We start from the raw sequence: 461,373 nt of genomic DNA on the forward strand, positions 1-461,373 counted from the left end.
TGTGCATTTTTCACTAACTTCTTTAAATCTTCCTTAGAACCAAAATGCTCTTCTGTTTCATAAAAATCCTCAGTCCAATAACCGTGGTACCCTTTTGGCTCGTTTTTAACGACTGGTGTCAGCCAGATGGCTGTTACACCTAGGTCATTTAAATAATCCAGCTTTTCTGTAATTCCTTAAAGTCACCGCCGTGATATGCGGCAGGATCATTCAAATCAACGTCAAAGTCATTACTTTTATCTCCATTATTAAACCTGTCTACCATAATAAAGTAGATGGTTTCGTCTTTCCATAATCGCTCTTCCTTTTTTCTGCGAGCGCTTTATTTTGAACAGATAAAAAAGAAGAAACGCTAAGCCTAAGAACATAATTCTTTTGCCCATCGCCGTTCCTCCTTTAATGCGGTGCTGTTTTTAACCTTTTGTACCGCCGGCTGTTAATCCAGAGATAAAGTAACGCTGCAGTGATAAGAAAAGCAGACCGATCAGGATTGCAACTAATACAGAACCTGCTGCAAATAGTGTAAAGCTGTTTCCAAATTCATTCTTAATCATGTTAAACAGACCAACCGCAAGTGTCATCTTTTCATCAGAACTGATTAAAATGGAAGCCAAGATAAAATCAGCAAACGGTGAAATGAAACTAAATAGTGCGATTACCGCTAGAATTGGTTTTGATAGCGGAAGAATGATCTGCCAAAAGATACGGAAGTGACCAGCACCATCAATACGTGCAGATTCATCCAATTCTTTTGGAATTGTATCGTAATAGTTCTTCGCTAAGTACGTGTTCATCGGAATTAATCCACCCACGTAAACAAGAATTAATGCAAAGTGTGTATCAAGCAAGCCTACTTGGTATGCAAGGATATAGATTGCAAGGATTGCAACGAATTGCGGAATCATCTGTAAAATCAAGAAAAGCAACAATCCGTTCTTACGTCCAACAAACTTGTATCTAGAAAATGCATAAGCAGTAAGGCCAATAAAAATTACAGATAGAACCATTGTGATAAAGCAAATTTTCAGCGTGTTCCAGTACCAAATCAGGTAATCCGTTTCAGCAAATAGCTTTTTATAATGAGCTAATGTTGCATTCTCAGGAATAATAGTTGAACTTGATAAAGTGTTACCTGGGTTGAAGGAAGATCCAATAACCCAGAGAATCGGATAGATAACGATCCCAATAGCCGACAATAAAACAAGATAGGACAGAGTTAAACGTATTCTTCTTGCTGTTTTTATACTCATATTAAATCATTCCTTCGTCCTTAAATGATTTCGTTTTTCTAAATTGCCATAGGGCAAGTGAAACGATGATCAACGATAACAATACGGTTACAGCTGCAGCCTTGCTATATTGAGCTGAAGTCATCGTTAAGTTATAGATCCATGAGATCAGGATGTCTGTCCCACCTGCATTTTGATCAGCTACTGCAGGACCACCATTATTAAATAGATAGATAACGTTAAAGTTATTAAAGTTAAACGTGTATTGTGTGATTAAGATTGGTGCTGTTGTAAATAAGATCATTGGCAGTGTAATCTTACGGAATTTATCCCAGTTTGATGCCCCATCAACTGTAGCTGCTTCATACAATTCACCAGGAATAGACTGAAGTACACCCGTCGTCATCGCCATAATGAACGGGAAGCCAAGCCAAGATTGAATAAAGATAAGAGCAATCTTTGTGTAGAAAGGATCTGTCATCCAAGGTATGGAATCGATTCCAAGTGGTGCTAAAATCGATTGGTTGATTGCTCCAAATGTGTCATTGAACAAACCTGAGAAAATTAAGATCGATACGAATGCTGGTACTGCCCATGGCAAGATCAGCAGCGTTCTGATAACACCTTTAAACTTGATTTCCTTTTGGTTTAAAACAACCGCTAAGAAAATACCTACTGAAACTTGAAGCGTTGTTGCAGTAAACGTCCAGATAATTGTCCAAGCAAATACAGATATAAATGTTTCACGCCAAATATCTAATGAGAAAATTTCAATAAAGTTCTTAAACCCTACCCAATCAACTAGTTTCGCTGGTGGAGAGTTATATAGGTTATAGTTCGTAAAGGCCAGAAGCAACATGAAGATGATTGGGAAAATTACTACGAAAATTAATAATAAAAATCCAGGACCAACCATTAAGTATGGGAATCCTTTGTCGACTACATTGTGGTATTGCTCTTTCAATGTGCTTAGTTTCAAACCGTTATCGCGCTTTTTCCCATTCTGGAAAGCATCATAAAGGTTAAAGGAATAAAATCCTAACCCGATCCCTACTACGAGTATCGAAATTACCCCGTTTACTAACAAGAATATGGAGTGATCTCGAGGCACTTCTGTACCAAGTGTTACAATTCCCCAAAGTCCGATATTTAGAAAATCCAGAAACGCAATAAAATAACATGCTGCTAAAATTAAGAATGCGAAACCTTTAACAAATTGTTTGTTATAAAATTGCCCCATTCCTGGAATGATGGACAGCAAAGCTGCCGTCTTACGATGTGTCATTACAGGGTTCCCCTTTCTTTTGCCCACTAACTGTTTTGTGTTTTGTTCGAAAGATCTTAGGACCCATTCATAAGCAAAATCTTTCCAACAAACACAATAGTTAGAGAAAGCAGTACCCGCGACTTTAGGGTACCGCTTTCCTCTAATTACTTATTACTTGCTGTGGTTTGCTTTAATGTTTTGTCCAATTGTTTTTACTGCACTGTCTAGAGCAGCTTTTGGCTCAGACTTACCAGTTGCAGATAATTGAAGTGCGTTTGCAGCTGGAGCCCAAACTTCTGCCATTTCAGGAATGTTAGGCATTGGAACTCCACGTTCTGATTGAACTGCTACAGCTTTAGCTGCTTCGTTGTCTGCAATGATTGGGTCCTCCATAAGAGATACAACTGGAGGGATTTCTGCTGTTTTCTCGAAACGAGTTTTAGCACTCTCTTCGTTTGTGATGAACTCAACTAGCTTTGCAGCCCATTCTTTGTTTTCAGAGAATTGGCTTACGTTGTAACCTTTAACTCCGATAAATGTTTTTACATACTCACCGTTTGGAAGCTTAGGCATTGGTGCAACACCGATATCGATGCCAGCATCTTTGTAGCCTTGGAAAGACCAAGGACCGTTCATTACAGAAGCAACTTTACCTTCTTGGAAAAGTCCGTCGATTGTTTGTCCAGCTTTTTCACCAATGATACCTTTAGGGAATAATCCATCTTTGTACCAGCTAGTGATGTAACCTAATCCTTCAACAGCACCTTCATTAGCAAGACCAAGGTCTTGAGGATCTAGAGTACCGTTGTCGTCTTTAAATACGTAGCTTCCGTATCCAGAAAGAACACCGTTAGCAAAGTAGAAGTCAGTCCAGTTTGCAAGGAATCCGTATTGTGCTCCACCTTTGTCACCTTTAGAGAATGCAAGTACATCGTCTAAAGATTCTGGTGCTTCTGGCATTTGCTTTTGTTGTAGATGAATACTGGTGTTTCAGTTGACTTTGGAAGACCATAAAGGTTTCCGTCATATGTTAATGCGTTAATTGAAGATTCAGTGTAAAGCTTTGTAACATCCTCAGAAATTTCGATTGGTGCGATAAGTCCTTCGATTGCCAAAGGTCCTACACGGTCATGAGGAGTTGTGATAACGTCTGGTCCTTTTTTAGCTGGTCCGTCAAGACGAAGCTTTTCTTGCTGGTCAAGCATCGGAATTTCTTTCATTTCAACTTTGATTCCGTATTTCTCTTCAAACTTTTTGATAGCGTCTTGAGTACCAGCACCTTTTTCCTGGTCTTCCCAAATTACTAATTTTTCAGGCTTGTCTGCAGCCTTTTCTTTCTTACCGCCAGTAGATGAGCTGTCATCTTGCGGTCCGCAAGCAGCTAGAGCACTTGCAGCTAGAGCAAAAGTTAAAGGTAATGCTAATAACTTTTTCATCAAATTGTACCCCCTATTGTAATTAGAAATTCGAAGCATACAAACGTTTGCACAGATTAGCAAAAAAATGATTTTCTGTCTTTTTATGAAGTTTTTTGCCGTTTATGAAAACGATTGCATTACGTGCTCAATTTCATTATACCTATGCTTTGAATTTTTACAATACTTTTTTAATTATTTTTGTTTTCGCTTTCATTTCCCTTGATTTTTCATTTGTAAGCGGTTTATACTATCACCATTACAAGTTGAAGGCAATGTACGATCCTTTAGGGGTACAACCTAGTTTTTATAGGTTGTGCCCTATTTTTATTTTTAGAATAAGGAAGGGAGATATTTATATGTTAAAAGAAGCAATCTATCACAGAGCAGGTAATAACTACGCGTACGCTTATGATGAGAAGACACTTCACATCCGTCTGCGCACCAAAAAAGGAGACGCCGATTCAGTCTCATTAATCCATGGAGATCCTTATGATTGGACGGAGGAAGGCTGGCAAACGTCTAGTGCTCCAATGGTATTAAGTGGTACAGATGAATATTTCGATTACTACTTTATTGCGATTCAGCCTCCTTACCGCCGTTTGCGTTATGGATTTGAACTGAAGAGCGGCCGTGAAACACTGATCTATACAGAAAAAGGTTTCTATAATGAAGCACCATTTGATGACACGGCTTATTATTTCTGTTTTCCATTCTTAAATGCGATTGATGTTTTCCGTGCTCCTTCATGGGTAAAAGACACCGTTTGGTACCAAATCTTCCCTGAACGTTTTGCAAATGGAGACAAGAGCAACGATCCTGAGGGTTCTCTCCCGTGGGCAAGTGAAGAACCTAAGTTTAATAACTTCTTCGGTGGAGATTTTCAAGGTGTGATCGATCACATTGACCACCTCGTAAAGCTTGGTGTAACAGGGATCTACTTCACTCCTATCTTTAAAGCAAAATCTAACCACAAGTATGATACGATCGATTATTTAGAGATTGATCCACAGTTTGGAGATAAAGAAACGTTTAAGGAATTAGTAAAGGTATGCCACGAGAACGGAATAAAAGTAATGCTTGATGCTGTGTTCAATCATAGCGGCTATTATTTTGAACCGTTTCAGGATGTATTAAGAAATCAAGAGAATTCTCTTTATAAAAACTGGTTCCATCTAAGAGAGTTTCCAATTCAGACAGAACCGCGTCCAAATTATGATACGTTCGCATTTGTGGCAGACATGCCAAAACTAAACACAGAAAACCCTGAAGTCCGTGAATATTTGTTAAAGGTTGCCCGCTATTGGGTTGAGGAGTTTGACATCGATGGGTGGAGACTTGATGTGGCCAATGAAGTGGACCATTCCTTCTGGAGAGAATTCAGAACAGCTGTTAAATCAGTAAAACCTGAAGCATATATTTTAGGAGAAATCTGGCATGATTCGATGAACTGGCTTCAAGGCGATCAGTTCGATGCCGTAATGAACTATCCATTTACAAATGCAGCACTCGATTTTGTAGCGAAAGAAACAATCGATGCAAAAGTCTTCGCTGAGAAAATGACTTCTGTGCTCCACATGTATCCTGAAAATGTAAACGAAGCAGCGTTCAATCTGTTAGGTTCACATGATACGAAGCGTGTTCTAACATTCTGTGAAGAAAATAAAGATAAGATGAAGCTGCTTTTCCTTTTGATGCTTACGTTTAAAGGAACACCTTGTATTTATTACGGTGATGAGATCGGCATGACGGGTGGTAATGATCCTGGCTGCAGAAAATGTATGGAATGGGATGAAACGAAACAAGACTTAGAGCTTTTCGGTCACATTCAATCTCTGCTTTCGCTTCGTAAAGAACATAAGGTTTTAGCAAACGAAGGTGAAATCAAGTTTGTTTCTGCAGAAGGGCAAACTCTTGTTTATGAAAGATCCACTGAAGATGAAAGCGTGCTGATTCTTTTAAATGCAGGAGAAAAGAATACTGAGCTTTCAATTGAGATTCCTGAAGGTTACGTCCACCTTTTCGGGTCATCATTTGAAGGATCATTGCCTGCATATGGTTTCAGCATGTACAGAAAAAATTAATAATTTATTTATAGTAGTTGATCTCAATAAGAGACTTTTGTTTTTGGAGGTTTGTTGAGACTTGCCTCATTGAAAAGTTGCTTGAAGTGGAAGATGCGAGACTCCTGCGGGACAGGCGGGCAGTCCGAAAAGTGGAAGTGGCTCGTTCAGCCCCGACAAGCAAAAGTTAAATGGGCTAGGAAGGCGCACTTTGCCTTTTAGACCATTTAGCTTTTGACCTCAAGGGGCTAGCCACTTCAACTAGACAGGTGAGACACTTAAAAGTGAAACGTTACGAATGTGGCTCACCGCCTGCCCGCGGAAAGCGAGCATCTGTAACGGAGAGCAACCGCTTTACAAAGACTACAAAGCACAATCTACCACCCCTTACCCTAAAAAGTAAGGGGACTTTATTTCAGTGACTTAACTTTCCTGCTACAATAGGAAAATATTCAATCAACACGATGGAGAGGGATGTACATGAAAGGAAACAAAGCCGCTAAGCTTTCCCTTTTTGCCATTACGTGGCCTATCTTTATAGAAATTATGCTTCATATGTTAATGGGTAACGCAGATACACTCATGCTTAGTCAATATTCGGACCATTCAGTGGCTGCAGTTGGCCTTACCAACCAGCTGTTATCTATTGTAATCGTCATGTTTGGTTTTGTTGCTACAGGAGCAAGTGTCGTCATCGCGCAAGCAATCGGCGCTAAGCTGGAAAGAACTGCAGCTGAAGTAGCCGTTGTTGCTATTATGGGTAACCTGCTTTTCGGTTTGCTCTTAAGTGCTGCATTACTGATTTGGGGAGATGTATTTTTAAGATGGATGAATACGCCACCTGAATTGATGGAAGATGCCTCAAGCTACTTGTATATTGTTGGCGGGTTCTCATTTATTCAATCTGTCATTATGACGATTGGAGCCGCTATCAGAAGTTATGGATTTACGAAAGATGCGATGTACGTCACGATCGGCATGAATATTTTAAACGTATTTGGTAACTATTTATTTATCTTTGGAGCGTTCGGCTTTCCTGTCTTAGGTGTTGAAGGTGTAGCGATCTCGACTTCTGTCAGCCGTTTTCTAGGTTTAGTTGTGATTCTTTATCTATTATTTAAGCGATCTTCTATACCTCTTCCCTTTGCGAGCTCTATTAAATTGTTCCCTCTGCATATTAAGAGCGTACTAAAAATCGGATTGCCTTCTGCTGGCGAGCACCTTTCGTACAGCGGATCCCAAATGTTGATTACGTTTTTTATTACGCTGCTCGGAACAACTGCGCTTACAACAAAGGTATACACGTTTAATATCATGATGTTTATCTTCCTTTTTGCTGTTGCGATCGGGCAAGGTACTCAGATTTTAATCGGTCATTTAATTGGGGCTAAATCGTATGACTCAGCTTATAAAATGTGTATAAAAAGCCAGACTTATGCCATGATCATCAGTTTCCTGATGGCAGGGGTGGCTTCTCTTTTTGCAAAACCCCTTCTTTCCATCTTTACGGATAATCCTGAGATAATAAAAGAAGGTACCCTATTGTTGTATTTAACATTGTTACTCGAACCTGGCCGTTCTTTTAACCTTGTTATTATTTCTAGTTTACGTGCAGCAGGTGATGTTAAATTTCCGGTTGTGATGGGCGTCATTTCTATGTGGGGTGTGAGTGTGCCGCTTGCCTACCTTCTAGGCATTACGTTTGATTTAGGTTTAGTAGGGATTTGGCTTGCGTTTACAGCAGATGAATGGCTTCGAGGATTGTTCATGCTGTCGAGGTGGCGAAATAGAAAATGGCAAAAGCAATATATTGTACAAAGCGAAGCAACCGCATAAATACGGAAAAACCGGAGAACATGACGTTTTCCGGTTTTATTTTTAATCGATGATATTAATATTATAATCGGTTAACCAGCTATCAATCTGCGCAAGATGCGCCATTAGCTGTGGTCCTGTCATCAGCTGGCCAAACCACGGTTCTTTGAATGTTTCTCCATTTGTATCAATGATCTCTTGAACTCGTTTGCGGTTCAGCACTTCAAAAAGAGGCGAATCCTTTTTCGAAACAATAGATTGCAGCCAGTCTTTTACCCCATTCGTGTAATCCGGATGGAACGTTTTTGGATACGGGCTCTTTTTACGATACAATACATCTTTCGGAAGAACTCCAGTTAATGCTTTTCTGAGAATTCCTTCTCTCTTCCGTCCAACATCTTCATGTCCCAGGGAATGTTCCATGCATATTCTACAATTCTATGATCTGCAAACGGTACCCTTACCTCTAATGAAGCTCCCATACTCATTCGGTCTTTTCGATCTAATAGTGTCGTCATAAACCAAATCATATTCAGATAAAAGATTTCACGACGTCTTGCTTCTATCTTTGTTTCTCCATCTAGTGCTGGTGTTTCTTTCACCGTTTCTTCGTATCTTTGATGAACATAAGATGCTAGATTCAGTTTTTTAGACCATGAGTCTTGTAAAAGATTTTGGCGAGCTTCTGTAGAACGCATCCATGGAAACATCGGACGGTTCAAGAGTTCTTCCTTATGAAACCAAGGATATCCTCCAAAGATCTCATCTGCACATTCACCTGATAGTGCAACAGTTGATTGCGGTTTAATCTGCCTGCAGAACCACAATAGTGATGAATCTACATCAGCCATACCAGGCAAATCACGAACAGTGACTGCTTCACGCAAATGATTAATTAGTAATTCATTATCGATCACACAGCTATGGTGAACAGAGCCCGTCGCTTCCACCATCTGATTGATCCAGAACGCATCTGAGTTCGGCTGGTAGTCGCTTGCTTTAAAATATTTATCGTTGTCTACATAGTCGATGCTGAACGTGTGAAGTTCACCTTTATTTTCTTCTTTAAAATAATTTGCCGCTATTGCAGTTATAGCACTTGAGTCCAGTCCCCAGAAAGGAACGTACAAACGGGTACATCTGCTATTAATTGCCGAGTAACTGCGTCATTTACGAGATATTTTACATTTTCAATCGTATCATGGAGCGAATCTTGGTGCGGTTTACTCTCAACGTTCCAATAACGCCAAATCTTCAGTCCGTTTTTGTATACGTTGCCGCATGAGCAGGACGCAGCTCCTTTATTCCTTTATAAACACCGTTCCCTGGTGTACGAGATGGTCCAAGGCCGAAAACTTCCTGCAATCCTTCCCGGTCAACTTCAGCCTTGATTTCAGGATGAGCTAAAATCGATTTAATTTCAGAAGCAAACAGAAACATGCCGCCTTGTTCTGTGTAAAAGAACGGCTTTACTCCTAGACGGTCACGTGCGACAAATAAGCTTTGTTTCTCTTCATCCCAGATGCCGAACGCAAAGATTCCGTTGAATTTTTCAATACAGCTTTCTCCCCATTCGATATAGGCTGTTAGAAGAACTTCGGTGTCAGAATGACCTTCGAATCGGTAGCCTCTCTGTAAAAGCTCTTTCCGAAGATCTTCTGTGTTGTACAATTCACCGTTGTAGCAAAGTGTATAATTTGTTTTGTTCTTAGACCTTGTCATTGGCTGAACGCCGCCTTCAATATCTACAACGGCTAATCTAGCATGACCAAAGCCTGCATGTGTAGTGCTCCAAACATTAAGTGCGTCTGGTCCTCTTTTCGATAATGGTGTGGCCATTTTAATTAAAATGTTCTTTTCATTAATGAGGTTACGATTCCAATCTGCCCAACCCGTTATTCCGCACATTGGTTTCATCCTTTCTGTACAAACTCCATTTCTAGTACGCATGCCCATTACTCAGCATATGCTTTCATCCTTGTACGGGTGTTACTGAAATATTTGTGCAAGTTCTTCCAAGTTGTATATAATGAATACATATTTCAGAAGATAAAGGTGATTATTGGATGCCACAGTCGAAGTTTTTTCGTATCGGTTACGGTTTGCTCCTCATTTTTCTTATTATTTTAGTCGGAACAAAGATTGATTTTATTTTCAGACCCATCGTCGTACTTGTACAAACGCTATTCTTTCCGTTTTTACTAGGCGGTGTTCTCTACTATTTGTTCCGTCCCGTTGTTCAGTTTTTACATAAACGAAATGTTCCAAAGGTATTATCCATTCTGCTCATTTATTTGCTCGCAATCGGACTTTTTGTACTATTGTTCTATTCCATTGGTCCGGTCCTGCAAAGACAGGTAAGTAATTTAGTAGAAAATACCCCGGCTTTGATTGACGCTATTCGTTCAAAACTGAATGATCTTCAGCAAAACGAATGGATAAATCGTTTCAGGAAAGTGAACAGTTTGATGTAAAAGAGATTTCTGATAAAGTATCAGCTTACCTGTCCAACAGTGCTCAAACGATTGGAACGAACATCGCAAACTTTATCGGAATCATTACGAACATTATTATGATTTTTGTTACGGTTCCGTTCATTCTTTATTACATGTTAAAAGAAGGCGAAAAGGCACCACAAATGGTGCTGCAAACGTTGCCTGAAAGACAGCGCAATAATGGAACAAAAATACTAAAAGATATGGATATTGCGTTAAGCTCGTATATTCAAGGTCAAATCTTAGTCAGTGTTTGTGTAGGAACCATGCTTTACATCGGATACCTGGTGATTGGGATTGAGTACTCTCTTATACTGGCTATCATCGCTATGTTTACAAATGTTATCCCTTTCCTTGGACCTATCATCGGTGTTGTGCCAGCACTGATCGTAGCAATTGTAGACTCGCCAGCGATGGTCATCAAAGTACTTGTCGTGATGGTGATTGCTCAGCAAATCGAAGGAAATGTTATCTCACCTCAAGTGATGGGTAAAAAGCTCGACATCCACCCGCTTACCATCATTTCGATCTTGCTTGTTGCTGGAAGCCTTGGAGGTTTACTCGGATTAATATTAGCCGTTCCCGTATATGCCGTATTAAAAGTAATTGCGTTGCATACGTACCGTTTGATTAATTTGAGAAGAACGAAAGAATTATAGGATAAGTAAGAATAAGAGAAAGCACCGGCTGTAGTACCGGTGCTTTTTTGTGTGGATTGAAATCATAAATTTCATATGGCGCTCGTTCAGCGAGCATAAATGCCGCTGAACGAGCTTCCGACGTCATCTAGATTTATAGAAATAGGGTTACATTCTATAAAAAAGCACACCTTTCAAAAAGAAAAGGTATGCTTTATTATCATTACTTTGCTTCTTGTGGCTCTTTATCGTAGATCGGAACCCAGCCTTCTTTTGATTTGAAAATACGCACTGCTACAACTTTTCGGTCTTCTTGCAGTGTGAAGTAATGACGGAAGTTTTCTGGAACTGAGATCAAGTCCCCTGGCTCAAGTTCTACATCAAAGAATCTTCCATTTGGCCCTTCGATGGCAAAAATTCCGTGTCCTGAAACGATAAAGCGTACTTCGTCATCTGTGTGGTGGTGTTCTGCCAAGAAATTTTTCAGAAGTTCATCTAAGTTTGGTGTTGCGTCAGAAAGAGAAATAACGTCTTCAGTCACATAGCCTCTGCGCTCTGAAATATCGTCAATTTCGCTACGGAAAGTTTGAATCACTTCTGCTTTGTCCTCGTCGCTTAACGCGTAGTTCTCACGCAGGTGTGCTGGAAGTTTCTCAATGTCCCACTTTTCGTAAATAACTTCCTGCGAGTTTAGGTAAGCTTCTACTTCACTTTGGTTTTCAATTCTTTCGTTGTTATCATGAAATCTTAGTTGTGCCATTTTTTACGCCTCCAAATGAGTTATTTTTATTTAAGAAAGATAGAGTTTGCAGTTTTATGTGATACGAGAACAAAAACTCAAAAGCTTCTAAGTGTTTCTTCGCTTCGAATGCGTTTTTGCCCCATACGGTGATACCGTGATTTCGAATAAGTACAGCTTTCGTGTCAGGCTTTATTACCGCACCAACGGCTTCAGAGAGCTTTGTTAAATCTGCATAGTTTTCCACAATCGGAACCGTAATCTTCCCGTCTTCTTCCCAAATCCCGAATGCTTTTATGAGCTCCTGACCTTGGAATGTAATCTCCCCTTTATCTCCATACAGTTCAGAAATTAGGTTGTTGTCCACTGTATGAACGTGCAAACAGCAGCCAGCATCGGTTAATCGATACACTTCGCAATGAATACCTGTTTCTGCAGAAGCTCTCAGATTAGTTTCTTCGATAGAATTTCCATACTCATCAACTAAAAGAAAGTCTTCTGATGTACGCTTTGTTTTGTCTTTTCCGCTTGCTGATACGTAAAAGGCTAGGGGCGTGTCACTAACTTTAATAGATACGTTTCCACTTGTGCCTGGGAACCAATCTCGGGCAGCGAGTTCGTCTTTTACATCCGCAAGCTCATTCCAGCGCTGTTGTTTACTCAACTTTTTACACCTCGTTTCTCTAATGCATGAATGATGTCATGAAACGTTTCAAAAGGTGTGTATGAAATATGATTTTCCTCACATTTTTCAATCAGATAGTCTCTTGCAAACACTACGTCAGCCAATTTAGATGCTTGCAGATCGGTGATCGAATCGCCGATTACAATTTTCTCTGCATCATGGAACTGATCTTCTAATCGACGAATGACAGAAGGCTTACAGCAACCGCAGTCGTTATCACACAAATTATCACATGCGTTCGGCCAAAGAATTTTTATCGTGTCGCCGGAAAAGTCACTGGCATTGCAAATAATGTGTTCAGGCTCGATTTTATTTTCCAAGACTGGATGAACAAAAAAATCAATGCCGCCGCTTACGATATAAAGCGGAATATTTTCCTCTTTCGTAAAATTAATAAACTCCTGAAAGCCGTCTCTAATCTTGGAACGGGTTAATACGAATTCGATGATTTCCTGCTTTTTATCTGAAGAAATTCTGGAAAACATCTTTCCGACCCCTTCACGGATCGAGATATTTTCGCTTAGAATTTCCTGCACGATTGGCTGCCAGCCCTCAGGTGAAAATTCCTCCATGATCGCGACGATGTTATCCTTTTCGGTGACTGTCCCATCAAAATCACAAAAGATTACAGATTGATAGGTTGTCATTTTACCGGCACCCCGCCCCAAAGCTCTAGGGCTTTTTGTAGTTCAGGGTGTTTCTCAGCATAATGATCAAAGTCTTCACCTTTCACAACGGCATCTACAGCTTGGCGGAATGCTCGTGCACCACCTGCTGCTCCATCTGGATGCCCATGAATTCCCCCACCTGCGTTGATCACGCTGTCTACACCGAAGTCATTATATAAAACCGGCGTTAAACCTGGGTGGATCCCTGCTGATGGTACCGGGAATGACTTTTTCAGTGTAATATCATCTGTCGTCAATGCCTCTGCAATGCTTAACGTTTCATGGCGATCAAGCGCCACACTTCCATATGGAGATGGGAACAGTACCAGGTCGGCTCCTGCATAACGAAGCAGTTTTCCTAGCAAAACTGAATACCCAATTCCGTAAAGAGAAGATGATCCGATCGCTCCCGATAATGCGGGATGCGCCATAATTGGAAGCGGAATTTCTTTATCCTCTGCCAATTCTTGCAGGACGTCAGGACCGTAGGACAAAACGTTAAACAATAAAGCATTTGCTCCTAATTCTGCTGCACGTCTTGCTTTATCGCGAAGTTCACTTGTTCTGCCTGTCAGGTTTACCGCATAAAGCGTCTTTTCTCCTGTTCTACTGTGAACAGAATCTAATACTTTTTTAGCCACTCTGATTCTTTCTTCAAAAGGAGTAAGGTGATTTTCAAACAGAATTTCATCATCTTTCACAAGGTCTACTCCGCCTAAAGCCTGCTCATATAATTGCTGCTCGAAGAACGAAAGATCCTTTCCAAGAACTCCTTTAAATATGCTCATTACAAGAGGGCGATCATGAACACCAAGAATATCTCTTATGCCTGAAATACCGTATTTCGGACCCAGAAAACTTTGTTCTAGCTGTTTATCAAATTCTAAATCTACGAGCTTGATCTCACCGTCTAAAGAAAGCTTACCGAAAACGGTTGTGAGGATGGCCGGTAGATCGTTAGAAAAGTTGGCTGAAGGATACGAGATTTTTAACAATCCACGTGTTCTCTTGCTGCCTAAATACTGATCAGCAGCTGAATCCTCAGGAAGTTCAGTCACTTCTTCTACAATTCCTTTATGTTTTAAAAGCTGATCCCGCTCGAGCTGAGGAAGGTCTGTCCAGGATCCAACAGTCAGGCCTAGCGCGATTCCTTCTGCTTTTTTCTCTAGATTTCCTTTTTTGTCATGTACCAAATACGTCGCTGTAATTTTACTCATGTTGGTTTAACTCCTTTCAGACACACAAAAAGCCCCTTCACGAGGAAGAGGCGTCATAATATCGACAGTTCCGCTTCCTCTTATCTCTCAGCCTAATTATAAGGCTGCAAGAATTAGCACCGTTTTCAGCTAAATTATATAGCTGAATGGTTGCCGGGTTTCATCGGGCTAGTCCCTCCACCTGCTCTTAATAAGAGTGCAAATTGTTAGAATATAATTTTAATTGTGATTATGACAGGGCATGAAGAATCTGTCAACCAAAATTTTTAAAACTCTTTTCAGTAAGCTCTAACAGTTGTGAAAGCTGTTGATTTCAGGTGCTCGCTTTCCGCGGGGCAGGCGGTGAGCCACATTTGTGCGTTTCACTTTTAAGTGTCTCACCTGCCCGCCTGTCCCGCAGGAGTCTCCCACCTTACACTACAATCAACTCGTCAAAGTGGTATTTAAAAAAACGACTCTAAAACATTCTTTAGAAATGATTCTTCTCTAAAAAATTTTTAAAACAGCTTAGTGATTCGATCTGCCGCTTCAATCAAACGTTCTTCTGATGTCAAAAGACCTGCTCGGACATATTTGTCGCCTTCACTTCCGAATCCGATTCCTGGTGCGACTACAACATGTGCTTTTTCCAGCAAGTAATCTGCGAATGTTTCTGATGTGTATCCTTCTGGAACCGGAAGCCAGCAGAAGAACGATCCTTTTGGTGCTTCCACGTTCCATCCGTTTTCATTCAAACGGCCGATGAACGCATTACGGCGCCTTTCGTAAGTTTTCACTAATTCATCCACACATTCCTGTGATCCATTCAGCGCTTCTGCTGCCGCATGCTGCACCGCTCCAAACAAGCTCACATAAAAATGGTCTTGCAGCAGATTAATAGATTCGATAACAGATTCGTTGCCGACAGCAAACCCAACGCGCCATCCTGCCATGTTGTACGTTTTAGAAAGCGTATAAATTTCGATTCCTACATCCTTTGCTCCTTCAACTTGTAAAAAGCTAATAGGTTTATCCCCATCAAATCCGATCGCACCATACGCGAAGTCATGACAAACCAAAATATCATGTTTTTTTGCTATTTCGATCGTCTCTTCAAAAAATGCTTCACTGCCTACTCCAGCTGTCGGGTTATTCGGGTAATTTAAAAACATAAGTTTCGCTTCATCGAGCACTGAATCAGAAAGTTCATCATAACGGGGTAAAAATCGTTTTCTTGGCGAAGCGGCATCGTCTCCATTTTAGCACCTGCCATCGCTACACCTGACCAATAGTCTGGATATCCTGGGTCCGGAACGAGCGCAACATCCCCTGGGTTTAAATAGCACTGCGATAACTCTACTAAACCAACTTTCCCCCCAAAAAGAACAGCTACTTCTTTCTCAGGGTCTAGCGTCACACCATATTCTCGTTTATAAAAATCTGCAGCAGCCTGTTTCAAAAACCCATGTCCGCGAAACGGTGAATATTTATGAAATTCAGGTCTGTCAGCACCTTCTTTTAGAGCTTCAACAATATGTTGAGGCGTGGGCTGATCGGGGTTTCCTGTCCAAGATTAATAACGTCATATCCTTGTTCTACATAGTGAGATACTTTTTTTACAAGCTTTGCGAAAAATTGCTCTGGCAACTTCCCCATTACTTCTGCCTGCTCAAAACGTTTCATCTCCATCACTTCCAGTCTAATTTGAATGTTCTTGAAATTCTAATCAGTTATGTTATACGCTTAAAGAAATTCTGTAAAGACTTTTTTATACGATGGGGGTCCTGTTATGAAAATTGCCTGTATACAAGTAGATGTTCAGTTTGGCAATCCAGATAAAAATTATAAACATATCGAAAATAAAATACGTGAAGCGGTAAGTGAGCATCATCCTGATACGATTATACTGCCAGAACTTTGGGATACTGGATATGACTTAACTCGCTTAGATGAGATCAGTGATTACAATGGGAATCGTGCGAAAAAATGGTTAAGCAAACTATCGAAAGAGCTTAACATCAATGTTGTAGGCGGATCTGTCGCGTATCGTGACGGTAACGCTGTATACAATACATCACTTACCTTCAACCGAAACGGAGAGCATATCGGCACTTATTCAAAAGCTCATCTGATCACGCTTATGGAAGAAGAGAAATACATCTCACCTGGAATAAACATTAGTATGTTTACAATTGACGGCAATCTTTCAACTGCTGCGATCTGTTATGACATACGTTTTCCCGAGTGGATTCGTACGCCATTTGTAAATGGAGCAAAGATACTATTCGTTCCGGCACAATGGCCGATTCAAAGACAAACACACTGGAGAGCACTTCTTATTGCACGTGCTATTGAGAATCAATGTTATGTTGTCGCTTGTAACCGTGTTGGGAAAGATCCGAATAACACGTTTGCTGGACAATCCATGATTATCGATCCTTGGGGAGATATTATCGCTGAGGGATCTTCCCTTAACGAAGAGATTCTTACAGCAGATATTTCTCCGAGTTTAGTAGACGAGGTCCGTTTGAAGGTACCCGTATTTAACGATAGACGAATCGATCTTTACTAATTTTTTCTAAAATTTTGTGTTGACAGACCTTACTTCTACGTTGTAGTATAACGATTATGAATTGCGTGAATATTAACACGCCTTACAAAAACGAATAATTTGGTCTCTTATCAAGAGCAGGTGGAGGGATATGGCCCGATGAAACCCAGCAACCGACCGTAATACCATTGTGAGATGGGGCGCCCGCATTATACGGGGAGCCGCTGATATGATTTCAGCGTATGGCACGGTGTTAATTCCGGCAAAACAACATGTTTTGCTAAGATAAGAGGCGCGGGAGAACTAACATTCCGAGCCTCTTTTCTTATATGAAAAGAGGCTCTTTTTATTTGTAAAAACATTCCGGGGGAACAAAAAATGAGCGTACAAGTAAAACCTACATATGAACCGTTAAGCGAGTTGACTGTACTTGATGTTGTGAAAACTTTAGAATTTTTTGATGAAGCTGAACAAAACACCTTGTCTGTAAAAGAAATTGGCGATGGCAATCTCAATCTTGTATTTCATATCGAAAATCCAGATTCAAAAAAAGCATTGATTGTTAAACAAGCACTTCCATATGCAAAAGTGGTTGGTGAAAGCTGGCCTCTTACGCTAGACCGAGCAAGAATTGAAAGTGAGGCCCTCTTAAAAGAAGCAGAATCCGTTCCACACCTTGTTCCCAAGGTTTATTATTCTGATCCGACATTAGCTGTTACGGTGATGGAAGATTTGTCTGACCATGTGATCCTTCGTAAAGGACTCATTGAAGGGCAAACATACCCTACCTTGGCTGAGGATATTGGAACATTTGCTGCTAAAACAGCTTTTTATTCTAGTGACTTTTATCTGCATCCATTTGAGAAAAAGAACAAGTTGGGCGTTTTTCGAACCCTGAACTTTGCAAGATTACAGAAGACTTAGTGTTTACAGATCCGTTTTTTAATCACGATACGAACGACTTTCCTGCTGAACTGCAGAATGAAGTCGATAAGATTTGGAACGACAAAGAACTGCTTAAAGAAGTGGCTCAACTGCGATTTGCGTTCTTAACAAAAGCTGAGATCCTGCTTCACGGCGATCTTCATACAGGCAGTATCTTTGTAAAAGAAAACTCTGTAAAAGTAATTGATCCTGAGTTTGCTTTCTACGGACCTGCTGGTTTTGATATTGCTCACTTTATTGCGAATCTTGCGCTTAACCATCTTTCACAGAACGCGCATGCGAAAGAGCCTTTTAATCGTGAATCTTTACAGTCTTACCTTTTACAAACGATCGAGAAGACGTGGAATACGTACAGTGAAACGTTCACACAGCTGTGGGATGAGAAAGCGACTGATCCTTTTGCAAAAACAGAAGGCGTTCTAGATAATTTCCTACAAAAAACGTTCCATGAAGCAATCGGTTATGCGGGCTGTGAAATCATCCGAAGAACAATCGGTCTTGCACACGTTGCAGATCTTGACTCCATTGCGCAAAAAGAGGTTGAGCTGTTTTATAAGAAAAAAGCATTAGAGCTTGGAAGTACCCTTATTAAAAACCAAAGAAAAATTTCAAACATCACAGAATTGACTGACTGGATTAGAGGTGCATAGAGAATGACTGTAGCTGAAAAATGGGTTCCTTCTGTTCGTTACAGAGGTGACCACCTGCTTATATTGGATCAACAACAACTTCCCCATCACACCGTTTATTTGAATGTGACGACCATTGAACATGTATGGGATGCGATTTCAAAACTTAAAGTTCGCGGAGCTCCTGCGATCGGTATAGCTGCCGCTTTCGGACTTGCGCTTTGGAGTAATACAGAAAAAGAAAATAACCTTTCGCAGTTTTTATCTAAACTGCAGACACAAAGAGACTATCTTGCTTCTTCTCGTCCTACTGCTGTTAATTTATTTTGGGCGATCGATCGTGTCGTCGAGGTAGCTCAAGATGCAGCAACAGTTGAAGATGCGAAAAAAGAATTGAAACAGAAGCCCTCTCCATTCAAGAAGAAGATGAAAATACGTGCCGCAAAATCGGTGAATATGCCTTGTCCCTTCTGCAAAATGGGGATGCGGTAATGACGATTTGTAACGCTGGCGCTATCGCTACAAGCAAATACGGTACAGCTTTAGCTCCGTTTCATCTTGCTAAAGAAAAAGGTTGGGATCTATTTGTCTACGCTAACGAAACTCGACCTGTTCTGCAGGGAGCTCGTTTAACGGCTTGGGAACTTCAAGCAAATGATATCGATGTGACGCTGATTACCGATAACATGGCGGCACATACTTTGAAAACAAAAACATTAAAGCTGTAATCGTAGGCTGTGACCGCGTGGCGGCAAATGGAGATACGGCAAATAAAATTGGTACGTTCGGTCTTGCTCTTCAAGCGAAAGCTCTTAACATTCCCTTTATGTTGCCTGTCCCCTCTCTACCTTAGATCTTGGAACAGCAAGCGGTGACGACATTCCAATCGAAGAACGTCCGGAAGAAGAAGTTACACATCTAAACGGTGTCCGTATCGCTCCTGAAGGGATAAAAGTATTCAACCCCGCTTTTGACGTAACGCCAGCGGAATACATTTCAGCAATCATTACGGAAAAAGGCATCATCAGAGGAAATTACAGTGAGGCACTATCGACACTTAAGGAGGAACAGAAGTGAAACCATATAAAGTATTAGCAACAGCATTCTTAACAGCCTCTCTCTTTTAACAGGCTGCACAAGTGAACAAGATGCGCTTACGAATAAAACGGAAACAAAACCAGCATCAGCAACTGAATCAAAATCTAAAGAAACGAAGTCTGCAGCAACATCGAGTGAAGTTCCAAAACAGCTTCAGAAGCCTTTAAAGATTGCATCCATCAATCAATTTTCGATCGGCACATTCTCTTCTCAATATATTAGCGGTGTGAAGAAACAGGTTGAAGAATTTGGTGGTGAGGTTCAAATCTACAACGCCGACAACGACCTTTCAAAAATGGCTGCTTATGTAGAAACTGCCGTGAACCAACAAGTGGATGGCATCTTAATTGACCATGGTCGTGCCGATGCGATTGCTCCGAGTGTTAAGAAAGCGGTTAAAGCAGGCATTCCAGTTGTCGCGTTTGATAGTGACATCAACATTCCAGGTGTTACCGTCATCGACCAGGATGACTATAGCCTCTCTTGGAACGCTCTCAGATCGATGGCGCAAGATTTGAACGGAAAAGGTGAGATCGTTTATGTGTGGGTTGGTGGTTTTACACCGATGGAACGAAGAAACGTAATGTATGAGGCATTTAAGAAACGCTATCCTTCTATAAAAGAAATCGCACGTTTTGGTACGGCGACGCAGAACACAGCTCTTGATACACAATCTCAGATGGAAGCCCTTCTTCAAAAATATCCGAACAAGGGTGATATCGATGCGGTATTTGCGCCATGGGACGAATTCGCAAAAGGTGTAACTCGTGCGATTCAGCAAGCTGGCCGCGATGAGATTAAAGTGTACGGAATCGATTTAAGTGATGAAGATCTTCAATTGATGCAAGAAGAAAACAGCCCATGGGTGTCAACTGCAGCAACTGACCCTGCTGATGTCGGGAAGCTGCAAGTTCGTTTTCTGTACCAAAAGGTAGCTGGAGAAGAAACTCCTCAAATCTATAGCGTTCAGCCTCATCTTGTTGAAAAAGAAGATCTTCCGAATTCTAAAGTATCCATGGATGAGATCGGTAAGTACGTAGAAGGTTGGGGTAAATCGGAAGCTGGCACTTCACCTTGGATGGATAACTTAAAGAAGGCGAATCAATAATGACTATACTTTCATTAACTTCTATACAAAAGTCGTTTGGTGATCAAACTGTACTAAAAGGAGTGGACTTTACCGTAACTAGCGGTGAGGTCCATGCTCTTTTAGGAGCGAATGGTGCAGGGAAAAGTACACTTATGAAAATTTTATCCGGTGATTATGAACGCGATGGCGGCATCATAACAATTGATCAAAAAGAACAGCACTTTAATACTCCTGCCGATGCGAAGGATGCTGGCATCGAAATGGTTGTTCAAGAAGTAGATACGGCTCTTGTCCCTTCCTTAAGCATTGCAGAAAACGTTACGATGAATGCTTTTATCACAGGACCAGCATTCTTTTCGTGGAGAAAACGCCATAAACGCGCTGAGGAACTATTAAGAAGAGTTGGTTTGAACCTTGACCCTTCCCTTCCCCTTTCTCATTGTTCATTAGCGGAAAAACAGTTAGTTCTTATCGCAAAAGCGCTATCTCGTGAGATATCTTTTATTATCCTGGATGAACCTACAGCTGCTCTTAGTACGAAAGAAGCTCAACATCTTTTCAGTGTACTTCGCGAGCTTCAAAAACAAGGTGTCGGAATTATTTATATTTCCCACCGCTTGCCGGAAGTTATGGAGTTATCTACAAGGGTGACAGTCTTAAAAGATGGTTACGTAACCCTTCATAAAGAAACTTCTGATTGTTCGTCTGAAGAAATCGTACGCGCGATGTTAGGAAACGAACTGGTTGAACTTTTAAACGATGAAGATGAGCGGATTTTAGGTAATATACTTTTAGACGTTAAAAATTTCACCGTACCAGCAACAAATGAACGTGTGTCCTTTTCAGTACGCGAAGGTGAAATCGTTGGTGTTGCCGGACTGGTTGGTGCAGGAAAAACAGAAACAGCAAGGGCTCTGTTCGGTGCTGATCCATCTGGTGACTATCTATCTATTAAAGGTAAAAGAATAAAAGTTACGAGCCCTCAGAAAGCAATCTCTTCAGGTATCGGATTTGTTCCAGAAGAACGCCGCAAAGAAGGCATACTCGTTGATTTTAACGTTGTGGAGAATTTAACGCTGCCTGTATTAAAACAGTTTACGAAGTTTGGTTTTATTCAAAAAACCGAGAAAAAGCAGAAGCTGAAAAGTGGATCAAACAGCTTGGCATAAAGACTCAAAAGTCATCTCTGCTTCTTAATCACTTAAGCGGCGGTAATCAGCAGAAAGCTGCGATTGGAAAGTGGCTTCTAAATGACGGTGAGGTTTTCATTTTTGATGAACCGACAAAAGGAATCGATGTAGGAGCAAAACAGGATGTGTTTCAGTGCATTAAAGAGCTTGCTCAAAACAAAAAGGGCATCCTCTATTTTACGAGTGAGATTCAAGAACTGCTCGCTTTTTGTGATCGGATTCTCATCATGTACGACGGGAAAATTGCTGGGGAACTGAATAAGGAAGAAGCAACTACCGAAAAAATTATGCACTATGCAACAGGAGGTCATTATGGCACAGTACGTTCATAAAGAGCAAGTAGAGAATGAACTTAACAAAACAAAATACTCGTTTCAAGAAAAGGTATTTCCTTTTCTCTATCGATACGGAACACTTCTTGTCATTTTATTAACGGTGATCGGCTTCAGTCTTGCTAACGACAAATTCTTAAGCTATCAAAACTTTACTGATATTTTGCGTTCGGTCTCTATCATTACATTGCTAGCGATTGGTGTAACGATCTCTCTTATTGTTGGGGGCTTTGACCTTTCAGTGGGATCAACAGCTAGCCTTGCAACCGTTACGAGTGCCGCTGCTCTCGTACTGTATCGCCAGGAAACGATTATCGCTATTTTAATTCCAATTGTAATTGGACTTTTAGTAGGTCTATTAAACTCGTTCTTCGTTGTTAAGGTAAGACTCCCAGATCTGCTCGCAACACTTGCCGTGATGTATATCATTAACGGACTGCATCTGACGTTCACAAAAGGATTCTCCATCTATAACAACATGCCGCTAACTGAGGGCGGAACAGCACCTGGCGTTTTCCTACCATCTTTTCTTTTCATCGGTCAGGGTGAAATTTTATCAGTTCCGGTACCCGTTATCATTATGCTGATTGCCGTTGTTGTTGTTCACGTGATTCTTCAGCAGACCCGTTTTGGCAGATTATTATACATTACAGGCGGAAATGAAGAAGCTGCACGATTATCGGGTGTTCCAGTTCAGCGCTATAAAATGTATGCCTATCTTCTATCTGCGTTCTTTGCCACACTAGCGGGTATCTTATTAGCCGCTCGAATCGGTACGGGACAGGTCTCTGCAGGAGCTCCCTATTAATGGATGGTGTTGCAGCTGCATTTATTGGTTTCTCGGTATTTGGAGCAGGAAAACCGAATGTAATCGGTACTTTTGTTGGAGCTGTATTAATCGGTATTCTGCTTAATGGGTTAACGATGCTAAATGTTCCTTACTACGCACAAGATATCGTTAAAGGATCCATTCTAATTGGCGCCTTAGCCTTTATGTATTATGAGAAGAAAAAATAACGCTGTTTTGTAAAATACTCTGTCGCATTTGAAAATGGTTGATTTCCGCTCCAGGTGCATCGCTTTCCGCGGGGCAGGCGGTGAGCCACATTCGTACGTTTCACTCTTAAGTGTCTCACCTGCCCGCTTGTCCCGCAGGAGTCTTGCACCTTCCGCTCCAATCAACTTTCCGGTGAAGGCAAAACAATAAATAACTTATAAGCAACAACAAATTATTAGAAAAGAGCAAAACAAAGAAGACAGCACACCATTTTATGAGGATGTGCTGTTTTTTGCTGTCATGTATCTTTCTAAAAACTGGTCGGCTTCATTTGCAGGCATCGGCTTACTAATGATATAACCTTGTGCTGTATGACAGCCGTATTCGCGCAGCAGTTTCATTTGCTCGTACGTTTCAACACCTTCTGCTACTGTTGAAAGCGAGAGTCCCTCACACATCATAATAATTGCCTTGATGATGGCAGCATCGCTTGTGTTGAAGTAATCATCGCTTAAATGTCTGATAAAACTTTGATCGATCTTTAAGTAATCAACCGGAAAATCTTTTAAATAACTGAGAGAGCTGTAGCCCGTACCAAAATCATCAATCGATAAACGAACACCCAGTTCTCTTAATTCTTCCATAATACTAATGCTGTACTGTACATTTTGAATCATTGTACTCTCAGTTAGCTCTAAATGAAGATATTCTGCAGATATCCCCGCGGTTTCAAGCGCCTCTTTTACTTCATACACAAAGGATAATCTTTGAAACTGTCTGCCTGAAACGTTTACAGAGATCGATAGATGAGGAGCTCCCCCATCATGCCATCGCTTTAACTGTTTACAAGATTCTATCAGAACAAAACGGCCAATTTCATCAATGAGCCCGATTTCTTCTGCTAACGGTATAAATTGCATAGGAGACACGAGACCGAGTTCAGGATGGTTCCATCTTACGAGAGCTTCAAACCCTAAAATCTTGTCAGTCTTTAAACAATATTGAGGCTGGAAATACGGTTGAAGTTCACCTTTTTGTACCGCTTTTCGCAAATAGCCTTCCAGCTTAAGCCGTTCAAGAGTAAAAGCGTTCATCTCATCCGTAAAAATCTCTCGCTTCCCACGGCCTTTTTCTTTAGCTTTATGAAGCGCTGTATCTGCATTCTTAATAAGCACATCAGCACTTGTACTATCATTCGGATAGATGCTGATTCCAATTGATGTACTCACTGTATACTCTTGGCCATCCAAATAAATGGGCAACTTAAGTGCTTCCACAATTCTGTTTGCTGTATCTATGATATCACCTGGTTTGTCGATGGATGTTAGAATCAGCGTAAATAGATCACCTGCAAATCGGCATAAAAGATCTTGGCTGTTGATCACTTGCCTCAACTGTTTACTGACATGTTTTAACACAACGTCTCCGATATGATGACCAAGACTTTCATTTATGATTTTAAAATGATCGATATCAATAAACATTACCGCTAGTTTGTCGCGCGAGTGATCGCTCTCTGTAACAAGTTCACGAAGCCTTTTTTCAAACATACCGCGGTTTGGCAGACCTGTAAGAGAATCATGAAACGCTAACTGTTCGATCTCTTCCTCTGCCTTCTTCTGCCATGTAATGTTTTTTCCGATACCATACACCCCAACTACCTGCTGATTGACCACGATCGGTATGTTTGTAATGCTGCTTAAAATGTGACTGCCGTCTTTTTTCTTGATGCTTGTTACAAACGTTTGAGGCTTATCATGCACGGCGAGCCTGAAATGTTCAACAACACGCTTATGATCTTCTTCACAAATGTAGTCAAGGGCGTGAGATTGAAGCATCTCTTCTTGTGAGAACCCTAAAGATTGGACGAGCGCGTGATTTACACTCGTAATGTAACCGTTCATATCCATCGAATAAATCATATCTGGATTATGATCAAACAAGGATTTGTAGCGCTGTTCAGATTCTAGTAAATGATCATTCAGCTCTTCCATCTCTTTTGTGCTCGATTGTATCAAGTGAGAGAGTGCAAGCAAGTCATCGATCTCTTTTGTCTGTTCCGGTATGGTTGAATCAAACTTTTTCTGCAGTGTCGCGTCATTAGATTCACTAACAACTAGGATCGTTAACGCATGAGAGAGCATCTGTAAGGTGGTGCCATCGTGAAAGTATTCTCCGTACGAAAAGAACCCAACTGTTGGGACAAACTGATCAATGACTAGAAATTCTTCTTCTAATGTACTCTTTAAAAATCGTCTTCGTGCCATGCATGAATAAAGGAAAATAGCTTCAGCCGGCTTATCCTGTAGCTCTTTTGTTACAAGATCAATACTTCTTAAAGAAAGTGCTGCATCTCTATAGCCGATTTGAATCTTAGTACCCGCTTTTGTATTCTGATGAAACAGAATAGGTTCTCCAGGGTTCGATGATTTAACGGATAACGGATGATACGTTTTACCTCTTTTTATGATCAATGGATATTCTAAGGCAGAGGCCGGCAGTCTATCAGCGATATCCTTACCCATGTATTGTTTATAAAGATCATAGATCGGCTTTCCTTCGATCTCCAATTCTCCATCAACAGACACATCTGTTACCGTGAATACCTTCCCCGCTGGTTTCCATTCTGTGTATGAAAGCGTGTGAAGATATAGTTCTTCACTATCGATAGCAGCCGCGACTACCCCTTTATCAAAAACTCCACTTTCTGTAAAAAGAACGACATTTTCATACTTCCCGTTATCTCCTGCGTTTCCACCCGCAATATAGACATTTGGAGCTGTCTCATGAAATGCTTTAAGAAACGATGAGCTCTCCATATGCATACCATCACCGAAAGCAAATACAAGCTTAGTTGAGTCTTGAATAACTTCTGTTGCTAGTCTTATCCCTAGATCTCTGCTGTTCTTGTTTTCCTCAAGCGGTATATAAAACGTTCTCGGAACAGAGTTGCTAAAAATAGAAACAGAAATAACCGTTTCACCTGTTGTGACACGGCCGCTTAATATCTCACCATCTGTTGTAACACCGATTATTTTAGCTTGAGGTAAACTAAACAATAGTTGTTTACGCAGGTCATTGATCCACTGCTTATCAACCTTTCCAGTGAAAACTTGGATCAATATGTTTTCATATTTTTTTAGCTTATTTTTAACAATCCACTTTTGTAAGTCCATTTCACTTTTAAATAAATAATTATGGGTTTGCATGCTTACACCACACCTCATCTGCCAAGAAAACGCATTTTAAGAAAAGCTATACTTGTCATCTTTAATATCGGTGGGCATTCCGCTTTGTTAACAAAAACACATGCTGGTTATTTTATCCAATAAAAAAACCGCCCACAATTGCAGGCGATCATTGTTTTGTTTCCTATCCAAGAACAGCATAACCATAAAATAATACTAATAGTAAAGACAACCAGAAGAACACCCAGTTCAACAGACGGCCTTCACCGCGTTTTCTTTGTACCAGGATGATTTCCATTAAACCAATCACCACAAGCCCAAGTGTACCTTTAATAATTAGCGGCCCTTTATTAACAATTCCTGGGTCCATTAAGTAGCTAGCGAGCATATGTCCACCTGTTGCAAGGATGGCTAAGTACAAAACTCGCAGAATCATGTGAAAAATTTTTGATTTTTTTCCGGCATTTTTTTTGTATAACATATACGTTACAAAGAACAAAATTAACGCCAAAAACCATGATGTAACATGAGCATGAATCATAAATATATCCTCCTATGTATAATTCTCCATATTACTATACCACGAACTCCCTAGAACTAGGCAATTAAAAGAGTTACCCCTGTAAAGTAAGCACTTTCATTGCTATAATAGCAATGTGAGAAATCTTGCAGAATAGAGGTGTTTCCTTTGAAACAGACAGAAACGAAAAATACGGAAACTGTAATTTCTAAAACGGAACAATATGGTGCACAAAACTATCATCCGCTTCCAATCGTAATTTCGAAAGCTGAAGGTGTATGGGTAACAGATCCAGAAGGTAACCGATACATGGACATGCTTAGTGCCTACTCTGCGGTTAACCAAGGTCACCGCCACCCTAAGATCATTCAAGCACTAAAAGACCAAGCGGACAAAGTAACGCTAACTTCACGTGCATTCCACAATGATCAACTTGGTGATTTTTACGAAAAAGTATCTAGCTTAACGAAAAAAGATATGGTCCTTCCGATGAACACAGGTGCTGAAGCTGTAGAAACAGCAATCAAAGCTGTTCGCCGCTGGGCTTATGATGTAAAAGGCGTTGCTGACAACCAAGCAGAAATCATCGTTTGTGAAGGAAATTTCCACGGACGCACGATGACAGCGGTATCTATGTCATCTGATCCTGACTATCAGCGTGGATTTGGTCCAATGCTTCCTGGTATCAAGCTTATCCCTTATGGTGATCTTGATGCATTAAAAGCTGCGATTACACCAAACACGGCTGCATTCATCCTAGAGCCGATTCAAGGTGAAGCTGGAATCGTTATTCCACGCGAAGGATTCTTGAAAGAAGCACTTGACGTATGTAAAGCTGAGAACGTTCTTTTTGTAGCAGATGAAATTCAGTCTGGTTTAGGCCGTTCTGGTAAAATGTTTGCTTGTGACTGGGAAGAAATCGAGCCAGACATGTACATTTTAGGAAAAGCACTTGGCGGAGGCGTTATGCCGATCTCTTGTGTAGCCGCTAACCGCGAAGTACTAGGCGTATTCAACCCTGGTTCTCACGGATCTACATTCGGTGGAAACCCATTATCTTGTGCGGTATCTGTTGCTTCAGTAGAAGTACTTGTAGAAGAGAACTTAGTTGAGCGTTCCTTTAAGCTTGGTGAGTACTTCTTAGGCGAATTGAAGAAGATTGATAACCCGGTTATTAAAGAAGTTCGCGGAAAAGGCTTGTTCATCGGTGTTGAACTGAACGAACCTGCTCGTTCATATTGCGAACGTTTAAAAGAACAAGGATTGTTATGTAAGGAAACACACGAAAACGTAATTCGTTTCGCTCCGCCTCTCATTATTTCTGAAGAAGACCTAGAGTGGGCAATTGAACGTATTAAGAACGTACTTTCTGTTTAATTTTTTAGGGAGCTGACTGTGAGTAGTCAGCTCTTTTGTTTTTAAATTTAGGCTGTTTTCGTATTCATTGTTGCTTTAGAAAGCAGTTGATTTCCGTTTCAGGTGCTCGCTTTCCGCGGGGCAGGCGGTGAGCCACATTCGTACGTTTCACTCTTAAGTGTCTCACCTGCACACCTGTCCCGCAGGAGTCTCCCACCTTACACTCCAATCAACTGTTGAAAGAAGACAACAATAAGACAACAAAAAAAGATTAATAAGCAACATTTTTTTAGAAAAGAGCCTTAGTTTAAAGTGCTTAAGTGTTCAGTTTGGGATGCCGAAACTGTTTCAGAACGTTACCACCTGGGGTAATTCACAATATCTATGCTATTGATTCCAAATAAAAACGAGTCGAATCCAAAAGTTTTGGCTGTTAATCCACGAGATTTGGCCTCGAATCAAAAAGTTTTTGCGATTTACCCACGAGTCTACAATCCTCGACAAGTTTCACCCCGCATTATACCCCTTACATGAATATAAAGAAGCAGCCTAGCACCGGCTGCTTCTTTAAGTTCAAACTTTTATAGAGCCTTCACCATTCCACCATCAATCAATAGTGACTGCCCTGTGATATAAGTATTAGCGCCAGAGCATAGAAACACTACCATCTTCGCAAACTCTTCCGGCTCACCGTAACGCCCGAGCGGAATGCCGCTTTCCATGGCAGCTTTCACCTCTTCTGCGGATACTCCTTTTTTCTCAGCCATCATTTGATCTAATTCCCCAACACGATCTGTTCCGATGCGTCCTGGTCCAATTGTGTTGATTAGGATGCCGTCTTTGCCCAACTCTTGTGAAAGACTTTTTGATAGACCATTAATCGCTGTACGGAATGTGTTTGATAAAATGAGTCCGTCGATCGGTTGCTTAAATGAAGAAGACGCGATGTTCACGATACGTCCACCGCCATTTTTACGCATATTCGGCGTAACAGCACGGACAGATCTCACTAGACTCAACAACGTTAACTCAAATGCACCCTGCCAATGCTCATCTTCAAAATCATTGAACGTGCCTGCTGGAGGTCCGCCGGCGTTGTTAACCAGCACATCAATGCTTCCTAACTTGTCTACCGTTTCTGCAACTAATTCATCAATCTCATTGCGCTGTGTGATGTCGCACACTTTAAAATGAACGACTGAACCTGTTTCACTTTTGATCTCTTCTGCAGTCCTAGATAGCTGATCTTCATCACGGCTAGTCAGCATCACGTTTGCTCCTTCTCTTGCAAACTGGAGTGCACAAGCTTTTCCGAGCCCTTTACTAGAAGCAAGAACTAATACATTTTTCCCTCTTAAACCTAAGTCCATATGGTCCTCACCCGGTTTCTCAAAAGTTTTTATAGTACGTAGCTTACGTATTTTGTCTCCAAGTACGCTTCCATTCCCTCTACTCCACCTTCTCGGCCAAGACCGCTCTCTTTCATACCACCGAACGGGGCTTGTGCAGCAGATGGAACACCATCATTCCAGCCGATAATTCCGTAATCTAACCCTTCAACAACTTTTGTTCCTTTGGACATGTTTTCCGTATACACGTAAGCTGCTAATCCAAACGGGCTTGTGTTCGCAAGCTTGATGCCTTCTTCAATCGTGTTGATCTTATGAATCGGAATAACCGGTCCAAACGTTTCTTCATTCATGATTAGCATATCTTGGGTAACGTTTTTCAGAACAGTCGGCTCGTAATAATACGCACCATTTTCCGATCTTCCTTTTCCGCCTGTGACACACTCTGCCCCATTTGAAACAGCGTTCTCTACATGCTCAGAAATTTTTTCATAGCCATCTTTATTGATAATTGGACCGATGTCCGTGCCCTCTTCAAGACCGTTGCCTACTTTTAGTTTCTTCGCTTCAGCGGCTACAAGTTCTACAAACTCATCGTATACGTTTTCTTGAACATATACGCGGTTGATACAAATACATGTTTGACCAGCATTACGAAACTTGGAAGCTACGATTCCTGCGACTGCTTTTTCAGATCTGCATCGTCCAGCACGACTGCAGGTGCGTGACCACCTAATTCCATAGATACGTTTTTAACCGTTGCAGCACTCTGTTCGATTAATTTTTTCCGATCTCAGTAGAACCAGTAAATGTTACTTTTCTTACTTTTTCAGAATCCATAATGGCTTTTCCGATCACAGACGATGAACCTGTTACAAGATTGATAACGCCTTTCGGAAAACCTGCTTGATCGGCGAGTTCTACTAATTTAATTGCTGTTAGTGGTGTTTCTTTTGGCGGCTTTACGATAAACGTACAGCCTGCAGCGAGAGCCGGACCTAGCTTTCTTGTGATCATTGCTGCCGGGAAGTTCCATGGCGTGATTGCTGCAACAACTCCGACAGGCTGTCTTAACACTTGCATTCGTTTATTTTCAGCACTTGAAGGAATCGTGCGGCCGTACACACGCTTTCCTTCTTCTGCGTACCATTTGATAAAGGAAGCGGCATACATCACTTCACCAACAGATTCTTTTAACGGTTTACCCATTTCTAGCGTCATCAGTTCAGCTAATTCTTCTCTTTGTTCAATCATCAAATCATGCAGTTTCATGAGGTATTCAGCTCGTTCATACGCAGTTAATTTGGACCAGCGTGGAAATGCATCATGTGCTGCCTCAATCGCAGCATCTGTTTCTTCTTTCCCACAAGACGGCACCGTTCCTACCACTTCACCGTTTGCGGGGTTATACACCTCTATTTTTTCAAGTGAGTTTCCTGTCCATGAACCGTTAATATAAAGCAGCTTTTCCATGTGAATTCCTCCTCTATGTAACTAGTTAATTCGACTTCATTCTACTATTTCATTACGAAGCGTCCCGATTCCTTCTATTGTAATTTCTATTGAATCTCCCACTTTCAAAAATACGGGTGGCTTCATTCCCTTTCCAACTCCTGCAGGTGTACCAGTTGCGATGATGTCTCCCGCTTCCAATGTCATCCCTTTCGAAAGTTCTTCGATCATGGTCGGTATATCAAAAATAAAATCAGACGTATTCCCGTTCTGTCTCACTTCCCCATTTACTTTTGTAACGATACTAAGGTTCTCTGGGTTTGGAACCGCAGAATGATGAACAACCCATGGACCCATCGGACAAGTCCCGTTCAAACTTTTTCCAAGTAAAAATTGCTTATGCTTTTGCTGAAGATCACGTGCTGTTATGTCGTTTATAATCGTATAGCCAAATACATATTTCATCGCATCATCCTTCGTAATACCTGTACCCGTTTTTCCGATAATAATTGCAAGTTCTCCTTCATAATCGAGTTGCTCTGTAACAGTTGAGTGTCTGGGAATACCTTCACCGTGTCCGATCACTGCTGTTGGCGCTTTTGAAAAAACCATGATATTTTCTGGAATATCTGCTTCACTTCCCATTTCAATCGCGTGATCGCGGTAATTTTTTCCTATGCAAAAAATATTTTTACTAGGACGGGGAATCGGAGCTAATAGTTTTATTTCGCTTATTAAATATGTATGTTTTTCTGCTTCTTCCACGTTGACAAGCTTCTCTGCTTTTCCTAAAAACCCATCACCAAGGGAGATCGCTTCTTGTAAAGTTGACGGGAAATCCACATTCCTGATACTTGCAAGGCCTGATAAATCGATAACTTGTTCACCATTAACAACTCCGATAAAGTGCTGCTCATTTCGTAATGCTGTAACAAATTTCATGCTAACTAAATCCTCCTCTAAAACGCTTTCACAGTTATTAGTTCTACTATATAGTGCCAGCCTCTGAACCGTAAAGAAATTTGCTGTATGTATCAGGGCAATTCACGTTTTTGATTCGTTTTAAAATATGGTAAAATAGTATGTCATCTAAAACGCCCTTTCAAAGGGTAACAATAATGAGGTTATCAAATTATGAAAACTGTACTAAGTACGTTAAATGCTAAATATATACACACGTGTCTTGCGCTGCGCTATTTAAAGGCATATAGTGAGCCTGAATTTCCTGTAACGATTCGTGAATTTACGATCAAAGACCCTTCTCTTAACATCGTAACTGATCTTTACAGCCAGGAGCCCGATGTCCTCGGATTCAGCTGCTACATCTGGAATATTGAAGAGACAATTAAGGTTATCCAAATGTTTAAAAAGATTAAGCCTGAAACGAAGATCGTATTAGGTGGTCCTGAAGTTTCTTACGATGTGGTGCATTGGCTTGAAAGCATTCCAGAAGTGGATTTTATCGTTGTAAATGAAGGTGAGGAGACATTCAAGCATTTGTTGACTCAAATTCAGAACGGTGCTGACTTTGATTCTGTAGCTGGCCTTGCTTACCGTAAAGACGGAAAGCCAAAGATTAATGGTCCGCGTGAAAAACTGGACTTGAAGACCGTCCCTTCTCCTTTCCGCTTTGAAGAAGATATTCAGTCTCTCTCAAAACGGATCACTTATTTTGAAACGAGCCGTGGCTGTCCTTACTCTTGTGCCTTCTGTTTATCATCGATCGAAGTGGGAGTACGTTATTTTGATCCAAAACTCGTTAAAGACGATTTGATCTTTTTAATGGATAATGGTGCGAAGATTATTAAGTTCGTTGACAGAACGTTCAACATTCGCCGTGACTATGCACTTGATATGTTCTCATTCTTAATTGAAAACAGAAGACCAGGCGTCGTTTTTCAGTTTGAAATCACAGCTGATATCATGAGACCTGAAGTCATCGAGTACTTGAATGAACACGCACCAAAAGGGTTGTTCCGTTTTGAGATTGGTGTTCAATCTACGAATGACGCTGTAAACGAACTCGTTCAACGCCGCCAAAACTTCGAGAAGCTTACTCGTACGGTAACAACGGTGCGCGACGGTGGAAAAATTGTTCAACATTTAGACTTAATCGCCGGTTTGCCTGAAGAAGATTACAATTCTTTCCGTAAAACGTTTAACGATGTGTTTGCTTTTGGAATCGAGGAAGTGCAGTTAGGATTCTTAAAAATGTTACGAGGAACAGGACTTCGACTTACGGCTGAAAAACATGATTATGTGTATATGGACCATTCTCCATATGAGATATTGGGAAATAACGTGTTAACGTTTGATGAGATCATCCGTATTAAACAAGTTGAGGATGTGTTGGAAAAGTATTGGAACGATCACAGAATGGATCATACGGTAAAATACTTGATTCATAACGTTTTTGAGTCACCGTTTGACTTCTTCCAAGAGTTTGGTACGTATTGGGAAACACGGGGCTGGTCTAGAATCGGTCATCAGCTGGAGGACCTGTTTAAACGTTTGATCTCGTTCCTACAGGAAGCTGCACCACATGCATTGCCTGTTGCTGAAAGCCTAATGAAGCTTGATTACTTAGAGCGTCAGCAGTTTAAGCCTCGTAAGCCATGGTGGGAGAACACACAAAACAAAGAAGAAACATCTAATGTTTTATCTGTGCTTGCTCAAAGTCCAGAACGAATACAAGGGTTTCCTGTTCTTTCTGAAAAAGATCTGCACAAGCATGCTTTTGTTACAGAAACAGCAATCGATCCATTGTCTGATGAGCTGCAGCCAAAAGATGAAAACTTCTTGCTGATCGCTTTGTTTGATCCTAAGCAGCAAAGTACAAAAATATTCAGCACACCAAAAGAAGCATTGCAAATTAAAAGGGACGCGTAAATCGCGTCCCTTTTTTGTTATATATGTTGTTTATTCTAGGTGCTTTCGAAATGCTTTTGAAAACCCTTTGTTGCTTTTGAATGTGGTTGATTTCCGCTGCAGGTTGCTCGCTTTCCGCGGGGCAGGCGGTGAGCCACATTTGTACGTTTCACTCTTAAGTGTCTCACCTGCCCGCCTGTCCCGCAGGAGTCTCGCACCTTGCGCTCCAATCAACTAGTCAATCAAGATATAGAGTAAACAAGTGAGCAATAAGCCTTAGATATAAGAAAAGTGGTTATTCCCGCTAAAGGTGCTTACTTTCCTCAGATGGCGAATTGAGTTTGATAAAAGAAAGCGGGGTCCTACCTATCCAACTGCAGTGCTAGCAGTTTTGTTCAATTAAGCACAACCTTTTAGAGACCAGCCTATTTTTTAAATACAGGCTGTCCTGAAACGTAAACTGGTGAAGGATTCATTACGATGACTTGACCATTTTTTAGTCCTTTTGTAATCTGCACATCACCTTTTTGCCCGATACCTGTGGAAACCTCTAACTTATACAATTTATCTTTTACGATAGTTAACACATACGTTTTCCCATCGTCTTTTAAGATGGCTTGCTTTTGCACACTAACCGCTTTTTCAGCTAGTTTTTCAGTTACGATAATCTTAGCTGTCTGGCCTTCTACCCAAGCTGCTTCCTCTTCTACTAGAACTGTCATTTTAAAGCTTTTGCTTTGATCAGCCGGTAGTAAAGTTTGAATGGTACCGCTCAACTTTTTGTTATCCGTTGACATGATTTGTACAGGTTCGCCTGTTTTAACGATAGCAGCCATATTTTGCTCGATTTCTGCCACTAGTTCGAAATTCCCTTGACCGACGATGGTTAGAAGCGGTCCTACAATGCCAACTCCATTTACTTCGGAAACAACACCGTCTGCCGGACTTTTCACTGATAGTTCATCCAGCTGTTTTTCTAAATCTGATATTTCATCTGAAAGCACTGAACTTTCTTTTTCAGCCAGATCGCCTTGCAATTCTGCTTCTGCTAATTCTTTTTGCATAGAGACTTTGGCATCAACACTGTCTTTTTCTTCATCAAAGTTCGAGAGCTCACTTCTCCATCTGCTTACTTCACTGGAATAATGGTCAATTCGAACATCAGCAGCTTCTTTATCTCTCTTTAAAGTGCGGATCTCGTTTTCAATCTCCGCGTTCTCATATGTAATAAGAGTTTGACCCGAAGTAACGGTCTCTCCTTTTGTCACTACTATTTCTTTTATCGTACCGAGAGAAGAATTTTCATAGATGTCAAACGTGTTCTTTGATTGAGCAACACCTGTTACTTCGTGTTTTTTAGTAAAGTCTTTTTGTTTTGAAAGGCCCGTCTCTAGCCTTGGCGCTTCAACCGCGGCAGATTCTTGTTTATCAAAAATCATCACGTTCATCACAATCAGGAGAAGAAGCATTAAAGCTGCAGCAATCCATTTAAGTCTGTTCATTGGCTTGTCTCCCCTTTATATCAGCTGTCCGCTGACTAATGCAGCATATAGCGAAAACACTAGAATAAAAAACACAGAAAATCCAATGGTTACAACTAAACAGTACTTCTTTTCTTTAAAAGATAGTTGTCTAAGAGCAAAATAGACAACAACCGAACCCCATATCGTAAACACATTGATCAAGTTCAGAATCTCTTGCCAAAAACCATGTTTAAAAAACAAGACTCCAACGAATCCGAAACCTAGCGGCTGAACAACTTCCTCAGCACCTGTTACAAATTGAAGTGGCAGTTCAAAAAGCATTCCGGTTAAAAATAGAATATATACCACAGTCATCACGTAAAAAAGTGCTTTGTAACCGATGTCACGGAAAAAAAGTATAAAAATACCGTTCCTGTCTGAATCGCAAGCAATGGAACGATTACACCCCATGCCCCACCCGCTAATGCTAGTAAATATCTAAGAAGCTCTTGTTCCGCTCCAGAAAGGTTTGCTGCTTCCACGAAAGATATCGTTTTAAATGAAGGAAACGCTGCAAAAAATGATAATGCATGAAGCAATCCACTTACGGCTAAGATCGCAAAAAACCTTATCCAAAATCCTTCTTTATCTTTCCACTCATTATAAAACGCAAAATATGTATTAGGCTTTGTTAAAGCAGGAATTAACTGAGCTCTTCCTGTCATGAGGCCTCCCCCTTCTCTCTCTTTATCAGTCTATGTTATCACAATTTTTTACTCATAATGACAATTTCTGACTCATTTAATAAAAAATATTATGATATCCGCATAATTACATTTTGGAAGCAAAAACTAAGCCAAATTATTGCGAATCGGGATGATGTTCATCATGACTTTCTTTAAGAAACCCAAAAAGTTAAAGCAAGAAGCAGCACAAGAGCAGAATGTAGGTACAAGTGAAGACACTAATAATGCTGCCGAAAACGAAACAGAAGAGAAGAAAACGATCGATGATGTATTATCACAGGTTAAAAAACCGTTTGGTTCCACTGAAGACTTAATCACTCAGATGATAGAGCTGCCTGCAGATGGAACACAAATTGCGTGTCTTTATATTGAATCCATAATTGATAAGAAACTAGTACAAAATCAGGTAATTAACCCGCTTTTTGAGATAAATCAAGACATCCTCCAAGAATCGTTTAATAAAATGGCGCATCTCGACCTGAAAAAGGAGACAGATTTTACAAAAGCTCAGTCCTTGCTCTTACAGTCAAATACGCTAGTTTTTACAGAAGACACTACTTGCTTTTATTCGATTGCCACACCCGTAAAAACAGAAAGGGATATTACCGAACCTGACAATGAAACAATCATAAGAGGCGCACACGATGGTTTCATAGAAAGCTTGTCCATCAATCTAGCCCTCATTCGAAAGCGTTTAAAAACGCCAAAATTGACGATTAAGTACTTAAGGGTCGGGAACGAAACGCATACTACGATTGCACTATTATACGTAGATAACGTTGCCAATCCAGATCATGTAAAAGAAGTGGAACGAAGAATTAAATCAATTGAAGCAGATGCCGTATATACACCAGGGAATATTGAAGAAAGTATCGAGGACAGACCTTTTAGTTTTTCCCACAGTTATTGAGCACTGAGCGTCCTGACCGTGTCGCAGCCAATTTATTGGAAGGGCGAGTTGCTCTAGTATACGATACTTCACCTACAGCACACATCATGCCTGTTAACTTTTTTACGTTCTATCAATCAGTAGATGACTACAATAAACGATGGATTATCGGTTCTTTTTTCCGATCAATAAGGCTTTTTAGCTTTTTTATCGCGATGGGTTTACCAGCCGTTTATATCGCTATCGTTTCGTTTCATTATGAAGTTATCCCATTCGGTTTAATCCTGTTGATTAAGAGTTCTCTGGAAGACATCCCTTATCCGCCTCTTTTTGAAGCGTTGCTCATGGAACTCACAATCGAATTGATCCGGGAAGCTTCTATTCGGCTTCCTACACGAATTGGTTCTACGATAGCAATTGTAGGCGGTCTTGTAATCGGGGATGCCGTCGTTAAAGCAGGTCTCGTTTCAAATCTCATGATTATTGTCGTAGCGATTACAGCAATTGCTGCTTATATCGTTCCATCTAATGAAATGAGTGCTGCTGTTCGAATTCTGCGCTTTCCTTTTATGATTGCAGCTGCAACGATGGGCTTTGTAGGAATCATATTTGGTATTATGATCTTGCTTTTTCACCTTTGCCGATTATACACATTTGGTTCTCCATATTTTGCTCCCATTGCACCCTTTAAATTTAAGGACCTAAAAGATTCCATTATCCGAGCTCCATTTTGGATTTTGAACAGGAGGCCACAAGATCTGCATACCAAACAAAGCAGTCTCGAAAACCATACTCGAAAGTGGGATAAATCATGAGCAGTCATAGTATTACACATAGACAACTGTTCTTTTTGATCATTCAATCACAAATTGGGGTTGGCGTCCTATCTCTGCCTTATTCACTGTTTTCAAAAGCGAAAATTGATGGATGGATCTCTCTTTTGCTAGCAGGGATTTTCATTCAGTTTTCCTTATTAGCCATTTGGAAATTATGTGACAGATTTCCCCGAAGCACGATATTTGATATCCTTCCAAAAATAATGGGTAAACAACTTGGCTTTGTATTTAATTTTATATACACACTGCACTTTGCTTTTATTTCAATACTGATTTTGGCTTTATATAACAGTGTAGTTGGGAAATGGATTTTATTTGCTACACCACATTGGGTCATTATTTTCATCATGGCTTTTACAGGGGCCTATTTCATTACGAGTACTCCAAGAGAAATGGCTAGATTTTTCACAATTGTAACTCCACTGCTATTAATTTTATTAGGGCTGATCTTATATGCATATACCGACGTACATTTGTTGTACCTTTTCCCTGTTGGTGAAGTCGGGATATCTACTATTATTAAAAGTTCATCAGATGCAATGGTGTCCTTGCTTGGCTTTGATGTTGCTCTCGTATTTTTAGCTTACACATCTGGGACGCCAAATAAAAAATTAAAAGTCATTTCATTTGCATCCCTTTGTGTAACTTTAATTTATCTATTCATTGTAGTGACGACATTTATGTATTTTAATCCGATGGAAATTGTGATTGTTCCTGAACCTGTTTTGTACATGTTAAAAGCATTTTCATTCACAGTTATCGAAAGAACAGATTTAGTGTTTTTATCTGTATGGATCATTTCAGTCGCTACATCCTTTATCAGTTATTTGTATATAACAGCAAAGGGTGTTCAAACTCTCTTCAAAATGAAAAAACACGAATCTGCAGCACCATTCATTGCGTTATTTTGTTTTTTAATCGCGATAATACCGAATGACAAACTTGAGATCCTAACCTGGAATAAATACATTAGTTTAACATCATTGCTGTTTTCAGGATTGGCCCCTATCTTCCTGCTTCTCATCGCTGTTATAAGAAAAAACAAGAGAAGGGAACGGCATCTTCATGAAAAAAATCTTTTATCTTGTTCCCATACTTAGTCTTTTGACGGGTTGCTGGGATCAAAGCATGCTTAATCAAACAAAGCTTATTACAGCAGGAGGATTTGATTATACAAAGGACGGAAAGGTAATCACAACTGCAGCTGTTCCCAAGCCGTTGCAACTGAAGCTGGGAAAGGAAATATTGTAAACCAAGTTTTTTCTGCATCAGGTTTTACAGCCCGTCAAAGCAGACTTCGATTAGATCGCCAGGTTTCAGAAAGACTAGAAGCTTCTAAAAATCAAATCATTGTATTTGGTGAAGATGCTGCAAAAAAAGATATTTATCACTTATTAGATGTTTTTTATAGAGATCCTAAATCAGCATTAAATGCAAAATTAGCTGTTTCAACAGGAAAAGCTTCAGATATAATCAGTACAGATTTTGAAGAGACTAAGAAGTCCACAGGTGTTGGGGAATATTTAAGGGACTTAATCCGAAGTGGCGAAGAAGGGGCAACCATCCCAAAGGAAAGCATACAAACGATTTGCCCTATAATGTTTGATCCAGGTCAAGATTTTGCACTTCCGTATTTAAAACCTGTTGGAGAAAAGGTTAAGTCAGTTAAAGTAAATGGAGTTGCTCTTTTTCGAGGTCATAAGATGGTAGGAGTATCCCTGAACCTTTATCTGTAGTTTACACGATGTTAACAGGAGAATCCGCCACTATTCAAATGTCTACTACAAAAAAATAGGAAACAAAAAAGATGAAGGTACCCTAAACTATGCCACTATTAAAGTAAAAAAAAATAAAAGACATTTTAAAGTTCTCGTTTCTCCAATAGGAGAAATTTCTGCTGAAATTAAATTAAAGACAAAAGTAGTAATTTCAGAGTATCCACAAGATAACTTAACGAAACCTTCTGAAATTAAAGAGGTAGAAAAAAATTAAGTAAAAATTCTCTAAGGATGCTCAAGAAGTTATTAACAGACTGCAGAAAATGAATAGTGATCCATATGGTGTCGGAAGAAAATTAATGGCTTTTCACTATCCGACATGGGAAAAATTGAATTGGACTGAAGAGTATCCTAAGATCAATTTTAAAGCTTCAATTGAAGTAGATGTAGTTGGTAGTGGGATTATAGAATAAATAAAAAGGCTTAAGGATTTTACTTAAGCCTTTTATTATTTGCTTTTAAAAGTGGTTGATTTCCGCTCCAGGTGCTCGCGTTCCGCGGGGCGTGCGGTGTTGAGCACCTTGCCACTTTGCGCATTAAAGGGGCTCACACCCTGCGCTCTATTCAACTTATTAAAGAAGAAGATAATTAAACAAATGCTTCTAAAGCAACAACCCTTTTAGAGAGGAATCCATAGAAAGGATAACAATTTTTAAACCTGATCGAGTCTGACCCTTGTTCCTCTGCCTGAATGCTCGGCTGGTTCTACAATTAAGCGTTTTGTTAGGCGTGCTTTTAACTCGGGTACGTGAGAAATGACTCCGATCGAGAAGTTTTCCATCTGTACTTTTTCGAGTGCCGTTACAACCGTATCGAGCAACTCTTGATCGAGTGTACCAAATCCTTCATCTAAGAAGAAGAATTGCAGCGGAAACTTCCCTCTTAACTGGATTTGCGCTGACAACGAAAGAGCAAGTGAGAGTGATGTCAAGAACGTTTCACCGCCAGACAAGGAAGTAACAGGACGTTTGATACCTCCATTTGCATCATCTCGGATAACGAAACCACCGCTGGAATCAACTTCAATGGCGTAGCGTCCTCTCGTAAGCTTCGACAACCTGCTAGATGCATCACGTGTTACATGATGAAGCTGCTCTTCTGCCATAAACTCCACAAAGGCATTTCCTCGAAACACACTTTGAAGTTTGCCCAACTGCTCCAAAAGATGAGAAACCTTGTCCTTTTCCTCTTGAAGTTCATTGAATCGTTTATGGTTTTTCTCAATCGTCATGTAGCTTTGTCTAGCTTCTCCAACTGCTTCTCGAGTATCATTTGTTTCCTGTTTTAACGTTAATAGCTGCTCTTTTGCATTTTGTAACTGCTCACTCGAAAGCAACTCAGATGGCAATTTTTCTTTGATCGCGTCAAGGGCGGCAGCATTTCTACTACATTGATTTTGATACTGAGTGATTTGCTGCTCCCATTCAACTTGGACCTCTTCATTTTTTAAACAGCTTTCAAATTCTTCATACGAAGCAAAATCTGATGAGCTTAACTGTTTGTTCCATTCTTGTTCTGCTTTTTCTTTTCTAGATTGAGCATCGATCAATCGCTGAACCACAGAATGATACGCTTTGTCACAGTCTAAATACTGTTGTTTTGCCATTTCATAACCTTGTTCTGCAAGTGAATATTTTCTTTTTAGATCGTCCAGTTGTTTTTCTATCTCTTCCACTGCTGCTTGAACCGTCTGATCGCCAATCCTTTTGTGAATTTTTTCCTTAAGAGCTTGAACTTCTTTCTGCAGCATCTCTTGTTGACTAGAGGAGACGTTCATCGTGATTTGCAATTGCGATTTTTCTTCTTTCGCCGACTCCAGCTTTTTTGTTTGCTGCTCCAAAAATTCCTCAGCAACCGTTAAACTTTTAATAATCTCAGCTTGTCGGTTTTCCCTTTTCTGAAATTGATTTAGTTCTTCTGTTAGCGTGTCTGGCTCAAAAGGAATGTCAGATTGGTTCCATTCTGTGAGAAGCTCCTCATTCTTTTCAGTTAAGAATGAAATTTGAGTCACTAATTTCTCTTTTTGTTTTATGCTGTTCTCAATCGTTGCAGAAAGACGCTCCGATTGTTTGTGCTCATCATCTAGTTGATTTAACAAAGAGTCTACTTGTTCTTCGAGCTGGATTCTGTCTTGCTGGATACCTTTGACTTTTGCTGTGTGGTTTTCAAATTCTAGAAAAGAAAACGCAATTTCCTTTTCTGTTTCATCGATCGTCATACTCTGATTTGATGCGGCTGTTTCTGCAGCTGCTAAATTCAGTCTGTTCCACACTTTTTGTGATACTTTTTCTAGCACTTCACTATAATGCTTCAACTCATGGTTTAGCCTCTTCAACACATCATAGGCAGTCTCTAACTCTGGAATTTTTTCACCATGATCTTCTGTGTCCTCCAATGTTTGTATAGGCGAAGGATGCACCGTTGAGCCGCAGACAGAACAAGGTTCGTTCTCTTTGAGTTCAGCGGAAAGCTGTGCAGCTAAATGATGGATTCGTGCTTGCTCTTGTTTATTTTTCAGTTCTTTAAGTTCATTTTGGAGCGAAGCGGTCAACTGCTCATTTCTGCGCACACTGTCCCAGATCTCTTCATATAAGCGCTGGATATTATTGGATAGTTTCTTTCCTTTATCAAAGCTTTCTGAAAGTGCGTTTTGAACACGTTTGTTACTTTGTTCAACTTCTTTCATTTCGCTTTCTGTTTCGTTCAACTCTTTTAAAAGCTTTTGGTGCTCTAAGTCTATATCTTTTAAACGTTGAGATAAAAGGGTGGCCTGCTGAAAAATGCTTCGATCTTTTTGAGTAACTTCAATCTGAGATAATTCTGTTTTTAACGCTGACTGTTTGTCTTTTCCTCGTTTTAGAATTTGCGTAGCATCGAACTCTGCTTTTTCGCTCTCTTCATAAGATTTAGCTAATGAGACATGTTTTTCTGCTTCGCTTTTTAATGCTAGTTCCTTGTTATTAAGCTCTTTTTCCCAATTCAATGCTTCTTTTAGACCGCTGCGTTTTTCAATGAGAATTGGCTCTTCGTGATTTCTTTTCTTCTTGACAGCTTCATACTTTTGTTCTGACTCTGCTAATAATCCCTTTAGGGTCTCTGTACGTTTCTCAAGTTGTTCTTGTTCATCACGAATCTTTTTTCTGCAGAAACCGAAGCGTTCCACTCATTGGCATACGGATAGATTTTATCCGCATGTACCGCACGTTTTAAATCGATTTGCAGGCGCTCCATTTCTGGCTGCAGCTTTTTTAAATCGTTTTGTTCTTTCAGCAGTTTTTCATTCTGAACTTGAGCTTCCCAGAACATTTCCAACGATTTTACGTTTTCTTCTTCTTGTTTCATACGCTCTGAGATCATTTTCAGTTTTTCTTCTTTTTCTTTTAAAGCAGCAGAAGCATTCTCTAATGATTCAGAAGAAGCTTCACCTAAACCAGCCTGCTCGGCTGAGATCTCATTGCTTCGATTCTTTTGTTCATCAGATCTTTTCTTTAATTTGTGATTTAACACATCACCGTATTTTTCAAGCTGAAACAGTCGCTGCAGCATCTGTCTCCGATCGACACCTTTTAATGATAGAAATTCAGCAAACTTACCTTGAGGCAGCACGACTGCGCGGGTAAAATCATCAATCGTAAGTCCGATCAGCTCTTGCACCAGGCGAGTGACATCTCTTTCTTTATCCGCATGAACGACAGACTCATCATTCACTGCTTCAATCAGCCTGCATGTACTCGTACGTATCGTGTGTTCTCCACTTCTTTTAAAAGAACGTTCTACCGTATATTCCTTTTGCTGAGCGCCCTCTCCTAATTGAAAAGAGAATGAAACGGAAAGCTTGTCTTCTGCCTGGTTCATAATGCCATATGTTCCGCCCGCTGCACGTTCTACTTTTCCATAGAGCGCTAGTGTAACTGCATCTAGAATCGTTGATTTCCCGCTACCGGTCGGTCCAAAAATACCGAAAACTCCACCTGAACAAAGATCATGGAAAGGAACAGATTGTGCTTCACGAAAACTTTGCAATCCTGAAACGGTTAATGATATCGGTCTCATCCTGCTTCCTCTCCTTCCGAGTCCTCTTCACCAACGAGATCTAAGAAAAGAGAGATTAATTGGTCATCCGGAACAGCTCCGCCCGTCTGCCTTTTATAAAAAGTGGTAAACAATTCGTCTACAGGCAGTTTTTGTGCAGAAACAGATATTTGCTCACCGAGCGTTTCTTTAAAAACAGGTTTAATATGAACAATTCCATCATGCGCCTTACGCAACCTCTGAATTTCCTCCATCGAGAGTGCGTCTTCAACATGAACAGATAAATCAATCCAGCAATTGTGATGCACCCCACCTTCAATACCCTTAAATACTTCTGAAAGCCCATTTTTCGCTTCCCAAGCTACAAGCGGCTTTCCAGAGCTTAAATAGATCTCTTCCACATTTGCTTTTTGGTTTGGTTCAACATCAATAATGGAGACCGATTTAGCTTGACCACTTTCAGAAAAACTGTAAGAAAGTGGTGACCCTGAATAACGGGCTTCCGTTTTAGCACGTTTAATGACTTGTGGTCGATGAAGGTGTCCAAGTGCTACGTATTGAGCAGATTTCGGAAGACTTTCAGCCGCTACCGTATACGCGCCTCCAATGTGAACGGGGCGCTCTGAATCAGTTTCTTTGCTTCCGGCTACATATAGGTGACTCATCGCGACATGCACGTTTCCTGGCTTAAAGTTAGACGTGATTCTTTTAAAATAAGAATCTACCCAATCATCATATTGACTTCTTACATCTAGTTCTTCTGATGATTCACTTAAAAGCATTTTAAGTCGAGATTCCGATGGATAAGGAAGTGCTGCAATTTCAAGCATCTGTCCTGAATTTCGAATCGGAACACGCTGCAATTCTAATGTGGGCAGTCCAACAAGCGTAATTCCAAGCTCCTTTGAAAGTGGAAACGATGCAGCCAGTCTGTCTGGATGATCATGGTTTCCTGCTATAGCGATAAAGGGGCTTTCTCCCTTTCTGCTGATTCTTGCAATCGTATCAAAAAACATTTGCTCTGCCGCTGCCGGAGGGTTTACCGTATCGAACACATCTCCAGCCATTAGTACAGCATCGATCTTTTCGCTTTTCACGATCTCTACCAGTTCGTCCAAAAAGGCTTGCTGTTCAGCAAGCCTGCTTCTTCCTTCCAATGAACGCCCGAGATGCCAGTCTGCGGTATGAAGCAATCGCATTGTAATCCCCCTTATTTCACTTGTAGAATGTGTCCACCGTCAAAAAGTAAAGATAACGTTCTTTGACAGGCTTCTTTAGTATTCTTTCTATCGCTTTTGAATAAAGCGTAAGCTGCATTTCGTAACGATTCAAGAGCGTTTCTTTCGCTCCAGAAAAGCCATCAGTAAAACGGTTTGTAATTTTATCCGTTTTATAATCAATTAATATGAAACCATCTTCCTCTTCAAGCAGGCAGTCAATTACCCCTTGCACAAGCACATGCTCTTCTTCACCATCCCAATTTCTTTGAATCTCAGACAGTGGAAGCGCCATGCTGAACGGGATCTCTCTATTAAAATTACCATTCTCTATGATTCTCTTACCAAGCGGCCCTTCAATAAACTGCTGAATTTGAGACAACTGAATGTTCTCGGCTTGTTCTGCCGTAAGAAGTTCTTTGGCTTCCATTTCTGCAAGCTGTTCCTGAAGCTCTTCTATTGATGATGATTTTGTAAAATCAATGTGCTGCATAACCATGTGCATAGCCGTACCGACTTCAGCAGCATTTAACTGAGTTTCTTGCATAAACCTAGGACGCTCATGAATTACTTGCTGAGCAGCTTTTACTAAATCAGTAGAGCTGTACTCATCTGCTTGATATTGTTTTTTGATTTCAGTTACAGATTGCTTTGAACGGGTAACTGTTGATTGTTTATGTGTATAACCCCATTCCAAGCGGCGTTTAATTTCATCAAAATGTTCACTGATAGAATCCACTGGTTCGTTGTTTTCAAGTTGAGTCAATAACTCTTCTTGCTTCTGCTTCTCATCAATCTCCAACTCTTCGTATTCACTTGCTGAAAGAATGGTAATCTTCCAATCGGTATCATCGATATAAACTTCGCCTCTGCCTCTTTCACCTGTTCCAAGAATAGAAAGAATCGGATCAGCGTTCCTATGGCGTATGACCGCTCTTCCAATCCAATCTAGATAACTTTTTACTCCAGCACGTTCAAAGTCAGGCAGCATCCAGTTTTCTTCGTAAAGAGAATCACTCCAGCTATCCGCAGATTTTTCAATATCATTAACCGTACCGACTAAATATATTTTTTCTTTAGCACGTGTAAGTGCTACGTAAAGCACACGCATTTCTTCTGCGATTAGCTCCATTCGCTTTCTGCCTGCTATTGCAAGCTTCGGTAGTGTCGGGTAAGCGACGCGGTATTCAGGATTGATGTATTGCGTTCCTAGACCAAGTTCTTTATGAAGAAGAACTTTCTCGTTCAAATCTCTTGTATTGAACTGTTTGTTAATTCCTCCTACGAAAACGATAGGAAATTCCAAACCTTTACTTTTATGAATCGTCATGACACGAACAACATCTTCCTGTTCGCCCAGGGCTCTTGCTGCTCCAAGGTCCTTGCCGCGTTCTTGCATTCTTTCAATAAAACGAAGAAAGCGGAACAGACCCCGGAACGAAGTACTTTCATACATTTTTGCCCGTGTATACAGTGCTCTTAAGTTGGCTTGACGCTGCTTGCCTCCAGTCAGTCCTCCAACATAATCAAAATAACCTGTCTCACGGTAGATGTCCCATATAAGATCAGCAAGAGATCCTTGGCGTGCTTGATGACGCCACAATTCCAACTGCTGCAAAAACCGCGAAACCTTCCCTCGAATTTCAAAATTCTCACCTTCTGAAGAATATAGCTCGACTGCTCCGAGGTAATTGTCTTGTTTCTGCTTCAACCTCACTACAGCAAGCTCTTCACCAGTCATGCCTACAAGTGGGGAGCGAAGAACAGCTGCAAGCGGTATGTCTTGTAAAGGGTTATCGATCACTTTTAAGAGTGACATCATGACATGAATCTCGGTAGCGTCAAAATAACCAGTCGAAAGTTCAGCATAAGCAGGAATACCTTGTTGTTTAAATTCTTCTAAAATGACAGGCGCCCACACAGACGTTGCACGGAATAACATCACAATATCTTTGTACTTAGCTGGACGCATCGATTTCGTATTTTTATCAAAAACAAGATGAGGAGAGTCTCCTGTCGTTCCCACAATTTGTTTTATTTTTTCTGCTATCACCCTTGCCTCAAGCTGAACGGTTTCAAGTTCTGATTTTTCCACTTCACCGCTCTCAAGACCGTCTTCATCTACAACAGGCTGACTTTTATTAATTAAGATCAGCTCAGGTTCATTGCCATCTTGCTCTGGATAATAGCTCGCGCCAAGCTTCAGTTCTGCATCCTCACTATATTCGATCTCTCCGACGGTTTCGTTCATGATTTGTCTGAACAAATAATTGGTAGCTTGCAGGATGCCATTTCGGCTTCTAAAGTTTTTGGCTAGATCAATTCGTAATCCACTGCCGCCTTCTTTTGTAAACTGCTTATACTTCGATAAAAATAGAAGAGGTTCAGCAAGACGAAACCGGTAGATTGACTGTTTCACATCACCAACCATGAACATGTTCCCACCGTCTCCATCTTTAGACACTAAACGAACAATGGACTCCTGCACAAAGTTTGTATCTTGGTATTCATCAACCAATACTTCTACAAATCGATCACGGTATTCCAATGCTGCATCTGAAGGCACTGGGAAATCCATCGTTGATCCTTCACCTTTTAATACGTGAAGGCAATAATGCTCCAGATCACCAAAGTCAACAAGCGACTTTTCCCGCTTCGCTTCACGATATCTTTGCCCAAATGTTTTTACTAAAGAAGAAAGTTCCTTTACGATCGGTGCCATCTCTTCAATGTGGACGATATAAGAATCAGGATGTCGCTCAAAATATTCTCCTTTAAGAGCTCCTGTTCGTTTCTTAATGGTCTCCCTCATCGATTTGACTTTATTCTTTAATTCTTCATCCACATCTTTTCCGCGAACTGCCTTTAACTTAGGCGGAGCGTATGTCTGAAATTCTTCGTACAGCTGATTCCAGCTATTCTTTGCGCCATACAGCCTGTTAATGAAAGCTAGATCTTCTTGCAGCGTTTCTGCATAAGCAAGAGGACCTCCTGATAGATGTGCTAGTTCAAGTGCTCTATGTGCCAATGCACGAAGCCCTTCTATCTGTATTGAAATATCAACCAATAATTCTTGCGTCCAAAGAAGTTCATCGATCGAAGATGCTTGCACTTGGTACGTTTCCGCCATTTGATCGAGCCACCCGTCAGGATCAGGATGGCTTCTTGCAAAATCATAAAGAGATAGTACAAGCTTTTGAAGTTCCATATCATTTCTGTCAGAACTGTACGCGTCAACCACATTATAAAAAATATGGTCTTCTCCCTTGCTGTACTCTTCTTCAAAAAGATCTTCAATCACTTCTTGACGAATAAGTTCTGCTTCCGTTTCTTCTGCAACGCGAAAACCAGGATCAAGATCGGTTTCATAATAATGCTTGCGAAGCACTTCAATACAAAAAGAGTGAAGTGTAGAAATAGAAGCTTTGTTTAATAGATTCAGCTGCCTTCTTAAATGAAGAGAAGAAGGGTTTTGCGACAATTCTTTATCAATCGCTTCTCCTATTCGTTTTCTCATTTCAGCTGCTGCTGCGTTCGTAAACGTAACGATAAGCAGTCTGTCAACATCTGCAGTCTTTTCGCGGATCATCGTAATGATACGTTCTACGAGAACCGCTGTTTTACCAGATCCAGCCGCTGCTGCGACAAGTACATTTTCTCCTCTTGCTTGAATTGCTTGCCACTGTTCGTCCGTCCACGTGGCACCTTCGGGTTTAGGAATTAATGTTTTCAATTGACGGTTCCTCCTTCCTCTTGCATTTTTTCTAAGATGACTTCATCTTTTTCCGGGCGAAGCTGGCGATATTGATTTTCTTCTAGTGTCTGATCAAACTGACAGACCGGTTTATACGAACAAAATGTACAAGGTGTTTTTTCTTCATTTCATATGGGGAGATGTCAATAACACCACTTGTTATGCCAGCGCCGCTATTCACTGCCATTTTTCGGGCATGCTTTCTCATCGTGTTAAAATGGTCGGCTGTAGCAACGGAAGAATGCGACTTATGAAATCCTTTTTGTGTTAAAGCTACAGGGATGATGGATGATCGGTCCTCCATCGTACTGTCCATAAGGTGAACGGCTTCTTGCTCAGCAAGTACAAGACCTTTCATCTTAAATTTCTTCAGCACTTCTTTTTCTATCTCTTCCACACTAAGAAGCTTCTTTTCGTTTAGAATCGGATTATGGACATGGAAGTATAAAACACCTGCAGGCACGGATTCTTCACCGAGCCAGTTTTGTGAATGTGTTACTGCTACATCCAGATACGTTAACATCTGCAGTGCGATTCCATGATACAACTCAGCTAAGTTCAGTCCTGATGAACTAGATTTGTAATCAATAACACGCATAAGAAGTCCTTTGGAACTTTTCGCAGTGTCCACACGGTCAATACGTCCGATCACTTCCATTGTTGTTCCGTTCGGTAATTTATAGATCAGCGGCGGCAATGTTCCACCAGCTCCGAATGCAAGTTCAAGACCAGCAGGCGTAAATCCACTCGCCTTTGCGTGCTGGCTTAAAATGTGCGAAGCCTTCCCGACTACTTCTTTCAGCTTCTTCTTTATATAAAGATGACGGTTAGAACTTAACAAAATCTCATGCTGAAGCTGTGGTGCAAGCAATTCTACAATATCGCCTGCCAGCCGGTAACAATCACCTTTTGAAAGATCGCTCCAAGATACTCTTCTTTGCTGAAGTGCATCATTCATTTGTTTTAAAGCAGCATGAAACAATTGCCCAATATCAGGTGCTTCGAGTTTGTACATCTGACGCTCTCTTAGTTTTAATCCATACGACATAAACTGTGAAAACGGACATGACTGAAATAGCTCCATTCTAGAAATACTCGTCAAAATCTTTTCACCATACAGGTCCTGTGAGACAGAAGAGCTTAACGGTGCTTCACGGTTAAAATAAAACAGACTTGATAAAGCTCTTGTAGCATAATGGCCGTATTGGTCATCTGTTATGACCCAGTTATAAACATCCCACCAAACGGGAGAGATCGGATACCCTTTTTTCCATTCTCTCAGCTGTGTACTCAAAAAGGAGACGCTCTTTACAGGGTGCTGTACAAAATCAATATCCTCATGAAGAGCTGGTTCATTATGATAAAGTTCTTCCTTTAACTTTGGAAAAAGATCACGCAGCCGCTGAATAACCATTGATGGTTGAAGTGTTTTACCTTCCTCATCAGCGAGTGCATACGAAACAAACAAATGGTCACTGCCATTTGTTAACGCAAGGTATATCATAAATTGTTCATCAAGCAGCTTTCTTCGTGCTGTAGGCGCAAGAACAATCCCATTTCGTTCAAGCGCTTCTCGTTCATCTTCTGATAACAAACCATCATCCTTTGGCTTAAGAGGAATCACACCATCGTTTACACCAAGCACGAAATTAACTTTTACATCGGTAAATCTTGATCGCTCCATCGTCCCAACTAACACTTGGTCTAACGACGGAGGAACAAGGGCAAACTTCATACTCTCAAGCCCAGTTTCAAGCATCTGCATCCACGTATCTTTTGACAGTTCTTCTTCGCCCGTTAACTCTACCATTTCATCAAGCAGACCTAACACCGCATTCCAAACCTGTCCATGTTCTGATGCTACTCTTAGTTTTCCGGAAGATTCTGCTTGAAGTCTTAACCGCTCAAGTTTCATCGGGACATTCAGATCTTCTAAATACTGATAAAGTGTTCTACAATAATCGATAACACTTTTGCTAGTTGAAAGGCCTTTTGATAGACGGCTTAGAGGCGACACAATCATGTCGCGCAAATCATTGATCAGTTGTTCTTTTTCATCGTCGCGACTTGTTTTCCCAAAGTCTTCTGACTCAAATCCTCTAAACCTTTTATATTTCCATGGTTTTGGATCTGTCCACCTCTTGCCTTGTATGCCGAGCGCTAATACATAGTTTTCAAGTTCATCCATACAGCGTCTCATCTCTGAAGTGGTCTTTCTGATCTCATCAAGCGGATAGAGCATGTCTGTTTTAACCGCACGAAAAACGGCTTCATACCGCCAATTTTTTAGAACAATATCTAAAGAGGAACGAATAAGTTCAATGAGCGGATGATGAAGCATGGACTTTTTTGATCAAGGAAAACGGGAATTCCATAGTCTGAAAAAACGGTCTCAATAAGCGTCTGATAGGTGCCAGCGTTACGAACCGTAACAGCTACGTCACGATATCTATACCCATGATCTCTTACAAGCTCAACAATTTTTCTTGCTGCACCTTCGACTTCTGACCTGATATTTACAGCAGCTGCAACATGAATTCCATCAGAATCCGATGATTGAACGGCAGGTCTTCTGTCATATTGTTCTTCAATATGAGCGATCGCCCGAGAAGTGAATTTAGGATTTTCGTGAAGGAAGATAGGTTCTTCCAATTCCACACCTAGTTCTTTCGCTTGCTTAGTAAGAACTTGAATGGTCTTCTTTGTCATGTAGAACGTATCAAGCTCATGCAGAGCTGTTTCTTGTTGAACAGATTCATCTGTTGTAAGTGCAATGGTGACTTTTTTGCATGTGCCATTAAGCCTGCCACAACTTCAAGCTCTTGAGGCGTAAAAGAATGAAATCCATCTATGTAAATTTCGCTATTCTTAATACTCAAAGCGGTAGGCAGCTTCTCTTGAAGCAATCTTAAATAATCTTCAGAATCCAGATATTTCCCAGCGAGTGCTTGTTCGAGTGCACCTGAAATAATGCTGAGATCTGATAGTTTATCTTGAAGTACCTTCATATTATTCTCTTTTTGACCAAGCGAAAGCAGCGTTTCCGCATTCCACGTAAGGTCTTCTGAACTCACACAATAACGTTTCAGCTCTGTTGTCATCAACTCAAGCAGTTCGTAAAATCCGCTTTGTTCTGATGCTTTCCTGAAAATTTTCAGTTCTTCTTTTTTGTGTTCAACGATTTTCCGAAGCATCATTCTTATGCCTGTCGAGGTAATATGCATTCTTGTCATGCCCCCGGTCTCACCAAGAACACGCCAAGCTAGTCTTGAAAAACTAAACACTTGCGCACGCATCATTCCTGATAATCCGGGAGTCGATGCAAGCTTGTATTCTGATTGAAAGGTCATCTGATCTGGCACGAGATAGATGATCGGATTTCCGGATGGATTTTCTTTAAGTTTTCTTTGAATCTCCATAAAGACAGAGTGGGACTTTCCGCTGCCGGATCGTCCCAAGATATATTGCAAACTCATTATGTTCATCCCCTGTTCCGCGCATAAATTCTGTTTCTATTATCTCATAATCTAGTAAGACGGCAAAGGCAAGTATACTTAAAAACGAGCACATACAGCTGGTATTTAAAGGATAGCTCTTAATATAAAAAAAGGAAAACCGCTACATCATTAGCTGATTTTCCTCGATTTTGATCGTATCAAGTTTCAATGTGTTTCTTCCTGCTGACTTCGCTTCATATAATAGCATGTCCGCCCTTTGGATTATTTGAGCAGGTTTTTCGCCAGATGAATAAATGGCTATTCCGTAACTCAAAGTGATTGGTAACGGCTCGTTTTCAATTGTATATGGAAATCGCTTTAAATGACTGTTGACGGATTCAATCATCCTTTTCACTTCAGTTTCGCTAGCTGTATGTAGAATCCAAGCAAATTCTTCTCCGCCATACCGATAAGCTTCTCCGTCTTTTAAAGAGATATACCGTTTGAATGTTGATCCCACGAGTTTCAGTACTTCATCTCCAATTAAGTGTCCATGCTGATCGTTAAAATTTTTGAACCGGTCAATGTCACAAAGTACAAGAGTAAAGGGCTTATTTTGTTTTGTTTTTTCTAATACATCTTCTTGGAACTTTCTGTGGTTAAGCAACCCAGTTAAATAGTCTTGTTCAGATTGAAGCTGATACATGTTCTTCTCAAGATAGTGTTGTCTTTCTTTAGATGCGATGATACCTCCGTATAATGCGATCAGCCATAAAAAACAGCTCTTCATAAAAAAGTCAAAGGAAACCATAGTATCTTGATAGCCACCGTCTCTTATAAAAAAGAACAGTATGGCACTAAAACTTGCTAATCCTAACAAAAATGCACCTTTTAATCTCCAATAGAGGGCCGCATGGATAACAATCAAATAACCGACAGAAACAAACGGACTCTCTGCTCCTCCAGATAGCTGCATCAGCCAAACATAAGCAATATAGTCAAAAACGATGCCGCCCCTTGTAAAAAAGCGGTAGTACGCGGATTTTTCATGACACTTATGTAATACGATCTGCGTTGACGTCATGTATAGTATTCCAATCGCCAAAAGGATTGGGAACGTATCTGTTTCATAGTTCAATACATTTGAAATAGGAGTATAGTAAAAGATAGGGATGCAAAGAACTAAAAAGAACCACCGCAATAAAGAAGATATGTTTTCAGATCTGTGTTCAGTTATTACAAACAATTCTCTCATGTAGTCATCTTCCTTCGCGCTATGCTATATTAGGAAATTATAGCACACGGTTCCTGTATTTTACATAAATCAATTTTTCTCATTCCATCTTTACGTTTCACACGTTTTGACTTCTCGTTTGTTGGTATACATCCGTTCATCAGCCAGCTGAAGGTAATAATCAATGTTTTCACATGCATCGGAAAGAAGTTCTATCGCACCGTAAGCGAGTGAGATCGATTTGTTCCAACCCATCAATTGACTCTCCATTTTTTCCACAAGGATATATGCTTCCGCTTCTGTAATTCCCGGCAGAAGAAAGACAAATTCATCTCCTCCAAATCTGAATCCGGAAAACAGTTTTAAGCGTTTAGAAAGCTCAGCGATTTGCTGAAGAATTTCATCTCCTGCATGATGACCATACTCATCATTTATTAGTTTGAAATTATTAATATCAAACATAACAAGTGTTAGCGGCAGTTTAAGTTTGTGTGCTTTCTCCAGCTCTTTTTCTAAACAGTCATAGAAATAACGACGGTTATAAAGGTTGGTCAACGGATCACGGATACTAATTTCTTTTAAATCTTTAAATTGCTCTGCTGAAAAACCACTTAAGAATCCAGTAACGGATCGATGCGATATACGGTTCCACCTGTCCAGCATGAAAAGTTGAACAAAAAGCGATTCATTCTTCGTTTCTTTTTTACTTGCTGCAGCACAGATTCACTGATGCTGGTAGTAAAGCAAGCAAGAGACTGATGCGGAATTCGCTGATGTCTCAAAAAATGAATTCCAGACCGAAAAGCTTTTTGCTCAGCTTGCTTCAAGAATAATTCAAAACGTTCTTCCGGAAGAAAAACCGCATGAGTAATTCCCCGTAAAAACTTCACTAATATCTTTTCGTATTGCTCAACAAAACCGTTTAGAAACGTATGAAAGTCATCATGTTGTCTGAGATGCTCTTTGTGAGTATGTATCATGGTTGGAATAGACTTCATAAATCTTGTAAACAAGTTTCTTTTGAGTGTGCGCAAGTCTAGTTGGAAGTTTTCCATTTCTGCAACCCCTCAAATCCTGAAAAATTACATACAAAAAGCCATTACCCGAAAAGGGAATGGCTTTTATAATGTTTGATAAGCGTCGAATCTCTTTGTCAGTTTCGTTCCTAAGATGCTCAAGTATTTAAAATAAAATACTAGCCCTTATGAAACACACTTCCTCGATTCCTAGCTATCAAAACATTAATCCGCTTCCCTTTGGCAACCGGCTGCCATTGCATGTTTACCATACTTTAGGCCCATAGCTTTGCGTCCCAGCTTTTCAACTGGTTTGCCCTTAATAACAAAGGTTTCTATTGATTTATAGATATTATATCCTATATAGGTAATTTGTGCCAATGTTTTACATAGGTATATTATCCTATTATTAACCGTCTTTATTTTTGGATATTTTTAACTTTCTATAGTACCTATACCCTACGCGCACAAAATTTAAAACAAAATAAGGAATTTTTACAGGTAAATAGTAGAGAGTCTTTTTGTAAAAAGTAAAGTATGCTTTACGCAAGTCTTCCCACTTACGGCAATCTTCCCTTTTATAAAAATCAGATACATCCACAATAATTCCTCTATTACCCGAGATCATCACATTCTTTCCGTGTACATCACTAGGCTGTAATCCTTTTTCCCTTGCATATCTCAATGCATTATCAATGTCATAGATCACATGCTCAGGTATTTTGATTCCTTTATGCACACAGTCATAAAGCGTAATACCCTGGATTCGTTTTAAAATCAAGAACCTGCTTTCCGTATAATAACAAACAGAAAACCCGGGATGATCGCCTAATCGTTCGTATACTTTCTTCTCATCCAGCAGACCGTGTTCGTCCCTGCCATAAATTTTCACGACATAAGCAGGATATTCAGGATGAAAAAAACAGCCGCATAATTTCCGCAGCCTAGCATTTGCCAAGGATGCGGTGTATTTACCGGACATACTGGATCAAACGGACTTTGGCTTTCAATCATGATCTCTCTGTTCAATTGTCTGGCAAGCTGAATAAAGTGTTCCATTCGGTTCCTCAATTTCTAATGATTTACTATCATCATATGTTTCTGCATTCATTGTATACAGTTGGCATTAAAAAGGAAACCTGAATGCCTTCCTGACTTATTCCGCTGCCACGTGAAGATATGACAGCATAAGCGTTTCTGCTTTGTTTTTCAAATGAACGTTTGGGAACCGCATTATTTCACGATAGCCTCTAATGAAGATCTCATATTCAGTAATATCTGCTTCACGCCGTCCATCCATCACCTTTATTCTTCTTTTTCGCAGTTCAACTCTTACATCATATAAATCTTTACTAATTTGATTCATAATTTGTTCAATTAATGCGACGTATGGCTGTCTCAATTTAAATGGAGAGCCGTTAATAATTTGGAGGTCCCGATTAAACACTGAGAGTAAAATCGGATACATCACAAATTTCTCAATGAGCGAACGCTCTTCTTCGCTTCCATATTGCACGACTATTCCCCCAATCTTAAGAAGGCAAAAAACGAAATTGTACAGATAGAATATTCCTTAATTGAAAAGTCCGGATTTCTTTTCTAACTGAACAGTAGCCTTTAATCATGTCCCCATCGAAAGAGTATGGAATTACCAATCGATGAGAGATATCTCCTTTTCGCGAAAGATAAATCATCTCAACCGCAGCTCTTTCTTGGATGCATCTCATTAACATGTTAGTCATGAAGCAACCTCCTTTTTTATTTATTATATGCGAACAAACGTTCTTTTAATACAAGAAAAAAATACCTATCTAAATAAGATAGGTATTCTTGATATCTACTTGGTTTGGAGACCAATTCCCATCGCCTCTAGTTCTTGATACAAATTACCCGCAATGGAAAATCCTTCAAAACTGATTCCCAGGGAAACGACCGTCTGGGCTAATTCAGGCCGCATACCGCTTAACGTTACCTTTACACCTAGGAGCTTAAGCGAATTAATCACTTTGAATAAGTTATGAGCCACCATCGTATCGATGACTGGAACTCCAGAAAGATCGATAAATAGGTGCTCAACCTCTAGTTCCATACATTTCTGAAGTGATGTTTCCATAATTAATTTAGATCGGTGAGTATCAATCGTTCCAACAAGAGGAAGAACGGCGACCGATCTCGTCAATCTAACAACTGGAACAGAGAGTTCTTCAATGGCTTCTCGGGCCAATCCGAGTACTCGGTTATTGTTTTCTACATAAGCTACACTAAAAGCATGCACGGTTTCATCTAAGAACGGATCAATGATTGATGCTGCTTTTAAAACAGTCTCCACTGCAAACTTTTCATTGTTAATTTCGTTTCGAATAAACTCCCAAAGCACGATTCGATAAAACCTCGTACTGTTTAAAGCCGTATCTAAAGGCACTTCGTACTGAACGGCAAGTTCACCATTCTTCCTTCCCCACTTGATAAATCGTTCTTCGCTGGCTTTGTAATCTTCATATAGTGCTTCTCCAAAATATGTGAATAATTCACCACGAAGTTCTTTCACAAAATCTGTTAGAACGGGCGGATTTTCACCATGCTGTACTCGAACCTCATCAATCTTCTTCGCCAGATCATATCTACTTTCAATGATCTTTTTCCCCAATTCCTTCAATTGGCGCTCCATTTTAACTATATCCCCCTATGTAAACAAAAAATGATTGCATACCTCCTACCTATATACCATTATTAAATTGAATTGAAACCTATTTTCACAAAAAAATGTCGTAAATTGTTGATAGCTTAGGAAGGAGTTACTATGAAGATCTCGTTTGGTTTTTTATTCGGCTTGTTTGTTATGTCTCATTGGTCCGTTAGAGCTTTTGCCTGGGAGTTGAAAGCCGTAACAGCTGGCGAACGAATTGGAGCTGTATTTTTAGGAGTTCTCATTTTATTTTTAATTCTGTTGTTTATTTTCAAACGCTACAGCACTTCTTTTTTCCATGGATTCTTAGCTGCGATCGGCTTGTTTTTAACGGTCGATAACATTTTGTTTCACTGGGTGTTTCAATTACATCGTGTTACTAGCGGTCCTGAAGCCAATATACTTGAACCGTTGTTTGTTGTGATAGGAATCGCGCTTGTTTATTACACGCGGAAAAAAGAAAAAATGAGCGTTTAAATGTAATCAATATGAACCGTAAAGCCTGCTGCTTTGGCTTTTAATGCAAGCTTTTCTGCATTTTCTCGAGATGAGAAAGCCCCGATTTGCACTTTATAAAGCTTTCCTGGTGTTGTTACGGTCTCTTTAAATGCCTCTGTATTAACGATTCGTTTCTTTTGTTCGTATTTAACATCCTCTATAAAGAAAGGGAACGTTTTATTATACTGATGGAAGCTGTTCAACGGATCTGTTCGTCGTTTTGGGTCCAGTTGGAAGTGCCCTTTAATATGACGTTCAGGATCCCATTGATACAACTCACATAAATAAGCAAAAAACCAGACGTACCGATTATATGCTTCTTGAAAATGAATGGCACCCCCATAGCATAATTCAACGCCGATTCCCCATTCGTTCGCATCAGATACATCAGAACGTACATGCCATGCTTTTTCATTTAAAGGTATGATCACAAGAATTTGTTTATCATCGATAAAAACATGGGCAGATGCTCCTAAGTGCTTACTATTAAAATAGTTATAGTTTTGCCCAGCTGTTGAACCAGCGTTACCTGTATCATGAGCTACCACATACCTAGGAATGCGATTCCCGCCTGGACGCTGCTTCAATTCTTTTTAATAAACTGATTGGTGATTTTGTATTTTTCTTTCATTTTTACACCTCCAGAAATTTCACATCTACTCTAAAAGTGTTTGAAAGCATAAAAAAAGAGCCATAAGCGGCTCGATTTTTTTGGTTCTTTTTCTAAAAGATTGTTGCTTTGGTACTCGTTTATTTCTTCATCGACAAGTTGCTTGGAGTGTAAAGTGTGAGACTACTGCCCAGCGGAAAGCGAAGCACCTGAAACGGATATCAACTACTTACAAGAACAACATTGTATACAACAATAGCCTTTTTACATTCCCCAGGTTGTGATTGCGTTGTGATCGCCCAAACCCAATATGCAGCTCCGATTAAAAAACCAAATCCTAAAAGCACAAAAAACAGCGTTGAATTTTTCATAATATGTTTCTCCTCAAACCTTTTACTTTCTTTCTTATTAAATATAAATTATCATATACTAATAGAAGAAACAAAAAGCAAGGGTGTTAAAATGGAAAATAGAGAACTATCTCAAGGAAGAAATGAATTAGAACGCGCTCTTGAAATGAGCTTGCGAAGACTTTTTCGCACATTACGAAAAGGTTTGAACGAAGTGTACTCGGATTATATCCCAAGCAACGAATTTGCTGTACTGCAGACTCTATTTAACCAGAGTCCTTTAATGGCATCTGAAATTGCCAATGAATTAAAGGTGTCGTCCAGCCATATTACCGCAGTTACAGATCGGCTTGTTGGAAAAAACTATATACAGCGTGTTCGATCAGATTCAGACCGCAGAATCGTTTATCTGGAAATTACAGAAGACGGTAGAGAAATAGCTAAAAAAATGGATGAGATTAAAAACAAGTATCTAGAAAAAAGTTTGCTAACCTGACTGACGAAGACATGAAACGGATGATAGCTTCTTCAACAAAACTGCTGGATTAATTGAAGCAGTTTTGCTTTTTAATAATACTTCACTTTATGAATTATTTACTACATGAATAGGAGGAAGATAAATGGAACATTTGGAAATGCGACGAAAAGTCATCATTATGCTTTCCATTATGACAGCCATGCTGTTTGCTGCTTTGAACCAAACGATTGTTGGTACGTCATTGCCAAAAATTATTGCTGATCTTGGTGGAATTGAGTATTACAGCTGGGTATTCACGATCTTTATGCTCACTTCCAGCATTACGGCCATCTTGGTCGGAAAACTGTCTGACATATACGGCAGAAAACCTTTTATCCTTTTAGGGATTGGAGTTTTCACAGTAGGATCGCTGTTATGTGGTGTTTCCGGAAGCATACTTGAGCTTATTGCATATAGAGGAATTCAAGGGCTTGGCGGCGGGATGATTATGTCAACCGCTTTTACAGCTGTTGGTGACCTATTCCCTCCTCGCGAACGAGGCAAATGGCAAGGAATCATGAGCAGCGTGTTCGGATTGGCGAGCGTGTTTGGACCAACATTAGGAGGATATATCGTTGATCACTTTCATTGGCATTGGGTGTTCTGGATTTTCCTTCCGTTCGGTCTAGTCGCTTTTGCTGCCATCTACTTTTTATTTCCGTCCGTTCAAAGAAAAGAGAAAGAGTCTATTGATTACACAGGATCGCTTCTTTTAACACTTACGATGGTCCCTCTTCTTCTTTCTTTTACTTGGGCAGGAAATCAATACGACTGGGTATCTCCTGAAATCATCGGATTATTTGCTGTAACAATTGTTGCTTTCTTCTTATTTATCCGTACAGAAAAGCGTGTCTCTAGCCCTGTGCTGCCGCTTGATATGTTTAAGAATAAAGTTTTTACCGTTTCTAACATAATCGGGTTCTTTTTAGGAGCAGGTATGTTCGGATCGATTATGTATATGCCTTTCTTTATTCAAGGCGTAATGGGTACATCTGCAACAAAATCCGGATTTGTGATGATGCCTCTGACGCTTGCCATGGTTGCCGGAAGTACGATAAGCGGACAGATCGTAACAAAGACTGGAAAGTACAAAAAGCTTGCAATGCTTGGGCTGTTCATCATGGTCAGCGGTATGACGAGCATGCATTTTATGGATACCGAGACGACAAATACAACCGCCATTCTTAACATGATCTTAGTTGGTTCAGGACTAGGTATTGCTTTCCCTATCTTCACACTAACTGTACAAAATGCGATCGAACATAAATATTTGGGTGTTGCGACTTCATCCGTACAGCTGTTCAGACAATTAGGCGGTACGATTGGTGTTTCGATCATGGGAAGTGTTATGAACAATTCACTGGCTGACCATTTTAATAAAGAATCTCAAAAATTAATTGCATCTACACCTAACGTTACACCTCAGATAGGTGAGCAGATCAAAGAACTGGCGAATCCACAGGTGCTGTTAAATCAAGGGGCTGTTTTAGAAAAGTTTAGCGCGTTACCACCAGAGTCACTCGGCTTTATTAAACAAGTCTTAGGAATATTGCGTGAGTCACTAAGTTATGCCTTAAACGGAGTTTTCTTAACTGGCGCTATCGTGATTGGTTCTGCGTTCTTACTCACCTTATTTTTCTTGAAAGAAATTCCACTAAGAACGTCTAATGAAGAGAATACAGCATCGAATGAACAAGCTGCTGAGCGAAAGCTGGGGTAGTTAAAAATTAAAAGACGGCAGGGACGATTTTATCGATCCCCGGCCGTCTTTTTATTAGCTGATTTCGTCTTTGGCGCTCGTATTTCTCGGATGGCGCTCGTTCAGCGAGCATAAATGCCGCTGAACGAGCGCCAATTTTCATGAACGAACATAAATCTTTCCTGGTGAGCATATAACACTCTCACAGTTCATCAACCTTTAGAAAACAGTCTTATTATTTCACAAGTGTTGTTTGCTGTTCACGTGATGCTGAACGCAGTGGATAGTTCATGCTCCAAAAGCCGATATCTTTGAAACCTAACCGCTTATAGATGGATCCTGCTTTCGGATTATCGTAAAAAAGGCATACCGCTTTTCCTTCAGCCAGAATGTCCTGACATAACGCTTCCATGCATAGTGATGCAAGACCTTGATTTCTTTTTTCCGGATGCGAACAAACACCTACAATCATAGCTGATAAGGAATTCTCAGCGGTTGATGATGCACTGGAGACGACCTTATCACTATCTTTTATAAAATACGTACGGCCTGTTTTAGTAGTTAATGCTTGTTCTAAACTTTGTTTAGCTGTAGGACGAATATCAAACTCTTTTATCAGATGCCTTAAGTCCATAATGCTATCCACATCTGATAGTTCAGCTTGCATGATATTCTCTCTAGAACTGCTTTTGTTTAAGTAAATGGCATCTCTTAGCTCTGCAAAATAGGTTTCTTTTGTTCGCTCAAAAGCTACATATGGGCGAAACTGTTCAGTTATTTCTTTTTTGCCGGAAAGCATTTCATAACTTTTATTTTGATTAATAATCTTTGAAAAAGCTTCTGCATTAATTGTTCCTTTTGCGTAAGGCAGATAGTTTCCCATGTAACGGAGAAGAATACCTGATAATGTCCCGTCTTCATCCACATCAGCCCAGATTTCCTGAAAATCTGTTTCATAGCCAAAGTTTTCGATGTCTGCAATAATAAACAAGTTTAGAGCTGGTTCTTCACTTAGGTAGTCCATTACTTTTCCATGCCAAGTTTGATCCATCTTAATTATCATCTGTCTTTCTCCTCCCTATGTTGTATATATTTTAGCTGTTAATTGGAAAAATGCAACAATTTTTTAGCGACTTCTCTTTCCAGTGAAATTCATTTTTGCGCAACAAAAAAACCAGCCAAGAGACTGGTTTACATTGGTACGAGCTGGTTTTGCACGGCATAGATGACAGCTTGTGAGCGACTTTTCACTTCAAGCTTCTTAAAAATCTTACTTACATGAATTTTTACTGTCTTATCGCTAATAAATAGTTTATCGGCGATTTCTTTATTGCTTAAACCTTCAACAAGCCCAATCAACACTTCCTGCTCACGGTCAGTCAGGTTCGTTTCATCTTGTTTAATTTGCGTCTGCTGAAGATGGATGTTTACCAGTTTTTTTGTCATTCTTGGTGTAATCATCGATTCGCCTCTATAAACCGCATGTATGGCATCTACCACATGTTCTGAAGGTGCATCTTTTAACAAATATCCATCTGCTCCGGCTTTTAGTGCAGAAAGTAAATATTCATCATGGGTGTACATGGTCAGAACGAGGATACGGATGTTCGGATGTTTTGCTTTAATAACCGATGTCGTTTCCACACCGTTCATTCCTGGCAAGTTAATATCCATAATAATAACATCTGGCATCAATTCTTGAGCTGCCGTTAACGCTTCTTCACCTGATATCGCTTCTCCGATAACTTTTATATCATCTTCAAATGATAAGATGTTTTTTAATCCGTCTCGTAAAATAGCATGGTCATCTACAAGTAAGATAGAAATCATATTAAAAAGCCTCCTTGGATTCTATTTGAGGAATGTGTAACTTAATTTCGGTTCCCTTTCCTTTTGCAGAATCAATATGAAGGGACGCACCTAGACTCTCCGATAATTCGTTCATGTTCAATATGCCATAATGAGGTTCCTGCCTCGCTTTGATCATCGATTCAAAAAGTGAAAATCCTTTGCCATCATCTTTAATCTTAAAAATGACTTGTTCTGTAGAGTAGCTTAAAAGAATTTCCACTTTGCTTGCATCGGCGTGCTTTAGCACGTTATGAAGACTTTCTGAAAAGATATCAAAAATGACTTTCTCTACCATTGTACTGAGTGGGTAACTTGTGCCGCGCTCTTGAAACCGGATTTGGATGTTATGACCTTCATCTTTTACAGCCTTCACTTTTGCTTTTATTGCTTGATGAAGCCCTATTCGTTCGGTTGGATATGGCCGCAACGCGTAAATAGATTCTCTCAAGTCTTTTAAACTTCCTCTTAATTTTTCTGTACTAACCGCCACAAGCTGCTTTGTTCTTTCGGGCTTTTGTTCAAAAACGCGCTGAGCTGTCTCAAGCTGCATGACAGAACCGGCCAATGTTTGTGCGATTCCATCGTGAATTTCGCGGGCAATTCTGTTCCTTTCTTCTAAAAGCACCCTCTTTTCCCGTTCTGATATTAAGAGTTTGGATTTCCATGCAACGGCCAGCTGATTAACGAGTGTTGCCATTGACTGCTCATCGACAGAGGTAAATGAATGTGTTCTTGTTCTTCCTGTAAGAAGTACACCTGTAACTTCATCCTCAATCGTTAATGGCGCGATCATGATGGATTTTATACTGCTTTGAAAATAATGAAACACCCATTCGTTTACTTCATTTTTCTTATTAAACAAAACCATCTTAGACTCAGCCTCTATAAGTTCGAGCAAATTCTCTGATAGATCTTTACTGGTGGAAACACCACCATTTTCGTATGCTAGTTTCCATATGGTTCCGTCAAAGAGGAAAAGAAGCACAGCATCTGTTCCAAGAAACTCTAAAAAGGAAGTTCTACTTGCTTTAACCAATCTTTTGAAGGCAATTGAGCATTAAACGTAGTGCTGATATCATAAAGTGCTTTCAACCTGTTTTGCTCCTGACGCAGCCTTGCTATAAAGGAAGAAATAAGTGCAATTGCGACCAAAGGTGAGAAGAAAAAGATATATGAAAAAGCATCTACAACACCACGGTTTTGACTGCCCAACAAGAACATTAATGTAATGTATAGAACAGAAAAAGAGCGTTACAAGTATTTCTGAGATCGTTTTCGTTTTCCAAAATTGAAAATTGTAGACTTGAGGCCGTAAAAGAAGCACAATATCTACAATTAAATTATTTAATAGATAATAAAGAATTGATATTCCAATCATTCGTATTTCAGCGGACCAAAACAGGCTCCATTCAGCTGTGAAAGTGGATAGCAAAAAGTCAGTAAGATGAACGGCTCCAAAAAAGCTGATCATAAGCTGAGCTGGATTGAAAAGCACGATACGAAGCGGACGCCGATTTAATGCATGAACAAAACACACCATACATCCAAAAACAAAAACCGCTATGCCCCATCCATAAAGAAGCTCGATCGTGTATAGCAATGGAAAGCTCAGTGCACTTATCCCTTTCCAAATTGGAATCGGATAATATTCTGTTATAAAGAGAAAGACCAATAGCGTTAAGAATATGAGAAGGTCTGGAATTTTGGAGATTGAAAACAGACTTAGAACCCAAATGACCATACCTGCTGCAATAATAAGCGAAACAAATGAACTTGCTACTTTCTCCCGGTTTATACCCACTTTTTTCACCAACTTTATCTTTTAAACTGCTTAACAGAGCCTGTCTAAAAAATCTGTCAATTTATTTTATTATATCATAGCGTTTCAACGGCTTTTTTTAGCCGTAAAAAACCGAAATTAGTCGAATGGCATACGCCGCTGACCAATTTCGGAAAAACCAAATGTTTTATTTCATTATCGCATGTTTAAAGGGGTTGTTCTATTGAGCAAAAGAAGTAGATTATATAGTACTAAATATCTATCCTTACACGTTATAATAAATGAGATAAGAACATGGTAGCTGTACCAAAATAAACCAATAGCGAAAAAATATCATTAAGTGTCGTAATGAGTGGTCCCGACGCTACAGCGGGGTCAATTTTAAATCTGTAAAGCAGCAACGGAATTAGCGTGCCTGCTAATGTACCAATAATTAAGGTAAAGAATAATGAGCTTCCAACTACAAGACCTAAAATCAAATTACCTTTCCATAAATAAGCGACGATCGATATTAAGATCCCACAGGTAACACCTATAATGAAACCAACACCAAATTCACGCATGATCAATTTAAGTATCGTTTGACGGTCGGTATCTTGTGAGACGAGTCCGCGTACTACAACAGCCAGAGACTGCGTCCCAGTATTTCCCGTCATACCAGCAATCATTGGCATAAAGTATGTGAGGGCTACTGCTTTTTCAATTGTTCCTTCAAACGTACTAATGATACTGCCTGACAAAATCCCGATAAATAGAAGTAAAATGAGCCAAGGAAGTCTTCTGTATGAAGCAACGAGTGCACTCGTCTGAAAATCAATCGATTTACCTGTTGCTGAGAGCTTCTCGATATCCTCGTTTGCCTCTTCAATCAAAACATCGAGTACATCATCGACCGTGACAATTCCAATTAATCGATCTTGTTCATCTGTTACAGGAACTGCGATAAAATCATAACGCTCGATCGTTCGGGCTACTTCTTCCTGATCGGTTTCTGCAGGCACGGAAATGACCCTGCTGTACATAATATCTTCTATCTTTTCGTGCATCTCAGCTAATAGGAGGTCACGATAAGAAACTACACCAACCAGCTTTTTATCATCGTCGATCACATATAGGTAATAGATGTTCTCAGCAAAACCGGCAAACGTTTTTAGTTTTTCAACCGCATCCCGCACGGTGTACACTTGCGGGATCCAAACAAAGCGGTTGGTCATGATACCACCGGCAGTATCTGAATCATATTGCATTAGACTTTGGACCGTTTTGGATTCATCTGCTTTCATGGATGATAAGAAATCCTGAATCTCATTAACATCCAAGTTGCCCAAAAGATCGGCAAGGTCATCGTTTTCCATTAAGTTCATGATATGAGATGAACGTTCTATGCCAAGCTTGTGCAGAATCTCCATTTGAAGATCGCTTTCAAGTTCTTGAATCAAAGAAGCAATCTGTCTCGTCGTTAAAAAGGTGACGAACTTATGCCTGTGCTTTTCCGGCAAATTTTTATAAACGTTAGCAATATCATATGGGTGAAGTTCATCAATTAAAAGCTGAAACTCTTTCTTGCGCAGCTCTTTTAAATTTTTAATCACATACAATAAGATCTGATTTTCTGACATCTCTTTAAACAAGGAACGTCACCTCCTTATAAAGTACTTCATTATTATAAGTTATTTTTCTATATGTGACTATTGATTAGTGACTGAACTTTGCTGTATTCACACTATTAATAGGATATGGTATTTCACAAAGAAAAAACCACTTATCAAAAGTGGTTTTCCTCACGTAAGATTCCTATTCTATTCCCTACTTTAACCACATGTAATCCAGTGAATATTCTCCTGCACCAGTTAAGGCAACGCCTATAACTACAGCGATCAAAATCAAGTTAAATTCATAGCCGTTCGCTGTCACCCAGAATCCATTTTGCAAGTGCACTTTTAAAATCGCAACGAGCATCGTTCCAGCAATCAAAATTGCTCCAACTTCAGTAAACAGTCCTGCTGCAAATAATAGTCCTCCGCCAAACTCAGCAAGACCTGCTAATAATGCCATCGTATAGCCAGGCTTAATACCGATCGACTCCATCCAGCCTCCAGTTCCTTTTAAGCCATAACCTCCAAACCAGCCAAATAACTTTTGGGCACCATGCGCTGCTAGTGCAAGACCAACCACTAATCGAATAATAAGCAATCCTAATGATAACATTGAATAATTCCCTCTTTCTAATTAAATTTTGTTTTACTTACTTTATGTTAGTATATTACAATGAGTAACTTGTCTATGTCAAGTTACTTTAAAAAATTATCTTATAAGCAAAAAAATTACCGCCTTCTTATTTAAGAATATGCGGTAATAATACTTTTAAAACTGTTCTGTTAAAATAATTGGCCCCTCTTTTGTAATCGCAATGGTATGTTCATATTGAGCGGATAAACTTCCGTCAAACGTAACCGCGGTCCATCCATCTGATTTCATAGTTATATAAGGCATACCTTTGTTGAGTATTGGTTCTATCGTAATAACCATTCCCTCTTTAAGCGTTGTTCCTGTATTTCGTTCTCCAACATGATGAACTTGAGGATCTTCGTGAATGTTACGTCCAATACCATGTCCAATAAATTCTTTGACGATGGAATATCCCTTTTTCTCAGCATAAGACTGGATAGCATATCCGATATCTCCCAATCGGTTGCCAACTTGTGCTTCTTCAATCCCTTTATATAATGCTTTTTTTGTCGTGTCCATCAAACGCTGAGATTCTTGCGAAATGGTTCCAACTCCATATGACCAAGCTGAATCCGCGAGCCAACCATTTAGATTTACAACAAAATCTATGGTTATGATATCACCGTTTTTCAATACTTTTTTATTAGGAAGTCCATGACATACCTCATGATTAACAGAGGCGCAAGTTGCAAACGGGTAGCCCATGTATCCTTTTTGGGCAGGTTTTGCACCACGCTCCAATAGAAAGTTCTCTACAAACTGATCCAGTTCTAAAGTTGTGATTCCCGGTTTTACGATTCTTTTTAATGCTTGATGACAGGAAGCAAGGAGCTTTCCTGCTTCTCTCATCTTCTCTATCTGCTTTTGTGATTTAAGCTTAATCAACCCGAACTCTCCCCTTCCTCTTTTTTATCTATATTCAAATCAAAAGAGGTTCGTGAAACGGGTAAAGTAAAAAAATAAAGCGGTTTTCGTATTCATTGTTGCTTTTGAAAGTAGATAATTTCCGTTCCAGGTGCTCGCTTTCCACTCCAATCAACTGTTCAGAGAAGAGAATAAAAAGAATTACGAAGCAAACACCGCTTTAGAAAATAGCCGAAAAATAAAAAACATCGAGCGATTGTACCTACGCCCGATGCTCTGATTGTTTAAGTCTTGATTCTACCACTTTGCCGCCTAACCATAGTACGAATATGCCGAATACAATCAATCCTAATTTAAGAGGGCTTTTTAAAACATCAACAAAGTCATAACCGATAAACGATACGATTGCAATCATGACTAATTTACCAAGGGATAGTGCCAGCAAAAATGTTTTAGTATCAATCCGAGATAGTCCGCCAACAACGTTTACAAGTGCAGACGGAGTGAATGGAAAGCAGTAGATTAGAAACAACATGCCGAATCCGTGCCGTTCTACCCAATTTAGCATCCGCGTTGTGTTTGTGTGTCTGTTTAAGAAATCTAGAAATTTCTTCTGTCCAAATCGTCGTACGAGCATAAAAACAATAATTGAACCTACACAAACCCCGATCCACGAATAAAGAAAACCTAACCAAAATCCGTATGCTGCTGCATTACCTGCGACAAAAATAAATAGAGGCAGGATCGGCAGAAAAGATTCTAGCATAGGCAGCAAAACCCCTGGCAAGAAACCAAGATCTTTGTATTGATCAAGCAGCTGCAAAATATTTTTTTCAGTGAAATAGCGTTCCCAGTTTCTCCAGTCCATCAATCGTTCACCCTTTTCTTCCTCATACCCTCATCGTTGCCACAGAAAACTTGTTTAAAACCGACTTTAGGAAAAACAAGGAGTTAGTTCTCTAATTTTATCACAAAGAGAGAAAAGTTCACTATTTGCTAATTGATTTTGAAGGTGTATTTTCAATCCTTTTCCCGAGAATAAGAGTGCAGAAAAAAGCAGCTGTCAAGGATGCTAAAGCATACAAAACACTAGCACCGTCCATCCCTTTTGTCTCAGGACCTTCAGGGAAGAGAAGCCAATAGATGGCAAGTGATCCATGAAGCAAAACCCCAAGAGCTGCTAGAGCCTTATTTATCCAAGTATAGTTGAATCGGTTAAGTGCACTCATGACTGCAATGATTCCCCAAAAAAGCAGAAGATAGCCCCAAACATTCAGCCCTTTTGATTTTGTCTCTAATAAACTTGTTACATTCAAAATGCCGATTAGTAACGAAATAAGACCTGAAAAAAGTAATAAGCGCCACATTAAAGACATTGCAGATCCTCCTTTACTTTAAAGAGATTAAACGATAAATTAAAAAACCGCCAGAACAAGATGTTTTGACGGTTTGTGCAAGTATTTCTGCAGCTTTCTTAGTTGTAAGAAGCTAAATTTATTTCATTAGAGCAGCATACACTTGCTCGTCTAGCTCTTTTGCTTTCTTTTCATTATACGTTTTTTCATATACAGGTTCTTGAACGATCTTCGCACCCCAGAACATGCTTTCAAATACATGTTCGATTTCTACTTCGATCTTCGCAAGCTTTAAAGGTACGCCTCCCATTGCAAATTCAAGAATATTTGCTTTTCCGTTAATGGAATACACTGTTTCTAGACCAACAACCGTAAGTACGACATTCGGGTTATCCTGGATATTCGTTACGATGCGGGAATTGTTCGTTACAGTAAATCTGATCTTACCTTCTGACAGACTTTTTACCCACGAAATTGCGTTAACGGATGGGGCTTTCGTTTCTGCGTCAACCGTACCTAATAAAACGAGTTGCTCGCCTTGCAGGTGTTCAAACAATTCAGGACTTAACGTTGTTGGTATTTCCTGTTTCGCCATATGATCGCCACCTTCGAATGATTTATATGTATGCTATTTATTTTACCATATATTTCTTAACTTAAAGTGAAAAAGGAAGCTAAAAATCAGCTTCCTTTACTCTTCAAATGTTCCTTTAATCACGGCTTCCCCGTCCCGTACCATTACTTGCCCTAACGCAATAACAGAATCAATGCTTAGGTCTTGGTTTAATAGAACAAGATCAGCATCCAGACCTTCTTGCAGTCTGCCTTTTTCTTTCAGCTTCAAAACTCGAGCGGGATTAGAAGTGATTGTCTGCAGTGCTGTTTCTAGTGGAACACATTCCGTTTTAACGGCATCCTTTACTTCACCGTACAGCGAGTTCACTTTACCGATACGCAGTCCTGTAAATTCGCCAAATTCATTAAACGCAGGCAAACTTCCTTGTGCGTCTGATGTGAAGGTTATTTGTTCAATAGCGACTCCTGCATCAAGCATTCTTTTAAGTCCTATGCTGCATTTGACTTCGCCTTCTTCTAAAAATTGCTTCGTCGTACTTGTTGTAAAATCTACGATACCGCCTTTTTTCGCATATTCGATCCCCGCTTCAAATAAATAAGAATTCCGGTTAATATGCGTAGGGTAAAATTGAGAAATAGGCAGATCGGTCGTCTCCACAACTTCCTCAATTAAAGATAACATGTGTTTGCTGTCGCCAAGGTGAATGTTCACAACACCTGCTTTTCCTGAAAGCATGCCTCCAACTCTTGCTTGTGAAGCGAGCCTTGCCAGTTCATGAGCGGTCGGCTGGCTGGAACGATGGTCAGCGATCGCGATCTCACCCACACCAATAATTTCGTCAATCATCATAATATCTGTTTCAATATTTCCCGTTAACGTTTTAACTGGCACTTGGTAGGATCCAGTATGCACAAAGCATGAGATTCCTTCTTCTTTAAGCGCTTTTGCTTTTGCGATTAAGTTGGTCATCGTACGCGCTGTTCCGTCCGTACCGATCACACCAACAATCGTTGTCACACCTGCTTTAGTAACATCCGACAAATAGATCTCAGGAGTTCTCGTTTTATATCCGCCTTCTCCTCCGCCGCCAGTAATATGAACATGTGCATCGATAAAACCTGGTGCCACCATTTTTCCTGTTGCATCAATAACATGGATATCAAGAGCTGGTGCAGGCCAATCAATATTTTCTGAGATGCTGGCGATCTTCCCGGCAGCTAGCAAGATATCCTTTTTACCGAGATAATGAGGCGCGTATACCTCACCGCCTTTTATAAGTGTAAACATGTAGATCATTCCTTTATTTTTTCAAAGATAGATTATTTAAAACCAATAAGGACTGCTGTAACAATTACAATAGAAGCTAAAATAAATAACAATAGCTGAAACTTAATCTGGAATTTAAACCATTTGGACCACTCGATACGTGCCGCACCCAATGTTCCCATCAATGCCCCGGAAGTCGGTACAATCATGTTTGTAAATCCGTCACCAAGCTGAAACGCAAGTACTGCCACTTGTCTAGTAACGCCTGCCATGTCAGCAAGCGGAGACATTAACGGCATAGTAAGAGCGGCTTGACCTGAACCTGAAACGATAAAGAAGTTAAACACGGCTTGGAATACATACATGATCCAAGCTGAAACGGCTACTGGTACATCTGAAACTAGACCACCAGCTGCATTGAGCATTGTGTTTAATACGGAAGGTTCAGCTGGGTTGTCTCCACCTAACATGATAATAACCCCTTTAGCCATACCAACAATGAGGGCTGCAGGGAGAATATCTCTAGCTCCTTGTTTGAAACCATCAGATATACCGTTTACTGTCATGTTATTTAATTTGAAGATTACTCCAATTATACCCGCAACTAAACCGATTGTGAAAAATTGAGTTGCAATTTCAGGAATGTAATATGCTCTTTCAACAACGCCCCATACAATCCAGATTACCCCTGCTACTATTGTTAAAAGAATAAGGATATGTCCTGTTCCAAAGTTCGCTTTAATATCCGTTTGTTTAAAATCTTCTCGGAAGTAAGCATCGGACTCATATGATAATGAACGTTTAGGATCTTTTCTAATTCTAGAAGCATAGATCCATGTATAAACAATACCCACTAATGTAAAGAATGCCCACATACCAATACGGAAAGGTGCACCGGACAAAACGGGAACTCCAGCAATCCCTTGCGCAATCGCTACTCCAAACGGATTCATCCATGATGTGGCAAATCCGATCTGTGTGGCAACATACGTAATCATAACCGCTGTAATCGCATCATAACCAAGCGCAATTACGACTGGCACAAGAATCATCGCAAACGCAATGGCTTCTTCACCCATTCCAAAAACGGCTCCACCTAAAGAGAATAACAAGAACATAATCGGAATAATAAGGACTTCTTTTCCTTTTGTACGGTCAATCATCTTTAAAATACTATCTTCAATCGCACGCGTCTTCATAATAATTCCGAATGCGCCACCGATTATAAGGATAAACGCAACAACCCCAACAGCAGATCCCCACTTATCACCAGTAACCAAGCCTTCAAAGATATAGTTTAAGAACCCGGCACCGCCGCCTTCTTCAAACAGGCTGACACCTTGAGTAGCAGGCTCACCGTCTTCCCCTTTTACATACGAAAAGCTGTCAGGAACAAGAACTGTTTTCGTCTGCTCTTCCCCGCCTTGCGTATAGGTCGTTTCTTTCGTTTCAAATTGACCTGCCGGAATGACATACGTTAATAGTGCCATTAATGCTACAACAAAAAACACGATAACAAACGTATCCGGCATCGTAAATCTTTTTTCTTTTCCACGTTACTTCCCCCTTTTCTAGAATTCACCTTATACTATTTGCAAGAATTGTGCCAACATTCAGTCTCCCTATGTTAAAGGTTTTTAAAGTTTTGGTTTCCTTAATTGGATGTTTATTAGATAATAGTTTTATAGCCAATAAACGACCTATAAGAGACCATTAAAAGAAGGTGTATATGATGGAAGCCCAAAAACAAATTGTTCTGTTAGCAGGTACAAAAGAAACACGTATTGCACTATCACATCAACTTCAATCCATATTAGGCGATTTTTTTCATATTAAAAGCTATTCTTCCGAAGAGATGCTTCCTTCACAGCTCGAGAACGAAATTGTTATTCTATCTTCTTATCTTATAAAACGAGAGGTAGCTCACTGTTTGAGTGAATCTTGCAAAGTGATTACGGCAAGACGCACCGTCAACTACGAATATATGGATCAGCTTCTACAACTGCCAGAAGGTACAGATGTTATGTATGTGAATGACTTTCCTCAAACAGTCGAACAGTCTGTACAAACTCTCGTACATCTAGGAATCGATCACTTGAATTATCTTCCCTATTACCCTGGCATTCCTCACTATCAATATGCAGATATCGCTGTGACACCCGGCGAGATGCATCTAGTGCCGAAAGAGGTTAAGAGAATCATTAATATCGGTGTACGCCTAATTGACATTACTACTATAACAGAGATTTTGAGCGAACTTGGTGTATTGGAAGACCTGGCAACAGGCATTTCTGAACGATTTACAGAAAAAATTATTCAGTTGTCCAAGAAACTTGCACTTGCAAATCAAAAGGCCCTTCAACTTAACGAACACTTAGACAAAGTATTAAATGGTGTAAATGATGGTATTCTATCATTTGATCATACGGGAAAGGTTACCGTATTTAACGAAGAACTGGAGAACATATTTTCCACTGCTTCAAAACAAGCTGTGGGAAAACATATCAAGCAAATTATTAAAGACAAAGAGTTGCTGGACTTTTTAATAGATACTGAAAATGAACAATCTGACCAATTTTTTACGATCAATGATACAAATGTTATGGTTCACCGGTTTACTTTGCCGGCCGAAAACACGATGATTGCTACATTTAAAAACACGAGCACGACAATCTCGATGGAGAAAGCCGCACGACATGAACTGAAACGAAAAGGCTATATCGGAAAGTATTTTTTAACGATATCATTGGTGACTCCGAAGAAATCGTCCGAACAAAAAATATTGCGAAGAAACTGGCTGCAACAGACCTCTCCCTCCTCATACAAGGCGAGAGCGGCACGGGTAAAGAACTCTTTGCAAGTTCCATTCATAACGAATCCGGTAGAAGAAACGGTCCCTTCTTGGCAGTAAACTGTTCTGCACTTTCAGAGGATTTATTAGAAAGTGAACTATTCGGATATGAAGAAGGTGCATTTACAGGAGCAAAAAAAGGAGGAAAACAAGGCCTCTTCGAACAGGCAGAAGGCGGTACCATTTTCCTCGATGAAATTGGAGATATCAGTGTCAAACTTCAAACACGCCTCTTACGGGTTCTGCAGGAAAAAGAATTAAGGCGGGTTGGAGGAACACGTGTACTCCCAATCGACGTAAGGGTTATTTCTGCCACGAACAAGGACCTGGCATCTGACATAAAACAAGGATTGTTCCGCGAAGATCTGTATCACCGGTTGAATGTTCTTTATTTAAAAATCCCGCACTGCGTGAGCGGAAAGGCGATATACCACTTTTACTGAATCATTTTTTAGCGATGCGTTCTACTAAAAAAATGAAAGTGGAAAGCGAAGTGGTTGGCCATCTTATGAACCGTTCTTGGTCAGGTAATATTAGAGAATTAAAGAATGCCATTGATTATATGCTTGCTGTATGTGACGGAGAGAAGATTACGGTTTTGGATCTGCCTCAGGAAGTGATGAGAATACGAAATTTCGAGAAGAATTTGGTCGCTGATGTGGTTAAGGAGGTTGCAGCGAGCGCGGAGGAATTGCCGCTTATAGCTCCTAATGAAGAAGCTGCGATTTTGAGCTGTATCTATCGCAACCATCGTTCTGGTAAAGCATCCAGCCGGAAAAGCTTATTGATGGATTTGGAATCACAAGGCGTTAAATTGTCGGAAGCTCAAGTCAGATTGCGCTTAGATCTCTTGGAGCGGAAAGGGTTTATCGTCAAAGCAAAAGGACGAAAAGGAACACGGTTGACTGACAGCGGGCTTATTTATATTAAGAATGAATTGGAGTGAGAGATGTTGTAAGGCAATGCGCTCGTAGATTTTGGGTTGCGCTCGTAAAACCTGGGCATCGCTCGTAATACCTGGGAATCGCTCGTAAAACTTAGGAATCGCTCGTAAAACTTGGAAATCGCTCATAAAACATGAGAATCGCTCATAAAACTTGAGAATAGCTCATAAAACTTTGAAATCGCTCATAAAACTTGAGAATCGCTCATAAAACTTGAGAATCGCTCACTTCTCCTCCATATAACACAAAAGCCGGCTCACACTGAAGAGGAGCCGGCTTTCTGCATTTTCATATCTTGACCGCACCCTGTATCAAGTCACAAAATCAGGCTTACGTTGCGCCAAAGTAGGACTTTTCAGCTCTACAGGCTCTCCTTTTTCCAAACTTAAGAAAGAAGTCGCCTCGTTAAACCAGCTGTCAGGAGCTTTATGTCCCCAGAACGTCTGGCGTCTTGGGTCGTTAATATCCCATTTGATTGGCTTAAAGTCAGGATCACTCGTTAAATAATCCCCATTATATAACTCAATTCGGTTTCCATCTGGATCGCGAACATAAAGGAAAAATGCATTTGATAAGCCGTGACGTCCTGGTCCGCGCTCGATATTATCTGCATATCCCATACTCGCCATCACATCACAGCAATGAATCAGGCTCATTGGATCAGACAGCCAAAAGCCTACGTGATGAAGGCGGGTCCTTCTCCGTTCATAAAGGCAACATCATGAACAGTCGGTTTGCGGTGAAGCCATGCTGCCCATGTTCGATCATCTTCTGTTGCCGTATATTCCGAAACTCTAAATCCGAGTTCATCTGTATAGAACTGAACAGCAGCTTCCACATCTTGAACCATGCAGTTGATGTGATCGATACGCTGAACACGAGCCCCACGGTACAGATCATACTTTTGAATGCAGCGTTCAACACTTTCCATCTCTACGAAAAACTCAAGAGGTATGCCAGAAGGGTCTTCTACACATAACCTCTTACCTATTCCAACAGCAGAGTCTGCGTCTTTCCACAGTACTTTCGCTCCTTTTCCTTTAAAAAGGTTTCGAGCTCATTCAAGTGGCTATCTTCCCAAACTTTATAGCTCACTACATGAACGCCAGGCTTATCTGCTTTTTTCAAAAGAAGGCTGTGATGAGAGTGCTCTTCCAGCCCCCGTAGTGCCATCCACTCTGAAGTAGCGGCTGTTTCAATAAAACCTAGTGCGTTTACATAAAAATCACGGGAAGCATGGAGGTCGGTTACGTTCATGACAACACGCGCGATTCGTATAATGTTAAAATCCATGACGACTACCTCCTATACACTCGTGTAATTATGGCTTTTAGAATTCACGCGTTGCAGAAAATCCTTCACCATTGCTTTATAAGGCTCTTTGTTAAATTGATCATAATAAATATTCGACATACGGGCCGGATCTCCGAAGAAGTAATACTCATAAAGCGCTTGGCGGCCGCCGAACGTGCTGATGGAGATATCCCATGCTAAACGGAACAATTGCGTGCGCTCATAACCATCAATGTTGGCTCCTTGTGTATAGCGATGTACGAGTTCGCCAATATCATCTGCGTTAAAGTCAGCTTCTGTTGGAATCCCCATCAGACCTGATGCACCTAAAATCTTCACGATCTCTACGATGCGCTGATACATTTTCGGTACCAGTTACGCGCTGCGTTCAGCGGTGCAAAGTCCGGCGTCATGTTTCCGTATTTATCAATAGAAGCGTTGTGCTCTGCACGGTAGAGGTGAGAACGCATTGTTTCTAAAATAAGCATTACTTCGGATGCTTTCTCTTTAACATGCGGGAACACATCAATACCGATTGATTCCATCATGTTTAAAATCACGCCAAGCACAAATTCCGTTTTCACTGTGTTTTTCGCGATTACTTGATGCGCCATGTGAACGATTGCGTTCGTCTCCACGTACGTACGGTTACAAATATCTGAGCTGCCGCTTACGAAAACGCGATTCCACGGTACTAGCACATTATCAAAAACAACGATTGCATCACTTTCTTCAAATCGGGAGCTAAGCGGGTGATCCCATTGGCTTCGACCCGTATCAAACGATTCACGGCATAAGAATTTCAATCCTTCCGTGTTGTTCGGAATCGCAAAAGCCATTGCATACGGATCGTCTTCAGATGAAGCCTTATTCAACGTAGATGGAAACACGACGATTTCATCGGTTACACCACCTAGTGTTGCTAGCAGTCTAGCACCTTTGACTACAATTCCATCTTTATTTTTTTCAACGATGCGAGCAGATAAATATGGATCTTTTTGTTCAGACTGCTTTTTCGAACGGTTCGTCTGAGGATGAATGAGCGTATGCGTTAAGCTGATATCATTTTCTCGGCAATAGTCGTAATACTTTCTTGCGTTCTCCGCAAACATCGGATCATTTTGCGCAAAAAAGTTACCCGACGTACCAAATGCCATGACGCTCGTATTCAGGTAATCAGGTGTTCGACCCATCATTCCACCTGTGTAGCCCGCCCACTCAGAAATCATTTCGCGACGGCGGATGAGATCATCTACCGTTTTAGGAGCGATAAAAGAAAGGCCTACTTTATCACCCGTTTGTTCAGAGGTGTATAGCATCTTGTCTGCTTTTTCGTGCTGGAGGTCATACAAGTTGGCAATGGATCTTACGATGTTTCGAAATGCTGGATGAGAAGGTACATCTTCTACTTTCTCACCATGAATCCAAACATTATTCTTAGCCTTTGAAATTCCTTGAATATATTGTTCCCCGTGCGTGCAGGCAAAGAAATCCCTCCTTAATGTTTCGCTTCTGTCTGAAGCGTTTGTTTTTTCTTTCCGAACTGCTGAATGTGATGATCAGCGAGTGCAACATGCACCACTTTCATCTCTGTGTAAAATTCAAACGCGTAATGTCCGCCTTCACGGCCGATTCCTGAATTTTTAGAGCCTCCGAACGGAATACGAAGGTCGCGTACGTTTTGCGAATTTACCCATAACATTCCGGCTTCAACGGCATTTGCGACACGAAGACCTTTTTTCATATCGTTCGTCCACACATAGCCAGCAAGGCCATACTTAATATCGTTTGCGTAATCGATTACTTCTGCTTCATCTTTAAACGTTATGACCGACAAGACAGGACCAAAGATTTCTTCTTGTGCCACAGTCATATCATTTTTTACGTTTAATAGAAGAGTTGGTGCAACAAAGTTTCCTTTTTTATGAGATTCGGAGAGAGGCTGGCTGTATATCTCCGCACCCTCATCTTTAGCAATCTGTAAATAACGCTGCACATTTTCATAGTGTTCCTTATGGATAAGAGGGCCGACTTCAGTATCCGGATCTGATGGATCGCCAACGATAATGTTATCTACCCTCTCCTTTAAACGAGCAACGAACTCATCTTTAATCAATTCTTGAACGAATAATCTAGAATTCGCTGTACATCTTTCCCCGTTAAAAGAGAAGATTCCCACACACAAGCATCGAGCGCACGTTCAAAATCACAATCATCAAATACGATGATCGGCGACTTTCCGCCAAGCTCCATTGAAAAACGCTTCAAAGAGGCAGCACCATTTCTCATAATCTCTGAACCTGTCTTCGTCTCACCAGTAAACGAGATAAGCTGCACATCTTGGTGAGCAACAAGGGACGCACCAGCTGTTTCACCAAACCCATGAACGACGTTAAACACACCAGCCGGAAGTCCAGCTTCATCCACAAGCTCTGCTAGTTTATTAGCTGTTAATGGTGACCACTCAGCTGGTTTTAGAATGACAGTGTTCCCAGTTGCGAGTGCAGGCGCAATTTTCCACGTCTCAAGCATGAAAGGCGCGTTCCATGGCGTAATGAGTCCCGCTACACCTACAGGCTTCTGAATCGTATAGTTCATGAACTCGTCATCAACGTGATACGCTTCGCCTGACATGCGGTTTTTTACCATTTCTGCATAAAATCTAAAGTTATCTGCAGCACGTCCTACCATTTTTCTCGTTTGAGCAATAGGCAGTCCTGTATCGTACGATTCCAGCAAGGCGATCTCTTCAATGTCACGGTCGATCAGCTCGGCAATTTTATAGATGTATTGAAGACGCTTTTCCTGCTTCAGCTTGCCCCAAGGACCTTGTTTGAACGCTTCCTTTGCCGCTTTCGCTGCTGCATTGATGTCTACTTTCGTTCCTTCACTTACCGTGTTAATCTTTTCGTTCGTAAAAGGATTGACGTTAACAAAGTAGTCTCCTTTATGCCCCGTTACAAACTGTCCGTTAATATAGTGCTGAATCATTTCCTTAATTTCCGGCTTCATGATCCTTCCCTCCAGTTGGCACCTTTTCAGTACGTCCATCAACAATCGTATTTTCAAGTACTCCAAGATAATCAATCTCAAGCCTTACTACATCGCCAGGATGAACGTGAGAAATTCCTTTTGGTGTACCTGTCCAGATGACATCATATGGTTCAAGCGTCATAAATGACGAAACAAATTCAATGATCTCAGGGATAGAATACATTAGATCTTTCGTGTTCCCTTGCTGTCTTAATTCACCGTTCACATACGTCCGCAGTTCAAGATTTGTAACATCCGGGATGTCAGCAGCATCCACATAATAAGGACCCATCGGACCAAACGTATCATGCCCTTTCGCACGAACCGGCGGTCGATACCAGTTGTTCACAAAATCACGAACTGTTACATCGTTCGCAATTGTGTAACCGCTTACAAAATCCATCGCATTTTCAGCTTTAATGTTTCTTCCCTCTTTACCAATGACAACCGCAAGTTCATTTTCATAGTGCATGTAAGTTGCGCCATCTGGATAGAACACTTGCCCTTTATGACCAACAAGTGATGAATTTGGCTTGATAAAAAGTACAGGTTCTGCCGGCTTTTCCAGTCCTAGTTCATCTGCATGATCTGCGTAATTTAATGCGAGTCCAATCATTTTGTTCGGCTGAAACGGGGGCAGCCATGTTTCAATCTCACTTACATTTGCCGTTTTACCAGATGAGAATGTAATCACATCATCAACAATTGTTCCTTTTTGTTCTCTTCCTTCAAAAATCACGCGTGCGTGTTTCATTTATACTTCACTCCCTATCTTTTCGACTAATCCGTAATCAGCAAGTACGGCTCTGATCTCTTTTTGCAAAGACTCAGTTGGCAGGTCCATCGGCAGTCTTAATTTCGGGTTGATTCTGCCCATCATTCCAAGTGCTGCTTTTAACGGCGCTGGATTCGTGTCTTTAAAAAGAACATCGTTTAATGGCATCAAGTCATAATGAAGCTTCAATGCTTCTTCTACATTTCCAGAATCCCATGCGTTATACACTTCTGCTACTTTAGAAGGCAATACGTTCGCTGTTGCTGATATGTACCCTGCTCCACCTATCGCAAGCATCGGGTAGCAAAGAAGTTCAATGCCTGAATACAGCAAAAAGTCACGTCCACAGTTTAATAGCACACGGTTAATGTGTTCGAAGTCTTTATTCGATTCTTTTACACCTATTATGTTTGGACAGTCATCATTAAGTCGGGCTAGTGTTTTAACTTCTAAATTTACTGCTGTTCTTCCTGGGATGTTATAAATGATAAGCGGAATGTCTACTGAGTCGGCGATCAGTTTAAAGTGTTTATATAGAGCATGCTGAGAAGGCTTGTTGTAGTATGGGACGATCACCATAGCGGCATCCGCACCCATTTCTTGAGCGAGTTTTGTTAAGTGAAGAGATTCTTGATGGTTGGTGGAACCTGTTCCAGGTACGATTGGAACACGCTTGTTTACCGCTTTTATTGCTGTTTCCATGACTAGCTCACGTTCTTTTAACGTCAGTGACGAAGGCTCCCCTGTTGTTCCTGTAACAGAGATACCGTGGCTGCCAGACTGGATATGCCAATCTATTAAACTTTTGAGCGTATCGAGATCCAATGACTCATCATCATGAAATGGGGTGATGATTGGTGCGATGGATCCTCTCAATGATTTTTTTGCTTCTTCTACGTTCATTTTTTCATCTCCTTAAACAATATGTTGAGGGTCATCCTCAAGAAATGCTTTTAGCGTATTCAACTTATGATTCCTTGCAAAAGTCTCTATCATCTTCGGATCTTCTCTTCTTTCAAGCATTTCAATCAGTTGATAGTGTTCAGCGATTGAACGCTTCATTCTGGATGGTTTCATGGTTGTACCTAATTTGCGAACTGTGCCCAATCTTTCCCATGTTGAATGAATCTGTTCCATTAAAAACTGATTGGTGCAGTACTGGTAAGTGAGTTTGTGAAATTCTTTGTTGTAGTTGGAGAAGAGAGAAAAATCAAGGGAATCAAGTGCATCTTCCATAAGTCTTGTATACGCTCTTAAATCTTCAAGTTTTTCATGAGGAAAGTGGGTAGATGATTCTGCAGTCGCAAAACCTTCCAATACGGCTAAAACGGATAGTGTTTCTAAATATGCTTGTTCATCGAATGGGGTTACAATCGCTCCCGAGTAGGGTTTAAATGAAATTAAGGAATCCGCTTCAAGCAATCTGATCGCTTCACGAACAGGAATGGCACTCGTTTGAAGTTCCCTTGCCAGTTGGTCGATCACTAGCTTGTGACCAGGCGGATACCTGCCATCTAAAATACGAGAACGGATGACTTGGTAAGCATATTGCTGTTTGTTTGGTTTATGTTGAGTCTTCATATTTCTATGTTAATCTCAAATCATATATGATTTCAAGTTTATTTTCAGAAAAATCATATATTATAGTCAATTTAGTAAGATAGTAACGATTGTGAAAGGAAACGAAAATAACTATAGTTAAATAGTCTTGTTAAATGACGTATAAGTTTACATATGTAGTAAGAATAAGCTATTCTATTCATATAGATTGTGTATAAAGGGGTAAAAAGCCCATGAATGTAAAAAATGCTATGGAAATTCTAGTAGACGAAGCACTAAAAAATTATTGGGGACAACTTCAACTTCCATGCAAATGTGAGATTTGTAAAGCAGATGTATTTGCGATTACACTCAATAATTTGCCTCCCCGCTATGTGTCAAATGAAGATGGCTATGCTTTTGTTAAAGCACAAAACTTCGATGATCAATCAAGGGTAAATATTTTAAACCAGATCGTTAAAGCAACTGGCATCGTAGCTACACGTCCTTCACACGAATTAAAACCATCTCCTGCTACTGAGTAGAAGGAAGATGGTTTTTGTTTTCTCCAACTAAGTCCTGTCTCTTTATTCCTATTTTTCAGAAAAGTTCCTTGCGAGAGCATTACCAATTGTGATATATTTGTGACAACCATTCAGTACTGGATTTCGTCTTAATTTAAGAGTTTGAAAGTAGTTTGGTAATTCCGGCACAAATGTGCAAACGTTCTAGGAGGCATTCACATGCAAACAGGTAAAGTAAAATGGTTTAACGCAGAAAAAGGTTTTGGATTCATCGAGGTTGAAGGTGGAGACGACGTATTCGTACACTTTTCTGCAATTCAATCTGAAGGATTCAAATCACTTGACGAAGGTCAAGAAGTAGAATTCGAAATCGTTGACGGAGCTCGCGGACCTCAAGCAGCTAACGTAACTAAAAAATAAGCCTAAACCATATATAAAAACCCGGCAGCGATTGCCGGGTTTTTTCTATGTATGGCTTTATGAGCAAATGAAGAGGCTCCCTTGAGGGCAGCCCTAATTTTTCATTCCAATTTTCATTTTATAGTTATCAATTTTCCCTAGTATGTCTACCTTATCTTCTTGAGAGAAAATACCTAGTTTGTGAAGAATCAATGTGTACTGCTGCAGCTTAAATAATGAACTCTCTTTGTACCACATGGCAATCACCTATCTTTCCTAAAGGAAACTTTTTTATCCTTTGTAAATATTATATGCCACATGCTACATTTATGATTCTTTTTTGTGATTAACTTTGATGTTCTTGAAAGTGGTTGATTTCCGTTCTAGGTGCTTCGCTTTCCGGGGGGCAGGCGGTGAGCCACATTTGTACGTTCCACTCTTAAGTGTCTCACCTGCCCGCCTGTCCCGCAGGAGTCTCGCACCTTCCACTCCAATCAACTTCGCAAAGAAGATAATGAGCAAAAATTAAGTTGAAGCTAAAACCTAAAGAAAAGAACCATTGAAGTCCACTTTATTTTGTTTGAAGAGTGGAAAGCATTGCCCAGATGGCTTTCTCCCATTTTGCTGCATTCTTATGCTCTGGTAGATTCACTGTGTATTTTACGAGATCTCCGTTACTTAGATTTTGAATCACAATGTACTTCTTGAACGAATCTTTTGAAGCTGTGATAAATAGTGAAGTAGATTCAAATGCCGGGCCTGCTATCTCACTGCCATTCACTTCTTTTACCTCACCAACCGCTTTCAGTTCATCGTTTGCCCACTCTTTTAAATCATCAATTGAAGCATCTTCTGAGAGAGGCTCTATTCGTACAAAAGTCTCAGCAAAAGCCGTAGCAAAAAGTAAATCCTTTCGCGGTTCTTCAGCTGTAAACTCAAAGTCTCCTAGTTTATAGAAATGGTAATCCAGCTGTTCACTCTTTGTTAGAGTTGCTTCCTCTTCCACCGAAGTACCGTTTACAGAATAATTTAGCATTTTCGTTTCTGTCTCTTCATCTGAACTTGTTTCTAAGGGTGTTATCTTCTCAAGCAGCCATTGATCGTTCTCATTCTTTTTATACGTGATGTTAACTTTTGATCCGTCTTTTAAATTTGCTACCGATTCTCTTACCTCTTCTGATAAACGAAGAACGAGAGTCTCACCTGCAGCTTCCACCTCAATTGAATTATTATCGATCTGCCCAATGTACGTACCTTCTTCTTCAATAGAAGATACTGGTTCTGAAGCTGGCTCTTCTTTTGTTTCTTCCTTACTTTCTTTTTGTGACGGTTCAGTTGTCTTAGCTGCGGGTTCTTTTGTTTCAGGTTTTTTGATTCACTACTACATGCTGAGAGCAAAACTACTAACCCTACTGTTAAAACCATTGTCCATGTCTTTTGTGTCATTATTAATCACCTCATAAAATTTGACGAAGGTCGTAAAAAAATTGTTACTTCCTGGCAAAGCATCTCTTTAATTTCGTAAAGATATTGTCGATATAATGAACAGCACTTATACATTCTAAAACGGAGATGACTAAATTTGAATCCATCATTTGCCTCAAATTTACAAACGAACAAACTTGTTACAAAAATGTTATGGGGAATGTATTTTCTAGGTTTAGGCAGTACATATGCAAGTACAAAAACAATCGATAGTGTCATGTTCTATGGAATAGCTGGATTGTTTATTCTTGTCTCACTTACTGTCTGGACGTATCGAAAGTGGGCACCTCATGCTGTTCAGTATTATGTTGTTATTGGCTTGACTGTACTGACGCTTATTATGGCAGACACCAATCCAAAGATCTCCACTTACCTTATGACTTATGTATGCTTAGCTGTTATCACGTTGTATCACAACTACATTTCTATCTTACTATCGGGTATTTGCGGATTATTGTTAACGAATTTTTTCTTTTTTCAGTACAAAGATACAATGTTTGCCGGACAAGATCCTAAAATAATCATATCCTTAAATGTGTTTCTAATCGTTATTACTGCAGCACTTGTCGCTCAAGCAAAGATTGGTCAGCGTATGCAACACAATATTTTAAACGCTGAAAAACAAGCGGAAAGCGACAAAAAGAAGCTTCAGCATTTATTAGCCAAAATACAAGATGCATCAGAAAACTTGCATCGTTTTAGTCAATCTGTAAAAGAAAACGTAACTAGAACGGGTGAAATCTCAAGCAACATCACATACGCTTTTACCGAAGTTGCAAAAGGCGTAGAATCTCAGGCTGTGAGTGTTGGCGGAATGAGCCAATCTGTAACCAGTACAAATGATGTAGCAAAGGGACTGTTTCAGCACTCTAACGATATGAAACAACTGTCTGAACAAACCGCGTCTATTACTAAAGCTGGTGAAAACCAAGTATCAGTGCTCACTTCAAAAATGAAAGAAGTAAACGCACTTATGAATCAAACGAACACATTGATGCACGAATTAAATGCTCAAAGTGAGTCGATTGAAGGCATCTTAACAACGATAGAGGAAATCTCCTCACAAACAAACTTACTTGCTTTAAACGCAGCCATTGAAGCAGCACGAGCTGGCGACCAAGGCAGAGGGTTTGCAGTTGTAGCCGATGAAGTCCGCCGCTTAGCAGAGGACTCACAGAACTCCACGAAACAGATTGCTAATATTCTTGGGGAAATCCGAAGTAAAGCTCAACAAGCTGCTCAATTTGTAGATGGTTCACAAGGCGTTGTCACATCAAGCCTTGAAGCAACGCAGAAAACTGCCGATAACTTTACCCAAATTCTATTAAACACCGATCAAGTTGCTGCACAATCTTCACAAGTTCAAGAACTGATTAATCAATTATATGAATCAACAGGTTATATTGTAGGAGAAATCCAGTCTGTTTCCGGAATTGCAGAAACATCAAGCGGATCCGTAGAAGAAGTTCTAGCATCGGTTGAAGAACAGCATCGATGTGTGGAAGAAGTCGTTGAAAGCTTTAACCAGTTCGAGGCACTTACCTCAGAACTGAATGAGCTTGTAAAAGAATAATTGGTAAAATGCCTTTTCATGTTAAAGTGAAAAGGTGTTTTTTTAGGAAGGAGGTTATTGTATCCATACACATAAGGGCATTTATTGTATATGTATAAATGAGACCGGACACCTGCTTGTAATTGAAAAAAGGGGTGGTCCTTATAAGAATCGCCTTGACCTACCTGGCGGGACACCTGAAGAAGATGAATCAGAATATGAGACAGTAGTCCGTGAAGTCTTAGAAGAAACAGGCTATCACGTATTAAGAGGTGTGAGGTTAGGAGAACGCTGTTACGAGCTGCCGTGGAACTATAAGCAGTGGACTCTTTCTCAACATACTACTGTTTATTATGTATGTTCAATTGATGCAGATTCAAAAATGCCTATTGCAGACATACCTCTTCAAGATTCAATAGGTATTCAGTGGGTCGAACCTCACGATTTAATGGAAGATTGGTGTTCCCCGCTCGTTTGGGAAGCAGTTCAATATGTATCATCAAAAAGGATTCCTGTTCACATGAAAACGGATCATTCTTGGGAAGTACTGGAACACTCGCTATACCTAAGAAATAAAAACAACCGCCCTTTGGCGGTTATTTTTAATAGCAATAAAACGAACTGATTTGGCGTGTATCCATTCCAAAGTATACCCAGCGGTTACCGGTCCAGCGGAATCCTGCGATCGATCGACGTCCAGCAAACGTAAGCCAAGCCCAGAAACCTGGTCCCCATGTTGGCCAGATGTAAACGTATTGATACAGGCAAGGTCGGATCGCACCCGGATCAACTGCATATACACCGAACTGGCCACCGCCACCACCTCCTCCGCCTCCTTGCAAGCTAAACCCTTGTGATTGGGACGGTGTGAATGAAGGTGGTGCTGATGTTGGTGCCATCCCACCTCCACCGCCACCGCCGCCTGGTGGTCCGCCTGGTGGTCCCCTGGAGGGCCGAATCCTTGCCCGCCACCCTGTCCGCCTTGGCCAGGAAAGAAAGGAAAACTTCTGCTATTCAAACTATTCAACTCCTGTAAAATTGTATTCGCTTCATTTTATTCATCAACTTCTGAAACGTATAGACAAGTATCTAGTAATGGAATAAAAGGATTGCGGCAGGCTGAATTCGGGTATATTACATGAAACACCTATGATTTTAAAAAGGAGGATGACAAGATGGGACGAATCAGCAAAGGAATTAAAGGAATGGCTTTCGCCTATTTATTAAAACAAGGAAAAAGAGGCTGCTGCCTATTATTAAGCGTAAATTAAAAAGCAGATGAGTAAATTGGCCCCAAATCTGGGGTCAATTTTTTTGTTTTGTTGCTGGTTCAACCATACAATAGGGTGAATTCATGTCGATATTTGACAACTCGCCGATATATGTTAAAAACTCGCCGTATTATTGTAAATTCTCGCCGGATTAGTGAGAAAACTCGCCGGATTATATTGTGAATTTCTCGAATTATCATGTTTCAAACTTTTAATCACCTCTATGTTCTCTATAAAGCATCATCTCATCGCGAAGAAAACGAACCTCAAACTCAATAACCGACATCTCTATTTCTTTTTGAAACAATCTGTAAAAGTTTTCTTTATTGTTGAGCAAAAGATTTTTTATTTTCGCTCCTTTACCATCCCGAACTAGCTGATCGACCGCATAATAACTTTGACGATATGGAAGATGCGGGGAGTTACGGCGGTTTTCATATGCCCATTCTTCTACAGAATCTAATCGTGTAAATGGAATTAAGTTAAGCGGAGCAAAGTTCGGTACTTTTCTTACACTTTGTTTACCTGCATACTCTGCAATGCCCTCTTCAAACCACCTAGGCAAGTGGCGATTATCCATCCCGTTCTCAGATAAATAACTTACGATCCAATGGTGTGTGTACTCATGACCGATCAATTCTAGGAATCGGTCGCGATCGTCGTCCATTTGTTTCGTAACAAGCAGGTGAATTGTTTCTTCAGACGGAACATAAAGCGCTTGCAGGTTTTCATAAGAATGGCTAGGCAAGTGTTTTTGAAAGATTAAAGGGTTTCGATATAAAATAATCGTGACTGGAACAGGTTGATGCTCATCAATCGCTTTATTATGGGAAGCCTGAACTTTGCGGATATGCACTTGTGCCGCCAGCGCCAATTTGTCATCATGTTTTTCATAGAAAACGGATGAAGCAGGATCGGTTTTACTTTCTAGAGTCTTTAAGAATGTAATCCTCTCAAAAATCCTATCTTTTTCAACAAGCAGGGCTTCCATATAGTATTGATTTTTCACTCTAGCTGATAGGGTTTGGGATAATGAGGTTTCTAAAACATAGTTTGTTACTGAAAAAAAGACCGTTGATATCGTAATAAGAATAATGATAAAGAATGAGATTCGCATTTTTTGTTTGGCTAAAGATGATGAGTTTTTCTTCAGCAAACCGATAAATCCCACACAAAATACAATGAAACATAAAATTAATATGAGTACACCGCTTATCAAACCTTGTATGTCATTTAGCAGCAAAAACAAACCATATATAACCAGCGGCCAAAAGAAGCTATGAAAAAGTCCTTTCACTATGTATAGCAGCTTCTTCAATTCATACACTTCCTTTTCATTGTCCAAATAAATTCTTTGAAGTTGTACTATTATCGATATGCTCTCCATAAAATTATAATGAATCTTATGTTTTACAGGAGGCGCTATGACCGGATACATCGTTGAAGGCAAAAGTGATCAACTGAGAGTGCAAAGTGTTCATCCACATGCCCATTTTGTGATATTAAACGGGATATCGTTTCGTCATAAAGAAAGAAGGGCGATTGAAGAAGCATTAATTCTTTGTGATGAAGTTTATGTATTAACTGATCCTGATGAACCTGGTGATAAAATCGCAGTGAAAATCATGGAAACGTATCCCGAGATCAAACGGATTCAAATTGATCCAAAGAAAGCACGTAATGTTCGAGAACACCGTTATAAATATGGTGTTGAATATTGCTCCAATCAGTATTTAAAAGAAACGCTGCCTGGAATCTAGATACGTTTATAAATTTCTTTATGACTATTTCATTACCCTCTTCCTCTAAACAAACTTTACAAACCATAAAAAAAGACTGCAAAGAAGTTCTCTGCAGTCTCTATTTCTATTTACTTTCAAAAATTCAAGGGACTCTTCGTCAGGACCATAAAAGAAAAAGTATTTTCCATTTGGAAGTTCCGTAATTTCTTTGTCTTTCATCATAACACCTTTTTCTTTTAACCATTCATACTTCTCTTCAATGTTCGTTACAGAAAAGGCGATGTGATGAACTTTCCCTTCATTCGTAACCTCTCCCGTATAACCAGCAATTAATTCCACAAGCACTTTTTCTTCAACTCCTAAAAATGCTAGCTCTACAGGAACACTTGTATGATCGAAGCGATCTAAAAGTTTTAGTCCAAGTACCTCCGTGTAAAATGCGATTGAATCATCCATGTTGGATACCATAATACCTGTGTGTTCAATTCCTGTTATCATTATAAAATTCCCCTCTCTTAAGTTGAAACAGACTGTTGATCTGTGAGTGTTTTGCGAATACCTTCTCCATACTGAAAAAACGGTAAAGACAAAAGTGAGATAAGCGTTAAGCAGCCGAACACGTAAAAGCCGTGTTCAAATCCAAACGTGCTTAATAGCAATCCGCCAATCCAAGGTCCTGCACTAAATCCTATCGAACGAAAAGACATCGCTCCAAAATATGTACCCCTCATATGCTCTGGCGCTAGGTCGTCTAGAAGCACATCACTCATTACAAAAACTATAATTTCTCCGATCGTTAAAAAAACCATTGAGATGACGAGGAAAATCCAGCTAGTCGATAAGCCGAAACCCAATAGCGCAAGGCTGAATGCAAAACTCCCAAACCGCAGTGCGTTCATCGGTTGAAATCGTTTGACATAGTTCGTGACAGGAAACTGCAAAAGTAAAACCGTCACAGCATTTGTTACGACTAGATAAGCAAACAGCTTCACACCGTTCTCAAATTGCGGAGCGTTTCCTATATATTGCGCAAGTGTAGTATCCATTTGTGACTGTGCCATCATAACAATTGTGTTCCCAATCAGAAAAAAAGCAAGCACTTTATCTTTTGATAGAACGAGGATAGCGGACTTCATCGAGAATTTTCGTTCTTCTCCGGCTTTTAATTCAGATGAGTTCCCTTTTAACGTGATGACGATTAATAAAGCATACATCAAATATGCAACTGCCGTAATATAGAACGCTTTTGTAGACGATGTTGTTCCAAGTTGCGTTCCAACAACAGGTCCGATTGCTGCACCGACATTGATAGCAAAATAACGTGCATTAAATACGCTTAGCCGGTTTTCCTTTGTTGTGACATCTGCAAGCAAAGCCCTGGATATCGGTTCAAACCAAGAGCGGCAAAGTCCGTTCAACATATTTAATAAAAAGAAATGCCACACTTGATCCGCAATAGCAAATCCAACAAACACTGCACTCCACGTAAAGATAGCGACTGTCATCACAGGCAATCGTCCGATGCGATCCGATAAATATCCTCCAAAGAAACCGCCAAATGTTCCGGTAAGTGCACTGATGCCAATAATCAAACCTACCATAAAAGGCTCAATTCCTTTTTCACTATACAAGTAAATCGCTAGAAAAGGCATCGTCATAAAAAATGCCGCTCTTGTAAAAAGTGTACCCGCTATGATTACTAGAACAGCAGGATGCCACTTCGCTAAAAAACCCCTCATCTCTCTTTTCCTTCTCTCTTCTTGTTCTGTTTTTCTACTTTATCACTTTTTTTAAGAAATCGAAAAGAAAATTAACATTTTTTGAAACTTTCTATCATTTCATTCGTCTTATAATGGTGTACTCCCTTTCCCGAAAAAGCCCTCCCTAATGGGCTTTTTTCTTTTGTTTACAGAAGTCTTTAGTCCGTCAGCGCGACTTTGTCACAAAGTGATAACGTTTATCAAAAAAATCACATATTCAGCCATTTTTTTTAGTGTCTTGCTATATTATAGACATCCCTATCAACAACCCCTTTTTTCATTGTTAAGAACGAAAAAGAGCGCTAAGAAGGAAATCCTTCAAAGCGCTCTTTTTTAGTTATTATTCGCATTCGTCACCTTCACAAAACTCGAATTTCGCATCTCGAATGGCACCTCTTAAGGCCCGTTCAATATTTGCCTGAGGATGAAGACCTTTTAATACCCGGTCACCGATAAAGATGGTAGGAACAGCTGTAATTTGCAGTTCTTCATTCGCTTGCTGCAAATACAATTCTCTCTCCATTTTAAATTCACGGGATTCTAACGCTTGTTGAAACTTTTCACCATCAAGACCAATATTTTCGGCAATTTCTCGGAGTACCGCAACCTCTCCAATATCTTTTCCTTTTTGATAGAAAGTCTTGAAAACTTGATGTGAATATTCCTTCTCTTTACTATGCCTTTTCGCAAAAAGCAGACCTTCATGTGCAAAGTGTGTATGAGGCTGAGGCGAGACATCCGGCAAAATCATTTGAACACCCATTTTTTTCGAAAGAGGCTGAACGGATTCCTGCCATGCTCTTTGTAAATAGTCGCCTTCTGGTTTCAATGTTTCTTGCGGGTATGGACGCAGTTCGTATGGCATCCACTCGATATCAACATCTTTATCTTTTGTTGCTTCTAGTAGTGGTTTTTCTGCTAGGTAGCAATATGGACAAACAAAATCCGAGTATACTTTTATTTTTATGGTCATCATGATTCCCCTTACTTACGCCTCTTTTTATGAGTAGCTTTTGATTATTTGTGGCACTTATTATCTTTCCCGTATCGTTATAATTCAAGTGATATGGTTGTGGCTATTGAATACTCTTGCATAGTTCCCCTACATAATTTACTTGATCAGCAAACAACCTCTGTTCACCTTTTGTATTACATGATATATTTAGAAAGGCTATTTAGCCCTACATACCATATATAGATGATTCATTTTTATTTCTTACATAAGTATCGAATTGAAACGGAGGATATACCGTGATTTTAATGGCAGGTATGATCGGTACGGGTAAGTCCACATATGCTGAGTTTTTGAGTGATCAGCTTGGCAGCGAGATTTTTACGAAAGCGTTGTTGACAACCCTATTTTACCCGATTATTACAAAAACCCGAAGCGATGGGCTTTCCCGCTTCAAATTTATTTTCTAAATACTCGCTTCAAAACCATTCGCCAAGCGAGAACGAGTCCAGATAATGTTCTGGATCGAAGTCTTTATGAAGATTTGATATTTGCAGAACTTAATTTTGATTCTGACAATATGACACAGCTTGAATTTGACACATACAAGGATTTACTTGAAACGATGATGAATGAAATCGATAAAACCCCAAAATCACGTCCCGATCTACTCATTTATTTGGACAGTGATCTTGATACAGTATTGAGCCGCATTCGACAAAGAGGCCGTTCTTATGAACAAGTGGATGAGAATCCTGAATTATTAGCCTATTACAAAACACTTCATGCTAAATATAAAGACTGGATTTCAGCTTACGACAAGACAGCGGTATTGAAAATTGAGAGTGATCAATACAATATATTTGATAAGAATGATCAGGAACGCATTTTAACGCTCGTAAAAAAAGCTGCAGCGCCTAGAATCATTAAATGAACCTTCAGTCTTGATGCATGAAACCCGCTGATTTCACAAAAGCTAGGATAAACAAGATTTAAGGAGTGAAAACGTTTGTTTACACTAATCCTGATATTGTCTGTTCTAATTATGGCTGGTGGACTTTGGTGGACGATTCAACTCGGAAGAAAGCAAAAAACGTATACACAAGATAAAGTAAATGCTGCTGTTACGAGACATACAGCCGTTCTTAACCCTATATTTTTAACATATATCGGTTTTACTGCTGTAGTAATTATCATCATTTACATCGCATTTTTCGTCTACTAAAAAGGTAAAGGCCAAGAGATTACTCAGTCTCTGGCCTTTTTACATGATTATAATTACTCATGGTCTCTATAAAATTCCGCGTTTCTTCCTGCCCCAAATCATGAATCAGCTGATAAACTTCTCTTAACTTCACATCATACCGGTCGTTATCCCGGTCATTTGAATAGGGAACATAAGGTAGATGTGTACGAACAAACGTATCATTCGCCGTACTTTCCATCTCATCAAACATTTTTGCAAGCTTTCTTACGTCTTCGTCTGATGCAGATATTTCAAACTGAAAGGTCGAAGCTGTTTTTACTGGAAGAATTTCACCAGTCTCTACGTTTATATAATAAGGTCTTTTTTCCAAGCGCGCCGCCTCCTTTTCCTTATTTTCCGCCTCTTGTTGTTTTTTATGTAGGCTGTTTTCGTATTCATTGTTGCATTTGAAAGTAGTTGATCTCCGTTTCAGGTTGCTCGCTTTCCGCGGGGCACGCGGTGACACCTGTCTAGTTGCAGTGGCTAGCCCCTCGAGGTCAAAAGTTAAACGGACAAGAAGGCAAAGTGCGCCTTCCTAGCCCATTCACCTTTTGCTTGTCGGGGCTGAACGAGCCACTTCCACTTTTCGGACTGCCCGCCTGTCCTAGCCGTAGTCTCACACCTTCCACTCCAATGAACTGTCAAAGAAGACAATAAAAACAATATTAAGAAAAATTTTTAGAGAAGAGCCTTTATGTAACACTCACCACCATCTTTTTTTCTTAAAATAACCAATGATGCATATTGCCATCACTAAGGACAGCATTAACATCAAAAAATACCCGTAATGCCATTTCAATTCAGGCATATACTCAAAATTCATTCCGTATAATCCGGCTAAAAAGTAAGTGGAATAAAGACTGCACTAACCAGTGTCAATGTTTTCATAATGGTGTTCATGTGATCAGATTTTAAAGACATCTGCAGATCTAAAATACCTTGCAGATTTTCCTTAAAACTGTCAAAGGCTGCAGTTACTCTTGAGAAAGAGGAAAGCAGATCTTTAAAGTAAAATCCGGACTCCTCATTCGCGTACTCAAAGTCATCGTGCCCCATTTTCTGTATGATGCTCTCTTCTGCTTCAACAAATTGCCTTAGCTTATGCAGACGGCTTTTCCATCGGTATACATCTCGGCCGATCTCCCGTTTTTGAGGATCAATGAACACACTTTTCTCAATCTCTAAGAACTCATCTGACAGCTGATCCACAACTTCTAAATAGGAACTAACAATATCTTTCATGAAATAATACAGCATGTAGCTCACATGTTTCATATGCTCTGGGTTTTCTGAAAAATCTTTTACAAGCTGTTTCCTAAAAGGAATCTCACGTTCAGCCAATACGATTAAATAGCTATCACCAATCAAAAGATTTATTCTTACAGGTTCAAGGCTCTCTGTTTCTAAATAAAAAGTGGAAACAACAGCATGGTTTGCATAAACATTAATTTGAGGATGTTCTGAAAAGCTTGTGAATGCAGCTTCAGCTAATGGGTGCAGCTGTAATTGCTGCAAAATGCCGTCGCTCTGCAATTCATGAGGAGACTGATAGAACATCCAAAGCGTATTACTTTCTTTGGGCATTTCAAAATGTTCTATTCTCTCTGTTTTATTCGTGGCATTTGTGTATCTTAGCATCTTTTTGCTCCAATTACGTTTTTTACTATCTTTCCCTTATCTTGAGCAGTCATGTCAAAAGATTTCTGATACAAAAAAGACCCTTTGCAGTTAAAGGGTCACCGTGCTGATGCTTTTTACTTTTTCACAACCACTCTGTCCCCATGTGCAGGGGGCTGAGATGTTACAAGAAATTCTGCAGGACTAGCTGATTCGTTACGAACTTGATGAGTTGTTCCTGCAGGTATCTCTATTCCTTGATGAGCGCCAAGTAGTATTTCCTCTCCATCTTTTTCAATAACGAGTTCTCCGTTTAATAAAAAGAAAAATTGGTGTGAAAACACATGATAATGCCTGACCTCAGCTGATTGAGGAGGCATTTTTTCATGAATGATGCTCAAATCATCATGCTTAAGAAGGTGCCATCCATCACATGCATCTCCCCATTGGTAATGTTCTGCATTTAACGTACTTATTTTCGACATACACCCTCCAATTATTTCTTCAAAATGTCCCCCAGATTTACTTTCATCCGCTGTGCAGTTGGCGGACAAGTTAAGTTATGCTGAAACACTTTTTGGTTAATGGTTTCTACTGTTTTTTTGATGTTATATTCAACCGTATACGTTTTTAGTTCTTCTTTTAATACGTCTATCTCTTGACCAAGTTTCACCCAATTCGGTAATACGTTATTATCTTTCATAATTTTATGAAGTCGTTTTTCCGGATTGTACACAAGGTCTTCGTCAATATTGAGAGGTTTGCCAAGCCCCTTTAGATCATCAAAAGCTCCTTCTTTTTTTGCGCGGTTCACTATTGCTGTTATATGATCTTCGTAAAACCAAGCGTTTGTTTGCTCGTCCTTCATCAAGATTTCGCGTTTCTGTATTTCCTTTTCTAATGACGGTTTTTTATTCATTGTAAAAACCTCCAGGAATAAATTTATTACTTACTTATACATTATGTTTAATTCGTTCATTCCCTTGGAAAAAATATGGCATTTCTGTAGACAAAATGTGTACATATTAAGAACCCTTATCTTCTGGTTTAAAGTTACGTATAAATGGCAGTGAAAACACCAGTATAGCCACTAACATCTCCATTGAGCCTCCCCAAACAAAAACATCAGCGGCTCCTATTTTTTCAATAAGAAGACCTGCTGTCCCTGCTGCAATAGGTTCTGAAATCCCCATAATGATCACCATAATCCCGATTACACGTCCAAAAAGCTTTGGAGGAATAAGCGCATGGTTTACGCTTGGGGCAATGACGTTAACAGCTGCTTCAAAAAAGCCTACAAATGAAAGTAGCAATAACAAAACCGCAAGTTCCTTAGAAAAAAATCCTATCAAAACAATGCTTGCTCCTTGCAGAAAGCATGTTAAAAGCGTCATATATGGTTTTGGTCTATGGATGACGAATAAAGAGAACACGATAGCAGCCGACACGCTTCCAACTGCAAGTGACGTTTGCGCCCACCCATACCCTTTAATGCCAAAGTCTAATTCTTTCATTAGGAATGGCAGGCTGACCATTACCGCCCCAACCGCCGCGTTCGCAAAAAAGCAAATACTGCCATAGTAGCAAGTACAGGGGCACTTATAAAAAACGTGAATCCCTCTTTAATACCCGCAAAGAAAGATGAGTGCTCTTTTTCGTTTTCTTCCTCTTTTACCTTTATAAAAAGAAACAATCCCGCAGCAACAAAGAATGCCACTCCATTTATAAGAAAAGCCATTTTAGCGCCATAAACGGCGTAAAGCATGGCTCCTAAAAGCGGCCCAACTACTCCAGAAGCCTGTCCTGCCATCATAAGAAGGCTCATTGATTGCGTGTAATGCTTTTCAGGTACGAGACGGGTTCTAAAAGTGATACCAGCTGGTTCACTAATCGCATCGATCAGTCCAAATAGAACACCTGTGATGTAGAAATAGTAGATCGGAGGCTGCGCGTAAGCGATGACTAGGAATAGAAACAGCAAGATAGCGCCTCTTCCCAAAGCAGAACCGATAAGAAGTTTCCTTACCGAAAACCGGTCAACAACCGCTCCGCCAAAAAGAATAAACGAAAACTTTGTCAATGTCACAAGCAATATGTATGTTCCTACAATAACAGGTGATCCTGATAGCTGAACGAGCAGCCACATTAGTGTAATCATAAAAATACTGTCGCCCATGGCCGTTAAAATCGAGCTTAACCAAAAGTAAAGAAAGCTTTTATTGCGAAAAATCTCCCCAGATAACCTCATAATGTTTTCTTCCCCTATAACTTCAATCTTTTTACATTTATTATAAGAAAGTTCGATGGCAAAAACGATCACTAGTTGAAGGATTTTGTGGCCGGTGTATGTACTTACCTAACAACTAATGAAGCTGTAAAGGTGTGCTGCGCGCAATAATGCAGCAACTACCCGTGAAAAAGAGAATTGCGCGTGAAAGTTGCAGAAAACCGCGCGTAAAATGCTAAGCATTGCGCTTAGTTGAAAACAATAAAAGAACTGCTCTTTCAATAGATTTTTTAAATTGTGAATTTCTAGAAGCTTGTTACTTTCAAGATTTTTTTATTATAAGCTTCATTGAAAAGTTGATTGGAGTGTAAGGTAGCGAGACTCCTGCGTGCCATCCACTTGGGATTCATCTAGCAAGGCATGCGACGAGGAATTCTGCTTCGTTAGGATTCCTTGAAGACGCAGGAGCACAAATACTTTCTTGAAGGTGAGACACTTAAAAGTGAAACGTACGTATTTGGCTCACCGCCTGCCCTGCGGAAAGCGAGCAACCTGAAACGGAAATCAACCACCTTCAAGAACATCAATGCACAAGCAAACAGCTCTTTATAAAGCTCTTTATAAAAAGAAAGGAAGCGAATGCTCGCTTCCTTCCCTCACAAACAACTATTATTTTTGTAAGAAATACTCCTCTAGGTCATCAAGCATTAAGTTCGCCGCTTTAACACCGCCAGCAGTATTCCAGATCGCATCATCTACCTTGTGTGCATTTCCAGCTTTCACAACTTCAAGGTTCTTCCAAAGCGGATTGTTTGTCCATTCTTTTTCCGTTTCAGTCGCTTTTCCGTCTCCTGCTTCATATGTGAAGTAGAATAGGATGTCACCGTTCATATCAGGAATACGCTCTTGTGTTACTTCTTCCATAAAATCATCTTTGTTTTGATCTCCAGGGCGTGCAAAACCCAGTTGATCAAGAATTACACCTGAGAATGAATCTTTGTGATAGATACGAGATGTTCCAGGTAGGAAACGGATTACGGAAACTTCCGTATCTAATTGATCAGCTGCTTCTTTCTTCATGTCTTCAATACGTTGGTCAAATGCAGCTAAAACTTCTTTCCCTTTTTCTTCTTTATTTAATGCTTTTGCATATAGTTCGAAATTGATTTTCCAATCACCACGAAGCTCTTCAGAGAATACTGTTGGTGCAATTTTGTTTAGTTCATCGTATTGCTTCTCTTGACGCTGTTTGTTACCAATAATCAAGTCTGGCTTTAAAGCTGCGATCTTCTCAACGTTAACCGCACTCTCGTCACCTACAACTTCTACGCCTTCCATATCACCTTTAATGTGGTCATACCAAGGATCACCTAACCAAGATTTAACCGCACCAACTGGTTTTACACCAAGAGCGAGAACTGCTTCAGTTCCTTCGTTTGTTAAAACGACAACGCGTTTGTTTTCTTTTACTTCTGTAGTACCCATAGCGTGCTCAACTTTATAAGAAGCAGAAGCTCCTTCTGATTTCTCTTCTTCTTTCGCTTTATCTTTTCCGCCGCAAGCTGCTAAAGCTAGCATGAGAGTTAGGACAGCTGCAAACGCAAGCCATTTGTATGTAATCTTTTTCATTCTGTTTTTCTCTCCCCTTTTATGTTCGTGCAAATGATAATGATAATCAATTACAATTCGTATCATAATACGTTCTGAATCCGTTGTCAATAACTAAATGATAATGATTTTCAAAGTCATTGACAGATTCCTCGTTTACTTTTAAACTATTAATTGAGAATACTTTTCATTATATAAAAGAGGACTTATGAACGGAATATTATACGGAAATAAAAGAAAAGCAGCAGGATTGATTCTGGGTGTAATTTTAGCGCTCATTATTATGGTACTTAGTGTTGTTCTTGGTTACACCAACACCTCATTAAAACAAGCCATTGAAGCTTACACGGCCTTTAACGGCTCGAACGAACATCTTATTATTCAACTATCTAGAGTGCCTCGCTCTCTTGTTGGTATGACAGTCGGCATCTCATTAGGAATTGCCGGCGTTCTCATGCAAGCGCTCACTCGTAACCCAATCGCATCTCCAGATATTTTCGGGGTAAATGCTGGTGCAGGATTCTTTATTGTTTTTGGTGTTACTTTTCTGGGAGTTTCATCCATTCAACAGTTTATGTGGATTGGTTTCCTAGGAGCGGCAGTTGCAGCAGGAATGGCTTACGCACTAGGGTCTGCCGGTAAAGGCGGACTTACACCAGTTAAGTTAACGTTAGCAGGCGCTGTAATGGCTGCCCTTTTTGCTTCTCTCACACAAGGAATGCTCGTGACAAATGAGAAAGCGCTTGATGAAGTATTATTTTGGCTGGCAGGTTCAGTAGAAGGAAGAAAACTTTCCATGCTTGCTGCTGTTATACCTGCTCTTGCAGTGGCTTGGATCATCTCGATTCTATTGTCTCGTCAGTTAAACGCTTTTGCACTTGGAGAAGATGTCGCAGTTAGTTTAGGACAAAAAACAGTCGTTTTTAAATTAGCTGCCGCTTTAATGGTAATCTTGCTAGCTGGCGGATCGGTTGCAATTGCAGGACCCATTAGTTTCATAGGAATTGTTGTTCCGCATTTTGCAAGATATCTAGTAGGAAGTGATCATCGCTGGATTGTCTCTTATTCTGCTATAATCGGCGGAATTATGCTCGTTGCAGCAGATATTGGTGCACGTTACATCATCATGCCAGAAGAAGCACCCGTTGGAGTCGTTACGGCATTGATTGGAACACCCTTCTTCATCTACATTGTTCGAAAAGGAATTTTTCAAAAATGAGAAAGTACTGGATTATACAGCGTAAATCATTTTCTTTTTTAGTTGATAAAAAAACGACAGTTAGCATATTTGTATTATCCTTGGGGGCACTTCTTGCCATGCTTGTAAGCATCGGTGTTGGAGACATGTACATAGCACCATGGGATGTCTTTAACGCATTGATCGGCACAGGACTTGATATAAATCAGCTGATTATTACTGAATTCCGGCTTCCAAGAGTTCTAGTTGCCTTTATTGCAGGTGCATCTCTAGCTCTTTCAGGTGCTATACTTCAAGGAATCATACGCAATCCGCTTGCTTCACCCGATATGATCGGGATTACAGGTGGCGCTGGTTTTGCTGCTGTGGCTTTCCTAACGATGTTCAGTGATGACGCAAACAACCTTTTGTTAAGCATTAATTACTTGCCGCTATTTGCATTTGCAGGTGCTACGATAGTTGCTTTCTTAATCTACGGTCTTGCTTGGAAAAACGGTGTAACACCTATGAGGCTGATTTTAATCGGCATTGGACTTATGGCTCTTTTACAAGCGCTAACAACTTTAATGATGCTAATTGGACCGATCTATAGAGCCAGCCAAGCGACGATTTGGCTGACAGGAACGGTGTATGGCACTTCATGGAACGAAGTAAAAGCAATACTGCCTTGGTTTCTTGGGTTGATGCCCATACTGGTCCTTCTTGTAAGGCGCTTGAACATTCAAGGCTTTGGTGATGACCTGACAAGAGGAGCAGGAATTTCTGTTCACCGTGAACGATTCATGCTTTTAATGATGTGTACAGCTTTAGCGGGTTCAGCAGTCGCATTTGCAGGAGCTATGGGATTTGTTGGTCTGATTGGACCGCATATTGCAAGAAGAATTACGGGTTCATCGTTTGGCGGATTGTTCCCTGCTTCAGCTTTGATCGGCGGCATCATGGTCGTTTTGGCTGATTTAGCAGGACGTACACTTTTCTCACCTTTAGAAGTACCAGCTGGTGTATTTACAGCGGCAATCGGTGCTCCGTACTTTATCTATCTATTATTTAAAAATCAATAACAGGAGTGGATGACAGATGGCTGTTTTAACAACCTCAAACCTAACGTTAGCTTATGGAAAAGAACCGATCATTGACGAGTTGGATTTACAGATTCCAAAAGGTAAAATCACCGTCTTAATCGGAAGCAACGGATGCGGGAAATCCACTCTGTTACGTTCAATGGCACGGCTGTTATCTCCTAAGAACGGTCATGTTTTATTAAATGGAAAAGATATAGCAAAGCGCTCTACGAAACAAGTAGCTAAAGAACTCGCAATCTTGCCGCAAGGTCCAATAGCTCCTGAAGGTCTGACTGTGCTGCAGCTTGTAAAGCAAGGACGCTTTCCCTATCAATCTTGGCTTCAACAATGGTCACGTGAAGATGAAGAAGCTGTCATGAATGCTTTACGTGCAACGAACTTGATTCCTTTTATGGAAACACCAGTCGATTCCCTTTCAGGTGGACAGCGCCAGCGTGCATGGATCGCGATGACACTTGCACAAGGAACAGACACGATCTTACTTGATGAACCAACTACTTACTTAGATATGACACACCAAGTTGAAATACTTGATCTTCTGTTTGAGTTAAATGAAAAAGAAAAGCGAACAATAGTGATGGTGCTTCATGATTTAAACTTGGCTTGCCGCTATGCACATCATATTGTAGCGATTCAGGATAAAACGGTTTATGCAGAAGGTGCTCCTGAAGAAATCATGAATGAACAATTAGTAGAAGATGTTTTCCAAATGTCGAGTACAGTGATTCCAGATCCGGTTTTCGGCACACCAATGTGTATTCCATATGGAAAGGGGCGAGTCGTACGACATGTCAATACTCCTCAGTACGCCTAAGTCAAATGGTTGGACAGCAGATGAAAAAAATCATATCAGTTCAAACTATCGATTCTCTTTCCAAGCTCCATATGAGAATGAAGTGGTGGTTTCGGCTGAACAACTGCTGAATCAAGAAAACTTGCTTCAATTTTTAGATCAAACAGGACCACGTATCGGATCTAACAAACGTAACGTGACAGCTTCTCTATTCTTTAAAAGATATGCTTATTGCAGCTTAACGTCATGCTTGTATGGTATGACGATGCTCAATAAATCGTTTGATATGAACATTAAGAATGTGTATCTGATTGACCACAACTCTGAAAGCATGTGGCTGCCATCCTTTACCTTAAAAGACGCTTCAGCCCGTGTTTCTACTGAATCCAGAGAAGACTGGCGTTCGAGTGTTATCGAAACCCTTTTTAAAGAGAATATCTCTGTTATGCTAAATCATGTGGCAAGCTCTGCCCGCATCTCTAAAGCTACACTTTGGGAAAACGCTTGGATATACATACGCTGGGTTTATGAAACATGGTTAAGTGAAGATCATCCACCTGAAGTAAAGCAGCGCATTCAAGATGATTATGCGTTCTTTATGGATGCACCAGCATATCATTTTGGCGTAACCAAAAATCCGTTTCACCGTTTCAAGGCTCCCATTGGATGCGGGCCTACAAAGACTCGGAAAACGTGTTGCTTATATTATAAAACTGATAACGGGACTTGTTGTTCAACTTGTCCAAAGCGATAAAAATCGAGGTTTACTTTCCTCGATTTTTTGTTTTTTCTTCTGCATTTCCGGGTATTTTAGTATAGATAGATTGATTGGAGGCGATGGTAATGATGTGGTTATGGATTTTCTTAGCTTTATGTGCTGCTGCGGCACTGTTTATTTTAATTCCTGGTATTAAAGCAGTAAAGAAATCGATGGGAACGGTTCAAAAAATGAAGAATACCGGTGACAGCATCACCGCCCGTATGAACGACGTGAAAACACAGCAACTGCTTCTTCAAGAGAAAAAGGATTATCTGCGTTATGACATTTATCAAAAGAAAAATAGTTTTACAGCCGTTAAAGAAGGCTTTACGGGGTTAAAAGATACCTTTCAGAAAATCAAAAACTAGAGGAATGTGACGATCTTGCAGATTACAATCTTTGTTATGACGGCGGTTGAACCACCAGGTGAACAAACAATGAATGCATTAAGAGAGAAAGACCTTCCTCACTACGAGTTTTCTAAAAGGGGATTGTTCACCGGCTATTGCCTTGAAACGGGCGAACGTTTGTTTAAAGATGAAAATGATACATGGTACGTCTGCGCTTCGTTTGAAAAAGATACGCTTCATGAAATAAAATATGGCAGGCAAACATTTGCCCCACCTTATGCAGAAATTCCATTTGAGCAGTTATCTTTTGTTGAGATGATGGACCGTTACTCATTAAAACCGCTAAATCCCTATTACGATAAAGGATTATGTCACGTCATTGCAGAGGTTGAGGATCTCGATTCGATACCCCTAGAATTACAATCCCGGTTAGCACATGCTGATGGTGATGATGACCCTCAAGTTGCCCATTCTCTTCACTACATAGAATCGAAACTTGCAGGGAAACGATCTCGTTTTCTTTCGGGATGGGAATCGCATTCATTTGCAACGATTACGGAGAGTCGGGAATTTGCTGACGAAATTTTATTCCCCGTTTCTTCGTGGCTTTATTTATTGTATTTTCAGTACTTTCTTAAGAATAACGGTGCAATCCCGTCTGATCAGATGATGCCTCGCTTGCTCGGAAATCTTTGGGCATCAACCATGAAAGATATTCCTTACAATAAGGAATTGCTTCAGATTCAGAAATTGTAGTATTACATGAAGGCTGTTTTCGCATACATTGTAGCTCTTTTAAGTAGTTGATTTCCTCTCCAGGTTGCTCGCTTTCCACGGGGCGTGCGGTGAGCCTCCTGCCGCTTTGCGCCATTAGGAGTCTCAACCTGTCCGCTCGTCCCGTAGAATAGAGCCTGAAGCAACAATCTTTTAGAGAAAAGAGTCTATATGAAAAAAGCCCCCGGCTAGATGCTCGGGGGCTTACTTCTTATTCAACTACTAATTTTGATACCATATCTGCATGCCCATTTCCACAAGGAACGCTGCATCGAAGTGTGTATTCACCTGGCTTAAGGTTTACAACATCTGAAGAACCGCCAGAAATGTTTACTTTTTCGCCTTCAATCATTACTCCATGATTTCCATCAACATTTTCAAGTTTAAGGGCAACTTCTTTGTTGGCAGGAATTTTATATTCTTTTTTATCAAACTCAAAATTACTCGCTTCAATCGTGATCGTTTCTTCTGCATTTTTTGTGCTTTCTTCTTTATCTTTACCGCCACCACAAGCAGCCAAGATTCCAATTGCAAGAACTGCGATTGCTGCAAGCCACAATGATTTTTTAACATATGAATTGCCTCCTTCAGTCTTTCTGATTTCATTATACCCCCATTTTAATCCAACTAGTATGGAGAATCTGTGACAGTTGTCACATACAAAAAAACAGTCCGGGGTTTCCGGACTATTTTTCTAGTTTCTTGTATTCGTTGTGTATTTGTTTTGAAGTTTTGTCAATCTGTTCTCCCCAATGGTCATTTACTTCTGTAAATACAACCTTACCGTTTTTATCAATCAAAGCGTAACCGCGTTTAGCTACACTTTCACCTCTCATATCAAGGTGATCAATCAGCTTAAATTCGGGATCTGATAAAAATGGATACGGAGGTTTCATCTCTTGATGTAAAGCTGACAAATGTTCAACCGTATCTGAACTTACTGCGTAAATGTTCACATCCATATCGTCGAACTTATCTACATTCTCTTTCAGCTGAACCAGCTGAGTTTGACAGAGTCCTCAGCCAGCTGTCGTAAATAGAAAAATTAAGGACGGCTTGTCAGACGGGAATACAGCCACTGGCTCGCCATTCTGATTCTCTAATTCCGCTTCTTTTACTTTTGAATCGTTTCCACAACCGCCTGCAACAAGTAACACAACAACTGCTAAACAAATCGCTAGTATTTTATGTATCTTTTTCATGATTTTCTCCTTTCTATAGATACCAACGTCCTCATGTTTGATAATCTATAAGCTATTCTATCTAACATTTATTATAATAGAATGTAGCGTGGCCTATACAATAATTTGATTGCGAGTGGATACATATGAATTTGAGAGTTATACGATTGCTCATGTTAGCCGCCATAATCTTCATCGGGGGATGCAGTTATTTTAATTCTAATGATGGAGATCAAATAGCTGTAAAAGTGGTTGATGTCGTTGATGGAGATACCATAAAAGTTCAGGTAGACGGAAAAACGGAAACAGTTCGTTTTTTGCTTGTTGATACTCCTGAAAGCGTCCATCCTTCAAAGCCTGTGCAACCTTTTAGTAAAGAAGCAAGCAAGTACACACAAGACTTGTTAAATGGTGCAAGCGTTGAGTTAGAACTCGGCATAGGAGAAAGAGATAAATACGGACGACTTTTAGCCTATGTTTATGCCGATGGAAAAAGCGTACAGGAAAGTTTGCTGGAAAAAGGGTTAGCACGGGTAGCTTATGTGTTTGAACCAAACACTAAGTATGTCGCTGAGTATGAGAGCATTCAAAAGCAGGCTCAAAAAGACGGTGTTGGTATTTGGAGTTTAGAAAACTATGTTCAAGAAGAGGGCTATGTTTCTAGTGAACCAGAAGCTTCTGATCGTGAAGTCGGCAGTGATGAATGCAAGATTAAAGGAAATATTAATTCTTCCGGAGATAAGATCTATCATGTGGAAAGCGGCAGGTATTATAAAATAACGAAGCCAGAAAAATGGTTTTGCTCGGAAAAAGAAGCGATTGAGGCTGGCTTCAGAAAACCTCAGCAATAATAAAAACCGCTAAATGACTAAGTTTATAGTCATTAGCGGTTTTTTACTCTTAACAGCATTCGTCCTGACCGAGCATCACAAGACCTGCACCATGCTTTGAATCTTCAAAGTCTAGCTTTAGTGTTGCTGTCTGGTCTTTGATTCTTGTATCAAATGCCACACGAATTCCGTTGATTTCTTCAATAACATCTGTGTTTTCCGGCTCATCCAGAGCCAGGCCAAGCTTAGGACCGCCTCAGCCCATGCCTGCGAAATAAACTCGAATCCCGTTGGCGTTGTTCATCTCAAGCACTTCTTCAATATATTTTTTTGCGCTTAACGTAATTTCCACAACCATCACCTCTTACAGAGTAGTATAACGTAAATGTAGGTGTATCGTCTAAGAAATGGCTGGTTGTTTAACGAACATGAGACTGTCAGTGTCCTCACGAGATGCACAAAAACAGTGAAAGTGTAATTGTCTAGGGACTGTCCCCCCTCTCAGCTGCCTGAGAACCTGCTCGATGTCACCAGGGGTGAAGCCGCATATTTCCATCGCTTCCGACACTTTCGCTGCCATGGTTTCCTTTTCTTGATGAGCTTTGATACGCAGGAGCAGCTCATTTACTTTCGCTGCATTGTACGTTTCATGATAGTTTTTAATAAATGCTTCCATACAACATCCCTCCCTATTTTTAAATTTTTGCAGTAGCCATATATATGTTGTGGACATTCTTGCTTAGAATTTGTCCCTCCTCTTCAAGACCATAATAATAAGCCTGGCGATTTCGCCAAGCTTCACAAAATTATAGAATTAGACTATCAACTTACTTCTTTTTCACTTTGTATAGAATAAATAAGAAAATGATTACTACTGCTGCAATCATAATGCCCCGTGTGTAGGGAGCAGCAATCGTTTTGATGTCTTCCCAGTTAGCTCCAAGTCTGCTTCCTAACTCAATAAAAAAGATGGACCATGGAATAACCGCTAGTGTAGTGAACAGCGTAAACTTGGCGAATGACATTTTCGCAATACCGGCCGGAATACTGATCGCATGTCTCACAACAGGAATGAAACGGGCAAAAAAGATAACGCCTGTTCCGTATTTATTGAACCATCTTTCTGACAAGTCGATTTGTTTTTTGAGATCAAAATATATTTTCCATACTTCTCAAGAAAAGGACGGCCTCCGTAATACCCCATCCAATACAAAAAGAGCTGTGCGAGCGTTCCGCCTATCGTTCCTGCAATAACACTTAGCGTGAAGTTCAGATGCCCTTGCGCCACCATATAACCACCGTAAGACAGAACAAGTTCACTCGGAATCACTTCAATCATTAACCCCAGTGCAATACCTAAATGACCTAAACTCATGATCCATTCTAAAAGGGAAATCACTAATTCTTTCATTATGTCTCCTTAAACTATTTAAATTTGGCTGTTTTCTAAAAGATTGTTGCTTTTGGGTTATCTTTTTAAGATACTTCTTTGCTAAGTTGATTGGAGTGCAAGGTGCATGCCTACCACTTGAGAAGCTTCTCGCAAGGCATGCGACGAGGAAGCTCACTTCGGTAGCAATAGCTTGTAGACGCAAGAGCAAGAAATACTTCCTTGAATGTTTATTTTCCATGGTGGCTCACCGCACGCCTCGCGGAAAGCGAGCATCCTGGAACGGAAATCAACCACTTTCAAGAGCAACAAAGACTACAGCCTTAAATGTTTACAGCAAGCATGAAACCTGTCCAAGCTGCAATCAGTCCTAATGTGTATGTAAGAAATAAATATAATAGACCATTTTTTTGTTTTCTTTTAAATAAAGTTACCGCTTCAAGTTGCAGTGTTGAGAAGGTTGTTAGGGCTCCTAAAAAGCCTGTCGCATAGATCGAATCTAATAACTCCGCCCCTTCTGCTGCAACATACCATCCTAATAAAAAAGATCCTATTACATTTACAAATAGTGTTCCCCAAGGAAATTCACCATTTACTCGTTGGCTTACAAAATATCGAACAAGAGCTCCTAATCCGCCGCCAATGGCCACTGCCATAGATATAAGCATCATTGTTCTGCACCTGCCCTATGAAGAGTGACAGTTCCACACTTCATCCCAAGGTAGATGGCCGCGATACCTGCAACGACGCTTATTATAAAGTACAGAAATGCAACAGAATATAGTTCATGCTTTACAAGTAACAGCAGTTCAGCATTAAATGTTGAAAAAGTTGTAAAAGAGCCGATCACACCTGTTTGCAGTGCTAATATCAAATTCTTATTTTTAACTTTCTTCACACCATGAATAACGAACCAACCAAGAATGAAACTTCCGATCAGGTTAATCAATAATGTTGGATACGGAAAAGCAGATTCTGGTTTAAATAACAGAAGACCTACCCAAAACCGCAACAAAGCCCCAATCATACCGCCTACTGTGACTGCTAAAACTCTCACCTGCAATAATCCTCCTGTATGTACAAAAAGATTAAGACAGCTGCCTTAATCTTTCGTAACCTCTTTGTTCCAAATTAAATTTGCACAATACTTAATAATATCTCTTCTTCTTATAATCCCTATAAAATGGCCATCATCGTCTGTAACGGGTATAAAGTTTTGATCCGTAGACAAAGTAATAAGGTCTTCCATATTAGAATTAATGGATACAGAAATATTGTTGATTCGCTGCGGAACATCTACCAGCTTTGTTTTTAATACTTCATCATACCCTTTGTCAAAAGCTTCCCTAAGCTTCCATAACAGATCGCCTTCTGTTAACGTTCCTATGTAGCGGCCTTCTTCAGATACGAGAGGCACAGACGTATACTTGTGGTAAGATAACTTTTCAAGTGCCTGTCTCATCGTTGCTTCAGGGTTTAAGTACTTCACTTCATCTTTAGGCAACAAATAAAAAGCAATATTCATGTTAGTACGCGCTCTCCTTTTTAAGCATGATTCACGCTTATTTAAACGCTTTGATAAACACCTTCTTTATTATAACAAAAAGAACATATGTCTGCTTTATAAAACACTACACATAAGAATTCTCTTTTAGAACACTTATGCATATTCCTTTTTTACCTTTATCGCTCACGAAAGTGTTTGATTTCACCTCAAAAGGCTTTACAGTTAGTTAGCAGATTCAGCAAGCATGAAAAAAATCATTATCACAATAAATAACATTTTACAAATCGTAATCATTACGTTTATAATGAGTAAGGATTGTTTGAAAGGAGACATCATTAAATGCGAAAACTTGGATTACTTGGCGCAGTTATACTATTACTCATATCAGCAGCATGCGGAAACAACAACGCATCTGATAAAAAAGCCGGTACATTGACGATCTACACAACTATGTATCCATTAGAATATTTTACAGAAAGAATTGGCGGCAAGCATGTGGAAGTATCCTCTATTATACCTCCTGGTGCTGACGCGCACACGTATGAACCATCTACAAAAAAGATGGTGGAGATCACTGAAGGAGATGCATTTGTTTATAACAAACTCGAATCAGACGAATTCTCCTCTTCTGTTGCAGATACTTTAAAAGAAGAAGACATGCCAATTATTGATGGTGCAAATGGCATTACGTATCATGAATCAGCTGAGCATGCAGACGAACATGCAGATGAGCACACAGATGAACATGCAGATGAACACGATAGCCATGAAGGTGAGGAAAAAGGGCATGAGGAAGAATCTAACCATGACCATGGTTCTCTTGACCCACACATCTGGCTAGACCCCGTCTTAGCTCAACAAATGGCAGATAATATTTATAACGGACTTGTTAAATTAAAACCAGACGCTAAAGATGCGTTCAAAAAAATCACGAAGCATTAATTTCGGATTTAAAAGAGCTAGATTCTTCTTTTAAAGCCAAAGTGGAAAACGCACCTAAGGATTCTTTCATTGTCTCTCATGCAGCTTACGGATATTGGGCTGAGAGATACGGATTAGAACAAATTGCAATAAGCGGCCTTTCTCCATCACATGAGCCAAGTCAGCAACAGATTCAAACCATTATTGAAAATGCAAAAAAAGAAAAAACGAATTATATTTTATTCGAAGAGAACGTGAACAATAAGGTAGCTGCGATGATTAAGAAAGAAGTCGGTGCAGAAACGATGACTCTTCACAATTTAGAAACAAGAACTAAAAAAGATATTCAAGATGACCGTGACTACCTAACGATTATGAAAGATAACATTGATACTCTTTCAAAAGCCTTACAATAAGCAAAAACGCCGGGAAAAAAGTTCCCAGGCGTTTTTTTATATGGCATCAAGCATTTTAAATTGTGAAACAACAAGATGATAATAAATTCCTTCAGCGTTCATAAGCTCAGCATGGTTACCTTGTTCCATAATTTCTCCATGGTCAAGAACAACAATATTGTCGGCTTCCCTGATGGTAGAAAGTCTGTGGGCAATGATAATCGCTGTTCTTCCCTTCAACAAAGTCTTCAATGCTTTTTGTATCTTTTGCTCGGACTCGGTATCAATACTTGCTGTTGCTTCATCCAGGATCAAAATATCTGGATCAGCGAGAAGGGCTCTTGCAAAAGAAAGGAGCTGTCTCTCTCCGACGGATAACACGTTCCCTCTTTCTTCAACTTCTGTTTCATATCCATTTGATAGTCTCTCAATGAAAGCATGAGCACCAACAGCTTTGGCTGCACTCTTTACTTCCTCATCGGTTGCATCCGGTCTTCCGAAACGGATATTATCTTTGATCGTACCAGAAAAGATAAACGTATCTTGAAGAACCACACTCACTTTTTCACGTAAGCTTGCCAAGTTCACGTCTTTTAAATTCTTGCCGTCAATCAAGACTTCTCCTGCGGTTGGATCATAAAATCTGCTCACTAAGTTTGCGATTGTGGTCTTACCTGAACCAGTATGACCCACTAGTGCTACTGTCTGACCACCTTGTATGGAAAGGTCGATTCCTTTTAACGCTTTTCGATCAGCGTTATACGAAAACTCAACCTTTTTAAACTCGATATCTCCTTTAATCTGTGAGAAGGAATACGCATTTTCTTTTTCATGCACATTCGGCTTTTCGTCTAAAAACTCAAAAATTCTTTCCGAAGACGCCATCCCAACTAACAGCTGATTATAGACTTGGCCAAGTCGTGAGATCGGTTCCCAAAACATGCCAAGGTAAAAGGCAAAAGTAACAAATACCCCAATTTCCAGTGCTTCACCTTGAATCAAGTAAGAACCAAACCACAGTAGAATGGCTGTTCCGATCGCGTTTGACATCTCAACAAATGGGCGGAACAATGCATTTTGCTGTGTAGCTGTTCTCCAGCTGTCATACGTTTCGTTGTTCACTCCATTAAAAAAGTTCATGTTCTCTTTTTCTTGTGTATACGATTTCGTAACCCGAATTCCTTGAATGCTCTCGTTAAGATGCGAGTTCAGTTTGGCTTGCTTTATCCGGACAACCTGCCAAGAACGTCTGATTTTTTTCTAAGACTGGTTGAAATAAAGAACATAAGCGGAAGGATCACCATGATCGCTAATGTGAGCTCTGGGCTATAAACAAACATGATCACGATGATACCAAACAGCAAGATAATATCCATGAGTACATTGATAACACCATTGGTGAACAAATCTTGTAATGAGTTCACGTCGTTGATGATTCGAACAAGTATGGACCCCGCAGAACGCTGATCGAAAAATCGATGTGACAAGCGCTGAATATGTTTAAACAAATGCTTCCGAATGTCGTAAATGACATACTGACCAAGATAGTTCATCCATTTGATACGCAGTGTATTGGCTCCCCACGAAAGCAAGTATAGGCCAGCAATTGCAATGATCAATTGGATAAGAAGATTTGTATCTTTATTCTTAATCGCATGATCAAATGTTAGTACCCCAATGAAAACAGGTACGACAAGTCTTACAGCAGTTGAAACAATCATAGCTAAAATAGCTTTCGGCAATAAATTCTTGCTGTAAGGTTTCATGTATTGAAACAAGCGAATAATCTGCCCCCAGTTAAAAGGTTTATCAATGACTTGTTCAGATGAATAACGAAATCGAGTTCTTTTATTGGTTTCTTTCATCATTACACCCCCGCCCATTCATTTGAAACACTTTGTCTTTGTCTTGATATTGAATGTCATAAATTCTGCGGTATGCTCCTGCTTCTTCGCTAATAAGCTCATCATGCGTACCACGTTCAATGACTTCACCTTCATGAAGAACAAGGATCTCATCAGCATGTTTTAACGAAGAAATTCGATGAGCGATAATGAATGTCGTCCGGTCATTCATCACTTCTTTTAATGCTTTTTGTATTCTGAATTCTGTTTCCATATCTACAGCACTTGTGGCGTCGTCCAGAATGAGGATGGTAGGATCGATCAATATCGCTCGGGCAATCGAAATTCTTTGCTTCTGACCTCCAGAAAGTCCTAGTCCTCTTTCTCCTAAAACTGTATCGTAACCATCCGGGAGCTCCATGATAAAGTCATGCGCTTGTGCTCGTTTTGCGGCATCTATAATATCTTCCATATCCGCATCGGGATTACCGTATGAAATGTTGTCTTTAATCGTTGACGAAAATAAAAAAGACTCTTGCAGCACGGTGCCAATGTTTTTTCGAATCGTTCTGAGCGAATAATCTTCAAGCGGCTTCCCATCAATAAGAATTGAACCTTCCTCTGGATGATAGAATCTTGACAGAAGCTGTGTTATGGACGTTTTCCCTGAGCCGGTTGCCCCGATTAGTCCAATCGTCTGACCCGGTTTAGCTGTAAACGAAACACCTTTCAGTGCATCTTTTTTCTCGTTTTTATAACGATGCGTTACCTCTTCAAAGATTACTTCTCCATCAAAGCGAACCATTTCAAGTTCCCTATCTTCCCCTTCCATCTCAAGAGGTTCGTCTAAGATCTCTAACAGACGTTCTCCTGAAGCTTTGGATTGGGAAAAAGTGTTCATGATAAACCCTAGATTCATAATCGGTCCCATGATGTACCAAACGAGACTAAAGAATGCAACAAGCTCCCCTGCCGTCAGATTTCCCTGAATAACAAGATAACCACCATATGCAAGCAGCAGCACGACGGAAAGGTTTCCGATCAATTCCATGATTGGAAAGTATCGTGCCCATATGTGTGATGTTGTTAGAAATTGAGATTTATAGTCTTCATTCGACGTATCAAATTTATTGATCTCAAAATCTTCACGAGATAGTGATTTTACCGTATTGATGCCGCTAATATTTTCTTGAACCTTCGTATTGAGGTTAGCCATGGATTTTCGGATACCTCTAAAAGCGGGATGAACTTCTTTATCAAACTTGTATACGACGATTGCGAGGAAAGGCATCATGCAGAGTGTAATGATGGCCAATGGAATGGAATAGAAGAACATGACAGAAAGACTGAAGCCAATGATTAAAACAAAGTTGATAAGCTGAGAAAATCCAAACGAAAGAAAGAACCGGAACCCTTCCACATCTGCCGTTAACCGGGACATGAGATCACCCGTTTTCGCGTTATCGTAATAATCAAATGGCAGAAACTGCAGTTTTTCATACAGTGATTCCCGAAGCTGGTAGACGGAACTGATGCCGAACAGATCTCCATAAAATTGGTGACTATATGTAGCCGCACCTTTAATGGCCATGAGTATGATAAAACCGATCGCTACATACGGAACAAATGAATATTCCCCTTTAATAATGATCTCATCGATGGTAAATTGCAGGACCATCGGATATACGACGGTAATTCCTGATACAAGAAACAACGTCAGAATCGACCAATAAAAGTACTTTTTATAAGGCCAATAAAAGTCTTTTAACCTCTTAAATGTATCCAGGTCAATCACCCTCCCCTATTTCAAAATAAAAGACAATATACATCATATAACAGAATAGTTAGAAAAAACTATATTTTTGCTCATTTTATTTATAAAACATAAAATAAAATATCAACTTAGTTAACCAAGTTACCCTTTCCTATAGTACTAAAAAAAGCCTCGATATATTCGAGACTTCTTACATTAACGTTTTCTTCTAAATGCAAAGAACGATACGATGGCAATTACGACCACCAATCCAATCGTAAGCGGTGCAAAATAGCTTGGATTTTTAGGCTGATCTTTTTTATCTGTATCTGGCAGGGCTTGCTCAGCATTTTCATCTTGCTTGTCTTGTGGATTTCCTTCTTGCGCTTGTTCTTGTTCAGGACGATCTACAGAGAACGTATAGTTCCCTTCAATCACATGACTGTCAGCACCAATAATTTTGTACGCTACCGTATAGTCACCATTCTCTAATGGATTGTTAATCGCGCCAGTCATTTGATCATCTTCAATACTGATTTGTAGAGGTATTTCTTTATCACCGTTTTTTAGCGTCATGGTACTTAATGATTCAATCTTCGTTGAAAAAGTTAAGACTACTGCTTCAAGATCGGTTGTAACCTTCTCTCCTTCAGCAGGTGTTGATGATTCAAGTTCGGAATGAGCGAACGCCGATAATGGCAGTTGAAGAACCACCATAAGTAATAAAACAAAGGATAAGACCGTTTTTTTCATAACTTGACTCCCTGTAACATATTTTCTTTCTGTCTTCATTAAAACAAGAAGAGGCGTTCTTCACAAGTATTCAGTCTTTACAAATACTTGACACTTTTGTGGTCAAACATACATTTAACGCCTATTTTACTGGAATCTAGGCTCCTGCCCACTTCGAAAACGAAAACAGGCATAGGATATATGGAATTAACAATTGCAAGAATTAAAGGAGGAAAAATCGATGGGTTATTCTTATGGCAATTCTTTTGCATTGGTAGTAGTGTTATTTATTCTATTGATTATTGTAGGGGCAGCTTGCTTCTGCTAATAATGAATAGCGCGAAGGGAGAAACCGGCTTAGGCCGGTTTTTTCTTTTTGGTTAAATCTGATTGTTCTTGAAAGTGGTTGATTTCCGCTCCAGGCTGCTCGCTTTCCGCGGGGCAGGCGGTGAGCCACATTCGAACGTTCCACTCTTAAGTGTCTCACCTGCCCGCCTGTTCCGCAGGAGTCTCGCACCTTGCGCTCCAATCAACTTGTCAAGAGGGGAAAAGAATTGAACAGAATTTCTTGAAGCAACAATACTGTATCAAAAGTATTTTAAACGCATAAAAAATCCCAGGACATATTACTCTTGGGATTTTTCAAGACAAGAAAATTTTATTTGTGAATCCAAACTGCACCAGCAGAATTATCTTTTGCCTCACCGATTACTTCAAACTTCAATCCGTGATTCGGTACTTTTCTTCCAGCATCAGGGATACGCGTATTGATATAAGATTTGGAATCATCAAAACTAGTTACACCTGGTAATCCCTTGTAGTCAAAAATACCACGAGAAGGTGAATTAATGTACCAAGCAGGTGTCTTATCTAAGCTAAATGCAGCATCTGCTACTTGGTAGCGCGTGCTTTGTGCAACAGTAGGTTGTCCATTTAAAGTACCAACTAGTGCTTCCGGATGAGAATCTACTACCCCTAGGAATCCTTCACCTGGATGAATACCAACCCAGTTATCCGTTTGGCTATCATCAGCATACCAAACTACTAAACCAGTATTATATTTTACGCCACGAGAGAATGCTAATGCCTTGTCAGATCCAGCGTAGTTTCTCCATTCTAAGTAGTAGTAGTGATCTTTCTTATCAAATCCATTGGAAACTACAGCACGGTCTAAATCTAGCTTTGGAGTACTTTCTGCATCATCTGAAAATATAACTGAACCGTCTACAGTTACTGAAATGTTATCCATTGCGAACCCATCAAGTGCAAGTCCACCATCTGTCACATATTCAAACTGGACTTTTACTTTCTTATCTTTGAATACAGATAAATCATAAGTTTTATCAACCCATTTACCTTTAGATGACTCTGCACGTGCATCACCATCTGTGTCATCATTACCAATTGTATCAATCACTATTGCTTTCCCATCAACTAACACATTTACATACAAGAAGTCGTAATCAAATTCAATATCATAGTATGCTTTTAAATCAATACTTGCTGTATTAGCATTAGTCAAATCAATCTCAGGTGTTGTCATAGTTGTATGAAGATCATCACCTTTTGTGCTGTAATAATATTGCTTCCCAAAAGCAGGTTCAATACCTTTAACTTCTTTTTAGGAAGATTGACTTTAACGATACCAGGGTTATTTGATTTTGTAACACTTTGGTCGATAAATGTTGCAATACCTTTTTCGTCAATATCTTCATAATTCACTTCGGTAATATTTGCCCAGTTTCCACCCATCGTCTTTTGGAAGAATTCTTTGTTTTGAGGTGAGAAACTTGTAGGTGCAGTTCCTGCAATGTTTCCATTCCAGCTACCACCACTCATTATAGACCAAGAAGCTACAGGCTCTCCTTGACCTGAATACTGAGTATCATACTCATCAGGAAGACCTAAATCATGACCAAATTCATGGGCGAATACTCCAACTGCACCGTCTTCAGGTTGAATGGTATAGTCGTAGGCAGCCATTTTCCCGCCCCAATATGGTACTTTTGCTGTCGTATTTGCAACTGGGTATACTCCATTTAAAACCCAGCGATGTGACCAAATTGCATCATCACCTAGTTTTCCTCCACCAGCTTCTTGCCCAGTTCCAGCGTGAATGATCATTAAGTGGTCTACTAAACCATCCGGTTCATTTTGATTGCCATCACCATCAAGGTCATAAAGATCGAATTCGTCATACTCAGAAAGATTCATGCCTTTTGCAACCGCTGCATTTAATGCATCTTTTACTAAATCACGAGGTCCTTTCGGTGCTAAGTTATCATGACCACCAGCAGGATTATCATCTCCATACTCTTTTGCCGTTCCTGGAACTGATAACCATTCTGAAACTGTACCGTCAACAGTGTAGCTTCCACCAGATTGCTCTTCATAAAACTGCTTAAATGTCTTTACCTTCTCTCCGTTAAACAGTGTGAAATCTTTATCCCCGAACATTAATTTCTCATAATGTTCTTTGTTAAAGTCTGTTGCAAACATATAACCATCTTCTTGCTCTACATTGTTGTGTTTGAAATCAGAGAACTCAGTTAAAAGTACAAGTACCTTGTCCTTTCTAACGGCACCATCGTACTTTGCCTGTTTAGCTTCATCTACTTTGACAGCACCTGTAGGTTTCCCTTTTTTAAAGTTATCGTGACCTTTATCAAGCTGCTTTTTGAGCTTGTCCTTTTGTTTTGTTAAAAAGTCTTTTGTTTTCTTATCCATCTCATCATGGTGCTTTTTATCGTGGTTAGTGTTAAGACCTTTTGCGTTGTTCTTTTTCTCAATGTATTGCTTTACCGCTTTTTGAACCTCTGCTGTTGATGCATTTTTAGATATAACCCCTCTTGCTTGAAGGGCTTTACCTAAACGATCCTGATCCACTATGTTTAGATCAATCGGCGCAGCTTCTACTGGACTTGCGGAAACTGTTGGTTGCTGTCCTGCTGGATTAGCAAATGCCCCTGTAAATAATGCTGAAGCAAAAATCGTTGTTGCTGTAACACTGGAAAATACCCTTAACCCTTTTTTCTTCCCTACCACTTCATTCACCCCTATGTAAACAGATTAGTAGGAATGTTCATTATTACGAACAACCTGAGAGAATCATAACAATATGTCTAAATTTTGTAAATATTTATTTTGCAACTATTTATTTTCTGATAAAACTAGATGTTTTTCGACAATAAAACATAAGAAAAGAACTCAGCATCATTGTGCTGAGTCCTCTGTTACTTCTTTATCTTTTTCTAAGTTACCGTTTACCGTTGCTGCGTTTTCACCGTACTTTTCTTTTAAGTTCCAATACGCTTCTAATGCACGCTGCCCGATGTATTTGTTGATTTTTTGGTTTCCGTTTTGCGGTGTGCCTTCTGGGACCACAACAGCGAATGCGATTTCAGGGTTTTCAAATGGTGCATATCCTACAAGTGTCAAGTTATGCTTTTCAACAAGGTTCCCTGTACGCGGATGTTTAATAATACGCTGAGCAGTTCCTGTTTTACCAGCTGGATTGTGATACTTTTCAGGGTCATCAAAATAACTTTTTGCTGTGCCACCAGGTGCATGCATAACTTGCCAGAATCCTTTTTGAACACGTTCAATGTACTTTTGTTCGATATCAATCTTGTTTAAAATTTCTGGTTCAAATCGTTTTAACAATTTCCCGTGTTCCTCTTCATTCGAAGCAGGTTCACGAATTTCACGAACCAATTGAGGTTTAACTCGATATCCATCATTCGCAATTGTTGATACATACTGAACCAGCTGCATCGTCGTGTAAGTATCAAACTGACCAATTCCTAAGTCATAAAGTGTACCTGACTCCCTTCTGGCGGCTTCCCTTCATATCCTACAGCTTCATTTGGAAAATCAATCCCAGTTTTTACCCCTAGACCAAACTGGCTAAACGAATAACGAGCTTCAGCATATGTTTCTGTCCAGTGTTCAGGACCTATCATACGATCCATAATGTTGAACATATATACGTTTGAAGACATCTTTAAAGCATCTAAGTCATTGATGGAGCCCATATTTTTCCAAGAAGACTTATTCATACCGTTTTTAGTAAAGGGAGCATCATAAATATACTCTCCCATATGAACTAGTTTTTTTGTAGCCCAGCCAATACGGTTGCCCCTTTGACGGTAGAACCCATTTCATAGGAATTGAACAATGCACCATAAGAATCATTATGAAACTCTCCGTCATCATACGTTTTTCCGGCAATCCCTTTGATTTCACCCGTTTTTGGATTCATCATTACGATGTATGCTGATTTAAGTAAATCATTTCCGCCAAGTGGTTTTGCTCTTAAAATCTCTTCTTCTAAAATCTTTTCAAGATGAAATTGAAGCTCCATGTCTAATGTTAATACGATATCTTTCCCGCGCTGACCCGGAATCGTTTTAGGCTCACCAATTGTTGCGCCTGTTTTTGGATTAGTAAGATAAACGGACTTTTCCTTCGTACCTCTCAATACTTGTTCATATTGATCTTCTAGACCACTTACACCTACTTGGTCACTACGGTCATACCCCATGCTCATAAAATAATCCATTCTTGATTTTGGAATTTGCTTTACATTACCAAAAATCGTGGATTCACCGTATGGATAGATCCTTTTAGAGTCAGCCATAATATCAATCCCTGGCAGGTCGCCCAGGTTTTCAGAGATAATGGAAACTTCTTGATTGTCTAAATTCGTTTTAATGCGTTGTGCCGAATACGCATAACCTGTATCCATCGCGCGTTTGTATGCAAGAATCTTGAGGTCTTCATCTGAAAGACTATTGATTTCTTCCTCAGTAATCTTATCAACAAGCGCTTTATACTGGTCTTTGTCGCTAAGCTTCTTTTCTTTCTTGCTGAGACGTTCTTCAATAAGTTCAGTTACATCGTGTTTTGCAATAAAGTAGTCTTTCTTATCACGTACTGTAATCTTCTTTTCTTGATCTTTTGTCACGCCAAGGCGATCAGCCAGCCATTTTGCAATCCGCATCGTGTCTTCTGCTTTTGTATCTACTGTTTTGGTATATGTTAAAGAAAAGAAAGGTTCGTTCCCTACCACTTCGCGAAAGTTGCTGTCTAGCAGCTTTCCGCGCGGCGCTTCTTTCCTTGCAATTACTTCTTCAACTGCTTCAGACTCTAGTCGTTTTTCCTCTCCATTTACAATTTGGAGAACACCTAACCTTAAGATTAGTACAGAGAATAGAAAAAAGACGACCAAAAACAAGACATTTAAACGAAAGGGTACTTGTGTTTTCTTCCTCTTTCTTTCCGGATCCGCTTTCGTTACCATCATTCCGCTCCTTTTGGAAATTTTCCCGTTAATTTTACAATTATATTACAAAAGCATCTACCTATAGATTACTAGAAGTTGACCACAATTCCAAGATATTCATCAAAAAAACCTTATCTTTTTTTGATAAGGTTTTACTGTGATTAGCGGGCTGCTGCAGTAAGGCTTTTTGTTGGTACAGGTCTACCGAAATAGTAGCCTTGTGCGAGCTCAACACCGCAGTTCAAGGCGACCGCAGCTTCTTCTTTTCTTTCAATTCCTTCTGCCAAAACAATCGCTTTGATTTCTTTAGATACTTCTACAATCTGCTGAATCATTTCTTTTTTAGATTGATCTTGATCACAGAAAGAGATGATTTTACGGTCAATTTTCACATAGTCCGGTTTTAGTTCTTTTAATACCGCAAGCGTTGAATGCCCGGCACCTAAATCATCAAGTGCTACTTTCATTCCTTGTTCTTGGTATGCTGTTAAGATGCTCTTCAAATGATTGATGTCTGCGATTTCTTCTGTTTCTACAACCTCAAACACCAAATCGTTCGGATCAACTCCAGCCTCAGCTGCCGCTCTAAACGTTGTTGCCAAACAATGCTTTGGGTCATAGATAGATGACGGGAGGAAGTTAATAAACCGCTTCACTCCTCGGGGCACTGCTTCAGAACTATTCTGTATAGAAGTAATTCGTGCATTCCCGTCTAACAGCGCTTGTAATCCAGCTTTCTCAGCAAACTGAAAAAGTTCGTAAGGTTTAAATTCAATACCATCCGGCAATGGTCGAAGCAAGAATTCGTACCCATAAATCTCTTCAGTCTGTAATGAAATAATAGGTTGTGAGTATGTAGTGAACAATTGCTGTTGTATCACTTCATAAAGGTCTCTATTCTTAATTCTTTCCACAAATTGATGAAATGGGATCCATGTAATGAAACCATTTGCTTCCTCAAATGTATGAGTAAGTCCACAATGGAACGATTGAATGGCTTGATGATTGAACGTGACTAAAATTTCTTCGCATAGTGATTGCAGTATGGAATGACTGTTGTACTTTGCAGATAGTGCCTGCGACAAAACCAATCCCTCTAACCCTTTCTCCGTAAAAAGTTGCTGCAAACTTTGCATAAGAACAGGATGATCTGTACGGATATGAATAAAACCTTCAATCGGAAAATCACCTGATGGACGACACTGAGAACATGACATACTATAACCTCCAAAAAAAGAATTGCAAACTTTTGTAAAATTTGCTATTTTATAATTCTGCGCTTTAAACACGACAACTACATAAAGGGGGACTTATGGTTTATTGGATTCTTCTACAAAAGAGCTTTATGCGAAATATGCAGTATAAAGTGGCCCATCTGATCAATAATGCGGCGAGTGCCATTTTTGGCTTCGTATTTATTGCGATATGGGTTGGTGTTTTACAAGGCAAAGAGAATGAAAGTCCCTACAGTGTACTGGACATGACGTATTACATTGCTGCGGTTCAATGCATTCTATGGCTTTCTGGATTTCTTACCGCAGGACTTAACATTCAAAACGGTGTCCGAAATGGCGCCATCTCTTTAGAACTCGTCAGACCAACCAATTTTTTCTGTATGTTACCTCACAAGAAGCTGGCCGGTTATTGTACAACTTTTTCTTTCGCTCCATTCCAATTGGACTCGTTTTTGCAATAACAGTTGGTTTCTATGTACCTCAACACGTACCAACTTATCTATTTCTATGTATTTCAATATTTTTAGCTGTAATCATATCTATTAATCTGCACTACTTAGTAGGGATAAGTGCTTGCTGGACTACTGAGATCGACTGGGCACATTTTGTGAATTTCACCTTACTGGTAGGTCTTGGCGGACAGCTCGTACCCATTGATTTACTTCCAGCCCCACTGTCTTTCATCACACCTTATTTACCTTTTGCTGGAGCAATCTATTATCCGGTAATGATATTTCTTGAAAAAGCGTCAAGCGAGGTTATTTTTATCCAGCTTAGTTGGGTTGTGTTATTAACGCTCATCAATTTGTGGCTCACCGAAAAAGCACGGCACAAATTAGAAATACAAGGAGGATAAGATATGAATCTGTATTTAAAATTGATTTCCGGCAGCCTGCGCTCTCGTATGCAATATAAGATGAACTTTCTCGTATCCTCCTTATCATACGGACTAATTATGGCTGTGGATTTTGTTTTGCTTGCTGCCATATTGCAGCGGTTTGATGATGTTAAAGGATGGAATCTTTATGAAGTGGGCTTGTTGTACGGAATCTCATCCGTTGCCATAACTCTTTACCGAGTATTTTGTGTTGAGGTACATAATTTTGAACGATACATGGTCGAAGGTGAATTTGACAGTCTTCTGATCAGACCCGTTTCTCCTTTATCGTTGCTCTTAACGAAAAACTTAGATCTGTCACGCATCGGCGGAACCATACAAGGCATACTTATCCTTATTATTTCTATTATCGGTCTGAATTTAGCGAACGTTGAATTATTTTTATTGTTGATTTATTTACCAGTATCAATTTTAGCAGGTGTCATTATTTGTTTTTCGCTCGGCCTGTTAACGGCAACCATTGCTTTTTGGACACAAAGAATTAAAGACTTTCAAACGTTCACGCTTTATGCACCGTTTAATGCAGCGAACTACCCGATGAACATTTATCCGGGCTGGCTAAAGATTATCTTTTTCACGGTGATCCCGGTCGGATTTATGAATTACACCCCTATTCTTTTTCTGTTGAATAAGGGTGGAAGTCTTTGGAACCTAGCCTTGCCGCCGGTGGTTGCTATTGTTTTTCTATTTCTATCATTACGTTTCTGGCAATTTGGAATTCGGCACTACCACAGTACAGGGAGTTAAGGAGGTCTTTTTATGATTGTCGCTCACGAGTTAAACAAACATTTTAAAATCTATGAAACAAAGAAGGGATTTGTCGGTTCCTTCGCTTCCCTTCTTTCCACTAAGCATCACATTGTAAAAGCAGTGAACGATGTTTCTTTTTCTATTGATGAAGGAGAATTTGTGGGTTACATCGGTCCGAACGGTGCGGGAAAATCTACTACGATTAAGATGCTGTCTGGTATCCTTCATCCAACTGGCGGAGAGGTCAAAGTCGGTGGAATGAGTCCGCAAAAAGAAGAAAAGAAGTTGCTAAGAAAATAGGTATTGTATTCGGTCAGCGCACACAGCTTTGGTGGGATCTTCCTTTAAGGGACTCTTTTGATATTTTAAAAGAGATGTACAAAGTGCCTGACGGAAAATACCAGCAATTTTTAAAATTGTACGATGATATGCTTCAAATCGGAAAGTTCCTGGATACCCCCGTTCGCAAGCTTTCATTAGGTCAACGGATGCGCGGCGATCTTGCAGCTGCTATGATCCATGACCCTGATGTACTTTTTTAGATGAGCCTACGATTGGACTAGATGTAAACGCCAAAACGAGTATTCGGGCTTTCTTAAAGGAATTGAACCAAAATGAGAAAAAACGATCCTTTTAACCACTCATGATATGGATGATATCGAACAGCTATGCAGTCGGGTAATCGTGATCAATCACGGACAGATTGTTCTTGATGGAACTTTAGAAGACCTGCGAAAAAATATTGGGTTGCCAAGTTTAATGGAGATTCAATATCGCGTTAAGCCAGATATTATGGGAGAATCATTAAACGGCATTGAAAAGATAAAGTGTGAGGATGAAAAACTCGTCATTATGTATGACCGCTCGATCCTTCCCTCACCTCTTTTGCTGCAAAACGTTACACGATGGGGCGAACCAGTAGATATTCAGATGAAGGAACCGGATATCGAGGAAGTGATTCAAAAGATTTACTAGTTTAGCTAACTTAGTTGCTCTTGGGAGAGGTTGATTTCCGTTTCAGGTGCTCCCTTTCCGGGGGCGTGCGGTGAGCCACCTCGTGCTTTGCACCTACAGTGTCTCACCTGTCACGCTGCTCCCCCAGGAGTCTCGCACCTTACACTCCAATCAACTTGCCAATGAGTTCTTTTATAAATAAGCTTAAATTTAACAATCATTAAAAAAGAGCTAATAAAAAAGCTTGCTACACCAGGTCCCTTTGTACTTTTGCAACAAGCTTTTGATGTTCATCTAGCGTTTCTTCGCAAGATAATTTGTCTCATTGGTTCATGATTCTATCAAATCATTAGCACTTTAGTTTGCTAGCCATCTTCTTAAGTTGTCAAGCTGATTAATCGCGTCAATTCTTCCTTGTTCGTACAGTACACCAAGTCGTTTAGGATCCCTTTCCACTCGTTTCACTTTCATCTTCTCTAGAGGACGCAAAACAAATAAGTTGCCTTTCTTCTCTTCCTCCTCAATATAATCCAAGGTCTCGTTGTATTTTAAGTAACGACCTCGCAAGCTTTCATCAAGACCTGTATACTCAGGATAAAAACGTTTCGTCACCCACGTCATTTTCGGCTTTTTCTTGCGATATCCATGGTTTTGCGTTAGAACGACTACACCTTTTTCACCCCATCATTCAGGGCTTTATGAACAGGTATTGGATCGGCAATTCCTCCGTCCATCATGTACCCTCCTGCAATCTCAACCACCGGAGCAATAAAAGGAATGGATGACGATGCGCGCAAAACTTTAGAGATATCCATCTCTTCGTAGTCTTCCCTGCTTAAATACACTGGTTTTCCCGTTCTCACATCTGTAACAACCACCACAAAACGTTCTTCTGATTGTTTAAAAGCTTGATAATCAAACGGAACTAACCGATTAGGAAGCTCATCAAAAATAAAATCCATACCGAATAATCCCTTTTTCTTAAACAACCAATTTTTATATGAAATGTATTCGGGGTGTGAGCTGAATTCCAGGTTAACCGTTCGATTTCTTCCGTGCTGTCTCGAAAGATAAGATACAGCATTACAGGCTCCTGCTGATGCTCCAATCACATACGGAAAGTAAAGATTGTTTTCCATGAAAACATCGAGTACACCCGCGGTATATACACCGCGCATTCCTCCACCTTCAAGAATAAGTCCAGAGTTCTCCAAATTCGGCACCACCTATTGTTAACTAACTTTACTATTTATGATTTTAATTATATGAAAAAAGTGAGTGGAAAATCCAGTGAAGTGTTTTATCCAGGTCAGCGAAATAGCTAACGTGAAATTAATACAATTAATGTGAATAAATTGTAATTAACGTGAAATTAATCTAATTAACGTGAATATATCGCAATTAACGTGAAATTAATAAATACTGTACGCTTCATACGAACAGATTCTCATATTGTACTTTATAAAACACAATAATAAGTTGTAACATACCAGTGCTCGCAAAAAAGCGGTATTCCAAAAGTTTTTCCCTTTTGAGATACCGCCACTACTTCTTTATTGAAAATATTTAGCTAGTCCACTCGTAATCCCTGAAGCAGCTTTTGATTGAAAGGAATTGCTCTTAACCGTCATTTCGTCAGATGGATTAGACAAAAAGCCTAACTCTACCAAAACGGCGGGCTGTTTGTTCTCACGCAAAACATGAAAATTTCCAAATCGAACATTTCCACCTTTTAGTCCTGTGTTCGCTTGAAGCAATCCTGTGTGAACAGAGTCTGCTAATTTTATATCTTTTTGACCGTAATAGAAGGTTAAAAGACCTGTCGCTGATTTATCCGTAGCCGAGTTATAATGCAAACTTACAAATGCATCTGCAAAATGATAATGGCTGATCTCTACGCGTTTGTTTAATGAAATATAGCTGCTGTCACTGCGTGTTAAGATAACGATGGCCCCTGCTTTACTTAGTTCTGTTGCTAACAATCTGGCACTCATTAATGTAAGTTCAGCTTCTAACGTTCTAGATGATTTACCGATAGCTCCAGGATCATATCCTCCATGACCGGGATCAATTACAATCCTTTTGCCTTTTAATCCTCCAATGGATGGTTTAGGTACAGGATTTTGGTTGGGAGTAGAAGACGTTTGCTGAACCGCAACTAACCATCCTGCGATCCACGCACTGTTACCGTTTGGCAGCTTTAGCTGTACCCATTCATTCTTTGATTGTATATAGGCATATTCGTCACCTTGATTGACTTTACCAACTATAAGATATGACGTAGAAGGTCCTTGTCGGATATTTACACCATCCGCCATAACTACTACCTTTTTCAAAACAGATGCGGGAGGTGCGGTTGGTGGTTTCGTTCCAGGTTTTGGATTTGGTACTGTGGGTGACCCTCCGCTTCCAACAGAAATATACTGACTCGATACCCATCCCTTTTTACCATCAGATGTTTGAATGGACATCCATCCACTAGATTCAGCCATAATTTGGACTGATGTTCCATACTTCAAGGAACCGATAATTGGGGCGTTCAAATTACCGGATGAACGGAAATTTAAGTAAGTAGCGCTAACCGTTCCCCATTTTCCTGAATTCACAGGTTTTGGATCAGCAGGTTTCGGATTTTGAGCAGCTGGTTCTTGTACTGATTGAATCAACAGATAAGCATTACTTACCCACCCTTTTACATTACCAAATGCGATGTAAGACCATGTGCTTTGTTCTTTTTGTACAGCAACAATCGTTCCATTTTTAAGCGTCCCGACTGCCTTATACTGCGTTCCAGCTCCACTTCTAACATTTAAAGAAGTAGCAGTAACTTTTGCGTTTTTCGTGGTGCTTTTCACTACTGGGGATTTCGATGGAACGGTTGGCGAAGTTTTATTGTTCATCTTCAAGAATTCTGAGCTTACCCAAGCCTTACCGCTATTGAACGATATGTTTGCCCATCCCTTTTCGATCTTATAGACCGAAACAGAGGAATCTTGTTTTAGTGAACCGATTTTCTTCGCGGATGTAGAGGGTTCTGAACGAACATTTAAACTGGTTGCATTCACTGTCGCTGTTTTTGTCTCTGCCGAAGCAGGTAAAACTTGAAAAGTGGTCAACATAAGGATGGCGATCAGAAAAAAATGAATAGACTTTTGATATACTTTCACCCGTTTCAACTCCTGTTTGAACGTTCTTTACTGCTGTAAATCTTATATCGTCATTCCTCTAACATTCATAAACCCTTTTCGCTACAACAAAACAAATCCCTCTCACATTTCCCTAATTTTATGATTTTTTCAACATTTTTCCTTAAAATTAGACAAAAGAAAAACCCTGAGCCAATGGCTAGGGCAATTCTTCTGCATATTAGGTCTGTTACTAAATTAATCCAAAATGCTTCAATCCGTGATAGATTCCGTCTTCATCAACTGACTTTGTAACAAAATCCGCCGCTTCTTTTGCTTCTTTCATCCCATTACCCATCGCGATTCCGGTTCCGGCTGCAGTTAACATTTCAATATCGTTTAAAGCATCTCCAAACGCGTATACATTCTCGGGCTTCATGTTCATCTGCTTCATGAACGCTTCAATTCCTTTTGCTTTTGAACCGCCTGTTGGCAAAATATCCAATGCGTTTTCGTGCCAGCGGATAAAATCAAACGTACCTTTGTATCCGTCACGGTATACGTGTTCGTGTTGTTCCTGGCAGAATAATAAGACTTGATAGACTTCGTTTTCTTTATAAAAACCAGGATGATAAACAGGATAGCTCGGCATAAGATTAAACGTACAATTCTTAATGATCTCATGGTTATCCGCATTGCTCGTGGCTCTTTCATGATCCAAATATACAAGCGGATGACCTGCTTGTTCTGCTTCTTCTTCAATCTTAAGGATTGCTTCTCTTGATAATGGCGTTTTATGAATCACTTCATCTTTAAACACAACGTAAGAACCGTTAAAACTTACAAAAGAATCTACTTCTAATTCTTCACGAATCGGTTCAAACATAAATGGCCCACGACCTGTTGCGATCGCCACATGTACACCATTCTTTTTTAACTGTCGGATACTTTCTTTTGTACTGTTTGGAATTTTCTTCTCGTCGTTTACAAGCGTACCATCTATATCGAAAAATACTATTTTATCATTCATTTAGCATCGTCTCCTGTTGTAAGTTCTACCCTACAATAGTGGTACGATTCAGTATAAATGTCAAATCATGCGTTTACTTATTAACAGTTCCACCAATTTTCAGTATTCCTTTTTCAGGCATGGAGAGTAAAAATACGGTTAAAATGATAAGCATGCCTCCTGCGGTTTGAAAGCTTCCAAAAGCCGTCCCCAACCAAACAACCGAAACAATCGTTGCCACTAATGGTTCAGCACTTCCAAGCAAACTAGTCTCTGTAGATGTAATGTATTTTAAGCTGTCTAAATATAAATAAAACGGCAACAACGTTCCAAATACCACAACAAATGAAAGCATCCAGAATAAAGACAGTGACCAATCAATAAATCCTGCCTGCCACGGCTGCGTGAAAACCGAAACGGCTAATCCTCCCAATAACATCGCCCAGCCTACGATTGTTGCCGACGCGTATTGCTTTAACAACCGTACAGGATAAACGGTATAAACAGCTACGGAAATTCCAGACAACACTCCCCAAAAATCGCTTTTTCAGAAACCGTGATCTCGTCTAAACTTCCGTTTGTTAAAAGTAAAAAGGTTCCCGAAAGAGCCATAAGTACGGCAATCCATTCTTTTCGTTTTGGCCATTTTAAGAATTTAAGAGCAAAATAGATGGTGATAAACACCGGCCCTAGAAATTGAAGAAGTGTTGCTGTCGGTGCATTACCTGCCTCAATACTTAAAAAGAACGTAAGCTGGGCGCCTAACATACCTGTTAATGAAAAAATAAGTAAGTCGATTCTGTCTCTTTTGTTGCGCCAAACTTTGAAAATATTATGATGGAAGGAAACAAGGATTAATAGGAGCATCCCTGCCATTACCATTCGTACTGAAACTAGCCATGTCGCTGTTACAGCAGAATGAGAAAAGATCCATTCTGCTGCGTTACCGGAAAACCCCAAAGCGAAGCACCAGCTAGTGCCAGTCCAATTCCTTTCCATCGGGAAAAATCTTTATTCTCTTGTTTTCCCATTACACCACCCACTCTCTTTTGTGCATGCATATTCTCTTTTTTCAATAAAAGTCCTTCTTCATTATAAAACGAAATTTAGTAATTCCTACATCTTTTATGTAACAAGTAGATTAAAAGCCTTCTACATCAGAAAAGCACTGAACTGGAATCCAGCTCAATGCTCTTCTTGAAAATAAAAATAGGGGGATGATTTATCATACGGCATGCTAGTGTTTTTGTGTCGGTTTATCAAAAAATATGCGAATACCTATTAATACATCATCTATAAAAATATTTTCCAGCATACGCATAAATTTGTAAAAGATATACAAACTAGTAGTACAAGGAGGTGATACATATGGCACGTAACAATTCTAATGAATTAGCAGTGGCTGGAGCACAAGCAGCTTTGGATCAAATGAAGTATGAAATCGCTTCTGAGTTTGGTGTTCAACTAGGACCAGACACAACTTCCCGTGCGAATGGATCTGTTGGTGGTGAAATCACTAAGCGTCTTGTTCAAATGGCTGAGCAGCAATTAGGTGGCGGATACCGTCGCTAATCGCACGATTCACTATAAAATGGACTGTACTCCATGGAGTCAGTCCTTTTCGTATTTATTGATTTTTACGGTCCGTGTTCTATTATTCATTACACGCTCACCTCTTAACATACGATTTCCACCGATAAAATGCTCAATTCCACCTATAGAAGAGCTGTTTACACCTGAAAACAGCTTGATTTAACATAAAAAAGAAAAAGCTGGCTTATTTATGTGGTTATTCCACAAATTCGAGCCAGCTTCTTCTTGGATATTTATTTTACTTTATCGAGCTTCACTTGAATCAAAACAGGATCATGATCACTTGCACGTCCATGTTCTTCCATGAACTGTGAATTGATGTGAACAATATCAACCTTTGTTTTCTTTGCCATGTTGTTCGTTACTAGAATATGATCAAGTACTTGCGCGTTACCTTGGTAAGAGTAAGTGAAACGCTCATTAAACGGCACTTTTTCAATCATGTTTGTTAGTTCTTGACCTTTTAATAGTTCAAGTGAATCTGTGAATTCAAAATCGTTGAAGTCTCCAAGAAGAACTACTTTTGCATTCTTGTCTTCTTCTTTTACATCCTTAACAAAACCGTTTACGATTGCTGAAATTTCCTTACGCTGAACTTCACTTCCTAAAACAGGAGGCTGGTTCTTACCGAATAACGGTTGATCTCCGCCTTTTGAGTTAAAGTGGTTAGCAACAACAATTACACTCTCACCATTAAATTCGAATTGTGCAGCTACCGGCTTACGGCTGTCTTCAAAAGCAGGATTCATTGGATCAATGCGTCCTGGGTTTAGCGTAAGCTTGCCATCCTCGTAATCAACAGCTTGTGTTGAAGTTCCTTTTGTACCTTCAGCAAGGGAAACGCGATCAGGATTATAGATAAATCCTACACGGATGTTACCTCCTGGCTGTCCGCCGTCTTGATTATTTTCAGGAGCAATATCTGTGTAAACATATTCTGGTCCGCCTTGAGCTGTAATCTCAGCAATTAGTCGGTCGGCGCTTTCTTTCGCATCTGTAGTCCCATCATTATTAGAACCGTTCCCATCTTGCATTTCTACAAGACCTACAATATCAGGAGACTTCAAGTTATTTACAATTGATCCAGCTATTCTGCTGACTTTTTCATCTGAAGTTCCCTTTTCATTCGCTGAAAAGTTTTCTACGTTAAAGCTCGCAATGGTAAGTTCTTTATGTTTTTCGTGTATACGAGTGATTTCACGTTCGGTATTACCTTCAACAAAAGTTGGAAAATCTTCAACATCCGTTAATACTTTATAGTTGCTAAAACCATAGCTTACAACACCAGTAATCGCACCTTCAAAATAATCACCTGATTTGGCAACAAAACCTTCGTCACCCATATCTACGAAAATACGTTCAGGATTGTAATCAAATTCAGTAATATTTAATCCGCCAGCAGAATTAAGTCTGCTGTATTTGCCGCGATCTGGAAGAACAACAAGTTCACCATACTTTTGCGGTGCAATAACAGCTGGATTGTTAATTTCAACAAGCATACCTTCTAAGCTTTCATAAAAATCAATTCCATCTTCTTGTGGATCGAATTCTGCAAATTTATCGTTATCAATTGCTTGTGTTGGCTGTTGCAGACCGAACATTCCAATTACTGTTGATTCAGGAAGTTCTTGTCCTTCAGCTTTTAGTGTGATGTTTCCTGTATCAGCATTAATCTCCGTTACAGCTAAATCAGTTTTTAATTTATCCGAGTACCCTTCAAGCACCCACTCTTTAACAAGTCCGTTTACCGTAATTAGATTTCCTACTTCTTGTCCGTGTGCTTTTTTATAAACAAGTACACCTTCTGAAGTTTTTGAATCTGCATCTGGCTCGAGATCTTGCATGTATAAGTTGTTAGCATCGACTACTTTTGTAACGATCCCTTCTACACCTTCAACGGCTTTATTAGCAACCGGTGATTGGTGACTAGCTCCTTGGATGTCATGGATACGAAGTCCAGATAATGCTACTTGGTAGTTGAATGTAGCGATTCCGCTGTTTTTAAGACCATCTTTAATCGCGATCGCTTTAATCGTTACGTCTTCATTAATCACAATTGGTGCCGTGTAACGAGTGCTATCTTCAGATGGAGTAGATCCATCCAATGTGTAATAAATTGTTGCATCTAGTGTTGCAGTTGCAAGAGAAACACTAGTTCCTTTTGAAACAATTCCACCTTTTAGTGATGCAGTAACATCTTCAACTTGTGGTTCAGGAGGAGTTCCGTCGACAAAAGTAAAAGAAGTTGCACTTTTATGTCCAGGTACAGTGAAGTAAGTATCAAGTGTTCCTGTAATTTGAATCTTTTTCCCCAAATTTTCAGGAGTAGTTTTTAGATTCAATGCACTTCTGACAGCACCAGCTGGCAATTGAACTGGTAAAATCTTTGCTTTATCTGTTTCAGTTGGAGAATCTGCAAGGGCAAGATTCGTATCAATTGTGAAAGGTCCAGTATGTTGATAGCTATTATTCCCTTTCACCACACCAACAATATACCCTTCAACAGTCTTGCCTGTCCCGCTGTTATTAGCAATCGCCTCACTAACCGTAAGAACGTCAGCTGCTGAAGCGGTTTGCTGCAATGGAAGAATCATGCTAAGCACCATCGCTAACATGATACCTATATTTGTGAGTTTTTTCGTCATTTTCATGAACACATCGGTCCACCTACCTAACTTTTAGTATGTAAAACTTCGTCAATTCATGAAAAATATAACACAATTCTGTCGATGATAATGTTAGTTTTATGTTAAAACAGTTAGAAAGACTTACAATAAATTTACAAACTAGTTCTCTTTTACCACTTCTTGAATAAAAAAACAGCCGACATCTCTCTATGGCTGGTTAACCACTGAAAAAGTCAGCTTATCTCGTATTCACATTCAGATTTATTGAAACTTGTTCTACAAATAGTTCCGGATCATTTTTCTGCAGAATAGATAGCAAGTCCTCCTTTTCGGCTGACCGATCAAGCCAAGCGTCCCCTTCTTCTGGCTTTAGCATAACAGGCATACGATGATGGTAATTTTCCATTGAAGAATTGGATGCTTTCGTAAGAATTGAACACGTTATTCTTTCCTCTTCATCTCCATTCACCTCACCTGCCCACCTAGACCAGATACCCGCAAATGCAAACGGCTTTTTGTGCTCCAAAGAAAACTGATAAGGCTGTTTTTTGTTTCCTTCTTTAACCCATTCGTAAAATCCGCTTGCTGGGATCAGGCATCTTCTTTGGTAAAAGATTCTTTAAAGCTTGGTTTCTCATCAACCGTTTCGCTTCTAGCATTAATAAGTTTATTTCCTATTTTCGGGTCATTGGCCCATTTCGGTATGAGTCCCCATTTCATATAACCTGCCCGGTTGCCGTTGTTGCTTTTTACGATTGCAAGGATATTTTGGCTAGGAGCAATGTTGTAACGTTCTTCATAATCAAATTCATTCACTAAATTAAAAGCATCAATGATCAAGTCTTTGTCGTAATAGAGCATATATCTACCACACATAACCCAACACCTCATTTCATGATTGGATAAGGAAAGCAATACAGTGAAAACTATACACAGGAGGCGATATCATTTGAAAAATCCTGTAATCATTTACATTATACTGCTTTTCAGCATGATCTCATTAATGTTAAGCATTGACTGGTTTATGGGCACGACACCGATCAACGTGCTCAGAACTTCTATTTTTCTTTCTTTCGCTATGTAGATAAAGTGGAATATACCCTTGTCGCTGCTTTGATTATTTTGCCGATCTTAACCTTTATTTTGTCGAAGTGGATGGAGAAGAAGCAAAATGCTTAAGTTTCTTCCTTCTCACCAAGAATACAAAGATGAACAAGGCTGGCAAGACGACCTGAAACGGAATGTGAATATAATACGGAACTATTTTCAACCCTTCCGTAATATGTTCCACATAATTTGCTGCAATAATGATGGAAGAAAGAATTAGTACGATTCCAATCGGTCCGATCAATTTCCTTTCATCCTTTACACCAAAAACATCTTGTGCCGCTTTAACAGCTACGTAGAAAAAGACGGAGATCTTAAAAAAACCTCCAATAATCAGGGTGAAGACGACCAATGCATCCATCCTCTGAATAAATTCTCCAAGATTTATTTTCGCTACAGCTGCAAGTAACGGAAAATAGACATGAGTTGCAACATGTCCTCCAAGGATCGCAATATCCATAGCAACTGTCGCACTCAAAATTATCCCGCTTACTGCCATGGCGACTAAGCCTACTGTTAAAGCCTTGCTTTTCTTCGTTGTTTTCAAATAGGGAAACAGCATCGTAAAAACAACCATTTCTCCAAAAGGAAACGTAGGTGTTACAGGAAAAGCAGCCTTTAAAACAGGCATAAAACCTTTTCCTAGAACCGGAAGCAAATAATTGTATTCCATTAAATCTGCTGATAATACGAGAATGGCCAATGACACTCCTAAAAAGACGACAAGTGAAAAAATAATTTCACCTGTTCTTACAAGTACCTCAAATCCTAATTTTAAAACGTATACGATTGTCGCTATCATTAATGTATTTACAACAATGATAGGTGTCTGGACAAACACGGCAGATAATAGAAGACTCCCAAAGTCACGCAGTACCCTTGTAGCCAAGTACATAAAATACATCAAATAACAGAAACCAAAAATTTTTCCTACATACTTACCAAATAAAACTTGAAGATATTGTGTTAATGACATCTGCGGAAATTGATTGTACAAAAAGATATAACCTAAAAAGAGAACCATCCCACATATCATGCCGAGCAGGATGGCAAACCAGGCATCTCTTCCTGCATCCATTCCGAGACCTACAAGAATTGCACTGCCTAGTTCAAACAAAACGATGATGATAAAATATTGCTGAATATCTATCTTATACGTTTTCATTTTGGAGCCTCTTTCTTTTCTTCAAATAAAAACGGTGATGTTCGAATCCCCGATCTTCTTAAACGTGAATCTACATGTACGTTCACTTTCAGCTTCGGGAAAATTTGTTTGTATTCTTTTTTATAAACTTGTCGCCACTTCTTTGGATTTTCCCGATATAATAATTCTCCAAATCCTAATACATCGCTGTCAAAGTTTTGTGCAGCTTCAATCGTTTTGTTTATTTCTTTTTCAATAACAGCATTAAAGTCCTTTTCAATCTTATGAATCGCAGAAGGTTTCTCTAAATTCACAGCACAATTCGCTTCAGCGATATTAGCTTCTGGGTACACATCTATGTTTATGGAAGGCTGCTTGCTTTTCGTATTTGCCGAAAGTTCAGTGTTAGAGCGGACAACTTCGATTGAATACCCATTTTTGTTCCCCTGACAAGGAACCGTTATTGCAGAACTGACAAGCTTCCCTTTAATCCAGAGAATGCCTCTTGCTTCTGGACCGTCAATCCATCCTTTTAACTTACCGTCTTTAAAAACTCCCATTCCTGATAACTGAATCCTGGCCGGGTCTCCCACCTCATAGTTTTGGGCAGTGACCGCCAATTCTTTATCACCGGTTAGCCGAATACCATTAATGAGGGGCTCCCCGCCTTCATTAATAATCGATTGAAGTACTTCGTTAATATCCTGTTGCATATTTTCTCCCCAATTTTTTCAGAGATCTTCAGAATGGTAGCTACTTCATCAGACGTTACTTTATCAATTGCTGTAAAAGTACGCAGAATTTTTGACGGTGTTGTTTCTCTAGCTATTAGAACTTGAATCGTAGATCGTACTTCAGGATCTCGTGAGATCATGTCCAGTGCTTGATAAATACTGTCTTTCGCGAGTTTTTCGCTAAAAACAAGCATCCTTGCATGCGCAAAAAATAAGCGTCTTGAGGTTTGCTTTGTTGCTTTTCTAGTTGCCTCCATTAAGTTACGGCCTTTTGCTTCATATACCGTAAAAACAGGCTGTTTTCCGCCTCCTGCACCTGTAATGCCAGGAGCCACTTCTGTAGGGTTCACCACTTGATAAGTAACGATGAGATCACCTTTTTTATCAATATTAATTCCGATACCCATAACGATTGAAAGTTCGTCCAGTTCATTTTGGTCCCAGCATCCTGTTAAAAACAAAAGACAGATTGCAAGAGGAAGACAACTCTTTAAAAGTTTCACCTTGTTGTCTCCTCCTCTCTTTTTTCTTTATTTGATAAGGCTGGGTACGAGTTTGGTTTTTCTTTGCCAGCTTTTCTGGCCGTTTAAACAGCTTTGTAATGGGAAAGCGAAAGAGACTGTCTTTCAAATCCTGTGTTTGCATTGGCGCAAACGGACTCAAATACGGATAACCGAAAGATCTAAGACTCGTTAAATGAGCGATAATAACGATTAAGGCAAGTGTCAATCCATAAAAGCCAAATACCGATGAAATGATCATTAACGGAAATCGCAATAACCGGGCTGAAGTTGCAACCGCAAAGGATGGAATAGCAAAACTAGCAACTGCCGTAATTCCTACTACAATTACCATTGCAGGTGAAACAAGCCCTGCCTGCACGGCCGCTTGTCCCAATACGAGTGCACCTACAATTGACACCGCAACACCAACAGCACGCGGCATCCTGATTCCAGCCTCACGCAATATTTCAAACGTGATCTCCATGACTAATGCCTCAGCTATCGCTGGAAACGGAACACCTTCACGCTGAGCAGCGATACCAAAAAGAAGGGTTGTCGGAATCATCGCTTGATGGAATGTTGTTAGCGCGATGTAGATTGATGGTGCGATTAAAGAAATAAGGAATACCGAAAATCTTAATAAACGTAGAAAGGTACTGATGTCATACCTCATATAATAATCTTCAGATGACTGAAAAAATTGAATAAATTGTGTAGGTGCAATTAACGAAAAAGGGGTTCCGTTAACCATGATTCCCACACGTCCTTCAAGCAGGTTACCGATGACAACATCTGGTCTTTCCGTATTCATAAACTGAGGAAAAACGGTTACAGTCTCATCTTGAATAAATTCTTCGAGCTGACCAGACTCTAGCAGCCCGTCTGTCTTTACCTCTTTAATCCTCTCTTTTATTTCTTTTATTAAGAGCGGATTAGCGATATTTTCTAAATAAACAATTACTACATCCGTATGAGTTACCTCTCCAATTTTATATTTTTCCACTCTTAAATCTGGAGAGCGTACTCTTCTTCTGATTAAAGAAATGTTCGTTTTTAAAGACTCGGTAAACGAATCTTTTGGACCTCGAATTACGACCTCAGATGTAGGCTCTTCAATCCCTCTCATCTTGCCGCCCGTTGTCCCCATCTTAAGACCTTTTGTATTACCTTCAACTAATAGGACGCTAAAACCAGAAAGAAGGGCTTCCAACAGTTCCTCTTCTGTCTCTACATCCAAAACTCTTCCTAAAGCAACAGCGTTTTGTTTAATGTAGTGCAATGCATGACTAACGGGAACTGGAGATGATTGCTTGTCAGAAGTTAAGGACATTAAAGGTGCTAATATGAACTCATTTAACTGTTGAGAGTCATTCATCTCTTCTAAAAACAAGAGAGTGGCTGTAACTTTTTGTTGAAGTTCAAACTCAAACTCTCTTACGATTAAATCCACCGGGTTACCCAGGCTTTTTTTACGCTGTCAACCGTAACCTGTGAAACTGGACTGAGCTCTCCTTCTTTTTCTGCTGGTTTTTGTTCTTGGGCTTGAATTCCTTCTGAACGGGTTTTAGTTTGGAGAGAAGATGCTTCGCCAAGGTTTTTTCGGCAACCATATCTGATAACTTCTTATATGTTTTAATCATTGGGCGTTTTCTTCTGTTCCGCATAACCAACCGCCTTTTTACCATACTTTTCATAGCATTTGCGGAACTCACATTGGTTATGTAAAAAACATTAAGGGAAACTTGGCTGATGCCTAGCCCCTTCGCGTCAGTCTTAGGCTTACTTATACTTTCCGCCTAAGCTTTTTGCTTCGTAGAAAATTTTCGCGCAGACAAAATATTTTTTCTGAAAATGCAAAAAAGCCCCTAATCGTTTTCATCAATCGAAACGATTAGGGGCTCTAACAAATAACAGTTTTAATGCCAGGGTTCTGTATCCCTGGCTGGAAAAAGGTTAATTTTATTATAGCATCTTATTTTCAAAATGCGAATCTTAACACCTGCAATTTTTCAAAAATATATCTTTATGCTCACATCGGATCCCAAGGCTTTTTCACACCAAACTCTTTTGCTAGCTTCTTGCTTTCTTCACGCCGTTTTTCCTCGCAACCGCTCGTTCAGGAGCATGTTCGTTAAGCCACTTCTCTTCTGCTGTTTCAGGTATGGCTTTTGGTACTGGTGTCGGTTTTCCTTCCTCATCTAATGCGACAAATGTTAAAAAGAAACCGCACAGACTTTGCGTTCTCCAGACAATAAGTTTTCTGCGATCACCTTAACAAATACTTCCATTGAGGTGGTTTTTGTCCACGTTACAAACGACTCCAAACAAACGGAATGTCCCTCTTTAATCGGCTGTAAGAAATCAACAGAATCAGTCGAGGCGGTTACGACATTTTTTCGTGCATGACGAATGGCTGAAATGGCTGCTACGTCATCAATGTAAGCCATCAGTTTCCCGCCAAATAAGGTTCCATGATTGTTTGTATCTGGTGGAAGTACAACAGATGATTTAACCGTTCGAGATTCACGAACATACTTTTCTTCCATTATCAAAACTCCTATCCCTATCTCTTTATTACTAGTATATGTTGGAACACAATAAAATAATGAAAGACCCCCGCTCAAGAACACAAGCAAAGAGGTCTTTATGAGTCAGTTATTATTTTTTCACTACTGCATGTCCACCGAATTCGTTACGAAGTGCAGCAACTACTTTTCCGTGGAACGTGTCGTCTTCTAAAGAACGGAATCGCATGAATTGGGAAAGTGCGATAACTGGAGCTGACGCTTGGTAATCAAGTGCAGCTTCAACTGTCCAGATCCCTTCTCCTGAAGAGTTCATTACACCGCGAATATCTTCAAGTTTAGGCTGTTTGCTGAATGCATTTTCCATAAGTTCAATAAGCCAGCTGCGGATAACGGATCCATTGTTCCATACTCTTGAAACCGCCTCATAGTCATAATCGAAATCACTTTTATCAAGAATCTCGAATCCTTCACCGATCGCTTGCATCATACCGTACTCAATTCCGTTATGAACCATTTTCAAGAAGTGACCAGATCCAGCACGTCCTGTGATTAAAAATCCTTTTTCCACACAAATTTTTTCGTATAGAGGAGCAAGGTAATTTACTGCATCGTCATCTCCGCCCATCATCGCACAAAGACCGTAACGAGCACCGTCTGTTCCACCGCTCGTACCTACATCAACCAAGTGAATGCCTGATGTTTTAAGCTCTTCGTAACGGCGAAGAGTATGTTTGTACATGGAGTTACCAGCATCTACGATAATATCGCCTTCTGTTAGATGTGGTTTCAATTGATTGATGACTTGATCAACAATTTCACCAGCAGGAACTAAAAGAATAACCGCTTTTCTTCCAGTAAACGAATTAGCAAGCTCTTCGATCGAGTCTACACCTTTCACGCCTTCAGAAGAAATTTCTTTTACCGTGTCTTTGTTAACATCTGTAGCGAAAACCGTGTACCCTTTGTCATTCATGTTTAGCGCCATATTAAAGCCCATTTTACCAAGGCCTATTAAACCGATTTCCATTGTTCATATCACTCCATTTTATGTATTTATACTGTTTGTATTATTCCACAAAATAAAGGCTCTTAACCTCTACTTGTTACACTGTCTATTACCTTATCGAAAAATGAACAAAAAAACAATTATTTCAGTTCAGTTTTTAACTTAATATCTCACAAAAATTCTTAAACCCTAACCATTTGACCTAAACCATTCACGCATTGTCCACATAATCTATAAGATATCTTTTATTGGAGGACAATCTGTGAAAAAAATAATAGTTCTGGCTTTAATCGGCCTCGTCGCTCAGCTCATCGACGGTTCGCTTGGCATGGCATATGGCGTAACTTCTACTACTCTTCTTTTAGTAGTCGGCTTCTCTCCTGCAATTGCATCTGCTTCCGTTCATCTATCAGAAGTGGTTACATCCGCCGTTTCTGGTTACTCACATTTTAAATTTGGCAATGTTGATATGAAAATAGTAAAAAAGCTAGTTCTCCCTGGGGCAATTGGCGCCTTCTTAGGGGCTGCTTTTTTAAGCTACATTCCCTCTTCTATCATTAAACCGTATATCTCGTTATTTTTGTTAGGACTTGGTTTTTATGTTTTGTTTCGTTTTTTGCTTTTGAAAGTAAACACTGGGAAAGATGTTGAAAAGTCAGAGGGTGGGTATAAAGAAAAAATGTACCAGCCTGTAGGACTGATCGCGGGATTTATGGATGCAACTGGCGGAGGAGGCTGGGGACCGATCACTACCCCTCTATTGCTTACACGCAGAGACCTTACTCCTAGCAAGGCCATTGGCTCAGTGAATTTTAGTGAGTTTGCGGTTTCCCTGTCCGCTTCAATCGGTTTCTTTCTGTTTATAGGATGGGAAACATTGTATTGGCAAGTTGTATTAGCGATGATGCTAGGCGGAATTATAGCAGCACCTTTTGCCGCTTGGTTAGTAAGACATTTAAAACCTGCATTGTTAGGAGTATTAGCAGGCGGGTTGATCATTCTGACGAATTTGCGGACAATTCTAAAAGAATTTTATTCCATTGAGCTATTTGCCGAATGGAATTATCTGTTGCCACTTCTTCTGTTATGGATTGTTTTGATCTACACTGCGCTGCGCAAAAAAGCATAAAAGCATAAAAACTTTCAGTTCTTAAAACAGCAAAAATGTCCATTTGAGATGGACATTTTTGCTGTTTTTGTATTTGTATGGGGTCAGACCCCTATTCCTCAAACCAAAGAATACCTAGCGTTCCTGCTCCCACATGCACTCCGACCGCGGGGCTCAGCTGCCCTAAGTTGAATGTGATGTTCGGATATTTTTCTCTTAATAGATAAAGCCATTCTTCAGCTTTCTCCGAAGATCCGCTGTATACCACACTCGCCCCATAAGCGCCGTTTTGTTTAGCAGCTTCTTCAAACAAAGCCAGAACACGCGACTCTGCCTTTTTAAGTGTTCTGATTTTTTCAAAAGGAACGAGTGAACCGTCGTCAAAGGTAAGGATTGGTTTAATCTGCAGAAGATTTCCTACTAGGAAACTTGCTCCTGATAACCTTCCGCCTTTCCTTAACTGTTCTAGACTTCCGATACACACATAGCCTTTTACGTGATTTGCTGTTTCGCGAAGCATTGAAGCTATTTCTTCTGCTTCTAATCCTTGTTCCTCGAGCTTCATTCCTTTTAATAGAAGCTGTTTCATTGATTCGGATATTATTTTAGAGTCAACAATATGCACCGGAAAATCAGCCATTTCCGCACCAAGTCTAGAACCATTGATTGTTCCGCTAAACTTCTCAGAAACGTGTATGGCGATTCCGCAATCATAATCGTGTTTAAGAACTTCGTAAAAATCGGAAAACTCACCAACCGTAGGCTGGCTTGTTTTAGGCAGTTCTGTAACGGTTTCTAATTTTGAATAAAATTCATCTGGCGTTATATCAACACCATCTTTATATATTTGGTTTTCCATGATAATTGATACCGGAATAATATGAATACCTAGTTTCTTAGCTTCTTCTTGAGTAATACAGCTTGTACTATCCGTAATCCATGCAATTCGTGCCATCTTGCATCCCCCTTTATCTCTCTATTTTTTATTAGATAGAAAGAAAAGAAATTCCTCTTTTCTCTATAAAAAATATTTTTATTTCTAAATTAAATCTATATTTCAATAGTTTAAATACTAGCACAGGGGTACACATTAAAAACTAGATACTTTATACTACACTTTAATGGAACTTATCGGAAATTTATATTAAAATAGGAGTAATGTAAGCTAAGGAGGCAGTACTGTGAAAGTGGTAGCAGATAGTAGAAATGTATTAATGGATGTAGAGCGCATAGAGAAAGCGTTTGTAGAAATCATGGATGTGTTAAAGCCTGAGATTTGGGAAGAAGAAGAGATTACCTCCACTCAATTCCAAATACTAAAGACACTTTCCACTCGCGAGAAATGGACGGTTTCTGAGATTGCTGATGCTATGAAAGTACGCGCAAGTGCTACTACCGTTATCATTGACCGTCTCGTAAAACGGGGATTAGTCGATCGTTATCGCTCTGACCTGGATCGAAGAATTGTATATGTGCAGCTAAATGAAACCGGTTTAGTAGCATTTACTGCGATTCAAGAGAAAAGAAACGGAGTGCTTTTGAAGTACATGTCCCAGCTGACGGAAAAGCAGCTAGATGATATGGTTCATTGTATTGAACACCTTTCTTCAATCGTTAAGAACTAATTAAACAAAATCCTGCTAAAACAATAACCGCAGCTTAGTTTTACTAACTTTCATACTAGAAAATTAACACGTTTTCCATTGGAATAACGTGTTTTTTATTTGGCTGTATTCTTAAACTTTCTTGTCTTTGTACGTGGTTGATTTCTGTTCGAGGTGCTCGCTTTTCGCGGGGCAGGAGTCTCATACCTTCCACTTCATTCAACTGTCACAGAAGAAAATAAAAATGAGGTTTGAAAGCAACAATCCTTTTAGAAAAGAGTCTTTTAATTTGGCTGTTGCTCTTGTAAGTGGTTGATTTCCTTTACAAGATGGTCAAGAAATAACAAAATGAGCCAAAAGCAACAGAATTTATAATTCATTTTATTTTTGACTTTATTTGGATAAACCCTAACATTTCAGTAAAAACGTACGATATAACAGACAAAGACTAGTACTAAAGTTTGAATACAAAAAATAGGGGTCAAACATGTCAAAGATAAAAAGGTTGGAAAGACTTTTACTTTCCATAAACTCAAAGAAACATTTTACATTAAAAGAATTAGCTGAAGAGTTCCGAGTATCTACTAGAACCATACAGCGTGATCTATTGAACCTTACTGAAATGGGATTGCCCATCGTTTCAGAATTCGGTCCGCATGGCGGTTATCGCATTGAGAACGATCGGATCCTTCCACCGATTGGATTTACTGAATTGGAGGCATCTGCCATCCTCTACAGTTTACAACCGTATAATGAGGATCCTTTCCCTTTTCAGTTGCAAAGTAAATCCATTGAGAACAAACTTCTTCATTATTTGCCAGAAGATGCTAAAGAAAACAGGGATCAGATTCAAAAACGTCTTTCAGTTCGGCTTCCGCTTCCCCTAAGAACAACATGGCACCGATTTTACTAGAAGCAGCGGTCAAACAGAAAATCGTTACGATTCTCTATCAAATGAACGACCAAAAGATGTATTGCAACATTCAGCTGATTGGGATTTATAGCGAAAATGGAGAATGGTACTGTCCAGCTTATTGCTACTCACTTATGGATTTTCATATTTTCAAACTTACAGACATCCAAAACGCGGTCATTAATTATGAGCCTATGGAAGTAAAAGACTTCTCTAGTGTTACGATTCACAACTGGGCAGCAGAAATTTCACCAAGAAGTTATTTAAAGCTAGATGCTGAAATTGCGCCAGGTGGATTGCCATATTGCAAGTCTCACCCCTTCCTACATCAATTCATAAATAAAATCAATGAAGGCTCAGAGGGACTTACGGGGAATATTTTAGTCACATATATAGAAAAGGTTGCTGAATATTTGTGGCCATTAAAAACAAACATCATCATCCATTCTCCAAAGGAAATTAAGGAACTTCATGCACAGTGGGCGAAAGAAATTTATGCTCAAAATGAAGCTATTTTAAATATGTAATCAAAATGATACATATTTTTCCTCTTTTAGGCGTATACTATAAGTAGAACAGAAAAGGGGGATATCTATGGCTTTTTTTCAAAACAACCCGCAGAGCCGATTCCAGACGTAGAAACAAAGGTATGGGCATGTACGAGTGACGGTTGCTCATGCTGGATGCGCGCTGATTATTCTTTGCAAAAAGAACCGCAATGCCCCATTTGTCAATCAGCAATGAATGAGGAAATTCGAATGCTTCCTGAACTCAAAAGCTAATGAAATAAATAGAAATCAGCCGGGTGTAAATTCACCCGGCTTTTTCTATGTCTATAGTTGGAAATGCTATACCTGCTAACGATAAAGGGTTTAGTTCTTCTTTCATCCGGGTACGTTTTGTATACAGACTAAAAGGAGGATTTGATACTATGCGTAACGATACAACGACAACAACAACTACAGCGGAACCCGTTTTCACACATTCGGATTTCCAAACACGTGACAATTATAATACGGACGTTAGCAAGAAAGGGAATGCTTCTGGTTTTACTACGGGACTCGTAGTAGGAGGTCTTGTAGGAGCGGCAGCAGCTTTGTTATATGCTCCTAAAAAGGAAATGAGTTAAGAAACGATCTTCGTGATTCATCTATTAAGCTAAAAGAGCGCACACAGCAAATGAAGGACGAAACGAGGTTAAAAGCGCAACTCGGAAAGATGGACGCAAAAGACACGGTTGCATCCATTAAAGAAAAATCCGGAAACCTCTCTTTTTCTGCACGTCAAAAATTGCAAGAAGCAAAGAGCACGGTAAGTGAAGCGAAAAGTGAAACAAAATCTGCAATTGATGAAGCAAAGAGAGAAGCTGAAAAAGATAGCTACCAAACCAATTCACAAACTCAAACAAAAGCAGTTGTAACTCCGCGCACGATGAATTCAACCGATACACAGCAAAAGACGGGAACGGATTCGACTTACGAAAAGAAACAAACTGACATTAACAAAAATTCTTATTAAAAATAAGCTCTATTATCTATGTACTGTTGATTTCCTTAGAAACCAGGACATAACAGAGCCATAAAATAAAAAGCCGTGACATGATGTCCGGCTTTTTCCTTATCCCTTTAATAGTCTGAGCCCATTTAAAATGACTAAAATCGTACTTCCTTCGTGCCCGATCACTCCAAACGGCAAAGAAAGAAATTCAAGATAGTTGGCACAAAGCAGTGCAAAAATGACACCGATTGAAAATGCTATATTTTGCTTAATAATCTTAGAGAGTCGTTCGGACAGCTTCATCGCATAAAGCAATTTGCTAAGATCATTTTTCATCAATACCACATCTGCTGTTTCAATTGCTGCATCACTTCCCATACCCATTGCTACACCAACATCAGCAACAGCAAGTGCCGGAGCATCGTTCACCCCATCCCCGATCATCGCTACAACATTTTGCCGCTCTTTCCAATTTTTTATTGTATTTACCTTATCTTCAGGCATACAGGAATAACCGACTCTATCTACCTTTGCCAGTCTGCCTATTGCTTCTGCCCCACGTTTTGAATCTCCTGTTAGCATAAGCGTTAAAATCTGTTTCTCCTGAAGAGCTTGAATGGCTTCAACTGTTTCTTCCCTTATGGTGTCTCCAATTAAAAAATAGGCTGCAAGCTCATCATCGACAGTAACATATACAACGGTATGACCGGCTTCCCCTTCTCCCTCTTCAACTTCAGACAATAGCCTGCATTCTTGTTTTTCAGAGATTCCCGTCCAACACCGGCTGCCAATTCTCCAAGTGACTCCCTCTATTACAGCTCTTACTCCATTCCCAGGAACATCTTCAAAAAGACCCAAATCCTGAGGTGATTTCTTTGGCTCTGATTGAAGATTTTCCATAATTGCCTTTGCAAGGGGATGCGTACTATTTTTCTCGATCGCATGTATGATAGAAACCAAGTTTTCTCTTTTAAGCGCACCGTGCACATATTTAGCAAGTTTTACAGAAGGACTGCCTTTTGTTAATGTCCCGGTTTTATCAAAGGCGATCACGTTAACCAGACTTAATTTCTCTAGAAAAACACCGCTTTTAAAAAGAATTCCGTGCTTAGCTGCGTTCGACAAAGACGCTAAAAGAGCAGGCATGGTGGAAGCGACTAATGCGCATGGAGACGCAACAACTAAAAGAATGCACGCGCGGTATAACGATTCAGAATAACTCCAAATTCCCGTTGATCCAGGTACTAATATGGTTAGCGCGGCAGCTAACAGCACAAAAAGAACATATTTCGTTTCAAATTCTTCTATTTTCCGCTGAACAGGAGGTGCTTCACTTTGCGCCTTATTCACAAGGTCTATCATTCTTTGAAAAATAGAATTCTTCATGTGTTTCGTAACCGTGACCTCCAGAAGGCCCGATTGATTAAGAGTTCCCGCAAGAACTGCTGATGATATTCCAACCTCTTTTGCGATTGGTTCTCCTGTCAGAGCGGATTCATTTACAAATGAGCTGCCTTTTAAAACAATGCCATCCGCAGCTATGCGTTCACCAGGTTTAACTTTTATAATATTGCCTGGTTCTAAGGATGAAGCATTCACCCTAAATTCTTTATCGCCTGATAGGAGCCAGGCTTCTTCAGGTTGTAAGGAAATGAGCGCTTTAATCTCTCTATCACTTTTTTGCAGAGTGTACATCTCTAATGCACCAGAATAAGCAAAAATAAGAATAAGGACAGCTCCTTCACCCCAATAACCAATCGCAGCCGATCCGATCGCAGCAAACATCATCAAGAGCTCTACATTCAACTGCTTTTCCTTGAGACTTTCCTGTATCCCCTCCACCGCTTTCGCGTAGCCACCAACTACAAAAGCTAACAGATAAAAAAGAACATAAAAAGGGGATTCTGAATACTTTTCCATCATCCAGGCCGATAGAATGAATACACCGGCTGTCGTTGCCATAATAAGTTGAGTCCGTGCAGAGAGTTCCACCTGAACATCCCTCCCGTGTATTGATAATAACTATCATCCTCAAGTACCCTTAAAAAGCAGAAATGCTGCCGTCTTTTACGACAGCAGCCTGAAAACTATCCAATATTCGGTTCCTAGCTCTAACAGTGTATGTTTAACTTTTAAGAATGTGACACGATTTATTTACTTTATTATACATGGAAACTTATTGTTTTAGAATTCTTTATAAAGGCAAATTTCTTCGCTTGAATACAATGATGCTTACTCCAAACAATAGAATCGTTGTTACGGTAAGGATAGAACCCGTCAGTAAAGCATCTGTTTCATTGTTGATCATCTTAATGGGATCATACAATTTAAAGATTGAAAAATTTAACAGCGATTCTGTTTTCTCACTTAATTTGCCTGCCATGTTGAACATGTAGAATACAAGTGTGATACCTGCTGATATTCCAAGTGCCCTCTTCTCATCGTTGCATACTGACGAAATAAAGAAGCAATAACCCGCAATGCAGGAAAAGATGAGAAAGGTCAAAACATTTAGTTTAATAAATGACGCAACGTCCAAGTCATAACCACTAATCAGCCACTCGCTTGCTGCTATACCGCTTAAAGTAGTAAAAATAACGATTAAACCAAGGCCAGTAATCATAACAGCCGCTTGTGTTGCAGCAATCTTAGCCCTTGAATTTGGTGTTGCGAGTAAATATGCCATAGAGCCTTGATCAACAAGGCGTGCCATTATACGAGTTGAAGTTAAAATCACATATACCATCAAAATGATTAAAAACAGCATGCCGTAAAATTCACCCGCTATATAATCAGACAACGAGTTAATGCCATTCTCCATTCCGATCAGCTTTCCCATTCCTTCTGGCAAAGCATTGATCATCTCGTTAAATCCCTTCATATCGGCAATGGAAGGGTAGATCCAAATAATAAGTACGATATACGCTACAGCACCATATATAAAACCACCAAGCATCTTCCCGTGACTCTTCATCATTGAAAGGTATAGAGGCCAGCTCATCTTGCCACTTCCCTTCTATCGTAATAATGCATAAAAATATCTTCCAAATCCTGTGGCCGTGTATCGAGATGCTGCACTTCACATTGACTTAACAATTGGATAAATTCCTGGTCATTTCCCTGAACCGTAATATGAACGGTTCTGTCCCCTCTGACTTCTGTTAAGAGTGAGGATTGAATCATTTTCTCCATATCCTCGTCCGTTCTAACTTTCACTTCGAACACTCGCCGTTGAACGGTTCTGAGTGAATGCATATCTTCTAGCGCTACTAATTTGCCATCCTTAATAATACCTGCCGAATCACATGTACGCTCAATTTCCTGAAAACTGTGAGAGGACATGAGAATGGTTTTGTTTTTCTGTTTTTCTTCTAAAATCAAGTCTATAAATACTCGCTGCATAAGCGGGTCAAGCCCCGATGTGGGTTCATCAAGTATAAGCACTTCAGGTTCATGCATGAATGCAGCGATAATACCTACCTTTTGTTTCATCCCCTTAGACATCTTACGAATTGGCGTTTTCACATCCAACTGAAACCGTTCAATCAGTTCGTCTCTTCTTTTTGTTTCTTTCAGCTTTCTCATTTGTTGAATAAGAGTCAGAAAGCCCATGCCTGTCATTCCCTCTAAAAACACAATCTCTCCAGGCAGGTAGCCTGTTTGTTCATGAATCAGAGCGGAATCTTTCCAGCAGTCCAATCCATTTATTGATGAATGACCGCTATCTGGTTTCATAAAACCCATCAAGTGGCGAATCGTTGTTGATTTTCCTGCACCGTTCGGACCGATATATCCAAAAATTTCACCTTTTTTCACTTCAAAATGCAGATCAAACAATCCTTTTTCTGGTGTGAATACTTTTGTAAGTCCATCTACTCTAATCATTGTCCCACCCTCTTTTTGAAATATTTATATGCGTATATTTCAAAATTATCATATATCTTTTCTCTTTTTATGGCAATACTTTTTGAAATATCTTATTTGTTATTTTTCAAAATATGTTTTATTCTAATGAAGAGGTGAAGGAAATTGAACGGATATGAACGGCGTAAGAAACAAAGAAAGCAGATATTAAGCAAGCTGCTTTTTCCCTTTTCCAACAACAAGGATTTAAAGATATTAAAATTGAAGACATCGCAAAGCAAGCTGGTGTATCACAGGTGACCATCTATAATCACTTTGGCAGCAAAGAAGCTTTGTTCCGGGAAGTGGTTAAAGACTTTACTGAACAACAATACGAGTTCCATAAAGAACTATTTAATAAAGACCTTTCGTTTCAAGAAAAAATGAAGAAGAGCATTCTTCATAAGACAAAAGAGGTACTTAACATTCATCCTGAAGTCATCCAAGAGATGATGTTAAACGACGAACAATTAAGAACATATTTAGCTGAATTTCAGGCCAAATATGCTATTCCATTAATTGTCGGCTTAATAAAAGAAGCGCAGAATAATGGAGAGATTAATCCTAACCTGTCTGAGCAATCCATTATGCTTTATATCCAGCTTTTCAATAACGACATGCTGATCTCAATGATCACGGGTGAAAACGGTAAAAAGCTGGCTACAGATATTTTTCAAATGTTTTTCTATGGATTGTCTATGCCAACGGAAAATAACTAAAGAAACACAACCACAAACACGTTGTTAAGGAGATGAATCATGTTTATTGTTAATGTAGAAGCGGCAGTTTACAAAGAGAATAAATGGTTAATTATTCAACGCAGTCTAAAAGAAGAACATGCCGCTGGTGCACTTTCTCTAGTAGGCGGTCAAGTTGAGGATGAAGGAAACTCCTCAGATATCCTAGAGCGAACAGCCATTCGAGAAGTATACGAAGAAGTAGGTATCACAATATATAATCCTCTTCACTACGTCCATAGTACTTCCTTTATCTCGGATTCAGGTAAGAAAGTTGTAGATATCGTCATGCTGGCAAAATACGAATCAGGTGAAGCTCACCCCAAAAGCAAAGATGAGGTCGAGAACGTACTTTGGCTGACAACTGAAGAAATTCTTACTCACCCATCTACCGGACCGATTGTAAGGGAAAGCATCAAACGAGCACAAATGGTTAAAGACCGTTTAACCACATCATCTGCATATTGAAGACTTAAGAACGGATCATTATTTTCCGTTCTTTTTTTACTGGCTTGCTATTGTTTTGTTAAATGAATGAGGAAGCTTCAGTCAAAAGAACACATCGATTAAGCAGTTTAAAGCCGCCTTTTCAATAGGAATATTCGAACAAAATTAGCAATACCCCTTTTGTAAAAAGTTTGTAAATTTTTAATTACAAAACCTACAAATTCGACAAAAACTATCAATTTTTTTCGACTTTATATATAATGTTTTGGATGGGTAAAAAGCTTAACAGAGAAAAGCTGTCCATTATAAAAAAAGATACAAAGAAAAAGGATTAAAGACATTTTTTTGGAGGGTACTATGTTTACAAAGAAAAAAGATAAGTTCATGGTCATGCTAACGGATATTGCCAGCAACTTAAAAGACTCTGCTGGTTACTTCCACGATTTCAAAATCAAGAACCAAGATGACTTGCGCGAGTTTGCAGATCATCTGAAACAACTCGAATCAAAAGGTGACTCTTACGTTCATACCGTTATCATGGAACTGAACAAAGTTTTTATTACACCAATTGAGAGAGAAGATATCTTGTCACTTGCAATGAGCATGGATGATATTTTAGATGGCATTGAGCAATCATCTGCTTTGTTTGACATTTATGCGATCACAAACCCTGATCAATACATGGTTAAGTTTGTTGAGTACATCAAGTTAAGCGCTGATGAAATACTGCTAACCGTTAACCTTTTATCTGAGAAAAACTTCTTGATATGCGTGAACATGCTATTAAAATTAAAGATTACGAATCAAAGTGTGACGATTTATACCGTGAAGCACAGCGTGAATTGTTTGCAACTCAAACAGATCCGATCAAAGTTATTAAGTATAAAGAAATGTATGAAGTGCTTGAAGGCATTGCCGACAGCTGCCAGAACGTTGCCAATACTATCGAATCTATCATTATGAAAAACGCGTAAAGGGTGGCTGGTATGGATACAGTATTACTCATTACCATTCTTGTTGTTATTGGTGCGCTTGCATTTGATTTTATTAATGGATTTCATGATACAGCGAATGCGATTGCTACATCCGTTTCAACAAAAGCATTAACACCTAGAAGAGCCATCATTTTGGCTGCTGTCATGAACTTTGTCGGAGCCATGACGTTTACTGGTGTTGCCAAAACAATTACAAAAGATATCGTGGATCCTTTTACACTTCAAAATGGGTCAGTGGTTATACTAGCCGCTCTTATTGCAGCAATTGCTTGGAACTTGATTACGTGGTACTACGGTATTCCAAGTTCATCATCACATGCAATTATCGGATCAATCGCTGGTGCTGCGATTGCATCTGCAGGATTTGGAGCTTTGCACTATTCCGGATTTCTTAAAATCATCTACGGTTTACTGCTTTCACCGATTTTAGCATTTGCAGTTGGATTTATTTTTTATAACATTATTAAGGTGTTGTTCAAAAATAGTAACTTAACCAAAACAAACAACGGTTTCCGTAAAGTTCAAGTTGTTACAGCCGCTTTCCAAGCCTATTCACATGGAACGAACGATGCGCAAAAAGCGATGGGAATCATTACAATGGCGTTGATCGCCAACGGCTACACAGACAGTACAGACATTCAATTATGGGTACAAGTTTCCTGTGCGCTTGCAATGGGTCTTGGAACATCCGTAGGTGGTTGGAAAATCATTAAAACAGTAGGCGGAAAGATTATGAAGATTCGTCCTGTTAACGGTGTTTCTGCCGATTTAACCGGTGCTTCAGTAATTCTTGGTGCGTCCGTATTAGGGATTCCTGTTAGTACAACACACGTAATTACATCATCTATTCTAGGTGTTGGTGCATCCCACCGCTTAAAAGGCGTTAAATGGGGTACGGCAAAGACAATGTTAATCACGTGGTGTATTACATTACCGATCTCTGCTGCATTAGCTGCTTTATCTTATTTTGTTTTAAATTTATTCTTTTAATTAGCAAAGCCTGGGCTTATCCCAGGCTTTTTTTATGTTATACGTAAAGCATCAGAAGATGTTTCAGTATTAACTATCGTTTTATATTTGTAACTAGTATTGATCATCAAAAAAACTCTCTAACTCGGTTTTGAGTAAGAGAGTTTTTGAACTTATGCACCTTTTTGCTGAGTTAATGGAGCTGTCTTTTTCAGAAGCCAGTTCTTTCCTTCAACTAGACGTGCAGTCATCATACTTGCTACATTATCCCCTGTTGCGTTCAGCAATGTGGCTGGCGGGTCAATAATAGCGGAAATCGCTGCAATGATCGGAAGAGCTTCAGGAGGAAAACCGAATAAAGACAAAATCAGCATTTCTGCGATTAAACCGCCTTGAGGAATGGCTCCCATAACCATTCCAACTAAAAGGGCAACACCGCCAACAAGCAGATACGTGTTGATGCCTGAGAAATCCATGCCGAAAATCCCAAAAAGGAATGTAATCTTTAGAACTCCTCCGATAACCGAACCATCTTTGTGAAGTGTTGCACCAAGCGGAATCGTTGTTTCGCTGATGTCATCAGGCACTCCCATCTTCTTCGTTGCTTCTAAGTTAACAGGAATGCTTGCCGCTGAACTACATGTTGCAAGACTTGTAACAGATGGCGAAAGCATGTTTTTCCAGAACGTACGAATACCAAGCTTCCCATGTGCCATAAACGCATAAAGCGTAAAGAAACCAAAGAAATACAGAATGGAGAACGGATAGTAAAACAATACCGCTTTAAAATAAGAGCCAAGTAGCGTTGGACCGAACTCTCCAACTAGTGCTGCGAAATAAGCACCTAACCCAATGGGTGCATAGTACATCACGTACTTCACCATTTGCAGAGTAACTTCGCTTCCCGCTGATAAGAAGTTTGCGAGTGGTTTTGCTTTTTCTCCGACTTTTGACGTCGCAAGACCTAGTAAAACAGAAAAAAGAATAAGTGCTAACATATTTGCACGGCTTAAAAGATCAACAAAATCCGGAACCGTTACCGTGCTGACAAGTTGATCACCGATTGACACTTGTTCGCTTGCTGCATCAGGTTTTACAAGGTCGATTTTAACTCCTTCTGATGGCGGAAAAACCTTAATGCCTGCCATACTGATGATTGCCGCAACCGTACCTGTAAACAAAAAGACAATCAGCATAGAGCTAATAATTTTACCAAATCGTTTTGCTCCAGCCATGTTTGCAACACTCGATGAAATGGAAAAGAAAACGAGTGGAACAACAATCATGAACATCACGTTTAGAAATAAGTCCCCAAACGGCTTAAGCACCGCTGCATCCTTGCCCATTGTTGAGCCAACGACACTTCCGGCAATAATAGCCAAAAGTAAAATAATAGGCGAGCGGTATGCTTTCCACGTATTTTTCATAAAACATTCTCTCCTTAAATAGATTCATAGCCACTTTATCTATTTTATACTGAAAAAATATTTTTCATAGAGTTTAACGAAAAAAAGTAAGGGAAGGGGACAGACCCGGGTCTGTCCCCTTGCTTTTACTTAATACGCTTTAGCCCAATAGACGAGGTGCTTGCCTTCTTGCTCGCAGCACACACACTTTTCCGAGACCTTTTCTTGTTCAAATGGCATACATCTCGACGTTGCACCTGTTTCGTCTTTAATGAAGTTTTCACATGCTTCATCTCCGCACCACATCGCTTTTATAAAGCCACCTTTGTTCGCAAGGCTATTTTTAAAGTCATCAAATGATGTCACCGTTGTTGTTTGGTTTTCTCTATGTGTTTTTGCTTTTTCAAACAAGTTGTTTTGGATATCCGTAAGAATCTGCTGAACTTGAGTTTCTAGATCTTGCAGAGATACTGTTTGTTTTTCTCCTGTATCACGGCGAACTAAGATAACCTGCTGCTGTACAATATCACGTGGTCCGACTTCTAAACGGAGAGGAATCCCTTTCATCTCATACTCGTTAAATTTCCAGCCTGGTTTCTTATCACTAGCATCAATTCCTGTTCGGATTGTTTTAGAAAGCTTTTCTTTTAGGTCGTATGCAAAATCAAGGACACCTTCTTTATGCTGAGCGATTGGAACAATCATAAGCTGAGTTGGTGCAATCTTTGGAGGCACGACCAGTCCTCTGTCGTCTCCATGTACCATGATCATCGCCCCGATAATTCGAGTCGTAAAGCCCCATGAGGTTTGCTGAACGGTTTGGAGTTTGCCTTCTCTGTTCGTAAATTCAATGCCGAACGCTTTTGCAAAACCGTCTCCCAAGTGATGTGAAGTTCCAGACTGCAACGCTTTTCCGTCATGCATAAGACTTTCAATGGTATACGTGTATTTCGCGCCAGCAAACTTTTCCTTCTCTGTCTTCTGTCCTTTGATGACCGGAATGGCGAGATATTCTTCGCATAGTTCGGCGTATACGTTAAGCATGCGAACCGTTTCTTCATGCGCCTCTTCATCTGTTTCATGGCACGTATGACCTTCCTGCCAGAGAAATTCGAGTGTTCGAAGGAAAGGTCTTGTTGTCTTTTCCCATCTCACAACGTTTGACCACTGGTTGTATAGCTTTGGCATATCGCGATATGAATGGATAATGTTTTTAAAATGCTCAGCAAAAAGCACTTCTGATGTTGGACGGACACATAGACGTTCTGTCAGCTTTTCTTCACCGCCATGCGTAACCCACGCGACTTCAGGTGCAAAACCTTCAATGTGGTCTTTCTCTTTTTGCAGAAGGCTTTCTGGAATGAAGAGAGGCATGTATACATTTTCATGACCTGTTTGCTTGATTTGGTTGTCGAGCTCCTTTTGAATGTTTTCCCAAATCGCATAGCCGTAAGGTCTTAGAATCATGGACCCGCGAACACTTGAATAATCGATAAGTTCAGCTTTTGTTACAACATCTGTATACCACTGCGCAAAATCATCTTCCATGCTTGTTACGTCTTTTACAAAATCCTTTGCCATTGTTTGTACTCCTCACTATTAGAAAATAAAAAAAGCCATGCTCATCATTAGGGACCAAAAATTGGCGGTACCACCTTAATTCAAAGCATAGCTTTACACTCTTTCATGATAACGGTATTGAACCGCTGATATCTTCTACTCGTTTCAGATACAGAACTCAGAGGCAGGTTCGATTGGTTGTCAGTAGGAACCTTTCACCATGAAGTTCCCTCTCTATAAAAGACAAGATCAATGTACTAATCCTCTTCCATGTTTCACTGTTGATATGTTTTTTTGAAATTATATGTGATATTGGCATGAACTGTCAAATATAATTTTAAATTATTCATATGCATCCCACTTTCGCTTTTCCACTGTATAACGTTGATGTAGAAGGGGGACAGACCCGGGTCTGTCCCCCTTCCTGTTTCTCATATTTCGCTTCTAGATTAAATACATTAGTTACAGAGCATAAGGAGGCGGATTTTATGGATATTCATGTGGTTCAACGAGGTGATTCTCTTTGGAAAATTTCTCAGCGCTATGGTGTTTCAATAACATCAATAGTAAGAACAAATGCTATAGAAAATCAAAATGTGCTGGTCGTTGGCCAGGCACTCGTTATCCCCAACGACTTTCCTACTTATAGAATTCAGGCAGGTGATACTCTCTTTGAAATAGCTAGCCGCTACGGAACAACTGTTGAAAGTTTAATAGGTTGGAACAACATCCCTCTTGCTTCCGTTATTTATGAAGGTCAAGTGATAGATATTCCGATCCATGTTATCAAACAAGGGGAGTCTCTTTTTATGATTGCCAATCGATATGGAACATCGGTTGCTGATCTGCAAAAAGAAAATCGAATCGGAAACCCTAACCTTGTTTACGTAGGTACAAGACTTTCCATACCATACAAGAGGCCGGTAAAGAAGTAAACTCCTATGTTACGAACATGGGAGAGGCCAATCAGACAGAAGTTAGAAATGTAGGTTCATACTTAACCTACATCACGCCATTCAGCTATTCTGTAACCCGTACAGGGGAATTAACGTCTCTGCAGGATGAAGGAATAATCGCTGCAGCAATAGTCAACCGAGTTGCTCCTCTTATGGGAGTTTCCAATATAGAAGGAGATATGTTTAACTCCGATTTGATTAAAACCATTTTAGACAGCGATTCACTTCAGGAAACCGTACTTAACAACATATTGAACACGATGCGTGCAAAGGGGTTTCGCGGTGTTAACTTTGATTTTGAATATGTTTATCCAGAGAATAAAGAAGACTATAATACCTTTTTACGCCGCGCCGTCGCAAAATATAAACCATTAGGTTATTCGGTGTCTTCTGCCTTGGCACCCAAATACAAAGAAGATCAGCCTGGGTTATTGTATGAAGCTCATGATTATAAAGCACATGGTGAGATTGTAGATTTTGTAGTTGTCATGACGTATGAGTGGGGCTGGTCAGGCGGCCGCGCGATGGCGATCGCACCACTTGATGAAGTAAAAAAGTATTGGATTATACAGTTAGCGTAATTCCTCGCGAAAAAATCATGATGGGCGTCCCAACGTACGGACGTGACTGGACACTTCCTTTTGTTCAAGGAACGCAAGCCAAAACGTTAAGTCCTGTTGCGGCTGTTAATCTAGCAGCAAAGATGAATGTCTCCATTCAGTTCGATGAAGGTGATGCTTCCCTTGGTTTAAATACCGCGACAATCAGGGGAAAGAGCATGAGGTATGGTTTGAAGACGCAAGAAGCATGCAGGCCAAGTATCAAACAGCTATTGATTATAATCTGCGCGGTGTGAGTTTCTGGGTACTCGGCATACCATTTCCACAAAACTGGCCGGTGATTCGAGATACAATGCGGGTAAGAAAGATTTAGATTTCGATAGTAATGGTTTTTCAAGTATGTTTTTTGTTTGTTTTATTTAACAGTTTGTAAGAAAAAAGCCAGAAATCTGATGTTCAGATTTCTGGCTTTTCTTAAATCAAAGGGGTGTGCACCCACAAATACAAATCAATGTGATTTGTATTTGTTTGGGAGTCAGAACCCCTACTTTTTACTACACCCACCACATTTCGGCTGGCTGTTCTGCGATGAGGATTGACTGCAGGTTCTTCACCGCACGCGTGAATCCTTCTTCAATCGACATGATCGGATCTTCATGCTCGATGCTAACAACATAGTCGTATCCATACGTACGAAGCGCACTCATCATGTCCGACCAGTCTTGAACGGAGTGGCCGCATCCAACTGACCGGAAGCTCCATGCACGGTTTTGAACTGCGCCGTATGGCTGCATGTCTGTTAAGCCGTACATGTTGATGTTATCTTGATCTAAATACGTGTCTTTTGCGTGGAAGTGATGGATTGCTCCAGCTTTTCCAAGAATCTTGATTGCAGCTACTGGATCGATTCCTTGCCACCAAAGGTGTGATGGATCCAGGTTTGCACCAATTGCATCACATGTCTCTTCACGAAGTTTCAACAAAGTATAAGGAGTGTGTACTAAGAAACCGCCGTGAAGTTCTAAACCGATCTTCACGCTATGCTCTTTAGCAAATTGACCCCAAGTACGCCAATAAGGAATTAGCTTTTCTTCCCATTGCCACTTCAACACATCACTGTACTCGTTCGGCCAAGGCGATACCGGCCAGTTCGGATACTTAGCGTTTTCTGAATCCCCTGGAACACCGGAAAAACAGTTCACAACTGGTACATTCATCAACCCAGCAAGTTCTACTGTTTTTACAAACGTATCGTGTGATTCTTTAGCAAAAGCTTCATCGGGAGATAAAGGATTCCCATGACAGCTGAACGCTGAAATCGTCAATCCGCGCTTCTCTACTTCATGAAGATATTCTGCACGCTTCTCTTCACTTTCAAGCAGTTCATCAAGCGGACAGTGTGCGTTTCCAGGATAGTTTCCTGTGCCGATCTCGACCGCTTGAACGCCAGCTTCCTTTACATAGTCGAGCATTTCTGTAAATGATTTTTGTGCAAAGAGAACTGTAAATACACCTAGTTTCATGCTACTTCACTCCTTTTTCATTCTGCAGCTGAACACCCTTACCCATCAAGCTGCTTGCATAGATCGCCTCGATCACACGAGATGTGTTCATCGCTTCTTCAGCCTTCACAAGAGGCTCTGCTTTGCCTAAACAGCTATCCACAAAGTTTTGAGCTTGAGGCAAACCTGGGTCATCTTCGCCTAGGATCCAGTCTGCTTTTGTTGTTGTCATCATTCCATTACCTGCTTTATTCACCGCAAATGGGAATACATCAAGTCCGCCTTTGTCTCCTGAAATACGAAGCAATTCCGCATCATCCGGAATGTTTGCAGCCCATGATGTTTCAAAAAGAATCGTTCCACCGTTTGCTAAACGAATGTAAGCCGTCACGTGATCGTCTACTTCAAACGTGTCTGCATCAAATGAACCCCATTGATTTACTTGTTCTGCTTCTCGGCTAACCGTGTTATACGTTTGGCCTGTAACTTCATTTACTGTCGGGTTATCCAACAGCCAAAGTGTCAAATCTAGCAAATGACATCCATAATCTATTAAACTTCCGCCACCTTGCAGCTCTTTGTTCGTGAACACTCCCCAGCCAGGCACTTTGCGTCTTCTCAGTGCTTGTACACGTACGACAAGCGGATTACCCACTTCGCCCGCTTCCATCACACGCTTTGCCGCTTGAGATTCCTTCATATAGCGGTAGTGGTAAGCAATTGAAAGCACTTTACCAGAGCGCATTTCCGCTTCTACCATCTCAGCGCATTCTTCAACAGTCATCGCCATTGGTTTTTCACAAAGAACATGTTTTCCTGCATCTAGTGCAGCAACTGTAATCTCTTTATGAAACTTGTTTGGCGTACAAATAACAACTGCATCTACATGCGGCCACATTTCTGTATAGCTTGTAAAATAATTCGGTACGTGAAATTTTTCCGCGGCCATTTTTGCTACATCTACGTTTACATCACTAATGGCTGTTACTTCCGCTGTATCACTTAATTTTTGAAAAGCGGGGATATGGCGGCCCTGTGCAATGCCCCCAGCCCCGATGATCCCAACTCTTAGTTTCATGCGTGAACTCCTGTTTTAACTTTTTCAATCGTTTTCTTTTCGTTCGATTCTAATGCAGCCAGAATGACAGCTAGTGAACGCTTGCCTTCTTCTCCCGTAATAAGCGGTGAGTTTCCAGTTTCAACCGCTTCAATAAAGTGGTCAACCACATGTGAATTCGACTGGTTTTCGTTCGTTTGGATCGCACCAAGTTCATAGCGTACGATCGATCCGTTCGTATATTGAGCAACAAGTGAATATTGTGGATCATCTTCTAAACGAAGAATTCCTTTTTCACCATAAATAATTGTAGAGTTGTCTTCTTTAGCTGTATAAGACCAGCTTGCTGCTAATGTTCCGATGATGCCGCTCTCTGTTTTCAGCACACAAACCGCTGTATCATCAACAGATGCAAACTCTTTTGCGCTCGTTTCTACAAAAGCACCCACTTCTGCAATCTCTTCACCTAAAATGTAACGGATCAAGTCAGTCTTATGAACGCCAAGGTCACCCATCGCGCCGATAAACGCTTCATCCTTTTTGAAGAACCAGCTGCTCGCACCGTCAACACTCCAGCCTTCAGGTCCTGGGTGTCCAAAAGCTGTACGGAAGCTATAAACTTTGCCTAGCTCACCTGACGCGATGATTTCACGTGCTTTTTGATGAGCTGGAACGAAACGCTGGTTATGCCCAATCATTAGCGTTTTGCCGCTTTTCTCAGCTGCTGCTATCATCTCTTCTGCTTCTTGTAGAGATGTTGCCATCGGTTTTTCACATAAAACGTGTTTCCCTGCATTTAGAGCCGCGATTGAAATCGGTGCGTGCAGATAGTTTGGCGTACAAACACTCACAGCCTCTACTTCTTCAAGAGCAAGCAGTTCGTTGTAATCCGTAAAAATCTTTCCTCCATATACCGCTTGTGTTGATTCAGCACGTTCTTTAACGATGTCACAAACCGCAACGATCTCTACATCTTGGTTTGCTGCATATTCTGGCAAGTGGCGGTGCTGTGCAATACTACCGCATCCGATAATTCCAACTTTAACTGTCATGTTTAGTTCCTCCTTGAAATGAATCGTTTTTTATTTTGCTCTTTACTAAGAGGTTGCTATTTGATTACTACTAAAGAATTTCTAAGACTGCTCCATTGCTTGTTAATTGTAGTGCAAGGTGCGAGACTCTAGGCTAGGACAGGCTGGCAGGTGAGACACTTATACGTGAAACGTACGAATGTGGCTCACCGCCTGCCCCGCGGAAAGCGAGCACCTGGAGCGGAAATTAACCACTCTCAAGGCATCCCTGTCTCTATACCAAAATTTTTTATTTAGCTCCAATCGCTTCAAGCGGTTTTGCGTTCCCGTACTTTGGAGCTTGACTGCCAGACGGAGCCAAGAAAGAAACGGCATTCGTAATCACTTTTTGTACGTCTTCGTTGTAATACGTTGGATACGTTTCGTGTCCTGGACGGAAATAGAACACCTTCCCTTTTCCACGGTTGTAAGCTGCTCCAGATCGGAACACTTCCCCACCTTCAAACCAGCTGACGAACACAAGATCATCTGGAGCTGGAATATCAAAGTGCTCGCCATACATTTCTTCTTTTTCAAGTTCGATGTATTCACCAAGTCCGTTTGCTACCGGGTGGCTCGGGTTCACGATCCAGATGCGTTCTTTTTCATCAGCTTCACGCCATTTAAGATCACATGATGTACCCATCAGCTTTTTAAAGATTTTAGAGAAGTGGCCAGAATGCAATACGAGCAAGCCCATTCCGTCTAATACACGCTGATACACTTTATTTACGATTTCATCTTCCACTTCGTCGTGCGCTAAGTGTCCCCACCAAACAAGAACATCTGTGTTGTTTAATACTTCTTCTGTCAAGCCGTGATCTGCCTCATCAAGAGTAGCTGTATTTACATCATGTCCTGCGTTTTCTAAGAACTCTTGTATCGCACCGTGAATTCCTTTTGGATAAATTTCTTTTACTACCGGATTTTTTTGCTCATGACGATTCTCATTCCAAACTGTTACTCTAACCATTTATGATTTCCTCCCATATATGTGTAAGCGTTTTACGTAAACGTTTACGTATTTCTCAAATAAAAATGAAGCTTTTGTGTGATCCGTTTTTTATTTGTCACGTAAATCACTGACGGATTGCCTTTCGATTATGGAAAAAGGCATATAACGGCTTTCTGCTTCTTTTTGTTCACCTTTAATCAAATTGACTAGTATTTCTCCTGCTGTCTGCCCCATGTCTTTTAACGGCTGGGATACAGTCGTTAATGCTGGATAACACATCTCAGCAATCTTCAGATTATCATATCCGATAATCGATAATTCTTCCGGCACTTTAATACCCAACTGATGTGCTGCCGACATAGCTCCGATTGCCATCTCATCACTCGCTGCAAACAAGGCGGTCATTTTTGGAAGTTTTTAAGAAGCAGCGGCAATGATTCTTTTCCGTTTTGAAAACGGTAGCCTTCATTCGTTGTTACATGATCCTCTGAAAAAGGCAGACCATGTTTTTGTAGCGCTTCTTGAAATCCTTGCATTCTCGGAACTCCTGCTATCGGGTCGTGATGACTTCCACCGATCATTCCAATCTGCGTATGCCCTTTTTGGATTAAATACTCAGTTGCTTCATAAGCTCCTTCATAATCGTTAACCCGAACAAAAGGCAAATCATAATTGGTTGATGCAGTTGAAACAAGTACTACAGGGACCTGCATCTCTTGAAAGATTTTATAATACTCTTCCTTCACATCTTCTGAAGCGAAAATGATGCCATCTACCCTTTTTTCCTGCAGCAACCTAAGGTATTTCACGGTCCGCTTTCCACTTGAAGTCGTGTTGCACACGATGACGCTGAACCCTCCGTCATGCGCTGCGTTTTCCACACCTTCAAGAACTTCTGAGGAAAGCATTCCTGATACCTCTGGAAACAAAACACCGATCGTTTGCGTGCGTTTGTTTATAAGTCCGCGTGCTATCGCGTTAGGCTGATAGCCCAGTGCCTCAATAGATTGCTGCACTTTTTTCTTCGTTTCCTCCGAATAGCCTGGCAACCCGTTTACAATCCGAGAAACAGTAGCAATTGAAACGTTTGCATGTTTAGCCACATCTTTAATTGTCGGATTCAAAACATCTACCTGCTTTCTTTTTACGTAAACGTTTACATTTACACTTACAATCTATCAGCGCTTTGCAAAAAAGTCAATTATTTATTCATAAAAAAGATTACAGTTTTTTAAAAAGGGAAAAGACTACTATTAAGAAATGGAGGTCACGTTTTTATGTGGTATCAGCACTCATTCTTCAAGTACGCCGCAGGATCCGTACTATTGCTCACTATTCTTTTTTTACTAGGAAAAATCGATTACCTGCTTGACTTCCTTTATCTCGTCATTTCAAGTGTCTTCTTTCCATTATTTATTGCAAGCTTGCTTTATTATTTGTTAAGACCTCTGATTCGGTATTTAATCAAGAAAAAGGTACCAAAATTTGTTGCTATTTTGGCTGTACTTCTTGGATTGATTTTATCGATTTCAGGAATTGCAACACTTGCTGTCCCCGTTGTTGCCGATCAGCTAACGAACATAACAGATGATTTCCCTAAAAAGATTGGCGAAGCGACAGAAAAAACAGGCACGATGATCACAGGCTCGAAGAAATCTTTTATCGACAGTACGCAAGTCGCCAAGTTAGCAACACAGCGCCTTGAGAAGTTTACAAGTTCTGTTTCAAAAGATGTCATTGCACTGGTCACGACGTTGACAAATATCGCTCTCGTGCTATTAGTAGTGCCCTTTATCCTGTTTTATTTATTGCTTGATGATAAAAAGTTCTTTAACTACTTTTTGAGACTTGTCCCTCATCATATGGAACATGATGTAGCAGCGATATTAAAGGATATAGATTCCACGCTCTCATCTTACATTAAGGGACAAGTGTTAGTGGCTTTTTTCGTAGGAATTTTCATGTATGCCGGTTACTTATTAATCGGACTTAAGTTCGCCCTGGTTCTTGCTCTTTTTGCCGTACTAACGAACGTGATCCCTTTTTTAGGACCTTTTATCGGTGTGTTCCCTGCCCTCCTGGTCGGGTTAATTCAAGACCCGTTCATGGCCATAAAAGTAGCAATCGTTACACTTGTTGTTCAACAAGTGGAGGGTAACATCTTATCACCGCAAATTATGGGAAAACAGCTTCGTATCCATCCGCTTACGATCATATTAGTCGTGCTCATGGCTGGTGCAGCGTTCGGATTTATCGGTTTACTTTTAGCTATTCCTGCTTATGCCGTTACAAAAACGATCATTAGCAACCTTTACCGCATCTATCTGCTATACAATCCACCAGAGTCGAGAAGCAATCTGCTCTGAAAGGAGAAACGTGTCGACCGTGAAACAGCCATTTGTGAAGGAAATTACGTTAAAAGATAAAATATTGAGCCGTTTTGAATCATGCCGGCCATGGGTGCACCGTTTTGCCCGTGTCGGTTATCTTTCCAAAGGAATCGTTTATGTGATCATTGGTATTCTTGCTTTGATCATGTCAACTGGAAAGCATCCGAATGAAGCAAGTTCAAATGGAGCTCTTTATACGATTGCTCAGCAGCCTTTCGGACCCGTATTATTGATCGTGCTTTCGATCGGCTTAAGTGCTTATGCGTTTTGGCAAGTCGTTAAAGCTGTCTTCGACCCTGAGTGTGTCAATCATAGCTGGAAGAGATGGTTTAGCCGCTTAAGTTATTTAATTATTGCTGGTGTATATATCGCAATGTGCATCAGTTCATTACGAATCTTATTTCGCGCCAGAGCTGAATCTTCAGATAAAACCTACCAAACTCTATCTGCCCAAATGCTATCACAGCCATTTGGACAGTTATTAATAGCTATTGGTGGACTCGTGTTCGGAATCATAGGAATCGTATTTATGCACCGTGCCTTTTCACACCGTTTTAAGCGTGATTTGAAGAAAAATGAGATGAATAAAAAAGAATGGCGATGGAGCGGCTATATCGGAACGTTCGGAATGGCCGCAAGAGGAATCGTATTTTTGATCATCGCGTTCTTTCTTGTGCGAACCGCTGTACTGGCAGACCCTGAAGAGACACGAGGGCTGGACGGAGCGCTTCTTGAACTCGCGGCACAGCCGTTTGGACCTGTGCTGCTCGCAATCGTTTCTCTCGGCTTTGTGTCATACGGAGTTTTTATGTTTGCTAGCGCCCGGTATAGGCGGTTAAATAGCGGTTAAATAACGGTAAAAGAAAAAATCCTTGTCTGTTTTTGCAGACAAGGATTTTTTGTGTTTCTGACAAATACAAATTTGGAGAATTTGTATTTGTTTGGGGTCAGACCCCCTTTTTTATTCTTTCGACCACTTCTCGAGCGTCTTATCTGTTGGGAGCATAACCGTCAACAGCCCTAACAACGGCAAGAAGCTGATTAAGAGCATCGTGTTTGAAATACTAGTAAGATCCGCGATTTTACCTAGAACAACAGAACCGAGGGCACCCATACCAAAAGCGAGACCTACAATTAACCCTGAGACCATGCCGATCCTTCCCGGCACGAGTTCTTGCGCATATACGACCGTAACCGAAAAGCTCGTGTTTAAGATAAAGCCAATCACGAAGAACAAAGGAATCACAGCCCATAAGCCTACGTGCGGCAAAAGAAGAGCGAGTGGTGCTGATCCGACCATTGACCAGAAGATCATGTTCCGTTTTCCTAATCGGTCTGCGATCGGTCCGCCAAAGAATGTTCCAAGCACGCCTGATGCCATAAACACGAATAAATAAACTTGAGCCTGACGAATCGACAAGCCGTAGTCATCAATCAAATAAAACTGATAATAGTTACCGATTCCTGAGAAATACCACGAACGTGCAAACACTAAAAAGACGAGGAGTGCCATCGCTCCGATGACTTGATTCTTTCTTTTTTATCGATCGTCTTTTTCTCCCCCGTCTGCTTCTTAACACGTGGAAAATGAACAAGCTGCTTTGCATACCAACCTGATATATAAAACAAAACAAAAATTGCGACAGCTGCCAGTGATGTAAACCACACAGCCCCAAACTGACCGAGCGGAACGAATACAAGTGCGGTCATAACGGGTGCAAGTGAGCTACCCGAATTTCCACCAACCTGATAGATAGATTGAGCTAATCCTCGACGGTTGCCCGCTGCCATATACGCAACACGCGACCCTTCTGGATGGAAAACGGCACTCCCCAGTCCAATACCAATTACGGATATAATGATTAAGTAAAACGAATCCGCAAATGCAATGCCAAGCATACCTATCAAACTAGCCATCATACCAAAAGGAAGCAAATAAGGTGATGTCGTACGATCCGTATACCATCCTATTACCGGCTGCATGATGGATGAAGTGATATTAAGCGTAAAAGCAATCCAGCCCAGCTGGGTAAACGTCAGATTCATGGATTTCTCTAAAATAGGAAAAATGGCTGGGATTACGGCCTGCATTGAATCGTTTAACAGATGGACAAAACTAATGGCAAAGAGGATTGAATAAATGGTTTTCTGCTGTGAAGACGCTAAGCTTGGCGTCTTTTCTGTTGGTGCTGCCATGCTGCATTCCTTCTTTCTTTGATCTTAACTAGTAAATTGTCTTGCAATCTATGTAACTTACAATAGATTACCATAATCAACGTGTCCAATACTAAAATACATAATTTCGACACGTGAAATGGAGCAAACACCCTAGTAGAAATCCTTAAAAGCACGTGGGAAATAAATTGTTTGGGGACTGCCCCCCATGACCCCCATGCCAATACAAAACAAGAAGCCAGCCCGTCAATAATGGGCTGGCTTCTATCCTTGTATTTATACATCTTCTCGCTTAAACCTTCTCGATCACCTTGTCAATGATTCCATATTTTAATGCTTCTTCTGCTGACATGAAATAATCACGGTCGGTGTCTTTTTCTACTTTTTCAATCGGCTGCCCCGAACGGTCGGAGATGATCTTATTCAACAATTCTCGCGTCTGCAGGATGCGTTTTGCATGAATCGCCATATCTGACGCCTGACCTTGTGTACCGCCTAGTGGCTGATGAATCATTACTTCAGCGTTAGGCAATGCATATCTTTTACCTTTAGCTCCGGCTACCATTAGGACTGCCCCCATTGAAGCTGCCATACCGATACAGATTGTGGACACATCTGGCTTGATGAACTGCATCGTGTCATAGATCGCTAGGCCTGCAGTAACGGATCCGCCAGGAGAGTTGATGTAGATCGAAATATCTTTATCAGGATCCTCTGCAGCCAAGAACAAAAGCTGTGCAACGATAGAGTTTGCCACGTTATCATCAATCGCGCTTCCCAACATGATGATCCGATCTTTCAAAAGTCTTGAATAAATATCGTAAGACCGCTCTCCGCGGTTTGTCGATTCAACAACCATAGGTATTAAGTTCATTTCATTTCCTCCTTGTTATGCCGCGATTGCCATCGGGCTTGTGTTAGATGTGTGTGGTACATGTATTTTTCCGAATCCTGATGTGATGAAGATGATTTTAGCCGGCTCTTGCTGATTTTCTGCTCCTTCAACCTGTACTTCTATTTTCATGGGAAGTACATTCGACTCATCATCAGCTGCTGAATCTCGCTTAATGGGGGTAACCGTGTTTTTGTTGTCCTTCTTCACGTTGTGCCGCCTCCTTCAGGTTTTGGATACATGGCCATTGAAACATGATGCGTTTTAGCATTTTCTTGATTGGGTTTGTGATGCTTTTGGATGAGAGCTGTCAGCATGGCTGCATAGTCTTGCAGGAAAGCATTTCGAGTTTCAACACCTGAAAGCGATAGCTCCATCTCCATTACAGCACTGGGGATCTCTTCGTCGACCACCTGCTCCATAAGAGAAACGGCATCACGTTTTATTTTTTCTGTGAGTGACAATACGTGAGCGAGAGCGGTTTGATCTTGAAGCTTCTTGATTGTTTCGGAAGAAAGCCCCAATGAATCTGATAATAAAAACGACCTGCCGGCACTTACATATAGAACTTCTACAAGATTTCTTACATTCCTTGTACCCGCACGAACAACAAGCCCAACTTTTTCCAAAGCTTTAAGATGGTAGTTCACCTTTTGAGCGGAATCATTCATTTTCTTTGATAGCTCTGTCGCAGATTTCGGCTCCTTCAACAAGCTTATGATTTCTGATCGTACTGGATGCAGAAGGGCCGCCGCTTGCTCGGGCTCTGTGACGATAAACGTTTCTGGCATGCTCTGATTCCTCTTCACTCTCATCACCTCACTTTTACTTATTCCCTGTACGTAAAAATTATTCTTTACGTAAAATCATTTTATTACGTCAAACATCATTTTGTCAAAGAATGAAGCAAAATATACGTTTGCCTATGTGCACATAAAAAAACAGACTGTCCTGTATCATCCAGCCTGCTTTCTTCCGTTATAAAAGTGGAATTACACCGAGAATCAAGAAAATTACCGCCATACCTGCATTTAACCAAAATTCGGTTTTTTGCTTAAATAGTTTTCGTTCCACCGCACGAAATGAAAAGATGACCATTAAGATCGAAAACAATACGGTGGGGCTCTCCCATGTCTTTCCGTTATAGATGGCGAGCAGCAGTCCTAAGAACATGAGTACCATCTCAGTATACACCCAGTGTTTTGGTCGTTTTTTCATCAAATAAAGGCCCCTTTCACCGGTTGATAGTACACAGTGTACGGTGTGGAGGCCTATTCGGTGCTTATCTTTACACGGATTTTCCGTATTTTTCTCTTAACCAGCTGCCCGCGGCTGCATTTTTATGAAGAACACGCAGCACAATCCATCCTAGCAATCCCCCAATCACAGAACTCAAAAGAAAAGGTATTACAAAAAAGAACGCACCTGTTTTAGAACCCAATAGGTATGTAGCTACTGGCACTGCCACTAAAGCTCCAATGATGCCGGTCCCGAGCCATTCTCCAAGTGCAGCAAAAATATATCTTTTTCCCTTTATATAAAAATATCCCGCTACTAACGCACCGATCATTCCTCCTGGAAAGGCAAGCAATGAACCGACACCGAACAAGTTGCGCAGCAATCCGATGCTAAACGCGACAACCATTGCTGGAAACGGTCCGAGTGTCACACCAGCAATAACATTTATCGCATGCTGAACAGGAAAGGCTTTGGCAACACCCGCGTGAATCCAAAAGACATGAGAAGACAGTGTACCTATCGCAACCAACATCGCCATAAGAGTAAGTTTCTGAACAGATATCTTCACTTACATACCTCGCTTCGCAAACTGAATAGCGTCAATCATATTCCTTGAGGCTTGTTCAGGGTGATCCACACCACTTATCGCCGAAATAACTGCCGCACCATCAGCACCTGCCTGAATTACTTCACCCGCATTACCAATCGTAATGCCGCCTATTCCAACGAGTGGTACGTTGATATGATTCCTGCGAAGTTCTTTAATCAGTCCTACGCCAACCGGCTCTTCAGCATCCTGTTTTGAAATAGTTTGATAGATTGGTCCTGCCCCGATATAGTCTGCACCGTTAGAAACGGCGTCTTCCGCTTCAGCCAGTGTATGAGCAGACACACCAAGTATTTTACCTGTTGTTTGTTGGCGTATCGTCTTTAAGTCACCGTCACTCTGTCCCACATGAAGTCCATCTGCATCGACGAATTTCATTAGCTCCAGATCATCATTTACGATAAAAAGCACCCCGTGTTCTCTGCATATTTTTTTGCGCGGCTAGCAATTTCAAGGCGCTTTGCACCACTTAAACAGTTTGCTCCTTTTTCCCGAAACTGAAAAGCAGTAATACCACCTCGTATCGCTTGTAAAAGAATACGCTCAAAAGCTTCCGGAGAATCACAGTTCATCGTTCCTGCCACAAAATAAAGGAAAGCTGCTGTTTTAAGTCAGGCTTAGAAGAAGTCTTCATATTCTTGCTCCTTCCTTTAAAGTGTGATCTTGCCAGTTGATTGAACACTGCCAGATTTCTGGTGTGGTTTCTAATACAAACAGCTGATCGATAAGGTTTTGCTGAAAGCTTCCAGGTCCCTTTGCTGTCTTCACCGCTTCCTCAGCCGCTTTTGTGAGCATAAGAATCGCTAAAGCTGTTCGATCTAAAATGGATAAGGTCTGCGTTCGTGTCTCTTTCTCTTTCTGATTCGCCTGATATAAAGCCACCATGGATGTAGCAAAACAGCCCGTCCCTGTAACGAAAGCTAACATGTGATCGCCATGAGAAAGAACAATGCTTTTCTCGCCATCAGAAATAACATCCTTCTCACCCGTCATCGCGATGAGACACCCTGTTTGCTTTGAAGCCGCAGCAGCAAGCTGTATCAAGTCATCTTCAGAGCTTCCAAGTTCACCGTCAACTCCCTTACCAGCCCACTCTCCTTCAGCAAGAAATTGCATCTCTGCAGCGTTCCCGCAAATTGTCAGAATTGTTTGGGGACTGACCCCTTCAATTGTGAATATTCTGATAATATATTTTTAACCACCTCTTGGCGGAAAGCTGACAGTCCTATTCCAACTGGGTCGAGTACGACAGGCACTCCCGCGTGCATCGCTTTTCGAAAAGCTAGAATCATAGACTTTGCAGTTGGTTCATCGAGCGTTCCGATGTTCAGCACTAATGCATTAGCAACCCCGACAGCTTCTTCAACTTCACGTGCGTCATCAACCATCATCGGGCTGCCTCCAGCTGCGAGCACCCCATTTGCAAGGAAATTCATTGTTACGTTATTGGTAATATGATGAAGCAGCGGCTTCTCTTTTCTGACTTCTGCAACAAACGCCTTCCATTCTTGTACTCTAGTATTGTTCATGTGCAATCCTCCTATAAGCAAAATGATTAACTGGTCCATGACCTGAACCGACTTCTATTCCATGTTCAATCGCGTTTTGAATAAACCTTTTTGCATGCTCTATAGCACTCTCTGCTTTCCTCCCGTAAGCCAGTTCTGCTGTAATGGCTGCAGAGAACGTGCATCCTGTTCCGTGTGTATTTTTTGTGTGAACACGCTTTTCCACAAGCTCAACCATCTCAACACCGTTATAAAGAAGATCGGATACGTATTCACCGCTGCCAAAGTGACCACCTTTTATTACGATATAATCACCACCACCGTCAAACAGCACTTTTGCCGCTTCTGCTCTCGCTTCCTTACAATCTATCGTGATGCCTGTTAATGCTTCTGCTTCAGGAATGTTAGGAGTGATGATTTTCGCGATTGGCAGCATACACATTTTCATCGCGTCCAATGCTTCCTCACCTAAGAGAGTGGCACCGCCTTTAGCGATCATGACCGGATCGACAACCACGTTGTTCCATCCAAATATTTTAATAAAGTAAGCCGTTTTTTCAATGTACTCTCCTGAAAACAACATTCCAGTTTTTACAGCATCTGGTTTCAGGTCACTTCCGATCGATTGCAGCTGAGTTTCCAAACCCTCTAACGAAACAGGAAACACCCCTTGAACGCCGGTCGTGTTCTGAGCCGTCACCGCTGTTAGAACGGACATGCCATAAACACCAAACTCTTGGAACGTTTTCAAATCTGCTTGAATACCTGCTCCTCCGCCGCTGTCTGACCCTGCGATTGTCAGAGCTTTACTTACTTTTATCAGTTGTCCCACACTATCTGCCTCCTTATTACATACGCAAAAAAAGCCACCCGCTAAATAAATAGCGGGTGGCCGTTACAGTTTCATTTGAATAAAAGAGAAGCATGTAATCATCCACACCGCTTCCCTACGCCAGTACGATCTGGATCAGGTTCAAAGGGTCGAAGGCTACAACCTTCTCTCAGCTTTTTTAAAAAGCACCCCTAGCGGAAATGACAATATTGAGTTAATTCAATCCTACCCACACGCAACTTAAAATGTCAACGTTTTTTTCGAATAAGTGTTTTAAGTGTGTTTAAGCACCTTCAAATAAGGGGAAATAGTAACTAACACACAATAACAACATAAAAAACACAGAACAAAAACATTTGTAACACTTGGCAAAATACAGAAATAAACATGACAAACCATTAACATTTTTACCAAAAGGTGGTGAAAAAGCAGTACATTAGAATGATTATCGAAAATTTTTTCAGAATTTTCAAATAAAATGGTTGTCATTGGGCATCTTGCTCAGTATACTAGTAGAAACCTAGAAACATAAAAGGTTAAATTGGATAGGGAGATAATTTAAGGAGGGAAACAGGATGAAAGACAAAAACACTTCTTTTAACAAAAATCAAAACGAGATGGTGCAGTACAAGCAACAAAAAAGAGACCCCTTTGCCTTCAGCCTTATTGCCCAAATGGTACTGGATGAGGCCCTTCACAATTATTACAAAGAGTATTATGAAAGAGAAATCGACAATGCCTTGGATACAAAAGATAAAGAGCGTTTTATGAAATTAACCTCAGAATACAAAGCGTTTCTCGGTTAAGGCTTCTTAAACGGTACACCTTTTATAAAAAAGTGCCGTAAAAGCCAAAACACCCTTTCAGCAAACGGATCGATATCCGTGCTGCAGAGGGTGTTTCTGACGTACCCGTTAACTGACACTAGTTAAAATCCAAATCAATCAATTCAACGTTGTCGGTGATTCCGGCTTTTTCTTTTGCCCTTTTTTCCGTTTCCACCAAAGCCAGTAAAGCACCGCGATCACAATCACCCATACAGGTGCCAGACCAAACAGCGCAACGACTACAAAGGATACCGCCGATACCAAAAAATTCACGGTTTCCATAAAAAGCATCTTCGTTTTTGCCCACGTATTTAATTCTTCTGTCTGAAGTTTTTCTGCTTTTAGATTTCTTACTTCAAACTGTATCGTTACCGTTGAGTAATCACTTTGATTCTTCAAGAAATTCAATCGACCTTCAATTTGTTCGATCTCTTCCTGAACGGAAGCAAGGTCAGCTGAGATCTTTAATAAGTCTTCTGTTTTCTGTGCATCCTTCATGAATGATTCCAGACGGTCTCTCACTTGCTGTTTCGCTTTTAACCGAGAAGAGAGGTCCACATATTCTTCTGTAACATCTTCTCCCCGTACATTTTCGTGTGGTGTTCCTTTACTTAAATTTCGAACCTCATCTAAAAACGTACGAAAACCATCTATCGGAACACGCACAACCATCATGCCGGATTCATACCCATTCTCACCTGCACTTGTATTCGATTCCACAATATAGCCGCCTTTAATCTCAACCATGTTTCGAACCGTTTCCATCGTGTTCTGCAATTTATCTACAGAAATCTGCATGTCTGCATTATAGATGACTTTTCTTTGATCTTTAATTCGCTGCTTCTTATCTCCACTAGTATCCAATTCAGTTTTTGTCTTACCTTCTTCTGAAGAATTGTCCATCTTTTCATTAGAACTGCTGCTGCCACTATCATGATCACTAGCCATCTTGCTTTCAGACTTATCATTGCTGCTGCATGCGCTAAAGAGGAGCACGACGACAAATACCCACACTTTCCATTTTTTCCACATATCGTAATTCCCCTTTTCACCTTAGACGCTTTAAAAGAAAAAAAGGTTTCAACCCCCAAAAAACCAACCTATTTAATGATTTTTTCTCGTCTCGTTTTATGTTAAAATGTTGTCTGATGATTGTAAGTTTGAAAAAAATCCGATTTATGCTAGTATGTACAGGATAAGTAAGTGGTTTACTGGAGGAATAGCATGTCAATGATAGGAAGAAATGATCCGTGCTATTGTGGCAGCGGAAAAAAATATAAGAAATGTTGCTTACATAAAGAAGAGCAAACACGCGAAGTATCCTTTCACCAAGAAGGACTTATCAAATTCGCGCTTGAGAACTATCAACAGGACTTAGCAGCACGCACATCTCAATATGTGAAAAAGTATCCTGTTGCAAAAGAGCAAGAACAAACATACGCGAATATTGCGGTATGTTGGGAAATATTCTGCTCAGAAATTAAGGATGGAAAAACTCCTGTAGAACTTTATGTGGATAAAGTAAAGAGCACCGTTAAACCGGAAGTCGCAGAAATCCTTGCTGGCTGGATAACAGCAGCACCTTCCCTATATAAAGTTTTGGAGCAAAAAACAGGATTCATCTTTACCGTTCAAGATATTTGGTCTGAGAAAGTATTTGATGTAACCATCAATGCTGCAGAAAAACCAAAACAAGAGAGTGCTTTGCTTGGAACACTCGTTTCAAATGGCATCAACCATGAGTTTTATGTAGGTTATGTTGAAATGCCAATGTCCGAACTGCCACCTTTAAAAGCGGCAGTAGAAAAACTTCAGCCTTTAGCTGATGCTAAGGAAATCTTCAAAAAAGAGTTCCCTGCTGTTCTTCAGCTATCTTTAATCGATATTTCTGAAGGCGTTCCTCAACCAAAAGAGGATAAGTCTCTTGATGATAAAAAATCTGCTGTAATTGAAAGCGAAAAAGCAGTGGAAGTATCCGATCAACAAGAAGAAAAATACACAGCTGTAACGGATCTTGTCAAAGCGAATGCTGAAACAGAAGTGATAGAAGAAGCTGAAAAACTTTGGAGCGAATATATCACAGAATCTAAACCAGCGATTCGAAAAGAAGAGATCTATGCAGCGGCACTTGACTATCTCGTTTCTAAAGATATTAGAGGAATCGCTTCTACTCAAGCGGAAACAGCTAAAAAGTATGGCGTTTCACCTGCAAGCCTTTCATCACGTTATCGTGAAATGAAAGAACTATTAAGTGTATAAGTCATCATACATTTCTTTAACCCGTCAGAGCTTCTGGCGGGTTTTTATTCTTATGTTTTTGCATACATTGTCGCTCTTGAGAGTAGTTGATTTCCGTTCCAGGTTGCTCGCTTTCCGCGGGGCAGGCGGCGAGCCACATTCATACGTTTCACCCTTAAGTGTCTCACCTGTCCGGCCTCAAGAAAGTATACTTGCTCCTGCGTCTACAAGTTAATACTACTGCAGTAAGCTTCCTCGTCGCATATCTTGCGAGATGCTTCTCAAGTCGTAGGTACGCACCCTCCACTCCAACCAACAGTCAAAGAAGAAAATAAAAATGAGGTTTGAAAGGAATAAATTTTTTAGAAATCTAAAAGATATTTGCTTCTGAGTATTTTTTTAAAATAAATTAATCGGGTTAAAAGCATGAGACTCCTGGAGAAAAAAACGTGACAGGTTAGTCGCTGTAGAGCAAAGCACGAGGTGCTCAAGGTATCAAAGTTTGCAAAAACATCCTTACAAAAAAACAAGACCCCACTTATAAGGAGTCTTGCTTTTGATTTCGCTGCAGCCAATAATAAATCGGTAAACCTGCAACTGTAATGAAGATTGCCGTTAAACTGTCGAATGGATCGTTCAATATTGTTGCTCCCACAATGTAGATAGAGCCCAAAATCGCAAAGATCGGGATAACCGGAAATAACGGAACACTGTACACTCTTTTTTGACCTGCATGCCGTTTACGCAGTTTAAACACGGCATAAAACGCGAAGATGTAAAAGATATAAACAGCGAAGATCGCCATCTCTGAAAGATAATCAGGGTCTGTTAACAGCATCATGATGATCGCAATGACCACTTGTAAATAAGTAGCTGCGATCGGCGTACCGTACTTATCGCTCACTTTGCTGAACACACGTGAAAGTGGAAGCTGATTACGTTCAGCCATTGCAAACGGCACACGTGGAATCGTTAAGATTTTTCCGTTTAAGCATCCGAAGATCGATACAGCAATACCTACAGCAATTAATTTTCCGCCTAACGGACCGAAAAGAATGGTTGCTGCTGATGCTGCTGAGTTCTCGCCAAGCCTTACGATTTCTGAAGCTTGCAAAATGTGAAGCAGTGCAATGTTAACGAGCAAGTATGCTGCCATTACAATTAAAATCCCGCCGATGATTGCTTTCGGCAACGTTTTACCAGGGTCCTTCATCTCACCTGCAACAAAACCAACCATTAGCCATCCATCATACGCAAATAGTGTCGCTAATATTGCAGCACCCATAGAGATTTCTACGACTGCCCCGCTTGAAGCATCTAAAATTTGTTCATTTCCTTGCCAAATACCGAAGACGATAATTAAAGCAATCGGCACGAGTTTACCTAGCGTAAAAACATTTTGTACGAAACCACCGTACTTTGTACCAAAGTTATTTACAATCGTAAGAAAAAGAACCGTTCCTATTCCGATCCATGGACCAAACGACTTTTCCCATGAAAATAAATTAACCATTAATGATCCGAAGTATAATCCAAGAGCACCAATGACAGCAGGCCCATAGATTACCGTCTGCACCCAGCCGCTAAGATAGCCCCATAGCTTGCCGTATACTTCTTCCATATACACATAAAGTCCGCCCGTCTTAGGAATCTGTGTCGCCACTTCAGCAATCGTTAAACCGCCTGCTAACGTGATCAATCCCCCTAGCGCCCATGCTAAAAGGGCAAGGTTTGAGTTCCCTGTGTACTCAAGAACACTTCCGGGTTTCATGAAAATCCCCGAACCAATAACCGTTCCAATAACGATGGACATGGCTACAGAAAGCCCGATGTCTTTTTTCAATGCTGCTTCTTGATTCATGCTGTGTCCACTCCTTAAAGAAAACTGCGCTGACGCCTTGCCTTTTTGCGTCTGCCTTAGTAGCGCTTATAACGATCGACCACAACTTTTTGCCTTGGCGAAAATCATCGTGCAATCAAGTTATATGTTCTGATCGTACAAAAGACGTTTGTCCATCTGAAAAAGACTATTGTCACTTTAACATAAACAAGTTTAAAATGTCACTACCTCCCAAAAAAGACAGTCTATTCAGTTTTTTGCAAAGGTTTTCTTTAAGGAGTTTAAAGGTTTAAAGCTCTTTTCTTCTTAGAAGCTGTTTTTTTATAAATGCTTTTTCCATCATGCTGTTGAGCTGACGTTCGAGTTCTTTTTTTGCTTTCAGATCCGATTCAACTCTGATCTTCTTTTTCAGTTCCCGAATGATCAGCTTTTGTTCAGCAGTAAAATGAGAAGAATGAAGGATTGGAATCACCTCATTTCCATATTCACTTTCAACTCTTTTTTTAAAGGCTGCAGCAAACTTAATGAAAACTACCTTTAAAAAAGAATAATGGAAACAAGATGCTTCAGCATGATGTTTGTAAGTAAATCTGACACTCTTTTTCTGATGGAATAAAAAAAAGACCTCTTCTGTTGAGGTCCTTTGTTTTGAGGATTTTGAAATTTATTATTCAGCTTCTGATTTTGTTTCTTGATTATGTGAGCTAGCAATGATGATCTTAACACCTTGCTGTTCGATAGCAGACAGGTGATCTCTTGGTGCTTCATCATCCGTAATAATCAAATCAAGATTAGAAGCCGGCCCTACATTCGCAAAAGCGTTAACACCAATCTTGTAATGTGGAAAAACACCGATACGCTTACGTGACACTTTACCCACTGCACTCATAAAGGCAGCTACTTCTGGATTTGCCGTGCTGATTCCGCGATCCGAAATTCCCCGCCTGTAGCGAACGACAAATCAAACGAATATTGACTGATCAGATTGGTGACTAAAGCGTCGGTCATGTTTCCTGAATTCTTCACTTTTCCTCCAACAACGTAAAGATCGATATTCTCTTTTTTGCGAAGTACATCTGCTGTTACGAGTGAGTTTGTCACAATCGTTAGTCGGTAGTCTGGCAGATGCTTTAAAATTTCATGGTGCATCCCGCCACCACTGAGAAAAATCGTATCATTTTCTTTGATGTACTTTACCGCTTCTCTTGCTATCGCTCTCTCATACTTGGATCCTTCACCATAACGAACTTCGTTGGATGCAGGTCCCCTTTTCACTTCAGTTACTGGAATCGCGCCGCCATGCGTGCGTTTGAGTAAACCATTATCCTCTAAAGAAGACAGGTCACGGCGGATCGAATCAATGGAAACTTGGAGAGCATCTGATAATTCCTTAGCAAGCACACGACCTTCGTTTTTAAGTACTTCTAAGATTTTTCTCTTCTTTCTTCAGAAAACATAATAATTTCCTCCATTACCTCTTATTTCCACGTGGTACTCTAATCATATGCGGGATTATGCTTGTTTGTCAAACATATTTTGCATGTTTTTTCCTGTTTTTTTCATTTTTAAATTAAAACAAGCTAAAAAACGCAAATATTTTTGCATGTTTTAGCTTGTTTTGTTATTAGTAGAAAGAAAATTTATTGAGAACCGCGCTAGTGTGTTACCCAAAGGAAGCTAGCGGGATGTCTTCCTGACAAATACAAATTCGATTAATTTGTATTTGTCTGGGGTCTGTCCCCCTCAGTCCTCCACTTTAATCAAGAACAACCGCTCGTGAAAGCGGCCTTGCTTTCTTGCTTTTTCCTGCCGGATTTCATCTAGTTCCCGTAAGGTGAGGTCATGCACTTTCGTTAAGGCAATCAAGATCTCAAATAGCTCTGCCAGTTCTTCAGCAGCATCCACTTCATTACCCGCCTCTCGATACTCCTTCACGCCATCTGCAAGCTTTTTCTTCAATTCACTCTCAAACTCCTGATTCCCCAGAATACGAAAGGTTCCCTTCTTTCCCGCCTGCTCGAGCAGTTCAGGTATTTTATCACGAACTAATTTATTGTAATACACCATTGGCTCTGTTCCCTTCCAACAATTTCACATCAAATCGTTACAAACATATATCCTATACAAACTATATTCAGTCCTTTAGTTTTTTAGCCGATATAACTACCAAAAATAAAAGAGCGATCATCCCAAACACCGGATATAAATAATGAAGAAGCTCTGAATACCCTACTTGGCTTAACAGATAGCTGCCAGCCATTAAAAAAATGATGATGACTTGGTTTGATAACCTGACATTTCTTTGCAGTGCGCCTGCCAGTCCAAAAATATTGCCGATTAATGTGGAGAAGATCTCACCATAGATCACAAAAACAAAAATGTAATGTACTGCTATTCCAAGACCGCCAACAATTTCAGCGATCGGTATCTCATAACTTAATACTCGCGGAACCGAATACAGCACGTACTGGCTGTTTAATAGAATGAAGGTTAAGCCTAAACCGCCTAAGAACCCGCCCCATTTGATTACCGATTCGTCTTCCGCCTCTCGCGATAATGGGACAAGAACAGCTTGGGCCAGCGTTAAGTTAAAGGCAGCGTAAGCAAAGGGACTAACAATCCATCTCCAATGCCCAACAAAATCACTTGAAACGAAGAGCTGTCTCCCACCGGAAAAATCAAACATCGAAACAGATAGAACAACGGAAAACAAGATCATTACAGGTACGATCAGTGAATTTGTCCAAAGAATGCCTTCTATTCCCCGTTTCATCACCAAATACGTGAAACACAAAGTCATAATGATACCTGCTTGAAACGGCAAGTGCAGCTGTTCCCAAAACAGCGCTCCCGCTCCTGACAACATGACACCTGTTACACCAAATAGCATAATGAGCATCAATATGTTTACGACTTTTGATACAGTGGGGCCGAATAAATACTGGTTCATTTCATCAAAAGACGACGCACCGAGACGTTTCGCCATGATCATTAACTTTGTACCGATGACAATAAACAGGAAACCACTGATCAGAATCCCTGCAAAACCGGCTGAGCCATGTATCGTAAAAAACTCTACGATCTCTCTGCCCGTAGCAAATCCAGCACCTACCACTGTGCCGATGTAAGTGGCGGCAATCTGCAATATTTGTTTCATCCGTCCACTCATGCCCTCACCTCCATGGCCATATCTTTACAAACATATGCATGGACAAGGATTTTAGAAGAAAAGAAAAAACAGCAAGGTACATTCCCTGCTGCTCTAAATATATCTATTAAATTTGGATAGCTCCATTACACTCTTGTATGATAACCCGATTCTTCCCTTGCCTTTTCGCTACATACAGACTGTTATCTGCTCCTTCAAAGAAAGCCTGTTTGTGCATGCCCGCTCTGTACGTTTGCAGTCCCACACTGATCGTCACATGCTCTTCTTTGATTTCAGGATGCTCCAAGTTCTGCACAACTCGCCTTACTTTTTCTAACAATGCGAATGCTTCTTCTTCATTAATATCATTTAGTATGACAACAAACTCTTCACCGCCGTATCGTGCGGCAAAATCGTCAGTTGTAACATTATCTTTAATCGCTGTGGCAATCCGCTTTAGTACGATATCACCTATGCCGTGTCCATACGTATCATTGATCTTCTTAAAGTTATCTATATCCATCACGGCTAAGTGTACGGGATAATGGTAGGTTTCAGCCTGAAGCAATAAGACATCCATATATTCATAAAATGCCATGTGATTATAAAGACCAGTCAACGCATCCGTTTTTACTTGCTTTTCCATGATCGTTGATTTCACCATAAGATCTTGATGATCCGCTTGTGCTTTATTTAAATGTATTGCAATTTCGTAGCCTCTGCTCATTATACCGATGCAAACTGCGGTGGACGTAATTAAAATACATATCATGGAGAGCTGATCCATCAGATCATTCATTTCTCTTGAAACAGGGTGAAACGTTGAAATCACAAGATAGATAATCGAACTGAAAGCAAAAGACAACCAAACTTTTTTCTTTTTAAAATAAATCGTTGAGATCAGCATAGGAAAGAACAAACTCGTGTACATCACATACATTTCAGAATGAACACTGATTAAGATGGCAGAGAACATACTAGCTGCTCCGATTATGATGTAATCTACATATTTCGTTCGCTTTCTAAAGCTCCATTCAGCAAATAAAGTCGTAAGTGTCAAAAGCACGGTAGGTAAAACGATATACGATACTAAAAATTCCCCTATTGGCCTTAAGGTTATAAAACTATTTATGACCTCTACACACACAGACACAAAGATTACAACCCAAAATACATTTAATATTTTCCGGTTCCACGCGATGTGATTCAAGTGTGCAGGCAGGTGTGGTTTACCCAATTTATTCACCCCATCTACACGTTTCCAATTTTTATTATAACATTATTTTCCTGTGCCAATCACTTTTATTACTTTACCTTATATTTAAAAACAAATGGCTCTTTTCCCTCTAAAAAATCGATATATACATCAAAAAACGCACAGCAGGAATGATCCAGCTGTGCGATTATTATCATTTAATTATCATTTTATTTTTACTCGTTTTTTCTTAGGTAACTTATCCAAGAGCCAGCCTCTGCCCACTTCACAAAAACGAATCGGCATCTCAAGCGTTGCCAGTATCTTATCCTTTCCGTGGATAGTGAGTAATCCTGTTTCTTCATTAACATGGTCGACTACCGCATTCTCCGTTCCAGAGAGCGGGAACGCCCATTTGTTGTTACCAGAGTCTTTAATTTTAATCATTCTTCCGTCACAAGATACTTTGTGGCAATGTGGAGGCAAGCCTAACGTAATTTTGTTCATTGCATTTCTTTCCTCCCTTTCCGGATTTGTTTCATTGTAACAGATATAGTGCGTGTCTGACTGCTTATTTTTTAAATTTTTTGACTATTTAACACATTTGAAATAAACCTTCAAATAATTAGGAGGACAAGCTATAGGCATATGCCATTTCGGGTCTGAATGTACAAGCATATACTATATTAATGAAGAATAAGGGGGATTTTTGAGTGGAAAAATGGTCTATGTTTTATCATTCCGGTGTCATTTCGATAGGAGCCGTTACCAGTTACTTATTTGGAACGCCGAGTATGCTGTTTAAAACACTCGTTCTTTTTGTCGTATTAGACTATTTAACAGGTATGGCTGCAGCTGCATATGAAGGAAAGTTAAATAGCAATGTCGGCTTTAAAGGTATTCTTAAAAAAATTATGATCTTCACGATTGTAGCAATCGCCCATTCTCTCGACCAATTACTAGGTGGCTACTTTATTCAATCCGCTACCATCTTTTTTTATCTATCCAATGAATTGTTGTCTATGATTGAAAATGCAGGCAGGTTGAATGTTCCTATACCGCCGTTCATAAAAAATGCCGTTTCTCTGTTAAAACAGAAAAGCGGCACTAATAACAAAAATAATTAAATTAATTGGAATAAAACTGTGAGATCTTTTTAGCAATCTCTTGTGCATTGATCTGGTACTCCCCAGCGTCAATGCGCTTTTTTATTTCAAGAAGTTTCTTTTCTCTTATGTTTAACTGAGCATTTTCATGCAGCACTTTAGCTTCGTTCGATATGTATAGTTCGTCTTTAGCGAATGTTGGCGGCTTAACAGAAGGCTGCTGATATAGCTTATTTACATCATTTTTTCGTTGAACGGGTTGTTGTCCATCAATTCTCATGATTTCACCTCTTCTGTATAATTAATCGTTCCAAGCCATTTCCATTGATCATCATAATCCAGGTTGTCCAACAATCTGAAAAACAATTCCTGACCCGATGTATCCCATTTCACTTCGAACTCATTTCCGTTTTCTTTATCCTTGCAAAAAGAATGAATCCACTGTGAAGTAAACAAGTAAGGCGTAAACTGTTCAAAGTCTAATAGATGTTTCTCTAACCATTGAATGACATCATCATTTGTAAGTTTCTGCATCAATAGAATCGTCCTTTGTTTGTGGTCGTCTTAACCTGTGCCTATATATTTCGGTCCTGCTTCATTCTTTATGGGTATAGCCGAAAAATATTTCACAGAAAATTCTTACCTCTTGATGTTTTTTCTTTATTGTCAATCTTTGTTGCTCTTGAAAGTATTGATTTCCGTTTCAGATGCTCGCTTTCCGTGGGGCAGGCGGTGAGCCACATTTGTACGTTTCACTCTTAAGTGTCTCACCTGTCTAGTTGCAGTGGCTAGCCCCTCGAGGTCAAAAGCTAAATGGTCCAAAAGGCAAAGTGCGCCTTCATAGCCCATTCATCTTTTGCTTGTCGGGGCTGAACGAGCCACTTCCACTTTTCGGACTGCCCGTCTGTCCCGCAGGACAAGGAAGGCTTCGGCATCGACACATCGCACGAAGAAAATTTGAAGTTCAATTTTCTAGGAGTCTCGCATCTTACACTTCAATCAACTTGTCAACGAAGAATTCTTCCAAGGTATTACAAGATACTCCAAAAACAAAAATCTGTTAGAAAGGAGCCAATGCATTAAACTTACCCATTCAACTCTACCTTTTAAACATCTTTCCTTCCTAAGTATTCTTTATAAGGTCTATAATAGAATGGAAGAAATACATAACAGTAGGTGTTTTCATGAAATTAACGTTTTCCTCACTTCAGTGGATGGTTTTTATTCTTGCAGGCAGTTTAGTTGCCCCAATTGCCATTGGAGATGCTTTTGGAATGACACAGGCAGAAACTGCGGATTTGCTGCAACGCTCTTTTTTAATCATTGGGGGCTCTGCTATTCTACAAGTCTTGTTTGGCCACAAATTACCGATTAACGAAGGACCAGCAGGGTTATGGTGGGGAGTTTTCACAGTATACGCAGGTATTGTAGCATCCGGTGCACTAACGGCTTCAGATGGTTTACAGCAACTGACTGCCGGCATGCTGATCAGCGGCGTTCTCTTCTTTTTACTCGGTGCGTTTCGCATCATAAACTCAATTAGAGCTCTGTTTACTCCTTTAGTAACTGGAACTTACTTAATCCTGCTTGTCTCTCAACTAAGTGGTTCTTTTATAAAGGGAATGCTCGGGATCGGATATCTTCAGGAAAGTGCGGATACTAAAGTAGCCATTGCTTCTTTATTTATCTTAGTGTTGTCGATCGTCTTAGGAAAATCTCGCGTGAAATGGCTTAGAAGTTATTCTATTCTCATTTCCTTATTACTTGGATGGGGACTTTTCAAACTATTAAACTTAACAAAAGAAACGATGCACTCTAACGAAATTTTTGCATTTCCAGAATTATTAGCATGGGGAATGCCCCAATTATCAGCAGGAACGGTTCTAACTTCACTCTTCGTCGGAATGCTCTTACTGACCAACATGGTGGCAAGCATTAACGTTGTTGAAAAGGCGTATGAATCAGAAAATGAAGATTACAAACCTATCAATTATAACCGTTCATCTATCATGATGGGACTTAACACATGGATCGCAGGCTTGTTTTCAGCCGTTGCGAGTGTTCCGATCTCAGGTGCATCTGGTTTTATACTAACGACTAAAATGTTCAGCAGGATGGCGTTTATTATTGGTAATGCCCTGATTATTTTGATCAGCTTTTTCCCGCCGCTCACTTTTTTCTTTGCTGGCATTCCCGCTCCAGTCGGATACGCAACCATCTTCCTGCCCTTTTCCAGCATGATTGGATTAGCGTTTAAAGAATACAAGAACGCGTTAAAGTCAGAAACGAATTTGTTTATTATCAGTACTTCACTAATGGTTGGAATCGGAAGTCTCTTCATCCCAGCTGCCGCCTTAAAAGAATGGCCAAATATAATCGTCACCCTTTTAAGCAATGGTCTGATTATGGGTATGCTTACATGTATGGCACTCGAACAATTTTTCAAGAGAAGAAAATTACGTCCAAATCAATAAAAGAAATAAGGGCCCCTTATTAGTTAAAGGGCCCTTATCTATTACCTGCTGCTATTCTGTGAAATGGGAAGCTGAGCGTGAAACTCTTGTATCGCTTCTGCCAATTCTTTTTCATGATCATACATCATTAAATGTGTAGTATTAGGAATCAAGACTGTTCTGCTGTATGGTAATCCTTTAGACGCTATCTCAATAAAGCGCATGGACTTTTCTAGATGGCTTTCTTTTTCAGCCGGTAAAAACAAGACAGGACACTCTACTTTTTCGTACCAAGTTAAGAAATCAACATAGTAGATTTCAGAAATGATTTTCTTCATGGTATCCTCTGTAGTGATCGCACCCACTGTTCCGTTTTCTTTTACACGCGGTTCAAAATGTTCTATATAGTTTGCTCTCGCCTCATTCCAAGGCTCCCAGTTTTCGCGGTAATACTGCTTAAAAGATTCTACCGATTCATAATCAGGATCAAACTGACCTTCGTATTTAGCAAGATGGTCTTCCAGCGACTCATCAAAAAGTCCATCTTCACCCGTATCATTAATCATAGCGCCATCTATATTAACCAGTGATTGCACTCGCTCCTTACGCATCGCTGCAAAATATAATCCAACCATACAGCCATATGAGCTTCCAACAAGATGAGCTTTATCCACTTTAAAATGATTTAAAACACTTTCTAAATCGTTCGCTGTGTCTTCGAACGTGTAGCCCTCGTTCGGTTGTCCAGATTTCCCGTGGCCTCTCAAATCATACGTTAAAACTCTATAATTTTTTGTAAAGTATTTGATTACCGGCTGCCACGCTTGTGCGATACCGCCTAAATAATGAATAAATACAATCGTCTCGCCACTTCCTCCGAGGTCATATGCTGTAATGTTCGTTCCGTCAGGTGAAGTTAACACGTGTGTTTCAGCTTTAAACATTTATATTACCTCCTCTTTCATACGTCACTGCAAATTCGGGTTATCACGTTTGTCGATTTCCATTAATTTGTTTCTTATATCTTTTTCCATGTCTCGTTCAAAAAAAGTAGCGAATTTACTTAAATAAGCAATGCTATCTGCAATTTCCTTTCCAATATCCTCTGCTATTTCATGTTTGGCTCTCATAAAAGCTTCTTCTTTCTCCATGCCAGCTTCATTTAAAAAATATGCCGTGTTCAACATTTTTCTAAGTTCTTCAGCAATTTCAGCGATCTCGGTCGTTAAGAGCATATGATTTAGCAAAAGAGATGCTGTGCTTTTATCAGCACCTTCCCGGCTGATCTCCCAGCCTTTTCTCAATTGAAATTCTTCTAACTCTTTGTGGATTTTCTTCATTCGTGTATTCCTCCGTTTTGCAGCATTACATCTACAAAGTTCTACTCTATTCTCTGAAATCCTTTCTATTTTCATAAGAAACTGCTATACTTTTACAAAATCTGGAGGTGCGTATGGAACACAAAACAGCTGACCGACCGAATTGGAAAAGAGTCACAGATCGTGATTTTGAGGTTACACATAAAGAGAATTCTTGTTTTAAAGGAAAAGTAACAGCCATACATCTAAAACAAGTATCAGAACCACTCGTTGTTCATTATAAGAATCATGATGTATGTATAGCCGATTCTGGTTACACATGGCTCCAACATTTTCCAGAAGGTGAAAAATACACGATCACAACCGTACTGGATTCCAACGGTGAAGTTGTGCAATTCTATATCGATATGTGTATGGATCATGGAGTGAATGAAGATGGCATACCATGGTTTGATGATCTATACCTTGATATTGTGATACTTCCTGACAAAGAGCTCTTTTTACTTGATGACAATGAGCTGATGGAAGCTTTCGACAAGGGCGATATCAATGACAAGGATATGAAACTAGCACATGAAACTGCACAAAAAATCATCTCCAAGTATAAAAACGGAGAGTTCGAACACCTCGAAACATGCATAGAACACTCTCAGGAATGGTATCGTGAGAAGAGGTTTGTTTAATATTCAGCATTAGTTAAACAATGCAAGATAGTAAGGAAAACTGGGAAATATTCAGCGGAAAGTGAGTTGATTTACTTGCTTCTATACCTAAAAGATCGTTATTTTTGTATTATTATGTTTTTTCTCCATTGACAAGTTGATTGGAGGGGAAGGTGCGAGACTCCTGCGGGACAAGCGGTCAGGTGAGACACTTAAGAGTGAAACGTACGAATGTGGCTCACCGCCTGCCCCGCGGAAAGCGAGCAGCCTGGAGCGGAAATCAACCACTTTTAACCCAGCCTGAATTTCTAAAATAACCCCCAATAAAAAACCAGAGGAACAGCTCCCTCTGGTTTGATTCTTTACTTAACAGGTTGATTTTTTTCTAAGAAACGCAGCGCATCTTCAACTTCGTCTAGAACTTGTGAACCGACAATTCCTTCTTCTTCATCTAAATAAGTAACCTGGAAATACCCACTCTCACCTTGTGGTACATATCTCATACGAACGAGTTCACGCTGCTGATCTTCTTCTCTCCAAAACTCTAATTCTTGTTCAGGATTGTTCATCAATTTTTCTATCTGATCATTATTCATCTGTAAGACACCTCTAGCTTACGCTGTTTAATTTTGTATATTCATTTTTACCCTAAAATAAACCCTCTAAACCATTAGCAGTTTACGACATTTCCTGGGGAATATTGTCTATGTCTGTTATTGAATGTAATGAGAGGACCTGCCCCATTTCGCCAATGCCTCTTCCGTGCTCAATATTTCTGCAAATTCATTATGCAGATGTGAAATGGCAGATTCATGAACGTCTTGAGCCGAAAATTCTCTCCCATCATATGAAACGATCGCAAAAGCAGCTGTTGCGTCATGGATAAAAGAAACACCAAATCCATAGTTCGCTGCCATTCTGGCCGTGGTAGAAACACAATGATTAGTTGTCAAACCTACAATGATAATTTGTTCAATTTCTTTCTTCTCTAATTCTTCCTTTAAATCTGTTCCAATAAAAGCGCTGTTTACACTTTTTATAAAAAGTGGTTCGTTTTCTTTCGGTTCAAAACCTGTTTTCAACTGATAACCTAACTTTGTTGGATGAAGTGGAGCCATCTCGTTTTCGGATTGATGCTGTACATGAAAGACAGGTAATTTCGCCTTTCTGAATGCATCCAGCAAAATAAGCATATTCACTTCAGCATTTGGATTGTTGCGTTCTCCCCAAAATTCAGCTTCATCAAATCCCTTTTGAACATCAATGATAAGTAAGCACGCTTTTTTCACGATACAGACTCCTTTTATACATTATAGGTTGTCTTACTAAATTACTTTTTCGATGAAGTTTTTATTTTTCCTTCCGTAATATTGCCGACAAGCTTTTCATATTTTGAAGTAAGATAGACAAGCCTTGCGAATGGAGGGGTGCTTTTGAGTGATTTTATGTTGTTAAGTATTCATTTCATCGTGCTTGGCATCAGTCTAGCAGTGCCTGTTGGACCCATTAAATTTGAGATGATCAGAAGGGATTAAGCGGGGGCTTTTGGCCGTCATGGCTTGTTGGTCTAGGAGCCGTTTGTGCTGATTTTATTTTTATGTTCCTTGTCTTCATTGGTCTTGCTCCCTTTCTGCAATATCAACCTGTTCAGCTCGCTATGCTTTCTATAGGTATCGTGATGCTTGGTTATCTCGGCAGCACAACGATAAAGAGCGCTTTTTCTTCAAAAGCCTTGCTTCATAATAAAAACCATACAATCAACAAAAACCCTTTTTGGACAGGTTTTATAATCGCTCTTATGAATCCATACAATTTTATGTTTTGGTTTGGAGTATATGGAGGCGCACTTCAAAGCATCCCTTCTTCAACAGGAGAATTGGTCAAGGTCGGGTTAAGCTTATGTATAATAGCAGGCATTATACTCTGGAATTTAAACGTGGCATTTACCGTTCACTTCTTTCGATCACTCGTCAACGAAAACACAGTAAGATGGATAACAGGTTTAGCTGGCTTAGGGTTGATCGGATTCTCGGGCTTTCTCTTGTATAAGTTACTTTGTAATTTTTAACGCAACAAAAGGCGCTAACACAATTATGGTCAGCGCCTTTATATATCCTCTTAATTATCGTACTTATCTTTGTCTAATTGTCTTTCTTCTTCTCGATCTAACTCTTCTTCATATTCTTCATGATTTCGGTTGTGTATGACATTTCTTTCTGTACCAGTAATGTCTGTTGCCACGAAACTTTCATACTCTTCTACAAATCCATCATCATCATCTGAATCTTCATACATTTCGTTATAATCTCTTTTATCAGGATCTGTAAAATCTGATGGTGTTTCACTTGTGCCATACTTTGCAACGGATTGCCATGAATCTTCTGCATCAAAGAACGTAGCATCTTTCCCGTCGTTGCTTCTTCTTTTATAATCCGGACCAGACACAGCTTCTTCTACAGGTCGATCATCTGATGAATTTTGACCGGGACTGTGTTCTTTACAATAAAGTGTAAAAGGAACAGCTTCTAAACGTTCTTTAATGATATCTTGTCCACATGTTTTACAAACTCCATAATCACCATCATCTATGCTTTTTAACGCTGCATCAATGTCTTCCAGTTCTTTTTCGTGGAGATCGTTTAAAGCGATATCTTTTTCTTTTTCAAATAATTCGGTTCCTAAATCCCCTGGGTGGTTATCGTAATTAGATAGTTCACCCGTTGATTCTTTCGGAAATTCTGTATCATTTCCAAATGAGTCGTTTCTTTCTCTCATTTCTTTTATCTCATCTTTTCGTGATAGTAAAATTTGTTTAAAATGGTCCTTTTCTTGTGTAGTTAATGACATGATTTAAGCTCCCTTCCTACATCCTTATACCATTTCATACCCGTTTTTCTTAATAATTATCCATCCCGTGTATTTTGCACCATTCGTACTCATGCTATACTTAAGAACATTCGATCTAACTACTCTATAAAATCCACTCATAAACCTCAAAAAGTTTGTTCCATACTTAAAAATGAATGCGAAAAATTTTTAAAAATCCGTTTTTTGGATCTTTCTACCCATTTTTCTGCAAAAAATGTAAAAAAGTGTTGAAAAATTGCTTTTTTTCCAAGTTTTTGTAAGGTATGCTATTAGTATGTTTTTAAAAGTAATAGTAAGAAAGGCGGGTGAACATGAAGATTTATGACCAGTTTGAAAGACGTTTATTAAAAAACTATATGATTGGATCCAGCGCTGCTGTTTTAGGTGTTGGTGGCGTCTTTCTTTTTACTACACTCCGTTTTTCAACTTATGAATTTTTTGTCTTGTGCGGAATACTTGTTTCATCGTCAATTGTTATGTTCTTATTGGAATATGCATTTTTCCGTAGACACATTGCTGTATTCCGAAATTATTTTTCTAAAAAACATCCAGGATTACAACTAGCTGAAAAAGCTTATTTTCATGCTCATCATTTTCCGATTCGAACAGTTAAGCGCATACTTGGCCCGCACTTATTCGGATTATCTGTTCCCGCAGTCTGCTTAACAGCTTCGGCCATTTATTTTGATTACTTGTCTCTTCCCTACTATTACATCTATCTCGCTTCACTTGGAGCCATTTTAGTAGCAGGGATGCACGCAATCATTGAATTCTTTTTAACGACAAAAGCCGTTCAACCCGTTTTGCGCAACATTCAAGAACGTACACTAAAAGATCATGGAAAAATCCTTTCATTGGCGACTTCCAGACACATTTCTATTCAACGTAAAATCCAATGGAGCACGCTTTTTATCGGTACATTTCCTCTTCTTTTGTTCGCGTTAGCGAATCAAGTGCGATTGTTTCAGCTTTCTGCTCCAGTTAACGGATCATATTGGAGCTGGGCATTCTTTGTATTGCTAATCGGTATTTCATTTGCGATCTATGGCGCTTACCTTTTATTTAAAGATATTCAACAGCCTATGAACGAACTTCAAGCCGGAATGTATGAGGTACGAACAGGGAATTCCAATGCAAAAGTTGCCGATCTATATTCAGATGAATTCTCAAGGCTCATCAAAGGATTCAATCATATGGCTCAAGCGATCCAGTCACGTGAATACGAAAATAAGCAGCTATTAGAAAGCTTTTTTGCTACAATGGCAGCAACCCTTGACGCTCGTGATCCTTATACAGCAGGTCACAGTCTGCGTGTTGCGGATTATGCGATGAAGATCGGCCAGATGGCAGGACTGCCCTTTCAGCAGTTATTACAGCTTCGAAAAGCAGCATTGCTACACGATATCGGAAAGATTGGAATTCCGGACGTTGTATTGTTAAAAGAGGAAAAGTTAACACCAGAAGAGTTTGAATATATAAAAAAACACCCTGTAATTGGCGCAGATATTCTTGCTCAAGTTCAGCCATATGAAGCCATGCATCCATTATTACCAGGTGTGCGCTACCATCATGAACGCTATGATGGAAAAGGCTACCCAGAACAATTAAGCGGAGAAAACATCCCGATCTTTGGGCGGATTATAGCCGTTGCAGATGCTTATGATGCAATGACCTCTGACAGACCTTACCGCAAAGGAATGACACATGAAAAAGCATTAGCTATTTTAGAAGATGGTAAAGGAACTCAGTGGGATCCTTATTTAACACATCTTTTTGTAGAAGAGATGAAGCTTAAATCGATTTCTTAGCCAGGAGGTTTTAACTTGAATACATACGATCATTTCCCCCTCATTGAAACAGAAAGACTTCGGCTTAGACCCGTTTTAGAGTCTGATGTGAAGGAAATTTTTGAAACGTTCTCCGATGGGGATGCCCTTCAATACTATGGTATGGAACCATTAAAGACTGAAGATGATGCTATAGAGCTGATTGCGGCATTTGAAAAGGGATTTACAACGGGAAGCGCGATTCGTTGGGGTATTGTGCGAAAAGAAGAAGACAAACTGATTGGCACATGCGGTTTTCATAATTGGAGCAAGTCTGACCGCCGAACAGAGCTTGGATATGAACTCGGTCGCAAGTACTGGCATAATGGCTTTATGAATGAAGCGTTAAAGGCCATTCTTCATTATGGCTTTAACGGTATGGAATTTAACAGAATTGCAGCTGTGATCAGACCGGAAAATTCATCTTCACGTGCACTTGTAAAAAAGCTCGGATTCCATGAAGAAGCACTTTTAAAAGAGCACCAAAGAGCGGGCGATCAATTTTATGATATGTACATCTATTCATTGTTAAAAAAGAACGCAGACCTATCTAACTGATCGTTAAAACGAGAACTGAATCCATTATGATTCAGTTCTCGTTTATATGTTCAAACATGTCGAGCTATATAGCTATAGAACGGCTTCCAGTAAGAGGCTCACCACCATCTGCTCGTAAAAGCGAGCATCCTGTAACGGAAATCAACCACTTCCGCCCGCAACAATGATCTCCTTTATATTATCTATTTTGCCCTCTCCATGTTTCAAAATCGTTTTCTAGAGGTATGAAAAGGAAAAAGGAGGTAATACACATGGAACAAAAGGAGACGTTCTTTGTAACGGCGAAAGGCGATCTACAGCCCCTGCCTACTGATGATCATGTTCACTATTTTGAGATAAAAGCAACATATGACGAAAAGCAACAGTTGGAGCACCTTTTACACAAATGCACGCAAACAATAAACAAGAAGGCTTGGATATCTTTTCACCAAAAAGGCATTTTTCTGAGTCTCATGCTGAATACCATCGAGGGAAAGACAGTAAACTTGTATACGAATTATTCAGATACATCTACTTGTTAGGGACAGAAAAAACGAAGCGAGAAATTGAAGAGATGAATGTTTTGCCTGAATTGTATGAAGCTAGTCACTCCACAATTGAAAAAATAAAATAGCACCGGAATTTGCTTCCGGTGCTTTTCTTGTTCCATTTTATTCCCACTCGATCGATCCATCCTCTTTCACCCAAAACCGCACGATACCTAAATCGTCTAACGCCTGCCTGATTCTTTCGGCTTTTTCACGATATAACGGCGTATCTGGGTTCGCGAGCACTAAGGTTTTAGCTGGATTTTTCTCGTGACTGCTCAGCAAGTTTACAAACTGCGAACAAAATTCATCACTAGTTTCACTTTTCGGTGCTGCTTCTAGCTCTGATAAGTTTCCTTGTGCTGCAATTAACAATGTATGATATTCATTTGCTGCCGCTAAATCAACGCCGGCTATATCACCAATTCTTCCTGCTTCATATCCTTCACGTTTTAAATAAGCTTTCACTGCCGTTATTACTTCTGATTTATTCATAACAAATGCATCTGCACTTATAAATGGATGGTTTTGTAAAGCCAAAATCATCACTCCTTCTCATCTATACAAGTTTCGAGTCGATAAGATACCGATAGAGGGGTACTAAATGTCGTATACCCCTATTTTTTAAACAAAAAACCGCTACAGGAGGAATTTTCTGCAAAAGAGAAACTTCTTTCCCTTTTAACGTATTTCATTTAAGATATAAGTAAGAAACTATACTTGGGGGATTCACACATGGCTCAAAAAGCAGAAAAACAAAATCAATCCCGAATTTGGACCATTTTAGCGGGTATTGGGTTGTTTTTAATGAGTAAATTAAAATGGGTGTTCGGTCTATTAAAGTTAGGCAAGTTCGCAACACTCATTTCGATGTTTATATCGCTTGGTGCCTATGCGGCTTTTTATGGCTGGAAATTTGCAGTTGCCATCGTTTATTTAATTTTTGTCCATGAGATGGGTCATTTAGTTGCCGCAAAGCAAAAAGGATTAAAACATCACCCGCGATATTCATACCGTTTATGGGTGCGGCGATTGGTATGAAAGAAATGCCTAAAAACGCTAAAGACGAAGCTTATATCGCATATGCCGGTCCATTATTCGGACTCCTATCATTCTTGCCAGCGGTATTTCTTTATGAAACCACATCACAACCGTTCTGGGGGCTCGTTATCTTTTTAGGCGCATTGATCAATTTGTTTAACTTATTTCCTGTTTCACCGCTTGATGGAGGTCGGATTGTCGGTGTGTTATCAACGAAAATTTGGTTTATCGGTCTTTTGATCGTTATACCTTACTTATTCATCTCACCTGATCCGATCATTTTCTTAATTTTCTTGTTCGGTATTCTGACTTGGTGGAAACGAGTTCGTGAAGACTTTGAGCAAAACAAGACAAAAGAGATGCTCACATTGTTTGAAGCTGAACAAAAAAGCTGGCGGACATTCAACAAGAAATGAATGAATATCATGAAATGCCTAACTTCGGTTATATAATCGGTACTTACCTGGAAGATGTACGCGTAGCAAAAGACAGATTAAAACGAAATATCCCATCCGGATATGCGTTCCCTGTTTTGCAAGATAAGAAAAAGATAAAAAAACACAGTACGTTAGTAGAAATTGAAATGTTGAACAACCGTGAGCGTTTCTTACAAACGTTGCATGAGGAATATGAGAACAACCGCCGCCAGAGAGGCTGTGGTAGAAACATATCGTGATGCAGACCCTGACGGTGTTGCCAGCATTCCTGAACTTCCATTGTTCAGCCATACTGCTTATTTTGAAGCTTATGAAAAGAGCTTGTTAGAGGAAAAAGCAAAAACAGAAAAGCTCTTTGACCAAAGAAAAAACTATTATGTTTCTTCTACAAAAACAAAGATTGTCGTGCTGATCATGTACTTATTGTTAGCTGGTGTGTTATCCGCATTTGTCGTCTACGGAAACCATCTGATGGATGCAAACAGATTTTTAATAAGCTAAGCTACTTCCTGTTAAACACCTCATTGTTGAGGTGTTTTTCTTATGCACTCCTTTTGACCTGTGTGATGTTCCTTTTTAGTTCATTGGATAGAGAACACCTTTTTATATGAGTGATATTTGGCTTATCTTTTCCTAGTTTGAAAGGAAAGCGTAAAAAAAGCACGAATTGTGAAGAAAAATAGAAAAAAGGAGCGACTAAAGAAATGGGAAATGTATTAAAAATTCTCTTTTCGCTTGCGATGTTACTTGGAATGTTCACAAACACCGCTTCTGCTGAAAAAGGAACCAGTACTAATGTAGTTGGACAAGATCTGTACGTGGATGTTGCAGCTGCAACACTCTGGGTAGGACCAAATGCTGCAAGACCTTTAGATGAGCCATCACTATCAAACCCGGTAGATCTTCGAAGCTGGACGACCGGCATGACTTATGAAGAAAAACTATGGTTAGTCGGTGAGCTTGAAACACAAGCGCTTTATGGACAAAAAGTTCGTGTTTTAGAACAGCAAGGCGATTGGGTAAAAGTAGCGGTTTATGGACAGCCAACTCCGCGAAACACACTTGGTTATCCGGGTTGGATGCCCTTGCACAATTAACAGCTTCTGATCAATTTAAACATGCAGAGGGAAAACCTTTTGCCCTAATCACAAGTCCTACAGCTTGGCTTTCAAAAGCACCTTTAGGACATAAGAAGGATCTTGAGTTAAGCTATAACACGAGACTTCCAGTTTTAAAGGAACTTTCAAACACAATAGCTGTTTTAACACCTCAAGGAAAAGTTCGCTGGCTTGATGCGAAAGACGCAACCGTTTATAAAAGTGAAAATGACATTCCTGTTCCAACAGGTGAAGCACTTGTAGAAGAAGCGAAAAAGTTCCTCGGTCTTCCGTATCTCTGGGCGGGTGCAGCTGGATTTGGTTTTGATTGCTCAGGATTTACGCATACCGTTCATAAAGCGAACGGTATTACAATTCCGAGAGACTCTGGACCACAGTCAAGAAACGGACTGATCGTGGATAAAGATAAGCTGCAGCCTGGTGATTTAATGTTCTTTGCCTATAACGAAGGAAAAGGCAGCGTTCACCACGTGGCAATGTATGCCGGAAATGGGATGATGATTCACTCGCCAAATACTGCCTCAACAGTACGTTTGGATCCTATTTCTACACCTGCTTATGCAGTTGAGTTCTCTGGCGCAAGACGTTACGTGCCACAGCAATAGTTAAAAGCAAAAAGCAGAGCACATGAAGTTGTGCCCTGCTTATTTGTTTATTGTAATCCTTCAATTGTCATTTCAGTTACGGGAAGGAACGCTTCACCTGTATTCTGATACGTTACGCTCACTTTATCTTCTTCTTTTAAATAGATCGCAAGTGGATTGCTCTCAGATGAAACGATATAACTTTGGCGATTATCCAGTAAAAACGATACTGTGGTGTAATCTCCTAACTTTTCTTTATACACACGAAGCACTGTGCCATTCACTTTCTTTTCTTCAGCATCAGAAGTTCCATCGACTGAACCCCCACCTCTTTGCAACGCTGTTTTGTATTGTTTTAACGCTGCATTCGGTGTATTGCCATAAACCGATATTTCTGGATTCGCAGCAGAGACAATAAAGTAGTTTTGCAGAAAGCCATTTGAATCTAGCACAGGAGTCAACCAGCTAGCCTCGCCATAGAAGTTGTAAAGAATCGGCATTTCGCCGTCCCATTTCTTCTCGATAAACTTTTTCTCGATAATCTCTAAAGCACCTTCCGAATCCATATATGATTCTTCAAGATTGCCTGTGTAATACGTCGCTTTCCCACTTCTTGCGTTGGTTAACGAATAACCCAGCATGGAATCTACTCCCTCTTTCGGGCTCGTAAAATCCGTAAAGTAATACATTTCACCATTTTCATCAAAGACAGGACTTACATTTGCTTCTGTTCCTTCATCAGAAGGCAGTTTTACATCTTTTTTGCCAAACTTGCTGTTCCAGAACCCATGAATGTAATTACCAAAGTAACTGTTCTGCAGGCTTACGGTTTCAGGTGATACCGCTCCGTCAATAAACGCCGGAATGTCTTTCAAACGATAGTCTTGCGTCTCTCCATTCTTCGGGTCTGTGACAACGATCCCTTCAACTTTAAACCCGTTGCGCGCTGTAACAAATTCTCCATATGATCGGATGTAGAAAGGCTTTCCTTCATCATCGATCTCAAGCTGCGGATCACCGTAGAAGATATACTCGGGAAGCTTGAACGCATGTGCCGTTCAATGTTTTTATTAAAGTAAGAAGAAGGCGTATAAGCCATTTCTGATTTAATGAATTTTGGATTTGCATTTGAATCGGTAGCACTTAAAGTAAAGTAACCTGGCGTCACATCACCGTTCCACCATTTGAAAAGCCCTGAGAATTCAACTGGAGCAATATATACATATTCTCCGTTCACTTTTTGAATCTGTAGGCTACCTAATTCATAAAAGCTCGTGTTCGGCACTTGGCCAAACGACTTCCTCATTTTATTTCGTGCAAACTTAGGCGGAACACTTGCAGGTGTCTCTTTTTCATCAAAAGACTCAATCTCTGTCTTTTCGGCCATTTTGGATGACTGATATTTTTCTTCAGCGTTAAACAAGCCAGCAGATAAGAAATAAATACCGATCATTAAACTTAGTAAAAAGAGGGATCCTTTAATCAATTGTTCTTTACCAGTAGCGATGAATGCACCCAATGCTGTAGCGAGAATTGCCAAAATCCAGATCGAAGAAAAGTTACGGTCTAGATTCGTAATATAGTAGAAAACAAATACAACAGGAACGGTACAGATGATAATACCGATCATCGCCACAGTCAGATTTTTTTCTTTTCTTTTTTAGATGGCTTTGCGCCGTTTGAAATCGGAAAAATCACAAGTGCAGCCGCAAGCCCCACAATGATGGAAAACAACAAGATGTTCATAAACTATCCCCTTTTTTTAACGTTTACTCCTCTACCCTATTAAGCAATACGATTGATTATGTAAAAAGTTCCAAAGCTTTTTATCGAGCATGCTTCTCTGTTAAGTTTAAAAAAGTGTCATAAATCGGTTAAAAATTATCTAACGTGAATTATTGAAATTAACGTGAAATTATTGTATTTAACGTGAATATAATTGATAAGCATTAATGAGTGTCCATCTAACTAACACGTTATCTTCTTTTGTATTTGTCCAACACACACAATGAACATTTTCCATTAGCTCAGACTCCATATCTCGCTAATTTGTTATATAATGGAAGTAATACAGTGTGGGAGATGATTCACATGAGATATCCATCAAAAAAAGATCTATGGCTCGGTTTAATTCTTTGGGGTTCAATCGGTTATGGAGTGTATGTTAGCACTATGGCAATATTTGCGGAGAGAGCAAGTCTAAGCGGAATCATTATTACAGTGGTTATCAATTTACTATTCATTTTCTTTATTGGCTGGCTTTGGTTTACAACGTATTACGTATTAGATGAAAAGGAATTAGTCATTCGGTGCGGGCCAATCAACAAAAGAATTCCTTACCGCGAAATATCCTCTGCTCATAAGACTTGGAATCCTTTATCAAGTCCAGCATTATCGATAAAGCGAATCAACATTACGTATCAGTTTGGCATGGCTCTTATTTCACCAAAAGATCGAGACGAGTTTTTAAAATTGCTTTGTGAACGCTGTCCGAATGCAAACATAAAATATGATTAGTTCTAAGCGAAAACCTTTTAGATATGAAAAACGCCCCTGTCATCAGAGGCGTTTTTCATATGAGTAAAGATTGTGTAGACGTAATGTTTTAATGAATACCCTTCTTTTTGAACCTTCCGCCTTTTACTTCAGCGATATCTGCGATCGCGAGGAATGCGCTGGAATCAAATTCGTCTACAATATCTTTGAGCTTCGCTTCTTCTAGTCTTGTAATTACACAGAATACGACGCCTTTTTCGTCACCCGTATATGCGCCTTCTCCTTTTAAATAAGTTACACCGCGACCGAGTCTATGAAGGATTGCATCTCCAATATCTTTATGGTTCTCACTAATGATCCAGGCTGATTTGGATTCTTCAAGTCCGGTAATCGTAAGGTCAATCGTTTTGTAGGCAATAAAGTAGGCAATTAAAGAATACATCGCTCTGTCCCATGTGAATACAAACCCTGCCGCACCGAGAATAAAAATGTTAAAAAACATAATAATTTCGCCAACAGAAAACGGCAGCTTGCTGTTTGAAAGAATAGCTAAAATTTCTGTACCATCAAGCGACCCGCCGCTTCTAATAACCATACCGATCCCAACACCGATAAAGATCCCGCCAAAAACAGTAGCTAAAAGTAAATCATCTGTAAACGGTGGTACTGGATGTAATAATGTTGTCGCGATTGAAAGAATAATAATTCCGTATAACGTGGATAATGCAAACGTCTTTCCAATCTGCTTATACCCAATAAAAATAAAAGGTAAGTTTAATACGAATAGAAAGAGCCCTAATTTAAATCCTGTTATGTGGGATAGCATGATCGATATCCCTGCTATTCCCCCATCAATTACATTGTTTGGTACTAAGAAGATTTCTAGTCCAACGGCCATCAAGATGGCTCCGAATGTAATAAGGATAGCACGGGCAGCGAGCTTTCCTTTTGTAAGTTTACGATGCTGTTTTTTTAATTGCTCAGCGATTTGAGTATTTGTCAATACTTCTTCTGTCATAAAATGTCCCCCTATACTGCTTCCTTATAGTCTTACATCAATCTCTGTTCTAATGGGTTCATCTTTAGAAATCCCAAGATATCTTAGCGTTTCAGAAGGACTTGAGTGGTTGAAGTGTCTTTGTAAAAGAGATATGGCCACTCCACGTTTGTATGCATGAAATCCGAAAGTTTTGCGCAAGGAATTTGTGCCAATCTTACCGGTTATACCAACATTCTCAGCAGCTTGATGAATCACACGATAGGCCTGTTGACGCGTAATCGGAAGCTTTGTTTTTTGGATAAAAACAAATAGTCTCCACTCTGAAGATTAGTGCAATGTATATATTGAAAAAGAATCTTCTTTACGGTTTCATTCAGAAAAACTTCCTTAACTCCTTCTTTTGTAGGCAAGCAATAATAATCGTTAACCACTGCTTGATCCGAAACAAGATCTCCCACCTTAATCGAAAGCAATTCTGTCACTTTCAACCCTGTGTTTATACCTAAAACAAAAAGGACGTAATCACGTTCAGAGTTTTTCTTTAAATATCGTTTAATAGCGTTAATCTCTTTGATATCTCTTAAAGCTTCAACATATTCCATCTGAAAGTCCACCTTATATGATGTTACTTAACACTATTGTATCAGAGTATTATGTAACATTGAAAACATATGCTCAGTATTAGTCCTTTATTAATATGTACACTTTTTCAAAAATAAAAAAACCTCCCATTGGTGGCTAAGGAGGTTAGTGAATCTTTGATGCCCTTGAATGTGGTTGATTTCCGTTTCAGGTTGCTCGCTTTCCGCGGGGCAGGCGGTGAGCCACATTTGTACGTTTCACTCTTAAGTGTCTCACCTGCCCGCCTGTCCCGCAGGAGTCTCCCACCTTACACTCAAATCAACTATCATAGAAGAAATTAGATTTGAAAGCAACCATCTTTTTGAAAAGAGCCTACTAAAATGATTCAATATGATCTTCATATATCCTGATTAATTCTACTTCTGGATATGCTGCTTGTACCTTTTTCGCCAAGTTTTCAACGCCAAAAATTTCGGTATAGGTATGGCTTCCTACGTATAAATGAATGCCTGCAAATTTAGCATACTGAACAGAATACAGTGTTCGTTCCCCTGTTATAAAAACATCACAGCCTTGCTCCTTAGCGTATCGAATCAGCGCGGAGTTGTTGCCCGCACCAGTCAAGATCGCTACTTTTTTCACAGGACGGTCGTGATTTTCCCATGCTTTAACAGGTTCATCCAAAACATACTCAAGTCGTTGATGAAGTTCTGTAAAAGTAATAGCTGAATGAAAGATACCGATACCAGGGTATTCTTTATCATCCTTAAAAGTTGAAATACTCGCAATCTCATCGATTTCAATTTTTTCAAATAAAGCAGTACTCGTTCCAAACTCAACAAAATCAAGCGGTGAATGGGTGAAATAGTGTGAGATTTGGTGTTTTTCTAATTCCGCCACACACACTTCTCTCATACCAAACACAAAATCCCATGCATCATGATGCGTAATTAAGAGATCCGCACCACTTTTAGCAGCTTTTTCAACGGTTTCAGGCGTTAAATTGGTGGCATATGCAATCCTTTTAATCTCTTTTTCCGTTTTATATGTAAAACCATATTCCCCATCGTCTTCAAATTCCTTCAGCCATTGCCCAAATAGTTCCGGCATCAGTCTCTCAAATTCACTCGTCTTCATAGTGTGTGTCTCCTATCTCCTCATTTCACCCATTATGACACAATCTTCCATAATCGACCATAAGAAAAGGTCAGGTGTTAATCACCCGACCTTCTGTTTGATTCTATTTCACTTCATCCTGTAAAGAATTCTCGAGGTGCTTCATTAAGTCGTAATAATCATCTGGCCTTTGAAACTGCTCAACGGACCAATGCTGTTTGATCCACTGAGCCACTTCACTCGCACTGTTGAACACTTCACCTGTGGTGTCACTATCCCTGACTGTAAAGACCATATTATCATAATCGACTGTAACATCGCATGGAAACTTGCCATCTTTCTTATACAGCGAATATTCCACCTCTCCCGCCTCCTTATAAATTACTTTCTTACAGAAGTAATACCCTCTTCTTTCCCTTTTTATGACACTTCCAGCGAGAACTTTTCACAAAAGGTATAAAACGCTTGTCCTACGTTCATTCTGATAAATGAATGAATTTCATAAGGAGAGATAATGAATGAGTAAAGATAAACAACGTGAAAAGAAAACTGCACCTACCTTAGATAAAGTTCGCGGAGAATCTGTAGATAAACACCAAAAACTTGAAGACGCAAATCTTTACTTGAACGAAGGCGAGATCAGCCAGCAGAATAATAATTTATAAGGAGTGAAAGAAGATGCAAAGTTTGATGATAAAATTATTAGGAATTCCGTTAGCTCTTATTCTAGCTAATTTTCTCTTTAAAAGCGTTGATTTTCAGTTTGTACAACCCTTTATATGGATAACGGCAATATTGGCTCCAATAGGAGTGTTGTTGGAATATATCATGGTCCCGCGAATTTCTTATAACAAACAACTCGCAGTTGATTTCGCATCAAGTTTTGTACTCGTATACCTTTTAGGCTTAATCTTGCCTGGAGTAAATATTTCTTTATGGGGCGCATTGTTGATCGCGATTCTAATTACTGCTATGGAAGCGATGGTTCATAAACATTTGATCTCGGACCATCTTGACCATTCTTACTGCTAAAAAAAGTGATTATCTCGAATTTCGAGGTAATCACATTTTTGTATCTTATTTTTCGCAAATATAAACAAAAGCTGGCGGGAAATTTTTTGGCACAAAAGAAATGTCTACCGTTTTAAAATAGCGTTGAAAGGTCTTTTTCATTTGAGTCGTATATTGAAATGCTACTAACACTCCACCTGGTCTAAGAGATCGATACACTTCCTCAACAATCTCTAGACGTATATTTTTATGAAAGTTAGCGAAAGGAAGGCCCGAGAAAACAGCGTCGAGCGATCCTTCGCTCTTATTAATACTTCTCAGAATCTCACGAGCATCTTCGTATACCATGATTTCTGGAAGTTGGATGTGCAGTTTTCTTCTCATTTCTTCGTCTTTTTCGAATACATGAAGTTTTGTTCCTGGCTGCATAGATTGAATGATTTCATTCGTTATCACTCCTGTACCTGCACCGAGTTCAGCGGCTTCATTTATATTTTCCCAACTTAAGGGATTAGTCATTTTTTTGGCTAAGGCTACAGAGCTTGGAAATAGGCTTCCGATCTGCATGGGAGACTGTATAAATTTTTGTATAAAAAGGAGGTTCCGCCTTCCATTCTCAACACCTGCTTTAATTCCGATTATTTCAATCAACTTTATCTATAATATTCCAAAAACAATTTGTGGTGAGTTGAATCTAGCAGAATAAACAGCCTATTTATTTAAAAACCTTGTTTATCCGGTCATTTAACGGGGAATATCACATTTGGAATTTATTGATAATATTTTCAGCAGCGGAAAGCGAAGCAACCTGGAGCGAGTATCAACTACTTACAAAGCATCAGCAGAATCAATTGGTAAAAATTATAATTGAAAAACATGTGAGGTTTTGTTACATTAAAAAATGGTGTACAGCTGAGACAGACATTAGATTAAATGAGGTGTAAGAAATGGATTGGATTAACAATCTTATAGGCAGTGTTAACAATTACTTATGGTCGTATATCCTGATTGTCATGTTAATTGGATTAGGACTTTATTTTACGGTTCGAACAAAATTTGTTCAGTTCCGTATGTTTGGCGAGATGATTCGCCTTTTAGGTGAAGGTGCAAGAGCGGATAAGAAGGGTGTTTCTTCGTTTCAGGCTTTTTGTATCAGTACTGCTTCTCGTGTGGGTACAGGTAACTTAGCCGGTGTGGCTCTTGCTATCACAGCAGGTGGGCCTGGAGCTGTGTTCTGGATGTGGCTGATTGCTTTGATTGGTTCTGCATCAGCTTTTGTGGAAAGTACGTTAGCTCAAATTTACAAAGTACGCGATGGAGTTGCTTTCCGTGGTGGACCTGCGTACTACATGGAAAAAGCATTAAACGCACGCTGGATGGGTGTTATATTCGCAGTCTTAATCTCTATTACTTTCGGACTTGCTTTTAACTCGGTTCAATCCAATACGATCGCCAGTGCATTTGGACAGTCTTTTGATATTAAGCCATTATACGTAAGTATTTTCTTAGCGGTTGTAACAGCAATTATTATTTTCGGCGGCATCAAACGAATCGCTAAAGTTTCTGAAGTTATCGTACCGATTATGGCCGGACTTTATATTTTAGTCGCATTGTTTGTTGTGATCACAAATATTACTGAATTTCCGGCAGTAATCAGCATGATTTTTAAAAGTGCATTTGGAGTTGAGGAAGTAGCAGGCGGTGCTCTTGGTGCTGCTATGATGAATGGAATTAAACGCGGACTCTTCTCGAATGAAGCCGGTATGGGTAGTGCGCCTAACGCTGCAGCAACAGCAGATGTGAGCCACCCTGTTAAACAAGGTCTTATTCAAACTCTAGGCGTGTTCGTTGATACACTTTTGATCTGTTCTTCTACAGCATTCATCATCCTATTATCGGGTATGTATGATTCAAAAGAAGCGGACGGAATCATTTTAACTCAAGAAGCTTTAAATACGGTGTTAGGATCTTGGGCTGGTCCGTTCCTTGCTATTATCGTATTGCTGTTTGCCTTTAGTTCTGTTGTTGGTAACTATTATTATGGGGAATCCAACATTGAGTTTATCAGCACGAATAAAGTATGGTTACAACTATATCGCGTGGCTGTTGTGGCAATGGTCGGTTATGGTGCTATCGCCTCTCTAGACTTTGTTTGGAGTTTAGCTGACTTGTTTATGGGACTGATGGCCATCATTAACTTGATTGCCATTTCATTGCTCGGAAAAATTGCTTTTGATGCCCTTGGTGATTATCTGAAACAGAAGAAAGAAGGAAAAGACCCTGTGTTCCGTGCGTCCAGCATCGGACTTCATAATACGGAAGTATGGGGAGAAGAAACTTCGGAAAACAAATAAGTATGAAAAAGAAGACTCTACGCAGGAGTCTTCTTTTTTGAAACCTTTTTAAAATTTACCGTATAGGTTTACTAGGGATACCTTAAGGCTGTTTTCTAAAGGATTGTTGCTTTTTAATCTTTTTTATTGTCTTCTTGGAAAAGTTGGTTGTAGTGGAAGGTGGAAGACTCCTGACCCGCGGAAAGTGAGCACCTGGAACGGAAATCAACTTCATTCAAAAGCAACAATGAATACGAAAACAGCTTATCTTAAAGAGCGGCTCTGTTTAACTTCAATTTAAAAAACCGGCTTATTCAGCCAGTTTGTGTTGTATCACACTACATACTTAAGTTGCTTCTTCTTGTGCAGGCGGGGAAAGTAAATCCTTAAATTGTTGTTCAAGATCCTGCAAAGAAAGCTCGTATAGATGACGTCCATCTGCTGTCTTATATATGTTATGTAGCAATAGATCAGCTATTAAATTTTCTCTTTTCTGATGGTCCGCTGACACGTTCAATCCCTCCTGTAAATCTCTTCAACATTCTACTTACCCTTTAATGATGGAGAAAAACTTTTCAACAATAGTTTATGTTCTAATGTGTGTAAGGTGATGTAAATTAGTAACTTTTATCACACGTCAACATTACCCGCTTTTGGTTAAAATGTCAATTGTTTCAAGACATTATTTGTCGTCGATACTGTAACGGAAATCAACAGTAAAAGATGACAGAGCCCATAATAATGAAAAGGAGAGCTGATATGTTCGAAGGTGGTCTTAACGTAGATTATTTCATATTATTACTCGCAATCCTTCTGCTTTTAGGTGTCATTACCACGAAGTTCTCTTCTCGGTTTGGTCTGCCTGCCCTTGTTTTATTCATTGGCATAGGAATGCTTGTCGGAAGTGATGGTCTTAATTTCATTTATTTTGACGACCCGCACCTAACCCAGCTGGTCGGTGTATTAGCACTTATTATCATTTTGTTTGAAGGCGGATTACAGACGAAATGGAGCAGTGTTAAACCTATATTGTATCCTTCCCTTTCCCTCGCCACATTCGGTGTATTTCTTACCACAGCTGTTGTAGCAGTAGCGGTTAAATTTCTGCTAGATGTGAACTGGCTAGAAGCGTTTCTTTTCGGGTCAATCGTAGGTTCAACCGACGCTGCAGCCGTATTCTCTGTTTTAACTGGAAAGAATGTTAAGGAAAAACTCTCATCAACACTTGAAGCAGAATCTGGCTCCAATGACCCTATGGCTGTATTTTTAACGATTACATTCATTGAATTACTGACAAAAGATTCAACTTCAATCGCAGGACTTATCTTCTCTTTCTTTTGGCAGATGGGAATGGGAATTGTCTTTGGTTATCTTTTCGGTAAACTGGCTGTATATGCAATCAACCGTATACAACTTGAATCAAGCGGACTTTATCCTGTATTCGCTTTATCTTTTGCGATCCTTTCATACGGTGTGACGATGCTTGCCGGTGCGAGTGGATTATTGGCAGTTTATGTAGCAGCTGTTATTATGGGGAACAACCATTTAACGTACCGAAACTCTATCGTACGTTTTAACGAAGGCTTTGCGTGGATGATGCAGATTCTGATGTTTGCCATCTTAGGTCTTCTTGTTTTCCCTAGTGAATTGTTCCATGTCGGCATTATGGTAAAAGGCTTGATCATATCAGTTGTGCTAATTGTTGTCGCGCGTCCGATCGGTGTATTTTTAAGTATGTATTTCTCTTCTTTTACCACAAAAGAAAAGCTCTTTATCTCTTGGTCAGGACTGCGTGGTGCTGTTCCAATCGTACTTGCAACGTTCCCTTTGATTGCAGGTGTTCAGAACAGCCAATTATTGTTTAATCTTGTGTTTTTCGTGGTTCTTACTTCTGCCCTTATCCAAGGCTCTACCATCCCATGGGTAGCTCAGAAGTTAAAATTAACAGAAAAAGAAAAACCGACTTCACCGCACGTCTTGGAGCTTGTTTCCATCGGTAAAGCGAACGCGGAGATCGTGGAATTCTTCGTTCCCGAAAACGCAAAGATTATCGGACAGACACTTGAAGAAATTACATTTCCGAAAGAATCCATTGTTAGTGCCATGATTAGAGGAGATGAACTCATTACACCCACTGGTAAAACGAAAATTCATGCTCATGACATCCTGTATATCATGGCTAACAAAAACAAACTGAAGAAGCTAACCGATTATCTATCAGAACAAAACATTGAAAAAAGCTCGATGTGACGTTTATCACAGGAAAATTGGCATTGTCACATTAGCCTTCACTAGCCTTGCAAGGAACTTTTCGTTCTAGTGATCCTTGTTGTTCTTGAAAGAAGTTGAAGAAATGACAGGAATGCAAAACGATTGATCGTAGTTCAGAAGATACCTTAAATAAATTTTTGCTCAAATAAATTTACATCATAAAAAGCCGGGGACAACCATCCCCGGCTTTTCCTTCATTATGCCCCTTTTTCCACTTGTACTTGGTGAGGATATGGAATCTCGATTCCGTTTGCATCCAGTGCTTCTTTTAAAGCTTTACGCAATTCACGCTCAACTGCCCATTGTTCCCCGTTTATTGTTTTTGAAATAATGCGGATCACAACTTCTGATGAACCAAGCATATGAACACCAAGGACGTTAGGTCCTTCCATAATACTTGGATTCTTTTCTTTTACTTTGTCACAAGCGTCTTGAAGTACGACAAGAGCTTTATCAATATTTTCCTCGTACGCAATTCCAATATCAACAAGTGCACGCATGTTGCCCCTTGTATGATTTGCGATCGTACTGATCTCACGGTTTGGCATGTAGTTAAGTGTACCGTCAAACGCACGAATGTGAGTCGTTCTTAAACCCACTTCCTCTACGATTCCATCCACACCGCCAATCGTTACATAATCCCCAACTTCCATTTGCTTTTCAAGAAGTATAAAGAATCCTGTTACGACATCACTTACTAGCCCTTGCGCTCCAAAACCAATCGCTAATCCTACTACACCGGCCCCAGCAATCAATGTTCCAATCTCTAATCCGAATTGCTTAAATACAATACCTGCAAACACAAAAATCAGAACATATGAGAATAAATTCACCACAAGTTTTTGCAGCGTGATAATTCTACCAGTCGACATTTTGCGATGCGAAGCCGCTTTATCAAACATTCTGTTGATCACTCGTCTTCCGATGGATCGAATAACTATGAACATGACGATGATCAGCAAGAACTTCGTAGCCCAAAGTCCTGCTGAAAGCATCAACTCAGCCCAATTTATTTTTTCTACCCATTTCTGCCATCTCTCCAAAAAAACCACTCCCACTATGTACAATAGAATACAACCTATTGTACAAAGCTTGGAGCGGCTTTTCAATCTTTAACAAAAAATTATGGTGCCATAACAGGTGTACGGTCGATTTTAAATCCCATATCCTCTAGCATCTTATGGTCTTCTGTTGATTCTTGACCGGCTGTCGTAAGATAATCTCCTACAAATATGGAGTTTGCGGCATAAAGACCAAGTGGCTGTAAACTTCTTAAGTTCACTTCACGTCCACCAGAGATACGAATCTCTTTTGAAGGATTAATATAACGGAATAATGCCAGAACCTTTAAGCAGTAGCGAGGATCGAGCTCGTCTGTACCTTCAAGCGGTGTTCCGTCAATCGCATGCAAAAAGTTCACTGGAATTGAATCCGCGTCTAGCATTTTAAGACTTCTTGCCATATCAATGACATCTTGCTTTGTCTCTTTCATGCCAACGATTACACCCGAACACGGAGAAATACCGCTTTCTTTTACAACGTTCACCGTATTCACCCGGTCATCGTATGTATGGGAAGTCGTGATGTTCTCGTGGTTTCGGGCAGAAGTGTTTAAGTTATGATTGTATCGATCGACACCTGCTTCTTTTAATCGCGCTGCTTGTTCTGGTTTTAAGATGCCCAGGCATGCGCAAACCTTCAATCCATAAGTATCTTTGATTTCTTTGACGGCCTCTACAACTTTATCTACATCTCGGTTTGTCGGTCCGCGACCGCTCGCTACGATACAATAGGTACCGACATTTAAGTGATATGCCGTCTCCGCACCTTTTACCATCTCATCTTTATCCATCATCTTATACGTCTCAATCGGAGCCGTCGAAACGATAGATTGTGAGCAATATCCACAGTTCTCTGGACATGCACCTGACTTTGTATTGATAATCATATTGAGCTTTACTAGATTTCCATAATAGTGTTTTCGAATTTGATACGATCCATGCAGCAATAAAAGCAAATCTTCATCTGGACATTCTAAAATGGAAAGGGCCTCATCATTCGAGAGTTCTTCCCCGTTCAATACTTTTTCAGCGAGTGCATTCCAAATCATTGCATGTCCTCCCTATTATGATGCGTGTTTTGTGTGATGTGACATTGATTTCTTACGCGCAATGTTAATGCGTGGAGCAAGCAGTCCGGCACAAACTCCAAGAATAATATCTTTTGGCAGGGGAACCATCATCCACGCCCAAGCCATGGAGTATGTGAACCCTTCTGGTGCATCTGCCCACATTTTATAAGCCATGAACATCAAGTTTGTTCCTACTGCATAGTTAATGGCAGTCCCTACAAGTGTTGCGACCACATAAGAAACCTTGCCGCCATTCTTTTCAATGATTAATCCTGTTACATAGGCTACTAGAATAAAAGATAGGAGAAAGCCGAACGTCGGGCTTACAACTGTTGCAAATCCGCCCTTAAATTGAGCGAACACCGGCGCTCCAACTAACCCAACCAATACGTAAACACTCATCGCAATAGCACCTAATCTGCTTCCTAACAAAGCACCCGCTAGAATACAGAAAAACGTTTGTAAGGTAATCGGAACTCCCCCAACGACCATGAACGGAAAGATGGTCGTAATGTTGGCACCGATCGCCATTAGCGCTACAAACATTCCAATCAGTGTAATGTCAATCGTCTTTAATCCATTTCTTTGTGTTGTCATAAGAACTACCTCCAAATGTATGTAAGAACTTTATATGATTAAGAATAGCGAAGGTTTTTATTTGCGTCAACTTGAAATATATAATTGGTTAACATAAAAAATAAAGCAACCACTCTAAGACCTAGAGTGGTTGTTGTTTTAAGATTTGTTGATCACCAAATATTTTAGGGTTGTGCGAACAAAAAAACTGGCTCGCAGGTGCATTGCACACCAACGAAACCAGTTTTGCTCAATTATAACTACTTATCTCCCGTAAACTTGATCCCTTTCACAAAATAACGGTTAAAGAAAGCATAAAGTACGAGAATCGGCAGCGTAAAGACCATGGATGCTGCCATGATGTAATTCCAAAACGAGATGAATTGACCTTTGAACGAGTTTAAGCCTAGTGGCAGCGTGAACATCTCTTGATCAGACAAAATGATAAGCGGCTCTCATGAAGTCGTTCCAGAACGCCATGAATACAAAGATCGTTTGAGCCGCAAGTGCGGGTTTTGCGAGCGGCAGCACGATGCGGAAAAATGTTCCAAATCGGCCCAACCCATCGATTGCAGCAGCCTCTTCCACTTCTTTCGGGAAGTTGATAAAGAACTGTCTCATCATGAAGATGAACGTCGCATTAACCGCGCCTGGAATGATCATCCCTTGATAAGAGTTCAGCCATCCAAGCTCTTTTAAGATTAAGAAGTTCGGAATGAGCGTCACTTGAAACGGAATCATCAATACCGCCAAAATCATTAAGAAGATGCTCTTTTTCCCTGGAAAGCTAAGTCTTGCGAGCGCATATCCAGCCATGGAGTTGAAGAGTAAATTCAGCAATGTTCCAATCGTTGCAATGAACAAACTATTAAACAACCATCTGCCGAATAAAGGTTCTCTCGTGAAGATCTGTTTATAGTTATCGAGCGTAAAGTCTTTTGGAATAAAGTTGATTGATCCGCTTACGATTTCCCCTAGTGTTTTAAAAGAAGAGGACAGAGCCCATAAAAACGGAATGACGGTGATGATCGCGTAAACAATCAATATGACATATAAAGCTTTTCTTCCAGCCGATCGTTTTTTCATGGTATCCCCTCCTTAGTAAAGTGATTCTTCTTTTGAGAATTTGCGCTGTAAAATTGTAGCGACTAGGATAATGATGGCGAGCATGAAAGCAATCGCTGTTGCATAGCCCATCGTGCCGAGTGTCTTAAACGCATATTGATAGATTAAGAGTACAACCGTCAGTGTCGAGTTGTTCGGTCCACCCGATCCGCCTGAGAAAATATACGATTGATCAAAAAGCTGGAATGTTCCGATCAGCCCCATGATGACAACGAATGATGTTACAGGGCGCAAGTTTGGAACCGTAATATGCCAGAACTTTTGAATCGCACCCGCCCCATCAAGTTCAGCTGCTTCGTAATGACTGTCGGGAATGTCTTGAAGAGCCGCTAGATAAATAACCATAAAAAACGGCGCTGTTGCCCATATATTCATAATCATGATAGCGATCAGGGCTACGTCCGGGTCACCGATCCAGTTATAGGTTGGCAGATTCAAGAATTTCAACACATAGTTGATTAAACCGTTCTGATTGTACATCCACATGAAAATAAGCGTAAGTACAGCAGATGATGTTAATGTCGGCAAAAAGTAAACGATACGGAAAAACTTTTGTCCCTTAAGCCCAGCGTTGAGTGATGATGCCAAAACCAGCGCTAGGAACGTCTGTGTTGGCACAACGATTGCCACATAAATGGCTGTATTCTTCAGTGCAATAATCGCCCGGTCATCAAATGTAACTTTCAAAAAGTTATCCAATCCCCGAAATTCATAGCTCGCCCCGCCGATCAGCTCCACTTTATGAAAGGAAAGGAAGACGGCATACAGGATAGGCGCTATGACGAAGACACCTAATACAAGGAGTGCCGGAAGTAGAAATAAATAACCTTGCCCCGCTTCTCTTCTCTCTTTTTTCGAAAACATCTTCACGTTGTTCACCTCATTTCCTTTGCATTATTCCGTAACTTTAATTTCTCTGTTCGCTTGTTTCTCTGCATCTTTCAATGCTTCTTTTAATGGACGGTCACCCAAGTATGCACTTAGAAACTGATTGTTAAAGTTGTTCATCACAATCGGAAGCGTTGGACCATCCTGCCAAACCGTTGCATACTCGGCGCCGCTAACGAGTGGCCCGCGAAGTTCGTCCTGGTCAAATCCTAGTTCAGCTGCAACTGACTTCCTAGTTGGAAGAGCAAACCCCTTACTCGTCCATTTCTTCATACCTTCTTTGCCTGTCAGGTATTGTATTAATTCCCAGGACTCTTTCTTGTGTTCAGATTCTGCATTCATCGCGTAACCTACCGCAAAGGACATCGTGCCTTTTTTCCCGTTTACAGTCGGCAGCTCCGCCGTTCCATAGTCAAGATCAGGGAAGGTGTCTTCTAAGAACGGAATATTCCAGTTCCCTTCCATAACCATTGCTGCTTTACCCCGTCCGAACATCTCACCAGCTGATTGCCCTGCACCAACTTCTGAAGGTGAAGCTGCCGTCTTGTCTTTCACGTGCATATCTACAACAGGCTGAATCGCGTCGACTACTTTCTCGTCAGCGAACGTTGCACGACCATCTGTTATCACTTCGCCACCGCGAGATTCAGCCATATAATACATGCGCTCAATCTGCGGAAGCATACCAAGTCCATACACTTGATTTTCTTGATCTGTCAGCTTTTTTGCGACATCCTCCATCTCTTCCCACGTTTTTGGAGGTTCTGTGATACCCGCTTCCTTAAACATTTTCTTATTATAAAAAAGGGCTAGAGTTGAATAATCTTTTGGCAAACCATACAGTTCTCCGTCATCTTTAAACGCATTAAGCATCGGTTTTTCAAAATCATCGAGATCAAAGTCTTCTGTCACATATTTGTTGAGCGGTTCAACAGCACCCGTTTCGATTAAGGCAGGGGCTTCAAATGCATCAAGGTAGAATACATCCGCTGCGGTTCCACCTATCAGCCGAGTCTTCAATACATCCATATACTGATCACTGATTGTATTTAGCTTTACGTCAATATGCGGATGCTCTTTTTCAAAATCAGCTAGCACTTCATTCAACAGCTTTTGCTCTGTCGGATTTCCGCCCCATCCACTCAGAACGATCTCGGTCTTACCTGATTTACTTTTTTCGTCATTTCCACAGCCCGACAGAATCGTTGCCAGAAGCAGCGATGAAATTCCTAACGCAGACAGCCACTTTTTACGTCTCATTTTATAAACTCCCTTCTTCAACAAAAGTGAATGAGGCTCTCATTTATTGAACAATCTCATATCCTGTCGTGTTTTCCACGATCGTCACGACTGTTTCTGTACCTTTTGTGCGAACATCAACGGAAAGATAACCTTCACCGATCTTGATTCTTTCGACTTTCAACTCATTCATGTTTTCTAACAACTGAGGAGAAAGTTGAATCACTTTGTTTAAACTATCAGGAAACAACCCGAGGATCGTTTGAACAAATACAAGCGGTGTTCCGGCAGCCCAAGCTTGTGGAGAGCACGCAACAGGATATTTTACAGCTCGTCCGATCTTAGAATCGTATCCGCAGAAAAGCTCAGGCAATCTGTCATATTCAAAATGACTTGCTGCTTCAATTAACCCGTTGATTACCGTGTTGGCGTTATGCTGGTGATTAAGCTTACTCATCCCAAGCAGGATCATGCTGTTATCATGGGGCCAGATGCTACCGTCGTGATAGCTCATCGGATTGTAGCCTGCTTCTCCTTCTGCCATCGTACGGATACCGTAGCCAGAGAAAAACTTAGGAGAAACGAGCTTTTCTATCACTTTTTTAGCTTTTGATTCCTCAAGCATTTCAGCAAAAAGCACATGACCAGGATTCGTCGTTAACGTACCCACTTGCTTCTTATCTTTATCTAAAGCAATGGCATGGAACTGTTGATTCTCCATCCAAAATTGCTCGTCATACAGTTTCTTCAATTTCTCTGCTTGTTCACGAAGTTTGTTAGCTTCCTCTACTTTTCCTTGCGCTTCGTAAATCGCTGCAACACCGAGCTTCGCTTGATATACATAGCCTTGAACTTCAGAAAGTGCGATAGGCGTTTCAGCATAATCGCCGTTTCGATGGACAATTGAATCACCTGAGTCCTTCCAGCCTTGGTTAGCAATTCCCTTGCTCGATTCTTGGTGATACTCCACAAAACCATCACCATCTCGATCTCCATATTCGTCGATCCAATTGAGTGCAGCTTCAATATTTGGCAACAGCTGTTCTGAGAGTGTTAAGTCACCCGTCCACTTTGTATATTCAGATAAAAGAACTAAGAAAAGCGGTGTTGCATCAATGGTTCCGTAATAAGGAGTGAATGGAATCTGGTTTGTCGCCGCAAGTTCACCGTAACGAATTTCGTGCATGATTTTTCCTGGCTGTTCATCACGCCACGGATCGACTTTTGTTCCTTGCTGAGAAGCCATCGTTAACAAAGTCCCTTTTGCGATTTCGGGATTAAAGGCAAGCATTTGAAGCGCAGCGATCAAACTGTCTCTTCCAAACGGAACGCCAAACCAAGGTAACCCTGCAACAGGGAATGAGCCATGTCCGATATCTGTTAAGAGAACACGAAGATCCATGATTCCACGGTCGATTAGACGTTGAAGCGGCTTGTAATCCGTCTCCACTTTTGTGGTTTCTGCTTCCCACTTTTCGTATGAAGCATGTAAGTTTTGGAGTGCTTCCTCTGGATGGATCACAGTCCCTGATTTTCCGTTGATCTCAGGAGAAACAGAGAACGTTACACACTGTGCTTCCCCATGGTTCAAATGGAACTGAAAAGCTATGTCTCCTTCTTTCTTTGCCGATTCAGCTTCACGATCCCATTGAATCTTCGTTGCACGTTCAACATCATCTGATCCTTTATAAAAGTAGTTTAGAGATGTATTGGTCACCTCTTCCCCAGTACGCTTTCCAACTTCACCTGATTGGAAGCCTCGTACGATAAACATATCTGTAAAATCAGCGTCAACATGAACACTAATCTCGAAATCTAGTGGCTTTGGATAATAGTTTTTAACCTGAAGAGTTTCATACAAAACGCCATCATAAATTAAGCGCTTTCTTTCGATTTCGACTGATTCCCTCCATAAGATCAGTTCACCGTCTTTCTCCATATGTGGATTTGTCAGCAATATCTTCGCCATATAGTTTTCATCTGCTGAAGAGGATAAAAGAATAGGATCCTGTCCATTGATCTTGATATCGAACTTGCTCAAAAAACGAGTGTCTTTTGTATATAGACCCAGTCCATAGTCGTTTTCTTTTGGAATGTTGCCTTTGTCGTCTGTTAAGAAAAATAAATCGTTCTCTTTAATCACGCGGTAATTCATGGTTCGTTTCCCCTGCTCTCTCCACTTTTTTCTCGCATTAGTTATCCAAAACGTTTTCGGTGATGTCCTAATGAAAAACCACTAACTGTGGTTTTCTGTTGTTGACTCTCTTTTTATTAAAGCAGTGTTTAGCACTTTATTCTTTTCCGCTACGTTTCCTTCTAGCATATTTGTTAAAAGGGCTGTTGCTTCAACTCCTAGTTTGTAACGGTCTTGTGCAATCGTCGTCAGAGCTGGTGTTGAGTATGCAGATAGGATAATGTTATCAAAACCAATGATGGATAGATCAGCTGGAAGGTTTTTCCCCATCTTCTTCGCTGCACGTATGGCTCCCATCGCCATTAAGTCACTTGCACAAAATAGCGCTGTGATCTCAGGATGTTTTTGGAGCAGATCGGCTGTTACCTGCTCTGCCGTTTCCTCTAAGAAAGCACCGTTCACTACATAATCTTCGTTAAACACAAGGCCGATAGTCTGAAGCGCCTCTTGATAACCTTCTAACCTTTCCTGACTGACAAAGGCCTGGCTATGACCGTTAACCATGCCTATGTTACGATGTCCGAGTTTCGTCAAATGCTCTACTGCGGTTTTAGCGCCAATTTTATTATCAGTTGTCACGTACCCTACCGATTCACTTTCCATCGGAATATCAATTAAGATACAAGGAATATCACTTTTTAAAACTTCGTCTAAATAAGGATCATCCGTTTTAATTCCTTGCAGGATAACGCCTTCTACTTTTCTTTCTTTACAAAGCTGGTTGTATGTTTTTTCCTGCTGTTTTTTGGAATCGGTACTGATTAATACGAGCTCATATCCAAGCTCGCCAGCACGATCATTTACACCGCAAAGCACTTCAAAGGTAAAGTTATCCTTGCTGCCTTCAATCCGAAGGCCCGAAACGAGCAATCCAATAGTTTTTGTCTTTTTCATAACAAGGCTTCGCGCCAATAAATTGGGACTGTAACTCAGTTCTTGTGCAATCTGCTTAATTCGTTCTCTTGTTTTTTCATTTACATCCGAGTAGCCGTTCAACGCTCTGGAAACCGTTGTAACAGATACACCTGCTTTTTTGCGACATCTCTAATCGTGGCCATTTAAAATCCTCCAAAACGTTTCGGATATGATTAGTTGTTATCTTAACTCGAATTGAACGCGCTTTCAAGTGTTAAGTTTTTAAAAGGCTGTTTTCGTATTCTTTGTTGTTGTTGAAAGTGGTTGATTTCCGTTCCAGATGCTCGCTTTCCGCGGGGCAGACGGTGAGCCCCTTGCCGTTTTGCGCCTTTAAGTTTAAGGGTCTCACCTGACCGCTTGTCCCGCAGGAGTCTCGCATCTTGCGCTCCAATCAACTATCATAGAAGACAAAGATTTGAAAGCAACAATCTTTTAGAAAAGAGCGTTTAGAAAACAGGTAGCCAAAAACTACGTGAGGAATCTTGTTTCGTCTAAGTGCCCAAAATAAAAACCTGTGATAAGCCAAATATTGACTAATCACAGGTTTTATAAAATCTACTTAGTTTCTTCTACTTTCTCATGAGGAACTTCTTCTGCCGGAGTGACTGTTTCTGCTGAAGTCTCTCTAACCGATTCCTCATTCCACGTTTGCTTTTCATTGTGAATCTGATGGAGCTTTTTCACTTGGCGCTGCAGTTGAATCACTTTAATGAGTCCAAACAAACCAACCGATAGTCCACCGATAACGGCTGAGCCTAAAATAACGAGAACTAATGGCCAGTTAGCCGTTCCAAAGAGATAGTTGATCTCTACATCACCAACGTTAATAACGGCGAATGTTGCTATAATCAGTGCGAAGATAAAGCCGAATAACAGATACAATTGCATTTTCATTATTATCACCTCATTGTTATCTATTCCCGTAATAACAGGAAATTCACTTGAATGCACGAATTTTTTTAATATATTTGAGCTATTACGATTTCGGGTATCCTTCTTAATAAGGTGGTGATACATTTGACGATTAGAGCTTATGTTTATGATGCGTATGGAACACTTTTTGATGTGCATTCCGTTACTGAAAAAGCAGAGTCTCTTTTTAAAAGTTACGGAAAAGAGATCAGTGAAGAATGGCGAAAAAAACAGGTAGAGTATTTTATGCTGCATCAACTCACTCAGCGTTATATTCCATTTTCCGAAATAACGCGCAACGCTCTTTTATATACTTTAAAAAAATTATCACTTCATTGCAAAGAAGATGCCCTCGATCAGTTAATGGCGGCTTATTTTGAACTTGATACTTATGAGGAAGTTCACGAAACACTGCAGCAGCTTCACGATCGTGATGTAAGACAAATCATTTTTTCTAACGGAACGAACGAAATGCTCGAGCCATTAGTAAAGAACCGCAAACTTGATGGTTTATTGAATGTATTATCAGTTGATGATGTCAAACGATACAAACCCGCTCCTGCTGCATACAAGTATGCTCATGAAACGCTTGGTGTAAACCGACATGAAATTCTATTTATGAGCTCTAACTTTTGGGACATAACAGGTGCAGCAACATATGGTTTAAAGACTGCGTGGATAAATCGAGCAAAACTTCCTATGGATTTGCTTGGTATAAAACCTGACTATGAATTCAGCAATCTACGAGAACTTTTGAAGCATGAAACAGAGCGGTCTTCTAGATGAAGGCCGCTCTTATTTATTCTCTGTTTTATTTTTAGAAGTAACAAAATAATCCGGTATGAACAGAGTGCCTATGAAGAACAAAATATTCGGATATTCCTCTCAAGATCTGATTCCATGGTAAAAGATCCGATTATAATCAGTGCTCCAAGTATAACTAACGTAATGCCCATGTAACGATTTCTAATTGTATACACTCCCTGATTGTCTAACTTACTAATTAAAAAGTTTCGTAAAAATTGATTTCTTCCCTTCCAACTCTCTTTCTTGTTCTTCTGAGGTTGGAACCTGCTCTCCCTCTAAACCTTGAATTAAAGGTTCTGCCATCGTTTCAGAAAACCGTACGTGAGGGACTACCCATCCTATATCTTCTTTTTTCACTCTAACCCAAACATCTTTTTGACACTCTGCACAGGTCTTCAAGTGGTAATAGTGTAGTTTATAAATATATTCGTTGCGGCTAATCTTCCATTGAAACATATCATTCTTCTCAAAAGAGTAGGTAGGTTGATCGTCCTTATTGGTCTCCGAAACTACATCAACGTATTTAACTTTTTCTGAATCTGATAATAAACGATATTTCATAGGTTCATTATTTTGTAATTCTGCCTCTCCCCATTCTCTAGCTGTCATCTGGGCTTCTATCTTTGAATCGTTAGAACCAACAAATAGTAAAAAAAGTGAACTTATAATCAAGCCTACAAATATGATGATTAAGAAAAATGAAAAACCTCGATTTTCCTCTTTCATTTCAAGTTTAAACTTCACTTTGTCGATACTCATGATAAGCTCCTAAGGTTGAATTTCTACACTCACAACCGTTTTCCACGTTTCTGGTTTATGGCACATCATCGCAGGTGTTAAATAGATTTCTCTGTAACTTTTATCTAGTTTATAACCATTTTGTTCCGCAAAATTCCATACTTCTTTTAATGTTTTGTAAGTCTCACGATAATGACCAATATGTAACTTTTGCACACATAATAACGACTCCGATGTAATGAGCTTTGTTGGTGGCAGTTCTCTTTTCAGACTTTTTCCACATTAAGTTGCGCTTCCTCAAACATCTCTTGAGTGATACAATCCGGAACTTGCATCATTTGTGTTGCAATCGATTTTTCATCATTTTTTTCATGCCAGATAATTTCATGTGGCATTAACGTAAATTTATAATCCAGCGTGTTCTTCGTAATGTTTTTTAGCTGGTTCACAACTTTCCATACGATCCATTCTTCATCAATAGGTTCCGGTCTACCTGCCCAATCCATACGATAAGCTGTATTCATCTCTTGTGCGATATAATTCATTGCTGGTATTTTACGAACAGAAACATGTCCAGGTTTCATTTTATAAATATCTGAATGAATTTTCCGATGATCATGAGTTACAATTTTCGTATTCACTGAAACACCTCTTCGTAAAAAAATGGAAAATTATGATAATATTAGATTAACATAAAACCTGATAATTTTGTTACTAAGATGAGGTTTTTTGGAGACACTCTTCTTAAAAATCTCTCACATACAACAATCTAATAAAAAATAAACAAGAAAAAGACACTTGGTACAGCCTCAGCCCAAGTGTCTCATCAGTTCAAGAATCTTTCGTAAATCTCAGGAATCGCTCATAATCTAACAAACCGCTATAAACTTACTTACTCATTCTTTCAACTTCCTGTAAACCTTCTGTTAATTTCTCAACGTCTAAATCTTCTCCGATAAAAACGAGTCTAAGCGGCATCTTCATTAGTTCTTTTTCACAAGACGGCAACCCGTATGAATATTGAAAAAGATAGATTTGTTGATCTTCGTATTTGATGTATCCTTTAATGCGGTAAATAGAGGACGGTGCCTCGCGCAGCCAGTTCTCAAACACATCCTTCTTAACTGAGCCTTGGAATGAATACATCCACGTTTTCACCTTCAATTTATCTGCAGTTACAGGTTGATGTTCTGATCGCTTCTTAACCGATAGTGAAAAAAGCTGTGACAGTTCCACTTTGGCATAGTCTGTTAACACATTTGGCGTCCCTTCGTTCAAGCGTTTTGCGTCACTTTCAAGCTGACTCTTTTGTTCCTCAGACAAACTGCCTGTTTTATTCCAAATGATAAAATCCGCATGTTTAATTTGTTCAAGCAACAACATTTTCGCTTGAACATTCATCGTATCTCGATTCAGCCATCTTGGTGCGTCCATTATAGAGATGATTCCTGAAACCTGTAAGTCGTCTAATAAATAAGGTGACAAACAGGCATCAAGAACATCAATAGGATGAGCCGCACCAGTTGCTTCAATGATTAATGTATCTAACTCGTTTTCTTTACAAAGTGCCCAAAGTTGTTTTTCCAGCTGGTCAGATAACGAACAACAGATGCATCCATTGAGCAATTCTTTTAGCGGCACATCACCCGGAACCGCATCGGAATCGATTGAGACCGTACCTAGTTCATTCATCAACACAGCCGTTTTATGATTGTGCTCTTTTTCATATTTCAGCAGCTGTTTAAGCAGCGTAGTTTTTCCACTGCCTAGGAAGCCTGCTAGAATAATAACATTTGCCTTCTTTTTCATCTTACACCTCTACCCTATAGAAATTGCTTGTTTTATTTTATCACAAAGCAAAAAAACAGCCCGGTTACAGGCTGTTTACGTTTAACTTCGCTAATAGTTTCTTTATAATATCCAAACTTACCTCTTCCCATAGAGCATGGTCAGTGGTAAATAAGCTGGAGATCTTTTCTGCAAAAAGTTTGAAAGCTTTTTCGTATCGCGGATCTTCTTTTGATGGTATTTTTTCTTTCGTTCTTCCACAATCTGCTGCAGTTTCGGCGCACGCGGTCCCCATTTCACAATCTCTTTTCCTTTTTCATCAATAAAGATGATAATAGGAATCGATTTTGCTTTGCCTGTTAAGTACCGATCCATTAATTCTGGATGCTGGTCGCGCAAGATAAAACGAATATCAATAAGCGCTTCATCTGCCATGCGCATCAATACAGGGAGATTCAACATCGCATCACCACACCAGTCTTCGGTAATTACAATGGCTCGCAACCGGCTTTTTTGCATGCCTTGCAACGCATCTTTCATCGGATCTGGAAGTACGAATGAATTGTAGATTGTAAGAAGGTTTTCCTTGTGTGTTTTCATAGAGTTTATATATGCATAGCGAGTCATGCCTTTATCGAACCATGTATTGAGGTCTGTCATCCTGTGTTCCTCCCTGTTTATCATGTATTCTTATTTTAACCAAACAAGGGGAGTTGTGGCAACGAAAACGGCTTAAATTTATTTTTTTGGTTCTTTTTAACCTGCTCTAAGTTTTTTCTGTAGTTGGGAAACAGCGAATAAAAGCAGGTATCTCTCATTCGGTGTTAACCGGAGCCAGTCCTTCGCTTTGTACTTCATACTGATTTCCACCTTTCGCTAACATTTATAACTCTGTACTTACTTATTACCTCTTTTCACACAAAAGAAAACTTTTTTAAACACATAAGTTTTCGTCATTAATTGAGCTATTTCGCAATTTTGCTTTCATTTTCTTTTTTCACCAGCGGTTTTATTAGAAAGTTGACAGGTTTCTTTTCATAGAAATAAGGGAAAGGGTACGAAAACGGGGGAGGCGTCTTATGGATATGAAAATGCTGAGCGAAGATGTGAAAACCTTATTCTTTACGGACGATGGAAAGATCCCAAATCACCCTTCATGGCCTGTTTTGTTGTATGTTGGTAAATTAAAAGAGCCGCAGGATGCTTTGCATGTGTTTGAACAGAATGGCTGGACCAACGGCTGGAAAAATGGTGTGTATGATTATCATCATTATCACAGCAATACACATGAAGTTCTTGGTGTTATAAGCGGTGAAGCTGTGCTACTACTTGGCGGTGAAGATGGTGTTTCAGTGACTGTTTCTAAAGGAGATGTTATCGTTCTCCCTGCAGGTACGGGACACAAATTAATCGGTTCAAGCACTGATTTCAAAGTAGCAGGGGCTTATCCAGACGGAATGGACTATAACTTAAAAAAGGTGAACCTGATGATCGTCCGAAAGTGTTAGATGATATCATGCTCGTTCCTCTTCCTGAGACAGATCCTCTTTTTGGAAGTGACGGTCCTTTATTAGATTTATGGAAGGTTAATGGATAAATAACGAAGAGCGACCTCGTGAGGTCACTCTTTTTTATTTTCTCCACCACTTTTGTTGTGGAAGATTATCAGAATTTACGGCCACTGGCTCGCCGATCATAGGCGTACTTACTTGAACACCTTGTTCATCTGCAGCTTTTACTGCTCGTTCAACAGGATCAGTCCAGTCATGCAGTGACAATGTAAAAGCACCCCAATGAATCGGAATCATGATCTTACCTCTTACATCGATATGCGCCTGCACTGTTTCTTCAGGCATCATGTGAATCGCTGCCCACTTTTCATGATACTGACCGCATTCCATCAACGTCAGATCAAACGGACCGTACTTTTCTCCAATTTCTTTAAAATGAGGACCATATCCGCTGTCACCGCTAAAATAGATTTTTGTATCTTTTCCTTTTAAAACCCACGAACACCACAGTGTTGAATTCCTGTCTGTTAGGCTTCTTCCGGAAAAGTGTCTGGCAGACGTACAAACTAGAGCGATCCCTGCCACTTCAACTTGATCCCACCAGTTGCATTCTTTGATACGATCTGTTTCGACACCCCATCTTTTTAGATGCCCGCCAACTCCAAGAGGAACTACAAACTTTTTTACTTTGTGTTTTAGTTGTTTTATTGAACCATAATCTAGATGGTCATAATGATCATGCGAAAACACAACAAGATCAATTTGCGGCAAGTCCCGAACGCGAAAAGGCAGCTCTTTGCTGTACCTTTTGTTACCGAACCACGGCACCGGCGATGGTGCAGAACCAAACATGGGATCCAAAAGAATCCGTTTACCGTCTATTTCTATTAAGAACGCAGAGTGACCTAACCACGTAACCTTAGTGCCTTGACTAATATTCTGTGCTGAAAGCTGTAACGGTTTTACAGGAATAGCTTGTTTAGGCTGTCTATTTGGACTGCCCTTTAAAAATTCTTTTAACACAGGCAGCATAGAACGGAAATCTGTCGCCATTTCAGTAGGAATTTGATTAATAAATGTGCCGATGGAATAATGTTCGATTGTATTGTTATGTTGTATCGTATTCTTTGAAGGCTTTCGTCCAAACACTGGGTGAAAAACGATGAATAAAATAACTGCTAGTATTGCGGCAATTAAGATACTTAAAACGAGCATAATGATGATCCTCTCTTATGTAACATAGTGTAAATATACTACTCCTTCTGTTTACTTGATAGCAAGTTTTTAGGAGGGAGTTTCCTTGAGTGGTTGTGCGGTGCATCTGTAAAATCTGAAGATGTGTGCTTACTCGTTGATAAATACTCAAAGTTCCTTCACGATTTCTTCTAAATACTCGTGAATTGCTGGTAAAAACATACAAGTAAGTCGTAAAATAGTGAGAAACAGCACAAAATGAACATAATACTAAACATTATTTGGAGAAGAGCTAAAACAACGTACAAAAAGTGTTTTTTTGTTCTTCATAACGGTTCACCAACTATACCAGGAGGGGTATCAAGAGTATAATTCGAGAAATTTTAGGAATAATCCTTGAAATTTCGGATTTAATTCAGCGAGATTTGGATATATTCCCGCGAGTTTTGCTCGTAAATCGGCGAGTTTACATAAATCGACAAGTATCACAAGCTTTATACCCCTCCCTGCAACAGTCACTCACGCTTACCCCAGCTAACACTTCACCCACACAGCATCCGCTTTCCTAAAGTTAGATAGATTGTCTTAATATGTTGTCACTTTGTAATATCTTTTCGCTTTCTCAACAGTAAAAAAGCTGATCTGTTCAGACATTATCTTGTCCGGCAGATCAGCTTTCACTCTTCTTATTCATTTAAGCACTTTCCTTTTCCTTTTTCTTTGCTGTTTTCTTACGCTTTCGCTTCTTTTTCTTTTCCAGCTCTTCTTTTTCTTGTTTTGCTTTGATTTTCGCACGCCTTCTCATCTCTTCGTAGATCCTGACACATAAGGTCGCAAAGCTGATCAGAAGAGCAATAATTTTATACGCCATCCCCCAACACGCCCTTTCTTCCTAAGAAACGGGGCAAAAGTTATGATTCTGACTCTTTCGCTGCAGCCGTTTCAATAGGAGTTCTCATTGCTCGTAACGTCTCCTTATCACACACTGCTTTCTCTTGTGCATTTAGTACTAACAATCCGTTTCCTTCTGCTTTTTTCGTCAACCCGATACTTAACGTATTCTTCACTAATTGTGCGTAAACCTCAGCCTCACAAAGCTCACGGCCAAACAATTTCTCCTCGCGTTCAATAAGCAATGCCGCTGCACCTGATACGTGCGGAGTTGCCATCGAAGTTCCAGACAGCTTGGCATATTTATTGCCAGGGTACGTTGAAACCACATCTACTCCCGGGGCAACGAGATCGATCTCATCATTTGTGTTTGAGAATGGAGCAAGTTTCATTTTCGAATCAACCGCACCAACTTGTACCACTTCTTTATACGCTCCAGGATAAGCATGTTCGTTCGTATCTTCTTTGTTGTCCCCCTCATTTCCAGCCGCACAGACCACTAGTACATCTTCTAAGACCGCTCGTTGAACTGCCTCATGAAGTTCGGGTACATCAGTTGGGCCACCAAGCGACATGGAGATGACACGCACTCGTTCTCCATTCTCTCCCCGCCATTTTACGGAATAATCAATGGCATCGATGATACCTTGATACGTTCCTCCTCCATCTTTACCAAGAACTCGGCAGATCAAAAGCTTCACATCTGGCGCTACACCTGCTACTCCAGCATTGTTTAAAGTGGCGGCGATCGTCCCTGCAACATGTGTACCGTGATAATGCGCATCACGATAATCATCTTCATCTCCGTCTACAAAGTTCCGACCTCCAGCAATGCGGTTCGCTAACTCAGGGTGACTCGTGTCACATCCCGTATCGAGAACAGCTACTACAACACTTTGGCCTTTTTCTCCTTCACGCCAAAAAGCCGGTGCGTTGATCATCTCGACTCCGTATGGAATTTCCTCTTTTGATTCTTCTAACACTTCTTCCAGTACAAAGGGAATTAAACAGATTTCACTCATGATTCTTACCTCCTTTTTTGTTAAAAAGAATAGTGTTCATCAATTTGAGCTTCATGGGGCTTTTTAACGACAATAGGAAATGTGATTTGGAAAGTGAACCTCCTTTCTTATCGTGTGTTTGCCATAAGAAATAAAGATTCTAGCTGTGGGGTACTATTACTATTCTACCAAACTGTTAAAAGTTACCACAAGTCCTGACTTTAAAAATGAGCTATTAAGTCTACATCGACAATTTACGCAGTGCGAACATATGTCCTTATTCTTATCTTTCGTCATGATTCGACGTTTTTTCCTAGTCTTTTAAAACTATAAAAAAGAAACTCCCAAGACTGGACATTCGTCCATCCTTGAGAGTTGTTTTTTTGGGGTTATGATTATAGATTAATAACGTACAGCGTCTGCTGCGTTAACACGGCCTTTTGAGTAGTAAGAACCTGTTCCTGGTACATAATCAGCTGTGTTTTCAATTGCTGCACGGATGTTAGCTGCGCTGCGTCCTTGTGAAGCCAGTAAGCCAGCAATCCCTGCAACAAGTGGACAAGCCATTGAAGTTCCAGACATGTATGCATATCCACCGTTACGTACAGTAGAAGCAATGTCTACACCAGGAGCGGCAACATCAACCCATGATCCATAGTTAGAGAAAGAAGCTCTATTGTCATTACGGTCAGTTGCTGCTACTGCAATCGCACCAGAGTAGTAAGCTGGATAGCTAGGTGCTGATGTGTTTTCGTTTCCTGCAGCAACAACTACAACAGACCCTTTAGAAACGGCATAGTTTACAGCGTTTTGCAGAGAGGTGGATCCACTTGGTCCCCCAAGACTTAATGAAACTACTTTTGAACCTGAATCAACAGCATGATAGATTCCGTTTGCTATGTCATCAAGAGATCCGCTTCCGTTAGCATCAAGCACACGAACTGCATAGATTGATACGTTAGGAGCCATACCTGCAATCCCTCTTGCGTTGTTCGTTTGTGCTGCTGCGATACCTGCTGCATGAGTTCCGTGATCATGAAGGTCCATTGGATCCCAGTCATTGTCAACATAGTCGTATCCTTTTATAACTTTTCCTGCTAGATCAGGGTGGTTGTAATCTACACCTGTGTCAAGAATAGCAATTTTTGTAGTAGATGAACCGCGTGTGATGTCCCAAGCCGATTGAGCACTTACTTTTTGAGGTGCATATTGTACTCCATTTGAGAAATACGTGTCATTTGGAGTCCAGCTCGCATGGTATGTATAGTTTGGCTCTGCATACTCTACATCTCCACTCGCTTCATATTCTGCAATGGCTGCATCTACGTTTCCGTCTTTGACTTTAATTACATGAAACTTAGAGCCTTTTTCTTTTACTTCATCGTTCCCTTTTACTGCTAGAGATTTCACTTTTGACTCTGACACATTGTCTTTAAATTTTACGATAATTTCTTGTGGTGTAACGTTCGCCTTTACCTCTGTACTTTTTGCAGCCGCAGCTGGTGATGCAAGTGATACTACTAATGGTAAAACCGCTGCCATAGTGGCAATCTTCTTAATCATTTACTTCACTCCTCTAATTTAGTGTCGAACTACAATTTCTAATATAGAGAGGAATTGACAGAAAATAAAGAAGAATTTTACTATTCTATCAAAAACAAATAGATACTACTAATTTTTAAAAGTTTTAACTTAAAATAGGAAAAAGGTCATTTTAATCCTTTTTCATTTTTTAAAACTTTTTACATAGAGACGTAGTATTTACCTAGAGAGAAGTACTATATTTAATGACTATAAATTTTAACGGTACCCTAGTTCTTTTAACAGTTTTTTGAAATTTTGATAGAAAATTTGTTTATTTTGCGGTGTGAACTCTTTTCTCCATTCTCCGCTTTTGCCTTTACGAAAGGTACCGGATTCTACAGGAATGATATTAGTCTTCATAGAATGGATAATTGCCTTATAATGAGCTGGCAAATTTCCGTTTGTTAAGTGTCGCAAAATCTTTTTGAATTCAAACGCTTGTTTTGAAGGGTCATTTAAGTTCTCATATCTCAAAACAAGAACATGAGAATTTTGTATCCACGAGGAGTATTTTTTAATTAGTTGATGTATATCTAAATATAAAAAATCTTGATCTTTTATCCCCAACATTAAATGGTTAATGACTTCTTCTTTACTCAACTTATTTTTTTCAGCATAGCGTCGAACAGGATGATTAGGAAGTGTCTTGAACATGTAATAATATAATGACAAAATAATATCTCTTGGATCGCGAATCAGCAGAAGCTGTTTTACACCATACTTCTTAAACTCTTGATCATTAGCAATAGAATAATGAAAATGTCCATACATACAATGGTTTCGCTGCAAATCTTGGACACGAGGATGAATAGGTTCCATTTGTCCCATGATGGCAGGATTAACAACTTGAACATTAGGAATTCCTTTTACTGCTTGCAGCAAAAGATGTGTTCCACTTTTAGGAATGCTGTTTATTAGAAAAGGTTTTAACTCCACTTTTTTTCATCCTTTAAATCAATTTTGCTATTATACTATTCCATTGATTTTAGAACTGCTTGGACAATTGAGTTTAAATTTCACCACAAGAGGAATAGCTAATGAAGAAACCTATTATTTGGAGGGATGTTTAGATGTTAAAAACAGGCGACACAGCACCAGACTTCATACTAAAGTCAGAAACAGGCGAATCTTTCTCTTTTCACAATCATTTAAACAACGATGACCGCTTTCATTTGCTTGTCTTTTTTAGAGGCGAATGGTGTCCGGTCTGTAACGATCAGTTAAAAGAGTTTGAGCAAAACATTGACACGTTTAACGAATTGAACACCCACATACTGGCCATCTCAACAGATGAAGAACAGAATCTTACCAAGATGAAGGAGAAACATTCGCTTTCATTCCCTGTGTTTAGTGATCCGGAACGAGCAGCTGGGGAACCGTATGGCGTTCAATATCATAACGGCAAACTATATGACGATCATGGGGAGCACGGTGAACCCGCATTGTTTTTAGTAGATGATCAGAAAAGAGTGGTCTATTTTGATATTCAAACAGGACCGTTCGGCAGACCAACTGCCGAAGATCTGAGAAAAACAATCAAGTACATTAAGAAAACGTTGAGATAAACAAAAAACGGAGTGATGGCGTTATTCGCCACACTCCGTTTTTGTCTGATTACTCCTCTTCCCCGCCTACGAAATAGTCATTTTTACGATATGATAAGGCACTTACATGGGCAACCAGCTCTTTTTCGTTCTCCAATCTCACCTCATACCAGGAAGTACGGTGATTACGCTTAATTTCACAAGCCCTCGCAGTTATTTTGTCTCCTTTTTGACAAGCAGCTAAATACCCAACATTCACCGACAGTCCGACAGAAGTTTTTCCATATGAATTGCATGCTACTGCAAATACGAAGTCCGCAATGGCGAATAGCGCTGCTCCATGTGCTGTTCCGTGTGCGTTTAGCATGTTCTCGGTGATGGTCATTTCGGCCATTGCTGTTCCAGGTCCGATCTCAATTAGTTCAATGCCTAGCCACTGAGCAAATGTATCTCTCTTCAGCTTTTCCTTAATCTCTTCTGAGTATTGAAAGTGAACATCTATATCTTCTCGTTTTGTCTTCATGTTTTATCACCTCGCTATAAGACATTCTTTTTTAGCAGATCAATCCCTTCTCGCAAAGTTCCAATGCTTAACACTTCACAATTAGTTAGAATACAATTACAATAAAATAACTAAACCTATAAGAAAGGTCGGATTTAAAATGTCACAAACAGTATCCTCTATTCCTAGACCTTTAGTTCGTACAAATCAATGGTTCATCTTTTTATCAGTAATAGCTACATGGTTCTCTGGTCAAGCTTGGATTCTATTACTGCCTTTAGTCGCTGGACTCCTGGGGATGTTCTTTGATTACAACCCTGTGATGAAGGTTGCGAAACTATTCTTAAAAAAGAATCCTTCAGCCTATATTCCCGAAGATAAAGATCAGCAGCAGTTTAACCAGCTAATCGCAGTCTCATTGTTAGCTCTAGGGTTCGTTGGATATACATTAAATTGGAACGCGGTTGCTTTAACAGCTACAATTTTGGTTGCGACTGCTTCTTTTGTCGCCATCTTAGGTTTTTGTGTTGGCTGTTTCATTCGTTTTAAATGGCAGCAGTACCGTTACCATAAAGCACAAAATTAAAACTAAACACTAAAAAAGAACCATTTGCGTACAACTGCAAATGGTTCTTTCACTTTTTCTCTATAATGATATCTTTTCGATAATAATCTTATTATTCTTCAACGCTTGTTTTAGACTGCTTTGTGTGGGAATTTGACTAAAATCAATTCCAAGCTGAACACTCGTCTGAGCTACTTCAGGTCGAATCCCGCTGATGATAGACTGCACACCGAGAAGCTTCAGTGTGTTTACCACCTGGAAAATTTCGTTTGCCACCATCGTATCAATAATAACGACTCCTGATAAATCAATAAAGAGCTGCGTAATATTGTTGTCTATGCATTGCTGCAGCGTTGATTCCATAATCCACTTTGCTCGATGTGTATCAATTTCTCCAACGAGCGGTAAGATCCCGACAAAGTCCGATAAAGGAATAACAGGTGAGCTAAGCTGATTAATCATATCTTGTTGAGCGTCTATACGCCTTAAAGTAAAAAAATTGTACTCTTCAGCAAATCTCTCAATAACCGTATCAAAGGTGGAATGCAGAAGGCTGCTCCATGTTAAGATGTCCGTTTGATCTACTGCCGTTAGTGGATTCTCTATGAATTCACTAATTTTGCTCCAGAAGATGTTTCTGAATATCTTAAACTGTTGGATCGTCTCATGAATGGGAGTATTTGATCCCGCTCGATCCTCCGCCACTCTTTTGGCCCATGCGTCAATATCCTGTAGAAGTTCATTTTTTTCATTAAATATGGATGCAATCATCTTAATAAAGCACTGGTTCTGTTCACGAAGTCTTTCTTCAACCTCTGCACCCATTCTTTTTGAATAAATTCCATGGCCGTTTATATCTCTAGAAGCAAGCCAGGAATCTGTCATTTCAGAAGAATGCTGGATAATAAATTGATAAAGAGCTTTGCTTCGGTCTTGCGTTAAATTGGCCATTATTTCTCCCCTATTTTTTCAAAATATATGTGCGTATGAACATATTTCAACTATACTGGACAGACGTGATTTATACAATAAAAACAAGACCATTTGCATCTAGGCAAATGATCTTATCTTTTACTATTTTTCAGCTTCAAACACAAAGCTTTGTCTTGCGTGAGTCGGTTTCTTCTCAAACTCAAAATCTGCGCTCACAGTCACTTCTTTAAAACCAACACTTTCCATGATCAGTTTTAATTCTTCAATACCATACCAGCGAATGGCAAAGCGCTGAAGTTCTGTGTGAATCAAATTTCCTCCGCGCCATTTTTCATACTTCAGATAAGAAACTTTGTACTGTTCCAAGAAGTTTACCTCTACTAATTTATCTTCCATCGTGATAATATCTCCATTCGGACAATCCACCGTTAACGTTCGGAGCACTTTTCCGGCTTCAAAGTTATCTGTTGGTAAGAAGATATCTAAGATCAGCTTTCCGCTATCCTCTAGATGATCAAATATTTTTTTCAGTGCTCGTTTCGATTCTTCTCTTTTTTCAATCAATAAAAAGGAGCCGCCTGGTATGATGATATTTTTGTATTTCTGTGGCAGGTTCAGATTTTGCAGGTCACTTTGAAAAAGCTTTGCAGACAAGCCTTTTTCATTCAGCCTCTTTTGACAAGAAGCCATCATCTCATCTGAATAGTCCATTCCATCTATATCTAAACCCGCTTCTAGTAGTGGAATAATTACACGGCCAGATCCGACCATTGCTTCCAAAGTACGTCCGCCATTTTCCTTTAATCTGCTTTCGTAATATTCGATATCCCCGCCAAATGACTGTCCAACTTTTTTGTAAGATCATAAACTTCCGTACAAAGTGGTCCATAATTACTAAAAGACATACTGTTTTCCCCATTATTGTTGTATACACGGAGGGCTTTCGCAAATTAACCCTGCCGCACCATTACTATTTGAACTTGCAGTTTATTATTTCTTATCATCTTAAGTCCCTCATTTCTTGTAATCTAGGTTCATTATGATTTTTTCTGAAATTTTCGTCAATACCCTTTCAAAACATCATGCAGTTTGTGATTAATATCACTTACGCATCCTTTAAAACCATCTATGCTTAAAACAGTTCCAAAACATAAAAGTGTAGGGAGGATTTATGATGAATACAAACATTCAAACCATCCTTGTTGCTTATGACGGATCACAAGAAAGCCAAAAAGCCTTAGATTTCGCATTGAATTTTGCAAACGAAAGAAAAGACGTTGAACTGCACCTTGTCACCGTTTACCAGCCTATCTATACGATGGCATACACGTATGCAAATTATCCGGTTGAACAAGCGGCCTACGAATTAAAAGAAAGAAACGAAGCAATCATTCAAAATGTTAAAACAGAAATCAGTTTAAAAACAGATCATCCCATCGTTGCTAAGGCAATTGAAGGACATCCAGGCAACGTACTTACTCACTATGCATCCTTAAACGGAATCGATTTAATCGTTATCGGAAGCCGTGGATTAAGCGGCGTAAAAGAACTTTTCTTAGGAAGTGTCAGCCATTACGTTGTTCAAAAAGCTGAATGCCCCGTGCTTGTCATTAAATAACAATTGTTTTTATAGCCTTAATTAGAAGGTGGTGTGTAAGATGTTTGTTAAATTTCTTAGAGAGAAAAAGTCTGCATCATTGATCCTTACCATTTTCCGTCTATATTTAGGCTACACATGGGCAGTTGCAGGCTATGAAAAAATAACAGGAAAATTTGACGCTACTGGATTTTTACATGGTGCTGTAAGTAAGGCGACGGGTGAACACCCAGCGGTTCAAACATGGTGGGCAGATTTCCTTACACATGTGGCTATACCAAATGCAGAATTCTTCAACTTCATCGTTCCCTGGGGAGAACTTTTAGTAGGTCTTGCCCTTTTATTGGGGATTTTCACAACCTTTTCTGCATTGATGGGTGCAATTATGAATTTTGCATTTCTATTTTCGGGTACAGTAAGCACGAATCCACAAATGCTTTTACTTACCATATTTATACTCGTTGCTGGGCGAAACGCATCACGGTGGATCGGACTTGACCGCTGGATTTTACCGAAATTATTTAATAGGAACAAAAAAAGTTTAAACAACAATGAATACCCCCACTACTAATTTTTTAGGTCCCCATCTTGTTGGGGACCTTCTTTTGTTTTAAAAAATGAGTGAGTACTCACTTGACATATTTTCATTCTCTGTCATATGCTATAAACATATAAATGAGTAAGTACTCACTTTTTATACTCACTCTCAAGGAGGTTCTCTATGAATACAGTTATTCAGGTTTCCGATGTGTCAAAGAATTTTGGTTCTCACCTTGTTTTAGAAGACATTTCATTACATGTTGAAGAGAATGAGATATATGGATTACTCGGTCCATCTGGTGCCGGGAAGACGACTCTCGTTAAAATGATTGCGGGAATTGAAACACCATCCAGAGGCAGCATTAAAGTACTTGATATTCTCATGCCCAACCTTCATAACATGACTCGTATCGGATTCATGGCTCAATCTGATGCTCTTTATGGAGAATTAAGCGGCAAAGAAAACCTTGAATTCTTTGCTTCGATCTACGGGTTAAAAGGCAAAAAGCAAAAAGAGCGAATTGAGCACGCCGCTTCACTTGTCAATTTGACTGACTTTCTAAAAAAACCGGTACACCAATATTCAGGTGGTATGAAGAGACGCCTTTCTTTGGCAGCAGCTATTCTGCACGAACCACAAATTCTTATTCTTGATGAGCCAACAGTCGGCATCGATCCTGTTCTTCGTCAGTCAATCTGGAAGGAACTTAACAAGTTAAGCGAAAACGGAACAACGATTCTTGTCACCACACACGTTATGGATGAAGCCGAAAAGTGCGGCCAGCTTGGTATGCTTCGTGATGGCAGATTAATCGCTTCAGGATCTCCGAAACAGCTTAAAGAAAGCACATCTAGCGCAACGATTGAAGATGCGTTTCTATATTATGGAGGTGTTCGTCATGAGAATTAGAGCTCTTGTTAAACGAATTATCAGGCAATTCCTTCGTGACAAACGAACACTTGTCATGATGTTTATTGCTCCGCTCCTAATACTTACTCTCGTAAATCTCGTTTTTTCGAACAACGAATACGAGCCAAAAATAGGAGTCGTCAGTGATCAGACGATGATCAAGAAAAAATTAGAAACGGCAGATAAGGCATTCACCTCTTACAGAAGCAGTGAGGCAGCTTATGATGATCTTGAAAATGAGACTCTAGATGCGTTGATTGAAGTTAATTTATCAACAACCAAGATCACTCTCGAAGGCAGTAACCCAACAGCAAACAAAGCTTCTATGATGACGATTGAAAAAGCATTGAAGGCAATGAGTCCGCAAACTAGCGAGCAGTCCTCCATTAAGCCTGAAATTAACTATTTGCACGGTTCAGCTGACATGGAAACCTTTGATTACATTGGTCCATTTTTAATCGGATTCTTTATCTTCTTTTTCGTATTCTTAATTGCTGGTGTTTCATTCTTACGTGAAAGAACGACTGGAACGCTTGAAAGATTGCTCGCAACCCCTTTGCGCCGATGGGAAATGGTAGCCGGGTATGTGTTAGGATTTGGGATTTTTACCGTTATCCAATCTGCGATAATCGTTGCGTTCGCGATTTATGTTTTAGACATCATGATGGCTGGCTCCATTTGGTTTGTGATCCTCATTACCTTGATGCTTGCGGTTACGGCCCTTTCACTTGGAACTTTGCTTTCTGCTTTTGCGAAGAACGAATTACAGATGATTCAGTTCATTCCACTCGTTGTTGTTCCGCAAGTCTTCTTCTCTGGCCTTTTCAACATTGAAACAATGGCAGACTGGCTGCAGCCATTAAGCTATATCATGCCTTTGACTTACGGCGGTGAAGCGATTCGTGATGTGATGATACAAGGCGGCGGCTGGGGACATATTTATGATGAAGTCCTTGTTCTTGCTGGATTCTCACTATTATTTATGACATTAAATGTGCTCGCTTTAAAAAAGCACCGAAAACTGTAAGGTGTTTGTCCGGCATTCAAATTGTGTCTATAATAAAGAAAATGCACGTTTTTTAAAGGAGAAACACTTATGTCTGATTCAGAATGGATTACCGAATTAATAAACGATACAGATGACACAACCATGAGCGACAAACAGCGCAAGATCCTAGAAGCTGCAATCGATACTTTTTCTGAAAAAGGGTATGCTGGCTCATCTACGAGTGAGATTGCAAAAAAAGCAGGTGTTGCTGAAGGTACGATCTTTCGACACTATAAAACGAAGAAAGAACTATTGCTCGCCATTGTCACTCCAACGGTGGCAAAGTTTGTAGCTCCCTTTTTCATAAAAACCTTTGCAAAAGAAGTATTTGAAAGTGAGTATGAACGGTATGAAGACTTTTTAAGAGTGGTCGCAAAAAACAGACTAGAGTTTGTTAGAAAACAGTTTCCCGTCTTAAAGATCTTTATACAGGAGATCGCTTTTCACGATGAACTTCGCGAACCCTTTCAACAGCTTTTTGCCGAACATGTTTATGAGAAGTTCAAAAAAATTATTGAGCACTTTCAGGAAAAAGGAGAAATTATTGCATTGCCTCCCCAAACGATCATGCGAATGACAGCATCAAGTATCATTGGGTACATCCTTCCCCGTTTCCTTCTTTTTTCGGATATGGAATGGGATGATGATAAGGAAATTGACCAAATCGTGGAGTTTATTATGTATGGACTAAGCGGTAGAAAATAAGGTAAAAACACACCCGCCTTCACAATGAGGCGGGTTTCATATTTATTCACTAAGTTTGGGACTGACAGGAGTATAGTGAGATAGATTAACTAGGGTATCAGAAGTTGTGGGAGACAATGCAATTGAGGAAGGTCCAAGCAACAAATATCCGCAAATTAAGACCAGTACAAGCCCTTTTTTCATACACTCACCTCCCATCGAACATTTTTTAATATGGATTTTTTCTAACAGATTGTTGCTAAATAGCGATTTTGAAGTTCTTCATTGATAAGTTGATTGGAGTGGAAGGTGCGAGACTCCTGCGGGACTGGCGGTCAGGTGAGACACTTAAAAGTGAAACGTACGAATGTGGCTCACCGCCTGCCCCGCGGAAAGCGAGCAACCTGGAACGGAAATTAACCACATTCAAAAGCAACAAAGTTTACGAAAAAAGCCTTTAATAAAGAAAAACCAAAGAGAGAATCTCAATGGCCTTATCTTGTTATGCTATAAATTTCCCGCTCAATCTAAAACTCAAGCATGATCTTTTCTCTGGATCGGTTTTAATGTGCTTTTTTCTTTGAGTAGAATCACGAATAAACACACTGCCAGCAGTAAAAAAATCGTTCCGCTTCCTAAAAATCCGTTTGCATAGGAAGGAATATCAGCACGAGCTACTTTCTCGTTTATTTCCATTCCTAAAAAATAAACACCGATACCGTCCCCATCTACTTTCTCTTCACCTATTGATCGTAAATGAAGACCTTGTGTTAACAATAGGACACCTAACACTGAAAAGAGGATGCCCGTCACCCATCTCATTTCTTCACCTCTGCAACAGGCGGTAACATTTTTTTATAATTTGGACTTAATTCACTCCAAACGTCAAACAAATTACCATCGGGGTCAGAGAACACAAAATTTTCACCTGTGTGACCACGATCCTCGATATCTCCTGTTTGAATACCAAGTTCTTTAAAATCTTGATGCAGCTTATAAAGAATGCCAAGTCCGTCCACTTCAAACGTTAAAAAGAATTGCTTTTCACCTGAATGATCCGTGAAATTGGAATTCTCTTTTTCTAGTGATTTCACAAGGAAAAAGCTCTGGTTAGCCAAATCTAGAATGGCTTTATCATCATCTTGATAGTTAAGGGTGGCACCTAGTTTTTCAGTGTACCACTTGGCAGATTGATCAACATGCTGAACTGGTACATAGGTTGTACCTACACGAACTAGTTTTTCGTTCAAGGTGATTTCCTCCTTTAGTCATTGCCTAATTTATATAAACATTCGTTTTTGGGAAGAAAAAATCCTCCAGCAAAACAAAGGAACTGCTAGTTTAAAAGAGAAACACTAGTAGAACATAGACGTCTGGAGAGTGAGAGCTAATGAATCGATATCATATCAAAAGCACGATTCCCATCCTTCGCATTTTTGATGTAGATAAGGCAAAGGAGTTTTATCTTCACTTTTTAGGGTTCTCGTTAGATTGGGAACATCGATACGAAGAGGATTTTCCGATCTATATGCAGGTTTCACTCGGAGAATGCACTTTACATCTTTCAGAACATCATGGAGATTCTAGCCCTCGAATCAAACTAAGAATACACGTTGAAGGAATTGAGGCATTTCATCAAGTTTTGGCTGAAAAAAGTATAAACATGCTAGACCTGGACTGGAAGAGGCGCATGGTTTTAAGGAAGTGAGAGTAGGCGACCCCTTCGGAAACGAGTTTTGTTTTGTTGAACGGATTGAATCACGATAATCTGCCGACAAATTCATTTAATCTGTCCATTTCCAACATTAATTTGTCCAATCTCCCTACTTATCTGTCTGATCTTCCAATTTATCTGTCCAATCTCCCCATTAATTTGTCCAATTGAAAAAGGACACCAAAATTAACGTTTGGTGTCCTCTGTTCTTCTATTCCAATGCTTTTTTCGCTAGCGTACTAATTACGATGTCATCCATCGGCGGATTATGAAGCCCTGCTCGCACATCCCGATAATGCCGCTGCAATGGACTCGACATCGCTAAGCTTCTTGCCCCAACAATACGCATGGCGAGATCAACTACTTTTGCCGCTCCGTTTGTTGCTACATGTTTGACAGCCATTAAAGACGGACCCATTTCCATTCTGGACAGAGGTTCGTTTACCCATTTTGCGGCGACAGAATACAAAAGCTCTCTCGCTTTGAACAGTTCTAGCTCCATTTCACCAATCTTCCGCTGCACTTCTGGTACGTCACCAATCGGTCCGGGCAGACTGTTCGGCTTATATGTTTTTGCAAAGTGAACCGCTTCGTTGCGTGCGGCGACCGCTACCCCGATGTAACACGCAGGGATATGAAGCAGCCATGCTTTTGGAAGTTCACTTTTTCCACGGTCTTCTTCGATTAGTGCGCCTTCGTCCACTCTCACATTCTTCAGCACCAGATCATCACTACGCGTTCCCCTCATCGCGACGGTATCCCACGTTTCTTCCACCGATACACCCTGTACATTCATAGGGATTAAATAGTTTCCTTTCTTGCCTGAATCCCCTATTTGAGCTGAAACAATGGCATAGTCGAGTGCAGGTGCCATGGACGTAAATGTTTTCGTACCGTTAATGATCCAATGATTTGCTTCCTTCACCGCTATCGTTTGAGGCATTCCACCACGAGTTGGGCTTCCTGTAGCCGGTTCTGTAGCAGCACGGTTCACTAAGACCTGATCTCCAACGACTTTTTCACAAAGGTATCTCAACATTTCTGTATCCCACGTTCGTTCTTCGGCAAGTTCTAAAAAACATCCAAGATGCCAGCCAAGACATAAAGCAGTAGCAGCATCACCTGTTGCAATTCTTTCTTGCAGCAATACAAACTCATACAAACTTAAACCTTCTCCCCCATATTCTTTCGGAACGGTTAATGAGAGGTAACCTGCATTTTTTAATTCATCTACATTTTCAAAGGGAAAACGGCCTTCTTGGTCGTATGTGTCTGCTCGTTCAGCAAACTTTTTAGCGAGGGCATCAATTCTTTCAAACCACTCCCTCTGTTCCTTCGTTTTTATATAAGTGTCATATAAATAATTCACAAAACGACAATCCCTTCCTAACAAATCAGAACACTATGGATTTAAAGTATAGTGTATGCCTTTTACATAAAAAACGGCAAGGTATTAGTCCCATAATTCCCCTTTGACTTCTTCCTGACACATTCCTTTTTTATGATAATTATTAAAAATTGCTTGTTTTATTTATCCTTATTGGTTTAATTTCCGCTCCCAAAATTTATTTTATCTTTTTACCATTATCTCTTTCACTGACATGGTCCTGACATTTTCAATGGTTACATTAAATGTACAAGGTTCGAACCTTACAGTCTTAATCAAAACGATCCATTTAGGAGGAAAACATTTTATGAAAAGATCAGTAATCGGCTTTACCATTGCAGGTACATTATTAGTTGGCGGATATGCGACAACATCACTTGCAGCTGATAACAATAACTCGAGCTCAAAGGCTGCTTTCACAGAAAAATGGGAAATGAAAGCAAAAGGATTCGGTCATTTTGGAGGATTCTTTAAAGGGAACTCTGAAGATCTTTTAGAAAAAGCAAAAGAACTGGGCATTAGTACGAGTGGTAAAGATGCAGAAACTCTTATGAAGGAAATTCGCGAATCACTAATTAAAAAAGAAGCGAAGGAATTAGGTATCAAGACTTCTGGCAAGGATATCGAAACACTAGCTGAAGAAGTACAGTTAGCCAAACTGCAGATGAAAGCAAAGTCACTTGGCATCTCAACCAAAAATAAAGATGTCTCTGCTTTACATGAAGAAATCCATCTTGCTGAGCTGAAAAAAGAAGCGAAAAAACTAGGTGTTGCGACAGATGGTAAAGACGCACAAACATTAAGAAAAGAGATCCGTACGTCAGTACTTAATAAGAAAGCAAAAGAATTCGGCATATCAACAGAAGGCAAAGATTTGCAAACTCTTCAGCAAGAAGTGATGGCTGCATCCGTTAATAAGGAAGCGAAGACATTAGGAATTTCAGTGGATGGAAAAGACATTCGTGAACTAGCTCAAGAAGTTGCATCTGCAAAAGCGAAAGCAGAAGTGAAAAAGCTTAACATTACGATCGACGGAAAAACGATTCCTGAAATTGCGTTTGAAGTTAGAGAGAAAAAATTCAGAACTTAGCGAAAGAACTTGGTATTTCTACAAAAGATAAATCAACACCTGAATTAATAGAAGCGATCGAGAAGAAAGATGCAGATAAACTTGAAGCTTTGAGAGAAGATCACTTTTTTCCGCTAATGGGTAAAATGAAAAAAGCTTTTGGCCCAGGCGGTCATCGTGGGGGTGGTAAACACCATGGTGACGGGCATCGGTTTGAAGGTGAAGCACAATCAAACAGTGAGATGCAGCCACAATCCAGCGAACAAGTTGAATTCGGAAACGACATGTAAATCAACCGTCCCCAGTCTATAAAACTGGGGATTTTTACAGTATAGTAATGGTAACAGGAGGGTCAGCCATGAAAACTATTTTGCTAGTTGAAGACGAAGTAACCATATCAAGAGTATTGACGGTTTACTTAAAACACGAAGGTTATGATGTCGTCCAAGCATTTGACGGTAAATCAGCACTTCAAGAATTTAAAGATGTATCTCCTAACCTTGTACTTCTTGATATCATGCTTCCCGATCAAGATGGCTGGTCAATTCTACATGAAATCCGACAAAACAGCTCCTGTCCTGTTATCATGCTTACAGCGCTTGGAGACATAGATTACCGCCTAAAAGGATTAAATTCTGGAGCGGATGATTATATAACAAAACCTTTTATAGGTGAAGAAGTAATCGCAAGAGTTAATGCAGTCCTTCGACGATCTTCAAGTGTTTTAGAATCTGAGAATACGAAACAATATGGCAGCCTGAGCATGAACTTTGATTCTCATGTTGTAAAAATAAATGGTGAACCAATCGTTCTCACGCCTAAAGATACCACCTTATTACTCTTTCTGGCTGCCCGGCCAAACCGGACTTTTACGAGAGACAATTTAATTGAACAGATATGGGGATTAGATTATGACGGCAGTGAGCGAGCGGTTGATCTAGCCATTAAACGGATTCGCCAAGCGCTTTCAACATGGCCAGACGCACAAGGTGAAATCCGTACACTTCGAGGATTGGGGTATCAGTTCTGTGTTTACAAATAAGAAGACTCGAACAACTTTATTAAAATACTGGACTACTCGATATGTGCTCACCCTCTTTATCGGTCTTCTTATTCTTGGTGTCTGTTCTTTATGGTGGATCAGGCATACGGCGCTTGAAAACCGCTTAACCCTTATGGAATACGTTGCAGCTGATACAGCAGACCGTATTGAATCTGGTGACAGAAAAAATGATTTAGGGCGTTTTAACCGAAAGCTTGATGATCGCGCTCAAATTTTACAAATGGATAAACCACCAGAACTTTATATTACCGACTTGAATGGTACCATCCTAAATCCAAGGTCTCTTCAACGAGGACCAGAGCCAAACGAACAACATTTCTTTAACCTAGATTCTATGCCAGATGAAATTTTAGAAAGTGAAAAAACCGTTAAGAAATTTAAAATGGAGGGAACATCTGTCTATGCTGTCAAGAAGCCTTTAATGTACGCTGGCGATCAAGCTGGTTGGGTAATTCTCATGCAAACAGCATCAAACCTGACAGATGTGAACCAAGAGTATAGACTACCTATTTTTTTATTGATAAGCCTTGGCTTGCTCGGGTGGCTGATCATCTATCTATTGTTGAAAAAAATTCTTAGACCTATTCAAGATGTCGCTAAAGCTTCTTCACAGATTCAAGAAGGAAACTATGACATCCACTTAAATACAGATGCAAAAGAACAAGAGATTCATGAGCTATTAACTTCATTTGAACAGATGAGCACGAAGCTGAAACATTTAGAAAAACTGCGAGCCGAACTTCTCGCAGGTGTTACACATGATTTGAAAACACCGGTTACCTCAATCAGTGGTCTTGTACAGGCGGTTAAAGATGGAATCGTTGATGGAGAAGAACGTGATGAGTTTTTAGAAATTACTATGAAAGAAGTTCATCGACTACAAAGGATGATAGAAGACCTATTAGACTACAACTCCCTATCAGCTGGAGCATTCACCATTCGAAGCGAAACATGCAACATGAACGAACTGGTTCAGTATGTTGTTTATCAATGGAAAATCACTTTGAACGAACAAGTGGACTGCAAAGTGGTTGTTCCTGATAACGCGATTTATCGAGAAACAGATCCACTACGCTTGCAGCAAATTCTGATTAACCTTCTGAATAACGCTTATCAGGCTTTAAGATCCAATGGAACGATCATCGTTACATTGAGCAATGATGAAATTGAAGTGAGCGATACAGGTCAAGGTATTCCTGAAAATGAACAAGAGTTTATTTTTGAACGTTTTTTTCGTGGAGAACATAAAAAGTTAAAAGTCCGCGGTTTAGGACTTGGACTGCCGTTCAGCAAAATGCTATCAAAAGCAATAGGTGCAGAGCTTACATTAAAGAAAAGTTCAGCAGGAGGAACCACTTTTTCGATATGTTGGAAAAAATAAGTAAAATACATTTACAAGAACACTTGTTCGTGTTATTCTAAATATAGGTTAGGTATTCCAACAGCTAACCTCCCCACTAGTGAGACCGGCCTACCCAGCCGGTCGTTTTTTTCAAATAAAAAAGCTCGCAAATGTTTATTTGCAAAGCTTTTGTTAAAACGATCTATAATCCAGCCTCTGTCTTTTTGTCCATAGCCACACACCTGTTACCAGATGAATCACAATCACAACAAAAACTGCACCATATCTTTCTGTAATCCAGCTAACAAACCAAACAAGCGGCAGGGTTAAGAATAAGTTTACAATCATTAACACCCACGATGTCCTGGCAATTGCCACGAAAAACAAAACGATCGGCAAGATTAAAAATATCCAGAATAATACACTTTGAAATACAGCCATGACTTCCCCTCCGAATACCATTATATAAGGGGTTCGCTGCAATCTCCACCTTTAAACTGGTACTTTTTCGATAAATTCCTGATTAACGTTATCTTCGTTCTCTTCCACATCATATTTTGGCAATGTGAACAGATAGAAGAATCCGACTAAGACAAGAGCTCCTCCTACTACCCAGAACAAAGCTTCAACCGATAAAAACTTAGGGAAGAACGCAGCGATCAATCCAAGTGTTATTGTATGTGACAACATATTGATTGGTGTGATCCAACCTTGGACACGTCCCATCATTTTAGGATCGACAATCTTAGGTAGCCATCCACCGATGCCGATGTTTATCAGCGGGATACTTAGTCCAGCAAAAGCCGTATATATCAGAAACTCCCATACATTTGTAGCAATACCGGATAAGCCGAGTGCAAAACCACTGACAAAAAGACCAATGACAATTGCATGTGAGAGCTTCATCTTTTTAGCAAGCATTGAACAAAGTACACTACCAACTAAAACAGAAACGCCAAACACAATGCCCATCCACATCATCATTTGTTCATAGTTATCTGGAGCGAGCTTATATTTCATGATGAAAGCTGGCATGACAGAAAGTCCACCATTCACCACACCAAACAAAAAGAATCCAAAAATCAAAGCAAGCAACAGTTTTGATTGCTTTATATAAGAAAACCCTGCTCCAAAATCTTTCCAAACCATTTTTACATTTATTTCCTTAAACGTATGACTTCCATTTGGCAGACGTACTTCTTCGTTCACTTTCATACTCATGATAAGTAAAGCTGAAATGATATACGTAACAAGGTCAAACGCAATTGCTCCTTGAATCCCCACACTCCAATAAATAAAAATCGCAATCATATTTCCAAAAAGCATGAACAAACTGCCTACCATCTGATTCAAACCCGCTGCAATCGCGTACTCATCCTTTGAAAGAATACCTTGTACCATCGCCTGGTCAGCAGGAAAAAGAACTTCCCCACAGCACTTCTTAAAAATAGAATGGCAAAGATTAAAGGCATCCAATCGAGCCAAATCGCTCCCATCAATGCTAGGCACAGTACTGCACAGATCCAATCACAATATAGTGCGATCTTCTGACGATCCATTCGATCTGCCAAAACGCCTACAATAAAGAAAACAGCTAAGGTCGGTAACGAATACATCAGTTCTGCAAGCGTCGCATAAAAAGGCTGCTCGCCAAACTTATTTAATAAATAGAACATAAAAGCTGTAACACCAATAATACTTCCCATCATTGAAGTAAAACCGGCAAAAAACAATTTACTGAAGTTTTTGTTCTGAAATACTTTCAGAAAATCTTTCATGAAATAACCCCCATTATGTAAAACTGCACTCCCTTACCATTTTCTACCTTATCCCAACTTTTGTAAATATTTTTTTAGGTCGAATGTCCTCTGTAGATTATTGTAGAAAGAAAGAAAAAGAGCTTTATGGATGCTATCACCCCATAAAGCTCTTAATAAACTAACTATCTATTAATTATCGTTTAACCGTAAACTTTCTTGGAACGGATGTTAATGTCAAACCAGTCTCATCTTTAACCGTTACCTTTACATAATAGTCTCCGTCTGGATAATCACTGTCGGGTACCCATGGCAGGTTATAGATAGAATGTTCATTATAAATGTCTGCTTCTTCAAGCGTGTTCCCTTGACCATCTGTGATCTCAAAATGCCAATCAAGACGCTTAAACCCGAAAAGAGTCATTCGAAGAGGTTTTGATTCATTTACATTCGTCGCGTTATTAATCCCCATATAGTTAATGAGCGCTTCGACATTTAAATATTTCTCATCACCTTGATAAGAGACTCCAACATTTCTTGCATAATCAATAGCAGAAATAGTAACTAACTCTGGTTTAACTTTAGAAATGAACTCATTTGATTCATCCTGCAGTCTTTGAGACACCCCGTTTACCCAAAGCATGTTACCCATGTGGCCTGTACTTGTTTCCTTCACATCCCAAGTAATGCGGTACTTACCATCTGGCAGTTCGGTCACTTTAATGTTCTCTGCTTTTGGTGCAACCGAATCTACTTTTATAGGAATCTTTGTAACTTGCGGTTTAGCTCCTTCGTAGTTAAGCGTACTTGTATACACATAGTAATATTGACCATCTTTAACCGTATTACCTTCATTATCTGTAGAATTCCAGGAGAATCCTTCCATATTGTAATAGTAATCTCTAAAACTCATAATGTTCTTTCTAAACCGGTATGGACTTCCATCCTCTGTAAACTCACTAAAGTTACCAAGATCTTCAATGATGTTGCCCTTCTCATCTTGAATGCTCAAGGATAGCTCCTTTAAGTTACGAAGAGCAGTAAATCCTGGATAAGCTCCAGAACTACTTGAACGTGGCGAAACTCCAATCTTTTCTTGATCAAACGTCCCAGTCTTTCCGTTGTAACCGAGAGGCAATGTATCGATATCGTTAAAAAGAACTGTATAACCTAAGAAGGCATCTCCTGTTACAGGACTTTCATCCACGTTAGCAATCTTATCCCAGTCACCGTAGTACCCCATAAGTGGTACAGATAAAGTCGTTAATTCTTTAACCGAACTTCCTTTAGGAACAAAGCGAACAAATCCTTCAATGAAGCGACCTTCACTTAACTCTTCAGGCAGTGTAACAGAGATCTTCACTTCTTCATCGCGTTGCGGCTTATAGGTGTATGGTTCTGTTGGGTCATACGTTTTCCCATTAATTTTAATAACAGCACCTTTTACAGGAACAGAGTGAAGCGTTAAGTACTCTCTTTCCACTCCTGCATGTGTCTGTTTTGTCATTTCATCTGTAATTAGATCCACCTGGATCTCATATTGGTGTTGAGGCTTTACTAGACTTTTCTTTAAAGGTTCTACATTTAATGTGAAATCAAAGTTTATATCCATTTCTTTGAGAGCAACAGATGCCGCTTGTTCTAAAGGAACACCAACATGCTCAAGTAAATAAGGTGTTTTAAGAGCTCTTTCAATCTTCATCATTCCTGAACCTTGTCTTCTTGGAGAATACAGGGCGTTATCATGCTTCGGATTTCTTAACGTTTCAGTCGTGTTCATTAAAGCGTTCTTTGCTTTTAACACCGTGTCCATTTCTTTCGGAAGACCAAGCTCTTGATAATAATGTTGTAGAAGTAATGCTCCTCCACCGGCAACATGCGGACTTGCCATGGATGTGCCGCTCATCGTTTCGTACTGATTATTTATAACAGTAGAAAAGATTTTCCCTCCTGGTGCTGTGATCTCTGGTTTAAAGCTAAGATCTGTTGGTGAACCGAATGATGAGAACGAAGACATTGGCTCTGTTGCTGTATTTTGAACCTTTAACACCTCATCTGTCAGTTGGACCGTTATTTTCTCTCCGTTTTTTAATCGTTCAACTAACTGATTTCCGTTTACTTGATCCGTTGTTACTGCTGGAATGAAGTAAGGGCTGAAGTATAAGCTTGAGTATGCAGGAACTTGTGGAGGCGGTACTACCATTGCTGCTACTGCTCCTTTGCCGCCTGCTCCAGTTTGAATATGAGTGAACGTTGAATAGTTTTGCAATGGCTGCGCGACTGCAATCTTCCCTTGAAGATCAAGGTTCTTAAAATCTGATGAGCTTCCTTCCCCTACAAATACCAACTCATACTGCTTGGCTGGATCCAACGTACCGATTAATTTCTTAATCCCGGGCTGAATTTGATAACCGAATAAGCTGCCATCAGATAAGCGTAATCCATCTACTGTCATCATGTCGTTTTCTGAAGAAGCCACTTGAAGAGCATGAGGAGTTACACCTGGGTCTCCTACTAAACCAATATCAGGATTCTTCGCTAACGGCAGCTGAGATTTAGCTAGCAAATTATTCTTTGTGCTGTATGCTGCGTTCCCTGCTGCTGCTACAACCAAAACGCCTTGTTCCGTTGCATATTGAATCGCACGCTGAACCGGGTCGTTTGGATCAACGTTCCCCGCCTCTGAGCCTAAGCTTAGGTTGATTACGTCAGCTCCCATTTCTACAGCATGGTAGATGCCTGCTGAGATATCATCATCGTAGGCACCGCCGCCTTTATCGGAAAATACCTTTTCTGCTAAAAGCTGAACATCAGGAGCTACACCCACAGCTTTTTTCTGTGTCTCTTCATATGCCCCTACAATACCGGCAACATGTGTTCCGTGTGAATTCTTTGTTGGGATAACGTTCGTATCCTTGTCTGCCCAATCGTATCCCGTTGGCACTTTATCGGTATACCACAATTCGTTAATTTCTGTTTGATTAAAGTCATCTTGAAGATTTTGTTGAGTGAGTTTTGCAGCCTCTTTTCCTTTTTCAGAAAGCTGCATCGCTTCATGGCGATGATCGACGCCTGAGTCAACGATCGCTACAACCATACCTTCTCCGCGTGTGTTGTAATTTGTCCACGTATTCATCGCTTCAACAAGCTCTTTGCTGTTTACAACAGTATGTTCATATTGCTTAGCTACACGAACATCTTTTACCCCATGAAGTTTGGCCAATTTTTGCGCTTCTCCAAGCGTTGTTTCTAGGCTAAAGCCATAAAATCCTTTTGAATAGCTGTGTCTTACTTTTGTTGTAGAACTTCTCTTTTCTGTAATGGCCTTTTTTACCTTCTCCACTTGAGCTTGAGGCAGTGATTTTGCTTGCTTGTCCACTTCAACTTCTACAATAATTCTTACTTTTTCGTTCGGATTGAAAGAAGTCTTCTGTAAGCCGTAAAGCGGATCGTTGTTTTGCTCTATATTTTCCCCAAAGTTTTTAAGCTTTTCTAGTGTTTCTGACATCGGAAGCTGCTTTGGATCTTGTTTTGAAAACTGAAAATCCGCACTGACAGATGAACCAAACGTACTTAATGCAATAACACCCGCTAGAAATGACGGTAATACCTTCCTCTTCATATCCCTCATCCACTCACCCTCTAATTCTTTTAAATTCGAACTATTCATATTTTTTATCTTAGAGAGTCCATATTAGGATGTAAATTGGGGTTATTTTAAAGGGAATGAAGAAGAAAACAGCAGTCTTTTTTACTATGTTTTATTTGTCAATCCCATAATCATAGTACTTTCAAACTTAAAATAAGGAATAATAATGATTAAATGTAAAAAACTTAAAAACCAATTCCCCCAAATCACACTTTTCCTCTGTTTTTTATCAGGTTTTTTATACGTAAGAGAAAGGACATCCTACCACTTGTAATCATCTATTTTAGAATAGAAAATCGTGCTACTATAGGAAAAACAACCTACAAACGGAGTGAAGATACATGAAGGAAGGTTTAATCATCAAATTGTATCGCGAAAGGGCTGGTTTAACTCAAACACAGCTTGGAGAAGGAATTTGCTCAGTCACTCATATCAGCAAGATCGAAAGAGGCATTACTCAATATTCCTCTGAAATCATATCATTGATCTGCAAAAGGTTAAACATTGATCTGAACCAAGAAATGGAACAATACGAGCTTTTGGAAAAAAGCTGCATGAATGGTTAGAAGTCATGGTAAAGCAGCAGTTAGGAGATTTAGACACACTAAAAGAAGAGATTGAGAACAATGCGTATATTCATCTCTCCGAGGTACAAAACTCGTATCGCATCTTGCTGGCCCGGTATTATTTTACAAAAGGGAACTTAAAAAAGGAAAAGAGATATTAGATACCTGTTCGCAACAGTTAGGTCTGCTTGATCGTTATGAGAAACATTTACTCGAGCATACGTTAGGCATCTATTACATAAGTCTTGGAAATATTAAGGAAGCGATCAAGCATCTTACCAACATAAATCCGATTGAATATAACAACCATGAATTTTATTACCACCTTGCCTCTGCCTACCATATGATACAAGCTAAAGTAAAAGCGTATCATTATGGCAACTTAGCACTTTCTTATTTCAGAACGACTAATAATTTCAAACGCATGCTCGATACCGAGACCCTCATGCTGATTCAGATGGGATACAACGACATCTATCATTTTGAGGATACGGTAGAGCGTTATCACGCTTTAATCAAAAGCTGTAAAACGTATCAAGAAGATGTGAAGGTCGTTAATCTATGGCATAACTTAGGTGTGGATTTTGCTGCAAAGAATCTTTATGAAGAAGCGAGAGATGCCTATGAAAAAGCATTAGAAGGATGCTATTCGCTTTCTCTACCCCACATTGAATTAGGCGCTAGACGAGGATTTGTGCATTGTTCCATTCACGTCGGTGATATAGAACAAACGGTGCTGAAAAAACACATTCAGTTAGGTCGTAGTTTAGCAATAAATATGAATAACCAGACATACTTACATGTTTTTCACTTGCTCGAAATCATGCTGATCCATTCTCAATCAGAAACCTATTATCAGTATTTAGAAACGACTTTCCTTCCTCACTTGCGAGAAACAGGACAGGAATCTTTATTGATGATCTATGAAAAAGAAATCTTTCACTATTATCGAAAATCTTCACAATATGAAAAAGCAGCCGAACTTGCTAATAAATATATGAGTGCTTCTCTATAGGAAAATTTTTTAAAGGTTGAACTTTATGCTTTATGACGATACTCTAGACAGAGAGCATAATAGAGAGGATACTGACATGATTCATTTATTTTCACACAATGATTTAGACGGAAAATCGTGCGGCTATTTGGCACAACTGGCTTTTGGAGACAACTGCAAAATTTCGTATTGTTCACATGGGACGATTAACGACCGTGTAGAGATGCTGCTCGATAATCCGAAAGAAAGAAAAACAGAAATTATCATTACAGATATCGCGGTCAACGAAGATTTAATGATGCGACTTGATGAACGCTCGAATGCTGGCGGTAAAGTAAAACTTATCGACCACCATGCTACAGCTCTTCATTTCAATGGGTTTGACTGGGGACATGTCCAAGTGCGTTACGATGATGAACGCTTAACGTGCGCCACTTCCCTTTTCTACGAATATTTGATTGAGAACGGTAAACTTAAACCTACAGGAGCTCTAGATGAGTATGTAGAGCTTGTACGATTATATGATACATGGGAATGGTTTGATCAGAAAGTTGAAGCTAAGCGTTTGAACGACTTATTCTTCATCCTCCCTCCTGATAAATTTGAGGAACAGATCATGGACCGTTTGAAGGGTGATTCCTTTCAGTTCTCAGAAACAGAAACAACTATTCTTGATCTGGAAGAAGAAAATATTGCAGATTATATTAAAAAGAAACAACGTCAGATGGTTGAGATCTGGGATACTTGGTCTTTAGGTGAAGGTTCAGAAGAAAAAACCTACAAGATTGGTATTCTGCACGCAGAACGCTATCACTCAGAACTTGGCAACGAGATCAATCGTGAGAATCCTCACCTAGACTTGATTGTGATCTTGAACATTGCCAACAAACGCATTGGATTACGCACCATTCATGATGAAGTGGATTGCTCCATCTACGCGAAACAGTACGGAGGCGGCGGGCACCCGAAAGCTTCTGGCGGAAACATGACTTCTGAAGCGTTTGAAAAGTTTGTTGTTGCTGCATTCCATGAACAGCCTAGACGAATCGATGCACCGAAGAACGAACACAACGTGAAGGAAAATCCAGATGGCAGTTTGTATGTGAACAACCACCGTGAAGTTTCTAAGATCTATTCGGAAGATAATCAAACTTGGCTGATCACACATAAAACACATCCAGTTGATGAAACGTTTGACAGCTATCAAGATGCTGAAAATTACGTAAAGCGCCACTTTGAAGGCTGGCTGATGCGTGACGATGAAGCGAATAACAGTAATTAACCATGAAAGAAGGACTGCCTTAACAAGGCAGTCCTTTTCCTTTATTCAACAACACCGGAGTGTATCATTTCTAAGTCTACATTCACTTTCACTTTTACATCAGGATATTGCTCTTCCCACTTTTTTAAATCAAAATCACGGTAATGAGCTTCATATTTAGAACCTAGACCGATTGGATCAATCTCATTTTCTTGAAGTAACTTGATGATTCTTGCAGCGTCTTGTTCAATCTTCCTTGTTATTTGCATCTGAAGTTCTTTTACTTTATTTTGATTTACTGCAAGTGATCTATTACTTCTATACTCTTGAACTCTGGCACCCATTTTTATCTGGATATTAAATTCAGGGGTACCTTTGTTTACTTTAACCTTGTAGTGTGGGGTTGATTTGATATTGCTGATTACAACAAACTCATTTTCGTTAATCTTATATTGGTGTGTACCCATTTTAAAACGTTCTACCAACATTTTTAGCGTGAATACATCCTTAATTGGCAAGGTCGTTTTTAATTGATCATCCTTAAACAAGCCAACCCCATTTATTTTAATTTTGTCTTTTTCTTTTTTTAGGAGGGGCAAGTATGGATCATTTCCGTCATTATGGTAGTTGTAAGAAAAGATAGAAAGGTCAGAAGTAGGCAGTTCTCCTATTTTGGCGTTTTGGCTAATCATATCAGAAAGATACAAAGCAATGTTTTCTTTTCCATATTTTTTTATCGAGAGTAATTCCGAAGCTTCCCTTCAATAATAGCAAGCTGTATGGTGCTTGCAATTTCGGGTGTGCGGTTTATCGTATCAAGAAATGGAAACAAGCCTTTTTCTGCAAGGCTTTGACCAAACAATGCAATACGAAGCTGGCCGCTGACTAAGGGATATTGAACTTCATTTTGAGAACGATCGATGGTTTCTTGAACGGTTTCCCCTTCAGCTTTTAATATTTCTATTGTTGAAGTTTCATCCACCCGATATTCTGGGTACACAATGGTTCCTAATAATTTTTCATCAGAAGTTAGATCGAATCCTACACCTTGAATAATACTAATTTCATTTGTATTTTGTGTGGGAACGATCTGACACCCCGATAAAACAAAGATTAATACGATAGAAGTGCAAAGGAATAAACACTTCATCATGATATCCTCTTTTTCTTTTTAACCACTATATAAACAAGCCACAATAAAGGAATATAAAGATAAAATAACGTTAGTGAAATGCTTGAGATCATATCCAAGAACGAATGAAGAATATACCGGTCATCCAGCAGCTGGCATAGGACCAAACTTGAAGCCATTAAGACAAACAAAGGGGCTTTTTGTTTTTTCTTAAAAATCTTTTTAAAGCCTCTGCTCGATGCCCATAGCATCAGCGTTATGATCGTCACGATTTTAATTAGATACAACGAAGTGAGAATATACTCAATCCTTTGGATAAACGAAAAGGTTGTTAACGTATTAATATTAATTCTTGCCCAAATGGTAGTCTGTATTTGTTTCTCACTTATAAATAAGAAAGTAGTAAAAGCTCCTACCGTATAAAATAAAGTCGTAAACGCTATGCCTAGATGAGCAAATTTTTGGGATGATCTAGCATTTTTTATAAAGGGAAAGACCATTAAAATGATCTCAAACCCTGCCATGGAATAACTTGTTTCTTTAGCAGATCGTAAAAGGTCAACTAAAGAATGATCCAATATAGGAAGCAAGTTATCTATATGAATATAATTTCTAGGCAGGTAAAAATGGTTAAAGAAAAGAAGGATCGTATATATGACAGCTACAAAACATATGCCAGCTACTACACGAAATCCTCCAGATATAATGTAGTAACATAATGTAAGAATCAGTAAAGCCAGTACCCAGGTCGGTAATGTAGGGAACATCCATACTTGGATAATCTCAATATACTCCCTTAGTACACTAACAGCGGCCAACCAGAAATATAACATAATGATTCCGCTCATTATGGATCCAAGTGTTTTCCCGTATAATTGGTTATGTACATCCACAATATCCCCATTTGCAGAAGATAGAAGATGAATCATTACTGCCATGATAAGTTGAATGATTGCCCCAGCGATCAGAACACTGATCCAAGCATCATAACCCGCATCTTTTGCAATAATTCGGTGAAAACCTAGTATTCCTACCCCTGTTTGTGCACCTATTATGATGAAGAACAAGAAATAGGGTGATACTTGGTGCCTAATATTTACTTGCATGATCATTCAACCTCCTTTCTGTTATTCATCAAAATCAGAAGGCGGACCTGGACTCCTCCTATCGAACACAGCTCTTTGTTTTACTTGTGGTCTTAGATTATCCGGATTTTCTTTTTGCATAGAAAACGGCAAGCGTATCCACAGATCCTTAAACATGTTTTTACGAAACGGATAAAATCCAATATAAGGCCTTCCTAATGACGTTAAACGCAATAAATGAGCAAGCAGGAAATTCAGTCCGATGACAATTCCAATCAATCCAAGAAATTGCGCCAGTACGATTATCGGATATTTAACAAGCCTGACCGAGTTATTGAACTTATAAATCGCTGAAGTATAGGATGCTAACGTGCTTAATCCTATTAAAATGATTAAGATACTGCTTGTTAGTTTGGCTTCTACGATTGCCTGTCCTATTACAATCCCACCAACAATCCCTAGCGTTGTGCCAATTTTAGTTGGTAGACGAAGACTTGATTCTTTAATGAATTCAACACTTATTTCTAATATGAGAACTTCTATAATAGGTGGAAATGGCACTGCAGCTCTGGAAGCTACTAATGAGTCAAGTAACTTTGCCGGGATCAACTCATAATGATAGGTTAAAACGGCAATATATGCCGGAGAAATAATGATCGATACAAAAGGCCAAATAATCTAACCAACCGCAAGTAGTTCGCAATTAACCAAGGTACATAATAATCTTCCATAGCGACTACTGATTCTGCTAATGTGATTGGTGCAATTAAAACATCCGGCGAACCATCAACAACAATTACGATTTTGCCCTCTGTAAGTGCTGCAATGGTTCTATCCGTTCGTTCTGTTGGAATAATCTGAGGAAAAAGAGAATTGGTATTATCTTCAATCATAGAAGCCAAGTAAGAACTATCTGAGATATGATCATATTGAACATCATTTATTCGTTGTAAGACTGTATCAACGTTATCTTTGTCCGCAATGGAATCCATATAGATGACAGCAATTTTTGTTGAAGATAATTTTCCTACCTGCAGTTCTTTTACATGCAGATCTGAGGATGGTAAATGTTTTCTTATCAAGTTAATGTTCGTGTCCATTTCTTCAACATAGCCTGCTTGAGGACCAAGTGCTGTACTTTCCATCATAGGAAAAGAAATATCTCTGAACTTATTATTCGCAACATTAACCAATAAACATTTTGTATCTTGATCTGATAGCCGAATAGCGGCAAAACCTTGCAATAACTTTTCTTTTATAAATTTGGTGTCTGATGATACGACTGTTTGCTGAATAGGGATGTTTTTCTTTAGTTTATCTAAGGAATCACTTTCAGATAGGTAAGGAACCAAATCTCGATGAAGAGTTTCTGACATAACAAGTGTTCTATAATACGATATCCAAAATGGCTCTGATTGATCTGAGGAAGTATGGTCATTCACAAAGTCGTTCGATATTGAAAGTTCTTCTACCCAATTAGTTCTCTCAGGCTTTGTTTTTGGTTGTTCCTGAATGATCCTCTCGTCCTCAACTTTTTTCTCTCCATTTTTTGAACATAGTAATCCCTCAATTGAATTTTTCTTTATTGTTCATTTGTAACACTTAATGTATTCATGTAAGTAAAAGAAAAGCGCTTAGATTATTTCTCTAAGCGCTTTTCTTTATTCTGGATTTGATTGATTCTGCAGCAGATCCAGCATCGATGTGAGAGTTTTATTTAAAGAGGTTAATTCTTCTTTTTTCATCGCGATGTTTTCAATAAGCTGACCAGGAATACACTCTGCTTTTTCTCTTAAAGCTCCTCCCTTTTCTGTCAAGGTAATAATGACACTTCTTTCATCTTCTGCTGATCGCTTCCTCTCAACCAACCCGTTTGTTTCCATCCGTTTCAACATAGGTGTAAGAGTGCCTGAATCTAAAAATAAGCGCTGACCTAATTCTTTTACCGAAAGTGAATGTTTCTCCCATAATAGAAGCAATACTAAATATTGAGGATACGTAACATTTAATTCTTGCAATAGATCGCGATACAGCTTAGTAATTTCACGTTCTGCTGTATAAATCTTAAAGCATATTTGATTCTCGAGTTTTAAAAGATCGCTATTCATAACAATTCCTTTCTCATGCATCTTTAACCTTATTATAACACAATTTAGTTTTACACAATTAAATCGTTTGACACCAATTGAAGTGTGCGTTATGATAATCACGAGTTACTTAAATTGTGCACAATTAAATTTTACACAAAAAAGGAGTGTTCATAATGGAAGCAATATACACAGCAAAAGCAACAGCAGAAGGCGGAAGAGCCGGTACGGTAAGAAGTGACGATGGTGTGTTAAACCATGAGTTGGCAATGCCAAAAGCACTCGGCGGATCAGGAAATGAGAACGCAACAAACCCAGAGCAACTATTTGCAGCAGGATATGCAGCTTGTTTTGATTCAGCACTTAACTTGGTCGCACGACAAGCTAAAAAGCGCATTCAATCAAAAGTAAATGCTGAAGTATCAATCGGAAAAGATACAGATGGCGGATTTAAATTAGCTGTTGTTTTAAACGTCGGCGTTAACGGTGTGACGCAAGAAGAAGCTGAGCAATTAGTAAAAACAGCACACGGTGTTTGCCCATATTCCAAAGCAACAAGCGGAAACATTGATGTGGAATTGAAAACTGAATTGTTTTAACCTCTAAGGACCAGTAACATGGTCCTTTTTGTTTTTGGTTTTTTTGTAACTTTGTTGTTATTGTAAGTGGTTGATTTCCGTTCCAGGTGTTCGCTTTCCGCGGGGCAGGCGGTGAGCCACATTTGTACGTTTCACTCTTAAGTGTCTCACCTGCTCGCCTTAAGGAAGTATCCTTGCTCCTGCGTCTTCAAGCTAATGCTATCGCAGTAAGCCTCCTCGTCGCATGCCTTGCGAGAAGTTTTTCATGTGGTAGGCACGCACCTTACACTCCAGTCAACTAGTCAAAGAAAAAATAAAAATGAGGTTTGAAAGCAACAATCTTTTAGATAGAGCCTTCTTATGTTGAGCTCCCCCCTTTGCCTCTGCCAGCTCAAGATGAGTCTCGTCGATCTCCAATAAATCAACAACATAGGTTAAAAGAACCTTTATTTTAAAAATAATCCCTTTAGCCAGTACCAAACTTTCCTTTCTCATTGTATAATTATTCAAAAATAAATAATTATTCAGAATTGAATAATCAACACAGAGATAAATTTAAAAGGAGGATCATTATGAACCCCACTGACACATGGAACGAAAATGAGCAAATCCTTCATTCTCTAAAGGATGATATCTTAGTAACGAATGTTGACGGTATTATCCTAAAGGTTAGTGAAGTAACCGGTAAAATTTACGGTGTAGACTCTGAAAGTTTAATCGGAAAATCCGTTTATGATCTAGAAGCTCAAGGATTGTTTACTCCGATCCTAACTCCGATGGTCGTTAAAGAAAATAAGAAGATAACCTTTGTCCAAACGACGAATAAAGGCAAGAAACTCCTGGTCACTGGTATTCCCGTTTATAACGAAAAAGGTGAATTATACAGAGTTGTCAGCTACTCACACGATATTACTGAACTCGCTGAATACAAAGATTTTCTGATTACGATGGAAGAAGAAATGCAGCGAGTAAAAACAGAGCTCGGTCTTTTAAGAAGCAAGCAGCTGCATGATGCTGGAATCATTGCCAACAGTGAAGATATGAAAAAAGTGGTCTCTACAGCACTTCAATTATCGGAAGTGGATGTAAATGCGTTAATCCTCGGTGAATCTGGCGTTGGAAAATCACTATTAGCTAAATTTATACATAATAAAAGCCACCGGGCAAAAGGTCCATTTATTGAAGTAAACTGCGGAGCTATTCCGGATTCTCTATTCGAAGCTGAATTATTCGGCTATGAATCAGGGGCTTTTACAGGGGCTCAACAAAAAGGCAAAGTTGGACTTATCGAACTTTCGAATGGAGGCACACTTTTTTTAGACGAGATTGGAGAACTTCCCCTCTCACATCAAGTTAAAGTGCTCAAAGTCATTCAAGAAAAGCAGTTCTATCGCGTAGGTGGAACGAAGCCGATTAAAGTTGATTTCCGTCTCATTTCAGCGACCAATAAAGATCTAAAAAAAGCGATAAAAGAAAAACAGTTCCGTGAAGACTTGTATTTCCGTTTAAACGTAGTTCCAGTTACTATTCCCCCGCTCCGCTCAAGAACGGAGGACATCGTACCGCTTATACATATGCTGCTAGAGCATTTTGAGAAGAAATACAACCGAAGTAAGAAATTAGATGAAGCCGTTATCCATCATCTTCTGCATTACGAATGGAGAGGAAATGTACGAGAATTGATCAATATCATGGAACGTTTAGTCGTAATCTCCCCTTCAACTCTTATTACGGTAGAACAGCTTCCTGATCATTTAAAAGAAGAGTTATCACCTCCCACTCCTTCTTTAGATGAAGCTCAAACCCTTAAAGAAATTATGGATGAAACGGAGAGGCAAGTGTTATTAAATGCCCGAAAAAAATACAAAACGACCGTACGCATGGCAGAAGCACTTGGCACGAGTCAGCCATCCATTGTGAGAAAAATGAAAAAATATCAAATTATTTAGTTTTTTGGCACAGTACTTGCATGGATATTCCGTATAGAAAGTTTTTATACAACTTAAGAATGGAATATCAAGGAGGTAATACTCGTGTCAAGAAACAACTGGAGTAACCTAGTAAACGAAATGCCAGACCTATTAGCACCAAGTATGGCAAAGGATCACCCGAACTTGCCTGTCGTAAAAGCGGAAGGCTGCTACTATTATGGGCTGAACGGAAAGCAATATCTTGATTTCACTTCTGGGATCGCAACGGCCAATACCGGCCATCGTCATCCAAAAGTGGTTCAAGCCATAAAAGATGCTGCAGACCATCTTATGCACGGTCCTTCAGGTGTCATCATGTATGAATCGATCCTGAAACTTTCTAAGGAACTAGCTCACGTTCTGCCTGGTAATCTCGATTGCTTCTTTTTGCAAACAGCGGAACGGAAGCGATTGAAGGAGCTATTAAACTGGCAAAACATGTGACTAAAAGGCCTTATGTCGTTTCTTTCACCGGTTGCTTTCACGGTCGTTCTCTTGGGGCATTGAGCGTTACCACATCTAAGAGCAAATATCGTAAGTTCCTTCAGCCAAATGGTCTTGCCTATCAAGTTCCTTATGCAGACGTGAAGGGCGCGCCGAGTGGTGTTGACCCTGAAACCTATGTGATTGAGAAACTCCAGAAGGATTTCGAATCACTTTTCAATCATCAAGTAACACCTGAAGAAGTGGCTTGCATGATCGTAGAACCTGTTCTAGGTGAAGGCGGTTATATTGTTCCTCCAAGTGGATGGCTTAAGAAAATCAGGGAAATATGTGACGAACATGGCATTCTTCTTATTTTTGATGAAGTGCAAACAGGATTTGGCCGAACGGGAGAATGGTTTGCAGCCCAAACTTTTGGTGTTACTCCTGACATTATGGCAATTGCTAAAGGAATTGCGTCTGGACTGCCTTTAAGCGCTACGGTTGCTTCTAAAGAATTGATGAAACAATGGCCGCTTGGCAGTCATGGAACGACATTTGGCGGAAACCCTATCGCCTGTGAAGCCGCGCTCGCAACGATAGAGGTTTTAAAAGAAGAGCACCTTGTAGAAAACGCCAAGAACATGGGTGCTTATGCATACGAAAAACTGATGAGGTTGAAGGATGATCACCCTGTGATCGGAAGCATCCGCGCAGTTGGTCTTATGATTGGCATTGAAATTGTTGATCCCAATACTCGCAAGCCCGACGGAAATGCCCTCATGACTATTTTGGACAAGTGTTTAGAAAAAGGCGTTCTCTTCTATCTATGTGGAAATCACGGAGAAGTCATTCGCATGATACCTCCACTTACGGTCAATTCAGAACAAATTGATTATGGTCTTGCTGTTCTTGAAGAAGCGCTTTATGAATATCAAGCTGAACTTTCGGCTCAACTGAGCGGACAGTTCCAAAATGCTTAAATCATGCATCGCCTATTTTCTTAAATAAAAAGGAGGTTTTATTACATGCAAGCACTTGATACGGTTATCATCCTATTATATTTTGCGGTATTGATTGGAGCGGGAATAATTGGTTCAACGAAAGCAAAAACATCTGAGGACTTTACACTAGCTGGACGAAACCTTGGCATGTTCATGTATCTCGGCTGTTTGTCTGCCGTTATTCTTGGCGGTGCAGCAACGATCGGAACAACAAAGCTTGGGTATCAGTTCGGTATTTCAGGCATATGGTTCGTATCCATGATTGGTTTAGGCATTATTCTTCTTGGTACTATTTTTATTAAAAAGATTGATTCACTAAAAGTTACGACGATCAGTGAGTTGTTAGGAAAACGATACAAATCGGAAACACGCCTTTTAAGTGCCATCGTTGCTTCCATCTACACATTGATGATCGCGGTTACCCAAATCATTGGGATGGGGACAATTATCAATGTTCTTTTAGGCTGGAGCATCACCACCTCCATGCTTGTTGGCGGCGGAATTGTACTTTTTTACACCATTCTTGGAGGAATGTGGAGTGTTACTGTTACAGACATCATTCAATTTGTAGTAATGACGGTCGGGATTTTCTTCATTATGGTTCCTATGAGTCTTGCAAAAGTAGACGGTTTAGGAAATCTATTATCGGAGCTGCCGCAAACTCACTTAGATTTCACTGGCATTGGATATCAGCAGATTTTTCAATACTTCTTGCTGTTTGCACTTGGGATGGTCGTTTCACAAGATATTTGGCAGCGCGTGTTTACTGCAAAATCTAGTAAAATCGCAAGAAACGGTTCAATCTTTGCTGGAGTTTATAGTTTCGCGTATGCGATTGCGGGAAGCATTATTGGAATGTGTGCGTTTCTCGTACTACCTAGCTTAGATAATCCCCAAAACACGTTTGCCGAGATGGCTCTAACTATTTTACCGACGGGAATCTTGGGGCTTGTACTTGCAAGTGTGTGTTCCGCTTTGATGTCTACAGCTTCTGGATCGTTGCTTGCTTCTTCAACCCTGATTACAAACGACATTTTAAAGCAGTACTTCTTAAAGAACCCTTCCGATAAACAAATGATAAGAGCATCTCGATTGACTACACTCTTTATTGGTTTGATCGCGATTACCTTTTCACTTTGGATTCAAGATGTTCTCGTAGCACTTGATGTGGCTTATGCGATTTTATCAGGAGCAATTTTTATACCGCTGGTTATGACGTTCTTTTGGAAACGAGCAACACCTAGTTCTGGCTTTTATGCAATCTTAATTTCTACAATTGTTGTTTTGGCTGGCCTTTTCATCGAAGGAATAACTGCTACAAATCCAATTCTCTATGGTATGTCGGCTGGACTAATCAGTATAGTTGGAATCTCTCTATTCACTGCCTCACCTTCTGAGTTTGATACACCATTTGATGAGGATGCAGAAGACGAAGAAGTAGAAGAAGAAAGAAAACAAGCGTAGAAGATCAAAATCATTGCAGTTTTGTGTATCATAAGTGGCCCCTGCTTATACCAAGCGGGGTATAATAGCCATTAATCCCGGAAATTTCTGAGTTAATTCCGGAAGTTTTGGAATTAATCCCGCGAGATTGGGCTAAAATGCCGCGAGTTTTGGATATAATTCCGCGAGTCGGTATCAATGAACAAATACAACCTGCTCAATACACACCAATAAAAAAGTCTTCCACTCAGGAAGGCTTTTTATTTTACTTCAAGAGCAAATGCATATAACGCATCTCCATCAGAGACTTTCTTTTCTTTTTCAGACATCCACCAAACACTATAACCGTAAATGTATGTTCCTTTTTCTAAAGGGGCTTTAAAACGATTATTAATCATTTCCACTTCAGTTTCCTGATTATCTCTAAACTGCGAAAAATGAACCTCGTTTGGTTTACGACTGAAATTTATTCCAACAGAGACTTCTTCTCCGGGCTTTACCTGTATGGGCTCTTCACCACTTACAAGATCAACAGGACCCGCCGTATCTGCACACATAGATGAAGAATTTGATTTCCAACAATAACTCCCAAGTTTTGTTTCGTATTTTTCATCCCCTATAGTAACAAAAGCAGCTGGTGGTTTTTTCCCTGTCATACCGGTTGCATTGCCATCTGTACAACCTGCCAAGATGATAACCATCAACCACAACAAAACCGCTGAACATCTTTTCATGTGGTTTGCCTCCTTTTTATTACTAGTCGCTTAATGAGGAAGCAAAGTTACCAAATGAACCTGTTATTTCCCGCCAATACCTAGTGATAAAAGCAAGAGTCCAAATATGGAGACGACGGCCATCAATAAAATAAAAAACAGTCCAAAAAATTTAGCTTTTCCACTTTCTTTTTTGACGATGGCTACAATACTGAGAATGACGCCGATAAAATACAGCATGATCCCGCTGAAGAGGAAACCCGCCACCTGCTGAGCTACATGATCTCGAACGATAAAAGGCCAAGCTGTTAAGATAATTCCAGCTATACAAAACCATAATGACAAACGACCAAAACGTAAATTCAATTTCCTGGCACACTCCTGTTCAAGTTCTTCTAAAGAAGTTCATTAACCATTGTTGCCATTTTTATATAAAAAATCAACTAACTTGGCTGTTTTTGCAAACTTTGTTGCATTTGGAAGTGGTTGATTTCGTCCCAGATGCTCGCTTTCCGCGGGGCAGGCGGTGAGCCACATTTGTACGTTTCACTCTTAAGTGTCTCAACTGCCCGCCTGTCCTATCCGTAGTCTCGCATCTTACACTCCAATCAACTGTCATAGAAGAAAAATTTGAAAGCAACAATCTTTTAGAAAAGAGCCTTTAAATAAGAGCCTAAATAAAATAATCTTTATAATAAATGATAATGGAGATCAATGAAATGAGCGTATAAAGAATAGCTGTGTAATAGGCGTACGTTGGTTTAAATGTTTCTTTTTCTTCTTCCACTTTAATACCTGTCATCGACTGCACCTGAACACGAACCACGTTAGATGACATTCCGCCTGATGAGGTAAAAAACGAATCCCAAGTACAAAAACCAATCCTACAAATAATGAAAGATCGATGAAGGACCATTGAAACAAACTAGCTGCTACATAATTCATAACAATTATTAAAGCTAGGGTCACTACAGATACTATTACGTTTTTCATTTCATCTCCTCCTCTTTTATGTAAATACGTCTCGAGAGGTAAAAGTTCCAAACGCTAAGAGATACAGAGAACTTGAAAAACGCAATGTATCACCTAGCATTTAATAATTTCTCGAGCCGCTCAATTTTTTTGTCAAATCTTCAATCTGCTCCTGCATTTTTTCTGTTTCTTGGTCTTTTTTAAAGTCATCTTTTTGTGAAATAAAATCATCTTGAACGTCCTGGTTTAATTGAATGACAGCCCCTATCGTAGCTATACCATCGCCAACAGTGGCCAATAATCCCCCGATAATTCCTAGTAATGTGCCTGTGTTATTGGGAGGCTTGTATTGAAAGCCGCTTGTAGGATCAGAGTCAGAGTATGAATTTAACGAATAATCTTGCGGCACAACAAACGGGTTTCTGTTTTTTTCATTCTTATTCCCCCTTAGTTACTAGCCTACATATCATCCATCATATGTAAATCAGTGACAAAAGGTAAACGCCCGAGCGTAAAAATTGCATCGGGCGTTTTTTCTGCTATTCTATTTTTCTTTTAATATCTTGTAATTCGTTCACTGACCCGCTCACTAAGAATGTAACGGTACTGTGCGGTTCGGAAGAGTTTTGCCTCTAATGCATATTTAGATTGGGGTAAAATCAGATTTGCGGTGTTCTTAAAGTGGACACTGCACGTGTCAGAATCTATTGAATCAATCCGTTGAACATGTGATTGGGATAACCAGATACACGTTTCATTTTTAGGAGATTCTACAGGGAAAAAGAAAATGCCAAGTTCGAGGTTGATCATGATTGGGGATAAACTCACATAGCCCATCGAGCGGCGAACTGCTTCTCGTCGGCCTTCGTAACTCGACCCAAAAAACAAACAGCTTTCATTGATGATCTTGATTGGACTAAGGGCAACTCTTTCGTTTTTCTCAGTTTCTAAGATTTCAGTTTGCACCTCACCATATTCATTATAAAAAGGTAAAAGCGCCATCGTGCTCGTATTGATTTCGTAAGAACGAAGAAGTAATGTTTTTTCCATTAATACATCCTCCCTTTTCATCTAAATAATCCTCTGGCTCCTCCCTCTTCACAAAATACAGAAAGTAAAATACTTCCAATAGGTAAATTATACTAATTATTCTGACAATAATCTATATATTTTTACAAAAAATTTAACTATTTAAATAATTCATAAATTAATTCCTCAAATAGGTTTGAACGCTGGCGAATTGTGGAATACATAACAGGGCGAAATGGACGATCGTTTCGACCTATTTTTCTACTAAATAAAAGTAAGAGGCTGATGAAAGATGGCAAAAGGTGATCTATTGATCATTGGTGGCAATGAGGATAAAAACGATAAGAAAATAATCCTATCTAGATTCTCTGCACTATGTAAAAATCGTCAAGGACCGATCGGAATCTTGACAACAGCATCCGGCTACCCGGAGGAAGTAGGCAGTGAATATTATCAATTGTTTCAAGCGTTACATGGTACTAAGCCACTGCTTTTCCATTTGGATTCCCGTGAAAAAGCGGAAGACCCTGAATTACCTGAACAGCTATCTTCCCTGTCAGGTCTGTTTATGACAGGCGGCGACCAGTTAAGGTTGACTAGCATCTTGGGTGGAACAACTTTTTATAAACACCTCTTTCAAGAATGGAAAGGCGGATTAACCATCGGCGGAACAAGTGCCGGTGCTGCTGTCATGAGTAGACTTATGATCATCTCTTCCAAACTATTTGAAAAAGAGGATGTTTCAGTCCTTGAAATGGGTTCAGGCTTTGGTTTTTAGAAGACGTTATTATTGACCAGCACTTTTCTCAGCGTGACCGTTTCAGCAGACTCATGCGAGCTATTGCGTTAAATCCTCAGATCATTGGCATCGGTATCGATGAAAACACGGCAATCTGGGTGCACAACGACGGCAAGCAGTTTGAAGTGATCGGCGAATACAACGTGAGCATATTTGATGGCAAAACATCAACATATGTAGACGTTGCTGAGAACAAAGGAAACATGACCATTTCCGATATCCGCTTCCATACACTTGGTGCGGTTGCTGTTTTCGATCTACACAAACGAGAATTAATCATCACTTAAGGAGCGAGCGTCTTAATGAAAATCAATCGCGTCAATTACTTAACGGGCCCAAATCTTTACAGCTTCAAACCAACAATATGGATTGAACTTGATATAGAAGAATTTGAAGAAAAACCATCAAACCTGTTACCGGGTTTTACTGATAAATTATTAAGTGTCATCCCTACCCTCCATACTCATACGTGTTCGAGAGGCTATGCTGGCGGATTTGTCGAGCGACTTTACGAAGGGACTTGGATAGGACATATCTTAGAGCACATCGCACTTGAAATCCAGCATCTTGCAGGCATTTCTGTGAAACGAGGCAAAACCATTACGAGTGAACGAACAGGTATTTATTTTGTAACCTACGATTATGTGGAGCCTAAGTCTGGCTATTATGCATTCGAAGCTGCCCTTGAGATTGTAACCGCTATCTTAGAAGGAAATGAAATCAGCGCAGAATCTTACATCAAGCACACCTCTGACCTTTACCATATGCACAAACTAGGTCCGAGTACAGAAGCGATCTATGAGGCAGCGCGAAAACGCAAGATTCCAGTAGAGCGCATTGGAACAAACAGCTATTTAAGACTCGGAACGGGTAAAAAGCAAAAATCGGTTCAAGCAACGATTTCTTCTCAAACATCATACCTGGCTGTCGAAAACTCATGTGATAAAGACATGACCAAAACGTTAGTAAAAGATGCAGGTCTTCCCGTACCTTCAGGTGATGTGGTGTCTAATGAATATGAACTGCTTCAGTCTGCTGAAAGAATTGGTTATCCGCTTGTGATCAAACCGCTTAATGGACGACAAGGACAAAACATCGTAACAAATATACAAAATGACACAGACCTAATTGCTGCTTTTCGCTGTGTATACAGTGAAGGCACTTCATATATCCTAGAGCGTTATTATGCAGGGAACGATTATCGATTATTTGTTGTAAATAACGAACTCGTTGCCGCAAGTCTCCGTCTGCCTCCTTTCGTCATAGGAGATGGATATAAAACGATCGGTGAACTGATTGATGAAGAAAACCTGAACCCGCTCCGCGGTGAAGGGCACGAAAAAGCGATGAGCAAGATTCCACTGGACGAACGAACAGTCGTCCACTTAGAAAAAAGCGGCTACTCTCTTCAATCTGTACTAAAAAAGGGAGAATCCGTTGAAGTGCTGGGTAACGCTAATCTTTCTACAGGTGGCTCAGCAATCGATGTGACGGATGAAGTTCATCCAGATTATCGTAAAATGGCAATTGAAGCTGCGGCGGCTGTTGGATTGGATATTGCAGGCATCGACATCCTTTCAACAGATGTAACGGTTCCTTTTGCTCCGGGTGAAGCTGCCATACTTGAAGTGAACGCAGCTCCTGGCATTCGTATGCACCTCTACCCATCTCAAGGAAAAAGCCGGGACGCAGGCGGCGCGATCGTGGACTATCTGTTTTCTTCGCGTGAAGAAGCAGCGATTCCAGTTGTTGCTGTAACGGGGACAAACGGAAAAACGACTACGACACGTCTCGTTTCACATCTTTTACAAAAGAAAACGTGACAGTTGGCTTTACATGTTCAGATGGTGTTTGGGTAGGTGACCAGCAGCTTGACGATGGTGATTGCAGCGGACCAAGAAGCGCTCGAAAAGTGTTGTCTCACCCTGCGGTAGACGTAGCCGTGCTTGAAACAGCACGCGGCGGAATGCTTCGCGAAGGACTTGCTTTCCGTTATTGTAATGTAGGAATTGTAACGAACGTGAGTGAGGATCACCTTGGATTGAATGGTGTAGAAAACTTGGATGATTTGAAGAGACTGAAGCAGACGGTAGCTGAAGTCGTTCTTCCTGAAGGCGCGTGTGTATTGAACGCTGACGATCCGAGATGTGTAGATATGGCGAACCACACGAATGGTGAAGTGATATTCTTTTCTTTATCTGTGATGAACCCAGTTGTTCAAGATCGTTTATCCAAAGGGCTGAAGGTTTGGTACCTGGAGGACGATTGGGTCGTGTTCAGTGAGAATGGAAAAGCGGAAAGATTCCTTCCTGTCTCTCACATTCCGATTACGATTAATGGTGCTGCACGTCACAACATCGCAAACGTGCTAGGCGCACTCGCTGCAGCTCATTCATTGGGAAGACCATTGTCAGAGTTAAGAAGCAAAGTCATTACGTTCCTTTCAACTGAAAACCAAAATAGAGGACGTTTTAACGTGGTGAACATTCACGATCGCACCATTGTGATCGATTATGCGCATAATCCAGCTGGTCTTAAAGCGTTGTTTGAAACCGTTGGCCATTTAAAGAGTGGTCGAGTGATAACCGTTGGATCGGCAGCTGGCGACAGACAAGACCATACGATACAAGAGATGGGTCGCATTTTCGGCACGCACTCAGACATTTTTATTATAAAAGAAGACGTGAATTTAAGAGGCCGTATTCCAGGGGAAACCGTGCACCTACTTTATACGGGTGTAAAGGAAGCAAACGGCATCACTTCTGTTTCGGTGTATCCAAAAGAAGCAGAAGCCATGATTCAAGCGTGGGAATGCTCAGAGCCTGGCGACACACTCGTCTTTTTATATGACGAATACACATCCATTCAAGGCATTCTTCAAAAGATCAGAAATTCCAAAGCAGTTGGCGTACTGCAGAAGGCAGAATAAAGAAAAGGTGCGGTTTCCCTTAGCGGGGACCTGCACCTTTTGGTTTATTCTATAGACTCTAATTCTTGATTATCTAACAATCTAATGGGTTCGTAGTTTCCCCCACTGGAAAATCCTCCGCCGTTTATAGAACGTTTTGAAAAGATGTCTTCATCGTACACTTTTTGAAACACAGGCTGCCAAGCAAATGTTAAGTATTGATCAGAATTAAAATCCATAAACATGTCACTCATGCGGTCTGGGCTTTGTCCATGGTTCGCAAAACGGATGATTGATACCCAGTCTTTTGGGAGCTTCTCAAGCCCGTATGACGTTTGAGTTGCTTTTACTTTTTTCATTAACTGCACTCTAGGATAATAAAACTCAATTCCCTGTGTGACCTCATATCCACGATCACGCATCAAATAGAATTGTGCATACTGAAATTTATCATCAGGATGAAAATTCCAAACCATCTGATAGGATGAAGGATTATCAAGATCTATCTTCCACAGAATTGGCTGTCCGACTGTATTCACAGCTTGAATCTCCCATTTTCGTTTTTCCAAAACAAAGAAACTCGTCCCATAATCATTATCTTTAGAAATAAACGGAACGAATAAATGACTTTTGTCTACTAAAATCGTATCTTGAACCTTAGCAACCTCAATTTCTTCATAAGCTCCATCAATCCGCTTTATCAGTTCCTCGTGACTCGGAATCGCATTTGGATTGGAGTTATAATACCAATACACCACAAATCCCCCAGCTATTATCATCATGATTAGGAGCAAGATAAGTAGTTTTTTATTCATCCCTTATTCCAGCCCTTCTACAAACGAAACGTCTGAGCGAAAATAGTATTGTTTTTTCTGTGTATTCAACAAGAGACCTTTTCCATCTTTCTCAACAAAAATGGTGGTGACTAAGCCGCTTCCCCACTTCGATTCAGTTCCTACAATCTGATACGGAAACTTTTCCTTTCGTTCTTGCTGCGGCACATCAATATTTACAATCTCGTTGTACCACCCTTGGCTGTCGATTGGTTTTGATTTCATTTTGGACAATTGCTTCTTAAAGACTTCTTGATTTAATGTGCTTTCATTTGCCGATGTGTGAAGAGGAAAGATACGTGCCCCATTTGTTTTTGCAATGAACGTAGACAGATTTCCTTCCGGATAAAGTGCTCTTTCAACTGGTATTGCAGCAAATGTGGCCGCCAGAAAAATGAAATTGGCGATGAAACCAAGCCACGCAAACTGGCGATACACTGCCCACTTTTCCTCTTTGTTCCGAAATATAAAATACAGAATCCACACGCCTAACGGTAAAATTGAAATTTTCACAAAGGTATTAAAAAGCGTGAGATCAATTGAAAAACTAAATAAGCCAACAAACATTATGAGTAGGACTTTCCAGATCTTCGGCTTAACTTCTAGTTTTTTATAGATGCGGAAAGCCAGAAAACCAATAATAATATAAGCTATGATGTCCATGAGAACAGCTGGAAAATGATTAGAGATATTAAAGTTGATGATGATTAGCACTCCCTTATCGGTAAAACTTTATATATACCAAACTATGTATGAGATTCAATATAATAACAATTATGACATACGATGATTTCTTCGGCTATCCTGCAATATAAAAAAGCTCAAGAGGTATGGGCCAAATGAGCTTCCTGTCCGTCATATTATTTAAACGTTTTTACAACGATTGCTTGTGATGCACTTTTGATGAGACACCCTTCCAAATCTTCTTCTTTTAGTAAGCCTAGCGTAATTGCGGACTTTACCTTTTCCTCATCTGGTTTTGGTACATGATGAATGAGGTCGATCATGTTGAGTTCGGTGAGCCGGTGCACCGTCTTTTCATCGTTAAGTTTTTCAGATTTCCTAATCTGCCTCTGCAGTTTATAGTTGTTAACCGTGACTTCACCTTTTTGATTCTGCCCAACTAGGTTATCAAAATAAATGTGAAAAATTTTTTCAGTTCATCGAGTTCCTTTTCCAACTCTTTCTTCTTTTCGTTGAGTGTGTTGTATTTAATAATCAGATCTTCTGAAATGGTGTAGTTTTGAGTCGTCACAGCTCGTCCCCCGTTACCGATTGATAGTTCATCTTATGGCGGGAGTACGTGGATTATGCACATTAAAAAACCACCTTTTTCTGTGGAAAGGTGGCTAGTTTGTCGTCGCACTTGGCGGCGTCTCTATTTATTTGATATCCGTTTCATTTTCGTTCTCAGGCTTGTTTTTCCCTTTGCTCACGTAAGGTTTCGGACCCTTTTTCTTGCTGCTCGCTTTCCAGCGGTTCCAGCCCTTCTTGCCAGTGCCCTGCCCAACCCCGCTTTTCTTGCCTTTTGCTTTACTCATCTTATCACTCCATGAACGTTCTCGTGCTCTTTTTCAAGCAGTAATTTGAATTATACTACATTAGCAGGAAAAATGTTAATGTTGATAAAATTGTATTCTGTGATGATATTCGACAACCACCTAGACTCACTCATCACTTAATCGCTGTCTTCAACTTTTCACCATCTGCCATACTCAACTTCCCGTACCTATGCTCATTCGAATCCACAATCTCCGCTGACCTATCGTCATGAAACCAAATTTTATATTCTTCCAATCTCTCAGGCATGTTCGGATCATACAGATAGAAAAAGGTTAACACAGCATCTTCTTTTCTCGACATCTGCACTTTCGCATTTTCCCACTTCACGTTTTCAAACAGCGCACCAATCGATCTTATCTGGTCTTCATCCGTTATTATTCCATCAACTCCCGTTTGCATCTCACCATGTTGATAATCAATACGGACTAACTTTTCATCCTCATTGCACCCAACTAAACTCATCACCAGAAAGAGCCCGACCAGCCATTTTTTCATCAGTCAGCTGGATTGATGATCGCCATCTGTTGGTGATCTTCCCACTTTCCGTTAATCTTCACATTTTTGCGGGCTAGTCCTTCTTTTTCAAAACCTGCCTTCTCTAACACACGAATAGAACCAATATTATGTGGCATCACACCTGCTTCGACTCTATGAAGTTTCAGCTCATCAAACGCGTACTTCACAATGAGTTGAACCGCTTCTGTTGTATAGCCTTTTCCATTGTGCGTTTCATCTAAAAAGTATCCGACAAACGCGCTTTGGATCGATCCGCGCATCACCGCGAACAGATTAACCGTTCCGATCAACTCTTTTTCCTCTTTTGTAAAAATACCAAAATAGTAATCTAAATCTTGTTTTGCGTTTTCCACCAGCATCTGGAGACGTTTCTGCTGGTTTTCAACAGTATAAAAATCATCACTGCGTTCCATAGCAAACTTACTAAAAAACTCCCTGTTCTCCAATTGAAGTCTCACCATTTTCTCGGCATCCTCAACTGTCAGCAGCCTGATATAAATATTTTCACCAGCTAATTTCACATTCGTTTCCACACATTGTTTCATACTCAATTCTCTCCGTTTCTTATGTAAAAGATCATCTTTCAAGTGATATCTTTACCTTTTATTTTTTTGCTAGCCTCACACTATAATTCCTCATCCCCATCAGGATTCCTTCATATTCAAAAATACCTTGTTTGACCAGTTGAAGTACTTCTTATTGAATAAACTCATCGCCAACAGATGTGCGAAATTCATAAATTCATCACTTTTTCATTGAAGAATCTTTTTCATTTCCCCGTTTAAAATTCCCCGTTACTTTTGCTAAAATCAGTTGAACATCTTTGTCGGTCGAAGCTTGTTCAATTCGGTTCATTATTTTCTCTGCTTCTTTTCCTTTTAACACCATGACTTGTTTACCTTGATAATGAATAAAGACGGTTTTATTTTTCGTTATGCGATACGTAAAAACTTCTTCATCCAGTCGTTTACGTTTATCAACGTTAGCCATTAATCCACCCCTTTTAAAAATCCACTAGTAACACTTCCTCTTTTCTTAATAAAATACCTTTTAAGTGCGGAAGGAAAAAGCGATTTGATAAAGAATTTAATAGATTAATAATTAAATGCGGAAAATACTGTTCTCAACAAAAGTCGCTAAGCACCTACTGATGGATATTAGGTAAGGCTTCCATACGCCCAAAAGCATAAATAGTCATAGTGTGTTATAATTAATATATTAAAATAACTTAGGGCCTTCGACTTTTCTTAGTCACCCTCCGTTAATGGAAGGGAGTGCAAGAAATGGAGAAAATCAGCGTATTTATGGATGATTACCGTAGCCCGCCTGAAGGTTACGTTTACGTCGAAACCATAGATGAATGTTTGGCACTATTAAGAACTCGCGACATTGAACATTTATCGCTCGATCACGACCTGGTCAGCAATACCAGAAATGGTCTCATGCTCGTTCAGATGATGGTCGATCAACAGCTGTTTGCCAATCGAATCACCATTCATTCTGCCAATTCAGTAGGCGGAAAAAACATGTACAACTGCCTCAAACAAGCTCAAAAAGACCTCATCATGCCTCAAACCATTATCGTTTCCTTACGTCCACTGCCACTCAAGTACATTCCGCCACGAGTACTTCAACACTACCTAGATATTAAGTAGATAACTAAATAGATCCCTGCATACGTTTTACCGGAGGGAGCAGCTTTACACATCACTTGGCATACTGGCTGTTTCCTCTATTTCAACAGACCACGCGATGATTGTTGTGCTATCCCTAACATTGTTATCTTTTACTTCAGACAAAAGTTTCCGTACCCCTTCTTTAATGCCAGCTTCAGAAAGTACATCCTGTATAGTCGCCGGATCCTCATAAGAAACACCTGGACATTCTGTTAAGCCGTCCGTGGTCATGAAGATTTGATTTAACCCCTGCCTCATTTCTTTTTTACCCGTGCTGTAACAAGGAACCGGAAGTTCAAACGTGTTCACTTCGCCAACCCATTCGTAAAAACTTCTCTGCACAAGCTGCCTCTCTCCAAGTGCGGTCAGTTCAGGGTGTAGTAAATGAACAATACAATCTCCAACTGAAAACCACCACAAATATTTCTCTTTTCGAATCACGATTAAACAAGCCGTTTCACCAGTCGTTTTGCGGCATGATTCCATAAAATCAGGGTCTTGAAAAATGTCGAGAATGAGACTGTCCATCTTTTTCAACGCTGGACCTGCGGATTCTGCCAGTGCACTCGTAATTTTGTTCTTCATCTTATTAAAGTGACCAACAACCAGCTCACCACTTTGAGCCGTCTTGTGCCCATCAAGAACCATCGTAAATTCCCAATTCTCACTTTCATTTGACCACACTAAACAACCGTCTTCGTTCTTATTAGAACCAGCAGCAGAGTTGCCGCCAAACCTTCCAACTGTAACCCTACTTACCTGCATCACATCTAATTCATCAACAAAAGTCTTTTCACTTCCAATCCAATTTAGTTCATGGTGTAACATACGAATCCTCCTCTATGTATCTTTTCAACCGTTCGCATATTTTCACAATCTCATCGTTCATTCCAAATGGTGCATCTTTCCAGTCGTACACTTCGTTTGGTCCCCAAAATTCTTCGGGTGTACCTGGATAACGAGGAACAATATGCATGTGCGGATGAGGAACTGAATTACCTGACACTAGCGCATAAATGTGTTCGGCGCTCTCGGTCTCCTTAACCGCTTTACTCACCCTCGCCATAATCTGTCCGAATGCACTTGCTTCTTCTGGTGTCATGTCAGCAAGAGATGGCACATGACGCTTAAGATCGATCATGATATGCCCTAAGTAAGAAGGTCTGCCTCCTCTATCAATATGACCGACATAGACAAATTCATCTTCATAAACCTTGACCCCTGCCGTTTCAATGCTTCCTTTTTGCTTGTTGCAAATAAAACAATCTCCAGTCATGCGTCATCTCTCCTCGGTAAAAATAAAAAGCCCATCATCTCATAAAGAGACGATAGGCTGTTCCTAACGTGGTACCACTCTTCTTGGTTCGCTGCACATTAAAAAGCAAGCCTTCTCAAAACCTCATTACGGAGGTGAACCGTCCAGACTTAATTCTCAGCCTGACCACTCCTAGGCGAGTTCAGGATTTCCGTTGGCTGTTTTTCACCCATTCAACAGCTCTCTAAACAACAGACTCTTCCTTACTACTCCTAATCAAAGCGTTTATCCTATCATGGAAAACTTTTACTAATCATAGGTGTTTTAGAAAATTCTGTAAAGTATTTTCTTAAAAACTGTTGCTTTTAAGTAATTATCTTCACAGGATGATCGCTTTTCCCAATCAGAATTAAAATCTGCAGCTCAATCCACTTAGTTTTTCTCATCCTCTAGTTTTTCGTATACATGAAAGTAATAAGTATAAGGATTTTGTTTGTCCGTTATTCCTTTCTCTCTAGAAATCTCATTCCACTCACTATAATCAAGCTCAGGAAAAAAGGTATCACCATCAAATGCATGATGTATTTTTGTTATATACATTTTCGTTACCATTGGAAGAAACAACTTGTAGATTTCTTCCCCACCAAAAATCATAATTTCTTCATCATGTGCACATGTCGTTAACACTTCTTTGAGTGAATGAACAACATCACAACCTTCTGCAGTAAAATGGTTATCTCTTGTAAGTATCACGTTTCTTCTCCCAGGTAATACTTTCCCGATAGATTCAAAGTTTTTCCTGCCCAAAATAATGGGTTTACCCATCGTTATCTTTTGGACATAATGCCAATCCCGTGGAAGTCTCCAAGGTAAGTCATTATCTTTTCCTATCACTCTGTTTTCGTCCATTGCAACGATAAAAGAAATATTCACGAATCATCCAACCTTACCTTTTAAATTCCGTTTAGTGCAAGACTTCCCATTTTTTCAGACGGTAAACCCGCTTCAATATAGCTTCTGATCAACTTCCATTTCCCATCTTCCCATCTAAAGGTTTCAAAGAATAAGTTTGCGGTATTTAGTGGTATACCATCGATAATTAAGGAAGCCCAGAGGATCGCCATTACTTCATTTTCTCTTAAGGTCAAAACTTCAACCTCTTTTAGAATCCATTGTGCCTTTTGCTGCTTCAACTGATTAAATGCTTGACCCCATCCTTCAACGGATTCAGCATATTCAAAATCAACGATATCCTGACCTCTAATTTCCCGTGCTTGATAATTGAGCGAAAGAACTTCTTTAATTCCTACAATAGATGAGTTTCTCCAACTTTCTTTAAATTCTTCATAAAACATCTGAAAAGAACTTAACATATTACCTCCTACTAAAGTGCTTTTTGTATTTACTATGTTTATCAGTTTCTCCCATATGTTCAAAACCATCATCTTGATAAAACTGGTTTAGCTTTAAGTTATCGGCCACATAATCTAATTTAGTTAAAAGGCTTATAACTTTTTCATGATCATCAGAAGATGTTTTTTGCACGACAAATCGCTTCAATTGATTCACTATAAAACCTCTCTTTCCATGAATAACAAATTCACATTTAAAATCCTCTAGTTCTTCATTTATTAACTTCTTTTCACATGCAAATATTCCTTCCGATTAATCTCAGGACATAATACAAAAGCAGCAACCCATAGAGAGTTGCTGCTCACTTTAAATTGTTTTATAAATCACCTGCACCAACCCAGACTCAAATGCTCTGCTCTCCACTAACTCCAGCTTGCTTTCTGCATCTGTTTCTTTAAATAGTTGTATGCCTTTTCCAAGCATGATTGGAATGAAGGAAATCACGTATTCATCAATCAAGTTTTGAGATTTCAGTTCCCTAACAACCTCTGCTCCTCCATCAATGAAAATGTTCTTACCTTCTTTGCTTTTTAGTTCTTCAATCAGTTCCTTAAGATCACCACCATAAAACTCTACGTTATCATCACTACCTGTTTTTGTTCTGGAAATCACATAACATTTCTTGTCTTTGTGAGGGAATTCAATTCCAAAGGATAAGACTTTGTCGTACGTTTTCCGCCCCATAATAACCGTGTCCACTGTATCAACAAATACTCCGTATCCGTAATCTTCACCCGGCCGCTCCACGATTGACAACCAGTCAATATTCTGATTCTCCTTTGCTATAAATCCGTCAACACTTGCTGCAATATATAAAATCACCTTACGCTTTTTATTCATTTTGACGACTCCTCTCTACTACACTTAAAATAAAGATATCCATAGTATAACCCTTAAACATGACATCTTCTTTCATATTAAGGTAACGAATGATCATTTTTTATTGGAGGAATATGAGATGAACGAAAAATATCCAATCGGTCCTTTTCATCATGAAGGAGAAATTACGAGTTCAGTGATTGATAGCTGGCTGAATGCGATCAAAGAACTTCCATCACAAGTAAGAGCTGCTGTTGAAAACTTGAACGAAGAGCAACTTGATACACCTTATCGTTCTGGGGGATGGACGGTCCGCCAAGTGGTTCATCACATGGCAGACAGCCATATGAATGCTTTTATTCGATTAAAGTTAGCCTTAACAGAAGAAAAACCTATGATTAAAGCTTATGAAGAAGCACGTTGGGCAGAGCTTTCCGATTCACGTTTACCGATAGAGATTTCGTTATCGTTGCTTGATGCATTACATAAGCGGTTAGTTGAACTCTTAAAAAACGTAACACCTGCTGATTTAAAAAGAACGTTCATTCACCCTGTTTCTGGTGAGGTTTCCATCGAAAAAAACATTGGGATTTATGCTTGGCATGGAAAACACCATACGGCACATATTACTTCATTAAAGAAAAATAAAGGCTGGTAATACGAAAAGGAAGGAGTATCCACTACTCCTTCCCTGCTCCTAGTTCATATCCTAACTCCACAATGGATCGATTAATTCGCCATACATAATAAAGATGATGGATTAAATCACGATTAGACTGTTTTCGGGTCGGTGCAAGCCGTTCAATCTTTTCGCGCTCCTCTTCTAATGAATGAAGAACACCATCTATTTCATTCCCTTTCACGAGTTCAGTTAACGCATCAATATTCTCTTTAAGTTTTTTCTCAATTTGTATAAACACTTCAACTAACTCTTCGGGATAATCAAACCCCTTTCGATAAGCTGAAGCAACGAGATGCCTTGCATAATAGTTGATGGCCGCTAGCATCGTCATCCATCTAACCATATTAGAATAGATAGGAGATCCGGGACGTTGTAAGAAAGATTGTGCTTCATCTCTTATCACCTGAAGCTTTTGGTCCAATTGAAACGCACTTTCTGAAAGATCCTTCACGTTCACATCTTCTCTAAAGCCTCTTACATACTCTGTCACAAATGGAGTAAGTTCACCTAAGAAATCATCGATAGATTCAGCTACTTTGTCCTTCGTCTTTTTCGGGAAAATGATATACGATACACCTAACGCAATGGCAGCACCTGCGATCGTATCAAGCACACGCGCTCCAATGAGTGTAAGTGTGATGCCTCCTAATAAAAGATCATACATAAATGCGATCAGCATCGTGATAAACATACTCATCAACATATAGGAAACTGTCATCAAATAAAAAGCTAAAAAAACGACCACAAAAAGAAAGACAACCTCCAATACCGTATGGCCTGATAGGAGTTTGGCAAGGGCAAACCCTATCACTGCCCCAATGATCGTACCTAATGAACGCTCGTATCCTTTTGTATAGATTCGGCCGATCGATTCCGTTCCAAGCAACACAACAAATGCCGTAAGAAGAACCCAGTATGGCTGTGTTGGCGATATGATTAAGCCTACGATGATTGATATAACCCCTGCAACTAAAGCTTGATATGCTTTTTTGGTAGACGGTTTCAAATTTTTATCACCTGATGCAGACTCCTCTTCGTCTGCATTTTCCTCAAGCAGTTCCTCAACCTTGTTTGAGGCTTGATGAGAGTGAAGAGATTGCTGAATGCTAACAGCTCCCTCAATCACATGATTCGCAATCGATTCAATGCGTCGAATGAGATAGATCCATCCTTTTGGCGGCTCCTCACGTTCGAACAGCTCCATAATCAATAAACGCAGTTGCTGCACCGCTTTTTCAGCTGGTTGTATATTTTGGTCTTTTACATTTGGAGCAAGTACTTCCGCATCACGTACTGCCTCTGTCACCGAAATCAGCAGCTGCTTAATTTCATCAACTTCAAGGGCATCCGCTTTCTTAAGCCCTCGAACAGATTCAATCAGTGTCTCTATCAGCATGCCTGTATCAAAGACATACAATCGCAGTTGGTTCGGCAGCAATCCTGGCCACATCTTTTGGACATCATTTGCGTTGATATAACCCGAAACGATTAACGCATACTCTCTTAATTTCAAAACATTTTTCTCTAGCTCTTTTTTACGCAAAGGGTCTGTCTTCTTATCCTTCATTGCTTCAATTAAGAGATTAAGTGTTAAATTACTCTGAATATGAAAGGATCGGATGCTGCTTCTAAGATTTTTAGCCGTATCTTGAAACAAAAAGAAATTAAATATAAAGGCATAGATCACACCAAACCAAACACCGATATAAAACCATGGCAGCTGTGCACTGGATAACTTTAAAACAGAAGAAAAGTAAACGGTCATGAAGAAGATCATGAAGAGGGAAAAATAGCGTGTACCAAATCTCGAGAAATAAAAGCTGCAAAATACACTCCAAACTAGAACTACATCGATGTAGTACGCATGACCAGCAACAATAGAACCAATCGTGATCCCGAGCATGGCTGAAATTCCAAGCAATACTGTCGTAACTTTCATTTGTTTCTTCGTATCATCCATAACGACCATGATACCCATCAACCCAAGCATACCTGAGACAATGGCAGGGGTGATGCCCCTGAATGGCCAGTATAGCGCATAATCAGGAGTGTTGAAAAAATGGAAAGAATCAAGCTAGCCGTTGCTCTACCCGCTTTTTGCAATCGGACATATCCGGGGTCAGACGCCATTAACCTCGCTAGCCACTGATGTTTTCTATGTAGTTGTCGCACTGTCTCACCCCACTTTATAAAACTATAATTTTAAATGATAGCATGTGTAATAGCGTATACCAAGTTAACAGCTTATGGCTTTTGAGTGTTAAAAAGATTTGAGAATTGAGCCCCCACCCCATCGTTTAAGTATTCCCGAATTATTAACCTTCTCTTCAAATTCCAGGACATTTTTAAGCAAAACACACTTTGTACTTCTTGTTCTATTCAGCCATTCACCCATAGAAAATTGTTAACCGTATTTTCAGTTCTTGCATACAGTTATATATCTACAAATATGTTTTGTCAGGAGTTGAATTCATGGGATCTACACAGTTAACAGGAAGAGTTATTTTTAAAGGGGACCCAGGCTATAATGAAGCCGTTAAAAACTGGAACCCTTATGTCAATACTTTTCCTCTTGTCTTTGTTTTTGCACAAAATGCATGTGATGTAAGTAATGCGATTATATGGGCTCGTGAGAATGATGTACCACTAAGAGTTAGAAGCGGCCGTCATGCTCTAGACAAGGAGTTCAATGTTGTAAAGGGCGGACTTGTTATTGATACAGGTGATATGAATAAAGTTCACTTAGATAAGAAAAAGGGAATCGCTACCGTTCAACCGGGAATTCGTGTTGGTCCACTTGTAAAAAGTCTAGCTCGAGAAGGTTTTATGGCTGTCTTTGGCGATAGTCCGACAGTTGGAATCGGTGGCATAACAACCGGTGGCGGATTCGGGTTACTCTCTCGTACGATTGGTGTCATATCAGATAACCTCCTTGCACTCGAGACCGTAGATGCACAAGGGCGGATTCTTAAAGCCAGTCCAACTTGCAACGAAGACTTGTTTTGGGCGTCTAGAGGAGGCGGTGGTGGTACGTTTGGATACAATACGGAATATACGTTTAAAGTTCATCGTGCACCTGAAACCGCAACGGTCTTTAACATTATTTGGCCATGGGAACAGCTCGAAACAGTATTTGAAGCATGGCAGAATTTGATGCCGTTTGTAGATTCACGATTGGGCAGTTATATAGAGATCTACAGCAAAGTAAATGGATTATGTCAAGTAACTGGCCTTTTCTTAGGTTCAAGACCTGAATTGATTCAAATTCTGCAACCTTTACTAAATGCTGGGACACCTTCCGAAGTAGTTATAGAAACGCTCTTCTATCCAGACTGTATCGATTTCCTTGATCCACCTGAACCACCTTATGCTGATCAAAACTTTAAGTTCTCTTCGTCTTGGGCGACTAATCTTTGGCCAGAAGCACCAATTGCGGTAATGAAAAAATTTTTAGAAGAAGCACCTGGAACAGAATCCAATTTCTATTTTACCAATTGGGGCGGTGCGATCAGCAGAGTGCCAAAAGACAAAACAGCCTTCTATTGGCGAGATCCGTTGTTTTATACAGAATGGAACGCAACGTGGGTTGATAAATCTGAAGAAGCGAGTAGTCTTGCATCAGTCGAAGCAGTACGTCAGCAGTTAAAACCATATACAATCGGTTCCTATGTTAACGTTCCAGACGAAAATATTCAAAATTTCGGATCTGCCTATTGGGCAACAAATTTTGCTAGACTCCAAAGAGTAAAAGCAAAATATGATCCAGAAAATATATTTAATCATCCACAGAGTGTTCCGCCAGCTACCTCTTAAAACCTTTATATACCAAAAAGGACCCGAGTATTCTCAGGTCCTTTTTGTTAATAAAGCTTATTCTCATAACCTTCCTCAAGATCAGAGATGATCCTCTCCTCTGTCATCTCAGGCATATTGACGTGTGCAGCTAAAATTTTCGCAGCACTCGGCAGATTCTCTTTGTTGTACCAGCTCTCCGGCTCCCAAAGACCTGATCGCTTAAAAGCTTTCCCGCAATGCATGTAACATTGATTCACTTTTACCAAGATTCCTAGTTGCGGAGACTTTCCGTTGAAAGCCATCTTTTCTAAAACTTCTTCGTCCTTAATTATCAATGCTTCTCCATTAATTCTCAGCGTTTCACCCATGCCAGGAATGATGAACAGTATGCCGATTTTAGGATTAGAAAGGATGTTGAACATCGAATCAACCCTCTTATTGCCTGGACGATCTGGAATGATGAGGTGTTGATCATCTAGAACGTAAACAAATCCTGGTGCATCTCCTCTTGGCGAACTATCACAGTTCCCTTGTGCGTCGGAAGTTGATATCACTAGAAAAGGAGATTTCGAGATAAAATCCCTGCAATGTTCATCGATTTTGGCGATCACTTTGTTCTGCCCTCTAAGGCTGGGATTACCAAGCATTTGTCTTAGCTCTTCTTGACTCGTGACATAGTTCATCGTTTTCAACATAAACCCATCCCCTTATTTGCGTAAAGCAGCTCCCGCTCGGTGCGCTTCTTCTTTTGTTACATAAATATCGTACTGAGTGTTGTCGACAATAGATCTTTCTCTCGCTCCTAACCCTTGCAATGGTATTTTCACCTTGAAAGTTACGCCGCTGCTTTTTAATTTTGAAATGATCTTAAAGTAGTTCTCCTGCCCAAATGCCGTGTAAATAAGCTTCATTTTCCGATAACGATATCTTTGAATCAATGAACCTATTATGATTCCACCTAACACGATCGCAACGAACAGCCATCCTATTGTTGGCATCTGACACAGCACCTTTCTTCTTTAAATATTAATGACTCGAATCTTCTAATGAAGAACCATTCCTGTCTACTTTATATGAGATCCACCAATGACCATCTTCAATATTCGTTCTCGTTTCTTTAAAAGTGACAATATAAACTTCATCACCTACTTCTTTGACATGCGTTTCCCTTGTAACAGGTCCTTCCGTAACCTTACCTGGTTGATCAGGAAACTGATCATCGTAAGTATTACCACCAGAAACGAACTCAATAGCATCTTCTTCTGTAAATGGGGGTGGTTCAGGCGAAAGTAATGTCAACCCAGCCCAAACTGCAATATATATACTTAATGGGACAATGATGAACATACGCAAAGGTTTTTTGTTCTTTGTTCTGTAAAGGATCCATCGATCAATTAATGCATAAAAAAGTGCTGTCATTACACCAATAAGAGCTAGAACGGGAGAGGAAATAAGTACGGTGCCAAATACACCATGCAGTAAAACATACACCCAAGTATTCACTGTAAACCACTTGTTTAAAACAAACTCAATGATTACCGAAGCAATATTTCCGTAAATGAGAATGATTAATCCTCCATATATCCCGAAAGCCATGGTAGATAATGCAAATCCCATTCCATAGTGAACGTCATCAGCCTGATATTCTGTATTTTCTATCCACATAAAAGCAAACATTACCATCACTAGTGCAAAAGTTGAAACAATGGTAGCTAATATTTTTCTCTCTAATAAATTTTCTTGCATTCAACTGTTATCCTTTCCTTCAGTTCTCCATTTCCGTATCTAAAACAATCATAAATCGATGGAAAAATTTAGTCAACGTATGAAAATACCCCCATAAATGAGCGATTCATTATAAATAGTGTATAGAGTACATAAAAAAGAAATGACAGAAGAACGAACTCTGTAAGGAGGCAAAACATGGAGCCGTATGTAAAAGATGCTCTGCTTGAATGGAAAGATGAGATTGAGCAACAAAAGAAAGAAATTGATGAAGAGTACGAGAAAGTGAAGACAGAACTTCAACTCTATTCTTATAAATTCGGAATCACCAAACAAGTCATTCAATCTACCATCAATGAAGAAATGATTAAGAATATCAAGAAAACGTATCAGCAGCCGTTCGAGGAAAAATACAACGAACTGAAACAACAGCTTAAGAAGCTCGAAGAAAAACGAAGCGTCTTTAACATGTTTGTTGAAAAGATTGAGATCGCTTCTGTAAAAGAACCAAATTCGTGATGAGAAAAGCTTGGAGATGGTTCCAGGCTTTTTCTTTTTTTGTTTTTATCGGCAAAACAGAACCTGCGTATGACGAATATTGTCGAAAATCGGATAAAATATTTTATGTACGTAATTTTTGGCGTTATATACGTAATTATCTTTGATTACCTCGTAATTATAAGCAATTACCACGTATAGAACTTAATTTCGCATTCAACATATGAATATTCCCATACCCCACAACACGAAAAGAGGCATGACCTCAAAGTTTTTGAGTCATACCCTTTCATTTTACTTCGCTACAGGTGAAGCAACTTCATTCTTCACTACTTTTTCCGCAACTCGTTCTCTCACGAACAATCCTGTATACATGAAAAATGCGCCGATCATGATAACAACTCCCATATAAACGGACATCATCATCGGAACGAGGAACGCTCCCAGAATAATAGTTGAACGTGCAAGCATATCCGCTCCGCTAAAAGAAACGTTGGCAAACGCTGAATAAGAACCACGCTTATCACTTGGAATCATGTTCGCTTTCTCCGCTTCTTTAATTGGTGAGTAAATTAACTCGCCCATTGTCGCGATGATGTTGAACAAGATTAGGATGTACCAAGTATTTGCAGAAGTAACCGTCACATAGCCGATTCCGTATAACAATAGTCCGATCAGTAACGCGTTCTTTTTGTTTAACCGGTCCGTTATTCGGTTAATCAGGAACGTGAAACAGACGACCATAAGCATGTTTTGGATGTTCAGCATACTGAGCATACGTACACCGCTAATTTCAAAATCCCCGATATGAATAGAATCGAACGTTTCTGCCAGCCGGATTCCAATGTAACTGTTTAGTGTGAACTCAGCTGAAAAGATAAACGTCCCACCGATCACGACTTTAACAAAAGCTGAATCTTGTAAAGCCACTTTGTAGTTTTGAAATAAGTCCATAAACACATTTGCGTGCTTCTTTTCCAAAAATCCGCTGAACTCGTCACGCAACCATATACCATACGCGATCGGAATACTAATGGATGTTACAGTCAATAAGATGAATAATTCTTTCTGATGACTCACATATAGCAAACCGCCAAGTGCTGCACCGATCGCCATAGACAAGTTCACCATCCAGTAATCGAGCGTGTATACTTCTTTCCTGTTTTCAGGCGTTGTAGAATCCATAATTATCGCGTGCATCGCCGGTCTACCGAGACTGCTAGTGACAATAAATCCAATATAAGCCGCAGCAAAGAGCATAATCCATTTTTGATTTGGAAACAAACTCACTGTCATGAGTAAAAACATGACGGCACTTAAACAAGAAGTCGACATTAATACTTTTTTCCTCGGAAAGCGGTCAGATATGTAGCCACCGATTAAATTCACAATAAATCCGATCACAACCGTTAAGATCAAGAACGTCCCTGCCCATATTTTGTTCTTTTCTGTTGCGAAAAATAATGCCATAAAAGGCATAACGGCCGATGAAACGGCCCGGTTAAAGAACGATGTGATCAACCGTACTTTAATGTTTTGGGGGTAATCTTTCCATCCCATATTGTCCCCTCCTTCTGTGTATTGTAATATTAAACTAGACTTAATAATCTAAAAATGGACATTTGTAAAAAGTGTGTCTACTTTTACAGACAGGAGAAGTTCGATGGATAATAAATTGCTTATTCTGTGGAGATATTTTTCAACTGGCAGCATTCGAACAGAAGAGATTGCTGAAGCGCTTCAGATCAGTCAAAAACAAACGACTCGTTATTTAAAAAAGTGGACAGATGAAGGATGGCTGAAATTCACTCCAGGTCGCGGAAGAGGAAACGTCTCTCAGCTAGCATGGCTGAAGGATGTTGAAGATATTTTTGAAGAGAAAGTAGAAAAGTTCATAGATTCAGAGCCTGTAGAGAAAAGCAGTAAATACTTAATGTTTGATTGGTCAACTGACACGAAAATGCGGTTGATGAACAAATTTCACTCTCATTTTGGATTTGTTCAAAAAACCCAAGACAAGTTAGTCGTGCCGAAACGTTACCCCTTTCGAACCATTCACCCCCTAGAAGCAGCAGATGCACACAGCGCTCATATGGTAGCAAACGTGTTTAATCGTCTTGTTTCCATTACAGATCAAGGGGAGATTTTTCCTGAACTCGCACATAGCTGGGATGTCTCTCCTACTAAACTGCGGCTCTACTTAAGAAAAGATGTTAACTTTCATGATGGATCTTTATTAACTGCCGATGATGTGGTGATTTGTTTAGAGCAGTTACGTGTTCATGAGCAAAATAAAGAGCTATGGTCTCCTGTTGAAGAGGTGGTTACAAAATCACCGCTCGTGGTAGATATTCTTTTCCCGGGAGGCTGCAGCTACATTCTTCAGTTGTTAAGTACGATGACTGCGAGCATCTATAAAGAAAACAGAGGTCATCTCTATGGCACTGGGAGCTTCATGTTAAAAGAGAACACCGACCAAAAGACAACGTTAACAGCATTTAAAGAACATTTTCAAGAACGCCCATTGTTAGATGCCGTAGAATTTGTTCAAGTTCCAAAAGAATTCCCGATTGTCTATCACTCATCACTTGAACCAGAGAATTCAGATACATTTCAAGTTGAAAGTGACTCTGGTTTTGGTGTACTCATCATGAATGCCTATCGCAAGGGCTCTCAGATCGCACGGAAAGAAGTCCGACAATACATACATCATTTGATTGCTTTGAATCGCCATAGTATTTCAGAGTATGATCCACGAGCAACCCCAAACGATAACAGCTGTCTAATTGGACAGAATCAAAAGATTTCACTGCCAGAGATCGAACGCCCTGTTTTTACTGAACCACTTATCATTAGAGTCGCTGATCACACAGAAAAGACGAGCCGTTGGTTAATCAATACGCTCCAGCAAGACAACATTTCCGTTGAAGTTAAAAGGATGTCTTTTGAAGAAACGATTTTCAACAGACAACAAGTCAGGACGTAGACCTTTTTATTCATGGGGAGATCTTTGAGTTGAATCAAGATCTCTCATTTTATTTTTTCTTAACGAACGGCTTTGCCCCACTTCCAATTCTTTTGGAAAAAGAGGAGCAATGGCAAAAACGCATCAGCCAATATATACATACACCTTTTGAAAAATGGACAAAGTTAAACGTTGAATTTGAAAAGAAACTGATTGAAGAATCCATCATGATTCCACTGTATTACGAAAAACGATTCATTCCTTTTTCAACTGAGCTAATGAATGTTAACATCAAGCATTTTGGTTATGTGGATTTTTCGAAGCTTTGGGTGCGTCCGACAATAGAAGAATGAGAAAATAAAACAGGATCTGAAGTGGAATTCAGGTCCTTAATTATGTAGCTGGAATACTTTTACTTTCCATTTTTTGAATAAGTAACTCACACTCTTTCCTCGTATCCGGGTGCAAAATCACTTTTTCCGTTAGTAAGTTTAGAATGAGCCGTTCTGAAATGTTAATGTCTGTTCTTTTACTTCCCCATTTTCTCGATAAAGAACGATAGTCACAAATCATCTCAAGTATGTATTTTCTCGGTATAGGAACGGCTTCTCTCTTGACCTGATCGACTACCCAATAGTTCCAGTGATGTTTATTATGATGTTGATGATGTAGCCATGCGTTCTGCCATTCCATCTCATTCACTTTCTTATTCGAATAAAACTTCCTGGCGTATGGAAAGAACTCAACAGGGTGAAACTTGGACAAATCATGTATGAACGCTTGTACGAAGAGCCCTACTTTCCAGCATTCTATGAAAACATTAAGTTTATGTTCGATTATATAAAGGAGGTACTTCAAGTACGCTGCCATTTGGTCATCCCCTAACAAAATAATTCGTCTGCAAAATAAGTCCCTTTGTATCTTACACTTTCATATAGAAAAAGAAAGTATACAAATGCCGCGACTGTAAAAAATCTTTCTAGAATCGTCAAATCAGTATACACTTAGCTTCCGATATAAGTGGTTACGATGATAAAGAGGAAAATAAAAATAAAATATGGGCCAGATCCAATCACCTTGTTCTTATCGCCTAGTAACCTATCAAATGACGCATCGCATACTCTAAAAATAACCATGATTCCTAAAATAAACAGTATGAAAAGTAAAGGCTGGCTTCTTAAAACAGCAAAATCTACGAATTGAAGGACTGAAAATACAACCAAGATGCTCAACAGCTCTCCAATATTATTTTTCGAACGTTTAAAGAAAAAGCGTTTTATTAAAGTCATAGTTATCCCCCCACTTTTATCATTCTTACTGTTTAGTAAGAAATCCTCCTACACCAAAATCTATACTGTATACGTCCAATGTCATTTTTAGCTGTAAGTAAATCATATGCTAATTATAATGAAATGAATATGGATGGAGGAAAATTATGAGAGCTGTGGTATGTACGAAATATGGTTCACCAGCTGTTCTTCGAATGAAAGAAGTAGAAAAACCTTTCCCGAAGGACGATGAAATCCTTGTAAAAGTCCATGCAACCACTGTTACTTCTGGTGACTGCCGCGTTCGGGGTTTTAAATGTCCACCCTTGTTCTGGGTTCCAATGCGACTTTTCTTAGGAATTAGAAAACCAAGAAAGCCGATACTTGGAGTAGAATTATCAGGAGAAATTGAAGCAATCGGCAAAAATGTCACCCGATTTAACAAAGGGGACCATGTTTATGCATTAACTGGTATGCGTTTTGGGGCTCATGCCGAATATACGTGCATTCCTGAGAACGCAATCGTTACAATTAAGCCTTCAAATTCGACCTTTGAAGAAGCCGCTGCTGTGCCCTTTGGAGGAACTTCAGCTCTTTACTTTCTTAGAAAAGGAAACATTCAGAGCGGACAAAAAGTTTTGATCTATGGAGCATCAGGAGCTGTGGGGACTTCAGCCATACAGCTTGCAAAATACTTTGGGGCAGAAGTAACAGGTGTTTGCGGACCAACCAATTTAGAATTAGTGAAATCTCTAGGCGCAGATCATGTTATCGATTACAGAAAAGAGGATTTTACGAGCAGAGAAAAAAGTACGATCTTATCTTTGATGCAGTTGGAAAATGCACAAAATCTCAAGCGCAAAAAGCATTGACTTCAAAAGGAACATTTGTGACAGTTGACGGACAAGGAATCGCAAAAGAAACCGTTGACGACTTAATTTTACTTAAGGAACTTATTGAAAATGAAAAATTAAGAGCTGTAATAGATAGAAAGTACACGCTTGAGGAAACCCCTGAGGCTCATGAATATGTAGAAACCGGCCACAAGGTAGGGGACGTCGTTATCACGTTTGAGACGTACTAGAAAACACAAGACGTACACTACTTAAAATTTGTTAGAGTGTACGTCTTTCTCATTGGGTTGCTTATATGTCCGTATGTTGTATTTATCACACAACTTTTTAAAAAGCGAAATCGTACTAAAAAAGCTTTTGCTGTAATTTCCATCTTCCACCGTCCAACACGTTGCTAACACAGCATGAGAATAAGCTCTTAACAAAACCCTCTCTTTGTCTAGATTCAAATTCTCCACGAAAATATCAATTCGCTTTTCTGTTGCCTCTATAGCATGATCTTCTGGCAACTTGTTCAGCAGATATTGAACCACTTCGTATTCACGGTCACCAATCAATCCCTTTGGATCAATCGCAACCCATGATTCCCCATTTCTTAAAATGTTGTAGTGATGTAAATCTCCATGAAGCAAATACGGTTTTTCCATTGAGCTGTTTAAGTGTTCAAAAATGTTTAGCGCTTCTTTTATCGTTTCTTTAGAGATTGGTCCCTTTTCATTGCTATGATTTCTGTAGATTCTTTTCAAGCTATCTTCTCGATCTATGACTGTTGGAAGGTTTGAGTCAAGTGGTGCTGGAACCATCAACTTTTTCATAACATTTGCAGCAATTCGCGTTGCCTCTTCATCATCTTCCAATTCAGCTAACGTATGCCCAGAGCTCAAACGCTCTAGCATTATGATTCCATGGTGTTCGTCATAATCAAGTACTTCCACTACTCCCGGGCCTTTCATAAGCTGAAGCGCTTTTAATTCAGCTTGAAATTCATTTTGGGAAAGTACAATTTTTAGTACCACTTCTTGTCCATCGTTTCGAATAGCGGGAGCGACAAAATTGTAAGAGAGATTGTATGGTTCTAGAACTTGGAGGCTGTATCGTTGTTCCCATGTTGAAAGAAACGAGTTGAAATTCTCTATCCAATTGTCCGCCTTTTCTCCATGAATTCCTTTTATTGTTTTAATAAAAGGTTTCGGTAGAATAATGCCCATTGCCGTTCTCCTTATGTCGTTAATTCTTTTGTCTGATTATATTCTTGATATAGTAAGTTCATAGCCTTTACTATTTTTTCATCTGAAAACGAATTGATATAGCGATTCGGCAAGTGATTTGCACCTATAACGTAGAGAAAAGGCTGTTGTTGGAACTCACCTAGGATACCAATATCCACAACCACATTCTCTAAACCTCCACTCATATGACTTAAATGATGTTTAGGAATGTTTTCTAGATGGTCTGACGGACGCACAAGGCCATTTATTACGGGCTTCCAAGTTTCAGGCTCAGTCTGATAACCTATGAAAATCGTAATCAAAACCTCAAGCACTTGATCAATTTTACCTTTATTTTCAATGTCTCTTGGATCTGGTGTGATGGTTATAGCGTGAAAATTTCTGCAGATCTCTTCATTAATCCTTTCCCATCCTCCACAAAATTCCACAACACTATTCGCTGCTTTACTATCGTGACACGCAATCATAATTTCCACCAAATCTCCTAGCGAAAGAGAAGTCCTCCCTTGAAAGTGAGGATATAGCTCATGACTGTTTTCTTCTGGATCAAGTTTACATCCGTCGATCATGTCATTCCACTGAAACAAATTCTGTTCCACCAATTTAGTTACACAATACCCGATTATTACTTTGGCTGCAGACGCTAGTGGAACTATGAGTTGAGAATCTAATGAAGCAACAATCTGTTGTTTTTCTGTTGAGTAAACAACCAATCCCACTTTGTTAGATTCAATGTTAATTAAGGTTTCCATGACTTGTTGCATATTAAAATCTCCTTCATATCCAATTGTAACTTTTATCCAATTAAACCATACCATATTTCCTTTCAAATTTCGCCAAAAAATTTCTGTAAAAAGCGTATAATTATCGGTACAGAAATCGTCGTACATAGTGAACGGTAAAATGAAGGGAGTTTTCAACTTGTCTCATTCAACAACAAATACGCTTCACGCGCAGTCAAATGAACTGCGCCAAAGATTTGATGAAGAAATTCGTGATTTTAGTGATGGATTATGGAAATATTGCAGGTATCTTACCGGGTCTCCGTGGGATGGTGAGGATTTGTATCAAGAAACGATGCTTAAAGCCCTTGGCGGTTTATATACAAGATGGCATCCTACGAATCTTAAATCTTATCTTTATCGCACCGCCACCAACGCCTGGATTGACCATTGCCGAAAAGAAAAGCGATCACTCGGTATTTTAGATGAAGAGAATGAACCTACCGAAGAATTTGTGGACACTCTTGATTTAGAAGAAGCACTTGAAAAGCTATTTGAACTTTTCACGCCAAGGCTGACTGCTGTTTTTTTGTTGATGGAGATCTTTCGTTTTAATGCTGAAGAAGTGGCGAGCATAATTAAGACGACGCCTGGCGCTGTTTACGCAACTACTCGCAGAATGAAAACAAAACTTCAAGAGAATAAGTACGAGTCCATAAATCCAAAACCAAAAGATACACCGCAAAAATCAAAGATTATCCAAGCATACCTTAACGCGTTTAATAATGGTGATTTAGAAGGAATGCTAGCACTTATTAGTGACCACGCACATTACGAAGCATCATTAGGATTTTTAGAAGTGAACAAGAACGAGATTCGTGAAGGCTCCCTTGCTTATGGTCTGCCTGGTCATCATGCCATCGAATCTTTGTTATGGGGTAAACCGGTTATTGTGGTGCTTGCGGACACAGATCGAGGGCCGCTCATCCATGACATTCAATATCAAGAAGTGGAAAACGAAAGAATCGTCTACCACCGAAGCTTTTTCTTTAGAAAAGAGTTCATTGTGGCAGCATCAAAAGAATTAGGGTACGCCCCACAGTTAAACAAACCACCGTTGAATTGGATAGATGAGTAGAAAAATAGTCTATGTTTTTAAGTAAGCAAAAAGGAGCTTCAACTAGAAAGCTCCTTTTTATCAAAGAACATTATGCGCTCTTTTGTGTCTTTTCTTTTTTCAAAAATAATTCCTTATCTTTAATGGCCAAAACACTCACTATTAAAAGTAGTACTCCCGAAAGGAAAAATACACTTCTTACACCAAAAAAATCAGATAGGACTCCCATGGTCAATGAAGCTATTCCAAATACACCTGATGATATTGTACCTATAGATGTATAAACGGTAGGTAGATGTTCTTTTGGAACACTAGTTTGAATGACTGTTTGTTGAGGTATGTTCTTTAATTGTCCGAAAAACCCAATAAGTGATGATAAGATTAATGCGAATACAGGAATACTGGTCATACTAAACATTATGGTTGAAATGCAAGCCATACTAGCTCCTGCAATAATGAAACCATTTTGATTTTTATCTATATATCGGGAAAATCTCACGCATACTATACTCCCAATTACTAATCCGATAAAAAAAGAACCGTTTAGAAATCCCCACCATTGCTCCTCAGCTCTCAATGCTTTTTCGACAAAGACGTACATTACTGCTGCAATCCAGACTGCACCTGCAATGGTTTCGATAAATTCCATTCGCACTATCGTTTTTAACACAGGTGTATGATTAATCGTTCGCCATCCTCGCGTCAATAAACCCCAATTTTTTCTTGTCTTTCCGTTTGGTGTGCCACATTTTTTAACAATGTCAACATACAACTAGATAACGCAAATAAAGCAGCTACAATCCAGATTAACTGGTTTGGATCAAATACAAGTAACAGTAAGCTTCAGAAGAACCACGTACCTATTTGAATAGACTGAGTGATTGTTTCCGCTACTCCATTTGCTTGGATTAAGTCCTCTTCTTTTACGTAATATGGAATTAACGCTTGCCGAACTGGATTTGCACATCCATCAAGAAGTGCAATTCCAGCAATAATTAAAAATGCGAAGTAAAAGTTAGATGTGTTAAGGTTTAACACCATAAAAAGGCCTAAACCCAATAAGAGAAGAGTCTTTCCTATCTGTGACCATACTAAAATTAATTTTAATCTAACTTTCCCAATAACTAATGGTGCAAGAATGCTAGAAATAAACATAGCAAATGTAACCGTGAATGGAACGAATGCTGATACAGCTGCCGACTCGGTTAATGTGTATAGAGCACTGATGAGACCGACAATATACAGAACATCCCCAATATTCGCTAATGACTGACCTAACAAAAGAAATAGAAAACTACGATTTTTGTTCAAGATTATCCCCCGTTTTTTATGGTTTCTTAGATTGGAAGTTAAAAAACGGGTTGATTAAATTGGCTGATTGCTCATGAAATAAAGCTCCTTTTATCAATGAAAGAGATGAAAAAACTGGGGGATATCATTTTTTCATTTTCCATTTGTTTTACTATCACTATATAATTTGTGTTTCACTTGTATGCAACCGTAAAGTGTTGTCTTTTTTTATTCACAAACCAAACGTTTCTTTTATTTGATCAGCTACTTCTTCTGGTCTCATATACGTATTGTTAATCCTTAAGTAGTTCTCCTTTTTGATCTCTCCTTCATGAGAGTTCAATCGATACTTGTCCATCGAAGTTTTAAGGTCGTTCTCCGACCATTCAATGTTGCGTTTCGATGGCTTATGTTCGAGTCGGTGCGCTGTGATGTTTCTTTCTAGTCTAGTTTCTAGATCAGACTCTAGTTCTACAAAGTAAATCTCTGCGCCTTCTTTCTCAAACACCTGACATACATTCTCAACAAAATCCCAATCTGCTTGGAAGTTAAATGCCCAGACGTAGGTGAAAATCATGCCATATTGATCACTTTTAGCAAACGCCTCAAAAATTTCAGAACGAAATAAGTTTACCAACCTTCTGCCTTCTTTTGATCCATAATCGAAAAAAGGAGTCACAAGATTGATCGTCATATGATTGTGAAAGAGTTTTAAATCGGTCAGCTTCTCTAATTCATGTCCGACTGTCATTTTCCCTACTGCTTGTGGTCCAAATAACAATACTAGCTTCATAGGTTCACCCCAAAATAATAAAAATCTGTATCTCAATATGCTACTATGAAAAAGAAAAATATTCCATAAGATCTGGAGTTAATAGATGTTTTTAGGTGTAGGCTAAATTGAAAAAGTTGGTCAACTAAGGAAGACCAACTCTAATTTATCCTTTATATTTGCCGCTCAAGTAATTCAGAAAGATAAATTGATCCCAAAAATGCTGCTATTATGATTGAACCACCTAACCAGATCGGTACATTTTTCTTATCAAGACCTATTTTATAAAAACACCAGAGTAAGATCATTACTATAACAGCTGATAATAAGGCATATTGCCACACTTCCCAGGTTTTAGGAATGAATAATTTTGTAATAGGACCAACAAGCATCACTGAAGTAAATGAAAGAGGGAAACGCAAAGTCATACCTTTCTCGCCTCCTTTTCACGACCTTCTTTTATTAAAAAACAAACGTGTTTAAGACAGACAAAGCTACTATCGCGACCCACATATAAAATGAAGGCGCGTCTCCACCTAGGCCATATTCATCTACTATGTAGCCTGAAGCGGTTAATGCAATCGTTGGAATGAGTAAACAAATCAATAGAATGCTGTAAAAACTGAAATGATTAAGAAGCTTATTCTTTCTCTGAAGACTTACCGTAGCTAATACCACCAAAAGAATGATAATAAATGCTATAAAAATGGGACGTAAGTAAATAAATTCTGGGAATGGGTCATTCATGATGTATCCTCCGTTACCTAATGTTGCTGGACTGATAATATAACTTGAGGAGTTCTTCAACAAGGATGTTATCAATCTTCATACCTGTCATGTCACTACTTTCAATCTCAACATTCCTTAGATCACAGTTCTTAATCTATGAACCGTTTAGATCACATCGCTCAAACGTTATTGGTTTATTTTGATCGCCAAGGTTCGTATCTGTAAACCGTACACCACCTAAAGTGACGTAAATCATTTCACTATCAGATAAATTCAAATCTGCAAAGAGCGTGTTCCGGTAATTAATGTTTTGAAACTTAGAATGGCTAAGATTGCAGTTGCTCATATGTATGTGACTTGCGTTGCTGTTACTAATCGAACTACCTTCCATGGTTACTTGATAATAGTCGGTTTGACTTAAATTGCTATTTTCATACTGCATGTGAGATAGGTCTTTGTTTTTTACTAACCTGTCTTGTTCACCGGCAGTTTTAATTTGTTTTACATAACAATACTCATCTTCACCTTCAAACGTTGTTACATAACCCATTTTTTTATAAAAATGATGATTGTTGAGTTGCCTGCTAGACGTTTCAAGATCCCAAGCTCTAATATGAGGAAACTCTTTTTCAATCAAGGTGATAACTGCTGATCCTATTCCTTTTCCTTGATACGCTGGATCGATAAAAATCCGATCGATTCTGCCGTATGATTTCCCGGAAACCGTTGCGATAAGTCCTCCAACAAGTAATCCTTGATACAGAACTTTAAAGTATTCCAATTCTCTAATCATGTACTTTGTCATCTCTATAGATGAGCATCCCGGTGGCTGAATATTGTAATCGATGATGTCTTGATTTGAAAGCCACTTTTCCGCTTCATGATCAAACGTTTTTTTCATTATTACAGTTAACTCTTCTGCATCGTTCAGTATTGCTTTTTTAATTGTAATCTGTGACATGTAAGCGTTCTCCTTTTTATGTATAAAAAGCATTTACGAATTTTTTAAGGATAGTCCTTTTTCTTCAAGTGCAGCCAGAAGCTGTGCCATCGCTTTTGGACCCATACCGTGTAACTTCATAAGATCTATTTCAGTCCAATTTGTCAGCTGTTCGATTGTCGAGATGCCAGCAGAAGCCAGTGCCCTTTGAGCGGGTTTTGCTAATTTTGGCGGGAGGTTTGTTTCTGATTTATTTGTCATTTGCACATTCCTTTCAAAGAACATTTTTCACAAACTTAACAGCTACCTCTTGAAGCATAATACATACGAACCAACCACTTATACCTAAACCCAGGCAAACGATTAATGAGAGCGATTGCTTTAAAGAAACATACACAATGAACAATAGGACGGCAGTCGCAGGGAATCCCCAAAGGACTCCAAGTGCAAATTTGCTTAAGTTTGTGGTTTGCTCTCCTTGTATGTATAGCCAGATGATGCTTAACAAACTAACAAGTGGAAGTGCAGCCACCATACCTCCATAGCTCGGAAACCTTCTTGCAATTTCGGTAACTGCTGCAATTACTCCTGCAGAAATAAGGATTTTCATTACTACATACATGATTTTGCACGCTCACTTAACAGTTTGAAAGCTTGAGTGATTAACTCTCTTTCAGTATCATCCATCTGACTAAAAATCATATTTAGCTTGTCTTCATCAAGACTCGTGTTCTGATGGAGAACTTCTTTGCCGAGATCAGTCAAACCAAGTATCACTTTGCGTTCATCATGTGGGTCTCGTTGCTTTAAGATGTAGTCCTTACCAATCATCCGCTTCACATGTTCAGAAGCGGTGTTATGGGAAATCTGCAGGTAGGCTGCAACATCATTCACTCCTACTTTTTCGTTCTTGTCGATTAACTGCAGAATTCGTACTACTTGGTGGGTGATTTTTTCACCATTTGGATAATGCAATCGAAAATAAATATCTGTCCAATATTGGTTAATTTGTGATGAATAGCTCACTGTTGGCACCTCTTTATATATCGTATAGTTAGATTGTATCTTATAATACGATATAAAAGGAAGACCAAATCAAATATTCTAAAAAAGGTGGGGTTTTCACATACTCTATTTATTTGTAGACCTCTGTTTCGTCTTACTCATAAATTCACACACCACTTCTTTAAATTTGTCCGGCTCTTCATAATGTGGTGTGTGTCCACTCTCATCAAATAAGAAAATGGTTCCGTTTTTCACGTCTTTTGCAAATGATTCTATATGTTTGTTACAGGTTACTGGATCGTGTTTTCCGACCATCAGCAACATCGGGTGAGACACTTCTTTTAATTTCGGAAGCAACGAAGTAAATATTTCCCCTCTTCCTATAACCTTTCATAATGAATAGCCGAACGATCATAGAATTCATCCCATTCCTCATCTGTATACTGTGAATAATCGGTTGGGTGAGATTCGTTGTAACGATAGATTTCCATCCTGTGCGCACCCAGCTCATCGCTTAACGTCCCATAGATTTCGGTCAGTTCTTGAGTAGTGCTATCACTTTCTGCCCACTTTAAACACTCATCACTTTTCACATCGTTTCCATACTTTTTTAATAATTGTGCTGTTTTTCTAAGATTGCTCCTAGCTGTTAATTCAAAGTCAAAAGTTGGACATTCGTATATCACTTTTTCAATAGAAGCAGGATAATGTGAGACGTACAAAAGTGCTAAATAACCGCCAAACGAATGACCGATTAAAGACCATTTATCTATGTGGAGTTCTTTCCTTAATGCCTCACAATCCCCTATAAGATCCATTAGTACGAACTCTTCATTTTCTACAATACCTTCTGAGCGACAGACACCTCTTTGATCTAGGGCAATTAAATAAAAATCCTTTTGAAGATTCTTGGCTTGATGATACGTAAAAGCATAACAAGATTCACCTGGTCCTCCGTGTAAATAGAGAATTGCAGGGTTGTTTTGTGATCCATAGGTCTCAATATGCAAGTATTTATTACGAATTATCATTTATATCGCTCCCCCACTATTAGACTGTCTTTTCCAGATGAATAAAACCACAACTCGCCTCTGTTAAAAGACAAAACATCTTTGCGAAAAATTAATTTCACGTTAATTTGAATAATTTCACATTAATTTAAATAAATTCACGTTAATCTCATTAATTTCACATTAATCTCAATAATTTCACGTTAGCTACATTTTCAGTAATTCTATGACTGAGCTGGCTGCAAATATTTCGTAAAATAAGCCCCTAACAGCAACAACACGACCGTACTTGACCAGCTCCAGATCCCGAGGAAATCAAACCAGTATGCGAGAAGGTTCATTACTGCGACCAAAAAGAAACAGATGGATGTTAATGCTGATTTCACACTGGTTATGCCCTGTGCCTTTCGCTGCCTAACCACATATGTAATCGAGAAGATCAAGGATACAAGGACAAGAATAGATAAGATGGACTCCATGTGTACTTCCCTCCCATTTACTATCTACTTAAATATAAGACATAGATAAACTAAATGTTTCAAAATTTTCCAAATGACAACTTTAGTCTCATTCTTCTTTTTATCCGGCATTTTTTATTTATGCGGAACGATTGATCATGATCCTCTTCGTGTTTATTGCTGACCGCGTTTCATAATTAGTAAATCGTAAAACTCAAGCGTCGTAAGCGTTTGTATCACATTTCCATCACACAACCATCACAAAACGTTCACAAAACCCTTTTGTAATGTGTCTTCAGGTGTTCTATTATTTGTACTGAGAAAAGATTTAGTGCTTTAATAGAGGTGGATTTAAGGTTACACTATATGGATAATATAGAGAGAGAAATATTGTGAAGATGGTGTCTTATAGTATGGAGAGAAGTGTTTGTACAGAAAAACAAAAACGGTCAGCAGTCCTGTCACAAACAGTGAAAACAGGGATTATCAAATCAAACCTTGTTCCCATGTTCGCAGGGCTCACACTGGCTTTATATACGTACGATATCGATCCTGGCACGAAGATTCTAGATGTCTTGTTTGCTTTGATCGGTACGATTTTAGTCATTGGTGCTGCTGGTACCTTCAACAACGTGTATGACCGCGACATTGACGCGATCATGGAAAGAACAAAAGGAAGACCAACTGTTACGGGCGAGATTAACATTAAATCGGCGATAACACTCGCTGTTGTGATGGCTGTGCTTGGTATTATAGCGCTCGCTTTCACTACGCCGCTTGCTGCTTTGCTAGGTTTTCTCGGTCTATTCTTTTACGTCGTTCCATATACGATGTGGACGAAACGCAGAACGATTTACAACACAGAAGTCGGCAGTATTTCTGGAGCGATGCCTCCCTGATCGGATGGGCTGCCATGACTGGAACGCTCGCACACCCTGCCATTGCAGCATTATTCATCATTCAGGTAATCTGGCAGATGCCTCACTTTTATGCGATTGCGATCCGCCGTCACGATGAATACAAAGCGGCTCGCATTCCGATGCTCCCTGTTGTAAAAGGCGTAAAAAGAACATACACGCAAACAAACATTTATCTAGTGCTCTTAAGCTTAACAAGCTTTCTGTTTCTGCCATTAAGCTTAGGCTTAACACTAGTGGCGCTCCTCATGAACGTCGGATGGCTCGTACTCAGCATCTACGGATACAAGAAAAACAAGGATTCAGAGAAATGGGCAAAGCTGCTCTTTATCTATTCTCTGATTCACATGACAATCCTATTTTCGACGGTCATCGTGTACTCGCTTGTTGGGATATTTATATTGAAATAAAAAATGCTCAGAGTTTGCTCTGGGCATTTTTTTTGACTCTATTTATAGAGAATATCATCTCTTAAGGTAGCGACTTTAGATAGTGCTGTTTGGATATCAGCTTCTTCTACTCCGAAGTGAGCAAGGGCGTTATGTAGATGTGTAGCGATGGCATTAAAATGTTCGGGTTGCAGATTTAAGCCTTCATGCGCTTTAGCCATAGATTTACCTGTATATTGTTTAGGGCCTCCTAATGCAAAACTGATAAATTTGGCTTGGTGGCTTTTTTGTTTTTCCATGTCTGTATTATCAAAGAAATGATTGACAGACTCATCTTTCAAGACTAACTCATCATAAAAATAGTCTACTACCTTCGTGATGGCTTCCTCGCCGCCAACTTTTTCGTAAAGTGTTTGTTCCATGACCATATCTCCTTTACCAGATTGTTTGGTTTACCTCTTCAATCATAACCTAATTTATAAAAAGTGAATCCTTCAAAAGTTGTATATCTTATAGAAAAAATCTCAAAAACTGTATAATAGTCGTTATATAAAATGGAAAGTAAAGAGGGATTGAACATGATTTCTTTAAAATCAGCTCGAGAGATTGAGCTTATGCATAACGCCGGCAAGCTTTTAGCCGCTACTCACCGCGAGATCGCTATACTCATTAAGCCTGGCATTACAACTAGGGAGATTGACGAGTTCGTTGAAAAATTCTTAGCTGAACAGGGGGCAACACCTGAACAAAAAGGATTTCATGGCTATCAGTACGCAACATGTGCTTCCATTAATGATGAGATCTGTCATGGCTTTCCGCGAAAACAGCCATTAAAAAAGGAGACATTGTCACCATTGATATGGTGGTGAATCTACGCGGTGGATTGGCTGATTCCGCTTGGACGTATGCAGTCGGCAGCATTTCACCACAAAAGCAAAAACTGTTGGACGTTACGAAAGAAAGTCTTTATAAAGGAATCGACCAGGCTGTGGTCGGAAACCGTCTCGGGGATATCGGACATGCGATACAGACCTATGCGGAGGCAGAAGGTTTTTCCGTCGTTCGTGATTTTACAGCACACGGAATCGGCCCCAGCCTACATGAAGACCCACAAATTCCGCACTATGGTGAACCAGGAAAAGGTCTGAAACTGAAAGAGGGCATGGTGATTACGATTGAGCCGATGATCAACGAAGGTGCGTGGCAAAGCAAGATGGACATGAACGGCTGGACAGCCCGAACCATTGACGGCAAGCTTTCCGCTCAATATGAGCACACACTTGCCATAACGAAGGATGGTCCGATTATTTTAACGGAGCAATAGAACCGCTTTGTATAAGTATGATAAATTCGATTTATGTCGAGGATTGTAGACTCGTGGATATATGGCCAAAACTTCTGGATTCAAGGTCAACATTTTTGGATTCAGAGGTAAAACTCGTGGATTCATGGCCTAAACTCGTGGATTCACCTTTCAGAACGGACTGTAAAGCGTTTCTCCTCCTCCAAAAATAGCTTCAAACGACTTTCAAAACGACTAAGAAAATAAATAGACCAGTTTTGGTACCAAAACTGCACCTTTTATGAAAAAAGCCTCGCTAAAAAAGCCTGTAAGAAGCCCGACTGAATTAATTTGACGATTGGACAGAAGAGGAACAGTAGCCAATTTGGTCACTTAAAGAGTAAAACAAACCCCGCTGAAGCAAGTTCAGCGGGGTTTTTCTACTTCAATTATTTACTGTTTTTCATAGCAATGTATCGTTTAACCACTTCATACACGTAGTCTTGGTTCGCTGCTGCAGTTGTCGGATCGTATTTGCCACCGTTTGTTTTGTTGTTAGAAAGTACGCGGATTCCTAAGAATGCGACATCATACGCTTTAGAAATTTGTGCAGCCGAAGCGCCTTCCATCTCTTCTACTGATGTCCCAAAATTCTCATGGAACCATTTGATGCGATCTACTTCATTGTTCCAAACGTCCGCAGAACCAATCGTACCCTCAACAACTTTCCCTTTCGTGTACTTCCCTTTCACCGCATGAGCCGCTGCAAGCAACTCTTCGTCTCCTTCAAAGTAACGAGCTTTTTCAGCATTCGGGTCTTCCCCAGCACTGCCTTCAGATGCCATCAAGTCCATTGGAATCCAAGAAGTTGGGTGGATACCTTCGTTCGCTTCTTTATGAGGCGTTTTTAATGAACCTAGATTTACTGTTCTTTTTCCGAGCACGATATCAAAAACGTTTAAACTTGGATCATGTCCACCAGACGTTCCTTGGTTGATGATTGCTACTGGCTTATATTTTTCAATCGCAATGGCTGTTGCCGCTGCTGTGTTCTCCATTCCTTTACCCGTTTTTGCAACGATCACAGGATAGTTATCAAGCGTTCCTTTATAAAATACAAAGTTCCCAGACTTTTCTTCTTTTACATTCTTTAGGCGTTTCGCAAAATTTTCTGCTTCAATCGGCATCGGCCCTTGAATGATGATCGGCCGTTTTGACTTTTCTTTCCCTGCTGCTGTTTGATTAAAGTTAAACCCTGCTAGTGCTGATAAAAAGAGTACCGCTGCGATCGCGAGCAAACCATATTTTTTCATTTTGTTCTCTCCCCCAGGTGTAGTGGTTCACTCGAATATGATCAAACAAAAAGGTCTAGAGTATGTAGAATGCGTTCTACCTCTAGACCATAAGAGTCAAAGTATGCAAATGAAGCAAAGAGTCTTTGCCAGTCTTTGCCAAATTATTAGTTGTCAAACCGAAAACCCGAATAAACAACCTGATACTTCAACTCGTAGTCCAGTTCTTTCATTGGGAACCGGGTAGAAACGCTCAGACCTTATTACCGAGCATATACGAGTAATTCGTTTTTATATATGTTACTTTGATAATATAACAACAATTATATATAATTTCAACCTAAATCTTAACTATATGACGTATTTTTAAGTTAATTGTTCGTATTTTAATAAAGTCTTGTTGGAGCCACTATAAAATCATTCTGTTACCCAATGAAACGAAAGCAGATGAGATTAAAGTCTAAATCACTATGAATTAAGTCTATAGCGGTATGAATTAAGTCTAAAATAAAAAAATTAAGTCTATTTAATGCCTCATTAAGTCGTTTTGAAGAAAAAAAGGCCATTCGCTAATTTTCAACACTTTCAAAGTAGACGACACGACTAGACTCACTCTTTGAAACTTCTTTTAATAGGAGTAATTTTTATCAATTCCTCGTATAGTTTCGTTTTCATCTCTTCAAGTTCTTCATTAGAAGGCTTTACTTCCTCTGAGAACATTTCCTCACGATTTACCCACCAGACAGGACCCTTTACAGGTGAATCATTCTCTCTTCGGGGAAACAGGTGCCAATGTAGATGCGAATCACCATTCCCGAGTAATTCATAGTTTAACTTCTCAACATTGAAGGCTTTATATACGGCTTCAGCCACTTGACTCATTTCGATCAAAAAATTATTTTTAACGTGGTTCTCTAAAAAATGAAGTTCTGTCTTATGTTGTTTAGAAAGAAAAAGACTGTATCCCTTAAAATACTGATGATCTCCAATTACCACATAACCTGTTTCTAACTCAGCAACAAAATAGGGATTTGTTTCGTTTTCAATCATTTCAATACGCTCACAAATTAAACAGCTTGTATTCGTCACCGCTAAAACCTCTTTCTTTTATTTTTGTCTTCATATTAGCATTAATTCCCTTTTCTGTGTTCTGATTGTTTATTCTTTCGTTTAGTTCCCACAGTGCCGTTTTGTTGCTATCCCATTTAAGGGCTGACAATGCTTCTTTATATTCCATCCACTCGTATGTAGAGTGCTCACTCGAGAGCGTTAACTCATCGTTTAACACTTCCATACCAAATGAGTATTCAGGAATAACATATACGTCCTCACCCCATAAATAATGACCAACAACATGTTCGACGGGCAGAGATGCTACCGAATCTAAAAAATCAGTCTGCATGCAGTGCCTAAACCCGCTTCTTCCAATGCTTCACGCCTTGCTGCTTCAACCGGCGTTTCTTCTCCTTCTCCACCACCAGCAATTCCTTGCCAATAGTTTTGGTCCGCTCTTTTTAAAATGGCGTACTCAACGCAACTTCCTATGATTCGATAAGGTATAACCAAAACTTGGTACGGTGCTCTCAATGTTCATTCCTCCAAAGGTTCATGTACGTTTTTTGTAACACTTACAAGCGGTATTTCAGCGAAAACTCGGCTATTATAATAATACACTTATTTTGTTGGGGGCTTTATTTTGGAAACCAATCTTTTACAAGAAGCAACGAAATTTATTAATGCCTGCTACCAGGAGTTAAATAAAACAGAAGAAGAAATCGATATTCGAATCAGAGAGATTACGGGCGAAATTCTTGACGATGGTACTTACAAACACACACCTTTTGAATTAGAGTACGGGGCGAAAGTCGCTTGGCGGAACAGCAATCGCTGTATTGGAAGATTGTTTTGGGATCAGATGCATACATTTGATAAACGACATCTGAAAACAGAAGAAGACATTTTTCAAGCGATTATTGAGCACATGGAGTATGCCACAAATGACGGGCGCATCCGTCCGACCATCACGATTTTCTCACCAAAAACAGATAATCACCTGGTTCGTATCTGGAACCACCAGATGATTCGTTACGCGGGGTATTCGTTAGATGATGGCGTAATGGGTGATCCAGCATCCATCGAATTTACGAAAAAATGTATCGAATTAGGGTGGGAGCCTAAATACGGACAATTTGATATTCTCCCAATCGTAATCCAACTAAACAACGATACTCCTAAATTCTTTGAACTGCCTGAAGCGGTTACTCTAGAAGTAGATATTCGCCATCCGGAATATGAATGGTTCAAAGATCTGCAGCTCAAATGGTACGGTGTCCCTTTCATTTCAGATATGGCACTTGAAATTGGCGGCATTCACTATACAGCAGCCCCTTTTAACGGGTGGTATATGGGAACTGAAATTGGAGCACGGAATTTAGCAGATGAAGACCGGTACAACATGCTGCCAAAGATCGCATCACTCATGGGGCTTGATACGAAAAGTTCCATTTCCCTTTGGAAAGATAAAGCACTCGTAGAACTAAACATCGCCGTGTTGCATTCATTTAGAGAAGACGGCGTTAGTATCGTCGATCATCATACGGCAGCACAGCAGTTTAAGAAGTTTGAAGAAAAAGAAACGGAAAGCGGTCGTAAAGTAACCGGCAACTGGGCATGGCTCATTCCGCCAATGTCAGCGGCTACTACCCACATCTTTCATAAGCCTTATAAAAATGAAATCGTAAAGCCGAATTATTTTTATCAAGACAAGCCTTACTGACAATAGATAACCCGAAAAACGTTCAGGAACTGTATCTGGACGTTTTTTTTCATACCTTCCTCTCAAACAAAATATAATTGAGAAGAGGTTTGCTGGTTCGATGGAAGGAGCTGTTTGTGATGGCAGTCAAGCCACGTCAATTGCAACGGGGCGACACGATCGGAATTGTAACATTAGGAAGCCCGCTAGAAGCGAACATTATTAATGAAGGAATCAATACATTAAGGAACATGGGATTTCAAGTCGTTGTGGGAGATTATGTATACGCCGCTAATGGATTTTTAGCTGGAACGCCACAGCAGCAGGCATTAGATCTAATGAACATGTTTAAAAACCCGCAGGTGAAATTAATCCTGCCTACTAGAGGCGGTGTTGGAGTTGCCAGCATTCTTCCCTTTCTGGACTTCAACATCATTAAGAGTAACCCTAAGATCATTTCGGGTTATAGTGACATCACCATATTGCTAAATGTCCTTTATCAATTTGCTGATCTTGTTACGTTTCAAAGTCTAATGCTCTTAGATTTCAGTCAAGCAACGCCACCTTATAACTATAACCAATTTTTCAATAGCGTCACTCAATTAACAGCACCTTGGACGATTAATAATCCACCGGAAATTCCCCTCGTCAGTAAAGTAGCCGGCAATGTTACGGGGCCGATTGTTGGCGGGAATCTCACTTCTTTTGTAGGAAGTTTAGGAACACCTTATGAAATTGACACAAAGGGAAAGATATTATTTCTTGAAGATACACATGAACCCGTTAATACGATTTACCGATATTTGAATCATCTGAAGCTCGCAGGAAAATTTGACGATTGCATTGGAATTATCATGGGAGAATGCACAGAATGCCAGCCTGCTTACGGAAAAACGTACGAAAATGTCATTGATGAATTCATCGTTCCACTAGGAAAACCTTTAATGGTAAACCTTGCAAGTGCGCATGGCTATTATAAGGCAGCGATACCACTCGGCGTGAATGTAAACATGAATACGTTCAATCGTACACTGACCGTGACTGAACCGGCAGTGAGTCCATAAAAAAGTGCATATTGGGCTCTTGAAACGGGTCACTAGCTATACTAAGCAGGGTATATAGAATGTTAATTCAAGAAATTCTCGGATTAATTCTAGAAATTCACACGTTATTCCGGCGAGTTTTGGCTATAATACGGCGAGTTTCGATCATAAATCGGCGAGTCGACACATCTCGACAAATATCAGACATCCATATACCCTCCCCCTCCAAAAAAAACAGACAACTCACGCATACCAAATTACGCTAAACAATAAAAAAGAGATTGACCGTTAAGCACTCACAAAATGCTGTGCAGGTCAATCTCTCTTTAATTAGTCTGTTAATAGTTTACTAGAGTTGCACAATCCAAACCAATAACAAGTGTTCGGCGGACCGGACCTCCTGAACTGTCAACAAAATAGGCTAATACTGCGCAACCTGAATTTTGATCAATCCTTAGAAGTGTAAAAATGGTTGGACATGCGCTTCCAGGAATGCAGAGCGGCTTACCGTTTATGATGACAACTACGCCATTTGGTACTTGGCTTGGTAAAAGATTAATCGTTATCTCAGTGATTTCACCGTCTACAATCGTCACCGTTCCTGTGAACACTCTATATCCATTTTGAGTAACGGTAATGGAATAAACACCTGGAGCTAGCCTTCCGAAACTAAAGACACCATTTGCTCCGGATACCGTTTCAAAGGTTGTCGCGCCATCACGCAAGACCACGGTTGCCCCTGAAACTGGCAGTCTAGTAAATGCATTGATAACTCTTCCTTCAAGCGCACCAAATCCTGACCCTAGTACAAAATTTACCGTTAAGTCGTCTCCTGGAAGGGCTGTTACTACTTGTGATTGATCGTCATAGCCAGGAGCTGATGCAGTCACGGTAAGGGTACCAGCTGGCAAGTTTCCGATTACATAATTTCCATTTGGTCCAGATGCTCCACGGCCAACTATTAAACCATTTTCATCGAATACAGACACCACGGCATTAATGACCGGGAACGCTGCCAAAATCACAGCTTGATCTGCTGAAGAATCTGCTTGAATGGCCAAAGCACCGCTGTCCGAGCCGATGATCTCTGGTAATAGCAAGTTGGTATCTGAAGTGACACTTCCCCTAATCGTTACAGGATTTCCGACGAGCTGATAGTCTGCTGTTGTTACAGCTCCAGCCGTAACACCGATTAATCTTGCATCACTTGCATATCGAGAGGCTGTTGCGCGAGCGGAGTATGTTCCAGGAGCCAATCCTGTTACGGAATAATTGCCATCTTCGTCTGCTACATCGCTCGTGATTGGTTCATTATCTGTGCTAAAGACAAATACTACTGCACCAGGTATCGCAAGGCCCGTATTTCGATCTGTTACTCTGCCTGCAATCGTTCCAGGATTCCCTGCTAACACAAAGTTTACCGTTGCTGTATTTCCAGGTTCGACTGTAAAATTTTGAAGTGACTGTTGAAAGTTCGTATTAATCGCTACGATGCTGTAAGAACCTGCATCAATATGATTGATAAAATAACGGCCGTCTATATCGGTCTGAACCTGAACGACTACTGAAGCTCCATCCTTAGCAAGTGTTATAAGGGTATCAGCCAGTGGTTGACCACCTTGATCCGTCACCCTTCCCCCAACGGCTGAAATTTGAGAGAGCAGCACTAAATCTTGAATGCTTACTGAATTGCTGAATACTTCTTCACTGGCTTCTGCTGTTCCAAATTCAGCTGCATTTGCAACAACCGTATAAACACCTGGAGGAAGACTGTTTACAAGATATCTGCCTTCATTATCCGTTATCGTAACAGCTATAACTGGACCTGCCACTCCAAATGCCCGGACTTCTATAGAGGCGTTTGGTATCGGTTCACCGGTTGCAAGACTTGTTACGGTTCCGGCTAAGCTCCCTGGATCTGGACTTAATGCTACGTTATCTATAGTCGTCTCATTAGCTAAGATGAACACCCCGGCTAAGTTTGAATCAAAGTTTACTGCTGTTACATTCACCTGATAGCGGCCCGGTGCTAATCCAGAAACAGAGTACCGTCCGTCATTAGCAGACAAAATGGAAATGACCGTACTTTGAGTGCTGTCAATGACTCGAACAGAAGCACCAGGGATTGGATTGCCTGTAAGCTGGTTAGAGACGATACCTGTGAGCTCGCCTGGATCAGACACTAATTCTAGTCGTGTTTCCGTGATTTGACCGTCCTGAACGATGACACCTTTTGTTGCGCTTCCGAATCCTGTTTTAGAAGCAGATACATTTAGCGATCCAAGCGGCAGATTGGTAATGAAGAACTGTCCGTTACTATCCGTTATCCCCGTTGCAACCACAATATTAGCAATATCCGTTACCGTAATTCTTGCTCCATTAATTGGGGTTTCTGTACCGCTTTCAACAACTGTACCACGTACAGCTCCAAATGCAGTTGCTAGATTGATAACCGCTTCTGTTACCTGATTAGCCACTACACTGACCGGTACAGTTTTTGACTGATATCCAGGAGCGATGACAATTAACAAATAACTGCCCGGCCTTACATCAAGGAAAGAGAATTGTCCTGAGTTATTTGTAGTGACCGTTCTAATAATAACACCGCTTGTATTGGCTAGCCTTACTGAAATCTGCCGGTTTACGATTGGATTTCCTGCTGCATCCACAACAGAACCTTGTATATCTCCTTGAATGACAGAAATATTTATTGATGCATTTGTTGTCTGATTACTTGTAACAATGGCTCCAACGGTGTTAGGAGCAAATCCAAACTTATCAGCACTTACTGTATACGTGTTTGGAGCTAATCCAGAAGCCAAATAAGCACCATTTGAATCTGTTGTCGTCGTACGGATGATGATACCTATTGAATTGATTACACTAATTACAGCGCCTACAACCGGATCACCGGTTTCAGCATTCCTCACGACACCTTGAATATTTCCTGGGTTTGGTTCGAGTGTAAAGTCGACATTCGTCCGAATTTCCCCTGGACCAATGGTAATTCCTCCGTTAAAGTTGGCGAAGTTTGGGGCTGTAACAACAAGTGTGTACGTCCCTGCTGCAATATTAGAAATTTCATACGATCCGTCCGAGCTTGTAGAAGCTGTTCCTGCAACGACCCCATTTAAGTTTACGATTTTTACCGTAGCATCTATTATCGGATCACCAGAAGTGCTGCGAACTGTTCCACGAATGGTTGCGGGGGTTGGAATAAGTGAAATGTTTGTAATCGTAGTTTGATCAGCTGTAACAGTAGCTCCTGTAGAGTTTCGCGCATAGTTGACAGCGGTCGCCACAACATTGTACGTGTCAGGTGGCAAGCCTGTCACAACATAGTTTCCTAGACTGTCTGTTATTGACCTTGCAATTGGATCTGTATCAGAAGTACGGAAGACAATGACTACACTTCCTACGAGTGGTCCATTTGTTTCAGCATCCGTAATTTTCCCGGCAATTCTGCCTAAAATTTGATTTAGTGCAATGTTTACAGAAGCAGTTCCTCCTGGCCCAACCGTAAACGTTACTTCTTCCCTCTGGAATCGGGGATCTACTGCTACCAACCTATATTGTCCCGCTGAGAAACCATTAATAAAATAACGGCCTTGTGAATCTGTTAATACTGAAGAGATGAGAACACCGGTATTCGTAAACAAGCGGATCAAAACATTCGCAAGCAGCACACCTGTATCTTCATTCGTAACGATACCTGTAACAGAACCCGGATTATTTGTAAGCAGAATGTTTAATGTCGTGGTCTGATTCGGTTGAACAACAGTAGAAGCTGATTCTGAACCAAAATCCTGTAAGGACGCGACAATGGTATAGGAGTTTGGCGAAAGTGCACCAAATGCATACTGTCCGTCACTGTTTGTCAGCGTAGTTCCAACTATAGGGCCAGCTGATGAAAGCTGTCTAGCGATTACCGATACGCCTGCTAGCGGCTGACCACTCTGTCGGTCACTGATTACACCCGAAATCGTACCTGGTGATGGAGACAGTGCAAAGCTCAAAACACTGGTTGCATTCGGTTGAATGGTAAAGCTAGCTAAATCTGTTGTGAATCCGTCTGCTGTTGCCGTAGCTCTATAAGATCCAGGATTAAGATCAGGAACTAAATACTGACCAAATTGATCTGCTACAGCAGTCGTAATAATCGCACCAGTATCTGTAGAAACAATAATGATGGTCCCCGGTATTGGATTACCTGTAATAACATCGGTAACAAATCCACTCAATGATCCAGGTGTTGGCGACAAACGCAGTGTGATATTCTTTGTTTCATTTGGATTAAGAAACAATGTGGCTGTATTAGATCCAAAGTTATCAGCAGATGTACTGATTACAACATTTCCTGGAGGAATGTTAGAGATGGTAAATTCTCCGTTGCTGCCGCTAACCGAACGGTTTAAAAAGATCCCGTTTACCGTCGTTACTAAGATGACAGATCCTGTTATTGGTGCACCAGAATTCGCATTGACCACTTGGCCGGTTACAGTAGCTGGCAATAAACTTAATGGTACGGTTACTGGCACCGTTGTTCCCGCAACCACATCGATTGGGACTGTATTCGAACTGTATTGATCTGCTGTTACGTTAATAAAATACCTGCCTGGGCTTAAACCTAAAATGATAAATGTACCATCTGGATTCGCAAGGAAAGATCTGAGCAGCTGACCTGATGAATGCAGCAGTCGGACTTGAATATCGTTGCCTGTTACTGGATTTCCGTCCTGATCAACGATCTGACCGGTAACGTTTCCGACCGTGCTGGATAGCTGAATATTAGCACCGGCAGTCTGGTTGCTCGTAACGATTGCGCCTGTTGTTACAGTTGAAAAATCATCTTTGTTGGCCGTAACCGTATAGCTGCCTGGTGCAAGATTGCTTACGATATAGTTTCCTGCTGGCGATGTTAAAGCAGAGCCTATGAACGCGCCATTTGTTGTTCGGACGATGAGCGTCACACCACTTAGCGGAGTTCCGTTTTCATCGGTCACTTGACCGGCGATCGCACCCGGATTTGGTTCCAGCTGATAATTTGCTCCAGAAATTACCAGACCTGGTGTTGTCGAGATCCCTGCGATTAGTGAAGAAAAATTCTGAGCTGTGATACTCACCTGGAATGTTCCTGGAGGTAAGTTTCCAATCGAATAGTTTCCGTTGCTATCAGTAGACCCTAAACCAATGATCGTTTCGTTAGCATCGAGGATTTGCACGATTGCATCTTTTATCGGTGTACCAGTTGTACTCGTGATCTGTCCTGAAACAGTGGCTGGATTCGGCTGTAGCGTCAGTGAAACCGATGACGTCTGATCCGCAAAAACACTGACCCCTGTAACAGCTGTCTGATAATTTGGCAATGACGCTGTTATCGTGTATTGTCCTGGTGCTAGGGAATCAAATCGGAACACGCCTCCAGGAGCAGTTGTTGCCGAACTGATTAAAATGTTATCAGCTGTAAAGAGCTGAATGGTCCCTCCTCCAAAGGCAGGGGAGATCTGTCCCTCAATCGTTCCCGGATTAGGCGGCAGGTCCACATTACGAATCGTGATTAAGTTCGACTGAACAATTGCTCCTGTTTGGTTTGTCTGAAAACCTGGTGCTGAAACGATAACATTATAAGACCCTGTTGCAAGTCCTGTAATTAAATAGTTTCCTAGCGCATCCGTTATCGTTGTCAAAATCGTTAGTCCGTTCAAATCCGTAACTCTAACCGTCGCCCCGCTGATTGGTCCTCCTGATCCTGTAATATTTCCTGAAATACTGCCTGGTGATGGATCGAGAGAGAGGTTCGTCGTTTCAGTTTCTCCTGCTGTTAATATGACGGTTGCCGTATTCGTTTGAAAATCATTAGCACTAACCACAATTGCATAGGTGCCTGGTGCCAAGTTCTGAACTTCATACATTCCATTGGGATCGGTAAATGCAGATGCAATTGGCGTACCGTTTAGATTTAGAATCCTTACTTCAATAGATGCTCCTGTAATGGGTGTTCCTGTTGTACTATTGAAAACAGTCCCTGTTATAGTTGCAGGGTTAGGTGCAAGATTAAATGACACAACCGTTGTTTGGTTGGAGTCGATGATTGCGCCTAGTGACAGTGTTTGATAAGTGTCCTGAGAAGCTGTTGCGGTGTACGTTCCTGGTGCCAAGTTCGTAACCGTATACCTCCCCTCGTCATCTGCAACGTTTCTTGATATAACCGTTCCTGAACTGCTCTCCCTCACAACAATCGTGGCACCTGCCAGCGGCGTACCATTTGTTACGACTATCCCTGTCAGCGTTCCCGGATTCGGTTCGAGCTGCACTTGAACAGATGTCGTTTCATTATCCTGAATGATGACGCCTGCTGTATTGCTCGAAAAGTTTGGTGCTGTCACCACCTGGGTATAAGAACCAGGAATCAGATTGTTAATTGTATATGATCCGTTAGCATCCGTGACGGTAGACCCTACAAGTAAATTGTTTTGGTAAAGTTCAACAATAGCCCCTGAAAGTGGAGTACCCACATTGGATGTGACTGTACCGGTTAATAATCCAACGATCCGTCCTAAGCTTGCATTGACCGTGCTAGTCGTATTTGACTGAATCATTGCCCCTAAAACAACTGTTCCGTATCCATTAACGGCAAACGTAACGGAATAAGTTCCAGGAGGCAACTGTTCTACCGTATATTGCCCTCCTCCATTGGAGGTTGTTTGCGCAATTGTAATGCCGCTTGAATTGAGCACACGAATACTTGCTCCAGAAAGAGGCGCATTTGTTCCAGCATCCCTAACTGCACCTGTGAGTATGCCTGGATTTGGTGTAAGAGCCGCATTCAGCGTAGTCGTCTGACCCGCTGTTAAAGTCGTACCGAGAAGCTGTGTTCCAAAGTTTGGTGCAGAAAAGCGGACACGATACTTTCCTCCCGCGAGATTGTTTAACGAATAAAGACCCGCACCATTCGTCGTTGTGCTTGTTATAACAATCCCCGTTTCATTTAACACTTCTACAGTTGCACCAGAAATTGGATTACTGTCTGTATCGGTTACCGTTCCTTGAATACCAGCCGGATTTAACGCAAGCGTGAAATCATCGGTCTCCGTTTCATTAGGAGCAAGGTCGATCCCTCTTGAAGCAGATTGGAAGTTTGTTGCTGTCACGCTGATCGTATAGAAACCAGGAATAACGCCAGAGATGCTATATTGTCCAAGTGCGTTAGTCGTTGCAGTGGCAACTTCTATACCTGATGTGTCCGTCAGTTTGACAACCGCATTTTGCAGTGGGCCGAACCCTGCACCGATAACTGTCCCGTTTACTTTTGCCGGAAGAGGATTTAACAGCAGCTCTACTCGACTGATATTTCCGCTAGTAACCGTTGCACCGCGAACGGCTGAAGTATAGTCAGGATACGAGAACGTTAATGTATACGAACCAGGAACCAATCCTGTAAAACTATATTCGCCGTTACCATTGGTCGTAGTGGAAGCAATCGTCGTAAGACCTTGTTGAAGAAGGACATTTACACCTGTTAATGGCAATCCTGTTGAACCGTCTTTTACATTCCCCACGACACCCCCGGTTGTTTGAACCGTTATCACCGTTGTAGCCGTGCTTACAGGCAGTGTGTTTCCAGTGAAGTTATCAATCCCGCTTGTGGTAGCCGTCTCGAGGGTTCTGGAACCAGCAGTCGTAAAAATCCCTGTTACAGAAAACGTTAACGTCGTTTGCGTTCCTGCGGCCAGGTTCCCAACGTTCCAGCTAAGTGTTTTTGAAAGTGAATCATAAACGGCATTCCCGCTTGCCACATTGATTAGTGTGAAATTCGAGATCAGATCAAGACCCAAAACATCACGAATAAATACGGTGGTTGCCGCACTTTTACCAGTATTAGAAAGGGTTATTCTCGCCGTGTATGTGGCAGAATCACCAGCCAGAATCGTTGTCGGCCCAGATAATAATTGTTTGGAGACAACTAGTTTTGCTTGTACGTTAACCTCTTCTGGTGTAACCGGGTTTGATAGAGCATTTTGAAATTGAAAACCTTCAGAAGTTCGAAGAGAGTCTTTATTGTAGTTGTTGGCGTTTGCTGAAGTGAAGGAGATGAGTTGAAGAGGACTGTTCGCATTGATTCCTAGAAATGAAAACAATACAGAGACAGGAATGAAAAAGTCTAAGAAAAAGTCTGGGTCTCCGCTAAAAGTTGAATCCGCAGGCGTTACCCTTGCATAATCAAAGTTTACAATCGGCTGTGTAAAGTTTGGTGCTCCTTGCCCGTTTGTACCTTCAGCCTGGTCAGTCCATGAGTTAAACTGAACGATCGTATTTTGAATAAGTTCGAGTCTTTGCAGATTTCCGTTAACCGTTAAAAGCCAGTTGTATGTGCCTGGCACTCCCGTTGTATTAATTAAAACACCCCAGGCAAAGTTACGAAAAGCCGTCAAAGCATTATTTCTCGGATCACCGTTTAAACGAAGTCTAAAATAAACATTTGTAGTGTCATAGGCGACATAAAATGAGGGGAATTGCGCATTACCTACCAGGTCAGTGGAAGCTGGAGATTCGTCCCCTACAACATCGAAATAGGGTTGTCCACCAACACTTATTGAGGTAAATTGAATGTTACTTGGAAATGGCATATTAAAGTATTACACTCCTTTTATCTTTATCTTATAACTTATTCCTCCATTCCCCATTTGGTACGATATTCGCCTATGTTTTAAAGAAAAGTGACACATTTTATTAGACGATTTGCCTTCTGTGTCACTTCAACTGTAAAGTACATCCGTAAAAAAAGAACCATACAATATGGTCCTTCTTACCTTCTGCCTTAATTGGTTTTAACCTTCACAAATTTCCGCTTACCCACTTGAATGATTAAATCATTCTTTACCATCACTCGTAGATTCGTATCTTCTACTTTTTCACCATTGATCTTAACACCTCGATTGGCAATCATTCGGCGTGCTTCACTTTTTGAGGTCAGCATCTTCAGTTCAACAATCAAGTCAATAACAGATACTTCCTCTGCACCACTCCACTCCTCCACCGGAATCTCATCTGGCATTGTTCCTTGCTGGAAAACGTTTATAAAATGCTGTTCGGCCGCTTCAGCTGCTTTCTCGCCGTGGTACATCCGCACAATCGTTTTTGCTAAAGTCATCTTCGCATCACGCGGGTGCATCTTACCGCTCTCGATGTCACCTTTCACTCGTTGAAGTTCTTCAGGCGTAAAATCTGTTACGAGATCAAAGTACTTTGTCATGAGCGGGTCGGGAATTGACATCGACTTTCCATACATTTCTTGCGGTGCTTCATCGATCCCAATGTAGTTTTTCTTGGATTTCGACATCTTTTCAACGCCATCGAGTCCTTCAAGCAGCGGCATCAGCATCGCAACTTGCTTTTCTTTGCCGAACTTTTCTTGGTAATGTCTGCCCATTAAAATGTTAAAATGCTGGTCCGTCCCGCCTAGTTCAATATCACACTCCAGCATAACGGAATCGTATCCTTGCATAAGCGGGTAAAAGAATTCATGCAACGAAATCGGTTTACCTGTGGAGATTCGCTCATCAAAATCATCACGCTCCAAAAGCCGTGCGACTGTTATTTTTCCAGCAAGGTTAATCACATCTTCAAAGTTAAGCTGTGAGAGCCATTTAGAGTTGTAATGAAGTTCTACTTTTTCCATGTCCACGATTTTGCCGAACTGTTCAAAGTACGTCTTCGCATTGTGCTTCACTTCTTCTGTTGTTAGCTGTTTACGCGCAACAGACTTCCCTGTTGGATCGCCAATCTTCCCCGTAAAATCACCAATAATCAGCTGGATGATATGGCCGTTTTCTTGAAACTGTCTGAGTTTATTCAGGACAACCGTATGACCAAGATGTACGTCTGGCGCTGACGGGTCTAAACCGAGCTTTATTTTTAAAGGGCGGTTTTCAAGAATCGATTTCGCCACTTTTGTTTCTAGATCTTCGGAAGGAATGATCTCCTGAACACCTTGGCTATAGATCGCCATCTGCCTCTTCACTTCATTGCGTTGATTCTCTGTTAACTGTTCTATAACCTGATTCATCTGAATTTCCTCCTTTTTTTTACAAAACTGTTCTCTAAACGCTGTATTCGTAAGCTTTTTCTCTGTAAGTGGTTCATTTCCGTTTCCGGCTGCAATTATCTTTTTGGAAGGAGCCAAAAGTTACAAAACAGTTGCAAGTTCGGCTCTCAAAACGGGCCTACACTTATACCTAGCAGGGTATCACCACAACTAATTCGAGAAATTCCGGACTTATTTCCGCGAGTTTTGGACTTAATTCGGCGAGTTTTACCTTTAATTCGGCGAGTTTTGCCCATATATCTGCGAGTTTACATAAATCGACAAATATCGAGTGCCCTATACCCCTACCCCTAACAATTTCTAGCCCCATTGCTTCCCGCCAGGTTTCTGCACTTTCAACTACTACAGATCTAGTGTTTAAAAAATAAAAAAAGACCACATCCCAAAAACTAAGGGACGTGGTCTAACTTTTACACGCGGTACCACCCTAATTGAAGAAACTGAACATTCTTCCACTCGAAAAAAATAACGGTTCTCCCGTTCTTTGCATCTGACCACAATAGTCAAAAACAAAGAAAGCTCTTGGTAATGTAATTCACATGATCTTTGTGCCGGTTCGCACCATCCACCGGCTCTCTTGTTACAGGGAGATCATTGCTACTGCGTTTCCTATCATCGCATGTTTATATAAAATTAAAAGTTGTTTTCTCGGATGACTCGTCTAAGCAAGCCCGATATTACTTTTTGCTCCTCAACAGATAATGAAGATACCACTTCAACTTCACCTTGATGAAACTGGGGATATAACTCCTCCATCACTTTTCTGCCGTTTTCCGTCAGCACCACACATGTGATCCGTCTGTCACGGTTATCCACTTTTCGATAGCAAAGTTCTTTTCGTTCTAATGTATTCGTGATGTTGCTGATCGTTGCTTTCGAAACACCCGCTGACACCGCGAGTTTTTTCGTCTCTACCGATTCCCAGATCCAAAGATCATACAAAATGGAAAACGACGTCCACGAAAGCCCGTGTTTCGCTAGAACTTCCCGCTCCATCTTATTCCTCAATCCTTGTGCCGCTCGGTAGAGATTGGTTACGACAGTTATAGCGTCTAAGTGGAGTGACTCTATGGGCGCTTTCGCTAATTTATTGATGGTATCCTTTTCTTCCGGCAATAATTCACCGAACTCATCAAAAGAATAGATGCTAACCACTCCTTAAAGTTTTCATAATCGTTAGCATTGAAACGATAATAGCAGAAATGAATTTTTTATGCAAGCACATTACTAATAATCTTCCCCGATTGAACGGATTTTTGTCCAATCCATTTTATTAAAAAACTCAATGCATTGGTTTTCCATACCTTACTAATACGTGCCACAATAATTTTAATTCTTGTAGTATTTCCTCATGTGTTCCTCTATCACTCCAACCATTTGGACTGCGTTTTAAATCAAATACAGCTTCACCTATACGGTGTGCATGGATTAAACCATCTTTGTTCGCTATACGTGTGGCGAGTGATGGCATGGTAGGACCTCTAAAATCCGTAGGAACTTCGTCAACGGACAGTTGGAATCCAGAATGCCAGTATAGGTCAATATCGTAAGAATCACAAAGTCTCTGAAGTGTTTCTCCTGTATTTGTTTTTTAAAAGATGGATCTGCTACAAGGATCTCAACATCTTCCTTTAACTGAACATCACCATGAACTTGCGCCTCTATATAATGGTTTAAGTTACGCGAAGCATCCTTGCCTTCTGGATTTAAAAAAGGTTTTCCTATATTCGAATAAAGATGTTGAATCAGCTTACCAGGTGTAAGCTCTCTTTCACCAATTGCAAAATCACTTACAAAAATGTCTGATAATAACGCTGCTAAAATCATATCGAATTCCAGAAGCGTGCCCTTTTCTTTAGGATTCTGATGAGAATCTAAGTATGTGAATGTAGCACGTTTTGACACTTCTTTCTTAAGAAGAAAATAACATGAACCAAACCTTGGTGCAGGCCCATCAGGGTGCAGCATTACGTTTAACGCTCCATACTTTGGACGTTCTTTGTTTGCTGTTCCTTCCATTTGAAAAGCACCATCAAACAATATTTCTTCCCATTTATCTCTTGCCCCGCCCGAAAAAGCACTCAAACTGCCATTGGATAGTAATGTTTCAAATTGACTTTTATAGATTCCCTGCTCTAAAAGCGCTTGTGCAACACTTCTCATATCGAGGTCAGGACGATCTGGATGAAAGTGAAGAGCAACACGTGCGTTCGCTTTTAATCGGTCTACTGCAGATCGAAAAAACGTATTCTCTACGTTTGACATCTTAAGCACATGCTGAATGGCAGCATGTGCTTCTTCTTTATGTTTTCTGGCATAGTCATCATAATGCTGTATCGCATATTTCTGAGATTTTGTTAACTTCATACCTCGACTCCTCTGTTTTCTTAACCCATCCTTTCCTTCGATAAAAACATCCAGAACCCTTTCCAAAGCCGTATAAAAATATATAACTGTATCGTTTACATTCTGAGAAGAATATACTTTTAAAAAGGAGGAAGGTCGTATGGCACAACGTAAAAAGCAAAGAATTACAGGCTCACGCAGTTTTCATACACCAAAGTTGATTCCTCTTATACTGATGATTTTCATTCTATTCACTTCAGCTCTAAGTCTATTTCTATCTTCTACACTATTTAATGAACACCTCGTCTTATCCGAAGGTTCTCTTTGGTTAGCGATGTCCTTGCTTTCTTTATTCATTGCTCTGGTCTCACTTCATTCTAAGATGGATCATGTATTGGAAAAGATACTAGTTCCCATTATCATTATAGGTTCACTGGTATGCTCAGGAACGTTTGCCTTTACCACTCTTCAGCTATTATCTGATAAAAAGAACTATGATGAACAAAAGTTTAAAGTTTCAGAGGGTATACCCAGTCACATAGAGTTTGACGGATCAAAAAATGGTTCGGACTATGTATCATCTTTTACCATTCATGGTGTAAAGATTAAGGTAGCTCACATGAATATTACAGAAGCCACTTACAAAACTGAACTGAAAAATAAACCATTAAAACTCCAATATCTGCCTCATAGCAAGTTTGCCGTTAGCCTGGCAGAGATTGTAGTAAAAGATATTCAACAAAAATAAAGCACAGCTTTCATTTCTAAAAGCTGTGCCAATCTTTAAATATTCTTTAGAAACTTAAATATTTCTGGATACTCGTGCTGTGGAATTAAGTTATTATAAAAATGAGTAAACACCACGACCAGCACTACGGTGAATAAAATAAACGCAACAACCTCTTTCATCAACCATACTCCCTATCCATTTACTTTCTTTTTTAAATGCTGCTTATCTTCTGTTTTCCATTTAAAAATTCCGTTTAATAAAATATAAATTCTTTTTGATTCTTTTGTAAGCAACGGACCGAGAATGGCAAGTATTAATACATACAGTGCAGAAAATGGTTTTAATACAGAAGCCAAGCCACCAGCCATACCAATGTTCGCTACTATGATAGAGAATTCTCCTCTAGAAACAATCGTCAAACCGATGTTGGATGAAGCTTTATGAGACAAGCCTGCTTTCCTTCCTGCAATCATACCCGCCACAAAGTTTCCTACGATTGTGATAACGACCGCTCCTAGTGCAAGCCAAACTGCGCCACCCAACGTGAACGGGTCTATACTTAAACCAAAACTGAAAAAGAAGATCGCTCCAAAGAAATCTCTAAATGGTATAACCATCTTCTCTATTCGTTCACTGTGTTCAGTCTCAGAAAAAACAAGTCCTAACAAGAGAGCACCGATCGCTTCTGCTACGTGAATGGTTTCTGAGAATCCAGCAATAAAGAACAAAGAAGCAAAAATCACGATAATAAAGATTTCGTTTGACGTAATGTTGAGTAATCTGTTTAAGTGTTTTGTACACGTTCTGGCAATGACAAAGAATAAAATCATATAGCTAAACGCGATTAAAATGGATTTAGTCACGCCTAATACGGATGTTGCATCTCCTAATACTAACCCAGAGATTATCGACAGATAGACAGCTAAAAAGATATCTTCGAACATAATAATTCCAAGAATCAGTTCCGTTTCTGGATTAGCCGTCCGCCTTAGATCAACGATAATTTTCGCTACAATAGCACTGGAAGAAATGGTTATGATTCCAGCGATGATGAGGATCTCTAATAGAGAAAAACCCATAATGTAAGCGTAGATCAAACCTAATGAGAAATTGATAAGAATATAGATGCTGCCGCCAACAGCGATGTTTTTTCCGGAGCGTACTAATTTTCCAACCGAAAATTCTAAACCGAGATAGAACAGTAAAAACAATACGCCAACCCTGCCAAAGAAGGTAATGATTTCGTTGCTGTTAATAAACGTAAAATCCAAAACGCCAATAACAGGAGCATGCGGACCAACAATCATTCCAAATATGATGAGAAAAGGAATGATGGAAAAGTTTAATTTATTTGCGAGTAATGCAGCAAGTGCGATGATGACCAGTGCTGTACCAACTTCTAGTACAAGATGATTTGTCATTCACTGCTCACCTCTGCTGAAAACATCTCCTTAATAATTCTTTTAACACCAGGTCTTTCGCCTGATATGACAAGCATATCTCCTGAGTCGATCATCGTTTCAGGACCAGGATTCAATACTTTTTCATTTCCTTTGATGATTGCAATAACAGACACTTCATATTTTTGACGGATATCCAGTTCTCCAATTGTTCTTCCAACAGCAAATGCTTTTGAATCAACTCGATACCATTCAATCATTAGTTCATCAAAAGCCATCTCAATCGTTTCCAAAGCTTTTGGTCGATAGATCATACCACCAATGATGGCAGCAAACTGTCTAGATTCTGTATCACTTAATGTAACGGAAGAAAGACTTTCTTCGTAATCGTTCTTATCAAAATGATAGATTTCTCGTCTTCCATCATCATGAACGATCACGACCACTTTATCTCCATTAGCTATCTCCATTTCAAATTTCCTTCCGATACCTGGTAATTCTGTTTCTTTAACGATCATAACAATCTCCTTTTTGGTTTTTTGGCACGACAAATAAACGTTCGATTACATGTTTTTTCGAACCGTGCTAAGAATAATTTGTTTTGCTAAATAAACCTTACGTCGAAGGCCTTTTTAAAGGTATAGGGATTGTTAAATGTTAGAGGTAATTCGATTGAAATTGATAGGGGGTAAGTCGTACAATCTTGTTGCTAACTTGGCTAGTTGTTGGGTATACATGATATTCACGTAGTTCTTCTAAAGGTATTTCGATATCAACATAAACTGCTTTCGCTGACTTTTGTAACTTCTTACTTTTCGTTGGATACTCGCCGATAATGGTAGATTCATCGATTGACGCAGAGGATAATTCATAAACGTCATTTTGAGGTGGCGAGAATAGGTTTTCCATGTTGTAGTTTGGAAAAAGAGATGTGAACGCAAAAACGTACAACAAGACCAATAAAGAAAATTTCCGCAATTTCTTACTCCCCCTTTCTTTTGAATCTAATATAAGTGTACCACAACATAACACGATCCTGAAGTAAAGCGAAAAAGCCACCCTTTAAAAAGGCGGCTTTTTCATCTTCCGTTATTTACTTGTATTCAACTTACTATTTCGATATCCATAACTAAAGTAAAGAACTAGTCCTAGTACAAGCCATACTACAAATCCTTTCCACGTAAATGCAGAAAGCTGAAGCATGAGATATACACAGAAAATAATCGCTAAAGCAGGAATGACTGGTACCCATGGTGTTTTGAAACCACGTTCGATGTCTGGTCTTGTCTTTCGAAGAACAGCAACTCCAAGCGAAACGGTAGCAAATGCAAACAGCGTTCCAATGCTTGTCAGCTCAGCTAATTTGTCTAATGGTACAAATCCTGCAAATAAGGCTACAAGTATTCCTGTCGTCCATGTACTTGGCAGCGGTACTTTTGACTTTGGATGAACCTCCGAAAGTTTACTTGGAAGAAGTCCATCACGGCTCATTGCATAAAACAAACGAGTCTGACCGAACATCATAACGATCAGAACTGTCGTTATCCCTACGATAGCACCTAGAGAGATAAAACCAGCTGCCCAATCCTGACCAATAAATTGCAGTGCAAATGCTACCGGGTCTTTTACATTTAACATTTCATAAGGAACGATTCCTGTAAGGATTAAAGATACAGCGATATAAATGATTGTACAGATGGCCAATGCTGAAATGATGCCGATCGGCAAGTTTCGTTGTGGATCTTTTACTTCCTCAGCTGCTGTAGATACTGCATCAAATCCAAAGTAAGCAAATACAACAACCGCTGCTCCTGTAACAACTCCAGAGAATCCAAAAGGAACAAAAGGCTGCCAGTTAGCCGGTTCTACATACCAAACGCCTACTGCGATGAACAAAAGGACAACCGCTACTTTTACAATAACCATGATACCATTGAATTTTGCAGATTCTTTAACTCCTCTTGAAAGCAAGAGTGTCACCAGAAGAATAATCATTACTGCCGGCAAGTCAATGTACGTACCTTTTGCCGGATCAAATGCACTCGTTATGGCTGTTGGAAGATGTATTCCAAAACCGGTTAACAAGCTTTGAAAATACCCGGACCAGCCGCTTGCAACTGCGGATGAAGCTAGTCCATATTCCAAGACGAGATCCCAGCCAAGAATCCAAGCGAAGATTTCGCCAAATGCCACATAACTGTAAGTATACGCACTTCCTGATTGTGGAATCATGGATGCAAATTCCGAATAACATAGTGCTGCAAACACACAGGCGAGTCCTGCAATAATAAATGATAAAATGAGTGCTGGCCCCGCATATTTAGCAGCAGCTACTCCAGTAAGTACGAATACACCGGTACCAATAATTGCACCAACACCCAGCATCGTTAAATCCACCGCACCAAGTACGCGATTTAAAGATTGATCTGTACTTTGATTGGTTAATAACTTCTTTCTAAATAAGTTCATATGGCCTCCAATAATTGTCGATAATAGTCGAATGATTCACCTTCGTCATTTTACAAGGATTCGATATATTTGTAAAGATTATAATTTTCAAATATTTCTAATAAGTGGAATTATTATCTGTCAACAATTATACTTCTATAGTTCTTGCCAGATTTTTGATTTGACAACCATTCATTTTACTAGCTAAAATATTCTTCATGTGGACATCTCAGAAAAACTTATGAAGAAGGTGATTCAATTTGAAGAAATTCAGAATTAGTCTGGCTTGGCAAATTCTTATTGGACTTGCTGTCGGGATTATTATTGGTGCTTTGTTCTATGGAAACGAAACAGTTCAAGGATATTTGCAGCCAATTGGAGATATCTTTATCCGTTTAATTAAAATGATCGTCGTACCGATTGTTGTATCCAGTCTTATCGTAGGTGTTGCAAGCGTTGGTGACATTAAGCAATTAGGACGCCTTGGCGGAAAAACAATCTTATATTTTGAAATCGTTACAACGTTAGCAATCGTTATTGGTCTATTTATCGCTAATATATTCCAACCTGGAGCAGGAGTGGATATGAAATCGTTAACAAAAGGCGATATTTCTAGCTACGTAGAAACGACTGAATCGGTGGAAAGCCATGGATTTGCTGATACTTTCTTAAATATCGTTCCAACGAATCTTTTTGAATCGTTAGCTCAAGGAGATATGTTGGCGATCATCTTCTTCTCCGTTCTATTCGGATTAGGAATTGCAGCGATTGGTGAAAGAGGTAAGCCCGTATTAGCCTTTTTCCAAGGAACTGCTGATGCCATGTTCTACATTACAAATCAAATCATGAAACTTGCGCCTTTTGGGGTATTTGCACTAATTGGTGTTACGGTTTCGAAATTTGGTATAGAATCGTTAATCCCATTAAGTAAACTCGTTATCGTTGTTTATGGCGCAATGTTTTTCTTTGTTATCGTCGTATTGGGTGGAGTTGCTGCAATGGTTAAGGTTAACATTTTCACATTGATCAAAATCTTAAAAGACGAATTAATTTTAGCTTATTCAACAGCTAGTTCAGAAACAGTATTGCCAAAACTCATGGAAAAAATGGAGAAGTTCGGCTGCCCGAAAGCAATTACGTCTTTCGTAATTCCAACAGGATATTCGTTTAACTTAGATGGATCTACGTTGTACCAAGCAATTGCAGCTCTTTTTATCGCACAAATGTACGGAATTGAACTTTCCATCGCTGAACAAATTTCTTTATTGCTAGTATTGATGGTAACTTCTAAAGGCATTGCAGGAGTTCCTGGCGTATCATTCGTTGTACTTTTAGCAACTCTGGGATCTGTAGGAATTCCTCTTGAAGGATTAGCCTTTATCGCAGGAATTGACCGAATCCTTGATATGGCACGTACAGCTGTAAACGTTGTAGGTAACTCATTAGCAGCTGTAGTAATGTCTAAATGGGAAGGCAAATTCAACAATATTAAAGCAGACCAATACCAACAAGAAGTTAGTTAATATCCAAACAAAAAACCGTGTCAGCAATAATTGCTGACACGGTTTTTTGTATCATTATTTTTTCAGATGATAAGGTACAGTTGAAATCACGATATCCCTTTTATATAACAAGTACGCACGAATCAATAAACTTGATTGGTTATGCAAGATATTATGCCAACCTTTTTTCGGTATAAACTGCGGAATAACAACTGTTACTTGATAATCGCCTTCCTTTGCTTTATGAGCTACTGTATCCACGAACTTCGTGAGTGGTCCGAGTATGCTTCTGTAATGAGAATGCAAAGTAACAAGGCGGATGTCAGGCTGCCATTTTTCCCATTTCTCTTCAAACTTCCTCTCATCTTCCCTCTCAAATGCTACATAAACAGCAATGATTTGATCAGGGTTTAAGGATTTTGCATATTTCAAGGAATTCTCCACCACATGCGTGATTCCCGCAACAGGCAAAATCATAACATTACCCTTTATATCTGGAGATGGTTCACACGTTGTCAGTCTTAATTGGTCTCCAACTGCATCATAATGCTTTTTGATTCTATGAAAAATGAGCACAATGATCGGCAGAAATACAAGGATTGACCACACTTGTGAAAATTTCGTTAAAAAGAACATCAGTGTAACGATGAAACTAATGAGTGCACCTGTCGTGTTGATCACAAACTTTGGAACCCATCCAGCAGGTTTTTCTCTAAGCCATTTAACCATCATTCCCGTTTGTGACAGCGTAAACGGAACGAATACACCAACTGCGTATAACGGAATAAGGTGTTCCGTCTCAGCATGAAATGCCACAATAAGAAGGATTGAGGCTAATCCAAGTATGATTATCCCGTTCGAATAACCAAGACGGTCTCCTCTTACCAAGAACATTCTTGGAATAAATTTATCTTTTGCCAAGTTAACAGCGAGCAGAGGAAAAGCAGAATATCCCGTGTTTGCAGCTAAAATCAAAATCAAAGCCGTTGTCCCCTGAATAAAGAAATACATAAAGTTACGTCCAAAGGTTTCTTCTGCAATTTGTGAAACAACTGTCACCTCTGCTTTTGGAACAATTCCATAGAAATAGGCTAACGTAACAATCCCAGAGAATAAAATGGCTAGTAGACCACCCATCATCATCAGCGTTCTAGCTGCGTTAACAGGTGCAGGCTCCTTAAAGTTTGGAATCGCGTTTGAGATGGCTTCAATACCTGTCAGTGCAGAACTTCCTGAAGCGAACGCCCTAAGTAAAATAAATAAGGATATACCAGCGACTGGCGTTCCGATCGGTGTGTGCAAGGTTTGTGGCACTTCTCCGGTCAAAATGTTATAAATCCCTACCGCAATAAGTATAAATAAAGCCAATACAAATAGATAAACTGGATAGGCAAGTATTGAAGCTGATTCTGTAACACCTCTTAAGTTCAACAATGTAAGAAAAACTACAAAAACAATTGCAATTTCAACGTTAAAATCATGTAGGGCAGGAAAAGCTGATGTTATCGCGTCCGTTCCTGCCGACACACTAACCGCTACAGTCAATATGTAATCCACGAGGAGTGAACCTCCTGCAACTAATCCGGGATTAACGCCTAAGTTCGTTTTCGAGACAACATAAGCTCCACCACCATGTGGATAAGCATAAATAATCTGTCTGTACGATAAAATGAGAGCTGTTAATAAGAATAGAACCCCAACCGCAATCGGGATTGAATACCAAAAAGCAGCTGCTCCTACTGTTATAAGGACAATCAAAATCTGTTCAGGACCATATGCAACTGATGAAAGTGCATCAGATGACAAAATAGCCAAAGCTTTTGTTTTGTTTATTTTTTGTTCTCCTAATTCCGCCGATTTCAGTGGTCGACCGATTAAAAGTCTTTTTATGGATGTTAACATCGTTCTCTCTCCGTCCGAAAATATTTGTTTCTATTAATGTTTACAAAATGAACTTTTTTCAATAAAAAAGTCTGCAAGTCATCACGAAGAACGACCTGCAGACCTCAATTTTCGGGTTCTACAAGCTCCACCTTCCTTCTCATAAACGCTTACGGAGTTAGCTGTCGGATTCGGGCCTTTGAGTAGCCCTACCTAAAAAGGATTCACCCCATGGATTATATTTAATCCAATAGTTGGGTCCCCCGCACCACATGGTTTTAGCGATTAAGAAATTTGAAACTGAACTAATAATACTCCCGGCAATTCAAAAAGTAAATACCATTATTTTTGAATAGGTAACAAATATGTTGTACATATTGTTTATATGAATAAATAATTAGCTTATTAAAGTAATAATAAACATAATTTTAAAGGAGTACATACATGTCAAAAGATAAGAACCCCTTTTTCTCTGATGAATACTTAACAGAACTAGCTGAAGAAATTAATGAGCAGTTTGGTTTTGAAAATGAAAAAGCTGACATTTCAAATAAGAGGCCTACACCCAGATACTAAAAAAGAACCCAATTGTGGTTCTTTTTTTAGTTTGTATTCACCATCAAGCCCTTACTCGATTAACAGCAATTAACATCAAGAAGGAAATCCCAACAACACTCGCTACCCACATCCAGGCGAGATCCATATTTCCGGAGTCAATCGCCATGTAGATCGCGGTGGATACCGTTTGCGTTTTTCAGGAATATTCCCCGCGAACATTAGTGTTGCACCAAACTCACCCAATGCTCGTGCAAAACTTAAGATGCTACCGGATATAATCGCCCTAAGTGCTAAAGGAATGGATATCCTCATAAAAACATGCCATTCATTCGCGCCATCTACTCGTGCCGCATTTTCGATATCTCCGTCAATGGACTCGAAACCAGCTTTTGCCGATTGATACATGAGCGGAAAGGCAACAACCGAAGACGCAATCACAGCGGCCCACCATGTAAACATGATCGGCTGGTGAAATAACCATTCAATGAGTTGCCCGCCAGGACCCTCTCTTCCGAATAGTACAATTAAAAGAAAACCGACAACCGTTGGCGGCAGCACTAATGGCAATAAAAAGAACGTTTCAACAACTGATTTCCCTTTGAATTTCTTATGAGCCATCACCCGTCCAAAAAACAAGCCTGTACCGATTACGAGAATTGCCGCAACCAGTGCAATTCCTAACGACAGTTTGACTGGTGACCAAAAGTCGATAACCATCTATTTTCCTACCCGCTTAAATCCGTACTCTTCAAATGTTTTGATTGACTCCTCTTTTTTCAGGAATTCATAAAACTGCTTGGCCTCTTTTTGGTGTGAACTGTTTTTAATCACACCGACCGGATAGACAATGGGTGAATGAGTTTGTTCGTTTGCGGTTGCTGCAATTCTTACTTTATCCGAGATTATGGCGTCTGTTTTGTAAACGATTCCCGCGTCCACATTCCCTGTTTCTACATATGTAAGCACTTGGCGAACATCTTTGGCAAAGACAACTTTCTTTTCGATCTCGTTCCATAGATTTAGGTTTTCAAGTGTTTCTTTCGCGTACGTTCCAGCTGGCACAGACTCTGGTGTACCGATTGAGATTCTGTCGGTTTTCGGTAAATCCTCAAACCCTTTTTTATTCGAGTTGGTAGAAACAATTAGCACCAATTCGTTCCTAACAAGATCCGTTCCCGTGTTCTTATCGATGAATCCCTCTTTTATAAGCAAATCATATTTATCTTCTGCAGCAGAGAAAAAGAGGTCCACGGGTGCACCTTGTGCAATTTGTTGCTGCAGTGCTCCTGACGCTCCAAAGTTATATGTAATCTTTATGTTCGGATGTTCTTTTTCATATAGGGTTTTCATTTCAGTGAGTACATCCTGTAAACTTGAAGCTGCTGAGATGGTAAGTTCGATCTTTTCATCTGATTTGACACTATGTTTCCGCTCTTTTTGCCCGCAGCTTGAAAGGATAATAGTAAGTAAAACCATACAGAAAAACACATAAAACCACTTTTTCAACATTTTTCTTCCTTCCTAAGCAAGATCATTACCTCTGATTATAACAAAATAGTTTAAATGAATCCTATTTTAGAGAGTTGACCTGTGGCATTTGAAAGTAAAACGAAAAAGGCTGTCCGAAAAGTATTTTCTACTTTACGAACAACCTCCAACCTTACTCTGTCACCGAGAGTAAACTTTATTTACTTATTATTTTTCTGTAAAACTTTTAAACCTGTTCCCATGTCAGATGCGAGTACATAGTTTTGATCTACGAAAACTCCCCAAATGTTCGCATTAGCAGGAACATATTTCCCGATCTGAACAGGTTTACTCGGGTTTGTGATATCAACGGCTCTCACTCCGCCTGCATAGTGAGAAAGGTACAATGTATTTCCTTGTACTTTTGGATCATGAACAGTCTTACCAAACGTGACTTGCTTATTCGGATCTTCTGAAATATCTTCTGTCAGATCTGTTTTGAACTCACTTAAAAGTTTTGGATTTGTTTTATCCTTAATGTCAAAGATTCTTGTGTAACCATACGATTGCTCGTAACCTGGCTTAATTGGCGCATATACCTCTCTTGTTTCAACAAGTACCGTGCCGCCTTTTGCAAGTGCAGCCGAGTGTGCAGAACCTTGTTGATCAGAAGCAAATGTTGTTCTTCCCTCATATTTTACGTTTTCAGGGTCGGAGATATCTAAAATGATTGTTCCAAGGTCCCAGAAAGAAAGGAAGGCTGTTTTTCCTGTTTCATCCGCATAAGCGCTATGGTTGAATACCGGTCGCTTCTTGCCGTCTGGCGCGTTCCAGTTGTATCCGTCAAAGTCTTCACTCACTTCTGGCAGTGAGCGAGGATCAAATTCGTAAAGCTTCTTAGGCTCAGCTGGATTCGTCACATCAACAAGCTGGAAGTCCTTCTCTTTTCCATGAGAATAGTAATCAGCGTATGGATTCGCTGCGAGAACCAGTACACGTTCCCCTTGCGTCGTTAAATATAATTCATGTGTTCCTCTTGTTTTCTTTGTTACTTCATAGAACCCTAATTTCTTAGGTTCATATGGATTGGTTACGTCGTATAAAAGAAACCCACCTTTGGAATCCGGATTTTTATTATTTAGTTGCTGAACAGATACAACAGCTAAATCTCCTTTAAAAGATTTTGTGTTTACCGTTTTAACGATTACTTTTTCCTGCCAAGTTCCAGGAATGTCTTGATCTGCGAAAACAGCAACCTCTTTAGGGTTGGATGGGTCTTTTAAGTCAAACACACGAACCCCGCCGTTTCCTCCTCCAGAAGTATGTGTCCCTGTGTAAGCAAATCCTTTATGTGCATACACGTCGGCTGTACTGTTTTTGACACCTTCTCTAATTTCTTTCAAAGGGACAGCTGCTGCTTCGTGCAAATACCTTAAGTTCTTACTTCCTTCTGTCACCGGAACAGAATTGATCTCATCAGGGTTACGCTGACCTTTTTCAATGTTGATGTCTCCCAGTTCATCGTGCGCATATGTAACTGGTAAGATAGACGAAACCGTTAACCCCGTGACTAGCGCTGTACTTAACAAAAATTTTCTTTTCAAAATAATTCCTCCTTAGATTTTTTGATAGAAACTCTACAAGAGGCAGAATACAAAAAGCCTTCTGAACTCATAAAAGAGACAGAAGGCTTCCGAAAAAAATCCGATTTCCTCTCATCTCTCAGCGTTCGCTGTTAGATTTAGCACCGTTTTCCTACTGGCTATTCAGTAAGAATGGTTGCCGGGTTTCATAGGGCTAATTCCCTCCACCTGCTCTTAATAAGAGTATTCCTATCAAATTACTATGTATTATTACAGGAATTTCATGTAATGTCAATATATTTTTCTCAAATAAACTTTTGGATGACCTAATTGGTGAAATTTCTTGCTTCAAGCAACCTATCATCACCCATAAAAAAAGAGCAGTCGATATACGGCTGCTCTAAGTTCACTTACTATAACTTTTTCTGCAGTTCCTTAAGTTCCTTATATTCTTGCTCTAATTTGGCTAGAGGCAGTCTGTGGTAATAATCCTTATCGTTTAACTGATACTCTAATTTAGCGGCAGCAAGAATAAAAGTAATGATTCTTTCCCTGCGCTCGTTTACACGGTCAGATAAGATTCCCAGTTTCATTCACCTCGAAAACAAGACGTAATTAATCTAATTTTACTCTGTCACAGCAAGCACAGAACCTTTGTACTCTTTGTCAATAAAGTCTGTGATTTCTTTTGAGTGAAGCACTTCTAGCAATGTTTTGATCGCTTTTTTGTCTTTGTCTCCTTCACGAACCGTGATGATGTTCGCAAATGGTGATTCAGATCCTTCTAGTGCGATAGAATCTTCTTTCGGGTTTAGATCTGCATCAATCGCGAAGTTTGTGTTGATAACAATTGCGTCTCCTTCATCGTGCTCATACGCTTTTGTTAATAGACCTGGATCGATGTCTGCCACAAACTCAAGATTCTTCGGATTTTCTACAATATCGCTAAGCTGTGCTTCATAGCCTTTTCCTTCTTTAAGCTTGATCAGCCCTTCTGCTTCAAAGATGGAAAGAATACGTCCATGCTCAGCAACCGAGTTACTTAAGATTACTTTCGCGCCATCCGGAAGATCCTTCAATGACTTATGTCTCTTCGAATAAACTCCCATCGGCTCAAGGTGAACCGCACCAGCATTTTCAAACTTGTACTTCGGGTTGTCTTTCACTTGCTGTGTCAAATATGGAATGTGCTGAAAGTAGTTCGCATCGATTTCTTTTTCATAAAGTGACTTATTCGGCAAGATGTAGTCTTGGAATGTAACGATTTCTAGATCAACGCCTTTTTCTTTTAAAAGTGGCTTAGCTTCTTCTAAAATCTCAGCATGCGGTACGTTCGATGCCCCAACTACCAGCTTTTCTGTTTTCTCCCCGCCGCTTGTTGCTGATGATCCACAAGCTGCTAATACAAACACTGCCAAACTCGCGAGTAAAACTTGAATTATTCTTTTCATTTCTTTCTCCCCTATTCCCTATTTTTCTATTTTTTCTTTGATAAAAACTCTACAAGAGGCAGCATGCAAAAAGCCTTCTGAGCTCATAAAAGAGACAGAAGGCTTCTCGAAAAATAGATCCGATTTCCTCTCATCTCTCAGCGTGACCACTGTTAGATTTAGCACCGTTTCCATACTGGCGATTCAGTACGAATGGTTGCCGGGCTTCATAGGGCTAATTCCCTCCACCTGCTCTTAATAAGAGTATTCCTATCAAATTACTTTGTATTATTACAGGAATTCCATTACATGTCAAACACTTTTTTCAAATTATTCTGAAACCCATGTGCTGCATGCTTCAAAAGCCAATCAGAAGTGGCCGTGATCAGCTGATCAAAGTGAGCTATGGAAGAAAACGTATGATTCGCGCCTTCAACAAGAACCATCTTACTGCTCCCAACTTTTCGAGCCACTGCTTCATCAAAATAATTTCTGCAATAACCTGATGAAATCACGGGGTCTGCCGTACCATGGATCAAGAGTACGTTGCCATCATAATTCCGAATTTCCTCAATAGGCGCGAAAGCTTGGAGCGACAAGAGAAAATCTTCCGTGATGGCGTATCCTAAATGATCGATTACCGCATGTTCTCCGTTATATCCGACAATCTCCTTAATATCTTCAAAGGGATTTCCTACCGCCGACCATAGGACAACATTCCCGACGCGATCATCCTCAGCCGCTGTACAAGCCGCAACCGCCCCGCCTAGACTATGACCAATTAGCGTTAGTGAATCCCTATCCACGTTCGGAAGCTTGCTGCCATATGAAATTACTCTTTTCGTCTGGTCAATAAAACACGCAAATTCGTTATCCCCATATTCCCCATCGCTTTCACCACAGCCGGCATAGTCAAATCGCAAAACGGCAAATCCAAGTTGCACCAATGCTTGAGCGGTTTTTACAAATAAACGATCCACTCCGATTCGTGTACTCGTAAATCCGTGACAGATGATAATGAGCGGAAACTTTTCGGTGCCACCCTTAAATCCCGCTGGATAATGTATGGTGTGAGCTAATTTCTTCCCTTTCCACTGTATACATCCCGTTAAGTCCATCTCACCCACTCCTTTTTACTTTTATGAGGTACAAATTAAGTCTAAATGTGAACCAATTAAGTCTAAAATGAAAAAATTAAGTCGTTTTGATCCTCAATTAAGTCTAAATCGCAAAATAAAGGCCATTCGACAAAACCACAACTAACAAGCCGTCCATGCACCTACTCATAGAAAAAACAAAAAACCGCGTTCATAAGAGAACACGGTTTAGTAAGTAAGATCCGTTCGTTCTCTCATCTTTCAGCGTGACCGCTGTTAGATTTAGCACCGTTTCGGTAAAAACATACGTTTTGCCGATGGTTGCCGGGCTTCATAGGGCTAATTCCCTCCGCCTGCTCTTAATAAGAGTTTGAATATTTAATTTAATGATAATCATAGGCTAACTGTCATTAGATGTCAACGATAAAATCGCTACCCTACCGGAAGCACCATATCAGAATATTATTAAGGTGTCAGGAAATGCTAGGAAAATAACTTACTTCAAAACGAGTGGGTGGCCGCACGTGAACTTTTTTAAGAAAAAGAAAAAACAACCAGAACCAAAACCGACCAATAATCGAGATTCTTTAACTTTCCAAGAATTGATGGAAAAACTGAGTGCTTCTGCAGATTTTTCCACGGTCAAACAATCATCGGCAAGCACATTTTATATCTCATATTATAAAACACTCGTAAACCCAGAATTTGTCCACCGTGACTTATTACCCTATATAACGGATCTTACCCTTCAAAATCTAGATGATATCCAGAAACACTTGCCTTTAGATGGCATAGTAAAGACAAATGATGTTCGTGATATCGCTAACAAAGTAACAGAAGGCTTTATTCTTATACAGATGAATAAAGAAGATACAGAGGGTTTGTTGATTCCCAGTCTTTCTACAGAAAACCGGCAGATCTCTATTCCCGAAACAGAGTTCAGCGTAGTTGGTCCTAAGGAAGCATTCGTAGAATCACTCGATACGAACCTGAACCTTATACGAAAAAGATTGCCGATCCCTGAGTTCACAGTAAAAGAGGTTCGCGTTGGTAAACTCTCAAAAACAAGGGTTGCCATTATCTACATAGATGGAATTGCTGATTCAGAAAACGTAAATACAGCGATACAGCGGGTCAACGATATTGAATATGATCATATCGTAGACAGCTCCTATATTAATCAGATGATCTCAGACAATGGGAATTCACCTTTTCCACAGCTCATTGATACGGAACGTCCTGACCGTGTGGCAAGTGTATTAGCAGAAGGTAAAGTAGCGATTATAGCCGATGGATCGCCACACGCGTTGACTGGACCAACAACAATCGTTGAATTCTTCTCGGCCTTTGAAGACTATTTCCTAAACTGGGTACTAGCTTCTGCTTTTCGTCTGATCCGACTGATGGCCGTTATGTTTTCTGTGTTATCCACGCCGCTTTATGTAGCGGTTTTAACCTTTCATTATGAGATGATTCCTGAAAATCTGCTGGCGACCCTTGTGGCGTCACGTAACGATATCCCTTTTCCGCCTATACTTGAAGCTGTTGTTTTAGAACTATCGATTGAGTTGCTGCGTGAGGCAGGAGCAAGACTTCCTTCTAAGGTCGGTCAGACAATCGGGATCGTTGGCGGGATCGTAATCGGAACAGCCGCCGTTCAAGCTGGGCTTACAAGTAACGTTCTTTTGATTATTGTCGCGTTAGCCGCGCTCGCTTCTTTTACAACACCTGTGTATCAGATGAGTAACACCATCCGTTTGTTGCGCTTTCCGTTTTTATTATTTGCACAATTTTTAGGTGTACTTGGTGTGGTAATTTGCTTTGCTTTTATCCTGTCACATTTATTGAAGTTGACGTCACTCGGCAGACCTTATATCGCACCGCTTTATCCGCTACGTACGAATGATTTGAAAGATGCGCTCATCCGTCTGCCGTTCAATACTCAATACAATCGTCCTACCTCATTAAGACCTAACGATAAAAAAAGGATGAATAAGAAACGCGCAAATGAAAAGCATGACATAGAGGACTAAAAAAGAGGGATATGTATGTCTCAGATTAGTGAAAACAAACAGATATCACCCTATATGGCGTTTTACATCGTCACAACGATGCAGATTGGCGTAGGTATCCTAGGATTCGAACGGTACATCGCGAAATCCGCAGGTCATGATGCCTGGATCGCCGTGGTGCTTGGAGGCCTATCATTCAATGTATTGATCTGGATGATTTATCGGATTCTTTCAAAAGAGAATACCGATATTATTGGCGTGCATCGAAATTTGTTCGGAAAGTGGATTGGCGGTGTGTTAAGTTTTCTTCTTTTGCTGTATTTCAGCTCAACGATCGTAACCGTGCTGAGAACATATATAGAAGTGATTCAGATTTGGATGTTCCCCGAACTTAATACAGCGGTTATCAGCTTTATTTTACTCGGACTTGCTTATTCTTTTGTTGTAGGAGGAATACGGATTGTTGCAGGACTATCTGTGCTAGGATTCTTCATAACCTTGCCTCTATTTTTACTAAAATATTACGCACTAAAAGATGCTCATTATACAAATCTTCTTCCGATACTAGATCATTCATTTAGTGAGCTCATGGCTGCAACGAAAGGTGTTACGCTTGATTATTTGGGCTTTGAATTAATCTTGATGTATCTACCGTTTCTGAAACACCCTGAAAAGTCTCATAAATGGGCACATTTCGGCAATCTATTTACGATGTTTACGTACTTGATTACCATATTTGTTTCGTTTGTTTATTTTAATCAAGAACAGCTGCAACACACGATTTGGGCAACACTTACACTTTGGAAAATCGTGGACCTCCCATTTGCACAGCGTTTCGAATATGCAGGAATCGCTCTTTGGATTTTTGTTATTTTACCTAACCTATGCATTGGGTTGTGGTCTGTCAGCCGAGGTATGCATCGGTTATATAAAATCAAACAAAAAAGTGCGTTACGCGCATTACTTTTTGTCGTTTTTGTAATGTGTATTCTTGTCATCGATCGGCAGCAGGTCGACATGCTGAACAGCAGAGTCTCTCAAGTTGGTTTTTATATTCTGTACGCATACATCCCCTTTCTTTTTGTGATCCAGCTTATTTTGACAAAAGTGAGGAAAACAAAACATGGTTAGAAAATATCTGTTCATCATCATTTCTATTGCCCTGCTCACCGGATGTTTTCCGAGTAAAAGAATTCTAGAAGACATCCAACTCGTATCAGCAGTCGGCTATGATTATCATTCTAAAAACAAAGTTGAATTAAACGGGATGGTAGCCATTCCCCAGAGCGGTGAAGATGTACCACCTATCTCACAAGTGTTTACCGCGACAACACATACAAGTAAAATGGCTAGAGCTCTCGAACAAGCAGAATCGCCAAAGCCTTTTCAAATCGGCCGTTTAGAAGTTGCTTTGTATGACGATCGGTTAGCGGAAAAAGGCATTTATAATCTGGTCGATACCTTACAGCGTGATCCTGCTTTAGGACGTGATCTATATCTGGCCGTCGTTCAGGGGAGCACGAAAGCGGTGTTGGAGCAAAGGTACCCACTCAGTGAAACACCTTCCAAGTATCTGTTTCAGCTTTTACAGCAAAATATGCAGTCCAATATCCCAGATTCCAATATTCATCGATTTTTGTACACCTTTTACGGGAAAGGTATGGATCCCAATTTGCCGTTATTAGAGAAAAGTGGCGATCGAATTAGGGTGAAAGGAACCGCCATCTTAAAAGATGATAAAATGGTCGGCCAACTAAACTTAAAAGAATCCTTTCTGCTCAAACTGCTGATGGAATCTTTTGAACGAGGGATTTATGAAGTGAAATTCAGCAAGGATCGATTCTTCACCATTCAAAACATCTCATCCAAAGCAGAGTACCACTTTAAACATGTCAAACGATCTCCTGAAGTAGTTATTGAAGTGAAGATTAAGGGCCGGATAAGTGAAGCACCGAAAATCCCTGTCAGTAAACCGCCTCTTGTGGAACAGCTTGAAAAAGCAACAGAAAAGGATATGCATAAGAAGATTAACAAAGTCGTGACAAAACTTCAAAAGTGGAATGCAGATACAATCGGCTTAGGCGATCTGGCAAGGAGCAGAACGAGAGGATTTGACTTTAAACAATGGGATAAGCAATATCCCGATATGCCGATAAACGTAAAAGTGAAAGTGGAGATTGTGCAGGCTGGGATTACGGAGTAGCGGATTTTTGATGGTGTAGCTCATCAGTAACACGCGTCCGAAGTCTGTCAGCTATTGTCGAAAAACAGGTAAATTTCAATTAACGTGAATATATTGAGAATAACGTGAATATATCGCAATTAATGTGAATATATTGAAATTAACGTGAAATTATTGAAATTAACGTGAAATTATATTTATTGACCTCAGAAATAAGAGGATGAAGAGTATAAATAAAAATGAGTGTTCGTTTGAAACGAACATTTCCTAATTGTGTTTTTTTAACGCGTACAATTTCGCTCAAAAAAGAAGCCGTCACTCCAAGAAGTACCACATCAGAGGAGTGAAAGCTTCTTTTTCATCTTTTTATCATAAAACGAAGGTTAAGCTCCTCCGTTCACGCCACCTGCACTAGATTGATTGCGTTTTTCAATCGCGTTAACGCCCATAACAACCGCGATCAGTTCTTCGGTTCGCAATACATCCGAATGATTCATTAATTCATACGCTGCCGATTGAAAGAAGCCACTTACTTTTTTGAAGGTTGCCACTTCCGCCTTATTGTCATCAAGGATGGTGTATTCTTTTGAAAACGCCGGGGACTCAATCTCATACGTATGGTCATTGGTCGAATAACGATAACGCTTTGAGAAAAATGCAAAGGAAGATTTCACCTCTCCCAATTCTGTTCCATCAGCCTGGGTGATGATCCATCTGCTCGAAAAAAACGGAAAGGCACCTTCAACAACAATCTCTCCTTTTTCATTCTCCACATTCACACTTGATGAAAATGCAGTCTTTAAATCAAGTTCGCCAAGCTTTTCTTGAGAACCATTGTAAATATCCGTTCTTCCTGAAGAGAAAAACGAGTCATTGAAATACACACACTTCTCCATACGTAACCCCCTTGTTAACATATATGAACAATATCTTTATTTTATTTAGGGTGCTTTGGGAAAAACTTTGTTGCTTCTGAAGGTGGATGATTTCCGTTACAGGATGCTCGCTTTCCGGGGGCGGGCGGTGAGCCCCTCACCGCTACGCGCCATTGAGGGTCTCACCTGTCCCACTCGTCCCCCAGGAGTCTCGCACCTTCCACTGCAATCAACTGTCAATGAAGAGAATGCAAAACATGAGCAAAAAAGCATCTTAGTTAAACTTGTTAGCGTTTAATAGCATCCACAATAAGTGAAGGAAACTTGAGACTTCCCCCTGATTTCTAGGATCATAGTGTTTAGAGCGAAAGATTACACCGTCTTTTCCGTCCCAGTCCTGATCATGAAAATCACCATTTTCATCGAAGTATTCTAGCAACTGAACGTCAAACCCCGCTTCGGCAAAGAGCTTCTGTAACGTTTTGTAGTTATGGACAATTTTATGGCTGCTAGCAGGATGATCAGCCTGTCCAGGACCACCAATCTGAACCATGCTCTGATACTCATCATCTTGAAAGAATCCATCAGGGACCGCACAGCGGATGTAGCCAGATGGCTTCAAAAAGTCATAACACAGTTTTGCAGCCTCTACTCCCTCTTCAAACGTAAGATGCTCCCACACGTGTTCTGCTAGAATGGCAGAAATCGAATTTCGTTCAAACCTCTCCTCCCACTTACTCTTATCCAGCAGATTCAGTTCCTCTTCCTGAGTGTGAAGCCAGCCCGGATTGTTATTGTATTCGCCTGCACCGATTACAATTTTAATGTCTTGTGTAGTCGTCATTGTGATTTCCCCATCTCCACAGAATGTTGCTGTTCTGAATACCTCGTCACAAAAGCACGTTCTACAAACTGTTGCTTATTAGCATAGATCTTGATCACTTCTTTTATTTCTTCTGGACGGTAAAAATCGTTTTTATTGTTTGCTAGAGACGGATATCCAGATCCGCGTTGCAAGTAATCAGACGATGCCACCGTGTACCATTTTTCTTCTTCAAGCGGTGTGTCACCGATCTTGATTTCAATAACACGAGTGCCATCATGTACGACTTCCGCACCTGAAACATGCAACCCTCCGACGTACTTCCCACGAAAACCAGGACCCCTTCCATCAAGCAAACAGTGTTGTACGTCAAGTGACTGTTGGATGGCCATCCGAATATATACTCCTTGGATCTCGAAAGAAGTAGGGTTTAATGGTGAAGGACAAACTTCAATCAACTTTTTATCAGAAACGTATTGAAAGACACCCGCGTTCACGATTCCACTGTTGATTAGACCTAAGTCCGTGTTCATCATGTCTTTCAAACCATCAGCGATTAAGTTTGTGAGCGGGTTCTCACTAATCACATCATGCCAAAGCGGCTGTTCAATAGCATAAAGCGGCTTACTTAACGTCTCGATCGCTTTTTCTTTATTTACTTGTAAAATCGCTAATATCTCTTTGTCTGACTCAATATCCTTTGTACTTATAACTGCAGAATGAAGAAGCTTCTTACTTTCACCATTCACTTCAAGTTCCAGCACGCCGATATGTTCGCCATAGTTTCCTGCGCTTACGATAAATGTTTCATTCACGATCTTAGCTTCAGTAAACAGTTGATGGTCATGTGATGACACGATTACATCAATGCCTTCAATTTCCTTGGCGAGATCAATGTCTGCCACCGTCCCAATATGGTTGAGCAGGATACACAGATCATAATTACCGCGGTTTTTCTCCATTTCGTTTGCGATTGCGATGATGTAATTCTCATTAAGTACCCCTAGGCCGTCGTTAAATGCGCCGAGGTCAGGCGATGTACCAGTAATCAAGATGCGCAACCCGTTTTTATGTAAAATGATGCTTGAATGAACACCTGAAATTTTCGCCGTATCACTTCTGAAAAGGTTGTTGCTGATAAACGGAACGGAGCTTTTGGTGGCCATGTGTTGAAGCGTATCCACACCGTTAAACATCTCGTTATTGCCGATCGTTATCGCGTCATAGCCAACAGCTTCTAATAATTCTACAGCTGCTATCCCTCTTGTACCCTGCAATTCAATACTTTTAAAGTCCGCAAAATCCCCAGCTTCGAGCAGAATGGTATGCTCGTCTTTATACTGCTTAATAAGAGTTGCGGCTTTTGCAAAATTATCAAAATTACTGTGAAGATCGTTCGTATGTATAATTTTAAGTTTCATTGTTTCTCTGTTCCCCCGAATTGTAAAATTGAGCATTCTTCCCTTACAAATAATGGTATCATAAAAGGTGTAATTTTGTTAAAAAAACAGGTGGAGGAACTGAATGTCTTATCAAGATAAAGAGTTATCGATTCGGCCCATTACAGAAAAAGATCTACCCAAGTTATGGGTGCTGATCTATAAAGAGGATGCACCAGAATGGAAAAAGTGGGATGCTCCTTACTTTGAGCATAAGTGCGTGCACTATGATGAGTTTATTTGGAACAAAGAGCAGTACGTGAACCAAGACAAACGATGGGCCATTGAAGTAAACGGCGAACTCATCGGAACCGTAAGTTATTATTGGGAGCACGAGCCTTCCAACTGGCTTGAGATGGGGATCGGCATTTACAATCCAAATTTCTGGAGCGGCGGTTATGGAACACGAGCAATACGTCTTTGGATCAACCACTTGTTCAACACAATGCCGTTAGTGCGCGTCGGGTACACCACTTGGTCAGGCAACGAACGTATGATTAAAGTTGGTGAAAAATTGGGCATGACGATGGAAGGCCGCATGAGGAAGTGCCGGTATTACAACGGAAAATACTATGACTCTATTAGGATGGGCATTCTTCGGGAAGAGTGGGAATCCACTGTTAATAAAGCAATTGGAACTACTTAATAACAAGCAGAATGATAATTAATCTTATTAGGACTGATTACAATGAAAAAGTGGAAAACTATTTCTTCAGATTATATCTATAAAACTCCTTTTGGCAATTTAAGAAAAGATCGCTGCGAACTACCTAACAGCGATAAGATAGTGAACTATTATGTTCATGAGTATTCAGATTGGGTTAATGCAGTGGTACTCACGAAAGACAATCAGATTGTACTTGTTGAACAATACCGTCATCCCGGCAAAGGCTTCTTTTTAGAAATTCCAGCTGGAAAGATTGAACCAAACGAGTCATACGAAGAGGGCATCATAAGAGAAGTGAGAGAAGAAACAGGTTTTATTTCAAATGAAAAACCAGTTCTACTAGGAGAATTCATGGTCAATCCTGCTACTCAGGATAATAAAGTGATCACCTATCTTATTTTAGGAGCATTTCCTGCATTCCCCAAGACTTAGATGATGGTGAAGAAGTATGTGTTAAAATCATTAATTTTAATGATATGGAGAATATGATAAAAAACAAAAAAATCACTCAGTTATTTACGGTTAGTGCTTATTATATGGCAAAAAACTATTTAACAACTCACTTGAAAGTAAAGTAGCTTGGACTTATTCTCCAAGCTATTTTTGTTGTTCACCAATGCTATTCCACCCTCATTTTCACTGCTCTTGTCGCAATAAACGTCTTAATATATGAATCTATCATCCTATGACCGCCAAAGTCATCTTCATAAAAACCTGTAATCACTAATCCCGCGTCTACCTGGCCTTGAATCTGATCCTCAAGTGTATGGCTGAACTCTATCGTTTCATTGGACTGGCTATATGTTTGTACCTCCTCTTCTGATAGATGTGAGATGGATGAAGACGGAACAGCGTGTCTCACTTCCAGATTTCCTTGCATCTCTTGCTCATCGTCAAAAATGAACAGAAGTGGATTTACAAAACCTGCTATCAGAACACCTCTCTCTTTTAAAACACGAGCTGCCTCTTTCCATAGTGGTTTCACGTCTTCGATAAATAAATTCGAAACGGGGTGAATGATGAGATCAAACTTTTCATCTTCAAAACAGGACAGATCTGTCATATTGCCTTGGACCGTGGTAAGTTTCAGCCCGTCGCGTTTAGCCACAAACTCATCCTGCTCTAACTGTTTAATTGATAAATCCATTACGGTTACATCTGCTCCAGCTGCAGCAAGAACCGGTGCTTGCTGACCACCTCCAGAAGCTAAGCAAAGAATTTTCACACCCTCTAATACGTTAGGAAACCAATTTCTCGGTACGCGTTTTTCAGTTGTCACGGTAATCTGCCAATCACCTGATTTACTTTTTTGAATAACTTCTTCACTCACACACTTCGTATAAACAGCTCCGTTTTCCACTTTCTTATCCCACGCCTGGCTGTTTTGTTTAATGACATCCATCATATTCATCCCCTCTGTGGTATGTCTCTTATCGTTTTTTGCTCTTAATGATTAAAGTTGTTGGAACGGCTTCCGCTTTTTCGCAGGAATACCAAGAGTTCGTAAATTTTTCACGATTAAGTTTTGGCAATACAACATCTTCAACCACTTTTTCAATGGTAAAACCGTTCGTAATCAATGCGTTAATATACGTGCTAACTTTAAACTGCTGCATGATGGCAGTGCAATCCCAAGCTTCATGATCATAAGGCCCTTCTTCATGGTAGGACTTTTCAAAAAGAAGGTTTCCTTTCACATGATTGATACGGCTGTACAACGGGTGTTCCCAACTAAAAACGAAGGTCCCGCCCGGTTTAAGATATGTATGTATGTTGGACAAGGTTTGATTCAAGTCTGTGGTCCACCCTAATGCATAAATGGAATACACAAGATCGAAGTGATTCTTCGGGATGCCAGGGTTGCTCTCCATAGGTGCTTCAAACAATTTTACAGGTGCAGTGGCAGTTCCTAGTACATGTTGAGCTGCCTTGATTTGTTGTTGGGTCAGATCTAATCCCCAAAGCTCTGCCGCTCCTTTTTCATCCATGAATTTAAGAGAATGCCCGCTGCCACATCCAATATCTAAGACGTTCAATCCAGTAAGATCACCCAGCAAGTTCAATTCGTCTTCAAGCGGTGCAAATGGTCCAAACTCTGGTAAAGCGGTTCTTCCGAAAAATCGCTCCGCTACCTCTTCCCAGCTTCTTTTGTTAATCGTAATTGTTTCAACATTCATCGTATAACCCCCATTTTTATCTATACAGTTATTTCCATGTTATTGTCGATTTCCCTGCTAGAAAATTATTTGATGATTGCGTGTGTGTCGAAATTTGCAGAATGGCCTTTATTTTTTAATTTAGACTTAATTGCGGTCACTTTAGACTTAATTGGAGCGCGTTTAGACTTAATTACCCTCCATTTAGACTTAATCCACCTTAATCCACTTCCCACACACATAACAAAAACGCCTAATCCACTCGGCATCAGGCGCTTCACATTTAATTATCAAACTATGTAAGAATAAGATCACGATTTCTTACGCGTTCTCGTTCCTTTTCTGCTGTTCGATTCATTAAAACACTTCGGTAATGAGCGGCTCGATGGAGTTTGCCTTTTAAGGCTGCGCGGGTACTTTCGATGGGTAAATCCATACCGTTAGAAAAAATCACTCTAACATTCTTGCGGTCTATGGTTTCTATGTCCTCGATGTGGGGCTGTGATAGCCAGATGCAGGAATCTTTTCGTGGTGATTGCGTGGGAAAGAAGAAAATATCTAACTTGGTGTCAATCATGATAGGAGCAAAACACATTCTCCCCATATTAATGCGTGCGGCCTCTTTCTTCCCATCATACGTACTGCCGTAATACGGACACGAATCTTTAATGATTCGGAAAGGCTTTTTTCAACGAGGATGATCGCATCTCTTTCATAAATTTCTGCACATACGGCTCCCCACTGATTAATAAACGGATAAATGGCCATGGTGTCACGTTTGATAAAATATTCCTCAACTTTATCGTGCACGATTTTGTACTTCATTTAATACCTCCTAAAATGTTTTAATTCCCCAATAACCTAAACCCTACATAGTACAAATTTCCCTAAGATTCGTACTACATAGTAATATTTTACCATTTAATAAAACACGCATCTACATATTTCGTTAATAATTATCAAAATATTTCGTTTATTTATAAATGAAGCGAGTGAAGATTCGTTTCTTCACCCGCTCCCTTTATTTATTTTGTTAATTTAGACACGCTCTTTCGTTTATCAGTCAAAACAATAATTGCCGGAAGTATGAACAATGAGCTGACTAAACATAAGAATGTATCAAATACGGTCGTGATTCCGAACGATCGCAGCATCACAAATTCAGAAAAGATAAGTGTACTAAACCCTGCCATAACCGTTAAGCCCGATGCCGTAATCGCTCTTCCTATTTTAGAAATCGATTTGATTAGCGCTTCGTCACGGGATAGACCGTTTTCGAGCTCTTCCTGATAGCGTTCCATGATAAGAATGGTAAACTCACTTCCGATACCAAGAACGAGTGAGCCGAGTACAGCCGTTAATGGGTTGATCTCAATATCTAACAGAAACATCATAAGAGAGGACCAGCCTACAACAAGCACAATTGGTAGAACTGGATACATCGCCATTTTCCATCTTCGGTAAGCTAGCATTAGCCCGGCGATAATCGCAATAACTCCAATACCTGCAGATAAGTGACGGTTTTCAGTCATTGATCCCACTGATTTGATGTTAATGACATTTGATCCTGCTGGCTTCATTTCCACTCCAGATGGAGGATTGATATCTTTCTCGATCTGATTCAGCAGATCCGCTTGCTCCTTCATGCCGATATTTCCAATCGTAAAAGAAACAGCTGCAGATTCTTTGTCTTTTGATAAAATATTGCTTTTTAATTCATCTGGAACTTGAGCCAAGATGCTCTCAATCTCAGCTTTTGTTTCTGGAACTTCCCCTTGTTTGCTTGTTTCATAATGGATGCGATACTTGTTGCTGTCTCAATTTCAGGATGAGCTTTCCGCTGTTGTTCCTCATAATCTGCGATCCATTTAACCACTTTCGGATCGGTTACATCATCCGATTTAAGAATAAAAGAAATCTCGTTAGTTGAACCAATAATCTTACGTAGTTCATTTAACTCTTTTAACTCTGGCGCTTCTTGCGGCATCAATTTCTCAATATTCGTTTCGATCTTAAGCGAGTGGTCTATATAAAATCCACCAGCTGAAAGCAGCACACCTATTGCTAAAAGAAGTATAGGTTTCTTCACAGTTAATGTAGCTATTTTTTCCATGAAACCTTCCATTTTACTTGGGGTGGAAACGGTTTCTGGTGTAACTTTACGATCACGCAACATAAATACGGCATGCATCAACAACAAGCTAACGGTGTAGGAAACGATAACACCTACAGAAAGCATGATTCCGAAATGCTGAATCATTGGGACTTTTGAAGTGAGTAATGTTATGAAACCAAGCGTCATCGCAAACACAGCGATTCCGACAGCCGGCCCCATTTTCTTAATGGATTGCAGAATAGCTTCTTTTACAGGCTTACCAGCTTGTAATTCCTCGTCATAACGGTTGTGAAATTGGATGGCAAAATCCGTCCCAAGACCAATCAAAATCGGCATAATCGCCATTGTTACCATACTCATAGGAACTCCGATATAGCCCATGATTCCAATCGTCCAGAATAAAGACAAAAGCACAACCGGAAGTGCTAAGAGTCTCCATTTAACAGGAAAAACCATAAAGAGTATGGCTGCCATCAACACTAGTGAAAGGCCAAGCATGATTGACATATCCTTCATCATGCTATTGTAGATTGCGCCATAAATCTTTGGTGTTCCAGATATCTTAGTATCGAGATTCGAGAACCCTGCTTCTTTTGTCATGTTACTTACTTCTTCTGTTAAATCAGAAAGTTCGTTATAGGGAATCCCCCTTTTACTTTCATGATAATTAAGGCGTGCTTCCCGTTTTGGGGCATAAACGTTTTGAACATTTCGTTCACATTTCCGTCTTTGTCTAGTACTAGCCCTTTTACAAACTTCTCATTTTGAAGAGATGGTGCTCCAGCTGCTTGTAAGGAGGGAAGATTTGCTCCTGACTGTTCGTTTACCTTCTTCATAAATGCAATTTGAGCTTTCTGAGCTGCATCTTGTTGCTGAGCAGGAGTTGCACCTCTTGCAGCAGCCTCCTGAACGGCTTTTTCAACCGTTTCTTGCAACTGTTTCTTCATCTTCATCTGTATTTTTGTTGCTTGATCTGTCCCGTTTTCAATCATGTTGTAATAGCTGAATGCAGATTGAATTTCCTTCTTCTTCACTAATTCACTCTGAAGCTTGTTAATTGCTGAGAGATTATCTGTTGATAATAAATCACCTTGCTTACCTGAAAGCAGGATGAACAGGGTATCGCTACCAAATTCATCATGATATTCTTCTGTAGCTTTATAGATTGGATCCTTATGAGAGATCATCGTCCCCTGCCCAAGATCAACTTGAACTTTCGTCACACCAAACCCAATTACCAAAGTGAAAAGTAATAAAAGGACAATGATTTTTTTGGGGCTTTGCGTAATTTTTTTCGCTAAAAAGCTGAATCCTTTACTCATCTATTATTCCTCCATTTATTAAAACTGAACAAACTGTTCATTATCAAACAGGTTGTTTAAGGAAATAATAGGAGATAGTGAAGCTTTACTCAATGTCCAAAAAAGAGAAAGTGTATGATAGCATACAGATGAACTTTGTTTGTAAAATTTTCTTATGATCTTGTACAAAATGACGATATTTGTTCAATAAATTTTATTGAACATACTGTCTGATAGTATGATACATTCTAGATGAGGAGGGATTTGAGCATGTCCGAAAAACATGATCTTCGTATTATAAGAACAAAAAAGTTAATTAGGGATGCTTTCCTAGAACTAATCAGTCAAAAAGGATTTACATCGATAACTGTTCAAGATATCGCAGATACAGCAACGATTGGCAGAGGTACCTTTTATCTGCATTACAAAGACAAATACGATTTATTAGACCAATTGACAGATCAAACTCTTGCGAAGCTCTCAGAACTTATTCAGCCATCTTTTCATTTTCGTGATAACAAACTGAATCTTGAAGAACTGAAACAGATGCTTATTCATGTGTTTGATGCGATACGTTCAGAACAAACATTTTTTAAAACAATGCTTTCGAGTCATGACACACCGAACTTCACTCAACAATTGACACAATTTTTCTTTAACAAATTTACAGCAGAGTATGAAAATCTGAACCTTTCTCAAAAAAAGGAAGTACCTAAAGGAATTCTTATCAGTTACTTATCTTCAGCCATACTTGGCGTTATCATTTGGTGGCTGCAGAACGATATGATGTATGCTTCAGAGTACATGGCGGAGCAAATTACAAATCTTCTAATTAACGGTCCAGCCTCCATATTTGATGTTGAATACTAAATTTAAAAAAGCCAATGAATGATCATCATTCACTGGCTTCCAACATTTCTGCATTGTTTTCTGAATAGTAAGGTTCATCGATTTTGGTGAGTTGATGTGCAAAGCATAAACCCATAGCACTAAAAAGCAACGTAACAATCAGAGTGGTTATGCCTGGATTTTCATTAACCGTCTGCCATAAAGGTGTATGTTTCCAGTTCGTTATAGAATCAAGTTCACGTCCCCTGATTTCGTAAAGGATAGCCCATGTTTGATAAACTTTAGCAAGAATGAATCCAATTATTGCCCCAGTGGTGAAGCCCAAAAATAAGTCAGTTCCAGTTTTCTAAGATCCTCCATCTATTCAAACCACCCTTCATTTCACCCCTACATTTACAATACTTTCCTTATAGATAAATCATTCCATAAAAAAGAGGCACTACCCTTAAATTGGGCTGCCATCCTTTTTTATCAATGCTATAAGGCTTTGTGTTAAATGATTGTATTGTATGGTATTCGTATCACTGAAGGCTTCTTCCCTGTTGGAGGGAAGATTTTCATAGTGAATGGGAGATTCAAACTGTGAATCTGTAAAATCATAGCTACTTCCTTCGATAACATTGTAGAAATGCCACCCTTCCGATAGCGGTGTTTTCACAATATCTCCTTTTAGAAAATCTTGAACCACAAGCGCTGTTACCCCGCATTGTCCTTTTGCCGGATTCTCTTTCGTCCATTTGGAGCTTGTCTCGATGGACCATGCTTTGAGCAATTGATCCTTTAATGTTTGAATTCTTTCATCTAGCAACATTTATTCCTCCAAATGAAATACGGTTTTTTGACATTATAAAATGGCTCTTCTACTACTTCCAAGAGCATCTAGGGTTACGAAAACAGCCTATTTTTATTATTGAACCGTCAAAATCACTTTTTCTTCAGCATGTACTATGTATATGTTATAAATTTTATGTTTCAACTTTTGTCTCAGTTCCAGAGGGATCGTTAATGCACCTCTTTTGCTGATTTTCTGAGTAAATTCCCTCGTCATGTCTTTATCAATGATAATAACATCATCTTCACAATCAATGCCTACGATCGATTCGTTGCTAATTGCAAACTCTTCTCTCCAGCGAATCGGTATGTAAATATAACCTCTCTCGTTGTCATAATACTTATCTTCCAGCTTATACATAATTCACCTGCTCTTCAAGAATCGGGAAACTTTATTTTACTATAATGTGATGAAGGGGTGAAGCCTATTTAGTAAACTTTATGTAAAATTTACAATCCTTTTAATTCTTTGACAATAGAAAAAGCCAGTGGATGACACTCATTCACTGGCTTCCATATACGCCTCTGGTCTTATTCAAATTACATCTGGAGTAACTGTCTGCCTCTTCATTTTATGTCTAAACTAATACTATAAAGACATTACGAACGGAGATAAGTTTATGACAGACACTTTTACCAGAAAACAACTCACACTCGAACTTTTGCTACACATCACACTAACGTCATTAACCCTCGTAACACTGATCATGCTGCTGCCGACCATTCAGCCAATCTTCAAATTGATTGGCATCGGGCTTGCAATCGGTATCGTAACTCTTGACTTACTCTTTTTATGTAAACGCAACCTGCAATCCTTAAAAATCACTCGCCTGATCGCGCTCTATTTCTTTGCCGTCAGCATGTTCGTGTTTGCTATCTTTTACGTAACAAAGCTGTTAGTGCTAACAGACATGTACGGATTTGAAAACTTATTAAAGTTACATGAGTCCGCTGCCAAACTCATCTACTTAGCCATCTGTTTAGCACAGCCAATTATCCTGCCTCTACCTGAAGTCGTAACGGTTGCTGCGGCTAGTGCTGTTTTTGGACCGTTCACAGCGATTTCCTTAGGATTTCTCGGAACACTAGCTGGAATTATCGTGATGTATTTCATCGCAAGGTTTGGCGGACAGCGCATTGTTTCAAGATTTGTAAAAGAAGAACACCTCACAAAGTACCAAAGTTATGTACAGAGAAACGAAGTCCTCTTTTTAGCGATTATGTTTATCATTCCAATTTTACCGGACGAAATCATTTGTATTGGAGCAGGACTTGGCGGAGTTACATTTCGACGGTTCTTTATTATTGCGGCACTATCGAAGCTGTTCACGTCAACGATCTTTGCATACTCTGTTGAACTGGCGAAGATTTTCTCTTTAACAACGACCGAATTGATGGTGTATGCTTCAATAATTGCAGGGGTTGCATTTATCTTAACGACGTTGATTAAGAAGAATGTTAGACAGAAGGAAGAGGCTTGATTAACAAGTTGAACCATAGGGTAAAAAGCTCGTCTTTACGGTACGTGATCTTATATTTATTACACGTTCGCTCAAAGAGCCTACTGTTTCACTCCAAGTAGTCCTGGTTTCGCTCAAGATCACCCTTGTTTCGCTCAAGAACGCTGTAGTTTCGCTCACAACCATGATATTAGCACTTTAGACGTTCATTTTAGCTTCTAAAAACACATCAAAAAACATAAAGCTGGCATCAAAAGGGTACTTTACGAGCCCTTCGTGTCAGCTTCATTCGTTATTTCACCCATTTATACATCAAAACATCATCGACGTATTCACCTTCACCGAACTTAAACTCTTTCACTTTGCGGCCTTCCTCAACAAAACCTAACTTTTTATACAGCTCTATTGCTCTTGAGTTCGTCGAGAACGTTCCTAACGTAACTTTTTCTATCACTGGATGCCGCTCAGCCCAAGACAACAACTCATGAATCAACAACTTCCCTATTCCCTTATTTCTGCAGTCTTTCTGCAGCATGATGGCGAACGATCCAGTGTGATGCATCCTCTTTCTTTCTTGTGATTTAAACACAATCCAGCCAACTACTTTATCGTCCAATTCTGCGACAAGCATGGTTTCTCGGTCATGTTCAAGTATTTGTTTAATCCATTTCTGGTGCTCTTCTGTTGTCTTATTGAATTCTTCAGATACGGCAATAAAATAGTCATTCTCTTGAATAACACGACGCTGAATCTCAAGAACAGCTTCAGCGTCTTCAATGCGAGCGGTGCGAATAATCGTTTTGACATTTTGTTCTACAAACATGTTAGCTACCTCGTTTTCTGTTATAAAGTTAGGAAATCAGTGGCGGATTTTTTTATCGTCTCGAATTTAGCAACTGCTAGTGTCTTATCGTTAAAAAAGTTTTCATAAAGAGGCTTCACTGAAAAGTTGATTGGAGTGTAAGGTGCGAGACTCTTGGCTAGGACAGGTGGGCAGGTGAGACACTTAAAAGTGAAACGTTACGAATGTGGCTCACCGCCTGCCCCGCGGAAAGCGAGCAGCTGGAACGGAAATCAACCACTTCCAATAGCAACAAAGTTTGCGAAAACAGCCATTCATTAAAAAGCTTCATGTTTGCCTCTCCTCATTCATGATGGAAGTGACAATGTGCAGAGAATCCCATTCCCCACTTGAAAATTTAATGATCGGGAATTTCTTTGGAAATAGCTTCTGACGGATCGCTTCTGGTGTATCACCTTGTTTTTGTAAAGTTAACACTTCATGTTGAAGACTTAGTAAATAGTCCCGCTTTCGTTCTAGAGCTGCCCGTCCATCTTTTAATAAGCCCGCATGACTGCAAAAAACATCATCAAAATCGTATGTTAATACACGTTCTAGTGATCGAATAATAGTAGGTATGCTTTCCTCTTCTAAAACCACTTTCGTTCTCTCACTGACAAACAAATCACCAGTGAACAGTTGACCTGTTTGTTTATTCAAGAAAGCATTGTGATCTAAAGCATGTCCAGGAGTTGGTATCACTTCCCAAGTTGCATTTCTAGATTGAAACGTTGATGGCATGACTTCCGCATGAAACGGCTTTCTTTTTCCCCAAAAAACTTCCTGTACAATGGATAATCTGCTCGCTGTGAGCAATAGTCGATCGTCTTTTCATCTAAGAAAATCGGTACTTTCTTCGTTTTTTCAATATAAGCGGCACAGCCTGTATGATCTTCGTGGAAGTGAGTAATCATAACTTGTTCGAAATCCGCTCCATCAATAAAGGGTTCAAAATATTTATGTAGAGATTGTGCTCCCGTATCAATTAGTACGCCATCTACTAAATAACTATAAACATTTAACGCAACTCCTTGAAACATGATCTTTCCATTTAAATAGGTAACACCGTTCTTCTCACCCATATGGGATTTCTTTTTTACAAACATCTCTACATCCCCTTATCATCTGACTCAATAACTCGGCATTACTTTTTCAATAGTTATGATTAATGATGGCGAGTACTTGATGATCTTCCCACTTTCCGTTTATCATCACGTTTTGCCTGGCTATTCCCTCTTTATGAAAACCTGTCTTTTCCAATATTTTAATGGATCCTATGTTATGCGGCATGACTTCCGCTTCAATTCTATGAAGTTTTAATTCATTGAATCCATAGTTCACCATCAATTTAAGAGCTTCTGTCATATAGCCTTTACCGTTATACTCTCGATCTAAAGAATACCCAATCATCGCCTTTTGAGCAGGACCTCGTTCTACCTTAAAAAAAACAACTTGTCCAATGAGTTCATGCGTTTCTTGTAGAAAAATACCAAAAGAGTAGCCTAAATCTTTTTCTCTATTTTCCTCCATCTTTTTCATCCTGTTTATTTGACCTTCTTCTGTATAAAAATCAGGATCTCGATTTGGAGCAAATTGACTAAAGAACGCTTTGTTCTTCATTTCAAGTTCTAAAACGGATTTGATATCACTCGTCTTAAGTTGATTGATATAAATACGAACACCTTTAATCTTGTACGAAACCTCCAAAATGATCGATCACCGTGAAACCAACACTGCATGTTAAGTTCAATAAAAAAGCACTTCTCCTTCTTGAAGAAATGCCCTATCCAAAAGAATACGCTATTTTTTTATAAAAAGAACCCACAACTATATAACACTAAAAATATCTATTTTTAATAATTATTTATTGTAATTCAATAAATTTTTATTTATAATCAAATAAAACTGAATGTAGTGAGGTGCTTATTATGAAAAATGGTTCAACGCTCTTCTTAAAGATCTCTCTTTTTCTTGTCGGGGCCCCGTTCTAGCTTTGTGTTTATTTTTGTTACCCCAAATAGTTAAAAAAGCTACCGAAGAAGCATTAAAGGGATCAGAACTGGCATATGTAGTCTTTGGGATTTTAATTATTGTCTATGCTTCGGTCATTCCTTTTACTTCGCTCTCTATCAGGCTTATAAACTTTTGCAGTTTATTGACAAGAATAAAGCGTTCTCTGACTTATCAGTTAGATCTTTAATGAAAATAAAAAAATGTGCGCTCACAATCAGCGGCTTATATGTGGTTGCCTTACCGTTGGTTTTTATCATAGCGCAGTGGGATGATGCACCAGGTCTCGTATTAGTGGGCATGGCCTTTATTGGGGCTTCCATCGTTATTGCAGTATTCGCTGCCGTTCTCCAAAGACTACTAAAAGAAGCCATTGATTTAAAATCTGAAAATGATCTAACGGTCTGAGGTGGCGGATATGGCTATTATTATTAACATAGATGTGATGTTGGCTAAAAGAAAAATGAGTGTAACAGAACTCTCAGAAAGGGTCGGAATAACAATGGCTAACCTTTCTATATTGAAAAACGGAAAAGCAAAAGCCATTCGACTTACCACATTAGAGGCCATTTGTAAGGCTTTAGATTGTCAACCGGGAGATCTTTTGGAGTATAAACCTGACGAATAAGAAGTACTTTAGTAATAAAACAACGGCAAATCACTTACTGTAACCCGAATAATGACACTTATTCGGGTTATTTACATGTGCGTTCAATAAAAAAGCACTTCTCCTTCTTGAAGAAATGCAATGGATCACAAAATCATATTAACTCAAATCCATTTTTAGCAAAGAGCTACTCGTATGTTATGAACCTGATGAATTGCTACCAGTGCCAAAACCCGAACCAGATTTTGTTCCACTTGATGAAGGAGGTGTCGTAACAGTGGAACTCGGCTTGGGTGTCGGCTTTACTGTGGATGGCGTTGGCGCAGCGGGTTTCTTAAACGTTACTTTACCTGTTGGCTTTGTTTTTAATGGATTGGCAATAAGGAAAATCCACCAAGGAAACGAGTTTTCGTTGGCATAATAGTTAGAAGTTAAAGTGGGTTCACCATTTTCATAAAGGTCATCTAAGAAAGCAATTAACTCTTCTTCCTGGTATTCAAGGTTGTTCTCCTCCATATAAACCTCAATTCCTTCAAGATCCATGTCTGGATAGTGAGATTGTAAATGATCCAACTCAACTTCATTTTCAACCTCTACTTCTTCCTCCGTATACACATACTCGTTTATCTCATCTTCTGAAAAAGTCGGTTCCTCTTGTACCACAATTTCTTCCCTGGGACTGCAAGCACTTAACGCAAAAGCTGTAGACAAGATACCGCTTAAAAGTTTTTTGGTTTTGGTCATAACGCTTCCCCTTTAACTATTTTATATGGATAATAATGATAAGGAACAATAAAATTAGTTTTGCTTTTGACTCTTAATAAAGGTTTCTAATACTCTCGTGTATAAATCTGGTTGATCTCTATGCACTAAATGACCGGCAAACGGAATCACAGAAATTTGAATATCGGGATTCATTTGTTTATAAGTAATAGCGGCAGAAACTTCAAGGTCCTCTGTCCCGCCAACAATACATAAAATTGGAACGTTTAAATTAGATATATCTCCTGTTTCGTTGAAAGGATAGAAGTCTTCTGCATTAAATGATTTAAGTAATGCTTTCCAATCATTGTTTCCGTGCATGTTATTAAGCGCTTCAACTATTTCTGGGTTTTCAAAAAGTGTATGATGATGCTCAGCTTCAATCTTCGAAAGTTCATCCCAGTTTTCTGGCTTCGTTGGAAAAATCCCTGAAAAAGTTAAAGACTTAACTCTATATGGATATTCCTTAGCAAACATCAATCCTGCAATTCCACCTATAGATACTCCTGCGATATGACACTCTTTTATGTCTAAAGAATCCAAAGTATCCTTAATATCTTGTGGACAATGCATAAAATAGTTTTTAATATCTCCCTCTGATTTTCCATGACCTCTTAAATCAGGTCTAATCACTTTAAAGTGATTTGACGAAAAGTAACTCGTCTGCTCTTCATACTCTGCTAACCCCGTCATGCCACCAGAATGAATGAAAACAATGGGTACTCCATCTCCTGCTATGTAAGTGTTTAAGATCATTTTTTATTTCCTCTATTATTGTATTTTATTTCCTTGTTTAAATTTACCATAAATATTTGTTCCAACACACATTAATTGAGGAGCTTATTTAAATAAAAAAACAGCATAAGAAAAACCAGCACCCTTTTAAAGTGTGCTGATTTATGATTTATTGACTTCACATGTTTTATAAAGCCATGTCTATCAATTTCTTCGTATAATCATGACGCTTTCTAGAGAATATTTCCTCGGTCCGAAATAAATCTAACAACTCTCCATCTTTTAATACAACAATCTGTTCACACATAAATTGCACGGCCGCTAAATCATGTGATATGAAAAGAAAGGACATACCGAACTCTTGTTTGAGTTGCTTTAACAAGTTTAAAATTTGAGCCTGTACAGACACATCTAGACTTGATGTTGGTTCATCACATATTAGGAGAGCAGGCTGAAGACTGATCGCTCTTGCTATAGCTATTCTTTGTTTCTGTCCCCCGCTTAACTGGTGCGGATACTTGTCTATCAATGATGATGACAACCCGACTTGATTAAACAATACACCTGCCATTTGTTTTTTATCATGCCTTACTTCTTTTAAGAATGTGGGTACCACATCAGGGTAGTTCTCTAATGGTTCGATTACTGATTTCCAGACGGGGAGTTTAGGGTTTAGAGAACTAGAAGGGTCTTGAAACACAATTTGGACGTGTCGCCTGAAGTTTTTTAATGATTTGCCTTTCAGATCTTGAAGACGGACTCCCTGGAAAATGACTTCTCCTTTATCAATGGAAGTAAGGCCCAAAACAGTCTTTGCCAATGTACTTTTCCCACTGCCGCTTTCTCCGATAACCCCTAGGCTCTCTCCTTGGTTAACTCTTAATGTAACATCGGTTAAAACAGGCTTGGATGCATAGGTTTTGGTAATTGAATTAACAGCTAACATCTTTCTTCATTCCTCCAGACACTCTATGACATGCAGCTAAGTGGTTTTCCCTTATCGTTTTCATCTGAGGCTGATTGCTGCATTCCACAATGGCATAAGGACATCTTAATAAAAATGGACATCCACTTTGAGAAATGAGTCCAGGTTCACCATTTATGGTAGGAAGCTCAGTTGGGACGGTTTTACTGAGCTTAAGGCTGGACTGAAATAATAAATGCGTGTAGGGATGAACAGGATTGTTGCGGATAGTTCTTGTCTTTCCTATTTCAGCTATTTGTCCACCATACATGACAGCTAGTTTATCGACTTTGTTCACAATATTCTTTAGATCATGAGAGATTAGTAGAACAGCACAATTCATTTCTTGCTGCACTTCTTTTAATAGATTTAAAATTATCTCTCCATTTACTACATCCAATGCAGTCGTAGGCTCATCAGCAATAATCAGTTTGGGACGAAACATGATGGCCGCAGCAAGGGATGCTCTTTGTAACTGCCCGCCACTTAATTGATACGGATAACTGTTGAAGACTCTTGCTGCAGGCAGGTTTACTTTATTTAACCAGTAGAGCGCCATCTCCTTTGCTTCCGCTTTCTTTTTTGTAGTATGCGTTCTAATGATCTCTACCAATTGTTTGCCTATTTTTATAAAAGGGGTAAAATAACTCTGATAGTTTTGAGGCAAGTAGGCAATCTCCTTACCTCGTATCTGTCTGCACTCTTTTTCTGTAAGAGACGTGATCGTATAGCCATCAAGCTGAATCGTTCCACTCATAATCTCTAAAGATGGTGGCAACAAGCCCAAAATAGCTGTCGCTGTTAAACTCTTACCACTTCCACTTTCTCCTACCATTCCGAGCATCTGACCATTTTCAACACATAGATTCATATTCTTGATTAGCGTTCTCTTCTTATCGCGCAGGGAAATCGTTAAATCCTTTATTTCAAGTACAGGTGTCATTGTTTGATGACCTCCACTTTATAATCGTTTAACATCAAATTTGTCTCTTAGTCCTTCACCAATTAAGTTAAAAGAAAAGACGACAAAAAAGATGGCTAGTCCTGGATAGATCATGAGTTCCGGTGCTGTTTGAAAATAAGGTCTACCATCATTTAACATCGCACCCCATTCTGCAGCAGGTGGCTGCGCGCCAAGCCCTAGATATGATAATGAGGATATGATTAAAATGACTTTTCCGATATCCAATGTCGCAAGCACAAGTACCGGTGAGATAATTTGAGGAAGCAAGTGTCGTCTTATAATTTTCCAATCTGAACTTCCACCAACTTTTGCTGCCAATACGTATTCTTTTGAACGTTCTGATATGGCAATTCCTCTCACCACTCTTGTGTATCCGATCCACTTTACAAAAACAATAGACATCATCAGGTTTGTAAGACTTGGACCTAAAAATCCTGCGATCGCAATGGCAAGAATGAACTCTGGTAATGCGAGCAGTCCATCAGCAAGACGCATGAACGCGGAGTCGATTCTGCCTCCTCTATACCCTGTGACAAGACCAATGGGAATTCCAATCATAATAACTGTTATAACGACGAGGCCTGTAATCCCAAGAGTCGATTGAGAACCGACAATAAGGCGTGAAAGTATACATCTTCCCATATGGTCAGTGCCTAAAGGATAGGTTAGACTTGGTGAAGATAGACGAACAGACATATTTGCTGTAAATGGATCGTTTGGAACAATAAATGGTCCGATCAAGGTTATGAAAAGAATTGAGATTAAAAAGGAAAGACCACTTACGATCATCACGTTTTCTTTTTCAGCTGTCTTTTTAAAAAAATAGTAGACATTTGAGGAATTACTTTCATAATAGGTCCTCTTTTCTTTGAATCCTTGGATCGATTACATAATAGGACAAATCAACCAACAAGTTTACAAGGACTACAAAAAGGCCAGTTAATAAAACGTATCCTTGAATGACAGGGTAATCCCGGCTAAAGATGGCATCTACTGCTAAACTTCCAAGTCCCGGCCAAGAGAATAAGATCTCAACAACAACCGCGCCTCCTAAAAAACTCCCCATGCTCAAACCAAATACGGTTATAACGGGAAGAATGGCTGCACGAAACGCATGAAACCAAAGAATGCGATGTTCTTTTAGTCCTCTCGCTCTTGCAGCCAAGATAAAATCTTCCAACATACTCTGCAAAAGTCCAGCACGAAGAAGTCTTGCGTAAACAACGGCAAACGTGAAGCCTAGTGTAAATGCCGGCAGGATAATCTGCGAAAAACTTCCTATGCCTGAGGAAGGTACCAAATGAAGTTTGAAGGCAAACACATAAATGAGAATTAACCCTAACCAAAAACTAGGTAGCGAAGCACCGATTAATGCAAGGATCCTGCTCATCTGATCAGGCCATTTTCCAACATATGTAGCAGATAGAACGCCCATTGGCACAGCGATCGATACCATGATTAGGAGAGCAAATAATGTAAGTTCTATCGTAATTGGCAACCGTTCCATTAGCTCATCCCAAACAGGCTTTCCAGTCATATAGGACTTTCCTAGATCCAACTGAGCCAGATTCAACATCCATTTTCCATATTGCATATAAAGAGGCTGATCAAAGCCAAGCTCTTTACGAAGCTTAGCTTGATCATCTTCTGTGACTACCATCTCATCTGCATTTAATATCGTTAAGACCGGATCACCCGGTGCTATTTTCATTAAAGTAAAGGTAAAAACGGATAGCAAAAACAAAACGATGGTCAATTGAATCAACCGTCTTTTTATGATTGACAGCAATTACTTCACATCCAACGTATGCGTTAAAATATAGTATTCCTCAGCAGTCGGCTTCCAGTTCAGAACCCGTTTATTCATGCCCACGATAATGTTTGGATACACGGCATAACTGTGGGCCACTTCCTTATTAATAATTCTAGCAGCCTGCTTGGTTAACTCCGTCCGTTTTTCCAGATCACTTGTTGCATTTAATTCTTTGATCACTTCATTCAGTTCTGGAATATTGATTTTCCCGACATTTAACGCCCCGTGCTCTGTTAACGCTGTATTAAAAAAGTAGCTTCCATCGCCTCTAGGTGACGTATTATTGCTATATGTTCCGAGATCCCAATCTTTATTTTCAGTTAAATGAGTATCTGCGTTTTCAACATTTTTTATAGTAATGGTTACCCCGGCTTTAGCTGCATCAGATTGTAGCAGTTGAGCGATCAACGGAAGCTCTGGACGTGCTTTATACGTGATCAGTTCAAGCGTTAAGGGTTTACCGTCCTTTTCCATCTTGCCATCAGCATTTTCTGTATAACCAGCCTCGTTTAATAGATTCTTTGCTTTCTCAACATTCAATTTCTTTACTTCATCATCAATACCAAATGGCAGATTACTATTAAACGGTCCATTGGCTGGAACTCCGTGTCCTAGCATAATTTCTTTTGCCACGCTTTTCCGGTCCAGCAGGAGGTCTAATGCCTCTCTCACCTTCACATCAGATACTTTCTGGCTTTGGCTGTTATAAAGAATAAAATGTGCTCGAAGACCAGGAACGGATTCAACCGATAGTTCTTTATCTTTTTCGATGGCTTTCAAGCTTTCAGCAGGCAGGTTGTAAACGACATCTGCTTCTTTAGACTGTAATGCAAGAGCTCTTACATTCGCATCTTCATTAAATTTAATGGTAGCTGAATCCACTTTAGGCTTCCCTGCCCAATAATCTTCATTTTTTCAACTTCAACTTGTTGATTTGCTTTAAAATTCTTTACTTTAAAAGGACCCGTCCCAATCGGATTATTTCTGAATGCTTCTTTTCCAGTCTTCTTTTCTGCTTCTGTCTCCACAATGGATGTATATGGATTTACAAGTTCAGAAGGCAGTGCTGGGTATGGTTCAGTCGTTTGAATCTTTAAAGTTTGTCCATCTGCTTGTAGTGATTTAATTTTTAAAGACTCACCAAGAGATTCATTTACTTCCACACTTCTCTCTAGAGATTGTTTGACTGACTCAGCATCGAGTTTTTTACCATTCTGAAAAGTAACGTCATCACGAATGGTAAACGTCCATTCCGTGTTATCAGTCGTCTCCCATTTCTCAGCTAGCCATCCTTCAATGTTTGATTCATTGTCTAATTTTAATAACGTTTCTGTAATACCAGCCCGAATTGGAATAAAGCCTGTATGGGGATCTAAGTTTGCTGCTTTAAAGCTAAAGATCATCGTTACGTTCTTTTCCTTATCTTTCTCATTACCCGTACTCTTTTGAGTCGTTGAACAGCCTGCCGCCATGATAAGAATGAAACATAAAAGACACGCTATAATTTTTTTATAATGATTCATCTTGATACCATCCTTTATATAATTTAAACCGTACTCATTACGATTTGTAGATTAAAAAAATTAAGCTCTTTTCACTTTGAGCTTCTTTATTTTCGATTCCAATTCTTTTCTTCTTGATAAGAAGATGCAGGAAGCAATGATGAGAATACCACCCATAACGGTGTTGGTATCGGGTATTTCCATCCAGAATAAGAACCCCCAGAAAGCGTTAAAAACGATACCAATGTAACGTGTGATTTCTACAACCACCACATTTTCATGTGTAAAAGCACTTGTTAAAAAAATCTGTCCGATGAGAGAAACGACTCCGATACAGAGTAGATAAAACAGTTCGATAGGTGACGGAATAACAAAATCATTCCACATTAAGGGAATACTCACCACTGTTGCTGTTGCCAAGAAATAGAACACAATCTCATATGCATGATGTTTCTGGCTCAAATAACGAATCGATGTTGCAGCACACGCCGCAAAAAAGCAGCAACAACACCAATAAAAGCATACATCGAATAAGAAGAAAACGCTTGTGGATCAATGAGCATGTAAGCACCTAGCAGTACGGCAGGCAATACATAGATAAGCGTTATTGGTACTTTTTCCTTCAAAAAGATGCCCGCTAGAAGAACAGCAAAAAATGGTGATAGATGAGCAAGGATACTAGCATCCGCTAATGGAATTTTTGCAATCGTATAGAAATAAGCAAGCAGATAAAGCGCCCCAAATATCCCTCTAACCGCAAGCATCGGAATACCTTTGTTGGAAAAAGCGACCTTCTTACGTTTCATGATGATAAAAATAATGATTGTCCCTATTAAACTTCTAAAAAACACCGTTTCTGAATACGGAATATTTAAACTTACAGCTTTTACGAGTGCGTTCATAATGCTAAAGATGAACGAAGACAGCACAGCAAGCCATACACCATTCATCATCATACAAGACCTCTTGCTTTCAGAATGGCATCAACATCACGTATTGATGATTCTTTCCAAGGTTTAAGCAATGGTTGTTTGATCCCAAGTTTGCATTCTATCATTTCACACTGTGATTCAAACTGAGCAATAATAGATTCCGTCCTAGGCATATCTACACCAAACGCTTGGCTTAACCCGTTGATCACATGTAATTTTTGATAATCTTCAAAAGGAATCCTTGGAACATGCCATCTATTCTCTCCAACTTTTTCTGCTTTCTTAAACGGTACAGCTGAAAATTCAAAATATCTGCCGTCATGATCTGGTATTGAAAAAGGGTCGATAAGAAGTGTTGAATAGCGAACATACAACAAGTACTCTTGTTTGATCGTCTCATGAGTCTCAAAATTTTCGATATCGTCTCGTGATAGACTTTCCTCTGGCACTGGATAGTTATCATCATTTAAGAACTGTAATAAGTTAAAAGGCTCTGCTTCGAGATGTTCAATCAATTTTGATATCTCTTTCCAAAGAGCTAACAGGTTTCTATTCGTCTCCTGTGTAATTGGACCTTCCGGATATAGTTTATACATGAACTTTTTCCCGGAGTTAGACAACCCGAATATCTCATCCAATGTATAAGCGTTCATAAAGAGAGCAGTATGAACATATGTCGTTATATTTCTGCATTCTGCATCAACAGCGTTATCCACCATCACTGCTTCAATACCCAACTCATTCAAAGAACGTCCCAGAACTTCCAGTATTGAGCTTTTTACTTTTGATGAAGCCATATAAATTCGTTTTTTAAATGATTTCGTATGGGCGCTTGTTACGGAATCCAAACTACGATGTTTCGTTGCAGCATAATAGGTAGACATGCTGATGACTTCAACCCTATTGCTATCAATAAAATGTTTCACTAAATCATTTGAACCGATATTAGGAGAAATAAGTATAATTGTCTTTAACCGTTTCCAACGACCTACATGAAGTGTTTCCATCACATCACAGTAACTATGACAAGGTGTTGCAAGGATAAGGATCTCCCACTCGTCCTTTAGAGAATTGTAGTTATCATAGAAACTGCTGATTTTCGCTGTGTATTCTGTTTCTTCTCCTTGAACAGTCAGTGAAACGTGTAGGTCATTTTGTTCAAATTCCTTCTTTAGTCGATCTGCATAATTGCCTGGTCTGTTATACAAACCTATTTTTTGGCTATACTCTCTCGAAAGATGAACGGCCAATTGAATAGCGGCAGGACCAACACCTGCAATTAGCGTGTTGCCTAGATCTTTTGTTATAACTTCTTGAATATGCACGACTTCCTCACTTTCTTTCGTTTCTGTTTATGTAGTAACTTTTTCTAAAACCATGGTGTCATAAATACCATCTGCCTTCATGACCTTCTTTAATATCCACTCCTGGGATAGATCTGTTTCTAAAGGATAATTAAAGATTGACTTCAACCCGTTGCCGTAACGAACAATGACTCTTGTATTCGGCTGCAATGCACTCTTTAGTTCAGAAAGTACCTCTTGTTTATTTTTCACTAGAGATGCGATTACGACATGTGTAGCCTCTTTAGCAAAAGGCACTTTCTTTAATTGTTGATTGGAAAATGTAACATGATTAGAAAGGCCTGTGATTCCTGCCACTTTCTCACCCATTATTACGGCTTCTTGATCAATGTCCACACAAAAGACTTCAGCATTTTTTTCGCTTGCAATCGTCAGTGCTGAAACAGGAAATGCGCCAGAACCAATAAAGAGAACCTTTGAATCACAAGTTATTAGAAGCTCTTCCATTTCTTGTTTTACAGATTCCGAGAGTGTATGTATGTATTCACTGGCATTGAGTTGATGATTGCATGATCGCACACTTTGGTACTTTTCTAAATTACATAAAGCACGAACAGCAGCCTCTCGAACTTTTTCTGAAAAAGAAGAAACAACTTCATCCTCTCCCCAATCTCTCCACATGCTGATGTTATTTTCATCCGTTATAAAGTGATGAAGACTATCAAGCTTTGCTTTTAGCAGGTCAAAACATTCTTCACATTCTTCAGCAAACTGGGACAATTCATTGATCTCATACTCAATCACTTTGAGAGACAATAACAATTGAAATCTTTCCTTCACATCGAACCACCTTTCTATATTTTAAATCGTAATAATTACGATTTGTATCGTATCATCAAAACTCTGAGAACGTCAATGAGATTTTTTTATGTAATTAACACAAAAAAAACAGAGACCTATTTTCTGGTGCTCTGTTTATTACTATTTTCTCAATACGAATCGCTTATTTGTAATACATTTTCTCAGTTAAGTAGTTTACGGGTATGACCGACATAAGTCTAAAGACCTGTATGATGAGCAAAAATATACTATAGAATCATTTTCATTTCGCTATTCCTTATTCATTAAGGGTTGGAGTTTGGTTAACCTATTTTTAAATTGACAACGCTTACATTTTTTGGATAATTAGATGTAATAGAGCGCGCACTATATGGTATTAAAATTTGAGGGCAATGTTCTTTTCCAGACAACCCCGTTATTCACTGCGAATAACGGGGTTTTTTATATTTAAAAGGAGTGAATGATACGTATGAAAAAGAGCTTATTCGTTTCGGCTGCACTAAGTTTGTCTTTAACGTTCTCCAACCTTCCTTTCCAGGACAACCACCAAATTGTTGAAGCTGCTAGTTTTAATAAGATTAACTATGGTCAAGATGTCATCTATCAAATCATGACTGATCGTTTCTCTGATGGAAATTCATCGAACAATCCAACCGGCAATCTGTTTAGCAGTGATTGTTCAAACCTGCGTAAATATTGCGGCGGTGACTGGCAAGGAATCATCAACAAAATCAATGATGGTTATTTAACAAATATGGGTGTGACAGCGCTTTGGATCTCACAGCCAGTTGAGAATGTGTACACCGTTTTAAATGACGCGGCTGGTACGACTGCTTATCACGGGTATTGGGGCAGAGATTTTAAGAAAACAAATCCATATTTCGGAAGCATGACAGACTTTCAGAACCTGATTAATACAGCGCACGCTAAAGGCATAAAAGTGATTATCGACTTTGCGCCAAACCATACATCACCAGCTTCTGAAGATACACCGAGTTATATGGAGAACGGCAAACTTTATGATAATGGAACACTTGTCGGTGGCTATACGAATGACACGAAAGGACTGTTTCATCACAATAAAGGGACGAACTTTTCCTCTATAGAAGATGGCATTTATCGAAATCTCTATGACTTAGCTGATTTTAACCACCAAAACCCAACTGTTGATACGTATTTCAAGAGTGCGATCAAACAATGGCTAAACATGGGAATCGACGGAATTCGTGTTGATGCTGTAAAACATATGCCGTTCGGCTGGCAAAAAACGTTTATGGAAACCATTAACTCTCATCAACCTGTCTTTACGTTTGGCGAATGGTTTTTAGGTGAAAATGAAGTCGATCAGAGCTATTACGATTTTGCTAATAAATACGGGATGTCACTCCTTGATTTCCGTTACGGCCAAGAATTGCGTCAAGTACTTCGCAACAATTCCGACAGTTGGTATGGTTTTGACAGTATGATTTCAGAGACCGAAACGAAGTACGAACAGCCGATTGATCAAGTAACATTCCTTGATAATCATGACATGGACCGTTTCCATACGAATGGAGCGGATACGAAAAAGACGGATCTTGCCCTCACGGTTATGCTCACTTCACGCGGTGTTCCAAACATCTACTATGGTACGGAGCAGTACTTAACCGGGAATGGGGATCCAAACAACCGAGGCAAGATGACATCATTTAGCCAAACGACAAGAGCTTATCAAATCATTAAAAAACTCTCAACTCTTCGAAAAACCAACCAGGCACTTGGATTTGGAAAAACGAAACAGCGTTGGATCAACAATGATGTTTATGTGTATGAAAGACAGTTCGGCAACGATATCGTTTTGGTCGCTGTAAACAAAAGTACGACCACAACATATAACGTTTCAGGTGCTGCTACATCTCTACCGGCTGGAACCTATTCTGACCAGTTAACAAATCTCTTATCAGGTGGTTCTGTTACGGTTTCTGGTGGTACGATTTCTGCGTTTGACCTTTCACCAGGAGAAGCAGCCGTTTATGCGTATAACGGAAGCAGTTCAACTCCGGTTATCGGTCAAGTGGGTCCAGCCCAAGCGAAACCAGGTAATACGCTAACGATTAGCGGAGATGCGTTTGGATCAACAACAGGAACGGTTAAAATGGGTTCAACAAACGCAACGATACAATCTTGGAGCAACGATGAAATAAAAGTAACGGTTCCTGCTGCAGCTGCAGGAAGCTATCAAGTAACAGTTACCAATTCTACTGGTACGGTTAGTGCAGGATACGGACCGATTGATCTTTTATCAGGATCTCAAAGTTCAGTACGCTTCTTAATTAACAACGCTTATACCAACCCAGGTCAAAGTGTTTATGTAGTAGGAAACACGGAAGAACTAGGAAATTGGAATACTGCAAAAGCTATTGGACCTTTCTATAACCAAATCATCGCAGCATACCCAACATGGTACTACGACATAAGTGTTCCTTCTGGCAGAGCTCTTGAGTTTAAATTTATCAAAAAAGATGCTGCAGGAATTGTAGTTTGGGAAAGTGGAACCAACCATACCTTCACCACTCCTTCATCAGGTCCTGGAACTACCATTAGTAATTGGCAAAACTAGCAAACAAGCAGCCGCCCCATTGGGTGGCTGCTTATTTATTTCCTTTATGATCAAACAGCATGATTTAAGCATGTTTTTCGCAAACATAAGCTTCAGGATAAAAGAACATGGGAACAATGAGTATAGCAATCTTAATTGGAAGACCCATTGACCTTTTTCTCTTTATCTTTTAAAATCCATTCAGCAGCGTGATTTGCAATTGTACATAACAAGGCAGCAAAAGGACGCTTTTCGGTTGCTATCGTATAGGCTATATAAAATGGAGTTGATCGCATGTTTAACTTGGAGTTATTTCAGCAGTTACCTGTAAAAATTTTAACGGTGGCATTGTTGATTGTAATAACCGCTTATTTTATTCGTAAATCCATTCAACTTTTCTTTGAGAAAACAAGTTTCTTGGATGAAAATCGGGAAGAAACACTGATGCATTTTTCCAACCAAGTCCTAAAAGGTCTGGGACTGGTGTTCTTCTTAATTTATGTCCTTAGCCACTTTTTCGATCTTACAAGGCTTGTTACGGGCTCGGTTGTTGTGGCCGGTGCCTTGGCAATAATCTTTCAACATATCATCCGAGATTATATTATGGGACTTGCCTACCTCTTTGAACGCCAAATCCATCTTGGAGATTATGTAATTATCAATGGCAATAGACAAGGAAAGATTGAGGAAATTAGTATGCGTCACCTGAAAATTCGCCAGTATGACGGGTATGTCTATACGGTCTCCTATAGCAATATTACAGAACTTCAGAACGGGAACCGTGGTATGCGCCGCGTGAACGAAAGCCTCATCCTCAACTATAGACAAAACCCCGACGAAGCTTTTAAGGTGATGGAGGAAGTAGCAAGAGCATGCAATGAGAAGTACGATGAATACCTATTAAAAGATTTCCACGGTGCTCCCGTTGAAGGTTTTAAATTCAATCAAATTACCGAATTGAATGTGGATTACAGAGGACACCGATATTCCCTTTCAGGTCTAGTAAAGGAAGCACATTTTGTAGACGCAAGCAAAAAAGTAAGATATGAACTGGCGATGGCAGCGTATATGAACAACTTGATGATGGCAGAGAGCGGAGAATTGGAGCACAAGAAGAGTTTTGATCCTGAAGGGTGAACCAAGTAAAAAAGCAGTGCAGTTCTCATATGAATTGCATTGCTTTTTTATGGATTTTATTTATGTCTATCCTTTGACTTGCAAAAAAGAGTACGCTCATGAAGTAGCGTACTCCTAATCTAAATATCTATGATTACTTTTGTCTTTGCTTTTTAAGCAATTCTTCCAGGCGATCCCATGTCTCTGTAATTCCTTGAATCGCGCCCATATCCATTACCGTTTTAAGGTCTTCAGCAGAAGCATATTCACAACGATTTACTAGTTTTGTCTTACCATCCATTTCTACAAATTCAGCCGTTACACTTGTAGCGGGCATGATGTCATTCGTGTTGCCATCTTCATCTGAGAAATAATCGACATAGACCATTTTTTCTGGTTCAACAATTTCCTTGAAAAAGGCTTTCCCCCAAGATTCCATTCCATAAAATTCACCTTGGTTTTGATCAACACACTTCATACAATAATGATAAGCACCACCTGGCTTAAATTCCATGTTGCAAACTGGCAGCTCCCAGCCTCTCGGGCCCCACCATTGTTTGAGATATTCTGGTTCTTTGAACATCTTAAAAACCTGGTCACGCGGTGCGTCAAATACTCTTTCAAGAACGAGAACTCGATCATTTTCAACCTTGGACATCATAGCGTTATTGGACATTTTGTTTCCTCCTAAAACATATATTTAGAACGAAAAACAACTCACTAACCATATTCACTGTCTCTGCGTTAATTCCTTCACACTATTTAGGAAACATTTGTTGAGCATGTAAATTTAAAAATTAGTAAAGCCGAGCAAAACCACAAAGGCTTATACTCGGTCTCCTATCCATTATTGTGTTACAGTTTCCTTCTTTTCTGACAATGGAGCTGGTTCTATGCTCTGGTCATTCGGTGAAAGGTCGATGCCGTAATCTTTTGCAAACACCATGTGCGTTTCAGCTAGTATGTTTTCATGATTCAGATCGAGGTTAAAAACACGAGCGCCACGCAGTCTGTTCTTATCAGCCCCAGAAAGGCCATACGTCCCGAACCCTGTACTGCCACTGTAGCCGAGCATGATGCCGTAATAGTTCCCCGCATACGTGTTAATGTGATCATGTCCACAGAATACGCCTTTTACATCGCCACGATGCTGCATAGCGGAAAATAATCCTGAGTTGATCGGACCTGGACACTCTTCTTCATTTCTCTCTCCCTTAATTTGGTGCTTATCCACTGCACGCTTGTGATCGGCTTCTGTCCGACTGTCAACACTCGCATACCACATGTAACGGTGTTCCCATAATGGAATGTGAATGAACATGAGTGAAGGCACTTTATAGCCAAAACGGTTCTCAAGCTTCATAGACGTTTCGTTATACCAGCTTACTTGGTCAAAACGCAGCCAGTCCCATGTTGGGTAGCCGTCAAAATTTTGTCCAGCGATCGTTTTTGGTGCATAACGTCCACTGTCGAGCAGCCAGAAGTTGAATGCCGCTTTCTTTGCTTGTGCATCCCAAACAAGAAGATTCATGTTCCCTGTTCCGGTAATATGTTTTGCACCTTTGTCGTTTAGATTATGCTTATAGGCACGATAGAACTCCAGCATCTTGCTCTCGTCCACTCCGCTCTTTGCGGTAGAGTCTTCGTCATGGTTCCCGAATGTAACGGCCCATTTAATGCCTCGCTTTTCCATCGGCTGTGCAATATTATTCAACGCCTGCTTCATTTCCAGCTCTGTATCACAACCACCCGTAATGTTGTCTCCGTTCAGCACAACAAAGTCTGGTTTCTCTGAATCTAAGACTTTTTCCATTAACTCAATGGTACGGCGGTCAATGCGCTCATCATCTTGCGTGTCGTTGAATTGAACGACTTTGAACTTCCCGTTTGGATGGAAACGAAGTACTTTTTCTTCACTAGCATCAGCATGTACAGTCGTAATGTTGTTAAAAAGTGAAGAAGTGTCACCAAGCGAGCCAAGTGTTAAAGCAAGTGTGCTCGCTCCCCCAATCTTAATAAAATCGCGACGGTTAACTTGTTTTGAACTCATTTACAAACCCCTCCGTGTTATGTACTGACTTATCACTGATAGAGTAGCAACTGCGTTTATAGAGAGTGTTTGGCTGGTGTAAAGGTTTTATATAAAAAGTGTTTGAGAAGTTTTACAAATCAATGCCCCCATAATTTTTGCAACACCCATTCCTGTAACGGTGGACAGGCTGAATCCATATTTTAATATGAGGCATTCGAGGTAAGATTCACGAATCGTGTTGGATTCTTCTTAACTCGTTCTAGAAGTGACGTATCAATAAGGAGGTGCTTGAATTGGATAATAAACGTCAATGGGATCTGAATGGATTAAATCCGGGTGACTTTCAGGTTAGTGGTGGTACACCACACCATCCCCAAGATCAGCAGCAATCACAAGACCCGCGTATATTTATCCCCGGCTGTGTAATCGGAATTTGTTTTAACTTCTGCGCAGGTGTCTGCGGAGGTTGTGGCGGTTGCGGTGGATGCGGCGGTTGCGGCGGATGTGCTGGTCGTTGTGGAGGCTGTGGCGGTTGCGGTGGATGTGCTGGTCGTTGCGGCGGTTGCGGCGGACGCTGTGGCGGTTGTGGAGGCCGTTGCGGAGGTAGATAACGCATTTTTTTGAAGAAAAAACTGGGGGCTGGGCTCAAAAGTAGCGAACTTTTGAGGTCACGCCTCTTTTTTTATGTGCTGGACGCCATGATGAAGTAAGCGTGTATTTTTGTAAAAGACATTTTGGTGTTTTGTTTTTACAAAGTGAACACCAAAAATTATATTCACGTTAATTTCAATAATTTCACGTTATTTCGTTTTTATTCACGTTAATCGCTATAATTTCACGTTAAATCCAATAATTTCACATTAGTTGTTTTTCAGCCGATTTAGTAAGACATATCGGACAAGCAGTCTCCATAAACATAGATGATGAGCTTTTGGTAAGGAGGACTGTATCATGCAAAACATTCAACCTGAGATGCGTTTAAAAGTGAAAAGAGATACGTTTATCTATCCAGAATCGAACCAAGGTGTCTATCTCCGGAACAACGTTACTTCTATTCGAATGGAAGGAAGTACGATTGAAAAATGGCTGGAGAACTTGATTCCGATGTTAGACGGCAGTCAAACCCTTGATGATATAACAAATGGTTTACCACCTTCATTCAAAGATCAAGTGTTTAAAATCGCGCAAGTTTTATACGAAAATGGCTTTCTTCATGATCTCAGCCAGGATCTACCCCACCAGCTTTCAGAACAGATCCTTACAAAATATGCGTCACAAATCGAATTTATCAGCACGATGCGGGATTCTGGCGCATACCGGTTTCAGATGTTTCGTCAGGCAAAGGTAACTGTGATGGGCTCAGGTCCGCTACTCCTCTCTCTCGTTCTCTCGCTGATTCAATCTGGACTGCCTGCCTTCAGCATCCTCCCAACCCATTCACAAAAAGTGGATAAGCGCAGGTTGCAGGAAATCATTGCAGATGCGTCCAAATCAGATCCTGAAACAAAGATCATCGTCTTAGATGCTGAAGAGCATACTTGGAGTGAGAATCTAGAACACGCTGATTATATTATTTTTGGTTCACAGGACAGCGATCACTCTCAACTTCGTACCGTTCAGAAACTCTGCAGCGAGCAAGGAAAGCATTTTCTGCCTCTTACGATTGAAAAAGACCTAGCTTTCGCGGGACCGTTTTTGTCTCCAGATTCACAATTGAGCTGGGAATCTGCCTACCGCCGAGTTCACCAGGCACGAAATGAAAAAAGAGGATCAACAACCTCATCCACAGCTGGTGCGTTGTTAGCGAACGTGGCCGTCTTTGAATTGTTTAAAGACATTACCGGTGCACAGGAAAGGAAGAAAGATCAATCCATTTACCGACTTAACTTAGAAACACTTGAAGGAAACTGGAACAGTGTCCTTCCCCACTCACAAGTGGCACAACCTGAACAGATTCAAGAACCGCTCACCTTTTTAAAAGTACCAACCACCAACCAAACGACCTGCATTCGTTGTTTTATACAATCACTTCAAAAGAAACCGGTATTTTTCATACGTGGGAAGAAGAAGAACTGCTGCAGCTTCCCTTGTCACAATGCAAAGTTGGAGTCGCTGATCCGCGTTCAGAAGGTCCTTCCCGCCTTCAACCTTTGATGGTCTGTTCAGGACTTACGCATGAAGAAGCGAGATTAGAAGCTGGTCTAGCTGCAATCGAAAACTACGTGAAATTTTTGTATGCCGATACACCTCACTCAATGAGTGTCGGAACGGGCCGAAGTGCTGCAGAAGGATTATGTAGAGCACTGCAAAATGGACTTCATGAGATTTTTCTTAAATCCAATCCTGGTGTTTCAGCTGAGTTGGATACCCAGCAGTTACAAGATAAACACTGTCATTTTATGATAAAGGCTTTGTCCACATTAAGCCCTGAAGTGAAACTTCATTGGGGTAAAGATGTACTTGGTTTCCCTGTCGTTTGGGTACAATCTCAAGACGAGTGGTACGGAAGCATTGGCTTAAATGTGAAATCAGCTTTACGTCGAGCCCTGCAAACGGCTGTAATGGCTGCTCAAAATAAAGAAATACACCTCAACCCTTATGGTGTCGCGGTTTCCTCTATAACAACTGTAGCTGAAGGACAACAAGTTCCGCTTCCTGATCTAAAAGAGGAAACACCACAAGAAACATTGGCTTCAGCACTACACACATTAAAAAGTAACCACATGAAAGCCCAATTCTATAAACTCCAAGCAGAATCGATACTTACCGACAATACGTCCGGTATCTTCGGCATGACGCTCTCTGAGGAGGAACGGTCATGAGCCACTCTATCATCGTTATTGGAAAAGGAACATTAGCAGACTACGTTTGTAAAGAGCTGTCTGAAAACTATCAAATTACGCGCTCCGCCACGGTAGAAAAAGTTGTTCCAAACAAAGAAAATCTAGCATTAGTGCTCCACGATTATTGGGATCCGGCTGAACATCTAAAAGCGGAAGAGGTATTCCGAGCAAATTCCATCCCTTGGCTTCGTGGATTTGTATCGTTTGGTGAAGTGAACATAGGGCCACTAGTTCTCGCTGACAAACCAAGGTGTTCGCAGTGTGCAGATCTGCGCCACTTTCTAACGGGGCCAGACCGGAGAGAACATTTTCAGATCAAAGAATATCGACGAAATCAACGTGACATCCCCCGTGATCCATGGGGAACAAATCTCGCATTATTGCAAACTTCTACTTTAATACAGCAAGAGGTTGATACTTTTATAAAAGGTAATTCACCACGCACAGTGGAACACATCCTTTTACTTCATCTCGTTACGTTCAAACTCTCTCAACATTTCTTTTTGCCTGACCCGTACTGTGCAATGTGTGGCGATCTACCCGTGGATACCGATGATCACGCAAAGATCACACTCACACAAAGCCCGAAGACATCGATCGATAGTTATCGCTGCCGCTCGTTAGATGAACTGCAGAAAGTTCTGAGTCGCGATTATTTAGATGGCAGGACGGGACTCTTAAATTTTAAAAGATACGATTTGATCTCACCTTTTGCCGATACGGTGGTCAACTTACCACTGCTTTCTGGCAACGAATTAAATGCGGGACGTACGCATTCTTATCTGCAAAGTGAACTTTCAGGTATTTTAGAAGGACTCGAGCGATATTGCGGATATGCACCAAGAGGAAAGCGGACGGTCGTTTATGAGCCTTATTCCAAGGTTAAAAAAGTTGCTCTAAATCCTGATACGATCGGCACTCATACACAGAATCAATATAAAAAACAAAGGTTTCCGTTTAAGCCGTTTGATCCCGACCGCTCGATCCACTGGGTTTGGGGTTATTCGTTAACCGAGAACCGACCGCTCTTAGTGCCAGAGACGTTCGCTTATTACAGCTTAGGTGGCGGAGAAGGGTTCGTGTACGAAACGTCAAACGGCTGTGCGGTCGGCGGGAGTTTGGAGGAAGCAATTCTGTATGGAATCTTTGAGATCGTTGAACGTGATGCGTTTCTGATGACGTGGTACGGACAGCTTCCGATTCCACGACTGGACCTTAAGTCGATAGACGACACCGAATTGCAGCTCATGGTTCAGCGCATCCAACGTGTAACGGGATTTGAGATTCATTTATTTAACGCCACGACCGAGAATGGCATTCCGAGCATTTGGGCGATGGCGAAGAATACGAAGGAAGACGGCTTGAATCTTTTATGTGCAGCCGGCGCGCACCTAGATCCCCTTCGTGCGGCAAAAGGTGCGGTGCAGGAACTATCCGGCATGCTTTTAAATATGGAAGACTCGTTTGTCAAAAACCGAAAGAAATATGAAGAGATGTACCACGACTCAGATCTTGTTCGCCATATGGAAGACCATTCGATGGTATACGGTTTAAAGGAAGCCGAAAAACGCTTGTTCTTCCTGCTCGATAAGCGCAAAGTGAAGAGCTTTGAAGAGGAATTTCGACCGGTCCGAAAAACAGCGGATTTATTAGATGATTTAAAGTCCGTTTTAACCATTTTTCAAGAATTGAAGCTCGAGGTGATTGTTGTTGATCAAACGGGTCCTGAACTAAAACGAAACGGACTGCATTGTGTAAAAGTCGTGATTCCTGGCATGCTACCGATGACATTCGGACACCATCTTACTCGATTAAAAGGACTTCATCGGGTACTGACCGTTCCAGCAAAACTAGGATATGTAAAACAGCCGCTCACATTTGATGAGCTTAACCCGCATCCTCATCCATTTCCATAACCAGTGTGACAAGGGGGAATCGTTATGAACCTCGATGAATTTTTGTATAACCTTCATTACGAGATAGACAAGATAACTCCCCCTGACTGGGAGGTGAACTGGGATGACGCCCCGCTTCCCTATAAACTGTACAGAGGATTGCCTGTGGTGGAATTGAGCGCTGAGATTCCGGACTCACTGGAACATACCAAAAAGCCAACTTTAAAACACATCAGTCACTTTTTGTGGTATACGTTTGGTCTGACTCAAGTTAGTCAGTCGTTCGCTTTTGGTGATGTGTCGAACGCATGGACAACGTGCCGACGCTTCGTCCCGTCTGGCGGCGCCCTGTACCCGAGTGAACTTTATCTTTATTTAAAAATGGAGGATGCGGCTACAGGCATCTATCACTATGACGTGGCTCACCATCGTCTCGTTTGTTTGAGGAAGGAAATTTTGATGGCTATTTGGAGAGAGCACTTGGGAACCGGTGTGATATCTCTTCTTCTTTTGCTGTCGTGTTTATCTCAACATTCTTTTGGAAGAATTTCTTCAAATACAACAACTTCTCCTACCGGCTGCAAGGCTTAGATGCCGGATTTGTGATGGGTCAACTGCTGGAAGTTGGTAGACGAATGGGGTTTGAGTTAGGGGTCTATTATCAGTTTCTTGATGGCGCTATCAATCATCTTATTGGAATAAAGTTGAAAGAAGAAAGTGTATATGCGGTCATCCCTCTTTCGGTCGACCACGAGATGAGTTGGTTTCGTGATGATGCGGCAGAACCAATGACTAGCGAACAGTTGTGTGCCGAACTACAACCGCTTCACCACCAACATTACGTCCGGTCGAAGGTAATTAGAGAATACCCGATGCTGCTTAAGATGAATGAAGCGTGTATGCTGGATTCGTTCAACTCTCCACGCAAAATGCTTGTTCAACAAAAAGAAGGATTTGGGAGTTCTTCAATCACATTACCTGCTGTGGATCGGTTGAAGTATGATTTCTCTACTGCATGTCGAAGTCGTTATTCCCCTGGAATGGACTTTGTGCTAAAACCCATTAACTTGCATACCTTGTCGGCTCTTTTACATGAAACCATATCAGCGAGTTCCTATCGAAATGATCTGTACCAAGGGTTTCAACACATTCCTTATCATGTTTCCTTAAACCTCAGTACGTATAACATTGAAGGTTTACCAAATGGCATGTATGCGTATGACGTTCCTAGGCATGCATTACAGCGCATTGCCACTGGCGATTTTCGCAACTCACTGCAAGATGGATTGTTATCTGATTTTGTGAACATCGTGCAGATTCCGCTTTCCATTAACATCGCTGGCAATAAAGATCATTACAAAAATGCTTATGGATATAGAGGTCATCGCATTCAGCACATGGAAGTTGGCCTTCTGAGTCACCACTTAATTCTAGCCGCTTCGGCACTTAATATGGGAGGACACCCCGTTCTTGGATTTGATGTACCTTGGTATGATGAACTTCACCAACTGAGTCACAGAGACAAGACCAGTCTACTGCAAATCCCAGTCGGACACTACCGTCCACATCCAAGGCTACAAGGAAGTTTGTATTCTTCATCAAACTAATGTTTACAAAAAAATCGTGAGGCGCACCGTGAATTAGCAATGTAATTGGATATCCAAACAACATTAAAAATGACCAGATTTTCGTCTGGTCGTTTTCTTATAGTGTTATTCTATAAAAGCCCCGCATTGCGGAAGATCTACTCAATGAGTTTTAAAAAGTTTAATGTTTCTCTGAATGCATATTCTGCTGATTCTTTATTGTACTTTGGGGTGTACGGATCACTAAATCCGTGTTGACACTTAAATATGTGTATCCTTATATCCTTTTTATTTAATGTTGGTATTATTTTTTCAACATTAAATGATTTTTCTTCTGTTGGAAAAAACAACAATGTTGAACAGCTCGGATTAATATATAAGTAGTCTCTAATTCGTGAACCATAATAACCTACAACTCCATCCACACTTTTTTCCTGACTACACAACTCAAGCAATAGTTGCCCCTATACTGAATCCAATAATAAAAATTTTGGAGTAATGTTTTTGCTTTTCCAATATTATTTTTGTCACCATTTGTAATGCATGAGTAAATCCTATTCTATACGTAAAATTATGGTAAGCTTCTTCCTCTTGAGAATAGTTATAAGGGCTCTTTTGATTTAATAAATTTGGACATAAAACATCAAAGTCTTGCTCTGATAATAAATCACATATGTCTGTTATATGTTTGTTTATTCCATAGATTTCGTGTAAAACAATAATTAATTTATTTGAACCGTTTTCGATATTAATCACCTGGGCAAAATCTCTCCTTACTTTCATTCTTACAGTCATTAGTTTATTCATAATTAATCATTTAACAATCCTGCTATGTATTACCTCATTATATATTCCATTTTACTTCTATTAATCCTTTTTGCCGCAATTGGTAAGCAAGTGAATTAGCATACCAAAACAAAGCGTAACAATACCTATTTTCATCTTGCAAGAACGTATGTGAATTAGGGTGCTAATAACTGTAATAAAAATAGTGGACTTTCACAAAAACCCTTATATAAAAGAAAAAATCGCAACGAATTCCGTTGCGATTTATTGTACTATTTGCTATGCGATTTGGTTTGTTTTTTCTTGTACTCTTCCTAAAAAAGAATCCGTAAGGCACACACCTCACGATTTTTCTTATTCTTTACTTTGCTTTGGTTTACTCTTTGATTTACTGCCTATTTTAGAACGATATTCATTTCCTTTGTTATTATCGCCACTTATTAACTCACTGCTGAACTCTTGATCATGTTGTGCTTTAGGTGAACCTTGATTTTGGCTACCTTCACTGCCATTGCGATTTGTCATCAGAATTCCTCCTTTAGTAAAAAACTTCTATTTTAGTATGTCTGATTCGTTGCCTTTTACTCACGCCTATCCCTTTTGTAACTTCCAAAATGAGAGTGCTACTTTTTTAATTGTTTATTGTAAAATGGTGAGATTCGTTATATCCTTAATGAGAATGATAATCACTATTACTGCTTCCTGAGGAGGAACGCATATGGAAAACAAAGATATTTTTGATGTGACCATTATCGGTGGAGGGCCAGCAGGTCTGTACTCTGCCTTTTATAGCGGATTAAGAGAGATGAAGACAAAGATCATTGAGTATCAGCCGCAATTAGGCGGTAAGCTTCATGTATATCCTGAGAAGATGATCTGGGATGTTGGCGGCCATACTCCCTTCCAGGTGCAAAGCTTATCGAAAAGCTCGTTGAACAAGGACTAACATTCCATCCAGAAGTTGTATTAAATGAAAAAGTTGAGTCTATTTCGCGTGACGATGAGGGCATTTTTATTTTGAAAGGCTCTAGCGGTGAACGGCATTTTTCAAAAACCGTTATCGTTGCGGTTGGAAGCGGTATCTTAAATCCACAGAGGCTTGATATTGAAGGTGCTGAGAGGTTCGAAGTCTCTAACTTGAATTACACGGTAAAATCTCTTCAGCAATTTAAAGACAAGACTGTCGTGATTTCAGGCGGTGGAAATACAGCCATCGACTGGGCGAACGAATTGGTGCATATCGCCAAAAAAGTATATCTTACATATCGAAAAGGAACGTTAGCGGGGCACGAAGCGCAAGTGACACAGCTTATGAACAGTTGTGCCGACTGCATCTTCAACACTTCGATCTCTAAGCTGTTCGCTTGTCCAAACCATGAAGTGATTGAGCAGATCGAGCTAACCAATCATGTGACAGGTGAAATTTCGTACTTGCCGATTGATGAAGTCATTATTAATCATGGCTATGAACAAGACACGTCATTGCTCGGAAATAGCGATTTGAATATCGAGCTTGCGGATAACTTTTATATCGCAGGTAATGCGAACAGTGAATCGTCAGTCCCTGGACTGTATGCGGCAGGCGACATACTGAAACACGAAGGGAAGTTGAACTTAATCGCGGGAACGTTTCAAGATGCAGCGAACGCCGTGAATAAAGCGAAACAATTCATCCAGCCCGATGCTCAAACAGTAGCCATGGTTTCTTCTCATAACGAAGTGTTCAAAGAGCGTAACCGTGAACTTGTCAAACAGTTGATTCATTCTTAATTGGAAAAGGAGCCAGTCGGCTCCTTTTTTCTATTCGATACTATTTTTTCCGTACGTGTTTCTATATTTATTACACATTCGCGCAGAAGTACATGAATTTCGCGCGGTTCAATTGAGTTTGCACGCAGTTGAGCTTCAGTTCCACGCGGTTCATGAGAAGTTTCGCGCGATAATTCTTTAAAAAGTCTAACGATGCGTTGGCCACGAGCCCTGCATTTTTCTGATCTGAATGATTTGTCCCGTATGATAAGCGTCATGAAGAAAGATATCCAACATTTTTTTCGAATGAGTTTTTCCCAAGCTCTTCATTGGTCATTTCACTTAAAAGTTCTCTTAATCTGTTATGTGCGTTTTCTGCACGTTCCACCACTTCATTCCAATCGGTATCTTCCCTTGTTTGTTCGGTGAGAGAGAAGGTTTCATCACCATCCAGATTGTGTACCCATTCACGTCCTTCCAAGTTTGCCACAAGTCGTTCTTTGTAATAAATAAGATGATTGGTGTTCTCCCAGATTGTTTTGGTGGCCTCCCCAGCCGGTCTCCAACTCGCTTGTTCTGCCGTGATCCCCTCAATGGCAGGCATGAGCGGTGCATACCAACTCTCCTGATTGAATGTTGAATCCATCACATTCAACAGCAAGTCCATTTTACTCATCCTCATTTCCTCCCATCTATAAACTTTACCCTCTTGAATTAAACGCCTGCTGAATTTGTTGCTAATGGTTCAACAAGGTCTGTATCAGGCGGAACATAACCGAGCTGTCTTCCAATCTTTACGATTTGCCCCTTATGATGAAATTCATGAGTCATCGTATGTGTAAATAGCCACAGTGCAGTGAACTCAGCTTTACTGCCACTTCTGAACGTTACTTCTACGGATTGATCCCATTTGTCTTCAAACTCATTCAAAAATTCGTATACCAATTCATCCGTTTTTCTAAAAACCTCGCGCATTTCCTGTACGTTAGATACAGATTCTGGTGTTATGATGGGAAGCGATTTACCAAGCGCCCGAACACCCAACCAACCGTGATAACATTCAGCTACATGTACATGAAGATTACGAATCGAATCTCCACCAAAGTTTTCAAGCTCTTTCACATAATCTGATGGTGACAACGTCTCGCAATACGTAAATAACGTTTCTCTTGTGCGGCATATCCAGTCATACTGAGTCTTAAATAAACTCATGATCTCACTCTCCCTTATTTAACTGCTTTCCCCATACTTCAACAAAAAGAGCACTTCTCCTTCTTGATTATTTGTATAATAAAAAGCCTGAGTTGGTCTCAGACTTTTATTAGACTAAATCTTTTAAATTAAATCCTTCCAATCGTTCCAAGCGTTTAGATATTCCTTAAAATCATCAGGGTGATGTTTTATACAAGTTGCTAACCGATGATATAACCCAATCATCACGTCTTCATATAAAGTAAAATTTATTCGGTTGCTTTCAACATGTAAAACACGTGCTGCAGCATCTATTGTTTGTTTGGTCAAATCATCTGGTGACGAACAAAAAGCATAGATTAAATCATAAAGAGGGTCTCCAATAACAGGAGTTGGGTCAATTACCCCAGTTAATTGACCATGATTGAATATTAAATTATGAACGCCAAGATCTCCGTGCAATAGATATGGTTGAATCCTGAGATCTTTTACTTTCTGAACAAGGTTGAACACAAGATCATGATCATTTTCATCTAAATATGAATCTAGAATTTTTTTGCATCATTCGTTCTGTTCAATAGATAAGAATGCCAAGAATCTGTTGTTTCATCTGCCCAGCCCCACCCATTCATTTCGGGTACAGTTTTATAGTGATTGATTAGATTTTGTACAAGTTTTACGAGCAGTTCCTGTTTGTTATTCCTTGTATAATCAGTAGAACCCGCAATAAATGAATAAACGAGATATGTATTGTATTGTTCAACAAAATGTAGATGTGGCAATAGACTTAAGTCACCGTAGTTTTTAAGAAAATTGGCCTCTGATTGAGTAATTTTCGGTTCGTTCGATTTCACGACATATTGATTTCCATCCTTTGTATGTAGGAGGAACAATTGACTTACAGTACCACCTGTTAAAGCCTTGTATTCTATTATTTCTGAACCAAGTATATGATCTTGATTTAATTTTTTAATAATCTTTCTGATATTCATATGTCTCTCCTTATTAAACAAACCTTCTTCTATCGACTCTTTGGAATTAAGTGGTTATTCAGCTTTCCATTCATACAGAATATCTGGCAGGTTTTCTTCATTTTCATGACCTTTTCCAATAATTTTAAATCCATTTCTTTCATAAAACCGTTGTGCGTTTTTATTTACCTCGAATGTATATAAGGTCAATGTTCCAGTAGAATAATCCTTTGCTTTTTGTAGTAACTTTTTACCTATACCCAAATTTTTATAATCGTTATGGATGTATAGTTGGTTTATTTGCGTTTCGTTATAAGCAATCATTCCAACCACTTTTTCGTCCATAGCTGCAAGTTCAATTTTAAATTCTTTAGGTAGGATATGGTTTATAAAATATACATGACTCTCAAAACTATGAGCTTCCTTTTGTCTGATCGCCTCATACTTACTATCACGCCACATTCTGACTGTTTGTTCAGCATACTTAGATGCATAGGGAATAATGATAACTTCACATTGCTTCAACCTTACACATCCTTTCTTTTGTGGTATTATGCAAGACTCTTATTTACTTGAAGAAATGCACACGAGATCAAATGATAAAGAAATCTCTTAATCTATTATTTAGTAAAAAACCAAGTAACAAATAAAATAACGGCTATTACCGCCCAACTAATAGAGAACCCGTACTTCTTCAACTGCAACTCTCCTTTAATTAAGCTTTAAATTCAACTTGTAATTTTATTCTTTTCCACAATAACCTCTTCATTCGAATTTTTGATAACCACATCAAAATTCCGATGATAAGGATGCATAAACAGCTCATATTGAATTCTGCGCTCATTATGAGATTGTCTGAGAAAATGAATATCTGTTCCACGTTCATTTACATCTCGAATCCCTCTTCTACTTAACTCGGTTTCTCCATTTGTGTAAAAGTAAATTTTCAAATCAAATAGATGAGGATCAACAAATGCTACACTCATTCCTTCAACAATGTTTACTTTCTTTTGGGAAGAAATCAACGTGCTCTTCACATAATTCGTACCAATTGAATAAACATCTAAACCATCTTTGATCATATGTATGTCCCGCTCTAGAGCGAATGTTTGGTGAGCGTCCGGATGACACGCTGTCATTTTGTGCTGATGCATCTCACCTTCATATTCATAATCAATAATCGTGTTCTTTCTGAGATTGGAACCAACAATATAGGGATCTGTATTGATGTAATTCACCTCTTCTTGTCCAAGAAGTTTTACAAGGTTATTGGCAAACGTGGTCTTTCCTGCAGCACCATGACCCGAAATTCCAACGATTAATCTTCCATCTCTATGGTTAATCAAATTCGCGATTCTCTGTAATATCTTGTCCATAATTTCTCCCCCGCGTTATATATTACTCAACCTCAATTTTCTTAAGAACATTCATTTCAGCGCTGACGTTATACTTCAAATAATCTTCTTGAAGAATTCCCCAAACGGCACAGTCCTTGTATTGCCCCTTGGAATTGCGGATCATATGTCTGATTATGCCTTCTTGCGCCATTCCCACTTTACTCATCATTCTTCCTGAAGCCGGATTATCGGTGTTATGTGCGGCAGATATTTTATGAATGTTCATATGCCTGAAACCAAATTCCACAACCGCTCTTAACGCTTCCGTTCCAAAGCCCTGATTCCACCAATGGTAGCCAAGCGCGTAACCCACCTCACAATTTTCAGTGAGTTTGTCAAAATCATATAAATCGATCTCTCCAATTAGTTCACCGCTCTCTTTCAATTCAATCCCCCAGTAACAAAAATCTTTACTTTCATATTGACTCACAATGTTAGCTACTCTTTCAATGGTTTGGGAAACACTCTTATGTGCAGCATTGATTTTATTGTCTGATACACGTTCGTCTGAAAGCCAATGATCGAACACACATTGAGCATCTGTAAGTTCCAATCTTCTAAGGATTAACCGATCCGTTTCTAACGTGGGTGTTCCTGAAAAGTTTATCATTTTGTTCACCTTCTCAATAGAAATCTATTACCTTTTAAGACATGATGTTAAAAAGAAACATTTCCTATATTATATATTGAACCTACTAAACTTTACACTTTTTCCCAACAGGAAGCTTGCTGCAAAAAAACCTGAGAACTTGTCTCAGGTTTCTAGAAAAATTGTGAAACTTCTTCTTACCGCTACCACAATGACACGGTTCATTTCTGCCAACCATCTTAACATTCCTTCCTGGCATGTTTTCTACCTCATATCGTACAGTAAAGGGCGTTGTAATAAATGAACAATACATAAGAAGATTGAATTCTGTCCATTTTTTAACTTGTACAAGCACTTTTCTGCTAGTTTCATAAACTAGTAGTAGAAAGGGGTGATGTTTTGGCTCAATTTCTAGATACAAGAACTAGCCAGAATGCTAGTTATGCAAACTCGATCGCGATCCCTATCCTTGTTGTAGATACGCCACAATTAGTTGGACAAATCGGTTTAAACATACAGAATGCAGGTCCTAATATTCGTGTGGATCTACAAGGTACGGTTACGGTCCAACTTCCTTTAGCACTTGTTGGAATTACGATTACGGTTGTAAGAGGAACACTTCCAACGGATGAAACTGTATTTTCAGCTACTCAAACATTTAGTTTAGATGTTCTCGCGCCACAAGTAATTTCATTCAATGGTTCCGACTATGATCCACCTGCAGGTAATCAGCTAACGTACACCATGTTCGTTAGTTCCAATCTTCTAGGTACAGTTCGTGTCGGTCCAGAAAGTTTCACAGGGACCGCTTTAAGCGACTGATAAAAACTCCTTTCTAGTTTAAGTAAAATAAAAAATTGGGCACATCATTATAGTTGATGTGCTTTTGGCGTTTTCAGTCTTATACAAAAAGCAAAAAACGCCCAACTGGACGTTTTTACTTATTTCTTCTCTAAATAAACAAACTCATCCACTGTGTTCATGGACGATGACGCTTTTAACACCTTCCACCCTTTTAACCGACTTCCGCACTGAAAATGGATCATTTCACCTTGCTTCAATTGAATTTTGTGAGTCGCGCTCTCCACCCAATCAATCTGCATTTTTACAATGTACTCGCCAGGCTCCACATCAATCTGTTTGGTTTCCCCATCCTTAATGTTCTCACGTTTGTTGTCGTTGATATAGATGTCAAACTTTCTCCATTTGTTCGCAAACTGACTTTCTCGTTCAAAGGCCATCTTCGCCATAGATTTCTCATCCTTCTATCCCATTCCATCTTACAAATTATTACATTTCTTCATTACATACTTCATAAACTTCACAGCATCATTTCTTCTCTTTATCATCGATCCGTAGTGAGAAAACTTATTTCCCTTCCGAATGCGTAACGCTTCTCGTATGATTTGGTGATATTCTTCAGGAACGGTCTCTAGCGCATATTCTCCTGCACCCACTTTTGAGGTGATATCTTCTTCTTTAATCGAGTAAAAAAGCCGTGTTACCCCAAGCACTCCCCACTCAATCATGCTAGGGCTAACAAATAGACCAGGAAATTGGAGTGACGTGACACGTTGACAATTTTTCACCCAGTGAAGCCAATAGCCATTGATGTTTTCCACCAAGTTCGTTTTCAGCTGCTTCCAATCTGCGGTTAAATGATAGGTTTCGATTGGTAGTCCTTTTACGACGATGCCGTATGTTCTTAGTTGATAAGCATCAATCCAGTTGCGGTGGAAAGGCCGGTACATCTGAAGTCTTCCTTCATTAAAATACGGACAAGAGGACTCTTCATTTCGCCCCTCTAGATCTTCACGCGTTACATACATACCATCTAAACTCGGCTTTGGAAACTGTTTTTTCATGTCTGCATGAAATTGTTTTAACACGTCAACCTGAGCATCAGTCAGTTTTTCTTTTACAACACTATAAAAGTCTATGTCGCTTAATCCCTCTTGATAAGCACCTAATGAAACAGAGCCAAAGAGATAAAAGGATTCCAGCACGTTTGGCAGTCTTTCCTCTACCCTCTTCAAGTAGACATCTATTACTTCCTGCACTTCTTTTGGTAAGTGGTTTACCTTATTCGTTAATTGTGATTGAGTCATCGTTGTTGCCCTACTTTCATTTATGAAATATGGAATATTCTTTTTCAATTGTTTCAGCAAGCCGTTCTGTCCCAACAGCACCTACATGAAAGGTTTTGTTATCCCGCCAATAGATCTCTCTAAAAGTAATACCATTGCTTAATTCAAATTCTAAAAAGATGCTTTTTCCATCATCTTTGTTTTCTTTCATTAGCTCTTCAGAATCTTGTAATGGGAGTTCCAGCCATTCGTTGAGAAAGATTTTAGTAGAAGCCTCAGAAAAACGTATGAAGTCTCCTACCGTCTAGTGTGCTTTCAATGTGTATGTGGTTAACGAGATTTTTAATGGGATAATACTCCTTGACCGTTTTTGCTTTTGTGTTTTGTTCTACAACGAAGACTTGATCATTTGCTAAAACAGCAAGTGATGTTGGCGTATCTTTTATGGAGTAAATGGGAGTGCCCTCATCTAAATAGGTCGCGTCACCGTTTTTCATTTTATAGTTGCTGCAAGCGTCATCAGCCATTTTATAGCCAACTTCACCAAGTACATCACCTTGTACAATATTAAGTTCAACCTGATCGTGTGGGTCAGGAAAGTCATGTTCATACTTAACATCCTTAATCTTAACCGCATGAATCCATTCAATCTCACCATCTGGACAGCCAATCGAAACACGGCTGCAAGAAGTAACCTGGAAAACGAGTATGAAAACAAAAAGCAATTTCACAAAATTCTTCATGTATTTCCTCCAAAACGCACATTCTACATATGTAAATATTCTCCACTATCAAGACAAGCTCCTCTTTCATGTGTTGACATACAACCAAAAGGTGTTATATCCTAAACATGCAACCAAATGGTTATATATTATTTATAGGAGATGAACGTTCATGGCATCATTACCGGATATTAAACAAACCGCGCTCTTCAACGCACCGATTCAAAAAGTGTGGGATTCTGTATCAACAGCAGAAGGCATGTCTTCTTGGTTCATGCCAAATGACTTTAAAGCCGAAGAAGGACACGAATTTCATATTCAGTCACCTTTTGGACCTTCACCGTGTAAGGTGCTCGTAATCGATGAGCCAAATAAGCTTTCGTTTGCATGGGACAACGATGGCTGGGTGGTTACGTTTTTGTTAGAAGAAAAAGGAGATCAGACAGAATTCACCCTAATTCATAGTGGATGGAAAGAAGAAGACGCGATGGTTGGAAAAGCCAATCAAAAGGCTCAAGATGTGCATGACCGCATGAACGGCGGATGGGTTGGTATCGTAAATGAAAGACTGAAAAAGGTAGTTGAGGGCTAAGTGGCAGCACCTGCAGAAAAACACGATGTTTTTAAAGCAATTGCGGATCCTACACGGCGTGAAGTATTAAGGCTATTAGCAGAAAACGAACGGCCAATCTCAGAGATTGCGGATCACTTTGATATGAGCCGAACCGCTGTGACGAAGCATCTGCAGATTTTAACGGAAGCTGAACTCATTTCAGGATGGAAAGAAGGACGTGAAAAAATTTACCAGCTGCACCCTGAGCCTTTAACAGAAGTGAAGCAGTGGCTGTCTTATTATGAGAAGTTTTGGGAGAATAAGTTGGCTATGTTGAGGCATCTTGTTGAGGATGATAAGAAGTAAAAAAGCTTAAGGATATTTTTCCTTAAGCTTTTCAATTTATAATTGGATTTTCTTTTGTGGAGTCCAAATGTCTGTAAAACCATTTTCCTTGGAATAATTATAAAGCTCAATCAATTTCTTTTCTGTGTAGACTTTCATGTCTGGTCTTTGGTTTACAATTGAATTGTTGGTTAATTCTATGTTTCTATCTATTAGAAAATCTAAATATTTTTCTACGGCTAATTTATCGTTCTTAGCTAAGTTACATGAACTACAGGAGATGACCAAATTCCATAATTGATCAGTTTGCACAAAACTCCAGGGAATAAAATGATCAACGTGGATAGACCCTTTTTCTTAATTTCTTTTTCACAATAAAAACACTTGTCATTATAAAAAGATGATAAAAGGAAGTAGAATTCATTCAACGAAGATCTTTTAGATACATTTTCAACTTTCATAAGAAGATTCGTAACATCTCCATTTTGGTTGAACTTTTCTAAAAATAAAGCAAGGTGATAGTTCGTTAAGTAAGTCAGCACTTTCTGAAACCGTTGCATAAACGAATAATAACTAGGATTAATTTTGATAGATTCTCTCTTATTATCGAAGTCATAGATTGTACTATCAGTATCACCGTATATAGCACCCATAACATTCAGCTTAGCCTTCTTTTTAACCTTTGTTATGATTTCAATCTGAAGTTCATCAGAAAGTTTATCAAACACAAAAGTATTTGGAACAATGTACTTTTCTTTGATTTCTATAAGTATTTTTTGTACCTCTGCTTTCTTTCCGGTCATGTTAATCTGATTCAAATTATGATGTATAACAAGATTCCAATATATTTTAGAAAAACTTGCATATATAAGATCGTAGGTTAATTCTAATTTTTCATTAACATTATAAAGATTCTCTAAGATTGACTTAATCAAGACAAATTTATATGTTGTGGAATTTTTAGATTTTGGAGAAAAGATATAATTGAAGTGTCCCCATATTTCCTTGTCAGTCAAATATTCAACTGTCATTTCCCCTACTTGAAGTTTGTGGCTCATTTTATCAACTCTATTCCTGATAATCCTTCTAAACTATTACATAATTATTCAGCATCTATTAAGAAGATACGCTTTTGAAATCCTCCGCGTTTTTCTGCTTTTTCCTGTCTTACTTTTTCTATTTCATAGAAATCTACTCCATGAACTTTGGCTAATGCGTACATTAATTCAAGAAGGTCAGCAAGTTCTCCTACTGCATCCTTGTCGTTATCAGCTGCAGCATACTCATCTAGTTCTTCATAACATTTATTCTTAAGTTCTTTTAAGTATTCTTCTTCAGATAGAATTCTAGTGTTAAATGAATTTCCATTTTTTTCAATAATTTCTGGTATACGATCACGTACAAGCTTATTATATGTTGGCAAAGTAATCTCTCCCTTATATCATGTATCTAATGAAATTGTAACAATAAACCTTTACCAAAAAAGTAATACATGCACCTTTTCTATTATTCTTACTGGTATACTAAAATGGAATAACAACTATCCTAAAAAGGAGCAATTTTCTTATGACAATCGCAGCTTATTCTAAATTCAATCAATTTAAGAACTTAATTCAATCTTTACCGTCTTCTTTAGATGATGAACTTGTACAAGGTGATCAGTTTTTATTCGAAGCAAACGGTAATAGAAGTTTAGAAATCTATTATGCACCTTTTGAGTATGTGAACGAACATGCTAAAGTTGTGATTGTTGGAATTACTCCAGGATTACACCAAATGAAAAGGTCTTTTTCAACTGTATTGAGTGCAAAGGACCAAATGCTAACCGATGAAGAAATTCTTCATCAAGTAAAAAACAACTCTAGTTTTGAAGGACCTATGAGAAAAAATCTAGTTCAAATGCTAGATGAGCTTGGCTTACACGAATATTTACGCTTGTCGTCTTCTATGGAGCTCTTTAATGAAGCGAGTCATTTAGTACATACGACCTCTGTAATTACCTATCCCGTGTTTTACAAAGGGAAAAACTACAGTGGTTCAACACCAAACATTTTAAAAAATGATATCTTGAAGCAATACGTTACTGAATGCTTTGCTTCTGAAATGGCTAGTTTAGATAACCCGCTTATCATTCCATTAGGTGTTAACGTCTCGAACGTATTGAACTATTTAGCTGATAATAATCTCCTTAAATCAGCAAGCATTCTCTCTGGATTCCCTCATCCATCTGGAGGAAATGGCCATCGCCATAAACAATTTGCACAGAATAAAGACGCTCTGAAAGAAATGCTTCGCCATCATTTTGAAAAAGAGGCATTATCTAATAAGTAATGCACTGAAAAATCCGCCCTTATTGGAGCGGATTCCTTTTATCTATTTTAATATTTTTGTACTTTCAAAAACCTTAACCCGCTTAAGCCACTCATCAAAATGCACATTAAAAAGCTCATCCTGCTCAATCTGCAAATTATGCCCTGCAGAATCTAATAGAGAGAATGCAGCTCTCGGATATTTGTCTTGTATGTCAAACGCATCCATATACCCTACTACGTTGTCTTGTCTTCCTACTAAAAAGAGGCTAGGCTTTGCAAAAGTCCCTTCATCCACTTTAAAAGAATACCCATACGCATTCTGAACCTTTTCAAGAAATGCTTGATTCGCCGCTTCCATTCCTACCACAAGTTCATCCATCGCTCTGTTCCAGTTGTTTTCATTTAACACCACAAAATTGTTCTCAAAGAACTCCTTCTCTTCTGTGTTAAGTGTTGCTACAAACGCTTCATCTCTATGTATGACCTTGTGGTCTGGCAGTGTTCGTTTTTCTTTTTCAGCTATAATGACCGGGCAAATATACGCTGCGCCTAAAACAAGTTCACCCATTTCCGCGATTACACCCCTTGTCAGATAACCGCCATAAGAATAGCCTACGATCAAGAACGATTGATTTGGTAATATCGTATCAATACATTCAATAACTGCTTGCAACATGTCATCTGTGTTTTCGACTTGATCACAATCCTTAGTTTGACCCATTCCAGGGAGATCAAAATATATTCTTCTGTACCCTTTCCTCTCTTGGAAGATGGGCTCCATACATCCTTTCATGGCACGGTGGTCTAGCGTGAACCCGTGAATGATTACAATTGGTGTTCCTGATCCGATTTCTTCATAATACATGTTTGCTTTATCGACTTTACAATATGGCATGATTCACCACTCCTTTTTCTCTTCATTTCGTTCGGCACAACACTTGAAGAATCCTTCAGATTTCGTTACGTATGCTAAAATAGAGATATTATTTATAGAATAAGGAGCGTTTCTTTTTGAAAAACTATTTGATTCGGTTAGCATTTAGCTTAATGACCATGGTCATCATTTATGGCCTCTTTTATCTATTTGGTCTTCACAACAAAACATTTGCCCCCTTCATTATCTTGCCACTTGGAATTGCTGGTGGTTATGGTGCTTTGTATGTATATAAAATGATCCAAGAAGCAAAGATTAAAGAGAACATGTAGTGTATTTATAAGAGTTGCACGAAAAAAGAGCTGATTTTTTTCAGCTCTTTTCCTATGTTTACTATTTTATTTCCGTTTCTTTTAGTGTGAAATCATTGTCTTCAGCGAATTTATCAAGTTCTGTTTCGCTTTTCTTACTTTGATTCTCAGCTTCTTTGAATTTTGTTTGAGATTCCTGATCGAGTGCTGTATCTTGTTTTTCAAATGCAGTTACACCTAGTTTCATTCCTTCTGCATTGGCCTGAAACGATTTAACGAAGTGATCGTGAGACTTCTTCAAGTCTTTCAGCTTATCAAAGTTCACGCTCTCTGCTTCTTTTACTAACGCATCATACTTCTCTAGGCTCTTCTCTAACTGCTCTTTAGCGTTCGGGTCTTCCATCATCTTAACAAAAGCAACGTCTGCTTCTTTAAGTAGGTCCTTCTCTTTTTTAATCTGCTCGTTGCGCTCATCTAAATACGCGTTAAAGTCATCTTCCCCAACAACAAAACAATTCTCTTCATCTCTTCACCTCATGGAACATTTTCGTGTATAGTTCTTGATACCCTATCACCATGAGAATGAACCAAAGTTTTACATTTTTATAATTAATATACAGTTGTAGATTGGTACTCTATGATTGCCTCCTCTAGAAATTCCAGTACTTGTTGATTAACAGGATACAACCCCAACGATTGTGAGGCGTTCTCCGACTTACGCGCATTCCAAAATTTCTCCTCTAACTCTGTATCTCCATTAAACATTTCATGTGATAGAAGCAAGACGTCAGACGCGATTAACAGTCCTTCTTCTGATGACGGTTCTACTTCGTTCTTGATACAGATCTCAATTCTTTTGATGATGTTTATCCACTTTGCAGCATTCGCGTCTTCCATCTTAGGCAACGTTTTCTGCAGAACTTCTTGCTCTTCATCAGAAAACAGGTCGTCCCACGTTTTTTCTTGTCTTGTAGTTTCATATTTTCGTTGGCTTTAATGAAAGCAAGAAGCTCTTCCCAATTCAATTCACCTTGGAGTTCCAACACATGCAATAGGGTGTTTGTTTTTTCAACCGCTGCTTGTACGGAAGAAAGCTTTTCTTGAAGTTCTTTTCTTTGTGCAGCTAGAATCTCTTTCATCGTTATGTTATGAATCATCTTTTTAATTTCGCTAAGCGGTAATGAGATGGATTTCAACAATGTAATCTTTTGAAGGGTATGTACGTCGTCACTCGAATAAAATCGTGCACCGCTCTCGCTCTTCACACTTGGAGTCAGCAGGCCGATCTGATCGTAATACCTCATCGTCCGAAGAGAAAGGTTGTATTGTTTGGCAACGTCACCGATTGAAAGTAAAGTCATTTAGAATAAATCTCCTTTTTTCTCTTGCAGGTAACGTTACGTCACCCTCTACAATTAACATATTATAACAACTGGAGGAACAATGATATGAACGTTATAACAGAAAAAAGATGGACGTGGAAAGAACTCATACTCTTACTAGGATTGTGTTTAGTCTGTGTGCCGATCTTACTTGAAAATGTGCTGTATGATCAGTTGCTGAAGTGGTTTGACAACTCATTATACGCAGGAACGTTAACAGGATTCTGTATGGCGATTGTATTTACTGTGGGAGTTTATATCGTTGCCTTAAAAGGAAATAACTTAGGGTGGGAAGCAGTAGGTGTAAGACCCATCACGCTGCAGTCGTGGAAAACCATCGCAATCTGGACGGTTCTGCTCATCATCATAAGTGTCGTAATTGTCGTTGTGATGGATTTGCTCTCTATCGGATCAAGCAACAGCAAGACCGATAGTCTGAAGGCAGATCTCACACCCTTTACTTTTATGATTGGATTTTTGTCAGCGAGCGTCGTGTCACCGATTTATGAAGAGATCTTCTATCGCGGATTTCTTTATACGTGGTTTAGAAGATATGGTGTTCGGAATGCGATGATCCTGAGTTCGTTTATTTTCATGATCGTGCACATTCCGACCTATAACACACTGCCCGTTAACTTTGCGTCTGGCCTCGTCTTTTGCTGGGTGTATGAGAAAACAGGTTCAATTATACCCAGCATCATCATTCACGGAATTGTGAACGGCATCGGCATTTCGTTGTCTGTACTGAGTTAACTTAATAAGTCCCATCAAAAAAAGCGAAGATCCCCTAAGATCTTCGCTTTCTTCATGTATGGATTCTATTATTTCGGATTCAACGACGTAAGTTCGAATTCTGGTTTGCGTTTTTCTTGATCGACTAGTGTCTGTTCTTTTAGCACGAATCGTGGTACTGGCAAATCTAAAGGCTTTGTTGTTAGCTGTTCATGGTTTGTCATTGTAAGCATAACTCATCCCTCCTTACCAGGTTTTGTTCTATCTTTACCCCGGATATTATCTTAAGAAACCTTTTTCAACAAAAATAGTGCGGTAGTCCTCATTATTTGTCTAAAACATGACTATAGGAGTAGAATACATACTATGAAAACTGTAAGGCTATTGCCTACAGATGTGAAAGGATGAAGAAATCTTGAAATTTGGAGTTATCGGAACAAACTGGATTACAGAAAGCTTTATTAACGCAGCTCGTGAAGTCGAAAGTTTTACATTATCTGCGGTCTACTCCCGTACAGAAGAAACAGCAAAGGAGTTTGCGGATAAAAATGGTGCTGAACATACGTTTACAGATGTAGAGGAGATGGCGGCAAGCTCGGTCATTGATGCCGTGTACATCGCAAGCCCGAACTCGTTTCATGCCGAGCAAGCAATCACGCTCATGAAGCATGGTAAGCATGTAATCTGTGAGAAACCGATCGCGTCGAACGCTGCTGAAGTTGAAAAAATGATCGCCGTCGCAAAAGAAAACAACGTGTTATTGATGGAAGCGATGCGTTCAACGGTGACGCCGAACTTTAAGAGCATTCAGGAAAACTTACATAAGATCGGAACAGTCCGCCGTTATTTTGCGAACTCGTGTCAGTACTCTTCCCGCTATGATAAGTATAAGGAAGGAACCGTGCTGAACGCGTTCAGACCAGAATTCTCAAACGGATCACTAATGGATATCGGCATCTATTGTTTGTACCCGATGGTCGTTCTTTTTGGAGAGCCTAATGACGTGAAAGCCAATGCGTTCTTGCTTGAGTCTGGTGTCGATGGTGAAGGCAGCATCCTCTTAAACTACGGTGACAAAGAGGCGGTTGTGATGTACTCCAAGATCTCGAACTCGTACGTACCGTCTGAAATTCAAGGCGAGAACGGTAGCATCCTGATCGACCACATTCAGGACATGACGAAAATAGAAATTCGTTATAAAGACGGAACAACAGAAGACATTACGGTGACACAAGACAAGCCGAAGATGTATTACGAAGCGAAAGAATTTATCGAGTTAATCGAGCGTGGCGAGCTGGAGTCGAAAGTGAACTCACATAGCAATTCCCTCGCTGTGATGAAAATTATGGATGAGGCTAGAAAGCAGATTGGACTTGTTTATCCAGCTGATCAAAAATAACTTGTCTAAGGGGACTTCTTAGAGAGTAACAGGTTGTCTTATGGAGCAGAAAATGGTAATTTGCAAGCCTTTTAGTGTGAATTAGCATGATTATTGGATATGTAAATAACATCAAAACCGACCAGATTTTCGTCTGGTCGGTTTTCTTATGCCATTATTCAATTAAAACTTTTTACTCACCTTTATCAAAGATAGGAAAACGAAAACATCCTCTTTTAAAAGATTTATATGAGCATAATCTAAACAGGATCTTTGTTTCTTCAATAGTAGTAAGTTTAATGTTAGTAAAATTTAACCTATACCATAGGTCCGGCAGGGTATGCTTAAGAAGGGGCGTGATTCTGAATTTGAAAATGACGAAGGAGGCTGTCAATCACTTATCGACAGCCTCCTCTTCATTCTCGAAGAGTATTATAAGAAACGTTCGACCCTTCTCAATTCAATTCTGACACGATATCATCTAATGTTTTCCCATTAAATTCTTTTATGGCTACAGGAGGATTTACAACATCCGGATTCTGCACTAGGTAGTTGTTGACGATATACTGCAGGTCGGTCTTGTCTACGGTGCCATCGTAATTAATATCTGCCGCGCGGTGGTCAGTTCCATAATGCTTCTGGACCTCTATGGCATCCATCAAGTCGATGACATTATCCTGAGTGACATCCCCCGCTTGGATTTCCGCGTAGAAGATATAGGTCATTCGTCCAGTCGGCTCACCGTTGAATTCGTCTTTTAAGTGGCTAACGGTTGCATGACGCGTAAAGTGACCAGGGATGGTAATCTTGATATCATATTCTTCATCCGTAACCGGTAGTTCTTTAAAGGTGTATCTTGCCCCTCGATTGATGCTTCCATCACGAACATTCCCCGATTGATTCAATAAGCTTACCTTTGCTCCAACTGAAGACATATCCAGGCCAGGTCGGAACCAAACGCCATTGGTGAATCCTTCCGGTAAAAAACCGCCTTCAAGTTGGGAATGAGTTGGAAGAATGTTGATTCCCTTGCCAAACGATTGAATGATGGTGGTTTCCCCATTTGAAGAAGTCACTTCAGTTTTCGTCAATTCAATCGGATAGATCCATTTTTTATACGTATCCGGTGTTTGCTTCACGTTCACTTTAATGTCCAGCAGGTTCATCCCGTTTGGTATCTCTTCATTCAGTTCTCCGTTTACCGTCAAGGTCACCGGGATCGTCGTTCTCGTTCCCGACACAACGGAATCCTTTGCTTTTATCAAAATCTCTACTCCCTGCTCATCTGCAAATGCCCGAAGTTCTTCGCTGATGGTTACGTCCATTCCTTCGTAGACCGTATTGTCGTAACGGACATCAAATCTCCCCCATGAATGGAAGCGTGATGGGAGGAAAGGTGCAAGGCAACAGATTCCCCGTATTTTACATCGCTCTTGGAAGAAGTCAATTTCGCATATGGCGTCCCTTTCTTAATCAGGTTATACGTATGATCCGGATGATCCTGCATTCCATTCACGGCCTGGTCATAATGATGCAGGGTGAATTTCCCTGTCTCTTTTCCTTTAGGCAGGTGCAATAAAGCTTCAAAGTTTCCTTCCCCATCAACATTCACAGGATTCATGCTGTACGGAGTGGAAGACAGCACACTGACTGTGTTCGTGGACTGATCAAAGTTTTCCCCATATTCTTTCATCTTGTCGATCTGGTCATTATAGATGTTCCCTTTTACCACAAGACCCTCATCCGTTACTTCGTACACTCCGCCCTTTTGTTTGGTATCCACTTCCGGCAGCGTATTTTCAATAAACAGTTTGTCTGATTTTCTGTATGTCTTGCCATTGGAATCCGTCCCGATGACTTCAACTTCATAATTGCCTGGAGGAGCTAATGTTTTTGAATAGGCTACCGGATTTTCGGCATTTCCTGTAAACGGATAGTACAAGCCCACGAAACCATATTCAATTCCATAGAGATAGTCTTCCGGTAAATAAAACGGGAACGATTCGATCACCCCAAGCCCCTCTCCAGTATCTGCATCCTTAAGTACGATATCCACCTTTTCCATTCCATTATTCAGTGAGAATGTAATCGGTGAGTACCCAGAATAACCATGATTTAGATCGCGTCGAGTCGTGAAAGAAGTAAAGTAGGCGGTCACTTCTTTGATTCCTGTTTCCAACAGGCGAAATCCTACTGGAAGCTGATATACCTCATCTGGGTTCTCGCGATTTGTGAACGTCACCATTCCTTCATAGAATCCCGGCTTAGCCGTTTTCGGAATGTTCAAGATCACATTCTGATCCTTGTCTTTTCCGGCGTTCACATTTACAGCTTTAGGAAACGACAGGCTGACACCATTTTCTTTCATACTTTGGTTGCCCTCGATCCCATTCTCTTCAAACGAGATGGCAAACTTTTTCTGCTCATCACTATTATTATGAAGAGTCACCGATAGACGTTCGGATAGATCCTCCCCTGTTTTACTTATCCCTCCAAAGCTCAGGTCACCGCTATGCTCGACGATTTGGTCTACCAAATGACTTGTATGATCGTGCGTTTCATCCTCATGGGATTCCTCGGAATGAGGTGCTGCCGTCAGGATATCATGCTCCACTTCGATTTCCACATCGGCATGCATGGCTTCATAGACATCGATTCGCCCGGCACCCCGTTCAAATACACTTGTGTCCCCTTTTACTTCGTCCGCTGTATTCATCAGGGCGGTTTTTACATCTTCCGGCTTCAAGTCAGGATTTTCCTGAAGAAGTAAAGCGGCTGCTCCTGCTACGTGTGGCGCTGCCATCGATGTTCCTGACGCCCGTTTGTATGCGACATCATAATTGCCGATATACTCGCTTCCCTGCATGTAGCTTGGGACAGAGGAATAAACACCGACACCTGGTGCAACGATTTCCGGTTTGATGTCATGAGTGATTCTCGTCGGTCCCCGGGAACTGAATCCAGCCAGATGGTCCCCTTCAGATTGAAACTCTTCGAAATGGTTGAAGGAGAACGTGCTGTCCTCTTTTATAGATTCCAAAATGGCATGTCCATCTTCATATGTGAGAGAGAATCCTGGAATGAATTTCACTTCTTCCCCAAAATAATACGGGATATGCCCTTCATCCGGGTTGTTATTGAAAATAAGCGCTGCCTTGGCTCCATGTTGTTTGGCAATATAAATCTTTTCATTTACTCCGTTGGTTCCCCTCGAGATCAAGACCACTTTGCCCTCTACATCTTTGCCTTCGTAATCAGCATCTCGTCCTACTCCTACATAAGTAATGGAACTTTTTGTGCCCAGAAGTCCATCCAGGGAGCCAAAATCTGTTCCGAGTAAACGAATATCGTTCAGTTCCATGCTTTCTGTACCATTTATAAGAGCTCCACCTGCTTTGGAGGCTGTAACAGAATAATCACTTGCCCCCACTGTGATTCCAAGGCTGGCTGTACCAGGAGCGCCGAGCGTATACTGGTCATCCCCGGAATTTCCTGCGGCCACAATAGCAACTGTTCCTAACAGCATGGCATTGTCGATGGCTATCGAAGCGGGATCCAAAGGACTGATTGAGGAACCGCCAAGGGATAAATTGATGACGTCCATGCTATCTTCTACCGCCTTCTCAATTCCAGCCATAATTGTCGACATCGGCCCACTTCCGTAAGGACCTAAGACTTTATACGCATAAAGATCCGCATCGGGAGCCACTCCTTTGACCCCATTCCCCTCCTGATTCCCGGCACGACCAGCAATTGTTCCCGCTACGTGGGTGCCATGGGAGGTGTAATACGTTGATCCACCCAGTGGATGGTACTCCATTAAACCGGAACCCAGCCACTCTTCATATGTGGTTTCCATCGGATCATCATCATTGTTTACCAGATCATATCCACCTTTGTAGGCTTCTTTTAAATCAGGATGATGGTAATCGATCCCCGTGTCCAGTACCCCGACTTTGATTCCTTTACCGGTATAGCCTTCAGCGTGTGCTGCCGGTGCAGATATCTGTGACAGGCTATCCATTGCAGGTGACGAATCCTTCGTTTCCTCACTAAATGGAACGGGATCTACCTTTATCTCCGCGTCTACATAAACCGCTTTGACTTCATCGTATTTTAGTAGCTCCTTCACTTCACTTGCCGGCAGTTTCATCGCGACCCCGTTAAAGGCTTGACGGTATTCTTTCCCTATTTGAATCGGTGACTTTCCTTTAGCTTTCGCCTGCTTCTTCTTCACCTTTTCCTTAAATTGTTGATGAACTTTTTGTACCTTCTCTTTGGCAGCTTGAAGAGAAACCTTCTCCCCTTTAAGCTCCATCTTCTTCACTTCCACCTCTGCAGGATCTTGTGAATACTGAACGATGATTGCAATTTCTTCATCGGAATGTACATTGATCTCCGGAGATACGAATTTCTTCCCTGCTTGGTTCTGCCCCTCGTGAATCCGTTCGCGATCCTCCTGAGTAGCATGTTGTAAATACTGTTCCAACTTGTTCTCTGACGATGTCCCTTTGGCAATCGCCGGAGAAATGCCCGATAGCAGTAAACTGGTTACGAGGAAGCCCGTTGTGACTACATTGAATGGTTTCAATTTCATCTTCCCTTTCTCGATTAGTAGATTGACAGGTTTTGTGTCGGAGCGTAACTCTCTTTGGCTCTCCAAATAAAATCTTCTACCTACATTCATTCCATATAAAAGAAGATCAGTCCCATTGAAGGTATGTATGATGTCGAATGATAAAAAAGTAGTGGGCCTTCGCGATGATGTTGATAGATAGGTAGAAGAAAGATAAGAAGCAAGAAGAGATTGGACGCAAACTAATGATGTTAGTTGAATTTTACAGTGGTTTGACACATGGAACAATTGGGTTTTTTATTCCGTTCTACTTCCCTATGGAAATACGGTTAAGAATAACCTCTCTCCACATTTGCCGGTGAGAAGAGATTTCTCTTAGTCCAATAGTCATTTTAAATTGGGGTTAATACAAAGAACGCCAGACCTCTCTTGATAAGTGGTTCTTGCGTTCTTCATTGGAATGAAGTTCATTTGATTAATAGTATAAAAAAAGTCTGAAAAAAAATTCTAACGGGTTATCTTTGGAGTACAAAAAGTTAATAAACATAGAGAATAACATATGAATTAGCAACAGAAAAAGCACTGCAAATTGATATGCTCCCCTAAAGGTAGACAGATTAAAAAATAAAAATCTGTTTACTTTAAGGGAGTATTTATTATGTCAAAAAGGGCACATTCCCTCCAAGATAAAATTAAGATCATAGAGGCATTGAATAACAGGAGCCATACCCTTTCGGAACTAGCATTTATATATCAAGTGTGCAGAGATACAATTTATAATTGGGTATATAGATATGAAAAACACGGAGTGGAAGGATTAAATGAAACCTCTACCTGGAAGAAGTATTCTAAGGAACTTAAGCTGGCGGCAGTCCAGGACTATCTTAGCAGTGACCACTCCTACAATGAGGTTACCAGGAAGTATGAAATTTCTAGTACATCCCTCCTTCGCAAGTGGATTAAAAAGTATAATAGTCATAGAGAATTAAACGATACTTCCAGAGGAAGGACAACTACTATGACTAAAGGAAGAAACACTACCCTGAATGAACGGAAAGAGATCGTATTTTATTGCCTTGAGAACGAAAAAGATTATCAGAAGGCAGCTGAGACCTTCAAGGTCTCTTACCAACAAGTATACCAATGGGTTAAAAAGTATGATAATGGCGGTGAAGAAGCCCTTATAGATAAGCGAGGGAGGAAGAAGGAAGAAGTTGAACTCTCTGCAGAGCAGAAGATGAAATTAGAGATGCAAAAGATTGAGAGAGAAAACGAACGTTTACGTGCAGAAAACGCATTCCTAAAAAAGTTAGAAGAAATCGAAAGGAGGCGCAGATAAGTCAAATACGCCTTGAGGAGAAATATATTGCCATTCAGGAACTTCATCATAAGGAGTTCCCTGTTATCTTACTTTGTAAAATTGCGGGAATAGCTAGGTCCGCGGATTATAAATGGCTGAAACGAACACCCACCGTGCGTCAACTCCAGAATGAGGAGCTTATAAAAGAAATAAAGTCACTTCATCAGGAGGTTAAAGGAATTTATGGCTACCGGCGGATCACGATGACTTTAAACCGCAGGTTAGGAAAGAATTTCAATCTTAAACGAATTTATAGGCTGATGAAAATTGTTGGCATTCAAAGTGTCATAAGGAAAAAGAAGAAACGTTACAAACAATCCACCCCTCAACACGTCGCAGAAAATGTGTTGAACCGTGAATTTCAAGCTAAAAAGCCAAATGAGAAGTGGGTTACGGATGTCACTGAATTTAAGTATGGAGTGGCCAAGAAGGCTTATTTAAGTGCAATTCGAGACTTATATGATGGATCGATTGTCAGCTACGTTTTGGGTCATTCAAACAACAATAAACTAGTGTTTGAAACACTGGATCTGGCTACAGCCCTTTTGGATGGAGCTCGACCACTCATCCATAGCGACCGAGGATTCCAGTTCACTCATTTAGGTTTTAAACGAAGAATAGATAAAGCACAGATGACTCAAAGTATGTCCCGAGTCGGAAGATGTATTGACAATGGTCCAATGGAATCCCTTTGGGGAACATTGAAAAGCGAAAAATATTATCTGGATAAGTATGAAACGTTTGATGAACTTTCTGAGGCCATTGATGAGTACATATATTTTTAAATCATAAGAGATATCAAAAACGATTAAACGGCCTTAGCCCCTTGGAATACAGGACTAACGCCGCTTAAGGTGTTTTTATTATTTCAACTGTCTACTTGACGGGGTGCAGTTCAAATCGCAGTGCTTTTAACTTTTTAAATTGAATTATATTAGACGGATCCTTATTCTGCAATCGTACCCGATCGTTGAACAAGAGATCTCACCACACTACATACTAGTTATTTTCTTAACCCAATCTTGTATCCACTTCTCTGGATTGCCCTTTTATAATAAATATAAATTTCACTAAAATTATCCTGTTATATAAAAGCGTTATGTTATCGTTTTACACAGCCTCAAGATGGTTTATAAAATTTTTTCCATTTCATATTGTTCAATGTGTACGCTAAGACCTATGTCTTTCAGAAATTGTAGGGATTTTTTATCTTGTTTGTCGACATTATTAATAGAAATTACTGCATGTTGCATACCGATCCACTGAAACAAAGAATAGCCAAAACCTTGGTTCCTTTTTTCTTTAAGAATACCAAACTGAAGAACACTACCCTGTTTTGAATTCATTACGGCATACCCATAAATAGCATCTTGTTTTCCTATCGTGATTACATCATATAAATGTGAATTGCGTAATATAGCTTGAACAGATTGTTCCCAAGAGGGGGTAAAATTCCAAAAAGAAGGTGCCATATTCCAATCAAATTCATTTGGACTAACCGTGTTTATACATACATCCTTATGAACAGAGAGGGGTTTTAGATCAATTTCACCTTTAAAACAAGAAAGTTCTCGCTTTATTTTAAACCCTAAATTACTATAAGCTTTAATAGCTTTTTCATTCGTTTGAATAACTTCTAATAAGGATTTTTGAACATTCTGTTCTTTAAGAATAGGTATAGCATGATTGTAGATTTCTGCTACAAGGCGATTCCCTCTAAATTCGGGAATAACTCCTGTACAAATGTCAAAAGCGGTTTTCTTTCCATTGTCTTCTCCAACTCCATGCATAATAAAGGCTACTTGTTTATCTTCGTTAAATGCTCCAAATGATAGTTTGTATTGTATTCCTGCCCCTGTAAATCTTTCATTTAAATAATCCGGAGATACTTTAAACGGAATTGTATAATCAGAAAAAGCGTCATTAAAACAAGTTGTAAACTCATGTAAATTAATGTTCTCGAGACTTTTAATAATCAATGTAAACACCTCTTAATATCTTTTCAGCCCAATGCAATTACTTTTAGTTTATTAGCACAATAATAACTCATCTTATATGTGATTTTCTTCTTATATCTAACCACACTAGTCATATAACTCTCAATCCTATAGTGGTAAAACCATACTCCTCTAAAAGGCTAATGTAGCTTATTTTCTCATCACTTCCTTGATTCAACGTACCTTTTAAGTTATATCATTAGTAAATTGAAAACAAACATTAGAATTAGTATTTTCTATTTTGTTCTTATTGATTTAAAAATAAGTAATATTCAAAAATCCAGTGTCACTTTTCCACAATCTGACCCTTAAAAAAGGCACATTTCGTGTTTCCTTTTTTATATATTTACACGATTATATTCTCTTACAAGATCTCTCACCTCTTCTAATTGGACAATTCTAAAGTTGCATTCAACATCCGTTTCTTCAATATCTTCAATAAAAAAGTGCAGACCTCCTTCTTAGAGAAATGCACCCGATTGTGGAATAATCAATGATTGCTTCATAAACATAAAAATCATATCTGATAGGAATTCTTATTGTTTGCTATACCTTTCTTTACTGAGACCACATTTGACTATTAAAGCACCTTAGGTAAAGAGTGTGCTCCAACAATATAAAACATGCCGTTTTTCTTTATAGACATATTGACAGGCATTAATTTATATCGTAAATTATACATATAATAACTATGCATAGATTTACTATGTATATGGAGGTGAACTGTTTATGAAGATAAGCAAAGAATTGCTTAAGGGTAGTACCACTACTCTTATTTTGAGTTTGCTTAATTCTAAACCAATGTACGGCTATGAAATTATCAAAGAACTGGAATCAAAGTCTAATGGGATTTTTAGTTTTAAGGAAGGCACGATCTATCCCATCCTTCACACCCTTGAGGAGAAAGAACTAATTGTATCTTACTGGAGCGAAGGGACTGGAAAGAGAAAGAGGAAATATTACAAGATTAATGATCAGGGCAAAGAATTTATTCAGGAGAAAAAAGAAGAATGGTCCGTTTTCAAGAATGCTGTTGACGATGTTTTAAGTGGGGAGAAAATCGTATGGGATTAGAAGAAAAGTTTGAAATTTATATTAGTGATCTGTGTAAGCGGATAAAAAATAAGGATGTTCACGCCCATATAAAATTGGAAATCTACGATCACCTTCATACGCTCAAAGAGGAGGCTATGAACACAGGACTTTCAGAAGAAGAGGCGATTGAACAAGCATTGGCACGTATGGGAGATGCAGGAGTTTTGGGGAAGCAGCTTAACAAAACACATAAAGCCCCTATAGATATGAAAACCTTGCTGTCCGTGCTGACGGCTTCTCTATTTGGGCTGCTGGTTATGTATTATTTGCAATTTCATTCGGCTTTTACAGAGCTTCAAGAAATGAAAGTTTTCAATAAAAGTCTTGTCTTCTACTTGTTGGGTGTCGTGCTCATGCTAAGTCTATTTATATTTGATTACAGAAGATTGCTGAAGTATTCTAAGCACCTATATGCGGCAACAATCCTCATACTTTTATTAACCGTTCTCATTGGTGTTAGAGTCGATGATGTGCCATTTTTAAATGTAGGCTTTGCCAGTATTAATTTCACCGAAATCACACCATTCCTTTTGGTCATTGCCATTGCAGGAATCTTTCATTCCTGGGACTGGCATAATAAACAAAAGTCTTGGTTTGGAGTAGCTCTTATGTTAATACCTATTTTCATATTGGCGACTACAGGAGCCTTTGCAGCTACTATTATTAGTATCATTGTCTCTGTTGCAATCATGCATACGTCAAGGTCCAGCCTGAAGCAAACGATAACATTCGCAGTTGCTGCTTCAATATGGCCTATCTGGAATCTGCTGGCTCTTTCTCAGAGATATTCCATGGTAAGCCCCTATACCGATCATAAAATAGGTGAGGCTTATTTTATAGGAAGTACCCTTCAGGTGACCCCAAGTTTCATTTCTGAGGTCCATACTGATCTTATATTGGCGTACATCATTTATTCGTTCGGGTGGCTAGCCGCAATCATGGCCTTAGCATTGGTTATATTTTTTATTTGCAGAATATCGATTACCGCCAAAAATGTGAATCACCCTTATGGAAAATTACTTATTACAGGATTGGCAGCAGTCTTTTCAGCTCAGTTTATACTAAGCCTACTGACGAATCTCGGTTTATCTCCACTGACTGGCGTATCCGTACCATTCATGAGTTATGGAGGTTCACATTTATTGCTGGAGATGATATCCGCAGGACTGATTCTCAGCGTATATAGAAGACGAAAAACCAAGGAGACAGTTTCCTTGACTCACGGTCCGCAAAGTAATTAGAAGCAATCCATAATGGATTCAATGCTGCAAGAAGCCATTACTAAAAATCTCAGACTATTTGCCAGTTTGAGATTTTTTAATGGACTACTTTACTAGTGATAAAAAAGTGCCAAATCCTTTATACTCAAACCGTTCTTACAATTACCTTCTTCAACGAACCTGCTACATCTTTTAATAAATTCATTAAAAATTGCGTTATCGTTGCAATTTCGTTCATCTATCCCCTCTATTTACTAAGCTCCTTCTACAAAAAGCAATTATGAAAAATAAGGTCAATAACTTTTTAATTCAATAAGAAAGTTCACTTCTTCTTGCATGAATGCACCCGATTGTTTAATAGTGGTTAAAAATGCTTTTAATTAAGCGGAACATCACTCTTGGAATAAAAGTTAAGACGTTCCATAGCAACTCAAATAATAATTCACTTCTAGTTTCCCTGAATATATCTCTAATAGATCTCCTGTATCTGCCTTTGCTCATTTTCATACTTTCTCCTACTACATATGTCATTTTCTTACCTTTATCCACTCGTACTTATTCCAAAATCCTGCTACGTTTGTTCAATAAATTCAATAAAAAAGTGCAGGTCTCCTTTTTGAAGAAATGCACCCGATTGCGGAATATATGAAGATTTATTTTTTATCAGCCTCAATAATAAAACTTGTATAGGGCTCGTCATCAATAGAAACGTTAAATTTCCATAATCCTTCTTTATCCAAGAAAAATTTGGCACCACTTTTGTTATTCTCAATGTCCCATTCATAAAGCTGAATAGCTTCTTTAGAGTCTTTATGAATGGCTGATAATTTATATTTTTTCCCATTGATTTCTTTTGATTTATCAAAGAAGTAAACATCGTATCGTCTACCTTGACCAACAGGAAACTCAGGTTCATTTGCTTCTCCGTTAACCTTAATTATTCCAAATTTCCCTTTGGTTCCATACAGTGTAAGATTTTCTTGCGTAAAACTTTCAGAGGCATTCCAAGTGGTTGATTTTTCTCTTTCACTACATCCAGATAGAAAAATACCGAAAAGAACAATTAGTATGCTTAGTAACTTTAGTTTAATCAAATTCGCCCCCAATTCAGATTATTTATAAAAGGTTTGTTCTTTAATAGTCTATGTTCATCCTTATTCCACAATCCTGCTACGTTTGTTGAATAAGAGTGTATTATTTATCCTTTTTATATATTCGAATTAGTGTCTTCTAATCCTTTTTCTCCGTAACTGGTAAGTAGATTAGCAAGTGAATTAGCATATCAAAAAGCAGCGAGACTATGACTATTGTCATCTTGCTATGATATATGGGAAAGTAAAGTATTTTTACCGAACTTCATATATACGAAAACAACCTTTTGTTAAATGAAAAAACCGCAGCGAATTAACGCTGCGGTTCAATTTTTTCACCCGATCATCATATCGCAGGCTTGCTTTTCTTTGTATACATATCGTTTAGTGAAATCACTCGGGAGAAATAAGGCAAAATGTCTTTATTATGAGTGACAACGACGATCGTTTTGCCTTGTTCGTTTAATTGTTTTAAATATCTTAGTATCGTTTCTTCATTCTCCGCATCCAGACTAGCTGTTGGTTCGTCTGCTAAGATCAAATCGCTCTCTTGCAGGATAAGACGGATAATCGCGATCCGCTGCTGCTCCCCTCCGCTTAGCTGGTAGATCATCTTGTTTTTTAAATAGGCCAGGCCAAAGTCATTCAGCAAGGAGTCGATTCTTTCTTCTTTCTCTTTTTTGTTAAGCTTCTTATATTCAAGAGCCAGGTGCAGGTTCCATTTAACCGTTTCATCATCAACTAATCCGTAGTTTTGGAACAGATAACCGATTTTGTCTCTTCTAAGCATCATAGCCTCTTTGGAGTGAATGGAAAGATTTTTCTTTCCAAACAGCGTTAGGTCTCCACGCTGCTTTTTGGAGATTAGCCCGATGATGTTAAGCAGCGTTGTTTTCCCTTTTCCGCTTTCCCCGATTATGGCGATCATCTCACCCTGCTCTACCTTTAAGTTCATATTTGAGAGTATTTCCGCTTTGTCATACGTTTTGGATACGTTCACAAGTTCAATAACAGTCATGTTTATCCACCCTTAACTATTTTGTGAATATCTTTTTTGATTAGTTTGTTGTGCAGATACATCAGAATCAGCAGGTCTGCTATGAGCATCATGATATAAAAAGGGATGTTGAATGTCATAAAGAAATTTAGTGATACCATAATAAGGAGCAGCAGAAAGACAATCAGATGCGTGTGAAACGTTTTTAACAGACTGAATCCGTATATATATTGGACGCCGTATCTTTTGCTGTTAGAGACGATATCTACATAGTTGGAGATGTAAATAACGAATATCAATGTCAATAGGAACAGAATCGTAAATACGAGCGCGTTATACATGACAAACTCGACAAAGTGTACCTTATCCATATAAGGAGTTAATAATGTTCCGACGTTCACTAGTTTTTGCAGCCCATTTTGCCCGATGACCTGACTGAAATCTTCACGCTCATCCAGCTTAAAGTAGAGATCTCCTGCATTCAGCAGGTCATAATAATACAGACTGCCGAACTGACCTTGATCGAGCATCACGATCGTATCTTTCAGCTTCGTTTCGGATTGTCCGAGCAGTTCGAACTCATAATCATTCTGTGTATAGACGATATTCAAGCTATCAATCTTTCTTTCCTTATCAGCAGGCAGACCAAAGTTTTCATTGTAGTTGAGGAGATGGTTGAACTGCTCCGTATAAACCTCTTTTACTTCTGCTTCTTGATCTTTATATTTGGCAGGAACGAATATAGTAGGTTCTTTTGATGAGATATTATTTATTTTCTTGCCGTTCTCATCTCTTATTTCCATAAAGTTCTGGATATAGCGCTCATTCGCGACAATATGATTTTCTTTTAATGACTGGTAAATATCGTTTTTGGTCAGTCCCTGAGTCTCCAGATAGGTTTCTGACAGCAGCTCTGTAAGATAGGCATCATTTACATAAAGCTGATTGGACTTATCAAAATGGGTATAAACTTGTTTAATTGAATTACCGTACTTCTCTAAAGTAGGCAGATTCTTTCTGGCATTCGTATCTTCATCCGCGTTATAGCCATTCGATGTGAAATATCCCTCAAGCTGCGTGTACCGCTCTAAATCTTTTCGCTTCGCTTGATAGTCTTTGTAATTCGTATAAAACGAAGAAATGGAAAGTGTAATCGCTAGAATTAATAAAATCTTAATTCCGTACAGCACATAATTTAACCGGTTGGAATACACTTTGTTCTTCAGCATCGAACTGATGTCAATAAAACGCAGGCTGATCTGTGTAATCAACAAAAGTAAAACATTGATGATTGTCACAACAACGAGAAACGCGGTCAATAGTAGAAAATATCTGGGTACGACACTCTGCATGGCTACATAGTAAGCGAGATGAATAGTGAGTGTAACGCCTACAGCTAGGCTTTCCATGTACAAAAAGTTTCGCAGTGAATCTGATATCATCTTGAAGCTTGAGTAGCCCATCATTTTCTTAACCGCGTTGATCTTGATTCTCGTAAAGGTATAGATAAATAGTACAAGCTGTGTCAGCAGCAGCAAGATAACGAAATTGAGCAGGTTATAATTAATCACCTGACCATATGCGATCTCATTGTCATATGGTTTAACCGAAAGACCAGCTTTCTCACTAATTTGAGCTAACTCATTTTGCGGCAATTCCGTATAAAAGACTCCGTTGTTATCGATAAATTCTTCCTTAGTAAGCGGATAGTATTTGAGCACGGTGTCATTTGAGATGGATTCAGGCTGGCTGATCGAATCGATGTCACTATGATAGATCTCATAAATGAACTGATCATGTTTTGATACAGGCGTTTTCACCAGTTGCAGCCCGCAATCATTACTTTTAACGCATGCTTCCTCTAACCCTTGATACAGCTTGTTCATTTCGTTCCCAGAGAAGTCTTCAACACTATAAGCTTTCAGAGAGGCGTCTCCCATGTTATTAAGCTCATAGATGTCAAATAACGATTTATTAAAAATGTAGGATAATAATAAGAGCTGTCCAATAAGAAAAACGAATAATAGTTTCTTCATAGTTCCTCCTGAGGATTCCGATCCATTCATCATTCATGAAAGGGGAAAAAGAGCAAATGTATTTAGATTTTATCTTTGGTAGTAATCATAATGTGATGTTTCGTTGCAGTACCATTCGCGACTTGCACTCTTATAAGCTGCATCCGCTTTCCAACCTGAAGAATAAGTGCTAGAACAAACTTTTACAGCTGCCCAAACATTATACTTTTTTGTATTACTCGGTTTCGCATCACGGATATCTGAGTAGACTGTATCATCCGTTTGTCCGCCTTTGTAAACCAGCTCTCCTCCAGCAACCTCTACTGCACTTACAATTCCAACCGGGATGATAAACAATGCTAATGTTAATAACGTTACAAAGATTCTGCTTTTCTTCTTCATTCCGTTCACCTCTGCCCTTCGCTCTTTTTCCCGTAATCAACTTATCATTTATTTGATAATTTGTAATTATTTTGATATTTAGGGAAGTCAGCAGAAAAATAGACATTTTTCCCCTGTTTATTGAGCAAGGTTTCTTACAATGGTTCTTTTTGTTTAAATTCTGTAATACTATGAAAAAATTCCAAACCCTTTTTCCTTTCTCATTTAATGATTACTTTCCGTAGGTTTTTAAGATAATCCACTCGGTTATGTCGGAAATGAATGGCGCTGTTTTTTAAAAGAAAAAATCATTCTATTGAACTACCAAATTAAACCATTTAAAAATATCCTCTTTCTGCCATTTTACACCTATCAATCTTTCCTTTCATGAGTCAATATTGGTATGTTTCACATGTGAAATTTAGGCTATATGGGTATAAAAAAACAAGGCCGCATTAGAGGAGAAAAATCTAAATTTGCAAGCCTATTAGTAGGTGAAATTAACACTATGAATGGATATCTAAATGACATGAAGAAAGACCAGATTTTTGTCTGGTCTTTCTTTTATAATCTTCTTCAATTAAAGCACCCGATCACTGAAGAATGTTAGTTTGCATTCCAATCAACTGCATTCTTAATTAATTCATCTACAAACTTCTCTTTAACTTCCTGATATTTATGTGTATCATCAGGAAACTGTTTTGCCAATATTTTTTTAGATCTCCGTAATTTTTTGCATCCTCTGGATTATTGTTTAAGTAATCTTTAAATGATAAATGTGCGTCGATGTTTTTATTTCCAAGTTGAAAGATATGAATGTGATGAGACCTTTTAAGTTTACCTTTTGTAAAATATCTTCTTCCTGTTATTCCGTGTTCATTCCTTGGTTCATAACCTAAACACAGCATCTCTTCATTGAATAAATTTACTTTTTCAATATCTTTTACAACGATTAAGATATCTATTATTGGTTTTGCATAGCCTACTGAAGGTATTGATGTACTACCTATATGATAAATCTCAATTAGCTCATCTTTAAAAATTTCTTTGAGTTTACTTTCTTCTTTCAAATATAATTTTTCCCATTCTTCTGTCCAAGGAAGTATTTCTGTCTTTCTCATAAGCACTTACTCCTCCTGCAAAAAATTTATATCTCTTTAAAATTAGTAATTTATTCCACAATCCTGCACGATTGTTCGATAAGTTGTAGAGTAGAAACACTAATTTAAATGATTGTTTACGTTTCCTTAACTCCTAGCTCCTCCTCCTGATCAAACCGCACAAGAAAATTTCACTCGACGCTCTTTTTTTCTTGTGCATTACGGTTAATTCATAACTTGATTCATTTCCCTTAATACCAACTATTTTTTTACCAGTTCAATAAATAATTCCATTAAAAAAAGATGCATTCCTTGTTCAGGAAATGCACCTTTCGTGAATTGCTCTTACTTTTTTATTTAGTGTAACAATTGCAATCTTTGTCAAACAGATCCTTATAACGTATTTAAAAACCGGTCAATTCGGCGCATCGCTTCTTCAAGCTTTTGAACGGAGGTCGCATAGGAACAGCGGACATGTCCCTCTCCACTTTCGCCAAAAACACTACCGGGTACAACTGCAACCTGCTCTTTCATCAACAGCTGTTCTGCAAATTCTTCAGATGACAGTCCAGTCTTTTCAATTGAGGGAAATACATAAAAAGCACCACCTGGAACATGGCACGATAAACCCATCTCCTCTAAAGCATGAATGACCAAACTGCGGCGCTGTCTGTAGCTTTCTTTCATTTTCACTACATCCTTCTGTCCGTTAACGAGCGCTTCAAGAGCTGCATGTTGAGCCATAGTAGGAGCGCACATCATCGTATACTGATGTATTTTTAGCATGGCTTGCAAAATAACTTTAGGACCGCAGGCAAAGCCTAAACGCCAACCGGTCATGGCAAATGCTTTTGAAAATCCAGAAATTAAGATCGTGCGGTCCCGCATATTTCTCACTGCAGGAAAACTTGTATACGGTTCATCGTACGTTAGTTCCGCGTAAATTTCATCTGAAATAACGAGCAGGTCATGCTTCTCCACTACCTCCGCAATCCTTTCCAAATCTCCCTTTGACAACACAGTGCCTGTTGGATTGTTCGGACTGCATAACATAATGACTTTCGTCTTTTCAGTGATAGCAGCTTCAATTTGTTCCGGCTGAAGCTTGAAATCATCCTCGCTATACGTATTTACCGGAACAGGGACTCCTCCTGCCAGTGTTACTGTTGGTGCGTAGGACACAAAGCTTGGCTCAACGACAATGACTTCCTCTCCAGGGTTAACAACCGCACGCAAAGCAAGATCAATCGCCTGTGAAGCACCGACTGTAACTACCATTTCTTCTTCCGCACTGTACGTAACACCAAATCGCCTTTTCATATATCGAGAAATTTCTTTCCTCAGCTCGAACAGTCCAGCGTTGGCTGTATATGCCGTATAGCCTTGTTCCAACGAGTGATAACTTGCTTCTATCACGTTCCAAGGAGTAACGAAATCCGGCTCACCGACTCCAAGGGAAATGACGTTTTCCATTGAGGAAGCAAGATCAAAAAACGACGGATACCCGATGGCTGAATGGACTGCACGGTATTGGATAAATATTTTAAAGTTGGTTCTGTAATCATGGCGACACCACAATTCGTTTATCCTCATCATTATCACTAAAAACAAGTCCGTCATGCTTGTATTTTTTAAAATGAAATGAGTAGTTGTGGAGATGACCGAATCGATGGTCGAGAGTTTTTCAGATACAAAACGTCCGACTTCTGCCATCGTTTTACCTTCGATCGATACCGACAAATCGTAAACGCCGGACATGAGATATACCGCTTTAACTTCAGGAAAACGGTAGATTCGTTCAGCAACTTTATCAAAGCCGACACCTCGTTTTGGTGTGACTTTTACATCAATCATTGCTGTTACAGCACCGTCTTCGGTACCTTTTGTCCAGTCTATTATGGCTGAATAGCCTAGAATCACTTTCTCTTTTTCAAGCTTTTCTAGTATTTTTTTAGTTTCATCCTCTGTTATTCCCATTAACTTTGCAATCGTACCTGTTTCAAGACGTCCGTTTTTTTCAATGAGCTGCAATAGTTCGCGTTCTCTAGAATCCAATTCAATCACTCGCTTTTAGTAGAATATGCTGACCATTATAACAAACACTTTAAATTAAGCCACTTAGAATCTTTAGAATTAATTTTAAATTTAGAGTTCTAAATCATTTAACGACCTATTTTTATTTATGCCATTCTCTCCGCCAACTCTAAAATAATTCCCTCTGGACCACGTACATAGCATAACTTATAACTTTGTTCATATTGCTCGATCTCACTAAAGATTTCCTTTCCCAAATCTTTTAAGCTTGCAACGATCGCTTCAATATCTTCAACAGCAAAGCAAATATGTCGGATCCCCAGCGTATTTGCAAAAGGTTGCTGAGTATCTATTTCATCTGATGGCGTATAAAATTTGACTAGCTCTATCCAGGCATGACCATCTGGCATCCCCAACCCTACACATGCCGTTTTAACATCTTTGAGCCCAACAATTCTGTCCAACTGTTCTCCTTCCATTTCCCATTCCGCTTTCACTTCAAGGCCTAAATCAAGAAAAAACGCTTTAGCCTCTGAAAGATTGTTTACGTTTATACTTATATGATCTATTCTATTGATTCTCATATCTCATACCTCCTATTTTCCTGTTGTATTCGTGTAAGGTTTGTTTCAAATTCAAATTCTTTAAAAACAAGGGAATATCCTTCATCAACAAATCTTCTGATGATGTACAGCACGATTTTAGCCTAATTATACAGGAGTGTATTTTCACCAAAACTCTAATATATAAAAAAATCGCAACGAATTCCGTTGCGATTTATGGTGCTAATTACTATGGAAATGGGTATGTTTTTTTATTTCAAATAATCCTCTAAAGCTTGCTGAAGGGTAGCTTTAGTCTTTGCTTTGCTATCAAATGTTAATCCAATGCTTGTTACTTTGCGCACGATCTCTGGACGCAAACCAGTAATGACACACTCACAGCCCATCATGTTCGCACCTTCGATTACTTTCATCAGGTGTTCGATCACTTCTGACTCCATTTGAGCAATACCTGATAGATCAATGAATAACGTTCCGATGCGAAGTCTGCTGATTTCCAAAAGTACCTTCTCTTCAATCGTGTCTGTTCGATATGTATCAATATTCCCAATGAGAGGAAGGACACAAATCGTTGATGTGATCGGAATGATAGGAACAGAGAGGTTTTCAACGAGTGCTTTCTGAGACTCAATCAGATTATCTTTGTACTCAGAATAACTCAAGAATAATTCGTTTAAAAACTTATCTATGCGGTCATTAATTTCTCTTTCTGTGCTAAAAAAGCCATCAGCTTCCACTTCAATGTGGTTCGTTTTATTGAATTCCTGTAAATACTTCCAGATGGTTCTTCGAATGGCTTGTACCCATTCGAGTTTGAATGCTAGCGTGAGACTATGCGATGCCCATGATACGCCTTCTATCTTTGCAAACTCTTCTAATTCGCTGTCTTTTCCTTGGATGGTGTACATCACAAGTTTATGGGCATTGGATAATAAATCAATATTACCGATCAACAGGATTTCTTCAATTTTCCCACGAACATTTTGGGCTTCACTTAACAATGATTCTTGGAACTCTTGTCTGTTATTTGTAAAATAATCAATATAATCCTTCTCCAAGATTAAAGCCATCATGTTCACTCCTATTTATATGATAGTAATTTAGTAATTTCTACCTACTATTGTACCATTCCCACAAATCATCTGGAAAAATAATTTTTAATTTAAAACTGTTTTTGAAGTTAAGTATTGCGCAACCCCTTTTTTCGTTTAAATTATAGTGCCATACATTGGGTGAGTGTTTCTTATTCACGCCAATATTTCACAAGAATAAATGCGGCTGAATCAACTGCACTAGAACTCTCTATTCCACTCATTAAAGTAACAGAAGAAAATTGAGTACTTCCTCTTGTAGGAGATATTGATACAAAGAGAGCAAAAGAACTTATGAATAAAGCTCTTAGTAATGGAAATGACTTTGACTTATAGACACTATGGTGGCAGATCGAATATTTAAAGTTGAACTAACGGGTATTGAAACGATTTTAACTGGCATAAGATCAGAGATTGCTCAAACCATTTTCCAACTCGGTATAGAAAAGAAAGATATTCCTACTTTTTTAAACCTTCATCAAACGATGAAAGATTTACAAAATACCGTTTTTAAGAGTAGCATATAATTAAAATACAACACCTAGAACGCTTGGAAAACACCACGGGTTCTTTTTTACAATTCATGAAACAGACAATAACGTCTATTAATTAAGGAGATAAAATGAAAAGTTTAATTGCACAATTGTATGGTGATGTAAAAAAATATGTAACCGGGACTGACTCTTTTCGTATGGGGATTGATTACGAAGGGAATTTAATACTGCTTACTAGTACAAAAAACGGATCCATGTATCATCATGATATTTATCACTTTCTACGCGGAGAAATCAATCATATTAAATTACCTGGTATTTATATGAGAAATTTTAGTTCAGCTCAACCTCTCCATGAAAACTGGATATTGGTAGAGGCACTCGGCGATGAAGATGCTGGTCCAAAAAATGCATATGTGTTTGATACGGATGGATACATATTGAACAGTTATACCTATGGAGAAGCGGTCGAAGATGTACAAACCACAGTTGAAGGTGATGTGTGGGTAAGTTATTTTGATCAAGGTTGTGAAGGCTTGCACTGCTATAAAGATGGAGTAAAAACATTTGATTACTACTACTCAATCATGAAAAACAACCCAAATGTCCCTACTATAGATGATTGCTATGCCCTGAACGTCACTCCTGACAGTACAAACATTTATTATTATTCCGACTTTCCGTTTGTCCAAATAAGAGGCGAAAACGAATTTAAAATATATGATGACATTCCTATTCAAGGAAGTAAAGCATTTGCTATCCGTGGTAATGATGTTTTGTTTAGTCAGGATTACGATGCCAAACCGGAAGTCTATTTGTATTCTCTGGAGGAAAAGAAGAAAATGACGTTTAAAACCATAAAACCTGATGGAAGTATACTAAACTATGATGACTCCATAGGTCGTGGCACAAAACTATTTTTAATACAGGATACAGAGGTCTATTTAGTAGATCTAAAAATTTAATTACAAAGTGAAACTAGACATTGAAGAGATGCTAAGAATAAGCATCTCTTAGTCTGTTTACTCACGATAGAAGGACACTTCCTCTTTAAGAAGAAATGTCCCCCAATAGAATGATATTATTCTTTAGTAGTTTCTAAGAGTTTTACAGAATTGCTCGTTTCTTTCACATGGGGACTAATGGCATTCTCCGCAAACCCAAAAATGCTATACAATACAATCGTTATACCCATAACCATTCTTTTGTTCATTTTCATGATACCAATTCATCCAATTCGATTGTGACTTTGAACAAGTCACCGTCTACATCAATGTCCATGCTTGCTTCGTGAAGATCAACGATGGACTTAGCAATGGCTAGACCTAGACCAGATCCGTCTGTATGACGCGAAGTATCTCCTCGTTTGAATCGTTCAAACAACTCTTCAATGTTGCCGCCTAATTCATACTTAGAAACGTTTTTAAAAGAAATGAGTACTTTTTGTTTTTCTTGAACAACTGATACATAGACTCTTGTATTTTCCATTGAATACTTTACGACGTTACCTATTAAATTATCAAATACGCGCCACATCTTCTGACCATCTACATACGTGAAGATTGGACTTTTTGGAATAGATAATCTAAAAGTTAAGGATGATTCTTTTATCGTTTCGTTGTATTCGGCCATCGCCTGCTGAAGCAGCTGCACAATATCTACCCGTTGTTTCGTCAGCACAAGATTGCCGCTCGCCATTTTCGAAACTTCAAACAAATCATCAATCAGGATCTTCAGCCGTTTTGATTTGCGGTCAATTACTTCCAAATACGCATCATGATCCTCTTTACTTAACTCTTGTGACTTTAGAAGTTCTGTGTACGTGATGATGGATGTTAATGGTGTGCGAAGGTCATGGGATACATTTGTAATCAGTTCCGTTTTGAGACGCTCACTTTTCACTTCCGCCTTTTTTGACGTTTTCACACCGTGTTTTAATGTATTCAGATTTCCAGCAAGCACAGCTAATGCCGACTTCCCTTTGTGAGGGAGATCGTACTCCATTTGCCCTGCCGCAAGCTCTTTGGAATGCTGGATAATTCGGTTAAAATAGCCGATGCGTTTAACCAGATAGATGAGGACCGGTATGGTGACCACCAAGAATAAGAAAACATAGATTGGTAAAAGATCGGGCTCCAAGAACACAATACCCGCACCAAAGCCTGATAAGAAAATTACCATGAGCAGAAGCAGAACTTGCACCGCCACGCTTCTGTTGTAAAACATATCTGTTCCTAAGTGGTAGAACCAGCGTGACATTTTAATAACGAATGCTTCTCTATATAATTGTCTGTTGCCGACTTCTCTGTAGATCCATGCCACCTGTATAAGAGTGATCCCTACCATGAAGGCTGCAGTTAGAAATTCAAAGAGTCCGGTGCTGTAAATAAAAGAAAAGGACAGCATATCGTAGTTTTGGGCATTTGATACCAGTGCGATCAGCATAAAAAATAGTGAAAGCAATAGCGTTCCCAAACGAATATCAATTGGAATTCTCTTATATACGTTTCTCTTATCCGAAGCAGCGATCACCTGTAAGGGGCGGAGTTTTCTTGACCAAAATAACGCGATTATAAGTCCAATTAAGCTACCGATCGATGTTCCGTAAAAGGACATCTGCATGTTCTCGTAATCTTCTATTTGTTGTCGAAGTCCGTTTCCTTTTGAAGCGGAACTTGGCAGAGTAATAACGCCCTGTAGGAGTTTTGGTTTTTGTGCAAAATACTCATCCTCGACGTAGTTTAAAAAGTTATAATGACCATTTAATTGCAATGCACCATTTTGTGAGGATGAAGAGTAGTTTCTAGTGAACAGGTTTGATTTGTCTTCTAGATCTTCAGGGTTATTGGCACCGCTAACATTGGTAAAAACCTCTCCTGTTTTCATGTCTTCTAAATAATATTGAAAACCAAGCAGGTTATCATCGTGATTGGCAATGAATTCCCCTCTCTCTTCAAGAAAGGCATCAACCTGTTTTTCCTTCTCTTTTATGACCTTTGCTTTGACATGATCGTCGCTCTTAAAGTTCTCAATGATATCTCGAACCTTCTCATCTCTTTGCTGTTCATAGAGCTTCACAACATCTTCATTTTCTGCAGCTTTCGCATCTTCTATTTTTCCTTGATACCGATCTTTAATGTTCGTCACTTGTTCAGATAAAGTACCGTAGCGAGTACGATGCTCTTCTATTTCATCATTTGTGACCTTAATGTTCTTCTTTAATTCTGATTCCGTTTGATAATTAATATCTGCAACGCTGATGTATTCGGTATATGCGTCTAGTTGCGCATTAAAATCTTCTGTATGAAAGTAATCTTTTTCGAAATACCAATGGCCCTTGTCAAAAAACGAAAGAATCCCACTTAATCCAAAGGTCAACAATAACACCCATACAAATATCTTTGTTCTACTTTTCCATTTTGTATCCAATACCCCATACCACCTTTAAATACCTTGGATTTTTCGGATCGATCTCAATTTTTTCTCTGATTTTACGGATATGAACTGCGACTGTATTTTCCGCATTGTAACTCGGCTCTTTCCATACTCGCTCATAAATGTCTGAAATGGAAAACACCCTTCCCGCGTTCGTCATCATCAGCTCCACAATCTTATATTCAATAGGTGTTAATTTTACAGCATCGCCATTTACAGCAACTTCCTTTGCTTCCTTATCCAGTGTCAAACCGTTCAGATTGATTAATCCCGTTTTCCCTTCATATGTACCAAGTGTGACGTACCGCCGGAGCTGCGATTTCACGCGGGCGATCAGTTCCAAAGGATTGAAAGGCTTTGTCACATAATCATCTGCACCAATCTGAAGCCCCAGCACTTTATCGGTATCTTCACTCTTTGCACTTAAAATGATAATCGGGATATTTTTTTGTTCGCGTATTTTAAACGTGGTTGAGATGCCATCCAATTTCGGCATCATCACGTCCAATATAATCAGGTGGATCGGGTGTTCATCCAACTTTTCCATTGCTTCAATTCCATCTCTTGCTTGGACCACGGTTATTCCTTCGTTTTTCAAGTAAATTTCAATGGCATCACGTATTTCTTTTTCATCATCAACAACGAGCACTGTAAATCCGTTCATGTTCTCACTCTCCCTTCTGCATTATAGCATGGCATATATTTGAAATTATCTTCATTCTACATGTCATTCCTTTACATTTACTTAGCAAAAATCTTAAGACTTTCTTAAGTTTCATTTTCACCCGAGCAATCCAAAACGCAAAAAAATAGCACCTATCTTACTACAGATAGGCACTCGTTGGTTTTCAGTTAATATGAAAGCAAGTCCAATCAAATCAGACAAGCATACATATGATGTAGAAGAATAGAGTTGCAATACGCTCTATTCTAATTGATTTAAAATAGGGGATGTTTTAAATGAGTTTAATCAGCATTTTGGACAATTTCTTGTCTCACAAAAAAGTACGTAAGAGCAAGAAAAACAAAAAAAGAATTGGTTAAGTAGGAAAGCCGCCCTTTATGGGTGGCTTTTTTATGTATAGATTAATTTTTGCTAGTGATTTCAATCTCTTCATTTTACAAATGAAAATTGCTTAAAAAAGTGCACTTCCCTATCTAGAAGAAATGTGCCCGATCGTTAAATAAAAATAAATTAAATCCCTTCCGGAAAATTAAAAATGATATACGTTTCATTCCATATCTCACTGTGAACAGAGATATTCCCTTGTACACCTTCAAAAAGATAATAGTTGCCGTCCTTTTTTACGAAATCCCATCTCTTAACTTTCATTAAGTGTATCAGGTTTTCATGCGCTTTATCTTTTGTTGAGATATACCATTGGTAACCCTGATAATTTGAAGGGATTCTAACGATTCTTCCATTCGCTTGATTTACTATCATCAATACATCTTTTTTGAAACAGACTTTACCGGAAACGGCTCATAAATTCTATTAAATAGTAATACAGCACCCACCAGTAGCGATAAAGTGATAAAGAATCTTACCCATCTTTTCATAGAAGGAGCTCCTTAACCGTTCTTTGGGTCTTCACGATCGTATCAAATCGTTGAACAGATTGCTTTATAAATTCTTATCTTGCTGAAAATAAGGCATCTATGCTTTTGTCAATATCATTCAGAACTTATTATGATTGCTCCTATTATTATGCATGCCCCTAAAAACATTACATGCCATGTTTTCAAAACACTCACCCTTTCCCCATTCCTACAAGAAGTTAGGACACTTTATTTTTTTCACAATCCAGATACGTTTGCTAATTTAGCTTATTATTTATTCGATTAAACGCCTACTTATTCCTTTTCCTTCCATATAGTGTGTTTTTAACATCTAAAAGTTCTTTTTGGAGGATTCGAGCTCTACAATCAAACCACGTGTAAAATCCCCGCATACCTACTATACTAAAGGAGAAAACAAGATTTGGAGGGATTTACGATGTTGCATATTGAAATGTGGACAGACTTTGCTTGACCATTCTGCTATATTGGCAAAAAGCGTCTGGAAGATGCTATTAAACTGATTGACCATCCGATCGAAGTAACGTATCGCTGCTTCGAATTGGATCCAACAATGGACCGTGATGTAAAAGAAAACATTTACGAAAAGCTAGCCAAAAAATATGGGATGAGTATAGATGCAGCGAGAGCCAACTCTCAAAACGTGGCCCAAACAGCAAAGGCAGCTGGGTTAGATTTTCAATTTGATACGATGATTTTAACCAATACCTTTGATGCGCACCGCGTGACGATGTTTGCTAAAAAGCACGGTAAAATGAAAGAGATGACCGAACGGATTCTGCATGCTTATTTTACCGAGTCCAAACATATCGGGAATCATGAAACATTAACCGAACTTGCAGCAGAAATTGGACTGAACCGAGATGAAGTTGCCAAAATGCTCGCAAGCGATGAGATGGCAGACGCTGTTCGTGCTGATGAACAAACTGGACAGCAGCTTGGCATTACAGGCGTTCCGTTCTTCCTACTGAACAAGAAATACGCCTTAACTGGCGCACAGCCAACTGAGGTTTTTGTTCAAGCACTGAAAAAAGTCATTGCAGAGGATCAAATTACCGTTTTAAATGATCAAGACGGAGCGATTTGTGATGATGATGGGTGTGAAATTCCTGAGAAGTAGCACATTCGATCGCCTGGCGAAAGGCGAGAAAACAGCATAAAAGAATAGCAAAAATGCTCAGGATCACATGTATCCTGAGCATTTTTTATAGAAATTAACGTTCACAGTCTTGATTTAGTTCTTCTTCTCCAACAAACGATATTTGTAATACTTCATAAACCCAACAAAAATTAAAATGGAACCAACGATATTCGTCACAACTCGAATACTGTGGATCAAGACAAATTCTTTCGCCGTTTCTTTTAGGAATGCTACTGAATGAACGTCTGTTCCTTCAATAAACATAATTTCATTACGTGGCCATTCAAAAACAATCGAAATCGCACCTTCAATGACGATCATCAGCATGCTCCAAAAAATCCATTTTCGAGCGGACTTCACTTGCCATCCTAAGATCAAAGCCAGAATTCCTGTTGCGATGCTTGCCATACCGATTGGAGGAAAATACGTATGTGGGCTTGCTACTTCCATAAATTCCATAGCCGTTTCGAGAGATTTTGGTACATCATAAAAGATATTAGGATATAACAAAAACGTATTTACGAGCATACTTCCTAACATGATCCACTGCACCCAAAGATGAGATAATATCGATACAAACGTGATGTTTTTCTTCATGAATGATAACCCCTTTTATTAAATGTTTTGTGTTTCAACCTTCTTACTGGAGTTATCATAATCAGGAGAACTAAAGCATTTATTAGCTAATTCTTAAGAATTTCTTAAATCAGTCCAAAAAAAATGAAGGTTCATCAATACCTTCATTTCTGCATACCATTCTTAAATCGGTATCCGACTCCCCAAACGGTCTCGATATATTGTGGCTTGGCTGGATTTTCTTCGATTTTCTCTCTTAGCTTTCTTATGTGAACTGTTACCGTCGACGTATCTCCCATCGATTCAAGTCCCCATATTTGATCAAATAGGTGCTCTTTACTAAAGACGATATTTGGATTCGTCGCTAGGAATTTCAGCAGGTCGAATTCTTTAACGGCTAATTTCTTCTCATGCCCATCAATAAAAACCTGTCGGGAATTCAAATGAATTTCCAGACCTCTTATAACCATGATGTCCGGTTTCACTTCAAGTTTGGTGAGACGCTTGTAACGTGAGATGTGAGCTTTTACCCTTGCTACCAATTCATTGGTGTTAAATGGCTTAACAATATAGTCATCTGCTCCGCGGTCAAAGCCACGCATTTTATCAATGTCGGCTTTTCTTGCGGTTACCATTAAGATTGGAATCTCCAACTTTTCACGTAACCTGCTGCAAAGTTCGAACCCATCTACACCTGGCAGCATCAAATCAAGCAAGATTAAATCATAAGATCCTTCAAGAGCCATTCGTAATCCTTCATCTCCTGTTTCGGCAATGTCGCTATCGATTCCGTTGAACTTCAGGTAGTCCTGCTCAAGCTTCGCGATGCTCGTTTCGTCTTCAATGATTAATACGTTTGGCATTGCTGTTCCCTACTTTTCGCTATTTTTTAAAGTGAAATAAATAGAAGTACCTTTTCCTTCTTCACTTTCAGCCCAAATATCTCCACCATGTCCCTCAACAATTTTCTTCACAATAGACAATCCTAAACCACTTCCACCCGTTGCTTTGTTCCGAGATGGATCTGCGCGGTAAAAGCTTTCAAAAATACGAGGCAAAGATTCTTTACCTATCCCTTTCCCATTATCCGCAAATTTCACTAGGACCGCATCGGATTTAGACTGAAGGGAAACGGAAATCTTTTTCTCTGTTTTATCACTATACTTCAAGCTATTTTGCAAAATATTATCGATGATCCGACCTAAACTTAGCCGATCAGCCATGACGGAATAGTTCTCACTCGGCTCTGATTGAAACGTGAACTCTACATCTTTAAAGGAAGGGTCGTATTGAATTTCCTGGAGATAATCTTCTAAATAGTTATCCAATTGAACGGTTTCAAACTGGAATGGAAATTGTTCCAAATCTAACTTCGAATATAGAAACAGCTCATTTATCAGGTGATCCATATCATCCGCTTTTTGATAAGCGGTCTGTAAATACATTTGTTTCGTCTCTGGGTTATCCGCGATTCCATCTAATACCCCATTTATGTAACCTTTTATCGATGTGAGCGGTGTTTTCAAGTCATGTGAGATGCTTGCTATAAATTCTTTTCGATTGTTCTCGTACAGTTCTCTTTCCACTCTTGCTTTCTTCAACTGAATCCTCATGCTCTCGAAGGTTTCAGATAGTTTTCCCAACTCATCTTTATTCACTGATACAATCTCATGATCTAAATTTCCATTACTTATTTCTTCTGCCGCTTTTGAAAGAATTCGGATCGGCTTCAGTATCGTTTTTGAAACCATATAGGTAAGAATTCCATTCGTAACGATCAGAATAAAAAGAAGTCCCATAAATCTAAAGGTCATAAACCATTGGGAGTCCTTTTTAACAGGTGTGCCATTAACCCCCGAAAAGATAAGGGTTGCGATTACAAGTTCAAGCAATAGGAATAACACAATCGGAATAACGATCATAGCAACATTTGAGGCGATAAGGCGTTTCTTAATAGACATGACTTCCTCCTGTTATACAGTAAACACGAACACTCCACAAATAGAATCTATCCTATTATATAACCAAAGATAACAAAAACATTAGAGATTCTGTAAAAATATAAGACATCCTCATTGTGTGTAAAATCGTCAATAAGCATTAATAGATAGCTCAATCAACTATATAATAAGAAAGAAATCTGCTGTTTTTCTTTTACAAACTTAGCTGGATAAGGAGATTGGAATACACCATTGAAATGCATAAGTTACACCACCGCATATAAAAAAGTCACCAATCAACACGGTGATTGGTGGCTTCTTAAAATAGTAGTATTACGTAAAATCCTTTTTATATTGGATGGCCAAATAAATTCCGCTTGCTAAAATGGCTAGCGCATACTTGAACAAGAAAAAGATGTTCGACATATAGTCAGTAGGAAAAATGATGTCACATAAAATAATAGTCAACAGCATAAAGTAACTGCTCTTCAAATAGATGTTTTTTGTCCGTTCGTCTTCATTCCCCATCTTCTTATAAAATACATAGGCTAATATCACACTAGCCATTAGCATTAAGGAACCAACTCCAATGAGAATATTCCAATTATCAGTAGACTGTTCAGCCCATGATTTTAAAGGGTAAAACATTGCGTTAGGGATATCTGAAATCGACTTAATTTCCATTTTCATCATTTCCTTTCACATAAGTAAAAATATCGTTTACATCAACTTCAAAAAAATTCGCAATTCGAAAAGCTAACAACAGAGTCGGAACATAATTTCCTTTTTCCATTACGAAGATGGTTTGTTTGGATACCCCGACTTTCTCTGCTAATTCTTGCTGAGACATTCTGGCAAGCACACGATATTCATAAACCTTATTTGAAATTGAATCACCAAAGTCTTTCTTCATGACATCACCTCTTGAATCAAATTATAAACTAATTTCTTACAAAAAGCAAAGTAAACTTTTATAAAATTATAAAATAAATTTCTTTCCACTTAGTTTAATTTGATTTAACAAAAGCCAGAATGCAGAATAGGAAAAGTTGAAACCGTTCATGTATTTACAAGAGAAAATAGAGTATTGGTTTTAACTAGGAATTCACGAAAAACTGACTATTTATATGGATTTGATCTGGAAGGTCATTTAATATTTAAGGCTCCACCTCCAGCGCATTATCATTTTTGGTATCTAAACGGCAAGCAAGTAGCTTTTATTGAAGCAGACGACTCAGCCAAAAGATCGCCTCGTTCAGGATGGTGGTTTTCAATCGATTTAGTAAACGGAGATATGATCATAGGGCCGCCCGCTTACTAAGCGTGGTTGTTTTAAGAAATTAAACAAAGAGCTTGGGAAAATCCCCAAGCTCTTGTATTTTTTATAAATTAACGTTCACACGCAAAGTTATCTTTGTCTCGATCGTGCTTAGATGCATAAGCAGGATGAGTGGCGATTATGATTCGGGTTTTTCAATAATCGTATTTGGGGTAAAGTACTTAAAACATGGAAAGGTGTTGGTAATTATGGAATTTATGGATAAACCGTTAAGCATGTGGTTTGTAGCAATTGTGTTCGTATTGATCATCGCAGGATGTATTTGGGCTATGTTAAATATAGAGCTAAATGGTTAAGACCGTTATACTTTATTTTGTTAATTACCATATCTATTGTTGGCTATACATTCTTTAAATTATTTTTCTTTAATCCAGATTTATAATTCAACAAAAAAAGCCCTGCATCAGAAAAGCTTTACAACAGGACCACCCCTTTTATTTATAAACTTTCTATTAAAACCCCGTCATAAGTTACTTGTGTTACCAGACTTGAGCATTCACTTCACAAATCGGACCAATGTCTTTTCCGGCAGGTGTAACTGGTCAACATCAAACCCGTGAATCTGTAAAGTTAATTCACCTTCGCGCGGATCACCTTCTTCACCAACCCAGCAACTATACAGTTCAAAGAAATCTCCTTTTTCCAGATAACTGTCCATCAGCTTACATAATCGGATTAGCTTTTGCTTAGATTCTTGGAGTGTATCTTTGTACTTTGTATCTGTTATTTCAATTCCCCAGTGACTTGAGACCTCGTACACATAAGGCGTTGAAAATTGATGTTTTTTTACATTATCTAACTCTTTATCACCAGCAAAACAGCAGCCAACGTAAAGCATGTCCTCAGACTCCTCTTCACTTGTTGATAGTACGACGTTACAACCTATATAACTGGCTAGACTCATACATTCACCTCCCTACTCTAAAGTTGTTTGTTGGTTTCTTACCTTACTGAATTGGTTGATTAGTATTGAGTATCGTTCACTCTTCCTTTTCTTACTATCTTCTTTTCAGGATCAGAAAACCCTTTTTACAAAACAGTTACTTCCTTATCAATAAGTATTCCCTCCCGTATATACCGAATGATGGAGGCTACTTCATTTAATACTCTTTTCTCTTCCGTTCGCTCTTTCCACCAATTATTACTTTGTCCATACAGTCTGTCATCTGAGCAGTATGTGTATTCGATCCAGCTTGGCATATACGTTTTTAGCGTGAGTGAACACCGTTTCATGTGATAAGGCGAACTCACGACCAGAATTCGGTTGATGTTGTTCAAACCAAACGTTCTTTGTAAAACATAGGCTGAGCCGATCACGTTTTCCGTGGTGTTAGTCGCTTCTTGTTCTAAGATGATCTTATCTTCTGGCACTCCCATTGTTAGGAGATGCTCTTTCATCCATGCTGCCTCCGTTATTTCTTTAGCCCACCTGGCGGATGAGCCGGAAACTACGATAAAAGGTGCTCGACCTACTAAAAATAAATCCGCAGCCTTTTTGATTCGGTACATACTCTTTCCTCCGAACACGAGTATGCAGTCTCCACACTTCCCGTCATCAGATAAGTTTTCAAATAATAGGCTTGTGATTTGTTCTCGCGTTAGATTTGTTGAATCAAGAGTTGAAATGAGCATGTAGCCCTCCTTTAATCGTTAGTGAACGGGCAATAAAGGTACTCGATCAACTATACCGTTCTCTCCAACTTCACCTCGAAATTCGGCTTTGTCACATATTCCTTATAGTGCACCTGTCCATCTTTGTTCAAATAATCCAGATAACGTGTGTGATATGCTTCACCTGTAAGCATGTCTAGTACTCTATCTTTTGCCACCCAGCGGCTATCAGTGGTTTCATCTGACACTCCTAGTTCCCCACCGACTGGTTTACAAACAAAGTCGAACATTACTTTCGTCGGAATGTCTGTTACGCCATCGTGCCATTTGTATTGGGCCGTGTTAGAATACACACCAGTTAAATGCGAAACGGTGACCTCGATCCCACTCTCTTCTTTTACTTCTCGAACGAGAGCATCCATCAAGTTTTCTCCCGCTTCAACCTGCCCGCCTGGGAACACCCAGCCGTTATGATGTGTTTTTACCAATAAAATGTTTCCGTTATCATCCTCAATAAGTCCACCTACAGCTACAATATGTGTTGGCATTGCCATATCATGACCTCCGATAAAATGTATTTCTATCATCCTATTTCATCATAACTACAATTAGTATATTTTCCCATAACGACAAAATGATAGATTCATGATAAGAAAAACAGCCACCTGTTGAAGATGGCTGCCCCATTACTTATATTTATTTAATGCATCATACAAAAATTCCTTGTTATAGTTCGCCTTTTGATGGATCACATCCACCCAATGCTCGATGGAATCTGTCTGGTCTTCTTTATGTAATCCTGTGTTCGTACTTAAGAAACTCTCCCAATTGTAAAATTCCCAGTGAGCCGTCTCTCCTTTATAAGGAACTCTGCATTCAAATAGAGGCTTCGGGTAAATAAGATTCTGAGAGTACTCTGCTCCTTTTAAAAACTCGTCCATCTCGATCGGCTTTAAATCAAAGACTTGATTCGAAACTTTGCCGTTTGGCCGATGATAAAGGATTTCTACCATATCATTCTTTTCAGGCTGGATTTGGATTTCAGCTCCCGGAAAAAATCTCTCAACCTATCGGATGTGTAATCTTCACTCTTCGAATCAAGCAATATGGGACTCAGCCATTGGTCACCTAAATCGCACAAAAACCGATTACCCTGATTGTCTAACGCAACTACAGCCACATGTGCGTCTTCCGTATTAAATTGAGAACCGATCGGAAAAGCCGTAATCCCGTCTTGCTTAAACTCATCCATCAACCAGAAGGCAAGATCGAAGCAATTTCCTGTAATCCCGTACTGGTTCCTATGTTCTTTCATGAGAGAAACGTCTCTTTGTTTCGTTGTTGTTCCTTTATGAAAATACCAAGCCTTCGTCAAGGTTTCCATCGGAAAATCATCGAATTTACGCCACGTTTTAAGAATTTCTTTTGATGGATTCACAACTATTCACCGCCGTTAGTTCAATTTAATTAACAACCTACAGTCTTTTAACATTCAATAAATCCTTTTCTTTAAATTCCATTCTATAAATATCAGGTTTTGATGTACGATGTAAAAAACTCAAGTCATACGTGCTATCGAAATAACCCATCATCAACGTCATGACAGCCCCGTGAGTACCAATTACTATTTTTTTATTACGATAATTTTCTAATAACTCGTTCAAAACTTTAATAGCCCTTTTTTGACAATCATCATTGGATTCGCCGCCTTCTAGAGCGAAGTTTGATTCCTTAAACGACTTCTCCAATAGTGGAGCCAATTGCTTATCAGAAATCCGATTATCTTCAGAAGAGAACTTTCTTTCTTTTAAATCTTCATATACTAAAACTTCTTGTCCTAACTGATCAGCTAAATTTTTGACTGTTAAAATGGAACGTCTATAGGGGCTTGAAACAACAGCATCAATTTTTTCACATGTCAATATGTCGGTTATCAATTGAGAATCTAAATGACCTTGCGGAGTTAATCCTCTTGTTCGTTCATTACCTTCTATTGGCGACTTACCGTGTCTTACCATATAAACGTATGTACTCATCATTTCTTTCCTCCGCTAAATCGATTTCTACCAAGTAATTATATCTCAAATGGAAAATAAATACAGATGTAATTCAGCAATTCTCTGATCAAAAAAAGCAGTGCGAATTCATGGGGAATTCCACTGCTTATACAAACTTTTATTTCTATCGGTACATCAAAAGATAATCCCTATTATAACTTTGTTGTATTGTAGCTTCCTAACACTCGAACATCGTGTCCAAACGCTTGCAGAATCGTGATGGCTTTGTTCATCTTCTCTTCATGCAAGCCGTTTTGAGCTTCTACAAAAAAGTGATACGTTCCTAATTGTTTCTTCGTTGGACGTGATTCAATCCATGTTAAGTTGATCGAAAGTGCGGTAAAGACGTTTAAGATCGAAGACAATACACCTGAATAATCTTCTGTCGGAGAGATCAGCAGCATCGTTTTCGTTTTATCCTCACTAAATTCCGTGCTTTCTTTGCTAATCACCACAAAACGCGTGTGATTGTTGCTGTTATCTTGAATGCCGCTTTTTGTGATTTGTAAGTCGAACACCTCGGCGGCATATCTTGAAGCAATCGCTGCCACATCTTTTCGTTCTTGATTTTTCACAGCTTGTGCGGCTGCAGACGTACTATCAAACTGTCTACTTTTCACTTTTGTTTCTCTGATAAAATCTCTGCACTGCGCGAGTGCTGGAACGATTGACCACACTTCACGTATCTCATCCAAGGCAGCTCCTTTTAATGTTAGAAGGTGCAGAGAAACGGGAAAGATGATTTCCGCTTCGACAAAAAGATCATGGCGGAGCAAGCCGTCTGCCGTGATATTGATCGTACCTTCAATCGAGTTTTCGATCGGAACAATCCCTTTATCAGCCTTGCCTTCTTCAACCGCTTCGAGAACATCTACAATGGAATCACACTTATGCCAATCATTCTGAAGATCAGCAAAATATCGAAAGGCAGCTTCTTCCGAGAAACTTCCTTGTGGACCTAAATATGCTACTTTCATTTCGAGAGAACGCCTGCCTTTTTGTTTTTCATATCAGTATACAACGATTGAAGCGATACACCAACAGTTATTAACAAAAAGCACCCTATTATTTCACTTCAACAACAATGTTGCCGAATCTTTTCACACCAAAATATACATCAAGCCGCCAGATTCCAGGTTTACCGAACTTCAAATTACTTGGAATGGAATGGATGGAACCTACATTTGCGTCCCCAGTCAATGGGCTATCTTTTGGGCTATCATACGACCATACCATCTTCTCGTGATCAGTTCCCGCACTTTGAACGATCACCTTTTCTTTTTCTCCAGTTTCCTTGTTTGTTGCAGTTACCTTAAAGTCACCGCTTGTTAACGTTTCGACTTCGTTAGAACTTCCAAAGAAATGCCATATATACTTATCGACATTACCTGCTGTAAAATCAGGTCCAGAAATGCCCAGTTTGTCTTTTTCACTTTTCAATACTTCAAACGTTTTTGTTGCAAATTCGGTGGATAGTGACCAATCCTCATTACTTTCAACTAATTTTCCATCTTCGTAGATCTCGAATGACCTAGCTAGATCATCCGCAGTCTCTTCATTAAAAAAGGCGTATGAAAGTACACGTGATAGTTTAATTGGCTTTTAGGGGAAGTAAAATAATAATGAAGGATTTGCACTACTTCCATGGTTTTTTGATGATCTAACGTGAATGTTGTTGGGTAGCGATAACTATCCAGCTTTTCACTCGTGAAAATATGCTGCTTGTTAAAACTTTCATACATTTCATCTTCCGTTAATGGCTCAATGCCACCCACTGTTTTCCCATCTGCTATAAAGAGAACTGAGCCATCTTTCTTTTCTTTCAACGAAAAATCTTTGCTCTCCTGGATGAGGTATGTTTCATCCCCATGCTTAAACTGCTCAATTCCCGATTGATAATGAGCTTGTTTTGGTATGGTCGCTTCCTTCACTTGGTTCAACGCAAAAAAGCTCGCACTTACAAGAAAAAACAAAAGTACAATTACACTTAATGCTGGCTTGTAGAATCTTAAGAAATGAAACGTCTTTCTTTTATGTTCTAGCTGAGCGAGTTCATTTTGTATAAATTTCTTTTTATCCGAGTCCATTTGATACGTTTTAAACGTTTTCAGTTCTGCCATTATATTTTCATTCGTTAATCGTTTCAATGTAATCACTCCACTTCTTGAGCATCAGCTTTTTCTTTAGTGACTGAAGGGCTCTGTGATAAGTTAGATTAACTTTTGTTGTTTTCCATTGTAGAATTTGAGAAGCTTCTTCAGGCGTGTAATCTAGTACTCCCTTAAAATTACAACATCTCGGTACGATGTCTTCAACTCATTAATAGCTTTATAGAGTTCGGTTTTTCGTTCATCTTCCAATACCCACTCTTGAGGCAGTTTGTCTTTTTCGGTAAAGAGATTCCATAGATGCGAAGAAAGCAGCTGTTGACGCTTCTTTTTACGTATCTGATCAAGCGCTATGTTTCTTGCAATCGAAATCAGCCACGTTTTCGGATCAGAACGCCTCTCAAATTGATCCATATAATTAAACCCTTTAATAAACACTTCTTGGACGATGTCCTCAACATCTTTGGTGCCAAGATAATAAATAAGAAAATTATAAATGTCATTGTAATAATGACTAAACCATCTCTGGATCATTTCATGGTTTTTCATGGCTTCTCTCCCTCTTTACCAAATCCTACATATATTTGACGTCTACACGTTCATTAAATTTCACCTGTTCTATAATTATTTTACATAAAATCATCCAGTTTATGGATTAAAAAAGAACTGAACCGAAATCCGGTCAGTTCCATCAATTTACCTTTTAGTAATGGAAAAACGGAACTATCTAGATAGCTCCGTTTTTCCTTAACCTATTGTTTTATTTCAACGCATTAACCGCATTGATCAAGCCAAAACCTGAATCTCCATCATAACCTGTTTTAAATACATCATCTGAAGAAGCCTGGATAATGTGTTTTACTTGTGCTGGGGAAAGCTCGTCTTTACCGTGTTGTGCAATTATAACCCCTGCAAGTGCTGCTGTTTTTGGTGCAGCCATAGACGTACCCGCTTTATAACCATAGCCACCATTAAGAACTGGAGCTAAGCAAAGATACGTATTGTCTCGACCTGCTCCAGTTGCAGGGTCATAGTTAGGACCAAGATCGCCACCTGGCGCCATTACATCAATTTTCCCAACACCATAATTGGAGTAGAATGCTAGGTTCTTAGCTTGTCCACCTGCAGACACTCGAATCATCGATTGGCTGCTCGGACTGCGGTGAGTTGCACCATTGTCATCTCCAGATAGTTTCCCAGGAGAGCTGATATCTACACCATTGTTACCAGCAGAACCAACTACTGTTACACCCTTTTGGATCGCGTATTGAATCGCTCTGTTAAACAAGCGAACATCAGCTACTGTATCTTTTGTCGCATAATCTGGATTTTGGAACCAGTCATAGCCCCCAAGAGACATATTTACTACATCCACATTGTCGTCAGCTGCTGTCATCAATGCCTCAGCGATATGAGATGTTTCTGCTCCACCAGTTGGACCGAATACGCGGTAAGCTGCTACTTTCAAATCTGGGCCTACACCCATCGTACGACCTTTAGCGGCAATTGATCCCGCAACGTGTGTTCCGTGTGAGTTCTGGTCCATCGCATCTGGATAACCTGGAACAAATGACTTTCCATATGCATAGTTGTCTTTTAAATCAGGGTGGTTATAATCGATTCCTGTGTCAATTACACCTACAACGATGTCATTTCCATCTACTGATTTCCCAGTACCACCTGGAAGTTTCCATGAAGCTCCGTTGTTTGTTACTTGCTTAATATCCCATTGTAAGCTGTTGTATAAATCTGCAACAGGTCCAGCTTCAGTAACTAAAGCAGCCTCTTCAATAGCTGCTGTATCCGGCTGCACGATGTTTTGAACACCTGCATCCAGAACAGTAGTCGATTTCTTAATTTGCGTTAGGAAGTTTGGATTAGTAGAAACGACCTCTACCGCACCCAGCTTGTCCAGTCTAGATTCAATCTGACCACCAGCTTTCGAGATCTCAGCACCGAAACTTGTTGGGAGTTTCGCTTTGTCTTTAAAAATAACTATGTACTTCTTCTCTTGACCAACTTCAGCCTTTGCTGATAATGGACTGCCACTTAATGCGACAGAAGCCCCAAGTGTTAGTGCAAGTGCACTAGCCATAAATTTACTTTTCATGTAGATCATTCCTCTCATGTATTCTATATTTTATTATAATTATTTTTCATATATTTACAATTAGTTTTCAGAACATTATCTATATTCTGTTAATAATAATTCCTTATACCTGCAACCAAAGTCCCGTTATAGTAAACTTACTAAACTATTACCTAATATGAATAATTTTACCTATGATTACTTTTCTGCCATAATAAAAACAACCTCCTCAAGCTTTGAAGGTTGTTTTTTCATTGTTTATACTACATAAGGATTTACTAGCACATTTACCTCAACAACTGGTACGGCATTATCTAAACGATAAACAAAGATATGTGTGCTGTATCGATAGGTGTCACTCAGAAAATCAAGATAATCTCCTTGAACTGCTGCCAATAGCCCGGCAACATCCTCCGTATTCGTACTGAATAGAAATGCCTGTGTATCCTCACGATAGAAATTGATACTCATACTCTACCACTGCCCCCTTCGCCATTAAAAAAATGGCTTACCATATAATAGATAACAGATTTAAAATGGTGACAGGCAGTTAGTGTTTTAGGAAAGCTGTTTTAGAAAGAAGCTAGTCTTTTAATTGCTTATCTAGCAAAATTATAAATTTCTGTTGAGCTTCTGGATTTTGAATCATTTTATTAACCCGAGCCTTACTTTCTAAATAACCTCTAACGTGACGGTTCACAAAGAATAAACGGTGATACTTCTCTTGTTCATAGAGATTCTTAAACCAATCATACTCTCTAAGAATTTCGGTATGACGATCAATTTTTTGTGTATTGAGTGTGTCACGATATCCCGCATTAGAAAACAAGTCGCTTATAAAGTCTAGTAGTGAGTTTAGGATGATTATCACTCCCTGTTAATATTCTGCAATTTTCCTCAGCTCTTACTTGATTTCGTATAGATTTTTAACGATCCGCCACCAACTCCATATACTTCTCCATCGTGAATCCAGCCATACTTTTCATAATATCCTTCCAAATCCGTGCTGAGATAAAGATTTCCAAATCCTTTTCGGTTAGTTTCTTCAATAGCATGCTGAAGTAATTGTGAACCGATTTCTCTTCCTCTTTGCTCTGGATGCACATACAAGCAGGCAAACCATGGATATAGATCCTGACGACTGTTCAAATCATTTCTAAGTAATGCATAAGTTCCCACAATTTCTTCATCACTTAAAGCGATATAAAACCGTGGTAATTCATCCTTCGTTTTGCATGAATGTACCATACAATCTTCATAAAACTTATAGTTTTGTTCGCTTCCCCACTGCTCCCAAAAACCGAAACTGCCTTTTCAAATAAATCTTTTCGCTGTTGTATTTCAACAATTTTCAACAAGTATCTCTCCTATCAAGATATAGAAATTAATTCCTTTTGGATAATAAAATCGCCTTATTCCAATTAAATTCTTCTCAATATATTTTCTTCCTTTTTAAGTAATACTTTAACTGATTGTACGCGATGCTCCTTACCTCAACTTCACCCATCTCTTTCGGTACAATTCCTGTCAGCGTTCATTAACGAATTAGGGTACCATTTTTCAGATTTGCTTTTAAGATCATAGTAAGTACAATGTTGTTGTACCTTTTTGGTTTTTTCCATAGTACATACGTATATCTTATATTTGGCTCATCTTTAAATATGACATACGACACAACTCCACTCATATTGTTTGAATTTCTTTTAAAATGATAATCAGATTCTATTGATAAAATGTTGTCTTCTTCATACCCCTTTTGTTTAAGGTGTTCCATCGTGTCACTTACAATTCTGTAAGTATGGATAGGATTACCCCAAAAGGTAGTATAAAAGGTGAACAGAAATAATAGTGAAAGAGCTAAAACACTCACTAAAATGAATTTTCTCACGCACAGGCTCCTTAAGTGTAATTTTACACTAATGCTATTCTATTACACATCCTAATATCCCTCTTTCTTATAGAAGAAATAAAAAAAGAATGAACCTATTATTAAGTTCACTCGTTCGACCTCACCTTTTTTAATAATGAAAGAGCAGCATAGCACGACAAGATTAAGGAAACAAAAGCTATAAACGTATACATATTTACAAACAGTGTGTTGGTTCCTTGATTGATCCAACCAAATCTATAAATTTCTGAATTGATATTTGTCGGTGATCCGCCTAATTCTTGGATCAAACGGTTAAAGAAGAAAATCTCCAGACCTATAGAAACGATGAAGACCAGAAAAGAAGTTACCAATATAGTTCTCCATTTCTTTCTATTCAGTTCCAGCTTCTTTAACTGTGTAAGGAAGGCAAATCCAAAATAGGCTATTATGATGATAGCAAAGAATAGAGGAATTAATCCTAGATTTCCATTTCCTCCAATCCGGCCAGGCTTCTGAGTAAACAGATCTACAAGAAAAATAGAAAACAAACTCAGTACTAAAGAAACGATACATTTATTAAGATAGACCTTCATACCCTTCTCCTTTTTAGAAACCCATTTCCGGCCACAACGTAGTGATAGCCACTTACATTAGCCTCTATAGGAGGCATAGCAATCTGGCTGCTCTTTTTTGCATCGGAATCGATGAAATATGGATTTTTCACAGATTGTGTAAAGAAGAAATCAACAACCAAAGTGCAAGGCAAATTACTGCGGCTGATTTAGACTGTTTTACAGCACGTTCGTCCCCTAGTTTTAAGTTCTGGAAAAATGTAAGACTGAAATAAAAACAAAGGATAATCAGTATTGTAGCAATGATTTTAAATAAATCCATTTAAACACCCCTGTATAGTTAAATCAAACTTTTAACAAAAAACCGTTCCTACCTCTTCTTTAACGCTTCTAAAATTAATAATGTACACACAGTAATTGTCCCGCATAAGAATAATAAGGTGACGATTAGAAGTCTTAATCCATTGTTAAAAGTACCAGTATTTATTGGACCATCTGAACCATTATCAAAGAAAGATCCTGTGAACATTACTATTATAAATCCAACAATCATGACCAGAAGACCAATTACAAATTTCTTCATAAAATTCCCCTTATCCTTATTTCCCCCACCATTTTTAATTCATCCCGGGACTATTGCACGTCACCATTTTAACATAAATTACCTATTATTCAGTTTTAAGTTAAAGTATAATTTCACAAAAAATTTACGTTACCCTGTTCCCTACTTCATAATCCTGTGTTAGGCTCATTATATAGGATAATTTCACTAGATTAGGATGTTCAACAGATGTGTAATGACAATATCGCGATACAAATCATCAAAAAGCTAGGTACATTGTTTGAGGAATATAGAATCAGCAAATGCGAGAAACACCGCAAGAAATTGGTTCATGATATACAGATTCTTGGTGAAAAATTAGAGGAAATTCAATAATTTGTTAAGCTTAGCGTTTTTGGACGCTAAGCTTTTTTATTTCTGTAACGTATACCTTTCAATAATAAAATCTATAAAGGTTCGGCTTGCAATGGGCAGTACTCTTTTGTCTTTGTAAGCTAGACTAATCGTGCGCGCAAACGGTGGTGAGATTGGTTTTGTTACAACGTGATACGGACAACGGCTTAAGACAAGTTTCGGCAATATGGAAACACCAAGTCCTTGTTCAATCATCGACATAATCGCGTAATCATCATGTACACGGTATTGGATATTCGGTTCAACACTGTTTTGTTTGAAGATTGTTAGGGGTTCGCTTATTTCTCCCTCATCTAAAAGGATATAGTGTTCGTTCATCAACTCTTCTAATGTGACCACGTCTTTTTCAGCTAAAGGATTATGTTGTGACAACACCGCAAACATTTCATCTTTTTGCAACGGAATCATCGTGAGGTTCGATACCGCATTCGGATTCACAAAGCCAAAGTCGACGCTGCCTTCTTTGATCCAATTCGCGATATCTGTATAATCCCCTTGAGGGATTTCAAATTGAACATCTGGGTACAGCTCTTTAAACTCTTTCATCAATCCCGGCAGCCAGTGACAGGACACACTTGAAAATGCACCAATGCGAATAAGCCCACTTTCCAGCCCTTCCATCTCTTTGATCTTTTCTTTCAATTCCCTATGTGAGTTACAAATTTTCTTAATAAACGGCAGAAATTCTTCCCCATCTGGTGTCAACGTAATTCCCGTTCGTGAGCGTAAAATGAGAATCGTTGAAAGTTCTTCCTCTAAGGAATGCACCATTTGGCTGATGGCAGATTGGGTATAGCCAAGCTCTTCCGCCGCTTTTGTAAAACTGCCTGTTTCGATGGCTTTTATAAAAGCATAATAAGCATTCACTCTTCTCATCTCCTTTACATTAGAAAATCTAATACTTCCATTATAAAGATTCGTTTTATTAATAAAAAGACAGGTGCTATGATAAATCCACGCAAAAGAAAATGAGGAGAGGTCAGGCGTTTCTAACATGACACAAAAACAAGCAAACTGGATTTTAGCTACTGTTTCTATGGGGTGGGGATTGTCGTATGTATTTATGAAACTCACTGTGGGAAGCATTCCTTCATTAACGATCGTGGCCTTGCGATTTGGCATTGCTTTTATCGTGATGATGCTGATTTTCCGCAAAAAAGTATTTTCTGTAGATGTTCAAACGTTGAAATACAGTGCAATTGTTGGGGCATTGCTGTGGGGTGTCTTTATTACGCTTATGTATGGAATCCAGCATACGACGGCTTCATCGGCTGGATTTTTGGTGAGTACAACGGTGATTATCGTACCGGTTCTGCAGACAATCATTACAAAAAATGGCCGACAAAAGAAGTGACAGCAGGCGTGATCATCGTTTCTTTTGGGTTAGCTCTTCTTACGATTGGAGAGGATTTCACTTTTGCATTTAGCTCCCTGTATTGCCTAGCAGCTGCATTATTGTACGCGATACACATTATCGTAACGAACCAATTTGCACGAAAGGTTAACGCCTTGATACTAGGGATCTACCAACTCGGATTCGCGACCCTTTTTGCAGCCGTTGGAACATTTATTCTTGAAAGACCTGTATTACCTGAGACTTTAATTCATTGGGTAGCCATACTCGGGTTAGCACTCATCTGTTCTGCATATGGCTTTGTGATGCAGCCTATTGTCCAAAAGTACACGACGCCTGAGAGCACGGGTTTTCTCTTTTCACTCGAACCGATTTTTTCCGCCCTATTTGCTTTTCTATTTCTGCAAGAAAATATGGGACTTCAAGGATATATAGGTGCATTCATCATATTATGCGGTGTCTTTATTGCAAATTCTACCTTTATTAAACATAAGGAAATGAGGTTGTTAACAGAAAAGAGCGGAATTGTGGAGAAGGCTTAACAGAACTAAAGTTAGAGTTAGGTGCCTTAACAGGAAGCTAACTCTAAGGTTCGGGCACGTAAGGCACAACATGGATATTAAGTTCTTGTATAAGCGTTGCGTTTTCTAGGCGAAAGCTTAATATGTGACTGCTATAGCGATAGTTGTCTTGTAAATAAATGATATGATCACCTTGCACGGCAGCTAGAAAACCGGCAACATCGTCCGTTTCCACTGTAAAGATATGATCTTCAATATGCTCCAAATAAAAGTGAACAATCATATGCTCCTACCGCCTTCCCCTTCAAGTTTTCACATAAACAATGACGCCATCCAAAATCCTGCTGGAATGGATGCCCAGAGTGTCCCGTTAATGAAGATCAGCATAGGATAGCTGGTTTTGTTGATTCCGTTTTTATAATAAAACCGCCATACATTGAAAGCAGCAATTACCCAGACAGGAAGGATCAAAAAAACTCTGGCGCTATATAGGTTTCCCCGTGTAATTTTCTGCGATCGTTCCTGTAGCCAAGAAAACGGAGACGAAAATTGTAAGTAAGCCGCAAATGATGACGTTGCTCCAAACAAGAAATGTCTTCACCTTGATCAAACTCCTTTTTGAGCGCAGTGTTAAATCGGCCCTCCGCCTCCGCCATGGTTGCCATTTCTTCCCGCTGACTTCGTTCTTTCAGCCGCGTTATTAATCTGTGTCCCTTTACTCAAATGCTGATCATCATGATAGATGTTGACGCCACCCGTTCCCCTCTTCTTCCCACGATAATCAAAATAAACGGCTAGTGCGCAAACAATAACAAGTGGTGTCAGAACAATTAACCAAGCCACATCAATCACTCCTCATTATTTATATAACCTACAGAATCTTTTTACCTTATTATTCCATTATACAGGATGGAAGCTTGACATAGGTGTTGTTTTTTCGGTAATCGAGAATTTGATGCCTCTTCCTATTAGAGATGTTCCTCCCAGGCGAACAACATCATGCGTGGTAAAAAAATTTGTGGATTGATCACCGATTTTCGTGGATTGAATCCAATTTCTCGTGGATTAAATGATCATTCTCATTGATTGAACATCTATTCTTGTGGAATCAACGAGCAAATTTAATGAATCAACAAAAAAATGTATTTCTCAGCTGGAATAGGCATTATAAATTCACCTTACAACACAAGTTTTATGCGCAAAAACCAACCCTCGCGAACTTCTACACACTATATGGAACAGAATCAGACTATTTTTATTGCTCATTAGATAAAAAACGGTGCAGGAGACGCATTTTTTTGCACACTAAACGAAAAAAACTTCTCAACCGCAACAAAAAACCGACCCAATGCTTTATTCATGGGTCGGCTGCTTACAATATTAATCATTTTTATTGCTGTCTGGCTCGTCTTCCCGTTTATTGTAATCGTATTTCGACGGGTCAACCTTCTTGAATCCTTTTACGTCATGGAATCTGAGCAAATCACCATAAACAGTTTTGTCAGATAGATCGAGTTTCGTTTGCACGTCTTTTTCTAATGCTTTGATCTCTTCCGTCTCTTCAATCAATTCTCCAGTTTTAGAGTCGTAATATTTACCGTCAATTCCGGTTACCTTAGGAGAAACAAAGTCTCCATTACGTAACGGTGTCACTTCATCATGGTCCTTAGACATTAAGTCTGTTCCGAACTGAATATAGTCTTTTGTTTCCATACCCAATAAGTGCATTAATGTTGGACGAAGGTCGACTTGTCCACCGACTTTGTCGATCGTGCCGCCTTTTAGACCAGGTGCGTGAATAAACAATGGTACCTTTTGAAGCTGCGTGTTCTCAAAAGGTGTGATCTCTTTACCAATTACTTTTGCCATCGATTTATTACGCGTTTCGGCAATACCGTAGTGGTCACCATACATGACAACCATCGTATTATCGTACAAACCAGCTGCTTTTAAGTCCGAAAAGAACTGCTGTATCGCTTCATCCATGTATCGTGCCGTTTGGAAATAACGGTCTACCGTTGCATCTCCTGTTGTGTGAGGTTCAATCGTCGCTTCCTCTTCAGAGATTGGGTACGGGAAGTGGTTCGATAAAGTGATGAATTTTGTATAGAACGGCTGCTTTAATGACTTCAGCATTGGCATCGATTCTTTGAAGAACGGCTTATCCTTCAGCCCATAGTTCGCAACGTCTTGCTCGTTCATGTCGTAATATTCTGCGTCAAAAAACTTTTGAAAACCAAATCGTTTGTAGATTACATCACGGTTCCAAAACGACTTGTAGTTACCATGGAAAACGGCTGTTGAATATCCTTGTTGTTCCATGATCGCTGGAGCCGCTTGGTACGTGTTCTCGCCTTTTGTTGTAAACGCTGTTCCTTGCGGTAATCCATATAGAGAATTCTCGAGCAAGAACTCAGCATCAGCTGTTTTTCCTTGAGACGTTTGGTGATAAAAGTTATTGAAATACAGAGTGTTCTGGTCTCGCGTTAACGAGTTCAGAAACGGGGTTACTTCTTGTCCGTGCAATTTATAGTTGATCGCAAAGTTTTGCAGAGATTCTAAGTGAAGATAGATCACGTTCATCCCTTTTGCCTTACCAAAGTATTCAGGGTTTGGTTCAGCGTAATTGGCTCTCACGTAGTTCTCTACTTCTGTTACGTCATCTGTATCCGCAAGTGCACGCTGAGCGGATGACTTAGAACTCACAACGGCATCATAGATGGTGTAGTTATACATCCCTAAATATTTCACGATGTAATTACGGTCGAACGTTCTTGTTAAAAGTTCAGGACGATCGATTTCAGCTAAAAGTAAGTTCGCTGATAACGTAATGACGGCAGCAAGTCCTACAGCCAACACGCTTTTACGTTTAGCTTTGATCGGTTCTGGGTTAATCTTTTTCGTTAGAACCATTACTAACAAAATATTGATGTCTAAAAAGAAAAGAACATCGTAAGGATTAAACAACGCACCAATACTATTGCCAATCGTACCGGCATTGTCCGTCTGCGTTAACGTTGGCAGCGTGATAAAGTCTGTGAAAAAGCGGTAGTACATCATATTGGCATACAACAACATTGTCATAAGACCATCAATGACAATCATCCAGATGAACGATTTTCTTCCTTTAGCAAACAGTGCAAATCCTAGGAAAAGCAGAGCAGATCCTAGTGGATTGAAGAATAACAGAAATTCTTGAAAACCACCTTCTACTCCTAGGTTAAATTCGGTTTTATAGGCAACGTATGTTTTGATCCAAAGAACCAAAACCGTTAATGCGAAAAATCCCATATGTTTATTCAATATATTTCTTCGGTTTATCAATTTTCTCACCTCTACTAGTTCCAAAAAACAATCTAGCAATCTCGTTTCCTTTTAAATCACATACAAATACAATATGAAAACAATAAAAAAATACTACATATTATTAACTAAAAAGTCAATTAAACATACCTTCCAAAACGCTGAAAATAGTGCTGACTAACTGAAAAAGCCGCCATATAGGCGACTTTTGAGCAATTATGAACGTATTGTGATTAACTTAATTTCATTTCGTTTTTTAGCTTTGCAATCAAATCACGTTCCGCAAAACGTACGATAAGGTCCTTCTGTTTCAGGTGGAAGTTTCGTGTACGCTTCTTGATTCGGTGTGTGGGCATATGGGTTTGAGAGTACGCCAACAAGTTTCTTCATCACGCTGTAGTCTCCACTCTCAGCTGCTTTAAGCGCCTCTTCCACTCGGTGATTTCGAGGGATAACACCTGGGTTGCTGTTGCGCATTAACTCATCTGACTCTGACTTCGATTCTGTCTGTCTCTCTCTTCTTTCCTGCCACTTCACTTGCCACTCGACAAATTCTTCTGTCCCAAAAAGAGTTGTGCAGTCCTTCGTTCCAAGCGTCAATGCTCTGAAAGTGTTTGTATAGTCAGCTTTATGTTTTTGCATCAAGTTAAGCAGTTCTTCAATCAGTGATGGATCTTCTTTCTCTTCATTAAACAATCCGAGTTTTGATCTCATTCCTCTGAGATAGTTAGCATGATACAACTCAGAAAATCCATAAAGAACGTTTTGAGCCATTTCAACGGCTTTCTCTTGCTCTTCATGCAACAGAGGTAAGAGTGTTTCCGCAAATCGCGCAAGGTTCCAGCCTGCAATACGCGGTTGATTTGTATAAGCATAGCGGCCTTCTCGATCAATCGAACTAAAAACGGTCACCGGATCATAGGTATCCATGAACGCACATGGTCCATAATCGATCGTTTCACCGCTAATCGTCATGTTGTCAGTGTTCATCACTCCATGAATAAAACCAGCCAGCTGCCACTTCGCAATGAGATACGCCTGTTGCTCGATTACTTTTTTGAGCAGGTTCAGATACCGATTTTCACCCTGACCGATTTCTGGATAGTGCCGCTCGATCGTATAGTCGGCGAGCTCCTTCAGTTCCTCTGGCGTTCCCCATTTAGATGCGAATTCAAATGTACCTACTCGTAAATGACTAGACGCCACGCGCGTCATAATCGCACCCGGCAAATTGGTTTCACGAATGATCGACTCTCCATTGGTTTCACGAATGATCGACTCTCCTGTTGTTACAACGGCAAGACTGCGAGTGGTCGGGATGCCAAGCGCATGCATGGCTTCACTGATGATATATTCGCGCAGCATCGGGCCAAGAGCCGCTCGCCCGTCTCCTCCTCGAGAATAAGGTGTGCGTCCAGAACCTTTTAATTGAATATCAAAACGCTTATCTTGAGGCGTGATCTGCTCACCGACCATTAAGGCACGCCCGTCTCCCAGCATGTTAAAATATCCAAACTGATGACCAGCATATGCTTGTGCAAGAGACGAAGCACCGTCTGGCAGTTTGTTACCGGCAAACACCGCAATGTTCTCTTCACTTTGAAGTGCTTCCACGTTCAATCCGAGCGATTTTGCGACGGGTAAGTTCAGCACGACTAACTGCGGTGAAGGCACTGGATTAGTATTTATAGTAGAAAAGAATTTTTCCGGAAGACGAGCATAGCTATTATCTAAGTTCCATCCTGTTTCTTTTGTCATGTGATCTCCTTTAATGAATCTCTATTTGATATCAATTTCTCTAATTCCACAGTAACATAATGTAAACTTGTATGGGTCTCGTGCTGCTCAGTTAGTATTTCCTTATGCATACAAAAAGAGCCTTCCACAGAGGCTCTTTTATTGAATAAGCTATGTTAAATAATATTGTTAATAAATGACCATAAAATAAGGATTCCAATCGAGTCCTTATTTTCAGGCTATGTTAAAGCGCGATGTTGATTTAAAAATATTCTTTATAGATACTTTAGGAAACGGAGCGAAGCAGTATGCTAAAACTACCTTTGGACGATTAAATGGACCTAAAAATTCTTAAATCAATAAGTCATTCAAACAAATTATCTCGCATCCTTTACTTTCATAATAGTCTATCATATCATCAATTTTCTTTTTATCATAACTGGTAATGCAATCTGATAGTACAGTAACCCCATAGTTTGATTTACGTAAGTTATAGCAAGTTGACTTAACACAAGCAACAGCATCTGCTCCAGTGATGTAGAAGTCGTCTATTTCATTTATACTAATAAAGTCTGTGAATTCTTCACTTGTTAATGCGTTTCCTTTATATTTTGTAAAAACATTTTCTGATACTATTTTCAAATCTGGAGCTAATTCGGCACCTCGTGTATCTGTTTTAAAAGTTCTCGTACCAGGTGACAAATTCTCATGTCTTATATAAACAACATGAATATCATTTTCCACCGCCCAATCAATTGATTTGTTGATACTGTCAATGATATCTTTGTAATTCTTTGTTATGTCATTTTGAATATCAATGATTACTAAAGCTTTTTTCTGCATAATACTTCCCCTAATAAATAAACTGATGTTTGCTTTTTTATTTCTTTTTATAATACCTTTTTCGAAACCGCTCATACTTGTTCTTATAAACCTATTATAGAACAAGTGTTCGGTTATGGGAAATACCAACAGAATCCTTTAACATAACTATTGAATACAATATTCTAAGCCGATAGTTTACTCATGATCGCAGAAGGATTAGACGTAAAAACAATATAGTTTTGTTTTGCTGTCTTGATAAAGATCCGATCTGTCGCTCCGTATGGTAATCCAATTCGGATTGCCTCAATATCTACCCCGCCATATGTATCATCTAAACGAACTTCAAGAATATCAGTTGCAGGAATCTCAATCCGTAACAATTGCCACCTAATCACAAAGTTGTTCTCTACTTTTTTCACACTGACTTCGATCATGTTGGTCCACTCCTCTGAGACTGTCTGTACCTATGATACGTTCTTGAGGTTGGAAATTTTCGGTAAATCATATTAAGAGATTAACTTACCCAAATCTCATGAATTTCAAAACGCTGCCATATTCCATCTTTGTATTGAAGTTTTCCTTTTACACCCACTGCACCATTTCCTGCTCGATGTTTAGATCCTTCAAATTCAAAAGCCGTGTGGCTCGAGATAAACTTCACTTTCTTCAGTTTAAGAAGAACCCCGTCTAGCACCATCGTTTTCGGATTGTACATCCCTTTATCTTTTAATTCTTCAAAAGTAGCTTCGATTACATCTACTTTATATTTTTCTTTTAAGTAAACTTTTATCTCATCCTTATCTTTCTCACTTAAATCTTTAGCAATCGTCAAATCCATAGCAATAAATTGCATATCACTGTTCAAAGCTTCGTCCTTTTCCATAATGGAATCCAATGCATTGCTGTAAATTTCGCCTAACTGTTTATTTGCATTTTCTTCATGATTACAAGCGACAAGAAATAGAACTAATATCAAAGAACAAAATATGATTTATTGGAAAACATCATCCTCATTTCATCACCCCAAGAACCATTCCATACACCTTTCTTTTTGTTAAGAATGCGGTGATGTACGTCAAGTCGTCATTCATTTCATTATACATATAATTACCTAAATTTTACATATAAATAAATACAAAAGACATTGCTAGAGTTTATTTCTCAGACATCCCTTCTTCAGGTCTTCGTTTATGTTTTTCATTGATTATTTTCTTGTTAAGTATCCTAACTTCACCAACCATTAGTAACCTCATATCTTCTACTATGTACTTAGCTAACTCCTCATCGGTAATATCATCTCCATGAATATCAAGACGAAATTCCTGCCCTTGTATTCCACCACCATTTGTAAAATCGATTTCAAAATCGAATTGAACTCTTTTATCCATTTCGGTTCCACCTCTTATTGGTTATGGGACGTTGTTACATACCTATTCTAGTTAGATGAAAGGATTACCTTCCTGAACGAAAACCACTCGAAGTTCAATAAAAAAGAGTTACGATCAGCTCCCAGAATTCTCATCAAACGCGTCCGACCACTGAATTAGAATTATGGGACTATCCATCGTAATTAGAAGTTACTTCCAAATAACTATATTATTAAACATACAATTATGTATAATAAGTGTATTAAGTTAACGGAATGTTTTGAAAGGTTGTGATAACAGTGAAAAAATCTTTTTATTATTATTGGTTTGCTGCTACGAGTATTTCTTTTGCGGATGTAATTTATATTATGGTAATCACAACCTATATATATAAAGAGACAGAATCTGCATTCTTGGCAGCAACATTTCCTTTAATTCGAGCCCTAACCAATATAGTGGCAGGGTTTACAATTCCATTAATACAAAGGAACTTTACCTTCTCGAAGCTATTAGTCTCTCTTCAGTTCATTAAAGCAATTCTCATCACAATTTTAATAATTGGATTTCCTCTAATTTCAGAAAACATTAGCTATCTTCTATTAATGGTTTTCGTTATTTCATTTATTGAAGGATGTGGTAATCCGCTATTAAGTTCCGTTATTCCTAAAGTAGTAGACAAAGAGAAATTAGTTAAAGCAAATAGCTCATTGTCAGTTACCAGTCAGATCGTACAGTTTACAGGATATACGTTAACAGGTTTTATAGTCATTCAATTTGGACATATGATAACCTTAATAGGAACAGCAATTCTCTTATGGTCCTCATTAATCTGTTTATACATAACCACTCTCTCCATAGAAACAGAACAATCGCTTGATAAAACTAAATCGAAATGGATTGCTATTAAAGACGGTTGGTCGCACCTCTGGAGTAATAAAACATTACGTTTAGTAACGATAATGGACGTCATTGAAGGAATGGCAGGTACCATTTGGGTAGGAGCTATTACGTTGGTATATGTTAAAGAAGTTCTTCATCAAGAAGTGCAATGGTGGGGTTATATAAATGGAAGTTATTATATTGGAACCATTTTAGGTGGTTTGTTCGTCATGTGGTTAGCAACTAAAATACAAAGAAATCTTGTATGGAACATGGCAATTGGATCTGCATTCTTTAGTTTATTCACGTTATTGTATGGTTTAAATAGTGTACCTTTCTTATCATTGGTTCTGTGTGTCCTAATGGGCCCAGCTTACCAACTTAGAGATGTCTCTCAGCAAACTGCCATTCAATCTAATGTTGATTCCGAAATTTTGCCGAAAGTTTATGCTTTGAGAAGTATTCTCCTCTCGACAATTACAAGTTTCTCCATCGCACTTTTTGGTTTTATTGCCGATTTCTTAGGGATAAGGTGGGTATACATTCTAGGATCCTGTTTGATTGCTACTTCTGCCTTTTTATCGTTCGCATTATTAAATGTACAAAAGAAAACAGAAGCAGAATTTCTTTATAAATATTAATAAACACTTGCAAATATAAAAAAACAGCGGCAAATGTTTAGTTGCCACTGTTTTTTTCGTCTATTTCGTTGGCCGACTAACTTCTGGAGGTTTTTGCATACACAAATACTTAACATCTTCATGATTAACTTTTGATTCAAGCCCTTTCTTTTTGTTTTTTCTATCCATCCAAACAGCTAATATAATAATGAGAGCCAGTGGAACTAAGAGAATTAACCAGAACATAAAAATCATCTCCTAAAAAATTTGATTTTCCATTAATTACTAATACACCACTTTTCACAAATATCCTTTTTTATTGAATAGTTCTGCTAATACTCCATCGAATTGGCTGCTTTCAACAGGTCATCCATCTTATACTGCGAACCCATCAGCATCATTCCGTAATACAGATCGTCTTTTTCCAACGAACTGCTTTTACATCTGGTGTATCAGATTCAATGACAACCTTTGTTCCATCTTCTAATTTTGTTGTCTTTAATTTTCCTTCATCATGGAAATTCGTATTTTTATTCTGAAATGTTGTAACGTGAAGAATTCCTTCTTTACCGTTTCCGTAAACGAACTCCGTATGAACGATATCTCCCTTTGGGTTTCCAGGTGGATTCCCGGCATAATTGAGTTGTACGTTTTTCGGTTTAAACGGCAGTATGTTTGGCGCCGCCAACGCTTCCTGCACACTCTCTGGCAATTCTTCCGCCACTTTCTTCACTTCTGAATAATCCTTCTTCAACTGTTCAACGGTTTCGTTCTCACTGCATGCTGTTAATATGACCAATAATAAAAATCCAATTATTCTTTTCATGTCATCCCCCTGCTCCTCTATATTCGATTTTTGGAATATAATTCCTGTTGTTTGCAGATGATTCTACAGATCTTAAACTACTTATTTAAAAAACAGAAAAGAAAAAGACGTATTTCATATGAAGTACGCCTTTTAACTCAAGATGATTAACTTATAAAATTTTCTCCATTGATATTCTCGTATTAGAATATCCTAGTTTCTTATATAATCGATAAGCACCATCATTTTTTCCAAATACACTTAATCCAATAGATATCACACCAGCATCTTTGAGTATTTCTTGAAGCTTCTCTAACGTCTTACTTCCAAACCCTTGGCCTCTCTTAGACTCATCGATTATGATGTGGTACAAGTAAGCCTGGTTAATTTCAGAAATGATACTGTACCAAAGAAGTCCTACTTTTTCATTTGAATTTTCGTCTACTATGTTGTACAAATATTGTCCTTCAGTAGATAATCCATCCTTAAACATGTCCTTCATCATCATTTCAGATTCTTCTAAGGCTTGCTCCATTGTTAAATCAAAGTTTTTCGTAATGTCTTGAGCATAATCAGGAATCATAAAATCCAGATACCTTTTAAACTCTGCTTCGTTAACTTTTGATAATGTAATCATTCTATCTCTTCATTCTATTTTTCGAATCAGTCATTAGAAAGGAGTAAACAGAGGTATTTTTATATAAAATCATTCAACATGAATAAACACCTTCGTTTACTCATGATTTCCATGGTACGCACATAAAGTTTTTGGACATCTTCAATCCTCCTTAGATACGTATTTATTTTACCATAAAAATCCATAACCCCTGCAATTGTTCACTGACTGGATACCGCTTTCCATCTATTTGGATCCAGCCCAAGTTTTCGATTCAGTTCATATTTCTGACGCAGATGATGACGAAAATGCATCCCTACAAGAGCAAACCACTCCTGTGCATTAAGCCAGCCAAAGCCTCCATGTTTATCTTTGTAATTCGGGTTTATATTTTCTACTTTCTTTTCCAACTCTACCATTCTATTTAATAGTTGATTGAGTTCATGCATAATATCCTCTTTACTTTTTGTATTGTCAGGCGGGGTATCTAGTTCTTCCGGTAATTTAATTTTAATTGGCGGAAATCCACCAATATTAAATAAATATTCTCCAAATTCCGTCTTACCTTGCTTTTGCTCAACAACAGTTGTCGCACAAACTTCAACACTATCAAGATATTCATGAGCTACTACAATTAAATGGTCATACATTTGTCCAATAGACCAATCGTCTTGCCGAGGTTTATACCTTAGCTGCTCAAGTGAATAAACTTTTAAGAAACGAATATATGTTTTAATCAAATTCAGATCACTCATGTGTAAAAAACTCCTTTCTATTAAGTTTAGAAACCAAGCAAACGTATAATTAAAATTTGGGTCATCCAGATCCGTTCTAGTAAAATGATTATCACAACTTATTTATCATTCTTGAAATAATGAACTGGACGAATTTCAATGCGCCAGCCAAACTCTTCCCCTCTGCTGACTTGTGTTGTCGGATGAAGAGAGGCTAACTGAATCGCCTCATCCATACTCTCTGCTTCAAAAATAAATATACTGCCAATCATCTCTTTCGTTTCTGTAAAAGGACCATCTGTCACGATTACCTTACCGTTCACACGACGCAAGCTTTTGGTCTCTGATTCTAGACCTGCATCAAGAAGTGTCTTACCGCTATCATAAAATTTTTCAATGTGCGGCTGACATTCACTCATTACAGCCTCAATCTCTGCTCTTGGGCGTGCGTCCATTTTTTCAGGGTTGAAATAACCCATACATAAAAATATCATTATCATCTCTCCTAGTTCATTCATTTTTTTGATTAGCAGAACAAAATCGACTTAGCAGTATTTTTTATTCCACACATTCTTTAGCCTGTTTCAATAGAAATTTCTGTTCTTTTAATCCATGATTGAACCGCAAGTTAGGTTTGCGATCATTCCAGTCATCGCGCTTGCTCGATCTGACGCCATGAAAACCGCTGCATTCGCAACCTCGTCTAGTTTCGGCAGACGTCCAAGTACTGTCCCGTCTTCCATGTACGTTCTTACTTCAGGAAAGTCCGGATCCCACGTCTCTGGAATGGCATCAGGTCTCAAGCAGACAACTCGGATTCCTATTGGGCCAAGCTCTCCCGCTAAACTCTTAGAGAATCCTTCAATTGCTGCACATGCCGTTGCGAAACCTCCTGTCATATGGTATCTTCGGTCACGTCCTGATAATTCAGCTGATGAAGCAGATAAAGTAAGAATGACGCCAGATTTTTGCCGAACCATGTGCCTTGCCGCTGCCGTTGCCGTAAGGAAGTGTGTTTGTGCCCCAGTCAGGATTGGCGTCGTAAAGTCTTCGTGTTTCATGTCAATAAGCGGTGTTCCTTGGAGGTCTCCACGAATCGAAATTGCGTTGAAGGAGATATCGATACTGCCTGTATGCTGAACAATTCGATCAAGATGCTGTTCAATGGATTGGGGATCAAGTGCATCAACTCTTGTCACCTTGGCTGATCCTCCTGCGTTAGTAATCTCCTCTGCTACAAGATTAAGAGATTCTAGTGTTCGCCCCGCTAAAAAAACACTAGCCCCTTCTTGAGCGAAAGCTCGTGCAACAGCTCCTCCAATCGCACCTCCCGCACCGTAAATGACTGCGTTTTTGTTCTTCAGTAGCATGCTCGTTCCTCCTTTATTAATCGTTTATGTCCCTTCAGTTCAATAAAAAGATGCACTTCTCCTCTTAAAGAACTGCACCTAATCACGTTACTTATTTACTTCCTCGTTCACTTCACTCTCATACTTTTCTACTAGTTTATTATTTGAAGCTACTCCATACTTCTTTTCTAACTGGGGTTTTAGTTTTAACCACATCACATTTTTCTCATAAATGTCACGGTCAAAATGATGATTGAGTATCTTCAAAGAGAACCCTAAAGCTTCTGCATAGGCGAGGTGTTGTGGCAATTCACTTTGATCTGGTCCAGCTTTAATATATTGATCCACTTCTTCCTCTGTAACCGTGATTCCATATTCATCCTTAGCAATTGCTCTCCATACTTGATCTTCTTCCAATGCTTGTTTTGATAAAATTACTGCTTGTTTCTCGGTTAAATCGGTCTCATAATATAATTTTTCCTGACAAAGAGTTCGAATGAGCCATTTCTTTAGCTGTTCATCACCCTCTGCCATTTTGTCCGCTTCCAATACAGCTTTATCAAAAACCTTTTTATAATCATTAAAGGTGTATGTATCCAAAATCTCTTTTTGTTCTTCTTTACTCTTCAACTTTACTTCTATTTCGTTGTTTCCTTTTAATTGGCAACCTACTATTAGTAAAATCAATAAAAATAGTGAAAGCAGTTTTGTATATTTCAATAGAGAATACCACCTCCAGTTGCGATTCATTTTCCACCTTTTCACTGATACTATTCCACTCCCCTTATTATCTTCCTTCTTCAGTTCTTTACCTGTACGAAACCAAAAAATATAGGACTGCCCGATCAGTAAGGTTTTCTTACTTTTCGGACAGCCCTATCGTTTCTATTGATGTTAAATGCCTAACTTTTCTTTCACTTCTTTAATCTGCAAGATATGGCGTTGCTCGTGATACCCTACAAATGGGATCCATTGCTTCAAACTGATGTTTCCGAAAATAGGATGAGAAAATCCTTTTTGCTCTAATTCTTTTTCATCTGCCGTGTTGTCGATTTCCTTCAGCTTTTGATGTGTGGCAGCCAGCTTCATTTTTAACTCCTCTAATGTGGCAAACTCATTACTTGGTACCGCGAATTCTGGTGCATCCACCTTTATTTCACGATTAACCGTTGCCTCAATGGGCTTGGAGCTGGCATTCACCGTTTCTCCATTCTTTAGTTGGTGTACGATCGTTTTCGCGATCCCACCTTCCATTAAATATAAATGTTCAAGGATTTGCTTGATTGACCATTCATTATCGGAAGGTTTTTTGTTCAACACTTCATCCGATAATCCTTCGACTTCAATGAATAAATCTTCACGGACTTTATCATTTATCAACATGTTTTATCACCTTTTATGAGTCTGACTTGTCTTCGTATTTTATCATGAATGAAGCATTCCAATGTTGCTGGAAAACTTGATAATCACATCACACTGAAAAAAGCATTCCAAATGCGGAATGCTTTTTGCACGCTCTTTATTTTAATTGACTGATAAACGGACCGTAATTTCTCGGTATGCGTTGAACAGACAGCCATTTTAGTGTGGTGAATTCTTCAAGCACCCACTCACCGTTAAATCTGCCAAGTCCTGAATCTTTCTCTCCGCCAAACGGCATATGCGGTTCATCGTTAACAGACTGATCGTTCACGTGGATCATCCCAGTGTGAATATCATGCGCGATGTTCGTCGCGTGTTCAATATTCGTTGAATGAACCGCTCCGCTAAGACCGTACGGATACGCATTAGCCATTTGAATCACATCTTCATCATTCTCAAATGGAATGAGTACAGCGACAGGTCCAAAGATTTCATTTTTGGCAAGAGGCATCTCGTTGTTCACGTCCGTTAGAACGGTTGGCTCAAGAACATTTCCTTCTGCACTTCCGCCTAAAGCGATTTTCGCACCTTGTTCAACGCTTGCTTCCACATCTTTTAGAATTCGGTCTACTTGATCTCGATTGATAAGCGGACCAACATTTGTATCTTTTCTTGATGGATCGCCATATTTCAGATTTCTTGCGCGTTTTACAAATGTTTCTGCAAATTCGTCATAAATCTCTTTGTGGACAAAGATGCGGTTGATCGCCATACAAATTTGCCCTTGGTGATAAAATTTACCGAAAAGCGCTGAATCTACAGCTTGATCGATATTGGCATCTTTTAAAGCAATAAATACGTTATTTCCGCCTAATTCAAGTGCAGTCTTCTTCAGATTCTTACTTGCAAGTTCACCAATATGGCGGCCAACTTCTGTAGAACCGGTAAACGAAATGAGGCGCGGTGTCGGATGAGTCACGATTTCATCACCGATTTCAGAACCTCGTCCAACGATGACATTAATAAGTCCTTTTGGAAGACCAGCCGCTTCAAAGATACTTGCGAAAATAAGCCCTCCCGTTACAGGTGTATCTGTCGCAGGTTTAATGACGACCGCATTTCCAGTCGCAATGGCAGGTGCAATGGATCGGATCGCCAAGTGGAACGGGAAATTCCATGGACTGATGATCCCGATTACACCTAATGGATTGCGGTACACTCTATTTTCTTTGCCTGCTGTTTGTGAAGGAAGAATCTTTCCTTCCATACGATACGGATATGTCGTTGCTTCTTTTAATATATTGAGTGACGCACGGAATTCAGAGATGGCCTTCATATACGTGCTGCCAGATTCTTTAATGATCCAGTCTAAAATGAACTCCTCATTTTCCTGCATCACCGTGATTACTTTTTCTAAAATTCCGCGTTTGTTTTGTGGAAGCTCGTTCGCCCATTCTAATTGCGCAGTTCTTGCCGCTTCATACGCTTGGTCTAAATCTTCTTTCGTTGCCGCTTGTATCGTAACAAGCTCTTCTCCTGTAAATGGATTGGAGTTGACCATTTTGCTGTCGCTGCTCCCTTTTTTCCATTCACCATTGATATATATGTTTGAAAAATCAGTGTTCATATTGTTGTCCACTCCTTTTTACTTACGAAAGATTAGTTAACACCTTACTCCCTTTTGTACACGTTGTAAATCAATCTGCTTCAATTTTGATGCACTAGTCTTATGTAACGTTCTGGTTGCATACTAGATGGCCATTTTTTTATAATAGTTGTGAATGGAGGTCGGTAGAAATGGCAAATCATTTTGCCGGAATCAGAAGCTGCTCATGCAAAGCCTGATAGGGGCGATCCTTTGTATGGGCGTACATTTATTGTAAGATTGTCGCCCGATCGTTTCTAAGAATGGGCTTTGCACCTTATTTTCTTTTCATAATAAAAATAAGGAGCTGAATGCAGTGAATACACCATTCATTAGAAACCATCAATACAACCTCATTAAAAAACAGGTCGGACAGCTGCAGCATGCCTGCAATAATGGAGCTGATCCGAAAGTTATTGACGCCGTTGAGTTGAGTGCTCAATCCAAAATATTAGACTCTTTTCCTGAGGTTTCAGAACCACAAAAAGAAGTGGTGAATAAGCTAATAAATTTACGTAAAACCGAAGACTTCCAACACTATCTGCAATCGTTGGAACCTTACCTCGAAGAGTTTGCTCCCATTACGGGGAAACAGATTACCAAACTGTTCCCTAAAAATAAAAAGTTAAAAACGCCTGATCTGCATGCGATTGATTTTCGCCGGATCAGCTACTTGGGCTGGGTTGATATCGCAACAAATAAATTGTTCCTTCTTTATCATTTGAACGGACAATTAGTAGGCATACAAGGACGATTCACTCCAGCAAATAAAGGGATCTGCTTTTTATGCAATGGGATTGGAGACGTAGCGTTGTTTTCAGCGATAACGAAATCGAAACCCGCAAACGCGTCACCTGATTACTATAAAGCAATCGGTAACTATTTATGCGTGGATAGCCAGGCGTGCAACAAAAGAATCACGGATGTGACCACGTTGGAGAAGTTTCTGACAGAGGTTCTCTATTAAAAGATTGAATGAAAGAAATGCGTACCCGTCGTTTACGGTGTACGCATTTTTTGTGCTAGGATCCGTCCGAGTTGAGGTTTTTCGGTACGTGTTCTTATATTTATTACACGTTCGCGCACAAACACCTTGTTTTCGCTCCAACTATTCCGCGTTTCGCTCAAAAAGGCTCTCGTTTCGCTCCAACTCCCCTTCGTTTCGCGCAAGAAATGCCCCGGTTTGCTCACAGAGGGTTCTGGTAGCCCGTCAGACAACTCAACATAACCGAAAAATCAGCTTCAAAAAAGAAAAACTGACTTCCGCAGTACCTTTGAAAGTCAGTTTCGAACGTTTACAGCTATTTTTTTGTTTTACACCATCACTTCTTTGTTTTTAATGACGCGGTTTACTACAAATACACATGTGAGTGAAATAATCATAATCCAAAGAAGCGCGACGATCGGAAACAGCAATGGCAGTCCGAACAGATTAATCGTATGAAAGTGAGCAAAGAAGAACTCCACCTTCATGATATAGATAAACGAGAAGCTGAACAGGTTCTCCAGCCAGTTTGGCAGGCTTAAACCTTCTACAATCAAGAATGGAACGGCGAAAATAGAACCATTGATAAAGAATGAGGTTAGTGCGTTTTTGCAGAGTGATGACACCAATATGATGCAGAGAGCAAAACTTAAGGCTGCCAGTAAATGAAGACTTAGCTGAATAAGATGATATTCTAACATCGTAAAGCTATATGGCGAAAAATAGTATTCAAACATATTTTGTATCGGCGTTGACCATCCAGAAAATCCATACTGAATCCCATTCCAAATGAGATTAAAGATCTCCCAAGCGATTACAACAGACGCTGCATATATAAAGGAGGCCAGAATTTTAGACCAGAGCAAGCTGCTTCTACCTTTACTTGAACTCAGTATATATTGATCAACACCTGAACTGTATTCCTTCGTATAGGTAGCAGATAAACCTATTAGGAGCATACATCCCGTTAAAAGAATGGAATAAAGGCTCGTATATTCAATGATCTTCATCGGTCCCTTGTTATAAGCAAAGTAAGAGACATCTACGTTTTGAATCATTGATTTTTCAAGCTCGGTATTGTATTGCTCTTTTTGATCAATCTCACTGTACCTGCTGTTTAACTGTCTTTCTGACCCTTTAATAAAAGCGATCATTTCATAGATAATGCCTTGAGTATGTTCTCTTTGATTAACAAACTCACCGTTTTGAATTTCTTGGCCTTCTGCTACTCTCTTTTCCACCATCTCATTAAACTTCGCGTTTTCTTTATCAGCAAGTTCCACCTTTTCTGCCGTTAACGGATCCTCCCACTCTCTATACATGTCTTTTTCCCAGTCATGCGCATAATTGTAAGTAAATCCAGTTGAAAATAAGAGGAGAAGAAAAAAGTCAGATAAATGGTTCGCTGCTTAAAGATCTTATAGAGTTCAAATTTCAACAGCTGCATCATGCGGTTTCCTCCTCATCAAAGTAGTATAAATACAGATCCTCTAGATTCGGAACATCATGTACAGCATCGTCTTGAGGCTGATCATCACTAAGGATTCGAAGCTGGAACTTGTTATCAATACGCGCAATGTTTCCCACTCTATACTCCGCTTGATATTTCGTTACTTCTTTTTCATCGTCAATCACAAGCGTCCACACTTTGTCCTCAATACCCTTTAACAACGACTGTGGTGTTTCTTTTTCACAACCTGACCTTCTTTTAAGATCAGCACTTCTTTCGCGATGAATTCGATATCCGACACGATGTGAGTGGATAAGATGACAATTCGATTGGTAGAGATTTTCGATAATAGATTTCTAAATCGGATTCTTTCTTTTGGATCAAGTCCTGCAGTTGGTTCATCAACAATTAAGATTTTCGGATCGTTAAGCAGCGCCTGTGCTATCCCAATACGGCGTTTCATTCCTCCTGAAAACCCTCCAATTTTTTTACGATGATGATCAGATAACCCGACTAAAGCTAATACTTCTTCCACTTTTTCGTTTGCTTCCTCTTTGGGCAATCCCTTTAATGCCGCTACATACTTTAAAAATTTCTCTGCAGAAAAGTTTTTATAAAAACCGACATGCTGCGGCAAATAGCCGATCAAATCACGGTACTTTTCATCCATTATCCCAATGTCTTGCCCATCCAAATATACATGACCTGAGCTTGGTTTCATCACGTTTGCCAGTATGCGCATCAGCGTTGTTTTCCCTGATCCATTCTCACCGAGTATTCCGTATACACCTGTTGTCAGTTCCAGACTGATTTCATTCAGTGCTTTTTTATCTCCAAAGCACTTTGTTAAGTTATTGATGGTTAATTTCAAATGTCACACCTCTTTTATGAATGTTGGCAGCTTGGAACCAAGCAGTGATAGCAGCCACAGCAATCACAATCCCGTAAAATACAACTGGTATGCTTTCAATTCTTTCCATGACTTCAGGTTGGCTCAATATACCACTAAGACTCAACCAGAGGATGACGCCTGCGGTTACGGCATAAGTTTTTCTAAATCTGCTAACCAAAGCTAAGGATAGAGCGGTAATTATGGTAAACGGTGTCAGCCAATATAATAGTAATTTTGCTACTATCATTTCTTGGCTTAGTACCGCAAAACTTATCGTAAGAAGTACGTTAAGGCCAAGATTAAATCCGCCAACGACTAGCATTTTTGAAAGGATGATCTCCTGAAAACTGTACTTGTATGACATTTCCAGTTCGGCCATGCCGGCATTACGGCTTTTTACTACTTCAATCAATCCTGTAATCGTAGGAATTGGCGCAAGTGCCATCATCATGACATAGGGGTTAACACCTTTTAACCAAACGCCTGTTAAAGCAATCAGAAATAATAATCCGTTAGCGATCCAAAATAATGAACTAATATAAAAGACCTCTTGATACGCTTGTTTCGTAATAGAAACCATGCTTTGGAGCCCTCTGTTCCATTTATTTTCTTTCACCGGAACGTACGGTCTGATCGCATTAATAGTCGTCATGATTTCATCTTCTGATGGAAACTCAACATCGTACTCATCCAACATGTCTTCTAACTCAAGCTCTAGAAGATTGATTTCCGAATCTAGAACTTTCATTTCATTTTCCAAATCGCTATCAAATGTTTGGTGTAGATTTCTGTTTCTCATCTTCAACACCTCGCTTTAAAAGTTTTGCTAACTTCCCTAATCCTTGATGTAATCTTGATTTAACCGTGGAAACATTCGTTTCTGTCACATCAGCAATTTCTTTGATCTTCATATGATGAAAGTATTTTAAGATCAGCATTTCCCTTTGATAATCTGGGAGGCTATTAACTGCCGACTTGACCTGTTCTCTCGTTTCTTTTCGTTCAAAAATGTAAGGAACATTATTTTGTTCACAAACAAGCGTTTCATTTAATTCTGCTTGCTTCGATGTCTGACGGTAATCGGCACTTCTCCAATAATCCCGGCAATGGTTTACAGATAAAGTATAGAGCCAGCTGGAGAACTTCCCCTTATTGGAATACGACTGGATCCGCTGAAACACTTTTATAAAAATTTCCTGTGTTAAGTCATACGCCGTTTCCCTGTTCCCCACTTTTCGGTACACATAGGCGAAGATTTGTTTATAGTATTTGCGTGTTAAAACTTCCATCGCCGCTTGGCTACCGTCTACTATCTCTTTCACCAGTTGTTCATCTTCGGGCATTTTCATCACCTCAATCAGTAAGACGGAATGTATTTCAAAAAGATTTAAACGTTATCAAAAATAAAAAGGCTGTTTTGGCAATCATCATTGTTTTTTTGAAAGTTGTTGATCTCCGTTTCACATACTCGCTTTCCGGGAGGCGTGCGGTGAGCCTTCTTGACGCTTTGCGCCATTAGAAAAGAGTCAATAAAAAAAGCCGCATTTTACAGCTCTTCAATTGTCGTTATGTATGCAATTACAATTATTTCAAACTATTGGGATTTGTACAATGATCGGTATGATCATCGTACTGCCAGGGTTGTAATGACTAATTGGCACGCTTGTCGATATGATGATATGGTAACTGATCAAAGCATTAGGCAAACGAGTTAACCAACATCAAATCACCAAAGTATCCATTTTTACATATCGAAAAATTTTCACAACAAAATGTTTGTTTAATTTAGCTTTTATAATAGAAACCTAGTAAGATAGAAGAAATATAGGAAAGTAGGGGTGATCACTTGAAGCATAATATGAAAGATTTGTTTGAAGAGCAACGAAGTGTTCATGTGCTTTATTCATACAATGGAATGAAGAATTACTTGGAACAGATCGTTAGCTTTATTCAAGATGGCATTTCTATAGGTGAGTACGTTATTGTTATTGAAAATGAACGGATTTTCCGGCTAGTACATAAAGAACTGAGCATTCGTTTAACGCAAGAGCAAATGAAGCTTGTTCATCATATAAATAACTTTGATTTTTATTATTCAAGTGGCAGTTATCATCCTCCAGCCATATATGAATACTTCCAAAAAGCGGTACAGCCATATGTTGATTACAACCTTTTATTCCGATCATGGGCACATGTGGAGTGGGCAACGATGGAAGACCCGCTTTATCTTATCCAGGATCTGGAGAAGATTGTGGATGAAGCAGTTAATCTGCTATCCTTCCCCTAATTTGTGCGTATGAGGGAGAGAGAATGCCCGATCACCTTAAAACGAGCTTGTTAAAAACGCATCCCTACATACTGATGGATGATAATTTTACAATTTCCGAACATTATGAGTCAGAAGTGGATATTAATAGATAAACCAGCTGAAATGTGTCAGCTGGTTTTTTCTTCTTATTAAGCCTCATGTCATGTATTCACTGATCCATCTTTCTTTGTTTAAAATATCTTTCTATACCAGCAACAATACTCCCGATAATGTAAAGAGCTCCATTAGCGATAATGACTAAAGCGATAATGGAACCAGCAATCCCAGCTCCAAAACCATCACTGCCCTCACTCTTTGCCTCCCTTAATAAAAAAGAACCGGTTGTTGAAGCAATAATAGGGCCAAGAAAACAAATAATGATACCTGAGACCCAATAAGGCGTCTTATATTTCACATTCAACGTATAAGGCAAAAAGTTAAAGATGATAAGACTCAACAACAAGACAAGCCCAAACAAAACGCCACCGCTCATATAAACCTCCTCATACTTCTAATTGTGTACTTCACACAAACAACATGGAATATAATGGTATAATAACATATGTATGTACGCTATATATAAAAAAGAAAGAAATGAGGTGGCCCTTTATGAAAAAGGGTTTCTTATCTGTATTATGCGGCGTATTGCTTGGAGGAATACTTTCCTACTTTCTTTTAGATTATCAGGCCCAGAGTATGGAATTTATAAATTATTATGGTGAAGAGTCTAAGATCGTACATGAGTTGGATTTCAACTTCATCTCCAATTCAGCATCGATCATAATAGGCGTGACTCTTGTAATCTACTTCACTGTTTCATTGGTGGAGAAGAAGTTTAAGAAGTAGAAAGGTGAATTCCTAGAACCTAGTATTATTCTTACTTTCACCCCCAACTATTCACTTTTTAACACCTTACCTTGACATAGCCATTCCTCAGCTTGTTTTATAAACTCATTACTCTTCCAGGCTTTTATTGCGTTCAATTCTCCTATGGAGAGTATTTGATGCTGAAAAAATTGATCGGCAAGAAAGTAGGCTAATCTGGTTAAGCCGAATCTTTTACCACCATTTATGGAGAACCATTCCGAGAAAATTTCACGCGGTGACAATGAAGAATAATCCTTTGCAAACTCTAATGAAATAATTTTTTCTTTTGCCTGCGCGAATGATAGCCATTCATGCCCTAATTCATCAAACGAAAAATAAATTGAAGGATTCAACCCAGGTACAATTCTTCTTGAAAAATGTGTTGCTGCACCTTCTTGATTCAGCCAAGTGATTGGACTATTCCACTCAACCTTACTCCAATCCATACCTGCTTCATTTGAAATGATATTGTGTGTGGCATGTCCGAATTCATGAGCAACAATCGTTCTTAAATGGTCTGGATTGGGAGATAATTTTTCTAAAGCAAATGTGATGTCAGGTATGATTTGTCTATGTGTATACGCATTAGAACCAAATCCACCGACTATCAAATTCACTTCAATAGGAAAAGCCACTCCGTATTCATTACAATATTTATCACTTATCTCATTAATAATAGGTGTGATATTCTTGTGAACCTGATTGATCCTTGTCCAATTTTCAGGATATTTTGTAATGGAATGATTATGCCTTTCTTCTGTATCTTTGCAATGGTATGAAAAATATTCCTGAAATATCTCTGGATACTTTTTGTAGTAATCTTGAAAATATTCAATAGATGGCTGATAGTTATCTAGAAAATATGGAACGGTATCAATAATCTTCAAAGAGATCCCTCTGCAATCTGTTTTTATATTTTGGGTATCATGATATTTATTTAGAAGCTACATTTTACACCTTCCATAAAAAGGGGGTATTCCTCTTTTTCTACCAATGAAAAAGAAATCCCCAAAAAGGAGACCTCTCATTCGTTTTATTTCTTTATAAAAACTTCTCCATCCGTATATCAGACCACATTTTATTATCCCAATATGTAAATTCTTCAATGCGTCCAATTTCTCGGTAAGCCAACTTTTGGTACAGCTTTTGTGCTTGTTGATTATATTCAAAAACACCTAGTTCAATTCGATTCAAACCTTGTTTCTTAATCTCTTCCTCTAGGTATATCAGCGCTTGATAACCGATACCCTTCCCTCTGCCTTCAGGCTCACCAATCGTAATCCCGAGCCAAGCCGTGCCTGGCTCTTTATTAAAAGATGAGGTGGATTCACCATATAGTTCATTTCACCGACTAATTGATCATCCATATGTATGAGGTAGATTTCATGGAATTCTAATCTTGCCGTTAAGTCTTCTGTGGTGATCAACCTTTTGCTTTCCAGTTCAGTTTTGTTTTTATGAGGCCGAGTTAATGGAACGATAGCAGGGTCATTTTCCCAGCGGTTTAATGCTTCTATAAAAATCTGCGTAGGTTCTATGACTTTTGTAAAATGAATGTTCACGTTATGATGGCCTCCATGTCTTTTTCCACTAAGCTGCATGACTGTATATCTAGTGACCACAAACCAGAATTTAAAATAACTTCTGATTGTGTAATTTCTAATTTCGCATTAAATATCGGTCCATCCAAAACAAATGTGTGATACTCGCCTAATTCTCCCATTGGACAACACGTTGTCTGTTGGATATCCTCATAAAAACTCCAATCCAGTTTACGCCCCGTCCATGTATGGTCAAGGTATTGCTTAGAAGCACGACAAACAATAGAATCAAAACCTAAAGTGATAAAGTCATGAAGTAGTTCTTGCGCTTGATCTTGTGAGCTCAATACTGGAAATAAAGGCTCCAGTCCTGATTCATAGGCTACTTGCTCATTCCACTTTATATCTTCTTCCATATACAAGCTGCCAAATGCAATGCATTCAACATCGGTTTCTTCTTTCAGCTTGGAAAGCGCCCTTTTTAAGGAAGATTCATACTCTCCTGCAGAATCAACCATAATCAATGGCAGTCCCAAAGCTTCTGCTTGCAGCTTTAAGATTTCAAGCTGAATCCCATGAGCATGATTACGAGCATCTTCTTCTGAAACCATTGATAACAAGCAAACAACATCATAGTTGTCTTCAAGTAAACGGTATAAAGCGAGACAGCTATCTTTCCCGCCACTCCAGCAAACGGCTGTTTTTTTCATATTGAGAACCAACTCCAATGAACACTTTTAATCAGCTACTATTCTAGTACTAACTATAAAGCATCATATGTAAAAAAAGAATATACAACTGGCAGGTGTTATTTTTCTTCTAATTTGTCGGCAATTCGTTTTAACGAGTGATTAATACGATACAGCATAACCAGTACAAAGATGGCAATACCTATTGGCAGAATAAATGAAAACAGACCCATTAATGGTAGCCATGTCCCTGCATGTTCCAAAAACCACCCTCTCTTATTGATGTAATGTTTACATAAACCTTGTTCAGTCTTGCACCATATTTAAAATTCCGTCTTCCCAACGTTGATCATATTTGATTCCGAATACTTCACATAACGCTTTATGAACTTTTTAAATTCAGGGATTATGCTCTTCATAACGCTGAAGATTTCATGGGGATCACGGCTGCTGTGCCACTGCTCAAGTAGCTTTAACTGCCAATCTGCGAGCCGACTTCTCTCCCTTCTATCTTAGACCAGTCCCCAAACGTGTTTGGTTGAAGTCCAGCGACCATGTACCACCCTGTTGCCATAGAGAAGCGTAAGTTATCCAAACAATTCAATGCATAATAGATCTCGTTTCTCATGACCCGCCGATAAATTTCATGAACGTATGCAAAGAATTTAGTCCGCCAGATTTCAACTTCTTGGATAGTTGGTGAATAGGAAAGCTGAAGAGATTTCTGCCTTACCGTCTCAACTATCGCTTCTGGATCGTAAACAATTTTGATGGACTGTAGCCAAACCGTTGGCTGAAGATCGTTTTTTTATAATAAAACGTATCTACTTTTATAAAGACATCATAATGAGCAATGCTATAGGTTGACCAAGGAAAGTCTTCAAAGAAAAGGACCGTCCCCCACTTCTTCGCTCTTTCTTTTTGTTGGAGCGATACTCCTCAAATACGTCTTCTTTTACAACAACACGGAGATCAATATCGGAATAGTGATCGGTGTTTTGTTTACCAATTGAACCACCGTAAAAAACGGCTAACACATTTTCGTCGTTAAACAAATCTTGTTCAATGGCATTTATCAAGAAGTGCCGCTGTCTTGGAAGATCATCATCTCTCATTTTGTATTTTGCTTTTATGGCTTCAAATCCCACACACAGGTAACCATCTCCTATAATTTGTTAAATTGTATTATTCGCTAACAATAATATTTAACCCTTTTTATTTTCGGGTATGGTTACACATAAAAGCGGAGGAAAACCATGTGCAGAAATTAAAATATGTCCTGATATATGCTGTAGTTGTATGTATAATCACCTATCCAATCATTCTTTTTATCGATTGGATCTATTTTTCTATTCTTTTTCTAGCTCTTGCGTTAGTTGTTGGCTATGTCTCTTTTACAATTAAAAACTTTTGGATCAGCTTCCCGATAACGTTTGTATTAGTCTTATTGTTTACTTTTGTGGTCAATAAGTTCACTTCAATAGAAATACCTTTACTATCATAATAGGTAGTGCCATATTTCATTTTTTGTATGGGTCTATTTCTACCATGAGACAAAAAAAGAACCCACAACCCTAATGGGTCATGAGCTCTTATTTCTTACAGTCCCAATTCTTTTAAAATAGACTCTAATGTTTTTCCATCAACCGTTGTTACTGGTGTTGGTGCATTGTTAACGGATGTGTTTTGTTTCAGGTAGTTTCTTTGAACAAAACCGATGTCTTTTGCGTTTACCGTACCATCAAAGTTAATGTCAGCTGCGCGGTTATTCGTGCTCCAAGCGTCTTGAATCGCAATCGCATCTTTCGCATCGATCACGTTATCTTGGTTGACGTCCCCCGCTACAAGCGGAATAGAGATCGTATCTGATTTCCCGTAAAGAACTCCTTTGTACTCAAACCCAAATTTTTGATTTTGTTTTGTAACAAAGTGTCCTGGCACATTTACTTCAAACGTGTACTTTTCATTACTAAGAGGCAGCGGTTCGATATTTAATCTCGCATTTCCATTAAACATTTTTGACGCATCAAGTTTGTAGTCGCCATTTGATACATTTATCATTGCCCCGACCTTTGTCCAGTCACGGTTTCCAACAAAGTTTCCACCTTCCACGACATACCCTTCCGGAACCAGGTTAGCTTGGACACGGTTGAATGTAGGCTTCAACTGATAGCGTTTCCCGCTGTTTAACAACTTTATTGTTTGGCCATTCGCATCAACGATATTTGCTGTTGGATTGATGTAACCAATCGGATAGAAAAGCTCGTCTTGCACTTTCACTTTTACGTCGACCACTTCAGAACGGTCGAACTTCTCGTTTTCGTTGAACTTGACTTTAATTTGGTCACCATTTACTTCAATCGTTGCTTTATCTTTAAACGTGTCTGTTAGTTTTGCTTCTTGCAGGTAAACGTGCTGAATGCCTGAGTTGGCAAAATTCCACGTAATTTCTTTCACACCTTCTAAGTTATCCATAACAAGTGAAGCATTCAGGATATCTCCAGAACGTGCTTGTTCTACGTTATGTTTTGCGTAGGTTACTGGCGTTCCTTCTTTTACAAACAAATACTCTTTCCAGTTTGCCTGGTTCCCTGCTGCATCATAACCGATTACGTTAAAGGAAAGGGAATTTGCGGCTGCATTCATCGCTACTTCATCAATCCATTTTCCGTTTTTGTCCATATAGATTGGACCATTTGGCAACGGGAATCCGTACGTATAAACAGCAAAGTTGGAAGATTGATCAACGCTAAGACCTGCTTGCTGCATGTTCGCAACATTATCATCTGTAACTTCTACCTCAAATGGATAAGTCGCTTGTCCTGGTTTGTATTCAAGAAACGGTGAATCTCCGTCTAGAGAACTTTTCACTTTTGGTGTTTCAATATCAACGAATATGTCATCAACCTTTGTTTGCTGCTTACCTGATGGCAACGTTGAAACAAATTTTAATTTGTAATGACCTGGCTCTGCAATACTTGCTTCAGATGATACAGGGTTCTTCTTATTTCCTGTAAATTTGTAATAGTTTCCGTTGAACGTTTGCAGGAAGTAATCGCGATCTGTTAGTGCTCCGTTCATGTTAATTGTACCCACGAGTCCTAGTTCCTCGTTTGTCTTACCATCTTGTAAGATGATATCAAGTGTTTCAATAGGAGAACCTAAATTGAACTGTGACATCAACTGTGTTGTTCGATATCCGTCGAATGCATGGTTGTAATGATTTGGTGTAATGACACGAGATAGCAACTCTAGTTTATCAAAACCAGGCTGTGATTTCTTAAAGCTGAACGGTACACGGTAGTTCTCTGTTTGATCCTCGCTGTTCGTGATCAATAGGTAGCCTTCATAAAGTCCTTTTTCAGCTGTACCTGGAAGAGTTAAAGCAACGTTCACGTTCTTAACCGCATTTTCGGTTACTTTAATCGTGCTTTCTACCTCTACTGCTACGCCGTTTTCTTTTAGGCTATTCGTTCCGGCTTGTACGTTTTCAACGAACTTAACATCAAACGTTTTTTCTTGTTGCTATGATTTGTGAACTTGATCGTTTTCTTTACTTTTACAGAAGCGTTCTCAGCTACGACTTGTTTATCAAAGCTAAGTCCTCCCGTCTGGTTCTTGATTGTAACTAAGTTGTCGCCGTTCGGGATCAACGTTTCATCCTGCACTTGTATCTTTGTTTCGCTGTGAAGCGCTTGGTATGGATCAATTCGGCCTGCACCTATTTCAAATACACTGTAGTCATCATTCATCTCATCAGCAGAGTTCATGAGAATGGTTTTGATTTCCGTTGGTTCAAGATCTGGGTTTTCCCCTAAAAGTAATGCTGCTACTCCAGCCGCAAATGGAGATGCCATGGACGTTCCATTTAAGCGTGCATACGCATATTTATAGTTTTCTGGTGTTTGGTGGTTCACCATGTAGGATGGGAACGTGGAAAGCACGCTCACTCCAGGCGCTACGATTTCTGGCTTCATTTCAAAGTTGCCATTAACCGGTCCCCTTGAACTGAAATCTGCTAGCTTATCACCTTCTGTAAAACTTTCTTTCAAGTTGCTGAACGTGAAGGTTTGACTTCCGTTTGCTATAGCGGCTTTCAGTTCTTCTCCAGCTTTCTTAGTCATAGAGAACGCTGGTACATAATCCGTAGATTCACCTAAGTTAAAGCCAACATGACCATCTACATTGTTGTACAGGATAACTGCTTTTGCCCCGTTCTCTTTCGCAAACTTTACCTTATCGTTAAGGCTGAAGTCCCCACGCTTTACGAATGCAATCTTGCCTTGAACATTTCTATTAATATAGTCTGCTTTATTCCCAAGTCCTACATCTACTAGTTCAAGTGTTGTTCCTTCTAAACTAACAAATGTACTGGAGAAGCTGCGCGCCATACTTACAAGATCTGTAGACCAGCTGCCTGCTTTACCTGTAAAAGTAGTTTGTGAGACGGGTACATCACTAGCCCCAACAGTTAAAGCCAGAGCTGCCGTACCTGGTGATCCAAGTGTATAATCATTCGGTCCGTTGTTCCCTGCTGAAACAACTGCTGTTACACCGTTTAATACGGCATAATTAAGTGCTGTACTTGTCGGATAATACGGATCGTTTACAGGTGCTCCAAGAGAAAGGTTGATTACATCCATCCCATCTTGAACAGCCTTATCAATTCCAGCAATAACACCTTCAGACGCCCCGCTTCCGTAAGGGCCGAGGACACGGTAGGCGTATAGATCAGCATCTGGTGCCACACCTTCTACTGAAACTTCACTATCATTCTCGTTTTGTCCGACAATCGTTCCAGATACATGTGTCCCATGTGACGTATAGTATGAACTGCTGCCGTTATACTCCGGTTTCTTAGATGCTTCCCAATCTTTGTACGTCGCTTCCATTGGATCTGCGTCGTTATCGACAAAGTCATATCCGCCTTTGTACGCGTCTTTTAAATCAGGGTGATTGTAGTCTACTCCTGTATCCAAAACCCCAACCTTAATGCCTTCCCCAGTGATTCCTTCTTCATGAAGCTTGTCCACTTTTAAATAAGGAAGACTTTCAACAGACGTTGTGATTTCCCGTTCAACATCGCTTGGCAGTTCTTGTGTTTGAACCGGATTGACCGTATACGTAATGTTTTTATAGATGGCTTTTACTGCATTTGATTTGAGTAAGTCTTCAACTTGATTTGCAGGAAGTGTGATGGCTGCGCCGTTATATGCTGATTTATACGTACGGGTAATCTTCGGTGCGTTCTTTTTACCCTTAATCGTTAAATGCTTCTCTACATCTTCTTTAAAAATTTTATGCTCTTGATCCACTTGTGCTTGAGCAGTTTCTTTTTTGAGTGACTTACCTTTCATTTTTGCTTCTAAAACAGCAACATGACTAGGTTTCGAATGGAATTCTACGATAACAGAGATTTCTTCTTCCGAATTCAGTTCGCCGTCTTGAAACCCTTGAAGTCCTCTCTGGTTATTCAGTTCCAATTGTTTTAATGCTTGTCTTTGTTCTGCAGTTAACGATGATAAAATGTCTTCTGCTTTCCAAGACGTTGCATTGACGGTCTTATAAGGATTGGTACTGAGAGGTGATAAAAGTAATCCTGTTGACAGTGCAAGGACGACTGACTTTTTTGCAATCTTGGTGACGACCATGGTTCTAACCTCTTTCTCATCTCGTATGATTATTCGAAATATTAATATAATTTTATCTTAGTAGTATTTGAGAGGAGTAGCTATCGGGTTAATTTTATAGGTCTTTAGAATTAGCCGACTCTAGAAAAAGTAAGAAAATAGATCTAAATGAACAGATTATAGTAAGAAGTACACAAAAGTATTTGGGTTATTTTGTTTTTGAGTTCATAGAGTTGACTTTTGAAAAAAACAAAAAATGCCCAGAGAAAAATCTCTAAGCATTTCCGAATCTTTGTGTTAGCTTTTTTTAAATTTGCCCTTTTTTGCGCCTGCCATACTTGAATCATACTCGGTACTCCTGCAGCCATACTCACTATGAAACTCCACATCACATAGCGCCACTCACCCGTATATGTTGCCACTATGATAAAAAACACCAACTGTCCAACAAGAGCAAACCAAGCCGCAATCCAGCCAGCCAGGAAGTTTTCCTTCATTCCATCACTCCTTGTTTTTACGATATCTTTGATTTAATTTTAACATATTTATCCATTTCATTTGGTAGGAATTAAAAAAAACACTTCTATTTCTTATTTGAAATGAAGTGTTTTTTTCCGGCTATGTCATTATTCTTCTCTCACTTTTAATCCTAATAGCGTCGAGAAACCAATGGCTTGTTCACGGGATACGATGCAGCCTTTCAAACTTTTGATGTCCACGTTGATGTTATTGAACTTACATGTGCTAATATCTATACCGGTCAACGTGGTTTCTGTAAAATCAACATCTTCTAGATTACATTGATTAAACTTCACTTTGCTTAACTTCGCACCATAATAATTTGCACTTTTTAACGAAGAGTTTTCGAATATGACTGGCTTTAGATCGGCATCTACAAAGCCACTCATGTCCAATTTACAATTTTCAAACGTCACATTTCTAAGATTGGCTTCTTCTAAATCCAGTCCCATCAACTTACAATCTTTGAATAAGACTCTAAACAGAATGCCTTCTTTAAAGTTCGTATTGGATAGATCACAGTTTTCAAATACCACATCTGTCATGTCCACTCTGGAAAAGTTAGAATCCATCATCGTCACATTGTTAAACGTAACTTTTGAAAGGACTAATTTTTCAACATCTTCATTTTCAATAAAATCCCCTATCACTGCTCTTTCAAGAAGGTAAGGATCTTCATCATTATAAATATCGCTGAACTTTGCCTCTTTCAAATCCGGATGAATTCTAGGCAGTTCCACTTTAAAATTCTTCATCAGTTATTTCCTCCGTCCTAATGCTGTTATTACTAGCTTATAGAAGTGCGGAAATAAATTTAAGTCTTTTTCTTTTTGGTGAAAGTCTGTGCAACGAAAAAACTGCTGAGCAAAATGTCAGCAGTTTTCAAGCCTTTTAGTAAGCACCTTGTGAGTAAGTAAGCTCGTAGCTATGCGTGTAAATCTCAAAGATGTTGCCGAACGGGTCTTCTACATACACCATCTTATAAGGTTTTTCGTTCGGATAATATTCACGGATAGGCATGCGCTGTTTTCCGCCATACGCTTTAATTTTTTCGACGATTCCTTCAATATCAGGATCTTGTATACAAAAGTGAAATAACCCCGTTTTCCAATATTCAAAGTTGTTTTCTGGCTTCTCATTGTGCGGAAACTCAAACAGCTCGATTCCAATCTTGTCACCTGTTGCTAAGTGAGCGATTCGGAATGTTTCCCAGTCGTTACCGAATACATCACGACACATTTGTCCGATCGGTGTATCATCATTCTCTACATCAGAAGGCTCCATGATCACGTACCACCCGAAGACCTCAGTGTAAAATTTGATCGCTTCCTCTAAGTTTGGCACAGATAGTCCGATATGAGAAAATGTTCTAGGATAGATTGGCATATTCATATTCCTCCTTGTTTTTGTTGATTACAGGAATCATTATACCCAGACACTCTCCTCGTATGTAAGAACGCACTTTTAAGTGACATACTATCCTGGAGGTAAGAAAGGACAGATTGTATTATGGATGCTCCTTTAAATAAAGACGGCAAATTGAAATGTTCGATTGAATATACGCTGCAAAAGATCGGCGGTAAATGGAAGACTGTCATTCTATGGCATTTAGGCGAAGACGGCACGCTGCGCTATAACGAATTGCGGAGTTTGTTGACAGGCGTCACACATAAAGTGCTCACGCAACAGCTGAAAGAGCTTGAAGAAGATGGTTTTATCCAGCGAAAAGCATATCACACCGTTCCGCCAAAAGTGGAATACTCGATGACCGAGTTAGGTGCGACGTTGATGCCGATTTTGAAGCAGATGCATGTATGGGGAATGGAGCATGGGGATTTGGTTTGAGTGTTGGCGGAGTGAATCTTATTTCGTCGGAAGTTACCTATATTCAGGGTGAATTTTAACTAACGTGAAATTATTGCATTTAACGTGAATATATAGAGATTAACGTGAAATTATTGCGATTAATGTGAAATTATTGAAATTAATGTGAATATAATTTCAAGTGTTCGTTCTGTACGTACATAACCTCGAAATGCTTTTCCTGAGAATACAGTTCACTCCAAGTCTAGCCCTTATTTGCACAAAAAAGAGGCATAAACTCAATACTTTGAGTCAGCCTCTTATTTTTTTATGTTTTCAGATCTCGGACAAGCTTTTTCTTATGGTTTCTCCTAAAGAAACATGCTGTTCATCCCCACTAACACCTAGATAAAGACTCTTTAACAACGATCTGCAGTTAGCCATAACATACCAATACACTTCTGGGGCTAACTCTTCTTTTTGTGCTTTTAAATTTGCCGGAATCTCGTTAACGAATGTCTCCAACTCTTCTATTCCGACTCCTTTGTTCAACATCGTTAGAACCGGCTTTACCACTCGATCATCTTCTCCATGCACAAGCACGGTTTGGGCATTGCAGTACTTTTTCAAAAGCGGCGCTATGATTTTAAAATAATCCTCCTGATCGACTTTCTCACTTTTCAGCAGCTCACCACACGTGTCTGCAACATGCGCTACACTATGTGCCCAACCTTTTACAGGAACATATCCTCTTATATCTTGTTCCAAGTGGATATATTGAATGACAGCATCTTTCGCTCTCATCACCGTTTCTTGAGGTAGAAAATCTGCTTCATTGTCTTTGTAGATGATCACATCAATCAACAGGGTCGTAAACGCTCTTGTAAATACTGAATCCGTTTCGTTTTCGCCAATCCCCTTATATAAAAGGTTGTCTAAGCTATAATCCATAAGCTCTATCAATACCTTATGTTCAAGTTGATTGTCGATGATCAACTCGCAAAATGATCGGTACACCAACTCTCTTAAATCGCTAGTTGGGGAACCAATGTGAGTGATCATTGCATCCACGTTCGCCTTCTTATTTTCACCATCCCATGTTTTTTGTCCATTTTTTATATCATTTAAAATCATATATAACGCATTTTCTGTGAATTGCACGTTACTTGTTAATAATGTTGTCATCCCTTTGCCCCCTGATTGTAAATAGTTCCCTTCCTCTCCATTATACAATAAGCGTTATTTTTTGGTATTTTTTGTATAACCCGTTACAATTCTGTGTAATGGGGCTACTTGTTATCGAATTTTTGGATAGAATGATACAATAAAAGAAATTCATTGAGAGAGTGAAATCAATTGAGAAAATATATGATTTTTCTGATATCCATACTGTTTTTAGCAGGCTGCGAATTCAATAAACAGGAAACAACAAAGAATATTTTCCTGATTCCGGAAGGCTTTGAAGGATCAATCTTTACGTTTTACAATATGCCCGATGAGCCTGCATTAAAAAAGGAAGACGGCTATACGGTGATTCCCGTAAAGGAAAAAACGTTAAAAGAGTTAAAAGATACGGAGATTAGTCAGTACGGTGTTTATTTCACATCCACAAAAGATATGATCTACGGTGTTGTGAACGACCAATATTATTATGTGGATGATAAAGGCAAACGAAAAGAGATCAATGAGCAATGTATCAGCCTTGGGTCAAACGGTGGCTTTACAGGTAAAAATGGTGAAGATATTAAGTACTCGGTCATTCAAGTGACTTCTTCTAATTGTGGTCCTACTTTTAAAGAGAACGGAAGAAATGACTTTAATGCTCAGGTCAATCATGTCGGCAAACATTATTTTAAAGAGTTGGGTATGAAAAAATAAAAACGCTGCAAAGGGGTTAAACCCTTGCAGCGTTTTTCTATTCGATAAAATACATTTTTCCGTCTACTTCCAGAGATATCGCTGATTGCTTCATCTCTTCTTTCAAAGATTTTGCGTACGCTACCACTGCA

Annotated in this window: 463 protein-coding genes, 65 pseudogenes, 9 riboswitches and 3 other annotated features (2 of these 540 only partly in view); of the genes and pseudogenes, 162 read left to right on the forward strand and 366 right to left on the reverse strand. The window is 39.5% G+C overall.

Annotation, left to right across the window (positions count from 1 at the left end):
* From ACEWFH_RS14525 to ACEWFH_RS14545, 5 genes and pseudogenes are all read right to left on the reverse strand, one after another.
* A protein-coding gene (locus ACEWFH_RS14525) for an alpha-amylase family glycosyl hydrolase (RefSeq protein WP_473727311.1) crosses the window boundary here: on the reverse strand, positions 1–173 show its start. 1,138 nt of this gene lie to the left of the window's left edge; only the first 173 of its 1,311 coding nucleotides appear in the window; its start codon is at positions 171–173; the stop codon falls past the left edge of the window.
* A gap of 75 nt (positions 174–248) precedes the next feature.
* Positions 249–383 carry a hypothetical protein gene (locus ACEWFH_RS14530; protein WP_473724554.1) on the reverse strand — a complete coding sequence of 45 codons (135 nt, stop codon included), beginning with the start codon at positions 381–383 and terminating at the stop codon, positions 249–251.
* A 30-nt stretch (positions 384–413) separates the two neighbouring features.
* Positions 414–1,250 (reverse strand): sugar ABC transporter permease, encoded by an 837-nt coding sequence (locus tag ACEWFH_RS14535; RefSeq protein ID WP_473724555.1) that lies wholly within the window; start codon positions 1,248–1,250, stop codon positions 414–416.
* A 1-nt stretch (position 1,251) separates the two neighbouring features.
* Positions 1,252–2,514, reverse strand: a complete 1,263-nt coding sequence (locus ACEWFH_RS14540; protein ID WP_473724556.1) for a carbohydrate ABC transporter permease — start codon at positions 2,512–2,514, stop codon at positions 1,252–1,254.
* A 153-nt stretch (positions 2,515–2,667) separates the two neighbouring features.
* Positions 2,668–3,932 (reverse strand): annotated as a pseudogene (locus ACEWFH_RS14545) (extracellular solute-binding protein).
* 338 nt (positions 3,933–4,270) lie between these two features.
* Between ACEWFH_RS14545 and ACEWFH_RS14550 the strand changes: the two are divergent.
* Together ACEWFH_RS14550 and ACEWFH_RS14555 are read left to right on the forward strand one after the other, a co-directional pair.
* Positions 4,271–5,995 (forward strand): glycoside hydrolase family 13 protein, encoded by a 1,725-nt coding sequence (locus ACEWFH_RS14550; RefSeq protein WP_473724557.1) that lies wholly within the window; start codon positions 4,271–4,273, stop codon positions 5,993–5,995.
* Between the two features lie 459 nt (positions 5,996–6,454).
* The gene (locus ACEWFH_RS14555) at positions 6,455–7,810 is read left to right on the forward strand and encodes an MATE family efflux transporter (protein WP_473724558.1); all 1,356 of its coding nucleotides are present in this window, start codon (positions 6,455–6,457) and stop codon (positions 7,808–7,810) included.
* Between the two features lie 42 nt (positions 7,811–7,852).
* Here ACEWFH_RS14555 and asnB read toward each other — a convergent pair.
* Positions 7,853–9,697: pseudogene (gene asnB / locus ACEWFH_RS14560) on the reverse strand (asparagine synthase (glutamine-hydrolyzing)).
* A 158-nt stretch (positions 9,698–9,855) separates the two neighbouring features.
* On the opposite strand from asnB, the gene ACEWFH_RS14565 reads away from it, so the two are divergent.
* Complete coding sequence (locus tag ACEWFH_RS14565) at positions 9,856–10,263, forward strand: AI-2E family transporter (RefSeq protein ID WP_473724559.1); 408 nt, start codon at positions 9,856–9,858, stop codon at positions 10,261–10,263.
* The gene (locus tag ACEWFH_RS14570; RefSeq protein WP_473724560.1) at positions 10,224–10,943 is read left to right on the forward strand and encodes an AI-2E family transporter; all 720 of its coding nucleotides are present in this window, start codon (positions 10,224–10,226) and stop codon (positions 10,941–10,943) included. Before ACEWFH_RS14565 ends, ACEWFH_RS14570 begins: the two co-directional genes overlap by 40 nt.
* Positions 10,944–11,145: 202 nt before the next feature.
* Here the strand turns inward: ACEWFH_RS14570 and ACEWFH_RS14575 are convergent, their stop codons facing one another.
* From ACEWFH_RS14575 to ACEWFH_RS14600, 6 genes and pseudogenes are all read right to left on the reverse strand, one after another.
* Positions 11,146–11,682: a 1,2-dihydroxy-3-keto-5-methylthiopentene dioxygenase gene (locus tag ACEWFH_RS14575; RefSeq protein WP_473724561.1), complete on the reverse strand. Its 537-nt coding sequence runs from the start codon at positions 11,680–11,682 to the stop codon at positions 11,146–11,148.
* Positions 11,660–12,325 (reverse strand): methylthioribulose 1-phosphate dehydratase, encoded by a 666-nt coding sequence (locus ACEWFH_RS14580; protein WP_473724562.1) that lies wholly within the window; start codon positions 12,323–12,325, stop codon positions 11,660–11,662. The genes ACEWFH_RS14575 and ACEWFH_RS14580 overlap by 23 nt, the downstream gene beginning before the upstream one ends.
* Entirely contained in the window at positions 12,322–12,993 is a 672-nt protein-coding gene (locus tag ACEWFH_RS14585; protein WP_473724563.1) for a 2-hydroxy-3-keto-5-methylthiopentenyl-1-phosphate phosphatase, read from the reverse strand. The genes ACEWFH_RS14580 and ACEWFH_RS14585 overlap by 4 nt, the downstream gene beginning before the upstream one ends.
* Positions 12,990–14,231, reverse strand: a complete 1,242-nt coding sequence (locus ACEWFH_RS14590; protein WP_473724564.1) for a 2,3-diketo-5-methylthiopentyl-1-phosphate enolase — start codon at positions 14,229–14,231, stop codon at positions 12,990–12,992. Before ACEWFH_RS14590 ends, ACEWFH_RS14585 begins: the two co-directional genes overlap by 4 nt.
* Positions 14,232–14,308: 77 nt before the next feature.
* Positions 14,309–14,428, reverse strand: a riboswitch (SAM riboswitch).
* Between the two features lie 91 nt (positions 14,429–14,519).
* Entirely contained in the window at positions 14,520–14,642 is a 123-nt protein-coding gene (locus tag ACEWFH_RS14595) for a hypothetical protein (protein WP_473724565.1), read from the reverse strand.
* An 86-nt stretch (positions 14,643–14,728) separates the two neighbouring features.
* Positions 14,729–15,893: pseudogene (locus ACEWFH_RS14600) on the reverse strand (aminotransferase class I/II-fold pyridoxal phosphate-dependent enzyme).
* A gap of 106 nt (positions 15,894–15,999) precedes the next feature.
* Here ACEWFH_RS14600 and ACEWFH_RS14605 point away from each other — a divergent pair.
* The 8 genes and pseudogenes from ACEWFH_RS14605 (at position 16,000) to ACEWFH_RS14640 (ending at position 23,062) form a co-directional block, all read left to right on the forward strand.
* Positions 16,000–16,782, forward strand: coding sequence for a carbon-nitrogen family hydrolase (locus ACEWFH_RS14605; RefSeq protein ID WP_473724566.1), 783 nt, complete (start codon positions 16,000–16,002; stop codon positions 16,780–16,782).
* Between the two features lie 104 nt (positions 16,783–16,886).
* Positions 16,887–17,053, forward strand: a riboswitch (SAM riboswitch).
* Between the two features lie 86 nt (positions 17,054–17,139).
* Positions 17,140–18,356: pseudogene (gene mtnK / locus ACEWFH_RS14610) on the forward strand (S-methyl-5-thioribose kinase).
* Between the two features lie 3 nt (positions 18,357–18,359).
* Positions 18,360–19,412 (forward strand): annotated as a pseudogene (gene mtnA / locus ACEWFH_RS14615) (S-methyl-5-thioribose-1-phosphate isomerase).
* Positions 19,413–19,425: 13 nt separating this feature from the next.
* A complete protein-coding gene (locus tag ACEWFH_RS14620; protein ID WP_473727312.1) occupies positions 19,426–20,541 on the forward strand; it encodes a sugar ABC transporter substrate-binding protein in 1,116 nt (371 codons plus the stop codon).
* Positions 20,541–21,692, forward strand: coding sequence for a sugar ABC transporter ATP-binding protein (locus tag ACEWFH_RS14625; RefSeq protein WP_473724567.1), 1,152 nt, complete (start codon positions 20,541–20,543; stop codon positions 21,690–21,692). The genes ACEWFH_RS14620 and ACEWFH_RS14625 overlap by 1 nt, the downstream gene beginning before the upstream one ends.
* Positions 21,674–21,748 (forward strand): annotated as a pseudogene (locus tag ACEWFH_RS14630) (hypothetical protein); the annotation flags it as partial. The gene ACEWFH_RS14625 and the pseudogene ACEWFH_RS14630, both read left to right, overlap by 19 nt.
* A 90-nt stretch (positions 21,749–21,838) precedes the next feature.
* Positions 21,839–22,045 carry a hypothetical protein gene (locus tag ACEWFH_RS14635; protein WP_473724568.1) on the forward strand — a complete coding sequence of 69 codons (207 nt, stop codon included), beginning with the start codon at positions 21,839–21,841 and terminating at the stop codon, positions 22,043–22,045.
* Positions 22,026–23,062: pseudogene (locus ACEWFH_RS14640) on the forward strand (ABC transporter permease). Before ACEWFH_RS14635 ends, ACEWFH_RS14640 begins: the two are co-directional and overlap by 20 nt.
* Here ACEWFH_RS14640 and ACEWFH_RS14645 read toward each other — a convergent pair.
* The 3 genes from ACEWFH_RS14645 to ACEWFH_RS14655 form a co-directional block, all read right to left on the reverse strand.
* On the reverse strand, positions 23,044–23,211 hold the full coding sequence (locus tag ACEWFH_RS14645) for a hypothetical protein (RefSeq protein ID WP_473724569.1): 168 nt from the start codon (positions 23,209–23,211) through the stop codon (positions 23,044–23,046). The pseudogene ACEWFH_RS14640 and the gene ACEWFH_RS14645 overlap by 19 nt on opposite strands.
* Positions 23,212–23,314: 103 nt before the next feature.
* A complete protein-coding gene (locus ACEWFH_RS14650) occupies positions 23,315–26,251 on the reverse strand; it encodes a bifunctional diguanylate cyclase/phosphodiesterase (RefSeq protein ID WP_473724570.1) in 2,937 nt (978 codons plus the stop codon).
* Positions 26,252–26,414: 163 nt separating this feature from the next.
* Positions 26,415–26,771 carry a YisL family protein gene (locus tag ACEWFH_RS14655; RefSeq protein ID WP_473724571.1) on the reverse strand — a complete coding sequence of 119 codons (357 nt, stop codon included), beginning with the start codon at positions 26,769–26,771 and terminating at the stop codon, positions 26,415–26,417.
* Positions 26,772–26,918: 147 nt separating this feature from the next.
* Between ACEWFH_RS14655 and ACEWFH_RS14660 the strand changes: the two genes are divergently transcribed.
* Positions 26,919–28,127, forward strand: a complete 1,209-nt coding sequence (locus ACEWFH_RS14660) for an ornithine--oxo-acid transaminase (RefSeq protein WP_473724572.1) — start codon at positions 26,919–26,921, stop codon at positions 28,125–28,127.
* A gap of 64 nt (positions 28,128–28,191) precedes the next feature.
* Here the strand turns inward: ACEWFH_RS14660 and ACEWFH_RS14665 are convergent, their stop codons facing one another.
* From ACEWFH_RS14665 to ACEWFH_RS14680, 4 genes and pseudogenes are all read right to left on the reverse strand, one after another.
* Complete coding sequence (locus ACEWFH_RS14665) at positions 28,192–28,323, reverse strand: hypothetical protein (RefSeq protein WP_473724573.1); 132 nt, start codon at positions 28,321–28,323, stop codon at positions 28,192–28,194.
* 364 nt (positions 28,324–28,687) lie between these two features.
* Positions 28,688–29,476: an SDR family oxidoreductase gene (locus ACEWFH_RS14670; protein ID WP_473724574.1), complete on the reverse strand. Its 789-nt coding sequence runs from the start codon at positions 29,474–29,476 to the stop codon at positions 28,688–28,690.
* A 29-nt stretch (positions 29,477–29,505) separates the two neighbouring features.
* A pseudogene (locus tag ACEWFH_RS14675) lies at positions 29,506–30,928 on the reverse strand (NAD-dependent succinate-semialdehyde dehydrogenase).
* Positions 30,929–30,964: 36 nt separating this feature from the next.
* Positions 30,965–31,849 carry a fumarylacetoacetate hydrolase family protein gene (locus ACEWFH_RS14680; protein WP_473724575.1) on the reverse strand — a complete coding sequence of 295 codons (885 nt, stop codon included), beginning with the start codon at positions 31,847–31,849 and terminating at the stop codon, positions 30,965–30,967.
* 192 nt (positions 31,850–32,041) lie between these two features.
* Here ACEWFH_RS14680 and ACEWFH_RS14685 point away from each other — a divergent pair, with 192 nt between their 5' ends.
* Positions 32,042–33,796, forward strand: coding sequence for a B12-binding domain-containing radical SAM protein (locus tag ACEWFH_RS14685; RefSeq protein ID WP_473724576.1), 1,755 nt, complete (start codon positions 32,042–32,044; stop codon positions 33,794–33,796).
* Positions 33,797–33,831: 35 nt separating this feature from the next.
* Here ACEWFH_RS14685 and ACEWFH_RS14690 read toward each other — a convergent pair whose 3' ends face one another.
* The 4 genes from ACEWFH_RS14690 to ACEWFH_RS14705 all read right to left on the reverse strand — a co-directional run bounded on the left by ACEWFH_RS14690 (position 33,832) and on the right by ACEWFH_RS14705 (position 35,963).
* Entirely contained in the window at positions 33,832–33,993 is a 162-nt protein-coding gene (locus ACEWFH_RS14690; protein ID WP_473724577.1) for a hypothetical protein, read from the reverse strand.
* Positions 33,994–34,200: 207 nt separating this feature from the next.
* Positions 34,201–35,277, reverse strand: coding sequence for an efflux RND transporter periplasmic adaptor subunit (locus tag ACEWFH_RS14695; RefSeq protein WP_473724578.1), 1,077 nt, complete (start codon positions 35,275–35,277; stop codon positions 34,201–34,203).
* A 15-nt stretch (positions 35,278–35,292) separates the two neighbouring features.
* Positions 35,293–35,616, reverse strand: coding sequence for a hypothetical protein (locus ACEWFH_RS14700; RefSeq protein WP_473724579.1), 324 nt, complete (start codon positions 35,614–35,616; stop codon positions 35,293–35,295).
* The gene (locus ACEWFH_RS14705) at positions 35,613–35,963 is read right to left on the reverse strand and encodes a hypothetical protein (protein WP_473724580.1); all 351 of its coding nucleotides are present in this window, start codon (positions 35,961–35,963) and stop codon (positions 35,613–35,615) included. Before ACEWFH_RS14705 ends, ACEWFH_RS14700 begins: the two co-directional genes overlap by 4 nt.
* 280 nt (positions 35,964–36,243) lie before the next feature.
* On the opposite strand from ACEWFH_RS14705, the pseudogene ACEWFH_RS14710 reads away from it, so the two are divergent.
* The 5 genes and pseudogenes from ACEWFH_RS14710 to ACEWFH_RS14730 form a co-directional block, all read left to right on the forward strand.
* Positions 36,244–37,688 (forward strand): annotated as a pseudogene (locus ACEWFH_RS14710) (spore germination protein).
* Entirely contained in the window at positions 37,685–38,809 is a 1,125-nt protein-coding gene (locus ACEWFH_RS14715) for a GerAB/ArcD/ProY family transporter (protein WP_473724581.1), read from the forward strand. The pseudogene ACEWFH_RS14710 and the gene ACEWFH_RS14715 overlap by 4 nt, the downstream one beginning before the upstream one ends.
* A 28-nt stretch (positions 38,810–38,837) precedes the next feature.
* Complete coding sequence (locus ACEWFH_RS14720; protein ID WP_473724582.1) at positions 38,838–38,960, forward strand: hypothetical protein; 123 nt, start codon at positions 38,838–38,840, stop codon at positions 38,958–38,960.
* Entirely contained in the window at positions 38,954–39,445 is a 492-nt protein-coding gene (locus ACEWFH_RS14725) for a Ger(x)C family spore germination protein (protein ID WP_473727313.1), read from the forward strand. Before ACEWFH_RS14720 ends, ACEWFH_RS14725 begins: the two co-directional genes overlap by 7 nt.
* A 275-nt stretch (positions 39,446–39,720) precedes the next feature.
* Positions 39,721–39,900, forward strand: a pseudogene (locus tag ACEWFH_RS14730) (Ger(x)C family spore germination C-terminal domain-containing protein); the annotation flags it as partial.
* A 239-nt stretch (positions 39,901–40,139) separates the two neighbouring features.
* Here ACEWFH_RS14730 and ACEWFH_RS14735 read toward each other — a convergent pair.
* The 12 genes and pseudogenes from ACEWFH_RS14735 to ACEWFH_RS14790 all read right to left on the reverse strand — a co-directional run.
* A pseudogene (locus ACEWFH_RS14735) lies at positions 40,140–40,652 on the reverse strand (SbcC/MukB-like Walker B domain-containing protein); the annotation flags it as partial.
* A gap of 1,922 nt (positions 40,653–42,574) precedes the next feature.
* On the reverse strand, positions 42,575–43,540 hold the full coding sequence (locus ACEWFH_RS14740; protein WP_473724583.1) for an AAA family ATPase: 966 nt from the start codon (positions 43,538–43,540) through the stop codon (positions 42,575–42,577).
* Positions 43,537–44,718 (reverse strand): exonuclease SbcCD subunit D, encoded by a 1,182-nt coding sequence (locus tag ACEWFH_RS14745; protein ID WP_473724584.1) that lies wholly within the window; start codon positions 44,716–44,718, stop codon positions 43,537–43,539. The genes ACEWFH_RS14740 and ACEWFH_RS14745 overlap by 4 nt, the downstream gene beginning before the upstream one ends.
* Positions 44,719–44,734: 16 nt before the next feature.
* A complete protein-coding gene (gene addA / locus ACEWFH_RS14750) occupies positions 44,735–48,469 on the reverse strand; it encodes a helicase-exonuclease AddAB subunit AddA (protein WP_473724585.1) in 3,735 nt (1,244 codons plus the stop codon).
* Positions 48,466–51,966, reverse strand: a pseudogene (addB, locus tag ACEWFH_RS14755) (helicase-exonuclease AddAB subunit AddB). The gene addA and the pseudogene addB overlap by 4 nt, the downstream one beginning before the upstream one ends.
* Before the next feature lie 142 nt (positions 51,967–52,108).
* Positions 52,109–53,182, reverse strand: coding sequence for a GGDEF domain-containing protein (locus ACEWFH_RS14760; protein ID WP_473724586.1), 1,074 nt, complete (start codon positions 53,180–53,182; stop codon positions 52,109–52,111).
* 90 nt (positions 53,183–53,272) lie between these two features.
* Positions 53,273–53,824, reverse strand: a complete 552-nt coding sequence (locus ACEWFH_RS14765) for a GGDEF domain-containing protein (protein WP_473724587.1) — start codon at positions 53,822–53,824, stop codon at positions 53,273–53,275.
* Positions 53,773–54,216: a hypothetical protein gene (locus tag ACEWFH_RS14770; RefSeq protein WP_473724588.1), complete on the reverse strand. Its 444-nt coding sequence runs from the start codon at positions 54,214–54,216 to the stop codon at positions 53,773–53,775. The genes ACEWFH_RS14765 and ACEWFH_RS14770 overlap by 52 nt, the downstream gene beginning before the upstream one ends.
* Positions 54,217–54,416: 200 nt before the next feature.
* A riboswitch (cyclic di-GMP riboswitch) is annotated at positions 54,417–54,505 on the reverse strand.
* 81 nt (positions 54,506–54,586) lie between these two features.
* Positions 54,587–55,236 (reverse strand): annotated as a pseudogene (locus ACEWFH_RS14775) (protein kinase family protein).
* A gap of 97 nt (positions 55,237–55,333) precedes the next feature.
* On the reverse strand, positions 55,334–55,693 hold the full coding sequence (locus ACEWFH_RS14780) for a YhjD family protein (protein WP_473724589.1): 360 nt from the start codon (positions 55,691–55,693) through the stop codon (positions 55,334–55,336).
* Between the two features lie 16 nt (positions 55,694–55,709).
* Positions 55,710–55,919, reverse strand: a complete 210-nt coding sequence (locus tag ACEWFH_RS14785) for a WYL domain-containing protein (protein WP_473724590.1) — start codon at positions 55,917–55,919, stop codon at positions 55,710–55,712.
* A 95-nt stretch (positions 55,920–56,014) separates the two neighbouring features.
* On the reverse strand, positions 56,015–56,845 hold the full coding sequence (locus tag ACEWFH_RS14790; RefSeq protein ID WP_473724591.1) for an STAS domain-containing protein: 831 nt from the start codon (positions 56,843–56,845) through the stop codon (positions 56,015–56,017).
* A gap of 132 nt (positions 56,846–56,977) precedes the next feature.
* Between ACEWFH_RS14790 and ACEWFH_RS14795 the strand changes: the two genes are divergently transcribed.
* A complete protein-coding gene (locus tag ACEWFH_RS14795; RefSeq protein ID WP_473724592.1) occupies positions 56,978–57,340 on the forward strand; it encodes a DUF2243 domain-containing protein in 363 nt (120 codons plus the stop codon).
* Here ACEWFH_RS14795 and ACEWFH_RS14800 read toward each other — a convergent pair.
* Together ACEWFH_RS14800 and ACEWFH_RS14805 are read right to left on the reverse strand one after the other, a co-directional pair.
* Positions 57,337–57,948: an N-acetylmuramoyl-L-alanine amidase gene (locus tag ACEWFH_RS14800; RefSeq protein ID WP_473724593.1), complete on the reverse strand. Its 612-nt coding sequence runs from the start codon at positions 57,946–57,948 to the stop codon at positions 57,337–57,339. The genes ACEWFH_RS14795 and ACEWFH_RS14800 overlap by 4 nt on opposite strands.
* Positions 57,949–58,192: 244 nt before the next feature.
* Complete coding sequence (locus ACEWFH_RS14805; RefSeq protein WP_473724594.1) at positions 58,193–58,342, reverse strand: hypothetical protein; 150 nt, start codon at positions 58,340–58,342, stop codon at positions 58,193–58,195.
* Positions 58,343–58,433: 91 nt separating this feature from the next.
* On the opposite strand from ACEWFH_RS14805, the gene ACEWFH_RS14810 reads away from it, so the two are divergent.
* Complete coding sequence (locus ACEWFH_RS14810) at positions 58,434–58,817, forward strand: MarR family winged helix-turn-helix transcriptional regulator (RefSeq protein ID WP_473724595.1); 384 nt, start codon at positions 58,434–58,436, stop codon at positions 58,815–58,817.
* Between the two features lie 124 nt (positions 58,818–58,941).
* Positions 58,942–60,558 carry an MDR family MFS transporter gene (locus ACEWFH_RS14815; protein ID WP_473724596.1) on the forward strand — a complete coding sequence of 539 codons (1,617 nt, stop codon included), beginning with the start codon at positions 58,942–58,944 and terminating at the stop codon, positions 60,556–60,558.
* A 7-nt stretch (positions 60,559–60,565) separates the two neighbouring features.
* Here the strand turns inward: ACEWFH_RS14815 and ACEWFH_RS14820 are convergent, their stop codons facing one another.
* The 13 genes from ACEWFH_RS14820 to yfcC form a co-directional block, all read right to left on the reverse strand.
* Positions 60,566–60,730 carry a hypothetical protein gene (locus ACEWFH_RS14820; RefSeq protein WP_473724597.1) on the reverse strand — a complete coding sequence of 55 codons (165 nt, stop codon included), beginning with the start codon at positions 60,728–60,730 and terminating at the stop codon, positions 60,566–60,568.
* 42 nt (positions 60,731–60,772) lie between these two features.
* Positions 60,773–61,600, reverse strand: coding sequence for a GNAT family N-acetyltransferase (locus ACEWFH_RS14825; RefSeq protein WP_473724598.1), 828 nt, complete (start codon positions 61,598–61,600; stop codon positions 60,773–60,775).
* 128 nt (positions 61,601–61,728) lie between these two features.
* Positions 61,729–62,367, reverse strand: coding sequence for a response regulator (locus tag ACEWFH_RS14830; protein ID WP_473724599.1), 639 nt, complete (start codon positions 62,365–62,367; stop codon positions 61,729–61,731).
* 1 nt (position 62,368) lies between these two features.
* Positions 62,369–63,424 (reverse strand): histidine kinase, encoded by a 1,056-nt coding sequence (locus ACEWFH_RS14835; protein WP_473724600.1) that lies wholly within the window; start codon positions 63,422–63,424, stop codon positions 62,369–62,371.
* 39 nt (positions 63,425–63,463) lie between these two features.
* Positions 63,464–64,189, reverse strand: coding sequence for a hypothetical protein (locus ACEWFH_RS14840; protein ID WP_473724601.1), 726 nt, complete (start codon positions 64,187–64,189; stop codon positions 63,464–63,466).
* A gap of 251 nt (positions 64,190–64,440) precedes the next feature.
* Complete coding sequence (gene mgtE, locus ACEWFH_RS14845) at positions 64,441–65,787, reverse strand: magnesium transporter (protein WP_473727314.1); 1,347 nt, start codon at positions 65,785–65,787, stop codon at positions 64,441–64,443.
* A 187-nt stretch (positions 65,788–65,974) separates the two neighbouring features.
* On the reverse strand, positions 65,975–66,376 hold the full coding sequence (locus tag ACEWFH_RS14850; RefSeq protein WP_473724602.1) for a DoxX family protein: 402 nt from the start codon (positions 66,374–66,376) through the stop codon (positions 65,975–65,977).
* Positions 66,377–66,532: 156 nt separating this feature from the next.
* On the reverse strand, positions 66,533–67,282 hold the full coding sequence (gene map / locus ACEWFH_RS14855) for a type I methionyl aminopeptidase (RefSeq protein ID WP_473724603.1): 750 nt from the start codon (positions 67,280–67,282) through the stop codon (positions 66,533–66,535).
* 241 nt (positions 67,283–67,523) lie between these two features.
* Entirely contained in the window at positions 67,524–68,129 is a 606-nt protein-coding gene (locus tag ACEWFH_RS14860; protein ID WP_473724604.1) for a TVP38/TMEM64 family protein, read from the reverse strand.
* Positions 68,130–68,250: 121 nt separating this feature from the next.
* Positions 68,251–68,637, reverse strand: a complete 387-nt coding sequence (locus tag ACEWFH_RS14865) for a hypothetical protein (protein WP_473724605.1) — start codon at positions 68,635–68,637, stop codon at positions 68,251–68,253.
* A 118-nt stretch (positions 68,638–68,755) separates the two neighbouring features.
* On the reverse strand, positions 68,756–69,211 hold the full coding sequence (locus tag ACEWFH_RS14870) for a pyridoxamine 5'-phosphate oxidase family protein (RefSeq protein ID WP_473724606.1): 456 nt from the start codon (positions 69,209–69,211) through the stop codon (positions 68,756–68,758).
* Positions 69,212–69,307: 96 nt separating this feature from the next.
* Positions 69,308–70,480: a beta-aspartyl-peptidase gene (iadA, locus tag ACEWFH_RS14875; RefSeq protein WP_473724607.1), complete on the reverse strand. Its 1,173-nt coding sequence runs from the start codon at positions 70,478–70,480 to the stop codon at positions 69,308–69,310.
* Positions 70,481–70,512: 32 nt separating this feature from the next.
* Positions 70,513–71,991, reverse strand: a complete 1,479-nt coding sequence (yfcC, locus tag ACEWFH_RS14880) for a putative basic amino acid antiporter YfcC (RefSeq protein ID WP_473724608.1) — start codon at positions 71,989–71,991, stop codon at positions 70,513–70,515.
* A gap of 197 nt (positions 71,992–72,188) precedes the next feature.
* On the opposite strand from yfcC, the gene ACEWFH_RS14885 reads away from it, so the two are divergent.
* Genes ACEWFH_RS14885 through ACEWFH_RS14895 form a run of 3 tightly spaced genes read left to right on the forward strand, consistent with a single transcriptional unit; the run spans position 72,189 to position 74,256 of the window.
* Positions 72,189–73,370 carry a hypothetical protein gene (locus ACEWFH_RS14885; RefSeq protein WP_473724609.1) on the forward strand — a complete coding sequence of 394 codons (1,182 nt, stop codon included), beginning with the start codon at positions 72,189–72,191 and terminating at the stop codon, positions 73,368–73,370.
* A complete protein-coding gene (locus ACEWFH_RS14890; protein ID WP_473727315.1) occupies positions 73,253–73,753 on the forward strand; it encodes a sigma 54-interacting transcriptional regulator in 501 nt (166 codons plus the stop codon). Before ACEWFH_RS14885 ends, ACEWFH_RS14890 begins: the two co-directional genes overlap by 118 nt.
* A 14-nt stretch (positions 73,754–73,767) precedes the next feature.
* Entirely contained in the window at positions 73,768–74,256 is a 489-nt protein-coding gene (locus ACEWFH_RS14895; protein WP_473724610.1) for an AAA-type ATPase lid domain-containing protein, read from the forward strand.
* A gap of 309 nt (positions 74,257–74,565) precedes the next feature.
* Here ACEWFH_RS14895 and hpaD read toward each other — a convergent pair.
* From hpaD to ACEWFH_RS14925, 6 genes and pseudogenes are all read right to left on the reverse strand, one after another.
* Positions 74,566–75,547 (reverse strand): annotated as a pseudogene (gene hpaD, locus ACEWFH_RS14900) (3,4-dihydroxyphenylacetate 2,3-dioxygenase).
* A gap of 12 nt (positions 75,548–75,559) precedes the next feature.
* Positions 75,560–77,033 (reverse strand): annotated as a pseudogene (hpaB, locus tag ACEWFH_RS14905) (4-hydroxyphenylacetate 3-monooxygenase, oxygenase component).
* 12 nt (positions 77,034–77,045) lie between these two features.
* Positions 77,046–78,598: pseudogene (gene hpaE / locus ACEWFH_RS14910) on the reverse strand (5-carboxymethyl-2-hydroxymuconate semialdehyde dehydrogenase).
* Positions 78,543–79,334, reverse strand: coding sequence for a fumarylacetoacetate hydrolase family protein (locus tag ACEWFH_RS14915; RefSeq protein ID WP_473724611.1), 792 nt, complete (start codon positions 79,332–79,334; stop codon positions 78,543–78,545). Before ACEWFH_RS14915 ends, hpaE begins: the two are co-directional and overlap by 56 nt.
* Positions 79,335–80,258 carry a 2,4-dihydroxyhept-2-ene-1,7-dioic acid aldolase gene (gene hpaI, locus ACEWFH_RS14920; RefSeq protein ID WP_473724612.1) on the reverse strand — a complete coding sequence of 308 codons (924 nt, stop codon included), beginning with the start codon at positions 80,256–80,258 and terminating at the stop codon, positions 79,335–79,337. It lies immediately after the preceding gene.
* A gap of 12 nt (positions 80,259–80,270) precedes the next feature.
* A complete protein-coding gene (locus ACEWFH_RS14925) occupies positions 80,271–80,936 on the reverse strand; it encodes a GntR family transcriptional regulator (RefSeq protein ID WP_473724613.1) in 666 nt (221 codons plus the stop codon).
* Positions 80,937–81,148: 212 nt separating this feature from the next.
* Between ACEWFH_RS14925 and ACEWFH_RS14930 the strand changes: the two genes are divergently transcribed.
* Positions 81,149–81,439, forward strand: coding sequence for a late competence development ComFB family protein (locus ACEWFH_RS14930; protein WP_066237155.1), 291 nt, complete (start codon positions 81,149–81,151; stop codon positions 81,437–81,439).
* Between the two features lie 198 nt (positions 81,440–81,637).
* Positions 81,638–81,838, forward strand: a complete 201-nt coding sequence (gene cspD, locus ACEWFH_RS14935; RefSeq protein ID WP_066237152.1) for a cold-shock protein CspD — start codon at positions 81,638–81,640, stop codon at positions 81,836–81,838.
* Between the two features lie 93 nt (positions 81,839–81,931).
* Here cspD and ACEWFH_RS14940 read toward each other — a convergent pair whose 3' ends face one another.
* Both ACEWFH_RS14940 and ACEWFH_RS14945 read right to left on the reverse strand, forming a co-directional pair.
* Entirely contained in the window at positions 81,932–82,084 is a 153-nt protein-coding gene (locus ACEWFH_RS14940) for a hypothetical protein (protein WP_473724614.1), read from the reverse strand.
* A 304-nt stretch (positions 82,085–82,388) separates the two neighbouring features.
* Positions 82,389–83,033, reverse strand: a complete 645-nt coding sequence (locus ACEWFH_RS14945; protein ID WP_473724615.1) for a hypothetical protein — start codon at positions 83,031–83,033, stop codon at positions 82,389–82,391.
* A 366-nt stretch (positions 83,034–83,399) separates the two neighbouring features.
* Here ACEWFH_RS14945 and ACEWFH_RS14950 point away from each other — a divergent pair, with 366 nt between their 5' ends.
* Complete coding sequence (locus ACEWFH_RS14950) at positions 83,400–84,875, forward strand: methyl-accepting chemotaxis protein (protein WP_473724616.1); 1,476 nt, start codon at positions 83,400–83,402, stop codon at positions 84,873–84,875.
* Between the two features lie 79 nt (positions 84,876–84,954).
* Positions 84,955–85,479, forward strand: a complete 525-nt coding sequence (locus ACEWFH_RS14955) for an NUDIX domain-containing protein (RefSeq protein ID WP_473727316.1) — start codon at positions 84,955–84,957, stop codon at positions 85,477–85,479.
* On the opposite strand, the gene ACEWFH_RS14960 is transcribed toward ACEWFH_RS14955, so the two are convergent.
* Both ACEWFH_RS14960 and ACEWFH_RS14965 read right to left on the reverse strand, forming a co-directional pair.
* Positions 85,457–85,753 carry a hypothetical protein gene (locus ACEWFH_RS14960; RefSeq protein ID WP_473724617.1) on the reverse strand — a complete coding sequence of 99 codons (297 nt, stop codon included), beginning with the start codon at positions 85,751–85,753 and terminating at the stop codon, positions 85,457–85,459. The genes ACEWFH_RS14955 and ACEWFH_RS14960 overlap by 23 nt on opposite strands.
* A 583-nt stretch (positions 85,754–86,336) precedes the next feature.
* On the reverse strand, positions 86,337–87,443 hold the full coding sequence (locus ACEWFH_RS14965) for a hypothetical protein (RefSeq protein ID WP_473724618.1): 1,107 nt from the start codon (positions 87,441–87,443) through the stop codon (positions 86,337–86,339).
* Positions 87,444–87,549: 106 nt separating this feature from the next.
* Between ACEWFH_RS14965 and ACEWFH_RS14970 the strand changes: the two genes are divergently transcribed.
* The gene (locus ACEWFH_RS14970) at positions 87,550–87,885 is read left to right on the forward strand and encodes a ribonuclease M5 (protein WP_473724619.1); all 336 of its coding nucleotides are present in this window, start codon (positions 87,550–87,552) and stop codon (positions 87,883–87,885) included.
* 45 nt (positions 87,886–87,930) lie between these two features.
* Here ACEWFH_RS14970 and ACEWFH_RS14975 read toward each other — a convergent pair whose 3' ends face one another.
* The 3 genes from ACEWFH_RS14975 to ACEWFH_RS14985 form a co-directional block, all read right to left on the reverse strand.
* Positions 87,931–88,365: a VOC family protein gene (locus ACEWFH_RS14975; RefSeq protein WP_473724620.1), complete on the reverse strand. Its 435-nt coding sequence runs from the start codon at positions 88,363–88,365 to the stop codon at positions 87,931–87,933.
* A 17-nt stretch (positions 88,366–88,382) separates the two neighbouring features.
* Positions 88,383–89,606: an MDR family MFS transporter gene (locus tag ACEWFH_RS14980; protein ID WP_473724621.1), complete on the reverse strand. Its 1,224-nt coding sequence runs from the start codon at positions 89,604–89,606 to the stop codon at positions 88,383–88,385.
* Positions 89,607–89,967: 361 nt separating this feature from the next.
* Positions 89,968–90,603, reverse strand: coding sequence for a DsbA family oxidoreductase (locus tag ACEWFH_RS14985; RefSeq protein WP_473724622.1), 636 nt, complete (start codon positions 90,601–90,603; stop codon positions 89,968–89,970).
* A gap of 284 nt (positions 90,604–90,887) precedes the next feature.
* Here ACEWFH_RS14985 and ACEWFH_RS14990 point away from each other — a divergent pair.
* A pseudogene (locus ACEWFH_RS14990) lies at positions 90,888–91,513 on the forward strand (deoxynucleoside kinase).
* Positions 91,514–91,588: 75 nt separating this feature from the next.
* Positions 91,589–91,804 carry a hypothetical protein gene (locus tag ACEWFH_RS14995; RefSeq protein ID WP_473724623.1) on the forward strand — a complete coding sequence of 72 codons (216 nt, stop codon included), beginning with the start codon at positions 91,589–91,591 and terminating at the stop codon, positions 91,802–91,804.
* Between the two features lie 19 nt (positions 91,805–91,823).
* On the opposite strand, the gene ACEWFH_RS15000 is transcribed toward ACEWFH_RS14995, so the two are convergent.
* The 7 genes and pseudogenes from ACEWFH_RS15000 to ACEWFH_RS15030 all read right to left on the reverse strand — a co-directional run bounded on the left by ACEWFH_RS15000 (position 91,824) and on the right by ACEWFH_RS15030 (position 97,298).
* The gene (locus ACEWFH_RS15000) at positions 91,824–92,156 is read right to left on the reverse strand and encodes a hydrolase (RefSeq protein WP_473724624.1); all 333 of its coding nucleotides are present in this window, start codon (positions 92,154–92,156) and stop codon (positions 91,824–91,826) included.
* A 372-nt stretch (positions 92,157–92,528) separates the two neighbouring features.
* A pseudogene (locus ACEWFH_RS15005) lies at positions 92,529–93,463 on the reverse strand (magnesium transporter CorA family protein).
* A gap of 116 nt (positions 93,464–93,579) precedes the next feature.
* Entirely contained in the window at positions 93,580–93,927 is a 348-nt protein-coding gene (locus tag ACEWFH_RS15010) for a cupin domain-containing protein (protein ID WP_473724625.1), read from the reverse strand.
* 11 nt (positions 93,928–93,938) lie between these two features.
* Entirely contained in the window at positions 93,939–94,361 is a 423-nt protein-coding gene (locus ACEWFH_RS15015; RefSeq protein ID WP_473724626.1) for a DnaJ family domain-containing protein, read from the reverse strand.
* Between the two features lie 106 nt (positions 94,362–94,467).
* Positions 94,468–94,977, reverse strand: a complete 510-nt coding sequence (locus ACEWFH_RS15020) for an MFS transporter (protein WP_473724627.1) — start codon at positions 94,975–94,977, stop codon at positions 94,468–94,470.
* Complete coding sequence (locus ACEWFH_RS15025; RefSeq protein WP_473724628.1) at positions 94,977–95,690, reverse strand: MFS transporter; 714 nt, start codon at positions 95,688–95,690, stop codon at positions 94,977–94,979. The genes ACEWFH_RS15020 and ACEWFH_RS15025 overlap by 1 nt, the downstream gene beginning before the upstream one ends.
* 648 nt (positions 95,691–96,338) lie before the next feature.
* The gene (locus ACEWFH_RS15030) at positions 96,339–97,298 is read right to left on the reverse strand and encodes an ABC transporter substrate-binding protein (protein ID WP_473724629.1); all 960 of its coding nucleotides are present in this window, start codon (positions 97,296–97,298) and stop codon (positions 96,339–96,341) included.
* A 187-nt stretch (positions 97,299–97,485) separates the two neighbouring features.
* Here ACEWFH_RS15030 and ACEWFH_RS15035 point away from each other — a divergent pair, with 187 nt between their 5' ends.
* The 6 genes from ACEWFH_RS15035 to ACEWFH_RS15060 all read left to right on the forward strand — a co-directional run bounded on the left by ACEWFH_RS15035 (position 97,486) and on the right by ACEWFH_RS15060 (position 102,216).
* Positions 97,486–98,496: a FecCD family ABC transporter permease gene (locus ACEWFH_RS15035; RefSeq protein ID WP_473724630.1), complete on the forward strand. Its 1,011-nt coding sequence runs from the start codon at positions 97,486–97,488 to the stop codon at positions 98,494–98,496.
* Complete coding sequence (locus ACEWFH_RS15040; RefSeq protein ID WP_473724631.1) at positions 98,493–99,536, forward strand: FecCD family ABC transporter permease; 1,044 nt, start codon at positions 98,493–98,495, stop codon at positions 99,534–99,536. Before ACEWFH_RS15035 ends, ACEWFH_RS15040 begins: the two co-directional genes overlap by 4 nt.
* A gap of 16 nt (positions 99,537–99,552) precedes the next feature.
* Positions 99,553–100,371 (forward strand): ABC transporter ATP-binding protein, encoded by an 819-nt coding sequence (locus tag ACEWFH_RS15045; protein WP_473724632.1) that lies wholly within the window; start codon positions 99,553–99,555, stop codon positions 100,369–100,371.
* The gene (locus ACEWFH_RS15050; RefSeq protein WP_473724633.1) at positions 100,346–101,104 is read left to right on the forward strand and encodes an IucA/IucC family C-terminal-domain containing protein; all 759 of its coding nucleotides are present in this window, start codon (positions 100,346–100,348) and stop codon (positions 101,102–101,104) included. Before ACEWFH_RS15045 ends, ACEWFH_RS15050 begins: the two co-directional genes overlap by 26 nt.
* Before the next feature lie 89 nt (positions 101,105–101,193).
* Positions 101,194–101,478 carry a hypothetical protein gene (locus ACEWFH_RS15055; protein ID WP_473724634.1) on the forward strand — a complete coding sequence of 95 codons (285 nt, stop codon included), beginning with the start codon at positions 101,194–101,196 and terminating at the stop codon, positions 101,476–101,478.
* Positions 101,479–101,493: 15 nt separating this feature from the next.
* On the forward strand, positions 101,494–102,216 hold the full coding sequence (locus tag ACEWFH_RS15060; protein ID WP_473724635.1) for a hypothetical protein: 723 nt from the start codon (positions 101,494–101,496) through the stop codon (positions 102,214–102,216).
* Positions 102,217–102,445: 229 nt separating this feature from the next.
* Here the strand turns inward: ACEWFH_RS15060 and ACEWFH_RS15065 are convergent, their stop codons facing one another.
* From ACEWFH_RS15065 to ACEWFH_RS15075, 3 genes and pseudogenes are all read right to left on the reverse strand, one after another.
* Complete coding sequence (locus ACEWFH_RS15065) at positions 102,446–102,793, reverse strand: cupredoxin domain-containing protein (protein WP_473724636.1); 348 nt, start codon at positions 102,791–102,793, stop codon at positions 102,446–102,448.
* Positions 102,794–102,920: 127 nt separating this feature from the next.
* Positions 102,921–103,238: pseudogene (locus ACEWFH_RS15070) on the reverse strand (redoxin domain-containing protein); the annotation flags it as partial.
* Between the two features lie 15 nt (positions 103,239–103,253).
* On the reverse strand, positions 103,254–103,436 hold the full coding sequence (locus ACEWFH_RS15075) for a hypothetical protein (protein WP_473724637.1): 183 nt from the start codon (positions 103,434–103,436) through the stop codon (positions 103,254–103,256).
* A 125-nt stretch (positions 103,437–103,561) separates the two neighbouring features.
* Between ACEWFH_RS15075 and ACEWFH_RS15080 the strand changes: the two genes are divergently transcribed.
* Positions 103,562–104,266 carry a thermonuclease family protein gene (locus ACEWFH_RS15080; RefSeq protein ID WP_473724638.1) on the forward strand — a complete coding sequence of 235 codons (705 nt, stop codon included), beginning with the start codon at positions 103,562–103,564 and terminating at the stop codon, positions 104,264–104,266.
* Positions 104,267–104,315: 49 nt separating this feature from the next.
* Here the strand turns inward: ACEWFH_RS15080 and ACEWFH_RS15085 are convergent, their stop codons facing one another.
* The 6 genes and pseudogenes from ACEWFH_RS15085 to ACEWFH_RS15110 form a co-directional block, all read right to left on the reverse strand.
* Positions 104,316–104,597, reverse strand: a complete 282-nt coding sequence (locus ACEWFH_RS15085; RefSeq protein WP_425590820.1) for a HesB-like (seleno)protein — start codon at positions 104,595–104,597, stop codon at positions 104,316–104,318.
* Between the two features lie 48 nt (positions 104,598–104,645).
* Positions 104,646–104,921 (reverse strand): hypothetical protein, encoded by a 276-nt coding sequence (locus ACEWFH_RS15090; protein ID WP_473724639.1) that lies wholly within the window; start codon positions 104,919–104,921, stop codon positions 104,646–104,648.
* 151 nt (positions 104,922–105,072) lie between these two features.
* Positions 105,073–105,656: pseudogene (gene uptA, locus ACEWFH_RS15095) on the reverse strand (undecaprenyl phosphate transporter UptA).
* A 302-nt stretch (positions 105,657–105,958) separates the two neighbouring features.
* Positions 105,959–106,306, reverse strand: coding sequence for a fluoride efflux transporter FluC (locus ACEWFH_RS15100; protein WP_473724640.1), 348 nt, complete (start codon positions 106,304–106,306; stop codon positions 105,959–105,961).
* Positions 106,303–106,692 (reverse strand): fluoride efflux transporter CrcB, encoded by a 390-nt coding sequence (crcB, locus tag ACEWFH_RS15105; protein WP_473724641.1) that lies wholly within the window; start codon positions 106,690–106,692, stop codon positions 106,303–106,305. The genes ACEWFH_RS15100 and crcB overlap by 4 nt, the downstream gene beginning before the upstream one ends.
* Positions 106,693–106,737: 45 nt before the next feature.
* The gene (locus ACEWFH_RS15110) at positions 106,738–107,160 is read right to left on the reverse strand and encodes a CBS domain-containing protein (protein ID WP_289496045.1); all 423 of its coding nucleotides are present in this window, start codon (positions 107,158–107,160) and stop codon (positions 106,738–106,740) included.
* Positions 107,161–107,592: 432 nt separating this feature from the next.
* Here ACEWFH_RS15110 and ACEWFH_RS15115 point away from each other — a divergent pair.
* Positions 107,593–108,479: pseudogene (locus tag ACEWFH_RS15115) on the forward strand (metal ABC transporter solute-binding protein, Zn/Mn family).
* Positions 108,480–108,515: 36 nt separating this feature from the next.
* On the opposite strand, the pseudogene ACEWFH_RS15120 reads toward ACEWFH_RS15115, so the two are convergent.
* The 3 genes and pseudogenes from ACEWFH_RS15120 to ACEWFH_RS15130 form a co-directional block, all read right to left on the reverse strand.
* Positions 108,516–110,323: pseudogene (locus ACEWFH_RS15120) on the reverse strand (ABC transporter ATP-binding protein).
* Complete coding sequence (locus ACEWFH_RS15125; protein ID WP_473727317.1) at positions 110,307–112,088, reverse strand: ABC transporter ATP-binding protein; 1,782 nt, start codon at positions 112,086–112,088, stop codon at positions 110,307–110,309. The pseudogene ACEWFH_RS15120 and the gene ACEWFH_RS15125 overlap by 17 nt, the downstream one beginning before the upstream one ends.
* A 183-nt stretch (positions 112,089–112,271) precedes the next feature.
* Positions 112,272–112,808 carry a copper resistance CopC family protein gene (locus tag ACEWFH_RS15130; RefSeq protein ID WP_473724642.1) on the reverse strand — a complete coding sequence of 179 codons (537 nt, stop codon included), beginning with the start codon at positions 112,806–112,808 and terminating at the stop codon, positions 112,272–112,274.
* 220 nt (positions 112,809–113,028) lie between these two features.
* On the opposite strand from ACEWFH_RS15130, the gene ACEWFH_RS15135 reads away from it, so the two are divergent.
* A complete protein-coding gene (locus tag ACEWFH_RS15135) occupies positions 113,029–113,115 on the forward strand; it encodes a YjcZ family sporulation protein (RefSeq protein ID WP_082820548.1) in 87 nt (28 codons plus the stop codon).
* Here the strand turns inward: ACEWFH_RS15135 and ACEWFH_RS15140 are convergent.
* From ACEWFH_RS15140 to ACEWFH_RS15165, 6 genes and pseudogenes are all read right to left on the reverse strand, one after another.
* A complete protein-coding gene (locus tag ACEWFH_RS15140; protein WP_473724643.1) occupies positions 113,080–113,304 on the reverse strand; it encodes a hypothetical protein in 225 nt (74 codons plus the stop codon). The genes ACEWFH_RS15135 and ACEWFH_RS15140 overlap by 36 nt on opposite strands.
* Before the next feature lie 141 nt (positions 113,305–113,445).
* A pseudogene (locus ACEWFH_RS15145) lies at positions 113,446–115,832 on the reverse strand (immune inhibitor A domain-containing protein).
* Positions 115,833–116,000: 168 nt separating this feature from the next.
* On the reverse strand, positions 116,001–116,561 hold the full coding sequence (locus tag ACEWFH_RS15150) for a penicillin-binding transpeptidase domain-containing protein (protein ID WP_473724644.1): 561 nt from the start codon (positions 116,559–116,561) through the stop codon (positions 116,001–116,003).
* Positions 116,562–116,590: 29 nt separating this feature from the next.
* Positions 116,591–116,887: a penicillin-binding transpeptidase domain-containing protein gene (locus ACEWFH_RS15155; protein ID WP_473724645.1), complete on the reverse strand. Its 297-nt coding sequence runs from the start codon at positions 116,885–116,887 to the stop codon at positions 116,591–116,593.
* A gap of 5 nt (positions 116,888–116,892) precedes the next feature.
* Positions 116,893–118,089 carry a penicillin-binding transpeptidase domain-containing protein gene (locus ACEWFH_RS15160; protein WP_473724646.1) on the reverse strand — a complete coding sequence of 399 codons (1,197 nt, stop codon included), beginning with the start codon at positions 118,087–118,089 and terminating at the stop codon, positions 116,893–116,895.
* Between the two features lie 143 nt (positions 118,090–118,232).
* On the reverse strand, positions 118,233–119,288 hold the full coding sequence (locus ACEWFH_RS15165) for an EAL domain-containing protein (protein ID WP_473724647.1): 1,056 nt from the start codon (positions 119,286–119,288) through the stop codon (positions 118,233–118,235).
* Positions 119,289–119,383: 95 nt separating this feature from the next.
* On the opposite strand from ACEWFH_RS15165, the gene ACEWFH_RS15170 reads away from it, so the two are divergent.
* The 4 genes and pseudogenes from ACEWFH_RS15170 (at position 119,384) to ACEWFH_RS15185 (ending at position 121,929) form a co-directional block, all read left to right on the forward strand.
* Positions 119,384–119,767: a hypothetical protein gene (locus ACEWFH_RS15170; protein ID WP_473724648.1), complete on the forward strand. Its 384-nt coding sequence runs from the start codon at positions 119,384–119,386 to the stop codon at positions 119,765–119,767.
* Positions 119,716–120,162, forward strand: coding sequence for an ABC-2 family transporter protein (locus ACEWFH_RS15175; protein ID WP_473724649.1), 447 nt, complete (start codon positions 119,716–119,718; stop codon positions 120,160–120,162). The genes ACEWFH_RS15170 and ACEWFH_RS15175 overlap by 52 nt, the downstream gene beginning before the upstream one ends.
* 3 nt (positions 120,163–120,165) lie before the next feature.
* The gene (locus ACEWFH_RS15180; protein ID WP_473724650.1) at positions 120,166–120,951 is read left to right on the forward strand and encodes an ABC transporter permease; all 786 of its coding nucleotides are present in this window, start codon (positions 120,166–120,168) and stop codon (positions 120,949–120,951) included.
* Between the two features lie 12 nt (positions 120,952–120,963).
* A pseudogene (locus ACEWFH_RS15185) lies at positions 120,964–121,929 on the forward strand (ABC transporter ATP-binding protein).
* A 336-nt stretch (positions 121,930–122,265) separates the two neighbouring features.
* On the opposite strand, the pseudogene ACEWFH_RS15190 reads toward ACEWFH_RS15185, so the two are convergent.
* From ACEWFH_RS15190 to ACEWFH_RS15215, 6 genes and pseudogenes are all read right to left on the reverse strand, one after another.
* Positions 122,266–123,086 (reverse strand): annotated as a pseudogene (locus ACEWFH_RS15190) (patatin-like phospholipase family protein).
* 375 nt (positions 123,087–123,461) lie between these two features.
* Positions 123,462–125,075 carry an SH3 domain-containing protein gene (locus ACEWFH_RS15195; protein WP_473724651.1) on the reverse strand — a complete coding sequence of 538 codons (1,614 nt, stop codon included), beginning with the start codon at positions 125,073–125,075 and terminating at the stop codon, positions 123,462–123,464.
* Positions 125,076–125,286: 211 nt separating this feature from the next.
* Positions 125,287–126,063 (reverse strand): Cof-type HAD-IIB family hydrolase, encoded by a 777-nt coding sequence (locus ACEWFH_RS15200; protein ID WP_473724652.1) that lies wholly within the window; start codon positions 126,061–126,063, stop codon positions 125,287–125,289.
* A 73-nt stretch (positions 126,064–126,136) separates the two neighbouring features.
* Positions 126,137–126,568: an EamA family transporter gene (locus ACEWFH_RS15205; protein ID WP_473724653.1), complete on the reverse strand. Its 432-nt coding sequence runs from the start codon at positions 126,566–126,568 to the stop codon at positions 126,137–126,139.
* Positions 126,550–127,002: an EamA family transporter gene (locus ACEWFH_RS15210; protein ID WP_473724654.1), complete on the reverse strand. Its 453-nt coding sequence runs from the start codon at positions 127,000–127,002 to the stop codon at positions 126,550–126,552. The genes ACEWFH_RS15205 and ACEWFH_RS15210 overlap by 19 nt, the downstream gene beginning before the upstream one ends.
* Complete coding sequence (locus ACEWFH_RS15215; protein ID WP_473724655.1) at positions 126,951–127,118, reverse strand: hypothetical protein; 168 nt, start codon at positions 127,116–127,118, stop codon at positions 126,951–126,953. Before ACEWFH_RS15215 ends, ACEWFH_RS15210 begins: the two co-directional genes overlap by 52 nt.
* A gap of 292 nt (positions 127,119–127,410) precedes the next feature.
* Here ACEWFH_RS15215 and ACEWFH_RS15220 point away from each other — a divergent pair, with 292 nt between their 5' ends.
* Complete coding sequence (locus tag ACEWFH_RS15220) at positions 127,411–127,614, forward strand: small, acid-soluble spore protein, alpha/beta type (protein WP_473724656.1); 204 nt, start codon at positions 127,411–127,413, stop codon at positions 127,612–127,614.
* 254 nt (positions 127,615–127,868) lie between these two features.
* On the opposite strand, the gene ACEWFH_RS15225 is transcribed toward ACEWFH_RS15220, so the two are convergent.
* Positions 127,869–130,286 (reverse strand): DUF6359 domain-containing protein, encoded by a 2,418-nt coding sequence (locus tag ACEWFH_RS15225; RefSeq protein WP_473724657.1) that lies wholly within the window; start codon positions 130,284–130,286, stop codon positions 127,869–127,871.
* A gap of 214 nt (positions 130,287–130,500) precedes the next feature.
* Positions 130,501–131,153: pseudogene (locus ACEWFH_RS15230) on the reverse strand (SOS response-associated peptidase).
* 58 nt (positions 131,154–131,211) lie between these two features.
* On the opposite strand from ACEWFH_RS15230, the gene ACEWFH_RS15235 reads away from it, so the two are divergent.
* Positions 131,212–131,346 (forward strand): YczF family membrane protein, encoded by a 135-nt coding sequence (locus ACEWFH_RS15235; protein WP_473724658.1) that lies wholly within the window; start codon positions 131,212–131,214, stop codon positions 131,344–131,346.
* A gap of 54 nt (positions 131,347–131,400) precedes the next feature.
* On the opposite strand, the gene ACEWFH_RS15240 is transcribed toward ACEWFH_RS15235, so the two are convergent.
* The 6 genes and pseudogenes from ACEWFH_RS15240 to gnd form a co-directional block, all read right to left on the reverse strand.
* Entirely contained in the window at positions 131,401–132,534 is a 1,134-nt protein-coding gene (locus ACEWFH_RS15240; protein ID WP_473724659.1) for a GerAB/ArcD/ProY family transporter, read from the reverse strand.
* Positions 132,531–133,226 (reverse strand): Ger(x)C family spore germination protein, encoded by a 696-nt coding sequence (locus ACEWFH_RS15245; protein WP_473724660.1) that lies wholly within the window; start codon positions 133,224–133,226, stop codon positions 132,531–132,533. Before ACEWFH_RS15245 ends, ACEWFH_RS15240 begins: the two co-directional genes overlap by 4 nt.
* Positions 133,148–133,750 (reverse strand): Ger(x)C family spore germination protein, encoded by a 603-nt coding sequence (locus tag ACEWFH_RS15250; RefSeq protein ID WP_473724661.1) that lies wholly within the window; start codon positions 133,748–133,750, stop codon positions 133,148–133,150. The genes ACEWFH_RS15245 and ACEWFH_RS15250 overlap by 79 nt, the downstream gene beginning before the upstream one ends.
* A complete protein-coding gene (locus tag ACEWFH_RS15255; RefSeq protein ID WP_473724662.1) occupies positions 133,677–135,200 on the reverse strand; it encodes a spore germination protein in 1,524 nt (507 codons plus the stop codon). The genes ACEWFH_RS15250 and ACEWFH_RS15255 overlap by 74 nt, the downstream gene beginning before the upstream one ends.
* 579 nt (positions 135,201–135,779) lie before the next feature.
* Positions 135,780–136,296 (reverse strand): annotated as a pseudogene (locus tag ACEWFH_RS15260) (acyl-CoA thioesterase).
* 112 nt (positions 136,297–136,408) lie between these two features.
* Positions 136,409–137,305, reverse strand: a complete 897-nt coding sequence (gene gnd / locus ACEWFH_RS15265) for a phosphogluconate dehydrogenase (NAD(+)-dependent, decarboxylating) (protein WP_473724663.1) — start codon at positions 137,303–137,305, stop codon at positions 136,409–136,411.
* A gap of 241 nt (positions 137,306–137,546) precedes the next feature.
* On the opposite strand from gnd, the gene ACEWFH_RS15270 reads away from it, so the two are divergent.
* The gene (locus ACEWFH_RS15270) at positions 137,547–138,413 is read left to right on the forward strand and encodes a sulfite exporter TauE/SafE family protein (protein WP_473724664.1); all 867 of its coding nucleotides are present in this window, start codon (positions 137,547–137,549) and stop codon (positions 138,411–138,413) included.
* A 91-nt stretch (positions 138,414–138,504) separates the two neighbouring features.
* Here ACEWFH_RS15270 and ACEWFH_RS15275 read toward each other — a convergent pair whose 3' ends face one another.
* Positions 138,505–139,347: a DegV family protein gene (locus ACEWFH_RS15275; RefSeq protein WP_473724665.1), complete on the reverse strand. Its 843-nt coding sequence runs from the start codon at positions 139,345–139,347 to the stop codon at positions 138,505–138,507.
* Between the two features lie 226 nt (positions 139,348–139,573).
* Here ACEWFH_RS15275 and ACEWFH_RS15280 point away from each other — a divergent pair, with 226 nt between their 5' ends.
* The 6 genes from ACEWFH_RS15280 to ACEWFH_RS15305 all read left to right on the forward strand — a co-directional run bounded on the left by ACEWFH_RS15280 (position 139,574) and on the right by ACEWFH_RS15305 (position 142,427).
* Positions 139,574–140,017, forward strand: a complete 444-nt coding sequence (locus ACEWFH_RS15280; RefSeq protein ID WP_473724666.1) for a MarR family winged helix-turn-helix transcriptional regulator — start codon at positions 139,574–139,576, stop codon at positions 140,015–140,017.
* Positions 140,018–140,483: 466 nt separating this feature from the next.
* A complete protein-coding gene (locus ACEWFH_RS15285; protein ID WP_473724667.1) occupies positions 140,484–140,909 on the forward strand; it encodes a helix-turn-helix transcriptional regulator in 426 nt (141 codons plus the stop codon).
* Positions 140,891–141,436 carry a WYL domain-containing protein gene (locus ACEWFH_RS15290; RefSeq protein ID WP_473724668.1) on the forward strand — a complete coding sequence of 182 codons (546 nt, stop codon included), beginning with the start codon at positions 140,891–140,893 and terminating at the stop codon, positions 141,434–141,436. Before ACEWFH_RS15285 ends, ACEWFH_RS15290 begins: the two co-directional genes overlap by 19 nt.
* 63 nt (positions 141,437–141,499) lie before the next feature.
* Complete coding sequence (locus tag ACEWFH_RS15295) at positions 141,500–141,691, forward strand: cold-shock protein (RefSeq protein WP_394603597.1); 192 nt, start codon at positions 141,500–141,502, stop codon at positions 141,689–141,691.
* A 149-nt stretch (positions 141,692–141,840) separates the two neighbouring features.
* The gene (locus ACEWFH_RS15300; protein WP_473724669.1) at positions 141,841–142,038 is read left to right on the forward strand and encodes a hypothetical protein; all 198 of its coding nucleotides are present in this window, start codon (positions 141,841–141,843) and stop codon (positions 142,036–142,038) included.
* Between the two features lie 50 nt (positions 142,039–142,088).
* Positions 142,089–142,427 carry a hypothetical protein gene (locus ACEWFH_RS15305; protein ID WP_473724670.1) on the forward strand — a complete coding sequence of 113 codons (339 nt, stop codon included), beginning with the start codon at positions 142,089–142,091 and terminating at the stop codon, positions 142,425–142,427.
* Between the two features lie 99 nt (positions 142,428–142,526).
* On the opposite strand, the gene ACEWFH_RS15310 is transcribed toward ACEWFH_RS15305, so the two are convergent.
* The 3 genes from ACEWFH_RS15310 to ACEWFH_RS15320 form a co-directional block, all read right to left on the reverse strand.
* On the reverse strand, positions 142,527–144,398 hold the full coding sequence (locus ACEWFH_RS15310; RefSeq protein ID WP_473724671.1) for a heavy metal translocating P-type ATPase: 1,872 nt from the start codon (positions 144,396–144,398) through the stop codon (positions 142,527–142,529).
* Between the two features lie 202 nt (positions 144,399–144,600).
* Entirely contained in the window at positions 144,601–145,407 is an 807-nt protein-coding gene (locus ACEWFH_RS15315) for an ABC transporter permease (RefSeq protein ID WP_473724672.1), read from the reverse strand.
* Positions 145,404–146,291 carry an ABC transporter ATP-binding protein gene (locus ACEWFH_RS15320; RefSeq protein WP_473724673.1) on the reverse strand — a complete coding sequence of 296 codons (888 nt, stop codon included), beginning with the start codon at positions 146,289–146,291 and terminating at the stop codon, positions 145,404–145,406. The genes ACEWFH_RS15315 and ACEWFH_RS15320 overlap by 4 nt, the downstream gene beginning before the upstream one ends.
* Before the next feature lie 275 nt (positions 146,292–146,566).
* Between ACEWFH_RS15320 and ACEWFH_RS15325 the strand changes: the two genes are divergently transcribed.
* The 4 genes and pseudogenes from ACEWFH_RS15325 (at position 146,567) to ACEWFH_RS15340 (ending at position 149,478) form a co-directional block, all read left to right on the forward strand.
* Positions 146,567–147,028 (forward strand): TetR/AcrR family transcriptional regulator, encoded by a 462-nt coding sequence (locus tag ACEWFH_RS15325; protein WP_473724674.1) that lies wholly within the window; start codon positions 146,567–146,569, stop codon positions 147,026–147,028.
* Between the two features lie 39 nt (positions 147,029–147,067).
* Positions 147,068–147,514 (forward strand): NUDIX hydrolase, encoded by a 447-nt coding sequence (locus ACEWFH_RS15330; protein ID WP_473724675.1) that lies wholly within the window; start codon positions 147,068–147,070, stop codon positions 147,512–147,514.
* 336 nt (positions 147,515–147,850) lie between these two features.
* Positions 147,851–148,467: pseudogene (locus ACEWFH_RS15335) on the forward strand (DUF47 domain-containing protein).
* A gap of 12 nt (positions 148,468–148,479) precedes the next feature.
* Positions 148,480–149,478 carry an anion permease gene (locus ACEWFH_RS15340; RefSeq protein WP_473724676.1) on the forward strand — a complete coding sequence of 333 codons (999 nt, stop codon included), beginning with the start codon at positions 148,480–148,482 and terminating at the stop codon, positions 149,476–149,478.
* A 152-nt stretch (positions 149,479–149,630) separates the two neighbouring features.
* Here the strand turns inward: ACEWFH_RS15340 and ACEWFH_RS15345 are convergent, their stop codons facing one another.
* Positions 149,631–150,884 (reverse strand): dicarboxylate/amino acid:cation symporter, encoded by a 1,254-nt coding sequence (locus tag ACEWFH_RS15345; protein ID WP_473724677.1) that lies wholly within the window; start codon positions 150,882–150,884, stop codon positions 149,631–149,633.
* Between the two features lie 129 nt (positions 150,885–151,013).
* Positions 151,014–152,444, reverse strand: a complete 1,431-nt coding sequence (proS, locus tag ACEWFH_RS15350) for a proline--tRNA ligase (RefSeq protein WP_473724678.1) — start codon at positions 152,442–152,444, stop codon at positions 151,014–151,016.
* Between the two features lie 46 nt (positions 152,445–152,490).
* Positions 152,491–152,703: a binding site (T-box leader), on the reverse strand.
* A 208-nt stretch (positions 152,704–152,911) separates the two neighbouring features.
* Between proS and ACEWFH_RS15355 the strand changes: the two genes are divergently transcribed.
* The 3 genes from ACEWFH_RS15355 to ACEWFH_RS15365 are packed head-to-tail and all read left to right on the forward strand — an operon-like array spanning position 152,912 to position 154,235.
* Complete coding sequence (locus ACEWFH_RS15355) at positions 152,912–153,358, forward strand: LysM peptidoglycan-binding domain-containing protein (protein ID WP_473724679.1); 447 nt, start codon at positions 152,912–152,914, stop codon at positions 153,356–153,358.
* A 17-nt stretch (positions 153,359–153,375) separates the two neighbouring features.
* Positions 153,376–153,960: a glycosyl hydrolase family 18 protein gene (locus ACEWFH_RS15360; protein ID WP_473724680.1), complete on the forward strand. Its 585-nt coding sequence runs from the start codon at positions 153,376–153,378 to the stop codon at positions 153,958–153,960.
* Complete coding sequence (locus ACEWFH_RS15365; protein WP_473724681.1) at positions 153,939–154,235, forward strand: hypothetical protein; 297 nt, start codon at positions 153,939–153,941, stop codon at positions 154,233–154,235. The genes ACEWFH_RS15360 and ACEWFH_RS15365 overlap by 22 nt, the downstream gene beginning before the upstream one ends.
* A 258-nt stretch (positions 154,236–154,493) precedes the next feature.
* Here the strand turns inward: ACEWFH_RS15365 and ACEWFH_RS15370 are convergent, their stop codons facing one another.
* From ACEWFH_RS15370 to ACEWFH_RS15380, 3 genes are read right to left on the reverse strand one after another with little or no spacing between them, the layout of a single operon-like run.
* Positions 154,494–155,462 (reverse strand): sugar phosphate isomerase/epimerase family protein, encoded by a 969-nt coding sequence (locus ACEWFH_RS15370; RefSeq protein ID WP_473724682.1) that lies wholly within the window; start codon positions 155,460–155,462, stop codon positions 154,494–154,496.
* A gap of 1 nt (position 155,463) precedes the next feature.
* A complete protein-coding gene (locus tag ACEWFH_RS15375) occupies positions 155,464–156,519 on the reverse strand; it encodes a Gfo/Idh/MocA family protein (RefSeq protein ID WP_473724683.1) in 1,056 nt (351 codons plus the stop codon).
* Positions 156,516–157,550 carry a Gfo/Idh/MocA family protein gene (locus ACEWFH_RS15380; RefSeq protein WP_473724684.1) on the reverse strand — a complete coding sequence of 345 codons (1,035 nt, stop codon included), beginning with the start codon at positions 157,548–157,550 and terminating at the stop codon, positions 156,516–156,518. The genes ACEWFH_RS15375 and ACEWFH_RS15380 overlap by 4 nt, the downstream gene beginning before the upstream one ends.
* A 150-nt stretch (positions 157,551–157,700) precedes the next feature.
* Here ACEWFH_RS15380 and ACEWFH_RS15385 point away from each other — a divergent pair, with 150 nt between their 5' ends.
* Positions 157,701–157,826 (forward strand): hypothetical protein, encoded by a 126-nt coding sequence (locus ACEWFH_RS15385; protein ID WP_473724685.1) that lies wholly within the window; start codon positions 157,701–157,703, stop codon positions 157,824–157,826.
* Here ACEWFH_RS15385 and ACEWFH_RS15390 read toward each other — a convergent pair.
* The 3 genes from ACEWFH_RS15390 to ACEWFH_RS15400 all read right to left on the reverse strand — a co-directional run bounded on the left by ACEWFH_RS15390 (position 157,819) and on the right by ACEWFH_RS15400 (position 159,647).
* A complete protein-coding gene (locus ACEWFH_RS15390; RefSeq protein ID WP_473724686.1) occupies positions 157,819–158,541 on the reverse strand; it encodes a ThuA domain-containing protein in 723 nt (240 codons plus the stop codon). The genes ACEWFH_RS15385 and ACEWFH_RS15390 overlap by 8 nt on opposite strands.
* Positions 158,542–158,631: 90 nt before the next feature.
* A complete protein-coding gene (locus ACEWFH_RS15395; RefSeq protein WP_473724687.1) occupies positions 158,632–158,898 on the reverse strand; it encodes a substrate-binding domain-containing protein in 267 nt (88 codons plus the stop codon).
* A 26-nt stretch (positions 158,899–158,924) separates the two neighbouring features.
* Entirely contained in the window at positions 158,925–159,647 is a 723-nt protein-coding gene (locus ACEWFH_RS15400) for a LacI family DNA-binding transcriptional regulator (RefSeq protein ID WP_473724688.1), read from the reverse strand.
* Positions 159,648–159,800: 153 nt separating this feature from the next.
* On the opposite strand from ACEWFH_RS15400, the gene ACEWFH_RS15405 reads away from it, so the two are divergent.
* Positions 159,801–160,889 (forward strand): AI-2E family transporter, encoded by a 1,089-nt coding sequence (locus tag ACEWFH_RS15405; RefSeq protein WP_473724689.1) that lies wholly within the window; start codon positions 159,801–159,803, stop codon positions 160,887–160,889.
* 19 nt (positions 160,890–160,908) lie between these two features.
* Positions 160,909–161,763, forward strand: coding sequence for a DUF1206 domain-containing protein (locus ACEWFH_RS15410; protein ID WP_473724690.1), 855 nt, complete (start codon positions 160,909–160,911; stop codon positions 161,761–161,763).
* Between the two features lie 111 nt (positions 161,764–161,874).
* On the opposite strand, the pseudogene ACEWFH_RS15415 reads toward ACEWFH_RS15410, so the two are convergent.
* From ACEWFH_RS15415 to thiD, 10 genes and pseudogenes are all read right to left on the reverse strand, one after another.
* A pseudogene (locus ACEWFH_RS15415) lies at positions 161,875–163,109 on the reverse strand (MFS transporter).
* Positions 163,110–163,380: 271 nt separating this feature from the next.
* Positions 163,381–163,962, reverse strand: coding sequence for an ATP-dependent Clp endopeptidase proteolytic subunit ClpP (gene clpP, locus ACEWFH_RS15420; protein WP_394603179.1), 582 nt, complete (start codon positions 163,960–163,962; stop codon positions 163,381–163,383).
* A gap of 15 nt (positions 163,963–163,977) precedes the next feature.
* On the reverse strand, positions 163,978–164,190 hold the full coding sequence (locus ACEWFH_RS15425; protein ID WP_473724691.1) for a hypothetical protein: 213 nt from the start codon (positions 164,188–164,190) through the stop codon (positions 163,978–163,980).
* The gene (locus ACEWFH_RS15430) at positions 164,187–164,771 is read right to left on the reverse strand and encodes a winged helix-turn-helix domain-containing protein (RefSeq protein WP_473724692.1); all 585 of its coding nucleotides are present in this window, start codon (positions 164,769–164,771) and stop codon (positions 164,187–164,189) included. The genes ACEWFH_RS15425 and ACEWFH_RS15430 overlap by 4 nt, the downstream gene beginning before the upstream one ends.
* Positions 164,772–164,958: 187 nt before the next feature.
* On the reverse strand, positions 164,959–165,198 hold the full coding sequence (locus ACEWFH_RS15435) for a hypothetical protein (RefSeq protein ID WP_473724693.1): 240 nt from the start codon (positions 165,196–165,198) through the stop codon (positions 164,959–164,961).
* A gap of 70 nt (positions 165,199–165,268) precedes the next feature.
* Entirely contained in the window at positions 165,269–165,787 is a 519-nt protein-coding gene (gene thiW, locus ACEWFH_RS15440) for an energy coupling factor transporter S component ThiW (protein WP_473724694.1), read from the reverse strand.
* Positions 165,788–166,398: pseudogene (gene thiE, locus ACEWFH_RS15445) on the reverse strand (thiamine phosphate synthase).
* Between the two features lie 58 nt (positions 166,399–166,456).
* Positions 166,457–166,942, reverse strand: coding sequence for a hydroxyethylthiazole kinase (locus ACEWFH_RS15450; RefSeq protein ID WP_473724695.1), 486 nt, complete (start codon positions 166,940–166,942; stop codon positions 166,457–166,459).
* A gap of 23 nt (positions 166,943–166,965) precedes the next feature.
* Positions 166,966–167,355, reverse strand: coding sequence for a hydroxyethylthiazole kinase (locus ACEWFH_RS15455; protein ID WP_473724696.1), 390 nt, complete (start codon positions 167,353–167,355; stop codon positions 166,966–166,968).
* On the reverse strand, positions 167,342–168,154 hold the full coding sequence (gene thiD / locus ACEWFH_RS15460; RefSeq protein ID WP_473727318.1) for a bifunctional hydroxymethylpyrimidine kinase/phosphomethylpyrimidine kinase: 813 nt from the start codon (positions 168,152–168,154) through the stop codon (positions 167,342–167,344). The genes ACEWFH_RS15455 and thiD overlap by 14 nt, the downstream gene beginning before the upstream one ends.
* Before the next feature lie 107 nt (positions 168,155–168,261).
* Positions 168,262–168,369: riboswitch (TPP riboswitch) on the reverse strand.
* Positions 168,370–168,741: 372 nt separating this feature from the next.
* Here thiD and ACEWFH_RS15465 point away from each other — a divergent pair.
* Complete coding sequence (locus ACEWFH_RS15465; protein ID WP_289496102.1) at positions 168,742–168,972, forward strand: IDEAL domain-containing protein; 231 nt, start codon at positions 168,742–168,744, stop codon at positions 168,970–168,972.
* A gap of 138 nt (positions 168,973–169,110) precedes the next feature.
* Here the strand turns inward: ACEWFH_RS15465 and ACEWFH_RS15470 are convergent, their stop codons facing one another.
* Positions 169,111–170,025, reverse strand: a complete 915-nt coding sequence (locus tag ACEWFH_RS15470) for a DUF4349 domain-containing protein (protein WP_473724697.1) — start codon at positions 170,023–170,025, stop codon at positions 169,111–169,113.
* 192 nt (positions 170,026–170,217) lie between these two features.
* Here ACEWFH_RS15470 and ACEWFH_RS15475 point away from each other — a divergent pair, with 192 nt between their 5' ends.
* Complete coding sequence (locus tag ACEWFH_RS15475) at positions 170,218–171,252, forward strand: YecA family protein (RefSeq protein WP_473724698.1); 1,035 nt, start codon at positions 170,218–170,220, stop codon at positions 171,250–171,252.
* 517 nt (positions 171,253–171,769) lie between these two features.
* Here the strand turns inward: ACEWFH_RS15475 and ACEWFH_RS15480 are convergent.
* From ACEWFH_RS15480 to ACEWFH_RS15510, 7 genes and pseudogenes are all read right to left on the reverse strand, one after another.
* On the reverse strand, positions 171,770–173,092 hold the full coding sequence (locus ACEWFH_RS15480; RefSeq protein WP_473724699.1) for an APC family permease: 1,323 nt from the start codon (positions 173,090–173,092) through the stop codon (positions 171,770–171,772).
* 268 nt (positions 173,093–173,360) lie between these two features.
* Positions 173,361–173,543 carry a hypothetical protein gene (locus ACEWFH_RS15485; protein ID WP_473724700.1) on the reverse strand — a complete coding sequence of 61 codons (183 nt, stop codon included), beginning with the start codon at positions 173,541–173,543 and terminating at the stop codon, positions 173,361–173,363.
* A gap of 195 nt (positions 173,544–173,738) precedes the next feature.
* A pseudogene (locus tag ACEWFH_RS15490) lies at positions 173,739–174,528 on the reverse strand (DeoR/GlpR family DNA-binding transcription regulator).
* Positions 174,529–174,814: 286 nt separating this feature from the next.
* Complete coding sequence (locus tag ACEWFH_RS15495) at positions 174,815–175,138, reverse strand: nucleoside triphosphate pyrophosphohydrolase (protein WP_473724701.1); 324 nt, start codon at positions 175,136–175,138, stop codon at positions 174,815–174,817.
* 67 nt (positions 175,139–175,205) lie between these two features.
* A complete protein-coding gene (locus tag ACEWFH_RS15500) occupies positions 175,206–176,240 on the reverse strand; it encodes a YkvI family membrane protein (protein ID WP_473724702.1) in 1,035 nt (344 codons plus the stop codon).
* A 106-nt stretch (positions 176,241–176,346) separates the two neighbouring features.
* Positions 176,347–177,456 carry a GGDEF domain-containing protein gene (locus ACEWFH_RS15505; RefSeq protein ID WP_473724703.1) on the reverse strand — a complete coding sequence of 370 codons (1,110 nt, stop codon included), beginning with the start codon at positions 177,454–177,456 and terminating at the stop codon, positions 176,347–176,349.
* A 183-nt stretch (positions 177,457–177,639) separates the two neighbouring features.
* The gene (locus ACEWFH_RS15510; protein WP_289496112.1) at positions 177,640–177,921 is read right to left on the reverse strand and encodes a hypothetical protein; all 282 of its coding nucleotides are present in this window, start codon (positions 177,919–177,921) and stop codon (positions 177,640–177,642) included.
* A gap of 206 nt (positions 177,922–178,127) precedes the next feature.
* On the opposite strand from ACEWFH_RS15510, the gene ACEWFH_RS15515 reads away from it, so the two are divergent.
* Positions 178,128–178,541, forward strand: a complete 414-nt coding sequence (locus ACEWFH_RS15515) for a phage holin family protein (RefSeq protein ID WP_473724704.1) — start codon at positions 178,128–178,130, stop codon at positions 178,539–178,541.
* Between the two features lies 1 nt (position 178,542).
* Here the strand turns inward: ACEWFH_RS15515 and ACEWFH_RS15520 are convergent, their stop codons facing one another.
* The 4 genes from ACEWFH_RS15520 to ACEWFH_RS15535 all read right to left on the reverse strand — a co-directional run bounded on the left by ACEWFH_RS15520 (position 178,543) and on the right by ACEWFH_RS15535 (position 179,455).
* Positions 178,543–178,800 (reverse strand): flagellar biosynthesis anti-sigma factor FlgM, encoded by a 258-nt coding sequence (locus ACEWFH_RS15520; protein WP_473724705.1) that lies wholly within the window; start codon positions 178,798–178,800, stop codon positions 178,543–178,545.
* A complete protein-coding gene (locus ACEWFH_RS15525) occupies positions 178,797–179,054 on the reverse strand; it encodes a hypothetical protein (RefSeq protein WP_473724706.1) in 258 nt (85 codons plus the stop codon). The genes ACEWFH_RS15520 and ACEWFH_RS15525 overlap by 4 nt, the downstream gene beginning before the upstream one ends.
* Positions 179,055–179,186: 132 nt before the next feature.
* A complete protein-coding gene (locus ACEWFH_RS15530) occupies positions 179,187–179,342 on the reverse strand; it encodes a hypothetical protein (RefSeq protein WP_473724707.1) in 156 nt (51 codons plus the stop codon).
* A complete protein-coding gene (locus ACEWFH_RS15535; protein WP_473724708.1) occupies positions 179,330–179,455 on the reverse strand; it encodes a hypothetical protein in 126 nt (41 codons plus the stop codon). The genes ACEWFH_RS15530 and ACEWFH_RS15535 overlap by 13 nt, the downstream gene beginning before the upstream one ends.
* A 249-nt stretch (positions 179,456–179,704) precedes the next feature.
* On the opposite strand from ACEWFH_RS15535, the gene ACEWFH_RS15540 reads away from it, so the two are divergent.
* Positions 179,705–180,994, forward strand: coding sequence for a purine/pyrimidine permease (locus tag ACEWFH_RS15540; protein ID WP_473724709.1), 1,290 nt, complete (start codon positions 179,705–179,707; stop codon positions 180,992–180,994).
* A gap of 41 nt (positions 180,995–181,035) precedes the next feature.
* Here the strand turns inward: ACEWFH_RS15540 and ACEWFH_RS15545 are convergent, their stop codons facing one another.
* Positions 181,036–181,917 carry an alpha/beta fold hydrolase gene (locus tag ACEWFH_RS15545; protein ID WP_473724710.1) on the reverse strand — a complete coding sequence of 294 codons (882 nt, stop codon included), beginning with the start codon at positions 181,915–181,917 and terminating at the stop codon, positions 181,036–181,038.
* A 24-nt stretch (positions 181,918–181,941) separates the two neighbouring features.
* Entirely contained in the window at positions 181,942–182,313 is a 372-nt protein-coding gene (locus ACEWFH_RS15550) for a hypothetical protein (RefSeq protein ID WP_473724711.1), read from the reverse strand.
* 113 nt (positions 182,314–182,426) lie between these two features.
* Between ACEWFH_RS15550 and ACEWFH_RS15555 the strand changes: the two genes are divergently transcribed.
* Together ACEWFH_RS15555 and ACEWFH_RS15560 are read left to right on the forward strand one after the other, a co-directional pair.
* Positions 182,427–182,975, forward strand: a complete 549-nt coding sequence (locus tag ACEWFH_RS15555; protein WP_473724712.1) for a ribonuclease FAU-1 family protein — start codon at positions 182,427–182,429, stop codon at positions 182,973–182,975.
* Positions 182,976–183,127: 152 nt separating this feature from the next.
* The gene (locus ACEWFH_RS15560) at positions 183,128–183,271 is read left to right on the forward strand and encodes a hypothetical protein (protein ID WP_473724713.1); all 144 of its coding nucleotides are present in this window, start codon (positions 183,128–183,130) and stop codon (positions 183,269–183,271) included.
* Between the two features lie 45 nt (positions 183,272–183,316).
* Here ACEWFH_RS15560 and ACEWFH_RS15565 read toward each other — a convergent pair whose 3' ends face one another.
* Positions 183,317–183,550: a hypothetical protein gene (locus tag ACEWFH_RS15565; protein ID WP_473724714.1), complete on the reverse strand. Its 234-nt coding sequence runs from the start codon at positions 183,548–183,550 to the stop codon at positions 183,317–183,319.
* 117 nt (positions 183,551–183,667) lie between these two features.
* Positions 183,668–184,243 (reverse strand): cysteine hydrolase family protein, encoded by a 576-nt coding sequence (locus ACEWFH_RS15570; protein WP_473724715.1) that lies wholly within the window; start codon positions 184,241–184,243, stop codon positions 183,668–183,670.
* Between the two features lie 293 nt (positions 184,244–184,536).
* Between ACEWFH_RS15570 and ACEWFH_RS15575 the strand changes: the two are divergent.
* Positions 184,537–185,022, forward strand: a pseudogene (locus tag ACEWFH_RS15575) (LysE family transporter); the annotation flags it as partial.
* Positions 185,023–185,072: 50 nt separating this feature from the next.
* Here the strand turns inward: ACEWFH_RS15575 and ACEWFH_RS15580 are convergent.
* On the reverse strand, positions 185,073–185,801 hold the full coding sequence (locus ACEWFH_RS15580) for a TraR/DksA C4-type zinc finger protein (RefSeq protein WP_473724716.1): 729 nt from the start codon (positions 185,799–185,801) through the stop codon (positions 185,073–185,075).
* Between the two features lie 332 nt (positions 185,802–186,133).
* On the opposite strand from ACEWFH_RS15580, the gene ACEWFH_RS15585 reads away from it, so the two are divergent.
* The 3 genes from ACEWFH_RS15585 (at position 186,134) to ACEWFH_RS15595 (ending at position 188,819) form a co-directional block, all read left to right on the forward strand.
* Positions 186,134–187,630: an HD domain-containing phosphohydrolase gene (locus ACEWFH_RS15585; protein ID WP_473724717.1), complete on the forward strand. Its 1,497-nt coding sequence runs from the start codon at positions 186,134–186,136 to the stop codon at positions 187,628–187,630.
* 15 nt (positions 187,631–187,645) lie between these two features.
* Positions 187,646–188,206, forward strand: a complete 561-nt coding sequence (locus ACEWFH_RS15590; protein WP_473724718.1) for a GNAT family N-acetyltransferase — start codon at positions 187,646–187,648, stop codon at positions 188,204–188,206.
* A 385-nt stretch (positions 188,207–188,591) separates the two neighbouring features.
* Positions 188,592–188,819, forward strand: a complete 228-nt coding sequence (locus ACEWFH_RS15595) for a hypothetical protein (RefSeq protein WP_473724719.1) — start codon at positions 188,592–188,594, stop codon at positions 188,817–188,819.
* Between the two features lie 37 nt (positions 188,820–188,856).
* On the opposite strand, the gene ACEWFH_RS15600 is transcribed toward ACEWFH_RS15595, so the two are convergent.
* Positions 188,857–189,273 (reverse strand): hypothetical protein, encoded by a 417-nt coding sequence (locus ACEWFH_RS15600; protein WP_473724720.1) that lies wholly within the window; start codon positions 189,271–189,273, stop codon positions 188,857–188,859.
* Between the two features lie 195 nt (positions 189,274–189,468).
* Here ACEWFH_RS15600 and ACEWFH_RS15605 point away from each other — a divergent pair.
* The 4 genes and pseudogenes from ACEWFH_RS15605 to ACEWFH_RS15620 all read left to right on the forward strand — a co-directional run.
* Positions 189,469–190,028, forward strand: a pseudogene (locus ACEWFH_RS15605) (site-2 protease family protein); the annotation flags it as partial.
* Positions 190,029–190,186: 158 nt separating this feature from the next.
* Positions 190,187–190,450: a hypothetical protein gene (locus ACEWFH_RS15610; protein WP_473724721.1), complete on the forward strand. Its 264-nt coding sequence runs from the start codon at positions 190,187–190,189 to the stop codon at positions 190,448–190,450.
* Positions 190,431–190,712 (forward strand): hypothetical protein, encoded by a 282-nt coding sequence (locus ACEWFH_RS15615; RefSeq protein ID WP_473724722.1) that lies wholly within the window; start codon positions 190,431–190,433, stop codon positions 190,710–190,712. The genes ACEWFH_RS15610 and ACEWFH_RS15615 overlap by 20 nt, the downstream gene beginning before the upstream one ends.
* 239 nt (positions 190,713–190,951) lie before the next feature.
* Positions 190,952–191,934: pseudogene (locus ACEWFH_RS15620) on the forward strand (C40 family peptidase).
* A 47-nt stretch (positions 191,935–191,981) separates the two neighbouring features.
* Here ACEWFH_RS15620 and ACEWFH_RS15625 read toward each other — a convergent pair.
* Positions 191,982–193,659 (reverse strand): annotated as a pseudogene (locus ACEWFH_RS15625) (hypothetical protein).
* Positions 193,660–194,004: 345 nt separating this feature from the next.
* Here ACEWFH_RS15625 and ACEWFH_RS15630 point away from each other — a divergent pair.
* Positions 194,005–194,430: a PH domain-containing protein gene (locus ACEWFH_RS15630; protein ID WP_473724723.1), complete on the forward strand. Its 426-nt coding sequence runs from the start codon at positions 194,005–194,007 to the stop codon at positions 194,428–194,430.
* An 88-nt stretch (positions 194,431–194,518) separates the two neighbouring features.
* On the opposite strand, the gene ACEWFH_RS15635 is transcribed toward ACEWFH_RS15630, so the two are convergent.
* From ACEWFH_RS15635 to ACEWFH_RS15650, 4 genes and pseudogenes are all read right to left on the reverse strand, one after another.
* Positions 194,519–195,427 (reverse strand): YitT family protein, encoded by a 909-nt coding sequence (locus ACEWFH_RS15635; RefSeq protein ID WP_473724724.1) that lies wholly within the window; start codon positions 195,425–195,427, stop codon positions 194,519–194,521.
* A gap of 24 nt (positions 195,428–195,451) precedes the next feature.
* A pseudogene (locus ACEWFH_RS15640) lies at positions 195,452–196,011 on the reverse strand (tyrosine-type recombinase/integrase).
* Positions 196,012–196,366: 355 nt separating this feature from the next.
* Positions 196,367–197,128: a Nif3-like dinuclear metal center hexameric protein gene (locus ACEWFH_RS15645; RefSeq protein ID WP_473724725.1), complete on the reverse strand. Its 762-nt coding sequence runs from the start codon at positions 197,126–197,128 to the stop codon at positions 196,367–196,369.
* Between the two features lie 103 nt (positions 197,129–197,231).
* The gene (locus ACEWFH_RS15650; protein ID WP_473724726.1) at positions 197,232–197,468 is read right to left on the reverse strand and encodes a hypothetical protein; all 237 of its coding nucleotides are present in this window, start codon (positions 197,466–197,468) and stop codon (positions 197,232–197,234) included.
* 157 nt (positions 197,469–197,625) lie between these two features.
* On the opposite strand from ACEWFH_RS15650, the gene ACEWFH_RS15655 reads away from it, so the two are divergent.
* Both ACEWFH_RS15655 and ACEWFH_RS15660 read left to right on the forward strand, forming a co-directional pair.
* Positions 197,626–197,772 carry a hypothetical protein gene (locus tag ACEWFH_RS15655; RefSeq protein WP_473724727.1) on the forward strand — a complete coding sequence of 49 codons (147 nt, stop codon included), beginning with the start codon at positions 197,626–197,628 and terminating at the stop codon, positions 197,770–197,772.
* 13 nt (positions 197,773–197,785) lie between these two features.
* Complete coding sequence (locus tag ACEWFH_RS15660; protein ID WP_473724728.1) at positions 197,786–198,139, forward strand: DUF2512 family protein; 354 nt, start codon at positions 197,786–197,788, stop codon at positions 198,137–198,139.
* A 45-nt stretch (positions 198,140–198,184) separates the two neighbouring features.
* Here the strand turns inward: ACEWFH_RS15660 and ACEWFH_RS15665 are convergent, their stop codons facing one another.
* Positions 198,185–198,685, reverse strand: a complete 501-nt coding sequence (locus ACEWFH_RS15665; RefSeq protein ID WP_473727319.1) for a class I SAM-dependent methyltransferase — start codon at positions 198,683–198,685, stop codon at positions 198,185–198,187.
* Between the two features lie 380 nt (positions 198,686–199,065).
* On the opposite strand from ACEWFH_RS15665, the gene ACEWFH_RS15670 reads away from it, so the two are divergent.
* Entirely contained in the window at positions 199,066–200,472 is a 1,407-nt protein-coding gene (locus tag ACEWFH_RS15670; RefSeq protein ID WP_473724729.1) for an alanine/glycine:cation symporter family protein, read from the forward strand.
* Positions 200,473–200,797: 325 nt separating this feature from the next.
* Here ACEWFH_RS15670 and ACEWFH_RS15675 read toward each other — a convergent pair whose 3' ends face one another.
* Positions 200,798–200,962, reverse strand: a complete 165-nt coding sequence (locus ACEWFH_RS15675) for a Fur-regulated basic protein FbpA (RefSeq protein WP_231868358.1) — start codon at positions 200,960–200,962, stop codon at positions 200,798–200,800.
* Positions 200,963–201,210: 248 nt separating this feature from the next.
* Here ACEWFH_RS15675 and ACEWFH_RS15680 point away from each other — a divergent pair, with 248 nt between their 5' ends.
* Entirely contained in the window at positions 201,211–202,701 is a 1,491-nt protein-coding gene (locus tag ACEWFH_RS15680) for a potassium/proton antiporter (protein WP_473724730.1), read from the forward strand.
* Positions 202,702–202,919: 218 nt separating this feature from the next.
* Here ACEWFH_RS15680 and ACEWFH_RS15685 read toward each other — a convergent pair whose 3' ends face one another.
* From ACEWFH_RS15685 to ACEWFH_RS15730, 10 genes and pseudogenes are all read right to left on the reverse strand, one after another.
* Positions 202,920–203,717, reverse strand: coding sequence for a mechanosensitive ion channel family protein (locus tag ACEWFH_RS15685; RefSeq protein ID WP_473727320.1), 798 nt, complete (start codon positions 203,715–203,717; stop codon positions 202,920–202,922).
* Between the two features lie 128 nt (positions 203,718–203,845).
* Positions 203,846–204,832: a biotin synthase BioB gene (bioB, locus tag ACEWFH_RS15690; RefSeq protein ID WP_473724731.1), complete on the reverse strand. Its 987-nt coding sequence runs from the start codon at positions 204,830–204,832 to the stop codon at positions 203,846–203,848.
* Positions 204,833–204,847: 15 nt separating this feature from the next.
* The gene (locus tag ACEWFH_RS15695; RefSeq protein WP_473724732.1) at positions 204,848–205,450 is read right to left on the reverse strand and encodes a biotin transporter BioY; all 603 of its coding nucleotides are present in this window, start codon (positions 205,448–205,450) and stop codon (positions 204,848–204,850) included.
* A 239-nt stretch (positions 205,451–205,689) separates the two neighbouring features.
* Positions 205,690–206,515: pseudogene (locus ACEWFH_RS15700) on the reverse strand (carbohydrate ABC transporter permease).
* A gap of 12 nt (positions 206,516–206,527) precedes the next feature.
* Positions 206,528–207,418 carry a carbohydrate ABC transporter permease gene (locus tag ACEWFH_RS15705; RefSeq protein ID WP_473727321.1) on the reverse strand — a complete coding sequence of 297 codons (891 nt, stop codon included), beginning with the start codon at positions 207,416–207,418 and terminating at the stop codon, positions 206,528–206,530.
* A gap of 30 nt (positions 207,419–207,448) precedes the next feature.
* Complete coding sequence (locus ACEWFH_RS15710) at positions 207,449–208,702, reverse strand: ABC transporter substrate-binding protein (RefSeq protein WP_473724733.1); 1,254 nt, start codon at positions 208,700–208,702, stop codon at positions 207,449–207,451.
* Between the two features lie 43 nt (positions 208,703–208,745).
* Positions 208,746–210,836, reverse strand: coding sequence for an amylo-alpha-1,6-glucosidase (locus ACEWFH_RS15715; RefSeq protein ID WP_473724734.1), 2,091 nt, complete (start codon positions 210,834–210,836; stop codon positions 208,746–208,748).
* Between the two features lie 81 nt (positions 210,837–210,917).
* Positions 210,918–211,933 (reverse strand): annotated as a pseudogene (locus ACEWFH_RS15720) (LacI family DNA-binding transcriptional regulator).
* A 71-nt stretch (positions 211,934–212,004) separates the two neighbouring features.
* A complete protein-coding gene (locus tag ACEWFH_RS15725) occupies positions 212,005–212,169 on the reverse strand; it encodes a hypothetical protein (RefSeq protein ID WP_473724735.1) in 165 nt (54 codons plus the stop codon).
* Between the two features lie 176 nt (positions 212,170–212,345).
* On the reverse strand, positions 212,346–212,684 hold the full coding sequence (locus ACEWFH_RS15730; RefSeq protein ID WP_473724736.1) for a LapA family protein: 339 nt from the start codon (positions 212,682–212,684) through the stop codon (positions 212,346–212,348).
* 123 nt (positions 212,685–212,807) lie between these two features.
* Between ACEWFH_RS15730 and ACEWFH_RS15735 the strand changes: the two genes are divergently transcribed.
* Positions 212,808–213,488, forward strand: a complete 681-nt coding sequence (locus ACEWFH_RS15735) for a haloacid dehalogenase type II (RefSeq protein WP_473724737.1) — start codon at positions 212,808–212,810, stop codon at positions 213,486–213,488.
* Positions 213,489–213,701: 213 nt separating this feature from the next.
* Here ACEWFH_RS15735 and ACEWFH_RS15740 read toward each other — a convergent pair whose 3' ends face one another.
* The 5 genes from ACEWFH_RS15740 to ACEWFH_RS15760 all read right to left on the reverse strand — a co-directional run bounded on the left by ACEWFH_RS15740 (position 213,702) and on the right by ACEWFH_RS15760 (position 216,695).
* Complete coding sequence (locus ACEWFH_RS15740; protein WP_473724738.1) at positions 213,702–214,268, reverse strand: hypothetical protein; 567 nt, start codon at positions 214,266–214,268, stop codon at positions 213,702–213,704.
* Positions 214,269–214,277: 9 nt separating this feature from the next.
* Positions 214,278–214,463, reverse strand: coding sequence for a GyrI-like domain-containing protein (locus ACEWFH_RS15745; RefSeq protein ID WP_473724739.1), 186 nt, complete (start codon positions 214,461–214,463; stop codon positions 214,278–214,280).
* A gap of 50 nt (positions 214,464–214,513) precedes the next feature.
* Entirely contained in the window at positions 214,514–214,888 is a 375-nt protein-coding gene (locus ACEWFH_RS15750; RefSeq protein WP_473724740.1) for a hypothetical protein, read from the reverse strand.
* Between the two features lie 247 nt (positions 214,889–215,135).
* On the reverse strand, positions 215,136–216,056 hold the full coding sequence (locus ACEWFH_RS15755) for a CobW family GTP-binding protein (protein WP_473724741.1): 921 nt from the start codon (positions 216,054–216,056) through the stop codon (positions 215,136–215,138).
* A gap of 117 nt (positions 216,057–216,173) precedes the next feature.
* Positions 216,174–216,695, reverse strand: coding sequence for a thioredoxin family protein (locus ACEWFH_RS15760; protein ID WP_473724742.1), 522 nt, complete (start codon positions 216,693–216,695; stop codon positions 216,174–216,176).
* Positions 216,696–217,114: 419 nt separating this feature from the next.
* On the opposite strand from ACEWFH_RS15760, the gene ACEWFH_RS15765 reads away from it, so the two are divergent.
* Positions 217,115–217,543, forward strand: a complete 429-nt coding sequence (locus ACEWFH_RS15765) for a cupin domain-containing protein (RefSeq protein WP_473724743.1) — start codon at positions 217,115–217,117, stop codon at positions 217,541–217,543.
* A gap of 123 nt (positions 217,544–217,666) precedes the next feature.
* Here the strand turns inward: ACEWFH_RS15765 and ACEWFH_RS15770 are convergent, their stop codons facing one another.
* The 5 genes from ACEWFH_RS15770 to ACEWFH_RS15790 form a co-directional block, all read right to left on the reverse strand.
* The gene (locus ACEWFH_RS15770) at positions 217,667–218,761 is read right to left on the reverse strand and encodes an MBL fold metallo-hydrolase (RefSeq protein ID WP_473724744.1); all 1,095 of its coding nucleotides are present in this window, start codon (positions 218,759–218,761) and stop codon (positions 217,667–217,669) included.
* Positions 218,762–219,434: 673 nt separating this feature from the next.
* The gene (locus tag ACEWFH_RS15775; RefSeq protein WP_473724745.1) at positions 219,435–219,611 is read right to left on the reverse strand and encodes a hypothetical protein; all 177 of its coding nucleotides are present in this window, start codon (positions 219,609–219,611) and stop codon (positions 219,435–219,437) included.
* Positions 219,612–219,651: 40 nt separating this feature from the next.
* The gene (locus ACEWFH_RS15780; protein ID WP_473724746.1) at positions 219,652–220,653 is read right to left on the reverse strand and encodes a S8 family peptidase; all 1,002 of its coding nucleotides are present in this window, start codon (positions 220,651–220,653) and stop codon (positions 219,652–219,654) included.
* Between the two features lie 381 nt (positions 220,654–221,034).
* Complete coding sequence (locus ACEWFH_RS15785) at positions 221,035–222,195, reverse strand: S8 family peptidase (protein ID WP_473724747.1); 1,161 nt, start codon at positions 222,193–222,195, stop codon at positions 221,035–221,037.
* A 237-nt stretch (positions 222,196–222,432) separates the two neighbouring features.
* The gene (locus ACEWFH_RS15790) at positions 222,433–223,152 is read right to left on the reverse strand and encodes a sulfotransferase domain-containing protein (RefSeq protein WP_473724748.1); all 720 of its coding nucleotides are present in this window, start codon (positions 223,150–223,152) and stop codon (positions 222,433–222,435) included.
* A gap of 134 nt (positions 223,153–223,286) precedes the next feature.
* Here ACEWFH_RS15790 and ACEWFH_RS15795 point away from each other — a divergent pair, with 134 nt between their 5' ends.
* Positions 223,287–223,781: a peroxiredoxin family protein gene (locus ACEWFH_RS15795; protein ID WP_473724749.1), complete on the forward strand. Its 495-nt coding sequence runs from the start codon at positions 223,287–223,289 to the stop codon at positions 223,779–223,781.
* Between the two features lie 49 nt (positions 223,782–223,830).
* On the opposite strand, the gene ACEWFH_RS15800 is transcribed toward ACEWFH_RS15795, so the two are convergent.
* Positions 223,831–224,283, reverse strand: a complete 453-nt coding sequence (locus ACEWFH_RS15800; RefSeq protein ID WP_473724750.1) for a PaaI family thioesterase — start codon at positions 224,281–224,283, stop codon at positions 223,831–223,833.
* A 139-nt stretch (positions 224,284–224,422) separates the two neighbouring features.
* On the opposite strand from ACEWFH_RS15800, the gene ACEWFH_RS15805 reads away from it, so the two are divergent.
* The gene (locus ACEWFH_RS15805) at positions 224,423–224,848 is read left to right on the forward strand and encodes a DUF4395 domain-containing protein (protein WP_473724751.1); all 426 of its coding nucleotides are present in this window, start codon (positions 224,423–224,425) and stop codon (positions 224,846–224,848) included.
* A gap of 60 nt (positions 224,849–224,908) precedes the next feature.
* Here the strand turns inward: ACEWFH_RS15805 and ACEWFH_RS15810 are convergent, their stop codons facing one another.
* Together ACEWFH_RS15810 and ACEWFH_RS15815 are read right to left on the reverse strand one after the other, a co-directional pair.
* A complete protein-coding gene (locus ACEWFH_RS15810; RefSeq protein ID WP_473724752.1) occupies positions 224,909–225,778 on the reverse strand; it encodes an STAS domain-containing protein in 870 nt (289 codons plus the stop codon).
* Positions 225,779–225,901: 123 nt separating this feature from the next.
* Positions 225,902–226,665: pseudogene (locus ACEWFH_RS15815) on the reverse strand (class I SAM-dependent methyltransferase).
* A gap of 266 nt (positions 226,666–226,931) precedes the next feature.
* On the opposite strand from ACEWFH_RS15815, the gene ACEWFH_RS15820 reads away from it, so the two are divergent.
* From ACEWFH_RS15820 to ACEWFH_RS15840, 5 genes are all read left to right on the forward strand, one after another.
* Positions 226,932–227,378 (forward strand): universal stress protein, encoded by a 447-nt coding sequence (locus ACEWFH_RS15820; RefSeq protein WP_473724753.1) that lies wholly within the window; start codon positions 226,932–226,934, stop codon positions 227,376–227,378.
* A gap of 40 nt (positions 227,379–227,418) precedes the next feature.
* Positions 227,419–227,928, forward strand: coding sequence for a DoxX family membrane protein (locus ACEWFH_RS15825; RefSeq protein ID WP_473724754.1), 510 nt, complete (start codon positions 227,419–227,421; stop codon positions 227,926–227,928).
* 150 nt (positions 227,929–228,078) lie between these two features.
* Positions 228,079–228,807: an ABC transporter ATP-binding protein gene (locus ACEWFH_RS15830; protein WP_473724755.1), complete on the forward strand. Its 729-nt coding sequence runs from the start codon at positions 228,079–228,081 to the stop codon at positions 228,805–228,807.
* Positions 228,797–229,834 carry an ABC transporter permease gene (locus tag ACEWFH_RS15835; protein ID WP_473724756.1) on the forward strand — a complete coding sequence of 346 codons (1,038 nt, stop codon included), beginning with the start codon at positions 228,797–228,799 and terminating at the stop codon, positions 229,832–229,834. Before ACEWFH_RS15830 ends, ACEWFH_RS15835 begins: the two co-directional genes overlap by 11 nt.
* 69 nt (positions 229,835–229,903) lie before the next feature.
* Entirely contained in the window at positions 229,904–230,560 is a 657-nt protein-coding gene (locus ACEWFH_RS15840) for a TetR/AcrR family transcriptional regulator (RefSeq protein ID WP_473724757.1), read from the forward strand.
* 513 nt (positions 230,561–231,073) lie between these two features.
* Here ACEWFH_RS15840 and ACEWFH_RS15845 read toward each other — a convergent pair.
* The gene (locus tag ACEWFH_RS15845; protein WP_473724758.1) at positions 231,074–231,361 is read right to left on the reverse strand and encodes a hypothetical protein; all 288 of its coding nucleotides are present in this window, start codon (positions 231,359–231,361) and stop codon (positions 231,074–231,076) included.
* On the reverse strand, positions 231,358–231,789 hold the full coding sequence (locus tag ACEWFH_RS15850; protein ID WP_473724759.1) for a VOC family protein: 432 nt from the start codon (positions 231,787–231,789) through the stop codon (positions 231,358–231,360). Before ACEWFH_RS15850 ends, ACEWFH_RS15845 begins: the two co-directional genes overlap by 4 nt.
* A gap of 140 nt (positions 231,790–231,929) precedes the next feature.
* On the opposite strand from ACEWFH_RS15850, the pseudogene ACEWFH_RS15855 reads away from it, so the two are divergent.
* Positions 231,930–232,306: pseudogene (locus ACEWFH_RS15855) on the forward strand (glyoxalase superfamily protein).
* Positions 232,307–232,464: 158 nt separating this feature from the next.
* Here the strand turns inward: ACEWFH_RS15855 and ACEWFH_RS15860 are convergent.
* Positions 232,465–233,622 carry an acyl-CoA dehydrogenase family protein gene (locus ACEWFH_RS15860; protein ID WP_473724760.1) on the reverse strand — a complete coding sequence of 386 codons (1,158 nt, stop codon included), beginning with the start codon at positions 233,620–233,622 and terminating at the stop codon, positions 232,465–232,467.
* 325 nt (positions 233,623–233,947) lie between these two features.
* Here ACEWFH_RS15860 and ACEWFH_RS15865 point away from each other — a divergent pair, with 325 nt between their 5' ends.
* From ACEWFH_RS15865 to ACEWFH_RS15880, 4 genes are all read left to right on the forward strand, one after another.
* Complete coding sequence (locus tag ACEWFH_RS15865) at positions 233,948–234,730, forward strand: hypothetical protein (RefSeq protein WP_473724761.1); 783 nt, start codon at positions 233,948–233,950, stop codon at positions 234,728–234,730.
* A gap of 89 nt (positions 234,731–234,819) precedes the next feature.
* Positions 234,820–234,999, forward strand: coding sequence for a hypothetical protein (locus ACEWFH_RS15870; protein ID WP_473724762.1), 180 nt, complete (start codon positions 234,820–234,822; stop codon positions 234,997–234,999).
* Positions 235,000–235,067: 68 nt separating this feature from the next.
* Positions 235,068–235,751 carry a response regulator transcription factor gene (locus ACEWFH_RS15875; RefSeq protein WP_473724763.1) on the forward strand — a complete coding sequence of 228 codons (684 nt, stop codon included), beginning with the start codon at positions 235,068–235,070 and terminating at the stop codon, positions 235,749–235,751.
* The gene (locus ACEWFH_RS15880; protein ID WP_473724764.1) at positions 235,738–237,153 is read left to right on the forward strand and encodes a sensor histidine kinase; all 1,416 of its coding nucleotides are present in this window, start codon (positions 235,738–235,740) and stop codon (positions 237,151–237,153) included. Before ACEWFH_RS15875 ends, ACEWFH_RS15880 begins: the two co-directional genes overlap by 14 nt.
* Before the next feature lie 153 nt (positions 237,154–237,306).
* Here ACEWFH_RS15880 and ACEWFH_RS15885 read toward each other — a convergent pair whose 3' ends face one another.
* The 3 genes and pseudogenes from ACEWFH_RS15885 to ACEWFH_RS15895 form a co-directional block, all read right to left on the reverse strand.
* On the reverse strand, positions 237,307–237,555 hold the full coding sequence (locus ACEWFH_RS15885; protein WP_473724765.1) for a hypothetical protein: 249 nt from the start codon (positions 237,553–237,555) through the stop codon (positions 237,307–237,309).
* 51 nt (positions 237,556–237,606) lie between these two features.
* Positions 237,607–238,892 (reverse strand): annotated as a pseudogene (locus tag ACEWFH_RS15890) (MFS transporter).
* Between the two features lie 175 nt (positions 238,893–239,067).
* Positions 239,068–242,493 (reverse strand): S8 family serine peptidase, encoded by a 3,426-nt coding sequence (locus ACEWFH_RS15895; protein WP_473724766.1) that lies wholly within the window; start codon positions 242,491–242,493, stop codon positions 239,068–239,070.
* Between the two features lie 368 nt (positions 242,494–242,861).
* Between ACEWFH_RS15895 and ACEWFH_RS15900 the strand changes: the two genes are divergently transcribed.
* From ACEWFH_RS15900 to ACEWFH_RS15910, 3 genes are all read left to right on the forward strand, one after another.
* Positions 242,862–243,086, forward strand: a complete 225-nt coding sequence (locus ACEWFH_RS15900) for a helix-turn-helix domain-containing protein (protein ID WP_473724767.1) — start codon at positions 242,862–242,864, stop codon at positions 243,084–243,086.
* Positions 243,087–243,429: 343 nt separating this feature from the next.
* Positions 243,430–244,101, forward strand: a complete 672-nt coding sequence (locus tag ACEWFH_RS15905; protein ID WP_473724768.1) for a hypothetical protein — start codon at positions 243,430–243,432, stop codon at positions 244,099–244,101.
* Between the two features lie 76 nt (positions 244,102–244,177).
* Positions 244,178–245,362 carry a DHH family phosphoesterase gene (locus tag ACEWFH_RS15910; protein ID WP_473724769.1) on the forward strand — a complete coding sequence of 395 codons (1,185 nt, stop codon included), beginning with the start codon at positions 244,178–244,180 and terminating at the stop codon, positions 245,360–245,362.
* 41 nt (positions 245,363–245,403) lie between these two features.
* Here ACEWFH_RS15910 and ACEWFH_RS15915 read toward each other — a convergent pair.
* The 4 genes and pseudogenes from ACEWFH_RS15915 to ACEWFH_RS15930 all read right to left on the reverse strand — a co-directional run bounded on the left by ACEWFH_RS15915 (position 245,404) and on the right by ACEWFH_RS15930 (position 249,666).
* A pseudogene (locus ACEWFH_RS15915) lies at positions 245,404–246,494 on the reverse strand (Ger(x)C family spore germination protein).
* Positions 246,491–247,579, reverse strand: coding sequence for a GerAB/ArcD/ProY family transporter (locus ACEWFH_RS15920; protein WP_473724770.1), 1,089 nt, complete (start codon positions 247,577–247,579; stop codon positions 246,491–246,493). The pseudogene ACEWFH_RS15915 and the gene ACEWFH_RS15920 overlap by 4 nt, the downstream one beginning before the upstream one ends.
* A gap of 21 nt (positions 247,580–247,600) precedes the next feature.
* Positions 247,601–249,000: pseudogene (locus ACEWFH_RS15925) on the reverse strand (spore germination protein).
* A 219-nt stretch (positions 249,001–249,219) separates the two neighbouring features.
* Positions 249,220–249,666: a MarR family winged helix-turn-helix transcriptional regulator gene (locus tag ACEWFH_RS15930; RefSeq protein WP_473724771.1), complete on the reverse strand. Its 447-nt coding sequence runs from the start codon at positions 249,664–249,666 to the stop codon at positions 249,220–249,222.
* Between the two features lie 155 nt (positions 249,667–249,821).
* On the opposite strand from ACEWFH_RS15930, the gene ACEWFH_RS15935 reads away from it, so the two are divergent.
* The 4 genes and pseudogenes from ACEWFH_RS15935 (at position 249,822) to ACEWFH_RS15950 (ending at position 255,084) form a co-directional block, all read left to right on the forward strand.
* A complete protein-coding gene (locus ACEWFH_RS15935; RefSeq protein WP_473724772.1) occupies positions 249,822–250,244 on the forward strand; it encodes an organic hydroperoxide resistance protein in 423 nt (140 codons plus the stop codon).
* 551 nt (positions 250,245–250,795) lie between these two features.
* Complete coding sequence (locus ACEWFH_RS15940) at positions 250,796–252,172, forward strand: sigma-54 interaction domain-containing protein (protein WP_473724773.1); 1,377 nt, start codon at positions 250,796–250,798, stop codon at positions 252,170–252,172.
* A 120-nt stretch (positions 252,173–252,292) separates the two neighbouring features.
* Positions 252,293–253,599, forward strand: a pseudogene (locus tag ACEWFH_RS15945) (aspartate aminotransferase family protein).
* Between the two features lie 45 nt (positions 253,600–253,644).
* Complete coding sequence (locus tag ACEWFH_RS15950) at positions 253,645–255,084, forward strand: sodium:solute symporter family protein (protein ID WP_473724775.1); 1,440 nt, start codon at positions 253,645–253,647, stop codon at positions 255,082–255,084.
* Between the two features lie 239 nt (positions 255,085–255,323).
* Here the strand turns inward: ACEWFH_RS15950 and ACEWFH_RS15955 are convergent, their stop codons facing one another.
* The 6 genes from ACEWFH_RS15955 to ACEWFH_RS15980 form a co-directional block, all read right to left on the reverse strand.
* Positions 255,324–255,797, reverse strand: coding sequence for a hypothetical protein (locus ACEWFH_RS15955; RefSeq protein ID WP_473724776.1), 474 nt, complete (start codon positions 255,795–255,797; stop codon positions 255,324–255,326).
* A gap of 63 nt (positions 255,798–255,860) precedes the next feature.
* Complete coding sequence (locus ACEWFH_RS15960; RefSeq protein ID WP_473724777.1) at positions 255,861–256,142, reverse strand: hypothetical protein; 282 nt, start codon at positions 256,140–256,142, stop codon at positions 255,861–255,863.
* Positions 256,143–256,215: 73 nt separating this feature from the next.
* Positions 256,216–256,341 (reverse strand): hypothetical protein, encoded by a 126-nt coding sequence (locus tag ACEWFH_RS15965; RefSeq protein ID WP_473724778.1) that lies wholly within the window; start codon positions 256,339–256,341, stop codon positions 256,216–256,218.
* A 108-nt stretch (positions 256,342–256,449) separates the two neighbouring features.
* The gene (locus ACEWFH_RS15970; protein ID WP_473724779.1) at positions 256,450–256,614 is read right to left on the reverse strand and encodes a hypothetical protein; all 165 of its coding nucleotides are present in this window, start codon (positions 256,612–256,614) and stop codon (positions 256,450–256,452) included.
* A 255-nt stretch (positions 256,615–256,869) separates the two neighbouring features.
* The gene (locus tag ACEWFH_RS15975) at positions 256,870–257,157 is read right to left on the reverse strand and encodes a hypothetical protein (RefSeq protein ID WP_473724780.1); all 288 of its coding nucleotides are present in this window, start codon (positions 257,155–257,157) and stop codon (positions 256,870–256,872) included.
* Positions 257,158–257,303: 146 nt separating this feature from the next.
* On the reverse strand, positions 257,304–257,798 hold the full coding sequence (locus ACEWFH_RS15980) for a competence protein ComK (RefSeq protein ID WP_066236746.1): 495 nt from the start codon (positions 257,796–257,798) through the stop codon (positions 257,304–257,306).
* A 271-nt stretch (positions 257,799–258,069) separates the two neighbouring features.
* On the opposite strand from ACEWFH_RS15980, the gene ACEWFH_RS15985 reads away from it, so the two are divergent.
* Genes ACEWFH_RS15985 through ACEWFH_RS16000 form a run of 4 tightly spaced genes read left to right on the forward strand, consistent with a single transcriptional unit; the run spans position 258,070 to position 261,505 of the window.
* Complete coding sequence (locus tag ACEWFH_RS15985; protein ID WP_473724781.1) at positions 258,070–258,555, forward strand: cyanophycinase; 486 nt, start codon at positions 258,070–258,072, stop codon at positions 258,553–258,555.
* Positions 258,556–258,608: 53 nt separating this feature from the next.
* On the forward strand, positions 258,609–258,863 hold the full coding sequence (locus tag ACEWFH_RS15990; protein ID WP_473724782.1) for a hypothetical protein: 255 nt from the start codon (positions 258,609–258,611) through the stop codon (positions 258,861–258,863).
* A gap of 15 nt (positions 258,864–258,878) precedes the next feature.
* The gene (locus ACEWFH_RS15995; protein WP_473724783.1) at positions 258,879–260,399 is read left to right on the forward strand and encodes a cyanophycin synthetase family protein; all 1,521 of its coding nucleotides are present in this window, start codon (positions 258,879–258,881) and stop codon (positions 260,397–260,399) included.
* A complete protein-coding gene (locus ACEWFH_RS16000; RefSeq protein WP_473724784.1) occupies positions 260,396–261,505 on the forward strand; it encodes a glutamate ligase domain-containing protein in 1,110 nt (369 codons plus the stop codon). Before ACEWFH_RS15995 ends, ACEWFH_RS16000 begins: the two co-directional genes overlap by 4 nt.
* Positions 261,506–261,549: 44 nt before the next feature.
* Here ACEWFH_RS16000 and ACEWFH_RS16005 read toward each other — a convergent pair whose 3' ends face one another.
* The 8 genes from ACEWFH_RS16005 to ACEWFH_RS16040 all read right to left on the reverse strand — a co-directional run bounded on the left by ACEWFH_RS16005 (position 261,550) and on the right by ACEWFH_RS16040 (position 265,386).
* Positions 261,550–262,299, reverse strand: coding sequence for a hypothetical protein (locus tag ACEWFH_RS16005; RefSeq protein ID WP_473724785.1), 750 nt, complete (start codon positions 262,297–262,299; stop codon positions 261,550–261,552).
* Positions 262,300–262,302: 3 nt separating this feature from the next.
* A complete protein-coding gene (locus tag ACEWFH_RS16010; protein ID WP_473724786.1) occupies positions 262,303–263,031 on the reverse strand; it encodes a hypothetical protein in 729 nt (242 codons plus the stop codon).
* A 146-nt stretch (positions 263,032–263,177) separates the two neighbouring features.
* Complete coding sequence (locus ACEWFH_RS16015; protein ID WP_473724787.1) at positions 263,178–263,348, reverse strand: hypothetical protein; 171 nt, start codon at positions 263,346–263,348, stop codon at positions 263,178–263,180.
* A 92-nt stretch (positions 263,349–263,440) separates the two neighbouring features.
* On the reverse strand, positions 263,441–263,572 hold the full coding sequence (locus ACEWFH_RS16020; RefSeq protein WP_473724788.1) for a hypothetical protein: 132 nt from the start codon (positions 263,570–263,572) through the stop codon (positions 263,441–263,443).
* A 127-nt stretch (positions 263,573–263,699) separates the two neighbouring features.
* Positions 263,700–263,858, reverse strand: a complete 159-nt coding sequence (locus ACEWFH_RS16025) for a DUF3934 domain-containing protein (RefSeq protein ID WP_473724789.1) — start codon at positions 263,856–263,858, stop codon at positions 263,700–263,702.
* Positions 263,859–263,991: 133 nt separating this feature from the next.
* Positions 263,992–264,345, reverse strand: coding sequence for a hypothetical protein (locus tag ACEWFH_RS16030; RefSeq protein ID WP_473724790.1), 354 nt, complete (start codon positions 264,343–264,345; stop codon positions 263,992–263,994).
* A 29-nt stretch (positions 264,346–264,374) separates the two neighbouring features.
* On the reverse strand, positions 264,375–264,941 hold the full coding sequence (locus tag ACEWFH_RS16035) for a GNAT family N-acetyltransferase (RefSeq protein ID WP_473724791.1): 567 nt from the start codon (positions 264,939–264,941) through the stop codon (positions 264,375–264,377).
* A 199-nt stretch (positions 264,942–265,140) separates the two neighbouring features.
* A complete protein-coding gene (locus ACEWFH_RS16040; RefSeq protein WP_473724792.1) occupies positions 265,141–265,386 on the reverse strand; it encodes a hypothetical protein in 246 nt (81 codons plus the stop codon).
* Between the two features lie 314 nt (positions 265,387–265,700).
* Here ACEWFH_RS16040 and ACEWFH_RS16045 point away from each other — a divergent pair, with 314 nt between their 5' ends.
* A complete protein-coding gene (locus ACEWFH_RS16045) occupies positions 265,701–266,051 on the forward strand; it encodes a cyclic-phosphate processing receiver domain-containing protein (protein ID WP_473724793.1) in 351 nt (116 codons plus the stop codon).
* Positions 266,052–266,096: 45 nt separating this feature from the next.
* Here ACEWFH_RS16045 and ACEWFH_RS16050 read toward each other — a convergent pair whose 3' ends face one another.
* From ACEWFH_RS16050 to ACEWFH_RS16075, 6 genes are all read right to left on the reverse strand, one after another.
* A complete protein-coding gene (locus tag ACEWFH_RS16050) occupies positions 266,097–266,900 on the reverse strand; it encodes a PP2C family serine/threonine-protein phosphatase (protein WP_473724794.1) in 804 nt (267 codons plus the stop codon).
* Positions 266,887–267,348 carry an HIT family protein gene (locus tag ACEWFH_RS16055; protein ID WP_473724795.1) on the reverse strand — a complete coding sequence of 154 codons (462 nt, stop codon included), beginning with the start codon at positions 267,346–267,348 and terminating at the stop codon, positions 266,887–266,889. The genes ACEWFH_RS16050 and ACEWFH_RS16055 overlap by 14 nt, the downstream gene beginning before the upstream one ends.
* A gap of 42 nt (positions 267,349–267,390) precedes the next feature.
* Positions 267,391–267,616, reverse strand: a binding site (T-box leader).
* Between the two features lie 143 nt (positions 267,617–267,759).
* Entirely contained in the window at positions 267,760–268,260 is a 501-nt protein-coding gene (locus ACEWFH_RS16060; RefSeq protein ID WP_473724796.1) for a dihydrofolate reductase, read from the reverse strand.
* Positions 268,261–268,280: 20 nt separating this feature from the next.
* Entirely contained in the window at positions 268,281–268,700 is a 420-nt protein-coding gene (locus ACEWFH_RS16065) for a flavoprotein (RefSeq protein ID WP_473724797.1), read from the reverse strand.
* Between the two features lies 1 nt (position 268,701).
* Positions 268,702–268,896 carry a hypothetical protein gene (locus ACEWFH_RS16070; protein WP_473724798.1) on the reverse strand — a complete coding sequence of 65 codons (195 nt, stop codon included), beginning with the start codon at positions 268,894–268,896 and terminating at the stop codon, positions 268,702–268,704.
* A 150-nt stretch (positions 268,897–269,046) separates the two neighbouring features.
* Positions 269,047–269,580 (reverse strand): dihydrofolate reductase family protein, encoded by a 534-nt coding sequence (locus tag ACEWFH_RS16075; protein ID WP_473724799.1) that lies wholly within the window; start codon positions 269,578–269,580, stop codon positions 269,047–269,049.
* Between the two features lie 118 nt (positions 269,581–269,698).
* Here ACEWFH_RS16075 and ACEWFH_RS16080 point away from each other — a divergent pair, with 118 nt between their 5' ends.
* Positions 269,699–270,217: a YfiT family bacillithiol transferase gene (locus ACEWFH_RS16080; protein ID WP_473724800.1), complete on the forward strand. Its 519-nt coding sequence runs from the start codon at positions 269,699–269,701 to the stop codon at positions 270,215–270,217.
* A gap of 22 nt (positions 270,218–270,239) precedes the next feature.
* On the opposite strand, the gene ACEWFH_RS16085 is transcribed toward ACEWFH_RS16080, so the two are convergent.
* Complete coding sequence (locus ACEWFH_RS16085; protein WP_473724801.1) at positions 270,240–272,210, reverse strand: FUSC family protein; 1,971 nt, start codon at positions 272,208–272,210, stop codon at positions 270,240–270,242.
* 503 nt (positions 272,211–272,713) lie between these two features.
* Between ACEWFH_RS16085 and ACEWFH_RS16090 the strand changes: the two genes are divergently transcribed.
* On the forward strand, positions 272,714–274,054 hold the full coding sequence (locus ACEWFH_RS16090; RefSeq protein WP_473724802.1) for an FAD-binding oxidoreductase: 1,341 nt from the start codon (positions 272,714–272,716) through the stop codon (positions 274,052–274,054).
* Positions 274,055–274,101: 47 nt separating this feature from the next.
* On the opposite strand, the gene ACEWFH_RS16095 is transcribed toward ACEWFH_RS16090, so the two are convergent.
* Genes ACEWFH_RS16095 through ACEWFH_RS16105 form a run of 3 tightly spaced genes read right to left on the reverse strand, consistent with a single transcriptional unit; the run spans position 274,102 to position 275,782 of the window.
* The gene (locus tag ACEWFH_RS16095) at positions 274,102–274,731 is read right to left on the reverse strand and encodes a pyridoxamine 5'-phosphate oxidase family protein (RefSeq protein ID WP_473724803.1); all 630 of its coding nucleotides are present in this window, start codon (positions 274,729–274,731) and stop codon (positions 274,102–274,104) included.
* Between the two features lie 12 nt (positions 274,732–274,743).
* Entirely contained in the window at positions 274,744–275,034 is a 291-nt protein-coding gene (locus ACEWFH_RS16100; RefSeq protein ID WP_473724804.1) for a hypothetical protein, read from the reverse strand.
* 28 nt (positions 275,035–275,062) lie between these two features.
* Positions 275,063–275,782, reverse strand: coding sequence for a hypothetical protein (locus ACEWFH_RS16105; RefSeq protein ID WP_473724805.1), 720 nt, complete (start codon positions 275,780–275,782; stop codon positions 275,063–275,065).
* A gap of 177 nt (positions 275,783–275,959) precedes the next feature.
* On the opposite strand from ACEWFH_RS16105, the gene ACEWFH_RS16110 reads away from it, so the two are divergent.
* A complete protein-coding gene (locus tag ACEWFH_RS16110; protein WP_473724806.1) occupies positions 275,960–276,280 on the forward strand; it encodes a hypothetical protein in 321 nt (106 codons plus the stop codon).
* 273 nt (positions 276,281–276,553) lie between these two features.
* Here ACEWFH_RS16110 and ACEWFH_RS16115 read toward each other — a convergent pair whose 3' ends face one another.
* Entirely contained in the window at positions 276,554–277,819 is a 1,266-nt protein-coding gene (locus tag ACEWFH_RS16115) for an MDR family MFS transporter (RefSeq protein ID WP_473724807.1), read from the reverse strand.
* A 103-nt stretch (positions 277,820–277,922) separates the two neighbouring features.
* Between ACEWFH_RS16115 and ACEWFH_RS16120 the strand changes: the two are divergent.
* Positions 277,923–279,577 (forward strand): annotated as a pseudogene (locus ACEWFH_RS16120) (ABC transporter substrate-binding protein).
* A gap of 40 nt (positions 279,578–279,617) precedes the next feature.
* Here the strand turns inward: ACEWFH_RS16120 and ACEWFH_RS16125 are convergent.
* A complete protein-coding gene (locus ACEWFH_RS16125) occupies positions 279,618–280,094 on the reverse strand; it encodes a DUF5662 family protein (RefSeq protein ID WP_473724808.1) in 477 nt (158 codons plus the stop codon).
* Between the two features lie 134 nt (positions 280,095–280,228).
* Positions 280,229–280,513: a hypothetical protein gene (locus tag ACEWFH_RS16130; RefSeq protein ID WP_473724809.1), complete on the reverse strand. Its 285-nt coding sequence runs from the start codon at positions 280,511–280,513 to the stop codon at positions 280,229–280,231.
* 146 nt (positions 280,514–280,659) lie between these two features.
* On the opposite strand from ACEWFH_RS16130, the pseudogene ACEWFH_RS16135 reads away from it, so the two are divergent.
* A pseudogene (locus ACEWFH_RS16135) lies at positions 280,660–281,576 on the forward strand (NAD(P)-dependent alcohol dehydrogenase).
* A 21-nt stretch (positions 281,577–281,597) separates the two neighbouring features.
* Here ACEWFH_RS16135 and ACEWFH_RS16140 read toward each other — a convergent pair.
* Together ACEWFH_RS16140 and ACEWFH_RS16145 are read right to left on the reverse strand one after the other, a co-directional pair.
* Complete coding sequence (locus ACEWFH_RS16140) at positions 281,598–282,554, reverse strand: aminoglycoside phosphotransferase family protein (RefSeq protein ID WP_473724810.1); 957 nt, start codon at positions 282,552–282,554, stop codon at positions 281,598–281,600.
* 11 nt (positions 282,555–282,565) lie between these two features.
* Complete coding sequence (locus ACEWFH_RS16145; RefSeq protein ID WP_473724811.1) at positions 282,566–283,339, reverse strand: serine hydrolase; 774 nt, start codon at positions 283,337–283,339, stop codon at positions 282,566–282,568.
* A gap of 157 nt (positions 283,340–283,496) precedes the next feature.
* Here ACEWFH_RS16145 and ACEWFH_RS16150 point away from each other — a divergent pair, with 157 nt between their 5' ends.
* Entirely contained in the window at positions 283,497–284,435 is a 939-nt protein-coding gene (locus tag ACEWFH_RS16150; RefSeq protein ID WP_473724812.1) for a sigma-70 family RNA polymerase sigma factor, read from the forward strand.
* A gap of 70 nt (positions 284,436–284,505) precedes the next feature.
* Here the strand turns inward: ACEWFH_RS16150 and ACEWFH_RS16155 are convergent, their stop codons facing one another.
* The 11 genes and pseudogenes from ACEWFH_RS16155 to ACEWFH_RS16205 form a co-directional block, all read right to left on the reverse strand.
* Positions 284,506–285,186: an MFS transporter gene (locus tag ACEWFH_RS16155; protein WP_473724813.1), complete on the reverse strand. Its 681-nt coding sequence runs from the start codon at positions 285,184–285,186 to the stop codon at positions 284,506–284,508.
* A 71-nt stretch (positions 285,187–285,257) separates the two neighbouring features.
* Complete coding sequence (locus tag ACEWFH_RS16160; RefSeq protein WP_473724814.1) at positions 285,258–285,725, reverse strand: MFS transporter; 468 nt, start codon at positions 285,723–285,725, stop codon at positions 285,258–285,260.
* A gap of 211 nt (positions 285,726–285,936) precedes the next feature.
* On the reverse strand, positions 285,937–286,497 hold the full coding sequence (locus ACEWFH_RS16165; RefSeq protein ID WP_473724815.1) for an AAA family ATPase: 561 nt from the start codon (positions 286,495–286,497) through the stop codon (positions 285,937–285,939).
* A gap of 152 nt (positions 286,498–286,649) precedes the next feature.
* Positions 286,650–286,904 carry a hypothetical protein gene (locus tag ACEWFH_RS16170; RefSeq protein WP_473724816.1) on the reverse strand — a complete coding sequence of 85 codons (255 nt, stop codon included), beginning with the start codon at positions 286,902–286,904 and terminating at the stop codon, positions 286,650–286,652.
* A gap of 34 nt (positions 286,905–286,938) precedes the next feature.
* Positions 286,939–287,223 carry a hypothetical protein gene (locus tag ACEWFH_RS16175; RefSeq protein WP_473724817.1) on the reverse strand — a complete coding sequence of 95 codons (285 nt, stop codon included), beginning with the start codon at positions 287,221–287,223 and terminating at the stop codon, positions 286,939–286,941.
* Between the two features lie 13 nt (positions 287,224–287,236).
* Positions 287,237–288,166, reverse strand: a pseudogene (locus ACEWFH_RS16180) (GNAT family N-acetyltransferase).
* A gap of 33 nt (positions 288,167–288,199) precedes the next feature.
* Positions 288,200–288,406, reverse strand: a complete 207-nt coding sequence (locus ACEWFH_RS16185; RefSeq protein ID WP_473724818.1) for a DNA-directed RNA polymerase subunit alpha C-terminal domain-containing protein — start codon at positions 288,404–288,406, stop codon at positions 288,200–288,202.
* 13 nt (positions 288,407–288,419) lie between these two features.
* The gene (locus ACEWFH_RS16190) at positions 288,420–288,767 is read right to left on the reverse strand and encodes a DUF3147 family protein (protein WP_473724819.1); all 348 of its coding nucleotides are present in this window, start codon (positions 288,765–288,767) and stop codon (positions 288,420–288,422) included.
* Positions 288,758–289,171, reverse strand: a complete 414-nt coding sequence (locus tag ACEWFH_RS16195; protein ID WP_473724820.1) for a MarR family winged helix-turn-helix transcriptional regulator — start codon at positions 289,169–289,171, stop codon at positions 288,758–288,760. Before ACEWFH_RS16195 ends, ACEWFH_RS16190 begins: the two co-directional genes overlap by 10 nt.
* 105 nt (positions 289,172–289,276) lie before the next feature.
* Positions 289,277–290,181 (reverse strand): annotated as a pseudogene (locus ACEWFH_RS16200) (alpha/beta fold hydrolase).
* 203 nt (positions 290,182–290,384) lie between these two features.
* Complete coding sequence (locus ACEWFH_RS16205) at positions 290,385–290,639, reverse strand: hypothetical protein (protein WP_473724821.1); 255 nt, start codon at positions 290,637–290,639, stop codon at positions 290,385–290,387.
* Between the two features lie 392 nt (positions 290,640–291,031).
* On the opposite strand from ACEWFH_RS16205, the pseudogene cyoE reads away from it, so the two are divergent.
* Positions 291,032–291,945 (forward strand): annotated as a pseudogene (cyoE, locus tag ACEWFH_RS16210) (heme o synthase).
* Between the two features lie 38 nt (positions 291,946–291,983).
* On the opposite strand, the gene ACEWFH_RS16215 reads toward cyoE, so the two are convergent.
* Positions 291,984–292,346 carry a group I truncated hemoglobin gene (locus ACEWFH_RS16215; RefSeq protein ID WP_473724822.1) on the reverse strand — a complete coding sequence of 121 codons (363 nt, stop codon included), beginning with the start codon at positions 292,344–292,346 and terminating at the stop codon, positions 291,984–291,986.
* A gap of 156 nt (positions 292,347–292,502) precedes the next feature.
* Between ACEWFH_RS16215 and map (ACEWFH_RS16220) the strand changes: the two are divergent.
* A pseudogene (gene map / locus ACEWFH_RS16220) lies at positions 292,503–293,248 on the forward strand (type I methionyl aminopeptidase).
* A gap of 407 nt (positions 293,249–293,655) precedes the next feature.
* On the opposite strand, the gene ACEWFH_RS16225 reads toward map (ACEWFH_RS16220), so the two are convergent.
* From ACEWFH_RS16225 to ACEWFH_RS16235, 3 genes and pseudogenes are all read right to left on the reverse strand, one after another.
* Complete coding sequence (locus ACEWFH_RS16225; RefSeq protein ID WP_473724823.1) at positions 293,656–294,519, reverse strand: 5'-methylthioadenosine/S-adenosylhomocysteine nucleosidase; 864 nt, start codon at positions 294,517–294,519, stop codon at positions 293,656–293,658.
* Positions 294,520–294,694: 175 nt separating this feature from the next.
* Positions 294,695–294,798: riboswitch (purine riboswitch) on the reverse strand.
* A gap of 309 nt (positions 294,799–295,107) precedes the next feature.
* Positions 295,108–295,587, reverse strand: coding sequence for an HIT family protein (locus tag ACEWFH_RS16230; protein WP_473724824.1), 480 nt, complete (start codon positions 295,585–295,587; stop codon positions 295,108–295,110).
* Positions 295,559–296,085: pseudogene (locus tag ACEWFH_RS16235) on the reverse strand (NUDIX hydrolase). Before ACEWFH_RS16235 ends, ACEWFH_RS16230 begins: the two are co-directional and overlap by 29 nt.
* A 109-nt stretch (positions 296,086–296,194) precedes the next feature.
* Here ACEWFH_RS16235 and ACEWFH_RS16240 point away from each other — a divergent pair.
* Both ACEWFH_RS16240 and ACEWFH_RS16245 read left to right on the forward strand, forming a co-directional pair.
* Positions 296,195–297,274 (forward strand): nitric oxide synthase oxygenase, encoded by a 1,080-nt coding sequence (locus ACEWFH_RS16240; RefSeq protein ID WP_473724825.1) that lies wholly within the window; start codon positions 296,195–296,197, stop codon positions 297,272–297,274.
* Positions 297,275–297,393: 119 nt separating this feature from the next.
* Positions 297,394–298,317 carry a S66 peptidase family protein gene (locus ACEWFH_RS16245; RefSeq protein ID WP_473724826.1) on the forward strand — a complete coding sequence of 308 codons (924 nt, stop codon included), beginning with the start codon at positions 297,394–297,396 and terminating at the stop codon, positions 298,315–298,317.
* 317 nt (positions 298,318–298,634) lie between these two features.
* Here the strand turns inward: ACEWFH_RS16245 and ACEWFH_RS16250 are convergent, their stop codons facing one another.
* The 4 genes and pseudogenes from ACEWFH_RS16250 to ACEWFH_RS16265 form a co-directional block, all read right to left on the reverse strand.
* The gene (locus ACEWFH_RS16250; RefSeq protein WP_473724827.1) at positions 298,635–306,923 is read right to left on the reverse strand and encodes a carboxypeptidase regulatory-like domain-containing protein; all 8,289 of its coding nucleotides are present in this window, start codon (positions 306,921–306,923) and stop codon (positions 298,635–298,637) included.
* Between the two features lie 191 nt (positions 306,924–307,114).
* A complete protein-coding gene (gene tyrS / locus ACEWFH_RS16255) occupies positions 307,115–308,362 on the reverse strand; it encodes a tyrosine--tRNA ligase (protein ID WP_473724828.1) in 1,248 nt (415 codons plus the stop codon).
* A gap of 428 nt (positions 308,363–308,790) precedes the next feature.
* Positions 308,791–309,026 (reverse strand) — a binding site (T-box leader).
* 8 nt (positions 309,027–309,034) lie between these two features.
* On the reverse strand, positions 309,035–309,547 hold the full coding sequence (locus ACEWFH_RS16260; protein ID WP_473727322.1) for a MarR family transcriptional regulator: 513 nt from the start codon (positions 309,545–309,547) through the stop codon (positions 309,035–309,037).
* Between the two features lie 136 nt (positions 309,548–309,683).
* Positions 309,684–310,666: pseudogene (locus ACEWFH_RS16265) on the reverse strand (DUF3626 domain-containing protein).
* A gap of 241 nt (positions 310,667–310,907) precedes the next feature.
* Between ACEWFH_RS16265 and ACEWFH_RS16270 the strand changes: the two are divergent.
* Positions 310,908–311,495, forward strand: a complete 588-nt coding sequence (locus ACEWFH_RS16270) for a hypothetical protein (protein ID WP_473724829.1) — start codon at positions 310,908–310,910, stop codon at positions 311,493–311,495.
* 173 nt (positions 311,496–311,668) lie between these two features.
* Here the strand turns inward: ACEWFH_RS16270 and ACEWFH_RS16275 are convergent, their stop codons facing one another.
* The 4 genes from ACEWFH_RS16275 to ACEWFH_RS16290 form a co-directional block, all read right to left on the reverse strand.
* Positions 311,669–312,898, reverse strand: a complete 1,230-nt coding sequence (locus ACEWFH_RS16275) for a cation:proton antiporter (protein WP_473724830.1) — start codon at positions 312,896–312,898, stop codon at positions 311,669–311,671.
* Positions 312,895–313,395, reverse strand: a complete 501-nt coding sequence (locus ACEWFH_RS16280; protein WP_473724831.1) for a cation:proton antiporter regulatory subunit — start codon at positions 313,393–313,395, stop codon at positions 312,895–312,897. Before ACEWFH_RS16280 ends, ACEWFH_RS16275 begins: the two co-directional genes overlap by 4 nt.
* A gap of 139 nt (positions 313,396–313,534) precedes the next feature.
* Positions 313,535–313,855 (reverse strand): hypothetical protein, encoded by a 321-nt coding sequence (locus ACEWFH_RS16285; protein ID WP_473724832.1) that lies wholly within the window; start codon positions 313,853–313,855, stop codon positions 313,535–313,537.
* A 111-nt stretch (positions 313,856–313,966) separates the two neighbouring features.
* A complete protein-coding gene (locus ACEWFH_RS16290) occupies positions 313,967–315,346 on the reverse strand; it encodes an amino acid permease (protein WP_473724833.1) in 1,380 nt (459 codons plus the stop codon).
* 239 nt (positions 315,347–315,585) lie between these two features.
* On the opposite strand from ACEWFH_RS16290, the gene gltP reads away from it, so the two are divergent.
* Complete coding sequence (gltP, locus tag ACEWFH_RS16295) at positions 315,586–316,848, forward strand: glutamate/aspartate:proton symporter GltP (protein ID WP_473724834.1); 1,263 nt, start codon at positions 315,586–315,588, stop codon at positions 316,846–316,848.
* A gap of 54 nt (positions 316,849–316,902) precedes the next feature.
* Here the strand turns inward: gltP and ACEWFH_RS16300 are convergent, their stop codons facing one another.
* The gene (locus ACEWFH_RS16300; RefSeq protein ID WP_473724835.1) at positions 316,903–318,729 is read right to left on the reverse strand and encodes an APC family permease; all 1,827 of its coding nucleotides are present in this window, start codon (positions 318,727–318,729) and stop codon (positions 316,903–316,905) included.
* Positions 318,730–318,860: 131 nt separating this feature from the next.
* A riboswitch (cyclic di-AMP (ydaO/yuaA leader) is annotated at positions 318,861–319,002 on the reverse strand.
* Between the two features lie 150 nt (positions 319,003–319,152).
* Between ACEWFH_RS16300 and ACEWFH_RS16305 the strand changes: the two genes are divergently transcribed.
* The gene (locus ACEWFH_RS16305) at positions 319,153–319,284 is read left to right on the forward strand and encodes a bacitracin ABC transporter ATP-binding protein (RefSeq protein ID WP_473724836.1); all 132 of its coding nucleotides are present in this window, start codon (positions 319,153–319,155) and stop codon (positions 319,282–319,284) included.
* Positions 319,285–319,327: 43 nt separating this feature from the next.
* Here the strand turns inward: ACEWFH_RS16305 and modB are convergent.
* The 6 genes and pseudogenes from modB to ACEWFH_RS16335 all read right to left on the reverse strand — a co-directional run bounded on the left by modB (position 319,328) and on the right by ACEWFH_RS16335 (position 324,864).
* Positions 319,328–319,983, reverse strand: a pseudogene (gene modB, locus ACEWFH_RS16310) (molybdate ABC transporter permease subunit).
* Positions 319,984–320,772, reverse strand: a complete 789-nt coding sequence (gene modA / locus ACEWFH_RS16315; protein ID WP_473727323.1) for a molybdate ABC transporter substrate-binding protein — start codon at positions 320,770–320,772, stop codon at positions 319,984–319,986.
* Between the two features lie 182 nt (positions 320,773–320,954).
* Complete coding sequence (locus ACEWFH_RS16320) at positions 320,955–322,337, reverse strand: LVIVD repeat-containing protein (protein ID WP_473724837.1); 1,383 nt, start codon at positions 322,335–322,337, stop codon at positions 320,955–320,957.
* Positions 322,338–322,445: 108 nt separating this feature from the next.
* Positions 322,446–322,560, reverse strand: a riboswitch (SAM riboswitch).
* 169 nt (positions 322,561–322,729) lie between these two features.
* The gene (locus ACEWFH_RS16325; RefSeq protein WP_473724838.1) at positions 322,730–322,909 is read right to left on the reverse strand and encodes a hypothetical protein; all 180 of its coding nucleotides are present in this window, start codon (positions 322,907–322,909) and stop codon (positions 322,730–322,732) included.
* A 33-nt stretch (positions 322,910–322,942) separates the two neighbouring features.
* On the reverse strand, positions 322,943–323,767 hold the full coding sequence (locus tag ACEWFH_RS16330) for a MetQ/NlpA family ABC transporter substrate-binding protein (RefSeq protein WP_473724839.1): 825 nt from the start codon (positions 323,765–323,767) through the stop codon (positions 322,943–322,945).
* 127 nt (positions 323,768–323,894) lie between these two features.
* Positions 323,895–324,011, reverse strand: a riboswitch (SAM riboswitch).
* A gap of 40 nt (positions 324,012–324,051) precedes the next feature.
* Positions 324,052–324,864, reverse strand: coding sequence for an alpha/beta hydrolase family protein (locus ACEWFH_RS16335; RefSeq protein ID WP_473724840.1), 813 nt, complete (start codon positions 324,862–324,864; stop codon positions 324,052–324,054).
* Positions 324,865–325,094: 230 nt separating this feature from the next.
* Positions 325,095–325,212: riboswitch (SAM riboswitch) on the reverse strand.
* A gap of 155 nt (positions 325,213–325,367) precedes the next feature.
* On the opposite strand from ACEWFH_RS16335, the gene ACEWFH_RS16340 reads away from it, so the two are divergent.
* Genes ACEWFH_RS16340 through ACEWFH_RS16350 form a run of 3 tightly spaced genes read left to right on the forward strand, consistent with a single transcriptional unit; the run spans position 325,368 to position 329,058 of the window.
* Positions 325,368–326,876: a spore germination protein gene (locus ACEWFH_RS16340; protein WP_473724841.1), complete on the forward strand. Its 1,509-nt coding sequence runs from the start codon at positions 325,368–325,370 to the stop codon at positions 326,874–326,876.
* Positions 326,877–326,891: 15 nt separating this feature from the next.
* Entirely contained in the window at positions 326,892–327,986 is a 1,095-nt protein-coding gene (locus ACEWFH_RS16345) for a GerAB/ArcD/ProY family transporter (protein WP_473724842.1), read from the forward strand.
* The gene (locus tag ACEWFH_RS16350) at positions 327,979–329,058 is read left to right on the forward strand and encodes a Ger(x)C family spore germination protein (RefSeq protein WP_473724843.1); all 1,080 of its coding nucleotides are present in this window, start codon (positions 327,979–327,981) and stop codon (positions 329,056–329,058) included. The genes ACEWFH_RS16345 and ACEWFH_RS16350 overlap by 8 nt, the downstream gene beginning before the upstream one ends.
* A gap of 362 nt (positions 329,059–329,420) precedes the next feature.
* On the opposite strand, the gene ACEWFH_RS16355 is transcribed toward ACEWFH_RS16350, so the two are convergent.
* The 3 genes and pseudogenes from ACEWFH_RS16355 to ACEWFH_RS16365 form a co-directional block, all read right to left on the reverse strand.
* The gene (locus ACEWFH_RS16355) at positions 329,421–329,933 is read right to left on the reverse strand and encodes an LURP-one-related family protein (RefSeq protein ID WP_473724844.1); all 513 of its coding nucleotides are present in this window, start codon (positions 329,931–329,933) and stop codon (positions 329,421–329,423) included.
* Positions 329,934–330,199: 266 nt separating this feature from the next.
* A pseudogene (locus ACEWFH_RS16360) lies at positions 330,200–330,756 on the reverse strand (class I SAM-dependent methyltransferase).
* Positions 330,753–332,156, reverse strand: a complete 1,404-nt coding sequence (locus tag ACEWFH_RS16365; RefSeq protein ID WP_473724845.1) for a bifunctional metallophosphatase/5'-nucleotidase — start codon at positions 332,154–332,156, stop codon at positions 330,753–330,755. The pseudogene ACEWFH_RS16360 and the gene ACEWFH_RS16365 overlap by 4 nt, the downstream one beginning before the upstream one ends.
* Before the next feature lie 103 nt (positions 332,157–332,259).
* Between ACEWFH_RS16365 and ACEWFH_RS16370 the strand changes: the two genes are divergently transcribed.
* Together ACEWFH_RS16370 and ACEWFH_RS16375 are read left to right on the forward strand one after the other, a co-directional pair.
* The gene (locus tag ACEWFH_RS16370; RefSeq protein ID WP_473724846.1) at positions 332,260–332,820 is read left to right on the forward strand and encodes a GNAT family N-acetyltransferase; all 561 of its coding nucleotides are present in this window, start codon (positions 332,260–332,262) and stop codon (positions 332,818–332,820) included.
* A gap of 42 nt (positions 332,821–332,862) precedes the next feature.
* The gene (locus ACEWFH_RS16375) at positions 332,863–333,273 is read left to right on the forward strand and encodes an NUDIX hydrolase (protein WP_473724847.1); all 411 of its coding nucleotides are present in this window, start codon (positions 332,863–332,865) and stop codon (positions 333,271–333,273) included.
* 187 nt (positions 333,274–333,460) lie between these two features.
* Here the strand turns inward: ACEWFH_RS16375 and ACEWFH_RS16380 are convergent, their stop codons facing one another.
* The 6 genes and pseudogenes from ACEWFH_RS16380 to ACEWFH_RS16405 form a co-directional block, all read right to left on the reverse strand.
* Positions 333,461–334,243 carry a class I SAM-dependent methyltransferase gene (locus ACEWFH_RS16380; RefSeq protein ID WP_473727324.1) on the reverse strand — a complete coding sequence of 261 codons (783 nt, stop codon included), beginning with the start codon at positions 334,241–334,243 and terminating at the stop codon, positions 333,461–333,463.
* A 28-nt stretch (positions 334,244–334,271) separates the two neighbouring features.
* Complete coding sequence (locus ACEWFH_RS16385) at positions 334,272–335,018, reverse strand: class I SAM-dependent methyltransferase (RefSeq protein WP_473724848.1); 747 nt, start codon at positions 335,016–335,018, stop codon at positions 334,272–334,274.
* Between the two features lie 274 nt (positions 335,019–335,292).
* Positions 335,293–335,822, reverse strand: a pseudogene (locus ACEWFH_RS16390) (competence protein ComK).
* Between the two features lie 200 nt (positions 335,823–336,022).
* Positions 336,023–336,733, reverse strand: coding sequence for an MMPL family transporter (locus ACEWFH_RS16395; RefSeq protein WP_473724849.1), 711 nt, complete (start codon positions 336,731–336,733; stop codon positions 336,023–336,025).
* On the reverse strand, positions 336,709–337,758 hold the full coding sequence (locus ACEWFH_RS16400) for an efflux RND transporter permease subunit (protein ID WP_473727325.1): 1,050 nt from the start codon (positions 337,756–337,758) through the stop codon (positions 336,709–336,711). The genes ACEWFH_RS16395 and ACEWFH_RS16400 overlap by 25 nt, the downstream gene beginning before the upstream one ends.
* Complete coding sequence (locus ACEWFH_RS16405) at positions 337,731–338,435, reverse strand: hypothetical protein (protein WP_473724850.1); 705 nt, start codon at positions 338,433–338,435, stop codon at positions 337,731–337,733. The genes ACEWFH_RS16400 and ACEWFH_RS16405 overlap by 28 nt, the downstream gene beginning before the upstream one ends.
* 249 nt (positions 338,436–338,684) lie before the next feature.
* On the opposite strand from ACEWFH_RS16405, the gene ACEWFH_RS16410 reads away from it, so the two are divergent.
* The gene (locus tag ACEWFH_RS16410) at positions 338,685–339,284 is read left to right on the forward strand and encodes a TetR/AcrR family transcriptional regulator (protein ID WP_473724851.1); all 600 of its coding nucleotides are present in this window, start codon (positions 338,685–338,687) and stop codon (positions 339,282–339,284) included.
* A gap of 25 nt (positions 339,285–339,309) precedes the next feature.
* Here ACEWFH_RS16410 and ACEWFH_RS16415 read toward each other — a convergent pair whose 3' ends face one another.
* The 3 genes from ACEWFH_RS16415 to ACEWFH_RS16425 form a co-directional block, all read right to left on the reverse strand.
* The gene (locus ACEWFH_RS16415; RefSeq protein ID WP_473724852.1) at positions 339,310–339,588 is read right to left on the reverse strand and encodes a hypothetical protein; all 279 of its coding nucleotides are present in this window, start codon (positions 339,586–339,588) and stop codon (positions 339,310–339,312) included.
* Positions 339,589–339,708: 120 nt separating this feature from the next.
* On the reverse strand, positions 339,709–340,074 hold the full coding sequence (locus ACEWFH_RS16420) for a YunG family protein (protein ID WP_473724853.1): 366 nt from the start codon (positions 340,072–340,074) through the stop codon (positions 339,709–339,711).
* A gap of 96 nt (positions 340,075–340,170) precedes the next feature.
* On the reverse strand, positions 340,171–340,455 hold the full coding sequence (locus ACEWFH_RS16425) for a hypothetical protein (RefSeq protein ID WP_473724854.1): 285 nt from the start codon (positions 340,453–340,455) through the stop codon (positions 340,171–340,173).
* A gap of 259 nt (positions 340,456–340,714) precedes the next feature.
* Here ACEWFH_RS16425 and ACEWFH_RS16430 point away from each other — a divergent pair, with 259 nt between their 5' ends.
* Positions 340,715–341,575, forward strand: coding sequence for a TVP38/TMEM64 family protein (locus ACEWFH_RS16430; RefSeq protein WP_473724855.1), 861 nt, complete (start codon positions 340,715–340,717; stop codon positions 341,573–341,575).
* 271 nt (positions 341,576–341,846) lie between these two features.
* On the opposite strand, the gene ACEWFH_RS16435 is transcribed toward ACEWFH_RS16430, so the two are convergent.
* The gene (locus ACEWFH_RS16435; protein ID WP_473724856.1) at positions 341,847–342,377 is read right to left on the reverse strand and encodes a GNAT family N-acetyltransferase; all 531 of its coding nucleotides are present in this window, start codon (positions 342,375–342,377) and stop codon (positions 341,847–341,849) included.
* 153 nt (positions 342,378–342,530) lie between these two features.
* Between ACEWFH_RS16435 and ACEWFH_RS16440 the strand changes: the two genes are divergently transcribed.
* Complete coding sequence (locus ACEWFH_RS16440) at positions 342,531–342,677, forward strand: hypothetical protein (protein WP_473724857.1); 147 nt, start codon at positions 342,531–342,533, stop codon at positions 342,675–342,677.
* A gap of 6 nt (positions 342,678–342,683) precedes the next feature.
* Here ACEWFH_RS16440 and ACEWFH_RS16445 read toward each other — a convergent pair.
* Positions 342,684–343,501, reverse strand: a pseudogene (locus tag ACEWFH_RS16445) (MBL fold metallo-hydrolase).
* A 46-nt stretch (positions 343,502–343,547) separates the two neighbouring features.
* Entirely contained in the window at positions 343,548–344,102 is a 555-nt protein-coding gene (locus ACEWFH_RS16450; protein ID WP_473724858.1) for a GNAT family N-acetyltransferase, read from the reverse strand.
* A 221-nt stretch (positions 344,103–344,323) separates the two neighbouring features.
* On the opposite strand from ACEWFH_RS16450, the pseudogene ACEWFH_RS16455 reads away from it, so the two are divergent.
* Positions 344,324–344,813, forward strand: a pseudogene (locus tag ACEWFH_RS16455) (DUF2975 domain-containing protein).
* Positions 344,814–344,823: 10 nt separating this feature from the next.
* Positions 344,824–345,033 (forward strand): helix-turn-helix domain-containing protein, encoded by a 210-nt coding sequence (locus ACEWFH_RS16460; RefSeq protein WP_473724859.1) that lies wholly within the window; start codon positions 344,824–344,826, stop codon positions 345,031–345,033.
* Positions 345,034–345,210: 177 nt separating this feature from the next.
* On the opposite strand, the gene ACEWFH_RS16465 is transcribed toward ACEWFH_RS16460, so the two are convergent.
* The 11 genes and pseudogenes from ACEWFH_RS16465 to ACEWFH_RS16515 form a co-directional block, all read right to left on the reverse strand.
* Positions 345,211–345,756, reverse strand: a complete 546-nt coding sequence (locus ACEWFH_RS16465) for a hypothetical protein (protein ID WP_473724860.1) — start codon at positions 345,754–345,756, stop codon at positions 345,211–345,213.
* A 54-nt stretch (positions 345,757–345,810) separates the two neighbouring features.
* Positions 345,811–346,530: an alpha/beta fold hydrolase gene (locus tag ACEWFH_RS16470; protein WP_473724861.1), complete on the reverse strand. Its 720-nt coding sequence runs from the start codon at positions 346,528–346,530 to the stop codon at positions 345,811–345,813.
* A 166-nt stretch (positions 346,531–346,696) separates the two neighbouring features.
* Positions 346,697–347,455, reverse strand: a complete 759-nt coding sequence (locus tag ACEWFH_RS16475) for an ABC transporter ATP-binding protein (protein WP_473724862.1) — start codon at positions 347,453–347,455, stop codon at positions 346,697–346,699.
* Entirely contained in the window at positions 347,442–348,416 is a 975-nt protein-coding gene (locus tag ACEWFH_RS16480; protein ID WP_473724863.1) for an ABC transporter ATP-binding protein, read from the reverse strand. The genes ACEWFH_RS16475 and ACEWFH_RS16480 overlap by 14 nt, the downstream gene beginning before the upstream one ends.
* 18 nt (positions 348,417–348,434) lie before the next feature.
* Entirely contained in the window at positions 348,435–349,226 is a 792-nt protein-coding gene (gene nikC, locus ACEWFH_RS16485) for a nickel transporter permease (RefSeq protein WP_473727326.1), read from the reverse strand.
* A 58-nt stretch (positions 349,227–349,284) separates the two neighbouring features.
* Positions 349,285–350,223: a nickel ABC transporter permease gene (gene nikB / locus ACEWFH_RS16490; RefSeq protein ID WP_473727327.1), complete on the reverse strand. Its 939-nt coding sequence runs from the start codon at positions 350,221–350,223 to the stop codon at positions 349,285–349,287.
* A gap of 3 nt (positions 350,224–350,226) precedes the next feature.
* A pseudogene (nikA, locus tag ACEWFH_RS16495) lies at positions 350,227–351,773 on the reverse strand (nickel ABC transporter substrate-binding protein).
* A 60-nt stretch (positions 351,774–351,833) separates the two neighbouring features.
* Positions 351,834–352,214, reverse strand: a complete 381-nt coding sequence (locus ACEWFH_RS16500) for an EamA family transporter (protein WP_473724864.1) — start codon at positions 352,212–352,214, stop codon at positions 351,834–351,836.
* Positions 352,211–352,708 carry an EamA family transporter gene (locus ACEWFH_RS16505; RefSeq protein WP_473724865.1) on the reverse strand — a complete coding sequence of 166 codons (498 nt, stop codon included), beginning with the start codon at positions 352,706–352,708 and terminating at the stop codon, positions 352,211–352,213. The genes ACEWFH_RS16500 and ACEWFH_RS16505 overlap by 4 nt, the downstream gene beginning before the upstream one ends.
* Positions 352,705–354,009 carry an opine metallophore biosynthesis dehydrogenase gene (locus tag ACEWFH_RS16510; protein ID WP_473724866.1) on the reverse strand — a complete coding sequence of 435 codons (1,305 nt, stop codon included), beginning with the start codon at positions 354,007–354,009 and terminating at the stop codon, positions 352,705–352,707. The genes ACEWFH_RS16505 and ACEWFH_RS16510 overlap by 4 nt, the downstream gene beginning before the upstream one ends.
* Before the next feature lie 27 nt (positions 354,010–354,036).
* Positions 354,037–354,828, reverse strand: a complete 792-nt coding sequence (locus ACEWFH_RS16515; protein WP_473724867.1) for a nicotianamine synthase family protein — start codon at positions 354,826–354,828, stop codon at positions 354,037–354,039.
* Between the two features lie 469 nt (positions 354,829–355,297).
* On the opposite strand from ACEWFH_RS16515, the gene ACEWFH_RS16520 reads away from it, so the two are divergent.
* Entirely contained in the window at positions 355,298–357,427 is a 2,130-nt protein-coding gene (locus ACEWFH_RS16520; RefSeq protein WP_473724868.1) for an alpha-amylase family glycosyl hydrolase, read from the forward strand.
* 273 nt (positions 357,428–357,700) lie between these two features.
* Complete coding sequence (locus tag ACEWFH_RS16525; RefSeq protein WP_473724869.1) at positions 357,701–358,543, forward strand: mechanosensitive ion channel family protein; 843 nt, start codon at positions 357,701–357,703, stop codon at positions 358,541–358,543.
* A gap of 133 nt (positions 358,544–358,676) precedes the next feature.
* Here the strand turns inward: ACEWFH_RS16525 and ACEWFH_RS16530 are convergent, their stop codons facing one another.
* Both ACEWFH_RS16530 and ACEWFH_RS16535 read right to left on the reverse strand, forming a co-directional pair.
* Positions 358,677–359,198: an SRPBCC domain-containing protein gene (locus tag ACEWFH_RS16530; protein ID WP_473724870.1), complete on the reverse strand. Its 522-nt coding sequence runs from the start codon at positions 359,196–359,198 to the stop codon at positions 358,677–358,679.
* A 171-nt stretch (positions 359,199–359,369) separates the two neighbouring features.
* Complete coding sequence (locus ACEWFH_RS16535) at positions 359,370–360,572, reverse strand: metallophosphoesterase (protein ID WP_473724871.1); 1,203 nt, start codon at positions 360,570–360,572, stop codon at positions 359,370–359,372.
* A gap of 275 nt (positions 360,573–360,847) precedes the next feature.
* Between ACEWFH_RS16535 and ACEWFH_RS16540 the strand changes: the two genes are divergently transcribed.
* From ACEWFH_RS16540 to ACEWFH_RS16560, 5 genes and pseudogenes are all read left to right on the forward strand, one after another.
* Entirely contained in the window at positions 360,848–361,165 is a 318-nt protein-coding gene (locus ACEWFH_RS16540; RefSeq protein ID WP_473724872.1) for a hypothetical protein, read from the forward strand.
* A 340-nt stretch (positions 361,166–361,505) separates the two neighbouring features.
* A complete protein-coding gene (locus ACEWFH_RS16545; protein WP_473724873.1) occupies positions 361,506–362,708 on the forward strand; it encodes a hypothetical protein in 1,203 nt (400 codons plus the stop codon).
* Positions 362,642–363,376, forward strand: coding sequence for a hypothetical protein (locus ACEWFH_RS16550; protein ID WP_473724874.1), 735 nt, complete (start codon positions 362,642–362,644; stop codon positions 363,374–363,376). Before ACEWFH_RS16545 ends, ACEWFH_RS16550 begins: the two co-directional genes overlap by 67 nt.
* Positions 363,373–365,313, forward strand: coding sequence for a TOMM precursor leader peptide-binding protein (locus tag ACEWFH_RS16555; RefSeq protein ID WP_473724875.1), 1,941 nt, complete (start codon positions 363,373–363,375; stop codon positions 365,311–365,313). Before ACEWFH_RS16550 ends, ACEWFH_RS16555 begins: the two co-directional genes overlap by 4 nt.
* 24 nt (positions 365,314–365,337) lie before the next feature.
* A pseudogene (locus ACEWFH_RS16560) lies at positions 365,338–366,899 on the forward strand (SagB family peptide dehydrogenase).
* A gap of 137 nt (positions 366,900–367,036) precedes the next feature.
* Here ACEWFH_RS16560 and ACEWFH_RS16565 read toward each other — a convergent pair.
* Together ACEWFH_RS16565 and ACEWFH_RS16570 are read right to left on the reverse strand one after the other, a co-directional pair.
* Positions 367,037–367,685, reverse strand: a pseudogene (locus tag ACEWFH_RS16565) (dienelactone hydrolase family protein).
* 333 nt (positions 367,686–368,018) lie between these two features.
* The gene (locus ACEWFH_RS16570; RefSeq protein ID WP_473724876.1) at positions 368,019–368,189 is read right to left on the reverse strand and encodes an imidazoleglycerol-phosphate dehydratase; all 171 of its coding nucleotides are present in this window, start codon (positions 368,187–368,189) and stop codon (positions 368,019–368,021) included.
* A 193-nt stretch (positions 368,190–368,382) separates the two neighbouring features.
* Here ACEWFH_RS16570 and ACEWFH_RS16575 point away from each other — a divergent pair.
* Positions 368,383–369,434 (forward strand): annotated as a pseudogene (locus ACEWFH_RS16575) (NAD(P)/FAD-dependent oxidoreductase).
* Positions 369,435–369,620: 186 nt separating this feature from the next.
* On the opposite strand, the pseudogene ACEWFH_RS16580 reads toward ACEWFH_RS16575, so the two are convergent.
* The 8 genes and pseudogenes from ACEWFH_RS16580 to ACEWFH_RS16615 all read right to left on the reverse strand — a co-directional run bounded on the left by ACEWFH_RS16580 (position 369,621) and on the right by ACEWFH_RS16615 (position 373,874).
* Positions 369,621–370,089 (reverse strand): annotated as a pseudogene (locus tag ACEWFH_RS16580) (DinB family protein).
* A 38-nt stretch (positions 370,090–370,127) separates the two neighbouring features.
* Positions 370,128–370,625 (reverse strand): DinB family protein, encoded by a 498-nt coding sequence (locus tag ACEWFH_RS16585; RefSeq protein ID WP_473724877.1) that lies wholly within the window; start codon positions 370,623–370,625, stop codon positions 370,128–370,130.
* Positions 370,626–370,748: 123 nt separating this feature from the next.
* The gene (locus ACEWFH_RS16590; RefSeq protein WP_473727328.1) at positions 370,749–371,156 is read right to left on the reverse strand and encodes a phosphotransferase; all 408 of its coding nucleotides are present in this window, start codon (positions 371,154–371,156) and stop codon (positions 370,749–370,751) included.
* Positions 371,150–371,596: a hypothetical protein gene (locus tag ACEWFH_RS16595; protein WP_473724878.1), complete on the reverse strand. Its 447-nt coding sequence runs from the start codon at positions 371,594–371,596 to the stop codon at positions 371,150–371,152. The genes ACEWFH_RS16590 and ACEWFH_RS16595 overlap by 7 nt, the downstream gene beginning before the upstream one ends.
* Before the next feature lie 54 nt (positions 371,597–371,650).
* Positions 371,651–372,037 (reverse strand): GNAT family N-acetyltransferase, encoded by a 387-nt coding sequence (locus ACEWFH_RS16600; protein WP_473727329.1) that lies wholly within the window; start codon positions 372,035–372,037, stop codon positions 371,651–371,653.
* Positions 372,038–372,303: 266 nt separating this feature from the next.
* On the reverse strand, positions 372,304–372,951 hold the full coding sequence (locus ACEWFH_RS16605; protein WP_473724879.1) for a uridine kinase family protein: 648 nt from the start codon (positions 372,949–372,951) through the stop codon (positions 372,304–372,306).
* A gap of 22 nt (positions 372,952–372,973) precedes the next feature.
* A complete protein-coding gene (locus tag ACEWFH_RS16610) occupies positions 372,974–373,582 on the reverse strand; it encodes a GNAT family N-acetyltransferase (protein WP_473724880.1) in 609 nt (202 codons plus the stop codon).
* A gap of 85 nt (positions 373,583–373,667) precedes the next feature.
* Positions 373,668–373,874, reverse strand: a complete 207-nt coding sequence (locus tag ACEWFH_RS16615; RefSeq protein ID WP_473727330.1) for an SEC-C metal-binding domain-containing protein — start codon at positions 373,872–373,874, stop codon at positions 373,668–373,670.
* Positions 373,875–373,960: 86 nt separating this feature from the next.
* On the opposite strand from ACEWFH_RS16615, the gene ACEWFH_RS16620 reads away from it, so the two are divergent.
* A complete protein-coding gene (locus ACEWFH_RS16620) occupies positions 373,961–374,383 on the forward strand; it encodes a hypothetical protein (protein WP_473724881.1) in 423 nt (140 codons plus the stop codon).
* 119 nt (positions 374,384–374,502) lie between these two features.
* Here ACEWFH_RS16620 and ACEWFH_RS16625 read toward each other — a convergent pair whose 3' ends face one another.
* The 4 genes from ACEWFH_RS16625 to ACEWFH_RS16640 form a co-directional block, all read right to left on the reverse strand.
* Positions 374,503–374,811, reverse strand: coding sequence for a hypothetical protein (locus ACEWFH_RS16625; RefSeq protein ID WP_473724882.1), 309 nt, complete (start codon positions 374,809–374,811; stop codon positions 374,503–374,505).
* 30 nt (positions 374,812–374,841) lie between these two features.
* Complete coding sequence (locus ACEWFH_RS16630) at positions 374,842–375,669, reverse strand: aminoglycoside adenylyltransferase domain-containing protein (RefSeq protein ID WP_473724883.1); 828 nt, start codon at positions 375,667–375,669, stop codon at positions 374,842–374,844.
* A 16-nt stretch (positions 375,670–375,685) separates the two neighbouring features.
* Positions 375,686–375,859, reverse strand: a complete 174-nt coding sequence (locus tag ACEWFH_RS16635; protein WP_473724884.1) for a hypothetical protein — start codon at positions 375,857–375,859, stop codon at positions 375,686–375,688.
* 64 nt (positions 375,860–375,923) lie between these two features.
* Positions 375,924–376,391: a hypothetical protein gene (locus tag ACEWFH_RS16640; protein ID WP_473724885.1), complete on the reverse strand. Its 468-nt coding sequence runs from the start codon at positions 376,389–376,391 to the stop codon at positions 375,924–375,926.
* A gap of 151 nt (positions 376,392–376,542) precedes the next feature.
* Between ACEWFH_RS16640 and ACEWFH_RS16645 the strand changes: the two genes are divergently transcribed.
* Together ACEWFH_RS16645 and ACEWFH_RS16650 are read left to right on the forward strand one after the other, a co-directional pair.
* Entirely contained in the window at positions 376,543–376,962 is a 420-nt protein-coding gene (locus ACEWFH_RS16645) for an SRPBCC family protein (RefSeq protein WP_473724886.1), read from the forward strand.
* Positions 376,963–377,289 (forward strand): ArsR/SmtB family transcription factor, encoded by a 327-nt coding sequence (locus tag ACEWFH_RS16650; RefSeq protein WP_473724887.1) that lies wholly within the window; start codon positions 376,963–376,965, stop codon positions 377,287–377,289.
* A gap of 36 nt (positions 377,290–377,325) precedes the next feature.
* Here the strand turns inward: ACEWFH_RS16650 and ACEWFH_RS16655 are convergent, their stop codons facing one another.
* Genes ACEWFH_RS16655 through ACEWFH_RS16665 form a run of 3 tightly spaced genes read right to left on the reverse strand, consistent with a single transcriptional unit; the run spans position 377,326 to position 378,691 of the window.
* Positions 377,326–377,580 (reverse strand): hypothetical protein, encoded by a 255-nt coding sequence (locus ACEWFH_RS16655; RefSeq protein WP_473724888.1) that lies wholly within the window; start codon positions 377,578–377,580, stop codon positions 377,326–377,328.
* A complete protein-coding gene (locus tag ACEWFH_RS16660) occupies positions 377,526–378,326 on the reverse strand; it encodes an HNH endonuclease (RefSeq protein WP_473724889.1) in 801 nt (266 codons plus the stop codon). Before ACEWFH_RS16660 ends, ACEWFH_RS16655 begins: the two co-directional genes overlap by 55 nt.
* 44 nt (positions 378,327–378,370) lie before the next feature.
* On the reverse strand, positions 378,371–378,691 hold the full coding sequence (locus ACEWFH_RS16665) for a pyrophosphohydrolase domain-containing protein (protein WP_473724890.1): 321 nt from the start codon (positions 378,689–378,691) through the stop codon (positions 378,371–378,373).
* A gap of 143 nt (positions 378,692–378,834) precedes the next feature.
* Here ACEWFH_RS16665 and ACEWFH_RS16670 point away from each other — a divergent pair, with 143 nt between their 5' ends.
* Positions 378,835–379,599: a hypothetical protein gene (locus ACEWFH_RS16670; protein WP_473724891.1), complete on the forward strand. Its 765-nt coding sequence runs from the start codon at positions 378,835–378,837 to the stop codon at positions 379,597–379,599.
* 42 nt (positions 379,600–379,641) lie between these two features.
* Here the strand turns inward: ACEWFH_RS16670 and ACEWFH_RS16675 are convergent, their stop codons facing one another.
* Positions 379,642–380,475 carry an alpha/beta fold hydrolase gene (locus ACEWFH_RS16675; RefSeq protein ID WP_473724892.1) on the reverse strand — a complete coding sequence of 278 codons (834 nt, stop codon included), beginning with the start codon at positions 380,473–380,475 and terminating at the stop codon, positions 379,642–379,644.
* A gap of 116 nt (positions 380,476–380,591) precedes the next feature.
* Between ACEWFH_RS16675 and ACEWFH_RS16680 the strand changes: the two genes are divergently transcribed.
* Positions 380,592–380,786 carry a hypothetical protein gene (locus tag ACEWFH_RS16680; RefSeq protein WP_473724893.1) on the forward strand — a complete coding sequence of 65 codons (195 nt, stop codon included), beginning with the start codon at positions 380,592–380,594 and terminating at the stop codon, positions 380,784–380,786.
* A gap of 61 nt (positions 380,787–380,847) precedes the next feature.
* Here ACEWFH_RS16680 and ACEWFH_RS16685 read toward each other — a convergent pair whose 3' ends face one another.
* From ACEWFH_RS16685 to ACEWFH_RS16695, 3 genes are all read right to left on the reverse strand, one after another.
* Positions 380,848–381,171 (reverse strand): hypothetical protein, encoded by a 324-nt coding sequence (locus ACEWFH_RS16685; protein ID WP_473724894.1) that lies wholly within the window; start codon positions 381,169–381,171, stop codon positions 380,848–380,850.
* A gap of 203 nt (positions 381,172–381,374) precedes the next feature.
* On the reverse strand, positions 381,375–381,662 hold the full coding sequence (locus ACEWFH_RS16690) for a hypothetical protein (RefSeq protein ID WP_473724895.1): 288 nt from the start codon (positions 381,660–381,662) through the stop codon (positions 381,375–381,377).
* Positions 381,632–382,126, reverse strand: coding sequence for a MerR family transcriptional regulator (locus tag ACEWFH_RS16695; RefSeq protein WP_473724896.1), 495 nt, complete (start codon positions 382,124–382,126; stop codon positions 381,632–381,634). The genes ACEWFH_RS16690 and ACEWFH_RS16695 overlap by 31 nt, the downstream gene beginning before the upstream one ends.
* 87 nt (positions 382,127–382,213) lie before the next feature.
* Here ACEWFH_RS16695 and ACEWFH_RS16700 point away from each other — a divergent pair, with 87 nt between their 5' ends.
* The gene (locus ACEWFH_RS16700; protein WP_473724897.1) at positions 382,214–382,900 is read left to right on the forward strand and encodes a lysostaphin resistance A-like protein; all 687 of its coding nucleotides are present in this window, start codon (positions 382,214–382,216) and stop codon (positions 382,898–382,900) included.
* Between the two features lie 68 nt (positions 382,901–382,968).
* On the opposite strand, the gene ACEWFH_RS16705 is transcribed toward ACEWFH_RS16700, so the two are convergent.
* A complete protein-coding gene (locus ACEWFH_RS16705; RefSeq protein ID WP_473724898.1) occupies positions 382,969–383,112 on the reverse strand; it encodes a hypothetical protein in 144 nt (47 codons plus the stop codon).
* Positions 383,113–383,291: 179 nt separating this feature from the next.
* Here ACEWFH_RS16705 and ACEWFH_RS16710 point away from each other — a divergent pair, with 179 nt between their 5' ends.
* A complete protein-coding gene (locus ACEWFH_RS16710) occupies positions 383,292–384,278 on the forward strand; it encodes a Gfo/Idh/MocA family protein (RefSeq protein ID WP_473727331.1) in 987 nt (328 codons plus the stop codon).
* 434 nt (positions 384,279–384,712) lie between these two features.
* On the opposite strand, the gene ACEWFH_RS16715 is transcribed toward ACEWFH_RS16710, so the two are convergent.
* Both ACEWFH_RS16715 and ACEWFH_RS16720 read right to left on the reverse strand, forming a co-directional pair.
* Positions 384,713–385,582, reverse strand: a complete 870-nt coding sequence (locus ACEWFH_RS16715) for a dockerin type I domain-containing protein (RefSeq protein ID WP_473724899.1) — start codon at positions 385,580–385,582, stop codon at positions 384,713–384,715.
* Positions 385,573–388,854, reverse strand: a complete 3,282-nt coding sequence (locus ACEWFH_RS16720; RefSeq protein ID WP_473724900.1) for a S8 family serine peptidase — start codon at positions 388,852–388,854, stop codon at positions 385,573–385,575. The genes ACEWFH_RS16715 and ACEWFH_RS16720 overlap by 10 nt, the downstream gene beginning before the upstream one ends.
* Positions 388,855–389,491: 637 nt before the next feature.
* Between ACEWFH_RS16720 and ACEWFH_RS16725 the strand changes: the two are divergent.
* Positions 389,492–391,046 (forward strand): annotated as a pseudogene (locus tag ACEWFH_RS16725) (IS3 family transposase).
* Between the two features lie 277 nt (positions 391,047–391,323).
* Here the strand turns inward: ACEWFH_RS16725 and ACEWFH_RS16730 are convergent.
* Entirely contained in the window at positions 391,324–392,172 is an 849-nt protein-coding gene (locus ACEWFH_RS16730; RefSeq protein WP_473724901.1) for a GNAT family N-acetyltransferase, read from the reverse strand.
* A gap of 747 nt (positions 392,173–392,919) precedes the next feature.
* Between ACEWFH_RS16730 and ACEWFH_RS16735 the strand changes: the two genes are divergently transcribed.
* Complete coding sequence (locus ACEWFH_RS16735) at positions 392,920–393,264, forward strand: PadR family transcriptional regulator (protein WP_473724902.1); 345 nt, start codon at positions 392,920–392,922, stop codon at positions 393,262–393,264.
* Positions 393,255–394,526: an FtsW/RodA/SpoVE family cell cycle protein gene (locus ACEWFH_RS16740; protein ID WP_473724903.1), complete on the forward strand. Its 1,272-nt coding sequence runs from the start codon at positions 393,255–393,257 to the stop codon at positions 394,524–394,526. The genes ACEWFH_RS16735 and ACEWFH_RS16740 overlap by 10 nt, the downstream gene beginning before the upstream one ends.
* Positions 394,527–395,158: 632 nt before the next feature.
* On the opposite strand, the gene ACEWFH_RS16745 is transcribed toward ACEWFH_RS16740, so the two are convergent.
* The 9 genes and pseudogenes from ACEWFH_RS16745 to ACEWFH_RS16785 form a co-directional block, all read right to left on the reverse strand.
* The gene (locus ACEWFH_RS16745) at positions 395,159–395,599 is read right to left on the reverse strand and encodes a hypothetical protein (RefSeq protein ID WP_473724904.1); all 441 of its coding nucleotides are present in this window, start codon (positions 395,597–395,599) and stop codon (positions 395,159–395,161) included.
* Between the two features lie 343 nt (positions 395,600–395,942).
* Positions 395,943–396,614, reverse strand: a complete 672-nt coding sequence (locus ACEWFH_RS16750) for a putative bacteriocin export ABC transporter (RefSeq protein ID WP_473724905.1) — start codon at positions 396,612–396,614, stop codon at positions 395,943–395,945.
* Positions 396,615–396,616: 2 nt separating this feature from the next.
* Positions 396,617–398,629, reverse strand: coding sequence for a hypothetical protein (locus tag ACEWFH_RS16755; protein ID WP_473724906.1), 2,013 nt, complete (start codon positions 398,627–398,629; stop codon positions 396,617–396,619).
* Between the two features lie 69 nt (positions 398,630–398,698).
* A complete protein-coding gene (locus tag ACEWFH_RS16760; RefSeq protein ID WP_473724907.1) occupies positions 398,699–399,010 on the reverse strand; it encodes a hypothetical protein in 312 nt (103 codons plus the stop codon).
* Between the two features lie 626 nt (positions 399,011–399,636).
* A complete protein-coding gene (locus ACEWFH_RS16765) occupies positions 399,637–400,110 on the reverse strand; it encodes a GrpB family protein (RefSeq protein WP_473724908.1) in 474 nt (157 codons plus the stop codon).
* 372 nt (positions 400,111–400,482) lie between these two features.
* Positions 400,483–401,654, reverse strand: a pseudogene (locus tag ACEWFH_RS16770) (aminotransferase).
* A pseudogene (locus tag ACEWFH_RS16775) lies at positions 401,651–402,144 on the reverse strand (Lrp/AsnC family transcriptional regulator). The pseudogenes ACEWFH_RS16770 and ACEWFH_RS16775 overlap by 4 nt, the downstream one beginning before the upstream one ends.
* A gap of 125 nt (positions 402,145–402,269) precedes the next feature.
* Positions 402,270–402,707: a VOC family protein gene (locus tag ACEWFH_RS16780; RefSeq protein ID WP_473724909.1), complete on the reverse strand. Its 438-nt coding sequence runs from the start codon at positions 402,705–402,707 to the stop codon at positions 402,270–402,272.
* 230 nt (positions 402,708–402,937) lie between these two features.
* Positions 402,938–403,759 (reverse strand): STAS domain-containing protein, encoded by an 822-nt coding sequence (locus tag ACEWFH_RS16785; protein WP_473724910.1) that lies wholly within the window; start codon positions 403,757–403,759, stop codon positions 402,938–402,940.
* 640 nt (positions 403,760–404,399) lie between these two features.
* On the opposite strand from ACEWFH_RS16785, the gene ACEWFH_RS16790 reads away from it, so the two are divergent.
* On the forward strand, positions 404,400–405,236 hold the full coding sequence (locus tag ACEWFH_RS16790; protein WP_473724911.1) for a hypothetical protein: 837 nt from the start codon (positions 404,400–404,402) through the stop codon (positions 405,234–405,236).
* A 116-nt stretch (positions 405,237–405,352) separates the two neighbouring features.
* Here the strand turns inward: ACEWFH_RS16790 and ACEWFH_RS16795 are convergent, their stop codons facing one another.
* The 4 genes from ACEWFH_RS16795 to ACEWFH_RS16810 form a co-directional block, all read right to left on the reverse strand.
* Positions 405,353–405,490, reverse strand: coding sequence for a hypothetical protein (locus ACEWFH_RS16795; RefSeq protein WP_473724912.1), 138 nt, complete (start codon positions 405,488–405,490; stop codon positions 405,353–405,355).
* Positions 405,487–407,700: a sensor histidine kinase gene (locus ACEWFH_RS16800; RefSeq protein WP_473724913.1), complete on the reverse strand. Its 2,214-nt coding sequence runs from the start codon at positions 407,698–407,700 to the stop codon at positions 405,487–405,489. Before ACEWFH_RS16800 ends, ACEWFH_RS16795 begins: the two co-directional genes overlap by 4 nt.
* Positions 407,678–408,370, reverse strand: coding sequence for a response regulator transcription factor (locus tag ACEWFH_RS16805; protein WP_473724914.1), 693 nt, complete (start codon positions 408,368–408,370; stop codon positions 407,678–407,680). The genes ACEWFH_RS16800 and ACEWFH_RS16805 overlap by 23 nt, the downstream gene beginning before the upstream one ends.
* 531 nt (positions 408,371–408,901) lie before the next feature.
* A complete protein-coding gene (locus tag ACEWFH_RS16810; protein ID WP_473724915.1) occupies positions 408,902–409,150 on the reverse strand; it encodes a hypothetical protein in 249 nt (82 codons plus the stop codon).
* A 600-nt stretch (positions 409,151–409,750) separates the two neighbouring features.
* Between ACEWFH_RS16810 and ACEWFH_RS16815 the strand changes: the two genes are divergently transcribed.
* A complete protein-coding gene (locus tag ACEWFH_RS16815; RefSeq protein WP_473727332.1) occupies positions 409,751–410,404 on the forward strand; it encodes a DsbA family oxidoreductase in 654 nt (217 codons plus the stop codon).
* A gap of 114 nt (positions 410,405–410,518) precedes the next feature.
* Here the strand turns inward: ACEWFH_RS16815 and ACEWFH_RS16820 are convergent, their stop codons facing one another.
* The 21 genes from ACEWFH_RS16820 to ACEWFH_RS16920 form a co-directional block, all read right to left on the reverse strand.
* On the reverse strand, positions 410,519–411,022 hold the full coding sequence (locus tag ACEWFH_RS16820) for a hypothetical protein (RefSeq protein WP_473724916.1): 504 nt from the start codon (positions 411,020–411,022) through the stop codon (positions 410,519–410,521).
* Between the two features lie 143 nt (positions 411,023–411,165).
* Positions 411,166–411,864, reverse strand: coding sequence for a response regulator transcription factor (locus tag ACEWFH_RS16825; protein WP_473724917.1), 699 nt, complete (start codon positions 411,862–411,864; stop codon positions 411,166–411,168).
* Between the two features lie 9 nt (positions 411,865–411,873).
* Positions 411,874–412,962 carry a sensor histidine kinase gene (locus ACEWFH_RS16830; protein ID WP_473724918.1) on the reverse strand — a complete coding sequence of 363 codons (1,089 nt, stop codon included), beginning with the start codon at positions 412,960–412,962 and terminating at the stop codon, positions 411,874–411,876.
* A 312-nt stretch (positions 412,963–413,274) separates the two neighbouring features.
* Positions 413,275–413,625 carry a DUF2178 domain-containing protein gene (locus ACEWFH_RS16835; RefSeq protein WP_473724919.1) on the reverse strand — a complete coding sequence of 117 codons (351 nt, stop codon included), beginning with the start codon at positions 413,623–413,625 and terminating at the stop codon, positions 413,275–413,277.
* A complete protein-coding gene (locus ACEWFH_RS16840) occupies positions 413,615–413,854 on the reverse strand; it encodes a helix-turn-helix transcriptional regulator (protein WP_473724920.1) in 240 nt (79 codons plus the stop codon). Before ACEWFH_RS16840 ends, ACEWFH_RS16835 begins: the two co-directional genes overlap by 11 nt.
* Before the next feature lie 476 nt (positions 413,855–414,330).
* Positions 414,331–414,405: an excalibur calcium-binding domain-containing protein gene (locus ACEWFH_RS16845; RefSeq protein ID WP_473727333.1), complete on the reverse strand. Its 75-nt coding sequence runs from the start codon at positions 414,403–414,405 to the stop codon at positions 414,331–414,333.
* Between the two features lie 371 nt (positions 414,406–414,776).
* Complete coding sequence (locus ACEWFH_RS16850; protein ID WP_473724921.1) at positions 414,777–415,184, reverse strand: hypothetical protein; 408 nt, start codon at positions 415,182–415,184, stop codon at positions 414,777–414,779.
* A gap of 125 nt (positions 415,185–415,309) precedes the next feature.
* Positions 415,310–415,912, reverse strand: a complete 603-nt coding sequence (locus tag ACEWFH_RS16855) for a YdcF family protein (protein ID WP_473724922.1) — start codon at positions 415,910–415,912, stop codon at positions 415,310–415,312.
* A gap of 50 nt (positions 415,913–415,962) precedes the next feature.
* The gene (locus tag ACEWFH_RS16860; protein ID WP_473724923.1) at positions 415,963–416,445 is read right to left on the reverse strand and encodes an NUDIX hydrolase; all 483 of its coding nucleotides are present in this window, start codon (positions 416,443–416,445) and stop codon (positions 415,963–415,965) included.
* 132 nt (positions 416,446–416,577) lie between these two features.
* Positions 416,578–416,904, reverse strand: coding sequence for a hypothetical protein (locus ACEWFH_RS16865; RefSeq protein WP_473724924.1), 327 nt, complete (start codon positions 416,902–416,904; stop codon positions 416,578–416,580).
* Positions 416,898–417,329, reverse strand: a complete 432-nt coding sequence (locus tag ACEWFH_RS16870; RefSeq protein WP_473724925.1) for a hypothetical protein — start codon at positions 417,327–417,329, stop codon at positions 416,898–416,900. Before ACEWFH_RS16870 ends, ACEWFH_RS16865 begins: the two co-directional genes overlap by 7 nt.
* 37 nt (positions 417,330–417,366) lie before the next feature.
* Positions 417,367–417,927, reverse strand: coding sequence for a histidine phosphatase family protein (locus ACEWFH_RS16875; RefSeq protein ID WP_473727334.1), 561 nt, complete (start codon positions 417,925–417,927; stop codon positions 417,367–417,369).
* A gap of 173 nt (positions 417,928–418,100) precedes the next feature.
* A complete protein-coding gene (pheA, locus tag ACEWFH_RS16880; RefSeq protein WP_473724926.1) occupies positions 418,101–418,925 on the reverse strand; it encodes a prephenate dehydratase in 825 nt (274 codons plus the stop codon).
* An 88-nt stretch (positions 418,926–419,013) separates the two neighbouring features.
* Entirely contained in the window at positions 419,014–419,388 is a 375-nt protein-coding gene (locus ACEWFH_RS16885) for a hypothetical protein (protein ID WP_473724927.1), read from the reverse strand.
* Positions 419,389–419,483: 95 nt separating this feature from the next.
* Positions 419,484–420,095, reverse strand: a complete 612-nt coding sequence (locus ACEWFH_RS16890; protein WP_473724928.1) for a hypothetical protein — start codon at positions 420,093–420,095, stop codon at positions 419,484–419,486.
* Between the two features lie 123 nt (positions 420,096–420,218).
* On the reverse strand, positions 420,219–420,605 hold the full coding sequence (locus tag ACEWFH_RS16895) for an RNA polymerase sigma factor (protein WP_473724929.1): 387 nt from the start codon (positions 420,603–420,605) through the stop codon (positions 420,219–420,221).
* A gap of 211 nt (positions 420,606–420,816) precedes the next feature.
* Entirely contained in the window at positions 420,817–422,166 is a 1,350-nt protein-coding gene (locus ACEWFH_RS16900) for a S8 family serine peptidase (RefSeq protein WP_473724930.1), read from the reverse strand.
* A gap of 237 nt (positions 422,167–422,403) precedes the next feature.
* On the reverse strand, positions 422,404–422,616 hold the full coding sequence (locus ACEWFH_RS16905) for a hypothetical protein (RefSeq protein WP_473724931.1): 213 nt from the start codon (positions 422,614–422,616) through the stop codon (positions 422,404–422,406).
* Positions 422,617–423,042: 426 nt separating this feature from the next.
* On the reverse strand, positions 423,043–423,393 hold the full coding sequence (locus tag ACEWFH_RS16910) for a GNAT family N-acetyltransferase (protein ID WP_473724932.1): 351 nt from the start codon (positions 423,391–423,393) through the stop codon (positions 423,043–423,045).
* A gap of 289 nt (positions 423,394–423,682) precedes the next feature.
* A complete protein-coding gene (locus ACEWFH_RS16915) occupies positions 423,683–424,033 on the reverse strand; it encodes a DUF3139 domain-containing protein (RefSeq protein WP_473724933.1) in 351 nt (116 codons plus the stop codon).
* 107 nt (positions 424,034–424,140) lie between these two features.
* The gene (locus ACEWFH_RS16920; RefSeq protein WP_473724934.1) at positions 424,141–424,608 is read right to left on the reverse strand and encodes a hypothetical protein; all 468 of its coding nucleotides are present in this window, start codon (positions 424,606–424,608) and stop codon (positions 424,141–424,143) included.
* Positions 424,609–425,377: 769 nt separating this feature from the next.
* Between ACEWFH_RS16920 and ACEWFH_RS16925 the strand changes: the two genes are divergently transcribed.
* Positions 425,378–425,524 carry a hypothetical protein gene (locus tag ACEWFH_RS16925; protein WP_473724935.1) on the forward strand — a complete coding sequence of 49 codons (147 nt, stop codon included), beginning with the start codon at positions 425,378–425,380 and terminating at the stop codon, positions 425,522–425,524.
* Positions 425,525–425,560: 36 nt separating this feature from the next.
* Here the strand turns inward: ACEWFH_RS16925 and ACEWFH_RS16930 are convergent, their stop codons facing one another.
* Positions 425,561–426,430, reverse strand: a complete 870-nt coding sequence (locus ACEWFH_RS16930) for a LysR family transcriptional regulator (protein WP_473724936.1) — start codon at positions 426,428–426,430, stop codon at positions 425,561–425,563.
* A gap of 127 nt (positions 426,431–426,557) precedes the next feature.
* Here ACEWFH_RS16930 and ACEWFH_RS16935 point away from each other — a divergent pair, with 127 nt between their 5' ends.
* Positions 426,558–426,917 (forward strand): EamA family transporter, encoded by a 360-nt coding sequence (locus tag ACEWFH_RS16935; protein ID WP_473724937.1) that lies wholly within the window; start codon positions 426,558–426,560, stop codon positions 426,915–426,917.
* Between the two features lie 8 nt (positions 426,918–426,925).
* Entirely contained in the window at positions 426,926–427,459 is a 534-nt protein-coding gene (locus ACEWFH_RS16940) for a DMT family transporter (RefSeq protein WP_473727335.1), read from the forward strand.
* Between the two features lie 43 nt (positions 427,460–427,502).
* On the opposite strand, the gene ACEWFH_RS16945 is transcribed toward ACEWFH_RS16940, so the two are convergent.
* The 8 genes from ACEWFH_RS16945 to ACEWFH_RS16980 form a co-directional block, all read right to left on the reverse strand.
* The gene (locus ACEWFH_RS16945) at positions 427,503–427,721 is read right to left on the reverse strand and encodes a thymidylate synthase (protein WP_473724938.1); all 219 of its coding nucleotides are present in this window, start codon (positions 427,719–427,721) and stop codon (positions 427,503–427,505) included.
* Between the two features lie 347 nt (positions 427,722–428,068).
* Entirely contained in the window at positions 428,069–428,281 is a 213-nt protein-coding gene (locus ACEWFH_RS16950; RefSeq protein ID WP_473724939.1) for a hypothetical protein, read from the reverse strand.
* 537 nt (positions 428,282–428,818) lie between these two features.
* Positions 428,819–430,729, reverse strand: coding sequence for a lipoteichoic acid synthase (gene ltaS / locus ACEWFH_RS16955; RefSeq protein WP_473727336.1), 1,911 nt, complete (start codon positions 430,727–430,729; stop codon positions 428,819–428,821).
* A gap of 285 nt (positions 430,730–431,014) precedes the next feature.
* A complete protein-coding gene (locus ACEWFH_RS16960; RefSeq protein ID WP_473724940.1) occupies positions 431,015–432,499 on the reverse strand; it encodes a protein adenylyltransferase SelO in 1,485 nt (494 codons plus the stop codon).
* A 330-nt stretch (positions 432,500–432,829) separates the two neighbouring features.
* Positions 432,830–433,396, reverse strand: coding sequence for a cysteine hydrolase family protein (locus ACEWFH_RS16965; protein WP_473724941.1), 567 nt, complete (start codon positions 433,394–433,396; stop codon positions 432,830–432,832).
* Positions 433,397–433,485: 89 nt separating this feature from the next.
* The gene (locus tag ACEWFH_RS16970) at positions 433,486–433,737 is read right to left on the reverse strand and encodes a SunI/YnzG family protein (RefSeq protein WP_473724942.1); all 252 of its coding nucleotides are present in this window, start codon (positions 433,735–433,737) and stop codon (positions 433,486–433,488) included.
* An 80-nt stretch (positions 433,738–433,817) separates the two neighbouring features.
* Positions 433,818–434,186, reverse strand: coding sequence for a peptide ABC transporter substrate-binding protein (locus ACEWFH_RS16975; protein ID WP_473724943.1), 369 nt, complete (start codon positions 434,184–434,186; stop codon positions 433,818–433,820).
* 271 nt (positions 434,187–434,457) lie between these two features.
* Positions 434,458–434,691, reverse strand: coding sequence for a cyclase (locus tag ACEWFH_RS16980; protein WP_473724944.1), 234 nt, complete (start codon positions 434,689–434,691; stop codon positions 434,458–434,460).
* Positions 434,692–434,960: 269 nt separating this feature from the next.
* Here ACEWFH_RS16980 and ACEWFH_RS16985 point away from each other — a divergent pair, with 269 nt between their 5' ends.
* The gene (locus ACEWFH_RS16985; RefSeq protein ID WP_473724945.1) at positions 434,961–436,190 is read left to right on the forward strand and encodes an MFS transporter; all 1,230 of its coding nucleotides are present in this window, start codon (positions 434,961–434,963) and stop codon (positions 436,188–436,190) included.
* A gap of 60 nt (positions 436,191–436,250) precedes the next feature.
* On the opposite strand, the gene ACEWFH_RS16990 is transcribed toward ACEWFH_RS16985, so the two are convergent.
* From ACEWFH_RS16990 to ACEWFH_RS17030, 9 genes are all read right to left on the reverse strand, one after another.
* Positions 436,251–436,415, reverse strand: coding sequence for a hypothetical protein (locus tag ACEWFH_RS16990; protein ID WP_473724946.1), 165 nt, complete (start codon positions 436,413–436,415; stop codon positions 436,251–436,253).
* A gap of 151 nt (positions 436,416–436,566) precedes the next feature.
* Positions 436,567–436,995, reverse strand: a complete 429-nt coding sequence (locus tag ACEWFH_RS16995; RefSeq protein WP_473724947.1) for an EexN family lipoprotein — start codon at positions 436,993–436,995, stop codon at positions 436,567–436,569.
* Positions 436,996–437,146: 151 nt separating this feature from the next.
* Entirely contained in the window at positions 437,147–437,611 is a 465-nt protein-coding gene (locus ACEWFH_RS17000) for a GNAT family N-acetyltransferase (RefSeq protein WP_473724948.1), read from the reverse strand.
* 200 nt (positions 437,612–437,811) lie between these two features.
* Positions 437,812–438,345, reverse strand: coding sequence for a DinB family protein (locus ACEWFH_RS17005; protein WP_473724949.1), 534 nt, complete (start codon positions 438,343–438,345; stop codon positions 437,812–437,814).
* 98 nt (positions 438,346–438,443) lie between these two features.
* Positions 438,444–438,818: a YciI family protein gene (locus ACEWFH_RS17010; protein ID WP_473724950.1), complete on the reverse strand. Its 375-nt coding sequence runs from the start codon at positions 438,816–438,818 to the stop codon at positions 438,444–438,446.
* 111 nt (positions 438,819–438,929) lie between these two features.
* Positions 438,930–439,694, reverse strand: a complete 765-nt coding sequence (locus tag ACEWFH_RS17015) for an SDR family NAD(P)-dependent oxidoreductase (RefSeq protein WP_473724951.1) — start codon at positions 439,692–439,694, stop codon at positions 438,930–438,932.
* A gap of 87 nt (positions 439,695–439,781) precedes the next feature.
* Positions 439,782–440,393, reverse strand: a complete 612-nt coding sequence (locus tag ACEWFH_RS17020; RefSeq protein WP_473724952.1) for a hypothetical protein — start codon at positions 440,391–440,393, stop codon at positions 439,782–439,784.
* 174 nt (positions 440,394–440,567) lie between these two features.
* Positions 440,568–441,056 carry a DinB family protein gene (locus tag ACEWFH_RS17025; RefSeq protein ID WP_473724953.1) on the reverse strand — a complete coding sequence of 163 codons (489 nt, stop codon included), beginning with the start codon at positions 441,054–441,056 and terminating at the stop codon, positions 440,568–440,570.
* A gap of 136 nt (positions 441,057–441,192) precedes the next feature.
* Positions 441,193–442,662 (reverse strand): aldehyde dehydrogenase family protein, encoded by a 1,470-nt coding sequence (locus tag ACEWFH_RS17030; protein ID WP_473724954.1) that lies wholly within the window; start codon positions 442,660–442,662, stop codon positions 441,193–441,195.
* A 334-nt stretch (positions 442,663–442,996) separates the two neighbouring features.
* Between ACEWFH_RS17030 and ACEWFH_RS17035 the strand changes: the two genes are divergently transcribed.
* Positions 442,997–443,647, forward strand: coding sequence for a FusB/FusC family EF-G-binding protein (locus tag ACEWFH_RS17035; RefSeq protein WP_473724955.1), 651 nt, complete (start codon positions 442,997–442,999; stop codon positions 443,645–443,647).
* A 347-nt stretch (positions 443,648–443,994) separates the two neighbouring features.
* Here the strand turns inward: ACEWFH_RS17035 and ACEWFH_RS17040 are convergent, their stop codons facing one another.
* The 5 genes from ACEWFH_RS17040 to ACEWFH_RS17060 form a co-directional block, all read right to left on the reverse strand.
* Positions 443,995–444,987: a hypothetical protein gene (locus tag ACEWFH_RS17040; protein ID WP_473724956.1), complete on the reverse strand. Its 993-nt coding sequence runs from the start codon at positions 444,985–444,987 to the stop codon at positions 443,995–443,997.
* A gap of 124 nt (positions 444,988–445,111) precedes the next feature.
* Positions 445,112–445,300: a hypothetical protein gene (locus ACEWFH_RS17045; RefSeq protein WP_473724957.1), complete on the reverse strand. Its 189-nt coding sequence runs from the start codon at positions 445,298–445,300 to the stop codon at positions 445,112–445,114.
* A gap of 29 nt (positions 445,301–445,329) precedes the next feature.
* Positions 445,330–445,986 carry an ABC transporter ATP-binding protein gene (locus ACEWFH_RS17050; RefSeq protein WP_473724958.1) on the reverse strand — a complete coding sequence of 219 codons (657 nt, stop codon included), beginning with the start codon at positions 445,984–445,986 and terminating at the stop codon, positions 445,330–445,332.
* The gene (locus ACEWFH_RS17055; RefSeq protein WP_473724959.1) at positions 445,967–446,806 is read right to left on the reverse strand and encodes a hypothetical protein; all 840 of its coding nucleotides are present in this window, start codon (positions 446,804–446,806) and stop codon (positions 445,967–445,969) included. Before ACEWFH_RS17055 ends, ACEWFH_RS17050 begins: the two co-directional genes overlap by 20 nt.
* Positions 446,775–447,350: an RNA polymerase sigma factor gene (locus ACEWFH_RS17060; RefSeq protein ID WP_473724960.1), complete on the reverse strand. Its 576-nt coding sequence runs from the start codon at positions 447,348–447,350 to the stop codon at positions 446,775–446,777. Before ACEWFH_RS17060 ends, ACEWFH_RS17055 begins: the two co-directional genes overlap by 32 nt.
* Before the next feature lie 503 nt (positions 447,351–447,853).
* On the opposite strand from ACEWFH_RS17060, the gene ACEWFH_RS17065 reads away from it, so the two are divergent.
* Complete coding sequence (locus tag ACEWFH_RS17065; protein ID WP_473724961.1) at positions 447,854–448,294, forward strand: MEDS domain-containing protein; 441 nt, start codon at positions 447,854–447,856, stop codon at positions 448,292–448,294.
* 190 nt (positions 448,295–448,484) lie between these two features.
* Here the strand turns inward: ACEWFH_RS17065 and ACEWFH_RS17070 are convergent, their stop codons facing one another.
* Entirely contained in the window at positions 448,485–448,808 is a 324-nt protein-coding gene (locus ACEWFH_RS17070) for an ABC transporter permease (protein WP_473724962.1), read from the reverse strand.
* 116 nt (positions 448,809–448,924) lie between these two features.
* Between ACEWFH_RS17070 and ACEWFH_RS17075 the strand changes: the two genes are divergently transcribed.
* Complete coding sequence (locus tag ACEWFH_RS17075; protein WP_473724963.1) at positions 448,925–449,161, forward strand: hypothetical protein; 237 nt, start codon at positions 448,925–448,927, stop codon at positions 449,159–449,161.
* A gap of 47 nt (positions 449,162–449,208) precedes the next feature.
* On the opposite strand, the gene ACEWFH_RS17080 is transcribed toward ACEWFH_RS17075, so the two are convergent.
* From ACEWFH_RS17080 to ACEWFH_RS17110, 7 genes are all read right to left on the reverse strand, one after another.
* The gene (locus ACEWFH_RS17080; RefSeq protein WP_473724964.1) at positions 449,209–450,069 is read right to left on the reverse strand and encodes a DUF2268 domain-containing putative Zn-dependent protease; all 861 of its coding nucleotides are present in this window, start codon (positions 450,067–450,069) and stop codon (positions 449,209–449,211) included.
* A gap of 154 nt (positions 450,070–450,223) precedes the next feature.
* Entirely contained in the window at positions 450,224–450,463 is a 240-nt protein-coding gene (locus ACEWFH_RS17085) for a GNAT family N-acetyltransferase (RefSeq protein WP_473727337.1), read from the reverse strand.
* A complete protein-coding gene (locus ACEWFH_RS17090; protein ID WP_473724965.1) occupies positions 450,409–450,744 on the reverse strand; it encodes a hypothetical protein in 336 nt (111 codons plus the stop codon). Before ACEWFH_RS17090 ends, ACEWFH_RS17085 begins: the two co-directional genes overlap by 55 nt.
* Positions 450,741–451,433, reverse strand: a complete 693-nt coding sequence (locus ACEWFH_RS17095; protein WP_473724966.1) for a Dph6-related ATP pyrophosphatase — start codon at positions 451,431–451,433, stop codon at positions 450,741–450,743. The genes ACEWFH_RS17090 and ACEWFH_RS17095 overlap by 4 nt, the downstream gene beginning before the upstream one ends.
* Before the next feature lie 98 nt (positions 451,434–451,531).
* Complete coding sequence (locus ACEWFH_RS17100; RefSeq protein WP_473724967.1) at positions 451,532–451,675, reverse strand: hypothetical protein; 144 nt, start codon at positions 451,673–451,675, stop codon at positions 451,532–451,534.
* 209 nt (positions 451,676–451,884) lie between these two features.
* Positions 451,885–452,007 (reverse strand): hypothetical protein, encoded by a 123-nt coding sequence (locus tag ACEWFH_RS17105; protein WP_473724968.1) that lies wholly within the window; start codon positions 452,005–452,007, stop codon positions 451,885–451,887.
* 235 nt (positions 452,008–452,242) lie between these two features.
* The gene (locus ACEWFH_RS17110) at positions 452,243–452,560 is read right to left on the reverse strand and encodes a nucleotidyltransferase domain-containing protein (protein ID WP_473724969.1); all 318 of its coding nucleotides are present in this window, start codon (positions 452,558–452,560) and stop codon (positions 452,243–452,245) included.
* 110 nt (positions 452,561–452,670) lie between these two features.
* Between ACEWFH_RS17110 and ACEWFH_RS17115 the strand changes: the two genes are divergently transcribed.
* Positions 452,671–452,916, forward strand: coding sequence for a hypothetical protein (locus tag ACEWFH_RS17115; RefSeq protein ID WP_473724970.1), 246 nt, complete (start codon positions 452,671–452,673; stop codon positions 452,914–452,916).
* A gap of 95 nt (positions 452,917–453,011) precedes the next feature.
* Here the strand turns inward: ACEWFH_RS17115 and ACEWFH_RS17120 are convergent, their stop codons facing one another.
* The 5 genes from ACEWFH_RS17120 to ACEWFH_RS17140 form a co-directional block, all read right to left on the reverse strand.
* Positions 453,012–454,808 (reverse strand): dockerin type I domain-containing protein, encoded by a 1,797-nt coding sequence (locus ACEWFH_RS17120; RefSeq protein ID WP_473724971.1) that lies wholly within the window; start codon positions 454,806–454,808, stop codon positions 453,012–453,014.
* 65 nt (positions 454,809–454,873) lie between these two features.
* Entirely contained in the window at positions 454,874–457,063 is a 2,190-nt protein-coding gene (locus tag ACEWFH_RS17125) for a S8 family serine peptidase (protein ID WP_473724972.1), read from the reverse strand.
* 143 nt (positions 457,064–457,206) lie between these two features.
* Entirely contained in the window at positions 457,207–457,539 is a 333-nt protein-coding gene (locus ACEWFH_RS17130; RefSeq protein ID WP_473724973.1) for a hypothetical protein, read from the reverse strand.
* Positions 457,540–457,668: 129 nt separating this feature from the next.
* A complete protein-coding gene (locus ACEWFH_RS17135) occupies positions 457,669–458,316 on the reverse strand; it encodes a pentapeptide repeat-containing protein (RefSeq protein WP_473724974.1) in 648 nt (215 codons plus the stop codon).
* A gap of 136 nt (positions 458,317–458,452) precedes the next feature.
* Complete coding sequence (locus tag ACEWFH_RS17140; protein WP_473724975.1) at positions 458,453–458,947, reverse strand: lactoylglutathione lyase family protein; 495 nt, start codon at positions 458,945–458,947, stop codon at positions 458,453–458,455.
* Between the two features lie 123 nt (positions 458,948–459,070).
* Here ACEWFH_RS17140 and ACEWFH_RS17145 point away from each other — a divergent pair, with 123 nt between their 5' ends.
* A complete protein-coding gene (locus tag ACEWFH_RS17145; RefSeq protein WP_473724976.1) occupies positions 459,071–459,406 on the forward strand; it encodes a winged helix-turn-helix transcriptional regulator in 336 nt (111 codons plus the stop codon).
* A 294-nt stretch (positions 459,407–459,700) separates the two neighbouring features.
* Here ACEWFH_RS17145 and ACEWFH_RS17150 read toward each other — a convergent pair whose 3' ends face one another.
* Positions 459,701–460,549, reverse strand: coding sequence for a DUF2785 domain-containing protein (locus ACEWFH_RS17150; RefSeq protein WP_473724977.1), 849 nt, complete (start codon positions 460,547–460,549; stop codon positions 459,701–459,703).
* Between the two features lie 183 nt (positions 460,550–460,732).
* Here ACEWFH_RS17150 and ACEWFH_RS17155 point away from each other — a divergent pair, with 183 nt between their 5' ends.
* On the forward strand, positions 460,733–461,242 hold the full coding sequence (locus ACEWFH_RS17155; RefSeq protein ID WP_473724978.1) for a DUF6843 domain-containing protein: 510 nt from the start codon (positions 460,733–460,735) through the stop codon (positions 461,240–461,242).
* A 37-nt stretch (positions 461,243–461,279) separates the two neighbouring features.
* Here the strand turns inward: ACEWFH_RS17155 and ACEWFH_RS17160 are convergent, their stop codons facing one another.
* On the reverse strand, positions 461,280–461,373 hold the 3' portion of the coding sequence (locus ACEWFH_RS17160) for a DUF3574 domain-containing protein (RefSeq protein ID WP_473724979.1). The gene runs 344 nt beyond the window's last position; only the last 94 of its 438 coding nucleotides appear in the window; the start codon falls outside the window, past its right edge; its stop codon occupies positions 461,280–461,282.

Source organism: Fictibacillus sp. EA-CB0309 (genome assembly GCF_055814265.1).

What these genes read in the sequence shown, in the direction of transcription:
- ACEWFH_RS14530 (WP_473724554.1), bottom strand. Translation starts at nt 383, where the DNA reads ATGGGCAAAAGAATTATGTTCTTAGGCTTAGCGTTTCTTCTTTTTTAT.
- ACEWFH_RS14535 (WP_473724555.1), bottom strand. Translation starts at nt 1,250, where the DNA reads ATGAGTATAAAAACAGCAAGAAGAATACGTTTAACTCTGTCCTATCTT.
- ACEWFH_RS14540 (WP_473724556.1), bottom strand. Translation starts at nt 2,514, where the DNA reads ATGACACATCGTAAGACGGCAGCTTTGCTGTCCATCATTCCAGGAATG.
- ACEWFH_RS14550 (WP_473724557.1), top strand. Translation starts at nt 4,271, where the DNA reads ATGTTAAAAGAAGCAATCTATCACAGAGCAGGTAATAACTACGCGTAC.
- ACEWFH_RS14555 (WP_473724558.1), top strand. Translation starts at nt 6,455, where the DNA reads ATGAAAGGAAACAAAGCCGCTAAGCTTTCCCTTTTTGCCATTACGTGG.
- ACEWFH_RS14565 (WP_473724559.1), top strand. Translation starts at nt 9,856, where the DNA reads ATGCCACAGTCGAAGTTTTTTCGTATCGGTTACGGTTTGCTCCTCATT.
- ACEWFH_RS14570 (WP_473724560.1), top strand. Translation starts at nt 10,224, where the DNA reads ATGGATAAATCGTTTCAGGAAAGTGAACAGTTTGATGTAAAAGAGATT.
- ACEWFH_RS14575 (WP_473724561.1), bottom strand. Translation starts at nt 11,682, where the DNA reads ATGGCACAACTAAGATTTCATGATAACAACGAAAGAATTGAAAACCAA.
- ACEWFH_RS14585 (WP_473724563.1), bottom strand. Translation starts at nt 12,993, where the DNA reads ATGACAACCTATCAATCTGTAATCTTTTGTGATTTTGATGGGACAGTC.
- ACEWFH_RS14590 (WP_473724564.1), bottom strand. Translation starts at nt 14,231, where the DNA reads ATGAGTAAAATTACAGCGACGTATTTGGTACATGACAAAAAAGGAAAT.
- ACEWFH_RS14605 (WP_473724566.1), top strand. Translation starts at nt 16,000, where the DNA reads ATGAAAATTGCCTGTATACAAGTAGATGTTCAGTTTGGCAATCCAGAT.
- ACEWFH_RS14625 (WP_473724567.1), top strand. Translation starts at nt 20,541, where the DNA reads ATGACTATACTTTCATTAACTTCTATACAAAAGTCGTTTGGTGATCAA.
- ACEWFH_RS14650 (WP_473724570.1), bottom strand. Translation starts at nt 26,251, where the DNA reads ATGCAAACCCATAATTATTTATTTAAAAGTGAAATGGACTTACAAAAG.
- ACEWFH_RS14655 (WP_473724571.1), bottom strand. Translation starts at nt 26,771, where the DNA reads ATGATTCATGCTCATGTTACATCATGGTTTTTGGCGTTAATTTTGTTC.
- ACEWFH_RS14670 (WP_473724574.1), bottom strand. Translation starts at nt 29,476, where the DNA reads ATGGACTTAGGTTTAAGAGGGAAAAATGTATTAGTTCTTGCTTCTAGT.
- ACEWFH_RS14680 (WP_473724575.1), bottom strand. Translation starts at nt 31,849, where the DNA reads ATGAAATTTGTTACAGCATTACGAAATGAGCAGCACTTTATCGGAGTT.
- ACEWFH_RS14685 (WP_473724576.1), top strand. Translation starts at nt 32,042, where the DNA reads ATGAAAACTGTACTAAGTACGTTAAATGCTAAATATATACACACGTGT.
- ACEWFH_RS14695 (WP_473724578.1), bottom strand. Translation starts at nt 35,277, where the DNA reads ATGAACAGACTTAAATGGATTGCTGCAGCTTTAATGCTTCTTCTCCTG.
- ACEWFH_RS14705 (WP_473724580.1), bottom strand. Translation starts at nt 35,963, where the DNA reads ATGACAGGAAGAGCTCAGTTAATTCCTGCTTTAACAAAGCCTAATACA.
- ACEWFH_RS14715 (WP_473724581.1), top strand. Translation starts at nt 37,685, where the DNA reads ATGAGCAGTCATAGTATTACACATAGACAACTGTTCTTTTTGATCATT.
- ACEWFH_RS14720 (WP_473724582.1), top strand. Translation starts at nt 38,838, where the DNA reads ATGCTTAATCAAACAAAGCTTATTACAGCAGGAGGATTTGATTATACA.
- ACEWFH_RS14740 (WP_473724583.1), bottom strand. Translation starts at nt 43,540, where the DNA reads ATGAGACCGATATCATTAACCGTTTCAGGATTGCAAAGTTTTCGTGAA.
- ACEWFH_RS14745 (WP_473724584.1), bottom strand. Translation starts at nt 44,718, where the DNA reads ATGCGATTGCTTCATACCGCAGACTGGCATCTCGGGCGTTCATTGGAA.
- ACEWFH_RS14760 (WP_473724586.1), bottom strand. Translation starts at nt 53,182, where the DNA reads ATGAGAGAATTGTTTGTAATAACTGAACACAGATCTGAAAACATATCT.
- ACEWFH_RS14765 (WP_473724587.1), bottom strand. Translation starts at nt 53,824, where the DNA reads ATGCTGGACAGGTGGAACCGTATATCGCATCGATCCGTTACTGGATTC.
- ACEWFH_RS14770 (WP_473724588.1), bottom strand. Translation starts at nt 54,216, where the DNA reads ATGGAAAACTTCCAACTAGACTTGCGCACACTCAAAAGAAACTTGTTT.
- ACEWFH_RS14785 (WP_473724590.1), bottom strand. Translation starts at nt 55,919, where the DNA reads ATGACTAACATGTTAATGAGATGCATCCAAGAAAGAGCTGCGGTTGAG.
- ACEWFH_RS14790 (WP_473724591.1), bottom strand. Translation starts at nt 56,845, where the DNA reads ATGGAGCGCCAATTGAAGGAATTGGGGAAAAAGATCATTGAAAGTAGA.
- ACEWFH_RS14795 (WP_473724592.1), top strand. Translation starts at nt 56,978, where the DNA reads ATGAAGATCTCGTTTGGTTTTTTATTCGGCTTGTTTGTTATGTCTCAT.
- ACEWFH_RS14805 (WP_473724594.1), bottom strand. Translation starts at nt 58,342, where the DNA reads ATGAAAAATTCAACGCTGTTTTTTGTGCTTTTAGGATTTGGTTTTTTA.
- ACEWFH_RS14810 (WP_473724595.1), top strand. Translation starts at nt 58,434, where the DNA reads ATGGAAAATAGAGAACTATCTCAAGGAAGAAATGAATTAGAACGCGCT.
- ACEWFH_RS14815 (WP_473724596.1), top strand. Translation starts at nt 58,942, where the DNA reads ATGGAACATTTGGAAATGCGACGAAAAGTCATCATTATGCTTTCCATT.
- ACEWFH_RS14820 (WP_473724597.1), bottom strand. Translation starts at nt 60,730, where the DNA reads ATGCTCACCAGGAAAGATTTATGTTCGTTCATGAAAATTGGCGCTCGT.
- ACEWFH_RS14825 (WP_473724598.1), bottom strand. Translation starts at nt 61,600, where the DNA reads ATGATAATTAAGATGGATCAAACTTGGCATGGAAAAGTAATGGACTAC.
- ACEWFH_RS14830 (WP_473724599.1), bottom strand. Translation starts at nt 62,367, where the DNA reads ATGATTTCTATCTTACTTGTAGATGACCATGCTATTTTACGAGACGGA.
- mgtE (WP_473727314.1), bottom strand. Translation starts at nt 65,787, where the DNA reads ATGTCAGAAAATCAGATCTTATTGTATGTGATTAAAAATTTAAAAGAG.
- ACEWFH_RS14850 (WP_473724602.1), bottom strand. Translation starts at nt 66,376, where the DNA reads ATGTTATCATTAGGATTGCTTATTATTCGATTAGTGGTTGGTCTTGCA.
- ACEWFH_RS14860 (WP_473724604.1), bottom strand. Translation starts at nt 68,129, where the DNA reads ATGGACTGGAGAAACTGGGAACGCTATTTCACTGAAAAAAATATTTTG.
- ACEWFH_RS14865 (WP_473724605.1), bottom strand. Translation starts at nt 68,637, where the DNA reads ATGTCTTTAATGTGGCGCTTATTACTTTTTTCAGGTCTTATTTCGTTA.
- ACEWFH_RS14870 (WP_473724606.1), bottom strand. Translation starts at nt 69,211, where the DNA reads ATGGCGAAACAGGAAATACCAACAACGTTAAGTCCTGAATTGTTTGAA.
- iadA (WP_473724607.1), bottom strand. Translation starts at nt 70,480, where the DNA reads ATGTTTACACTTATAAAAGGCGGTGAGGTATACGCGCCTCATTATCTC.
- yfcC (WP_473724608.1), bottom strand. Translation starts at nt 71,991, where the DNA reads ATGCCGGATACGTTTGTTATCGTGTTTTTTGTTGTAGCATTAATGGCA.
- ACEWFH_RS14885 (WP_473724609.1), top strand. Translation starts at nt 72,189, where the DNA reads ATGATGGAAGCCCAAAAACAAATTGTTCTGTTAGCAGGTACAAAAGAA.
- ACEWFH_RS14895 (WP_473724610.1), top strand. Translation starts at nt 73,768, where the DNA reads ATGCGTTCTACTAAAAAAATGAAAGTGGAAAGCGAAGTGGTTGGCCAT.
- ACEWFH_RS14915 (WP_473724611.1), bottom strand. Translation starts at nt 79,334, where the DNA reads ATGAAACACGCACGCGTGATTTTTGAAGGAAGAGAACAAAAAGGAACA.
- hpaI (WP_473724612.1), bottom strand. Translation starts at nt 80,258, where the DNA reads ATGAACGTAGAAGAAGCAAAAAAATCATTGAGAGGATCCATCGCACCA.
- ACEWFH_RS14925 (WP_473724613.1), bottom strand. Translation starts at nt 80,936, where the DNA reads ATGAAGACTCAACATAAACCAAACAAACAGCAATATGCTTACCAAGTC.
- ACEWFH_RS14930 (WP_066237155.1), top strand. Translation starts at nt 81,149, where the DNA reads ATGAATGTAAAAAATGCTATGGAAATTCTAGTAGACGAAGCACTAAAA.
- cspD (WP_066237152.1), top strand. Translation starts at nt 81,638, where the DNA reads ATGCAAACAGGTAAAGTAAAATGGTTTAACGCAGAAAAAGGTTTTGGA.
- ACEWFH_RS14960 (WP_473724617.1), bottom strand. Translation starts at nt 85,753, where the DNA reads ATGGCACCAACATCAGCACCACCTTCATTCACACCGTCCCAATCACAA.
- ACEWFH_RS14970 (WP_473724619.1), top strand. Translation starts at nt 87,550, where the DNA reads ATGACCGGATACATCGTTGAAGGCAAAAGTGATCAACTGAGAGTGCAA.
- ACEWFH_RS14975 (WP_473724620.1), bottom strand. Translation starts at nt 88,365, where the DNA reads ATGATAACAGGAATTGAACACACAGGTATTATGGTATCCAACATGGAT.
- ACEWFH_RS14980 (WP_473724621.1), bottom strand. Translation starts at nt 89,606, where the DNA reads ATGAGGGGTTTTTTAGCGAAGTGGCATCCTGCTGTTCTAGTAATCATA.
- ACEWFH_RS14985 (WP_473724622.1), bottom strand. Translation starts at nt 90,603, where the DNA reads ATGATGACCATAAAAATAAAAGTATACTCGGATTTTGTTTGTCCATAT.
- ACEWFH_RS15010 (WP_473724625.1), bottom strand. Translation starts at nt 93,927, where the DNA reads ATGTCGAAAATAAGTACGTTAAATGCAGAACATTACCAATGGGGAGAT.
- ACEWFH_RS15015 (WP_473724626.1), bottom strand. Translation starts at nt 94,361, where the DNA reads ATGAATAAAAAACCGTCATTAGAAAAGGAAATACAGAAACGCGAAATC.
- ACEWFH_RS15020 (WP_473724627.1), bottom strand. Translation starts at nt 94,977, where the DNA reads ATGGTCAGCCTGCCATTCCTAATGAAAGAATTAGACTTTGGCATTAAA.
- ACEWFH_RS15025 (WP_473724628.1), bottom strand. Translation starts at nt 95,690, where the DNA reads ATGAGGTTATCTGGGGAGATTTTTCGCAATAAAAGCTTTCTTTACTTT.
- ACEWFH_RS15030 (WP_473724629.1), bottom strand. Translation starts at nt 97,298, where the DNA reads ATGAAAAAGATTACATACAAATGGCTTGCGTTTGCAGCTGTCCTAACT.
- ACEWFH_RS15035 (WP_473724630.1), top strand. Translation starts at nt 97,486, where the DNA reads ATGAACGGAATATTATACGGAAATAAAAGAAAAGCAGCAGGATTGATT.
- ACEWFH_RS15040 (WP_473724631.1), top strand. Translation starts at nt 98,493, where the DNA reads ATGAGAAAGTACTGGATTATACAGCGTAAATCATTTTCTTTTTTAGTT.
- ACEWFH_RS15045 (WP_473724632.1), top strand. Translation starts at nt 99,553, where the DNA reads ATGGCTGTTTTAACAACCTCAAACCTAACGTTAGCTTATGGAAAAGAA.
- ACEWFH_RS15050 (WP_473724633.1), top strand. Translation starts at nt 100,346, where the DNA reads ATGTCAATACTCCTCAGTACGCCTAAGTCAAATGGTTGGACAGCAGAT.
- ACEWFH_RS15055 (WP_473724634.1), top strand. Translation starts at nt 101,194, where the DNA reads ATGATGTGGTTATGGATTTTCTTAGCTTTATGTGCTGCTGCGGCACTG.
- ACEWFH_RS15075 (WP_473724637.1), bottom strand. Translation starts at nt 103,436, where the DNA reads ATGAAAAAGATACATAAAATACTAGCGATTTGTTTAGCAGTTGTTGTG.
- ACEWFH_RS15080 (WP_473724638.1), top strand. Translation starts at nt 103,562, where the DNA reads ATGAATTTGAGAGTTATACGATTGCTCATGTTAGCCGCCATAATCTTC.
- ACEWFH_RS15090 (WP_473724639.1), bottom strand. Translation starts at nt 104,921, where the DNA reads ATGGAAGCATTTATTAAAAACTATCATGAAACGTACAATGCAGCGAAA.
- ACEWFH_RS15100 (WP_473724640.1), bottom strand. Translation starts at nt 106,306, where the DNA reads ATGATGCTTATATCTATGGCAGTGGCCATTGGCGGCGGATTAGGAGCT.
- ACEWFH_RS15110 (WP_289496045.1), bottom strand. Translation starts at nt 107,160, where the DNA reads ATGAATATTGCTTTTTATTTGTTGCCTAAAGATGAAGTGAAGTACTTA.
- ACEWFH_RS15130 (WP_473724642.1), bottom strand. Translation starts at nt 112,808, where the DNA reads ATGAAAAAAACGGTCTTATCCTTTGTTTTATTACTTATGGTGGTTCTT.
- ACEWFH_RS15135 (WP_082820548.1), top strand. Translation starts at nt 113,029, where the DNA reads ATGGGTTATTCTTATGGCAATTCTTTTGCATTGGTAGTAGTGTTATTT.
- ACEWFH_RS15150 (WP_473724644.1), bottom strand. Translation starts at nt 116,561, where the DNA reads ATGCAGCTGGTTCAGTATGTATCAACAATTGCGAATGATGGATATCGA.
- ACEWFH_RS15155 (WP_473724645.1), bottom strand. Translation starts at nt 116,887, where the DNA reads ATGGGAGAGTATATTTATGATGCTCCCTTTACTAAAAACGGTATGAAT.
- ACEWFH_RS15160 (WP_473724646.1), bottom strand. Translation starts at nt 118,089, where the DNA reads ATGGTAACGAAAGCGGATCCGGAAAGAAAGAGGAAGAAAACACAAGTA.
- ACEWFH_RS15165 (WP_473724647.1), bottom strand. Translation starts at nt 119,288, where the DNA reads ATGTCATGTTCTCAGTGTCGTCCATCAGGTGATTTTCCGATTGAAGGT.
- ACEWFH_RS15170 (WP_473724648.1), top strand. Translation starts at nt 119,384, where the DNA reads ATGGTTTATTGGATTCTTCTACAAAAGAGCTTTATGCGAAATATGCAG.
- ACEWFH_RS15180 (WP_473724650.1), top strand. Translation starts at nt 120,166, where the DNA reads ATGAATCTGTATTTAAAATTGATTTCCGGCAGCCTGCGCTCTCGTATG.
- ACEWFH_RS15200 (WP_473724652.1), bottom strand. Translation starts at nt 126,063, where the DNA reads ATGAATGATAAAATAGTATTTTTCGATATAGATGGTACGCTTGTAAAC.
- ACEWFH_RS15220 (WP_473724656.1), top strand. Translation starts at nt 127,411, where the DNA reads ATGGCACGTAACAATTCTAATGAATTAGCAGTGGCTGGAGCACAAGCA.
- ACEWFH_RS15225 (WP_473724657.1), bottom strand. Translation starts at nt 130,286, where the DNA reads ATGAAAATGACGAAAAAACTCACAAATATAGGTATCATGTTAGCGATG.
- ACEWFH_RS15240 (WP_473724659.1), bottom strand. Translation starts at nt 132,534, where the DNA reads ATGAAAACGTATAAGATAGATATTCAGCAATATTTTATCATCATCGTT.
- ACEWFH_RS15245 (WP_473724660.1), bottom strand. Translation starts at nt 133,226, where the DNA reads ATGCAACAGGATATTAACGAAGTACTTCAATCGATTATTAATGAAGGC.
- gnd (WP_473724663.1), bottom strand. Translation starts at nt 137,305, where the DNA reads ATGGAAATCGGTTTAATAGGCCTTGGTAAAATGGGCTTTAATATGGCG.
- ACEWFH_RS15275 (WP_473724665.1), bottom strand. Translation starts at nt 139,347, where the DNA reads ATGGCACGAATTGCATGGATTACGGATAGTACAAGCTGTATTACTCAA.
- ACEWFH_RS15285 (WP_473724667.1), top strand. Translation starts at nt 140,484, where the DNA reads ATGTCAAAGATAAAAAGGTTGGAAAGACTTTTACTTTCCATAAACTCA.
- ACEWFH_RS15290 (WP_473724668.1), top strand. Translation starts at nt 140,891, where the DNA reads ATGGCACCGATTTTACTAGAAGCAGCGGTCAAACAGAAAATCGTTACG.
- ACEWFH_RS15300 (WP_473724669.1), top strand. Translation starts at nt 141,841, where the DNA reads ATGCGTAACGATACAACGACAACAACAACTACAGCGGAACCCGTTTTC.
- ACEWFH_RS15305 (WP_473724670.1), top strand. Translation starts at nt 142,089, where the DNA reads ATGAAGGACGAAACGAGGTTAAAAGCGCAACTCGGAAAGATGGACGCA.
- ACEWFH_RS15315 (WP_473724672.1), bottom strand. Translation starts at nt 145,407, where the DNA reads ATGAGCTGGCCTCTATACCTTTCAATGATGAAGAGTCACGGGAAGATG.
- ACEWFH_RS15320 (WP_473724673.1), bottom strand. Translation starts at nt 146,291, where the DNA reads ATGATTAGAGTAGATGGACTTACAAAAGTATTCACACCAGAAAAAGGA.
- ACEWFH_RS15330 (WP_473724675.1), top strand. Translation starts at nt 147,068, where the DNA reads ATGTTTATTGTTAATGTAGAAGCGGCAGTTTACAAAGAGAATAAATGG.
- ACEWFH_RS15340 (WP_473724676.1), top strand. Translation starts at nt 148,480, where the DNA reads ATGGATACAGTATTACTCATTACCATTCTTGTTGTTATTGGTGCGCTT.
- ACEWFH_RS15345 (WP_473724677.1), bottom strand. Translation starts at nt 150,884, where the DNA reads ATGAAAAATACGTGGAAAGCATACCGCTCGCCTATTATTTTACTTTTG.
- proS (WP_473724678.1), bottom strand. Translation starts at nt 152,444, where the DNA reads ATGGCAAAGGATTTTGTAAAAGACGTAACAAGCATGGAAGATGATTTT.
- ACEWFH_RS15355 (WP_473724679.1), top strand. Translation starts at nt 152,912, where the DNA reads ATGGATATTCATGTGGTTCAACGAGGTGATTCTCTTTGGAAAATTTCT.
- ACEWFH_RS15360 (WP_473724680.1), top strand. Translation starts at nt 153,376, where the DNA reads ATGGGAGAGGCCAATCAGACAGAAGTTAGAAATGTAGGTTCATACTTA.
- ACEWFH_RS15370 (WP_473724682.1), bottom strand. Translation starts at nt 155,462, where the DNA reads ATGAAACTAGGTGTATTTACAGTTCTCTTTGCACAAAAATCATTTACA.
- ACEWFH_RS15375 (WP_473724683.1), bottom strand. Translation starts at nt 156,519, where the DNA reads ATGAAACTAAGAGTTGGGATCATCGGGGCTGGGGGCATTGCACAGGGC.
- ACEWFH_RS15380 (WP_473724684.1), bottom strand. Translation starts at nt 157,550, where the DNA reads ATGACAGTTAAAGTTGGAATTATCGGATGCGGTAGTATTGCACAGCAC.
- ACEWFH_RS15390 (WP_473724686.1), bottom strand. Translation starts at nt 158,541, where the DNA reads ATGGTTAGAGTAACAGTTTGGAATGAGAATCGTCATGAGCAAAAAAAT.
- ACEWFH_RS15395 (WP_473724687.1), bottom strand. Translation starts at nt 158,898, where the DNA reads ATGGCAATCGGAGCTATGTCGGCAGCACATCAGTTGGGTATTAAAGTG.
- ACEWFH_RS15405 (WP_473724689.1), top strand. Translation starts at nt 159,801, where the DNA reads ATGTGGTATCAGCACTCATTCTTCAAGTACGCCGCAGGATCCGTACTA.
- clpP (WP_394603179.1), bottom strand. Translation starts at nt 163,962, where the DNA reads ATGAACTTAATACCTATGGTTGTTGAATCGACAAACCGCGGAGAGCGG.
- ACEWFH_RS15430 (WP_473724692.1), bottom strand. Translation starts at nt 164,771, where the DNA reads ATGCCAGAAACGTTTATCGTCACAGAGCCCGAGCAAGCGGCGGCCCTT.
- ACEWFH_RS15435 (WP_473724693.1), bottom strand. Translation starts at nt 165,198, where the DNA reads ATGAAAAAACGACCAAAACACTGGGTGTATACTGAGATGGTACTCATG.
- ACEWFH_RS15450 (WP_473724695.1), bottom strand. Translation starts at nt 166,942, where the DNA reads ATGCAATTTCTTGCTGAAGGAGAGTGGGCTGGTAAGGGAGTTGACGGT.
- ACEWFH_RS15455 (WP_473724696.1), bottom strand. Translation starts at nt 167,355, where the DNA reads ATGAACAATACTAGAGTACAAGAATGGAAGGCGTTTGTTGCAGAAGTC.
- ACEWFH_RS15465 (WP_289496102.1), top strand. Translation starts at nt 168,742, where the DNA reads ATGAAAGACAAAAACACTTCTTTTAACAAAAATCAAAACGAGATGGTG.
- ACEWFH_RS15470 (WP_473724697.1), bottom strand. Translation starts at nt 170,025, where the DNA reads ATGTGGAAAAAATGGAAAGTGTGGGTATTTGTCGTCGTGCTCCTCTTT.
- ACEWFH_RS15475 (WP_473724698.1), top strand. Translation starts at nt 170,218, where the DNA reads ATGTCAATGATAGGAAGAAATGATCCGTGCTATTGTGGCAGCGGAAAA.
- ACEWFH_RS15480 (WP_473724699.1), bottom strand. Translation starts at nt 173,092, where the DNA reads ATGAATCAAGAAGCAGCATTGAAAAAAGACATCGGGCTTTCTGTAGCC.
- ACEWFH_RS15495 (WP_473724701.1), bottom strand. Translation starts at nt 175,138, where the DNA reads ATGGTGTATTACAATAAATTAGTTCGTGATAAAATACCTGAACTGCTC.
- ACEWFH_RS15500 (WP_473724702.1), bottom strand. Translation starts at nt 176,240, where the DNA reads ATGAGTGGACGGATGAAACAAATATTGCAGATTGCCGCCACTTACATC.
- ACEWFH_RS15510 (WP_289496112.1), bottom strand. Translation starts at nt 177,921, where the DNA reads ATGAACAAAATTACGTTAGGCTTGCCTCCACATTGCCACAAAGTATCT.
- ACEWFH_RS15520 (WP_473724705.1), bottom strand. Translation starts at nt 178,800, where the DNA reads ATGAGAATTGATGGACAACAACCCGTTCAACGAAAAAATGATGTAAAT.
- ACEWFH_RS15525 (WP_473724706.1), bottom strand. Translation starts at nt 179,054, where the DNA reads ATGCAGAAACTTACAAATGATGATGTCATTCAATGGTTAGAGAAACAT.
- ACEWFH_RS15535 (WP_473724708.1), bottom strand. Translation starts at nt 179,455, where the DNA reads ATGCCGAAGCCTTCCTTGTCCTGCGGGACAGACGGGCAGTCCGAAAAG.
- ACEWFH_RS15540 (WP_473724709.1), top strand. Translation starts at nt 179,705, where the DNA reads ATGAAATTAACGTTTTCCTCACTTCAGTGGATGGTTTTTATTCTTGCA.
- ACEWFH_RS15545 (WP_473724710.1), bottom strand. Translation starts at nt 181,917, where the DNA reads ATGTTTAAAGCTGAAACACACGTGTTAACTTCACCTGACGGAACGAAC.
- ACEWFH_RS15550 (WP_473724711.1), bottom strand. Translation starts at nt 182,313, where the DNA reads ATGAAGAAAATCCACAAAGAGTTAGAAGAATTTCAATTGAGAAAAGGC.
- ACEWFH_RS15555 (WP_473724712.1), top strand. Translation starts at nt 182,427, where the DNA reads ATGGAACACAAAACAGCTGACCGACCGAATTGGAAAAGAGTCACAGAT.
- ACEWFH_RS15565 (WP_473724714.1), bottom strand. Translation starts at nt 183,550, where the DNA reads ATGAATAATGATCAGATAGAAAAATTGATGAACAATCCTGAACAAGAA.
- ACEWFH_RS15580 (WP_473724716.1), bottom strand. Translation starts at nt 185,801, where the DNA reads ATGTCATTAACTACACAAGAAAAGGACCATTTTAAACAAATTTTACTA.
- ACEWFH_RS15585 (WP_473724717.1), top strand. Translation starts at nt 186,134, where the DNA reads ATGAAGATTTATGACCAGTTTGAAAGACGTTTATTAAAAAACTATATG.
- ACEWFH_RS15595 (WP_473724719.1), top strand. Translation starts at nt 188,592, where the DNA reads ATGCACGCAAACAATAAACAAGAAGGCTTGGATATCTTTTCACCAAAA.
- ACEWFH_RS15610 (WP_473724721.1), top strand. Translation starts at nt 190,187, where the DNA reads ATGAATGAATATCATGAAATGCCTAACTTCGGTTATATAATCGGTACT.
- ACEWFH_RS15630 (WP_473724723.1), top strand. Translation starts at nt 194,005, where the DNA reads ATGAGATATCCATCAAAAAAAGATCTATGGCTCGGTTTAATTCTTTGG.
- ACEWFH_RS15635 (WP_473724724.1), bottom strand. Translation starts at nt 195,427, where the DNA reads ATGACAGAAGAAGTATTGACAAATACTCAAATCGCTGAGCAATTAAAA.
- ACEWFH_RS15645 (WP_473724725.1), bottom strand. Translation starts at nt 197,128, where the DNA reads ATGAAGACGAGTGAATTTGAGAGACTGATGCCGGAACTATTTGGGCAA.
- ACEWFH_RS15655 (WP_473724727.1), top strand. Translation starts at nt 197,626, where the DNA reads ATGAGTAAAGATAAACAACGTGAAAAGAAAACTGCACCTACCTTAGAT.
- ACEWFH_RS15660 (WP_473724728.1), top strand. Translation starts at nt 197,786, where the DNA reads ATGCAAAGTTTGATGATAAAATTATTAGGAATTCCGTTAGCTCTTATT.
- ACEWFH_RS15665 (WP_473727319.1), bottom strand. Translation starts at nt 198,685, where the DNA reads ATGCAGATCGGAAGCCTATTTCCAAGCTCTGTAGCCTTAGCCAAAAAA.
- ACEWFH_RS15670 (WP_473724729.1), top strand. Translation starts at nt 199,066, where the DNA reads ATGGATTGGATTAACAATCTTATAGGCAGTGTTAACAATTACTTATGG.
- ACEWFH_RS15680 (WP_473724730.1), top strand. Translation starts at nt 201,211, where the DNA reads ATGTTCGAAGGTGGTCTTAACGTAGATTATTTCATATTATTACTCGCA.
- ACEWFH_RS15685 (WP_473727320.1), bottom strand. Translation starts at nt 203,717, where the DNA reads ATGCTTTCAGCAGGACTTTGGGCTACGAAGTTCTTGCTGATCATCGTC.
- bioB (WP_473724731.1), bottom strand. Translation starts at nt 204,832, where the DNA reads ATGATTTGGAATGCACTCGCTGAAAAAGTATTGAACGGGGAAGAACTC.
- ACEWFH_RS15695 (WP_473724732.1), bottom strand. Translation starts at nt 205,450, where the DNA reads ATGACAACACAAAGAAATGGATTAAAGACGATTGACATTACACTGATT.
- ACEWFH_RS15705 (WP_473727321.1), bottom strand. Translation starts at nt 207,418, where the DNA reads ATGTTTTCGAAAAAAGAGAGAAGAGAAGCGGGGCAAGGTTATTTATTT.
- ACEWFH_RS15710 (WP_473724733.1), bottom strand. Translation starts at nt 208,702, where the DNA reads ATGAGACGTAAAAAGTGGCTGTCTGCGTTAGGAATTTCATCGCTGCTT.
- ACEWFH_RS15715 (WP_473724734.1), bottom strand. Translation starts at nt 210,836, where the DNA reads ATGAATTACCGCGTGATTAAAGAGAACGATTTATTTTTCTTAACAGAC.
- ACEWFH_RS15725 (WP_473724735.1), bottom strand. Translation starts at nt 212,169, where the DNA reads ATGCGAGACTCCTGCGGGACAAGCGGTCAGGTGAGACCCTTAAACTTA.
- ACEWFH_RS15730 (WP_473724736.1), bottom strand. Translation starts at nt 212,684, where the DNA reads ATGAAAATGCAATTGTATCTGTTATTCGGCTTTATCTTCGCACTGATT.
- ACEWFH_RS15740 (WP_473724738.1), bottom strand. Translation starts at nt 214,268, where the DNA reads ATGAGTATCGACAAAGTGAAGTTTAAACTTGAAATGAAAGAGGAAAAT.
- ACEWFH_RS15755 (WP_473724741.1), bottom strand. Translation starts at nt 216,056, where the DNA reads ATGAAAAAGAAGGCAAATGTTATTATTCTAGCAGGCTTCCTAGGCAGT.
- ACEWFH_RS15760 (WP_473724742.1), bottom strand. Translation starts at nt 216,695, where the DNA reads ATGACAGACCTCAATACATGGTTCGATAAAGGCATGACTCGCTATGCA.
- ACEWFH_RS15765 (WP_473724743.1), top strand. Translation starts at nt 217,115, where the DNA reads ATGGATATGAAAATGCTGAGCGAAGATGTGAAAACCTTATTCTTTACG.
- ACEWFH_RS15770 (WP_473724744.1), bottom strand. Translation starts at nt 218,761, where the DNA reads ATGCTCGTTTTAAGTATCTTAATTGCCGCAATACTAGCAGTTATTTTA.
- ACEWFH_RS15775 (WP_473724745.1), bottom strand. Translation starts at nt 219,611, where the DNA reads ATGGCGTATAAAATTATTGCTCTTCTGATCAGCTTTGCGACCTTATGT.
- ACEWFH_RS15780 (WP_473724746.1), bottom strand. Translation starts at nt 220,653, where the DNA reads ATGAGTGAAATCTGTTTAATTCCCTTTGTACTGGAAGAAGTGTTAGAA.
- ACEWFH_RS15785 (WP_473724747.1), bottom strand. Translation starts at nt 222,195, where the DNA reads ATGATTAAGAAGATTGCCACTATGGCAGCGGTTTTACCATTAGTAGTA.
- ACEWFH_RS15795 (WP_473724749.1), top strand. Translation starts at nt 223,287, where the DNA reads ATGTTAAAAACAGGCGACACAGCACCAGACTTCATACTAAAGTCAGAA.
- ACEWFH_RS15800 (WP_473724750.1), bottom strand. Translation starts at nt 224,283, where the DNA reads ATGAAGACAAAACGAGAAGATATAGATGTTCACTTTCAATACTCAGAA.
- ACEWFH_RS15805 (WP_473724751.1), top strand. Translation starts at nt 224,423, where the DNA reads ATGTCACAAACAGTATCCTCTATTCCTAGACCTTTAGTTCGTACAAAT.
- ACEWFH_RS15810 (WP_473724752.1), bottom strand. Translation starts at nt 225,778, where the DNA reads ATGGCCAATTTAACGCAAGACCGAAGCAAAGCTCTTTATCAATTTATT.
- ACEWFH_RS15820 (WP_473724753.1), top strand. Translation starts at nt 226,932, where the DNA reads ATGATGAATACAAACATTCAAACCATCCTTGTTGCTTATGACGGATCA.
- ACEWFH_RS15825 (WP_473724754.1), top strand. Translation starts at nt 227,419, where the DNA reads ATGTTTGTTAAATTTCTTAGAGAGAAAAAGTCTGCATCATTGATCCTT.
- ACEWFH_RS15830 (WP_473724755.1), top strand. Translation starts at nt 228,079, where the DNA reads ATGAATACAGTTATTCAGGTTTCCGATGTGTCAAAGAATTTTGGTTCT.
- ACEWFH_RS15835 (WP_473724756.1), top strand. Translation starts at nt 228,797, where the DNA reads ATGAGAATTAGAGCTCTTGTTAAACGAATTATCAGGCAATTCCTTCGT.
- ACEWFH_RS15840 (WP_473724757.1), top strand. Translation starts at nt 229,904, where the DNA reads ATGTCTGATTCAGAATGGATTACCGAATTAATAAACGATACAGATGAC.
- ACEWFH_RS15845 (WP_473724758.1), bottom strand. Translation starts at nt 231,361, where the DNA reads ATGAGATGGGTGACGGGCATCCTCTTTTCAGTGTTAGGTGTCCTATTG.
- ACEWFH_RS15865 (WP_473724761.1), top strand. Translation starts at nt 233,948, where the DNA reads ATGAAAAGATCAGTAATCGGCTTTACCATTGCAGGTACATTATTAGTT.
- ACEWFH_RS15875 (WP_473724763.1), top strand. Translation starts at nt 235,068, where the DNA reads ATGAAAACTATTTTGCTAGTTGAAGACGAAGTAACCATATCAAGAGTA.
- ACEWFH_RS15885 (WP_473724765.1), bottom strand. Translation starts at nt 237,555, where the DNA reads ATGGCTGTATTTCAAAGTGTATTATTCTGGATATTTTTAATCTTGCCG.
- ACEWFH_RS15895 (WP_473724766.1), bottom strand. Translation starts at nt 242,493, where the DNA reads ATGAAGAGGAAGGTATTACCGTCATTTCTAGCGGGTGTTATTGCATTA.
- ACEWFH_RS15900 (WP_473724767.1), top strand. Translation starts at nt 242,862, where the DNA reads ATGAAGGAAGGTTTAATCATCAAATTGTATCGCGAAAGGGCTGGTTTA.
- ACEWFH_RS15905 (WP_473724768.1), top strand. Translation starts at nt 243,430, where the DNA reads ATGATACAAGCTAAAGTAAAAGCGTATCATTATGGCAACTTAGCACTT.
- ACEWFH_RS15910 (WP_473724769.1), top strand. Translation starts at nt 244,178, where the DNA reads ATGATTCATTTATTTTCACACAATGATTTAGACGGAAAATCGTGCGGC.
- ACEWFH_RS15920 (WP_473724770.1), bottom strand. Translation starts at nt 247,579, where the DNA reads ATGCAAGTAAATATTAGGCACCAAGTATCACCCTATTTCTTGTTCTTC.
- ACEWFH_RS15930 (WP_473724771.1), bottom strand. Translation starts at nt 249,666, where the DNA reads ATGAATAGCGATCTTTTAAAACTCGAGAATCAAATATGCTTTAAGATT.
- ACEWFH_RS15935 (WP_473724772.1), top strand. Translation starts at nt 249,822, where the DNA reads ATGGAAGCAATATACACAGCAAAAGCAACAGCAGAAGGCGGAAGAGCC.
- ACEWFH_RS15940 (WP_473724773.1), top strand. Translation starts at nt 250,796, where the DNA reads ATGAACCCCACTGACACATGGAACGAAAATGAGCAAATCCTTCATTCT.
- ACEWFH_RS15950 (WP_473724775.1), top strand. Translation starts at nt 253,645, where the DNA reads ATGCAAGCACTTGATACGGTTATCATCCTATTATATTTTGCGGTATTG.
- ACEWFH_RS15955 (WP_473724776.1), bottom strand. Translation starts at nt 255,797, where the DNA reads ATGAAAAGATGTTCAGCGGTTTTGTTGTGGTTGATGGTTATCATCTTG.
- ACEWFH_RS15970 (WP_473724779.1), bottom strand. Translation starts at nt 256,614, where the DNA reads ATGTCATCTAACGTGGTTCGTGTTCAGGTGCAGTCGATGACAGGTATT.
- ACEWFH_RS15980 (WP_066236746.1), bottom strand. Translation starts at nt 257,798, where the DNA reads ATGGAAAAAACATTACTTCTTCGTTCTTACGAAATCAATACGAGCACG.
- ACEWFH_RS15985 (WP_473724781.1), top strand. Translation starts at nt 258,070, where the DNA reads ATGGCAAAAGGTGATCTATTGATCATTGGTGGCAATGAGGATAAAAAC.
- ACEWFH_RS15990 (WP_473724782.1), top strand. Translation starts at nt 258,609, where the DNA reads ATGCGAGCTATTGCGTTAAATCCTCAGATCATTGGCATCGGTATCGAT.
- ACEWFH_RS15995 (WP_473724783.1), top strand. Translation starts at nt 258,879, where the DNA reads ATGAAAATCAATCGCGTCAATTACTTAACGGGCCCAAATCTTTACAGC.
- ACEWFH_RS16005 (WP_473724785.1), bottom strand. Translation starts at nt 262,299, where the DNA reads ATGAATAAAAAACTACTTATCTTGCTCCTAATCATGATGATAATAGCT.
- ACEWFH_RS16025 (WP_473724789.1), bottom strand. Translation starts at nt 263,858, where the DNA reads ATGAGTAAAGCAAAAGGCAAGAAAAGCGGGGTTGGGCAGGGCACTGGC.
- ACEWFH_RS16035 (WP_473724791.1), bottom strand. Translation starts at nt 264,941, where the DNA reads ATGAAACAATGTGTGGAAACGAATGTGAAATTAGCTGGTGAAAATATT.
- ACEWFH_RS16040 (WP_473724792.1), bottom strand. Translation starts at nt 265,386, where the DNA reads ATGGCTAACGTTGATAAACGTAAACGACTGGATGAAGAAGTTTTTACG.
- ACEWFH_RS16045 (WP_473724793.1), top strand. Translation starts at nt 265,701, where the DNA reads ATGGATGATTACCGTAGCCCGCCTGAAGGTTACGTTTACGTCGAAACC.
- ACEWFH_RS16050 (WP_473724794.1), bottom strand. Translation starts at nt 266,900, where the DNA reads ATGTTACACCATGAACTAAATTGGATTGGAAGTGAAAAGACTTTTGTT.
- ACEWFH_RS16055 (WP_473724795.1), bottom strand. Translation starts at nt 267,348, where the DNA reads ATGACTGGAGATTGTTTTATTTGCAACAAGCAAAAAGGAAGCATTGAA.
- ACEWFH_RS16065 (WP_473724797.1), bottom strand. Translation starts at nt 268,700, where the DNA reads ATGTTAAGTTCTTTTCAGATGTTTTATGAAGAATTTAAAGAAAGTTGG.
- ACEWFH_RS16075 (WP_473724799.1), bottom strand. Translation starts at nt 269,580, where the DNA reads ATGAATAAAAAGCGTAAGGTGATTTTATATATTGCAGCAAGTGTTGAC.
- ACEWFH_RS16080 (WP_473724800.1), top strand. Translation starts at nt 269,699, where the DNA reads ATGAACGAAAAATATCCAATCGGTCCTTTTCATCATGAAGGAGAAATT.
- ACEWFH_RS16085 (WP_473724801.1), bottom strand. Translation starts at nt 272,210, where the DNA reads ATGGTCGTTATGGATGATACGAAGAAACAAATGAAAGTTACGACAGTA.
- ACEWFH_RS16090 (WP_473724802.1), top strand. Translation starts at nt 272,714, where the DNA reads ATGGGATCTACACAGTTAACAGGAAGAGTTATTTTTAAAGGGGACCCA.
- ACEWFH_RS16095 (WP_473724803.1), bottom strand. Translation starts at nt 274,731, where the DNA reads ATGTTGAAAACGATGAACTATGTCACGAGTCAAGAAGAGCTAAGACAA.
- ACEWFH_RS16100 (WP_473724804.1), bottom strand. Translation starts at nt 275,034, where the DNA reads ATGCCAACAATAGGATGGCTGTTCGTTGCGATCGTGTTAGGTGGAATC.
- ACEWFH_RS16105 (WP_473724805.1), bottom strand. Translation starts at nt 275,782, where the DNA reads ATGCAAGAAAATTTATTAGAGAGAAAAATATTAGCTACCATTGTTTCA.
- ACEWFH_RS16110 (WP_473724806.1), top strand. Translation starts at nt 275,960, where the DNA reads ATGGAGCCGTATGTAAAAGATGCTCTGCTTGAATGGAAAGATGAGATT.
- ACEWFH_RS16115 (WP_473724807.1), bottom strand. Translation starts at nt 277,819, where the DNA reads ATGGGATGGAAAGATTACCCCCAAAACATTAAAGTACGGTTGATCACA.
- ACEWFH_RS16125 (WP_473724808.1), bottom strand. Translation starts at nt 280,094, where the DNA reads ATGGCAGCGTACTTGAAGTACCTCCTTTATATAATCGAACATAAACTT.
- ACEWFH_RS16130 (WP_473724809.1), bottom strand. Translation starts at nt 280,513, where the DNA reads ATGACTTTAATAAAACGCTTTTTCTTTAAACGTTCGAAAAATAATATT.
- ACEWFH_RS16140 (WP_473724810.1), bottom strand. Translation starts at nt 282,554, where the DNA reads ATGGGCATTATTCTACCGAAACCTTTTATTAAAACAATAAAAGGAATT.
- ACEWFH_RS16145 (WP_473724811.1), bottom strand. Translation starts at nt 283,339, where the DNA reads ATGCAACAAGTCATGGAAACCTTAATTAACATTGAATCTAACAAAGTG.
- ACEWFH_RS16165 (WP_473724815.1), bottom strand. Translation starts at nt 286,497, where the DNA reads ATGAAGCTAGTATTGTTATTTGGACCACAAGCAGTAGGGAAAATGACA.
- ACEWFH_RS16170 (WP_473724816.1), bottom strand. Translation starts at nt 286,904, where the DNA reads ATGACTTTGCGTTTCCCTCTTTCATTTACTTCAGTGATGCTTGTTGGT.
- ACEWFH_RS16175 (WP_473724817.1), bottom strand. Translation starts at nt 287,223, where the DNA reads ATGAATGACCCATTCCCAGAATTTATTTACTTACGTCCCATTTTTATA.
- ACEWFH_RS16185 (WP_473724818.1), bottom strand. Translation starts at nt 288,406, where the DNA reads ATGACAAATAAATCAGAAACAAACCTCCCGCCAAAATTAGCAAAACCC.
- ACEWFH_RS16190 (WP_473724819.1), bottom strand. Translation starts at nt 288,767, where the DNA reads ATGTATGTAGTAATGAAAATCCTTATTTCTGCAGGAGTAATTGCAGCA.
- ACEWFH_RS16205 (WP_473724821.1), bottom strand. Translation starts at nt 290,639, where the DNA reads ATGGAGTCCATCTTATCTATTCTTGTCCTTGTATCCTTGATCTTCTCG.
- ACEWFH_RS16215 (WP_473724822.1), bottom strand. Translation starts at nt 292,346, where the DNA reads ATGGAACAAACACTTTACGAAAAAGTTGGCGGCGAGGAAGCCATCACG.
- ACEWFH_RS16225 (WP_473724823.1), bottom strand. Translation starts at nt 294,519, where the DNA reads ATGAAAAAATATGGTTTGCTCGCGATCGCAGCGGTACTCTTTTTATCA.
- ACEWFH_RS16245 (WP_473724826.1), top strand. Translation starts at nt 297,394, where the DNA reads ATGGCAGTCAAGCCACGTCAATTGCAACGGGGCGACACGATCGGAATT.
- ACEWFH_RS16250 (WP_473724827.1), bottom strand. Translation starts at nt 306,923, where the DNA reads ATGCCATTTCCAAGTAACATTCAATTTACCTCAATAAGTGTTGGTGGA.
- tyrS (WP_473724828.1), bottom strand. Translation starts at nt 308,362, where the DNA reads ATGAATCAGGTTATAGAACAGTTAACAGAGAATCAACGCAATGAAGTG.
- ACEWFH_RS16270 (WP_473724829.1), top strand. Translation starts at nt 310,908, where the DNA reads ATGGCACAACGTAAAAAGCAAAGAATTACAGGCTCACGCAGTTTTCAT.
- ACEWFH_RS16275 (WP_473724830.1), bottom strand. Translation starts at nt 312,898, where the DNA reads ATGACAAATCATCTTGTACTAGAAGTTGGTACAGCACTGGTCATCATC.
- ACEWFH_RS16280 (WP_473724831.1), bottom strand. Translation starts at nt 313,395, where the DNA reads ATGATCGTTAAAGAAACAGAATTACCAGGTATCGGAAGGAAATTTGAA.
- ACEWFH_RS16290 (WP_473724833.1), bottom strand. Translation starts at nt 315,346, where the DNA reads ATGAACTTATTTAGAAAGAAGTTATTAACCAATCAAAGTACAGATCAA.
- ACEWFH_RS16300 (WP_473724835.1), bottom strand. Translation starts at nt 318,729, where the DNA reads ATGTTAACATCCATAAAAAGACTTTTAATCGGTCGACCACTGAAATCG.
- ACEWFH_RS16305 (WP_473724836.1), top strand. Translation starts at nt 319,153, where the DNA reads ATGTCAAAAGATAAGAACCCCTTTTTCTCTGATGAATACTTAACAGAA.
- ACEWFH_RS16325 (WP_473724838.1), bottom strand. Translation starts at nt 322,909, where the DNA reads ATGAAACTGGGAATCTTATCTGACCGTGTAAACGAGCGCAGGGAAAGA.
- ACEWFH_RS16330 (WP_473724839.1), bottom strand. Translation starts at nt 323,767, where the DNA reads ATGAAAAGAATAATTCAAGTTTTACTCGCGAGTTTGGCAGTGTTTGTA.
- ACEWFH_RS16335 (WP_473724840.1), bottom strand. Translation starts at nt 324,864, where the DNA reads ATGGACTTAACGGGATGTATACAGTGGAAAGGGAAGAAATTAGCTCAC.
- ACEWFH_RS16345 (WP_473724842.1), top strand. Translation starts at nt 326,892, where the DNA reads ATGTCTCAGATTAGTGAAAACAAACAGATATCACCCTATATGGCGTTT.
- ACEWFH_RS16350 (WP_473724843.1), top strand. Translation starts at nt 327,979, where the DNA reads ATGGTTAGAAAATATCTGTTCATCATCATTTCTATTGCCCTGCTCACC.
- ACEWFH_RS16355 (WP_473724844.1), bottom strand. Translation starts at nt 329,933, where the DNA reads ATGGAGAAGTGTGTGTATTTCAATGACTCGTTTTTCTCTTCAGGAAGA.
- ACEWFH_RS16365 (WP_473724845.1), bottom strand. Translation starts at nt 332,156, where the DNA reads ATGAAACTTAAAATTATACATACGAACGATCTTCACAGTAATTTTGAT.
- ACEWFH_RS16370 (WP_473724846.1), top strand. Translation starts at nt 332,260, where the DNA reads ATGTCTTATCAAGATAAAGAGTTATCGATTCGGCCCATTACAGAAAAA.
- ACEWFH_RS16375 (WP_473724847.1), top strand. Translation starts at nt 332,863, where the DNA reads ATGAAAAAGTGGAAAACTATTTCTTCAGATTATATCTATAAAACTCCT.
- ACEWFH_RS16380 (WP_473727324.1), bottom strand. Translation starts at nt 334,243, where the DNA reads ATGGATGTCATTAAACAAAACAGCCAGGCGTGGGATAAGAAAGTGGAA.
- ACEWFH_RS16385 (WP_473724848.1), bottom strand. Translation starts at nt 335,018, where the DNA reads ATGAATGTTGAAACAATTACGATTAACAAAAGAAGCTGGGAAGAGGTA.
- ACEWFH_RS16405 (WP_473724850.1), bottom strand. Translation starts at nt 338,435, where the DNA reads ATGAGTAAAGGATTCAGCTTTTTAGCGAAAAAAATTACGCAAAGCCCC.
- ACEWFH_RS16410 (WP_473724851.1), top strand. Translation starts at nt 338,685, where the DNA reads ATGTCCGAAAAACATGATCTTCGTATTATAAGAACAAAAAAGTTAATT.
- ACEWFH_RS16420 (WP_473724853.1), bottom strand. Translation starts at nt 340,074, where the DNA reads ATGTTGCTAGATGAAAGAATTCAAACATTAAAGGATCAATTGCTCAAA.
- ACEWFH_RS16425 (WP_473724854.1), bottom strand. Translation starts at nt 340,455, where the DNA reads ATGTATAAGCTGGAAGATAAGTATTATGACAACGAGAGAGGTTATATT.
- ACEWFH_RS16430 (WP_473724855.1), top strand. Translation starts at nt 340,715, where the DNA reads ATGACAGACACTTTTACCAGAAAACAACTCACACTCGAACTTTTGCTA.
- ACEWFH_RS16435 (WP_473724856.1), bottom strand. Translation starts at nt 342,377, where the DNA reads ATGTTTGTAGAACAAAATGTCAAAACGATTATTCGCACCGCTCGCATT.
- ACEWFH_RS16460 (WP_473724859.1), top strand. Translation starts at nt 344,824, where the DNA reads ATGGCTATTATTATTAACATAGATGTGATGTTGGCTAAAAGAAAAATG.
- ACEWFH_RS16465 (WP_473724860.1), bottom strand. Translation starts at nt 345,756, where the DNA reads ATGACCAAAACCAAAAAACTTTTAAGCGGTATCTTGTCTACAGCTTTT.
- ACEWFH_RS16470 (WP_473724861.1), bottom strand. Translation starts at nt 346,530, where the DNA reads ATGATCTTAAACACTTACATAGCAGGAGATGGAGTACCCATTGTTTTC.
- ACEWFH_RS16475 (WP_473724862.1), bottom strand. Translation starts at nt 347,455, where the DNA reads ATGTTAGCTGTTAATTCAATTACCAAAACCTATGCATCCAAGCCTGTT.
- ACEWFH_RS16480 (WP_473724863.1), bottom strand. Translation starts at nt 348,416, where the DNA reads ATGACACCTGTACTTGAAATAAAGGATTTAACGATTTCCCTGCGCGAT.
- nikC (WP_473727326.1), bottom strand. Translation starts at nt 349,226, where the DNA reads ATGATCGTAAGTGGTCTTTCCTTTTTAATCTCAATTCTTTTCATAACC.
- ACEWFH_RS16505 (WP_473724865.1), bottom strand. Translation starts at nt 352,708, where the DNA reads ATGATGATGAATGGTGTATGGCTTGCTGTGCTGTCTTCGTTCATCTTT.
- ACEWFH_RS16520 (WP_473724868.1), top strand. Translation starts at nt 355,298, where the DNA reads ATGAAAAAGAGCTTATTCGTTTCGGCTGCACTAAGTTTGTCTTTAACG.
- ACEWFH_RS16525 (WP_473724869.1), top strand. Translation starts at nt 357,701, where the DNA reads ATGTTTAACTTGGAGTTATTTCAGCAGTTACCTGTAAAAATTTTAACG.
- ACEWFH_RS16530 (WP_473724870.1), bottom strand. Translation starts at nt 359,198, where the DNA reads ATGTCCAATAACGCTATGATGTCCAAGGTTGAAAATGATCGAGTTCTC.
- ACEWFH_RS16535 (WP_473724871.1), bottom strand. Translation starts at nt 360,572, where the DNA reads ATGAGTTCAAAACAAGTTAACCGTCGCGATTTTATTAAGATTGGGGGA.
- ACEWFH_RS16545 (WP_473724873.1), top strand. Translation starts at nt 361,506, where the DNA reads ATGCAAAACATTCAACCTGAGATGCGTTTAAAAGTGAAAAGAGATACG.
- ACEWFH_RS16555 (WP_473724875.1), top strand. Translation starts at nt 363,373, where the DNA reads ATGAGCCACTCTATCATCGTTATTGGAAAAGGAACATTAGCAGACTAC.
- ACEWFH_RS16570 (WP_473724876.1), bottom strand. Translation starts at nt 368,189, where the DNA reads ATGACAAATCGCAATGGCAGTGAAGGTAGCCAAAATCAAGGTTCACCT.
- ACEWFH_RS16585 (WP_473724877.1), bottom strand. Translation starts at nt 370,625, where the DNA reads ATGAGTTTATTTAAGACTCAGTATGACTGGATATGCCGCACAAGAGAA.
- ACEWFH_RS16595 (WP_473724878.1), bottom strand. Translation starts at nt 371,596, where the DNA reads ATGAATATCAGAAAGATTATTAAAAAATTAAATCAAGATCATATACTT.
- ACEWFH_RS16600 (WP_473727329.1), bottom strand. Translation starts at nt 372,037, where the DNA reads ATGTGGCGTGATAGTAAGTATGAGGCGATCAGACAAAAGGAAGCTCAT.
- ACEWFH_RS16605 (WP_473724879.1), bottom strand. Translation starts at nt 372,951, where the DNA reads ATGGACAAGATATTACAGAGAATCGCGAATTTGATTAACCATAGAGAT.
- ACEWFH_RS16610 (WP_473724880.1), bottom strand. Translation starts at nt 373,582, where the DNA reads ATGATAAACTTTTCAGGAACACCCACGTTAGAAACGGATCGGTTAATC.
- ACEWFH_RS16615 (WP_473727330.1), bottom strand. Translation starts at nt 373,874, where the DNA reads ATGTATTGTTCATTTATTACAACGCCCTTTACTGTACGATATGAGGTA.
- ACEWFH_RS16625 (WP_473724882.1), bottom strand. Translation starts at nt 374,811, where the DNA reads ATGGCGAAGATGGCCTTTGAACGAGAAAGTCAGTTTGCGAACAAATGG.
- ACEWFH_RS16630 (WP_473724883.1), bottom strand. Translation starts at nt 375,669, where the DNA reads ATGACTCAATCACAATTAACGAATAAGGTAAACCACTTACCAAAAGAA.
- ACEWFH_RS16635 (WP_473724884.1), bottom strand. Translation starts at nt 375,859, where the DNA reads ATGAAAGAAAACAAAGATGATGGAAAAAGCATCTTTTTAGAATTTGAA.
- ACEWFH_RS16640 (WP_473724885.1), bottom strand. Translation starts at nt 376,391, where the DNA reads ATGAAGAATTTTGTGAAATTGCTTTTTGTTTTCATACTCGTTTTCCAG.
- ACEWFH_RS16645 (WP_473724886.1), top strand. Translation starts at nt 376,543, where the DNA reads ATGGCATCATTACCGGATATTAAACAAACCGCGCTCTTCAACGCACCG.
- ACEWFH_RS16660 (WP_473724889.1), bottom strand. Translation starts at nt 378,326, where the DNA reads ATGAGCCACAAACTTCAAGTAGGGGAAATGACAGTTGAATATTTGACT.
- ACEWFH_RS16670 (WP_473724891.1), top strand. Translation starts at nt 378,835, where the DNA reads ATGACAATCGCAGCTTATTCTAAATTCAATCAATTTAAGAACTTAATT.
- ACEWFH_RS16675 (WP_473724892.1), bottom strand. Translation starts at nt 380,475, where the DNA reads ATGCCATATTGTAAAGTCGATAAAGCAAACATGTATTATGAAGAAATC.
- ACEWFH_RS16685 (WP_473724894.1), bottom strand. Translation starts at nt 381,171, where the DNA reads ATGATGGAAGACCCGAACGCTAAAGAGCAGTTAGAGAAGAGCCTAGAG.
- ACEWFH_RS16690 (WP_473724895.1), bottom strand. Translation starts at nt 381,662, where the DNA reads ATGGAAGACGCGAATGCTGCAAAGTGGATAAACATCATCAAAAGAATT.
- ACEWFH_RS16695 (WP_473724896.1), bottom strand. Translation starts at nt 382,126, where the DNA reads ATGACTTTACTTTCAATCGGTGACGTTGCCAAACAATACAACCTTTCT.
- ACEWFH_RS16700 (WP_473724897.1), top strand. Translation starts at nt 382,214, where the DNA reads ATGAACGTTATAACAGAAAAAAGATGGACGTGGAAAGAACTCATACTC.
- ACEWFH_RS16705 (WP_473724898.1), bottom strand. Translation starts at nt 383,112, where the DNA reads ATGCTTACAATGACAAACCATGAACAGCTAACAACAAAGCCTTTAGAT.
- ACEWFH_RS16715 (WP_473724899.1), bottom strand. Translation starts at nt 385,582, where the DNA reads ATGGACGTAACCATCAGCGAAGAACTTCGGGCATTTGCAGATGAGCAG.
- ACEWFH_RS16720 (WP_473724900.1), bottom strand. Translation starts at nt 388,854, where the DNA reads ATGAAATTGAAACCATTCAATGTAGTCACAACGGGCTTCCTCGTAACC.
- ACEWFH_RS16735 (WP_473724902.1), top strand. Translation starts at nt 392,920, where the DNA reads ATGAAGATAAGCAAAGAATTGCTTAAGGGTAGTACCACTACTCTTATT.
- ACEWFH_RS16740 (WP_473724903.1), top strand. Translation starts at nt 393,255, where the DNA reads ATGGGATTAGAAGAAAAGTTTGAAATTTATATTAGTGATCTGTGTAAG.
- ACEWFH_RS16750 (WP_473724905.1), bottom strand. Translation starts at nt 396,614, where the DNA reads ATGACTGTTATTGAACTTGTGAACGTATCCAAAACGTATGACAAAGCG.
- ACEWFH_RS16755 (WP_473724906.1), bottom strand. Translation starts at nt 398,629, where the DNA reads ATGAAGAAACTATTATTCGTTTTTCTTATTGGACAGCTCTTATTATTA.
- ACEWFH_RS16760 (WP_473724907.1), bottom strand. Translation starts at nt 399,010, where the DNA reads ATGAAGAAGAAAAGCAGAATCTTTGTAACGTTATTAACATTAGCATTG.
- ACEWFH_RS16765 (WP_473724908.1), bottom strand. Translation starts at nt 400,110, where the DNA reads ATGAGAAAGACAGAAATACTTCCTTGGACAGAAGAATGGGAAAAATTA.
- ACEWFH_RS16780 (WP_473724909.1), bottom strand. Translation starts at nt 402,707, where the DNA reads ATGAGAATCAATAGAATAGATCATATAAGTATAAACGTAAACAATCTT.
- ACEWFH_RS16785 (WP_473724910.1), bottom strand. Translation starts at nt 403,759, where the DNA reads ATGATGGCTTTAATCTTGGAGAAGGATTATATTGATTATTTTACAAAT.
- ACEWFH_RS16790 (WP_473724911.1), top strand. Translation starts at nt 404,400, where the DNA reads ATGAAAAGTTTAATTGCACAATTGTATGGTGATGTAAAAAAATATGTA.
- ACEWFH_RS16795 (WP_473724912.1), bottom strand. Translation starts at nt 405,490, where the DNA reads ATGAAAATGAACAAAAGAATGGTTATGGGTATAACGATTGTATTGTAT.
- ACEWFH_RS16805 (WP_473724914.1), bottom strand. Translation starts at nt 408,370, where the DNA reads ATGAACGGATTTACAGTGCTCGTTGTTGATGATGAAAAAGAAATACGT.
- ACEWFH_RS16810 (WP_473724915.1), bottom strand. Translation starts at nt 409,150, where the DNA reads ATGATAGTAAATCAAGCGAATGGAAGAATCGTTAGAATCCCTTCAAAT.
- ACEWFH_RS16820 (WP_473724916.1), bottom strand. Translation starts at nt 411,022, where the DNA reads ATGAAGAAAAACATCACGTTTGTATCGATATTATCTCATCTTTGGGTG.
- ACEWFH_RS16825 (WP_473724917.1), bottom strand. Translation starts at nt 411,864, where the DNA reads ATGCCAAACGTATTAATCATTGAAGACGAAACGAGCATCGCGAAGCTT.
- ACEWFH_RS16830 (WP_473724918.1), bottom strand. Translation starts at nt 412,962, where the DNA reads ATGTCTATTAAGAAACGCCTTATCGCCTCAAATGTTGCTATGATCGTT.
- ACEWFH_RS16835 (WP_473724919.1), bottom strand. Translation starts at nt 413,625, where the DNA reads ATGGAAATTAAGTCGATTTCAGATATCCCTAACGCAATGTTTTACCCT.
- ACEWFH_RS16840 (WP_473724920.1), bottom strand. Translation starts at nt 413,854, where the DNA reads ATGAAGAAAGACTTTGGTGATTCAATTTCAAATAAGGTTTATGAATAT.
- ACEWFH_RS16850 (WP_473724921.1), bottom strand. Translation starts at nt 415,184, where the DNA reads ATGAGTCTAGCCAGTTATATAGGTTGTAACGTCGTACTATCAACAAGT.
- ACEWFH_RS16855 (WP_473724922.1), bottom strand. Translation starts at nt 415,912, where the DNA reads ATGCTCATTTCAACTCTTGATTCAACAAATCTAACGCGAGAACAAATC.
- ACEWFH_RS16860 (WP_473724923.1), bottom strand. Translation starts at nt 416,445, where the DNA reads ATGGCAATGCCAACACATATTGTAGCTGTAGGTGGACTTATTGAGGAT.
- ACEWFH_RS16865 (WP_473724924.1), bottom strand. Translation starts at nt 416,904, where the DNA reads ATGGTAGAAATCCTTTATCATCGGCCAAACGGCAAAGTTTCGAATCAA.
- ACEWFH_RS16875 (WP_473727334.1), bottom strand. Translation starts at nt 417,927, where the DNA reads ATGAGTACATACGTTTATATGGTAAGACACGGTAAGTCGCCAATAGAA.
- pheA (WP_473724926.1), bottom strand. Translation starts at nt 418,925, where the DNA reads ATGAAAGTAGCATATTTAGGTCCACAAGGAAGTTTCTCGGAAGAAGCT.
- ACEWFH_RS16895 (WP_473724929.1), bottom strand. Translation starts at nt 420,605, where the DNA reads ATGAAAAACCATGAAATGATCCAGAGATGGTTTAGTCATTATTACAAT.
- ACEWFH_RS16900 (WP_473724930.1), bottom strand. Translation starts at nt 422,166, where the DNA reads ATGAAAAGTAAATTTATGGCTAGTGCACTTGCACTAACACTTGGGGCT.
- ACEWFH_RS16905 (WP_473724931.1), bottom strand. Translation starts at nt 422,616, where the DNA reads ATGAGTATCAATTTCTATCGTGAGGATACACAGGCATTTCTATTCAGT.
- ACEWFH_RS16910 (WP_473724932.1), bottom strand. Translation starts at nt 423,393, where the DNA reads ATGGTACATTCATGCAAAACGAAGGATGAATTACCACGGTTTTATATC.
- ACEWFH_RS16920 (WP_473724934.1), bottom strand. Translation starts at nt 424,608, where the DNA reads ATGAAGGTCTATCTTAATAAATGTATCGTTTCTTTAGTACTGAGTTTG.
- ACEWFH_RS16925 (WP_473724935.1), top strand. Translation starts at nt 425,378, where the DNA reads ATGTGTAATGACAATATCGCGATACAAATCATCAAAAAGCTAGGTACA.
- ACEWFH_RS16935 (WP_473724937.1), top strand. Translation starts at nt 426,558, where the DNA reads ATGACACAAAAACAAGCAAACTGGATTTTAGCTACTGTTTCTATGGGG.
- ACEWFH_RS16945 (WP_473724938.1), bottom strand. Translation starts at nt 427,721, where the DNA reads ATGATTGTTCACTTTTATTTGGAGCATATTGAAGATCATATCTTTACA.
- ltaS (WP_473727336.1), bottom strand. Translation starts at nt 430,729, where the DNA reads ATGGGATTTTTCGCATTAACGGTTTTGGTTCTTTGGATCAAAACATAC.
- ACEWFH_RS16960 (WP_473724940.1), bottom strand. Translation starts at nt 432,499, where the DNA reads ATGACAAAAGAAACAGGATGGAACTTAGATAATAGCTATGCTCGTCTT.
- ACEWFH_RS16965 (WP_473724941.1), bottom strand. Translation starts at nt 433,396, where the DNA reads ATGAGCGGTTTCGAAAAAGGTATTATAAAAAGAAATAAAAAAGCAAAC.
- ACEWFH_RS16970 (WP_473724942.1), bottom strand. Translation starts at nt 433,737, where the DNA reads ATGATCGAAGTCAGTGTGAAAAAAGTAGAGAACAACTTTGTGATTAGG.
- ACEWFH_RS16975 (WP_473724943.1), bottom strand. Translation starts at nt 434,186, where the DNA reads ATGGAAAAGGACGAAGCTTTGAACAGTGATATGCAATTTATTGCTATG.
- ACEWFH_RS16980 (WP_473724944.1), bottom strand. Translation starts at nt 434,691, where the DNA reads ATGGATAAAAGAGTTCAATTCGATTTTGAAATCGATTTTACAAATGGT.
- ACEWFH_RS16990 (WP_473724946.1), bottom strand. Translation starts at nt 436,415, where the DNA reads ATGTTCTGGTTAATTCTCTTAGTTCCACTGGCTCTCATTATTATATTA.
- ACEWFH_RS16995 (WP_473724947.1), bottom strand. Translation starts at nt 436,995, where the DNA reads ATGAAAAGAATAATTGGATTTTTATTATTGGTCATATTAACAGCATGC.
- ACEWFH_RS17000 (WP_473724948.1), bottom strand. Translation starts at nt 437,611, where the DNA reads ATGATTACATTATCAAAAGTTAACGAAGCAGAGTTTAAAAGGTATCTG.
- ACEWFH_RS17005 (WP_473724949.1), bottom strand. Translation starts at nt 438,345, where the DNA reads ATGAGTGATCTGAATTTGATTAAAACATATATTCGTTTCTTAAAAGTT.
- ACEWFH_RS17010 (WP_473724950.1), bottom strand. Translation starts at nt 438,818, where the DNA reads ATGATATTTTTATGTATGGGTTATTTCAACCCTGAAAAAATGGACGCA.
- ACEWFH_RS17015 (WP_473724951.1), bottom strand. Translation starts at nt 439,694, where the DNA reads ATGCTACTGAAGAACAAAAACGCAGTCATTTACGGTGCGGGAGGTGCG.
- ACEWFH_RS17025 (WP_473724953.1), bottom strand. Translation starts at nt 441,056, where the DNA reads ATGTTGATAAATGATAAAGTCCGTGAAGATTTATTCATTGAAGTCGAA.
- ACEWFH_RS17030 (WP_473724954.1), bottom strand. Translation starts at nt 442,662, where the DNA reads ATGAACACTGATTTTTCAAACATATATATCAATGGTGAATGGAAAAAA.
- ACEWFH_RS17040 (WP_473724956.1), bottom strand. Translation starts at nt 444,987, where the DNA reads ATGTATAGAGAGTGGGAGGATCCGTTAACGGCAGAAAAGGTGGAACTT.
- ACEWFH_RS17055 (WP_473724959.1), bottom strand. Translation starts at nt 446,806, where the DNA reads ATGAGAAACAGAAATCTACACCAAACATTTGATAGCGATTTGGAAAAT.
- ACEWFH_RS17060 (WP_473724960.1), bottom strand. Translation starts at nt 447,350, where the DNA reads ATGCCCGAAGATGAACAACTGGTGAAAGAGATAGTAGACGGTAGCCAA.
- ACEWFH_RS17070 (WP_473724962.1), bottom strand. Translation starts at nt 448,808, where the DNA reads ATGAGCGGTGGCGTTTTGTTTGGGCTTGTCTTGTTGTTGAGTCTTATC.
- ACEWFH_RS17075 (WP_473724963.1), top strand. Translation starts at nt 448,925, where the DNA reads ATGAAAAAGGGTTTCTTATCTGTATTATGCGGCGTATTGCTTGGAGGA.
- ACEWFH_RS17095 (WP_473724966.1), bottom strand. Translation starts at nt 451,433, where the DNA reads ATGAAAAAAACAGCCGTTTGCTGGAGTGGCGGGAAAGATAGCTGTCTC.
- ACEWFH_RS17125 (WP_473724972.1), bottom strand. Translation starts at nt 457,063, where the DNA reads ATGGTCGTCACCAAGATTGCAAAAAAGTCAGTCGTCCTTGCACTGTCA.
- ACEWFH_RS17130 (WP_473724973.1), bottom strand. Translation starts at nt 457,539, where the DNA reads ATGAAGGAAAACTTCCTGGCTGGCTGGATTGCGGCTTGGTTTGCTCTT.
- ACEWFH_RS17135 (WP_473724974.1), bottom strand. Translation starts at nt 458,316, where the DNA reads ATGAAGAATTTTAAAGTGGAACTGCCTAGAATTCATCCGGATTTGAAA.
- ACEWFH_RS17140 (WP_473724975.1), bottom strand. Translation starts at nt 458,947, where the DNA reads ATGCCAATCTATCCTAGAACATTTTCTCATATCGGACTATCTGTGCCA.
- ACEWFH_RS17145 (WP_473724976.1), top strand. Translation starts at nt 459,071, where the DNA reads ATGGATGCTCCTTTAAATAAAGACGGCAAATTGAAATGTTCGATTGAA.
- ACEWFH_RS17150 (WP_473724977.1), bottom strand. Translation starts at nt 460,549, where the DNA reads ATGACAACATTATTAACAAGTAACGTGCAATTCACAGAAAATGCGTTA.
- ACEWFH_RS17155 (WP_473724978.1), top strand. Translation starts at nt 460,733, where the DNA reads ATGATTTTTCTGATATCCATACTGTTTTTAGCAGGCTGCGAATTCAAT.